Here is a 461373-nt window from a genome sequence, read left to right on the forward strand (position 1 = left end):
TCTTCAATGTCCATAAAAGTGAAGAATTTCAGGAAGCGATAAACATCGGCATCTGCGGTGTTAATCCAGAACTGGTAGAATTTGTACGGACTGGTTTTCTTCGGATCCAGCCAGACAGCGCCGCCTTCGGTTTTACCGAATTTCGTGCCGTCAGCTTTGGTGATCAGCGGAACGGTCAAACCAAATACCTGATTCTGGTGCAGGCGACGGGTCAGGTCGATACCGGAAGTGATGTTCCCCCACTGGTCAGAACCGCCAATCTGTAAGGCAACGCCGTGCAGTTTATTCAGACAAGCGAAGTCGTACCCCTGTAGCAGGTTATAAGAGAACTCCGTGAAAGAGATACCCTGATCGTCACGGTTCAGACGCTGCTTCACCGCTTCTTTGTTGATCATCTGATTAACGGAAAAATGTTTACCGATATCGCGCAGGAAAGTCAGCACATTCATGCTGCCGAACCAGTCATAGTTATTGGCCGCGATGGCAGAGTTTTCGCCGCAATCAAAGTCCAGGAATGGGGCAACCTGTTTACGAATTTTCGCCACCCACTCCTGAACGGTCTCTTCAGTGTTCAGTTTACGCTCGGCAGCTTTGAAGCTCGGGTCGCCAATCAGACCGGTCGCGCCGCCTACCAGCGCAACAGGTTTGTGCCCTGCCTGCTGGAAGCGTTTCAGGCATAACAATGGAACCAGATGCCCCAAATGCAAGCTGTCAGCGGTAGGATCGAAGCCGCAATAGAGCGCGATCGGGCCTTGCGCCAGTCGCTCTGCCAACGCGTCTTCGTCCGTCACCTGGGCTACCAGCCCCCGCTCTTGCAATTGTTTAATCAAGTTACTGCTTGCCATCAAAATCTCCATGTATAAAACGACTGCACCTTTGCCGGTACACGACTTTTCGCCAGACGCGAAAGAGACATAGCATAAAACGGCGGATTCATCCGCACCAGTGCTTAAAACAAGATTTTTGCATCTTTAGGGCGCAAGACGGTCGATTTTCCATGCGCCGTCGTCGCGTTGGTATAAAAAGCGATCGTGCAGACGATGTTCGCCGCCCTGCCAGAACTCCATCTGTTCAATACTCACGCGAAAACCGCCCCAGAAGCTGGGTAGCGGCACTTCGCCCTGTTGAAACTTCTGCTTGAGCTCCAGGAATTTGCTTTCGAGGATACCGCGCGCGGAAATGCGGCTGGATTGTTTAGAGACCCATGCGCCGATCTGGCTGTCGCGCGGACGGCTGTGGAAATACCTCACCACCTCAAGTGTGGAGAGACGCTCGGCTTTGCCTGTCACCATCACCTGGCGTTCAAGCATATGCCAGGGAAATAACAGACTGATACGCGGATTGTGCTCAATTTGATGCGCCTTGCGGCTTCCCAGGTTGGTATAAAAGACCAGGCCTTTTTCATCATAATGCTTGAGCAATACAATACGCTGGTACGGTTGCCCCTTGTCATCTACGGTCGCCACGACCATTGCCGTCGGATCGGCCAGTCTGGCGTCGCACGCTTGCCCAAGCCAGCGCTCAAATAAGGTTAACGGTTCAGCGGGTAAATCGCGGCGACGCAAGCCGCCTTTCGTGTATTCACGGCGCAGATGCGCGATCTGCTGCAATTGGTCGTTATCAGACATGGCGTTGATCAGAAATAATCAGTGGGTGGCGCTATTGTGCGCCCCCATACTGAAAATCTCAACGCTTCGGATTTTGTAACTGACAGTTATTAAGCACAATTCTGTCTCGTTTATAGACCGTGGCGCTCTCGCCTTGCGACCAGAAAACATAAATCCCGTCGGTATAACGCGCGCCCGAGGCCGAGATTCCTTGCTTCAGGGTCAGCAGCTTATTGTCATAAACAAAACTGACCTCTTCACGCGGGTTATTGACTTTAACGGTAAGCGGCTTCTCATCACACTGGTATTCCAGCGTATCCGTTTGCATACGTTCAACAAATTGTTGATAAACGCTACAGCCGGTCAGCAGCACAGGTAAACACATTATTACGATCTTTTTCATAGGCATATCCCGAAAGCTCTCCTGCTTCTGGAAGGGCAAACGCCCCTTCCTGACCTTGCTAGTTTACCGATATAAGGTCCGGGAAAAATTCAGTTAACTCTGAGTTATTGGGTTAGCCGGGTAAATAGCGCCTAAAACACTGGCTTCTGCAGCCCCCGTCACGGAAGGTAAATTTCCCGGCAGGCCCGCGAGCGTTCGCCAGGCAAGCCATGCAAAGGCCAGCGCTTCCATATCATCGCCGCTGATCCCCGCCTTATCGGTGGTCGAAACCTCGATACCGGGCAACAGCGCCGCCAGACGGGCCATCACTAACGGATTCCGGCTTCCGCCGCCACAGACCATCAGCCGCTCGCAGCCGCCATTGAGCAGCACCTGTTGGGCGATGGAGACCGCCGTCAGCTCCGCCAGCGTGGCCTGTACATCGCGCGCGTCTGCGCCAGGGAAAGCCGTAAGATGACGCTCTAACCAGCCATAGTTGAAATATTCGCGACCTGTACTTTTGGGCGCCGACGCAGCAAAGTACGGATCGCGCAACATCTTTTGCAGCAATGGAAGAATAACCTGACCTTCTTTCGCCCATGCCGCGTCTTTGTCGTAGGGCTGCGCGCATTGTCGCCAAATCCACGCATCCATCAACATATTACCCGGCCCCGTGTCGTACCCGCGCACCGCCTGTCCGGGGAAAAGCAGAGATAAATTGGCGATGCCGCCGATATTCAGGACCATACGTTTTTCCGTCGGATGTCCCAACAGCGCGTGATGGAAAGCGGGCACCAGCGGCGCGCCTTGTCCGCCCAGCGCAATATCCCGCCGCCGAAAATCGCCGACCACTGTAATTCCCGTATGGGCGACGATGTGATTATTATCGCCAATTTGCAGCGTATGCGGGGCCTCGCCGGTCGGCTCATGCCAGACCGTTTGCCCATGACAACCAATGGCGACGATATCCCGCGGCTGCAAACGTTGTTGCGCTAACAGCGCATTAACCGCCTGTGCAAAAAGCCGGCCTAACTGGGTATCCAGCTGGCCGAGTTGCGAGAGCGTAAGCGGTTGTCCCTGGCAAATATCGAGAATGCCTTTTTTCAGATGAACGGGAATGGGCCAGGTGAGACTTGCCTGTTGCGCAACCATGGTTTCATCAATTGCCGCCAGTACAACATCCACGCCATCAAGGCTGGTCCCGGACATAACGCCAATAAAACGGCCCGATTTCATACCTCTTCCTTATTAAGCTGGGTTAAGCCTTAACACTCGGCATAACGTATTTTGCAATGCGATGCCCGCGTCACGTTTTTTGCCGTGCCGTCCACGGATATCAATAACCTATCTTTTCTTGCTTCCCACTTCGTTTAAGATTAGTTAATTAACTTCTGATTATGATTTTTACATTCTTTCGGCAGAAGATATGACCTTAACTGCATAAATGCCATATAATTTAGCTATAGGGATGCTGAAATAGCGTTTCGTGAAGAACAGGAGATGGGTAAATGATTAAACGTGTACTGGCCGTTTCACTGATGGGGTTATCCTTAGCTGGGTGTGTTAACAATGATAGCCTTTCGGGTGATGTTTATACCGCATCCGAGGCTAAACAAGTTCAGAATGTAACGTACGGTACTATCGTTAACGTTCGTCCGGTTCAAATTCAGGGCGGTGATGATTCTAACGTGATTGGCGCTATCGGCGGCGCGGTGTTGGGCGGGTTCCTCGGCAACACTATCGGCGGCGGTACGGGTCGCTCACTGGCGACCGCGGCAGGCGCGGTGGCTGGTGGCGTAGCGGGCCAGGGCGTCCAGAGCGCAATGAATAAAACCCAGGGTGTGGAACTGGAAATTCGTAAAGACGATGGCAACACCATTATGGTTGTGCAGAAACAAGGAAATACGCGTTTCTCGGCAGGTCAGCGTGTCGTGCTGGCCAGCAACGGCAGCCAGGTTACTGTCTCTCCACGCTAAACCAGGCTTTACGTGTGGTCACATGGCCACACGTATGCCCCTGCACCTCAATCGTGAGAGTGCAATTCCATAATATTGTGTTCAAGTTTAGCGACAAGTTTAATCAGAAGCTCAATCTCCTCTGAAGAAATCCCAGCCAAAATTTCACCGCGCGTTTTATGAATGACCGCTTCCATCTCAGCGATCAGCGGCTCCGCTTTTTCGGTCAGTTTAATGCGCTTAGCGCGACGATCGCTGGCGCAGGTTTGCCGCGAAATTAGCCCCTTATCTTCAAGTTGATCCAACGTGCGTACCAGCGATGGCTGCTCAATGCCTATCGCTTTAGCCAATTGAATCTGCGACTGGTCAGGCGGCAATTGATGAATATTGTGCAACGTGACCCAATGTGTCTGCGTCAATTCCAGAGGCTTGAGGCGATGGTCAATCAGAGCACGCCAAATGCGCACCAACCGTGCCAGATCAGAACCTAGTGGCGATTCCAATTTCATCTCCTTATAATTAGCTTGCTAAGTTATTATGCTGATTTTAGAATAGTGTGCAGTATTTGTATTCTCAAAACAAATGTATTGCTAAATTTGCTTACCAATAGACATTTTTTCAGACATAGTGCGCACCTGGCACCTGTAGCTTCAGTTTTGGCTAAAACTAAAGCATCGATGTCTGACGCAAAGGAACATTGCTTGTGAAGTGTATACTCAACGCCACAGGATTGCCCTTACAAGATCTCATGTTGGGAGCATCTGTTTACTTTCCGCCATTCTTTAAAGCCTTTGCGCTTGGGTTCGTTATCTGGTTGTTTATTCACCGACTCCTGCGTGACCGGATATACTCTGATGAAATCTGGCATCCCCTGTTAATGGATCTCTCCCTCTTTACGCTTTGCGTATGTCTGGGCCTCGTTTTACTGATCGCGTGGTAAATATGTCGTTAAAAACAATAAAATATTTTTCTACTCTCATTGTCGCCGTTGTCGCCGTTCTGGCCGCGTGGTGGTTATGGAATTACTATATGCAGTCACCGTGGACGCGCGATGGTAAAATCCGCGCGGAACAGGTCAGCGTAACGCCGCAGGTTTCTGGCAGCATTACCCAACTCAATATCAAAGATAATCAGTTCGTCAACGCCGGGGACGTTCTCTTTGTCATTGATAAAACGCCCTTCCATATTGCAGAACTTAACGCGCAGGCGCAGTTGGCCAAAGCGCAGTCCGATCTGGCAAAAGCGAATAATGAAGCCGATCGACGTCGACATTTATCGCGTAACTACATCTCTGCTGAAGATCTGGATAGCGCCAATCTGAATGTTAAAGCGATGCAGGCCAGCGTAGATGTCGCACTGGCGACGTTAAAACAGGCGCAGTGGCAGCTTAGCCAGACGGAAGTAAAAGCGCCGGTATCCGGCTGGGTGACCAACCTTTCCACGCGTACCGGTGATTATGCCAGTACCGGTAAGCCGCTTTTCGCCCTGGTAGATAGCCATTCATTTTATGTAATGGGATATTTCGAAGAAACCAAACTACGCCATATCCGCGAAGGTGAACCTGCATTAATAACACTGTATAGTGGCAATATTAAGTTACAGGGTCACGTTGGCAGTATCGGGCGCGCTATTTACGACCAAAGCGTGGAAAGCGACTCCGGTTTAGTGCCCGATATCAAACCCAACGTACCGTGGGTACGTCTGGCGCAACGCGTACCGGTACGTATCGAATTTGACGCTTTGCCGCAGGATATCACGCTCGTCTCCGGCACTACCTGCAGCGTAGCCATTGGACAGCGGTAATGAAACTCTCCCTGCCGGCCCTGCGAAATACGCCCTGGTTTAAAGCGACCTCCGGCCAGTGGCGTTACGCGTTGCGCAATACCATTGCCATGTGTCTCGCGCTGACATTCGCTTATTATCTCAATCTGGATGAGCCCTACTGGGCGATGACTTCGGCCGCAGTGGTGAGCTTTCCGACCGTAGGCGGCGTAATCAGTAAAAGTCTGGGGCGTATTGCCGGGAGTTTACTCGGCGCGACCGCCGCGTTAATTATTGCCGGCCATACGCTGAATGAACCCTGGTTGTTCTTATTTAGCATGGCCGCCTGGATCGGTTTTTGTACCTGGGCCTGCGCGCATTTTACCAATAATGCCGCTTATGCTTTCCAGTTGTCCGGCTACACGGCGGCGATCATCGCGTTCCCGATGGTTAATATTGTAGAAATCACGCAGTTGTGGGATATCGCCCAGGCACGTGTATGTGAAGTTATCGTCGGCATCCTCTGTGGCGGCATGATGATGATGATCCTACCCAGCACATCGGATGGCACTGCCTTGCTCACCGCGTTGAAAAACATGCATGCGCGCTTGCTGGAACATGCCAGTCTACTGTGGCAGCCGGAGACTAACGACGCCATCCGCTCCGCGCATGAGGGGGTCATTGGGCAAATCCTGACCATGAACCTGCTGCGTATTCAGGCCTTCTGGAGTCATTACCGTTTTCGCCGCCAGAATGCATTGCTAAATGCATTGTTACACCAGCAATTACGGCTAACCAGCGTGATCTCCAGTCTGCGTAGAATGCTTTTAAACTGGCCGACGCCGCCGGAAAACAGCCGCGAAGCCATTGAACAACTCTTAGCTGAGTTGGCAAAACCGCGCGCGGACAGCTACACCGTGGCGCGGATTATTGCGCCGCTACGCCCGCAGGATGAACAGGATTATCGTCACCTCGCGTTCTGGCAGCGATTACGCTATTTTTGCCACTTATATCTGCGCAGCAGCCGTCAGTTATATCTGATCGAAAGCGGCGCGCCGGTGGATCAAATCCATATCCGCCGCACTCCCGGCCTTGCGCGGCATACGGATAACGCAGAGGCCATCTGGAGCGGCGTGCGTACCTTTTGCACGCTCACGGTAATTGGCGCCTGGAGTATTGGCGCGCAATGGGAATCCGGGCCCGGCGCATTAACCCTGGCGGCGATCAGTTGCGTCCTCTACTCCATCGTCGCCACGCCGTTTAAGTCGCTTTCCTTATTGATGCGTACTTTAGTGCTGCTGTCCTTATTCAGCTTCGTGGTGAAATTTGGCCTGATGGTGCAAATCACCGATCTGTGGCAATTCTTACTTTTCCTTTTTCCGCTGTTCGTCACGATGCAACTGCTTAAACTGCAGATGCCTAAGCTGGCGGGACTGTGGGGGCAGCTTATCGTTTTTATGGGCTCATTCATCGCCGTGACCAATCCGCCGGTGTACGACTTCGCCGACTTCCTTAACGATAATACCGCCAAGATCGTCGGCGTCGCGATTTCCTGGCTGGCGTTTGCGATTTTGCGCCCCGGTTCCGATGCCGTAAAAAGCCGCCGCCATATCCGCGCGCTACGCCGGGATTTCGTCGATCAGCTTAGCCGTCACCCTTCCCATAGCGAAAGCGAGTTTGAGTCGCTGACCTATCATCACGTCAGTCAGCTCAGCAATAGCCAGGATGCGCTGGCGCGCCGGTGGTTATTACGTTGGGGAGTGGTACTGCTGAACTGCTCGCATGTGGTGTGGCAGCTGCGCGCCTGGGAGTCGCGTTCCGATCCGCTTTCCCGGGTGCGGGATATTTGTATATCCCTGCTGCGCGATGTGATGAGCGAGCGCGGCGTGCAGCAACGCCCGCTTGCCGTCACGCTACAGGAACTACAGCGTATCTGCGACACGCTCGCACATCATCATCAACCCGCCGCGCATGAGCTGGCGGCGATTATCTGGCGTTTACACTGTTCGCTGTCGCAGCTGGAACAGGCTCCAGCGCAGGGAACACTGTCTCCGGGTTATTTAATGACGCCGCAGGCGTAACGCATTCCGCCGCCGCCGAGCGGTTTCGGCTGATCGGACATGTTATCGCCGCCCACATGGATCATGAGCGCTTTATCTTTCACTTCATCAAGAGACTTCAGACGTGGCGCAGTAACCGGTTCGGTGGCGATACCATCATTATTAACGACTAACACCGGGAGGTCGCCCAGATGCCCCTGGCCTTCCGGCCCTTCATGCTTGCCGGTATTTTGTGGGTCCAGATGACCACCAGCGGCTTCTGCGGCAACCGCTTTGCCGTCTTTAATCGCGGGCTGGCAGCTACCGTTGGCATGAATGTGAAAACCATGCTCGCCCGGCGGCAACGCTTTAAGGTGTGGGGTAAATTTTAAGCCGCCTTCGGTTTCATCGATGACGACGGTGCCGATAGACTGTCCTACGCCTTGCGCCGTCACCAGGTTCATCTCTACTTTCTCGCTGGCGGCCTGCGCACCCGCACAGGCCAACAGCGTCACCATCGCTAAACTTAATCGCTTCATAAAACCTCCGTTACATGTGGTCGCCTGTTAAGTGTAAACCACTAGCGAAAACATGAACGGAAAGTCAACGAGTTGGCGATTACGGCACGTCATAACCCAGTGCCGCCTTGCGGATTCGGAACCACTGTTGACGCGACAATGACAGCGTTTCCGCTTCTAGTGCGGCGCGTACGCGTTCGATTTTACCCGAGCCAATAATCGGCAGCGGCTGCGACGGCAAACGTAAAATCCAGGCATAGACCACCTGTTCAATAGAACTGGCGTTGAGTTCTTGCGCGATAACGGAAAGTTCCTGGCGCAACGGCTGATAAGCCTCATCATTAAACAGCCGACCGCCGCCAAGACATGACCAGGCCATCGGACGAATACGCAGTTGCTGTAATTGATCTAATGTGCCGTCCAGCAACAAAGGCTGGTGAACCGGCGAGATCTCCACCTGGTTGGTCGCCAGGGTGAACGGCAGGCGCGATTGCAGCAACGTAAATTGCGCTGGCGTAAAATTAGAAACGCCAAAATGGCGCACTTTGCCGCTTTGGTGCAGATGTTGAAACGCCTCGGCGACGTCATCCGCATCCATTAACGGATCGGGACGGTGAATTAACAACATATCCAGATAATCTGTCGCCAGATTTTTTAATGACTGTTCGGCGCTCAGAATAATATGCCGGCGATCGGTAATATAATGACCGAGCCTATTTTCCGCTCTGGCAGTGGTCGCAATACCGCATTTGGTAACGATTTGCAGTTTTTCCCGCAAATGCGGCACCAGCGTTAGCGCCTCGCCAAACGCCGCTTCGCACTGATAACCGCCATAAATGTCCGCATGGTCAACGGTAGTGACGCCCAAATCCAGATGTTCTTCGATAAAACTCACTAACTGACGCGCGGACATATTCCAGTCCATCAAACGCCAGTAACCCATGACAAAACGCGAAAACTCCGGGCCTTGTGGAGCGATGGTGACACGCTGAACCATAACAGATTCCTCATAGAGAATAATGAGGTTGAGTATACGCAATTCCGCGTTTAAAAGAGTGAAGGTTGTTGAGGATCTTCCGATGGGAGAGGCTTATTTGCGCGTATTTTACGCAAGAAACGCTGGCGACAAAGCCGCAGTACATTTTGTTTCTCGGCATCGCTCATTTTTTGCCAGTTAAACCGTTCGTCGCGGCTGCGCATACATCCCCGACAAAAGCCACGCTCATCAGACTGGCAGATACCGCGACATGGGCTTGCTACAGGAAAAAACTCCAACTGCTCGGCCACATCCCCTCCTCAACGTTTGGCGCTTATGACTATTGAAGACGCTAACTGACATTATGGCAACTCTGCTTGCAGTAGACCGACTGGTCTACTATACTGCCTGCTATGAATAAGCAAACCGAACACGATACCCGCGAACATCTGCTGGCCACCGGCGAGCAGCTTTGTATGCAACGGGGTTTTACCGGCATGGGGCTTAGCGAGTTGCTCAAAACCGCCCAGGTGCCTAAAGGGTCGTTTTATCACTACTTTCGCTCGAAAGAAGCCTTCGGCGTCGCCATGCTTGAGCGACATTACGCCTGCTATCATCAGCGTCTTACGGCGCACTTCACCTCCGGTCCCGGTAATCATCGCGATCGTCTTCTCGCCTGGTATCAGGAAACGTTAAAGCAGTTTTGCCAGCAAGGCGCCATCAGCGGTTGCCTGACGGTGAAACTGTCAGCGGAGGTCTGCGATCTGTCGGAGGATATGCGCTCTACGATGGATAAAGGGGCGCAGGAGATCATGGCACTGCTTGCACGCGCGCTGGAAGATGGCCGTAATAGCCACTGTTTACATTTTACCGGCCAGCCGTTGCCACAGGCGCAGGTACTTTATGCCCTGTGGCTGGGCGCCAATTTGCAGGCCAAAATATCCCGTAGCGCCGCGCCGCTGGAAAATGCGTTGGCGCATGTTAAGACCATCATTGCAACGCCTGAGCAGTAACAGGCGTTTTTATTTCCTTTATTACAAGACGACCGGTCTACTTATATCAGGAGCCACTATGTCATCAGCAAAACTGTTTACCCCCCTCAAGGTGGGTGCCATCACGGCGACAAATCGCGTATTTATGGCGCCTTTGACGCGTTTGCGGAGTATTGAACCGGGCGACATTCCTACGCCGTTAATGGCGGAATATTACCGTCAACGCGCCAGCGCTGGATTGATCATCAGCGAAGCCACACAAATCTCCGCACAGGCGAAAGGCTATGCCGGCGCACCGGGATTACACAGCGATGAGCAGATCGCCGCCTGGAAAAAAATCACTCAGGGAGTCCATACCCAGGGCGGCCATATGGCGGTGCAACTGTGGCATACGGGCCGTATTTCACACGCCAGCCTGCAACCAGGCGGACAAGCGCCCGTCGCGCCATCCGCTATCAATGCGGGAACCCGCACCTCTTTGCGTGACGAAAACGGCCAGGCCATCCGCGTAGAAACTTCCACGCCGCGCGCGCTGGATACTCATGAGATCCCCGGGATCGTCAACGATTTCCGCCAGGCTATCGCCAATGCCCGAGAGGCAGGCTTCGATCTGGTGGAGCTGCACTCCGCGCACGGTTATCTGCTGCACCAGTTCCTCTCACCGTCTTCTAATCACCGTACCGATCGGTACGGCGGCAGCGTAGAGAATCGCGCCCGTCTGGTGCTGGAAGTAGTTGATGCCGGCATTAAGGAATGGGGCGCGGACCGTATCGGCATCCGCCTTTCTCCTGTCGGCACTTTCCAGAATGTCGATAACGGCCCGAATGAAGAAGCTGACGCCCTTTATCTGATTGAAGCGTTAGGCAAACGCGGCATTGCTTATCTGCATATGTCTGAACCAGACTGGGCGGGCGGCGAACCGTACAGCGACGCGTTCCGTGAAAAAGTGCGCGCGTGTTTCCACGGCCCCATCATCGGCGCTGGCGCCTATACGCCAGAAAAAGCGGAAGATCTGATCGAAAAAGGGCTGATTGACGCCGTGGCGTTTGGTCGCGATTACATCGCTAACCCGGATCTGGTGGCGCGTCTGCAACGTAAAGCGGAACTTAATCCACAGCGTCCCGAAAGTTTTTATGGCGGCGGCGCGGAAGGCTACACTGACTACCCTACTCTGTAATTTCATTGATAGCGGCCGCACATCGCCGCTATACTTTGAATATCTTGACTATTTTAAGGACAACGAAAATGCGTTTATTGCATACTATGCTGCGCGTCGGCGATTTGCAGCGTTCCATCGCTTTTTACACTAACGTTCTGGGCATGAAATTGCTGCGTACCAGTGAGAATCCGGAATACAAATACTCGCTGGCCTTTGTGGGATATGGTCCGGAAACGGAAGAAGCGGTCATCGAACTAACCTATAACTGGGGCGTTGAGAGCTACGACATGGGCAATGCGTATGGGCACATCGCGCTGAGCGTTGACAATGCTGCTGAAGCCTGTGAACGCATTCGTCAGAACGGCGGCAACGTGACCCGTGAAGCGGGGCCGGTAAAAGGCGGTTCGACCATCATCGCCTTCGTTGAAGATCCGGATGGCTATAAAATCGAATTGATTGAAGCTAAAGACGCAGGCCGCGGTCTGGGTAACTGATCCCCCGCCGGGCGCAGGTCACTGCGCCCGTTGTTTTACTGCATCCCGGCGTAAAATTTGCCATAATACGCGCTGCATTTTTTCGTATTAAGAGACTCAGATGTCCGATAACGCTCAACTTTCCGGTCTGTGCGACCGTTTTCGTGGTTTTTATCCTGTCGTCATCGACGTTGAAACTGCAGGATTTAACGCTAAAACCGATGCGCTGCTCGAAATCGCCGCCATCACGCTGAAAATGGATGAACAAGGCTGGCTGATGCCGGACACGACGCTGCATTTCCATGTGGAGCCGTTCGCTGGAGCCAACTTACAGCCGGAAGCGCTTGCGTTTAACGGTATCGATCCCTCTAACCCGCTACGCGGCGCGGTGAGTGAATATGAGGCGCTACACGCTATTTTCAAAATGGTGCGTAAAGGTATCAAAGACAGCGGTTGTAGTCGCGCCATTATGGTCGCGCATAACGCCACTTTTGATCACAGTTTTATGATGGCCGCCGCAGAGCGCGCCTCGCTGAAACGTAACCCGTTTCATCCGTTCGTCACCTTTGATACTGCGGCATTGAGCGGACTGGCGCTGGGACAAACGGTGTTATCAAAAGCGTGCCTGGCGGCAGGTATGGAGTTTGACGGCGAAAAGGCCCATTCCGCTTTGTATGATACCGAGCGGACAGCGGTGCTGTTTTGTGAAATCGTCAATCGCTGGAAGCGCCTGGGCGGCTGGCCGTTACCTTTGCCGACGGACAAATAACGAGGCTAACAACGCCGCTCTTGCTCACGATGGCGGTAAAAAAGCGACCTTTACAGGTCGCTTTCCCCTTTCACAGATTACTCTGCGTCCGGCTCCTGAGTTTTATATTTTGCCGCAGTTTCTTTAATAAGCTGCTGCAGCTCGCCACGCTGATACATTTCAATCACAATATCACACCCGCCGACCAGCTCACCGTCCACCCACAGTTGTGGGAATGTCGGCCAGTTGGCGTATTTCGGTAATTCAGCGCGAATATCCGGGTTTTGCAGGATATCAACATAGGCAAAACGTTCCCCGCAGGCTGAAAGCGCCTGAACGGCCTGCGCAGAGAAACCACAGCTTGGCAGTTTCGGTGAACCTTTCATATACAGGAGAATCGGGTTTTCAGCGATCTGGCGCTGAATTTTTTCGATAGTGGTGCTCATTGTCTCGCTTCCTTAAACTACTTTTACGACCGAAGCCTGTCATTGTAACGGGTCAGGCTGGCAACGGAAAATAACATTTTCATCATGCCTTATTATTTTACCGTCTGCGGGAATAAGTTGTATACAAAATATCTTTTAAGCGGGTTGCCGCGCAGTGATTTGTAGATAACGCGTTCGTGTTTAGCATTAATTGCTATTTTTTTACATCTGTTAACGAAACATAGCTTCAGAAACCAAAAGCAATTACCAATCTGTGCTTTTGTAGATTAGAATTATCAGGTTTTGTAAATCATACGCAGGCATGAATTGCCTGCCTTTAACAGAGGATTGCTCAGTGGCGCGGATAAACAAAATCTCGATCACGCTCTGTGCTTTACTTTTTACTACTCTCCCCTTTACGCCAATGGCCCATGCTTCCAGGCAAGCCAAAGCGACGCCTGCTGTTTCTCATGTCACGAAAACGGCAGATAAAAAGAAAAGCACAACGAAAAAGATTAGTAAAACCAGCAAAAAAAACGTAAAAAAAACCTCAAAAACCAGCCGTTCTTCTTCCGCTTCTACGCCAAAACGTACCACCGCCTCCACGAAATCTCGTCATACGACGCATCGTCGTAACAGAACCGCGCCCACGTCAATCGCCGCCCTCGACGTAACGGAAAAATGCACGACGCGTAAAGGCCGTAAGCCGCACTGCGTGAAGGGGAAAGGAACATTGCCGGTCTCTATTGCCGATGCGCATCGTGCAAAAGTACAAAAAGCGACGAAAACCGCGATGTCCAAACTCATGAATCAGATTGGTAAACCGTATCACTGGGGAGGCGCGTCGCCGCGCACCGGTTTTGATTGCAGCGGTCTGGTTTATTATGCCTATAAAGATTTAGTGAAGATCCGTATCCCCCGAACGGCGAATGAGATGTATCACCTGCGTGACGCGGCGCCTATTGAGCGTAGCGAGTTGAAAAACGGCGATCTGGTGTTCTTTCGTACGCAGGGGCGCGGCACCGCCGATCACGTTGGCGTCTATGTCGGCAACGGTAAGTTTATTCAGTCTCCACGCAGCGGTCAGGAAATTAAGATCACCTCACTGAACGAAGAGTACTGGCAACGTCATTATGTCGGCGCCCGTCGGGTGATGACGCCTAAAACAATTCGCTAATATTTTATCCTGTCGTTTAACGACAGGATAACTTCTTCTTTTGCGCCACCTCTCAATTTGCTACCCTATCCTTACGCGCACCAGGGTTATTGTGCGTGCGCAATATTAATAATAAGGAGAGAAGCAATGTCGTTCGAATTACCTGCATTACCGTATGCCAAAGATGCTCTGGCGCCGCATATTTCTGCTGAGACGCTGGAATATCACTATGGCAAACATCATCAGACTTACGTGACCAATCTTAACAATTTGATCAAAGGCACGGCGTTTGAAGGCAAATCGCTGGAAGAGATCGTGCGCGCCTCCGAAGGCGGTATCTTTAATAACGCCGCTCAGGTATGGAACCACACCTTCTACTGGAACTGCCTGGCGCCAAACGCCGGTGGCGAACCGACCGGGAAACTGGCTGATGCTATCGCGGCATCTTTTGGCAGCTTCGCGGAATTTAAAGCGCAGTTCACCGATGCCGCTATCAAAAACTTTGGTTCCGGATGGACATGGCTGGTAAAAAGCGCTGATGGCAAACTGGCTATCGTTTCTACCTCAAATGCCGGTACGCCGCTGACTACGGATGCAACGCCGTTGCTGACGGTTGATGTGTGGGAACACGCGTATTACATCGACTACCGCAACGCCCGTCCAAACTATCTGGAGCATTTCTGGGCGCTGGTTAACTGGGAATTTGTTGCGAAAAATCTCGCCGCATAAGTCTGAGTACGCAGAAGGTACGCCTTCTGCGTTTTAGAGAGGGATAGAATAGAGGAGACGCCCACCCTCAGAAGAGAGGAAATCAGTGCAGAGCGGCCGTTAATCCACCTGCGACAATCACGCCCAGAACAATCAGCGTAGTAATCAACGAAAATTTCAGGTCGGTACTCATCAAGTTTTCTCCTTTTTATTCCCACACAAAAAGTGATATAGCGCATTTTTGCACATTCCCGCACAAAAATCTCTCATGTTTTATATTGATAACTGTTTTTAACGCTTCCCCTTTTCCTCAAGATCAGACAAAATTCCAGGCTTACTGAATTAGCGTAACGGCCATTGACCCCTTCCTGACGTTCCGTGTCGTTTTTCCGGCGTGCCGCAACCCTGATGTTGCGATTAGGGTGTGTGTAGGCAAACGTTTACCTGGCGTTTCTCAGGAGCTTAGCGAGGGTCTGGAGTGAAATGTAATGGCAACAATTAAAGATGTAGCGAAACGAGCAAACGTTTCCACTACAACTGTATCACACGTAATCAACAAAACGCGTTTTGTCGCTGAAGAAACGCGTAACGCGGTCTGGGCGGCAATTAAAGAGCTGCACTACTCTCCCAGCGCCGTCGCGCGTAGCCTGAAGGTTAACCATACCAAGTCGATAGGCTTACTGGCGACCAGCAGCGAAGCGGCCTATTTTGCCGAAATTATCGAGGCGGTTGAAAAAAACTGTTTCCAGAAAGGCTATACGCTGATTTTAGGCAACGCCTGGAATAACCTGGAAAAACAGCGCGCCTACCTGTCCATGATGGCGCAAAAGCGCGTGGATGGCCTGCTGGTGATGTGTTCTGAGTATCCAGAACCTCTGCTTTCCATGCTGGAAGAGTATCGCCATATTCCGATGGTGGTGATGGACTGGGGTGAAGCGAAGGCCGATTTTACCGACACGGTGATTGATAACGCCTTTGCAGGCGGCTATATGGCGGGTCGTTATCTGGTTGAGCGCGGCCACCGGGATATCGGCGTTATTCCCGGCCCGCTGGAGCGCAACACCGGCGCGGGCCGGCTGGCAGGCTTTATGAAAGCCATGGAGGAGGCGTTGATCAACGTGCCGGACAACTGGATTGTTCAGGGCGACTTCGAGCCGGAATCCGGTTACCACGCGATGCAGCAAATTTTATCGCAGTCACATCGCCCTACCGCCGTTTTCTGCGGCGGCGATATTATGGCGATGGGCGCGCTTTGCGCGGCTGACGAAATGGGGCTTCGCGTACCGCAGGACGTTTCGGTGATCGGTTATGACAATGTGCGTAACGCCCGTTTCTTTACCCCGGCGCTGACGACGATTCACCAGCCCAAAGACTCTTTAGGCGAAACCGCATTTAATATGCTATTGGATCGCATCGTCAATAAGCGTGAAGAGTCACAGTCTATTGAAGTTCATCCACGCCTGGTTGAGCGTCGCTCGGTCGCTGACGGCCCGTTCCGCGACTATCGGCGTTAATCCCCGCTGTCGGGAGCCTCTTCTGGCTCCCGCAGCCACTCCCGATTCAACGTTTCGCTATCGCCCAAATAGTCCAGCAGCCATGCCAGCGCGGGCGAGGCTTCGTTTTGCTGCCACGTCACGCAACAGGCCGCATCGGGAAACGGATTCTCTAACGTCAGCGCCACCCATTTTCCGCTGTCTATCCACTGTCGGGCAAAATGCGTCGGCACCATTCCCACGCATAGTCCTGCCGACAGGCAGGTTGCCGATGACTCCCAGTCCGGTACGACGACCCTTTTTTGGTTATCCAGCAGCCAGGTAATCCGTTTCGGTAAGGTTCGCGAAGTGTCTTCCCTGACCAGCGACGGCCAGTTGCGCAGGGTATCATCGCTTAACGGCCCAGGCATCGACGCCAGCGGGTGATCGCTTGCCACTACGCAGCTCCAGCTCAGGGTCCCCATATCCCGAAAAGCGTAACGCCCCCCTACCGGAATCGCCTGCGTCGCCCCAATCGCCAGCTCGACACGCCCGTCGGAGAGCGCGTCCCAGACGCCGTTAAACACCTCCTGAAAAACCAGCAGTTCCACATCGTCAAAATGGCGATAGAAATCGACGATCATCTGCCGGGTACGTTCTGGTCTGACGATATTGTCCACCGCAATAGCTAACTGCCCGCGCCAGCCATTAGCAATTTGCTGACACTGCTGGCGAGTGATCTGCATTTTTTTGATAACAGAACGCCCTTCTTTTAAAAACCAGACGCCAGCAGGCGTCAGTTCAACATCACGGTGACGTCGTACAAAAAGCGGTACGGCCAGCCACTCCTCTAGCTGACGAACGGTGTAACTGACTGCTGAAGGCACACGGTGCAGTTCCTGCGCCGCCGCGCTAAAACTGCCATTGCGCGCCACGGCGTCAACCACTTCAAGCGAGTATTCCGACCACATAATTTGCCTACAAAAATTTTGAATTCACTGGACAAATATTAACGTTTCACAACCGTAATTTCACTCCCTACACTCTGCGACAATGTCTGTCTGATAAGAAAGAGAAACAAATATGCAACCTGGAAAAGGTTTTTTAGTCTGGTTAGCCGGTCTTAGCGTGCTGGGATTTCTGGCTACGGACATGTACCTGCCCGCGTTTGCCGCCATACAGGCGGATTTACAAACGCCTGCCGCCGCGGTCAGCGCCAGCCTCAGCCTGTTTTTAGCTGGCTTTGCCGTCGCGCAACTACTTTGGGGACCGCTATCGGATCGTTATGGCCGTAAACCGATTTTACTGCTGGGGTTATCTATCTTTGCGCTCGGAAGTCTGGGGATGCTGTGGGTAGAAAGCGCGGCAGCACTGCTGACGCTGCGCTTCGTGCAGGCCGTCGGCGTTTGCGCGGCAACGGTAATCTGGCAAGCGCTGGTGACCGATTATTATCCTTCGCAAAAAATTAACCGTATCTTCGCCACGATCATGCCACTGGTGGGATTATCCCCGGCGCTTGCGCCCTTACTGGGAAGCTGGATACTGACGCATTTCTCATGGCAGGCGATTTTCGCCACCCTATTCGTGATTACGTTGTTGCTGATGTTGCCGGCGCTGCGTTTAAAACCATCGGTAAAAGCGCGTACCGAAGGACAGGATAAACTCACTTTCGCGACGTTGTTACGCTCTAAAACCTATCGCGGTAATGTGCTGATTTATGCCGCCTGTTCCGCCAGCTTTTTTGCGTGGCTAACAGGGTCCCCGTTTATTCTCAGCGCGATGGGTTACAGCCCGGCAGTGATTGGCCTGAGCTATGTTCCGCAAACCATCGCTTTTCTGATTGGCGGATATGGTTGCCGCGCGGCGCTACAAAAATGGCAGGGCTACCAATTGCTTCCGTGGCTGTTAGGGCTGTACGCGCTGAGCGTTATCGCCACCTGGGGAGCGGGCCTTCTGAATAATGCCTCACTGGTGGAGATCCTGATTCCTTTCTGCGTAATGGCGATTGCTAATGGCGCCATCTACCCTATCGTCGTCGCGCAAGCGTTACGCCCTTTCCCTCAAGCCACGGGGCGCGCTGCGGCGCTACAAAATACGCTGCAACTGGGGTTATGTTTCCTGGCAAGCCTGGTGGTTTCATGGCTCATCAGCACGCCGCTGTTGACCACCACCAGCGTAATGCTCTCTACCGTTGTTCTGGCGGCGTTAGGTTACAAAATGCAGTCTCATGCAGAGTGCGCTGAGGCCGAATTTCACCATGCCAATGTCGCCCACGACAAGTCTCACTAAAAGCTTGTTAACCGCTGGTAATTAGCACGCTAACAATTTTCGGTTGAATCATCAAAAATTGCGGCCTATACTGATTCACGGTTGTTTATATTACGATAATTATTAGGCATTAACGGGAACCGGAGCGTTCCCGATTCACCATGGATGGCCTTTTCGGCAAGGGTTCCTCCCTTCCTCTGTTCTACGTCGGATAACTGGCTCACGGAATTGTCCGTGGGATTTCTCACAAAGCCAAAAAAGCGTCTACGCTGTTTTAAGGTTCTGATCACCGTCCAGTGATGGAGAAACTATGAGTTCATCGTGTATAGAAGAAGTCAGCGTACCGGATGATAACTGGTACCGAATCGCCAACGAATTGTTAAGTCGCGCGGATATTACAATTAATGGTTCCGCCCCGTCTGACATTCGTGTTAAGAATCCCGATTTTTTTAAACGCGTCCTTCAGGAAGGATCGTTGGGGTTAGGTGAGAGTTACATGGATGGCTGGTGGGAATGCGAGCGTCTGGATATTTTCTTCAGCAAAGTCTTACGTGCCGGTCTTGAAAATCAACTCCCCCACCATGTTAAAGATACGCTCCGTATCCTCGGCGCGCGTCTGATTAATCTACAAAGTAAAAAACGCGCCTGGATTGTCGGCAAGGAACATTACGATCTTGGTAATGACCTTTTTTCCCGTATGCTCGATCCCTATATGCAATATTCTTGCGCCTACTGGAAAGATGCCGATACGCTGGAAGCGGCACAGCAAGCCAAGCTGAAATTAATTTGCGAAAAGCTACAGCTACAACCGGGGATGCGTGTGCTGGATATCGGCTGCGGCTGGGGCGGCCTGTCGCAATATATGGCGACCCATTATGGCGTTAGCGTGGTGGGCGTAACGATCTCCGCTGAACAACAAAAAATGGCGCAGACGCGTTGCGAAGGTCTGGATGTCTCCATTCTCCTGGAAGATTATCGCGACCTTAACGATCAGTTTGACCGAATCGTCTCCGTCGGTATGTTCGAACATGTCGGGCCAAAAAATTACAACACCTATTTTGAGGTCGTTGACAGGAATTTAAAACCGGATGGTCTTTTCCTGCTCCATACTATTGGTTCTAAAAAAACCGATCATAATGTCGATCCGTGGATCAATAAGTATATTTTCCCCAACGGTTGCTTGCCGTCTGTTCGTCAAATCGCCGAGGCCAGCGAATCACACTTTGTAATGGAAGACTGGCATAACTTTGGCGCCGACTATGACACGACTCTGATGGCGTGGCACGAGCGCTTTATCAATGCCTGGCCAGAGATTGCGGGCAATTATAACGAGCGCTTTAAACGTATGTTCAGCTATTATCTCAACGCCTGCGCGGGTGCGTTTCGCGCGCGTGATATCCAGCTTTGGCAGGTGGTATTTACGCGCGGCGTTGAAAACGGTCTGCGCGTTCCTCGCTAATCATCTCCCCCGCATTTCATGCGGGGGAATCTTATTTTCCGTTAGCCAATGTCGGCCTGATTTCTGACCGCATTTTCTCGTGCAGCCAGTACGCGTTCTACGGTATCGACAACCGCCTGCGTTTGCGGATCGATCTCGATATTCACACGCTCACCCAGTTTTTTTCTGCCAAGCGTAGTACGTTCCAGCGTTTCCGGAATGAGATGCACGCAGAAGCGCGTTGGCGTTACCTCGCCGACGGTCAAACTGATGCCGTCGACGCCGATAAAGCCTTTGTACAGGATATACTTCATCAGGGACGCATCCTGCACTTTAAACCACACCTGATGGTTATTTTCGGAGGTCAGGATTTTCGCGATCTCCGCCGTCGTAATAATATGCCCCGACATCAGATGTCCACCGATTTCATCGCTGAATTTGGCGGCGCGCTCTACGTTGACCTCATCACCTACCCTCAACGCGCCCAGATTGGTGATGCGCAACGTTTCTTTCATCAGATCAAAGCTTATCTGGTTGCCGTTTATTTCAGTCACCGTCAAACAGCATCCGTTATGCGCTACCGACGCCCCCGTCTCCAGCCCCTCCAGCATGTAGTCCGGTAACATCACCACATGGGTGCGAAAGTTGGGTTTTTCATCAATCGATACCAGTTTCGCGGTACCCTGTACGATCCCCGTAAACATATCTTCAACTCCTGAAATAAATAAAAGCAGAACTGTTCAGCACAATAGCAGGTGGAAAAACAGCTTGCCAGCAATGCGCCGTTAACAACTGTTTTTTCGCTGGAGAAATAGTAATACCCCGCTACAATAGACTGAAATTTCCCCTGCTATTTCTTTTGGCTGCCACTACGGCGGCTTTTTAGTCTTTCATATAACAACAAAATAAAAGGTGAATACGTGCAGAAGTATACCAGTGAAGCGCGTCAGTTATTAGCGTTAGCGATACCGGTGATCCTTGCGCAAGTGGCACAGACCGCAATGGGATTCGTCGATACCGTCATGGCGGGAGGCTATAGCGCTACGGACATGGCTGCCGTCGCTATCGGCACCTCTATCTGGCTTCCCGCCATTTTGTTTGGTCACGGCTTACTGCTGGCCTTGACGCCGGTGATTGCGCAACTCAATGGCTCCGGCCGTCGTGAGCGTATCGCGCATCAGGTTCGACAAGGGTTCTGGCTGGCGGGCTTTGTCTCCGTGCTGGTGATGATCGTCCTGTGGAATGCCGGATACATTATCCGCTCCATGCATAATATTGATCCGGCGCTGGCCGATAAAGCCGTGGGTTATCTTCGCGCGCTGCTGTGGGGCGCGCCAGGATACCTTTTCTTTCAGGTAGCGCGAAACCAGTGCGAAGGTCTGGCCAAAACCAAACCGGGTATGGTGATGGGATTTTTGGGCCTGCTGGTGAATATTCCGGTGAACTATATTTTTATCTATGGCCATTTTGGTATGCCGGAACTCGGCGGTATCGGCTGCGGCGTTGCGACTGCGGCGGTCTATTGGGTGATGTTTATCGCCATGCTTTCTTACATTAAACACGCGCGTTCAATGCGTGATATTCGTAATGAAAAAGGCTTTGGCAAACCTGATAGCGTCGTCATGAAGCGCCTGATTCAACTGGGGTTGCCGATTGCGCTGGCGCTGTTCTTTGAAGTGACGTTGTTTGCGGTCGTTGCGCTGCTGGTTTCGCCATTAGGTATTGTGGATGTCGCGGGTCATCAGATTGCGCTTAACTTTAGCTCGCTGATGTTCGTGCTGCCGATGTCGCTGGCTGCGGCGGTAACAATTCGAGTGGGTTATCGTCTGGGCCAGGGATCAACGCTGGATGCGCAAACCGCAGCGCGTACCGGTTTAGGCGTCGGCATTTGTATGGCTGTGGTTACCGCGATCTTTACCGTGACTCTGCGTAAGCATATTGCTTTGCTCTACAATGACAACCCCGAGGTCGTGGCGCTTGCCGCGCAATTAATGCTGCTCGCTGCGGTTTACCAGATTTCCGACTCTATACAGGTTATCGGCAGCGGTATTCTGCGCGGTTATAAAGATACGCGTTCCATCTTTTTTATCACCTTTACCGCCTACTGGGTGTTAGGTTTACCCAGCGGTTATATCCTGGCGTTAACGGATCTGGTGGTGGATCGTATGGGACCGGCAGGCTTCTGGATGGGGTTCATCATCGGCCTGACCTCGGCGGCGGTGTTAATGATGCTACGGATGCGCTATCTACAACGTCAGCCGTCCGCCATCATTTTGCAGCGCGCTGCGCGATAATACGACGATAGCCGTCGCATGGCGGCTATTTTCTCGACATGTTGCATATTTCCACCGCAATCAGGTGATTTCAGGAAGAAAATTGCGATTTCCCTCTTGCCTCATTGCAGTTGTGACGCTAATATTCGTCCCCGTTGTCACCTACAACGTTGCGTTCATAGCTCAGTTGGTTAGAGCACCACCTTGACATGGTGGGGGTCGTTGGTTCGAGTCCAATTGAACGCACCATCATTTTAATGCGTCTGTAGCTCAGTTGGTTAGAGCACCACCTTGACATGGTGGGGGTCGATGGTTCGAGTCCATTCAGACGCACCAATCCATTATCTTGTTTAATTTTATAATACGCTATCTGGTGCTTGTGCCAGGCTAAAAACGATTATTTTCAGTCTCTCACCTTTATCGTCAAGCGCTGCTCTATACGCTATTACCCCTCTTAACCTTCGCAGTGTCTTGAAGAAGCATACCAAAGGCATTTATGGTGTTTCGGTAGAATGCGCATAATCTATCTTCATCACCATACGTAACAAGGCTGCAACGGGTTCAAATAACGTTTCAGGAATTTTATCTCCGCGTTCCACTTCAAAAAATAATGAGCGGGCCAGCTCAACATTTTCAACAACGGGGATGCAGTTGCGTTCAGCGATGTTAACAATATAGTTAGCTTGAGCATCACTGCCTTTTTCCAGGACGCGTGGTATTGGCATATCGGTGGGATGATAGCCAAGACAAACCGCAATATGCGTTGGATTACGCACTACCGCAACAGATTGTTTAACAGATTGAGCTAAACTCCCACTTTGTATTTCACTCTGCATTTCCCGACGCCGTGTCTTCATTTGAGGGTCGCCCTCCAGATCTTTATGCTCCTGTTTTACGTCATCTTTACTCATTTTTAGATCTTTTCTAATCTTATAATATTGAAAAGAATAGTCCAGTATGCCAACGACGATATAAAAAGCCATCACCCCTACCCATAACCATTTTATTAAAGAAGAAACCACAAGCACGCCACAGGCTAACCCACAGTACGGTAGCGCCCGAAAAGTACTGGCATAATAATAAAAGAAAAAGGCAAAGATAAGAGATAACATGATAACTTTCAGGCTGGATTTACATAATTCTACTACGCTATGTAAAGAGAAAATCTGCTTAAAATTACTTACCGGATTTATATGCTCGCTTTTAAAACCTATGGCCTTGCTGGCAATAACCACCCCCACCTGAAGAAACACGCTACCCACAGTAGCAACTATTACCCCAGCGCCCAGAAACAGCAGTGCAGAAGTCAATGACTCTATTAAAGCATGACTCAATTGCGTTAATGCATAAGAAAATGGTTTATTTACTAATTGTAATGTGAAAGTTATTGACTCAATCAGTATCAAAATCATCTTTTCAGTAAAGAAATGAAAATACAAATAAAGCGCAATCAGCTGAAATAATGATGTTATTTCGATACTTTTGACGACCTGCCCTTCCTTACGACCATCACGTAATTTCTTTTCTGTAGGCTGTTCTGTTTTCTCGCTCATACAGATGGAAACCAGTCTTTTAGATAAATATAAAACTTATCGCTTTCAACCAAATAGTGATGAAGAGCATAAGGGAATGAGATCAGGAGCGTGAGTAGAACTAATATACTTTTGAGCGGCATTGAGAAGAAAAACACATTCAGTTGTTGTGCCGACCGATTTAAAAGACCTAAAGCCAGATCGGCTAATACCATACATATTATGGCAGGAACAGAGAAACTGACACATAATTGATAAAGCGTTCTCCACTCTGCCTGGATATATTTTAAAAATTGCCGGTCAAATAATAAAGTACGCCCTGGTGGTAAATATTGATATGACTCATACAGAATATTTAATATAAACTCCATGCCGCCGCTTATAAAGAAAATAACACACAAAAACTGGCTGAAAAGCAAGCCAAAAAGTGAGGTTTCAGCTTCCATTGTAGAATTGAATATCGTACCCATTGTCGCGCCACGTAAAGTATCAAGCAGAAACCCCGCCATATCAACGGCCCAAAAGGGAACCGCCGCACAAAACCCAATTAAAAAACCAATAATCACCTCTCCGGTGACTAACCCTAACCAACTGTAATCTTTACCAATATGCATCATAATCTTCTGCTGGTAAATGATTGGTAATATCGGAAAGGTAAGTGACATAAGCACGCCATTACGTAAAAGTGCGGCCCCTAAACTGCCACTTTTTAATAAGGGAAGTAATAAAGAAAGGCTCAATGGTCGAATAAAAGCCACAGCCAATGCAATAAGCCACTCATTTACCTGTTGTGCCATTCAACCATGCTCTCCAATTCGTAACATTATCTGCCGGGTATAATTCAACAGGATACCGCTAAGCCATGGGTAGCTGACCATTAAGGTTATTGCAATTGCCAATAATTTAATCATAAACTGTAGCGTTTGGTCCTGTATTTGAGTCAAGGCCTGAACAAGGCTTACGATGACACCAACTACCGATGCCACCAACACTACCGGCATAGACGTAAAAAGGACGATCCATAAAAGTTGCGTTACAAATTGCGTCAATTCAGAATCATTCATGAAAAGCTCTGTACCAATTGCGCCAGTGTCAGATCCCAACCACCTGCCAGTAAAAATATTAGCAGCTTAAACGGTAATGAAATGGTCATCGGCGACACCATCATCATCCCCATAGCCAGCAGTATATTTGAAATAAGCAGGTCAATAGCCAGAAAGGGAAGATAAATAAGTAATCCAATCCGAAATGCCTGCGTTAACTGACTCACCGTAAATGCCGGAATTAATATGAGCAAAGAATCAGGTTTTATCTTTCTTTTTATGTCTTCAGGCCAGGTTCGTTTTATCAAATTCCGAAAATAATTGGCTTCCTTCTCTTCAGAGTTTTTTTGCAAAAACTGTCGATAAGGCGCTAATGCTTTACTGTCCCACTCAGACGTCCAGAAAGGAGCGCCAGCGACCTGAACCGGATGCCAGCGCTCTTTTACAGCTAATAGCGTCGGCCCCATAATGAATAAGGAAAGTACAAGCGCAAGGCCATACAGTGCGATATTTGGGGGAACTTGTTGAATACCCAGAGCATTTCGTAAAATCGAAAATACCACCGCCAGTTTAAGGAAAGAAGTTCCCATGACGATAATGAGAGGCAGTATTGAAAGCAGAAACAATATACCAATCAGTTGCAAAGGCGAATCGGGTAAAGACATACTGTATCTCTCATGACACGACCTGGAACGCTATTATATTGTTCGCATATTATTTTTCTTATCAGGTTTACGCTGTATTTTTGGAAAGATACCAACGTGTAATACGCACCATAAATTCATTGCCACAGGCAATCAACTCACCTTGCCCAATAATACGGTCATTTACTCTTATCGTCACCTCTGGCGCAAAACATCCCCCTACAGGCAAAACGTCCCCCGTTTTAAGTTGTCGTAATTGTCCAATTTCCAGACTCGCACGTCCGACCTCAAAGAGCACCTGTTGTGGTATCTGCTCAAGCTCGACTGAAGACGTTCCATCACTCTTTGACATTGGGCTCCCTGACGCAAGTAGCGTTTCGATATCCTGGACTAATTCGTCAAATTTCATCGTGTTATCCTCTGTCAGTAACACCCTCGCGTAGATACCCCCAGGTAGTTGAATAGCAAAAAAACCGAGTCTGATGTCGCCGAAGCAATGAATCCGAACGCCCATGCCGATTTCGATAGACTCAAGTTCGATTAATGTAAGCTGGCACCAGCCTGAATATACAGGGACTACCACAGGAGGGGCAGGATAAATCTGTTGTCGCTCAGCAGAAAGCTCTCCGACTATATTGCGCAAAAAACCCGTTGGCCATGTAAAAATAATGCTATGGAACTCATGTTCTTCAACTGTCCATTTAATATGCAACGCTAGCTGATGTGGTAGATTACTGCAGGATGTTGGCGGTTCGTTCTGACAGAAGGTTGCATCACTGGCTTGCAATAACGGCGCCAGCCCCCATTCAGCTATTCCATATAGCAATTCAGGATCGATAGCCGATCGATTAGCGGTGCCAATTAACCCTTCACACCAGCGCTGCCAGCATTGTTCTGCAATCCACACCCTACCCAGCTCATTATGATAATGTATGGTAAATAACGTCCCTTGCTGTACTGGATATTGTTGCATACTCAATGTCAGCTCACCAATGGTAGCGCCTTGCGTTGGAAGCATCTCCATCCACGGACGCTCTTCATTCGCTATTCTTAACATAGAATATCTCCAGGGAAATTATATACCCCATATGCAGCAACTGAGACTCCAGCCACTGCTTTAGCGCTTTCATCGAACGGTAAATTTCATGATGAGGGACATTGATTCTTAACTGGATTAGCCCCCCTGATTCACATACTTCACACTCTACACCGTCAAGATAACCACCACTAACACGATAACGTTGCGTGAAAACCACGTTCTTGTTCAATGCTACAGGAGGATTATTCTCACCAATGGGTAATGCCTGGTGCATGAGTTGTTCAAAGTCCATACGTTCCGCCTCCGCCTCGTTATCATCCTGATAAGACTGGCATGGCAACCCAAGACTTCCCTCAACTTTGGTAATACGCATCGCTTAATACCATAGTAATTTTTTCTTTCTTTTTCATAAGCGCATTAAAATTCTTCTGTAATTCGCTTCGCCGGGAGACAAGCTGCTGATACTGATTCTCTAACTGCTGCCGTTGCGTCAAAAAGCTCTGCGCCTGAGTGAATAACCCGGCCATTTGTTGTTTCTTATCCAACAATAAATGACAAGATAACGTACCTTGCCAGCCCATTAATTCTTTCAGTCTGGTAGACACTGCTAAAGCGCGCGTCTGGCAAATCTGCTGTTCAGTAATAATCGCCTGTTGCTGCTGATCAAGTACGGTAAGTTTGCCGCGTAATTGCTTTTCACGCCGCGCGATTATCTCCAGCAAAGTTTCCATGATCACTCGGTGAGTATTTGGTGTAATTTTTCTATGAGTAGCTCGGGTCCGCATACTTCATCCTTACTTTGTCGCAAAAATGTGCAAATATCCGGATAGGTATCAATGGCTTTGTCAGTATCAGTATCAACTCCTCGCTGGTATTCCCCAATGCGTATTAACAGCTCAACCTCCTGGTAAAGCGCCAGGCACCGTCGCAATATCGCCGCCAGTTGACGATGCTCATGGCTGGTAACGACTGGAAAAACGCGGCTGAGCGTTGCCAACACGTCAATGGCAGGATAATGCCCCCTCTCTGCAAGCCGCCGGGATAACACAATATGTCCGTCAAGCAGTGAACGGACTTCATCCGCCAACGGCTCATTCATATCATCGCCTTCCACCAGTACCGTATAAAATGCGGTAATACTGCCTTTTTCCCCCATTCCTGTACGTTCTAAAAGTCGTGGCAATGCACTAAATACGCCTGGCGGATATTCTCCAGAAACTGCGGTCTCTCCGGCGGCCAGTGCGATTTCCCGCGCGGCCCTGGCATAACGCGTCAGTGAGTCGGCAAGCAAGACGACTCGCTTTCCATTATCACGAAAAAATTCTGCTATCGTGGTGGCCACAAACAGCGCCCTCACGCGCTCTAAGGCGGGTCTGTCAGAGGTTGCGACAACAATGACACAACGTTTTCGGGTCTCTTCAGACAATGTAAAATCGATGAACTCGCGGACTTCTCGTCCACGTTCACCAATTAACACCAGAACATTGCAGTCTGCGTCTGGCGCATTACACAGCATCGCCAGAAGCGTGCTTTTCCCCACGCCAGGAGCAGAAAAAATACCCACTCGTTGCCCTTCACCACAGGTCGCAACGCTATCAATAGCGCGAATCCCCGTCATTAATGGTTGAGTGATAGGCTGTCGAACCATTGCGGGAGGAGGCATTGCATCATAGTCTTTCCAGCAGACTTCGGGCAGTTCGCGGCCATCAAGGGGACGACCAAAGCCATCAATGACTCGCCCTAATAACGCTTCGCCCACGGGAACCTGATGGCGTCGCCTTAAGGCCATCACTTGCTGCCCGCAGTGAAGTCCGATAGTACTCGTAAAAGGAGATAGCAAAGCTTTGTTGCCATTAATCCCCACGACTTCAGCAAGTTCTTCTCCAGGCTTTATACAGCACAACTCACCCATAAATACCCCAGGCAACCACGCATTTAACAACGTTGCGCTGACATCCTGAATTCGGCCCCATCGACAATAACCATCGGGGGGCGGATATTTCAGCCTCAGACGTTGCATCAATTCATTCTTCATTGTCCGCCAACTCCTCTTCGCTAAGGTCAATACTTTCTACCACTTGTATAAGGCTCTCCTCTCCTAATTCCTGCCATGACAAAATCGGTACGTCGAACAAGGTGGCTTCTGTAATTTTTCGCAAGAAACGTCGGGTGTCGACAGAAGTGACAATGAATAATTTGGCTGACTGCTTCAGCGCCTGCTCGATAAGTTGCAGGATCTGCGTCTTATGACGAGACGACAGCGCAGTATAGGTCCCCATTGCCGTCTGGCGAATGGATTCACGCACGAGGTTCTCAATACCTTCGCCGATCCGCAAAATCGGCAGCGGTTTTCCTTCCGGATTAAGACGACGCAGAATATGACGGCGAAGCGCGATACGGACATATTCTGTCAACATCAGGACATCTTTTTCACGTGGCGCCCAATCAATTAAGGTGCCGAAAATAAGACGTAAATCTCTAATAGAAACCCGTTCTGATACAAGCCGTTGCAAAGTTTCAGCGATTTTATTAATGGGTAACTGGCGCTGAAGCTCTTTCACCAGCTCAGAGTAGTTTTTTTCCATCGCATTCATTAGATAACGCGTTTCCTGAACACCAATAAACTCTCCCATATGGCGAAGCAGGACACATTTTAATAAGGCAGAGATACGTTGGCTGCCCGCGAAAACGTCCAGTCCAAAACCTTGCGCCTTATGGGCCATCTCTTTTGTAAGCCAACAGATCTGCCCCATCCCGTTCGGTAACGTCTGGCTGTCACCCACCACACTAGCGTCCGCGCCTATCAATAAATAATCCGCCTGGGCGGGGATAGATAAACTAAATACGGGTTCCTGATATAGCAGTACCGTCAATTTTTCGGTGGGTTCAGGCAAAACTTCAATATTCACCTCAGGGAGAGGGACGCCGGTATCCTCAAATAAAAACCATCTCATGGCGTCAATATCACGAATCAGGTCGGCAGAATGTAACGTCGGGGTAAGACGTAAGATTAGAGGACATGCGCCGGGAACCATACTATCTTTTTCCGGTGCTTCGACGCCATTTGCGGAAACCACAGACTTTTTGCGGCGAATGAGGATAATTGGCAATGCTAACAACGCTGAAAAGAAAGCGAGAGTGATAAAAGGAAAGCCAGGAATTAAAGCGAGGAGCATTAAAACCACAGCGGTTAATATGAGCGACTGAGGTTGTCTGGCAATTTGAGAACTCAACTCTGTCGCCAGGTTCTGGCGTTTCTCACCCGGAACACGGGTGACAATAATTCCCGCGCTAAGGGAAATCAGCAGCGATGGAATTTGCCCACATAAACCATCTCCGATTGACAGTACGCTATAAGTGTGAACAGCCTCACTCATCGACATATCATATTGCACGATAGCGATAATGATACCGCCGATAATGTTCACCAGAACAACAATAATACCGGCAATCGTATCGCCTTTAACAAATTTCATCGCACCGTCCATCGCACCGAGAAAGCGGCTTTCCTGCTGGACGTGCTGTCTTAATGTACGGGCATGCTCTGCATCGATAACTCCGGCACGCAAATCGCCATCGATACTCATTTGTTTGCCTGGCATCCCATCAAGCGAGAAACGTGCGCTAACTTCCGCCACCCTCTCGATACCTTTTGTAATGACAATAAACTGCACGATAGTAATGATGGTAAATACGACCAACCCAACGGTGAGATTTCCTCCTACGACAAACTTACCGAAGGCATCCACAATATTACCGGCATTATGTTGTAACAGTACCAGCCGTGATGTGCTGATTGTGAGTGACAAACGATATAATGTAGTAATAAGTAATAAAGACGGAAATACCGATAAATCGAGAGGGTCACTAAGATAAATAGCAATTAAGAGCAGGATCACTGAAAACATAAGGTTGATAGTAATCAGGATATCAACCATCCAGGTCGGCAAAGGTAACAGCATCATCACAATAGCGATTAATAACACCGTCGCCAGAACCATATCCTGCCGACCCGCGCATACACTGAGCCACTGTTGCGCCCTGACTCCCTCACCTAACCATGAACGCATTGCGACTCCAGAAATTTTATTTGTCGATGATGTAATCGTAACCAGAGCTCGGCGGAGCTGGAAAGAGGAGGAGAACAACTCATTGCAAGCCCATCGCGCAACAAAAATAATCGCTGAGGAATACCCTGAAACGCTGCGGGTTTCCAGTTAGCCAACGCTTTAAAAAGCAGTTCTTCGTCTAAGAAGGTTTGCTTGAGTATCTGACATAAGTGAATACGACCGTTATGATAGTTTAGATAGGTTTCATATTGTCCTTGCCGCCAGAACATATTGGTTGCTAAAGGCCGTTCAGCTAATCCTGCTAATTGAATAAAAAGCTGAATATTACGTTCAGTAATGAGATCCCAATCCATCCTGACGCCTCATGATGAGCCAGAAAGCCAATTTACCTAAATATTGAAAGCCAGGTATCAGAATAAAACCTGATTTATCTTTACTTCACGAAGCGTTTCGAGAATTTGTTCACGTTGATCTTCGTCGTTAAAACAGTTATCGGGTATCAGCATAAACTGCGCATCAAGTTGTTGGAGTAACCGATTGAACATCTTCGATGAAGAAACTATAGCGGTAAGTCTATCAAGCAACCAATCACTGAAAAGCCAGCGCTCACAAATAATATCGAGTAGTAGCGGCAGTAATGTATTAGGCGGCAACTGGCAAATCCACTCCTCACGCTGGCACTCTTTTTCAAGGCCAAGGAATAACAGCAAACGACGCAAACGTACTAATGCTGCGGCCAAACGACTTTGCTCCGAGGGTTCGATGCATATGCTAAGTTCAAAGGCTATTGCTCTTAGCAAAATACGGACCCGTTCACAGCGATCCGGCCAGTCTGCCACGCGTCTGAACCACTGCGATAAGGGCATTTCATCGTTGTCTATCGCCTGTTGCATAAAACGCTTCAGCGAGGACAGCGTAGCGGTATCCACTTCGCCAAGTTCCAGTAAACTAAAAACGGCAAGTTCCCATCCCTCCTCCGCTGTAAGCGTATCCAGTTGCGATTGCAAATCGCGTTTTTTCTTTTTTGACAACCCGCCGGCAGTAAGCGCCATTGCAAGAGCGATAATTTGATACGCATTCTGTAAATCAGGATCACTATTCTCTTCGGTAAGCGGACGCAACGTTGCCCCATTATCCTCCTGTATTTGTTTTATCAAACGCAGCAAAGCCTGCTGTCTGCGCTCCAGTTTCTCAGCATCCGTGAATTTATAACTTTCGCGCAGTTTACCACTCAGCGCCATTCCTATTTCTTCCATCGTCTCATAGAGCGCTGCCCCCGTCGTTTCCTGTAACTCCTGGAGAGCTAACATTGAAGGCGAAATAACCTCTTGTTCCTCTATAACCTGACCAGGGGTAAATGCTGTAGGGGGCGTCATTTTTATCTCATTAATTTTAATATTCATCGCTACCTCCTTTATCTTCACCATTACGTAACCATTTCAGTAACGCGTTGAAATGACGAGAAAGTGAAAATTCAACGGCATATCGTGTTGAGGAAAGTTCAGCCTGATCGGGAGAGAAACCAGACTCGATAATCAACGTAAACCGCTTGCCAAAAGTTTCACGCATCAATGCCTCTTTTTCAGGATGAATACGCAAATAAAGCGCTCCCTCTTCCGCCATAGCCGTAGCCTGGCGTGCCAGACGATGGCACATAACACTGTCTACCGACTGTTGGTCGAACCAGGCCAACAGAACCTGTTCTATACTATTTTTAATATGATGCTCTGCTTGATCGACCAATGAACGAAATTGATTTTCATCGTCTTGTAAATGTTTTACATGCTGTTCCAGCCATTCCACTTCCATTTTTTCCAGCGTATTTTTACGCAACCACGCTAGTTCTTGTTGCTGCTCAACTTTCTGTTCACGCTGATAACGATAGGCGTCTCGGATGATTTTTTCAGCCTTACGGTAAGCGGAGCTCACAATAGCATGTGAAACTCTCTTAGCTTGTTGCTCTTGTGCAAATAAAGTTAATTGTAATGTTATCCACTGTGACTCAATAATATTTCGAGCGGGTAGCTTATGGTTAATTTCCGTCAGTGGAAGTGAAGTGAAACTCATAGCAAATGCTCCATGAAGATAATCTCGGTAAGAGAAGTCTTCGGCCAAAGTATACGCTGCGGAGGGGGTAATAATACTAATAGCGCATGTAAAACCGCATCGTCATGCGCTTCCCGATTAAGAATGGCGGTACCGATCTGCAATGCAGTTTGTTGCATCACTTGCGGAGGAAGTAATTTGCCATCTCTTTGCCCCAACCAACCATATAGCTGCCAGATCTCATCCTCACTAAACCACTGTAGAAGCAATTGCCGATACTCTGGTAGCATAAAATAGTCACTGCACCTGAGTTTGAATAATCCCAGCCCAAAGGCAAATGCCGATATACGCGGCGCAAGACGAACCTGCCGTTTTTGCCTGTCATTTAAACAGGCTGGAATAACAGAGCTTCCCCTTAGTCTATTTAACGCTCTGTCAAGAAGACGATCCAACTCGGGCCGATCGCCATAACGCCAGCAGTTTGAAGGATGAAAACCCAGCTTATCAAGCCATTCCGGTACAGCGTAACGAGCAGGTTGCCAGAAATAACGATAAAGTTGCAACACCTCGGGATCAGGTCGGCTCAAAAACGGCGTCTCAGGCAAAAATAGCCGATCAGGATGCCCACTCCTATTAACAGTCCTGTCAACGATAACATCAACTGATAAGGGTATTTCATCAACCACTTCTCCACCTTCCCTTTATTGGCGTTGATCACGTCCATAATCCAGAATGTTTGTTTCACGGGTACATCAGGTACCATTCTGAATTCAGCAGGCTGCATCAAGATACTAATCTTACTGTATTGCAACCCAGGAATTGACATTTCTATTAAATCTTTAATTTTTACCCGAAAGGCCTCCATATTGACCTGAGGTGAATATTTTATAAATACGGCAACTGAGCTCGGAGAAGCGTTACTTCCCTCATCATAAGTCGGTAGCGCAATGGTCACTTTTGCATTAATTACGCCCTCCATCTGACTCAGCATTCCTTCAATTCTTTGTTCTTTTAAAAAATTAATCTTCTGCTGTTCTTCCTGGGGTGATACCACTAACTGATTAGCCGGAAACATCTTATCCGCCGTTGTAAACTGCCGATGCGGATAACCGTTAAGTCTAAGTAGCTCAACCGCATTAATAAACTGCGACTGCTCGACACGTAAGGTTACACCATCCTCTTCCTGTTTTTTTTCCGCATCAATATGATGCTGCATAAGTAATGCCAGCATTTGATTCGCCTCATCTTCTGGCAATGAGCGATAAAGATCCACATCACATGCCGTAAGAAAGAACGTAAGGACAGTAAGAAATACTATACGCTGAACCTTCATGTCATGCTATCCAGCTTATTAAGCGCTTGCGATGCTGCGCCTGATATTCTGGCAAGATAATCGACGCCTACCGTTAACTGCATATAATCCATTTGACTGGTCAACATAACCTGCGGTAATAAAGCACTGGCGTTACTGGTGGATGCATCATCTTTCAGCAATTGTTCAAAAAAATTAATTTGCTCCTGACTCGGTTCTGCAGAGGACTTTACATAAGATTGAGTGCTTACAGGCACTACGCTCATATCAGAAATATTCAATTTTCAAACCCCTCATTTGGTGCAGGAAATAACAGACGCAGCGCCATAGCCTCTGGCAAATCAATATCCGATAAAATTTTTGCGGCTTTTAGCGGCTCATTTAAACCCGCCAACAATAATGCCAGACATACCAACTGTAATTTTTTATCCGGAACAATAACCGTTAGCGCTGGTAACATCGCATGTACCTGGGAAATCAGGCTATGGTTAACGCCCGCAAACATGATTTCCAGCAACAACCGTCGAACATCGTCGCTAATAACTTCAGATTTTAGCAATGATTCCACTAAGCATATCCTTGATCATTTTGATCAGTGAACTTTCGTAATTAATAAATGTAGAATACTGCTGTAAGGCAAATTGCGCTTTAATCATCGATTCTGGGTTGAGCAAATCATTACCATTCATTTTGTCATTAATGGCCTGGCCTGCCTGGTGCGCCATGTGGGAGAGCATATCCACTAATTGTGCAATATCCATAATGCTTTTCCTTAAAATAAATACATCGTAAGGATACTGGCAACATAGCAAAATTTAGAAATCAATGAACATCCGGTATATACCTGAAAACGATTACTCCGGCGCACGTTGTTCTGGCGTCACCTGAGCCAGCAAACGATATAATGGGCTGCTGACCTGCATACCGGTCATTGCCATCCCATCCATACCGAAGCGAGTAAAACCCATTAGTCCGTAGGTAATATCATTAAGACGCTCTAATAAATGAGGCTGTAGTCCCAAACTACCACTCCAGTATGAATGCGTCATTACCGTCGCGGTTAAGACTAATCTACCGCCCAGGGAGACGGCTTTAGCAATCGCCATACTTTTGCGTTGATTGGCGAAACAATTAGCAATATAAAAAACGGCATTGCCTATACTGTCGTGAGCCATAGGTAAATGATGTTTATGATGGTAGATAAGACAGGCGACATCCGCGATGGCAATAGCAAGGCCAATTCCCGCCAGGGCTAAGAGCGGTGCGCCTCCACCACTTAGCACTGTTAATGCTATTCCAGCGGAACAGCATAAAATCTGTCCGCCCAAAATGACCGTTTGCCAACTAAAAATTTCTTTTGGAAAACACTCTATCACTCGTTTCGCAAGTCCGGCCAATAACCGCTCATTTCCTTGTTGAGGACCTATTCTACCACTCTCCATATTGGTTTCCGGATGTGGCAATGAGGGACATGGAGGTGATTCCTCAGGCGCGTTAACAGGACGTTGCCCTGCTACCTGAGCATTTGGGCTAACAGGTTTCATGGTTCTCCCTGAGATGTATGACCAGAACTGTCTATTAATGCAGGTGTAGTAGCAGATTGGCAGAGCGATGCCATTTGTTCCGCCAATAACGCACTGGGATCGGCATAAAGTTCATCAACAGAATTTTCCTGATCGTCGCCAGAGGGGCGGGCAAGGCAATAATCCAGTACCGCACCTATCGCCGTCAGGCTAACGGAGGTAATTACACTCCCCATGTCCAAAGAGGCCGCTATATTTTCAGCGGCGGGCAGTGGAAACTGTAGTTGTATAACCAACGAAGAAATAGCGATTCCTGAACGTATTAATAAAGAAAGACAATTAGCAAGGGTGTTAGCGCAGTTAAGACTTGCCCCACATTTTAAGGCCAGCGCACTGACCACAAGAGCAACGCTATCACTGGCGGTTTGTAACGGCTCCTTTTGCTGACATATCAATTGATAATTATGATACGCACAGCAAGCATCCCCAATAGCAATCACGAGCGCCGCCCCCGCAAGAATAGCAATGGGTAATCCTGCCCCGCCAGAAATTACCGCTGCAGCAACCGATAATCCAAACACGACTGTCGCGCCCAGCGCACGAATAGTGTATTGCATAAAATGTATAGCATAATCCCTCTGCTGCCTTATTTGTTCAGGCGTAAGCAGCACAGGGGCTGCGGGGGTGCCAGGGGCTGGAATTTCAGGGGGAGGAAACGATGCCTCCTTCGCTTGTATATCGGAAGGAGGACTATTACCATCGACTATATTGCTTGCCGCTGACGGAATATGAATTTTCATATTTCGTTCTGTTATTTAAGCAATAAGAGTATCAACCATTATTTGCGCATTCTGGCGAATCTCACTCCATGAGGCATCCGCATAACTCATCTTGATTGCGGTTTGAAAAGCCTCTCTCGCCAACCCGGGTTCCCCCATCATTTTGAGACAGACGCCCGTTTGGTAAACCGGTTCTGGATGGCTGGCATCCAGCATCAAGGCATGTCCATAGAAATTAATGGCTGTCGTGTATTCTTTAAGCATCATCCAGGTGCCAGCCAATGCAATATGGGCACGCCAACTCCATGGCTGGGCCATCACCAGCCAACTAAAATCGATTACGGCGCGCGAATAATCCCCCTCCTGCCATGAGGCGTAACCACTGGCATAAACGCTTTCCGGATCAACGGATAATAGCTGTTTCAGAATGTCTTCGGGTATTTTATTTTTCTGATCTTCTTTCATCATCATACCTATTGATTGTTATTTTCACGTGATAATGATTTACGTCAGGAAGGTTATTTAAAAACGTCGCTGGATAAGATGCTCGGCGGATAAAACTGTCCAGTTATCGCCATCAAGCTGTGTAAAGGTCGCTCCCATTACTGTCAGGATACGCAATAATTTCCTGCGTAGCATGGCTTTTTTTTCATCCAGAACGTCGGTGATTATCAACATCTTTAAACATGTTAACTGCGGGTGATGCACAAATATCCCGCGTAAAAGTCCCAGTAAGTGAAACAATTGCTGTGGTCGAGGTTGCCCGGGCGTCAGGCGCCTGAACTCACAAATAATCATTTCTTTTGCCTCAATACGATAGATCACCAGGTAAGGCGATAATATAAACTGTTGCCCAAGTAATATGGCGGTCTCCCCTAAATATGCAGGCTCAGTAAACACCTGATGCCGACGCAACCATTGCTCTATTTCTTGCACCATGTTTACCTCGTTAATGCCCGGAGTATTTCAGCAAGAACCGCAACCAGTGACGACCCCACGCCCATGATTTGTTGCATAATTTCAGTTGCTTTCTCCATAATTTCCGTCAGGGATTTATTATAGGATTGGGACCCATTTTGTTGCAGGTCGGCAATCGCTTTATCTTGATCACTTTGACGTTGCGCTACACCGGCCCCCAGGCCCATGACGCCTCCAGCAGTGTGGCCTACGGCTTGACCCGCTATAAGACCGGTCTCCCCGCCTACGGCCCCTAATCCTATCGTCAACACGCCCGACAATATTGCGCCGCCCGCAGTAATCATTGATGCTCTAAACGCTTCATCAATTGTTTTCATTTGCGTCTGTAAAACATTGACTTGCAGTTCCCAGGACAGTCGTTGTTTTTCTACGTTATAGTCGCGCATGATATTGCGCAGCTTTTTGGCAAGCTCCATTAGCTTCATCCAGATATTATCAAATAACAGAAGCATTGATTCAGTACCCATTCCCTCCCCGGAGGGAGATGGAGTGGAAGAAGGCGTTAACAAGGAAGGCGCTGGTAATACCAGTGCTACGTTACTCGCTTCCATATTTTTATCCTCAGATTAAGCGCGACAGCCAGCTATTCTCGCCTGAACGCTACTATAGTGATCAATGGTATCTAATGCATCTCTAAGCGCGGCACCACTACTCTTATAAAGCTCCTCTAAGCGTTTTTGTTCTATCTTTTTTTGGTCTTCCGTTTGTTGCATTATGAAATCCAGAAACCGTTGCTGAGTTATTAATTGCTCTATTTTCTTTTCGAGCTTCGCTTTATCTGCGTTAACCATGCCAGTATTCATCTGATTGGCGCCCTCGGTTGCACATCTGATAGCCTGTAAGCCTTTAAATGAACAATCGCTCAGTAAGGCATACAGGATTTTTTTGAACATATTCCAGAGAACTTTATTACGAAAATTTTTTAACAGAAAATTTCCCCCTTCCTGCGCACATTTTTCCAGGGCTTCTTTTGCCGCTTCTTTTGCCATGGCTTTCACCCCCTCTTTCGTAAAACTTTTTCCCGCGCTTCGCGTCATATTATTTTCTACCTTACGAGAAAACTCAGCAGACTCCTCTTCCATCTCGCCCGGCGAAACCATTTCACGCTCAATCGCCTCAAATTGTTTGGAAAAATTTTCGCTCACCTCTTCGCCAAACTTTTCAGCCAACTCCTCTATTTCTCCTTCCCCTGCACCTACCATACGCTCAACCATTTCTTCGCCTAAGCCGGAGTCAAGCACTTTTGCAGCTGCGCCAGATAAGCCTCTCGTCGCCATAAAAGCACGACCAATCTGGAAAACATCCAGTGCCATCGCGACGACTTCACAACCAACTTGAATTTTACTTGCCACGTCAATAATCGCCTGACAGGTATCGTGGTCAGCACCGCACATCATTGCCGTTTCGGCTCCGGCTTTAACCATTCCTGCACAACCTGCGGCCATATAAGCTACGCCGCTAGCCATTTCTGCGGGATTACCGGACAGAAAACCCTCCACAACTTTTAAGGCGCCAATCACAGTTTCAAATATGCCGGTAATCCAGTCAAAAATAGCGCCAAAAATGCCCGCTTTACGCGCTTTATCCTCCTGCTCTATCGCTTTCTGGATCTGCTCCTGATACTCCTTTACCTGCTTATTACGTAATGCATTTTGCACCTCAGTTGCCCGCTCAAGCTGTTGACATAACGATTGAGCGTTATTACCAAAGACGTTGAGTATTAATGACGTCATCATCATTGATAAAACAGTGGGATTGATATGCAAAAAGTCAGGCAATGATGGACGCTTATGATCTCCGGGTACGGCATCAAGCAGTTGCTTCAACGCATTGCTTGCCTCCTGAAGACTAATTTTCCCTGATAGCAGACACGTGGCGTTGCCATCGCCAAAAGTAGAATTCACACGATGCTGGCGCTTTCCCAGCGAACCCGAGGAAACGCAACTGACATTGCTTAAGTGATGATGTGTTAAGGCGGTTACTCCTGCGGCGCTATCGCTATTACTGTGAATTCGATTCATTTTTAGCTCCTGTCAGAAAGTTGCTGTAACATCTTTTCTGCACGCAGTCGGAGGATTTGATGTTCACTGACCTCGCCGCAAATACGCACCACGGCCTTTAACGCTTTTATTGCATAACAGACGTTATCACACGCGAGGTAGCATTCCGCTGCGGCCCATGGCGCCTGCGGCGCATCAATCTTAATTTGTGCCGCGCGTCCATAAGCGTATATCGCTTCCCCCCAATGTTTTTGAGCCTGGCAGCATTCCCCTAACCGAAACCAATAGTCAAATGACCAGGCATCATATATCGTCAACAATTGAAAAAGTCGCGCTGCGCCGGCGAACTCTTTTACCTCCATAAGCTGCATGGCATAGTGATACAGAGTATTAAGCGGCTGTGTAACATCGTCATCCAACAACATACGCAGCGAGCCGCCACGCCGGAAAAACCGCATCGTGTCATGTGCCTGTTGTAGGGTCGGGTCTTTTTTCATGAGTACGTTTTCTGCGCTATCATACTGGAAATCTCCCCCCACTTACTGATAAGCCCCGTCAGTTGGGTAAGGACAGCGTTAAGCTCCTGAGACATTTTTTGAATTATTATCTGCCCCTGACTCATAAGATCGGTATTCCGGTTGGCATCGTTATCCAAAGCCGCTTTGACCGCCTGTAGACCACCTTTATCCAGCTTCCCATGATCGCCATATTTAGCCATATATTCATCAATGGTCAGACCATCGATGAGAATACCATTATCACGCATGTATTTAATTACATCCTCAGGTACCTCCTCTTTGGTTTTAGCATCCCCTTTGGCTGCTTTAGCAATCACCTCATCCATCTCATTTGACTTTTCCTGGGTATTTCTGGCACGTTCAGCGTTCTTCTGGACTTCAATAAATTTATCGTTTGCAATAGCCTGAATAACCATAAGGAGAATAAGCAAAACACCATACCCTTCGGCAAACGGATTTTGCTGGGATAAGTCATCCTGCCCCCCGGTATCAGTGTTGCTAACGCCGAAACTATTTTTAAACACAATAGGGTTTTGACTTCCCCATAAGATGTTTCCTGAAGACATTATGCTTTACCTTTTTGTTTTTCCTGACGGTATCTCCACCGGGGCTTGAGCATTAAGTTGTTTCAGTCGTACTTCAAGTTGTTTAAACAAACTTACTATTTTCTTTAAATCCTTCTCGGCCTCCTGGTTAACCCCGGCAACGCCTTGTGGAAATAGGTTATGAAGAATACTCTCTGTCTCTCTGCTTTTTTTGGGGCTCTCTGCCCTTTCAGCAAGCTGTTGACTCACCTTAGCCCGGATTTGGTGAAATTTTTTAAGACAGTGATTTAGCTGCATGTAACTTTGCTCTAAATCACGATATTCACTAAACGCAGCCTTTTTCTTTATCATCATTCCCCTCCATATACACGATAGATAATTAACGTGCTAACTAAGAGCCTATCCCATTAGGGCTATTTTACTTGCCATTTTGGTCCTGGGCAGTGCTCGCCAAAACGCGTTAGCGTTTTGAACGCCGCTAGCGGCGGCCCGAAGGGCGAGCGTAGCGAGTCAAACCTCACGTGCTACGTGTACGCTCCGGTTTTTGCGCGCTGTCCGTGTCCAGGCTGGCTGCGCCAATTAACGCCTGGTGGGATAGGCTCTAAGATATTTTTACTTTACTCTTGCTCACTCACTACAAGTGCGCTGTTATGGTAACGATAATAAATAATGTTGATGATATTTTCGGCCTGCTCGATCGCTTCAAGCAATAAGGTGTTTTGCTGATATTGCTGCGGATCCTGTAACCTACCGTTGTTCTCTTCTAACTGTTTCCGGGCAGCCCTTAATTGTAAAATTATGCCTTTGGCCTCTTCACGCGAATGAAGCAGCAAATCTTCTAACCGGGTCAGAGTTGTCATTTTCCACTCACTTAAAATCTAATGGATAGTTAATCAAAGTATCATAATGTTTAATCGTTACCACATCGGCACTCAGATGGACAATTTCTCCCCCATTGGGTAACAATGCCCCTACACGTAAACGCTCTTTATTCGTCAGTAATAAGTAATTACCATGGCGACTCTGTACAAAGCCAGCCACTGGCGCAGGCAGATACTTGCTTTCATCATGAGAAGGCGCAATATCCTGATAAATTAAAGAAAGAGCGGGGTCCTTTTTCTTTAATGCTGCTAACGTTTCTTGCAAAATGCGTTGATGAGATTCATCCAGTACACCACTGATAACAAAAGAGCGGCGCATTGGCGTAACATTGACAAGGCCCACTAAACCGTTCTCTATTATCGCAGAAATAATATCATCCCCCTGAGACTGATGAGAATGACTAATCTGCCAGTGCAATAACCCGGGAATATCTGCAAGTAATGGTTGAACCTTACGCCATTGCTGATCCATTTGTATATCATCATGAATTAACACGCTTCCCGGCCCTTCGCTGGATACTTCAGCATGCGGGTAACCCATTTTTATCAAAACATCCTGCACTTCTCGTATCAATAAGTCATCACAGATTACACCATCCCGATACATGACCCCCCATGATTCGAGAGTCGCTCTCACCTTTTGCATCTGTTCGCTTGACGCGCAATAACCGGACAACTGCAGGCTTCCATCTTCTTTCCATTGCGCCCGCACATAATGAATATTGCTTTTGTCTAATAAAAACTTAACCCGCAAAGGTAAATCATTTACCGTTTCAGGCTGACCGCCAATACTTAACAGGACACCCATTCCACCGATGAAAATCAAGAATACGCCAGCCAACCACCAGTATCCTGATCTGGAAACGGGTATTTGATAATCAGCAAGTTCACAATCCTGTTTACCAAACGCGATAGCCACTCCCGCAACCTGCAAAACCCCACTGGATGGTAGCGGCTTATTTGGATTAAATCTGCGGCCATTAACTCTAACTCTGGCTTTCCCGGCATCAACAAATAAACTATCTGCCTGTTCTCTCAGAATAATTTTTTCATTTATAGTAAGCGGAATACAAATATCGCATCCTTTCTCCCCCAGTGACAGGTTACCTTCATTCAGCCATACTTCCCGGCCTTGTAAAATGTGACCTAAAAAACGTATTTTCCAGGAGCTCTTTGGATTAACCATGAGATATGCCATTATTTACTACTGAGGCTTTAATCAAAAACAGCCTGATTACACTATGTACTTGAGTCGTATCATTGCGAAACAAATGGCCTACGACAGGAATATCGCCCAATAAAGGGATTTTGTTTTGCGAGTGGATTTGTTTACCTTGTTTAAATCCTCCCAGCAATAGACTCTGTCCGGCTAATAATGTGGCTTGCGAAGCAATTTCAGAATTTTGCACTTCGGGTAGCGGATCTGTTTCGCTTTGCGTATCACTTTGTTGTCCATCCTGAATATTAAGATTAAGCATTATTTTTTGCGTGCCATTGTCATTTAACAAGCGAGGTGTAACGCGCAACAAAGAACCCGTAGTGATGGATTCAAGTTTAGCCACTTTTTCTCCCTGCAGTTTGGTATAGAAAGTAATATTTTTATCCAGTACAGCCTGGATATTATTTAAAGTCACCACAGATGGCTGGGAAAGTACATAAGCCTGAGAGCTTTTTTCCAGGGCATTCAAACGCACCATAAAGTTTGAGGTATCGCTGATTACCGTTGAAAAACCGCTAGCACCGCCGTCATTCAAACCTGTATTGAACGCAATTTTCTTGCCACCCAGCGACACTGCCGTTCCCCAGTCGATGCCTAACTGGTTAATATCTCCAGCATTAACATCGATAATTTTCACCGAAATCTCTATCATCTGCTGGCGTTGATCTAATTCTGTGATGAGTTTCCGATACCCGGCCATATTGGCCGCATAATCACGAACGATCACTGCATTCTGGCGTGGGTCGGCAGCAAACATGGGCAATGCCTGTGTAGCGGGTGAACCATTGTTCGTCGATGACGCCGGGACGCTGGTTTTACTCATCTCACGCAATACACTCACGACCCCAGGAACCACGACGGACTGATCGCGATATTGGTATTGGGTATCCATCGCAGTGGCATACTTAAGCGTGTATATACTTACACTCACCGCACTGTCTTTTCGTTTGATTAACGCATTATCCAGCACTGAAGCTAATTGACTAATACGAGTCAGACAGCTGGGAACACCGCTCACCTCCACAGCTCTGGTACCGGTAATTTCTTTAACCTCGCATCCCGGTGATGAAAGGATATTCTGGCTGCGTAAGTAATGAATGAACCGCCCAGTAGATAAAATATTGAAAGTGATAACCTGATGTTTTAATAACGATGCAGGATATACATATAACATGCTGCCATCAAACCAGGTTAGCAAATCATATTGTGCTGCCAGGTTATTCAAAATATCGACCGGTGGTCCAGGCGGAATTTTTCCACTAAATGTAGCTGTTATCAATGGGCTAATAGTAATAGCCGTATCATAGTTCTCTGAGAGCAGATGTAAAACCTCTGCTAATGGCATTTGTCTGGCATAAAGGGTGAAGTCATTACCTTTCCATGATAACTCATCACTCTTTGCTGTATTGAGTATAAATAGTAAAATTAAGATTAAACGTTTATTTACTACCATTTTATACCCCACCCGAATAAAGTTTATGGTGATTGCGTATTACATTTTTTAAAATGCAAGTTAAAGCCAGGTGTTTTTCTATCTCAATAGCAATAAGCTCAGAGCTACTACTTGTGGTATAATAACCGTTTAACCATCCCCCATCCGCTGTGAGCTGTATAGCATAATCATGGACGTCCGGGTGTGCTGCAAGCAGTAGTGTCACATAGGCAAGACAAGGCTTAGGTAAGCTTTCCAGGTCATTTAAGAACAAAGAAATAGAAAATGCTTCTGAGAAAATTTCTCCTCTGGCAGGATGTCCATCAATAGTCATTATCCAGGATCGGCTATTACCTTCGGCCTTGATATCCTGAATTAATGGAATGCCTTTTAAAACTGCCAGCATGAATCCCTCCTCAGACATAAATGGGAGTTTCTATCAAATTCGCTCACAACCACATCCGTAAAAAGCCTGATTCACATTTATTTCGACTATACTCTTCTTGTACAATATCAGGATGCTGTCTACATATACCTTGTCACAGACGATTCTATCATTCGGATTTTCCGATAAATTCACAATTACACTTTCAGCATTGACATAAAAAATTACAATTTGAAAAATTATTCATTAAATAAACTGTTACGATGTTTTTACATCGCCACCTTATTAAAAAATAATTGTAGTCATCGACTGGGTTATATATGAAGAAATTTATCTTCCTAATGATAACACCATCGATTAATCTTCTGATGAAACTATATGTACTGCGATAGTGATCAAGTGCCAAAGATTTTGCAACAGGCAACTGGAGGAAAGCATTATGAATTTGCTCAATCTCAAGAATACGCTGCAAACATCTTTAGTAATCAGGCTAACTTTTTTATTTTTATTAACAACAATAATTATTTGGCTGCTATCTGTGCTTACCGCAGCTTATATATCAATGGTTCAGAAACGGCAGCATATAATAGAGGACTTATCCGTTCTATCCGAGATGAATATTGTACTAAGCAATCAACGGTTTGAAGAGGCTGAACGTGACGCTAAAAATTTAATGTATCAATGCTCATTAGCGTCTGAGATTCATCATAACGATATTTTCCCTGAGGTGAGCCGGCATCTTTCTGTCGGTCCTTCAAATTGCACGCCGACGCTAAACGGAGAGAAGCACCGTCTCTTTCTGCAGTCCTCTGATATCGATGAAAAAAGCTTTCGTCGCGATAGTTTTATTCTTAACCATAAAAATGAGATTTCGTTATTATCTACTGATAACCCTTCAGATTATTCAACTCTACAGCCTTTAACGCGAAAAAGCTTTCCTTTATACCCAACCCATGCCGGGTTTTACTGGAGTGAACCAGAATACATAAACGGCAAAGGATGGCACGCTTCCGTTGCGGTTGCCGATCAGCAAGGCGTATTTTTTGGGGTGACGGTTAAACTTCCCGATCTCATTACCAAGAGCCACCTACCATTAGATGATAGTATTCGAGTATGGCTGGATCAAAACAACCACTTATTGCCGTTTTCATACATCCCGCAAAAAATACGTACACAGTTAGAAAATGTAACGCTGCATGATGGATGGCAGCAAATTCCCGGATTTCTGATATTACGTACAACCTTGCATGGCCCCGGATGGAGTCTGGTTACGCTGTACCCATACGGTAATCTACATAATCGCATCTTAAAAATTATCCTTCAACAAATCCCCTTTACATTAACAGCATTGGTGTTGATGACGTCGGCTTTTTGCTGGTTACTACATCGCTCACTGGCCAAACCGTTATGGCGTTTTGTCGATGTCATTAATAAAACCGCAACTGCACCGCTGAGCACACGTTTACCAGCACAACGACTGGATGAATTAGATAGTATTGCCGGTGCTTTTAACCAACTGCTTGATACTCTACAAGTCCAATACGACAATCTGGAAAACAAAGTCGCAGAGCGCACCCAGGCGCTAAATGAAGCAAAAAAACGCGCTGAGCAAGCTAACAAACGTAAAAGCATTCATCTTACGGTAATAAGTCATGAGTTACGTACTCCGATGAATGGCGTACTCGGTGCGATTGAATTATTACAAACCACCCCTTTAAACATAGAGCAGCAAGGATTAGCTGATACCGCCAGGAATTGTACACTGTCTTTGTTAGCTATTATTAATAATCTGCTGGATTTTTCACGCATCGAGTCTGGTCATTTCACATTACATATGGAAGAAACAGCGTTACTGCCGTTACTGGACCAGGCTATGCAAACCATCCAGGGGCCGGCGCAAAGCAAAAAACTGTCATTACGTACTTTTGTCGGTCAACATGTCCCTCTCTATTTTCATACCGACAGTATCCGTTTACGGCAAATTTTGGTTAATTTACTCGGGAACGCGGTAAAATTTACCGAAACCGGAGGGATACGTCTGACGGTCAAGCGTCATGAGGAACAATTAATATTTCTGGTTAGCGATAGCGGTAAAGGGATTGAAATACAGCAGCAGTCTCAAATCTTTACTGCTTTTTATCAAGCAGACACAAATTCGCAAGGTACAGGAATTGGACTGACTATTGCGTCAAGCCTGGCTAAAATGATGGGCGGTAATCTGACACTAAAAAGTGTCCCCGGGGTTGGAACCTGTGTCTCGCTAGTATTACCCTTACAAGAATACCAGCCGCCTCAACCAATTAAAGGGACGCTGTCAGCGCCGTTCTGCCTGCATCGCCAACTGGCTTGCTGGGGAATACGCGGTGAACCACCCCACCAGCAAAATGCGCTTCTCAACGCAGAGCTTTTGTATTTCCCCGGAAAACTCTACGACCTGGCGCAACAGTTAATATTGTGTACACCAAATATACCAGTAATAAATAATTTGTTACCACCCTGGCAGTTGCAGATTCTTTTGGTTGATGATGCCGATATTAATCGGGATATCATCGGCAAAATGCTTGTCAGCCTGGGCCAACACGTCACTATTGCCGCCAGTAGTAACGAGGCTCTGACTTTATCACAACAGCAGCGATTCGATTTAGTACTGATTGACATTAGAATGCCAGAAATAGATGGTATTGAATGTGTACAATTATGGCACGATGAGCCGAATAATTTAGATCCTGACTGCATGTTTGTGGCGCTATCCGCTAGCGTAGCGACAGAAGATATTCATCGTTGTAAAAAAAATGGGATTCATCATTACATTACCAAACCAGTGACGTTGGCTACCTTAGCTCGCTATATCAGTATTGCCGCAGAATATCAACTTTTGCGAAATATAGAGCTACAGGAGCAGGATCCGAGTCGCTGCTCAGCGCTACTGGCGACAGATGATATGGTCATTAATAGCAAGATTTTCCAATCACTGGACCTCTTGCTGGCTGATATTGAAAATGCCGTATCGGCTGGACAAAAAATCGATCAGTTAATTCACACATTAAAAGGCTGTTTAGGTCAAATAGGGCAGACTGAATTGGTATGCTATGTCACAGACATTGAGAATCGCGTAAAAATGGGGAAAATCATCGCGCTGGAGGAACTAACCGACTTACGCCAGAAAATACGTATGATCTTCAAAAACTACACCATTACTTAATATTATCTTAATTTTCGCGAGGGCAGCAAAATGAAAGAATATAAGATCTTATTAGTAGACGATCATGAAATCATCATTAACGGCATTATGAATGCCTTATTACCCTGGCCTCATTTTAAAATTGTAGAGCATGTTAAAAATGGTCTTGAGGTTTATAATGCCTGTTGCGCATACGAGCCTGACATACTTATCCTTGATCTTAGCTTACCTGGCATCAATGGCCTGGATATCATTCCTCAATTACATCAGCGTTGGCCAGCAATGAATATTCTGGTTTACACAGCATACCAACAAGAGTATATGACCATTAAAACTTTAGCCGCAGGTGCTAATGGCTATGTTTTAAAAAGCAGTAGTCAGCAAGTTCTGTTAGCGGCATTGCAAACAGTCGCAGTAAACAAGCGTTACATTGACCCGACGTTGAATCGGGAAGCTATCCTGGCTGAATTAAACGCTGACACGACCAATCATCAACTGCTTACTTTGCGCGAGCGTCAGGTTCTTAAACTTATTGACGAGGGGTATACCAATCATGGGATCAGCGAAAAACTACATATCAGTATAAAAACCGTCGAAACACATCGGATGAATATGATGAGAAAGCTACAGGTTCATAAAGTGACAGAGTTACTTAACTGCGCCCGAAGAATGAGGTTAATAGAGTATTAACCAGGGGCATCCGATGGTATTAAGCATTGGTCATATTTTGATGAGCCTTACGCCACGCAGTATTGCTCATCATCGACAAAATCCATACGGATGCCCTGGTATGCCGCACCATTTATCACTACCTTAGTCTTCATTTAATCATGATATAGTAGAATCCCCTTATTTAACGGGCTTTACCATGTCGTATTCTATCGGCGAATTTGCCAGACTATGCGGTATCAATGCCGCCACGCTAAGGGCATGGCAGCGACGCTATGGTTTATTGAAACCGCAGCGTACTGATGGCGGGCATCGCTTATACAGCGATGACGATATTCGACAAGCGCTTAGCATCCTCGACTGGGTGAGAAAAGGCGTACCGATAAGCCAGGTCAAACCCTTACTGTCGCGTCCGGTCATTCGCCTGGGCGATAACTGGATAACGATTCAGGAGACGATGCTTCAACATCTCCACGAAGGGCGAATTGACGCGCTGCGGCAGTTGATTTATGACTGTGGCCGGGAATATCCCCGCGCAGAATTGGTGACCCATTTATTGCGTCCGTTGCGCAGCAAAGTGTCCGCGCATCTTCCCGCCGTGATGACGCTGCGCGAAATATTGGATGGCATCATTATTGCCTACACCTCTTTTTGCCTTGAAGGCGACAGAAAAGCGCCTGGCAACAATGCCTTTATTAGCGGATGGCATCTCTCGGATCACTGTGAAATCTGGCTGGAAGCGTTGACTCGTACCGGACAAGAGCTGCGGCTCAATGTGCTTCCCTCTCCACCAGCCGTGCTGGCGCCCGAGCTGTTCGCCCAGAGAAAATGGTTCCTGGTGACCACCGGAAAGCTCACTGCCGGGCAGAAAAAACAGCTTGCCCAGTGGCGCAACGTGGTCGCTTCGCTGGAGGTTATCACACTATAAGCGCTGAAATAGATTTCTTCCCCTCATTCTATCTTATTGATATTTAACTACATCAAAAAAATCCCCGCGAAAACTTAGACAAAAAAACAAAGTTGTGTAAGTTTTAAATCAGCGTGAGATAACATTTTGCGCCATTGGCGTCAGTCGTCGTACTTTCAATAAGGGGGAATCATGAATAACAAACCCGTAGTCGGCATTAGCGGATGTCTGACTGGCGCCGCGGTACGCTTTGATGGCGGACATAAGCGTATGGATTTTGTCATGAACTCTCTGGCACCGTGGGTGGCCTACAAACCGATCTGCCCGGAGGTGGCGATCGGCCTGCCCGTGCCCCGCCCTGCGCTGCGTCTTATCCAGACGACCTGTGGCGACATTCGGATGCGCTATAGCCATGCCCCGCACGATGACGTCACCGAGCGAATGAATGCCTTTGCCGATCGGTTTCTGCCAACAATAGGCGAACTGGCGGGGTTTATTGTGTGTGCAAAATCGCCCAGTTGCGGAATGGAGCGCGTTCGCCTGTATGATGAAAAGGGTAACAGGGGCCGCAAAGCTGGCACGGGGCTGTTTACCGCCGCGATGATGGACAAATATCCCTGGCTGCCGATAGAGGAAGATGGTCGCCTGCACGATCCGGTACTACGCGAGAATTTCATCGCACGTATCTTCGCGCTACATGAATTAAATGCGCTACGCGCGCAGGGCTTGAGTCGTCACAGTTTGCTCGCGTTTCATAGCCGATACAAACTTCAGCTTCTCGCCCACCACCAGGCCGGCTACCGCGAAATTGGCCCTTTCGTCGCGCGTCTGCATGAGTGGGACGATCTGGATGCCTTCTTTGTCCGATACAGAGAAAAACTGATGGCTATCCTGCGACACCCCGCTTCACGTAAAAATCACACCAATGTGCTGATGCATATCCAGGGCTATTTTCACCGCGCGTTGAACAGCAGGCAACGCGCGGAATTACGCGAGGTGATTCTCGGCTACCGGGCGGGCCGACTACCTATCCTGGCACCGTTAACGCTGCTGAAGCACTATCTGGCGGAACATCCGGATGACTATCTACGCAGCCAGAATTATTTTGAGCCGTACCCTGATACATTAGGGCTGCGCTTAGCCATCACCTGATAACCCTGCGCATCGCTAACGGCGGGCAACCTGCCCGCCATGGTGACAATCGCGACAATTCAAAGGTGATGTCGTTATTGCCAACAGACTGTTTCCACCCTGATAGCGGCTATGACCGCGCCAGAGCGTTAATCACGGTTTCCATCGCCTGTTTTTCTAACGCGCTACGTTGGATGCGTTGATTCGCCAGCGCGGTTCTTAACACGCCCGCAATAACAATATATTTAGGCTCCTGCCCCAGATCGCGCATTTCCAGCACGACCTTGCCCACCACCCGGCACATCTCACGGTACAGCTCGTCATCTTTTGTCGGTTTTGTCATACGTTTTACTCGTCGCCAGCTCAAACCAACAGAATATAACAGTCTTCTCTATTAAACAAAATTTGATGCAAATCAAAGAAATAACGTGGTTTATTATTCATGGCTCATACGTTGTTCGTATTCTGGTCTCTGGCGAGGCCATTTTTTCGAAACGCCTAATCAGTTCCGCCAGGCTACCGGCCTGCATTTTTTCCATGACTCTGGCGCGGTGCACCTCTACGGTACGCACCGCGATATTCATCGCTTCCGCAATTTCACGGTTCATAAATCCTTTTGCCACCAGGCTGGCCAGCTCACGCTCTTTCGGCGTCAACTGCTGGTAACACAGTATAATCTCACGGCGCGTCACCGCTGCCGATGAAACCGTCAGCGCACGCTCCAGCGCCGCCTGTAGCGGTTTTACCGATACCGGTTTTTGCAGAAAATCGACGGCGCCGCGTTTCATCTGCTCCACGGCCATCGGTACATCGCCATGCCCGGTAAGAAAAACAACCGCCAGGGTACTTCCGCACTGGCGCAACGCATCATGAACGCCCTGCCCATCCAGTACCGGCATTCGCATATCCAGTAATACGACTCCGGCCTGATACAGACTGGCCTGCGCCAAAAAATCCGCCCCCTGCGTCCAGCATTTTACGTCATATCCCAGACTTTCCAGTAAAAACGCGCACGCGTTAGTGACCGCCGTATCATCATCCAGTAGATGAATTGTCGCCATCCCTGCCCCCATGTTCATGTAAGAAATGTATCGTGACCACCGTTCCCGACAGACCGTCCGGCGCGGTCTGGTTCCTGATGTTGATATCGCCCCGCCCATACCGCACCAGCCGCTGGCAAATCGCCAGCCCTAAGCCCATCCCCTCTTTGCGGGTTGTCATAAACGGCTGAAACGCCTGACGTAATAGCGCCTCATCGATTCCCCCGGCGTTATCCTGTAAAGCGATACTGATGCCGTTTTCAGTGCGTTCAGCAACGACCCATAAATGGGTGGCGCCCGCCTGAGCCGCATTAAGAATGATATTCGCCAGCACCTGTTCCAGCAGCACTGACGGCAGCGTTACGCGCAGCGCAGCGCTAACCTCGGTATGCAGAGTCACTGTCGGAAATTGTTGCGCCATACGCAACAATTGCCAGACATGATCAATCGCCTCGCGAATGGCTATGGCCTTCCACGCTTCGGTTAGCACCGGGTTGCCCTGCGCCTGGCTGACCCAGTGACGCAGGTTACGCAGAGTATCCGCACCGCGTTGCGCCTGCTGGTCAATCTGCTCCAGCGCCGGCAGCAAGGGATGCTGTTCATCTGCAGCGCGCAGTCGAATCAGGCACCCCTGGGCATAATGTCGAATCGCGGAAAGCGGCTGATTAAGCTCATGGGCAAACCCGGAGGTCATTTCACCCAACACGCTCATTTGCCGGGCGGTTTCCAGCGCCCGCTCATGCTGATGAAGAACTACGCTATTACGTTCCAGTTGCTTTCCACGTCGACGCACCAGCAGCATGACCCAAATATAATTGAGCGTGAGCAACAGGAACGCCAGAATCACGCCGCCGACCATTAGCTGGTGCTGGATTAACCAACTTTTGACATCCAGCCACAGTCGACGCTGCTGAGGGTGCTGACGAACATCACGCAGCAACGCTTCCACCTGACTGGTCGACGCTGGCGCGCCCCAGTGAAATGACGCGGCGGCGGGCGCGTTGAATAGCGCTCGCGTTACGCGATCCGCCAGCGCATCGCTTACCGCAGGTAGCGCCGCGAACGACCAGTCAGGATATAACGGCGTACTGGTTAAGCAAGGCAGGGGCGTCGGTCGGGAAAGCAGCGCGATAAAGTCCTTTTTATTAATCAATCCTTCCTGATCCATATTTTCTAACAGACACACTGGCACAATTGCCGCCTGCACCGCTTTTTCGCGCAGCATATAGACTAAGGCATCGCCAGGAAATCCGGTAAAACGAAGATGAAAATCGCGCTCCGGGCGTAAGCCCGCGTCGCTGAGCGCTTTATAGCCTAATAAATAGCCGCCAAACGCCTGAGCATCAATCGCGCCGACTGTCTTACCGATGAGATCATGCGCCGTGGTGATGCCGCTATCGCGCCGGGTCAAAATCACGCTGCCAATAACATTACTCACCGCTTTCCCATCGCGCGTGGAACGCAGGGAAGCTAACCAGCGGAGCGGCGCATGGCTGTTCAGTTGGACAAATTGCGCCGGGTTGGTTATCACAAACTGCACGGTTCCCTGGTTAACGGCCTCCTGCATTTGATGCAGATCCAGCGGCTGGATGTGAAAGGTTTCGCCTGGAAGCTGTTGGCTTAATGTCTTTGCCAACGGTTGCCAGTGGCTGCGCGTAGACGCCTCGCCGCGCATGGCCAGAATACCGATATTCCACGTCCCTGCCCACGCGCCATGACAAAGTAGCCCTACTGCCGCCAACACCGCCAGGCGCCTTACGGTTTTACCTCTCACCCCAATATCCCTGTCAATTATGTTGTTTTAGATCAACAACAAGCCGGGTATGTGGTTAACCACAATAGAGTGCACCCCGTCTCGATTTTTACACTGTAAATCATCAACATTTTTTATTCATTACACATGAACCAACATCGTGACAAATGTTTCATTGTTGGCAATGTGGACGGGAGTCAATATGGACAGCAGTAAACGGCAATTTCTCCAGCAGCTCGGCGTCCTGACCGCTGGCGCCTCGCTGGTTCCGCTGGCTGAAGCGAAATTTCCTTTTTCGCCGGAGCGGCATGAAGGCTCTCCCCGACACCGTTACGCCATGCTTATCGACCTGCGGCGTTGTATCGGCTGTCAGTCCTGTACCGTAAGTTGCACTATTGAAAACCAAACGCCGCAGGGCGCATTTCGTACGACCGTGAACCAATACCAGGTCCAGCGTGAAGGTAGTCAGGAAGTCACGAATGTGCTGTTGCCGCGTCTGTGCAACCATTGCGATAACCCCCCCTGTGTGCCGGTCTGCCCGGTACAAGCCACCTTTCAGCGGGAAGACGGCATTGTGGTGGTGGATAACAAACGCTGCGTCGGCTGCGCCTATTGTGTCCAGGCGTGTCCTTACGACGCCCGATTTATCAATCATGAAACGCAAACTGCCGATAAATGCACGTTTTGCGTCCATCGTCTGGAAGCCGGGCTGTTACCCGCTTGCGTAGAGTCCTGCGTCGGCGGCGCGCGTATTATTGGCGATATCAAAGATCCCCATAGTCGCATCGCCACCATGCTTCATCAACATCGCGACGCTATCAAGGTATTAAAGCCGGAAAACGGCACGTCGCCCCATGTTTTCTACCTGGGTCTGGACGACGCCTTTGTCACCCCATTAATGGGCCGTGCACAGCCCGCGCTTTGGCAGGAGGTCTGAATGACACATTCACTCATCATTGAAGAAGTGCTGGCTCACCCGCAGGACATTAGCTGGCTGCCGTGGGCGGTACAATATTTCTTTTTTATTGTCATTGCCGCCTGCGCCGCACTGTTTGCCTGTTATCTTCACTGGCGGAAAAAAGACGCCGCAACAGAAGAAAATAGGGCATTACTGATTGCCATTACCTGTGCGATTACCGCACCGCTGGCGTTGACGGCGGATCTGCACCAGACCGCCCGCGTCTGGCATTTCTATGCCTGGCCGACGCCCTGGTCGTGGATGCCCTGGGGAGCGTTGTTCCTGCCGCTGTTTACCGGATTTCTCGCTCTGTGGTTCCTGGCGCAGCAAATAAAACGATTATTCAATAAAAGTTACAACGTCACTAAATGGTTGGCGTTAGCCAGCGCGCTTTGCGCGGTGGGCCTGTTGATTTATACCGGCCGCGAAGTCTCCGTTGTGCTGGCGCGCCCAATCTGGTTTAGCTACGCCTTCCCCGTGGCGATGTTTCTTAGCGCCTTACAGGCGTTCTTCGCGCTGATGATTGTCGCCGCCCGACGCGACTCGGTAAGGCTGCCAAAAATATTGTGGGGACAAATCTGGACGCTGGCGGCGCTGGGGCTGGTCGTGGCCATGTGGGTCAGCGGCGATACGCTTTCCGGCACGGCAATCCGTCAGTGGATTTCCGTCGCCCTGTCAGCCAAATATTACGCTGTCGGCTGGCTAGCGCTGTGGGTATGCACACTGCTGTTCTGTAGCCTGGCGCTACGTCATCCGTTATCGCAACTAAGACGCGTCCTGCTGGTTCTGAGCGCGCTGGCGCTATGTTGGCTGATGCGCTGGACATTGTTGATTCAGGTACAAACCGTACCCAAGTTCAACGCGCAATTTAACCCTTACTCGTTACCAGGAGGAACGGATGGCTGGCTGGCTATTCTCGGCACCTTCGGCCTGTGGATAGCGCTACTGATTATTATTCGTGAAACGCTGAACGGACTCACCAGGAGATTACAACATGGCTAATTTAACCCGTCGTCAGTGGCTAAAAGTCGGTCTCGCCGTCGGTGGGATGGTCACTTTTGGTCTGAGCTACCGTGATGTGGCGAAACGCGCAATTGATGGCCTGTTAAACGGGACGTCCGGCAAGGTAACGCGCGACCGCATCTTTGGCAATGCGTTAATTCCGGAGGCGCAGGCGCAAACGCACTGGCAGCAAAATCCACAACAAACCATCGCCATGACGCAATGCTTCGGCTGTTGGACACAGTGCGGTATCCGCGCCCGGGTTAATGCCGATGGCAAAGTGATACGCATCGCCGGCAATCCCTATCACCCCTTGTCGCAGGAACACCCGATTGACTCGTCCGTCCCTTTTAGCGAAGCCATGGAGCAACTGGCGGGAGAAAGCGGTCTTGACGCCCGCTCAACCGCCTGCGCGCGCGGCGCCACGCTGCTGGAAAGCCTGTACAGTCCGCTGCGACTGCTTGAACCGATGAAACGCGTGGGTAAACGCGGCGAAGGGAAATGGCAGCGCATCAGCTTTGAGCAGCTTATTGAAGAAGTCGTGGAAGGCGGCGATCTGTTTGGCGAAGGTCATGTGGACGGACTGCGCGCGATTCATGCGCCGGATACGCCAATTGACGCAAAGCACCCCAGTTTCGGGCCCAAAACCAATCAGTTACTGGTCACGAATACCAGCGACGAAGGCCGCGATGCGTTTCTGCGTCGTTTTGCGCTAAATAGCTTCGGCAGCAAGAATTTCGGCGCGCATGGCGCCTACTGTGGACTGGCTTACCGGGCCGGCTCTGGGGCGCTGATGGGCGATCTGGATAAAAACCCGCATGTCAAACCCGACTGGGAAAACGTGGAGTTTGCGCTCTTTATGGGCACCTCCCCGGCACAGTCCGGCAATCCGTTTAAACGCCAGGCGCGTCAGTTGGCGAGCGCCCGGCTGCGTGAGAATTTTCAATACGTCGTGGTCGCCCCCGCCCTCCCCTTATCAACGGTGCTCGCCGATCCTCGCGGTCGCTGGCAACCGGTCATGCCCGGCAGCGATTCGGCGCTGGCAATGGGGATGATCCGCTGGATCATGGATAATCAACGTTATAATGCTGATTATCTGGCGATTCCCGGCGTACAGGCGATGCAGCAGGCCGGCGAGCAAAGTTGGACCAACGCCACGCACCTGGTCATTGCGGATGAACTGCCGACGCTTGCCGGACAACACCTGACGCTGCGCCATCTTACGCCCGATGGCGAAGAGACCCCTGTCGTACTGAATACCGACGGCGAGTTGGTCGATGCATCCACTTGCCGACAGGCACGGCTTTTCGTGACGCAGTACGTTACGCTCGCCGACGGCCAACGGGTCACGGTGAAGAGCGGGTTGCAACGCCTGAAAGAGGCGGCAGAAAAGCTCTCGTTGGCGCAATACAGCGAACAGTGCGGCGTGCCGGAAGCGCAAATTATCGCGCTGGCGGAAACCTTTACCAGTCACGGACGTAAAGCTGCGGTCATCAGTCACGGCGGCATGATGGCCGGCAATGGGTTTTATAACGCCTGGTCGGTCATGATGCTTAACGCGCTGATCGGCAACCTCAGCTTGTCCGGCGGCGTCTTTGTCGGCGGCGGCAAATTCAACGGCGCTAGCGACGGCCCCCGCTACAACATGAACAGTTTTGCCGGAAAAGTGAAACCGTCAGGGTTAAGTATTGCCCGTAGCAAAACCGCTTATGAAGCATCGGAAGAATACCGCGACAAAATTGCCGGCGGGCAATCCCCTTATCCAGCCAAAGCGCCGTGGTATCCCTTTGTGGCAGGCCAGCTTACCGAACTGTTGACCTCCGCGCTCGAAGGCTATCCTTATCCGCTTAAAGCCTGGATTTCCAATATGAGCAACCCGTTTTACGGTGTTCCCGGTCTACGCGCCGTGGCGGAAGAAAAGCTAAAAGACCCTCGCCGACTGCCGCTCTTTATCGCGATTGACGCCTTTATGAATGAAACGACGGCGCTGGCGGATTACATTGTGCCGGATACACATAATTTTGAGAGCTGGGGCTTTACGGCGCCCTGGGGCGGCGTAGCCAGTAAAGCCACTACCGCCCGCTGGCCGGTTGTCGCCCCCGCCACTCACCGCACGGCGGACGGGCAACCTGTCTCAATGGAAGCATTTTGTATTGCGGTAGCAAAACGGCTTCGTCTGCCCGGCTTCGGCGACCGGGCGATAACCGATCCGCAGGGCAATACTTTTCCACTGAACCGGGCGGAAGATTTCTATCTGCGCGTAGCCGCTAATATCGCCTTTATGGGCAAGACGCCGGTCGCGCTGGCAAATCAGGAAGATATTTCGCTTACCGGCGTCAGCCGCATTCTGCCAGCAATTCAGCACACGCTTAAAGCTGATGAGGTCGGTCGCGTGGCGTTTATCTACTCGCGTGGCGGCCGGTTTGCGCCCGAGGATAGCGGCTATACGGAGCAACGGTTAGGTAACGCGTGGAAAAAACCCTTACAGATCTGGAATGCAGATGTTGCCGCCCACCGTCACGCCATCACCGGGGAGCGTTTCAGCGGTTGCCCGGTCTGGTATCCGGCGCGTTTGTCAGATGGTCGTGCGATTGACGACCAGTTTCCCATTGGGCAATGGCCGCTGAAACTGATTTCATTTAAATCAAATACCATGTCCAGCTCAACAGCCGTCATCCCGCGCTTACACCATGTGAAGCCAGCAAACCTGGTGGCGCTGAATCCGCAAGACGGCGAGCGTTATGGACTGCAACATGGCGATCGGGTACGGATCATTACGCCGGGCGGTCAGGTCGTGGCGCAAATCAGTTTGTTAAATGGCGTGATGCCAGGCGTCATCGCCATCGAACACGGATATGGCCACCGCGAGATGGGCGCAACGCAGCACTCTCTGGATGGCGTGCCTATGCCGTATGATCCACAAATCAGGGCAGGCATAAATCTTAACGATCTGGGCTTTGCTGATCCGACAAGAACCATTACCAACACTTGGCTCGACTGGGTTTCTGGCGCGGCAGTACGTCAGGGGCTGCCGGCAAAAATCGAGCGTATATAACCCCCGGGCCGGAGAGCGATATCGTCTTATTTCGTCGAGGGTAGCGACTGATAAGCGAACGCTGTCCGGCTGCATATACTCACTGAATCGTGCAAGCCCAACTATTTTACGTTCACCCCGTCATATTACATAGAAAATATATGACAACACTCACAAAACTATTTTCCCCTTCTGTAAGCAATTAATATTTAACACATTGACTGCGCTTCTGATTATTGACATTCATTTGGGGTTACTTCCGGTTGACCGCATAATCTGTGATTGAATTCACCGCATGACAACATTGCCATAAATACAATTCAACTCACTACCCGGAGGCAATATGTTTAAAGAAGAAAGACGTCATGCCATCATTAATTTACTGATAAAGGATAATAGTGTTAGCGTCAGTAAACTTTCAGACCTTTATAAGGTTAGCCAGGAGACTATTCGTTCCGATCTACGCTATTTCCAGAAATCAGGTATGCTTCAGCGTTGCTATGGCGGAGGGATTTTAAACCGTGACGCGCTGAGTAAGCTTATCACTGAAAATAAGATTGATATCTCCAGCACTATCGCCACGCCAATCCATCAGGATGCAAAACTGTGCCGGGAAAACACAAAAAAAGCAGGCAAGGTGTGTGTTTTAGGCTCATTCAATATTGATGTTTCAGCAACCGTGCCGTGGTTTCCACAAAGCGGAGAATCCATTCTGGCCAGTCAATTTGGATTCTATCCTGGCGGTAAAGGAGCCAACCAGGCTTTAGCGGCGAACAATGCCGGCGCTGCGGCACATTTTATTTTTAAAGTGGGCAAAGATCAGTTCAGCGCATTTGCTATGAATCATATTATTCAATCAGGTATCGCCTCATACAGCGCGTATCAAACAGATAAAGCGCCCACCGGTAGCGCATTGATCTATGTCTCCGCCGTGGATGGCGATAATATTATCGCCATCTACCCTGGCGCCAATATGATGCTCACCACGCAAGAGATTAACGAGCAACACCGTTATATCGCCGAGTCTGACGTTATGTTAATGCAGCTCGAAACGAACATTGAAGCGTTGACTGAATTTATTCGCCTGGGAAAACAAGAAAATAAAATGATCATGCTGAATCCTGCCCCCTATACGAAACAGGTGACGCATTTATTATCTGATATTGACATCATCACGCCGAATGAAACTGAAGCCTCTTTTTTATCCGGCGTAACCATTACTGATATTAATGATGCGAAAAAAGCCGGAAATATTATTCTGCAATCCGGGGTGAAAAAAGTCATCATTACCCTTGGCGCCCGTGGCTCTCTGCTCTGTGAGCACGCCCGCACGTTGTATATTCCTGCGTGGAGCGCCGTGGTAAAAGATGCCGCTGGGGCCGGTGACGCTTTTAATGGCGCCTTAGCCGCCGCGCTGGCGCGACAAGCAGATATGGTCGCAGCCATTCAATATGCCTCCGCTTTCGCTTCTCTGGCGGTGGAACAAGTCGGTGCGTCGAGTATGCCTCAGCACTTGCAGGTTTTACATCGAATGCGTACCCAATCTAATAAAGTCATTAACATTAATTAACAGGTGACATAATGAAAATTTTATTTATTGGCGAATCCTGGCACATTCATATGATTCACTCTAAAGGTTTTGATAGCTTTACATCGAGCAAATACGAAGAAGGCGCAGACTATTTATTATCCTGCTTACGTCAGGGTAATATCGATGTAGACTACATGCCTGCCCATATTGTGCAAACTCGTTTTCCACAAACCGCCGAAGCATTAGCCTGCTATGATGCGATCGTCATCAGTGATATCGGTAGCAATACGTTCCTGCTACAAAACAGAACGTTTTATAATATGGACATTATTCCTGATGCATTACAACTTATCGCCGATTATGTTGCTGAGGGCGGCGGTCTGTTGATGATCGGCGGGTATTTATCCTTTACGGGAATAGAAGCAAAAGCCAATTATAAAAATACGGTTCTGGCGGAGGTATTGCCGGTTGATATGCTGGATGTAGATGACCGCGTAGAACTACCGCAAGGATGTAAAGCAGTAAATACTGCGGTAGAGCATGTTATTACCCAGCCATTTAGCGAATGGCCGCCGCTATTGGGCTATAACAAGCTTATCGCCAAAGAAAATAGTCAGGTCCTTGCTGAAATTAATGGTGATCCACTGTTAGTTATGGGTACTTACCATAAAGGGAAAGTATGTTGCTTTGCCAGTGATTGTTCACCGCACTGGGGAAGCCCGCAGTTTCTGCAATGGGAACATTACGCCACCTTCTGGTGTAATGTTTTACACACAATAAAAAAATAATATTACCCAGGCGAATATAAATTTCGCCTGCCCTGCCACACACTGAGTCATTAAGAATATGAATGATACTTATCTCTATGGCGAAATGTTTTCTGAAAACATATTGACAAGCTATCGGATTTATGGAGACAGAAAATCATTACTCACGCCGCTCATTATCCTTCACGGCGGCCCTTCTGGCGGCTTTGATTATTTATTAAATTATCGCCATCTGGCTGATGACGGGCGCATGGTAATATTTTACGATCAATATGGCTGCGGTCGTTCAACGCATTTTCCTCATGCCGACGCGTCTTTCTGGACTATTGCGCGTTATCTCCGTCAATTAACCCAATTAATTAATCACCTGGGTATCGGACAAGGGTATTCGATACTGGGACATTCCTGGGGCGGAATGCTTGCCGCAGAGCACGCCTGCTTACAGCCTGCCGGGCTTCGCGGGACGATACTGGCCAGTTCGCCGGCCAGTATCGCCCTGTGGCAACAGGAAGCCATACGGCTCTTTAACGCTCTGACGCCAATGTCCGATGACGATATCAAAAACGTCATTATGCCCGCCGTCATTTATCAAAACCCACCGGAACAGCTGGTCGCTTATTATGCCAGACACGTTTATACCCTCGCAGAAGAAGCCGTTCATGTTCAGCGCTCTAATGCGCAGTTCGCCGCCGACCCTACGGGTTATCACATTTTATGGGGAACCAATGAACTGGCGGCAAATGGCAAACTTGCCGACTGGGATATTACGCCCCATTTGTGCCAGATACGCTGTCCTGTTCTGGTACTACGCGGCGAAAACGATCAGGCAACCGAGCGCGTCGTCTCTCCGCTTCTCTCTCACATTTCAGACTGCCGCGCGGTCACTATTCCCGGCAGCAGCCATAACCCGCATGAAGAAAATATCGCGCCCTGCCTCGCAGCGGTAAGCGCGTTTTTACGCGATCTGGCATAAAAAGCCATTAAGGTATTTATCATGAAAAAAGTCAAAAAATTGTCTCTTACCGATTTAGTGCTTTATGGTCTGGTGTTTATGGTGCCTATCGCGCCAGTCTCTCTTTATGGCGTCGTTTATAATCTTTCGCACGGTATGGTTGCGCTGGTTTATATTATTGGCGCGATCGCGATGTTTTTTACCGCGTACAGCTACTCTACCTTATCGCAACATATCTCCTCGTCGGGTTCGGCCTATGCGTATGCTGGCGTATGCATTAATCCCGCCGTAGGGTTTCTGACCGGATGGATATTACTGCTGGATTATCTTTTGTTCCCTACGCTCGTGGCGGTGCTGGGCGGCGTCGCGGTCCACGCTATTTTACCGCAAATCCCGGTCTGGGTCTGGCCGTTGATTTATGTGGCTATTGGCACCGGAGTCAACTATCTCGGGATACAGCAAACGGCGAAATTCGATAAGTTACTGGTCTTTATTCAACTCGGTATTCTGGCGATTTTCGTGCTACTCATTGTCCGTCTGATGATGCTGGACAGTAGTCAGATAACGCTTTCCTTCCGGCCTTTTTTCGATTCACAGTGGTTCACCCCTGGGCTCATCGCGACGGCGATTTCGGTGGCTGCGCTGAACTTTCTCGGCTTTGACGCTATCAGTACATTAAGTGAAGAAAGCGAAGGCGGGGGACGCGCCGTCAGTAAAGCAACGCTGTTGGCGTTAGTTTTGGCGACGGTACTGTTTATTATCGTTGTGGCGTTTGCGGCGTTCGCCACCGGTAATGTCGACCGCTTCGCGGAAGGCAATGCGACGAATGAAGCATTTTTCACCATTGCCGGCAACGTTGGCGGTATCTGGCTCAAAGTGGCATTTTCCATCATTGTGGCGTTTGTGTGCGCCGTCGGCAACATTATTACCGCGCAAACGGCGGTGTCCAGAGTGTTATTTTCAATGGGGCGCGACCGAATGTTGCCCGCCTTCCTCGCTCACGTCCATACCACGCGTAAAACGCCGGATTATGCCATTCTGTTTACCGGCGGCGTCACCCTGCTGCTCAGCTACCTGTTTTCCGGCAAGATTGAATCTATCTCCACGCTGGTGAACTTTGGCGCGCTTTTCGCTTTTTTTGTCGTGAACCTGTGTGTGTTTATCCTGTTCAATTTCCGGATGAAAGCCCAGCGGCGCATTTTCGCCCATGTCATTTCGCCGATCATGGGGATGATCGTCATCGGCTACGTCTGTTTAAACATGAACATTCACGCTCTGATACTCGGAATTAGCTGGGCGGCGATCGGGATAGCGATTCTGTGCTATCGAAAAGCACACAACCAAAACATCGCCATCGACCTGGAAGGCAAAAAGTTGCTCGATTGACATTATGCGCAACAACACCCATTGTTGCGCAACGCCGCCCCTGTTCGGGCGGCGTCATCGCCAGCGACATCGTAAACAGCGTAATAACAAACCGTTGTGGATCTGCACAGATGTCTTTTGAAACAGGGTTTTCATTTTCCTTTTTTGTAAATTTCAGCGTATAATGCGCGCCAATTGTCTCTTGAATGGTTTCAGCGCATTGGACTGTAAAACTCAACGACTAAAATTATCCCCTTCCCGTTGGGCTGAAACGCGAGCACACATTCCTCTGCACGCTCTTTCGATGTCACCTATCCTTAGAGCGAGGCATCATCACTTTAGCAACACAGGCTTAGCTTCCGGGCCGTGCGCGCCCGAAGCCAGATTTCCATATCCTCCTCAACTTAAAGACTAAGACTGTCATGAAAAAGACGAAAATTGTTTGTACTATCGGTCCGAAAACCGAATCCGAAGAGATGTTAAGCAAAATGCTGGACGCGGGCATGAACGTCATGCGTCTGAACTTCTCTCATGGCGATTATGCAGAACACGGTCAGCGTATCCAGAACTTGCGCAACGTGATGAGCAAAACCGGTAAAAAAGCCGCTATTCTGCTTGATACTAAAGGACCAGAAATCCGCACCATTAAACTGGAGGGCGGTAACGACGTTTCGCTGAAAGCGGGCCAAACCTTTACTTTTACCACCGACAAATCCGTGGTCGGTAATAATGAAATCGTTGCCGTCACCTATGAAGGCTTCACCAGCGACCTGAGCGTTGGCAACACCGTCCTGGTTGACGATGGTCTGATCGGTATGGAAGTGACCGCCATCGAAGGCAATAAAGTCATTTGTAAGGTGCTGAACAACGGCGATCTGGGCGAGAACAAAGGCGTTAACCTGCCGGGCGTTTCTATTGCTCTGCCGGCGCTGGCTGAAAAAGACAAACAGGACCTGATCTTCGGTTGCGAACAGGGCGTTGACTTTGTTGCGGCCTCCTTTATCCGTAAACGTTCTGACGTTGTCGAAATTCGCGAGCATCTGAAAGCCCACGGCGGCGAAAACATCCAGATTATCTCTAAGATCGAAAACCAGGAAGGCCTGAACAACTTCGATGAAATTCTCGAAGCTTCCGACGGCATCATGGTTGCGCGTGGCGACCTGGGCGTAGAAATCCCGGTTGAAGAAGTGATCTTTGCGCAGAAAATGATGATCGAAAAATGTATCCGCGCACGTAAAGTCGTGATCACCGCGACTCAGATGCTGGATTCTATGATCAAAAACCCGCGTCCGACCCGCGCAGAAGCAGGCGACGTTGCGAACGCCATCCTCGACGGTACGGATGCGGTTATGCTGTCCGGCGAATCCGCCAAAGGGAAATACCCGCTGGAAGCCGTTTCTATCATGGCGACCATCTGCGAACGTACCGACCGCGTCATGAACAGCCGTCTGGACTACAACAACGACAGCCGTAAACTGCGCATTACGGAAGCAGTATGCCGCGGCGCGGTAGAAACCGCCGAAAAACTGGAAGCGCCGCTGATCGTGGTAGCGACCCAGGGCGGTAAATCCGCTCGCGCCGTGCGTAAATACTTCCCGGACGCCACCATCCTGGCATTGACCACCAATGAAGTGACCGCCCGCCAGTTAGTACTGAGCAAAGGCGTGGTATCGCAGCTGGTGAAAGAAATCAATTCTACTGATGATTTCTACCGTCTGGGCAAAGATGTCGCCCTGCAAAGCGGACTCGCCCAGAAAGGCGACGTCGTAGTGATGGTCTCCGGCGCGCTGGTTCCAAGCGGCACCACTAACACCGCCTCTGTTCACGTACTGTAATAATTGTTGTGTGAATTAATTTGTTTAAAAAAGCGCCCTTCCGGCGCTTTTTTTATTTAATCGATAGCCACTATTAATAAAAAAATCAAATCGGATTTTACTATCTAATTGCGGATTATCTAAGAAGAATCCGATGGAAGCCCCCTGTTTTCTTTCGGTTTTTTAGGGACTTTCATGCATTTCGATGCTTCTTTGAGCGAACGATCAAAAATAAGTGCATTCCCATCAAAAAAATATTCTCAACATAAAAAAGTTTGTGTAATACTTGTAACGCTACATGGAGATTAACTCAATCTAGAGGGTATTAATAATGAATCGTACTAAACTGGTACTGGGCGCGGTAATCCTGGGTTCTACTCTGCTGGCTGGTTGCTCCAGCAACGCTAAAATCGATCAGCTGTCTTCTGACGTTCAGACTCTGAACGCTAAAGTTGACCAGCTGAGCAACGACGTGAACGCAATGCGTTCCGACGTTCAGGCTGCTAAAGACGACGCAGCTCGCGCTAACCAGCGTCTGGACAACCAGGCTACTAAATACCGTAAGTAATAGTACCTGCGTAATAAAAATGGCGCACATCGTGCGCCATTTTTTTTACCTATATAACCACACAAAATATAAGGTTATTGTTATGAACCGCACTAACAAACTGATCTTAGGTGCAGTAGTTCTGGGTTCCACGTTACTGGCAGGTTGTTCCAGCAACGCTAAAATCGATCAGTTGTCTTCCGATGTACAGACGCTGAGCGCTAAAGTTGATCAACTGAGTAATGACGTAAATGCAATGCGTTCCGACGTTCAGGCTGCTAAAGACGACGCCGCTCGCGCGAACCAGCGTCTGGACAACAAAGTATTCCGCATCTGTAAATAATTTGACGCACAATATAAAATGGCGCACATCGTGCGCCATTTTTTTGTCCGTCGTTTGCTGCGAAGGCTACTGCGTCGCGCGCGTTTGCCCCTCTTCCCCGACAAAACCATTCTGAGCGGATTCGACTGCGGTCGTATTTACCGCTGGCGTCTGCCCGGCGCTCACGCTGACTGGATACCCGGCTCGCCGGTATAGCGCCTTATCGACCAGGCGGCTATCCACCCCTTGCGCGTTTCTGAATGCGGTAAATTCCGCAGGCAACACGTAGGGCATCGTCTGCACGTTTTGCTCTTCTTCCGGCGATAGCGGCCTGTGTACCTCTACATAACGAATGCCATTCGGCTCGACAGAGAATTTCACCGGCTGGTTAATCACTTTTACCGGCGTCCCCGTTCTGACCTGCGCAAATAACGCTTTGATGTCCGGCGCGTTCATGCGAATGCAACCGGAACTCACGCGCAGACCCACGCTATCCGGCGCGCTGGTGCCATGAATGAGATATTCCCCATTACCGTGCGCCAGACGCAGCGCATAGCGTCCCAGCGGGTTATTTGGCCCGGCAGGGATCACCGGCGGCAGCGTGATCCCCCGCTCAAGCGAACGTTGGCGTATGCCCGCCGTCGGCGTCCACGTCGGGTTGGGGATCTTTTGCCCTATCCGGGTGTCCATGACGGGAGTTTCCAGTCCCTGCAAACCGATGCCGATGGGATATACCTGAACGCGGTTTTCTCCCGGCGGATAATAATACAACCGTAGCTCCGCGAGGTTGACGATAACGCCTTCCCTGGGCGCATCCGGCAATAACATCTGCGAGGGAATGGTAATTAGCGTACCGGGCTTAGGCACCGGCGCAATCGTATTGTTCGCTTCAAGAATGAGCATCGCCGCCGTATCAAAACGCCGGGCGATAGCCTGCAGGTTTTTATCACCTTCCTGTACGGTATAGGTTTGATTCTGACCAATAAGACGGCTGCCTTCGGGCGGTAATGGATAATCAACCGCCCAGGCTGCCTGTAACGCGCTATACGCGCCGATAATAGTTAGCGTAATGAAAGACGCACGTTTCATACCAAACCTCCTGTATTCCTGGTGATGCCCTCTGCGACGACTGGTAGCGCTTCGCTTATCAGAACAACAAAATATACGCTCTGTCCACTCTGGATAAAGCGACGTCGCCGTCCGACAAAGGATTTGACATCAGGTAGAACGCTGTCTGTACAGTTTAGCTAAGAGTGGCGGCCTTAGCGCGAATTGCGCGAATCATTGCTTCCAGCCCCTGAGAACGAGAAGGCGTGAGGTGCTGTGTAAGCGCCATTTTTTCGAACCATGGCCGGACATCAAAATGCACAATATCCTGCGCCGTCATCTGGTGGTACAAAATAAATACCACCGCCATAAGACCTTTAACGATCGCCGCGTCGCTGTCGCCCTGCAATTCGATAATGCCGTTGGCGTTTCGCCGCATCACGATCCACACCTGGCTCTGACAACCATGAATCGTATTTTGCGCATTGCGATCCTGCGGATTTAACTCCGCCAGGCGCTGCCCCAACTCAATAATATATAAATATTTCTCTTCCCAATTAGCGCAACGCGTAAAGTTACGCAGCAATTTTTCTTTATCCGGTAGCGCAGCCATAAAACCTCACTGTTATCCCAATAAGCGGTGGATACGCGTTAATCCTGCCACCAGTCGGTCCACTTCTTCATGGGTGTTATACATCGCCAGCGAAGCCCGGCACATTGCCGGCACGCCATACCAGGCCATGAGCGGCATCGCGCAGTGATGCCCCGTTCGTACCGCGATGCCGTAATTATCAAGAAAGCTGCCGACGTCGTAAGCATGGTGTTTACCCAGATTAAACGCGATGACGCCCAACCGCTGTGCCGGACCATACAGCGTGATATCAGGCACCTGCGCCAGTTGCTCCAGCGCATAGCGCATCAGCATCTGCTCATAATCGCCAATCTTATCCAGTCCCAGCGACGTCACATAGTCAATTGCCGCGCCGAGACCGATGATGCCGCCAGTATTCGGCGTTCCCGCCTCAAAACGCCAGGGCGCTTTCGCCCATGTCGTTCCCTGCGTCAGGCTGACGGTCGAGATCATCGACCCGCCCCCTTCCCACGGCGGCATTTCTTGCAGCAACGCCTCTTTAACATACAGAATACCGATGCCGGTCGGCCCGTAAAGTTTATGGCCGGAGAAAACGTAAAAATCGCAGTCCAGCGCCTGGACGTCAACAGCATGGTGCATCACGGCCTGGGCGCCATCCACCAGCACTTTCGCCCCATGCTGGCGCGCCAGCGCAATCATGTCCGGCAGTGGGTTTTCCGTCCCCAGCACATTGGAAACATGGGTAATGGCCAGCAGTCGGGTCCGGTCATCGAACAGCGCAGCTAAGGTCTCCAGCCGCAGCGTACCGTCAGGATGCAATGGGATCACGCGCAGTTCAGCGCCTTTGCGCTCGCACAGCATCTGCCAGGGAACGATGTTGGCGTGATGCTCCATCTCGCTGATGATAATGTTATCCCCGGCGCGAATATTTTCCGTTCCCCAACTGTTGGCGACAAGGTTAATGCCCTCCGTCGTACCGCGCACGAACACCAGTTCTTCTGCGGAGCGGGCGTTAATAAACCGCGACGCCTGCTTACGCACATTCTCCATGCTTTCGGTCGCCTGCGCGCTTAACGTATGGATACCCCGATGTACCGCAGCATAGCCGTGACGGTAGAAGGCAGATTCAGCATCAATCACCTGATTAGGTTTTTGAGCGCTGGCTGCGCTGTCCAGGTAAGCCAGCGGCAGGCCGTTAACTTCACGCTGCAGTATGGGAAAATCCGCCCGTACTTTTTCTACAGGAAATGTCATACCAGGCCTCCGGGCAGTCGCTGGCCGATTCGCGCCAGCACCTGCTGTTTAAGGGCGCTATCATGGATAGCTTCCGTTAACTCTGCGGCAAACGCGTAAAGAATCATGTGCCGCGCCTCCTGCTGCCTGATGCCGCGTGATTGCAGATAAAACATCTGCTCATCGTCAATACGCCCGATCGTCGCGCCGTGGCTGCACTTCACGTCATCGGCATAGATCTCTAATTGCGGTTTGGTATCGACTTCAGCCAGTTTCCCCAACAACAGGTTATTATTGGTCATCTGGCCGTCGGTTTTAATGGCGTGTTGCGCCACGTTAATCAGGCCATTAAAGACCGCGCGTCCTTTGTCGCTGACGATGGTCTTGTGCAACTGGCGGCTGTTACAGTAGCCTTTGTTATGTTCCAGCCATGTCCGCGTATCGCAGACTTCATTTTTCACCGGCATCGCCAGACTATTCAGTCGAAGCGTCGCGTTTTCACCATTCAGTTGTGAGCTGCTGTGGTGGCGTAGTACTGCGGCGCCCAGCAGAAAACTGTGGCTAAACGCCGAGGCGTCTGTCGCCAGCAGAAGATCGTTATGCGCAAAGTGATAGCTGGACGCATTTTCAAACGCCAGTTTGATATGATGCAGTTGCGCATTGTCTGCAACGTTCATCGTCAGACGCGCGCCGGTAAAATGTTTTGCCGCTGTAAGGCTGACATAATGCTCAATAACCGTCGCTTCCGCGCCTTCCGCCAGCGCCAGATGGTGGCGATAATGCGCGGTATTCAGCTCGTCGCCATCCACGCCCTGCGTGATATGCATTAACAGTAGCGGCCTGGTCGGACGCTGATTTCGCCGTACCTGTATATACGTGACACATTGCGCCAGGCTTTCCGTCAGATGCAGAAAAACCTCGGGATGTACCGGCGCGGCAAGCGTCTGGCGCTCATCCCTGACGCTAACGTCAAATCCGCTGTTTTGCGTGCTATCACTGAGCTCTGGCATAAACCGACCATCGACAAACACCAGCCGCACGGCATCGATTTGCAGCGCCAGCGCATCACGCTGTGCGGCGCTGATAGTCGCACACTGCTGGATAAACTGGCTATGGGTTAAGCCCTCCAGCGGCGTGTATTTCCAGTCTTCATGTTTACGCGTCGGCAATCCCAGACGTAACATCTGTTGTAAATGTTGTCTTGCCTGCTCAGGTCGACTTTCTCCTTTTTCTTCAAAGAGATGCTGCCATTGCTGTAGCGCTTTACTGCTGTTCGGTAAGCCAGCCATAACCCTGCTCCTCCAGTTGTTTGACCAGAGTAAAATCGCCGGATCGGACAATTCGCCCCTGATAGAGGACATGGACGTAATCAGGCTTGATGTAGTCCAGTATGCGCTGATAGTGGGTCACGATAATAAAAGCGCGTTTATCGTCGCGTAACGCGTTGACGCCTTCCGCCACAATTTTCAACGCATCGATATCCAGTCCGGAGTCAGACTCATCAAGGATGCACAGTTCCGGCTCCAGCACCGCCATTTGCAAAATATCATTGCGCTTTTTCTCCCCGCCGGAAAAACCGACGTTTACCGAACGGGTCAGTAAATCTTCCGGCATTTTCAGCAATGCGATCTTTTCTTCCATCAGATCCTGAAAATCAAAGCGATCCAACGACGTCTGCCCGCGGTAGGCGCGCACGGCATTCAGCGCGGTTTGCAGGAAAAACTGGTTACTGACACCGGGGATTTCTACCGGGTACTGGAAGGCCATAAAAATCCCTTCGCCCGCCCGTTCCTCCGGCGACAGTTCAAGCAGATCTTTACCTTTGAACGTAACCGAGCCGCCGGTGACCTCATAATCTTCACGTCCCGCCAGAGTGGCGGAGAGCGTGCTTTTCCCGGAACCGTTCGGCCCCATAATGGCATGAACTTCGCCGGGGCGAATCTCCAGATTCAGGCCACGCAAAATCGCTTTTTCTTCCACACTGACCTGTAAATCTTTAATGCTTAACATGGTTTTTCCTTCATCATTAACCGACGCTGTGCTCAAGGCTAATCGCCAGCAGTTTTTGCGCTTCAACGGCGAACTCCAGCGGTAGTTCCGAGAAAACGTCTTTGCAGAAACCGTTGACGATCATCGAAATAGCGTCTTCTTCGCTGATACCGCGTTGCAAACAATAGAAAAGCTGATCTTCACCGATGCGTGATGTTGTCGCTTCGTGCTCCAGCTGCGCGCTGTTATTGCGGCATTCAACATACGGGAACGTATGCGCGCCGCAGTCCGCGCCAATCAACATGGAGTCGCATTGGGTGAAATTTCGGGCGTTGGTCGCCGTCGGCATAATTTTTACCAGCCCACGGTAGCTGTTCTGGCTGTGGCCGGCGGAAATGCCTTTTGAGATAATGGTTGAGCGCGTGCTTTTACCGATATGGATCATTTTGGTGCCGGTGTCAGCCTGCTGATGTCCACTGGTCAGCGCAACGGAATAGAACTCGCCGATAGAATTATCACCGCGCAGAATGCAGCTCGGGTATTTCCAGGTAATCGCCGAACCGGTTTCCGACTGGGTCCACGACATCTTGCTGTTTTCCCCTTCGCACAACGCCCGCTTGGTCACAAAGTTCAGAATGCCGCCCGTGTTGTTGTCGCCCGGGAACCAGTTTTGTACGGTGGAATATTTTACTTCAGCATCTTTATGGATGATGACTTCCACTACCGCGGCGTGGAGCTGATAACTGTCGCGTACGGGCGCGGAGCAGCCTTCGATATAACTCACATAGCTGCCTTCATCCGCCACCAGAATCGTGCGCTCAAACTGACCGGTTTTCTCGGCGTTAATGCGAAAATAGGTGGATAACTCCATTGGGCAACGCACGCCTTTGGGAACATAGATAAATGTCCCATCGGAAGCGACTGCCGCATTCAGCGCGGCAAAAAAGTTATCGTTCCCCGGCACGACGGTGCCAAGATATTTCCTGACCAGGTCAGGGTGATCGTGTATCGCTTCGCCAAAAGAACAGAAAATAATGCCCTGTTCCGCCAGTTTTTCACGGTATGTGGTCGCTACGGAGACCGAGTCAAAAATCGCATCGACGGCGACCTCTTTCCCTTCGCGAACCGGAACGCCAAGCTGCTCGAAGGCGTCTTCAACCTCTTTACTCAAAAAGGTATTCGCGCCCGTTTGCTGTACGGCTCCCGGCTGGGAAACGCAGTTATCGTCGCAGTTTCCGCATGATGGCGCAGAGTAATAGCTGTAATCCTGATAGTTCAGTTTATCGTAGTGCGCCTTCAGCCAGTGCGGTTCATCCATGTCCAGCCAGGCTCTATAGGCATTGAGACGAAATTCCAGCATCCACTCAGGTTCGTTACGCTTTGCGGAAATCGCGCGCACCACCTCTTCGCTGATGCCTTTTGCCAGTTCATCAGTGGGTAGTTGCGTGAAAAATCCTTCTTTGTAATTAAGGCGTCCGCCTGTCCAGATGCCGACCTCTTCCGTTGCTTCAGTATTACGAGACATAGTACCGCCTATACCCCAAAACTTTCGCCGCAGCCGCATTCATTCTGGGCTTTGGGGTTATGAAATTTAAATAACTGGTTCAGCCCTTCCTGCACGTAATCCACTTCTGTTCCGTCAATAAAAGGCATCGCCTGTAACGGTGCGAAAAGCTTTGCGCCTTCGGCTTCAAAAACCAGATCGTCTTTATCCGGCTCCCGAACGGTATCCAGAACATAGCCAAATCCGGCACATCCCGTCTGTTTTACGCTTAACCGCACGCCCAACATGCCCGGCTGCTTTGCTGCCAGTTCACGTATGTGCGCTGCCGCCGCTGGCGTTAGCGTCAGCCCTTGCCAGGGGAAGTCCTCCGGGTTAAACGTGCCTGAATGCAATTCCATAGAGTTACCTCGCGTTCTAAATCACCAGGATATAACAGCATGTTAGTGATAATGATTATCACTTCAACCCCTTAACCGCAGGGGCTTTCCAACAAATGGTTATATTGAGCGCCTTTTATTAAGCATAGACCCTGTCCGTCAGGTCATACGACAGACAAAAAATCGCTTAACATTTTGATAAGTAATGATTTATAAGACATTAACCGTTCTGACAGGTCAAAAACGAAAAGATGTATAGAAAATGACTATTTAATTAATAGGCTGTCGACATTGCCGGGCGGCGAGGTCAGAACCCCATTTTTTGTATGGATACCTGGCGTTGCGCTCTTTATAATCCGCTGCGGTTCTATAACTCAGTTTGAGCTATAGGTTTATGTAAACTCTTTCCGGCATTTCAGGTGCTGAATGAGGCAAGAGGCTTAAAATATGGTTGTTACGCTCGCGTATATCGCACTTTTTTTGGTTTTCTCGTGGGTCATCTTGAGAATTAATCAAAAAAGCGATTCCCTGTCGAAAAGCGTTTTTATCGCTATCTTTTTAGGGGCTGTTATTGGTTTATCCCTGCATTTTATTTCAGCAAATCACACTAAAACTATTATCGAATGGTACAGCATCGTCGGCAATGGTTACGTCCACCTGCTAAAACTGGTCGCTATACCGCTAATTTTTATTTCTATTCTTTCCGCCATCAATAAACTGGAAAATAGTGCCGGCATCGGAAAAATGTCGCTGACGATCGTCGGATGCATGTTATGCCTGGTGATGGTTGCCGGTTTTATCGGATTACTGACCGCTCATGTGCTGGGGCTTGACGCCAGCGCTTTTGTGCACATGCCGTCAATGTTAACTACGGAAGAAGTCAATAAGACTGCCGCGGTGTCGATTCCCCAGTTAGTGACATCGCTGATTCCGACTAATATTTTTCTTGATCTTACGGGGGCCAGAAGTGTTTCCGTTATCGGCATCGTTATCTTCACGCTAATAGCGGGGATCGCCCTGTTAAAGGTCAAAAAAGAGGCGCCGGAAGAAGGTCAGAAATTAAGCGCAGGCATTAACGCTATTCAGATCTGGGTCATGAAGATGGTACGTATCGTTATTGCATTAACGCCCTATGGCGTCATGGCATTAATGACTACCGTATTTTCATCATACCGCCTTGAACAATTCGCCAGCTTACTTGGTTTTATCGGCGCCTGTTACATCGCGATTTTTATGATGTTTATCGTGCATGCCATCTTGCTGATCCTCAGCGGTAATAATCCAGCGCGTTATTTCAGAATGGTCTGGCCCGTCTTAACCTTTGCGTTTGTTTCCCGCAGCAGCGCAGCCTCTATCCCGCTGGCCATTTCCGCCCAGGAAAAATTTGGCGTACAAAGCACCATTGCCAATATTTCCGCTTCGTTTGGCTCCAGTATGGGGCAAAATGGCTGCGCCGGGATTTATCCGGCTATTATGGTAGCGATGATTGCGCCCACCATCGGCATTGATCCGCTCTCGCTGCATTTTCTGGCCGCGATGTTGCCTGCCATTGCGCTAGGGTCTATTGGCGTAGCAGGCGTCGGCGGCGGTGGTACGTTCGCGGCGCTGATTGTCCTGTCGACATTGAATTTTCCCGTTGCGCTGGTCGGTATTTTTATTGCCATCGAACCTATCGTTGATATGGCCCGCACGGCACTGAACGTTAACGGATCGATGATGTCAGGTGTGCTGGCTAACCGTATTTTGAATAATCATACGGCTGACGACATGCCAGCGGTTATTGACAGACCTTAGTTTTTTACGCGCCCGGAAAAGAAAAACCCTTAAGTCTGTTCAATACAGGCTTAAGGGTTCCGGCCCCATCCGGCGCTTATCTCCGGCACTCTTAATGGCTTAGCTCTTGAAGGGGCATAAGAATAATCTCATAAAGAGCGCGCGCCTTTTTAGCACAAATGGCGATCTGTATTTTTTTTAAACAAAATCAAGGGGGTTATCTATTACCGGGGGACAGTGTCTGGTGAGATCGCCTGGTAACATAGCCGGATGGCGGCTAACGCCTTATCCGGCCTACACAGACTTTATTAATGCACGCCCAACCGCCAGGCGAAATAGATCTCTTCTTTCAGTTCGGTTGCAGAGAGGGTGAGGAGATCGGCAAACTCTAACTCCAGCTGTTTTAAACGCTTCAAATACTGCGCGGGAGAAAGTTCGGTTTTATCACGGCGTAAAAATTCAATCGCCAGTTGGGTTGGGTCTAAATCAGTAGACATATCATCCTCGCTTATGTGTAAACGTGCACAGTATATCACCTTTTTCTGCGCACATTTTGACCAAAAGCAATATGCATCACACTTTTATGGTGACAACGTCACACAATCGCCGTAGTAAGGCGCGAAGAACAGCACAGACGTCCCTGTTCATCAAAGATCTCTATCTGCCAGACCTGATGGCGAGCCCCGGTATGCAACGCTTTACAGACGCCTCGTACGCGCCCCTGACGCGCCGACCGTACATGGTTGGCATTCACCTCCAGCCCCACCACCTTTTGCTCCCCCTGCGTACACAGATAACCTGCGACCGAGCCGATACTTTCCGCCAGCACCACAGACGCTCCGCCATGCAGCAAGCCGAACGGCTGTTTGGTGCGATGATCGACGGGCATTGTCGCTTCCAGCGTATCGTCCCCAATACGCTCAAAGCGGATATCAAGCAGGCCAACCATATTCCCTTCCCCCATCGCATTAAGCGCATCGAGGGTCACTTCACGTTTCCAGATCAACCTATAATCTCCAGTAATGCCTGCAACGGGTGACGCACGCCCGTACCTTCAATGCGTTTAACCTGGCTTCGGCAGGAATAGCCGGTTGCCAGGCAGCGGTTTCGCGGTAGACGTTGCATCGCCTGATGCCAGGATAGCTCATAAATTCCCAGCGAATTTTTATGATTGGTGAGTTCATGTCCATAAGTACCCGCCATACCGCAGCAGCCTACGCTGACATTTTCCAGCTTCGCGCCAAAATGGGCAAAGATAGCGGCCCACTGCGCAGGCGCGCCGGGTAAAGCCGTGACTTCCGTACAATGACCAAAAAAGTACCACGGTTCGCCGCTCACCTCGACGGACAGTCTTGCATTTATTTCCTGCGCCAACCATTCATTCACCAGCAACACATGAAAATCGCCGCGCTGTTCGCCCAGCGCCAGTTTGTATTCGTCGCGATAACACAGAACCAGCGCCGGATCGACGCCCACCATCGGCATCCCCAACGCGGCGATCCGATTAAGGAACTCAGAGGTTTTTTTCGCCGTTTTCGCAAAGCGATTAAGAAAACCTTTAATATGCTGCGCCTTGCCATTCGGCGAGAACGGCAACAATACCGGCCTCCTGCCCAGTTTTTCCGCCAGGCGGATAAAGTCCGCCACGACCCGAGCGTCGTAGTAGCTGGTAAACGGGTCCTGAACCACCAGTACCGTTTTCGCTTTTTGCTCGGCGCTCATGCGCTCCAGTTGCTCAAGCGTCATGTTGGCGGACGGATGGCCCACCAGTTGCTGTTGCAATGAAGGGGCAGAAAGCAGAGGTAAATCCACCATACCGATATGTTTTTTCGCCAGATTGCGAACCACCGGTTGGTTAATAAAAAAGTTAAAGGTCTTTGGCGCACGCGCCATCAGCGGCGCGTAGGTCTCGACCGTCGCCACCAGATGATCGCGTACCGGACGCAGATAACGCGTATGGTAAAGCTGTAAGAAACGTGAACGAAACTCCGGAACATCGATTTTAATCGGACACTGGGTCGTACAGGCTTTACAGGCCAGACAGCCGGACATGGCCTCTTTAACTTCATGGGAAAAGTCATACTCGCCTTTGCGTTTGTGCCAACTATTCCGGGTGCGGGCAATCAGCGTGCGTAAGCTGGCGCGTTTTTCTGGCAACTCCTTTTCCAGCTTCAACGGATCGACGCCGCGATCGGCCAATAGACGGAGCCATTCCCGTACCAGCGTCGCCCGCCCTTTCGGCGAGTGGATCCGGTTAAGGCTAATTTTCATCGACGGGCACATCGGGCTTTTCGCATCGAAATTAAAGCACAGGCCGTTACCATTACACTCCATAGCGCCGCGCCAGGTCTGCCGTACCGCCAGCGGGATTTGCCGATCCCAGGTGCCGCGTTTTACCGCATCCACCTTCATCATCGGCGCCTCTATCCCCTGCGGTGGACAGATTTTACCCGGGTTAAGTCGATTATGCGGATCAAAAGCCGCTTTTATTTTGCGCAGCTCGCCATACAGGACTTCGCCGAAAAAGGCCGGGCTGTATTCCGCACGGAAACCTTTTCCATGCTCGCCCCACAACAGCCCGCCGTATCTGGCGGTCAGCGCGACGACCTCATCGGAGATCTGTTTCATCAACAGTTCCTGCTGCGGATCGCACATATCCAGCGCCGGACGCACATGCAGCACCCCGGCATCCACGTGGCCGAACATGCCGTAACTTAAGCCATGACCATCCAGCAGGGCGCGAAATTCGGCGATGTAATCGGCCAGATGTTCAGGCGGCACGCAGGTATCTTCCGCAAAAGGAATCGGTTTGGCAGCACCTTTCGCATTACCCAGCAGCCCTACCGCTTTTTTACGCATCGCGTAAATACGCTCAATACCCGTCAAATCGGTACAAAGTTGCCAGCCGATCACGCCCGCTTCCGCACGCGCCATCAGGCCATCCAGCCGGTGGCACAGCGCCTCGACCTGTCCGTCAATAAGCGCTTCATCGTCACCCGCGAATTCTACGATATTCAGGCCAAGCATCTCTTTATCCGGCACATCGGTAATCAATTCGCTAACGGAGTGCCAGACAATATCTTCCCGAGCGAGGTTAAGGACTTTGGAATCGACCGTCTCGACGGATAAGGCGCGCGCATCAACCATAAAAGGGGCGTTACGCAGCGCGGAATCAAAGGAATCGTATTTTACATTCACCAGACGGCGGACTTTGGGTATCGGGGTAATATCCAGCCGGGCTTCAGTAATAAACGCCAGCGTCCCTTCCGACCCCGTTAAGATGCGGGTAAGATCGAAGCGGGTCATGTCATCGTTAAAGACGTGGCGTAAATCGTAGCCTGTCAGGAAACGATTGAGCTTTGGAAAGCTATCGAGGATAAGTTGACGGTTTTCCAGGCAGGACTGATAGACGGTCTGATAGATGCGGCATGGCGTCGTCGTGTTTTCACCCAGCGTCCGGGCAAGCTCTACGGGCATTGATTGCGTGTCAAGGATATCGCCCCCCAACAATACGGCCCGTATGCCTAAGACGTGATCTGACGTTTTCCCATAGACCAGCGAACCCTGACCAGAGGCATCGGTATTAATCATACCGCCAAGCGTGGCGCGATTACTGGTGGAAAGTTCCGGCGCAAAAAAATAGCCATACGGCTTTAACGCCTGATTAAGCTGATCTTTTATCACCCCCGCCTCTACCCGCACCCATCCCTCTTCAGAATTAATTTCAATAATGCGGTTCATATAGCGGGACATATCAACAATAATGCCCTGGTTTAGCGCCTGGCCATTCGTGCCAGTACCGCCGCCTCGAGGGGTAAATATCAGCGACGTAAAGCGCGGCTCCGCCGCCAGACGGGCAAGAAGCGCGACATCCGCCGTAGAACGGGGAAACACAACAGCATCGGGAAGAAGCTGGTAGATACTGTTATCGGTCGACATTGTCAGACGGTCGGCATAGCTGGTTGCCGTATCGCCCGTAAACCCTTGCTGCTCCAGCGCCTGCAAAAAATTGAGCACCAGCTGAACGACGCCGGGTGCCTGAGAAATTTGTGGAATCATTATATTGACCTTTTCCTGCGGTCTATGTTGTGAACGGTGGCGCCCAACCCGGCGAGCGCGAGCGGTCTACGCACAGGAAGGGATGCTTAATCGTTTGCGTGTTGCGTTATTTGTTGTATCACATTTTTTTCCTGTGCGCCCAACAGAATTACATGCAGAATCGGCCTGTTAAAAACCGCTGAAATTGCTCATCATTATAGGGTGTGGTTTGCATGTTCACGTCGCGCCAACGTTCTGGCGCAAAGACAAAGGTGAAAAGTATTTATGGTAAATGTTCGTCAGCCCAGGGATATTGCGCAAGTGCTGCTATCGGTGCTGTTTTTAGCCATCATGATTGTGGCCTGTTTGTGGATAGTACAGCCTTTTATTTTGGGGTTTGCATGGGCAGGTACGATTGTTATCGCGACCTGGCCCGTTTTGCTGAAATTACAAAAAATATTGTGGGGCCGCCGCTCGCTTGCCGTACTGGTCATGACGCTGCTGTTAGTGCTGCTCTTCGTTATTCCCGTCGCCTTGCTGGTGAACAGCATTGTCGATGGTAGCGGCCCGCTCATCCATGCAGTGACCGGCGGCGATATGACGCTACCCGATCTGGCATGGTTAAATAATATTCCGTTAGTTGGCGCCAAACTGTATGCCGGATGGCATAGCCTGCTGGATATGGGCGGTAGCGCTATTATGGCGAAAGTGCGGCCTTATATCGGCACAACCACGACCTGGTTTGTCGGTCAGGCGGCGCATATCGGACGCTTTATGATGCACTGCGCCCTGATGCTGTTGTTTAGCGCCCTGCTTTACTGGCGTGGCGAACAAGTGGCGATGGGAATACGCCATTTTGCCTGTCGTCTCGCGGCTAAACGCGGCGATGCGGCGGTTCTGCTGGCTGCCCAGGCGATCCGCGCCGTGGCGCTTGGCGTGGTGGTCACCGCGCTGGTACAGGCGGTACTTGGCGGCGTCGGGCTGGCGATTTCCGGCGTGCCTTACGCTACCCTGTTGACGGTAGTGATGATCCTTTCGTGTCTGGTTCAGTTGGGGCCGTTGCCGGTATTGATTCCAGCCATTATCTGGCTTTACTGGACAGGCGACACCACCTGGGGCACCGTGCTGCTGGTTTGGAGCGCCATCGTCGGCACTCTGGATAACGTGATTCGCCCGGTACTCATCCGCATGGGCGCCGATTTACCGCTGCTTCTGATCCTTTCCGGGGTAATCGGCGGCCTGATTGCATTCGGTATGATTGGTCTGTTTATTGGACCGGTGCTTCTGGCCGTGACCTGGCGTTTGTTCTCCGCATGGGTACATGAAGTTCCGGCGCCGACGAATGAACCAGAGGAGATCCTTGAAGAGCTGGATGATATCGAGGAAGCCAACAAGCAGTCATAATTCCGTCGGGCGGCATTGCCGCCCGATGCTTTAGCGACGTTTATCAATTCAACGCACACCCCATTTTGATTCGCCCGTCTGTTCCCCGCCGCATCTCATTTCTGTCGCAAATCCGTTACAGTTTTTAAACTATTGAGACGAATCTGATCGACGCAAAAAGTGCTCATGCCTACTATTAGCACACGGTTATAAATCAACACATTGATTTATAAGCATGGAAATCCCCTGAGTGAAACAACGAATTGCTGTGTGTAGTCTTTGCCCGTCTCCTACGATGGGCTTTTTTTTTAACTTTTTTCGCCGCATTGTTACATAAGCCAGCTCCCGTTTCCCTTCAACACCGCGATATCTGCAACGAACAAATAATATTGCACAAAATAGTGTGATTCTGTTCAAGTCGAAACGGTGTCGGTGGTGCTATTTATAGCATCACTTTTTTCATATAAAAGCCTAAAAAATGATGAACGCGTTAGAACTACAAGCACTACGGCGTATTTTTGATATGACGATTGAAGAATGCACAATCTATATCACCCAGGATAATAATTCGGCAACCTGGCAACGATGGGAAGCTGGCGACACTCCCATCTCTCCAGAAATCATTGCCAGGCTGAAGGAAATGAAAGCCAGGAGACAGCGACGAATTAACGCCATTGTTGACAAAATAAATAACCGCATCGGCAATAATACAATGCGTTACTTCCCTGATTTATCTTCTTTTCAGTCCATTTATACAGAGGGTGATTTTATCGAGTGGAAAATTTATCAATCTGTTGCTGCCGAACTTTTCGCACATGATCTGGAGCGGCTGTGTTAGACGTAAACTTTATCGCCGCATCGTATTGATACCGGATAGAAAACCACACAATCACGACATTGACTTGTCACCCTATCCAATATGCTTCCTGCCTGTGTATACCACTGTAACGTTCAGGCGGCATCTCTGAGTCAGATAATATGAAAAATCGTTATTTCCCTACCGCTGTAGGGTTGTATTTTAATTACTTTGTACATGGCATGGGGGTTATCCTGATGAGCCTGAACATGTCATCGCTTGAACAGCAATGGCATACCAGTGCCGCAGGCGTATCTATTGTGATCTCTTCGCTTGGTATTGGCCGGCTAAGCGTTTTGTTAATCGCCGGTATGCTTTCCGATCGCTTTGGTCGCCGTCCTTTTATCATTCTGGGGACCGCCTGTTACCTGATTTTTTTCATTGGCATTCTTTATGCTCAGACGATTTTTGTCGCTTATGCCTGTGGCTTTTTAGCGGGTATGGCCAACAGTTTTTTGGATGCAGGTACCTATCCCAGTTTGATGGAAGCCTTCCCTCGCTCCCCCAGTACGGCAAATATTCTGATCAAAGCATTTGTCTCCGGCGGGCAATTCTTGTTGCCCATTATTATCAGTTTATTAGTCTGGGCTAATATGTGGTTTGGCTGGTCCTTCCTGCTTGCCGGGGCGATCATGCTTATTAATGCTCTGTTTTTATTACGCTGTCCTTTTCCACCCTATCCTGGTCGGATATTGAAGCCCAAAATCTCGCAAGCGCCTGTCACAGGCGTACATCATTGCTCCCTCATCGATCTTATCAGCTACACCCTTTATGGCTATATCTCGATGGCAACCTTTTATCTTATCAGCCAGTGGCTGGCGCAGTATGGACAGTTCGTCGCAGGAATGTCGTATACCCAATCCATCAAACTGTTAAGTATTTATACCTGCGGCTCGCTACTGTGCGTTTTTATAACCGCCCCGCTGGTCAGAAAAACAATTCGCTCTACCACATTATTGATGTTTTATACCTTTATCTCTTTTATTGCGCTTCTGACGGTCTGCCTGCATCCTCAGGCCTATGTTGTTATGATCTTCGCATTCGTCATTGGATTCTCTTCCGCCGGTGGCGTAGTACAAATCGGCCTGACGCTGATGGCGGCCCGTTTTCCACAGGAGAAAGGTAAAGCGACCGGCATTTATTACAGCGCCGGCAGTATCGCGACGTTCACTATTCCGTTGATCACAGCGCGGATTTCAGAAATGAGCATTGCACATATTATGTGGTTTGATACCGGTATCGCCGCAGCGGGATTTCTCCTCGCGCTGTTCATCGGTTACCGAAGTCGGGCTGAATCACAACATCACGCTGAAGCAGCGTCAACTGCGCAATAAATGTTAGCGTGCCAGTTGCAATATTATTGCCTTGCTATGCAAAATAAAACGTTAGCCATTATCACCGGGAAACAAAAAATGTAATTTTCGTGTTAATTATTATTCATTATCTTCACACTTATCAGAAAAATTGCGATGAGCATCACGAGTTATATGTATTAAACAACAAATACGCAGCAATTTTTATATTTCCTGGCTAACAAATGAAATGCTATCAATGCAATAAACCTGGCATTTTAAACGCCATGTTATGTACATATAACGACAGTACCGAATTATAGTGTTACTGAACAATCGCTGCATGTAGTAAAGCAGTAATAAGCAGGACATTGAATCAAACCATCAGCAAGGAGCTGTGAACAAATGTCTCAGAACAAGGCTCGCAACATGCCATATTTGCTGGCTGTTATCTGCATTTATTTTAGTTACTTTCTCCACGGCATGAGTGTTATTACACTAGCCCAGAACATGACCTCCCTTGCACAGAAATTCTCCACGGATAGCGCCGGTATCGCCTATTTAATCTCTGGCATTGGTCTTGGCCGTCTGGTCAGTATTTTATTCTTTGGCGTACTGTCCGATAAATTTGGCCGTCGGGCAATAATACTGCTTGGCGCCGTACTATATATGCTGTTTTTCTTCGGTATTCCCGCCAGTCCTAACCTGATGATCGCTTTCATATTAGCGGTGTGTGTCGGCGTGGCGAACTCCGCGCTGGATACCGGCGGATACCCTGCATTAATGGAGTGTTTTCCCAAAGCATCGGGCTCGGCAGTTATTCTGGTTAAAGCGATGGTCTCTTTTGGGCAAATGATTTATCCCCTTATCGTCAGCGCCTTGTTAGTCAACCATATCTGGTACGGCTACGCGGTGGTAATCCCCGGTATCCTTTTCGTCCTCATCACGTTGATGCTGTTGAAAAGCCGTTTTCCCAGCCAACTTGTCGATGCCAGTATTGCGAAAGAATTACCCCAGATGAACAGTACTCCCCTCGTCTGGCTGGAAGGCGTAGCTTCCGTTTTATTTGGCGTCGCCGCGTTCTCAACCTTCTATGTGATTGTGGTCTGGATGCCTAAATATGCGATGGCCTTCGCCGGAATGGCGGAATCCGACGCGCTGAAAACCATCTCTTATTACAGTATGGGATCGTTGGTTTGCGTGTTTATTTTTGCCGCATTGCTGAAAAAAATGGTTCGCCCTATCTGGGCCAATGTTTTCAATGCCGGGCTGGCGACACTCACCGCTGCGGCAATTTACCTGTATCCCTCTCCACTGATCTGTAATGCTGGCGCCTTCGTGATTGGTTTTTCCGCTGCTGGAGGTATTTTACAATTAGGTGTATCGGTAATGTCGGAATTTTTCCCTAAGAGTAAAGCTAAAGTCACCAGTATATATATGATGATGGGGGGCGTAGCTAACTTTATTATTCCACTGATCACCGGTTATCTCTCTACTATTGGCCTGCAATATATCATTTTGTTAGATTTTTCCTTTGCACTACTGACATTTATCACCGCCATTATTGTATTTATTCGCTATTATCGCGTATTTAAGATCCCGCAAAACGATGTCCGATTTGGCGAGCGTTATTTCCAGTAAAAATGTTAACTATGCGCAACAGGCATGCGCCCTGCTCTGCACTGTCCACTTATTAAGGAGTATAAAATGGATGTTACCGCAAAATATGAATTAATTGGTCTTATGGCGTATCCTATCCGTCATAGCTTATCGCCCGAAATGCAAAACAAAGCGTTAGAAAAAGCGGGGCTACCGTATACCTATATGGCTTTCGAAGTGGATAACACGACGTTTGCCAGCGCCATTGAAGGACTGAAAGCATTAAAAATGCGCGGTACGGGCGTCTCCATGCCAAACAAACAGCTCGCGTGTGAGTATGTCGATGAATTAACGCCAGCGGCAAAACTGGTTGGCGCTATCAACACCATTGTTAACGATGACGGCTATCTACGCGGCTACAACACGGATGGTACGGGCCATATTCGGGCAATTAAAGAAAGCGGTTTCGATATTCGGGGAAAAACCATGGTGCTGCTCGGCGCGGGAGGCGCGGCTACCGCCATTGGCGCCCAGGCAGCCATTGAAGGCATTAAGGAAATTAAACTGTTTAACCGTAAAGATGACTTTTTCGAAAAAGCGGTTGCCTTTGCGAAGCGGGTGAATGAAAACACCGATTGCGTCGTTACCGTCACCGATCTTGCCGATCAGCACGCTTTTACTGAAGCGCTTGCCAGCGCAGATATTCTGACGAACGGCACCAAAGTTGGCATGAAACCATTGGAGAACGAATCCCTGATCGGCGATGTTTCCCTGCTCCGCCCTGAATTGCTGGTCACCGAATGTGTTTATAATCCGCATATGACAAAGTTATTGCAGCAGGCGCAACAAGCTGGTTGCAAAACAATTGATGGTTACGGCATGTTGTTATGGCAAGGAGCCGAACAGTTTGAACTGTGGACAGGAAAAGCGTTTCCATTGGACTATGTGAAGCAGGTGATGGGATTCACAGCCTGACCGGTAAAGTTATAATTGCGACGAATGACAATGAAGGGTACCAAATGAAAACCGTAACTGTAAGAGATCTCGTGGTTGGCGAAGGCGCGCCAAAGATCATTGTGTCGCTAATGGGAAAAACCATTACCGATGTGAAATCGGAAGCACTCGCCTACCGTGAAGCGGATTTCGATATTCTGGAGTGGCGCGTTGACCATTTTGCCAACGTGACAACGGCGGAAAGCGTACTTGAGGCCGCCGGCGCCATCCGGGAGATTATTACCGATAAACCCTTGCTATTTACCTTCCGCAGCGCGAAAGAAGGCGGCGAACAGGCGCTAACCACCGAACAGTATATCGCTCTGAATCGTGCAGCGGTTGACAGCGGTCTGGTCGATATGATCGATCTTGAGCTTTTTACCGGCGACGATGAGGTGAAAGCCACCGTCGGCTATGCTCATCAACACAACGTTGCGGTGATCATGTCTAACCATGATTTTCATAAAACGCCCGCAGCGGAAGAGATTGTTCAGCGTCTGCGTAAAATGCAGGAACTGGGCGCCGATATTCCGAAGATCGCCGTCATGCCGCAGACTAAAGCCGATGTCCTGACCTTACTTACCGCCACTGTAGAAATGCAGGAGCGCTATGCGGATCGTCCGATTATTACCATGTCAATGTCGAAAACCGGGGTAATATCTCGTCTTGCCGGCGAAGTGTTCGGTTCTGCAGCAACGTTTGGCGCGGTGAAAAAAGCATCTGCGCCGGGACAAATATCGGTAGCCGATCTGCGTACCGTATTAACTATATTGCACCAGGCGTAATACTTTATCGTGTGGCGGAATATTCTCTTTCTGCCACAATAAAATAAATAGTTATCTGACATGAATATGTTCCATATTCATTGAAAGCCGCTGTCTTTATTACCTTAACACGGTTATATCGATATTGCTTTCAGGGATAATAGTGGAGTAAATATGAAACTCAATAAGCCATCACGCATTAATGGCCGCGTTCCCGTGCTCTCTGCACAAGAAGCAGTAAATTATATCCCGGACGAGGCCACTTTATGTATTCTGGGCGCAGGCGGCGGCATTCTCGAAGCGACAACATTAATTACCGCACTGGCAGATAAATATAAAACAACCCAGTCACCACGAGATTTATCTATTATTAGCCCTACCGGATTAGGTGACCGCGCCGATCGCGGCATCAGCCCGCTGGCGCAGGAGGGATTGGTAAAATGGGCGCTATGCGGACATTGGGGGCAATCTCCCCGTATTTCTGAACTGGCTGAACAAAATAAAATCGCCGCCTATAACTACCCACAAGGCGTATTAACCCAGACGCTGCGCGCCAGTGCCGCACACCAGCCGGGTATTCTGAGCGATATCGGTATTGGTACCTTTGTCGACCCTCGCCAACAGGGCGGAAAATTAAACGACGTGACTAAAGAAGATCTCATTAAGTTGGTAGAGATCGATAATAAAGAATATCTCTATTATAAAGCGATAGCGCCTAATGTGGCTTTTATCCGCGCCACCACCTGCGACAGCGAAGGCTATGCATCATTTGAAGATGAGGTGATGTATCTTGATGCGCTGGTGATCGCCCAGGCCGTTCACAATAATGGCGGTATTGTAATGATGCAGGTGCAGAAAATGGTAAAAAAAGCCACGCTGCATCCAAAATCCGTGCGTATTCCCGGCTATCTGGTGGATATTGTGGTTGTCGACGCCGACCAGACGCAACTGTATGGCGGCGCGCCGGTGAACCGATTTATCTCCGGGGATTTTACTCTTGATGACAGTACCCAGCTTACCCTGCCCCTTAATCAGCGCAAGCTGGTAGCCCGACGCGCGCTGTTTGAAATGCGTAAAGGCGCGGTAGGCAATGTGGGCGTAGGCATTGCCGACGGTATTGGTCTGGTCGCTCGCGAGGAAGGCTGCGCCGATGACTTCGTGCTGACCGTGGAAACAGGCCCGGTGGGCGGTATTACCTCTCAGGGCGTGGCCTTCGGTGCCAATGTCAATACCCGCGCGATCCTTGATATGACCTCACAATTTGATTTTTATCACGGCGGTGGGCTCGATGTCTGCTATTTAAGTTTTGCCGAAGTGGATCAACACGGTAATGTCGGTGTACATAAATTCAACGGCAAAATTATGGGCACCGGCGGGTTTATCGATATTAGCGCAACGTCGCAAAAAATTATTTTCTGCGGAACTCTGACGGCCGGAAGTTTAAAAACTGAAATTACCGATGGCAAATTAAATATTCTGCAGGAAGGTCGCGTGAAAAAATTCGTCAGCGAACTGCCGGAAATTACGTTCAGTGGAAAAATTGCGCTTGAGCGCGGGTTAGACGTGCGTTACATCACTGAACGTGCGGTTTTCACTCTCAAACAAGATGGCCTGCATTTAATTGAAATTGCGCCTGGCGTCGATCTGCAGCGGGATATTCTTGACAAGATGGATTTTTCACCGGTTATCTCACCAGATTTAAAACTGATGGACACAAGATTATTTACCGATAGCACTATGGGATTCACGCTTCCTGACGCAACACATTAAAAGGAGTACAAATATGGATTTTTCATTAACTGAAGAACAAGAACTATTACTGGCCAGTATTCGCGAGTTAATCACCAGCAATTTTCCGGAAGAGTATTTCCGTACCTGCGATCAAACGGGCACCTATCCCAAAGAATTTATGCAGGCGCTGGCGGAAAACGGTATTTCGATGCTGGGCGTCCCGGAAGAATTCGGCGGCATTCCGGCTGACTATGTAACGCAAATGCTGGCGCTGATGGAAATCTCAAAATGCGGCGCTCCGGCCTTTTTGATTACCAACGGCCAATGCATTCACAGTATGCGCCGTTTTGGTTCCGCAGAACAACTGCGTAAAACAGCAGAAAGTACTCTGGCCACCGGCGATCCAGCATATGCGCTAGCTTTAACAGAACCTGGCGCGGGATCTGATAATAATAGCGCCACAACAACCTGGACGCGTAAAAACGGCAAGGTTTATCTTAACGGCCAAAAAACATTTATCACCGGTGCAAAAGAATATCCTTACATGCTGGTTCTGGCGCGCGATACGGAGCCAAAAGATCCTAAAAAAGCGTTCACGCTTTGGTGGGTGGACTCAAATAAACCGGGCATAAAGATTAATCCGCTGCACAAAATTGGCTGGCACATGTTGAGTACATGCGAAGTTTATCTCGATAATGTCGAGGTGGACGAAAGCGACCGGGTCGGTGAAGAAGGCATGGGTTTCCTCAATGTCATGTACAATTTTGAAATGGAGCGTTTGATTAATGCGGCGCGCAGTACAGGTTTCGCCGAATGCGCATTTGAAGATGCCGCCCGTTACGCCAACCAGCGTATCGCCTTTGGTAAACCCATCGGCCATAACCAGATGATCCAGGAAAAGCTGGCGTTAATGGCCATCAAAATCGAAAACATGCGCAATATGGTGTTGAAAGTCGCCTGGCAGGCCGATCGGGAAGAGTCACTGCGTACCAGCGCCGCGCTGGCTAAACTGTACTGCGCACGCACAGCGATGGAAGTGATTGACGATGCGATTCAGATTATGGGTGGGCTTGGTTATACTGACGAAGCCCGTGTCTCCCGCTTCTGGCGCGATGTTCGCTGCGAACGTATCGGTGGCGGCACGGATGAAATAATGATCTATGTGACAGGACGCCAAATTCTGAAAGACTATCAGAACAAGTAAGGATCGTACCGGAACGTCTTATTCGGCCTGACTGCTTTACGGCATCAGGCCGAATAAATCAGATAAATTTCGCCGTCAGGTATTTGGCAGCAAATACGCCTGCTCAACCAGGCTATTTTTAAATTGCTTACGATAATCGTTGGGAGAACATCCTACATGCCGCATAAACAATTTGGCAAAATGGTCCACATTTTCATATCCTACCCGCCATGAAATTTCTGCCAGTGGCGACTCAGTGTTTGTCAGCGCAAACTTGGCCTCGGTCATACGTCGTTGAATAACATAGTTGATAGGGGATATATGATATTCCTTGGCAAATTCATGGCATATATAACTGACGCTGGCGCGAAATTTTTTCGATAGCTGGTCAAGCGTGATTTTTTCACGATAATTATTATTGAGATAAACAAGTACATCCTTAATTAATACATCTTTTTTAATGTAGCCTTGTTCAGAACGATAGGCATTTTTAAAATTTTCATAATAAAGCGCGGTCAGAGTGTAAGCAAATGCATCGTATACAGAGGAAGCCAATACGTTTTTCCCCTGCGGAAGTAACACGCTTAATTCATTAAAGATACTTTTAATGACCTCTTTCCCCTGAACCACGGAAACCACCGGACAGGAATGACTCTGCAATAGTTGGTTTTCTTCCCAACCTGGAAAACAAAACCCATACAGCGCACAGGTATAGGTGGTAGCCGGCGAATTGCTGTCGGATGCTACAGCGTGTAGCCGCCCCCGCTCAACGACGACAATATCGTCCGCATGCGCGACGTAGAGTGAAGAGTCAATAATTAACCTGGCTATCCCTTTTTTGACGTAAATAAGCTCTGTTTCATTATCATGCATATGATGGCCAGACTCCCAGTTTGGATCATCGCTAATGACAAAACGTGAAAATCGAGGGGTCTTGTCCTGTTCAAAAATCGTCTCCGCGGCGGAGTCAAAACAGCGCTGATACATAATAACCTCTGTCAGGTTTAAAAAGATAACCAGGATAAAATAAAGCGAGCGTCAGTGTTGTACAACCGTGGAGATTACCAGCAAAACAAGATTATTCGTTCCGAATGCAAGATATTATGTTCTTTTGCAGACAGCTCAGATTACCTGTCGATAGCGTATTACCAGACAAAAATACATAGCCGACATATCTTTGATGTTTTCTTTTAACCTCACAGAAACAACATCGCACGTTTCATGTTAAAAAATGATGATATGCTTCGCACTTATTATTCTCACTACCGTATTTATATTTTTATGACACCCTTTTCAGATGTTTGCTAACGATTCTCTGTTCGCAGATTTTTCGTGCAAGATTGTTGGCAAGGAAAACAGATTGACCCATCGAAAACCTCTTCAGACTGCCGCAGACTATTTTCAGTCAGATTTACGTTACTTATCCGCACGCGACTCACTGGAGATGCAATGAAAATAATAACCTGCTTTAAGTTGGTGCCTGAAGAACAGGACATTACCGTGACCCCGGAGCATTCGCTCAATTTTGATCGTGCCGAGGCCAAAATCAGCCAGTTTGATTTAAATGCAATTGAGGCCGCCGCGCAGTTAGCTGGCGATGGCGACGAGATCGCCGCGCTCACCGTCGGCGGCTCTCTGTTACAAAATTCAAAAGTCCGCAAAGATGTGTTATCCCGCGGGCCGGATGCGCTTTTTATGGTTCAGGATGCGCAACTGGAGCACGCCCTGCCCAAAGAAACCGCGCTGGCGCTAGCATCCGCGGCGGAGAAAATCGGCTTTGACCTGCTGCTCTTTGGAGAGGGCTCCGGCGATATTTATGCCCAACAGGTGGGCCTGCTGACTGGCGAACTCCTGAAACTCCCCGTCATCAACGCAGTAAGCCATATTCAACGCGACGGCGACAAAATCATCGTTGAACGCACACTGGAAGAAGACGTTGAAATTATCGAGCTCACGCTGCCCGCGGTGCTTTGCGTGACCTCAGATATTAACGTTCCACGCATCCCGTCAATGAAAGCCATTCTCGGCGCCGGGAAAAAAGCCGTTACGTCGTGGCTGGCGAGCGATATCCACTGGACCCCAACCACGCCAATGGCGGAACTGGTCGCCATCTCGGTACCGCCGCAGACAGAACGCAAGCATATCATTCTCGATAACGATTCGCCGGAAGCCATTACCGCACTGGCCGACCATTTGAAAAAATCCCTGAACTAAGCCCAACGGAGAAAAATTATCATGAATCATTTAGCTAACGTATGGGTATTTAGCGATAACGTAGAGCGTTATGCCGAATTAATGACCGGCGCGCGGCAGTGGGGAGAAAAAGTTTACGCCATCGTGCAAGGAAACACGGAGATCGACTACGTGAAAGCGCTTGGCGCTGATGAGATAGTCATTCTTGAATCGCATACGGATTTGCAGCGCGTGGAAAACTATGCCGAAACGCTGGCCTCGTTATTAGGCGACCAAAATGGGCTGCTGCTCATGGCGGCGACCAAGCGCTGTAAAGCGCTGGGCGCCCGGCTGAGCATCCAGCTTGACGCCGTGATGGTGAACGACGCGACGTCTATTGACCTCCTCGACGGGACGCTACACGCAGAGCATCGCATGTACGGCGGACTTGCTTTCGGCAAAGAGAAATTAAACAGCCCGCAGGCGATTATTACGCTGGCACCCGGCGTGCTGGAACCCGCCGCCCCTCTCCCCGGTCATACTTGCCCGCAGACCACGCTGGCATATATTGCCCCACGCCACGAGGTATTGTGCCAGCAGCGGCGCGCGAAATCGTTAAGCAGCGTCGATTTGAGCAAAGCCAAACGGGTCATCGGCGTAGGACGAGGCCTGGCGGCGCAAAGCGATCTGGATATGGTGCATAAACTGGCGACCGTCCTCGGCGCAGAAGTGGGCTGTTCCCGCCCCATTGCGGAAGGAGAAAACTGGATGGAACGCGAGCGTTATATTGGCGTATCCGGCGTTCTGTTGAAATCCGATCTCTATCTGACGCTGGGCATTTCCGGCCAAATTCAACATATGGTGGGTGGAAACGGCGCAAAAATTATTGTCGCAATTAACAAAGATAAAAACGCGCCCATTTTCAATTATGCCGATTATGGTCTGGTGGGCGATATCTATAAGGTTGTTCCTGCCCTCATCGACCAGTTAAGCCGCTAATTCCTTTTTCAACGCACATCTCCCGTCGTCGATACGGCGGGAAAGGAGCATAAAGCATGTCGGATGATAAATTTGACGCTATTGTGGTGGGCGCAGGCGTAGCAGGAACGGTCGCTGCGTATGTGATGGCAAAAGCGGGACTGGATGTACTGGTTATTGAACGCGGAAACAGCGCGGGCAGCAAAAATATGACCGGTGGCCGGCTCTACGCTCACAGTATCGAAAGTATTATGCCGGGATTCGCAACGTCCGCCCCCATCGAACGTGTCGTTACCCGTGAAAAAATCTCCTTTTTAACCGAAGAAAGCGCCGTCACACTTGATTTTCACCGCGCGCCCCCTACTCCGCCCCTTACGTCATATACCGTACTGCGCAACAAACTGGACCCGTGGCTAATGGCGCAGGCGGAACAGGCTGGCGCGCAGTTTATCCCAGGTGTGCGGGTCGACGCTCTGGTACGTGAAGGCAATCGCGTCACTGGCGTTCAGGCCGGGGATGATATTCTTGATGCGAATATTGTGATTCTCGCGGACGGCGTGAATTCCATGCTGGGCCGTTCACTGGACATGGTGCCTGCCTCTTCTGCGCATCACTATGCCGTCGGCGTAAAAGAGTTGATTGGGCTCTCTCCGGCACTTATTGAAGAGCGCTTTAATCTGGCGTCCCATGAAGGCGCCGCCTGGTTATTCGCTGGCGCGCCCTCCAACGGGCTCATGGGCGGCGGGTTTCTTTATACCAACCGCGATTCGGTTTCTCTGGGGCTGGTATGTGGCCTGGGCGACATTGCTCACGCGACCAAAAGCGTACCGCAAATGCTGGAAGATTTTAAACAGCATCCGGCAATACGCCCTTTGATTCAGGGGGGAACGCTGCTTGAATACTCCGCTCATATGGTGCCCGAAGGCGGCATAGCAATGATGCCGGAGCTGGCAAATGACGGCGTGATGATTGTCGGCGACGCCGCCGGTCTTTGCCTGAATCTCGGTTATACCGTCCGCGGCATGGATTTAGCCATCGCGTCCGCGCAAGCGGCCGCTCAAACCGCCATTGACGCTAAAGCGCGGCAAGATTTTTCCGCCACGAGTCTTGCCGGTTACAAACGCGCGCTGGAGAAAAACGGCGTGTTACGCGATATGCGGCATTTCCGCAAACTCCCCGGATTAATGGAAAACCCACGGCTTTTTACCGAGTACCCGCGAATGGCGGCAAACATTGTGGGCGATCTGTTCACCGTTGATGGCGGTCCAGTCCCACCGTTGCGTAAAACTATCCTGTCACATGCGAAAAAAATTGGACTGGTGAATCTATTAAAAGACGGCATAAAAGGGGCTACGGCATTATGAGTTCGGACAATAAGGTGAATGTTGACGTCAAATTGGGCGTAAATAAATTTTACGTAGATGAAGGACACCCACATATCATTTTGCGCTCCTCGCCTGACATGCAGGAGTTTAATAAATTAATAAAAGCCTGCCCTGCCGGACTCTATAAGCTGGACGATGCGGGAAATATTCATTTTGACTCCGCGGGCTGCCTGGAATGCGGGACCTGCAGGGTTCTCTGCGGCAATACTCTTCTCGAAAAATGGGAATACCCGGCGGGAACGTTCGGCGTTGAGTTTCGCTACGGCTGACGCTCTGAAACACCGGATAACGACGCTACGGCGTCTTATTCGGCTTGCCCCCGGAGATTACGTCATTTGTATTAATAGAGAACAAGTCAATGAGTGTTACATTAACGTTTGACGCCGCAAGGCGGAAAACCTATCGCGAGTCCGGCTACTGGGGCGATGCTTCACTGGGCGACTACTGGCGGCAAACCGCACGCGCCGTACCCGATAAAATCGCCGTGGTCGATAATCATGGCGCGTCCTGGACCTACGCCGCGCTCGACTACGCGGCAAGCCGCCTGGCAAACTGGTTACTGTCTCAGGGGATTCAACCGGGCGATCGCGTGGCCTTTCAGCTTCCGGGCTGGTGTGAGTTTACCCTCATTTATCTGGCCTGCCTGAAAACGGGCGCGGTATCTGTCCCGCTACTTCCCGCCTGGCGAGAAGCAGAGCTGGTTTGGGTGCTGAACAAATGTCAGGCTAAAATATTCTTCGCCCCCACCGTATTCAAACAGAATCGTCCGGTCGATCTTATCCTTCCGCTACAAAATCAACTGCGCCATCTGACGCATATTGTCGGCGTGGATAAACTGGCGCCTGCCACCACAGCGCTTGCGCTTAGTCAAATCATCGACCGCAGCGAACCGTTGCAGTCAGACATTAACATTCACGGTGATGAACTGGCGGCAGTGCTGTTTACCTCCGGCACAGAAGGAATGCCGAAAGGGGTGATGTTGACCCACAATAATATTCTTGCCAGCGAACGGGCGTATTGCGCGCGGTTGAATTTAACCTGGCAAGATGTGTTCCTGATGCCTGCGCCACTGGGCCACGCCACCGGATTTTTACACGGCGTCACCGCGCCCTTTTTAATCGGGGCGCGTAGCGTATTGCTGGACATCTTTACCCCAGAAGCCTGCCTTACCTTATTAGCGCAGCAACGCTGTACCTGTATGTCAGGCGCGACGCCGTTTATTTACGATCTGCTTTGTGCCGTTGAGCAACAGCCTGCCGACCTCTCCTCACTGCGATTCTTCTTATGCGGCGGCACGACTATTCCCAAAAAGGTTGCCCGCGACTGCCAGCAGCGCGGTATCAAATTATTGAGTATTTACGGTTCTACAGAAAGTTCTCCACACTCGATGGTTAATCTGGGTGATTCGACTTCACGCATGATGAACACCGATGGTTATGCCGCCACCGGTGTAGAAATTAAAATCGTGGATGAAGATCGCAATACGCTTCCAGCAGGCCACGAAGGCGAAGAAGCCTCGCGCGGGCCGAACGTTTTTATGGGATACCTGGACGAGCCGGAACTTACCGCCCGCGCACTGGATAATGAGGGCTGGTATTACAGCGGCGACCTCTGCCGCATGGATGAAGACGGTTATATCAAAATTACCGGGCGCAAAAAGGATATTATTATACGTGGAGGTGAAAATATCAGCAGTCGCGAGGTGGAGGATATTTTATTGCAACACCCCCGCATACACGATGCTTGCGTCGTTGCTATGCCTGATGAACGCTTAGGCGAACGTTCATGCGCGTATGTAGTCTTAAAACCGCCGCACCTTTCGCTGACGCTGGAAGAGGTGATCGCTTTTTTCAGTCGAAAACGGGTAGCGAAGTATAAATATCCGGAACGGATCGTCATCGTAGAAAAACTGCCCAGAACCGCCTCTGGCAAAGTGCAGAAGTTTCTGTTGCGGCAGGATATTATTGAGCGGCTGCGCCAGGAGCACACTGCGGTATAAATTGCCGGATGGCGACGTTAACGCCGCCATCCGGTATTACACTACTTCTTCAGTTCCGCCAGACTCAGCCAGGTCTGAACCACGGTGTCCGGGTTCAGCGACAGGCTGTCGATCCCCTCTTCCATCAGCCAGGCGGCAAAGTCTTCATGGTCGGACGGACCCTGACCACAAATTCCAACATATTTGCCCTGTTTTTTCGCCGCGCGGATCGCCATCGACAGCAGCGCTTTCACCGCGTCGTTACGCTCGTCAAACAGTTCAGACACCACGCCGGAATCGCGATCCAGCCCCAGCGCCAGCTGCGTCATGTCGTTAGAACCAATCGAGAAGCCATCAAAATACTCGAGGAACCGTTCAGCCAGCAAGGCATTGGACGGGATCTCGCACATCATGATGATCTTCAGCCCGTTCTCGCCGCGTTTAAGCCCCTGGCGCGCCAGCTCTTCGATGACCGCTTTCGCCTGGTCGACCGTCCGCACGAACGGGATCATGATTTCGACGTTGGTAAGGCCCATATCGTTGCGCACGCGTTTCACCGCTTCGCATTCCAGCGCAAAACAATCGCGGAAACTTTCTGCGACGTAACGACCCGCGCCGCGGAAGCCCAGCATCGGGTTTTCTTCATGCGGCTCATAGCGTTCGCCGCCGACCAGGTTGGCGTATTCGTTGGACTTAAAGTCAGACAGGCGAACGATAACGCGTTTCGGGTAGAAGGCGGCGCCTAACGTCGCGATCCCTTCCGTCAGTCGACCAACGTAAAATTCACGCGGCGAGTCAAACCCTTTCATCATCTCACGAATGTCGTTTTGCAGCGCGGCATCCTGGTCGTCAAACTCCAGCAGCGCGCGTGGGTGAACGCCAATCATACGGTTAATGATGAATTCCAGTCGCGCCAGACCTACGCCTTCATTCGGCAGGCAGGCAAAGTCAAATGCCCTGTCCGGGTTGCCGACATTCATCATGACCTTCAGCGGTAGCTCTGGCATGGTGTCTACGCTGGAGCTTTTTACGCTGAAATCCAGCATGTCGGCATAAACATAACCGGTATCACCTTCTGCGCAGGAGACGGTTACTTTTTCGCCATCTTTCATGCGTTCGGTGGCGTCGCCGCAGCCGACTACCGCCGGAATGCCCAATTCGCGGGCGATAATCGCCGCGTGACAGGTGCGCCCGCCACGGTTAGTGACAATCGCCGCCGCTTTTTTCATGATCGGTTCCCAGTCCGGGTCGGTCATATCGGTGACAAGCACATCGCCAGGCTCAATACGGTTCATTTCGCCGATATCGTGAATAACTTTTACCGTACCTGCGCCGATACGATGACCAATGGCGCGACCTTCGGCAATGATTTTCCCCTGCGCATGTAGCGTATAACGCTCCATCACCTGGCCACGAGAGCGCACGGTTTCCGGACGTGCCTGCACAATAAAGAGCTTACCGGTATGACCGTCTTTCGCCCATTCGATATCCATCGGACGACCATAGTGCTGCTCAATCTGCACCGCTTGTTTCGCCAGTTCCTGCACTTCTTCGTTGGTGAGCGAGAAAATGTCGCGCTGTTCCTGCGGCACATCTTCAATCTTCACTTGCTTGCCGTGCTCCTGGGTGGCGGCGTAAACCATGCGGATTTTTTTCGACCCCATGGTGCGGCGTACGATGGCCGGACGGCCTGCCGCCAGGGTTGGCTTATGGACATAAAATTCATCCGGGTTAACCGCGCCCTGCACCACCATTTCACCCAGTCCCCATGCCGAGGTGATAAAGACCACCTGGTCAAAGCCGGATTCGGTATCGATAGAGAACATCACCCCTGACGAGGCGAGATCGGAGCGAACCATCCGCTGCACGCCAGCGGAAAGCGCTACGCCGCGATGATCATATCCCTGGTGAACGCGATAAGAGATGGCGCGATCGTTAAACAGAGAAGCAAATACGTGTTTCACTGCCACCAGTACCGCATCGAAGCCCTGAACGTTAAGAAACGTTTCCTGTTGACCCGCAAACGAAGCATCTGGCATATCTTCCGCCGTGGCGGAGGAACGCACGGCAAAAGAGGCATTTTCATCATCCGACGAAAGCTGTGCATAGGCATCGCGGATGGCGTTTTCCAGCTCCGGCTGGAAAGGAGTGTCGATAATCCACTGGCGGATCTGCGCGCCCGCTTTCGCCAGCTGGGAGACATCATCAATATCTGTCTTATCCAGCAGCTCATAAATGCGCTGGTTTACGCCGCTTTGATCCAAAAACTGGTTAAACGCATCGGCAGTGGTTGCAAAACCATTCGGAACGGATACGCCCATGCCGGAAAGGTTAGTAATCATTTCACCCAGGGAGGCATTTTTGCCCCCAACTCTGTCTACATCATTCATGCCGAGTTGGTTATACCAAAGCACCAGCGGTGACGAGCCATTGTTGGACATCGAACAATCCTTTTGTGATAAATGAACGAGTTTAAGAAACACATAGTTGCGTATTTATCCTGGCATACTTAAACCCGCGAAAAAAACGGTGAATCGTTCAAGCAAATTTATTTTTTCATTTTTTCAGATTGTTTACGTAGTTGCGCAAACCCGCGCATAGCACGGCATTCCCTGAATAACCCCCGGTATAAACTGCGTTTCCAGGAAATGAAACACACTTTTCATTAATTATAAAAAGCGCCTGTCATTTTATAAAATAAGCGACAAGTTATACGTTTCCCGTTACTTTTAATTTATGCTTTCAGATAATTATGTTTACTCTTCAGGATGAACAGAATGGATAATGTTGTTGATCGCCATGTTTTCTATATTTCTGATGGTACCGCCATCACCGCCGAGGTCCTGGGTCACGCGGTCATGTCGCAGTTTCCGGTGACGATCAGCAGCATCACGCTGCCATTCGTGGAAAACGAAAGTCGCGCCCGCGCCGTCAAAGACCAAATTGACGCCATTTATCAGCAAACCGGCGTTCGCCCGCTGGTATTTTACTCGATTGTTTTACCTGAAATTCGCGCCATCATCTTACAGAGCGAAGGTTTCTGCCAGGATATCGTCCAGGCGCTGGTGGCGCCGCTTCAGCAGGAGATGAAACTGGATCCGACGCCGATCGCTCATCGTACTCATGGGCTTAATCCGGGTAACCTGAACAAGTATGACGCCCGTATTGCCGCTATCGATTATACCCTGGCGCATGATGATGGCATTTCATTGCGCAACCTCGATCAGGCTCAGATCATTTTGCTTGGCGTTTCGCGCTGTGGAAAAACGCCCACCAGCCTCTATCTGGCGATGCAATTCGGTATTCGTGCGGCTAACTACCCTTTCATCGCCGATGATATGGATAATTTGACGCTGCCCACATCGTTAAAACCGCTACAACATAAACTGTTCGGCCTGACAATTGACCCTGAACGCCTGGCGGCAATTCGCGAAGAACGCCGTGAAAACAGTCGCTATGCCTCGTTGCGTCAGTGCCGCATGGAAGTGGCGGAGGTCGAAGCGCTGTATCGTAAGAATCAGATCCCCTGCCTGAACAGCACCAATTATTCCGTTGAAGAGATAGCCACCAAGATTCTCGACATTATGGGGCTTAACCGCAGAATGTACTAGCAAACTAGTTTAATGGGTTGGTTTTTGTTATCATGCCGTTCTGCCTGCGAGGTGTGACACGCCTCGCACTTGAAATCAGCAGGGATTGGTTTATCGTGATGCCCATCACTTCCCGGTAGTCCTGCCGTTGAAGCAACAAACTTCTGAGACTTGTAATGAACAGAACCGACGAACTCCGTACTGCGCGTATCGACAGCCTGGTAACACCGACCGAACTCGCGCAGCGGTATCCTGTATCGTCCTCCGTCGCCAGTCACGTTACCGACTCCCGACGCCGGATAGAAAAGATTTTAAATGGTGAAGATCCACGGCTACTGGTCGTCATTGGCCCCTGTTCGATTCACGATCTGAATGCTGCCATGGAATACGCGACGCAGCTCCAGGCGCAACGCCAAAAGCATCAGGCGCGTCTGGAGATCATCATGCGCACCTATTTTGAAAAACCGCGCACCGTTGTGGGATGGAAAGGCCTGATTTCCGATCCTGACTTGAATGGAAGTTACCGCGTCAATTATGGGCTTGAACTGGCGCGTCGCTTGCTATTGCAGGTGAACGAACTGGGAGTACCGACCGCCACAGAATTTCTTGATATGGTCACCGGCCAGTTTATTGCCGATCTGATCAGTTGGGGAGCGATAGGCGCGCGTACCACCGAAAGCCAAATCCATCGGGAAATGGCTTCTGCGCTCTCTTGTCCGGTCGGCTTTAAAAATGGTACGGATGGCAATACCCGCATTGCCGTTGACGCTATTCGCGCCTCCCGCGCCAGCCATATGTTTCTCTCGCCGGATAAAGACGGACAGATGACCATCTACCAGACGAGTGGCAACCCGTATGGGCACATCATCATGCGCGGCGGTAAAAAACCGAACTACCACGCTGAAGATATTGCCGCCGCCTGCGACACGTTGCATGAATTTGATCTGCCGGAACATCTGGTCGTCGACTTCAGCCACGGCAACTGTCAAAAACAGCATCGCCGCCAGTTGGAGGTATGTGATGATATTTGCCAGCAGATTCGTAATGGCTCCACGGCAATTGCCGGGATTATGGCCGAGAGTTTTTTACGGGAAGGCACGCAAAAAATTATCAGCGGTCAACCATTAATCTATGGTCAGTCCATTACCGATCCTTGCCTGAACTGGGAAGATACGGAAGTTTTGTTGGAAAAACTTGCCGCGGCGGTAGACAGCCGCTTTTAATAGCTCGCCCATCCTGTCGGGATGGGCGTTTCTTCGATGCGTTACCCGCCCTTTTCTCTCCCCGCGCGTATATCACTCCACAGAATTAGCACTTGCTGTTATCGCATTAATTATTGATAATAATAATCATTGTGAGTTTGATTATTAATAAATAGCATGTCGCGTATGGATAACACCGAGCTGCCTCACCCTAAGGAAATAGACAATGAAACGCTTCTCCCTGCCGCTGAACGGCGCGTCAACAGTCAGGCGCTATTAGGTCCGGACGGCAAAGTCATTATCGATCACAACGGTCAGGAGTATCTGTTGCGCAAAACTCAGGCCGGTAAACTACTGTTAACCAAATAGCGCTCCCGCCAGCAGACGATGCTGCTGGCATCAGGCTAACTTGAACAACTGACCTCCAGCCGCTTTCCCCACTCCGGCGGTCGGCTGGCATAGTCATCATCTCGATCGGTAAAAGGTTGACGTAAAACTTCATGCAACCGATGCAGTTCCGCCATGTCTCCTTGTTCAGCCGCATCTATCGCGCGTTGCGCCAGCCAGTTGCGCAACACAACCGCAGGATTCACGCGTTGCATCTGCTGCTGGCGCAGCGCGTCATCAACCGCCTCTGTGCGCAATCGCGCCCGGTAGCGGTCGAACCAGGCATCGAACGCCGCGCGATCGATAAACGTATCCCGCAACGGCGAGGAAGCGCTCTGTTGCTCCGTATGGCTTAACATCCGAAATGTACGGGTATAGTCACTCCCTTCGCGCGCCATCAGACTAAACAATTCATTCAGTAAAGCGTTATCGTCTTTTTGCTCGGTAAAGAAACCCAACTTCTGGCGCATTCGCTGCCCATAGTGCGTTAACAACGCGTCCTGGTAGCGATCCAGCGCTCTGTTTAACGCGTCGATCTCAATAAAAGGGGTTAACGTCTGCGCCAGACGTTGTAAATTCCACAGCGCCACCGACGGTTGATTATCGAAGCGGTAACGTCCCTGATGATCGGAATGGTTACCAATGAAGCCGGGATCGTAGTCATCGAGAAAACCAAAGGGACCATAGTCGATGGTCAGCCCCAGAATCGACATGTTATCCGTATTCATAACGCCGTGCGAAAAACCGACGGTTTGCCACTCGGCGATGAGTCTTCCGGTACGCGCCGCCACCTCTTCAAACCACAAAGCATATTTTTCCGGGACATCCTGCCATTGCGGCCAGTAATGACGAATAGCGAAATCAGCCAGTTGCTGAACTTTTTCCGGCTCACGGCGGTAGTAGAAATGTTCGAAATGACCAAAACGCATATGACTTTGCGCCAGACGCATTAACATCGCGCCCGTTTCCTGCGTCTCTCGCTGAACCGGCGTATCGCTGGCTACGATAGATAACGCGCGCGTAGTGGGAATACCCAGATAATGCATGGCTTCGCTGGCAAGACTTTCTCGTATGGTTGAACGCAGGACGGCGCGTCCATCTCCCATTCGCGAATAGGGTGTTAATCCGGCGCCTTTCAGATGCCAGTCGAGGGTCGAGCCATCCGCCAGGAGCTGTTCACCCAGCAAAATACCGCGTCCGTCGCCGAGTTGTCCCGCCCAGATGCCGAACTGATGCCCGCTATATACCTGCGCGACAGGCGACATACCGGGTAATAAGGTTTCGCCGCCCCAAACGCCAGCGCCATTGGTAGCGTCAAATAACGAAGCGGGAATGGCTAACTGCTGCGCCAGTTCGTCGTTATACCAAATCAGTCGCGCATTTTTTAACGGTGTGGGTAAAAGCGCGGTATACGTTGCTGGCAGTTCATCGCGCCAACGGGCAGTAAAAGACAGGGTCATAGGGCCTCCTGTCTTCAGTGTAGACGGTTAATCACCGGTTAAACACCGGCAAACAGAAAGGTTATCGCTGAACGAGTTTAATGAGCTGGCTTACCGGCACCGGAGGCCATAGTCCGCCCTGGATGACTCGTTTGAAAAGCCCATCGAAAATAGCTTTAGTCGACGCCTCGCCTGCCCCAAAATTTGCCAGCATTAATGGGAAATGCATTGCCAGATTAGCTAACGTTTCATTGTTTTTGCCCTGGTTTAACCCAGGATAATTCTCATTTATAGCTAATTCAAGAAACGGAAAGCGCGCTGCCCGGGAAAAAAGTTCGCTATCTAATAATAAGTCACTAATTGCAGGCGGTAAATTAAGCCATGCAATAAGTTTATGCTGAATAAAAAAGTGCTGACAGGTTTCTAACAACGCCAGTTTTTCAACAAACAGACAGTATTGTTCCTCCACCGAAAGGCGAGGCGCTACCAACTCAGTCGGCATCCGCACGGCGCCGTCTTCAGAGGCAAACGTTGCAATAATCTCTAAACCAACAAGCCGAGCGTTTTCATCCATGACGGGAAGGAAAAAGAGTTCGGAATGGTAAAGCTCATCAAGTGAAGCAATCATTACGCCAGTCCCATGGTTAGGGCGCTATTCGCCACCCAGTCACTACGGACGGAAACAGACGTAACTTCAGATACTAATTGAAGCGTCATCATTTTTCTTGTTTACCGGTGAACCGGTTCCTTTTTTTAACTTACTCTGATTATAAACCAATATTCAATCTTGTACTTTTAACAGGGCGTGAACACGCCCGTTTTTAATAAAAGTACGTTTGTAAATGCTACGGTTATATCATTACATATGATGACAACAGATGTCATAAGTTCAACCGGCGATATGTTAAAAATAGACTATAAAATTTATATCGTCTGCGAGGTTAAATTCGCCGTGCCTGCCAGAAGTTTTTTCGCCAGTACACATTATCCAGCGATGAACGCATCACGCCACGACTGGTAGAGGCATGAATAAACTCATTATTTGTATCGTAAATACCAACATGTAAACCACTTTCGCCCGAACCGGTTTTAAAGAAAACCAAATCTCCGGGCAGCAATTCATCTTTATCGATTCTGGTGCCGATTTTTGATTGTTCACGCGTATCACGAGGCAACTGCAAATCAAACTTGTCGCGCATAGTGACTACCACAAAGCCGGAACAGTCCACGCCTCTGCGACTCATGCCGCCGTAACGGTATGGCGTACCGCGCCAGGACTGCAACTGATCGTTCAGACCCGCAATGACGGTAATGGAGTCTGATAATCTGGCATTTGGCGCCGGTGCCCGATGAGTACTGCATCCTGCCAGGAACAATGCTGTGATAACAAGAAGCCAAAAACGCATGCCGCAACAATCCTCTGTTTTTATTTTGGTATTAATTTAGCGTCGAAATTACCTGCTTTTCAAGAAACGATTTTACTTAAGTGGCCGAAATGAGCATTGGATGCCCCTCGACGTCGAGTCGTCGAAAGCGCAGACCGTAGGCTTGCGCCAGATAAGAGGGGGTGAGCACCTCTTCCCGGCGGCCGCAGGCAATGAGTTTACCGCGCTTTAGTAACCAGGCTTTATGCGCATGGCGCAGCGTGTGGTTCAGATCGTGGCTACTCATCACAATCGCAATTCCTGCCTGACATAAATGATGTAATACCCGATCCAGAGCGTTTTGTTGCGCAACATCGAGACTGTTCATCGGCTCATCAAGCAGCAATAATTGACCGACCGGATTAGCGTCGGGATGAATTTGTAGTACAACGGCAGCAAGGCGAACACGCTGCCACTCGCCACCGGAAAGCTGATTCACGCTTCGCCCCAGTTTGTCGCCCAATCCAAGCATATCGGCCACCTCGTTAAGCTGCCCGGTTCGCGTTTTATCAGGTTGATGCAATGTCAGGTAATGCCAGACCGGCATGGCGAACGGCGGATTTTGCTGTTGCGCAAGATAAGCGCGGTGTTGGGCAAGCGTTGCCGTCGCCCATGCCTCCAGCGGCGCTCCGCCAAACCTGATGCTCCCCTCGCCGGAGGTTAACCCCGCCATACGCGCCAGCAGCGTGCTTTTCCCGGCACCGTTCGGCCCGACAAGATGAAGGATCTCTCCTGCGCTTACTTCGCCGGAAAGCGGCCCCAGGCGGGTGCTCTCGGCGACGTCCTTTAATTGCATCAATTGAGACATTATTTTGCCAACGCGATTTTTATGCTTTCCATCACAATAGGATCTTCAGGCGTCATATCCGGCGAAAAACGCTGTACCACCTGACCATCCCGGCCTACCAAAAATTTTTCAAAATTCCACAGAATATCATCCGGATAGAGTGGCGTACGCCCTTTGCTTACCATCCGTTCGTAAAAGCCGCTCTTCTCCGGCGCGACTGCCGTTGGCGCAGCGGCTATCAGTTTTTGATACAGCGGATGGCGCGCGTCGCCATTCACATCAATTTTACTGAACATCGGGAACGTGACGCCCCAGGTGCTGGCACAATAGGTTTTAATCTCCTCTTCGCTGCCTGGCTCCTGCCCCATAAACTGGTTGCAGGGAAAACCCAACACGACAAACCCCTGATCTGCCCACGCCTTCTGGATATTTTCCAGCTGTTCATATTGCGGCGTCAGGCCACATCTGGAGGCGACGTTTACAATGAGCAGCACTTTTCCGGCGTATTTTTCAAGTGTAGTGACCTCTCCATCAATCGTCGTAACGTGAGTATTAAGAAGCGAGTTTTGCATGGTGTCTCCCTGATGTCGGTAGAATAGCGGGTTTCATCGTTAGCCTTTAATCATAGACTGCGAATGATGAAAGCAGTTGTTTACCGATGCGCTAACGCGCAGATTTGAGCAGCAGCCAGATAAACACTGGCGCCCCCAATGTGGCGGTGACCACCCCGATAGGCAGTTCAGCCGACGCCAGCGCCAGTCGGGCGACCACATCAGCCAATAGCAGGGCGATAGCCCCGGCCAGCGCGCAGCCGGGAAGTAAAACCCGGTGATCGGTTAAACCACATAAGCGCAGGATGTGCGGAATAACCAGACCGATAAAACCAATCGCCCCCGCCATCGCCACGCTGACGCCCACCATCCAGCCGGTGGCGATGACCAACAAATTGCGCCAGAACCACAGCGGCAGGCCAAGCTGCCGCGCCGAGGTTTCCCCTAGCGCCAGCATATTCAGCGGTTGCGACTGGCAACATATCCAGATCAGTACCGGGATGAGCGCAATCATTAGCCAGCTCTGCTGCCAGTCAACGCCGCCAAATCCTCCCATCATCCAGTACATTAATTGCCGCAGATCGAAAGAGGTGGAAAAATAGATAGCCCACGTCATCAGCGCGCTACAGATAATGCCCAGCGCGACGCCCGCCAACAACAAGCGGCTGGTAGAAAGATGGCGACGCGCAAAACGCAGCAGGATTAACGTAATAATGAGCGCGCCGGCTATAGCGCACAGCCCCAGCGCCCATCCTGGCAGTTGCCCCTGCCCCAGTAAGACGGCGGCAATAAGCCCAACACCGGCCCCATTCGAAACGCCGAGCAGACCCGGTTCAGCAAGTGGGTTTTCAAACAGCGCCTGCATCACAGCGCCAGATAGCGCCAGCGCAGCGCCAACCAGCAATACCGCAAGCGTGCGGGGAAGGCGAATTTGCCAGACAAACAGTTCCCCCCGGGCGCTTAACCAGTCACCGGGGGCAATCCACTGTTCGCCTGCGCATAAGCTCAGAAGTGTAGCCAGTAGCACCAGCAGTGACAGGCTCAGAAGCCAGCGAACGTTTCGTCGCTGTTGTTGGCGGGCAAAAGTCAGCATGTTATCCATTCAGCTGAAAAGAGGTAGCGTGATTTTACGGTGGGTATCCTTTACTTGAAAGAAAAAAGGCCGCAATGCGGCCTTTTTAGTTATACGGGTCATCTTTCAGGCTGACAGATACGCTGTCATCCCGCTGATCTACTTTCGGGATGGCAGCGTATCTGCCGCAATACACCCTGATGGATGTTATGCCTGGATCTGATTACTCTTCTTTGGGCGAAGCGTTTTCGACCCGGCTCTTTAACTTCTGCCCGGGTCTGAAGGTCACCACGCGCCGTGCTGTAATAGGAATATCTTCACCCGTTTTCGGGTTACGCCCCGGACGTTGATTTTTATCACGCAGATCGAAGTTACCAAAACCAGAGAGTTTCACCTGCTCACCGTTTTCCAGAGCACGACGGATCTCTTCGAAAAACAGTTCAACCAGTTCTTTGGCATCCCGCTTGCTAAGCCCAAGCTTATCAAACAGATATTCTGACATTTCAGCTTTTGTAAGCGCCATAGGTTCAATCCCTCAATGATGCCTGGAATCGCTCTTTTAATGCCTCTACACATTTGGCGACGGTAGCGGCAATCTCCTCTTCTTCGAGTGTACGGTTGGTATCCTGAAGGATCAGGCTGATAGCGAGGCTCTTATAACCCTCCGCAACACCCTTACCGCGGTACACGTCAAATAAGTTTACGCCAACTACCTGATTTACGCCAACTTTCTTACATTCGGATAAAATATCCGCTGCGGGAACGTTTTCTGCAACAACAACCGCAATATCGCGACGGTTAGCCGGGAAGCGTGAAATCTCCCGCGCCTGCGGCACGATACGGTCTGCGAGCTTATTCCATTCCAGTTCAAACACCAGCGTACGACCATTCAGATCCAGTTTACGTTCCAGTTCAGGGTGAACAACCCCAATAAAACCAATACGTTCATCTTTCAGATAAATCGCCGCAGACTGTCCCGGATGCAGAGCCGGATTCATCTCCGCCTTAAACTGGATATCACCCAGTTTGCCGGTTAAATCCAGTACTGCTTCCAGATCGCCTTTCAAATCATAGAAATCAACGGTCTCTTTTGCCAGGTTCCAGTGCTCATCATAGCGGTTACCGCAAATCACGCCAGCCAGCATCAGATCCTGTCGAATACCCAGATTGGCTTGTGTATCCGGAACGAAACGTAAACCGGTTTCAAAAATACGCACGCGATTCTGCTGACGGTTTTGGTTATAGACCACCGTCGCCAACAATCCGCTCCACAGAGACAGACGCATCGCCGACATCTCAACGGAGATAGGGTTTGGCAGCAGCAGCGCTTCTGCGCCTGGATGGATGAGCTGTTGTACTTTAGGATCGACAAAGCTATAGGTAATCACTTCCTGATAGCCTTTGTCGTTCAGCATGGTTTTAACCCGCTTCAACGACAGATCGGCTTCACGGTGCGTCCCCATGATTAAACCGGCCTGGATTGGCTCGTCCGGAATATTGTTATAGCCGTAAACGCGGGCCACCTCTTCCACCAGATCTTCTTCAATCTCCATATCGAAACGCCAGGTCGGCGCCACGGCTTTCCACTCGTCCTGCCCTTCGGTCACTTCACAGCCCAGACGACGCAGAATATCACTGACCTGCTCATCCGCAATATGATGCCCGATCAGGCGATCCAGTTTACTGCGACGCAGAGTAATGGTGGCGCGTTTCGGCAACGTTGCTTCGTTGCTCACATCAATTATCGGACCCGCATCACCGCCACAGATATCAAGAAGCAGACGAGTAGCGCGCTCTATCGCTTTATATTGCAGCGCCGGGTCCACCCCGCGCTCGTAGCGGTGAGACGCATCGGTATGCAGACCGTGGCGGCGAGCGCGACCGGTGATAGACAGCGGATTAAAGTACGCACACTCCAGCAGCACATTTTGCGTTTCGCCGTTCACGCCGGAATGTTCGCCGCCAAAAATACCGGCTATCCCCAGCGCCTTATGGTGATCGGCGATCACCAGCGTGTCCGCATTTAACGTCGCTTCGCTACCGTCCAGCAGGACGACGGTTTCACCCTCTTTTGCCATCCGCACGACAATACCGCCATCAATGCGATCTTTATCGAAAGCATGCATTGGCTGACCCAGTTCGAGCAGCACATAGTTGGTGACGTCAACCACCGCATCGATGGAGCGAATACCGCAGCGACGCAGTTTCTCTTTCATCCACAACGGAGTTGGCGCTTTAACGTTGATGCCTTTTACCACCCGGCCAAGATAGCGTGGACACGCATCAGCGGCCTCTACTGTAATCGGCAGCGTATCGCTGATGGTTGCCGTAACCGGCGCCATTTCAGGCTCCTGGAGCGGCGCTTTGTTCAGTACCGCCACATCGCGCGCAACGCCGATGATACCTAAGCAATCCGCACGGTTCGGCGTGACGCTAATTTCGATGGTATTGTCGTCGAGCTTCAGGTATTCACGGATATCGGTACCCAGCGGCGCATCCGCCGGCAGTTCGATAATGCCGCTGTGATCGTCGGAAATCCCCAGTTCGGAGAAGGAGCACAGCATCCCTTCAGACGGTTCGCCGCGCAGTTTCGCCGCTTTAATTTTGAAATCGCCCGGCAGAATAGCGCCAATGGTGGCCACCGCTACTTTCAGCCCCTGACGACAGTTTGGCGCGCCGCAGACGATATCCAACAGGCGTTCTCCGCCGACGTTGACTTTCGTTACACGCAATTTGTCAGCGTTCGGATGCTGGGCGCACTCAACCACTTCCCCAACCACAACGCCATTGAAGCTTCCCGCGACCGGCTCAACGCCGTCTACTTCCAGGCCAGCCATCGTAATCTGGTTAGCCAACGCATCGCTATCAATTGCCGGGTTAACCCACTCGCGTAACCACAGTTCGCTGAATTTCATTGTTTTATCCTGCCTTTATTTAAACTGTTTAAGGAAACGCAGATCGTTTTCGAAGAATGAACGCAGGTCGGTGACGCCGTAACGCAACATGGTCAGACGTTCCATCCCCATACCAAAAGCGAAGCCAGAATAGATTTCCGGATCGATACCGACATTACGCAGCACATTCGGATGCACCATCCCGCAGCCCAGCACTTCCAGCCATTTGCCGTTTTTACCCATCACATCCACTTCCGCAGAAGGTTCGGTAAACGGAAAATAAGAAGGACGGAAGCGAATCTGCAGATCCTCCTCAAAGAAATTACGCAGGAAGTCGTGCAGCGTACCTTTGAGGTTGGTGAAGCTGATGTTGGTATCAACAATCAGACCTTCCATCTGATGGAACATCGGAGTATGCGTCTGGTCGTAGTCATTACGGTATACACGGCCCGGCGCAATAATACGGATCGGCGGTTGCTGCGCTTTCATCGTCCGGATCTGGACGCCAGACGTCTGGGTCCGCAGCAGACGGGTCGCGTCAAACCAGAAGGTATCATGATCGGCGCGGGCCGGATGATGACCCGGAATGTTTAACGCATCGAAGTTATGGTAGTCATCTTCGATTTCCGGGCCAGTCGCCACGGTAAAACCAAGCTCGCCGAAGAAACTTTCAATACGGTCAATGGTACGCGTGACCGGATGCAGACCACCGTTCTCAATACGGCGCCCCGGCAGGGAGATATCGATGGTTTCAGCGGCCAGACGGGCGTTAAGCGCTGCGCTTTCCAGCTCGGCTTTACGTGCGTTAAGCGCCTGTTGTACCTGCTCTTTCGCGGCGTTAATGACTGCCCCGGCTGCCGGACGCTCTTCCGGCGGCAGATCGCGTAGGGTCGTCATCTGAAGGGTTAAATGCCCTTTCTTGCCCAAATATTCGACGCGTACATTGTCTAACGCGGCAACATCTGACGCCTGGTTAATGGCGGCCGCTGCATTGGCAACCAGCTCTGCGAGATGTGACATGGTTTTCCTCATTGTGTCGGTGAAGACACCGGTTCATTGGACGTAATCTCTCGATTTCAGATACAAAAAAAGCCTCCATCAGGAGGCTTTTTTGCGCTGTTTTTCGTTTCGTTTTTCACGCGCTAGCCTCCTGGGATCAGGTGCTAAAGTAAAAAAAGAAACGGAAAATAGCAGCGTTCATGCTTGCGTTACCTTATGTGGTAAAACCGAATATCCTTTATTGAAAAGGGTTACAGGTCAATTGTCAACTCACTGAACAGTAAATAAAAGAGAGGGAGCCAGGCTCCCTCTTTTCACTGGCTTATGCCAGAGCTGCTTTCGCTTTTTCAACCAGCGCGGTGAACGCGACTTTGTCGAATACGGCGATATCAGCCAGGATCTTACGGTCGATTTCAACAGAGGCTTTTTTCAGGCCGTTGATGAATTTGCTGTAAGAAATACCGTTCTGACGTGCTGCTGCGTTGATACGCGCAATCCACAGTTGACGGAACTGACGCTTACGTTGACGACGGTCACGGTAAGCATACTGACCAGCTTTGATAACTGCCTGGAAGGCAACGCGGTATACGCGAGAACGCGCACCGTAGTAGCCTTTGGCTTGTTTCAAAATTTTCTTGTGACGTGCGCGTGCAATTACACCACGTTTTACGCGAGCCATATGTGCTCTCCTGTATCTATTCTAATTAAAAAGTTAAAAACGTTAACGGCTTATGCGTACGGCAGGCACGCGATAACCAGGCCCAGATCGCCTTTAGAAACCATGGCTTTCGGACGCAGGTGACGTTTACGTTTAGTCGCTTTTTTGGTCAGAATGTGACGCAGGTTAGCGTGCTTGTGCTTAAAACCACCTTTACCGGTTTTTTTGAAGCGCTTAGCAGCACCGCGTACGGTCTTAATTTTTGGCATTTTAATAACTTCCACTTCGCATTGTTAATAAACGAAACATAGGCGAACAAAACCTGTGAAGCCCGAAGGCTTCACAGAATTGTTACTTGAAGGCCTTACTGTTTCTTCTTAGGAGCAAGCACCATGATCATCTGACGGCCTTCGATCTTCGTTGGGAAGGATTCGACCACTGCCAGTTCTTGCAAATCGTCTTTCACGCGATTAAGCACTTCCATACCGATTTGCTGGTGGGCCATTTCACGACCGCGGAAACGCAGCGTGATTTTGGCCTTATCGCCCTCTTCGAGAAAGCGAATCAGGCTGCGGAGTTTTACCTGATAGTCGCCTTCATCTGTCCCAGGACGGAATTTAATTTCCTTCACCTGGATAACTTTTTGCTTTTTCTTCTGTTCCTTAGAAGACTTACTCTTTTCATAGAGGAATTTGCCGTAATCCATTATACGACAAACCGGCGGCTCGGCGTTAGGGCTGATTTCGACTAAGTCTACTCCGGCTTCTTCAGCTTTTTCCAGAGCTTCTCTCAGACTCACAATACCAAGCTGCTCGCCTTCCAGACCTGTTAAGCGAACTTCTTGCGCGCGAATTTCGCTATTAATACGATTCGGACGCGCCGTTTGAACTCGTTTTCCGCCTTTAATACTTTATTCCTCCAGTTGTTGAAGACTGCGGCTGCGAATCTCTTGTTGCAGCTTCTCAATCACGTCATTTACGTCCAGACTGCCCAGGTCTTTACCGCGGCGGGTGCGAACGGCAACTTTGCCTGCTTCCACCTCTTTATCACCACAGACCAACATATAAGGGACACGACGTAAAGTGTGCTCGCGGATTTTAAAGCCAATCTTCTCATTTCTCAAGTCTGCTTTTACACGAATGCCCGCATTTTGTAGTTTCTGCGTCAATTCGTTAACGTATTCAGACTGCGAATCGGTAATATTCATCACGACTACCTGAACAGGCGCGAGCCATGTCGGGAAGAAACCAGCGAACTCTTCGGTCAGGATACCGATGAAGCGTTCCATCGACCCAAGAATCGCACGGTGAATCATTACCGGCACCTTACGCTCGTTGTCTTCGCCTACATAGGAGGCGCTCAGACGAGACGGTAAGGAGAAGTCCAGCTGTACTGTACCGCACTGCCATGCACGATCGAGGCAGTCATACAGGGTAAATTCAATTTTCGGACCGTAGAATGCGCCTTCACCCAGTTGATACTCAAACGGGATATTATTTTCTTCCAGCGCAACCGCCAGATCCGCCTCAGCACGATCCCACATCTCATCGCTGCCGATACGCTTATCAGGACGAGTGGAAAGCTTGACGACGATCTTCTCGAAGCCAAAGGTGCTGTACATATCGTAGACCATACGAATACAAGCGTTAACTTCATCGCGGATCTGCTCTTCGGTGCAGAAGATATGCGCATCATCCTGCGTAAAGCCGCGTACGCGCATCAGACCATGCAGCGCGCCTGATGGCTCGTTACGGTGGCAGCTACCGAATTCCGCCATACGCAGCGGCAAATCACGATAGGATTTCAGACCCTGGTTAAAGATCTGAACGTGGCCCGGGCAGTTCATCGGCTTGATGCAATATTCGCGGTTTTCTGAGGATGTGGTGAACATCGCATCTTTATAGTTGTCCCAGTGCCCGGTTTTTTCCCACAGCACACGGTCCATCATGAACGGGCCTTTAACTTCTTGATACTGGTACTCTTTGAGTTTAGAACGAACAAAGACCTCCAGCTCGCGGAAGATAGTCCAGCCGTCGTTATGCCAGAACACCATGCCCGGCGCTTCTTCCTGCATATGATACAGGTCGAGCTGCTTACCAATTTTACGGTGGTCGCGTTTTGCGGCCTCTTCCAGGCGCTGCAGATAAGCGTTCAGGGCTTTTTTATCTGCCCATGCCGTACCGTAAATACGCTGCAACATCTTATTATTGCTGTCACCGCGCCAGTATGCGCCGGCAGTTTTCATCAGTTTAAAGTGATGGCAGAAACGCATATTCGGCACGTGCGGACCACGACACATGTCGACATATTCTTCATGATGGTACAAGCCTGGCTTGTCATCATGAGCAATGTTTTCATCAAGAATGGAAACTTTGTAGCTTTCACCACGCTTCACGAAGGTTTCACGCGCTTCGTGCCAGCTGACTTTCTTCTTGATAACGTCGTAATTTTTCTCGGCGAGCTCATGCATCCGCTTTTCGAGCGCTTCGACATCTTCCTGAGTTAGCGTGCGGTCAAGATCAACGTCATAGTAAAAACCGTTGTCGACAACCGGGCCGATCGCCATTTTCGTGTGCGGCCAAAGTTGCTTGATAGCGTGACCTAACAGATGCGCGCAAGAGTGACGAATGATCTCCAGACCCTCTTCATCTTTTGCGGTGATGATGGAAAGCGTCGCATCATTTTCAATCAGATCGGAAGCATCAACCAGCTCGCCATTCACACGGCCCGCAATGGTGGCTTTCGCCAGGCCAGGACCAATGTCCAGAGCAACATCCATCGGGCTTACAGGGTGGTCATAATGGCGTTGGCTGCCATCAGGAAGAGTAATAACAGGCATGTAATATCCTTATTTGCAGTGGTGACCCATACGCAAGATCACATACAAAGAGAAAATGAATTTATTGACAGTGAGTTGTGTATCCATCTAGCCAACCATTGCTAAATTGGCGCACAACCTTCGACACAGACGAAAATCGCTATTTTCGTCCGGCATGACGATGGTAACACTAAAAAAAGGGAGATTGCATCACTCTGTAGCAAATCAAGACCCTTGACAGGATTTCTCCATTATCTTTCTACGCGCCGTATAGCGCTTCTCATCGACAACCTAACTTCTGCGCCAGACTCCCCTTTGTCGTTTTCACCTCGCTGGCTACCGCTTCAGGCAAGGCAGACCACAGCGTCAGCACTGGCTTCGTTTTATGTTCGATAGCCTCCACGGTAACCTGATAGTCGCAAAAATTCGCCGAACGGGGTGTATTCTGATCCATAATAAACGCAGCGTAATTTCCTTCACTTTTTGACGGCGCCGTTCCGGTGAATAAAACCTTCCAGTACCCGCTGGGAATTTCTACCGTCGCATCTTCTGGCAATGTGGCGATATGCCGCTCAAAAAGGGGGCCGGTCACTACGTGCACTACAGATACATCAGCCTGTTTGGCAAGTTCGCGCACCCGGTTTTCCAGTGCAGCCCATGCTCCCTGGTTCAGGGCGGATTTCTGCGGCGTAATATTCGATAAATAATTTAACGACGGCCAGTCCGAAACGCCGCCCAATCCTGCCAACGGCGCCTGGTGTCCCCTGTCGACTTTTAATAGCGTATGGGCATTTTTATAGGCCGAAGGGGCCAACGTATCCGAGGGCGGTAAATCGGGGTCCTGCGCCCAGTTCCGCGGGCGACCGCTTGCCTGGCTGGTCTTTGTCACGCTATAGGCAACCCAGTTGGCAAATTTCGTGGCGCTATTATTATTGAGCGTATAGACATGGCGATAGATTGTTTGTTGACTTCCTCCTTGAGGACAGCCAACGCTACAGTTATCAGGTTGTTGAACGAGTACGTTACGATGGGGTAACTCGGGTGCCGATGTTGTATCCTGGGGAGGATACGATGTAGTACATGCGCTTAATAATACTACGGGCAGTAATTTTAGCAGATTAATGGTTTTATTCATTTTTTCTTCCTTAATAATAACTGCCCTAATAATTCAGATGGCAATAATTTGGTTATATTACCCTGCCAGCCGTTAGATGCGCTCATCATTAAAGACAACACTATCACGGTAAAAATTAATAACAGATAAACATCGAAGCCATCAAAGAAAATGAGCTCAAAAGAATACAACATGATATTCATGTTGATACCAAAAAACATCGTATTATATGCATAATCGTGAAGCCAATAATTTCTCGCACTCAGATAGCGAATGAAAAATGGATATTCAATAATATCTGGCGCATGTTTTTTAACACCATTTTTCAACATTAAGGCAACGTATCCTCTCAATGACTCGCTGCTGGCAGGAGTTTAGTTATATTTAAAGGTTTAATAAGCACTGCGCATCATGCTGCTGTGCTTATTACTTTGTAAAAATAAGAGTATTCACTTTCATATTCAGGGGTAAAAAGTGAACAAATACAGCTATTGCGCAACGATGATTGCCGCCATACTCAGTACGACCACAATGGCCAATGCCAGTAGCCTTGCTATTTCAGTGGCGAATGATGATGCAGGTATATTTCAACCATCCTTAAATGCCCTTTATGGGCACAAGGCTGCAGACCGGGGTGATTATACTGCCGGGCTCTTTTTAGGCTACAGCCACGATCTCACTGACGCCAGTCAACTCTCTTTTCATATCGCGCAAGATATTTATTCTCCATCAGGCGCCAATAAGAGAAAGCCTGAAGCCGTCAAAGGCGACCGCGCGTTCAGCGCCTTTCTTCATACCGGACTGGAGTGGAATTCATTAGCCACCAATTGGTTACGTTATCGTTTAGGTACCGATATTGGCGTTATTGGTCCTGACGCAGGCGGTCAGGAGGTTCAGAATCGGGCGCATCGAATAATAGGCGCAGAAAAATACCCTGCCTGGCAGGATCAAATTGAAAACCGTTATGGTTACACGGCAAAAGGAATGGTCTCCCTTACGCCAGCTATTGATATTCTGGGTGTCAATGTGGGCTTCTATCCAGAAGTATCTGCTGTCGGCGGCAATCTCTTCCAGTATTTGGGGTACGGCGCAACCGTTGCGCTGGGAAATGATAAGACCTTCAACTCTGATAATGGGTTTGGGTTACTGTCCCGCCGAGGGTTAATACACACTCAAAAAGAGGGATTGATCTATAAAGTATTTGCTGGCGTTGAGCGCAGGGAAGTTGATAAAAACTACACGTTACAGGGGAAAACGCTGCAAACAAAAATGGAAACGGTGGATATTAATAAAACCGTGGATGAATATCGCGTCGGTGCCACCATCGGCTATTCTCCCGTCGCATTTTCTCTTTCTTTAAACAAAGTCACGTCGGAATTTCGCACCGGAGACGACTATTCTTATATCAACGGCGACATCACCTTCTTCTTCTGAGGCGTCACCACGGAATAACCGGGTTACGTAACGTAACCCGGCGCAATATTACATCTTATAGCCCAGCGTTACCGTAGTGCGGCGATCGGTATGTTCAGGCGCTGATTCAGGCGACTGCGAGTTCCACGTTAAATTATACCCCACCTTTAGACCAAAATGTTCGTTAATGGCGACATTGAGGGCTGTTTCCGAATTTAGTGTGGTGTCTTCTGCGCCAAATACTGACACCCCCTGTGTAAACTTAGCATTGTCAGTTAACTGCCAGGCATAGCTGCCGGAAGCATAACCCAACGGCTGCGTTTCAGTGGTATCGTCCGTATGTTCGTCATAGCGAACCCCTGGACCGAATTCAAAACGGAAGCTGTGCACTGGGCCATTAAGGAACTGCCGCCCGTAACCGGCGGTCAGTACGTCGCGCTGACGATAACCGTTGAAACGGTCTGTCAGCCAACTGGCCTGGCCAAAGGTATAATCATAATCCGTCATATTAAAACGGTTACGCGCGCCTATCGCATATTTTTCTGAAGAGCGCTCATCATTAGAGGAGGTATTGCTGGCATTGCCCCATAATGACCAGGCGGTACGTTGTCCATACCAGGTCATCGCCGTGTCAGCCGTTAAGGAAGAACTTTTAGTATTGCCTGACTGAGCAAGGTAGCCCGCATTCAGATTACCTTCAAAAGGTTTTTTCGCGGTGGAGGGATCATCCATGACAGTAAAAACGGAATCATCGGCGGCGGCATACAGAGACGCGAACACGCCACCCGCCAGCATAACTACAGCGGGTACTGCCTTCAAAAGCTTCATTTATATAGAGTCCGTACAACTAAAAAAGAGACCACGACGGTCCCGGAAACTTTCATAGGGATCAATGACAAACGCCCCTGGAAAGGTAGCGAATTATAAGAAGCCCCGAATAACATAGCAATCAATTACTATTTCATTTTTTGAATAAGAACCCTCCCGAAGCATTCATTTATTTATATAACTTTACATCGTACTTCTTTAAATAAAGATCCGGAAAATCATATTGTTAATTCCTTCACTTTCCGGGGATTAAGTGCCAGACTGAAATCAGCCTAACAGGAGGTAACGATGGTACGTATCTATACGTTGACGCTTGCGCCCTCTCTCGATAGCGCAACAATCACGCCGCAAATTTATCCCGAAGGTAAACTGCGGTGCTCCGCGCCGGTATTCGAACCCGGCGGCGGGGGTATTAATGTCGCTCGCGCCATTGCGCATCTTGGCGGCACCGCGACCGCAATTTTCCCGGCTGGCGGCGCTACCGGCGAACATCTGGTCGCACTACTGGCTGACGAAAATGTCCCCGTGTCTACCGTCGATGCGAAAGACTGGACGCGTCAGAACCTGCACGTCCACGTCGAGTCCAGCGGCGAACAGTATCGTTTTGTTATGCCCGGCGCCACGCTGGACGATGACGAATTTCGCCAGCTTGAAGAACAGGTACTGGAAATTGAATCCGGGGCAATTCTGGTTATCAGCGGCAGCCTTCCGCCCGGCGTTAAGGTCGAGAAACTCACGCAACTGATTTCCGCCGCGCAGAAGCAAGGCATTCGCTGCATTATTGATAGCTCTGGCGACGCGCTCACCGCCGCGCTGGCGCTTGGCGATATCGAACTGGTGAAACCTAACCTGAAAGAATTGAGCGCGTTAGTCAATCGCGATCTGACGCAGCCTGATGATGTGCGTAAAGCGGCCCAGGAATTAGTGCAAAGCGGCAAGGCTCGCCGGGTAGTGGTCTCTCTGGGGCCGCAAGGGGCGCTGGGCATAGACAGTGAGAATTGCATCCAGGTTGTTCCTCCCCCGGTGAAAAGTCAAAGTACTGTCGGCGCAGGCGACAGTATGGTGGGCGCGATGACGTTAAAACTGGCGCAAGACGCGTCGCTGGAAGAGATGGTGCGCTTCGGTGTGGCGGCAGGCAGCGCCGCTACGCTCAATCAAGGTACGCGTCTGTGTTCCCGTGACGATACCCAAAAAATATACGCCTATCTTTCCGCGCAATAATCGTTTCCCCCTCGCCGAGGGGGATACCGGAAAATCGGTTAACGGGCGGCGCATCCGCCGCTGTTAAAAACACAGTTGCTCCCAACGAGGTGAACGATGGCCAGTGGCGATATTACCCGTTATGTTATTACCGTAACCTTCCATGAAGATTCCCTGACCGAGATTAACGAACTCAATAACCATCTGACGCGTAGCGGTTTTTTGCTGACATTAACGGACGATGAAGGGAATGTGCATGAGCTCGGCACCAATACGTTTGGCTTTGTTAGCGCTCAGAGCGCTGATGAAATCAAAGCGCTTGTCGCCGGACTTGCGAAAAGCGCGTTAGATAAGGATGTCGACATTACCGTGGCGACCTGGGAGGCGTGGAGTAAAAACGCACAATAAGTGCCATTCCCGCCGCGGCGCGTCCGCGATGTGCGTTAGTTCGTATTTTTTAACCGCATTTTTGCGCTAACCTTATGATCTGGCAGACAACGTGGGGAGAGACATTATGTGGCAAGCTATCAGTCGTCTTTTAAGCGAGCAAGTCGGTGAAGGCGAAATCGAACTGCGTAATGAACTGCCAGGCGGAGAAGTTCATGCCGCATGGCATTTACGTTATGCAGGCCATGATTTTTTCGTGAAGTGCGATGAACGAGAAATGCTTCGCGGTTTTACCGCTGAAGCCGATCAGCTGGAGCTGCTCTCCCGCAGTAAAACCGTTGTTGTGCCTAAGGTATGGGCGGTAGGTTCGGATCGGGATTACAGCTTTTTAGTCATGGACTACCTCTCGCCCCGCCCGCTGGATGCCCATAATGCGTTTATTCTTGGGCAACAGCTGGCGCGTCTACATCAATGGAGCGATCAACCTCAATTCGGCCTCGATTTTGACAACGCGCTCTCTACCACGCCGCAGCCGAATACCTGGCAACGCCGTTGGTCGACTTTTTTCGCCGAACAGCGCATTGGCTGGCAACTTGAACTCGCCGCGGAAAAAGGCATTACCTTTGGTAATATTGACGCCATTGTTGAACATGTTCAGCAACGTCTGGCGTCGCATCAACCGCAGCCTTCTCTTTTGCATGGCGATCTATGGTCGGCGAACTGCGCGCTTGGCCCTGACGGCCCCTATATCTTCGATCCAGCCTGCTATTGGGGCGACAGAGAATGCGATCTGGCGATGCTGCCGCTGCATACCGATCAGCCACCGCAGATTTATGATGGCTATCAGTCCGTTTCGCCGCTACCGCTGGATTTTCTCGACAGGCAGCCGATTTACCAGCTCTACACCCTGCTTAATCGGGCAAGGCTGTTTGGCGGTCAGCACCTGGCTACTGCGCAAAAAGCGATGGATCGGCTGCTTGCGGTATAGGTACAGCCCATGCCGGATACGCGCTATCCGGCATTTTTCAGTTTACATGAAGCCTAACAAGGAAAAGAAAAAGTAGCCGAGCACGATAATAATGATCGGCAAAATATAGAGCGGGAAAAACTGTAAAAAGATGGTATGGTGCGGCACCACGATACGTGACTCTATCTGCTCACGCGTTAGTCCTTCCGCGCCTTTTGCTTTTTCCAGGATCAACTGATCTTCCACGCCTTCACGTAAAAAACGTGATTGGCGGCTCATTCTGGCGCCGGAATCCTGCATCGCCAGCCCGACAAAAATCAGAATAAAAATGAGCCAGAAACCGATATTCAGGCTTCCCTGAAAATTCGGCGTCGGCGAGTTGTACCAAAAAACATTCAGAAACGGCGTATTCACGCGCATCATGTCTATCATTACGTGGGTAAAATCCAGCATTACCGCATTTATCCCCTCCTGCTTTTCACTGTGCGCATACATAAATTTAAGGACTGAGATGAGCGTGGAAAGCAGTGCCGGAATAAAAATAACCCACCCAACAACTCTTTTTAGGATTGCAATGCGTCCAGCTTGTTGATACGTCATGAGTTCCCCTTGATAAAGACGCGTCGTTTTGGCCTAAGTCTACCTGTTGATTCACGTTTTCGCCTGATCTTTAAGGGCGATATACTAAGAACATGGTCATAATGAACGCTTAATTCGTTATTTTTTAATCTCAACAGGAGAGGTTGTGATGTCAACCCCACGTCAAATTCTTGCTGCAATTTTCGATATGGATGGACTACTGATCGATTCCGAACCGCTCTGGGATCGCGCTGAACTGGACGTGATGGCAAGTTTAGGCGTAGATATTACTCGGCGCCATGAGTTACCAGACACGCTTGGGCTACGCATTGATATGGTTGTCGATCTCTGGTTTGCGCAGCAACCGTGGAGCGGCCCCGATCGCCAGGAAGTGACAAACCGTGTTATTGCCCGCGCGATTACGCTTATCGAAGAGACGCGCCCTCTTTTGCCGGGTGTGCGCGAGGCCGTGGCACTGTGTAAAGCGCAGGGGTTATTAGTGGGGCTTGCCTCGGCATCGCCGCTGCATATGCTGGAAAAAGTGCTCACCATGTTTGAACTGCGCGACAGTTTTGACGCGCTGGCTTCTGCGGAAAAATTGCCCTACAGCAAACCGCATCCGCAGGTCTATCTGGATTGTGCGGCCAAATTAGGCGTTGATCCATTAACCTGCGTGGCGCTGGAGGATTCGGTGAATGGTCTAATCGCGGCAAAGGCGGCGCGAATGCGCGCCATTGTGGTGCCAGCAGAAGAAAACCAGCATGATCCGCGCTTTGCGCTGGCGAATGTCAAACTTAACTCACTGACAGAGCTGACGGCGGCGCATCTACTCGGTTAAGATGTTTCCGAAACAAAGTCAACGGGCAATTAGCCGCTGAGCCAGACGGCAAGCGGCTTTGACAGAGACAAAGAGTTACAACGTCACCACTTCCGCCTACTGTATAAAAACCCTATACTGTATGAATTGACAGTTTAATGGGTTTTATCATGACGGCGGAAGGACATCTTCTTTTTTCTATAGCCAGCGCGGTTTTCGCCAAGAATGCCGAGTTAACGCCCGTCCTTGCGCACGGCGACTGGTGGCATATTATTCCTTCGGCTATTTTGACCTGTCTGCTGCCGGATATCGACCACCCCAAATCTTTTCTTGGTCAGCGCCTGAAATGGGTATCGAAACCGATCGCCCGCGCGTTCGGTCACCGGGGGTTTACCCATAGTCTGCTGGCGGTCTTTGCCCTACTGGCGACCTTTTATCTCAAGGTTCCGGATACGTGGATTATCCCGGCGGATGCGCTGCAAGGCATGGTACTCGGCTATTTAAGCCATATCGTCGCGGATATGCTCACCCCCGCAGGCGTTCCCTTACTGTGGCCGTGCCGCTGGCGTTTCCGCCTGCCTATTCTGGCGCCGCGCAAAGGCAATCAGCTGGAGCGATTTTTATGTATGGCGTTGTTTGCCTGGGCGGTGTGGATGCCGCAGTCCATGCCGGAAAACAACGTCATACGCTGGTCTTCGCAGATGATCACTATCCTGCAAATGCAGTTCAATCGTTTTATAAATCACCAGATTGATTAGTAAATCAACGCCAAAGTCATTTTTGGTATAAACCATTCCATTTGAATATAAGAGCCAGCTCACAGTTCTGCTAATCTTGCGCGAACAGAATCGCTAAAACACAGCGCTTCATAATAAAAAAATCAGGAGAACGGGGATGAATTTTCCATTAATTGCGAACATTGCGGTGTTCGTCATTCTGCTGTTTGTACTGGCGCAGGCCCGTCATAAACAGTGGAGTCTGGCTAAAAAAGTGCTTGTCGGCCTTGTGATGGGCGTGATCTTTGGTCTGGCCCTGCACACCATTTATGGCGCTGACAGTCAGGTGTTAAAAGACTCCATTCAGTGGTTCAATATTGTCGGCAACGGCTATGTGCAATTGCTACAAATGATTGTGATGCCGCTGGTATTCGCCTCTATTTTAAGCGCCGTGGCACGACTGCATAACGCCTCTCAATTGGGGAAAATCAGTTTTCTGACTATCGGCACGCTGCTGTTTACTACCCTTATCGCAGCGCTGGTGGGCGTGCTGGTCACCAATCTGTTCGGACTGACGGCGGAAGGTCTGGTTCAGGGCGGCGCGGAAACCGCGCGTCTGAATGCCATTGAGACGAGCTATGTCGGCAAAGTGGCCGATCTCAGCGTGCCGCAACTGGTGCTGTCTTTTGTACCGAAAAATCCGTTTGCAGATCTGACTGGCGCAAATCCTACGTCTATTATCAGCGTGGTGATTTTCGCCGCATTCCTGGGCGTGGCCGCGCTTAAACTGCTGAAAGATGATGCGCCAAAAGGCGAGCGTGTGCTTGTTGCTATCGATACCCTGCAAAGCTGGGTGATGAAGCTGGTGCGTCTGGTGATGCAACTTACGCCTTATGGCGTACTGGCGCTGATGACGAAAGTGGTTGCTGGCTCCAATCTGCAGGACATCATTAAGCTTGGAAGCTTCGTGGTAGCGTCATATCTTGGTCTGGCGATAATGTTTCTGGTTCACGGCATACTATTGGGCGTGAACGGGATTAGCCCGCTGAAATATTTCCGCAAGGTGTGGCCGGTGCTGACATTTGCCTTTACCAGCCGCTCCAGCGCCGCCTCCATTCCACTTAATGTCGAAGCGCAAACCCGCCGCCTGGGCGTGCCGGAGTCCATAGCCAGCTTTGCTGCCTCTTTTGGCGCGACCATCGGCCAAAACGGTTGTGCCGGTCTTTATCCTGCGATGTTGGCGGTAATGGTTGCGCCGACAGTCGGCATCAACCCCTTAGACCCCGTATGGATAGCCACGCTGGTGGGTATCGTTACCGTAAGTTCGGCGGGTGTTGCCGGCGTTGGCGGCGGCGCGACCTTCGCCGCGCTGATTGTGCTGCCTGCCATGGGCTTACCGGTCACGCTGGTCGCGCTGTTAATCTCCGTCGAACCGTTGATTGATATGGGCCGTACCGCGCTGAACGTGAGTGGCTCAATGACCGCGGGTACGCTGACCAGCCAGTGGCTGAAGCAGACCGATAAAACCATTCTCGATAGCGAAGAAGACGCTGAACTGGCGCATCGATAATACATTATCGGGAGTTCACATCGTCTGAGACACGACGATCAGCAACTCAAAATGTCTGTCACTAAAAACGCCGGTCTCCAGTACCGGCGTTTTGTTTTTTTCTTAGTCAGCGATTTCGTTTTCCTGGCGAACCTGATTCGCCCAACGCTGCGCCGATTCTGGCACGCTAAAGGCGGGCGACCGTTGAAATGACTCCCCCGTCAGAACAAAGGCAACATATTTACCGCGCAGTATCCAGACGTCGCGAAACGTATCCATTTTTATCGCATGTTCCGGCGGCGCGGGTTCAACACGCGGAATATAGCTAATAATCTGGCGATTTTGCTGGCGAAGAGGTTTCATCATTAATGCTTCACTAAAAGAGGCTAAGAGCCTATCCCATTAGGGCTATTTTACTTGCCATTTTGGTCCTGGGCAGTGCTCAAAATCCTCACGTACTACGTGTACGCTCCGGTTTTTGCGCGCTGTCCGTGTCCAAACTGGCTGCGCCAATAACGCCTACTGGGATAGGCTCTAAGGCTAAAAATCAGAAAAACACTATTTTAGCCGATCTTCGCCCCCGACGTCCTGTTCCGCGCGTGCGATTTCCCTGTTATACCCTGTCTGCCGTTCCGCTCTCCCCCGGCATAATTGCTGAAATGTTCTATAGTTAGAGTGATTTTGACTACTACCACGCCCATTTCAGTGATGAAAGCAGGAGACGAGTTCAATGTCGCATAATGAGAAATCCCCCCATCAGTCCCCCGTGCATGATACCCGTGAATCACAGCCCGGCCTGGACTCCCTGGCGCCGTCAGACGGTTCACATCGCCCCACGCCAGAACCGACGCCGCCGGGCGCGCAACCAACGGCCCCCGGCAGCTTAAAAGCGCCCGAGACCGCGAATGATAAGCTCACTGCCCTCGACGCCTTTCGTAAAGGCAGCGAAAATTATGCGCTGACCACCAATCAGGGCGTGCGCATCGCCGACGATCAAAATTCTCTTCGCGCCGGCAGCCGTGGCCCTACGCTGTTGGAAGATTTTATCCTGCGCGAGAAAATTACCCACTTTGACCATGAGCGTATCCCGGAGAGGATCGTTCACGCCCGCGGATCAGCAGCGCACGGCTATTTTCAGCCATATAAAGACCTGAGCGACATCACGAAAGCCGCGTTTCTGTGCGATCCACAGAAAATTACCCCGGTCTTTGTTCGCTTTTCGACAGTACAGGGCGGCGCGGGGTCTGCTGATACCGTACGTGATATCCGCGGTTTTGCGACCAAATTTTATACCGAAGAGGGAATTTTCGATCTCGTCGGTAATAACACGCCGATCTTTTTTATCCAGGATGCGCATAAGTTTCCGGATTTTGTGCACGCCGTTAAGCCCGAACCACATTGGGCTATTCCGCAAGGACAGAGCGCGCACGACACCTTCTGGGACTATGTTTCCTTACAGCCTGAGACGCTGCACAACGTCATGTGGGCAATGTCGGATCGCGGTATTCCACGCAGTTATCGGACGATGGAAGGGTTCGGCATTCACACCTTCCGTCTGATCAATGCACAAGGGAAAGCGACCTTTGTCCGTTTCCACTGGAAACCGTTGGCAGGTAAAGCCTCGCTGGTGTGGGATGAGTCACAAAAACTGACCGGTCGCGATCCGGATTTTCACCGCAGGGATCTGTGGGAGGCCATCGAAGCGGGCGATTTCCCGGAATACGAGCTGGGCCTACAACTCATTGCCGAAGAGGATGAATTTAAATTCGATTTTGATCTGCTCGATCCGACCAAACTGATTCCGGAAGAGCTGGTGCCAGTACAACGCGTCGGCAAAATGGTGTTAAACCGTAATCCGGATAACTTTTTCGCTGAAAACGAACAGGCGGCATTTCATCCAGGGCATATTGTTCCCGGCATTGATTTTACCAACGATCCGCTGTTACAGGGGCGTCTGTTCTCTTATACCGACACGCAAATCAGTCGTCTGGGCGGGCCAAACTTCCACGAAATTCCGATTAACCGCCCTACCTGCCCCTACCATAACTTCCAGCGTGACGGTATGCACCGGATGGATATCGACACCAATCCGGCGAACTATGAACCAAACTCCATTAATGACAACTGGCCACGCGAAACGCCGCCAGCGCCAAAACACGGCGGCTTCGAATCATACCAGGAACGCGTGGATGGCAATAAAATCCGCGAACGCAGCCCCTCTTTCGGTGAATATTACTCGCATCCTCGCCTGTTCTGGCTCAGTCAGACGCCGATAGAACAGCAGCATATTATTGACGCGTTCAGCTTTGAACTGGGTAAAGTCGCCCGCGCGTATATTCGGGAGCGGGTGGTCGATCAGTTAGCGCATATTGATGTCACGCTGGCTGAGGGCGTCGCGCATAATCTCGGTTTTGCACTCACCCATGAGCAAACGCAAATTGCCCCGCCTCCTGATGTCAACGGTCTGAAAAAAGATCCGGCGCTCAGCCTGTATGCGGTGCCGGACGGCGATGTTAAAGGCCGCGTGGTCGCTATCCTGCTGAACGACAAGGTTAACGCCGCCGATCTGCTGACCATTTTGCAGGCTTTAAAAGCTAAAGGCGTCCACGCAAAACTGCTCTATTCACGGATGGGTGAAGTAACGGCTGATGACGGTTCAACATTAACTATTGCGGCAACCTTTGCCGGCGCGCCGTCGCTAACGGTCGATGCGGTAATAGTACCGTGCGGCAATATTGCCGATATCGAGAGTTGCGGCGATGCCCGTTACTACCTTCTGGAAGCCTACAAACATCTGAAGCCCATCGCACTGGCAGGCGACGCCCGACGGTTTAAGGCGCTTTTAAACATTGATAGCCAGGGGGAAGAAGGACTTGTTGAGGCAGATAACGTTGACCACCACTTTATGGACACTCTGCTGACGCTGATGGCGGCACATCGTGTCTGGTCGCGTGCGGGGAAAATTAACGCGATTCCTGCATAAACGGCAAAAAATGCGGCGCATTCTTGCGCCGCAAACTCAGGAGCTAAATATCAAGAAAACTGCCAGGACGATATCCACGTTCCGCAATCGCTGCCTTGAGTGACGCAGACGTCAACACCTCCAGTTCAGTTAAGCGGGGGTAACAATAGGCGCTCTGGCGAATAATGTTGTCCACAAACGCCGGATGACACATCACCTCCAGAGAGGCTTCTCCTCGATGCGCCGAGGCGTCCAGAATGCGTAAAAAGCACGCTTCGGTGATCTCCTCGCCGTAAAATTCACTACTAAATCCTTGAGTGCTGCGCAAATCCGACGGCAGATCGTCTGCATTCAACACCGTCTGGCGGTCAATACGTAACGCAATCCCGCGCTGCGCCGCAAAGCGGGCGACGATGGGGAAAATTTGCGGGAACATATGCACATGATGGTGACTGTCGAGATGCGTTGGCTCGCGGCCAAATACGTCGATGAAACGCTGATACTGACACGCCAGTTCATGCGCAATTTCATCCAGCGGAAGCGTATCCTCCTCCGCCATTTGCCAGATCCATTTCCCCAACAGGCCGTCTCGCGTCAGGCCCGGCATCTCTGACACCGGTTTGCCTAACGTCAAAACAAAATGCATTCCCACCCCAAGCGCAGGCAGCTCGCGGCTAAGCTGCGCCGCATGGTCAATAGCCTCGCCATTGACCAGCGCCGTCGTGGAGGTCACAACGCCGTTGCGATATGCTTCAACAATGCCGTAATTTTGCCCTTTACTCAGGCCAAAATCATCGGCATTCACAATCAACACGCGTTCCATAGCCTACCTCTGTCAGTGGTGCTTACCTTTAAGCGCTTCGATGCAAGCGGCAAAATTAGGCAGCCATTTTTCATGCGCCAGAATGAGCTCACGCGCCAGGACTTCTGCGTCGCGGTCGGAATGCACCAGCGGACTCAGGTTAAGCGCCAGCAGCACATCATTAAAGTTTCCGCTCAGCGCCGCATTGCTGGCCGCGACCTCAAATCCTTTAATAGTGTGGATAAGCCCCAGGACTTTTTCGTCAAAACGGGTGATACGCGGGTGCGGCGTCGCGCCATTGCGTCCCAGAATGCAGGTCATTTCCACCGCCCAGTCCGCCGGGATATTCTCGACATGCCCATGATGTGGAATATTAACGTAATGCTCAGTCTGCTTGTCATTATAAATAGCGTTAATGACTTCACAAGCGGCATCGGAATAATAAGCGCCGCCGCGTTGCTCAAGCTCTTTCGGCTTCACGTTTAGCTCAGGATTTTTGTACAAGTCGAAGAGTTGTTTCTCCACTTTCTGTACGACCTGAGCGCGCGCGCCGCCTTTGTAATATTCGCCCATTTCAATCGCCAGCATCTCTTTTTGCTTGAAGTAATACAACAAATAAGAGCACGGCAGCATGTTCAGCGAGCGAATCAATCCTTCACTAAACGGCAGATCAAAGATATTTTTTACGGTTGACGCTTTCAACTGACCGGACGCCACGCCATCCAGTAATTCTGCGAACCGTGAGGTGCCATTCACCAGCACATCTTTAATAAAGACCATATGGTTTAGACCAAACAGGTCAATGGAAAGATCGTCAGTCTCATTCAGCGCCAGCACGTCATGAATAAACATTTTCATGCCGACAGGAATATTACATACGCCAATGAACTTTTTAAAGTTGGTATGACGATAAACCGCTTCCGTCACCATCCCTGCCGGATTAGTAAAGTTAATGACCCACGCATTCGGACATAATTCTTCAACATCTTTAATGATGTCAAAAATAACCGGAATGGTACGCAACCCTTTAAATAAACCGCCAGCGCCGTTGGTTTCTTGCCCCAGATAGCCGTGACTAAGCGGGATACGCTCGTCCAGCTCACGGGCTTTGAGTTGACCAACGCGTAGCTGGGTAGTGACAAAATTAGCGTCTTTCAGCGCTTCCCGGCGATCCAGCGTTTTATACAATTTTAGCGGAACGCCTGCTTTATCAATCATTCGCTGGCAGAGATCATAAATAATGCCCAGCTTCTCTTTCCCGTCTTCAACGTCAACCAGCCATAATTCGGTGACAGGTAATTCATGGTAGCGTTTAATAAAGCCTTCAAGTAATTCAGGGGTGTAGCTGCTCCCGCCACCAATAGTGACGACTTTTAATTTCTGGCTCATAATATCTCCCTTCAGTGTATGACACTGATATGTATTACGCTATGCCCGCTCGTAAGAAATAGCGTGACGTTCCCCGCGCTATTGGGGCAAGCGTGAAATGTAATTAATCGAGCAATGCAAACCGTTACTCATTAATTTCCGTCAATCGTTTCCGATAACTATTCGGCGTAAATGAGGTCATCTTCTTAAACGTTTTAATAAACAGACTTGGACTGCTATACCCGGCTTCATAAGCAATATCCGTAACCGAATAGTTGGTCATTTCCAACTGTTTCTTGGCAAAATTAATGCGAATCTCATTAATGATTTGCATCGGCGTTTTGCTGTAATAACGTCGGGTGGCGCGCGTCAGATACTCCTGGGATTTTGCCGACAGGCGCACCATATTTTCTAGCGCATGTTCGCCAAACTGCGTTTTATCATGCATTATCTCCACGGTTGCTTTCAGCCATTGTGGAATATCATCATAAACCTGCTCTTCGCGGTAATGACGTAAGCGGTTTATAATATAAAATGTCACCACTTCGATAAATTCGTCGAGCCCATTGCCGCGAAAATTCAACGACGCAATCACCGTTTCAATATAGGTAAGGAAGGTGCTATTCGCCCTGTATACCTGCGATGCCACAAAACAAAACGGCAGTAACGGAAGATAATGCTGTTCAAAAAAACGTTTACTAATTCCTACGTTCAGAATACGCGTTGCGCCAAACTCATAGAAACTTTGGTGATTCGACCCCACCGGGATAAAAACAAAATCTCCACGTTCCAGCAGCACACGCTTCCCGTTAATCTCCTGGTAATAACGTCCGGTTAATACCAGGGTAAATTCATAGTAGTCGTGCTGATGCAGCCCGGTGACGCTTTCCGTCTTGTTATAGATAAACACATGGAAATTTTTGCCATTGAAGAGCTGCTGCTCATAAACCGTTTTGATTTCCGTTGCGTTAACCTGTAGCTGCATCATCCGCCCCCTGTTATTTCAGTTTCTCATGGAGCTCAATCAACTCAGCGATCAGTTCACGAGCCAGCATTGATGTCATCAAATGATCCTGAGCGTGAACCAGGACCAGACTGACTTTCATTTTGCCTTCGCCCTGATCGCCTTCGATGAGTTTTGTCTGCACAAGATGCGCTTCATTGAGCGCTATGCGCGACTGGTCCATCATCGCTTTCGCCGCCTCAAAATCGCCTTCTTTCGCTTTTCTGAGCGCGCCATATGCCAGGCTGCGCGCCTGACCAGAATTGATGATAAGCCCCATAACGACTTCTTCGAGTTCCTCAGCCGCTGTCTGGTTATCTACAACATTTTCAAGATCAAACATAGTCTTTCCTCTGATTCAGCCCGGCATGGCATCCCATGCCGGCGCGGAGTTTAGAATTTCAGTGCGTTAGCGATATCTTCTTCGCTTTCTTCCTGCTCGATGGCGTTCTGCGCTTTGTTAGCCACCACCACGAAGGGGAGATAAATCAGGGTAGCGACCGCCAGGTTAAATAGCGCAACCAGCAACGCGGCGACACTGCCGTTGGTGTTAAAGAACGCCCCCAGCCCGGTTGGCATGGTCCACGGCGCAATATTGGTAATCGGCGGAATAATACCCAAATAGTAAGCCACCAGCGTAATCGCCGCCAGAATCGGCTGTACCAGAATGAAGGGGATAAACATCACCGGGTTCATAATAATCGGCAGGCCAAACAGGATGGGTTCGTTAATCTGGAAGATACCTGACGGCAGCGCCAGTTTTGCCACCTGGCGATAGTCCGCGCGACGGGATGCCAGGAAGATAGCGATGATCAGACCCAGCGTTGCGCCGCTACCACCGAGGAAGATATAAGAATCCAGCATCGGTTTCGCCCAGATATGGAACGTTTTACCGGCTTCCAGTGCCGCATCGACGGAGCCATACTGCTGGTAAATAGAGATGTTTTCCAGCGCCCAGGGCGTCATGATGCCGCTGTCCAGCGCGGTCAGCGCCAGCGAACCATGAATACCAAAGAACCACAGCAGCGGTACAAAAATGACATATGCCCACCCTACCACGCTACCCAGCGATGCCAGCGGCGTAGAGATAGTGTCCATAATAATCTGATGGAAGTTAGAACCGTAATTAGACAGCGCCCAGGCAATAATCCCCATAATAGAGAGAATAATAAAGCCGGGAATTAATGCTGAGAATGAACGAGACACCGAAGCCGGTACGCTGTCCGGTAGCTTAATCACCCAGTTACGCCGGACAATAAATGTAAACATCTCCGCGACCACCAGGCCAATAATAATACCGGAGATAATATTCGCGCCGCCCAGCCAGTTAGCGCCTACGGCATAGGCCTCGCCGACACTATACGGCGTTACGGTCATAAATGCCGCCACGGAGAGCAGTCCGGCGGCCAGCGCATCAACCTTGCGCTCTTCCGCCAGCGCCATGCCGATAAAAAATGGCGCCATGAGCGACATAATGCCCAATGTGCCGTTATAGACGTTCCCGCCGATGCCTTTCAATCCATTAAGTGTTTCAATGGTTGAGGCATCAAGCCGAATGCCCATGGAATAAAAAAACGACCCCTCCCCAAAGCTCAGGAAAACGTTATTAATTAATACAAACATCGCCCCCGCAAGGGTTAATGGCATTAAACGAATAAAGCCGTTCTTGATTGCATTAACGTGTGGCTGCTTTCCTATTTTTACAGCAAAAGGAAGGAGTACCTTTTCAAGTGAAGCAATAACGTTACTCATAGAAAAATACCCTTAAATACCGCAATAAAATATTGCGGTTAGTGTATGAAATAACTCTTTGACGGGAAAAATTAAAAAATAATTAATTCGCGGCGGCTTTTTTAATTGCCGCTACCGCAGCTTTAAGCACGCCTAAGCCATCTACCTTGCCGTACAACATTGAATCAATGACTTCTACCGGTTTACCGGGTAATAAACGCTGAATTTCGGGGAGCATATAAGCAATTTGCGGGCCTAATAACACGACGTCCGCTGCCGGGCCTTTTTCACCGGCCAGGGTTTCAGGGAATGCTTCAATAATCACCGGCACTTCATATTTTTCAGCCTGAGCGCGCATTTTTGATACCAGTAACGATGTTGACATGCCCGCAGAACAAAACAGATAAATGTGTTTCTTTTCCATAAAAACCTTCCTCATGTGCGATTATCTGTCAACCAGATACGCCGCAAGCCTCAACCTGCATCCATACTCTGGGCGACTTGCGTAACCGGATTTACTTTTTTAGGTGGCTGAAATGAGTATACGGGATCGGACCGCCGGATGGTATTTCCTTGACCCACTAAATTGTCTCTCATTGACCTGGCGTTATGACCCCCCTCACATTTCGGGCAAATAATTCGCGATAATAAATAAGGTTATGGCAGGCACAAAAAAACCGGCTCGCAGGCCGGTTTCCTTGAATGTTCAGGCAATGTACAGTTGTTACTGCTTCGGCGCCTGTGGGTCAGTGTCGTACTCCGCACAGGTCTGATAGCCGGAGTTAATCACGTGCCCAGTATCATCCAGCGCAACAAAGTAGGTTTCCGCTTTACCATCACGTTGACCCAGGATGTAGGTCTGACAGGTACCGCGCGCATGAATCATGCTCACTTCAGATGACGGTTTGCCCGCAATCTGCGCAACCTGCGCCCTGCTCATTCCTTTTTTAACATCTTTAACGACAGGCTCAACAAATTGGTCTTTTGTACGATCATACGCCGTACAGCCTGCCAGCATAGTCATTACCGCCGCTGCGCTTAAAATTCCTGCTACGTTCTTGTTCATTTTCCGTCCTCTTGTTTATCAGCGTGTTATGTAAGCCTGGAATACATCAGAACATTTTTCAAGCCGCGCCTCGCCACAAAAAGTCTTTCGGAAAATTCTCTAACGCAGCGATATGTTGTTTTAAACACCGCTTAGCCCGCCAAACCTTGTCGTTTCAGCGGCGAAGGGTTAGCTTTAACAGGGTAAAGATTCATTTTTTTAATGTCGAAGGGGGTTAAATGACTCTGCAGCAAGAGATAATCCAGGCGCTTGGCGCGAAACCGCATATCAACCCTGAAGAAGAAATTCGCCGCAGCGTGGATTTTCTTAAAGCGTACCTGAAAACCTATCCCTTTTTGAAATCGCTGGTGTTAGGCATCAGCGGCGGGCAGGATTCGACGCTGGCCGGGAAACTTAGCCAGATGGCTATCGCCGAATTGCGGGAAGAGACCGGTGATAATGCGCTGCAGTTTATCGCCGTTCGTCTGCCTTATGGCGTGCAGGCCGATGAACAGGATTGCCAGGACGCCATTGCTTTTATTCAGCCGGACAGAGTACTCACCGTCAATATTAAAGGCGCCGTCCTCGCCAGCGAGCAGGCGCTGCGCGAAGCGGGAATTGAGCTGAGCGATTTTGTTCGCGGCAATGAAAAAGCGCGTGAGCGAATGAAAGCGCAATATAGCATCGCCGGTATGACTCACGGCGTCGTGGTGGGTACCGACCATGCGGCGGAAGCGATAACCGGGTTCTTCACCAAATATGGCGATGGCGGTACCGATATTAACCCGCTTCATCGTCTTAACAAACGCCAGGGCAAACAGCTTCTCGCAGCGCTGGGCTGTCCTGAGCATCTGTATAAAAAAGTCCCCACCGCCGATTTGGAAGACGACCGCCCTTCACTGCCTGATGAAGCCGCGCTGGGCGTAACGTATGACAATATTGACGATTACCTGGAAGGCAAAACGCTGGACTCCGCCATCGCTAAAACTATCGAAGGCTGGTATGTAAAAACTGAACATAAGCGCCGTTTACCGATTACGGTATTCGACGACTTTTGGAAAAAGTAAGCGTACTTCTACTGTTGTGCCGGATATCGCTCGTCTATCCGGCCTCCTCTCTTCCCAGCCTCTTTTTTAATCACCCATCCGCTGTTATACTGGATGAATAACCAGTTAACGGAGATCACTGTGGTACGGCGTCAATCAGCCCCCCGCCTTGAGTTTGAAGCGGCGGCCATTTACGAATATCCAGAACATTTACGTCCTTTCCTCAGCGAAGCGCCAGCCTTACCGGGCGTCTATATATTTCATAGCGAAAGCGATACGCTGCCGCTTTATATCGGTAAAAGCGTAAATATTCGCAGCCGGCTGCTCTCACATCTGCGAACGCCTGACGAGGCCGCTATGCTGCGACAGGCGCGCCGGATAAGCTGGATCTGCACCGCTGGGGAAATGGGCGCGTTGCTGCTGGAGGCGCGGCTGATCAAAGAACAACAGCCGCTGTTTAACAAGCGGTTACGGCGTAATCGCCAGCTTTGCTCTCTCCAGTTGAGCGAACAAAAGATTGAGGTCGTTTCCGCCCGCAGCGTCGATTTTTCCCATGAGCCGAACCTGTTTGGGCTCTTCGCCAACCGTCGGGCGGCGCTGCAAAGCTTACAGAACCTCGCCGATGAACAAAAATTGTGTTATGGCCTGCTGGGGCTTGAACCGGTAAGCCGTGGGCGCGCCTGTTTTCGTTTCGCTCTGAAGCGCTGCGCTGGCGCGTGCTGTGGGCAAGAAACCCCGCAGGCGCATTTTCTTCGTCTGCAGGCCTCGCTGGAACGGTTACGTGTGGTTTGCTGGCCCTGGAAAGGCGCTATCGCGTTAAAAGAGAGCCGCCCGCAAATGACCCAGTTCCACATTATCAACAACTGGTTATGGCTGGGGGCGGTACCCTCGCTGGATGAGGCCGCCACCCTGGTGCGCACCCCTGCGGGCTTTGATCAGGATGGCTATAAAATTCTCTGTAAGCCACTAATGTCAGGTCAATATGAGATCATTGAACTGCACACCGACTGTCGCCAGTCATAAAGAAAACCGCCGATCCTGTCCACCTCAACGATTGTGTTGTCGACAAGACCGGCGGTCTTAAATTATGCGGAAAGTTATTCTGCCGCAGCAGGCATTTTACCTTCTTGCGCCGGGCGTTCTGTCAGACGCTTCTCAAAATTAGCGTTATATTGCTTTTTCTGCTCCGGCGTCAGAACGTTATAAATTTTATTCTGGGTTTCCATATGCGCCAGCATATTGGCCTTGCGCTGTGCTTCCATTTTCGTAATTTGCGCTTCGGCTTTGGCTTTATCGAAGGTATCGCTGGCGATAATATCATGCATGGCGCGACGCTCTTCCAGCGGCGGACGTTTCATTTGCTCGCGCTGCGCTTTCATAATGTCGCGAATTTGTTGCCTCTGTGCGTCCGTCAGGTTCAGGTTTTTAAACATCATATCGTGATGTGGGCCAAATTTACCTTTATGCTGCATCATTGGCTTCGCATCCGCTGGCGCGGCGGTGGTAGTCTCAGCGGCATGAGCGAGATTCGCAGCACCCATCGCCAGGGTAGAGGCAACAAATAGAGCAGTCAGTTTACGCATATTTCCATCCTTCCTTTCAGTTATTTTTACGGCATATTTAAAACAGCGCCGTGTTGTCGTGATTAACTTTAACCGTCTTAGCGTCAATTAGTCATAACAACGGTAAAACAATGAAAGTATAAAAAACACTTTTTCGCCAATTGTGAAGAAAAAAAGAATAAATTGCGCAGAGTTGAAAGAGAAATATACAACAGCATGATATAGCAGAAATTATGCAGAACTATAACGCAGCAACGCTTATTAATAAAGCAATTCTCCAGGAATAATCCGTAATAGCATGAAACTGTGTCCCAAATCATCCCTGTAATCCTAACGTGAGCTTACAGGGACATTTATCAGGGAAGTCTTTCCAGCATTAATCCAGCCCGCAATCCGCAGGCGACAGAGGGATTAGGAAAGAGAACATATTCAACGTCATGCGTCACCGTCACGCGCTTATCCCCCTCCTCGGCCAGCAACGTTCCCTTCGCAAAGGCAGTAAAATTCAGCGTTTGCGCATCCATATAAAGCGCGAACTTGTCGCTGTGACGCGTGATTTGCGACACCACCCGATAGCGTAGCGGCGGCGAAAACGAGGTTGACGTTTCGACACCGCTCAGCAGCGCCGACAACGCCTGCGAGGTTACACTGAACTGCGTCAGATCGTTTTGCCCAAACGGCAACGCCTTTCCCAACTCCAGCGTACAGGAAAGCGCGCCGAAATGTTCAGAGCTAAAGTGCGTAAACGTACCGCCGGGCGCCTGATGAAATACCAACGCCTCCAGTCCTGCCGCGCCCAGCCACGCCAGAAAATCGGTCTCCCACGGGCGGTCGCGCTGCGGCAATACGCCAAAACGCAAATGATGCGAGCCACGAATGGCGGTATGCAGATCCAGATGCCAGCGTACCCGCGTCTGGCCAGATGAAAAGAAGGTTTCCAGACTTAGCTCCAACTCACGCGCCCGCCGCGTTTCATCGCTTTCGGCAAAGGACTGCCAACGCCCGCCAAACATACGGTTCATATCGCTGTGACCATAGCGTATTCCCGCCGCCAGCGCCTGCGGATTGCCGAGTACCACCAGCACTCGCCACGTTAACGTCAAGCTGCCTGAAAACAGCGCCGACAGCAGCCTATCCAGCATCTCGACCGGCGCGGTTTCATTGCCGTGTATCCCCGCAGAAAGAATTAACGCGCGGTCGACCGGCGCATCGGGCGTGAGTTCAAGCAGACCATGACCTAACCAGCGCCAGCGAAAACCCGCGCCCTTCCCCTGCCTCACCCGTGGTGTCGTGCCGCTTAGCGTCAACGCCAGAAAGTTATCCATCAGCCGCCCCCGTTTGCTGGAAAGGATAAACCGACCCCAAATCCAGCAGACGCGTTAACACATCCAGCGCCTCCCGGCCTTCTCGCAATAATAACGGATCGGCCAGATCGGCAGCGGTCAGGCGATCGCGATAATAACGATCCGCCCACGCGTTAAGGGCCGTAAACAGAGCGTCATTCATCATTACCGCTGGATTCACCGCCCGTCGTTCTTCTTCTGTTAACACCACGCGTAATCGCAGACAGGCCGGGCCGCCACCGTTGGCCATACTTTCTCGCAAATCAAACACCTGCATCGCGCTGATGGGGTTATCCTCCGCCACCAGCTTATTCAGATAGCGCCAGACGCCGGCATGGTCCTGACATTCCCGCGGCAACACTAACAGCATTGAGCCGTCGTCACGGCTTAACAACTGACTATTAAACAGGTAGGTCGCCACAGCATCTGATACAGAAACCTCGCCGGCGGGCACCTCTATCGCCATAAAACTGTCAACGCGCGTACGCAACTGATTAATGAGCACTTTCTGCCGGGCAAACGCCGCTTCGTGACAAAACAATACCTGTCGATTCGAAACGGCGATGACATCATTATGGAATACGCCTTGATCGATGACCTCCGGGTTTTGCTGAGCGAAGATAACCTGTTGCGGATTCACCTGATTAAGACGCGCCACGGCCTCGCTGGCTTCGCGGCTCTGGCGCGCCGGATAACGAGCGGGTCGTATTTCATTCTCCTCTTCGCGCCCATAGACAAAAAGCTGCACGCCTGCCGAACCATACTCGCCGCCAAGACGGTTATGATTCGCCGCGCCTTCATCTCCCAATAATGCGACCTGCGGTAACGCGCTATGCACTGAAAACTGACTTTCATCGCGAAATATGGCGCGTAGCAGCGCTTCGGTAACAGGCGCCTCAAGAGCGCGATGAAATTTATTGTTTAAATTCGCCACCGTCAGGTGAACTTTCCCGTCCAGCGCGTCTGCCGATGGGCAAACCGTCGCCGCATTCGCAACCCACATTGGCGACGCGGAACTCACGCTGGAAAGCCAGCGTGGCGCCTGACGCGCAACCTTATCCAGAATCTGCTCATCGCTACCCGTAAAGCCGAGCTGACGCAACGCCGGAATAAAAGGCCGCTCATGCGGCGGGATCACCGCCTGGGGAAAGCCGGCATCCGCCAAAGCCTTCATCTTTAGCAGCCCCTGCTTTACCGCCAGACGAGGATTCGACACCTGAAAACGGTGGCGGGTCGATGCCTCATTGCCGAAGGATAGCCCGGCATAATGGTGCGTAAGCCCCACCAGCCCGTCAAAATTAACTTCATGCGCCGTCATACCGCCTCCCTGCGAGAAAAGTCGAGGCCGGGGCTTAATGTCGCAGGCAACGTCAGTTCGGGAGACTCCAGACTAGCCATCGGCCAGGCGCAATAATCGGCGGCATACCAGGCGCTGGGTCGATGGTTGCCAGACGCGCCGACACCACCAAACGGCGCAGTACTCGCTGCCCCGGTGAGCGGTTTATTCCAGTTAACGATCCCTGCCCGCGCCTCCAGCAAGAGCTGTTCGAACTGCGCGCGATCCGTCGACACCAGCCCACACGACAGACCAAAACGGGTATTATTCGCCAGACGAATCGCCTCATCGAAATGCGCATAACGCCAGACGTTCAGCAGCGGACCAAACACCTCTTCATCCGGCACATCCGCGACGCCGGTCAGCTCAATGATGCCAGGCGTCAGCAGAGAGGTTCCCTCTTTGACCTTCCGCGGCGCCAGTAGCGTGCGACCGCCTAATGCCTCTCGTTGACGCCAGGCCTCCATCACATGCTGTGCCGCCTGCGCTGAAATCAGTCCGCCGATAAACGGCTGCGGATCGTCGTCCCATCTGCCGGGCTGCAGACGTCCGGCGACGTCAACCAGCCGCGCCAGAAATGCATCTCCCTGCGCACCCTGTTTTACCAGAAGGCGTCGCGCGCAGGTACAGCGCTGTCCGGCGGTAATAAACGCCGATTGCAGCGTCAGATGTACCGCCGCATCTATATTTGCCACATCCTCAATAATGAGCGGGTTGTTTCCGCCCATTTCAAGAGCCAGGATTTTTTCCGGCTGGCCGGATAGCTGGCGATGAAGCTGATATCCGGTACTGGCGCTGCCGGTAAACAGCAGTCCGTCGAGATCGTCGAGCGAACTCAGCGCTTGTCCGGTCTCCCGGCCGCCCTGCACCAGATTAAGAACGCCTGCCGGTAGCCCCGCCCGTTCCCAGAGTTTTATTACCGTTTCCCCGGTCCATGGCGTTAGCTCGCTAGGTTTGAAGATCAGCGTATTGCCTGCCAGCAACGCGGGCACAATATGGCCATTCGGTAAATGGCCGGGAAAGTTATAAGGGCCGAATACCGCCAGCACACCGTGAGGACGATGGCGCAACGTCGCGGCGCCATCGACAAGTTCGCTTTTTTGTTCGCCTGTTCTGGCGTGGTAAGCCTTAATCGAGATGGCAATCTTATTGATCATCGCCGTCACTTCCGTTGCCGCCTCCCAGCGCGGTTTACCGGTTTCACGCGCGATGACCTCCGTGAGATCGGCTTTATGCGCCTCCAGCAGGGCGGCAAATTTCTCTACGATAGCCTGTCGTGCCGTAAAAGGCTGTCTGGCCCAACGAGGAAACGCCGCACGCGCCGCCTGACAGGCCTCGGCGACCTGTGCCGCATTAGCGTCATTCCCCTGCCAAAGTATCTCCGCGCTCACCGGGTTCGTTTTGCGGCGGCGTTCGCCCTGACCGGTTATCCAGTCGCCGTTTATCCATAGCGTCATACGGTTTTCTCCTCAGCGCAAAGGCGTACCAGCCGAACGTGGTCGCCCGCGCGACATTTCAGCGCATCCAACTGCGCGGCGGTAAGTACAAGTCGTGAAGTCTGTGGATCGGCACGCACCAGCGCGGCCCGAAAGTGGTGATAGTTTTCATTGGCGACCAGACATGCCGGATAGTCGCCAGGCGCGGGTTGCCCTTCCGCGACTTCCACCAGTCGGCTTTTACGAATGGCCCGCACGCGGTCAATATCACACTCCAGCGTCGGCCCACCGTCGAAGATGTCGATATAGTGGCGATAGCGAAAGCCTTCCTTTTCCAGCACCGCGCGGGCTGGCGCCGTTTGCGGGTGGACTTCGCCAATCACGGCCTGTGCCTCTTCAGATAAGAAGTGGGTATAAATAGGATGTTTGGGCATCAGCTCGGCGATAAACGCTTTTTGCCCGGTACCGCATAAGAAATCCGCCCGGCTGAAATCCATAGAAAAAAAGCGTTTGCCGAGACTTTGCCAGAAGGGAGAATAACCGTGCTCGTCAATGACGCCGCGCATTTCCGCCACCACTTTCTCATTGAATTTATCGCGAAACGCGGCCATAAACATAAAGCGCGATTTTGACAACAGGTAGCCGTTACCCTCTTTACGCCATTCGGGATCGAGAAACAGCGTGCAAAGCTCACTGCTGCCGGTATGATCATTACTCAGGAATAATGTTGGCAACGCGTTATATACATTCAGCTCTTTGGAGGCATGAACCAGCGTACCGACACGATAGTTATACCAGGGGTCGTTAAGGCCGACCGCGACCTCAATGGCGCAGATCCCGCCGACCTCACCCGTTTCACTGTCCTCGAGAACGAATACATACCCTTGTTCGCCTTTTGGCAGCTCGTCGGACCAGGTTTTTAGCGCGCGTTCAATGCGGGCCGCCAGCGTCGCTTCATTTGCCGGTAGCGAGGTTAAGCCGCCGCCCGTTTTGCCTGCAAGCTGCATCAGCGCGGCGATATCCGCATGTTCGACAGGACGAATCACCCGCATGATGCGCCTCCCGTCTGAAGGCGTTCGCACGCCAGGGCAAAACGGTCAAGCCCGGTGACTATCTCCTCGTCGCTCACATTTAACGCTGGCGCAAAACGCACCACGTCGCCGCCGGCGATGAGCACCATCACGCCTGCTTTTGCCGCTTCCTGGGCGATGAGTTTGGCTTTTCCGGCAAACTCCGTCTGTAGCACACAGCCAAGCAGTAGCCCCAGCCCGCGAATTTCACTGAACATGCCAAAACGTACATTAATGGTATTTAGACGTTCAATAAACGCATCGTGGCGCTGTCTGACGCCGTTTTGCATCTCCGGCGTATTGATGATATCCAGTACTTTTCCGGCAACTGCCGTCGCCAGCGGATTACCGCCGTAGGTGGTGCCATGCGTGCCTGGCGTCATGACGCTGGCATAGTCTTGCGTGGTCAGCATCGCGCCGATCGGGAAGCCGCCGCCCAGCGCTTTAGCGGTCGTCAGGATATCGGGCGTAACGCCATAATGCATATATGCATACAGTTCGCCGGTACGTCCGACGCCCGTCTGCACCTCATCAAAAATCAGTAACGCCTGATGCCGGTCGCACAATTCACGCAGCCCCTGCAAAAAAGCTTTCGTGGCGGGGATCACGCCGCCCTCGCCCTGCACAGGCTCTACGATCACGGCGCAGGTATTGTCATCAATTAGCGCGCTGGCGGAGTTCAGATCGTTATAGGCTGCATGACGAATATCCGGCGGCAGCGGCGCAAAGTCCTGTGAATAGGTGGGTTGACCGCCAGCGCTGACGGTAAAGAGCGTGCGGCCATGGAACGCGTTTTTAAAGGCCACAATGCCGCTTTTATGATTGCCGACACGATCGTGGGCATATTTGCGCGCCAGTTTTAATGCTGCTTCATTTGCTTCAGCGCCTGAATTACAAAAGAAAACGCGTTCGGCGAAGGTCGCGTCGATCAGTTTTTTCGCCAGTCGCAGCGCCGGTTCATTGGTGTAACCGTTCCCGGTATGCCAGAAGCGATTCGCCTGTTCATTTAACGCCTCGCGCAGCGCCGGATGCGCATGTCCCAAGGCGTTGACCGCGATCCCGCCAGCAAAATCAATGTACTCTTTCCCCTGCTGATCCCACAGGCGTGAGCCTTCTCCGCGTACAGGAATAAAAGGCGCGGGAATGTATACTGGCACCATCCATTCATCAAAGTTTTCGCGCGTAACTGACAGAGACATAGCGACCTCTTTTGGTAAAAATAAAGTTATCTATATGTTAATTAATATGAGTGTTTGCGCTGTAAATGTAGATTGCAGCATTCGTGCCAGCCAGCGTTAACATTGCATAAACAGAAGTGATAAACGGTAAATCAATGGGTTACAGCGTAGCGATATTCACTTTTACTGCATGAAAAGTGAATATTTCCGCATAATCGGTGGCTAAAAAGAGGAAAAAGCGAAATATTATTCAGTTGCCAAATATAATTCTGGAATTGTGATCTTATACGAAATTTACTGGAAATTACCGCCCCGTTCTGGCGCATCTGCACGCAAACTGTGCCATTTTCGCGCTATAGAAAACACCATACGCTTCCATTGGCCGAATCTGACGATGAGTGGCAGTCACCCGGTAAAATTTCTGCTACCATCCCAACACGATTCACCTTGCAAAGTGGCAGTGACTATGAAATTTGTCTCTTTTAATATCAACGGCCTGCGCGCCCGTCCCCATCAGCTTGAAGCGATTGTCGAAAAACACCAGCCCGATGTGATCGGTCTACAGGAGACAAAAGTCCACGACGAAATGTTCCCGCTCGAAGAGGTCGCGAAGCTGGGCTATAACGTTTTCTATCATGGACAAAAAGGCCATTACGGCGTCGCGCTGCTAACAAAAGCCACGCCCATTTCCGTCAGACGCGGTTTCCCGGATGATGGCGAAGAGGCGCAACGCCGCATTATCATGGCGGAAATCCCCTCGCCGCTGGGTAATATCACCGTCATTAACGGCTATTTCCCGCAGGGGGAAAGCCGGGATCATCCGTTGAAGTTCCCCGCAAAAGCGCAGTTTTACCAGAACTTGCAAAACTATCTTGAAACGGAACTCAAGTGCGATAATCCGGTATTAATTATGGGCGACATGAATATCAGCCCGACCGATCTGGATATTGGCATCGGCGAAGAGAACCGCAAACGCTGGCTGCGTACCGGTAAATGCTCCTTCCTGCCGGAGGAGCGTGAATGGATGTCGCGGTTACTGAAGTGGGGATTAGTGGACACGTTCCGTCAGGCGAATCCGCAAACGATGGATAAATTTTCGTGGTTTGATTACCGCTCAAAAGGTTTCGTGGATAATCGCGGGCTGCGTATCGACCTCTTGCTGGCAAGCGCTCCGCTGGCGGAACGTTGCGCAGAAACCGGTATAGACTACGACATTCGCAGTATGGAAAAACCCTCCGACCATGCGCCGGTCTGGGCGACGTTTCGGGTTTGATTCCGCTTTCTGATTAACCGTAAGGCCGGGATAGCGCGACGCTTCCCGGCAGGAATAACGACCTTAACGACAATGATAAAAAAACTCGATGTTGTTGCCGCCATCATTGAACGCGACGGCAAAATTCTGCTGGCCCAGCGCCCAGATCATGCGGATCAAGCCGGTTTTTGGGAGTTTGCCGGCGGTAAAGTCGAACCCGGCGAAACCCAGCCGCAGGCGCTTATCCGCGAGCTACGCGAAGAGTTAGGGATTGACGCCACGCCCGGCGTCTATATCGCCAGCCATCAACGCGACGTGTCTGGCCGACGAATTCATTTGCACGCCTGGCATGTGCCTGCGTTTAACGGTCTGATACGTGCGCTGGAACATCAGGCATTAGCCTGGTGTACGCCGGAAGAGGCGCTGGAATACCCCCTCGCCCCGGCGGATATTCCGCTATTGCAGGCGTTTATGGCTTTACGCGACGCCAGACTAACGGATTCGTGCTGATGGTTTTTTCGTCACGCTGGCACTGGAGCAAGACGCCTTCCACTTTTATTACCGCGCCTTCGGAGTAATTCTGATCCTGGTAAACGCAGCACTGAATGCAGGGCTGGGACGACTGACCGCGCGTGCTGAAAACTTCCGGCGGGACATTCACCTGAATATCAGGACGACTGTTCTGGTTTGCCAGCCCGACCATTGGCATTATCGCCATCACGGCGACCACGAGGCTTCGGCGCATAGGATTTCCTTATTTTTCTAAGTATATTCTCAGTATAACGGTAAGCCGCCGTGAAAACTTTAATCCTCTTTTGTCATCGCTTTTAGTTATGAGCCTCGCCCCGTTATGAATTTACTTAGCAGCGTCATTTTTTTCTTGCTTACCGTCACATTGCTGATGGTATAGTCGAAAACTGCAAATACATATTCTGATAAAACGCAAATACAACCACATTAATATATAAGAGGTTTTTATATCTATGGATCAGACATGTTCTCTGGAATCGTTCCTCAACCATGTACAAAAGCGCGACCCGCATCAAACCGAGTTCGCGCAAGCCGTCCGTGAAGTCATGACCACCCTGTGGCCGTTTCTTGAACAAAACCCCCGTTACCGCCACATGTCTTTACTGGAACGTTTGGTTGAACCAGAGCGCGTAATTCAGTTTCGCGTAGTGTGGCTGGACGACAAAAACCAGGTGCAGGTAAATCGCGCCTGGCGCGTGCAGTTCAACTCTGCTATCGGCCCCTATAAAGGCGGTATGCGCTTCCATCCTTCGGTAAACCTTTCCATCCTTAAGTTCCTCGGCTTTGAGCAAACCTTTAAAAATGCCCTCACCACGTTGCCGATGGGCGGCGGTAAAGGCGGCAGCGATTTCGATCCGAAAGGGAAAAGCGAAGGCGAAGTGATGCGTTTCTGCCAGGCGCTGATGACTGAACTATATCGCCATTTAGGGCCGGATACCGACGTGCCTGCCGGGGATATCGGCGTGGGCGGGCGCGAAGTGGGCTTTATGGCGGGAATGATGCGCAAGCTTTCCAATAACAGCGCCTGCGTCTTCACCGGCAAAGGGCTTTCCTTCGGCGGAAGCCTGATTCGCCCGGAGGCGACGGGCTATGGCCTGGTCTACTTCACCGAAGCGATGCTTAAACGTCATGGTCTCGGTTTCGAAGGGATGCGCGTCGCCGTGTCCGGCTCCGGCAACGTAGCGCAATACGCCATTGAGAAAGCGATGGCCTTTGGCGCGCGCGTGGTTACCGCGTCGGATTCGAGCGGGACGGTGGTCGATGAAAGTGGCTTCACGCCAGAGAAGCTGGCGCGTCTGTGTGAAATTAAAGCCAGCCGTGACGGTCGCGTCGCTGACTACGCCCGTGAGTTTGGCTTAACCTATCTGGAAGGCCAGCAGCCCTGGAGCGTACCGGTGGATATCGCCCTGCCATGCGCGACGCAGAACGAACTGGACGTTGACGCCGCGCGCGTACTGATTGCCAATGGCGTAAAAGCCGTGGCGGAAGGGGCAAATATGCCAACCACGATTGAAGCGACCGATCTCTTCCTTGAGGCGGGCGTACTGTTTGCGCCGGGTAAAGCCGCCAACGCGGGCGGCGTGGCGACATCAGGTCTGGAAATGGCGCAGAACGCCGCGCGGTTGAGCTGGAAAGCCGAGAAAGTGGACGCCCGTCTGCATCACATTATGCTGGATATCCACCACGCCTGTGTCGAGTACGGCGGCGATAATAAGCATACCAACTACGTTCAGGGCGCCAACATCGCCGGTTTCGTGAAAGTCGCCGACGCCATGCTGGCGCAGGGCGTCATTTAATCCCGTCGTCAGGCCAGATAGCTTTACGCTTATTCGGTCTGACGGCCTGTCTCCTCAGCAGGCGGGCTTTTTTTGCCCGCTCGCTTACGCGGCGCGCTCTTTTTCTTGTCTCCACCGCCTGGCGCGACTATCCCTCTGAAGCGCTTCACCGGCGTGCGCTTAGCCTGCTCGATCAGCTGATATAACGTGCCGACCAGCGGTTGCATAAAATCCTGGTAACGGCACTGTTTTTCGCTGATTTGCGTCAAAACAGATTCCCAGTGAGCGGTCATATCTGGACGGGCCGCCATTTCCGGCAGCGAATGTATTAACGCTTTGCCAGCATCGGTAGAATGAATATAGCGCCCTTTTTTGGTCAGAAAGCTACGTTTGAACAGCAGCTCGATAATCCCGGCGCGCGTGGCTTCCGTCCCCAGCCCATCGGTCGCGCGCAGAATCTTTTTCAGATCTTTATCCTGCACGAAGCGGGCAATTCCGGTCATCGCGGAAAGCAATGTCGCATCGGTGAAATGACGCGGCGGCTGGGTTTGGCGCTCGACCACTTCCCCCTTTTCACACAGCAACTCATCACCTTTGGCGACAACCGGCAGCGGCGTACCGTCGTTTTCCTCGTCGCGCTCTTTACTGCCCAGTAACGTCCGCCAACCGGCCTCCGCCAGAAAACGCGCTTTGGCGACAAATTTTCCTTTGGCGATTTCCAGTTCAATAACGCATTTACGAAACACCGCGTCCGGGCAGAACTGCATCAGATACTGACGCGCAATCAGGGTGTACACTTTCGCTTCGTTTTCCGTCAGATGGACAGAAGAACTGCGCGCCGTCGGGATAATCGCGTGGTGCGCATCCACTTTTTTGTCATCCCAGCAGCGATTGCGCGTATCAGGGTTAACCACAGGCTGCGGCAGTAAATCCGGGGCGTGGACGCTAATCGCGTTCATGACCGCCTGCCGTCCGGCAAAGTGTTCTTCCGGCAGATAACGGCAGTCGGAACGCGGATAGGTAATCAGTTTGTGGGTTTCATATAGCTTCTGACAAATATCAAGCACGTTTTGCGCGCTCAGGCCAAAGCGTTTAGCGGCTTCAATCTGTAGCGTCGAGAGCGAAAACGGCAGCGGCGCGGATTCTGATTCCCGTTTATCATTATAACTGGTTACCAGCGCGGGCTGACCGTTGATTCGGTTCACTACATGCTCCGCCAGCGGACGATGAAGCAAGCGCCCCTCTTCATCCTGATAAGGTTCGCACGCCTCGCTCGGCTGCCAGATAGCGGTAAAACGCTCGTCGGCAGGCGTAACGATGTGCGCCTTTACTTCAAAGAAGTCTTTGGCGACGAAGTTCTCAATCTCTTCGTCTCGCCGCACCACCAGCCCCAGTACCGGCGTCTGTACGCGTCCCACGGATAACACGCCCTGATAGCCGGCATTACGGCCCAGGATCGTGTAAGCGCGGGTCATATTAATGCCATACAGCCAGTCCGCTCGCGCTCGCGCCAGCGCGGAGACGCACAGCGGCACGAAGTCGCTGTTCGCCCGCAGCCTGTCAATAGCACGCTCGACCGCCTGCGGGTTAAGGTCGTTTATCAGACAACGCCGCACCTGCTGGCGCTTTTCGGCAGGAAGCTGGAGATAATCCAGCACTTCATCAACCAGAAGCTGCCCTTCGCGATCCGGGTCGCCGGCGTGAATAATTTCACCGGCTTGATGCAAAAAGCGCTTAATCACATTGAGCTGTTTGGTGACGGAAGGACGAGGCTGAAGCTGCCATTTTTCCGGCACGATAGGCAGGTCAGCCAGATTCCAGCGCGCATAACGGCTGTCATACGCATCCGGCTGCGCCTGTTCCAGCAAATGACCAATACACCAGGTGACGACCTGCCCGTTTCCGCACTCAATAAAACCATCGCCTTTACGGTGCGGTTTTGGCAGCACATCCGCAATGGCGCGCCCCAGACTCGGTTTTTCGGCAATAAACAACCGCATCAGGTTAACGAATCTCAACCATAGCGCGACCGCCGCGGGCCTCGACCAGTTCGCCAATCGCGGTCAGATCGATACCAAATTCCGCCGCGGTGGCTTTAACATTGTCTTCGGCGTCCGGCGTTACCGCCAACAGCAGGCCGCCTGACGTTTGCGGATCGCACAGCAGGCTACGAACTTCACGCGACATGTCGCCCATCAGATGACCATAGCTGGCGAAGTTGCGCTCTGTGCCGCCCGGTACGGCGCCCAGAGCAATATACTCTTCCACGCCCGGCAGTTTAGGGATGTCCTGATAGCAAAGCAGCGCCTGCACGCCTGCGCCCTGGCACATCTCGCTCAGGTGCCCCAGCAGGCCAAAACCGGTAACGTCAGTCATGGCTTTTACGCCATCGATATTGGCAAACGCCGCGCCAGCAACGTTCATCCGACACATGACTTCCGTCGCCAGCCCCTGATGTTCAGGTTTAAGCAGCGATTTTTTCTCGGCGGTGGTCAACACGCCAATCCCCAACGGTTTGGTCAGAAAGAGTTTGCATCCCGCCTGCGCGGTACTGTTTTTCTTCACCCGTTCGGTCGGCACTACGCCTGTGACCGCGAGACCAAAGATCGGCTCCGGGGCGTCAATAGAGTGTCCGCCCGCCAGCGCGATACCGGCCTGGCGGCAGGCAAAGCGCCCCCCCTCGGTCACTTCACGCGCAATATCGGGCGACAGGGTATTAATCGGCCAGCCAAGGATCGCGATCGCCATAATCGGTTTGCCGCCCATCGCAAAAATATCGCTGATGGCGTTTGTTGCCGCAATGCGGCCAAAATCAAACGGGTTATCGACTATCGGCATAAAGAAGTCGGTGGTGCTGATAATACTGGTGCCATTACCCAGATCGTAAACCGCCGCATCATCGCGGGTTTCATTACCCACCAGCAGGTTCGGGTCGACGAACTTCGCCTGCTCGCTATGCAGGATAGTCTCCAGCACTTTAGGGGAAATTTTACAACCGCAACCAGCGCCGTGGCTGTATTGCGTTAAACGAATGGCTTGCTCGCTCATGGACATCTCCTGTCATTGCATTCGCGCTATGGTAGCGCTCATTCCCTTATGTGGTAAGTATCACTGTCTGAATTACCGCGTCTTTGCTCAGAATCCAGACAGTTTTATCCCTCAGCGTCAGAAATAACGCACAAACGGCGTGGGGTCGGGGGTACTGATCGTCGTTGACGCTTTGAGCTGCGGCGTGCCGAGATAGAGAAAACCAACAATTTTATCCTGCGGGCGGCACTCAAAGGCTTCCCGCACGATAGCGCTCTCCGTTAATGCGCCGCTACGCCAGATACCATTAAACCCTTGCGCAATCGCCGCCATTTGCATCGCCATCACCGCGCATCCGGCAGACATCTCCTGTTCCCACACGGGAACCTTATGGTTTTCTTCGCATTTCGCCACCACGGTAATAATCAGCGGCGCGCGAAACGGCGCATTACGCGCTTTTTCGATCGCTTTCTCATCGCCCCCGGCAGCGACAGCGCCTTGTTCAAGCACGGCGCTGAAGCGGTCGCGCCCCTCTCCTTCAATCACAAAAAAACGCCACGGCTGTAGAGATTTATGATCGGGAACACGCATTCCCGCCCGCAGAATGTTCTGTAATTGCTCGCCGACAGGCGCCGGTTCTGCGAGACGAGAGGCGCTACGACGGTTGACCAGCAGTTCTAGTGCATCCATTTGATTAACTCCAGCAATGATATTTATTCACAAAATTAACACGGGAGCGGATTTTGTTACAGCGCAGGCAGTGATTCCTGCTGACAACTGCCTGATGGGTCATTACGATAGCCACATCTTAATGCTTTATCCTCACCAAGGTATAAGCGTTGTTACTCAGATAGGGAGAATACATGCGAACCCTGTGGCGATTTATTGCCGGATTTTTTAAATGGACGTGGCGAGTGTTGAACCTCGTCCGTGAAATGGTACTCAACCTGTTCTTTATTTTTTTGGTTCTGGTGGGCGTTGGGATCTGGATGCAGATCGGTAACGGCAGCAACAGTGAGCAAACGGCGCGCGGCGCTTTGCTGCTGGATATTTCCGGCATCATTGTGGATAAACCCTCCACCAATCACCGTCTGGGCGCGCTGGGTCGCCAGTTATTTGGCGCCAGCTCCGACCGTCTGCAGGAAAACTCCCTGTTTGACATCGTCAACGCTATTCGTCAGGCGAAAGATGACCGTAACATCACGGGTATCGTTCTGGATCTGAAAAACTTCACCGGTGCCGATCAGCCGTCAATGCGCTATATCGGTAAAGCGCTGCGCGAATTCCGCGACAGCGGCAAACCGGTTTTCGCCGTGGGTGAAAACTACAGCCAGGGTCAGTATTACCTCGCCAGTTTCGCCAATAAAATTTGGCTTTCCCCACAGGGTCAGGTAGATCTTCACGGCTTCGCTACGAATGGCCTGTACTACAAAACGCTGCTGGATAAACTGAAAGTCTCTACCCACGTTTTCCGGGTCGGCACCTATAAATCCGCCGTCGAGCCGTTTATCCGCGACGATATGTCGCCCGCCGCCCGCGAGGCCGACAGCCGCTGGATAGGCGAACTGTGGCAGAACTACCTGCATACCGTTTCTGCCAATCGCCAGATTTCGCCGCAACAACTCTTCCCCGGCGCGCAGGCTATTATCGACGGGTTAACCAGCGTGGGCGGCGACACCGCCAAATATGCGCTCGACCATAAACTGGTGGACGCCCTCGCCTCCAGCGCAGATGTTGAAAAAGCGCTGACGAAGCAGTTTGGCTGGAGCAAAACCGAAAATAACTATCGCGCGATCAGCTATTACGATTATTCGCTGAAAACGCCTGCGGATACCGGCGGTACTATTGCGGTTATTTTCGCCAATGGCGCGATTATGGATGGCGAAGAAACGCCAGGGAATGTCGGCGGCGACACTACGGCATCGCAGATCCGCGACGCACGCCTTGATCCTAAAGTGAAAGCGATTGTGCTGCGCGTCAATAGTCCAGGCGGTAGCGTCAACGCCTCCGAAGTTATCCGCGCCGAACTGGCGGCGGCAAGAGCGGCTGGCAAACCGGTGGTGGTCTCAATGGGCGGTATGGCGGCCTCCGGCGGTTACTGGATCTCTACGCCGGCAAACTATATCGTGGCCAGCCCCAGCACGCTGACGGGTTCAATTGGCATCTTCGGCGTCATCAATACGGTAGAAAACAGCCTGTCGTCGATTGGCGTACACAGCGACGGCGTTTCCACCTCGCCGCTGGCGGATATTTCGATGACCAAAGCGCTGTCACCGGAAGTGCAGCAGATGATGCAACTCAGTATTGAGTACGGCTACAAACGCTTTATCACACTGGTGGCAGACGCGCGTAAGCGTACGCCGGAGCAGATTGATAAAATCGCACAAGGCCATGTCTGGACCGGAGAAGACGCGAAAGCCAATGGTCTGGTGGACAGTCTCGGCGACTTTGACGACGCCGTCGCCAAAGCGGCGGAGCTGGCGAAACTGAAACAGTGGCATCTTGATTACTATCAGGACGAACCGACGGTCCTTGATATGGTCATGGACAGTATGACCGGATCAGTACGCGCCATGCTGCCGGAGGCCATTCAGGCGATGCTCCCGGCGCCGCTCGTTTCCGCCGCCAACACGGTGAAGGCCGAGGGGGATAAACTGGCGGCATTTAACGATCCGCAAAACCGTTATGCGTTCTGTTTGACTTGCGCGAACGTTCGCTAATGCTTCATCAATAGCCATACCGGATGGCGGCGTCTGCTCATAGCCGCCATCCGATAATCATTAATACGTCCTTCGCGACACGACTGAACATTATCATGCAAAAGAAATCAATTTACGTTGCCTATACCGGCGGCACTATCGGTATGCAGCGCTCAGATAAAGGGTATATCCCGGTGTCCGGGCACCTTCAGCGTCAGCTGGCGCTGATGCCGGAATTCCACCGCCCGGAGATGCCGGATTTTACCATCCATGAATATGCCCCGCTGATGGATTCATCAGATATGACGCCGGAAGACTGGCAGCATATCGCTGCAGATATCAAAGCGCACTACGATGAGTATGACGGTTTTGTTATTCTGCACGGCACCGACACGATGGCGTTTACCGCATCGGCGCTCTCTTTCATGCTGGAAAATCTGGGTAAACCGGTTATTGTGACAGGGTCACAAATTCCGCTGGCTGAGCTGCGTTCCGACGGGCAAATTAATTTGCTGAATGCGCTTTATGTCGCCGCCAACTACCCTATTAATGAAGTAACGCTGTTTTTTAATAATCGTCTGTTCCGCGGTAATCGCACGACCAAAGCCCATGCGGATGGGTTTGACGCTTTTGCCTCTCCCAATCTGCCGCCCTTGCTGGAAGCAGGAATTCACATTCGTCGTTTAAATACGCCTCCCGCGCCCTACGGTTCTGGTGAATTAATCGTTCACCCTATTACGCCGCAGCCGATAGGCGTAGTGACGATTTATCCGGGGATTTCCGCCGAGGTAGTACGTAACTTTCTGCGTCAGCCGGTAAAAGCGCTGATTCTGCGCTCTTATGGCGTAGGCAACGCGCCGCAAAATAAAGCGTTTTTACAGGAGCTGAAAGAGGCCAGTTCGCGCGGCATCGTGGTGGTTAACCTGACGCAATGCATGTCAGGGCGAGTCAATATGGGCGGGTACGCTACCGGTAATGCGCTGGCGCACGCTGGCGTGATTGGCGGTGCCGATATGACCGTCGAAGCTACCTTAACCAAACTGCATTATTTGTTAAGCCAGGGTCTGGACACTCAGGCGATTCGTAGCGCGATGGCGCAAAACTTGCGTGGTGAATTGACGCCGGATGATTAAAAAATCCCGACGACAAGGAGAAGATAATGACAAACCGGGCCTTATTACTGGTCGACTTGCAAAATGACTTTTGCGCCGGCGGCGCGCTGGCTGTAGCGGAAGGCGACAGCACCATCGACATCGCCAACGCTCTTATTGACTGGTGCCAGCCCCGGCAGATTCCGGTGCTGGCCAGCCAGGACTGGCATCCCGCGCAGCATGGCAGCTTCGCCAGCCAGCATCAGGCGGAACCCTATAGTCAGGGAAAGCTGGACGGGCTGCCGCAAACGCTCTGGCCGGATCACTGCGTTCAACATACCGACGGCGCGGCGTTACATCCCCTGCTTAACCAACATGCGATTGACGCCTGCATCTATAAGGGTGAAAACCCGCTGATTGATAGCTACAGTGCGTTTTTTGACAACGAACATCGGCAGAAAACTACCCTTGATACCTGGCTTCGCGAGCATGACGTTACCGAGCTTATCGTGATGGGGTTGGCGACCGATTACTGCGTAAAATTTACGGTGCTGGATGCGCTAGAGTTGGGCTATGCCGTTAACGTTATCACCGATGGCTGTCGCGGCGTGAATATTCACCCGCAGGATAGCGCACACGCGTTTATGGAGATGGCGGCGGCAGGCGCGACGCTGTATACGCTGGCAGACTGGGAAGAGACGCAGGGCCAGGCTGTCGCCAGGTAGCGGAGCAGGTATCGTATCCGGTCAATACATCACGCAACGGTGAGACCATTGCATAGATCTTTGGGCCGGATACGTCACGTCAGCGTCGCTACCAGGCAAAGCTCAACGCAGGCTGGAGAGCGCTTCTAACGAAACAGATTAAAAAGCGCGGGCTGGCCGGCGCAATGTTCCGGGAATAGGCCGCCGATGACAATAATCAGTTAGCGACACAGTTGGCGGACTCGCTGGACATTAAGCGTAATGGGTAAAAATATGGTGGGCCTGTGCCTGGCAGCAATGAGCAGGCCCGGTAAGCACAACGCATTGGCAATTAAACCACCGAATGGCGACTACCTCTTATCCGGCTCCCCGTTACTGCATTTTCAATGTCGCAATCGGCTTTGACGTAATACCGAAATCCGCTTTGAGCTGCTGCTTGCTTTTCATCACCATCTGACCGTGAGTATCGATCGTCATATGTTGCGCTTCGGTATTGTGCCGCGCCTGCCATAGCATCACCAGTTGCAGGCTGTTTTCTTTCTGTTCCGGCGTCAACGCCACGCCATCCGGCCATTTACCCAGCTCAACGGCGGTGGATAAACGTTGATACACTTCCGGCGTCATGCTGTTAATGATCTCATCAAGATTCATGATGTGTCCGCTCCTGTGGAATAATTTGCTGAATCGTTTTTTCAGCCTTTCAGTTGATCGCCGTTTTTCTCGTCAGAAAAGGCCAGCGAGGCCGAGTTAACGCAATAGCGCTCACCGGTTGGCTGCGGCCCGTCCGGGAAAACGTGTCCGAGATGCGCATCGCAGTTACCGCAACGAATTTCGACACGCTGCATTCCATGAGAAAAATCGTCTATGTAACGAATCGCCTCTTCGCTGACAGGCTGGTAAAAGCTAGGCCAGCCGCAGCCTGAATCGTATTTGGTGTGGGAGTGAAAAAGCGGCGTATCACAAACCAGGCAGTGATAAACCCCATCGCGTTTATTATGTAGCAGGCGTCCGGTAAATGGCGGTTCTGTGCCACGATCCTGCGTCACATAGAATTGCATTTCGGACAATTTTTTCTTGAGTTCTTCTGCTGAAGGTTGGTTAGCCATTTGCTCACATCTCACTTTAAACGTGCTCACATTGCCTGACCGATTCTAACAAAACATTAACACCTCAGTACCAACTTTTGTTCTAAACTTGATCATTGCGAAATGGCGGCTCACGAATCGTGACTGATGTCACATTATTATCTCGGTTGCCCTTTAAAATTCGGGGCGGCGCCCCCATGTGGTTTCAAGCCGAAAGGAAGAGTGAGGCGAATCAGCCGCGCAAAGGTTGTGCAGAGGATTGATTTGTCGCAATGATTGACACGATTCCGCTTGACGCTGCGTAAGGTTTTTGTAATTTTACAGGCAACCTTTTATTCACTAACAAATAGCTGGTGGAATATATGACTATCAAAGTAGGTATCAACGGTTTTGGCCGTATCGGTCGCATTGTTTTCCGTGCTGCTCAGAAACGTTCTGACATCGAGATCGTTGCAATCAACGACCTGTTAGACGCAGAGTACATGGCATACATGCTGAAATATGACTCCACTCACGGCCGTTTCGACGGTACTGTTGAAGTGAAAGACGGTCATCTGATCGTTAACGGTAAAAAAATCCGTGTTACCGCTGAACGCGATCCGGCTAACCTGAAATGGGACGAAGTTGGTGTTGACGTAGTGGCTGAAGCTACCGGTATCTTCCTGACTGACGAAACCGCGCGTAAACACATCACCGCTGGCGCGAAAAAAGTGGTTCTGACGGGTCCGTCTAAAGACAACACCCCAATGTTTGTTAAAGGCGCTAACTTTGACAAATACGAAGGCCAGGACATCGTTTCCAACGCTTCCTGCACCACCAACTGCCTGGCGCCGCTGGCTAAAGTTATCAACGACAACTTCGGCATCATCGAAGGTCTGATGACTACTGTTCACGCGACTACCGCAACCCAGAAAACCGTTGACGGTCCGTCTCACAAAGACTGGCGCGGCGGCCGCGGCGCATCTCAGAACATCATCCCGTCCTCTACTGGCGCTGCTAAAGCGGTAGGTAAAGTACTGCCAGAACTGAATGGCAAACTGACTGGTATGGCGTTCCGCGTTCCGACTCCGAACGTATCCGTTGTTGACCTGACCGTTCGTCTGGAAAAAGCGGCTACCTACGAGCAGATCAAAGCTGCTGTTAAAGCTGCTGCCGAAGGCGAAATGAAAGGCGTTCTGGGTTACACCGAAGACGACGTTGTATCTACCGATTTCAACGGCGAAGTATGCACTTCCGTGTTCGATGCTAAAGCAGGCATCGCGCTGAACGACAACTTCGTGAAACTGGTCTCCTGGTACGATAACGAAACCGGTTACTCCAACAAAGTACTGGACCTGATTGCTCACATCTCCAAATAAGTTGAGATGACACAGTCATTGGTAAGAGCGACTCAGGTCGCTCTTTTTTTTGCTTAAAGATATACCCGTCATACTTCAAGTTGCAGGTGTGTTGGCTATGCTTTCTCACCCGAATCACTGACGGAAGTCGAACTTATCGGGATGAATCAGGGATGTCCATGTCCCTGGCCGGAGATGACCTACGGTTGTTCAAATTCGTTCCCGATGAATTTGTCTTTCACTTGCCGCGTTACTCGGCCTGCGGCCTCGCCTCTACGGGCCAGCGCAAGCACTGGTCAAGGCACAAGCGCCTTGTCATGCAACTCGAATTATTTAGGGTTAAGAGGATTGCGTAATGATTAATAAAATTTTTGCCCTCCCGGTTATCGAACAGCTTACCCCTGTCCTTTCCCGTCGTCAGCTTGATGACCTGGATCTGATCGTCGTTGACCATCCGCAGGTTAAAGCCTCTTTTGCATTACAGGGCGCGCACCTTCTCTCCTGGAAACCCGTTGGCGAGGAAGAGGTATTGTGGCTCAGTAATAATACGCCTTTCAAAACCGGCGTGGCGCTACGCGGCGGCGTACCGATCTGCTGGCCCTGGTTTGGACCTGCGGCTCAACAGGGTCTGCCGTCACACGGCTTTGCGCGTAATCTTCCGTGGGCGCTAAAAGCGCATAATGAAGATGATAATGGCGTAATGCTGACATTTGAGCTGCAAAGCAGTGAGGCCACCCGGAAATACTGGCCGCACGATTTCACGCTGCTGGCACGTTTTAAAGTGGGCAAAACCTGTGAAATTGAACTGGAAGCGCATGGCGAGTTTGCAACCACATCCGCGCTCCACAGCTATTTTAACGTTGGCGACATCGCCAACGTTAAGGTCAGCGGACTCGGCGATCGGTTTATTGATAAAGTTAACGACGCTAAAGAAGGTGTCCTGACCGACGGTATACAAACCTTTCCGGACCGTACCGATCGCGTTTACCTCAATCCTGAAGCATGTAGCGTGATCCACGATGCGACATTAAACCGCACGATTGATGTGGTCCACCACCATCACCTTAACGTCGTAGGCTGGAACCCTGGCCCGGCGTTGTCCGTCAGCATGGGCGACATGCCGGATGACGGCTATAAAACGTTTGTCTGCGTTGAAACGGTTTATGCTACTGCGCCGCAACAAGCCACAGAAGAAAAACCCTCTCGTCTGGCGCAGACTATCTGCGTCGCTAAACGCTAGAAGTGAATGGATAACGGCGGTGCTATAGGATCTGAAAGGCGTCAGCCGCCATCAGGCATAACCTGCCGGATGGCGGCGCTTACACATTTTATCCGGCGTCACACCATATCCAACGCGGTTTTCCCTTTTGGCGCAGGCCAGGCGTTGTCCAGTAAGGCAAGTTCGTTTGCTGACAAGGCGATCTCAAGCGCCGCCGCATTTTGCTTCACGTGTTCTGTACTTCCGGCTTTCGGGATCGCCATCACGCCCGGATGCGCAATCACCCACGTCAGTAAGATTTGCGCCACCGTAGCGTTATGCGCTTGCGCAATTTCATTCACCACCGGATGATTCAGTAAACCGCTACGTAATCGGCCAGCCTGCGCCAGCGGGCTATAGGCCATCACTGGCATTCGCTGTTGTTGACACCACGGCAATAAATCATACTCAATACCGCGTGACGCCAGATGATAGAGCACCTGATTTGTCGCGCATTGCTGTCCCCCAGGGATGCGCCACAGCGCCTGCATATCGTCATAATCAAGATTAGAGACTCCCCAACGGCGAATTTTCCCCTGCGCGATTAGCCGCTCCATACCTTCAACGGTCTCTTCGAATGAAAAGCTTCCGGCCCAGTGCAATAGATAGAGATCGAGATAATCTGTTTTCAGACGACGCAGGCTTTCCTCACAGGCGGCAACTATCTTCTGGCCGCCAGCGTTCCACGGGTACACTTTTGACACCAGAAATGCCTCATCGCGTCGCCCTGCTAACGCCTCGCCCACGACCTTTTCCGCCCCGCCGTCGGCATACATTTCCGCCGTATCAATAAGGCGTAACCCCAAATCCAGCCCCGCGCGCAACGCCGAAACCTCGCGCTGACGTTGATCCGCGCGCTCGCCCATATACCATGTTCCCTGTCCGATGGCAGGAAGCGTCACCTGCCCGCAAAACGTTACGTTTTTCACTGATTTCATTTCCTTTTCAATGTCACTCGACGGTAAAACAATACAGGACTCTTAGACCCTACGGTAATGTCCGGCATCATACCGCGCAAGGGGGCGATTTTCTTGTCACTGACGAACGTCATCCGCAATCATGTCGACGATGCGGGTAATATGCGCGGCGGGTCGCTGATTCAGTAATAATTGACGCATCACATTCATATAGGGCGTCACATGTTGAAAGAACTCCAGATATCCTTTACAGAGATAATTTTGCCGTTCGCCGCCGTTTATGCAAATTCGATGTTTCGGACAACCGCCGTGACAGGCAAAGCGCCACGTACAGTTCTGGCAGCGTGAGGAAAGGTTTGCTTTAGCCGCGCCAAACTGCTGCTGAAAAGGAGAGGCCGCCATTTCTTCTAAAGAGTGTTGCTGCAGATTGCCCAGTTTATAGGCGGGAAAAACAAAATGGTCGCAGCTAAACACGTCGCCATTCTGCTCCACCAGCAAACTTTGTCCGCAGGTCGACTGCATCGTACAAAGCGTGGCGGGCTCCCCCATCCAGACGCCAAGTAAGTTGTCAAAAAGCTGTACGAATATGCGTCCGACATCGTGACGTATCCATTGATCAAAAACATCGCACATAAAGGCGCCCCACCCTTCAGGCGTGACGGAAAAGGGCATCAGCGAAGGCGAATCCTCATTGTCAGATAACGTCAAAGAACGCTGCGCTTTTTGCGCGAGCGGCTCAACAATGGGAATAAATTGCAGATGTTTACTTTCCAGTTCCTGCGTCAAAAAATGATAAATAGCGTTGCCATGACGGCATGACGCATCATTCACGACAGTGAGTGTGTTGAACTCGACATCATTTGCCTGCAGAAGGCGGATAGCATTAACGACTCGGGAAAAAGACGCCCGCCCTGACGGCGTTCTCCGGTAATTATCATGAACGACTTGCGGCCCATCAATCGATATACCAATCAGGAACTGGTGCTGCGCAAAGAAAGCCGCCCACTCTTCATTGATTAATACGCCATTGGTTTGCAGACTGTTGTAGATAGTTTTGCCGTTGGCATAGCGTTGCTGCAAGCGCACCACTTTTTGGTAAAAAGAAAGACCGCATAGCGTCGGCTCTCCCCCCTGCCAACAAAACGAGACCTCTGATGATGGCGTATCATCAATTACCCGGCGGATATACATCTCCAGCACATCGTCAGACATGACGCGCTGGCCCCGGGGTTTATCAAGATAGAAACAGTACTTGCAGGATAAGTTACACAGACTGCCGCTGGGCTTGGCTACGGTATTGAATACTATGCTCATTCGTCTTACTCGCTGTGAAGAATGGGTATAGCATAAGCGGGACGTGACAGGGCGATATCAGCCAGCATTGCAACAATTATTACGCTAATTGTTAGCGCAGTTGTAATCACCTGGATTTTTCATATAAAAGGCTAGTTTTTTAAATTGATGTAACAAAGTATAAATCACATAAGGCTGCGCCATACCCGGTCAACAGCGCATTTATGCAAGCCGTCATGTTCGCGTTTCAGACAGCACAAAGCCCGCATAACGCAGGCTTTGTCATGGTTTTTCCGGCAAATTCAATCAATCAGAATCTATAGGTCACGCCAGTAGAAAGGATACCGGTCCAGGATTTATCCACCATCGGGCTGTCGGTAATTTCATCCGACAGGCGGGTGTAGCGCGCAGTACCATATACGCTCCAGTTACCGGCGAAATTATAGTTAGCGCTCAGTTCAAGATACGGGTTCCAGCTATCGTTCGGGTTATAGCCGCGCAGGCCGCTACGCGAAGATTCTTTACGTGATACGCCGTAATAGTAATCGTTCTGGTTCTCGCTATTCCATTCAACCCCGATACCAGGCGTTAAGGTCAGCCCGCCATTGGTATACCGATACAGCCAGGCCAGATCCCAGACAATACCGTTACTGTTATCTAACGTATCCCCTGCCAGTGAGGTACGCAGGAATCCATACTGGGTATGGTGCGCGTAAGAAACGCCCGCCATCATAGTACTTTTACGCCTGTCCAGACGACGCAACTGATGGTCATCGCTGTCGCCCGGTTTGAAGTACATCGGGGACCAGTATGCCATGATTGACAACTTATCGGCATTGTCATTCCACAAGTAGTACCCGCCGCCCAGACCACGGAACCAGAAGTTTTCGCTTTCATAAGCGATGACCGGTATCGGATAAACATCGCTATCGTAATCTTTATAAGGGTGTTCAACCACACCAACGCCTGCGCCCAACGTCAGGTTGCTTTCAGCGTGCGCGACGCTGGCGGATGTTGCAATAAACACGCCAAGAGCCAGAAGTTTAAGTTTGGTCACAATCCATAATTCCTTATTCAAATGTTCTGCGGCAAAAGTGTAACCGCCAATACCTGTAAGCCCAACTATTTTACACAATGTAACCGTTTAATATCACCACCACCGATTATTTTCAGATGATCGGCTGATGATCGTTATGTGACCGGGAACGCTTTTTCTGATATCCACCAGCCTTTTCTACCTGATGAGTTATTGATATGTCATCGAAATCCACTGGCGCGTACAGGCAAGTTTTGCAAATGCCATCTACGCTTAATGTTAAGAAGGTGTATCACCGGACACGTTGATCTTCTGACCAATAAAATGGCATGAGAGTTGCTTTTTTTTTCCTTAGCAGAGACGGCGTTCAGTCTACCTCTTCCGGGAGCCTCTACTATTCATATGAACGGCTCTTAACATGTGCGAAAAAACGAAAGGATGGCATATCATGAATATATTCGATCACTATCGCCAGCGTTACGAAGCTGCCAAGGACGAAGAGTTCACACTGCAGGATTTTCTTACCATTTGTCGGCAAGATCGCAGTGCTTATGCCAACGCGGCAGAGCGGCTATTAATGGCTATCGGCGAGCCTAATATGGTCGACACTGCCCAGGAACCCCGACTTTCCCGACTCTTCTCCAACCGGGTTATTGCTCGCTATCCTGCGTTTGAAGAGTTTTACGGCATGGAAGACGCGATTGAACAGATTGTCTCTTATCTGAAACATGCGGCGCAAGGGCTGGAAGAGAAGAAGCAAATTCTCTATTTGCTGGGACCTGTGGGGGGTGGCAAATCATCGCTCGCTGAACGGCTGAAATCGCTAATGCAGCGCGTGCCAATTTATGTTTTAAGCGCCAACGGCGAGCGTAGTCCGGTCAACGATCATCCGTTATGCCTGTTTAATCCGCAGGAAGACGCGCAGATTCTGGAAAAAGAGTACGGTATTCCGCGCCGCTATCTCGGTACGATTATGTCCCCGTGGGCGGCCAAACGCCTGCATGAGTTTGGCGGCGATATTACTAAATTCCGCGTGGTGAAAGTCTGGCCCTCCATTCTGGAGCAGATTGCCATCGCCAAAACGGAACCCGGCGATGAAAACAACCAGGATATTTCGGCGCTGGTCGGCAAGGTGGATATTCGTAAACTCGAACATCACGCCCAGAACGATCCGGATGCGTATGGTTACTCTGGCGCGCTATGCCGCGCTAACCAGGGGATCATGGAGTTCGTCGAGATGTTTAAAGCGCCTATTAAGGTGCTGCACCCCTTGCTGACCGCAACTCAGGAAGGTAACTACAATGGTACGGAAGGTATTTCCGCCCTGCCCTTTAATGGCATCATACTTGCCCACTCAAACGAATCTGAATGGGTGACTTTCCGTAACAATAAAAATAACGAAGCGTTCCTCGACCGTGTCTATATCGTGAAGGTGCCTTATTGCCTGCGAATCTCCGAAGAGATCAAAATCTACGAGAAACTACTTAATCATAGCGAGCTGGCTCATGCGCCCTGCGCGCCGGGCACGTTGGAAACGCTTTCGCGCTTCTCGATTCTTTCCCGCCTGAAAGAGCCGGAAAATTCCAGTATTTACTCGAAAATGCGCGTTTATGATGGTGAAAGCCTGAAAGATACCGACCCCAAAGCCAAATCGTACCAGGAGTATCGCGACTACGCGGGCGTGGATGAAGGGATGAACGGTCTCTCCACCCGATTCGCCTTTAAGATCCTCTCCCGCGTATTCAACTTCGACCATGCGGAAGTGGCGGCAAACCCGGTACATCTGTTCTACGTTCTGGAACAACAAATCGAGCGCGAGCAGTTCCCACAGGAGCAGGCTGAGCGTTATCTGGAGTTCCTGAAAGGCTACCTGATCCCGAAATACGCCGAATTTATCGGCAAGGAGATCCAGACGGCCTATCTCGAATCTTATTCTGAGTACGGGCAGAACATTTTTGATCGTTACGTGACTTATGCGGATTTCTGGATTCAGGATCAGGAGTATCGCGACCCGGATACCGGTCAACTGTTCGATCGCGAGTCGCTGAACGCCGAACTGGAAAAAATTGAAAAACCAGCGGGTATCAGTAACCCGAAAGATTTCCGTAATGAGATAGTAAACTTTGTCCTGCGCGCCAGAGCCAACAATAGCGGCCGTAATCCAAACTGGACCAGTTACGAGAAGCTGCGCACGGTGATTGAGAAAAAAATGTTCTCTAATACTGAAGAGCTGTTGCCGGTCATTTCTTTTAACGCCAAAACGTCGACTGACGAGCAGAAAAAGCATGACGACTTTGTCGATCGGATGATGGAAAAAGGGTATACCCGTAAGCAGGTTCGTTTGCTGTGTGAGTGGTACCTGCGCGTGCGTAAATCGTCGTGATGTTAATGCCCGGTGGCGCTTGCGCTTACCGGGCCTACAAAGTAATGTTCTGTAGACTGGCTAAGCGTTAGCGCTATCCGGCACTGACAGAACAGGCGCTCAGTTGGCAGTACGGGGGGCATATGACCTGGTTCATAGACCGACGTCTTAACGGCAAAAATAAAAGCACGGTGAATCGCCAGCGCTTTTTGCGTCGTTATAAAGCACAAATTAAGCAGTCGATTTCCGAAGCGATTAATAAACGCTCTGTGACCGATGTCGACAGCGGAGAGTCCGTCTCTATTCCAACCGATGATATTAGCGAACCGATGTTTCATCAGGGGCGCGGCGGTCTGCGCCATCGCGTCCATCCGGGTAACGATCACTTTATCCAGAATGATCGCATTGAGCGTCCGCAAGGCGGTGGCGGCGGCGGTTCCGGCAGCGGTCAAGGTCAGGCCAGCCAGGACGGCGAAGGCCAGGATGAGTTTGTTTTTCAGATTTCAAAAGATGAGTATCTGGATCTGCTCTTTGAAGATTTAGCGCTGCCTAATCTGAAGAAAAACCAGCATCGCCAGCTTAACGAGTATAAAACTCACCGCGCCGGTTTCACCTCAAACGGCGTACCGGCCAATATCAGCGTGGTACGTTCGCTACAAAACTCTCTGGCGCGCCGTACAGCAATGACGGCAGGAAAACGCCGCGAACTGCACGCGCTGGAAACGGAACTGGAGACCATCAGCCATAGCGAACCAGCGCAACTGCTTGAAGAGGAGCGGTTACGTCGGGAGATTGCCGAACTACGGGCTAAAATCGAGCGAGTGCCGTTTATCGACACCTTTGATTTACGCTATAAAAATTATGAAAAACGGCCTGAGCCCTCCAGCCAAGCGGTGATGTTCTGTCTGATGGACGTCTCGGGTTCGATGGACCAGGCAACCAAAGATATGGCCAAGCGTTTTTACATTCTGCTCTATCTGTTTTTGAGCCGAACGTATAAGAACGTAGAAGTGGTTTATATCCGCCACCATACCCAGGCGAAGGAAGTGGACGAACATGAGTTCTTTTATTCGCAAGAGACCGGCGGGACGATTGTCTCCAGCGCGCTTAAACTCATGGATGAAGTGGTTAAAGAGCGCTACGACCCGGGGCAGTGGAACATCTATGCGGCGCAAGCGTCAGACGGTGATAACTGGGCCGACGATTCACCGCTGTGTCATGAGATTCTGGCGAAAAAACTGCTGCCGGTAGTGCGCTATTACAGCTATATCGAGATTACCCGCCGCGCCCACCAGACCTTATGGCGCGAGTATGAACATCTGCAGGCGACGTTCGATAACTTCGCCATGCAGCATATTCGCGATCAGGAGGATATTTATCCGGTATTCCGCGAATTGTTTCAGAAACAGAGCGCCAATCAAAGCGCATAAATAAATCCGCCCGTTCATATGTCGGGCGGGTTTTAATAAGCCTGGTGTTCGGTTTTTATGACTGAAGCAATTACCTACGAATAGTCTGAATGAAGGTATTCCAGCATATCGGGTAATTTAACCCATTAATAGAATTCCATCATGTTAATAACACCAAGGCCAAGACCAAGGCCCCAAATGTCCTGGTTGCCCCACTCCAGGAGGAACAATGTGACAGGCAGGGACTTTATCAAAAACATGATCCAAAACATGTGAAAAAGGATCATCCGCCATCGCCGACGACGTAAAACCTGCTGCCAGTAATGCAAAAAATAAAATCACAGCCATCTCTTTAAATCGTTTCATAGAGCCTCAGAACGGAAGTAAATTATTATCCTTACCACTTCACACTCCTTTCATCATCATAATAAAGGTTATTTTCTTTTTGTCACAAATAGATCAGTATTGTTGGTTAAAAATTTAGTTTTTATCACAATAGTCACACCTGAAAATATAAACAAAGCGTATTAATTGGTTTATTAAACCGAGAATGATTTTTATTCCATAACATCAACACGTTTTATTTTTAAACAGTCTATTAGAGGAATTCTCATCGCTATGGTAAACTAACGCATCCGACTTTCAGGGCTGTAGTTCATCATGAATTTGCATCATAAAGCGCTCAGGCACTTTATCTCGGCAAGCGTCATCGTTTTGACATCGTCCTTCCTGATTTACGAACTTATTGCCAGCGACAGGGCAATGAATGCCTATATGCGTTATATCATGGAGAGAGCCGATTCGTCGTTTTTGTACGATAAGTACCAGAATCAAAGCATCGCCGCACATTTGATGCGAACTTTTGAAGCGCCGGGAGACCCCGTCACCGCAGAAAAACGCCGCGCGTTTTGCGACGCCTTTGAGGCTATTAACGGTACGCACGGCGTCAACCTGACCCGGCATAATTACCCGGCGCTACATGGCACCCTGCAAACTGCCGCTACACAATGTACCGATAATCTTGATGACGCCCTTTTACTGCCTGCATTTGATCAGGCGGTAAGCATCAACCGTTCGCAGGACGACCACAGTCACGGGCTGGGCACACTGGAGCTTAAATTCCGTTATTACGTTGATTTAAATAAACATTATGTCTATTTCTATGATTTAATCAACTCACGGCGCTTCGCCATGCATCGTTGGACTTTTTTACAAAAAGGCACAATGGGTATTAACAGAAAAGATATAGATAAACTTTTTACCGGCCGTACGGTTATTTCAAGTATTTACATGGATGATATTACCCAGGAAAACGTCATGAGCTTTTTAACGCCAGTCTATCTGGCGGGAGCGTTAAAAGGTATCGTGATGGTGGATGTTAACCAGGATAATTTAAAAAATATTTTTTATACCCAGGACCGCCCGCTGGTTTGGCGTTATCTTAACGTAACACTAAAGGATATGGACTCCGGAAAAGAAATTATTATTAATCAAAGCAAAAATAATCTGTTTCAATATGTGAATTATAGCCATGATATCCCGGGTGGACTGCGCGTTTCGTTGTCCCTTGATTTAACCTATTTCCTTGTCTCGTCCTGGAAAGCGCTGGCCTTTTACTTACTGGCAACGGCGCTCCTGCTTAATATGGTACGGATGCACTTTCGGCTTTATCGTAACGTCACACGCGAAAATATTAGCGATGCCATGACCGGGCTTTACAACCGTAAAATATTAACACCGGAGCTGGAACAGCGACTGCAACGCCTGGTCAATACCGGGACGCCGGTGACATTTGTCGCTATTGATTGCGATAGGTTAAAACTGATCAACGATACCCAGGGGCACCAGGAAGGCGACCGAATTATAACCCTGTTGGCGAAAGCGATTAAAACATCGATTCGTAAAAGCGATTACGCCATTCGCCTCGGCGGCGATGAGTTCTGTATTATTCTTGTTGATTACGCGGCGGATTTGGCTATCCATCTGCCGGAGCGTATTATTCGTAACCTGCAAATTATCGCACCGGATAAGACAGTCCATTTTTCTGCCGGGATTTATAATATGCAGCCCAATGATACGATTAATGATGCCTACCAGGCTTCCGATGCGCAGCTCTATCTGAACAAACAACAAAAACAACATCGTTCATCATAGTGCTTCGCAGTAAATGTTCATATTGCACCAGGAGTGAGAAATGGCCGAAATGACTGAAGTCGCGAAGGGTGTCGCTACACACCAACGTTTAGTGGCTTTATTAACGCAGGAGAACGCGCGCTATCGTGTGGTTAGCCATGAAGCGGTAGGAAAATGTGAAGCGGTATCTGAAATACGCGGTACTGCGCTGGGCCAGGGCGCAAAAGCGCTGGTCTGTAAAGTCAAAGGCAACGGCGTCAACCAGCACGTTCTTGCTATTCTGGCGGCCGATCAGCAAGCCGACCTCTCTCAGCTTGCTTCACATCTGGGCGGCTTACGCGCTTCCCTTGCCAGCCCGGCGGAAGTCGATATGCTGACCGGCTGCGTTTTTGGCGCGATCCCGCCTTTCAGTTTTCACCCTAATCTGAAACTGGTCGCCGATCCGCTCCTGTTTGAGCGTTTCGATGAAATTGCCTTTAATGCCGGCCTGCTGGAAAAATCAGTCATTATGAATACACAGGACTATCTGCGCATCGCCCGACCAGAACTGGCAGTCTTCCGCCGCTTTCAGTCATCGCCAACGGCTTAGTCCCCTCCCTCTTCAAGGAGCAATACCGACACAACGATAATGATAAAAATGGCGAAAAACGACGCCGTAATCATCAGCGCTTCAAGAAACGGTGGATCGTACATAATTGTATCCTCAGGAAGACAACAATGACGGTTCACCTGTTAGCAATACGCGGCGTTGATGGCAATTTAATGACAACGCCGTTTTTCACGTAGAGATTGTCTTTCAGGCAGTTGCCTGAAATCCGCATCAATCGTTAAAAAGGCCTGTGCGCTTTGCCGTTTGGGCGTAAAGTAGTCAGGCTTACTTTTTGGCAAGGAAACCATGATGTTTGATGTCACTCTGCTGATCCTGCTCGGACTGGCAGCTCTGGGATTTATCAGCCACAACACCACTGTCGCCGTCTCAATTCTGGTGCTGATTATTGTCCGCGTAACCCCGTTGAATACCTTTTTTCCCTGGATTGAAAAACAGGGGCTCACCGTCGGGATTATCATTCTGACCATCGGCGTGATGGCTCCCATCGCCAGCGGAACCCTACCGCCCTCCACATTGATCCACTCTTTTGTGAACTGGAAATCGCTGGTCGCGATTGCCGTCGGCGTTTTCGTCTCCTGGCTGGGCGGCCGCGGCATTACGCTGATGGGAAACCAACCGCAGCTCGTCGCCGGGCTGCTGGTCGGTACGGTACTTGGCGTCGCGCTGTTTCGCGGCGTGCCGGTCGGCCCACTGATTGCGGCGGGGCTGGTCTCTTTAATTGTGGGGAAGCAGTAACTCGCCCGTCAGATACTGGCCTGGCGTCTGCCCCAGGCCTTTTTTAAACATGGTAATAAATGCCGTGGTGGAATCATAACCCAGCATTTGCGCCGTCTGTTGTACATTACGTCCCGCGATCAGCGCTTGTAGCGCCAGGATTAATTGCAACTGATGACGCCAGCGACGAAAGCTTAGTCCCGTCTCTTTGACGACCAGCCGGGCAAGGTTACGCTCGCTCATCGCGAATACGCTGGCCCACTGCCCTAACGTATTCCATCGCGCGGGCTCCTGCGCCATTGTCTCAACCATTTGGCGAATTTTCGGATGCCCCGATACCGGTAATTGCAATTGTTCCTGCGGCTGCTGCGGCAGTTCATCAAACAACACCTGAATAAGGCGCTGCGTTGGCATTTGCGCTCTTTCGGGATCGGTTCTGCGCGCCAGCGACAAAATCAACTCCCGGCATAACGGCGAAATTTTCAGCGTGCAGCAACGCTCTGGCATGACGACCGCCGCAGGTTCAATAAATAAAAAGCACAGCTCCGCCCCTGCGGTCACATGATTACTGTGCGGCAGCGAGCCAGGGAGCCAGACGGCATACTGGGGCGGAACCATCCACATCGCATTTTCCACCTCGCAGGTAATCGCGCCGTGCAGAGCGAGAATCAACTGTCCCTTGCGATGCTGATGGCGAGGGCTAAACAGTTCATCATCCCTGGCGCGAATACAAAAGGCCACAGCGGCATCGTGGTGAAGGTCGGGATCGTAACCGTCCAGTCTCAGGCCAATCATTATATTGTCCGATTTTAGCGATAAATTGTCATTTTAGCTTGATTCATCAAAACAGTAAAAACTGTTAAGGTATCGCCTCGCCTGACAAGATGAGAAAACGATGACGACAGCCCTTTCACCACGCGACAAACAGGGCGCTTTACTGATTGCCGGTATTTTGATGATAGCCACTACGCTACGTGTAACATTTACCGGCGCTGCGCCGTTGCTGGAGACAATCCGTTCGGATTACGGTCTTTCCACCGCCCAGACGGGCCTGCTAACAACCTTGCCGCTTCTGGCGTTTGCACTGGTTTCGCCGCTGGCGGCCGGTATTGCCCGCCGGTTTGGGATGGAACGCAGTCTGTTTGCCGCAATGCTGCTGATTTGCGCGGGTATTGCCCTCCGCTCCCTGCCCTCCGCTGCATTGTTGTTTGCCGGAACTGCCATTATTGGGTGCGGGATAGCGCTGGGTAATGTGCTGCTCCCAGGATTGATTAAGCGCGATTTTTCACAACATGTCGCCAGGCTGACGGGCGCGTACTCATTGACGATGGGCGCCGCCGCCGCGTTGGGGTCTGCGCTGGTGGTTCCGCTGGCGTTGCACGGTTTTGGCTGGCGCGGCGCGCTGTTAATGCTGATGCTGTTTCCGCTGTTGGCGTTTCTTATCTGGTTGCCGCAGTGGCGCACTACCCGCTCAGCTAACCTGAGTAGCTCCCGGGCATTACATGAACGCGGTATCTGGCGTTCGCCTTTAGCCTGGCAAGTTACTCTATTTCTTGGGCTTAACTCACTGATTTATTATGTAATTATCGGCTGGTTACCAACAATACTCATCAGCCACGGTTACAGCGAAGCACAGGCAGGATCGCTACATGGCCTGCTGCAACTGGCGACCGCGGCGCCTGGGTTAGCTATTCCGCTTATTTTGCATCGCTTTAACGATCAACGCTGGATTGCCGCGCTGGTCTCACTCTTGTGCGCAGTGGGCGCGGCGGGGCTTTGGTTTGTGCCGGGTCAGGCGGTCATCTGGACGCTACTGTTCGGCTTCGGTTCAGGCGCGACGATGATCCTCGGCCTGACGTTTATCGGCCTGCGCGCCAGTTCGGCGCATCAGGCGGCGGCGCTTTCCGGCATGGCGCAGTCGGTCGGGTATTTACTGGCGGCATGTGGGCCGCCCGTCATGGGAAAACTTCATGATGCCAGCGGTAGCTGGTATCTGCCGCTATCGGGCGTGGCGGTTCTGGCTATCATCATGGCGATTTTCGGCCTCTACGCCGGACGCGATCGAGAGATAGCGTCATAAATAAACCTGATACCCACTTGAATGCCTGATGGCGCTTCGTTTATCAGGCCTAATCCATTAAAATCATTACCGCTATCCGACAAAAGTACCGTAAGCGACACCATCACAGGAGGGAAAAATGCGAATCCAGTGTAAGCGCGTCTATTTCCCGGCGGAAAAAGACGATGGTTATCGGGTATTGGTTGACAGGCTATGGCCGCGAGGCATTAAAAAATCGGCGCTGGTCTATGATGAATGGAATAAGTCCATTACGCCCTCAACCGAATTGCGCAAAGCCTTTCATAGCGAACTGATTGATTTTAACCACTTCGCGCAGCAATACCGGGCAGAACTTGCGCAACAGCATCAAGAAGGCAAACGGCTGGCGGATATTGCCCGACACCAGCCGCTAACGTTGCTATACGCCGCTAAAGATACTCGCCAGAACCATGCCATTGTGCTGGCAGAGTGGCTACGAGAGCTGTGATTGTCGTGCCGCCGCCTGGCCTGGTTGTCTGTCCGGGGACAACGGCATCAAATGTTCTGCCCGCACCCAGGCAAAACCGTGCTGGCCATCGGCGGAGGCTACATCGCCCGTGACCAGCCACAGCGCCCGAGGCGCTTCTTTCGGCAGTAAGGTGACGTGTCCATTTACCGGGTTAATGAATTCATCTCCGGGTTGACACAGGCAAAATAGCTCAACCGATTTACCAATATTCTGCCGTCCGGCGGGTGTTTTAGCGCCAATAACTATTGCCAACGCGCCCGGCTTTAACTGAAACATATTTTCTTGCGCCGCATGAAACTCATTATCAGATTGTTCTTAATCATATCCCGTCGGACCGCAGGTTGTCACTTTTTCGTATCAGGGTGCTCTCTGCGCCATAATGTCCACTCATCAATGATTTCGCCATTGGGCAATTTGCAATCGGAACGCACGCCTTGTGGGGTCTGCACCGGCATCAGCGTACCGCCCTGTTGCTCACAGTAGACGGCTGCCGGATTAGGCATCCCAATACGCGGCGGCCTGGGGGCGTTGGGTTGCGACGATGAACAAGCGCTCAGCAGCAATACGCCTGGCAACGCAATCCACGTAAATTTCATAACGACTCCTTAAAGCGATATTTTGTCCAGGATAACCTGGCGGGTACGCTATTTCCATACTTTCTGTCAGCGCTTTAGCGGGTGTTTATCCCGGGTTAAGTCAGTAATAGCCACGCCCTGTCACAAAGCAACCGACCTTTTGTCGCTGAGAAAACCCTGCTATTCTGGCGCCCCCTGAACAGTGAAGGTAATAGCATGAGAGTGGGTATCCTCTTCCCTGTCGTCATTTTCATTACGGCAATATTATTTTTGGCATGGTTTTTTATTGGCGGTTACGCCGCGCCAGGAGCATAACCATGAGGAAAACAACGATGGTGTTGATGGGCATCGCGCTAATTGCGGCGGCGGGTACCGAACTGGGCTGGTGGTAAATTCATTTTGAATAATAAAGGCTACCTGTCGTAGCCTTTATTATCTCTGAAAGTTCTGCGTTTAGCTTTTGATTTTTCTGTAGATTAACAACACGACAATCGCGCCGATCACCGCGACTGCAAAGCTGCCGAAGTTGAAACCATCCACTTTGCCAAAGCCAAAGAACGTACTGATCCATCCTCCGACTACCGCACCAACGATCCCCAGAATGATCGTCATAAAGAATCCGCCGCCATCTTTACCTGGCATGATCCACTTAGCCAAAATACCCGCAATAAGTCCAAAAATAATCCATGAAAGAATGCCCATTTTTTCCTCACTTATGTCTTAACGTTAGCGGTTTATTTGCCGTTAAAAAGAATAGCACATCGTCAGGAAAGTGAAGTTTGTGATATCCATCACCTTTTAGCGTCGTGGATAAAAGCGCATAAATATCAGGGTTGCAATCATTAATGATAACGATTATCTTTATCAATACCGAGTGGTTGAGTTTATAACCCACCTGTTCGGTACGACATTGCTCACATTGCTTCCAGTATTATTTGCCCGCCTCACCGAGTGCGGGCTTTTTTTGCTAACCGCTATCTATCCCATGCCGAATTCATGGTCTTTTTCAGCCGCGCTATTTTGCGTGATACGGGGTCATCTCCAGCGCAGTACATTCATCCTGCTTGTCCTGCTGCATAAACCCCACGGTCACCATAAACAAACCGATCATAAATGGCACTTCATAAAGCTCTTCAATCAAATCTGTGTAACGAGCGTTATGCAGGAATATCGGCGACAACCACCGATGATGCTCGACAGTGTCGGAAATCAGATATGAACATGCCGTCACGGCAAACAGCCACAATGGCAGAGGAACGTCCCGCAGACGACGAACAATCTCCTTACGTAGCCCGGCAGAAAACAGGACTGGCAAGACTAACGCAGCAATTAATAGCACTGAAATCGTTCTGAACAGCATACGCGGCTCGTCAGGGAAATAGTCACGCCCCCAACTGGTGCTTCTACCCAATAGCACCACCCACCAGACAACAGCCCATAGCCAAAACTGCTTTGCCCCTTCGGGACGGGAAAGTGGCCGTATATACCAGGCGGTAAATAGCGCCCCAAACAGTAACCATAACGCTTGTCCGTTTTCAATCCATCGGACCACCACGCCGTTAAGCAAAGGCAATTGCCAGTCCGCCGTAAACGGGATGACCACAGCGGCAAGCGCAAGAGTAAGTGCTGACGAAGTTAATCGGGTATCGAGTTTCATGATTATAAGACTCTTCTGGTTTTTAATACCCAATCATAAGTTTTATGAATACGCTCTCATTAGCAAACAATGCGATATTCTTAATGTTTTCTTAATGTTTCTTTTCAACCCATGTCTGATGTAAATAAACAGCGCTTTTCAATACGCAAAAACCGCATCACGCTGGCGACGCGCGATGCGGCTTCTCATTTAAAGAATCATTTTATATCAAATAGATACTACAGCATCTTTACCAACCGCAAACGTCGTGTTCGTTTTCGGTATCGTAGGAACGCACGGTATTGACCAAATCCTTCACAACTTCTGCCGCAACTTCAGGTACCAGCAACGTCATCGGTGCTTCCGTTTCATAGTCCACAGAGACGCCGTTGCTATTATTCGTGACCGTGACGGTATAAGTAGCTTTTCCCATTATTATTCTCTCCCGGCATGAATGACTTTTCGTGAGGTCGCCCCTTCCATCAGTACTTCCGGCGCGACAAAAAAGTCGATGTTAAAATAGGTATCATCCGTCATGACCTCAATATTGTGCCACTTTTCCGGAGGAAACACGCCAAACTCGCCGGCATTGATCACCATGATCTCTTCCGGCTCAGAGCAATGTTCATCAGCGTATCCGAGATATTTGACCGCCCCCTGCATCACCGAGAGACGAGGATAAACGCCGGGTCGCGTTCCCTTATCAAGGTGGCGTTCGAAAATTCCGGCAGGCGCCGTCTCTTTGTTCCAGAAGGGCGTGGAACGTGTATGGATATGATTTTGTGGAATTTGCCGCATTTGCTTCCCTCTTCCCGCAGGTTACTCAGCGATAATCTCATCGCTGTCGTAAAAAGGTTACGCTCCAAAAACAGCATTTTAAATACCATTTATTGGTTACTATTTTGCTGTTTTCCACGCAATAAAACCGAAAGGAGAGCAATGACCCGCCGTTGACGACGGGTCCAGGTGGTTAAGACTGGAGCGTTGCCAGCCGGGCGGCAAATCCGACGAAAAGAAGGCCAATCAAAGAATTGCCCACTTTTGCCAGTTTCTTTTTGGTACCAATATAGTGGGTTACAAAAGCGCCAGAAAGAATTAAAAAGCTCAGATAGCAAAAACTGACGATTTCAAGGGTGGTGGCCAAAATAAAAAATGACACCCCAGTATGCGGCGCAGTAACGTCAATAAATTGCACAAAAAAGGAAACATAAAAAAGTATGGCTTTAGGATTCGTCAGGCTAAGAATTAAAGCACGCTTAAAAATAGCGCCAAAAGGAACTACCGTTTCCGTCGCCGCACGCCCTTTTGAGGTCAGCGTGGCGTAAAGGATTTTTGCGCCAAGGTAGAGCAGATAAAACGCGCCGAGATAGCGAACAATGTTAAACAGAACCGGCGTTGTTTTGATCAGCGTCGCCACGCCCGCATACGCCAGAAACATTAATATCGCATCGCCGATAAACACGCCGCATGCGGCAAGATATCCTCCTTTAACCCCGCGTCCTACGCTGTTTTTAAGCACAAAAAGCGTATTCGGCCCCGGTACCAGAACGATAAAAATCGCCCCAACCAGGTACGTCCAATAATTCAGAACACCATACTCCGCGAACACATTAACCTCTTCCTGAAAACATTTACGCTTAACTGCGAAACAGTATGCTAACGAATGCACCGGAAGATGGGAAGCGAAACCACGTCTCTCCAGCCGCTATTCCGCCACGCTTATATCCCCATCACCCAAAAACGTTCTTGTATCGCGCCCCCCGCAGGCAATCACCAGGTATTGGCCCACGTTTCCTCATGGGGAATTAACGCGCGCGTCGTACCAAAGATAGGGCTGCCAACACATCACTGATATCGCTCTCATTCAGATTCGGCGCATTAAACTTCGCTCTCAGCCACACCATATCCTCGTGGCTGAAAGCGCCGACCATCAAGCGCTGGCTGATAATGATCAACATTTGATTATCAAGTTGTCGAATACGTTGCCGGGTGACCGACAAGGTTTGTATCGGAAAGGAGGGTTCTGAGCCGGTTCGCCACTGCGCTAAATAGCGGTACTGTATCGCTTTACTGGCATCCATTAGCGAACGAATAAAAGGGGTTATCGAATGCGGGTCCAGACCGTTATTTTTCGCTTCTTCTTCGGCCTCGGCAAAAACATTTTGTTCACGCGTGAAATCCTCTATCGGCAGATGGTGCTTCATTTTATAAGCAGCCACATCTTTCATTAATAACATGCGTTCATTGAGCGCGGTTAAGAGCGCGCCAAGCGATACCGACGTTACCGAATCGGCAAAAGTGGTGCTGCACATCAATAAAGAACAAAGAAAAATGGCGATATGACGAATCATTAATCAACCTCCTTTTACGGAGGCCTGACAGTAATTTACCTTTATTAAGATAACATTAAGTAATTATTACAGATGGGTATTAATGCTTATTCGTTTAAACTGGAGTGATAAAAAGAACAGGCCGTTGATTCTACGGAATCTTCACCTTCACTTAAAGTGTATAAAATATACAACAAATCACACAAATGTGATGCACATCACGTTTTTATGATTTTTTATTACGGTTTTATGATATAGGTCTAATTTTAATAGGTCACTAATTTCTCTCCCCCGCTCAGGGAGATCGGCTTCAATTTACATCGAATATGGTGAAATATGACTACCATTACACTAGTCAACGAACAAAATAGTACTGGCAATCCTTTTTCTGCACATATGTTATGTGAACAGCGAGCTATTCAGGAAATTACTTACGAACTATTGCAATCGCAGCAGCATGTCTCAAATAAGGATATCATCGCCAAACTTATTGAAAAACTGGAAACAGAAAAAGACGTAGTGCAGCTTGATATTTACCGTAATGCCTTAGAAGCCGTTTTGTTTCAGACACCTGACGACATCTAATATATACCCAAAATAATTCGAGTTGCTTAAAGGCGGCAAGGGAGTCAGTCCCCAGGAGCATAGATAACTATGTGACTGGGGTGAACGACAAATCTGCCGGGAGCAGATGTGAACGTCGCGAGCGACGGCCCGTCAGGGCGAGGCCCATGGATGGGCCGAGTAATCCGTAGCCAACACATAAGCAACTTGAAGTATGAAGGGTATAAACAAGGGAGGGGGTTACTCCTCCCCTGTTCGTTAATAATGCAGATGCCTCAACGTGCGGTGCCTGATTTTTCGTAGCCGTTTGCATGGATTTGCGGTGCAACATGCTGCATGCTTTCTGGCATCTCATGCTGCCGATATACGGCTGGCAGTAATGTTAAGCATGAGCCATTTTTCACATGAAGACTAAATTTACCCGATTCTTTTAAAGCCTGAATAAGATTTTCCTGCGCGGGAGTTAATGTCTCATCATGCCACAGAACAATATGCTCGAAAGACGTTGATAAAAGATCGGGCATCGGCGCCTGCCAGGGGATGACTTCAACTCGCATACCTTCACTACAATATTTAATCGTTTCCAGCCATAGCTCAATGGGGTCGTTCAGCGAAAACGCAGCAATAAGCATTGTGCCTGCTGGCGCCTTTCGTACGCTACTTAGCTGGAACGTGGCGTATTCAATAATCGCAGTATCCAGTAATGCCTTTTCAAATCGGCGTGCATCATCATCGCCTGCGGACAACCACAGCCGTAAAGGACGCAGTATTGACTCAATGACGATACACGGCGGAATTTCCCGACCATAACGCCAGAGTAATTTTCGCAATTTGGCGGGTTCGAATTTTCTACACTGCGCTAAAATCTCTTCCTGGTAGAATAACCATCCCGAGCGGCAATGCGTTTCTTCACCATAGAGGGCAGGTTTAATCTCTTTTAATGAGAAGCCTTTGCTTAACGCGTCGATAATATGCTGTATTCTGATAGCATCTTCTATGCAATAAAAACGATTGCCAGCTTCATCTTTGGTAGGTTGAAGCAGGCCATAGCGTTCCCAGGACCTGATATTTGCTGTTGTGACACCACACTGCGCCGCCATTGCGCTAATACTAAAAGTAGCCATGCCTGTCTGGCCTCATGATGATGTAAGAAAGCATAGTGAACCTAAACGCCATCAGAAGCAAATCATTATTAAGCAATGACCTTACTATTTACACGTGAAATTACATTATCGACATTATTTATTGTAAGCCAGTGCGTAAAGGCTTTAGAGACGGACAGTATTTGATAGTCCAGAACTGTTCTACAACCTAATTTAGTCAGAACATGGTAGCGTACTGAGTAAATAGTTTTTAAATGTACATTTAGCTCACAGCTTATTTGTCGGATATCCATTCCTTTAACAAGCATTGCCAAAACATTTCTTTCATTCGCCGTTAATCTGACTTTCTCTGGCCTGGGAAAAAATTGACCAGCAGCGGCCAAAATCAGTAACTCACGCCACTCAGCAATAGAGGCATCGACCTTTATTCGATATATGACATGATGTTCATCAATAAAGTTATATTCATTATGGGTAACAATTCCAATGAGTACCGTTTTAAATGTGGAAGTAATATACTGCTGTACGGTGTAGTAATCGTCGATATCAAAAATAATATAATTTACGTTGCCAGCTATTATTGCGACGTCCTTAAATAAGGACTCCAGACCATAATTAAGAAACAGGTTTTCGCTCAATAGTCTTGTATCTGTCTTTAAAACAGATGATGCGGAACCAGTCATATCCACCTCAACAAAACGAGAGCCATGTGGAAATATCCATTCGATGGCCCGCATAAGATCATCTGCTTACTTCAGCGATGAGAACCTATTAAGTAGTAGTTGAGGAACGCCGTTTGCGCAACCTGACAGACGTCCTGGGGCATCTTATGTGAACTGCGTGGGGATGTTCGCTTTGGCAAAATCCACAAAGCGTACGACCGCAGGCAGCAAAATATGCCAGTCCTGTTGCTCCAGACCTAAATATTCACGCTGCGCCGCACGCAACGTAGCAGCATAATCTTCCGGCAACTGAGGTAACAGCCAGTCAGCCGCCGCATCCTTAGAGGTAAATCTCCCGGTAGAAAGGGTGTACCAGATACGCGCCAGGGTTAAAACAATATGATACTCATCTCCCTGCACATCTGCCGTGGATTGCCAAAGGTCGAGGGGATAACGCAAGGCCTTCAGCAACTGCGCCACAGGGGCTGGCGTGAACAGCCGTTCCGCGCGTTCGCCCTTTAGCGGTATACTGGTTTCCAGAATTTGGGTTATCAGTAACACAATGTCCCAGTCCTGCTGCGCTGGTTCATAAATCCCCTGACAAATGTCCTCTCTTAGCCACTCGCCAAATTGCATTTCCCGGGCAGGTGGAAAACACCAGGGAACCAGCTGCGAATAAAGCACGACAGTGACCTCCAGAGCGCGTTTTTCTGCCGACGCCCCCGGCGGCGATGAAAGCACCAGCAATTCCTGCATCAGCGTTGCGCGTTGGGTCTCCGTCAGCGGCTGGCATATTGTCACCAGCAGATCAATATCGCTGTTTGGCTTCAGACCGCCCGCGACAGCGGAACCATATAAATGAATAGCACGCAACGTATCGCCTGTGACACGAGTAATCAGGCGACATGCCGCTTCCGTTTGGCATTGAATCGAGGGCGGTATGGACAGTGTCATCGTTGCTCCGGGGGCGCAGGTATTTTTTATATTGGTTGCCAGAAATATGGCATAACGGCAGAAAAAAAGCTCGCTATTCATAGCGAGCTTTTAACATTGCATCAGACTTAATGATGTAGCATTTCGTCAACGACCTCATTCGCCTTTAACTGATAAGGATAATAGGTAGGCCAGTTTTCCATCTCTTGCAACAATGCCTGCTGCGAGGTATTTCCCATAAAGATATGGAAGTGCGCCGATTTGCGCGGGGCAATGATATGATCGCTAAACTGAACATATTTAGGCGCTTTGCTATTGGCATCTTTACATTCGAACAGATAGCGCACCCCTTTTTTACCCGATGCGTAAGTCAGAATTTTATAGCCGGCATAATTGTATTTACAGGATGCAACGTTATTGTCGCGATGGAATTCTATAACGCCATTTTCAATGCCGATAGTCTCAACATTCGTCGCGTATCCTTTGCGATAATACGCTTTAATATCCTCAAACGTTTTCTCCGGGTCTTTCTTCGCCTTTTGTCTGAAGACAGGGTCCAGCTCGCCGCTGACCAGATAAGGATAGACGGATTGCCACATACCATCCCAGTCGGTGAGCGCGCGATCGCGTACATTAGCGTCATCAAACACACCCGCTGCCGCTTTTTGCTCAACCTCCGTCATCGGCGCGCCATGAGCATGATGACCATGCGCGAAGGCAGGACTATTTACCAACAGCATTCCCAGAAGCATTGTCAGTTTTTTTAAATGAATCACCAAAACGTTACCCTCATCTTTCTTAGAAAGATGATTGTTATATTATAACATTGCATTTATTTCAACAGAAACTCAGCGGCCACCGCGCAGGTGGCCTTTTTTGATATCAACTGGTCCGCCATCGAGGAATTGAACCCCGAACCTTAGAGGTAGAAGCTCTATGCTCTATCCGGTTGAGCTAATGGCGGAAGAAAAATTACGCGGCCATTTTAAGGCAGGCGTCTGCGCATTGGCTGCATGCCCGCGCGCAATTCTGGCAATGGTCGTGATCGTGCCTTGCACACTCTTCGGCGCAGGCTTTGCAGATATCCGCGCACAGGCGGCATAATTTTTGTGAGTACTCGCTTTCCAATGCCATAAATTGCGCCGCCAGGCGACAAATGGCCGCACATTGCATATCTAACTGGATGCAGTGCTTCATCATTTCGACGTTATCTTCACGCAGACAAGAAGAGGCGCAGATATCACACGCCGCCGCGCATTCATAACACTGCTCAATACACTCACGATGTTCTTGTTGCATAAATGACTCCTTATTTTATTAAGAGGAGTAGATAAGTCTGCACAGAAACGCCGGGATAGCCAAACGGCTACCCCTCTTTTTCATACTTTTTGAACAAAAGTGCTGAATAAAACAGCAATAGTAAAGCCGGAAATCGGCCTCCGTGATGTGACGTCTATACTGTAATGTTCATCTGCTTTTCATCGGAGGTAAAATGGAGTATTTAGCACGACTAAATATCGTTGCGATGCTGATGTCAACGACGTTCTGGATCAATCTGGCGGTCGTTTTTTTCGTCACCCTCATTACTTACTGGCTCATCAACTGGCTACTTAATGTGGTCTATAAAGCGCTACAACGCCCGGATAAAAAGAATGATGCTCATGGGCGGCTGCGGCCTATTGTTTTCGAGATGCTGAAAAAGACCAGTAAGATGCTAATCTTTTTTGCCGCATTTCTCTTTAGCCTGCGCTTTGTCGCCCTACCCGACCGGTTATTCTCTACCCTCTCTCACGCCTGGTTTTTAGTGGTTGCGATTCAAATGGCGATTTGGCTTGATCAGGGCGTACAGTCATGGATGCGTCATTTACTGTATGCCCCAGGCTCCAATAAAAACCCGGTGACGTTAGTCATTCTTGGTATGATTTTGCGCGTGCTCGTCTGGTCTATGATGTTGCTCTCCATCCTGGCGAACGTCGGCGTGGATATTACCGCACTGGTAGCCAGCCTCGGCGTGGGCGGTATTGCTATTGCCCTGGCGGTACAAACCGTTCTGAGCGATGTCTTCGCTTCGCTGTCGATTGGTTTCGATAAGCCCTTCGAGATCGGCGATTTCGTCGTCTTTAATGATGTAGCCGGTACGATTGAACATATCGGTTTGAAAACCACTCGCATCCGTAGCCTCAGCGGCGAACAGATCGTTTGTGCGAACGCGCAGTTGTTGCAGCAAACCATACACAACTATAAGCGGATGCAAACGCGTCGTATCGTGTTTACTTTTGGCGTCGCCACTGCGACACCGCCGGAAAAGTTACGCCTCATCGGCGATATGGTGAAAAAGATTATTACCGATGTCGGCGAAACACAATTCGACCGCGCCCATCTACTGGCCTTTGGTCAGGATCGGCTGACCTATGAGGTGGTGCATATCGTCAATACCGCGGATTACAATAAATACATGGATATTCAGCAAGAGATAAATATCCGTATTATTGAAAAACTCATTGAGAATGATATCGAACTGGCGCTGCCAAGTCTGGTCGTCAGAGCCCCTGTACAGGTTGAAGAGACCAGGGACTACAGTAATACCGCTGATGCAAAAAACGCAGATAAACGCGTCATGCAGTAAAATCTCTGCCGACAATACCGGGAACCCATGGGTTCCCGGTGCGTTAACGGCGACACGGCAATGCGGAGAAACGACTTGCGGCTATTCCACCTGTAAATGGCGGGTACAGACTTGATCAAGTAGCGCAGACTGATGACTAATCACCAACATCCCTAATGAACGGCTGCGGCACACCTCAAGCACGTATCCCCATATCGCTTTTTGAATAGACGGATCGAGTTGCGCCGTCATTTCGTCGGCAATCAGAAAACGCGTTCGTGGGTCAAGCGCGCGCAGTATCGCAATACGCGCCAACTCCCCGCCTGAGAGCTGCATTGGCCGACGCGTCAGCCACTCGGGCTGCACATGCAAACGCCTCATCGTTTCCGGGTCAGGCTGCCAGGCATCACGTACAGCGTCTCCGGCGCTTCGCCAGGGATTAAACGTCAGTTCAGGATGCTGGGGGACAAGCTGTACCGGACAATACTGATGCAGGGGTAACGGGCTGCCGTCCAGCAGAACATCGCCCGCCGTCGGCTTTTGCCATCCGGCCAGGACGCGCCCCAACGTTGTTTTCCCCGTTCCGCTTGGCGCATGAATTCCTACCCGTTCACCGGCAGAAATCGTAAACGTCAGGTTCTGCCATAAGACTTTCCCGCCCTGACGAATAACGAGGTCGCGGCAGCTTAGCATTCTATTCCCTCTCCGGTCGGCATAAATAACGGGTTTAGTTCAGGCAATGCTTGCCATTGCCGTTTTAACGGCTCACTCATCTCTTCCGGCTGTAACTGCTCGCAGCGGATATTGTCCGTGATATAACCCTGATGCAGCGCCACAATGCGATCGGCATACCGCGCCGCCAGCAGCAGGTCATGAGTCACCCACAGCACGCCGCATCCCCGCTCGCAGAGACCTCGCAAGTGCTCAAGCAACTGGTTTGCCAGTGCCGTATCAAGCCAGGCGGTGATCTCATCCGCGAGAATATAACGTGCCTGGCTAAGCGAGGCGTGGCACGCCAGAATTCGTTTAGCCATCCCACCGGAGAGCTGGCGGGGAAAGCGTTCCAGGACTGTCGGTGCAAGATCGCTTTGCTGTAATAGCTGTACCATTTGCGTCTCATCCCAGGCGCGTCCGGTCAGATGACATGCTCTGTTCAAATGTTTTCTGATATTCAGCATGGGATTAAGCGCCTGTACCCCCTGCGGCACGTAGCTAAACGTATTGCCCCTAAGCTGCCTGATGGTATGTCTGTCCAGCCGGTTGCCATCAAGCGTAATCTCCCCCCGAAAGCGTAAGTTTTCCGGCAGCAGATCGAGCAGGCATTGCAGCAGCAGACTTTTTCCCTCCCCGCTGCCGCCAACCAATGCCACCATTTCGCCGGGCGCGATATCAAAAGAGACATTCTGTAATAACGGAGACCAGCGTCTCGCGCCATACCAGCGATAACGCGCGCTTTCCAGCATAACCTGTTGTAAACTCAGCATACGTCACTCCTTAGCCACAGCCGCTGAATGGCGCGCGCAAACTGATCGAAGAGCATCACCAGCGTGAATAACATTAGGCCGGGAAACAGCACCAGCCACCAGTTTCCATGGCTAATAAACCGTAACGCATCCGCCAGCAACAGCCCCAGCGAAGGCTCATGCGGCGCCAGCCCAAACCCCAGAAAACTTAACGCCGCGCTGTGCAATACCGCATGAGGAAACATCAATAACGTTCCCGTCAACCATTGCGGCAATAGCGCCGGAAAATAGTGATATCGCCAGCAATAAAGGTGTCCATGCCCCAGACGATAGGTCAATGTCAGGTAGTCACTCTGCGCTACCCGCTCCGCGTCGGCGCACAGAATCAGCGCCAGACGGGGCCAGTGCGTTAACGCCACGGCCGCAATGACGCCGCTTTTACCGCCGCCGAGCGTAAAACAGATAAGGATCAGCAAAAGTAAATGCGGCATGGCGAGCATGGCATCGGTTATCAGCCGCATCAGGAGGTCCAGCCGGGGATGAATGCGCGCCACTGCCGCCATCACTAGCGCGATAACGCCGCTGCACAGCGCGGCGCCAACGCCAATTTGTAAACTGGTGAAGGCCCCCTGAAAGCAACGAAGCCATACATCACGCCCCAGATTATCGGTGCCAAACCAGTGCTGGATATCAGGCGACAGATGCCGGGCAAGCAGATTAACCTCTGGCGGCTGGCTCAACGTGGCATAACCGTATCCGGCAATAAATAGCAGACAGGTAACGGAGAGGATCAGACGAAACAACGTCGGGGCAGGATTATAGAGCATCGGGACGCTCCAGCGATCGATTAAGCACCACCACAAGCCAGGCTGAAATCGTATTTCCGGCAAACACTAATAGCGTACAGAATAAAACGATCCCCATGAGTAGCGGGACATCGCCACGCAGGCCGGCATCGATAGTGGCCTGTCCCAGTCCCGGATACGCAAAGACTTTTTCTGCCAGTAACGCCCCCCCCATCAGTTCGCCCAGAGAAGCAAACTGTAAACAGAGTGCTGGGGTAATCGCATGACGTAACACCTGGTGACGTAACAGCGACCATCCTTTATCCCCCTGAGCGCGCGCAAAACGAATAAATTCGCTCTTCATTACGCTGGCTATTTTTTCTCGCGTATGCAGCGCAATTTGCCCCATGCCCAACAGACTTAACGCACATACCGGCAACACAAGATGGCGTAAACGTTCCGATAAAAGAGCTGTTCCTGCATTATTTCCGGGGTCCCAGGCGCAACAAACAGGTAATAACGGCCAGCGGACGGCAAACAGCGCCAGCAACAGCATTGCTATCCAGAAGGTGGGCAACGATGACAATAAGTAGCTGATACGGCAAATCATCTTATCCGGCCAGCGGTGGAGAAAACGTCCGGCCAGAAAACCCAATGTCACGCCCAGCACACCAGACAATAGCCAGGCGCCTGCCAGCAGCGCGAATGACGTCGCAAAACGTTCCCGGATCACGCTGGCGACAGGCATGTTGAACAGCATGGAATACCCCATGTCGCCCTGGAGCAAACGCCAAAACCAGTGACCGAAACGCTCCCACAGCGGCTGGTCGAGCCCCCAGCGCGCCGCAATCCGCGCATATTGTTCTGGTGGAACATGGAGCAGATCGTTGCCAATATAAGCACGGATAGGATCAACGGGCGAAAAGCTAAGCAAAATGAAGGTGCCGGCAGCCACCAGCACCAACAGAATAATCAGCCGCAAAAAATGACTGAAGAACAATTTCATCACCGACAGGTCCAGGTCCAGTCATCAAGATTGTTTAACACCGACCAGCTACCGTGGATTTCTGGCGCGCCTTTCCCCAGATCAATACAGGGGTTGGCCAGATAGGTATGCTGAATATTAAGCAGCCATGCCCATGCCGCATCGCCCTGAACGCCCGCGCCCTGCTTTCCATCCCACTCAACCTGCTGCCAGAAAGGAATCGCCTTTTGCCAGTCAGGCGCATCTATAGCCTGTTTCAGATGTGCTTCTACCGCAGGGTTGCTGTAATAGCCCGGGTTATAATATTCCACACCAGCGGCTTTCCCGCTGTAGTGATGGAAGAGTTCCATCGGGTCCAGACTTCCCCAGCCAAACAGCGTAGGGTTAGCGTGCATATGGCGCTCTACGGTTTCCCAGCTTCCCGACTGCAACGAGACGACAATGCCTAAAGGCTGCAACATGGCGCGCACCGCCTCGGCCAGATCCCGTCGGGTGCTGTCGCCACTGGCATACCATAAGGTCAGACGAGCTTCTTTACCTGCTTTTTCACGCACGCCCGCACGGTTTATCTTCCAGCCAGCCTCTTCCAGGATGGCGCGCGCTTTTGCAATATCGCCATCGCTGAATATCACTGAAGGATTTTGCCACGGCAATCCCTGCACCGCGCTATAGGCGGGTATCGCATGGCCTTCCATCACCTGTTCCGCCAGTTGCTTACGATTAATGGCATAGTTAATTGCGCGTCTGATAGCGACATCAGCGGTCACATCGTTGCCGACAGGATAACCGTTAGCATCCTTTTTACCGGCAGGCACCATCGGGAAGACAATGCCCCGGTTTTCAACGCTATCGCGTACCCAGAGTTTAAGATTATCCTGCTGCGGGGCCACCGCCATAGAAGGGGCAATGCGCACCAGTCCCAACTGTCCGCTGCGCGCGGCGGCATAAGCATTATCTTCATCCAGAAAGACAAAAACCAGCCGGTTAAAGTCATTCTTTTTACCCGCATACCAGGGATTAGCTTCAACGATCAGTTGCTGACCCGGCTGAAAGCTGACCAGTCGGTACGGACCGGCGCCTATCGGTTCGCGGGCAAACGTTTTTTCATCATAACGGCTGGCCGGAACAATCCCTAACGACCCGAGTACATTCACAAAGGTACTCTGCGGATGGCTCAGCGTCATCTCAATTCGGCGCGCATCCAGCGCTCGCGCATGACTAAAGTTGCCCATGTCAATTTTACCGCCGCTCTTCGCCGCTTTGTTGTACGTAAAAACGACATCTTCGGCAGTTAATGGCGAGCCATCGGAGAATTTCAGATCGGGTTTTAAGGTCAGTATCCAGGTTTTACCATCGGGGCTGGTATCCACTTTTTCCGTCAGTAAATTACCCCAACTCATATCGGCGTTTTGCTTGAGCAACGGCGCATGAAGCAATAAGTAACTGCCGTGGCTCCAGCCCAGCATAGGATCAAAGCCTTCCGTTGGCTCAGGGCCAATGGCCAGCTTTAAGATATGGCCATCTGCCGTGTCCGACGCAGCGAAAAGCGGCGAGGTGAATGCCAGAGCCATCGCGCACGTTATGAGCGCCAGTTTGCCTTTAATCATCAGTTTACCCCAGATTATACGTTGTTTTTGTTCCTCCCGGCGCAGCATAAACGTCGGGAGGCCTCCTGAGGACGGCATTATGGCGAGCATTTGTAATGAAAAAATTGATGCAGAACAGAAAGTATGACGATCTTTTAAAAACATCATACGCACAAACGCCGGGAGCGCCAACGTGGGCTAAAGGCCGCTTTTGACGGGGATAAAACGCAAGGGAAATGACGCCAGGAATACCGGGTTAATTAACGCCATCTTATTCTCTTATTTCCTTTCTATTCTGTATTACGTCTTCCCATCCGACGCTGTTCATTTTCTCAACGTTATTAGTCAGTGCTGAAAAGTAAGAAGGTATCGTAATTAGCGCCTCCTGGCTTTAAACCTAAACCAATATTAAACGAACCGGGCGTTAATGAAACTTACCGGCAGAACACCAGTCATATGGCAACCCGATGAAATGACATGCTATGGAGTCCAACCGAAAAATGTTAACGCCGCCAGGGCTCGTGATGATTTTTTTAGCCGTACTGTTCTCATTGCTGACAGGATGCGCAAGTTATAAAAACACGGCGTGGGGAATATATCCGGCTTCAACGGATATTTGTCCATCAGGTACGACATCAACAGGAGGGTGCAAAGAGTAATATCGCATATTTAATATACACCACTTTTTAAATGACTGTCCGGACATTTTCGGACGGTAAGTTTTCTATTAATTTATAATGGACTAATCCCATGACAAATAAAAAACACATTTTTTCAATTATCTTTATTGGTTCTCTTTTAACGGGGTGTGCAACAGGACCATCACCGACAGGGATTGGCTTATATACGGATGTTAAAGGGCCAATTACTGCCACGAGTCTCCCGGCAACCAAAACCGGTAAAGCGTGTGTGCAAACGGTATTGGGTATTGTAAATACCGGCGACGCATCTATTGATTCAGCGAAAAAAGCGGGCGATATTTCTTTAGTGTCGAGTGTTGATTATGAAACTACGGGCTCATATCCGTTTTATGGTAAAACCTGTGTTGTCGTAAGAGGACAATAACAACAGTAAGCCGGCGATGCCGCCGGCTTTTTATCCCATTTTACGTGCCGCTATCTCTGTCTGTTCCTTGCGACTCAGCCCCCGCTTTAAGGTTCTGTTAAGATTTTACGCATACCCTACAAGCAGTTGTGAATAAAGGATAATAATAATGGCACATTTCTCAAGACTGCAAATAACGCTTCACTGGTTAACACTGCTCCTGACAGGCATCGCATATGCGGCTATTGAGTTACGGGGGTGGGCGCCAAAAGGCTCCAGCGTTTACCTGTTTATGAAAGACACGCACTATGATATGGGCGTTCTGGTCTGGGCGCTGATGTTTTTACGGTTATATCTTAAACACAAATACCCGGATCCGGTCATTACGCCTCCCCCTCCTCACTGGCAGCACGTAGCCGCTAAATTAATGCATATCGCGCTTTATCTCACTTTTCTCGCCTTACCGCTGCTGGGCGTCGCGATGATGGCGTCAGGCGGGAAAAGCTGGAGCTTTTTTGGTTTTACTGTACCGGTATTTTTGACGCCAGATAGCACCCTAAAATCGGATATAAAGCGTATTCATGAAATGCTGGCCAATATCGGCTATTTCCTGATTGCCATGCATGCAGCAGCGGCGTTGTTTCACCATTACATACAAAAAGACGATACATTTTCAAGGATGTTACCCGGTAAATCATGACTATTTCGGCCATCCCGGCGTGAGAGAGCACGCCGGGCAAGGCATTATTATTCCAGCGCTATCGGTTTCGACTGATAGCGCCTTATACCGTTTGTAATCGACAATATACGATATTTTTCCGGTTCCACGTGTAAGTGATATGTACGACGCTCCCCTCGCTAATAATAGCGGGATAAGAATACTCACCGCGGTCACTTTCCAGGTCCAGTAGCGGTAGCCATGATTCGCCATTATCCTGGGAAGCAATCAGTGAAAGCGGATAGCGCTTTCCCCAGTTGCCGTTGACCGGATTTAACGCAAGAATCAGCGTACCGTCCTGCATACTAACCAGATCGATACCACTATTATTATTCGGTAAAGATGTCGCGCGGGCAACAGACCAGGTAGCGCCATAGTCGATTGAATCACTGCGAAAAATTGCCCCGCGAGTGCTTCGTAACAACATATGGATATGCCCCGGAGAAGACTCCCACAGCGTAGGCTGAATAACGCCATCCCAGCGCAGGAGGTTTTCCAGACAACATTCCCACAACATCCCCTTTTTTACACCATCCCACAACGCTACGTTTGTCCCGGAAATAGCGTTATCAGGCTCCAGCGGAACAAAAGAGATATTCCAGTGTTTTCCTTCGTCAGAGGATCGATCCACAAATGCCCTCCACCGTTCAGGACTTTCAATCGACCCTGGCGCAATCCAGGCGCCATTTGATGCCAGCAGGAGTTTATTTTTCACGGGACCGCGCGGCAAAATATCACCGTTGACCAACGGAGCTGGCGTACTCCAGGTAAATCCTCGATCGCTGGAGGTGATAAACCAGGTTTTCCACACGTGTACGTCGCTGCCTACTTTATAAAATAACCACAATTTATCCGAGGGGTAAAATAACACAGGATTCCAGTGCGCTTCCCCCTCGCGTGCCGCCACTCGCTGCGGTGTTGTCCAGATATTATGTTCATAGCGAGATAGCCAGATGGCTGTATCTTCGCTTCCTTCGCGCAACCCCGCGAACCATGCGGCCACTAGCGTACCGCACGGTAAGCGAACAAGCGTAGAGGCATGGCACTGAAAGGACTCGGTTCCGCTTTCCGGTAAAATGACCTGTCGATTGACGAGCGCTAATTTCATACCTGCCTCTATTAAATAAGGTAAAAAGCATCAGCTTTTTTATGTATGAAAGTAGTGTTAGCAGAAATAGCATCAACGCGGTGAAAACGATGAACCGCTATACGAATTTATGTTCAGATATCGCGCCCATAACAGGCAGAATGTCGAGAGTGGACAAAAATTGGACTGACCTCGCGGATAATTCCAACTTACCGCCGTCCAATGGCGACGAGGTCAGTGGCACGGGATAATATAGAGGTCAGGGATATAATATTTAGCGATCTGTGCCTACAAGCATGACGGGATACTTTTCGCTACAGACAATGAAGGCCCGTCTAAACGGGCCTTCATTAACGCGATTATGATTTGTGTTCAATCGCCTTTGGTTTACTTTCTATGGCAATTTTTTTCGGTTTCTCGCTTTCAGGGATCTCCTGGTAAATCTCGACCAACAAGAGGCCCTGTTCCAGTTTCGCATTATTCACCTTAGCATGTTCAGGCAAAGAAAAACTCAACTGGAAATCCGCCTTACGAATACCACGATAAATCCAGTGCGTCTGATCCTCTACCGTCTCTTCAGTGTGTTTACCCGTAATATTCAGGTTGCCGCCAACCGTTTCAATTTCAAGCTCTTCCTCTTTCCAGCCAGGAACGCTCACGGTAAGCAGATAGTTATTCGCATCGCGCTTTTGCAGATCGTAAGCTGGCGTTGCAGTGACTGGCGTATCTCCTGTTAATTGACTGAAAAGTCTATCAATACGGTTGAAACGGTCAGAGAAAAGAGAATCAGCAAACACGGGAAGTGCTGACAAGGTTCTGAGTGCCATCATTAACCTCCTGAATCACTATTCAAAAGTTCAACATCAAGGCAAGCATTGCTTGTCCACTGACTACATAGGGACGGAAAAAACATTTTCAAGTCTATAAAAGCCTTTTTTTAGTCACGAATTTAAGTGGTTAACGAAAAGTCTCATCCCGTTCATTGCCATTTCCGCTGTCCCTTCATCTTTACAATTTTTCTTCATCATCGCAATTGATAATGATTATCAATTGCATTAGTGTATACAGGTTGGTTATGGCAGTGACCAACGCCCTTCTCCATTATCAAACCCAGCGCCGCCTTCGGGCGGCCTTTTGGGAGGAAATATGGTCGCCAAAAATAAAATTCACGGTCGTCGTATTCGTCAGTCTCTGCAACAGTTACATCATCGTTGTCTTTTTCAGCAACTGGCGGTAAGCCCACCAGGAGCAAAATATGTTTCAGTCACCGCTGAAACAAAAAACTGGCTTATTCATCTTGTGACTTCAGAGGGTCGCTAGCACGCGGTAGTGACTGTCCATGTTGTCGCTAAAATTTTAATGAAATGAGATTTATACACCTACAATTTGCGCCCGGCTACTCCGGGCGCCATACCTGAAGATATGCCCCCCGTTGCCAACTGACTGGAATTTTAGCTATCGTCTCCGACGTAGAAAAATTCGATATCTTTATTAAACCATTTATCAATGTTGTGCCACATCAGACAACCGGTCAGAAAACTTGCGATCAATATCCCTCCTATAAGCCACTTTTTCACATATACTCCTGAATAACCCCTGTTGATGCCATTATCTGATCGATAATAAAAAGACCATCATTTGAAGAAATAGTTTCACTGACAGATACCGTATGAAACGAGACAGTGAACAGTACCGTTTTCTTCGATTTTTATGCCATAGTATTGAGCAGTGGTGACAATCATTTTCTATCGCACCATAATGATTTGCAGCCTATAGTTTATGATTTTAAGATTTGTCTACTCATCACATATGTCAGTGATGGATAAATTATAATACGCTTTTCTGGCGCACTTTTCGTCAGTAAACAGGAATACTACAGCATTCATCGTATTGATGCCGCTTTATCTCCCGTTCTTCAGGGAATTAACGACAATTTTATGCACAAAGGATACTAATGATGAAACGTAAATTGATCCCATTTACCCTCTTTCTCGCTGCGCTTAGCGCCAGTACCACCTCTATAGCAGCTTCGCAGGAGATTTCTAAATCTATATACACCTGTAATGATAACCAGGTTATGGAGGTAATTTACGTCAACACCGAGGCTGGAAACGCCTATGCGATTATCAGTCAGGTAAACGAGATGATCCCGATGCGGTTAATGAAAATGGCCTCCGGAGCAAATTACGAAGCCATAGACAAAAATTATACTTATAAACTTTATACCAAAGGCAAAACGGCTGAACTGGTGGAAGGTGATGATAAACCTGTTCTCAGTAACTGTTCCTTAGCTAACTAACCTTAAGAAATGCCTGAAGGCTCATCAGGCATTTCCACTTCAACCTTCCTGTAACGTAACGTTAAAGAATATGTGAATCACTACCATAGTATAATGGCTAATTAGTAACCACTTTTGAACATGGTTAATCCTATTTTTAAAGAAAAGTTCGAACTGTCTGAATTGTCGTTGTTGAGCGTTTAAATGTTTTGCTTTATTAAGTGACCCAGGTAGAATTCGCAGCGGCTGGTAACCATTCATATTCGCACTATTGAACGATCACCGGCCAACCGCGCCAGGGTCTTGCATACGCTCTGGCGCGGTTAAATCCCCAGGCCATAAACGAAATCACTGGTCTCTGCTATTTCTCGTATCTTTCACGTTAACCTGCATTATGCTTGCCCACCTAATGTAAAAAGACATTGCTCTGAACCATAGGGTGTGAATTTCATTTTATAAAAAATTGCGGTGCCGGGTGCCTCCCGGTGAACCATACCACAGTCAATATGGTTCGCGAGGAACATTAACTATTTGACTGGACGCCCCGCCGCAAAGGGGGATTCACCGCATAAGAAAAATCTACAACTCACAAGTAATAAAAGACAATAACATTTTTGTGCATTTTTTATAAATGACTATCTTGTCACGTAATAAATGAAATTATTCTGTAACAGGGTTGCGAGACAATACTTATTCAAAACTGAAGTGGTTAGTGGGAGTCGAACCCACATCATCAGCCTGACACTGAGGTAATAACATTATACGATAACCACATTGGACCGCCACCGAGGCCTCGAACCTCGCACCATCAACTTAGGAGGTTGATGCTCTATCCAGCTGAGCTAGTGGCGGCTGGGGACTTCTGCCAGGCGCAAAAAAGGTGCTCTCCTGGATAAAATACATACCTTGCTACTTTTCAGTAGTCGTTCAGCGGCAGGTACAATATGCGAAGGCGGTCACAAAATCTTGATGACATTGTGATTAATTCCAGGAAAATTTTTCAGAGTGAATCCTGTGAGATCTGGCGTTATTTACACCAGATTTTCCTTCCTGCTTATCACCTACCTGAGCAACCTTGATTGCTTACCACAATCACTTAACTATGCTTATGTTGGTGAGATGTTATGTACAGCGTCACTATGACGAAGAGAGTATGACGAAGAGAGAAAAGACAGGCAGGTACGTGTTACCAGTAAAGAAGCCCTGTTTTATTGACTGGCGGTGCGGAAGGCGAACCTTCCGCATAGCTTATGCTTTTCAGAAACGGTATCCAACCCCGACGTTGAAGCCGTTTATTTTTGTAGAGGAGATGTTGCTTCCTTCATACCCAACATCGACGACAATATTCTCCAGCGGATTCATCTGTACACCCGCGCCCCAGGCAAATCCCGTTTTCCTTGAGGAAATTTTGTTAGAAAAAGAATCGCCATCCTGAGTGGAATGTTCTTTAAATGTCGCCTTTACCGTGCCGACACCTGCCAGCGCGTATAACGAAAAATTGTCAGACAATCGATAGGCTGGCCCAACCATAAAAGAGCCGTACTTCACCTCAAACTTGTCATGGTAATGAATACCTTCAGGCTCAATAGACCCGGAAGCCTGGCTGTCTCCATATAAGTAACTTAGCGAGGAAATAAAACTTACCGGAGAGTCATCCTCATAACGGTATTTCACATTTATCCCTCGGATATTTTTGAAATCCTGAACTTTACTTTGTGCATACCCCACGGAAAAGGCGTTAGTATCGGCCTGTGCAACATTTACAACCAAAACGCTTGTAGTAATAACTAAAGTGGATAAAATAATATTTTTCATAACAACTCCTTAATACTACTTATTATTTACGGTGTGTTTAAACACCTGCAGTACCGATCCGGCATTCAGTTATCGCCACTATGCCGAATCGACAAAACCACGAATAATTCACCGCTATCGCTCCTGATGCGTTTACTTCCTGAAAGATATTTTTACTACCAAAGCGCTCTATCGCTCATTAAGGTAACCGGTTCTACAATGTCATCTAACTTTTATAGATTTGAATGCTAATTTTTCTCACGCATATATATTTAACAGAAACCATAAAGTGTTTAGCCACTATAGAACAACAAGTTCGCCATACAACTCTTTGATATTTAAAGAAAAAACATCACAACCACATTAAGAAACCTGACGCCGAACGGCTAAAACATGTCATTAAGCAAACTCGCCATATAACCAGAACATATCGCATTGTGCTTCACAGTCCTCACGTGACGCTCCAGCCGCAATACCGTATATGCCATCGCAGGCGCTGTAATCATATTCACGATGATGCTTAGCACGATTTATTCCCGCTCCGATTTAATCTTTTAATATGTCTATCAGTTACAACATTTCTTGTTATAAGAATAGAATCAACACCACAATTCCAACATAAATATCACCTGTGTTGAGAGAGAATTTACATTCCAGAAAAATAATAACGGACGCAAATATTGAACGCGCGATAAAAAAGTCTATTTCGCTATAAAACCCATTATTATTAAGAGTGGTTAACTCTTCGTTGAATAAAAAATGCCAATGACGTTCCATAATTCATTAGATGAACTTCACAAGTCATTACATATAACAGGAGGTGCTATGAAACATCATGCTTTTATGCTTTGGTCATTACTTATTTTTTCATTCCATGTTTTGGCCAGTTCAGGCCATTGTTCTGATTTACAACAGGCATCATGGGATATTTTTATCTACGATTTTGGTAGTAAAACCCCGCAACCACCTACAAATACCGATAAAAAGCAAGCCAGGCAGATTAGTTCACCATCCTGCCCGACGACAAAACCCATGATGTCCGCACCAACCAACGACGCCAGGAAAGGAAATACTTTCTCCAGAACATAATGTTATTTATCTACAATGGTGCCGAACGACTACTTTTAGCCATCCGGAAATCTTGATTGCCATCAAATATAGCTGGCATTATTTTTCCTGACGTGTATAGTGCGCCTCGTTATCCCCATTAAGGAATTTGTTTGTCTCGTAAAATGACAGGAATTGTCAAAACCTTTGATTGTAAGAACGGTAAAGGTCTCATCACCCCCTCCGATGGACGCAAAGATGTTCAGGTCCACATTTCAGCATGTCGCCAACACGAAACAGAAGCGCTTATCCCCGGTATACGCGTTGAGTTTTGTCGTATTAATGGCCTCCGCGGACCTACCGCCGCCAACGTTTATCTTTCATAATTCGTCACTCGGCATTTTTTCAGAAAAATTTAGCGAGCCCGTATACCTCCGCAGTCTGCTATGAGGCTTTGCCTGAAAGGCTGCAGAATATTTTCAGTGGCGAAAATCTAAAGGATTTATTTTGCTAATGACTCCTGTGACCTCTTTTATCATATATCGTGTGCCCCCCTTCTCACTTTGTTTAACGTGAAGAAATGTACAGCCGTTTTTCACTGTGATAGCATCTAATATTGCAAAAGTATTTAACACTATATACCCATCGTCACAGGAGTGGCTGGCTGCGCGCATTTAACCGAAGTATTTATGTGATTCTATCGGAATTATCTCTATTGCCGCTCAATGCTACGTCATATTCAGTGGGTATAAATCGCCAATATAGTTGTAACGCTATTTATTTTTATGGTAATAATTGAATGACTTTGTTTTCAGGAAAATCCACACTGGTTCTCTGCCTCTCCTCTATTTTATGTGGATGTACGACGAACGGCTTACCCGCACCTTATAGTATTAATTTGTCGTTCCCGGTCATTACACAAAACCAAATTAATTCCGGTGGTTATTACATAAATGACGCGGAACAAATTCGGACAACTGATGGTCTGTGCCTTGATACAGGTTCAGATCAACAGAATCGTTTGACGCTGCGGGAGTGTAAGCATGTGCAATCTCAGCTTTTCTCATTTCACCGAAACAGAATCACGCAGGGTGAGAAATGTCTGGATGCCGCAGGACAAGGTACAAAAGAAGGCACACCAATCATTCTTTATTCATGCACGGGTAATGATAACCAGCGCTGGCTCACTGATGATAACAAAATTAAGGGGAAACAGAGCCGAAAATGCCTGGGCACAAATAGCATTATTGTCAGAAAAGGCGACCCTGTTGTGTTGGCCGATTGCGATTTTAGTCGCGCCCTGGAATTTACCATCAGGTAGCAGGACATCGCTGTGAAGAGAGGGCCGCTAACCTCATGACACAACAACAGGTTAGCGACCTTTACTTCCACGTGCGGTCACGTCCGCAACGTCAGGATGACAAAACGGCGGCTAAACCTTGACACCAGTTATATACCCAGCTTAAATACTGGTCATCCAACCAGTAAAAAGGAAATGGCGATGTTCGTCGAACTCGTTTATGACAAGCGAAATGTTGAAGGTTTGCCAGGCGCACGCGAAATCATCCTCAATGAACTCACAAAACGCGTACATCAACTTTTTCCCGATGCGCAAGTGAAAGTTAAGCCAATGCAGGCGAACGCATTAAACAGTGACTGTACAAAAACCGAGAAAGAACGGCTGCACCGTATGCTGGAAGAGATGTTTGAAGAGGCTGATATGTGGCTGGTCGCCGAATAACGTCCCCTCCTGCGAAAGCGACATATCCGATCGAAAACAGCGCCCTGAGGCGCTGTCTGTGACGATATAACGCAAACGCCACCACTCAGAACATGTTGTTGTTGATATCTCAGACCGGTATGTGGAACCGACATTCATCGCTTCACTGGCCTGTCGGTATGAGTAGCCCTTATCAACAATCAGCTATGCGCATTCCAGCCTGAACTCTGAAAGTACGTTTGGTTTTTTTGTTTATTAAGAGCCTATCCCATTAGACTCTTTTATTCACCAAACTGGCTTTAACGATTACGCCTACTGGGATAGGTTCTAAACTTATCATCAATACGTAAAATACCTATTTACGAACAAAAAGTAACAGGTAAAAATCCGAAATAAAACCAGCATAACTAAAACTTACTGCAGATATGCACACGCATTATTACTATGTTTCCAGGATAGTCTCGACCAGTCAAGACTATCTATTTTATATAAAAAAGGGAAATACTTCACATGAATAAAATACATGTTACATATAAAAATCTCTTACTTCCGATTACCTTCATCGCGGCAACTCTAATTAGCGCCTGTGATAACGATAAAGATGCCATGGCGGAAGCTGAAAAAAATCAAGAGAAATACATGCAAGAAATCCAGCAAAAAGAGCACCAGCAATCAATGTTCTTTTACGACAAAGCCGAAATGCAAAAAGCTATAGCCAATATCAACGCAAAAGGTGGAGCCAATCTTGCGATTATTGAAGTCCGTTTCTTCAAGGGCGGGTATTCATTCATTCGACAGAGCGTTAACACCCCTGCTAAAGTAGAGATGTTTAAATTTAACAACGGCTACTGGGGGGGACCTTCGCCTGTCAACTTAACCATCTTTGGCACTATAACAGAGGAGCAAAAACAAGAAGCACTAAAAGAAGCTTTATTCAAATTCGACTCGATCAATTTCAGCATTATACCAGAGCGTATTCAGGAAACAATTAAACGCGCTAACGCCAGTGGCATCATTTCCGTTACGGAAGATAGCGATATCGTTGTACGAGCAGAGATAGCTCATAATGGCGAATTCGTCTATGACATTACCATCACTGCTAAAAATACAGGACGTGCGGTAATGACCTTAAATAAGGATGGTTCTATTGCCGGATATGAGACCAAAGAACCTTTCGACCCCAAAAAAGAAGCCGAAAAAGCACAGCAACTTGTTGAACAATCGAGAAAAGACATTGAAAGTCAGCGTAAAAAAGCAGCTGAAAAGATGAACGAAATACAGCAGGCATTTAAAAAATAGCAGGCGATACAAACATTGATAAAAATTATAGCGCGAAAGAACACGTGCCAGGTACTAAAGCACTGCCTGAAGACAGCGAATCGCCATTTCATTCTCTGACACTGTAATTTTTCGTACTCAAAATATTTATTTATTGAGCCTTTTGTGGATAAACAGGTGAAGTTATGTGACGCCAGGAACCTGGTCCAGCGGGCGTACTTGTTGGAGCCAGTGTGAAGCCGGGCAGCGCGCAGAAACCGGAGCGTACACGTTGTACGTGAGAATTTCGAGCACTGCCCGACCTAAAAATGGCGAATAAGATAGATATTTTAAAGAGGTAATATGAAGAATTTTTTCAAAATAATCACTGATTTCATCGCGAATATTTCCCTTGATCTATTTGCTATATTTTTATGCATGCTATTCGTATACAAAACAGGACCATCAATTGGTGTGATATCATTTTTTATTGCATTAATTATGTATATCATTCTTCATTTTATTTTTTACTCATTTCGTGAAAAAATCATAAAAAAAATATTCAAATAAGTATTTAAAATTACTGTTTTGAGCTACAAATTCAGCGCAATAAAACAGAGCAACTTAAAAACAAAAAATTAGGCGTAGCGAAGTGGTAGAGGACTGTCATGTACTGGACCGTGAGCTGGTCGGGAGAGCAATGTACGGGAAAGAGCGCAATACTGTCATTGATGGCAACAGATGATGAGCGATAAATGGAAAAATACAGGGTGTTGGTAAACCGTGTGGACACATCAAAACCTGACTGGCCTGACAGGCCTGTAAGCCAGCAATATAACGTTGTGAAAAATCAGGCTGGCGTTAATAAAACACACCAGCCTGAGGTAATATTCAGTTCAGGATGAGCTGATGAAACATAATAGCCTGATATACCCTCAATCCTGATATGGTTGATATAGTTTTCTGTAAAAAACTAACAACCACAAATATCACACCACCCCGGTGGCGTCACCTCACCTGCTGGATAATGGTCACACCAGCCTGGGCGAATAAATGCTTCGGGGCCTGACGGCCAGCCACGGGAGGCGTGTTTTGTATTATCTGGTGGGGGTTTTGAATCACTGGCAGCCATCGCCGATGCCGAAAAGGCTGTAGCCGACAACACCAGAAGCAATGGGAAAAATACACGATGTCTCATAATATCACCCGTAAATATTAAGATTATCCTTGCTGTTAACTTCCCTCATTTTCAGCATAACTCATGCTTCATCATCATTGAATAAACAATTAAGTTTGTTGAACGAAAATTTACTTAAAGAAAAAATAATAAGCCTTAATATTTTTTGCAGTATTTCAATTTATAGCAGAATAAATGTATGTAGATGGCGTAAAAACCTGATGAGCAGGAATATCAATAGCCAGTAAATCACTCCTGTGGTAATACAGGACACCTGATGACTGTGAAGGTCGCTTCATCTGAAGCGCCGGTGAAGTCCAGCGATTTAAGTGAAAAGTAGCCAGCAGGCGCTTCTGCTGGTCCATATTCCTCTATTTTTCAGACCATACTGAAGTGCCACACAGGTATCTGCCAGAACGGTCTTGAGATAATAAATACAAAAGCAGTTACTGCCTACCTCAAGAAGTATGCGCTCATGATCATTTAAAGCTCTTTTAAAGAGCCTGATAATAAGCTTGTCAATATAATATTATGCAGTCTCTATTAAGCGCCTGGTTTATTTGTTTTGCATAATCATATAGTTGACTTTTCGAGTAAGAATTTTCTTGCAAAGACAAATAAACGTGTTTTATATCTCTAAATAAGCACACATCACCATGGATATGAGCCTCTATATAATTCCCTTCATAGCCTTTACCATAATTAGAATGAGCTAAAAATTTTTCGCCCTTAGCCATTTTAACCAAACTCTTAAAGCAATTATAACCAAAAAAATCATTTTGACAGGATGCAATCAGGTTCTCCATATGGCAAAATGTAGATAATTTACTCGTATCCAGGCCAAATCTGTGGCCGTAGATATCAAAAGGTGAGAATGTACAATTTGTTTTTACATTATCATTTAATTCAAAAAATGATTTCCCATAGGCGCTGGCACCTCCGTTTTCACCGTTCAGAAAGTCCAGTGCAGCATAAATTGGTCTGCTTGTAGGGCTAAAAGTTTTACTGTTGGGAGTATATGCTACGGAAAAACCGCCTGTCTGACCATATGGGGCATAAGGTGAATCGGCAAGCTTCTCCAGTTCAAATGCTTTAGTTTCAACTGAATCACGCCCGACATTATAAGCAGGTAAATCTCCCGGTCTGCAACCTAATGCATAAGAGTTCAGATATTCTTTATTTTTTAAGAGAGAGACAAAGTCAATTTTTGCTGCATTAAAATTTATTGTCAGCCGGGCATTTTGTAAAATATCCACCATCTTATTTAGTAAGAGAGCGCAATCTATTTCGGCACCACACTCACGGCTTATCCGCCTGAGCGCTTTTTCTCTTATTATGTCAGCGTCGCGCTGACACCTGGAATGAATATGCGCAATTACTTGTTTTCCAAAAAGGCGACCATACACCTTTTTACGCTCTTCATTGCTGAGACCGCAAAACACTTCGTCAAAAGAAAGCCTGTACGCTGCGCTTACAGAACCTCTCGCCGCTCTGCTTTCTGGAAATGGCGGAACATCTTCAACAAAATTTTTAATTTGCTGAATGTCTGAAGACAGAGGAGTACGTCCGACATTTTTTTCCTTATCTGTTTCCAGATATTCCGGAACCTTCACACTTCCACTATGGCAGATAGGTTTGAGCATATGTCTCCTGAATTTTTATGACTAATATAGCATTCACTTTCGCTGACGCTGACGTATTCTTTATCAGGCTGATATTTCAACACCTCTTAACAGCCTTGTAGAAGTGCAAATAAAGACACTAATAATTTCATAAAATGCTTAATCTACCCACTATTGCAGGCAATAAATCTTCACCTTTTATTGAAATAATCCCCTGATAATAACAACAAATCTGATAAGGCACTTTCAAAAAATAGCCAAACCACACATCATAAAGAAAACCACTACAATCAAAATCGGTAACTATCAGCTTTCAGGGGGGCTCAGGTTATCATGACGATCGGCGTAAAGGATGGATTACTATTGCGGTCAGAATTGAGGGAGTTTTGATAAAATTTTGATAACCGTTCGAATGCTAATAATAAAGACGGGGACGTTAAGTCCCCGTTTTTGTTTTTAACAATTATCGATATTACATATTCGCGATAATCGCGTCGCCAAACTCACTACATTTCAGCAGCTTAGCGCCTTCCATCAGGCGTTCAAAGTCATAGGTCACGGTCTTCGCGGCAATCGCGCCTTCCATACCTTTAACAATCAGATCCGCCGCTTCGAACCACTGCATGTGGCGCAGCATCATCTCCGCAGACAGAATAATGGAGCCTGGGTTGACTTTATCCTGGCCCGCATATTTCGGCGCAGTCCCGTGAGTCGCTTCAAACAACGCGCATTCGTCGCCGATATTCGCACCCGGTGCAATACCGATACCGCCAACCTGAGCCGCCAGGGCATCGGAAATATAGTCACCGTTCAGGTTCATACAGGCGATAACGTCGTATTCCGCCGGACGCAACAGGATCTGTTGCAGGAACGCATCGGCGATAACGTCTTTAACCACGATCTCTTTACCCGTGTTCGGGTTCTTAATTTTCAGCCACGGACCGCCGTCAATAAGCTCACCGCCGAACTCGTCGCGCGCCAACTGGTAGCCCCAGTCTTTAAACGCGCCTTCGGTGAACTTCATGATATTGCCTTTATGTACCAGCGTAACGGAATCGCGATCGTTGGTAATAGCGTATTCAATCGCCGCGCGAACCAGACGTTTAGTGCCTTCTTCAGAACACGGTTTGATACCGATACCGCAGTGCTCCGGGAAGCGAATTTTCTTCACGCCCATCTCTTCGCGCAGGAACTTGATCACTTTCTCAGCGTCTGCAGAGTCAGCTTTCCATTCAATTCCGGCGTAGATGTCTTCAGAGTTTTCACGGAAGATGACCATATCGGTCAGCTCCGGATGTTTCACCGGACTTGGCGTGCCCTGATAGTAACGAACGGGACGCAGACAAACGTACAGGTCAAGCTCCTGACGCAGGGCAACGTTCAGAGAGCGGATACCGCCGCCAACCGGCGTGGTCAACGGACCTTTAATCGCTACGCGGTAATCACGAATTAAATCAAGGGTTTCAGCGGGAAGCCAGACATCCTGGCCGTAAACCTGTGTGGATTTTTCTCCGGTGTAAATTTCCATCCAGGAAATTTTACGCTCGCCTTTATAGGCTTTCTCGACGGCGGCATCGACCACTTTAAGCATGGCTGGAGTGACATCAACACCGATACCATCGCCTTCAATAAACGGGATAATCGGATTCTCAGGAACGTTGAGTTTGCCGTTTTGCAGGGTGATCTTCTTACCTTCCACCGGAACAACTACTTTGCTTTCCATTCACCTCTCCTTCGAGCGCTTCTGGTTTGCTCGTCTGTCATCGCGCTGCATGTGCAATGGCGTCCTGCTGCACGACTGCGTTAGAGCAATTTTTTGTTAATGTTTTGTAATGAGCATGTCAATACTACCCTATTGTTTGCCGCCATGAAAGACACTCATTATTGCGCTATAATGCGGCAATTAATAAGTTCTGAAAACACCATGCAAAAAACTTCTTTTAGAAATCACTACGTTAAGCGATTCAGCTCACGACAAGCATCTAAATCACGGAAAGAAAACCAGCCAAAACGCGTGGTTTTGTTCAATAAACCTTACGATGTGTTGCCGCAGTTCACGGATGAAGCAGGTCGCCGCACGTTAAAAGATTTTATTCCTGTGCAAGGCGTTTATGCCGCAGGCCGCCTGGACCGCGACAGCGAAGGGCTTTTGGTGCTGACTAATGACGGCGCGCTGCAGGCGCGCCTCACGCAACCGGGCAAACGCACCGGCAAGATTTACTATGTTCAGGTAGAAGGCATCCCGGATAATGCAGCGCTGCAGGCGCTTCGTACTGGCGTCACGCTCAACGATGGCCCTACCCTGCCCGCCGGTATTGAGATTGTCGCGGAGCCTGACTGGCTGTGGCCGCGCACCCCGCCGATTCGCGAACGGAAGAATATTCCCACCAGTTGGCTAAAAGTCACCTTATATGAAGGCCGCAACCGCCAGGTAAGACGCATGACAGCGCATGTCGGTCATCCCACTCTACGATTAATTCGTTACAGCATGGGCGACTACACGCTCAACGGCCTCGATAATGGACAGTGGCGCGAGATCGCACAGGAGAAAGACAGATGAAACGGCTTCTCATTGCTTTTGCTTTATTAACACCGTTATCCGTTAATGCGGCCAGCTTCGACTGCCAGAAAGCGCAGGCTGCGGATGAAAAGGCTATCTGCGCGCACCTGACGCTGAATGATAAAGACGTGGAAATGCACACCAAATATCAGTTTCTGAAAGGGTTGTTCGCGATGGGCAGTCGCGGCGCGCTGCAGGACGCCCAGCAGAGCTGGCTTAAACAGCGTCAGCAGTGCAAGGCCGACGTCACCTGCCTGACAAAAGCTTATAACGAGCGTCTGAAACAGCTTGACGCGATCTATGACCACATTGATAAACCGCTTTAATAAGGATGCCTATGTTCAAGCCGCACGTGACCGTTGCCTGCATCGTACATGCCGAAGATAAATTTCTGGTGGTGGAAGAGACCATCAACGGTAAATCGTTATGGAATCAACCTGCCGGACACCTGGAGGCAGATGAAACGCTGGCGCAGGCCGCCGCGCGAGAACTGTGGGAAGAGACTGGCATCACGGCGCAACCACAGTATTTTATCCGTATGCATCAGTGGATTGCGCCGGATAAAACCCCGTTCCTGCGCTTTTTATTCGCTATCAAGCTTGATCATATTTGCGCGACCAACCCCCATGACAATGACATCGATTGCTGCCATTGGGTGAGCGCCGACGAGATTCTGAACGCGCCTAATTTACGTTCTCCGCTGGTGGCTGAAAGCATTCGCAGTTATCAAACGGGACAATGTTACCCCTTATCTATAGTGGGCGAATTTAACTGGCCGTTTACAGAGGGTGTCAAGTAAAGGGCTGCGTGGTAGAATACGCCGCCTTGAAGTTCAATGTCGCGAGTATTCCAATGTCAGAAAGCCCAAAAAAAGTGATCGTCGGCATGTCCGGCGGTGTCGATTCCTCCGTTTCCGCCTGGCTGTTGCAACAACAGGGTTATCAGGTAGAAGGCCTGTTCATGAAGAACTGGGAAGAGGACGATGGTGAGGAATACTGTACCGCAGCAGCCGATCTGGCTGACGCGCAGGCCGTGTGCGACAAGCTTGGCATTGAACTGCATACCGTTAATTTTGCCGCAGAATATTGGGATAACGTCTTTGAACTGTTCCTTGAAGAGTACAAAGCAGGCCGTACGCCGAACCCGGATATTCTGTGCAATAAAGAGATCAAATTTAAAGCCTTCCTTGAATTTGCCGCAGAAGATTTAGGCGCCGACTATATCGCCACCGGTCACTACGTTCGCCGCGCGGATGTAAACGGCAAAAGCCGGTTGTTGCGCGGGCTCGACGGCAACAAAGATCAGAGCTACTTCCTCTACACGCTTGGCCATGAGCAGATTGCGCAAAGTCTGTTCCCGGTTGGCGAGCTGGAAAAACCGCAGGTGCGTAAAATCGCCGAAGATCTGGGGCTGGTAACCGCAAAGAAAAAAGATTCTACCGGTATCTGCTTTATCGGCGAGCGCAAATTCCGCGACTTTTTAGGGCGCTATCTGCCTGCGCAGCCGGGGAAAATCATTACCGTTGACGGCGATGAAATCGGCGAGCATCAGGGTCTGATGTATCATACGCTCGGTCAGCGTAAAGGGCTGGGAATCGGCGGCACCAAAGACGGTAGCGAAGACCCCTGGTATGTGGTGGATAAAGACGTTGAAAACAATGTGTTAATTGTCGCCCAGGGGCATGAGCACCCACGCCTGATGTCGGTAGGCCTCATCGCCCAGCAGCTACATTGGGTCGATCGCGAACCGTTCACCGGCACCCTGCGCTGTACGGTAAAAACCCGCTACCGCCAGACCGATATTCCGTGCACGATTAACGCGCTGGATGACGATCGTATCGAGGTCATTTTTGACGAGCCGGTTGCCGCCGTTACGCCGGGCCAGTCCGCTGTCTTTTACAGCGGCGAAGTCTGCCTGGGCGGCGGCATTATCGAGCAGCGACTGCCGCTGACGGTCTGATTATTCAATACACAACACCATTCAAGTCGCCTCAAAGCGGCTTAAAAGATGAAGTGTATTTTATTTGATACAAGGAAGCAGTGATTGTGGCAAAGAATTATTATGACATCACCCTCGCGCTCTCTGGCATTTGCCAGTCGGCACGCCTGGTGCAACAACTGGCGCACCAGGGACACTGTGATGCCGACGCGTTGCACGTTTCACTCAACAGTGTCATTGATATGAATCCCAGTTCTACTCTGGGCGTGTTCGGCGGCAGCGAAGCTAACCTGCGTCTTGGTCTGGAAACACTGCTCGGCGTGCTGAATGCCAGCAGCCGACAAGGACTTAACGCCGAACTGACGCGTTATACGCTTAGCCTGATGGTGCTGGAGCGCAAGCTGTCATCCGCCAAAGGCGCATTGAATACGTTAGGCGATCGCATTAACGGCCTGCAGCGCCAGCTTGATCATTTTGATTTACAGTCAGACACGTTAATGAGCGCCATGGCGGGCATCTACGTGGATGTGATTAGCCCATTGGGCCCGCGCATTCAGGTGACGGGCTCCCCGGCCGTTCTGCAAAGTCCGCAGGTGCAGGCCAAAGTCCGCGCCTCGCTACTGGCAGGCATCCGTGCAGCCGTGCTCTGGCATCAGGTAGGCGGTGGTCGCCTACAACTTATGTTTTCTCGTCATCGCCTGACGACTCAGGCAAAACAAATTCTTGCTCATTTAACCCCGGAGTTATGATCTATGGAATTATCCTCACTGACCGCCGTTTCCCCTGTCGATGGACGCTACGGCGATAAAGTCAGCGCGCTGCGCGGAATTTTTAGCGAATACGGTTTGCTGAAATTTCGTGTACAAGTCGAAGTACGTTGGCTGCAGAAATTAGCCGCGCACGCAGCGATCAAGGAAGTTCCTGCTTTTGCTGCCGACGCAAACGGTTACCTGGATACGCTTGTGGCAAACTTCAATGAAGAAGATGCCGCGCGCATTAAAACCATTGAGCGCACCACGAATCACGATGTGAAAGCGGTTGAGTATTTTCTGAAAGAAAAAGTCGCCGCGATCCCGGCGCTACATGACGTTTCCGAATTTATCCACTTTGCCTGCACTTCTGAGGACATTAACAACCTGTCGCACGCGTTAATGCTCAAAGCCGCGCGCGATGAAGTGATCCTGCCTTACTGGCGTCAGGTGATTAACGCGGTTAAAGATCTCGCCACGCAGTATCGCGACATTCCTCTGCTCTCCCGCACCCACGGCCAGCCGGCAACGCCTTCCACTCTGGGTAAAGAGATGGCGAACGTGGCGTATCGTATGGAGCGTCAGTTCCGCCAGCTCAACCAGGTGGAGATCCTCGGTAAAATCAACGGCGCCGTAGGCAACTATAACGCGCATATCGCCGCCTATCCGGAAGTTGACTGGCATCAGTTCAGCGAAGAGTTCGTCACCTCGCTGGGCATCCAGTGGAACCCTTACACCACCCAGATTGAACCGCATGATTATATTGCGGAACTGTTTGACTGTATCGCGCGCTTTAACACCATCCTGATCGATTTCGATCGCGATGTCTGGGGCTATATTGCGTTGAACCATTTCAAACAGAAAACCATCGCCGGGGAGATCGGTTCTTCTACCATGCCGCATAAAGTTAACCCCATTGACTTTGAAAACTCAGAAGGCAACCTCGGTCTGTCTAATGCAGTATTGCACCATCTGGCAAACAAACTGCCGGTTTCCCGCTGGCAGCGCGATCTGACCGACTCAACCGTCCTGCGTAACCTGGGTGTCGGCATCGGCTATGCGCTTATCGCTTATCAGTCCACCCTGAAGGGCGTCAGCAAGCTGGAAGTAAACCGCGATCATCTGCTTGACGAACTGGATCACAACTGGGAAGTATTAGCCGAGCCGATCCAGACCGTCATGCGCCGCTATGGTATTGAAAAACCATATGAAAAACTGAAAGAGTTGACCCGTGGCAAGCGTGTCGATGCCGAAGGAATGAAACAGTTTATTGATAGTCTGGCCCTGCCGGAAGCAGAAAAAACGCGCCTTAAAGCCATGACGCCGGCAAATTATATCGGTCGCGCGGTGACTCTGGTCGACGAACTTAAATAATGCCTGCCTCACCCTCTTTTCTTCAGAAAGAGGGTGACTATTTGTCTGGTTTATTAACTGTTTATCCCCAAAGCACCATAATCAACGCTAGACTGTTCTTATTGTTAACACAAGGGAGAAGAGATGATGCGCGTACTGGTTGTAGAGGATAATGCATTATTACGCCACCACCTGAAGGTTCAGCTCCAGGATTCAGGTCACCAGGTCGATGCCGCAGAAGATGCCAGGGAAGCTGATTACTACCTTAATGAACACCTTCCGGATATCGCTATTGTCGATTTAGGTCTGCCGGATGAAGACGGCCTTTCCTTAATACGCCGCTGGCGCAGCAGTGATGTTTCACTGCCGGTTCTGGTGTTAACCGCGCGCGAAGGCTGGCAGGATAAAGTCGAGGTTCTCAGCTCCGGGGCCGATGACTACGTGACGAAGCCATTCCACATCGAAGAGGTAATGGCGCGTATGCAGGCGTTAATGCGCCGTAATAGCGGTCTGGCCTCCCAGGTGATCAACATCCCGCCTTTCCAGGTGGATCTCTCACGCCGGGAATTATCCGTCAATGAAGAGGTCATCAAACTCACGGCGTTCGAATACACCATTATGGAAACGCTTATCCGTAACAACGGTAAAGTGGTCAGCAAAGATTCGCTGATGCTTCAGCTGTATCCGGATGCGGAATTGCGGGAAAGCCATACCATTGATGTTCTCATGGGGCGTCTGCGGAAAAAAATACAGGCCCAGTATCCGCACGATGTCATTACCACCGTACGCGGACAAGGATATCTTTTTGAATTGCGCTAATGAATAAATTTGCTCGCCATTTTCTGCCGCTGTCGCTGCGGGTTCGTTTTTTGCTGGCGACAGCCGGCGTCGTGCTGGTGCTTTCTCTGGCATATGGCATAGTGGCGCTGGTCGGCTATAGCGTAAGTTTTGATAAAACCACCTTTCGTTTGCTGCGCGGCGAAAGCAATCTGTTTTATACCCTCGCCAAATGGGAAAATAATAAAATCAGCGTTGAGCTGCCTGAAAATCTGGACATGCAAAGCCCGACCATGACGCTGATTTACGATGAAACGGGCAAATTATTATGGACGCAGCGCAACATCCCCTGGCTGATTAAAAGCATTCAACCGGAATGGTTAAAAACGAACGGCTTCCATGAAATTGAAACCAACGTAGACGCTACCAGCACGCTGTTGAGCGAGGACCATTCCGCACAGGAAAAACTCAAAGAAGTACGTGAAGATGACGATGATGCGGAGATGACCCACTCGGTAGCGGTAAATATTTATCCTGCCACGGCGCGGATGCCGCAGTTAACCATCGTGGTGGTCGATACCATTCCGATAGAGCTAAAACGCTCCTATATGGTATGGAGCTGGTTCGTATACGTGCTGGCCGCCAATTTACTGTTAGTCATTCCTTTACTGTGGATCGCCGCCTGGTGGAGCTTACGCCCTATCGAGGCGCTGGCGCGGGAAGTCCGCGAGCTTGAAGATCATCACCGCGAAATGCTCAATCCGGAGACGACGCGTGAGCTGACCAGCCTTGTGCGCAACCTTAATCAACTGCTCAAAAGCGAGCGTGAACGTTATAACAAATACCGCACGACCCTGACCGACCTGACGCACAGTTTAAAAACGCCGCTCGCGGTTTTGCAGAGTACGTTACGCTCTTTACGCAACGAAAAGATGAGCGTCAGCAAAGCTGAACCGGTGATGCTGGAACAGATCAGCCGGATTTCCCAGCAGATCGGCTATTATCTGCATCGCGCCAGTATGCGCGGTAGCGGCGTATTGTTAAGCCGCGAACTGCATCCCGTCGCGCCGTTGTTAGATAACCTGATCTCCGCGCTCAATAAAGTTTATCAGCGTAAAGGGGTGAATATCAGTATGGATATTTCACCAGAGATCAGTTTTGTCGGCGAGCAAAACGACTTTGTCGAAGTAATGGGCAACGTACTGGACAACGCTTGTAAATATTGCCTGGAGTTTGTCGAGATTTCGGCTCGCCAGACCGACGATCATTTGCATATTTTCGTCGAAGATGACGGCCCAGGCATTCCCCACAGCAAACGTTCCCTGGTGTTTGATCGCGGTCAGCGCGCCGATACCCTACGACCAGGACAAGGCGTGGGGCTGGCTGTCGCGCGCGAGATTACGGAACAATACGCCGGGCAGATCATTGCCAGCGACAGTCTGCTCGGCGGTGCCCGTATGGAGGTCGTTTTTGGCCGACAGCATCCCACACAGAAAGAGGAATAAACATTTCTGTGCGTTCTTCCACGCATCTCGTTAAGCATCCGTTATAATCGGTGTCAGATACCAGCCTGCGGATACTTAACATGGAATACCAATTAACTCTTAACTGGCCCGACTTTCTTGAACGCCACTGGCAAAAACGCCCGGTGGTCTTAAAACGTGGGTTTAGCAACTTTATCGATCCGCTCTCGCCGGATGAGCTGGCGGGGCTGGCGATGGAAAGCGAAATCGACAGCCGTCTCGTTAGCCATCAGGATGGCAAATGGCAGGTCAGCCATGGCCCTTTCGAAAGCTACGATCATCTGGGTGAGAGCAACTGGTCGCTGCTGGTACAGGCGGTAAACCACTGGCACGAACCCACCGCCGCCTTGATGCGCCCGTTCCGCGCTCTGCCGGACTGGCGTATCGACGATCTGATGATCTCCTTTTCCGTTCCCGGCGGCGGCGTTGGCCCGCATCTGGATCAGTATGATGTGTTTATTATCCAGGGAACCGGTCGCCGTCGCTGGCGCGTGGGCGAAAAGCTGCAAATGCGTCAGCACTGCCCACATCCCGACCTGTTACAAGTCGATCCGTTCGAGGCCATTATTGATGAAGAGCTGGAGCCGGGCGACATTCTGTATATTCCGCCAGGATTCCCGCATGAAGGCTATGCGCTGGAAAACGCCATGAACTATTCGGTCGGTTTTCGCGCGCCCAATAGCCGTGAGCTGATCAGCGGTTTTGCCGACTACGTCCTGCAACGGGAGTTGGGCAATACATACTACAGCGATCCGGATATGCCGTCCCGCAAGCATCCGGCGGATATCCTGCCGCAGGAGATGGATAAACTGCGTAATATGATGCTCGATTTGATCAATCAACCCGCGCATTTCCAACAGTGGCTTGGCGAGTTTCTCTCTCAGTCACGCCACGAACTGGATATTGCGCCGCCGGAGCCGCCGTATCAGCCTGATGAAATTTACGATGCCTTAAAGCAAGGCGAGGTATTAGTACGTCTCGGCGGGCTTCGCGTATTGCGTATCGGCGATGAGGTCTATGCGAATGGCGAAAAAATAGACTCTCCGCATCGCCCCGCTCTGGAGGCGCTCGCCAGTCATATTGCACTGACCGCTGAAAACTTCGGCGATGCGCTGGAAGACCCGTCCTTCCTCGCGATGCTGGCGGCACTGGTGAATAGCGGGTACTGGTTCTTCGAAGGATAAGAACATCGCAATGCCCGGCGACCGCCGGGCTGACGCAAACTATCCACAACGATCGCCGCCAGGTTTGGCGAAATCGTTATATTGCGGATCGCCCGGATAAATCGAGTGGGCCATTCGATGGCGAAATGACATTTGCCGATAGCGCCGCGCCAGTACGTTATCGCCAAGACCTTCGGCAATATTAGCCAGTTGCTGTAATCGTTCATATTGCATCTTTGCTGGATAAGCTACGGCATCAAGCGTAAAGGCGCGTTCCGCAAAGTCTTTTGCTTGTTCAAGCTGTTGATTATTCTTATAAAGCAGCGAAATACCATACAACACCATTGATACGTCAGACTGCCGACGTTTATATTCTTCCAGCAATGGGAGATAGAGGGAAGTACTGTCCAGGTCGATGTTTTCGGGCAAATAAAAGCGTAATCGTGATATTACCGTCGCCATTGGCGTTAAACGGCTCTGGTAATACGCGATAAGTTTAAGGTAGAGATCTTTCGCTTCCTTATAATGATGGCCCTGTGCATAAAAGCCAGCAAGATTATTGCTGTCAACCGTCATTTCGCCGAATTCGGCGCCATAAAGCGTTTGCTTAATTTTTAGCGCCTGACTTAGCGCATTAATCGCCTCGCTAATATGCCCTGCATTATAAGCAATATCCGCTTTCTGCTGCAAAAAAGAGGCGACGCGCTCACGATTATCCCAGGTTTTATCCCGTAAAATAACGCCCAGCCACTGCCGCTCCGTTGCGTCTATCTTCGCCAAATAATAGGCTTTACGCGCACTATCACATTCGACATCCCGCTCCTCCAGCGCATCAGAATAAGCGTCGCGCATCCTGTTTAAGGTATAAACCAATGCTTCCGTCGATGCCTTTTTGTCTTTAAGACGCCACGTTAATGCCTGCTCTTGCCAGGCTATCCGCTGACGGTAATCAACCTTGATCTCGTATCGCCACTGCTCTGTAGGTGAATACTCTATATGGCGATCGTCACTGTAAACATAAAAGGCCGCCAGGTGTTCAAACATATCGGCCCGATCGCCCGGATAAGTGCCCGCCGGAAATGTTTTCATTATTGCCCGCGCTCGCAGCAGCATTTGCGGCGTTAATTCAGGTTTACCCAGCCATTGATAAATATCGCTTTGTAATAGCAGGCTACGAACAAGCTGTATTGAGCGTTTGCCATATTGCCGCGAGGCCAGCCTCACCGCATCATCAATAAACGTCATGCAGGTTTCATCGCCGGTCATAAAACATGCTGCAGATTGTTGCTGGCGCTGGGACCAGGAAGGCGTATATTCGGCGCTCCAGGCAGAAAAATTGATGGCGGAAAATATCCCGCCATAAATAATAAAACGCTTCACCACAATGCGTAACATTCGCTACTGGCCGCGCTTCGCCGTCAGCTCCGCGATACGTACAATCACCTGTACCGCTTTTTCCATCCCCTCCAGCGTCACAAACTCATGTTTACCATGATAGTTATATCCGCCGGTAAAGAGATTAGGACACGGCAAGCCCATAAACGACAGTTGCGCCCCATCTGTACCGCCGCGAATCGGTTTCATCTCCGGCGTAATATGACAGTCGCGCATGGCCTGCTGGGCGATATCGAGAATATGCGGATGCTCAACCACTTTTTCGCGCATATTGTAATAACTGTCTTCAATCACCAGTTCGATATAGCAGTCCGGATGCAGCCCCTTACCGACTTTTTTGGCAATCTCCATCATTTTGCGTTTACGCGCTTCAAACTGCTTACGGTCGAAATCGCGAATGATGTAGTGCATTTCGGCCCGGTCAACGGTGCCTTTCATGCTGGCCAGATGATAAAACCCTTCGTAACCTTCGGTGGTTTCAGGCGCTTCATCCGCCGGCACTTCCGCGTGAATCCTCGCCGCCAACGACAGCGCATTGACCATCACGCCTTTCGCCGTACCAGGATGCACGTTATTGCCGACGATTTTGATATTCACCGAGGCGGCATTGAAGTTTTCAAACTCCAGTTCGCCCACGCCGCCGCCGTCGACCGTATAGGCCCATTGCGCGCCAAATGCCTCAACATCGAAGTGCTTCGCGCCTTTCCCTACCTCTTCGTCAGGCGTAAACGCCACTTTAATGTCGCCGTGGGGAATAGGATTACCTTTCAGCACCGCCAGCGCGGTCATGATCTCCGCAACACCGGCTTTATCGTCCGCACCCAGCAATGTCTTACCATCGGTAGTAATCAGCGTCTGTCCCAGTAATTGATGCAGTACCGGGAACATTACGGGTGACAACACCTCATCGCCAATCCCTAATGCTATATCGCCGCCGCGATAATTCTCGACAATCTGCGGGTTAACGTTTTTACCGCTGAAATCCGGAGAGGTATCCACATGGGAGATAAAACCAATGGCGGGAATATCCCCCTCAACATTGGCCGGGAGCGTCGCCATCAACGTCCCTTTTTCACTTAATGTAATGTTAACCAGCCCCATCTCTTCGAGCTGCTGTTTGAGCAAACGTAGTAACTTCCACTGCCCCTCAGTGCTGGGAACCTGCCGAACACCCGACTTTGATTGGGTATCCAGCGATACGTAGTGTAAAAAACGCTCAAGTAGTTTATCCATGCAGTCACCCTCACTTTTCGTGACAACATTATTAATAAGCAAGAAAAGACAAATATTGCGTCAGGTCACTTTTATCCCTGCAAACAAGAATATTTCACTTTGACACGCTTTCTGACTATAAAGCTAAGTCAGTAATTCGCAACAAGGATTGGCGATCACAGTGGTTTGCCGTAGAATGACCGCCCTCATTAAGAGTGATTAAGGTGGTTAACCACAAACCCCGCAGCGGTCAGCCATCCGTTGCGTTTACATGGGACAGAGTAAGAAATTGAATAATCAACCGCGTTCGCTTTCACCGCTGGTGCTTTTGTCTGGAATTAGCAAAAGTTTCGATGGCAAAGAGGTCATTTCGCAACTGGATTTGACCATTAACAATGGCGAATTCCTCACGCTGCTTGGCCCTTCCGGCTGTGGTAAAACAACCGTTCTTCGCCTGATTGCCGGCCTGGAAACCGTTGATGCCGGGCATATCATGTTGGATAACCAGGATATCACCCACGTTCCCGCCGAAAATCGTTATGTAAATACCGTATTTCAAAGCTACGCTTTATTTCCGCATATGACGGTGTTTGAAAATGTCGCGTTTGGCTTACGGATGCAAAAAACGCCAGCCGCCGAGATAGCGCCTCGCGTGACCGATGCGCTGCGTATGGTGCAGCTTGAAGAGTTTGCACAACGTAAACCGCACCAGCTTTCCGGCGGACAGCAGCAGCGTGTGGCTATCGCTCGCGCGGTGGTGAATAAACCTCGCCTGTTATTACTGGATGAATCGCTCTCCGCGCTGGACTATAAATTGCGCAAACAAATGCAGAACGAGCTTAAAGCATTACAGCGTAAACTCGGTATCACGTTTGTTTTTGTCACTCACGATCAGGAAGAAGCGCTCACCATGTCCGATCGTATCGTGGTAATGCGTAATGGCGTGATTGAGCAAGACGGCACGCCGCGTGAAATCTATGAAGAGCCAAAAAACCTGTTTGTCGCCGGTTTTATCGGCGAAATTAACCGCTTTGACGCAACCGTCATTGAACGGCTTGATGAACAGCGCGTCCGCGCCAGCGTAGAAGGTCGGGAGTGTAATATATACGTCAATTTCGCTGTCGAACCAGGCCAAAAACTGAACGTCCTGCTGCGACCGGAAGATCTACGCGTCGAAGAGATCAACGATGATAACCACATCGAAGGGCTTATCGGCTACGTGCGCGAGCGCAATTATAAAGGTATGACGCTGGAGTCGGTGGTTGAACTGGAAAATGGCAAAATGGTGATGGTCAGCGAATTCTTCAACGAAGACGATCCTGACTTCGACCATTCACTTGACCAAAAAATGGCCATTAGTTGGGTAGAAAGCTGGGAGGTCGTACTGGCTGATGAAGAACACAAGTAAATTCCAGAATGTAGTGATTGTCACTATCGTCGGTTGGCTTGTGTTGTTTGTTTTTCTGCCCAACCTGATGATCATTGGCACCAGCTTTCTGACCCGTGACGACGCCAGTTTCGTCAAGATGGTCTTTACGCTGGATAATTACGCACGCCTGCTCGATCCGCTCTATTTTGAAGTGCTCCTGCACTCTCTGAATATGGCGCTGATCGCCACCCTCTCCTGCCTGGTGCTGGGCTATCCTTTTGCCTGGTTCCTGGCGAAGTTACCGGAAAAGATACGTCCGTTATTGCTGTTTTTGCTGATCGTTCCTTTCTGGACCAACTCACTGATCCGCATCTATGGGCTAAAAATATTCCTGAGCACTAAAGGTTATCTCAATGAATTCCTGCTGTGGCTGGGCGTGATTGATACGCCGATTCGCATCATGTTCACCCCGAGCGCCGTTATTATCGGCCTGGTTTACATTTTGCTGCCGTTTATGGTCATGCCGCTCTACTCCAGCATTGAGAAGCTCGACAAACCGCTACTGGAGGCCGCACGCGATCTCGGCGCCAGTAAAATGCAAACGTTCATCCGCATCATTATTCCATTAACCATGCCGGGCATTGTCGCCGGTTGCCTGCTCGTGATGCTACCGGCAATGGGCCTGTTCTACGTCTCCGATTTAATGGGTGGCGCGAAAAACCTGCTGATTGGTAACGTCATTAAGGTACAGTTCCTGAATATTCGCGACTGGCCGTTTGGCGCGGCGACCAGCATTACGCTGACCATTGTGATGGGACTCATGCTGTTGATTTACTGGCGGGCTTCCCGCTTGTTGAATAAGAAGGTGAGTGATATAAGCGATTAATTGCGCAACGCTAACAAATCCACGCGCATTCAGGCATGAAGTTTATTCAAGGGTAAACTTCATGCCTCCGGCATAAAAAACGCATGAAAGCAGTTGCCGCCAGTATTGCAAATCTACAGCATCATCCGCGCCAGGCCTTCTTTTATTTTTACCTGTAGCGACGCTATCACAGACAGTAATGCGTTTATACGCGAAGCTCTCAGGTTTTATACTGATTGCCAGTCTCTTTTAAAAATTATATTACATCCGATGCGCCCGCAGTTGAGATAAAAAGGGTCGATTTAATCAATTATGTAATCATTTTTACTCCAGTATAAGTGAGATTAATATGCCGATTACTATAGGGAATGGTCTTTTAAAAAGTGAAATCCTTATCAACCCCCCAGGGAATACGAAAGAAACATGTTGCAAAGTTTTATGGGAAAAAATTAAAGACCTCTTTTTTTCTACTGGCAAAGCAAAAGCGGACCGTTGTCTACATGAGATGTTGTTTGCCGATCGCACCCCCACACGAGAGCGGCTTACAGAGATTTTTTTTGAGTTAAAAGAGTTAGCCTGCGCATCACAAAGAGATAGATTTCAGGTTTATAATCCTAATGAAAATGATGACACTATTATTCTTCGCATCATGGATCAAAACGAAGAGAACGAATTGTTACGTATCACTCAAAATACCGATGCCTTTACCTGTGAAGTCATGGGGAATGCTTATTTTTTAATAAAAGATCGCCCGGATATTTTAAAATCGCATCCACAAATGACGGCCATGATTAATACAAGATATAGCGACATCGCAGATTACCCCCTCCCTTCGACATTATGTCTCAATCTTGCTGGCGCGCCGACATTATCGGTTCCATTAGACAACATAGAGGGGTATTTATATTCTGAATGGAGAAAAGGACATTTAGATGAGTGGAAAACGCAAGAAAAGGTAACCTACCTGGCAGCGAAAATTCAGTCTGGGATTGAAAAGACAACGCGCATTTTACAGCATGCGAATATATCCGAAAGGACTCAGCAAAACGCATTTTTAGAAACAATGGCGAGGTGTGGATTAAAACAGCTTGAAATACCACCACCGCATACCCATATACCTATTGAAAAAATGGTAAAAGAGGTTTTACTGGCGGATAAGACGTTTCAGGCGTTCCTCGTAACGGATCCCAGCACCAGCCAAAGTATGTTAGCTGAGATAGTCGAAGCCATCTCTGATCAGGTTTTTCACGCCATTTTTAGAATAGACCCCCAGGCTATACAAAAAATGGCGGAAGAACAGTTAACCACGCTACACGTTCGCTCAGAACAACAAAGCGGCTGTTTATGTTGTTTTTTATAAAATCAGACGACGCTTTCTCAAACGTCACGTTCAGGGTTTACTCACGTACTTCCTGTTTGCCTACAGAGTAACCTCTTGCCTGGCGCAATAATGCCGCATATGACCGGATCGGATGAGAATAGTCATTTAAATGGCCTTTTTTTCCCGCTCGTCTGGCAATTTGTTGTAAAATTCGCGGCTTCAAGCGGCAGCTTGCTTCTTCCTGGCTGCTGATAACCGCGAGACGTTTTGGAGAGATTTTGGAGAAGAGAAAAAATTGATCATTTTCAATACTCTAAAAGCACCCCATCCTCTGAATAAGAAGGTGGAACTTGAATGATCGGTCGGCTGCTCCGTCGCGGTTTCATGACTGCCATCTATGCGTATCTGTATATTCCCATCATTATTCTGATCGTGAACTCCTTCAACAGTTCGCGGTTCGGCATTAACTGGCAGGGCTTTACCACTAAATGGTACGAACTCCTGGTCAATAACGACAGTCTGTTGCAGGCCGCTCAACATTCACTGACGATGGCGATTTTTTCAGCGACCTTCGCCACGTTGATTGGCTCGTTAACCGCGGTGGCGCTTTATCGCTACCGCTTTCGCGGGAAGCCATTCGTCAGCGGGATGCTGTTTGTAGTAATGATGTCGCCGGATATCGTGATGGCGATCTCCCTGCTGGTGCTGTTTATGTTACTCGGCATTCAACTGGGCTTTTGGTCGTTGCTGTTCTCGCACATCACCTTTAGCCTGCCGTTTGTGGTCGTCACGGTCTATTCGCGCCTGAAAGGCTTTGATGTCAGAATGCTGGAAGCCGCAAAAGACCTGGGGGCCAGTGAGGTAACGATTTTACGCAAAATCATTCTGCCGCTGGCGATGCCGGCGGTGGCGGCGGGCTGGTTGCTGAGTTTTACGTTGTCGATGGACGATGTAGTAGTCTCGTCGTTTGTCACCGGGCCGGGCTATGAAATTTTACCCTTAAAGATTTATTCCATGGTAAAAGTCGGCGTTTCACCAGAAGTGAACGCGCTGGCGACCGTTTTATTGGTGCTGTCTCTGGTAATGGTCATTGCCAGCCAGCTTATTGCTCGTGATAAAACCAAGGGCCGATAAGGCCCGTAATTCAGGGGACGTTAAATGAAAAAATGGTCACGCCACCTGCTCGCGGCGGGCGCCCTGGCGCTGGGTATGAGTGCCGCTCATGCCTCCGACAACGACACGCTCTATTTCTATAACTGGACTGAGTATGTGCCGCCGGGCCTGCTGGAACAGTTCACTAAAGAGACAGGCATTAAGGTGATTTATTCGACCTACGAGTCGAACGAAACCATGTATGCCAAACTCAAAACCTATAAAGATGGCGCGTATGACCTGGTTGTTCCTTCTACATACTATGTCGACAAAATGCGCAAAGAAGGCATGATCCAGAAGATCGATAAGTCGAAATTAACCAATTTCCACAACCTCGATCCGGAAATGCTCAACAAACCGTTTGACCCCAACAACGATTATTCTGTCCCGTATATCTGGGGCGCAACGGCGATTGGCGTGAACAGCGATGCTATCGATCCAAAAACCATTACCAGCTGGGCTGACTTGTGGAAACCGGAATATAAAAACAGCCTGCTTTTAACCGACGATGCGCGAGAAGTCTTCCAGATGGCGCTGCGCAAGCTAGGTTATTCCGGTAACACTACCGATCCGAAAGAGATTGAAGCGGCATATGAAGAGTTGAAAAAACTGATGCCGAACGTAGCGGCCTTCAACTCCGATAATCCGGCGAATCCGTATATGGAAGGGGAAGTCAACCTGGGGATGGTGTGGAACGGTTCGGCCTTCGTTGCTCGTCAGGCTGGCACGCCGCTGGAGGTCGTCTGGCCGAAGGAAGGCGGTATTTTCTGGATGGATAGCCTGGCTATTCCGGCGAATGCGAAGAATAAAGAGGGTGCACTGAAGCTAATCAACTTCCTGCTGCGTCCTGACGTCGCGAAAGAGGTGGCAGAAACCATCGGCTACCCTACCCCCAACCTGGCGGCGCGTAAGCTGTTAAGCCCGGAGGTCGCCAATGATAAGTCGCTCTATCCGGATGCGCAAACCATCAGCAAAGGCGAGTGGCAAAACGATGTCGGCGACGCCAGCGCCATTTATGAAGAATATTATCAGAAGCTAAAAGCAGGACGCTAATTCAGCTAAAGCGCCTGTCGGGCCTACAGATGAACGTAACGTGAAATGTAGGCCGGATAAGGCGTTACCGGGCAAACAGCACTACAGCCCTTTCAGGAATTTATCAACAAATTCCGGCACAACCTGGCTTGCCGGGCCGTAGTGCTTCTCTCCAAACTCGCTGCCGACCTGGCTTGGCTCAAGATTCAGTTCCACCGTATGTGCGCCGTGCAGTTTTGCTTCATGCACAAAACCCGCAGCCGGATAGACATGACCGGATGTGCCAATGGCGATAAAAATATCCGCCATCGACAGCGCCATATAAATTTCATCCATGCCAAGCGGCATCTCGCCAAACCACACCACGTGCGGACGTAGCGGCGCCGGGAACTGACAGCAGTGACATTTATCTTCCGGCATCACATCGCCGTTCCATTCCAGAATCTGGCCGCTTTGCGAACAGCGCACCTTCAACAGCTCGCCATGCATATGAATGATGTTGCGATTGCCCGCGCGTTCATGCAAATTGTCGATGTTTTGCGTCACCAGCAAAAAGCGATCGCCAAGCGCTTCTTCAAGCTTCGCTAACGCCAGATGCGCCGCATTGGGTTGTATTTCCGGCTGTTGAAGCTGCTGACGGCGGGCATTATAAAATGTCTGCACCATTCCCGGATTACGGGCGAATCCTTCCGGCGTGGCCACATCTTCAACCCGATGCTCTTCCCAAAGGCCATCCGCCGCGCGAAACGTACGAATACCAGACTCTGCAGAAATTCCTGCACCTGTAAGGACTAATACTCTTGGGTTTTCCATCATTTCCGGCACCACTCTGTCTCTGAAAAAGATCCGCTGGCGCAGACGTTCACGCAACAGACGTTTATTTTTACGAAAGCGGCTTAATCGATGAAACCGACGCGACTGCATAACAACCTCTTTTTTTGATTAGTCGGTAAGATGTAAAAAAGCAGCACCGCGCATCCCACCTGCATCCCCATGCCGCGCACGCTCAATGCGCGGCGCGCGGGCAACAGGGAGGAGATGGCGCGGCAGTCTTTCCGCCAGTTGCGTTGTTATTGCCGTAAAGTTCGATAGTCCGCCGCCGATCACCAATAAATCGGGATCGACAATCGTCAGTATATTCCCCAGACAAACCGCCAGTAAATCCAGATAGCGCTCAACATGCGCGTGCGCCTGCTCATCACCCTGCTCCCACAACGCGATAATCTCCGGCGCCTGCAGCGATTGATCATAATAATGCTGATATAGCCACGCAAACCCGCGCCCGGACAGATAATTCTCAATGCAGCCCATCTGGCCGCATCCACAACGGCGGAGAGGAAAATCAAACCCCATCAACGTTAGCGCGTCAACCGGCAAACGCATATGGCCAAACTCGCCGGTGATATAGCTCTGACCGGTAATCGGCTTCCCGTTTAGCACCAGGCCACCGCCGACGCCGGTGCCGAGGATAAGCCCCATAACCAAAGGATATTGCGTGAATTCATCATCCCAGGCTTCGGACAAGGCAAAACAGTTAGCGTCATTGTCCAGACGCACATCGCGATCCAGTCGGGCGCTGAGATCGGCGCGCAACGGCTTACCGCTGGCTGCCGGGACATTCGCGGCGTACAGCGTGCCGTCTTCAGTTTCCGGCATACCGGGTATGCCAATCCCTACCGACCCTTTTACGCCAAATCGCTGGTCGGCTTCCGCGACCAGTTCGCACACGGCGTCTAAAAAGGCGCTATAGCTGGTATGGGGCGTGGGAACCCGTTTTTCCCACTGCAGCCGCCGCGTTGAGTCAAATACGCCTAACGCAATCTTTGTTCCGCCAATGTCAAACCCGTAATACATCACCGCTCCTTGTTTTTATATTCCGCGATTACTGGCCGCTCAATACTCGCGCAGGGTCAATGTTGCTCGCCCGCCGCGCCGGATACCAGCTCGCCAGTAAGCTTAACAACAACGCCGTGACCAGTACGTAAACAACGTCCAGCCAATGTAATTCGGATGGCAGGAAGTCGATAAAATAGATATCGCCGGACAAAAACTGATGCCCGATCGCCTTTTCAATCCCATTAATAATGGCGGTAAGCTGAAGCGAAACGACAACGCCGATCGCCACGCCAATCAAGCTGCCCAGCAAGCCCGCCAGTAGTCCGTACCAGACGAAAATGGCACGAATCAAACCATCTTTCGCCCCCAGCGTTCTTAATACCGCAATGTCGCCGCTTTTGTCTTTTACCGCCATCACTAAGGTGGAAACGATATTAAAACAGGCCACGCCGATCACCAGAATCATCGCCAGATACATAATGGCGCGAATCATCTGGATATCGCGATACATATAGCCATAGGTGCCGATCCAGCTCTTAATGTAGACATAGCTGTTAGTCACCTCACCCGCGTCACGCACCAGTTTGTTCGCATTAAACACGTCATGGACTTTAAGCGCGATACCGGAAACGCTGGACCCCATATCCAGATACTGCTGCGCATCCTCAAGCGGGATCATGGCGAAGCTGTGATCGAGCTGGCCGCTCAGTTGCAGAATCCCGATGACATGCAAACGCACGCGTTTGGGCTGGAGCAGCTTATGGTCGGCATTCGCATTGGGGATCATGATGGACACCCAGTCGCCCTGTTTCACGTTCAGCGCATCGGCGACGCCTTTGCCGATAATGATCTGCTGCTCGCCCGCTTTGAAATGATCCCAGGCGTGATTTTGCACAAATGACGGTAACGCGCTAAGCTGCTGCTCTTGCTTAGGGTCGACGCCTTTAACCTGAATGGCGCGCAAATTCGCCCCGCTCTCTACCAGGCCGGTAAAATTGATATACGGCGCGGCGGCGGCAATGCCCGGCACCTTCTGCACTTTTGCCAGCGCTTCACGCCAGTTGGTCCACGGCTGATTGACCGCTTCAATCTCCCCGTGCGGAACCACCGCCAGAATACGGTTATTCAACTCGCGTTCGAAACCGTTCATCGCGCTTAAACCGACAATCAACACCGCCACGCCCAGCGCGATACCGATGGTAGAAATGACGGAAATGAGCGAAACCATACCGCCGCGCCGCCGTCCACGGCTGAAACGCAAGCCAATTAGCAATGATAAAGGCGACGCCATTACTCAGCCCCCATCAGGCTCAGTTCCGCCGTCAGGCGACCATCGCGCATCTCAAGCTGGCGGCTCATACGTTTCGCCAGTTGCAAATCGTGAGTCACCACCAGAAACGCGGTTCCCTGCAGACGATTTAACTCGCCCAGAAGCTCAAAAATACTGTCGGCATTACGCGCATCCAGATTACCGGTCGGCTCATCCGCCAGTACCAGACGCGGATTATTCACCAACGCGCGCGCTATCGCGACACGCTGGCGCTCACCGCCGGAAAGTTCCGAAGGTCGATGGGTTGCGCGATGCTCCAGCCCTACGGCGTGCAGCATTTCTCGCGCCCGAGCGTCAATCTCCGCCGGTTTCTTTTTGCCAATCAATAATGGCATCGCCACGTTTTCCAGCGCCGTAAAATCCGGCAGGAGATGATGAAACTGATAGATAAACCCCAGTTTCTGGTTACGTAATTCCGCTTTTGCCGCAGAAGAGAGTTTGCTCATCGGCTGGCCGCTAAAAATCACATCGCCGGAGGTGGGCGTATCCAGCCCGCCTAACAGGTGCAGCAACGTACTTTTACCCGAACCGGAACTGCCGACGATCGCCATCATTTCGCCTTCGCCGATACTGAAGCTGACATCGTGCAACACGTCGGTTTGTACGGTGCCTTCCTGATAGCGTTTGCACAGGTTGTCGCATTGCAACAGGATCTTATTCATAACGTAAAGCCTCAGCGGGTTGAGTGGCGGCAGCGCGCCAGGAAGGATAAAGCGTAGAAAGCAGCGCGATGGCCATTGCCACCAGCGCGATAACGATCACCTGTAATGGCTCTATCGCCACGGGCAACGCAGCGCCATCCAGAAACGCGCCGATGATCGGCATCAGGTTATTTAGTTGGCTGGCAAGCAATGCGCCCAGCGCGGCGCCCAACAGCGCGCCGATAATCCCGGCGCTGGCACCCTGCACCATAAAGACCATCATAATTTGTCGCGGCGTCAGCCCTTGAGTTTGTAAAATCGCCACTTCGCCCTGCTTCTCCATGACCATCAGGCCCAACGAAGTAATAATGTTAAAAGCCGCGACCGCCACGATGAGACTCAGCAACAATCCCATCATGTTCTTTTCCATGCGCACAGCCTGGAACAACTCGCCTTTGCGTTCGCGCCAGTCCTGCCACTTCGTGCCTTGCGGCAGCGTCTGTTGGCTGAGGGTATCGACTTGCAGCGGTTCATCCAGCCACAGACGCCAGCCGGTAATATTGCCTGCCGGATAGCGCATTAAACGCGACGCGTCCTGAATATTGACCAGCATTTCATAGCCATCGACCTCGCTATTGGCGGCAAATGTGCCAATCACCGTAAACAGACGCTGGCTGGGCAGGCGTCCCATTGGCGTAAACTGGCTGGCAGATGGCACCATTAGCCGAATCTGATCGCCGCGGTTGACCCCTAACTGTCCGGCGAGCTGCTCGCCGAGGATGACATTATACTTACCCGGCTGTAATTCGCTTTGCTTCACATTGACCAGATACGGCGTTAACGGATCTTTTTGCGCCGGATCGATACCCAACATCACGCCAACCGCAACGCTACGCGCGCTTTGCAGTACGACATCGCCCGTCGTCAGCGGCGCAATACGGTTAACGCCTTGCAGATTCACCGCTTTTTCCGGCATCTGATTCGGGTTAAGAGAGCCATGTTCAGCAGAGAGGATGGCCTGAGGCATCAAACCAAGAATGTTATTTTGCAGTTCGCGCTCAAAACCGTTCATCACCGACAATACCGTGACCAGCGCCATCACCCCCAGGGTAATGCCGATAGTGGAAAGCCAGGAAACGAAGCGACCGAAGCGATCTGCTGCACGCCCGCGCATGTAACGCAGGCCAATGAATAGAGCGACAGGTTGATACATGTAATCCGTCTGGTTGCTGTTAGCAAAGTCCCGAGTATATAAGCGAAAGCGGAATGCGTAAATGTCTGAACCGTAAGAGTTCGTCAGCGTTATTCTGAAAAAGGCCGACAAATCAAGTCACTTACATGTTCATACTTTACCTGTTCGGCGTGTTATGCGGCGGATTCAATTTGCTAATAAACAACGATCGCGGATAATAAAGAACATTGCTTATCAGTCATATGCCCCTGAATACCTGAGTCCTTCATGCTGTCCTGGCGCGCAGCCAACCATGAAACAGCCTGAAGGGTGACGCGTAGAGTGCGGCGTAAAACAAAAAGAGATACTGACAACCGTTATGCCTGAAAAACAACGTTACACGCTGCCGACAAAAGCGGGCGATCAGCGCCAGTTGGGCGAACTTACCGGCGCCGCCTGCGCTACGCTGGTGGCGGAGATAGCCGAACGCCATGCCGGTCCGGTGGTACTCATAGCGCCTGACATGCAAAATGCTCTGCGATTGCATGATGAAATCCGCCAGTTTACCGATCAGATGGTGATGAACCTGGCGGACTGGGAAACGCTACCGTATGACAGCTTCTCCCCGCATCAGGAAATTATCTCTTCGCGTCTGTCCACGCTCTACCAGTTGCCGTCAATGCAGCGCGGCGTCTTGATTGTACCGGTAAACACCCTGATGCAGCGCGTTTGTCCGCATAGCTATCTGCATGGTCATGCGCTGGTGATGAAAAAAGGCCAGCGGCTGTCCCGCGACGCTCTGCGCGCGCAGCTTGACAGCGCCGGTTATCGGCATGTCGATCAGGTGATGGAGCATGGCGAATACGCGACGCGCGGCGCGCTGTTGGATCTCTTTCCGATGGGCAGCGAACAGCCTTATCGCCTCGACTTTTTTGATGATGAAATCGACAGCCTGCGTCTGTTTGACGCGGATACCCAACGTACGCTGGAGGAGGTCGAGGCCATCAATTTGTTGCCCGCGCACGAATTTCCTACCGACAAAGCCGCTATTGAGCTTTTCCGTAGCCAGTGGCGCGATACCTTTGAGGTAAAACGCGACGCCGAGCACATCTATCAGCAGGTCAGCAAAGGCACCCTGCCCGCCGGGATCGAATACTGGCAGCCGCTCTTTTTCAGCGAACCGTTACCGCCATTATTTAGCTATTTCCCCGCCAATACTCTGGTGGTGAATACTGGCTCGCTGGAAACCAGCGCCGAACGCTTTCAGGCCGATACGCTGGCGCGTTTTGAAAATCGCGGCGTCGATCCTATGCGCCCGCTTTTGCCGCCGGAAGCCCTCTGGCTACGGGTAGATGAGCTCTTTTCCGAGCTTAAACGCTGGCCTCGCCTCCAGCTTAAAACCGACCATCTGCCGGAAAAAGCCGCCAATACCAATCTTGGTTTCCAGAAATTACCGGATTTGGCTATCCAGGCGCAGCAGAAAGCGCCGCTGGACGCGCTGCGTAAATTCCTCGAATCTTTCAGCGGTCCGGTGATTTTTTCGGTGGAAAGCGAAGGACGCCGCGAAGCGCTGGGAGAGCTCCTGGCTCGCATAAAAATCGCGCCGAAGCGAATATTACGCCTGGACGAGGCGCAGGATGCGGGACGCTATCTGATGATTGGCGCCGCAGAACATGGCTTTATCGACACCCAACGCAATCTGGCGCTGATTTGTGAAAGCGATCTCTTGGGTGAGCGGGTGGCGCGTCGCCGCCTGGATTCCCGCCGCACGATCAACCCGGATACGTTGATTCGTAACCTGGCGGAGCTCCACGTCGGTCAACCGGTAGTGCATCTGGAGCACGGCGTCGGACGCTATGCCGGCATGACCACTCTGGAGGCTGGCGGCATCAAGGGTGAATATCTGATGCTCACCTACGCCAATGACGCCAAACTGTATGTGCCGGTTTCCTCATTGCATCTGATTAGCCGCTATGCCGGCGGCGCGGAAGAAAGTGCGCCGCTGCATAAACTGGGCGGCGACGCCTGGTCGCGCGCCCGGCAGAAAGCGGCGGAAAAAGTGCGCGATGTCGCAGCGGAACTGTTGGATATTTATGCGCAACGGGCGGCAAAAGAGGGGTTTGCCTTTAAGCATGATCGTGAGCAGTATCAGTTATTCTGCGACAGCTTCCCGTTTGAAACGACGCCCGATCAGGCACAGGCGATTAACGCCGTATTGAGCGATATGTGCCAACCGCTGGCGATGGACAGGCTGGTGTGCGGCGACGTCGGCTTCGGCAAAACCGAAGTGGCGATGCGCGCCGCGTTCCTGGCGGTGGAAAACCATAAACAAGTAGCGGTACTGGTGCCGACCACGCTGCTGGCGCAGCAACACTATGATAACTTCCGCGACCGTTTCGCCAACTGGCCGGTACGCATTGAGATGCTGTCCCGCTTTCGCAGCGCCAAAGAGCAGACACAAATCCTGGCGGAAGCCGCCGAGGGTAAGATCGATATTCTGATCGGTACGCATAAACTGCTACAAAGCGATGTGAAGCTGCGCGACCTGGGCCTGCTGATTGTCGATGAAGAGCACCGTTTCGGCGTGCGCCACAAAGAGCGAATTAAGGCGATGCGCGCCGATGTCGATATTCTGACGCTCACGGCGACGCCGATCCCGCGGACGCTGAATATGGCGATGAGCGGTATGCGCGATCTCTCCATTATCGCCACCCCCCCTGCCCGTCGTCTGGCGGTAAAAACCTTTGTCCGCGAGTATGATAGCCTGGTAGTAAGGGAAGCGATTCTGCGTGAAATCCTGCGCGGCGGTCAGGTTTACTATTTGTACAATGACGTCGAAAATATTCAGAAAGCCGCAGAGCGGCTGGCGGAACTGGTGCCGGAAGCGCGAATCGCTATAGGCCACGGGCAGATGCGCGAACGTGAGCTGGAACGGGTCATGAACGATTTCCACCATCAACGTTTTAACGTGCTGGTGTGTACTACCATTATCGAAACGGGGATCGACATTCCCACCGCTAACACGATCATCATTGAACGCGCGGATCATTTCGGCCTCGCGCAGTTGCACCAGCTGCGTGGCCGCGTTGGGCGCTCGCACCACCAGGCCTACGCCTGGCTGTTGACGCCACATCCTAAGGCCATGACCACCGATGCGCAAAAACGGCTGGAGGCGATTGCGTCGCTGGAGGATTTAGGCGCCGGGTTTGCGCTGGCGACCCACGATCTGGAGATCCGCGGCGCGGGCGAACTGCTTGGCGAAGAGCAAAGCGGCTCAATGGAAACCATTGGCTTCTCACTCTACATGGAACTGCTGGAAAACGCCGTTGATGCGCTGAAAGCAGGCCGCGAACCCTCGCTGGAAGATCTCACCAGTCAGCAAACGGAAGTCGAGCTGCGAATGCCGTCGTTACTGCCGGATGATTTTATTCCGGATGTTAATACCCGGCTGTCATTCTATAAACGCATTGCCAGCGCGAAGAACGAAAACGAGCTGGAAGAGATCAAAGTGGAATTGATCGACCGCTTCGGCCTGCTGCCCGATCCGGCGCGTAATCTGCTGGATATCGCCCGCCTGCGCCAACAGGCGCAAAAGCTCGGCATCCGAAAACTGGAGGGTAACGAGAAAGGCGGAACGATTGAGTTCGCCGAGAAAAACCACGTTGACCCCGCCTGGCTTATCGGGTTGCTGCAAAAACAGCCGCAGCATTTCCGTCTGGATGGCCCGACGCGCCTCAAGTTTATTCAGGATTTAAGCGAACGTAAAACGCGTATAGACTGGGTACGCCAGTTTATGCAGCAACTGGAAGAAAACGCTATTGCATAAGCGTCAGGTCGGGCGTCATTACTCTGCGTCCGGCCTAATCTTTACAAATTCTTTGCACTTCCCTGCAGTTCCAGACACAGCCAGCCGCCATAATTCTTATTTCCTCTTTTATAAAAATAACCACATAATAATCATGGGTTTATTATAATGTTCAACAATACGCGACTCTCTCGCTGGTGGGCGTTGTTTGCGCTTACCGCGACCATCATGCTTGCCCTTCCCGCGCAGGCGAATACGTGGCCTCTTCCACCCCCCGGCAGTCGACTGGTGGGAGAAAATAAATTCCATGTCGTTGAAGACGACGGCGGCTCGCTGGAGGCGATCGCCAAAAAATATAACGTGGGCTTTTTAGCCCTGTTACAGGCCAACCCCGGCATTGATCCTTACGTGCCACGCGCAGGCAGCGTGCTAACGATTCCGCTGCAAACGCTGCTACCGGACGCGCCACGTGAAGGTATCGTCATTAACCTCGCGGAATTACGGCTTTACTATTATCAACCGGGGAAAAATACGGTCACGGTCTACCCTATCGGGATTGGCCAACTGGGCGGCGATACCCTGACGCCAACGATGGTGACGACCATTTCGGATAAACGCGCCAATCCAACCTGGACGCCGACCGCCAATATTCGCGCCCGTTATAAAGCGCAAGGCATCGATCTCCCCGCCGTGGTGCCTGCCGGTCCCGATAACCCAATGGGGCATCACGCGATTCGTTTAGCGGCCTACGGCGGCGTCTATCTGTTACATGGCACGAATGCCGATTTTGGCATTGGTATGCGCGTCAGTTCCGGCTGTATCCGTCTGCGCGACGGTGATATAGAGACATTGTTCCGTCAGGTCACGCCGGGAACCAAAGTGAATATTATCAATACGCCGATTAAAGCCTCGGTGGAGCCAGGCGGCGTGCGACTGGTGGAAGTTCATCAGCCGCTGTCTAAAAATATAGGCGACGATCCGCAGGTGCTGCCGATTGTGCTGAATGGCCCGATGCAGACCTTTAAGGACGCACCGCAGACCGATGCCGCGGTGATGGAACATGTTATGGAAGTGCGCTCCGGAATGCCGGTGGATGTAACCCGTCAAGCAGAGGCGAAACCGCAGTCGCTGTAAGCGTGAATAGCTGACCGACAAAAAAGCCTCGCGATGCATCGCGAGGCTTTCTCTTTTTATTGTGGCAATCGCAGCGGCATTAATGAGGGTTAATGCTTACTTATAGATTACCGCTGTACCGTGAAGGGTATTCGGGCCGGTAACAGAGGTAATACGGAAAGACTTCGCCCCCATCTCCTGCGCTTTTTGCGCCAGCTGATCTTCCAGCGAGCCCAGATTCGTGCCGCCATTCGCGGAAATGGTGCCGAACTTCTGTTGACCTTCTGGCGTTGCCTGAACTTCAACGGCGGCGAAGCTGGCGAATGAGAGCGAACTCAGTACGGCAGCAGCGATGAGGGTTTTTACGTTTTTCATAGTGATGACCTTTAGCAGATGAATGGGTGTCGCAAGCATTAACTTAACGATCGATAAGTTAATCATAGATGTGATCTACATCACACGTCAACTTCTTTTTATAATGATCGTTATATAATTTATAAAGATGTTATTTTTCATGTGAATAGAATTGATTTATTTTTCTAATGAATACTCTGGAGCCAGAAGTGGTTTGTTTTTATAATAGAGAGACCGCTCTTTAAACAGGTACAACGGCATCATGACAACGGATACCACGAGTTGCGCGAAGAAAAGCCGTGGCCGACCAAAAGTGTTCGACAGGGAAGCTGCGCTTGATAAGGCCATGACTCTCTTCTGGCAGCACGGCTATGAAGCAACTTCGCTTGCCGATCTCGTAGAGGCTACCGGGGCGAAAGCGCCTACTCTCTATGCGGAATTCACTAACAAAGAAGGATTATTTCGCGCTGTCCTGGATCGCTACATCACTCGCTTTGCCTCAAAACACGAAGCCCAGCTCTTTTGTGAAGAGAAAAGCGTAGAATCGGCGCTGGAAGATTACTTCACAGAAATTGCCGCCTGCTTTACCAGTACGGACACGCCGGCTGGCTGCTTTATGATTAATACGTCCGCCACCCTGGCCGCCTCCTCGCGCGATATCGCCCGCACGGTAAAATCACGCCACGCCATGCAGGAACAGACGCTCATCCAGTTTCTGCGCCAACGTCAGGAGCGCGGTGAAATTCCGGCGCACTGTAACCCGCAGGCGCTCGCGGAATATATAAACTGTATTTTACAGGGAATGTCGATCAGCGCCCGCGAGGGAGCCACCTTCGAACAACTGATGCAAATTACGCGTACGACTCTGCGCATCTGGCCTGAACTGCTCAAGCCCTGAACGACGCGGCTTCGGATAAAAAAAGCCCCTCAGCCTGAGCGAATGAGGGGCTAACTTGCAGAGTACAGCTTTTTTATGCTTTGTTATTCAAAACCAGTTGGCCATTGCCGTCGAGGGGAATTTGCGTTCCGGGGTCTTTATCCATGCGGATTTTGCCCTGCTGATCGCCAATTTTGTAGGTCACGTCGTAGCCAAGCATCTTTTCAGATTTGTCATACACCGTCTTACAGCGTTGCTGCGTGGTAGTGTAAGTATCACTTTCCTGCATTGACCCCTGGATTTGATTGCCAGCATAACCGCCGCCTAGCGCCCCGACGACCGTCGCCACATCTTTACCACGACCGCCGCCAAATTGATGTCCAATCACGCCGCCTGCTACTGCGCCAAGCACCGAGCCGGCAATACGGTTTTCGTCCTGAACCGGTCTACGATGCGTGACCGTGACATTACGGCACTCCTGACGCGGCGTTTTTACCGTCTCTTTAATCGGTTTAGCCGATATCACCTGCGCATATTGCGGACCACGATCAAATACGTTGAGACTGGCCACTGCCGCCACACCCAGCGCAGCCGCTACGCCAATCCCTATACCCGCCAACATTGATTTATTCACGGGAGTTCCTCCTTCGTTGCTATTGGTAACAATTTTGCAACCAGTATGCGAACAAAGCCAATCGGAATGAGGATGAAAAATGCGGGATGAGGCGGTAAAGCTGAAGGATTCGGACAACTCCGAAGCAAGTGATGGAGAAGCGCTCACCGGCGAGCAGCCGGTGAGGCGCAGAAAAATTAATGCAGTTTCAGGCGCGGACGAATGACGCGGTTAATACTGCCCACCAGCATCATCAGGCCGGTTTTAAAGTATCCATGCAGCGCTATCTGGTGCATACGGTATAGCGAGATATACACGAAGCGGGCGATACGTCCTTCAATCATCATTGAACCGCGGGTCAGGTTCCCCATCAGACTACCCACGGTAGAGAAGTTGGACAGAGAGACCAGCGATCCATGATCTTTATACTGGTAAGCTTTCAGCGGCTTGCCATTCATCTGCGCCAGAATGTTATTCATCGCGCAGGTAGCCATCTGATGCGCCGCCTGAGCGCGAGGCGGCACAAAACCTCCCTCCGGACGTGCGCAGGAAGCGCAGTCGCCAATCGCATAAATATCAGGATCGCGCGTGGTTTGCAGCGTCGGTTCCACCACCAGTTGGTTAATGCGGTTCGTTTCCAGACCACCAATCTCTTTCATAAAATCTGGCGCTTTGATACCCGCCGCCCACACCATCAGATCGGCCTGAATATATTCACCTTCTTTCGTATGCAGACCGCCTTCGTCGGCGCTGGTGACCATAGTTTGCGTCAGTACGCGAACGCCCAGTTTGGTCAGTTCATTATGCGCGGCGCTGGAGATACGCGGCGGCAACGCAGGCAGAATACGCTCGCCAGCCTCAACCAACGTCACGTTCAGCGCGTCGTTGGTCAGCCCCTTATAACCATAGCTATGCAGCTGTTTTACCGCGTTATGCAGTTCAGCCGACAGCTCAACCCCCGTCGCACCGCCGCCAACGATGGCGATATTGACCTTACCGTTCGCGCCCAGATTAGCCGAATACTTGAGGAACAGGTTCAGCATCTCCTGGTGAAAACGGCGCGCCTGATGCGGGTTATCGAGGAAGATACAGTGCTCTTTCACGCCCGGCGTGTTGAAATCATTAGAGGTGCTGCCCAGCGCCATCACCAGCGTGTCATACGCGATTTTGCGCTCCGGCACCAGCAGTTCGCCCTTTTCATCACGCAACTCGGCAATAGTGATGGTTTTCGCTTCGCGATCGATATCCATCACCGACCCCAGTTGGAACTGGAAACCATGATTGCGCGCATGGGCCAGATAGCTCAGCGCATCCACGCCTTCGTCCAGAGAGCCAGTCGCCACTTCGTGCAGCAATGGTTTCCACAGATGGCTGTGATTTCTGTCTACCAGCGTGATTTTCGCTTTTTTCTTGCGCCCCAGTTTATGGCCTAACTGCGTCGCCATTTCCAGCCCGCCAGCGCCGCCGCCGACAATCACGATCTTTTTTAATGGTGTAGTCAACGTGACCCCCTTAAATTTATTAACCAATTGTTAATTAAAAGTTATTAGCATAGCCTTTAATTAACAACAAGTTACGTTAATGAGAATAAGCTTCTGATATGAGAATAGCATGAACGGTGCATTGGTCATACCAAAATTGATGTGCATCAAGTTTTCATGCTGAAAAGATAGACAGTTTGCGAGAATTGAGCATAAAAAAACCAGCCGCAAGGCTGGTTATCCGGTCACTGATAACGCCATATTGCCGGGGGCGTTACCCCAGCGTTTTAAACGCTTTGATACGTTGCAAGTGCGGCGAAATATTTTTGAATTTGTGAGTCTGTTCCTCATCCCACACAATTTCATAATACGGGTGAAGCGCTTGCGCTGAGCGTTGGCTGTCCAGCGCTTCGTCATGACGCGAGAGGATCACCAGACAACGATCGCGATTTTTTTCGCGAAAGTTGGTCACGCACTTTGTAGCGATGTCCGCATATTCTTCCGGGCGATCGATTTTCCCCTCCATGTTTTCATAGGGGAACAGGTTCGGGTTAAAAACCACCTGACGGATATCGCACAAAAAGCCAATCCGCTCCGCCCAGTAACCGCCCAGCCCCACGCCACAGATTAAAGGGCGCTCGTCCACATTCAACTGCAACATTTTGTCCACTTCTTTCAGCAGATGCTGCATATCGTGCTTAGGATGCCGCGTACTGTAGCTTACCAGCCGAACATCCGGGTCGATAAACTGTAATTGCAACACTTTTTCATGGTTGCCCGGACTATTTGAATCAAAACCGTGTAAATAAATAATCATCTGGCACCCTCACGAAAACTCGAGTTAATGACCTGCTTTTTCTTCCTGCCAGCGTTCATGTAACTGGTTGAGCTGGGCGCTGGCTGTTTTCCAGCGTGCTGAGTCCATGAGCTCCCGGCGTGAAAATGAACCTTTATGATACAAACGTGTAACACGTTCTGCTTTGATCGGCGACAGATTATCCAGCACGCTGACTGCGCCTTTACGATTATTGCAGACCAGAATCATATCGCAACCCGCATCCAGCGACGCCTGAGCGCGCTCAGCATAGCTGCCCATAATCGCCGCGCCCTCCATCGACAGATCGTCGGAGAAAATGACGCCGTCAAAGCCTAACTCCTGACGCAGCACCGTTTTCAGCCAGTACGGCGAACCGCTTGCCGGACGCGGATCGGTAGCGCGGTAGATCACGTGGGCAGGCATAATCGCATCCAGTTTATTCTCGCTAATCAGCGTGCGGAACACCGACATATCTTTACCACGAATGTCCGTTTCAGGACGTGGATCGCACGGCGTCTCTTTGTGGGAGTCCGCCGTGACCGCGCCGTGGCCGGGGAAATGCTTACCGGTCGTTTTCATCCCGGCGTCATGCATGCCGTCAATAAAGCGCGTTGCCATTGCCAACGCTTTTGCGGGATCGGCATGATAAGAACGCTCGCCAATTGCCGCGCTGATATGCCCGACGTCCAGCACTGGCGCAAAACTGATATCAATATCCATCGCGATCATTTCGCTGGCCATCAGCCACCCTGCCTCCTGCGCCAGTCGTCCCCCCTCTTCCAGCCCATGCAGCGCAAAAAAAGATTGCGCCGCGGGCAGGCGGGTAAACCCTTCACGGAAACGCTGTACGCGCCCGCCTTCCTGATCGACGGCCACCACCAGATGGTTACGCGATGCCGCCCGAATCTGGCGCACTAATTCGCGCAACTGTTCCGGATCATGGTAATTACGCGTGAACAGAATAAGCCCGCCAACCAGCGGATGCGCCAGTATCTCGCGCTCCTCCGCATCCAGCTCACATCCTTCGACATTCAACATTACTGGGCCCACACTGCTCTCCTTATCCTTTCATACGTAGCTGGCGCCAGGTTTCATCGGCCAGCCTGATAAATTGTTGCTCGCCGGTTTGTCGCCAGCGGTATTCGAACCACCCTGCTTTTAGCATAATGACCCAGGGGTGCCATAATCGTATCTGTCGCCATAGCTGCCGGGCGTCGATTCGCGCGCGCGCTGCATAAGCGTCTGCCAGTTGTCGGTGCTGGCGTTCATCATCAACCCATACTGCCGCCAGCTCCAACGCAATATCGCCGTCGCCGGCATACTCCCAGTCAATCAGTCTCAACCCGGCGGACGTTAATACTATATTGTCGCCATGGACATCCATATGCAAAGGCGCGAGCCGCAGCGGGCGAGGTTCACCGTTTTTTTGCAACTGTTTGAGCCGCCGCAACCAAAACGGCGTACGCCTTGCCGGATCGCAACACGACCAGTACTGCGCCAATAGTGGCGATAGCGCGATACGCCAGCCAAAACGCGGCTGTTGATGCAAATGATACAGTAAGGCCGCCAGTTCGTCGGCATCTGGCAGAGCGGAATTTACCACACCATGCAGATATTCTACCGCCATCCAGCCCGGCGTATAAAAAAGCGCTCGCGGCGCCAGACTGGCCGGCAATTGGGATAAGGCGCGGTGATGACGTAAAAAATGGGCTGGTGGAGCGTCGGGGTCGTGATGACGGCGCAGCACGATACGGTGAGTATCGTGAGCAATAATACAGCTCCCGCCGCTTAGCCCCTGCGATGCAACGACGGCGGGACGATACTGGGGAAAATAGCGCGACAGGATCTCGTCGCGCGTTAAGGGATTATTGTTGTTGGACCGCACCTTTACCTGACCAGATTATCTCGCCAGTTTGCACCAGCATTAACTGCATCTGTAATGCAGGCGCGTTAACGTTACCGGATGCGCTGGAGTAAAGTACATATTGCGCCCCGACGTTGCGCGCAATGCCAATAGCTTTACTGCGCGTTCCCAGACTATCCTGCGGAGACAACCCTAGCTGCTGTTTTGCCATCGCGAGTTGCTGTACGGAGACCAGCGTAAATTTACCGTTGTTCGCCAGCGCATTACGTAACGTTTCCGTTGCCTCGTTCGCATTTAACGACCCATTCGTCCGGTTATTCACGCTGTCGACAAGCAATACGTTTCCGGCCGTCACGCCATCAGCCTGCAACATTTTGCTGACCAGCGGTTGCATCGCGCCGTTCCAGTCATAGTGGCGCACCTTAGGCGCTGGCTGGCCCGTTTGATCTTCATGTTCGATCGGCCCCGGTTGCTGTGGAATGGTTGGCACAGACGGCACAACAGGAGGTTGCGGCGGCTGCGCGGGTTGTTCTGGCGCTGGTTTTACCTCTTCAACTGGCGCAGGTTGACGTTGCGCCATACACCCGGAGAGAAATATCGCCAGCGCAGCGATGGCGGCGTAGCGATGCATTTTTGTCATCAAAATTCACTCCTCACAAATAAAGATAAAGCCTGACCTTATGCGCCCCCAGATAATTGGCGCTGCCAAATAGCGTTACCGACGAACGCGCGGGTATGGTTACGCTACGCGGCGCCTCCAGCGGATGCATCTCCAGCCCCCGCGCGTCATACCAGTAAAACCGATAATGAACGGTTATGGGCTCTTGCCTTTCGTTATAGACGCGGGAAGAGGCTGATGGCTGGATATCAGACGCCGTCAGTTCAGGCGGCTCTGCGGTGACGCCCGCCGCCAGAACCGTGGACTCCATCACCAGCGACTGCGCGTCGCTTACCGGAATTTCAGGGTGTGACCGGCAGCCGGTAAGCAGCAGCAAGCCCAGAGAAACCGCGATGCATCCTTTGATCATACTTACAAGCCTTTATGCGCCAGCATCGGGCCTAGCGGGCGGCCGCCCAGTAGGTGCATATGGATATGATAAACCTCCTGGCCCCCATGACGGTTGGTATTCATGATTAAACGATACCCATCTTCGGCAATGCCTTCTTGTTCGGCGATTTTCGCCGCCACGGTGATCATCCGACCTAACGCCTGTTCATGTTCCGCCGTCACGTCATTGACGGTTGGGATCAGGATATTGGGAATAATCAAGATATGCGTCGGCGCCTGCGGTGAAATATCACGAAAGGCGGTGACCAACTCATCCTGATAAACGATATCCGAAGGGATTTCACGACGAATAATTTTGCTGAATATAGTTTCTTCTGCCACGACGTTTTCCTTTTTCATAATAGCCCTTGCAGCGCACATGCTACGCCGAGCCATACTGCGAGTATAGAGTATGAGCGAGTTACCGACGCTCTTTCAACTTTAACCCACGATTTATTAAGCGAAAAATGACTACATGCTGGACTTACCGCCATATCCCCCTGCCATGACGCCTTTGTACGCTTAAAAAATATTTCTAGTTTCCTTGGTTATACCGTTTTACACATTTAATACAAATGCGTATATTTCTCATTTGCATTTTTATGCGCATTAACTAGCAAAGAATGAAAAGGTTCAACGTCATACGTCCTGAACTTACCCCAATAACAAGCAAGGATTTTCAGATGTCTTTCATTCAATACCGCCGGGACAAACACCTTCCGTCCACCGCCGCACCGTCGCTGTTAGCTATGGGTATGGCGATGGCATTTATGCCTGCCGCCTTCGCGGCTGAGGATACCGTTATTGTCGAAGGCGCGACGACCGCTGACGCCGTAAACCGTGAAGAACAGGATTACAGCGTGAAAACGACCGCAGCGGGCACCAAAATGCCGATGACTCAGCGCGATATCCCGCAGTCGGTCAGTATTGTCAGCCAACAGCGTATGGAAGACCAGCAGTTGCAAACCCTGGGCGAGGTGATGACCAATACGCTGGGGATCAGCGGAAGCCAGGCTGACTCCGATCGCATCAGCTATTACTCGCGCGGGTTTGAAATTGACAACTATATGGTTGACGGTATTCCAACGTATTTTGAGTCCCGCTGGAATCTGGGCGATGCGCTAACGGATACCGCGCTGTATGAGCGCGTGGAGGTGGTTCGCGGCGCGAATGGGCTGATGACCGGAACCGGCAATCCTTCTGCCTCAATTAATATGATCCGTAAACACGCCACCAGTCGGGAGTTCAAAGGTAACGTCTCCACAGAATACGGTAGCTGGAATAAGCAGCGTTACGTCATGGATCTGCAAAGTCCGCTCACCGCAGACGGCAATGTCCGTGGGCGCATCGTGGCGGGTTATCAGAATAATGATTCCTGGCTGGACCGCTATAACAGTGAGAAAGCGTTCTTTTCCGGAATTATCGATGCCGATCTGGGTGCAACTACCAGCCTTTCAGCCGGTTATGAATATCAAAAAATTGATGTCAACAGCCCAACCTGGGGCGGTCTGCCGCGCTGGAACACCGATGGCAGCAAAAATAGCTATGACCGCGCGCGTAGTACCGCCCCGGACTGGGCTTATAACAACAAAGAGATAAATAAATTCTTCGTCACGCTTAAGCAGCGTTTTGCCGAAAGCTGGCAGGCGACCCTGAATGCGACCCATACTGAGGTCAAATTCGACAGTAAAATGATGTATATCGATGCGTTAGTCGATAAAGAGACAGGTACGCTGGTGAGTCCTTATGGCGCAAGCTACCCCGTGGTCGGCGGTACGGGCTGGAACAGCGGCAAGCGCAAAGTAGATGCCATAGATCTCTTTGCCGATGGCGCTTATGAGCTGTTTGGCCGTCAGCACAATATGATGTTTGGCGGCAGTTATAGTAAGCAGAATAACCGCTATTTTAGCGCCTGGGCGAACGTCTTTCCGGACGACATTGGCAACTTCAGCGCCTTTAACGGTAATTTCCCCCAAACCCACTGGGCGCCACAAAATCTGGCGCAGGACGATACCACGCATATGAAATCGCTGTATGCCGCTACGCGCATTTCGCTGGCCGACCCGCTGCATCTGATTCTTGGCGCTCGTTATACCAACTGGCGTGTTGATACACTGACCTACAGCATGGAGAAAAACCATACCACGCCGTATGCCGGGCTGATTTATGATATCAACGACAACTGGTCCGCTTATGCCAGTTATACCTCTATCTTTCAGCCGCAGAATAAACGCGACAAAGCGGGTCAATATCTGGCTCCGATTACCGGTAATAACTATGAAGCGGGCCTGAAGTCCGACTGGATGAACAGCCGCCTCACCACCACATTGTCCGTGTTCCGCATTGAGCAGGATAACGTCGCTCAGGCAACCACTATTCCCATCCCTGGCAGTAATGGGGAGTTTGCCTGGAAGTCTACTGACGGAACGGTGAGCAAAGGCGTCGAATTTGAAGTGAACGGTGCAATTACCGATAACTGGCAGATGACTTTCGGGGCTACCCGGTATGTTGCCGAGGACAATGAAGGTAACGCCGTGAACCCTAATCTTCCGCGCACCAGCGTGAAGTTATTCACCCGCTATCGTCTGCCGGCGATACCGGAGCTGACGGTCGGCGGCGGCGTGAACTGGCAGAATCGGGTTTACAAAGATACCACGACGCCGTACGGCACTTTCCGCGCCGAACAGGGCAGCTATGCGCTGGTCGATCTGTTTACCCGCTATCAGGTGACGAAAAATTTTTCCGTGCAGGGAAACATCAACAACCTGTTTGATAAAACCTACGACACCAATATTGATGGTTCCATTGTTTACGGCGCGCCGCGTAACGTCAGCCTCACCGCCAATTATCAGTTCTGACAGACTGTCGGAGAGCGGCATGTAAAGCGCCATTAAAAAAAGGCAGCCGAATGGCTGCCTTAATTCTCCCCAACATCATTACTGCTTAGCTGTTACGGATGTACTCATCCATTTCCGTTTTCAGGTTATCGGATTTCGTACCAAAAATAGCCTGAACGCCGGAACCCGCGACGACAACGCCTGCCGCGCCCAGTTTCTTCAGGCCAGCCTGATCCACTTTCGCTACATCGGCTACGCTCACGCGCAGACGCGTGATACAGGCATCCAGGTTAGTGATGTTCTCTTTACCGCCAAACGCCGCAACCAAAGCCGGCGCCATTTCGCTGGTCGCGCCCGCTTTTGCGTCATCAGTAGTGTCTTCACGACCCGGCGTTTTCAGATCCAGCGCTTTGATCAGCACGCGGAACACGGTGTAGTACACAATCGCATAACCGGCGCCAACAATCGGGAACAGCCACAATTTGCTGCTGTTACCGGACAGCACGATAAAGTCGATCAGACCGTGGGAGAACGACGTACCGTCACGCATCCCCAGCAGGATACAGATCGGGAATGCCAGACCTGCCAGAATTGCGTGAATAATGTACAGGATCGGCGCCACGAACATGAAGGAGAACTCGATAGGCTCGGTAATACCCGTCAAAAACGAGGTCAGCGCGGCGGAAATCATGATACCGCCCACTTTTGCGCGGTTTTCCGGTTTAGCAGAGTGCCAGATAGCAATGGCCGCAGCCGGCAGACCGTACATTTTGAACAGGAAGCCGCCAGACAACATACCCGCCGTCGGGTCGCCCGCCATATAGCGCGGAATGTCGCCGTGGAATACCTGACCCGCTGCGTTGGTGTATTCGCCGATCTGCATCTGGAAAGGAACGTTCCAGATATGATGCAGACCAAACGGCACCAGGCAACGCTCGATAAAACCGTAAATACCAAACGCGACAACCGGGTTCTGATAAGCCGCCCACTGCGAGAACGCCTGGATAGCCGTACCGATTGGCGGCCATACGAAAGACAGCACCACACCGGTAAAAATAGCGGCCAGACCCGAAATGATCGGCACGAAGCGTTTGCCCGCAAAGAAGCCCAGATACTCAGGCAGTTTGATACGGTAGAAGCGGTTAAACATATACGCTGCGATCGCACCGGAGATAATCCCCCCGAGAACACCCGTATCAGCAAGGTGTTTAGCGGCGATCTCTTCAGCAGGTAAATGCAGAACCAGCGGCGCAACCACAGCCATGGTTTTCACCATGATGCCATACGCTACTACCGCCGCCAGAGCCGAAACGCCGTCGTTGTTGGTAAAGCCCAACGCCACGCCGATAGCGAAAATCAGCGGCATATTGGCAAAAACAGATCCGCCTGCTTCTGCCATAACGTGCGATACAACGGCTGGCAGCCAGCTGAAGTTAGCGGAACCGACACCCAGCAGGATACCTGCGATAGGGAGTACGGATACCGGCAGCATCAGCGATTTACCGACCTTTTGCAGGTTAGCAAATGCATTCTTAAACATAATTGAGAGTGCTCCTGAGTATTTGTGCTTTTCTACGTTCTCACGCATTGGCGAGGGGGGAGAACCCCGCCGTGGACAGGACCTCTAAGTGCCCTTTTATTTATTACACAGAGTAAAATAAATACGTCTGATTTTGTTTGACGGCTATCACGTTTCAGCGCCAGATAGCCTAAAAAGTATCACATTCTGCCAAAATGAGTTTCCGAATGTTTCCATAAGCTCGCTCACCGCCCCTTTTGTGGCGGTGAACTTTACGCGCTTTGCTTATTAATTACGAGCTTTAAAAAAACTCGTTTAACGGATTGATGACAGGCGAGACGCGTCAATATGGAACAGGCGAGCAAAGTTATCGGTGGTGATCTGCGCCAGTTCTTCAACGGCAACCCCTTTCAATACCGCCATATATTCTGCGACGTCGCGTACCATCGCAGGCTGGTTCTCTTTACCGCGATGCGGCACCGGCGCCAGATAAGGAGAATCGGTCTCGACTAATAACCGATCAAGCGGCACATAGCGCGCCGCATCACGCAACTGTTCAGCGTTACGGAACGTTACGATGCCGGAAAAAGAGATATAAAACCCCAGATCCAGCAATTTGCCGGCCGTTTCTCTGTCTTCTGTAAAACAGTGTAGTACGCCGCCGCAATCCGTCACTTTTTCTTCGCGCAGGATAGCCAGCGTATCGGCACGCGCGTCGCGAGTATGGACAATCACCGGTTTATGCAATTCGCGGCCAATCTGGATATGATGAATAAAAGACGCCTGCTGGCGGATTTTGGTCTCAGGCGTGTAAAAGTAATCAAGCCCGGTCTCGCCCATCGCCACCACATCGTCTTCTGCAGCAAGGAGGCGCAGTTCTTCTACGTCATATGCTTCATCCTGATTTAACGGATGCACGCCGCAGGAAAAGACCACATTATCGCGCTTGCCCACCAGCTCGCGCATATGGCGATACCCCGGCAGCGTCGTCGCCACCGCTAAACAGAACTTCACATCGCGCGCGGCGGCTTTTGCCAGCACATCGTCCACGTCCTTATGCAAAGATTGATAATCCAGACCATCAAGATGGCAGTGTGAGTCGACTAAAAACATAATGTCTCTCTCAAAGATGAGGAACAGGCAACAAGGTGCCTGGTTGCAGGTAATGCTCGATGCGGAGAATGAGATCGGTTAATACCAGTTCGCGGTTTAATCCGGTCACATGAAGTAATTGATCACGACAATGGCAAACATCGTTCAGGATTGCCTGAATACGCGCCGGGGATAGCGGCCCCGCCAGCGCGGCAACAACCGCGTCCGCATCAACGTTTGTCAGGTACGACGCGCCGTGCTGACGTTTCAGCGCGTCTACCAGCAGCGTCGCCAGCCAGTGCAGGCGCGCCGGGGCTTGCTCATGATTGAGCGCCGTTAATAACGCATACCAGTCGCCCGTATGCAAACTGTCCATTAACGCCTGACACAGCGCCTCACGCTGCGCCCAGCGTTCAGACTGCAACAGCGCCAGCGCGGCGCCGGGCGACCCCGCGTTCAGGCGTAGCGCCGTGAGCAATGCTTCTTGTGACGCCGTCACTTCTCGCGATAGCCATGACATCGCATACGATTCGGACGGCGGCGCCAGATGATGCAGCCGGCAGCGGCTGCGTAATGTCGCCAACAGACGAGCAGGCTCCGGGCTGGCAAGGAAAAACCAGGTTTGCTCCGGCGGCTCTTCCAGCGTTTTGAGCAACGCATTGGCGGCGGCGTCGGTTAATAGCGCCGCATCCGCAATCCACACCACCTTCGCGCCGCCCAGACGGGAGTGCTCGTACAATTTCTCGCTGACCTCGCGTACCGCATCTACGCCGAGGCTACTTTTGCCTTTATCCGGCGTCAGCGTGTAATAGTCCGGATGCGTGCCAGCCTGCATAAGCTGACAGCCACGGCAATGCCCACAGCTTTTGTGGCCCTCAGGCTGCTGGCATAACAGATAACGGCTCAGCGCATAGCACAGCGCCTCGTCGCCCATGCCAGGTAAGGCCTGAATCAGTAGCGCATGGTGCCCACGTCCCGCCTGGTAACTTTCTACCAGTTTTTCATAGGCGGGCCGTAACCATGGATACCATTTCATGCCGCTTGCTCCTGCACCCACTTCGTCACCGTGGCGCGAATGTCGCGCATGACGGCATCCAGCGGCTGGGTCGCGTCAATGGTGCGGATACGCGAGTCTTGCGCCGCCAGTTCCAGATAGCGCGCGCGAGTCCGGTTAAAGAAATCAAAAGATTCCTGCTCAATGCGATCCAAATCGCCGCGCGCTCTGGCGCGTTTTAGCCCGACTTCCGGCGTGACATCCAGATACAGCGTCAGGTCAGGGCGAAAATCGCCCAGCACGGCATCGCGTAGTGTCGCCAGCATGGTTTGATCAATGCCGCGCCCTCCCCCCTGATACGCCTGGGTCGAGAGATCGTGGCGATCGCCGATCACCCATATGCCTTGCGCCAGCGCGGGTTTGATTACCGTTTCGACGAGCTGTACGCGAGCGGCATAAAACATCAGTACTTCCGCTTTATCGGTAATCACTTCGTCGCCTACCGATCGGATATCCAGCACCAGACTTCGTAGTTTTTCAGCAAGCTGCGTACCGCCCGGCTCACGGGTAAAAATCATGTTACGAATACCCAGTTGCTCAAGGGTCTCCACCACCACGTCGCGCGCAGTGGTTTTTCCGGCGCCTTCCAGGCCCTCGATGACGATATAATTACTGCCCATTTTTTTCCTTAAGCACTTTCAGGTACTCCTGCACTGACCGATTATGGCTGGCAAGATTGGTGTTAAATGTGTGACCGCCTTTACCGTCGGCCACAAAATAGAGATACGGCGTTTTCGCCGGATGCGCCGCCGCCTGCAATGACGCTTCGCTGGGCGATGCGATCGGTCCTGGCGGCAGCCCGGTTATGGTATACGTGTTATAAGCCGTCGGCTTTTCCAGATCCGCACGCGACAAGTTACCATTATAACTCGTCCCCATCCCGTAAATCACGGTGGGATCGGTCTGAAGGCGCATACCGATTCTCAGGCGATTAATAAAGACTGAGGCCACCTGATCGCGTTCGCTGGCGACAGCCGTCTCTTTTTCAATAATCGAGGCCATTGTCACCAGTTGGTTCTGATCTTTATAAGGCAGCCCCTCGGCCCGGCCTTTCCAGACAGTATCGACAGCTTTCACCATCTTTTGGTGCGCTCGCTTGAGAATAGCGACATCGCTGGTGTTGGCGGTATACATCCAGGTATCGGGCCAGAACCACCCTTCTACCCATTCCGGATGCGCAAGCTTTAATGCCTGAGCGACAGTGGCGTAGTCATCATCCGGCAATGTATGGCGAATATACGGCGCCTCTCGTAGCTGTTTCAGGTAATCGCTAAGGCGCATCCCTTCCACAAACCGCAACGGGAATTGCGCTTCTTTGCCGCTCTCCAGCAACTCAAGCATCTCCCGTACGGTCATACCCGGCGTAAAACGGTAAGTTCCCGCTTTAAAGTGCGATAACTCAGGCTCCACGCGCAGCAGCCACTGAAATACCCGGGGACGATTAATGATTTTTTCATCATAAAGCTGGTCACCAAGCGCCAGCCGACCCGTTCCCGCCTTGAGCGTAAAGATAGTCTCGTTTTTAATAAGTAACGTGCTGTTCGCCAGATGGCGAACTTTCCACATCCCCACGCCCGCGGCAATACCCAGCACAACCAACAGCAGAAGGAAAACGCCTGACAATTTTTTCATAACTAATTCGGATGCTCACAAAATGGGGCTAAAAATTGAAACAGTGTTCGCGAAGAATACGACGTCCCGTGATAGGCGCGTATGGGAATAATCGGCATTAGCGCGTTGCAGATGATAATCTCATCCGCCTGCCTGACTGCCTCCTCTCTCGCCTGTACTTCAAGAACCTGGAAAGGAGATTGCGCCAGTTGGCGTAAACAAAATTGTCGCATAATGCCGTTCACCCCGGCCTGATCCAGACGCGGCGTAAAAACAATGTCGCCTGTACGCCAGAACAAATTAGCCGCACAGCATTCCGTAACCCATCCCTCGCTGTCAAGAACCAGCGCCTCATCGGCGTCCGTCTGCTCAAGATGAGAGCGAATCAACACCTGTTCGAGGCGGTTCAGATGTTTTAATCCGGCAAGATAAGGATTGCGCCCAAGCGGTATGGGACTAAGGGTAAGAGTGATGCCTTGCTTACGCCACTGAGAATAATAAGCGGGATAAGCAGAAACGGAGAGGATTCGGGTAGCTGCCTGACAATTCATGGCGCTGTATCCCCGGCCGCCGCTGCCACGGCTAATGATCACTTTCAACACGCCTGAATCATGCCCTGTGGCCAACATTGTCATCTCTTGCCGAAGGGTCGCCCAATGGCTAAAAGCGATCCGTAATTTTTCACAGGCAACCTGCAAGCGCTGAAGATGCGCTTCCAGATGGCAAATGTTGCCATCAACAATACGTGCGGTCGTAAAACTGCCATCGCCGAACTGCGTCGCCCGGTCGCTTACAGCAAGTTGATCCTGCGCATGGCCATTAATTAAAAACATAGTGGCTCCTTATCCGTCGCCTGCTAGTGTGGCAGGATGAATAACGCAGAACAAGAGGTGATATGCCTGATAAAAAAGGCCCGACAAGCGGACCTTTTTATTAATGTCTGTCTCTGGCTTAACTTAGATCTTTTTAAAAATCAAGGAACCGTTAGTTCCGCCAAAGCCAAAGGAGTTACACAGAGCGTACTCCAGATCGCTGACCTGGCGCGCTTCATGCGGCACAAAGTCCAGATCGCAACCTTCATCCGGGTTATCCAGATTAATGGTTGGCGGAATGGCCTGATCGCGCAGCGCCAGAATAGAGAAAATAGACTCTACTGCGCCTGCGGCGCCCAACAGATGGCCGGTCATCGATTTGGTCGAGCTCACCATCACTCGGCTTGCGGCATCGCCAAAGACTGACTTAACCGCCTGCGTCTCAGCTTTGTCGCCGGCAGGCGTCGACGTGCCGTGCGCGTTGACGTAGCCAATCTGAGCAGGCTCAATCGCGGCATCACGCAACGCGTTAACCATCGCCAGCGCAGCGCCTGCGCCATTTTCCGGCGGCGACGTCATATGGTAAGCATCGCTGCTCATACCAAAGCCGACGATTTCAGCATAGATTTTCGCACCACGCGCTTTTGCATGTTCGTACTCTTCAAGCACCAACATACCGGCGCCGTCGCCCAGTACAAAACCATCGCGTTCTTTATCCCACGGACGGCTAGCCGCCTGTGGGTTATCGTTGCGGGTCGACAGCGCGCGCGCTGCGCCAAAACCGCCTACGCCCAGCGGCGTACTGGCTTTTTCTGCGCCACCTGCCACCATCGCGTCCGCATCGCCATAGGCGATGATACGCGCGGCATGGCCGATGTTATGCACGCCTGAAGTACAGGCAGTCGCAATAGAGATGCTTGGCCCACGCAGGCCATACATGATAGTCAGATGGCCTGCTACCATGTTAACAATCGTCGACGGGACAAAGAACGGGCTAATCTTACGCGGTCCGCCTTTTACCAGCGAACTGTGGTTTTCTTCGATCAGACCGAGACCACCGATACCGGAGCCGATAGCGGCGCCAATACGGCTTGCGTTCTCTTCCGTCACTTCAAGGCCAGAATCCTGCATGGCCTGTACGCCAGCGACAATTCCATATTGAATGAAGGCATCCATCTTGCGCTGTTCTTTGCGCGAGATAATGTCATCACAGTTAAAATCCTTTACTAAGCCAGCAAATTTCGTTGCATAGGCGCTAGTATCGAAATGGTCGATCAGGCTGATGCCACTCTGACCGGCAAGGAGAGCTTTCCAGGTAGACTCTACGGTATTGCCGACAGGAGACAACATGCCCAGTCCGGTCACAACTACACGACGCTTAGACACGGTTGTCCTCCAGGGAGGGAAAATGATTCTAGTGGGACAAAAAGATAAAACTCAGGCGGTCGAACGACCGCCTGGAGATGTTCACTTACGCCTGGTGGCCGTTGATGTAATCAATGGCAGCCTGAACGGTGGTGATTTTCTCAGCTTCTTCGTCCGGAATCTCAGTATCAAACTCTTCTTCCAGAGCCATTACCAGCTCAACGGTGTCAAGAGAATCTGCGCCCAGGTCTTCAACGAAAGAAGCATTGTTGGTTACTTCTTCCTGCTTAACGCCCAGCTGTTCGCCGATAATTTTCTTAACGCGTTCTTCGATAGTGCTCATACTCTTAAATTTCCTATCAAAACTCGCTTTCGCGATGGTTTTCGTAGTGTATAAAATGTTGAAAAATTTGCAACTAAATCCCGGCAGGTCTTACCACGATTTTACGTTATTTTGCGGCCTTTCGCCCTAATAACGCAAATATTTTTCAATCGTGATTAAACCATGTACATTCCGCCGTTGACGTGCAGAGTCTCACCAGTGATGTAACTCGCTTCGTCAGAGGCTAAAAATGCAACCGCGCTGGCGATTTCCTGAGCGCCGCCGAGGCGACCCGCAGGCACCTGCGCCAGGATACCCGCACGCTGATCGTCAGACAGCGCACGCGTCATGTCCGTTTCAATAAAACCCGGAGCCACAACATTGACAGTAATACCACGGGACGCAACTTCACGCGCCAGTGATTTACTGAAACCGATCAGGCCCGCTTTCGCCGCAGCGTAGTTTGCCTGACCTGCATTTCCCATGGTACCAACCACAGAACCAATAGTGATAATGCGACCACAACGCTTTTTCATCATAGCGCGCATTACCGCTTTTGACAGGCGGAAAACGGATGATAAGTTGGTTTCGATAATATCGTTCCACTCATCATCTTTCATTCGCATCAACAGATTATCACGAGTGATACCGGCATTATTAACCAGGATATCCACTTCACCAAATTCTGCGCGAATATTTTCCAGAACAGATTCAATAGATGCAGGATCGGTCACATTCAACATCAAACCTTTCCCGTTAGCACCTAAATAGTCGCTAATGTTCTTCGCACCATTTTCACTGGTCGCAGTCCCGATAACTTTCGCGCCGCGGGCAACGAGAGTCTCTGCAATTGCGCGGCCTATGCCACGGCTTGCACCAGTCACCAGCGCAATCTTTCCTTCAAAGCTCATGGTTTTCCTCTTTTATTGCGTAAGTGCCGCAGACAGCGCCGCCGGCTCGTTCAGCGCCGACGCTGTCAGGGTGTCGACAATACGTTTCGTCAGACCAGTGAGGACTTTACCTGGACCCACTTCATAAAGATGTTCAACGCCCTGCGCCGCGATAAATTCCACGCTCTTCGTCCACTGTACCGGATTGTACAACTGGCGAACCAGCGCATCGCGGATAGCGGCGGCATCGGTTTCACATTTCACGTCAACGTTGTTTACTACCGGCACCGTAGGCGCGTTAAAGGTAATTTTGGCTAATTCAACCGCCAGCTTATCTGCCGCTGGTTTCATCAGCGCGCAGTGCGACGGTACGCTCACCGGCAGCGGCAGCGCGCGTTTCGCGCCAGCGGCTTTACAGGCTGCGCCCGCGCGTTCTACCGCCTCTTTATGCCCGGCGATAACCACCTGTCCCGGCGAGTTAAAGTTAACCGGCGAAACAACCTGCCCTTCGGCAGATTCTTCACAGGCTTTAGCAATAGAGGCATCATCCAGCCCGATGATCGCAGACATGCCGCCAGTACCTTCCGGAACCGCTTCCTGCATGAATTTACCACGCATTTCCACCAGACGAACGGCATCAGCAAAGTTGATGACGCCAGCGCAAACCAGCGCGGAATATTCGCCCAGGCTGTGACCTGCCATTAACGCAGGCATTTTACCGCCCTGCTGCTGCCAAACGCGCCAAAGCGCGACGGAAGCGGTTAATAACGCCGGCTGCGTCTGCCAGGTTTTATTCAGTTCTTCCGCTGGACCTTGCTGGGTGAGCGCCCACAGATCATATCCCAGAGCCGCAGAAGCTTCAGCAAACGTTTCTTCTACGATAGGGTAATTTGCCGCCATTTCGGCCAACATCCCAACGCTCTGAGAACCCTGACCGGGGAACACAAATGCAAATTGCGTCATGTTTAAATCCTTATACTAGAAACGAATCAGCGCGGAGCCCCAGGTGAATCCACCCCCGAAGGCTTCAAGCAATACCAGCTGACCGGCTTTAATTCGCCCGTCACGCACGGCTTCATCCAGCGCGCACGGCACAGAAGCCGCGGAGGTATTGCCGTGCCTGTCCAGCGTGACGACGACATTGTCCATCGACATGCCGAGTTTTTTCGCTGTCGCGCTAATGATACGCAGGTTAGCCTGATGCGGCACCAGCCAATCGAGTTCTGAGCGATCCAGGTTATTAGCCGCCAGCGTCTCATCGACAATATGCGCCAGTTCAGTGACCGCCACTTTAAAGACTTCATTACCCGCCATCGTCAGGTAAATCGGGTTATCCGGATTTACGCGATCGGCATTCGGCAGGGTCAGTAATTCACCGTAACGGCCATCGGCATGAAGATGAGTGGAGATAATACCCGGTTCTTCAGAAGCGCTCAGTACGGCCGCACCTGCGCCATCGCCGAAAATAATGATCGTACCGCGATCGCCAGGATCGCAAGTGCGGGCTAATACATCGGAACCGACCACCAGCGCGTGTTTAACCGCGCCGGATTTAACGTACTGGTCGGCGATGCTTAACGCGTAGGTGAAACCTGCGCACGCTGCCGCGACATCAAACGCCGGGCAACCTTTAATACCGAGCATACTTTGAATCTGACATGCCGCGCTTGGAAATGCATGCGTTGCTGATGTGGTAGCCACCACAATCAAGCCAATTTGGTCTTTATCGATCCCCGCCATCTCAATCGCGCGATTCGCAGCGGTAAAGCCCATCGTCGCGACAGTTTCATTAGGCGCGGCGATATGGCGTTCACGAATACCTGTACGAGTGACAATCCACTCGTCAGAGGTCTCAACCATTTTTTCCAGATCGGCGTTAGTCCGCACTTGTTCGGGCAGATAGCTGCCAGTACCAATAATCTTCGTATACATGTACGCTCAGTCACTTTTCGGTTATATACCGTTACCTGTAAACGTCTGGCACGCTGGCGGCGCCGGGGAGACAGCGATATTATCTGTGCGCCCGCAGGTTTACGCCTTTGCCATCGTCCAGCGGTTCAAATCCGGCTGGGTATACAGATTCCAGGCGAGCGGCAATTCGCTGAGGAACTTGTCGCTGCACCGCCTGCACTGCCTGTTCAATCGCGACTGCAAATGCTCGCTGATTGGCCGCACCATGACTTTTTATCACCGTGCCGCGCAATCCTAACAGACAGGCGCCATTATACTGGTCGGGGTTGAGGTGACTGAATCGCCTCGTCAGGCTTTTTTGTAACCAACGTTTTAATAACAGCAGCCACCACGACCGTTTTTTCCCCTCGCCCTGTGATTTCAGCAGTGAAAGGAACATTCTGACAACCCCCTCCATCGTTTTAAGTGTGACATTGCCTGTAAAGCCGTCACACACCAGTACATCGGTTTTTCCCGTCAGTAACTCATTCGCCTCAAGGTAGCCGATGTAATTGATGGTTGGGACTGTTTTTAACATTAAAGAGGCTTCGCGAATACTGTCGAGGCCTTTGGTTTCTTCTTCCCCGATATTGAGTAGCGCCACGCGGGGATTTTTGATCCCGACGACCTCTTCCGCCAAAACGGCGCCCATCACGGCAAACTGCACCAGCATGGTACTGTCACAGTCGACGTTGGCACCCAAATCAAGCACTACCGTTTTGCCCTTTTGCTGGTGCGGTAATACCGTCACCAACGCCGGACGCTCAATCCCCTCAAGAGGCTTGAGCAATAATTTCGCCAGCCCCATCAGCGCCCCGGTATTACCGGCGCTAACGCAAGCTTCGGCTCGGCCTTCTTTCACAAGCTCCAGGGCCACACGCATGGATGTCCCGCGACTGGCGCGGATCGCCTGCGAAGGCCGGGCATCACTGGCAATAACTGACTGTGCAGGGATAATCTGCAGACGCGAACGTTGTTCAAAGTCAGCTTTGGCAAGTAATGGCGTGATAATATCGGGATTCCCGACTAAAAGAAGAGTGAGCTGCGAATTAGCGTTCAGTGCCTGCAATGCTGCAGGCACCGTCACGGAAGGACCAAAATCGCCCCCCATGACATCTAACGCCAGGGTTAGACGTGTCAAGGTATCGTCGCTGCCTGGTTCGGTGTTCTCCGCTTACGCGGAGAAATCCTCACTAAGCTTTATCACGCTTGTACTCTTCGGCTTTTACACCACAGGCACGCCTGTGATGCAAAAGGCATCGAGTATCGCGCGATTACTTAGCGATGACCTTACGGCCGCGGTAGTAACCGTCGGCAGTGATGTGGTGACGCAGGTGTTTTTCACCAGAAGTTTTGTCTACAGACAGGCTGGTGACTGCGGTCAGAGCGTCATGGGAACGACGCATGCCACGTTTGGAACGGGTTGGTTTATTCTGTTGTACGGCCATGGACCTTACTCCTCAATTACGGTTTATCCCTGCGTCCGCGGGGAAGACCTATTACTTACGCTTTAAGCTGGCTAATACGGCAAATGGGTTTGGCTTTTGCGCTTCATCAGGCAGTTCGCCAAAGACCATGTCCGCCTCGGACACTTCACAGTGTTCAGAATCATGCACCGGAACTACCGGCAAGGCGAGGATGATTTCATCTTCAACCGTCGCCAGCAGATCGATTTCGCCGAATTCGTTTACCTCAATCGGCTCATACGCTTCCGGCAGTGCTTCAGCCTGCTCGTCGGAACGGACAGGGCTAAAACAATACGTTGTGTGAACCTGATGGGTAAACGGTTTCCCGCAACGCTGGCATTCGAGCGACACCGTAACGACCGCATCGCCGGTTAAAACGGCGAGACGCTGGTTATCGATAGCGAACGACATGGAGCATTCCACATCACTGTCCACACTGACTACAGATTCGGCAACGCGCTCAACCTGATCGGGGGTATAGATACCCTGGTAATCAAGGCGTTTTTGAGCGGTACGAACCGGATCAAGAGTCAGGGGTAATTTTACCTTTTGCATAGGGCGCGCATATTAACTTCGTAACGTCATATAGTCAAAGAAAAAGGCAGCCTGCGGTTGCCTTTTGCCAATAATTCGCACACATTGCGGGTTACAGACTTATTTTCGCTCAAGACGAGTCAGTATGACAGGCTTGAAGACCGAAGAGCATAGTTTAAGATGGCTCTCATCATTACGCTATATCTGAGGGAAAAAATATGCCCCGTCTCATCCTTGCGTCTACCTCTCCCTGGCGTCGCACGCTGCTGGAAAAGCTGACGATTCCTTTCGAATGCGCCGCGCCGGATGTTGATGAAACCCCCATGCCGGGCGAAGCGCCGCGTCAGTTGGTGCTGCGGCTGGCGCAGGCGAAGGCGCAATCGCTCGCCGCGCGTTTCCCGAATCATTTGATTATTGGCTCCGACCAAATTTGTGTTCTGGACGGCGAAATCACCGGCAAACCGCTGACGGAAGAAAAAGCGCGTCAGCAATTAGCCAAAGCCAGCGGAAATATTGTGACGTTTTATACCGGACTGGCACTGTATAACTCCGCCTCCGGGCACTTACAAACCGAAGTGGAGCCTTTTGACGTTCATTTTCGCCATTTAAGCGAAGCGGAAATAGACGACTATGTCCGTAAAGAGCATCCGCTGCACTGCGCGGGAAGTTTTAAAAGCGAAGGTTTAGGCATTGCATTATTTGAGCGCCTGGAGGGTCGCGATCCGAACACGCTGATCGGCTTGCCGCTTATTGCCCTGTGCCAGATGCTGCGACGGGAGGGCTTCAACCCGCTACAGCAGTAAACGGCTTACTCTGTAGGTTTTTCAAATACCGCTAAAAGCCGTTTCTGCACGTGTTGGTAGTTATCTCCCGTTTATTGGGGAGCAGTTTCGACCGCTTCCAGTTCTAACCAACTGGAAAGCGCTTGTTGTGAACAATTTAGCGCCTGCCGATCTTCACTCTCTTCGTGCGGGCCCGTTTCCTGGTCAATCCATTCACCGACCAGAAAAAAAGCATTGGCATTACGAACCGATGTACGGTGCGTTTTATCCCATAGGGTATCAACAGCGGTATACGTGCGCGTTAATGAATTCCCCATCTCAGTTCAGTTTTGTAAAAACACATGTTCTCAATACTCGCCTGACGCGCTCTACGGCGTCAAAAGCGGCTTACAAACTTATTCTCGCGAGCAACTCTCAGTACGTTTACTGTCCTGAAACCTTCCCCTTGCGACTCGTTAAATTCCATCTCGCGATGAGTTTACGCCCCCCTAACATTGCTTCACCTCACGACACATTCCTTTAATTAACGCTGCCAGCATCAGCCGCATCTTGTTGACTATTTATAAATTCAACCATCTGCTGAGTAAGATGGTTTATATCATTCTGCGTAATGAAAAAATTAAATTGTTGATCCTGAAAGTGTTCTTTTGCTGCCAGGTCGGCAAAAACCGCTTTTCCATTCGTTTCAAAGCGGACTTTATTTCCCTGTTTTTGCAGAAACTCGCCCATTGCGACCAGTTGGTCGAGCCGCTTTCCGCGCAGAAAATAATAGCGAGTCATCGTCTCATCCAGCGGTGTTACGGTTTTATTCCACGCAGCGTCAAAGACAGGCTTCACATCAGAGGGGAGCTTTAAAGCAGAATATTTTTTTCTGTTTTCACTACTCACATTTTTCAACCGAAGGATAAATCGATTGTTTACGTCACGAGCCACACGTAGCTCGTTCAGGAAAACCAGATTATCACGCTCAGACTGGATAACACCGGTGATCTTATCCTCCTGGCCGGTCTCATACACCACAGCAAAGATTTGCCCGTAGGCAGCTAATAGTACATCGTAGTCATCGGCGTAATGACCAAAAGCCTGACGTTGGGCTGGCGTCAACTCACAGACGCCCACCACGGGAGACGTAATGATTTGCGTATTCAAATACTCAACGAAAGCCCGTCGTGAACTATCGCCCTTCCCTTCGCAACCGGCCAACATCGCGATCACGAGCGGCACGATAACGTATTTTCCCCAACGCTGAGTAAATGAGCGCATCCAGCTAGTATTGGCCATCTGTTCGTCCTTAAACACGCCGAAATCCGGATCGCAAGAATAAACAGTACACAACGGTAAAAATGCGTCGGATACAGCAAAACAAAAATATTATGAGAAAAGTGAGATTCGGGCAGATAACCTGCCCGAGAGAGGAACTATTTTGCGTTACGCAGCACCTGTAGACAGCGCTTCAGGGCGTTATCCATTGGCGCTTCAATGCGCATGACGTCGCCCGTTCCCGGATGCGTGAACTTCAGCGCCGCGGCGTGCAGAAAGAGACGTTTAAGACCGGTTCCCGCTTCGGTAAGCTGTTGATCAAACTCACGGTCGCCGTAGCGATCGTCGAACGCAATAGGGTGACCGGCATATTGGGTATGTACGCGAATCTGATGCGTACGGCCCGTGACCGGGCTACAGCGCACCAGCGTGGCGAAGGCATAACGCTCTTCCACCTTGAAGCGCGTTTCTGACGGTTTACCTTCCTGGCTCACGCGGACAATGCGTTCGCCGCTTTGCAGAATGTTCTTTAATAATGGCGCCTGTACGGTTTTAACGTGCGATTGCCACTGGCCGCGCACCAGCGCCAGATAATCTTTCTGCATTCCCTTTTCGCGCAGTTGCTCATGCAGCGAACGCAGCGCGGAGCGTTTTTTCGCCACCAACAGCACGCCGGAGGTATCGCGGTCAAGACGATGCACCAGTTCCAGGAATCGCGCTTCCGGACGCAACGCCCGCAGCCCTTCGATGACGCCAAAACTTAACCCGCTCCCGCCGTGTACGGCGGTGCCGGAAGGCTTATTCAGCACCAGAATATGGTCGTCTTCATACAAAATGACGTCCGCCAACGCCGCCACTTTTTGCAAATGCGGCGACACGGCCTCTTCTTCGCGTTCAGCAACGCGAACCGGCGGAATGCGGACTTCATCGCCCGCTTCCAGTTTGTATTCCGGTTTAATGCGTTTTTTGTTCACCCGCACCTCGCCTTTACGCAAGATGCGATAAATCATACTTTTTGGCACCCCTTTCAATTGAGTGCGCAAAAAGTTATCAATGCGTTGCCCCGCTTCGTCAGCGGCGATGGCAACAATTTTTACGGATGGCGTTTCTGTTTTCATGGGGGGCGATTCTAAATAGCCTGTGAGATTCGCGCCACACATTTTTCTATGCTTATAGAGACGTCTACGCCAGTGGATGAACATTTTTCACTGCGGTTTTGCTGGTTATTAAAGCGATTGGCTCGCGCTGGTGAAAAAACTGTGAGTAAGCGGGTGATAAATGGTAAAAGTCATCTTGCTATAACAAGGTTAGCAGTGGAATAATGATGCGGTTTCCGCACCGAAACTTGTTAAAACAAAAAGTTTAGCGGAATAACCCATTTTGTCTGACCGATCATCAACGCAGCAATGGCGTAAGACGTATTGATTTTTCAGACAGTTAGCGGGCTGCGGGTTGCAGTCCTTACCGGTAGATAGGATCTTCTCTGGAGAGTAATGCCCAGGCTGCTTCCCTGATAATTGCGCTGTGTTTCCGTATGAAATACAGGCAACCGACACTCTGCGCCTCTTTGAGCTGACGATAACCGTGAGGTTGGCGACGCGAAATAGTCACGAGGCCATCGGTTCATGCCCGGTAAGGCGTCACCATGCCCGCAGCTTAGTCGTCAACGTAAGAATAATGAGTAAGTTACGATGAAAAGAATGTTAATCAACGCGACTCAGCAGGAAGAGTTGCGCGTCGCCCTTGTAGATGGGCAGCGTCTGTACGATCTGGATATAGAAAGCCCCGGACACGAGCAGAAAAAAGCGAACATCTATAAAGGCAAAATTACCCGTATTGAACCGAGCCTGGAAGCGGCTTTTGTTGATTACGGCGCAGAACGTCACGGTTTCCTCCCGTTAAAAGAAATTGCCCGCGAATATTTCCCCGCTAACTACAGCGCTCATGGTCGCCCGAACATTAAAGACGTGTTACGCGAAGGCCAGGAAGTCATTGTTCAAATCGATAAAGAAGAGCGCGGCAACAAAGGCGCGGCGTTAACCACCTTTATCAGTCTGGCGGGCAGCTACCTGGTACTGATGCCGAATAACCCGCGCGCGGGTGGTATTTCCCGTCGCATTGAAGGCGACGATCGTACCGAGTTAAAAGAAGCGTTGGCCAGCCTGGAACTTCCTGAAGGGATGGGGCTTATCGTGCGTACCGCAGGCGTGGGTAAATCCGCCGAAGCGTTGCAGTGGGATTTAAGCTTCCGCCTGAAACACTGGGAAGCCATTCAGAAAGCCGCTGAAAGCCGTCCCGCGCCGTTCCTGATCCATCAGGAAAGCAACGTCATCGTACGCGCGTTTCGCGACTATCTGCGTCAGGATATCGGTGAAATCCTGATCGACAATCCAAAAGTGATGGAAATGGCGCGTCAGCATATCGCCGCGTTGGGCCGCCCGGATTTTAGCAGCAAAATTAAGCTGTACACCGGTGAAATCCCGTTGTTCAGCCATTACCAGATCGAATCGCAGATCGAGTCAGCGTTCCAGCGTGAAGTGCGCCTGCCCTCCGGCGGCTCCATCGTCATTGACAGTACCGAAGCGTTAACCGCCATCGATATCAACTCCGCCCGCGCGACTCGCGGCGGCGATATCGAAGAAACCGCGTTCAACACCAATCTCGAAGCGGCCGATGAGATTGCCCGTCAGTTGCGTCTGCGCGACCTGGGCGGCCTGATCGTTATCGACTTTATCGATATGACGCCGGTACGTCACCAGCGCGCGGTAGAAAACCGTCTGCGTGAAGCGGTACGTCAGGACCGGGCGCGTATTCAGATTAGCCATATTTCCCGCTTCGGCCTGCTCGAAATGTCGCGTCAGCGCCTGAGCCCGTCGCTGGGCGAATCCAGCCATCACGTGTGTCCGCGCTGTAGCGGTACCGGCACCGTGCGCGATAACGAATCTCTGTCGCTGTCCATTCTGCGCCTGATTGAAGAAGAAGCGCTGAAAGAGAATACGCAGGAAGTCCATGCCATTGTTCCGGTGCCGATCGCCTCTTATCTGCTTAACGAAAAACGGACGGCAGTTAACGCTATTGAGACGCGTCAGGATGGCGTCCGCTGTGTCATCGTCCCGAACGATCAGATGGAAACGCCGCACTATTCCGTGCTGCGCGTACGCAAAGGGGAAGAAACGCCGACCCTGAGCTACATGCTGCCGAAGCTGCACGAAGAAGCGATGGCGCTGCCTTCTGAAGAAGAGTACGCCGAGCGTAAACGCCCGGAACAGCCTGCGCTGGCGACATTCGCTATGCCAGATGTGCCTCCGGCGCCGACGCCTGTCGAACCGGCGGTTAGCGTCGCCACGGCGAAAAAGGATAATGTTGCCGCCGCGCAGCCTGCCCAGCCGGGTCTGTTTAGCCGCTTCCTAAACGCGCTGAAACAACTGTTCAGCGGTGAAGAAACGAAAGCCGTCGAAACAGCCGCGCCGAAAGCGGAAGAAAAAGCGGAGCGTCAGCAGGATCGTCGCAAGCCACGGCAGAACAACCGTCGCGATCGTAACGAACGCCGCGACACCCGTGATAACCGTGCCGGACGTGACGGCGGCGAGAGCCGCGACGATAATCGTCGTAACCGTCGCCAGGCGCAGCAGCAAAATGCGGAAACGCGCGATACCCGCCAGCAGGAAACGGCGGAAAAAGTGAAAACCGGCGATGAGCAGCAACAGACGCCGCGTCGCGAACGCAGCCGCCGCCGCAATGATGACAAGCGCCAGGCGCAGCAGGAAGTAAAAGCGCTTAACCGCGAAGAACAACCTGTCCAGGAGACCGAGCAGGAAGAACGCGTTCAGCAGGTTCAGCCGCGCCGCAAGCAGCGCCAGCTTAATCAGAAAGTCCGCTTTACCAACAGCGCAGTGGTTGAAACGGTTGACACGCCGGTCGTCGTCGACGAACCACGCCCGGTTGAAAACGTTGAACAGCCCGTTCCAGCGCCGCGTACCGAGTTGGCGAAAGTTGATTTACCTGTCGTCGCCGATATCGCGCCGGAGCAGGATGATAGCGTAGAACCTCGCGATAATACCGGTATGCCGCGTCGCTCCCGCCGTTCTCCGCGCCACCTGCGCGTAAGCGGTCAGCGTCGCCGTCGCTATCGTGACGAGCGCTACCCGACACAATCGCCGATGCCGCTAACCGTCGCCTGCGCGTCGCCGGAAATGGCGTCCGGTAAAGTCTGGATCCGCTACCCGATTGTCCGTCCTCAGGAAACGCAGGTTGTTGAAGAGCAGCGTGAAGCAGATCTGGCGCTGCCACAACCGGTTGTCGCTGAACCGCAGGTTATCGCTGCGACCGTAGCGTTAGAACCACAAGCGTCGGTACAGGCGGTAGAAAACGTTGCCGTTGAGCCGCAGACCGTCGCCGAACCACAGGCGCCGGAAGTCGTCGAGGTCGAGACAACGCATCCGGAAGTCATTGCCGCGCCGGTTGATGAACAGCCGCAACTGATTGCCGAAAGCGATACGCCGGTGGCGCAAGAGGTTATTGCTGACGCCGAACCGGTAGCAGAAACCGCCGACGCGTCCATTACGGTGGCTGAAAACGTGGCTGATGTTGTCGTTGTCGAGCCAGAAGAAGGGACAAAAGCGGAAGCGGCTGTTGTGGAGCACACGGCAGAAGAAACCGTTATCGCACCGGCCCAGGTGGTGGAAAAGCCGCAGGACGTTGTCTGCGTTGACGACGATCATAACCACGCCAGCGCGCCGATGACGCGTGCGCCAGCGCCGGAATATGTGCCGGAAACCCCGCACCATAGCGACTGGCAGCGCCCTTCCTTCCACTTTGAAGGTAAAGGCGCAGCAGGCGGACACAGCGCCACACGTCACGCCAGCGCCCCGGCGACACGCCCACAGCCGGTAGAATAATGTAAATGCTGATACAAAGCCGACCGCCAGGTCGGCTTTTTTATGCCCCTTACAGGGCGATGCCTCACCCCATGGCATCTTTTAGTCACTCCAGGCGTATGAGATCGGGCGGGATAATACGTACGGATGGCGTCGCTACGGGCGCGACAATATGACCACTAACTCAATGACGACTAAAAAAATGCCCGCGCCGGGGTGGATGGCGCGGGCAGACAAAACATATCCAGTTTCGTGATATGTTTCAAAAAGAGGCGTTACCGGTTCAACTGGAAAAGCGACATTCCCTGCATGTCGGTAAACGTTTTATAGGACGCCTGTAATGCCGCCTGTTGCATGACGTAGGAGGAAATGACCGAGTTCCAGTCCACATCTACCAGGTTGCTCATCTGTAGCTTCTGTCCCAGCGCACGGTCGCTTCCCAGTGAATCCAGCGTACTGAGTTCGCTCAGTTGCGTTCCCAGTTCCGCACGAACGGTCAGGACGTTATTAAGCGAATTTTTTAAGCCGCGATTGGTTTTATCAATGGCGGCAGCGGCCTTTTCTTTTTCCACGTCATTGCCTTCCACCGGGGTCTTGAGTGCGGCAATTGCCGTATCGAGCATGACAAACAGATTCTTTTCGGAGTCCGAGCCATCCGGCTCCGGCACCGCATTGCTGGTGATGCTATTAAAAATTTGCGCACCCGTATGGCCAATTACCATCGTGCGTGCGGAATCCACCTGCTGGGTAACACTTTTCTCGCCGCCATGATAACCACCTGTCGCCTGGTCGAATGGCGCCGCTTCCGTTTTATACCCGGCAAAGATATAGCGACCATTGCCGTCAGTGCTGTTTGCCAGGTTCATCAGCTGATCGCGGATCCCCTGTAAATCCGTCGCCAGCGACGCGCGGTCATCGTCGCTTAACGTGCCGTTTCCGGCATAGACGATTTTTTCCTGCGCGGTTTGAATCGCCGTCGTCACCTGACTGAGTACGCTTTCTTCCAGCGACACTTTTTGGGTGGCAAACGTACGCGCCAGGGCATACTGGCTATTCTGCGCCTGCGCCTGAGAGAGTACTACCGCCTGCGACGCGGCGATCGGATCGTCAGATGGGTTGGTAACGCGCTTACCGGTAGACATCTGCTCGCCCAGCTTCATCCATTCGGCCTGAGAATTAGTGATGCCGCTCATATTTTGTTCGTACATCATCTGGGTACTGATACGCATGTCATCCTTCTCCTTTAGCGAATATTCAGTAACGCATCAAACAGCGCATTCGCGGTCTGCAATACTTGCGCATTCGCCAGATAATACTGCTGATAACGCTGCAAATTGCCGTACTCTTCGTCGAGGTTAACGCCGGAAACCGACTGTTGCTGTTTATAAAGCTGTTTAACCACATTCGCCTGCGTGGTGCTGCTGGTTTTCAGCGTTGACGTTTTGTTACCCACATCGCTGACCAACGTGGCGTAAGCATCGTTAAAAGTTTTGTTGCCGCCCACTACATTGCTGTTTTGTAAGTCCAGCAATGCCTGACCATTGCGGTTATCGCTGTCGCCGGTATCCACGTCAGGATCGAGTTTTGACTCAGACGCCATCGCAATCTCGGCTTCATTCGTCACTTTAACGTTCATGTCGACGATAGCATTGCTGACCGGCTTGAGAAGAAAACTGTCGTTTTTCTGTGCGCCGGTCCCTACCGTCACTTTCAGACCGTCAATCTCCAGTTTTCCGTCAGCATCTTTTGTCGCCGTGAAGGTGGTGTTATCCGCAGTGCGAGTAACCTGCCAGTCTGTACCGTCAAAAACAATCTTATAATCCGTCGCCTGAACCTTCGTGCTGTCGACCACCTTAGCGGTTAGCGATACCGTTTTATCGGCATTATTACTGTTGCTATATACCACCGGCGAGCCAATGCTAAAGAAGTCTTTCCCTTTATTGCCGTCGGCGTCATAACCTTTGGTATGCTGCGCGTTAAACGCATCGGCAAACGCCAACGCCAACTGGCCCAGCGTATTACGAGTCTGATCCAGATCCTGAGAACGGAACGTCAGTAACCCGCCGAGCGAACCGGTGTTCAGCAACTTTTCCGGAATTTCGATGTTACCGGCGGCCTCATCGACATAAGCGACAGTCGTTCGCGTCGGGTCGGCGCTGGAGGGAACCGCCGCCAACTGACGCGCCGTCGACCCCTGCACCAGCGTATAGCCATTGGCCATCGTCAGGTTATAGGTGCCGCCGTCCTGTACACTCACCTCGACGCCAACGATCTTGTTAAGCTCGCTGACCAACTGATCACGCTGATCGAGCAGGTCGTTCGGCGATGCGCCCGCGCCTACGCCCGTCATACGGGAGATTTGATCGTTCAGGTTAGCTATCTGCTTCGCGTAATTGTTGATTTGCGCCACGCTGGAGCCAATCGCGATATTGACCTGTTTATCCTGATCGCGCAGATACTGATCGGTGGTTTTGAACTGGTTTACCAGCCCTTCCGCTTTACCAATCAGCGCCTGACGCGCCGCAGGATCTTCCGCATTACTGACTAACGTTTGCAGGCTGGTAAAAAAACTCTGCAACGAACCAGACAGTGAGCTGGATTTATCGGCCAGCAGGTTGTCGATTTTCGACATCTGTTCATAGCGCGTGGTCAAGCCGCTGCTCTGGTTTTGCGCGCCGCGTAGCTGATTAGTGATAAACGCATCATATTCGCGCTGTACGCCTGAAACGTAAACGCCATTACCTATCCAGCCGCCAGCCCCTAACGTACTGTTTGCCTGCGCCAGAATAGTTGTCTGCCGGGTATAACCCGCAACGTTATAATTGTTGATGTTATTACTGACCGTATTTAACGCGGCCTGCGCGGCGTTAAGTCCGCTCATGGCGTGATTAATCAAGCTGGACATGATGGTTCCTTTTAATCCTTCAATACTCGTTGTTATCGGCAGCGACTACGTGGACTTGAGCAATTTAAAAGAGATTGTCGAGATTCGCGCTGTAGGTTTTGCTGACCTTTTCACTCATCGCTTTCAACTGCTGAATCATGCTGGTCAATTTACGCGCGTAATTCGGGTCAGTGGCGTATCCGGCGTTTTGCAGAGCCACTGCGCCCTGCTCTGCCGTGGCGGCAGTGGTCACGGCAGCGTAGCGTGGGTTACGCGTTAACAGCGCGACATAATCCGATAACGCCTCCAGATACGAGCTATAGACGCGGAATTTCGCTTTCACTTTTTTCGCTTCGCCATTTTCGTATTCAGTGGTGGTGATTTCCGTCACCGGCCCTTTCCAACTGGCGGTCGCTTTCACGCCAAATACGTTATAGCTGGGTTCGCCATTCTCCCGCAGGATTTGCCGCTGCCCCCAACCGGACTCCAGCGCCGCCTGCGCCAGAATCAGATGATGCGGCACCCCGCTTTGTTCGCTGGCCAGTCTCGCCGGGAGCGAAAGTCGGGCCAGAAAGTCTTTACTGTCGCCGGAGAGCGGCGCATCGCTGCTGTCCGGCGTTTTCGGTATGGCTTTGCGCACCAGTTGGGTCAGCGCCTGATTTTGATAGCTGTTTACCGTCTCCAGGGAGAATTTAAGCGGTACTTGCGGCGCGTCATCCGCAGGCATCGTCTGCCCGCCCGTCATCTGTTTAACCATCATATCCGCCAGCCCCAATCCCTTACCGGCGGTCATCTGCTGGGCGATCTGCTGGTCATACATGCTGGTATACAGACGCGTCTGATCACTGCTGAATAAACCATCTTTGGGTAAAGCCTCGCGCATACTTTTCAGCATCATCTGCACAAACATCCCTTCCACCTGACGGGCCACAGGACGGATATTCGCCGCCGGGTCCTGGCCCGCTTTCGCTTTCAGTTCGTTCAGAGATTGCGCATCCCAGGCCGCGCTGGCCAGCAATTTACCGTCTCCGATCATCAGATGATTTCCAGTTTGGCGCGTAGACAGCCCGCGCTCTGCATGGACTGCAAAATCGACATCAGGTCCATCGGCGTCGCGCCAAGCGCATTCAGCGCACGCACTACGCTGTTCAGATTGGCGCTGGAACGCACGCTCTGTAGCGATCCGCCGCTCTGACGCAAATCTATTTGAGTCTGTGGCGTCACCACGGTCTGCCCGCCGCCAAATGGCGTATTCGGCTGGTTGACGTTGAGCTGGCGATTGACTGTCACTGACAAATTGCCCTGCGCCACAGCGCAGCTATCCAGCGTGACTTCCCGATTCATGACCACCGAACCGGTACGCGAGTTGATCACGACTTTTGCATCCTGCGGCGTCACGTTGACTTCCATATTTTGAATGTCCGCCAGAAAACGCACCTGCGAGCTGTTGCCGCTGGGCACGCGTACCTGTACCGTTCGCGCATCAAGCGCAGTGGCGCTGCCGTAACCGCGGGCGCGGTTGATGGCGTCGGTAATTTGCTGCGCCATCGTAAAATCTTCGTCGTTCAATTGCAGATTAATGGTGTTGCCAGCGCCGAACTGAGTCGGCAACTCGCGTTCGATAATCGCGCCATTAGTGATGCGCCCGCCATTAAGCTGGTTAACCTGCACGCTACTGCCGCCTGCGGAAGCGCCCGCGCCGCCGACCAGAATATTGCCCTGCGCCAGAGCATACACCTGGCTGTCCACCCCTTTTAACGGCGTCATTAATAACGTCCCGCCACGCAGACTTTTAGCGTTCCCCATTGAGGAAACGACGACATCGATCGTTTGTCCCTGTCGCGCAAAAGGCGGATACGACGCCGTCACCATCACCGCCGCCACGTTTTTCAACTGCATATTGGTGCCGGTGGGGACCGTAATCCCCAGTTGTGACAGCATGTTATTCAGCGTCTGGGTGGTAAATGGCGTCTGGGTCGTCTGGTCGCCCGTACCGTCCAGCCCGACCACCAGCCCGTAGCCGATCAGCGAGTTTTCCCGTACTCCCTGGACACTGGTCAGATCCCGGATACGCTCGGCGTGCGCCAGAGTGGCAACCAGTGCCAGAACGATTCCTGCAAGAGCTTTAAACACATACACCTCGCTTACATCGGCGACAAATTAAGGAAGAAACGTTGCAGCCAGCCCATATTTTGCGCTTCGTTAATATAGCCGTTCCCGACATATTCAATCCGCGCATCCGCCACCTGTGTCGAGGGAACAGAGTTGCTGCCGCTGATGGTGCGTGGATTTACCACGCCGGAGAAGCGGATGAATTCCGTTCCCTGATTAATCGCGATCTGTTTTTCCCCCACGACGTGTAAATTGCCATTGGCCAGAACCTGATCGACGGTCACGGTCAGCGTGCCGCTAAAGGTATTGCTGGCATTCGCGCCGCCTTTACCATTAAAAGAGTTGCCGCCGGAGGCCTCCATATCCGCGCGGGAATTACCGAATAATCCCTGCAGATAACGCGGTACCGTATCAAAACCAAAGCTGGTTTTGCCGTCGCGGCTGGCATTTGCCGACGAGCTTTTACTGGCGCTGACGTTTTCCTGTAACACAATCGTGAGCGTATCGCCGATATTACGCGGTCGACGATCTTCAAAAAGCGGCTGATAGCCATAATTAATCGGCTGCGCAGACTGAAATATGGAGCCATTCGCCACCGGTACCGGGCCAGGTATCGGCTGCGCCGTGGTCGCCCCCTGCACGAGCGGTTTAGCGGGTATCCAGGCGCATCCTGTCAGCGTCGCGACCATCAGGGCCATAACTGGGTAAGCGTGAAGCGCGTATTTTTGCATTACCTTCATCTTCAAAATCAGGGAGCCGGTGGCGTATCCCCCACCGGCGGCCCCTTAGAGTTGCGTCAGTTTCTGCAGCATCTGATCGGTCGTCGATACTGCTTTACTGTTAATTTCATAGGCGCGTTGAACCTGAATCATGTTCACCAGCTCTTCCGCCACGTTAACGTTCGACGTTTCGACATACCCTTGATACAACAACCCCGCGCCGTTGAGCCCCGGCGTGCTTTCGTTCGGCGCGCCGGACGATTGCGTTTCGATATAGAGGTTCTCGCCGATGCTTTCCAGACCGGTGTCGTTCATAAAGGTGGTCAGGTTAAGCTGCCCGACCTGAACCGGCGCGGCCTGCCCCTGCTGGGTAACGCTGACCACGCCGTCGCGGCCAATCGTGATGCTTAACGCGTTGGCCGGAATGGTGATTGCCGGCTGCACCTGAAAACCGCCCGCCGTCACCAGTTGACCATTCTGATCCACCTGGAAAGAGCCGTCGCGGGTATAGGCAGACGTACCGTCCGGCAGCATGACCTGGAAAAAGCCCTGCCCTTTAATCGCCACATCTTTACTGTTGTTGGTCTGCGACAGGTTCCCCTGACTGTGCAGACGCTCCGTGGCGACCGGACGCACGCCGGTACCGATTTGCAGCCCGGAAGGCAGCGTCGTCTGCTCGGACGACTGCGCGCCCGGCTGGCGGATGGTCTGATACAACAGATCTTCAAATACCGCGCGCTGACGCTTAAAACCATTGGTGCTGACGTTTGCCAGGTTATTGGCAATCACATCCATATTGGTTTGCTGCGCATCCAGACCGGTTTTGGCGATCCATAATGAACTGATCATAAAATGTCCTGTATTAACTCATCGACAGCAGTTGGTTAGCTCGCCCTTCGTTCTCATCTACGCTGGTGATAACCTTCATCTGCATTTCAAAACGACGTGCGTTGGCGATCATGTCGGTCATGGCTTCAACCGGCTTGACGTTACTGCCTTCCAGCACGCCCGACATAATGCGAATTGACGGGTCGGCGGCCAGTACCGCCCCGCGTTCAGCCTGTGCCTCGGCGGTAAGGCGGAATAAACCGTCATCGCTCCGCTGCACCTCATTGCCTTCCGCTTTGACCAACTTCAGTCGCCCAACGGGCGCCACCGTGTTTGGCGGGTCGCCGGGATTGAGCGCGGAGATCGTGCCGTCTGCCGCAATGGTGATTTCCGACCCTTCAGGAACGGTAATCGGGCCGCCTTCGCCGATAACCGGATGTCCCTGAATGGTTAACTGCCCGGTCGGGCCCACCTGGATATTCCCGTTACGGGTATATCCTTCAGCGCCATCCGCCGCTTGCACTACCAGCCAGCCGTCCTGCTGTAACGCAACATCCAGCGGGCGGGAAGTGTAGTCCAACTGACCCGGGGTCATATCCGCCCCGGGCGTCGACGCCGTAACCAGCGTGCGCGTTGCTAAAGAGAGGCCATCAACAGGCACCGCGCGTAACGCGTTAAGCTGCGCGCGAAAGCCCGGCGTTGAGGCATTAGCCAGGTTGCTGGCCGTTACCGCCTGCTGGTTAAGCGTCTGGCTGGCCGCCCCCATGGCGGTATAAATTGCGTGATCCATTAAGCTATCCCGTCAGGCGCTTAGCGCAGGTTAACCAGCGTATTGAGGATCTGGTCCTGGGTTTTGATGGTCTGCGCATTCGACTGGTAGTTACGCTGCGCGACGATCATATTCACCAGCTCTTTACTCAAATCCACGTTAGAGGCTTCCAGCGCGCCGTTCGTCAGCTTACCGAAGTTGCCGGAACCGGCAGTCCCCAGCAGCGCTACCCCAGAAGCCTGCGTTGCCGCCCAGACGTTATCGCCCTGAGATGCCAGACCTTCGTTGTTGGCGAAGTTAGCCAGCACTATCTGCCCCAGCACCTGCTCCTGCTCGTTGGAGTAGTTGCCAACTACGGTGCCGTCGTTGTTAATCTGGTAGCTCACCAGGTCGCCAGGCTTATAGCCGTTCTGATTGGTGGCGACGATGTTGTTCGACCCGGTGTTCTGCTGCATGGAGTTAAGGAAGCTGAGGGAGAAGGTGGCCGCTGTCGCGCCATTAATCGTACCGGTTTTGATGTCGTCGACCGTACCGCCGGACTTCAGTGTTCCGTCGGGATTAAATACCAGAGTCGTTGATGGTGCCGCCGGCGCAGTGGCTGCAGGATCGCTGCTGTCATGGGTGTACACGGCCCATTCATTATCTTTGGTAGAGCTTTTAACGAAATAGACGTTCATGTCATGGGCATTACCCTGGCTGTCATAAACGGTGACGGTGCCTTTTTTGTTATACGAGTCCGCATCACTCACGCTAAAAGGTGTTTTAGACGGCGCAGGGTCCGTCGAGTTCAGGTTGATCTGCATTGATGCGGTGGTGGTCGATTTCGCCGCCATCAGCGTGTTCGGAATGGTGATCGGCGCAGGATTCGCCCCCTGCTGAATGGTCGGCGGCGTACCGGTGGCCGGATAGCCGGTCAACTGCATCCCCTGCATATTGACCAGGTTACGGTTCTCGTCCAGTTTGAACTGGCCGTTGCGGCTATAGAACACGGAACCGTTGCTGTCTACCAGGCGGAAAAAACCGTTCTGGCTAATCGCGACATCCAGCCCGCGCCCGGTGTTCGTTGTCGTACCGTCGGTAAAATCCTGGGTAATCCCCGCCACTTTTACGCCCAGCCCCACTTTGGAACCGGCGAACATATCGGCAAATGATGCCGTACCGGACTTAAAGCCATAGGTGGCGGAGTTGGCGATGTTATTACCGATAACATCAAGGTTGGTGGCCGCAGCGTTCAGGCCGCTAACCGCTTGAGAAAAAGACATGACTGACTCCTGATAAGTGTAAGGGCTTAGATTATTTGCCGAACTTCGTCGAGTGTGGTGGTGCCGTAGGTACCCAGATCCAACAGGTTGCCGTTACTGCCCTTCGTCACGCCCTGTACCAGAGCGAATTGCAGCGGCTGCGCCACCAGTTGCGTTCCGCCATTGCTGGCGGTAATCGCAATGTTGTAAGAACCATTCGGTACCGTTGTTCCGTCCGTTTGCTTACCATCCCAGGTAAAGGTGTGTACCCCGGCTCGCAACTCACCGATCTCCAGCGTCCGTACCACCCGGCCATCTTTATCGGTAATGGTTGCCGTCACTTTGTCCGCAGGCTGTTGCAATTCCACGCCAAACGGCGTCGTGGACGTCACGGCCCCTTCTTCCGCGCCTTTACCCGCCAGAATTGTGGTGCCAGGCACCATAACGCCATGTCCAATCAGCGTGGTCGCCTGTAGGGACTGACTATTATCGATTTGCCCAGAAATAGCCCCCAGCGTCGTATTCAGTTTTTCAATGCCGCTCACGGTACTGATTTGCGCCAACTGCGTCGTTAACTCATTATTTTGTAATGGGTTAGTCGGGTCCTGGTTCTTCAATTGCGCGACCAGTAAGGTCAGGAAACTGCTTTGCAGATCGGCAGCGTTGCTTCCGGTCATCGACCCGCTGCCGGTCGTCGTTTTGACGCCCGTGTTGGTCGGGTCATTCATATTTACGGCAATAGACATACGCGCCTCCTTTACTGGCCTAATGTCAGCGTTTTAAGCATCATGCTTTTTACGGTATTCAGGACTTCGATATTTGCCTGATAGCTGCGCGAGGCTGACATCGTGTTAACCATTTCGCCGACCACATCGACGTTGGGCATTTTGACGTAACCATTAGCGTCCGCCAGCGGATTGCCTGGCTCATAAACCAGCTTTTCCGGTGCCTGACTTTCAATCACGCTGGCGACCTTTACCCCGCCAGTGGCTTGCCCCGGCGCGGCGTCCACCTGAAAAACCACCTGTTTGGCGCGATAAGGCTGTCCGTCCGGGCCGGTGACGCTATCCGCATTCGCCAGGTTACTGGCCGCAACGTTCAACCGCTTGGACTGCGCGGCAAGCGCCGATCCGGCAATATCAAAAATGTTTAACAGCGCCACGAATTAGTTTCCTCCCTGTAGCACATTCATCATGCCTTTGAGTTGGCTACCCAGAACGGTAAGCCCCATCTGATATTTGAGACTGTTATCCGCAAACTGCGTACGTTCCCTGTCCATATCTACGGTGTTACCATCCAAAGAAGGCTGATCGGGTACGCGGTAAAGCAGATCCACTGCGGGAGAAGAGACCGCCTGGGCGGGAATATGGTGAGAGGAAGTCAACGTTAACGCGACGCCGCCGGTTTCTTCCCGTCCACGCACCATCACCTTTTTTAACTCACTGGCAAAATCAATATCGCGCGCCTGATACCCCGGCGTATCGGCATTGGCGATATTCGCCGCTAATATTTCCTGACGTTGCGCGCGCAGATTTAGCGCTTCCTGCTGAAATCGTAAGGCGGCATCGAGCCTGTCGAGCATATCTCCTCCGCAAATGGCAAAATTCAGCCGACAGCTTAAATGCCTTCACGCGCGCGTTATCGCCGGAATAAACGCAAAATGCGTCGCTATTTATTGCGTTGATGCTTGCTTCACACGGGTAGAATCCTGTCATGACATCAACCAGGGGGAAGTACCATGCAAACGTTAAAACGAGGATTCGCCGTGGCGGCTTTGCTGTTCAGCCCCCTGACAATGGCGCAGGACATCAACGCCCAGCTGACCACGTGGTTTTCCCAGCGTCTGGCTGGCTTCAGCGACGAGGTGGTTGTCACGCTCCGTTCACCGCCCAATCTGCTGCCGAGCTGCGAGCAGCCAGCCTTCAGCATGACGGGCAGCGCGAAGCTGTGGGGCAACGTCAATGTGGTGGCGCGCTGCGCCAATGAAAAACGTTATTTGCAGGTGAATGTGCAAGCGACCGGCAATTATGTCGCCGTTGCCGCGCCCGTCGCGCGCGGCGGAAAATTGACGCCGGCCAACGTCACGCTAAAACGTGGCAGGCTGGATCAGTTACCGCCGCGGACGGTACTGGATATCCGTCAGATTCAGGATGCCGTCAGTTTGCGCGATCTCGCTCCCGGGCAGCCGGTACAGCTTACGATGATACGTCAGGCCTGGCGCGTCAAAGCGGGTCAACGAGTACAGGTCATCGCCAATGGCGAGGGGTTTAGCGTCAATGCGGAAGGTCAGGCGATGAATAATGCCGCCGTCGCGCAAAATGCGCGCGTGCGCATGACATCGGGTCAAATCGTGAGTGGAACCGTCGATTCTGATGGGAATATTCTTATTAACCTATAATTGTGTAAAGATTTTGTCGCGGCTGCCGATGAGATATTCAACCATGATGGTAGCTGGCCGCTACAACGTAACCCTCGATGAGGATAAATAAATGAGCATTGACCGTACCTCACCTTTGAAACCCGTTAGCACTGTCCAGACGCGCGAAACCAGCGATACGCCGGTACAAAAAACGCGTCAGGAAAAAACGTCCGCCGCGACGAGCGCCAGCGTAACGTTAAGCGACGCGCAAGCGAAGCTCATGCAGCCAGGCGTCAGCGACATTAATATGGAACGCGTCGAAGCATTAAAAACGGCTATCCGTAACGGTGAGTTAAAAATGGATACGGGAAAAATAGCAGACTCGCTCATTCGCGAGGCGCAGAGCTACTTACAGAGTAAATAAGCGTATGACTCGTTTGTCAGAAATACTTGACCAGATGACCACCGTCCTGAATGACCTGAAGACGGTGATGGACGCCGAGCAACAACAGCTTTCCGTAGGCCAGATTAACGGCAGCCAGCTACAGCGTATTACAGAAGAAAAAAGCTCGTTGCTGGCGACGCTGGATTATCTGGAACAACAGCGCCGTCTGGAGCAGAATGCGCAGCGTAGCGCAAACGATGACATTGCAGAGCGCTGGCAGGCGATTACCGAAAAAACGCAGCATCTTCGCGACCTCAACCAGCACAACGGCTGGCTGCTGGAAGGGCAAATCGAGCGTAATCAACAGGCGCTGGAGGTGCTGAAACCTCACCAGGAGCCGACCTTGTACGGGGCTGACGGTCAGACTTCCGTCTCTCACCGCGGCGGTAAAAAAATTTCTATCTAATCATTGCCGGATGGCGACGTTGCGCCTTTCCGGCCTGAATGCCTTGTAGGCCTGATAGCACAGCGCTATCAGGCACTGAATTTACGCCGTCCGGCGAACAAACTCTTTCACTTTAAAGCCCAGCACGGCAAGCGCGGCAAAATAGGCCGCGATACCCGCGATCACTACCGCCATCAAACGCAGCAAACGCCATAACATCGACCCTTGCGACCACTCCGGCATAATATGCAACACGCCGAACAATACGGCGGCCATCACCAGTACGGAAATGATCAGACGCATCAGGAACCACATCCAACCCGGTTGTGGCGTAAAGATATTCTGTTTGCGCAGTTGCCAGTACAGCAGCGACGCATTGAGACATGCCGCCAGACCAATAGAGAGCGACAGCCCGGCGTGTTTCAGCGGTCCAATAAACGCCAGGTTCATTAACTGCGTCATGATTAACGTCACGATGGCGATTTTCACCGGCGTTTTAATATCCTGGCGAGAATAGAAGCCCGGGGCCAACACTTTTACGACGATCAAGCCAATCAGCCCCACCGAATAGGCGATTAACGCCCGCTGCGTCATCGCCGCATCAAAGGCGGTGAATTTACCGTACTGAAACAGCGAGACCGTCAGCGGCTTCGCCAGAATGCCTAACGCTACCGCGCTCGGCAACGCCAGTAAAAAGCACAAACGCAGCCCCCAGTCCATCAGGCGGCAGTACTCATCATGATTGCCGCTGGCAAAGCTTTTCGACAATGACGGCAACAGGATGGTCCCCAACGCCACGCCCAGCACGCCGGACGGGAACTCCATCAACCGATCGGCATAGTACATCCATGAGACCGAGCCGGAGGCCAGAAACGAGGCGAAAATGGTATTGATGATAAGGGAGATCTGACTGACGGAAACGCCCAAAATCGCCGGCCCCATCTGTTTGACCACCCGCATCGCCCCAGTGTCGCGAAAGTTAATGCGCGGCAGCACCAGCATACCGATCTTTTTCAAATACGGAAGTTGATACACCAGTTGCAGCACGCCGCCGACGGTGACAGCCCAGGCTAACGCCAGCACCGGCGGATTAAAGTATGGCGCGGCGAATAATGCAAAACCGATCATGCTGATATTAAGAAATGTCGGCGCAAAAGCGGGAATAGAGAAGCGATTCCAGGTGTTGAGAATGGCGCCAACCAGTGAAGCCAGCGAGATCAGCAGAATATAGGGAAACGTAATCCGCAGCAGTTGCGTCGTCAGCGCGAATTTATCCGCAGTATCGGCAAAACCCGGCGCGGTTACCATAATCACCCACGGGGCGGCCAGCATACCGGCCACCGTCACGACGGCCAATGCCAGCGTCAACAGGCCGGAAACGTAAGCGACAAAGATCCGCGTCGCTTCTTCACCCTGCTTGCTCTTATATTCCGCCAGGATAGGCACAAAGGCCTGAGAAAAAGCGCCTTCGGCAAAGATCCGGCGTAGTAGATTGGGGAGTTTAAACGCCACAAAAAAGGCGTCGGTCGCCATCCCTGCGCCAAAAATTCTGGCGACAATCGCATCACGGGCAAAGCCCAACACGCGTGAAAACATAGTCATCGAGCTGACGGCAGCCAGCGATTTCAATAAATTCATTTCTTTTGTATTCCAGACCCTGGCGTAAAACTCCTGCATGGCTGATCCATCGACCGGATAACGCAACTTCTGCCGTATCCGGCTGTATCACCGCGCCTGACGGCGACGTTAAAACGTCTTATCAGGCCTTACAGACTCCCCACGGTTTGCCATTATTCACTGTGAAAAGAGGTATTATGTAGAGTGGGCATATATACCCGCCATACTTCGAGCTGCATGTGCGTTAGCTTTTCTGCAACTCGAATTATTGAGGGTATAGTACCTGGATTACGATGAATTACTACCGCCAGATGTTACAGAGGATTATTCGCTGATGGCGTCCCGCCACAGCGCCTCCACGACGCGCTGGGCCAAAATCGCCTGCTCCCCCGCCGTTTCCGGAACCGTCTGATTTTGTACGCAGTCAATGAAATGCCGCGCACATCCGACAAAACCACGCCGTTCAAGCGTCGTTTGCCAACCCGGAATGGGTTTGATGAGAATACCCTGCCCGCGCTCTTCGCGCCATTCACGCATATCCGTCACGTCATACAACCCGCCGTCGGTGACGGCCTGGACCGATTCACGCTGACTTCCGGCGCGCCGGTGCATACTGGTGGTAATTTGTAGTTTGTCGGCGGAAAAATGATGTTCCGCATAGCACATTTCGCCGGACTCGCTGGTGAGCAACGTGCCGCTGGCAAGGCGCGCCTCGCCGCCCGCCAGCCACAGTGCGGTATCCACGACATGCAGATAGTCATCGAGCAAAGTAAAACGTAAGTCGTGCGGCCCGACGCTATCGGTACGATGTTTATCCATACGCAGTGACGCCGCAGTGCCGAGGCGCGTCTTCAGTTCGCGGTACAGCGGCGCGAAACGGCGATTAAAGCCAACCATCAGCGTCAATTTTTTTTGCGCCGCCAGCGCCACCAGCCGTTCAGCATCACGTAGATTTTCCGCCAGCGGTTTATCCACGCAGACATGGACGCCGGCATTGAGAAGTTCGCTGACCACGGCATAATGGCTTGCGGTACTGGAGTGGACGAAGACCGCATCGCAGCCGGACGCTAAATTCGCCAGCGAATCCACATACGGTATGCGCCAGCTTTCGCAGATACGTAAGGCTTTATCCCGCGAAGGAGACCAGGCGCCCTGTAGCGTCCATCCGGCGGTGTTGGTTAATACCGGCAGCCAGGCCTTCTGCGCAATACCGCCTAACCCAACAATGCCAATCCGTAATGTTCTCACATTACTCTCCCTGGTGAGCTAACAAAGAATCCAGCCGCTGCTTTAACTCCGCCACTTCGCTTTCCAGCGCTTCGACGCGCGACTGAAGATCGCCCGACGCACTTTCCGGCGCAGACGTCTGGAGAGACAGTTCATCGACGTCGCCGCAAAAAAGGTGCATATAACGGCTTTCGCGCTTACCCGGTTCACGCGCCAGACGGACGACATACGGGCCGTCCTCACGACTGGCAAGCCGTTCCAGCGTGGATTCAACTTCCGCCATATCGCTGAATTCATGCATCCGCGACGCCCGGCTACGCAACTCGCCGGGCGTTTGCGCGCCGCGCAGCAGCAGCGTAGTGACAAGCGCCACTTCCGCCGCGCTAAGTTTCAGATCGCCAAATTCGGAATTACAGAAACGCTGTTCATATTTGGTGACGCGATTGCCAAACCCGCTGACCGTACGCAAAAAGTGGCGTTTCACCAGGTTATCGAGCTGTTCTTGTACCTCTTGTTCCGTCAGGTTCATCACCGGTTCACGGTTGGTTTTCTGATTACAGGCTGTCACCACGCCGTTGACGGAAAGCGGATACTGTTCCGGCGTTGTCACCTGCTTTTCCAGCAGACAGCCAATCACTCGCGCTTCAGTGGCGGTTAATTCATATTTCATCGTTTTCTCCCTTTGCCTCTCATTCCGTAAGCCGCTCAACGCCCCGGCGTCCATAACGGCGTGGTTAACGCCGTCAGGACATGGTCGCGCCATTGTCCATCAATCAACAGGTAATCTTTCGCATAGCCTTCTTTCTCAAAGCCAAGCCGCGCCAGCAACGCGCCGCTACGTTTGTTGTGCGGCATATAGTTCGCCATGATACGGTGGATATGCTGAGTGCGCTGCATATAGCGAATCGCAGCGGTTAAGGCTTCAAACATCAGCCCTTGCCCCTGCCACTTCTGCGCAATGGAATAGCCCAGATAACAGGCATGAAAAGAACCGCGCACCACATTGGAAAAATTCGCCACGCCGATAATTTCTTTTTCTTCCGGATCAAGTAGCGCGAAATAGAAGGCGGAGCCCTGTTTGTGAAATTCACCGATCATTCCCAGACGCGCCTGCCATCCTGAAGGATAACAATGACTTTCATCACGGACCGGTTCCCAGGGTTTTAAAAAATGACGATTTTCCGCGTAATAATCGGCCAGACGCCAGGCATCACGCTCATGCACTAAACGTACCACCAGACGATCGGTGGTTAAGCGCACTTTTGGCACGTTACTACGATAGCCAAACATTCTATACCTACTCCTTCCTGTAACGTCTTCAGCACGCCAGTAACATTACTATACCTGCGCAACCAGGCTCTGTGAAAAGCGCAAATCGTCATTTTTTGAATTGCTGCCACTTTTTGATGAAAACTCTCGATTAAAAAGGACTTTTGATAAAAAAATATTGTCCCGCTAACGGTAGGAAAAAACGAAACGCCGCCGCAGAATAGAAGACGCTCATCTTTTATTTCCCGGGAGGGGAAATGTCGCGCGTCTCGCAGGCGAGGAACCTGGGTAAATATTTTCTTCTCATCGATAACATGTTGGTGGTGCTGGGTTTTTTCGTCGTATTCCCGCTCATCTCTATTCGCTTTGTCGATCAAATGGGGTGGGCTGCCGTAATGGTAGGGATCGCGCTCGGCCTGCGCCAGTTTATTCAACAAGGTCTGGGCATTTTTGGCGGCGCCATCGCCGATCGCTTTGGCGCGAAACCGATGATTGTCACCGGTATGCTGATGCGCGCCGCAGGCTTTGCCACCATGGGTATCGCGCATGAGCCCTGGCTCTTGTGGTTTTCCTGCTTTCTTTCCGGTCTCGGCGGTACGCTTTTTGACCCGCCGCGTTCAGCGCTGGTGGTCAAATTAATTCGTCCGGAGCAACGGGGCCGCTTCTTCTCTCTGTTGATGATGCAGGACAGCGCGGGCGCGGTGATTGGCGCGCTGCTGGGAAGCTGGTTGCTACAATACGATTTTCGCCTGGTCTGCGCGACAGGCGCTATTTTGTTCATATTATGCGCCCTTTTCAATGCATGGCTGCTTCCGGCCTGGAAGCTATCAACGGTCAGAACGCCGGTGCGTGAAGGAATGCGCCGCGTCATGAGCGATAAAAGGTTTGTCACCTACGTGCTGACGCTGGCGGGCTACTATATGCTGGCGGTACAGGTCATGTTAATGCTGCCGATTATGGTAAACGATATCGCCGGTTCGCCTGCTGCCGTGAAATGGATGTACGCTATTGAGGCGTGTCTCTCGCTGACGTTGCTCTACCCGATTGCCCGCTGGAGCGAAAAGCGTTTTCGGCTGGAGCATCGGCTGATGGCCGGTTTGCTCGTCATGTCGCTGAGCATGCTCCCCATCGGGATGGTGGGCAATTTACAGCAGCTTTTTACGCTTATTTGCGCTTTCTACATCGGCTCGGTTATCGCCGAACCGGCGCGCGAAACGCTCAGCGCGTCGCTCGCGGACGCGAGGGCGCGGGGAAGCTATATGGGCTTTAGCCGTCTGGGATTAGCCATTGGCGGCGCGATTGGTTATATCGGCGGCGGCTGGTTGTTTGATATGGGGAAAGCGCTTGCGCAGCCTGAACTACCGTGGATGATGCTCGGTATTATCGGCTTCATTACCTTTTTGGCTTTAGGCTGGCAATTTAGTCATAAACGCACGCCGCGCCGGATGCTGGAACCCGGCGCCTGATTTGATACCTGTCGCTATCTCCTCCATACTGGTCAGATACCGACAGTCAAATGGAGGAGAAACGTGAAGCTTTATATTTACGATCATTGCCCTTTCTGCGTTAAAGCCCGCATGATTTTCGGCCTGAAGAACATCCCCGTTGAACTTAACGTGTTACAAAATGACGACGAGGCGACGCCCACCCGGATGATTGGTCAAAAGATGGTGCCCATCCTGCAAAAAGATGATAGTCGCTACCTTCCTGAAAGTATGGATATTGTACATTATGTCGACAACCTCGACGGCAAACCGCTGTTAACCGGGAAACGCAATCCAGCCATTGAAGAGTGGTTGCGCAAAGTTAACGGTTACGTTAATCAGCTACTGCTGCCGCGATTTGCAAAATCCGCTTTCGATGAATTTTCTACCCCTGCGGCGCGCCAGTATTTTATCCGCAAAAAAGAGGCCTCATCTGGCAGTTTTGACAACCATCTTGCGCACTCTGCCGGACTGATTAAAAAGATCGGCGATGATTTACGTTTGCTGGATAAACTCATCGTACAGCCTAACGCCGTTAACGGCGAATTATCGGAAGATGATATTCATCTGTTTCCGCTTCTGCGTAATCTGACGCTGGTCGCCGGTATCCACTGGCCGACAAAAGTCGCGGACTATCGCGATAATATGGCGAAGCAGACGCAAATTAATTTACTCTCCTCAATGGCTATCTAACTCCCGCCAGGCGGCAACCCTTTCTTGCCGCCTTTTTCAGCTTTTTCTAGTGGCACCATGTCCGCTGGCGCGACATGCTGCTTTGTGTCAAGATTAGGGCACAGGCAACATGCTAAGGAACGCCATGAAAAAGTTTTTTTTTGCCGCTGCGCTGGTAGTTAGCGGCCTGTTAGTGGGTTGTAATCAACTTACGCAATACACCATTAGCGAACAAGAAATCAATCAAGCGCTTGAAAAACGGAATAATTTCTCAAAAGATATTGGTCTGCCCGGCATTGCCGACGCGCATATCGTATTGACTAACCTTGTCAGCCAGATTGGTCGGGAAGAGCCTAATAAAGTCACCCTTACTGGCGATGCCAGGCTGGATATGAATTCCCTGTTTGGCAGTCAAAAAGCGACGATGAAACTCAAGCTAAAAGCCCTGCCGGTCTTTGATAAAGAAAAAGGCGCCATCTATCTTCAGGAGATGGAAGTAGTAGACGCCACCGTGACGCCGGAGAAAATGCAATCGGTGCTACAAACGCTCCTGCCCTATTTAAATCAGTCTTTACGTAGCTACTTTAACCAGCGGCCCGCTTACGTGTTGCGTGAGGACAGCAGTAAAGGCGAAGCGTTAGCGAAGAAACTCGCGAAAGGCATTGAAGTTAAACCTGGTGAAATCGTTATTCCTTTCACCAATTGATTTCGGAGGGCGCGCTCGCGCCCTTTTTTTACGTGCAAACGAAAACGTTTCCGCTTATCCTTTGTTTCCGGCAAAAAGACTATTCCTCAGCCGGAGCTTATTAATGACTGCACCATCCCAGGTTTTAAAGATCCGCCGCCCGGACGACTGGCACGTTCACCTTCGCGATGGCGACATGTTAAAAACGGTCGTACCCTATACCAGCGAAATTTATGGTCGCGCTATCGTGATGCCGAACCTGGCGTCCCCCATCACGACCGTTGATGCAGCGATCGCCTACCGCCAGCGTATTCTCGATGCGGTGCCCGCCGGGCATGATTTCACGCCGTTAATGACCTGCTATTTAACGGATTCGCTCGATGCCGATGAACTGGAGCGTGGTTTCCATGAAGGCGTATTTACTGCGGCTAAGCTTTACCCGGCCAATGCCACCACTAACTCCAGTCATGGCGTAACGTCAGTCGACGCTATCATGCCGGTACTGGAGCGGATGGAAAAACTCGGAATGCCATTGCTGGTCCACGGGGAGGTGACCCATGCGGAGGTTGATATATTCGATCGTGAAGCGCGTTTTATCGACAACGTAATGGAACCGCTACGCCAGCGTCTGACCGCGCTTAAAGTGGTCTTTGAGCACATCACGACCAAAGATGCCGCGCAGTATGTCCGTGACGGCAACGACTACCTGGCGGCGACCATTACGCCTCAACATTTAATGTTTAACCGTAATGATATGCTGGTCGGCGGCATTCGTCCTCACCTGTACTGTCTGCCGATTCTGAAACGCAATATTCACCAGCAGGCGTTACGCGACCTGGTCGCCAGTGGTTTTACGCGCGCCTTCCTGGGGACGGATTCAGCGCCGCATTCACGTCATCGTAAAGAGACCAGTTGCGGCTGCGCCGGTTGTTTCAACGCCCCCTCCGCCCTTGGCAGTTATGCCGCCGTGTTTGAGGAAATGAACGCGCTGGCGCACTTTGAAGCGTTCTGTTCACTGAATGGCCCGCAATTCTATGGCCTGCCGGTGAATACGGGGTGGGTGGAACTGGTTCGCGATGAACAACAGATACCGGAAAATATCGCGCTGGCTGATGATTCGCTGGTGCCTTTTTTAGCGGGTGAAACAGTACGCTGGTCAGTAAAAAAATAAAAAATGCGCTTACCTGTTGCTATATATTGGATTTAACTGTATATATATCCAGTATATTCAACAGGGGGTCATTATGCGTATTGAAGTCACTATAGCCAAAACGTCACCTCTGCCTGCCGGTGCGATTGATGCGCTGGCGGGCGAACTCTCCCGTCGTATTAGCCATCATTTTCCTGAGAACTTGGGTAACGTCACCGTACGTTACGCTACCGCCAACAACTTGTCCGTCATTGGCGCATCAAAAGAGGACAAAGAACGCATTAGCGAGATTCTCCAGGAGACCTGGGAGAGCGCTGATGACTGGTTCATCAATGAATAAAAAATGATATGCAGTGATGTATGTTTGCCGGGTCGCCCCGGCTTTTTTATTTGCGCAACTGATGAATATTTCACCTGACCCTCAAAATAATTGCACAACATCCTAAAAAAATATGAATGAACTGCCGCTTTATTGTTCATATAATTCTTAAAAAGAGACATTTATCCTCCGGTCTCTTTAAAAACGCAGTGAATAGCCTTATTAATTGGTATACTGAAGTTGCTTCAGAAGAAAAACACGCATTGAACCTCGAGAACCGTTGTCTTATAACACGTACCAGGGGGGCATGATGGAAAAGAATAATGAAGTCATTCAGACCCATCCGCTTGTAGGATGGGACATCAGCACCGTCGATAGCTATGATGCGCTGATGCTGCGTTTGCACTACCAGACCCCAAATCGTCCGGAACCGGAAGGGACTGAAGTTGGTCAAACGCTCTGGTTAACAACAGATGTAGCCAGGCAATTTATTTCAATATTAGAAGCCGGCATCGCCAAAATAGAATCAGGTGATTACCAGGAAAACGAGTATCGTCGCCATTAGCGTGACGCGCTCCCCCTCTCTCAGGCACCGTAAGGTGCCTCACTTATTTCTGGCTTGTATATCTCAGCGCAGTTATTTACCCTGAAATCATCGCGATAGCAGAGAGAAGCTGATGAAATACGACCTTATTATTATCGGCAGCGGTTCGGTTGGCGCCGCCGCTGGTTATTACGCCACCCGCGCCGGGCTAAAGGTTCTGATGACCGATGCGCATATGCCGCCTCATCAACAGGGCAGCCACCACGGCGATACCCGCCTTATCCGCCACGCTTATGGTGAAGGCGAAAAATATGTCCCGCTGGTGCTTCGCGCCCAGACGCTTTGGGATGAACTCTCCACACACAATGAAGAGCCTATTTTTGTCCGCTCCGGCGTCGTCAACCTCGGCCCGGCCGATTCCGCTTTCTTAGCCAACGTCGCACGAAGCGCGCAACAGTGGCAATTGAACGTCGAGCGCCTGGACGCGACGGCCCTTATGACGCGCTGGCCGGAAATTCGCGTGCCCGAAAATTATATCGGGCTGTTTGAAGCTGACTCCGGTTTCCTGCGCAGCGAATTAGCCATTACCACATGGCTTCGTCTGGCCCGAGAGGCTGGCTGCGCACAGCTATTCAACAGCCAGGTAAGCCATATTCATCATGATGATAACGGTGTGACGATAGAGACGAGTGAAGGCAGCTACCACGCCAGCAAGGCGCTAATTAGCGCGGGCACCTGGGTCAAAGCGCTGGTACCGGAGCTGCCCGTTCAGCCCGTACGTAAAGTTTTTGCCTGGTTTAAGGCGGATGGACGTTACAGCACTAAAAACCGCTTTCCGGCCTTTACCGGCGAAATGCCCAACGGCGATCAATATTACGGCTTCCCGGCGGAGAACGACGAGTTAAAAATCGGCAAACACAATGGCGGACAGCGAATACAGGCTCCGGAAGAGCGCAAGCCCTTTGCCGCCGTTGCCAGCGATGGCGCGGAAGCATTTCCTTTCCTGCGTAACGTACTGCCGGGTATCGGCGGTTGTTTACATGGGGCGGCATGTACCTATGATAATTCGCCGGACGAGGATTTTATTATCGATACGCTGCCTGGCCATGAGAACACGCTTGTCATCACTGGACTCAGCGGACATGGTTTTAAATTCGCCCCGGTGTTAGGAGAAATCGCTACGGATTTTGCGTTGGGAAAAACGCCCTCCTTTGATCTGACGCCGTTCCGGCTTTCCCGTTTTAGCCAATAATTTGTCGGCCCCGTAAAGGGGCTGTTTATTAAGGTAAGCTATGCGCCGTCTCTTTCATTTTCTGATGAATAATATTCGCGAACATTTCATGCTTTACGTTATTCTTTGGTCGCTGCTGGCGGTGATGGATATTGTTTATCTCCTTTTCTTCTGATTGCTTTTCATTGACGTTAACTGACACTTCCTGAAAGTTCCTCACTTTTTATTTCATAACGTTGAAGCACGGCAATAATGTCAGTTCCTGCCGTTGTGCGGTTATCAGGGGGAAATATCTCGAAACTTCTGAAGCTGAACCGCAAACAACATCAAAATTATTGAAATAAAAATAAATGTCATTCAAATTCTTATTTATAAGTTGCATTCGGCGCTTTTCCACGCCATTTTCATTCTCTCGTGAAATATTCGTTGGTGTGTTTATGCAATTTAAAAATACTCCACAGCGTTATGGCGTGGTTTCCGCCGCGCTCCACTGGCTGACCGCCCTGGTGGTCTATGGCATGTTTGCGTTGGGTTTATGGATGGTCACGCTAAGTTATTACGACGGCTGGTATCACCAGGCACCGGAAATGCATAAAAGTATTGGCATATTACTGATGATGGCGCTGATCGTGCGTATTATCTGGCGGCTTTATTTTCCGCCGCCCGTTGCGTTGACCAGCTATTCCCGTTTAACGCGCGCTGGCGCCGCCGCGGGTCATCTCCTCCTGTATCTCCTGCTCTTTGCGATAATCATTAGCGGCTACCTGATTTCCACCGCCGATGGTAAACCGATTAGCGTCTTTGGCTGGTTTGAGATTCCGGCCACGCTTACGGACGCGGGCGCGCAGGCTGACATCGCCGGAACGCTGCATCTGTGGTTTGCCTGGTCGCTGGTCATTATCTCGCTCTCGCATGGGGTTATGGCGCTAAAACACCATTTCATCGATAAAGACGACACACTGAAACGTATGACAGGAATGTCGTCATCTGACTATGGAGCTCAAAAATGAAAAAAAACCTGCTGGGATTCACCCTCGCATCCTTGTTATTCACGACCGGTTCCGCCGTGGCGGCGGAGTATAAAATTGATAAAGAAGGCCAACATGCGTTCGTCAATTTCCGCATCCAGCATCTGGGCTACAGCTGGCTATACGGCACCTTTAAAGATTTCGACGGCACGTTCACTTTTGACGAAAAAAATCCGTCGGCCGACAAAGTGAACGTGACCATTAACACCAATAGCGTCGACACTAACCATGCCGAACGTGACAAACACCTGCGTAGCGCGGAATTTCTTAATGTTGCGAAATTCCCGCAGGCAACCTTCACCTCTACCAGCGTGAAAAAAGAGGGCGATGAACTGGATATTACCGGCAATCTGACGCTCAATGGCGTGACTAAACCGGTGACGCTGGAAGCGAAGCTGATGGGCCAGGGCGACGATCCGTGGGGCGGTAAGCGCGCGGGCTTTGAGGCCGAAGGAAAAATTAAGCTGAAGGATTTCAATATAACTACCGATCTCGGCCCGGCCTCACAAGAGGTTGAGCTTATCATCTCAGTAGAAGGCGTTCAGCAGAAGTAACGCCTGGCGAAATGCCGGATAGCGGCCTTTACGCTGCTATCCGGCAAAATATTACTCAGCCGGATCGGGAATGCTCAGTTTGCTATTAAGCCGACCACGCGATTTATTAAAAATTTTGTTGCCGTTCTCGCGACCCGCACGACGTCGGCGCTGTTCTTCCTCCGGCAAGGCCAACTCTTCACAGCATTGTTCACTACAGCAGCCGTTAAATTTACTGGCGCACTGCGGACACTGGATAAACAGCAGATGGCAACCGTCGTTTTTGCAGTTGGTATGGCTATCGCAGGGCGCGCCGCACTGATGACAATGCGCGATAACCTCATCCGAGATTCGTTCGCCCATTCGCTCATCAAATACAAAGTTTTTGCCGATAAAGCGAACGGGAAGCCCCTGCTCGCGCGCGCGACGGGCGTACTCAATGATGCCACCCTCAATATGCCAGACTTTATTGAAACCGTTGTGTTTCATCCAGGCGCTGGCTTTCTCACAACGAATACCGCCGGTACAGTACATCACTATCTTTTTATCTGCATGTTCCCGCAGCATTTCAACCGCTTTTGGCAACTGTTCACGAAACGTATCCGCCGGGATTTCCAGAGCATTTTCGAAATGGCCGACTTCATACTCATAGTGGTTGCGCATATCAATAAAGACCGCGTCAGGATCGTCCAGCATCGCATTCACATCTGCCGCCTTCAGATAATCGCCGACATTACTGGCGTCAAAACTCGGATCGTCAATACCGTCAGCAACGATACGGTCGCGAACTTTCATACGCAGCACCCAAAATGACTTTCCGTCATCCTCCAGCGCGATATTTAAACGCAGCCCGTCCAGCGCGGGGTCGAACGTATAAAGCTGTTGACGAAAGGTCTCGAGCTTGCTTTGCGGCACGCTGATTTGCGCATTGATGCCTTCATGCGCCAGGTAAACACGACCAAAAACGTCCAACGCCGTAAACACCTGATACAACGCGTCCCGCGTCTGCTGCGGCGAGGCGATAGTGAAATATTTATAAAAAGAAATTGTCGTACGCGGCTCGCTTTCCGCCAGCATTTTGGCTTTCAGCTCGTCATTAGAGATGCGGTTGTGTAACACTGGCATGGTGTACGTATCCTGCAATCAGCAAAAAATAAAGTGGGCAGGCATGATAAGGCAAGTCTCGCCAATTTACATCCACACATTTTGCGCTACATTTCCTACTTTACACTAAATAATTAACAACAATTGCCGATTTAATCGCCACTCTCCTGCTACATATTTTTGCTCAACGCAAAAAGATGCGAGAATACGGGGAATTGTTCGTTGAAAGACAGGATAGAAATGACGAAGTTGCCTAAGTTCTCCGTGGCCTTACTGCACCCGCGCTATTGGTTAACCTGGTTGGGTATAGGCGCGCTTTGGTTGGTCGTGCAACTCCCCTACCCGGTCATCTATAAATTGGGTTGCGCATTGGGCCACCTGGCGCGACGCGTAATGAAACGCCGCGCGAAAATCGCCTATCGCAACCTTGAATTATGCTTTCCGGAAATGAGCGCGCAGGAACGCCACACCATGGTGGTCAAAAACTTTGAATCCGTCGGTATGGGCGTGATGGAAACCGGCATGGCCTGGTTCTGGCCCGATCGGCGAGTGAACCGCTGGATGGAAGCGAGCGGTCTGGAGCATATCCGTGAAGTTAAAGCGCAGGGGCTGGGGTTCATTCTGGTAGGAATACATTTCCTTACCCTTGAGTTTGGCGCCCGCATGTTTGGTATGCATAACCCGGGGATCGGAGTTTATCGCCCGAATGATAATCCGTTGCTCGACTGGTTACAGACCTGGGGACGCTTACGCTCCAATAAATCGATGTTGGATCGCAAAGATCTGAAAGGCATGGTTAAGGCATTGAAAAGCGGCGAATTGATCTGGTATGCGCCGGATCACGATTATGGCCCGCGCGCCAGCGTTTTTGTACCATTATTCGCTGTCGACCAGGCTGCCACGACCTCCGGTACCTGGATGCTCGCGCGCATGTCTAAAGCCTGTATTATCCCCTTCGTGCCTCGCCGTAAACCCGATGGAAAAGGCTACGAACTGATCATTCTTCCTGCGGAATATTCGCCTCCGCTGGAGAACGCAGAAGCGACTGCCGCATGGATGAATAAGATTGTTGAGCAGTGCATTATGATGGCGCCAGAGCAGTATATGTGGTTGCATCGCCGCTTTAAAACTCGCCCTGAAGGCGTACCGTCGCGCTATTGACAGGATTGCAGCCGTCAGGCTGCAATTTTTCCCCTCTTTTAGCTTTAAAAGCTCCCCACATTGCGAGGCTGGTAAGGTCGGCGCATAATTATAATTAGTACGCTCATAATTAAATTGATGATAGCGCAAACCGCGCATCATACTGTGGAACGCTATGTCACCCTCTGATGTCCCCATAAACTGGAAACGCAATCTAACCGTTACCTGGCTGGGCTGTTTTTTAACCGGCGCGGCATTCAGCCTGGTCATGCCTTTTCTTCCTCTCTACGTTGAGCAACTCGGCGTAACAGGCCATAGCGCGCTCAACATGTGGTCCGGGCTGGTCTTTAGTATTACGTTCCTCTTTTCAGCTATCGCTTCCCCTTTTTGGGGCGGTCTGGCGGATCGTAAAGGGCGTAAGATCATGCTGTTGCGTTCCGCTCTCGGCATGGCCATTGTGATGCTGTTAATGGGCATGGCGCAAAATATCTGGCAATTTCTGATCCTCCGCGCGTTATTAGGCCTGTTGGGCGGATTTATTCCCAACGCCAATGCGCTCATCGCCACTCAGGTGCCGCGCCATAAAAGCGGCTGGGCGTTAGGGACGCTCTCTACTGGCGGCGTCAGCGGCGCTCTGCTTGGCCCACTTGCGGGCGGTCTGCTCGCCGACCATTACGGCCTTCGCCCGGTCTTTTTTATTACCGCCAGCGTTTTGTTTATCTGTTTTCTGCTCACCTTCTTTTTTATTCGCGAGAATTTCCTGCCGGTGAGCAAAAAAGAGATGCTTCACGTTCGGGAAGTGGTCGCCTCGTTAAAAAATCCCCGCCTGGTGTTAAGCCTGTTTGTCACCACGCTGATTATTCAGGTGGCGACGGGGTCTATTGCGCCCATCCTGACGCTCTATGTGCGCGAACTCGCGGGAAATGTCAGTAATATTGCGTTCATTAGCGGGATGATAGCGTCCGTTCCCGGCGTGGCGGCATTACTTAGCGCCCCCCGGCTCGGCAAGCTTGGCGACAGAATTGGCCCGGAAAAGATTCTTATCGTCGCGCTGATTATTTCCGTACTGCTGCTGATTCCAATGTCTTTTGTGCAAACGCCGTGGCAACTCGCGCTATTGCGGTTTCTGCTTGGCGCGGCGGATGGCGCGCTGCTGCCAGCCGTTCAAACTCTGCTGGTTTACAACTCTACCAACCAGATAGCCGGGCGCATATTCAGTTACAACCAATCTTTCCGCGATATCGGCAACGTCACCGGCCCTCTCATGGGCGCCGCAATTTCCGCGAGCTATGGCTTCCGCGCCGTATTCTGCGTCACGGCAGGCGTGGTGTTGTTCAATGCTATCTATTCATGGAACAGCTTACGACGGCGCAGACTGGCAATAGAATGATTTTTGCGCTTTCATACTTGCAATATCACAGAATCAGCTATTCTTTCCCTAAATACCTCGTCAAATCAAAGGGAGACACTGATGACCATGTATGCCACGCTGGAAGAAGCTATCGATGCAGCCCGGGAAGAATTTCTGGCTGACCATCCAGGCCTCGAACAAGATGAAGCGAATGTGCAGCAGTTCAACGTTCAGAAATATGTACTGCAGGATGGGGACATTATGTGGCAGGTCGAATTTTTCGCCGATGAAGGTGAAGATGGCGAATGTCTGCCGATGCTGAGTGGTGAAGCCGCGCAGAGCGTGTTTGACGGCGATTATGATGAGATAGAGATCCGCCAGGAATGGCAGGAAGAGAATACCTTGCATGAATGGGATGAAGGGGAATTCCAGCTTGAACCCCCGCTTGATACCGAGGAAGGCCGTACTGCGGCAGACGAATGGGATGAGCGTTAATTACTCATAAGGCCCGTGGTGAATATCGAGCGGCAGTAGCAGTGTATCGAAGATCAGTGAGAAGGGCAGATCGAGGATAGTGATATAGCGCCATGCGGTATCACGCATATCCCACTGCACGCCAGGGTAATACTGGTTGCCGTGTCCTTGTCCGGGGATCGTTCTGCTGATAATACTGCCGCAGCCGCTCAGGGTAATTACCATTATGCTCACCGCGAATATACGCACCTGATACCTCATTTCACTATAAAAATACCGGCATCACGCCGGTATTTTTCACCTCACTCCAGACCTGAAAACCTTATCCCGCTGACGATGCTCGTCCCTGCAACGCCTGTGGATTCAGGACGAGAGACTGATAATGGTTTACCCAGGAAGAGTATCTCTCTGGCGCATTCCAGACCCGATAGTGTAAACGCGCCATCGTCACCGGATCGCTGAGCAAAACCAGACGCCGATCGCGGTTCAGTTTCTCCGGCGTTTCGTTTAGCGCCTGCTCCACATGACGATCGCGGGCTATTTCCAGCACCTTACTGGCGCGGTGACGCGCGGTGGCCATCGCGGTCGCCAGCGCATTCAGCGACGGGTTAAATACCGCATGCATAAAGCCATCGTCCAGAATACGGCGGCGATTCATCTCCAGATATTTATCGGTATCGACCAACACCTGAGGCGGCGAATACTCTTCCGGGATCAGGAACAGCTTCCAGCGTTTGGTGCGTAATCCTACCGTTGAACGACTGGAGATCACCGAAACAAATGGCGACAGAATCAGCGAAAAGACAATCGGCGCCAGCCAGAACAGAAAGCGTAAATCCAGCCACGCCATACCCACCGCCCAGACCAGCCCCAGCAGCAGTTGAGAACCGTGACGCATAAAGGCTTCTCCCCACGGCGTAGAATCATCGTCGCGTTGCGGTGAGTTCCAGACCACTTCCCAGCCGAGAAACGCGCTGACCACAAACACGGTATGAAACAGCATACGCACCGGCGCCAGCAACACGGAGAACAGCACTTCCAGCAACAGCGACAGCGTAACGCGCCAGAAACCGCCATACTCTTTGGTGCCTTTACACCAGATCAGCATAATACTGAGCAGCTTCGGCAGGAACAGCAGCACCATCGTTGACGCAAACAGCGCGATTGCCAGTTCCGGACGCCACTGCGGCCAGACCGGAAAAAGCTGGCGCGGCTGAAGGAAATATTGCGGCTCTGTTAACGCATGAACGACCTGCAGCGCGGTAGAAAGCGCGAGGAACATAAACCATAACGGCGCGGACAGATATGACATTACCCCGGTCAGGAACACGGCGCGATGCACCGGGTGCATTCCTTTCACCAGGAACAGACGAAAGTTCATCAGGTTGCCGTGACACCAGCGGCGGTCGCGTTTAAGCTCATCCAGCAGGTTTGGCGGCAGCTCTTCATAGGAACCGGGGAGATCGTAGGCAATCCAGACGCCCCACCCTGCCCGACGCATTAGCGCCGCCTCCACAAAGTCGTGGGAAAGAATCGATCCGGCGAACGAACCTTCTCCCGGCAGCGGCGCCAGAGCGCAGTGCTCGATAAACGGCTTCACGCGGATAATGGCATTGTGCCCCCAGTAGTGCGACTCTCCCAACTGCCAGAAGTGCAGCCCGGCGGTAAACAGCGGCCCATAAACACGGGTCGCGAACTGTTGGCAGCGGGCATACAGAGTATCCATCCCCGACGCTTTCGGCGAAGACTGGATAATCCCGGCGTTTGGGTTCGCTTCCATCAGGCGCACCAGACCGCTCAGACACTCGCCGCTCATCACTGAGTCCGCGTCCAGCACCACCATATAGCTGTACTGATTGCCCCAGCGGCGGCAAAAATCGTCAATATTGCCGCTTTTGCGTTTCATACGGCGGCGGCGGCGACGGTAAAAAATTTGGCCTTCGCCCTGCACTTCCGCGATAAGCTCCATCCACGCCTTTTGCTCCGCCACGCAGATATCCGGGTTATAACTGTCGCTAAGGATATAGACGTCAAAATGCGCGGCGTTGCCTGTGGCTTTAACGGACTCCCAGGTCGCGCGCAGACCGGCGAAAACGCGGCTAACGTCTTCATTACAGATAGGCATGATCAGCGCCGTCCGGTGTTCCGGATTGAGGGGCTCATCGCCAACCGTAGACGCGGAGATGCTGTACTTATCGCGCCCGATAAGCAGTTGCAGGAAGCCCATCAGCGCCGTCCAGAATCCGGCTGACACCCAGCAGAACAGCACGGCAAACAAAATCAGGATACCGGTTTGCAGCATGTAGGGCAGGAGCTGCATAAAAGAGACCCAAATATCCTGCCCCACCATATCCATAGGATTGATGAGCGCCCATCCCTGATAAGGCAGAATGGTCTTCATATACCAGGTCGCGACGACGGTTTGCGCCAGAGTCAAAATTAACAGAACATAGCGGCGTATAGTGCCGACGGTACGCCATTTTTGCTCGCTCGCCTGCTCTTCTTTTGTCAGACGAGAAACATAGCGCGGCGTTACATCCCGCCCACGCAGACGATCCCAGAAACGGCCAACCGGGTTGGTTCGCCAGGGATCGGGAAACATCGAAGAGCGCGTCGCTTTTGGCATAGCCTGCAACTGATCGCGCCCTTCATCATCTTTAATTAACTGCCCCTTCGCCAATGAATCCGGCCAGGCGTGTTCAAGGCGGGCTTTTACGGAACCCTGCGGTGAATCGTCTTCTCGCGAGTAAGTCCGATGCTCGGCATCCAGCGCCTGATGCACGGCGCGGATGTCAGTTTTCGGCAATGCCGCTTTCTCACGTTCAGAAAGCAGCAGTGCGTCAATATACTCAGTTGTTTTATTCATTGGCAGGTAACTGGTAGCTCCAGGTTTCACTTAGCGTCTGATCGGCATTCACCAATGCGGCACGCATTTCCGTGGTTTTCTTCGCGTCTTTGACTTTCACGCGCAGCATTAAACGCCAGCCTTTAGTGACTGGGTTATAGCGTACATTACTGTCAACGATTTCACCGTTATCGCCAATGCTGGTTTGCGCAGCGACAGGCGTATCCGGCGGCAGTTTTTTCATGTCGGCGCCAACGAAATCCACCACAAAGGCAATAGTGCCGTCGGGCTGGCGAATCAGATTCGACTGTTTAACGTCGCCCGTTGAGCGGCGTGTTTGCAGCACCCAGGCATTATCCGGCGCATGAAGTTTATCTTCATCGCGGCTGAAGGTCAGAGTGTACTTGAAGTTCATCTCTTTACCCGGTTCCGGCAGTTGATCCGGAGTCCAGTAAGCGACGATGTTATCGTTGGTTTCATCATTGGTCGGAATTTCAACCAGTTCAACCTTACCTTTGCCCCAGTCGCCTTTCGGGGTAATCCAGGCGCTTGGACGCAGGTCGTAGCGATCGTCTAAATCTTCAAAGCGCGAGAACTCGCGACCACGCTGCAACAGGCCGAATCCCTGAGGGTTTTCCATTGCATAGCTGCTCACAGCGAGGTGTTTTGGATTGTTCAGCGGACGCCAAATCCACTCGCCATTACCCGCATGAATGGATAAACCGTTCGAGTCATGCAGTTCCGGACGATAGTTGGTCGTCGGCGACGGCTGGTTTGGCCCAAACAGGAACATACTGGTTAATGGCGCAACGCCCAGCTTGCCCACTTTATCGCGCAGATAGACTTTTGACTGCACGTCCACCACGGTATCGCGGCCAGGAATGATCACAAAACGGTAAGCGCCGGTCGCGCGCGGAGAATCCAGTAATGCATAGACGGTCAAACGCTTATCGGTGGGTTTTGGACGCTCAATCCAGAACTCGCGAAAGCGGGGAAACTCTTCACCAGATGGTAAGGCGGTATCAATCGCCAGGCCGCGCGCAGATAAGCCATATACCTGGCCTGCGCCGATAACGCGGAAATAGCTGGCGCCAAGCATACTGACGATTTCGTCGTTCTTATCTTTACTGTTGATGGGGTACAGGACTTTGAACCCGGCGAAGCCTAAATCTTTTACCGTGTCTTTATCGTGCTGAACATTGCCAAAATTGAAGTAATCCGGGCTGTATTTGATTCTTTTGACCGTCGTCGCCGTCACTTCGTTAATCTTGACCGGCGTATCGAAGTACATCCCCTGATGGTAAAATTCGAGCTTAAAAGGGGTCTTTAAGTTGTTCCAGTAGGCTTTATCGCTGTTAAACTGGATCTGCTGATAATCCGCATATTTCATGTCGCGGAAAACGGAGGGCAAGTTGCTTTTAGGCGCCTCATAGCCTTTCCCGGCTAAAGATTGAGCTTGTTTTGCCACGTCATCAATACTGAACGCCCAGCTCGATGATGCGTAAAGCGTTAACATAATAGCTGCGCCCAACCAACGCATTTTCATCATTTGTCGTTTATGTTTCATAATAAGTAAGCACTTCCCCCTTTGTGTGCTTATATCGATCCGATCCATTTTAATGGATAATCAGGCATTACGACAACTGAATCCAGGCTTTGTTCAGCGCGCTGGCTCATGGATTAAGCACCTCCCGCGCCTGTTTTCACTTTGCGTGCTTATCCTGGAGACAGGTTGTCGGAGTTGGTGTAGGGTTGCTACCGAATGTAACTATAATTCGCCTTATGGATAAGGTGAAAAATCTGAGAATACGTGACCTTATATGAGCTCTGTACCCGCGCCGCGTGAATATTTTCTTGACTCTATCCGCGCATGGCTGATGTTGTTAGGGATTCCCTTTCATATCTCGTTGATCTATTCCACTCACAGTTGGCATGTCAATAGCGCCACGCCATCGTGGTGGCTAACCCTGTTTAACGATTTTATCCACGCTTTTCGTATGCAGGTGTTTTTTGTTATTTCTGGTTATTTTTCGTACATGTTGTTTTTACGTTATCCGTTAAAACGCTGGTGGAAAGTACGGGTAGAACGTGTGGGTATTCCCATGCTTACCGCAATCCCTTTGCTTACCTTGCCGCAATTTATCCTGTTGCAATATGTCAAAGAGAAAACAGAGAACTGGCCTACACTCTCTGCCTATGAAAAATATAATACGTTAGCGTGGGAACTCATTTCACATCTGTGGTTTTTACTGGTGCTGGTGATATTAACCACAGTCAGCATCGGGATTTTTACCTGGTTCCAAAAAAGGCAGGAAACAAGCAAGCCTCGTCCCGCCGCTATTTCACTGGCCAGGCTTTCGCTTATTTTTTTCCTGCTGGGGATGGCTTACGCCTCTATCAGGCGCATTATTTTCATCGTATATCCGGCAATCCTCAGTGACGGCATGTTCAATTTTATTGTGATGCAAACGCTATTTTATGTGCCGTTTTTTATTCTCGGTGCGTTGGCCTTCATTCACCCCGATCTGAAAGCGCGCTTCACCACGCCCTCACGCGGATGCACTTTAGGCGCTGCCGTTGCTTTTATCGCGTATCTGCTGAATCAACGTTATGGGAGCGGCGACGCCTGGATGTACGAAACCGAATCCGTGATTACGATGGTAATGGGGCTGTGGATGGTGAACGTGGTCTTTTCACTGGGGCATCGCTTGTTAAACTTTCAGTCCGCGCGTGTCACCTATTTCGTGAATGCTTCGCTGTTTATCTATCTGGTGCATCATCCCTTAACGCTTTTCTTTGGCGCGTATATTACGCCGCATATCTCCTCCAACCTGATCGGGTTCTTGTGCGGGCTGATATTTGTTATGGGTATTGCGTTAATTCTGTATGAAATTCATTTACGCATCCCGCTTCTGAAATTTCTCTTTTCAGGTAAACCGCCGGTAAAACAAGAAAGCCGCGCCGCGATCGGGTAGTTTTCCGCGCGCGGGTTCACAGCAACCATTCCACAGGTAAAATTGCCGCCAACCGTACCAGAACTCGCTGCCAGAAACGCGTAGCGGGTTCTTTCTTTAACACCTTTTCCTCTTCTTGCTGACGATCGATCCAGTTAATTCGTCCCCAGCGATCCAGCCGCAGTTGCCAGGCCGCATCGCGTTGGCTCTGCGTAAAACGCTTATGAATAAGCGTCGCCAGCGTTTCACTTTCAATGACAAAGCCCATTTCGGTATTTAAAAGCGTTGAACGGGGATCAAAATTAAGCGACCCGATAAACACCTTACTACCATCAATACTGAACGTTTTAGCATGTAAGCTGGAACCTGAGTTCCCGGTGAGTCCGCGATCATGTACGGCGGTTTCATGTTCGCGGGTCGGTTTCAGTTCGTAGAGCTCCACGCCATAGCGCAGTAATTTCTTGCGCCAGCGCGCGTACCCTGCGTGAACGACCGCCACATCGTTGGCTGCCAGAGAGTTAGTTAAGATGGCGATCTTCACGCCTTTCCTGACCAGATTAAGCAACTGCGCCACGCCTGCGCGCGTAGGGACAAAGTAAGCGGAAATAATGTCGATACGCTCCGTCGGCGACCCCATCACGTCAAATAATCGCTGCGGAAGAAGCGAATGGCGCTGCGCCTTCCCCTCGCCTTTAGAAGGGTCATCGCTAAGCAAGCGTGTTTTTGCCCAAATCAGCGGCAACGTTCCGCGATCGAGATCCGCCATAAACTGGCTGGTTTCCAGCTTATGCAGATAACGGCGGGTGATCTCATCGTTATACCAAGATTCGGGAAGTTCGATACGCTGCGTCAGTTCCTGCTCAGAAAGGGATAATACTTGCTGCAATGTCGACACTGAACTACAGCGCCAGTAACGTTCAAAATCATTGGCGACATCATTGACCACCGGGCCAATGGCCATCACGTCCAGATCGGAAAATAGCGGCTCCTCGCCAGCGCCGAAATAGGCATCGCCGATGTTGCGCCCACCGACCAGCGTCACTACGCCGTCGGCAGTGTAACTTTTATTGTGCATCCGCCGATTCAGCCGCGCAAAATCCGTCAAATATCCCAGCGCGCGTAGCGTACGAAAAGAGAAAGGATTAAACAGACGAACTTCGATATTAGGATGGCTATCCAGCAAGCGCAACGTATCATCCAGACCAGGCGTATTGTTATCATCCAGCAGCAGACGAACATGAACGCCGCGCTTCGCCGCCGACAGCAGTACCGAAAAGAGCAGCCGCCCGGACATATCGTCTTCCCAAATATAATACTGCACATCCAGCGTCCGCGCCGCCATTTCGGTCAGGCGGTAGCGGGCGGCAAAAGCGTCCAGACTGTTATCCAGCGCGAGAATGCCGCACTCTCCGGGATGGCGCGCGCATAGCGGTTCAACGGCACGCTCCAGGCGTGTTTTATCAGGCAGGGTCGTCGCCTTGCTGAGTAAGTAATCTTGCGTAAAGCCGGGCAGTTTCTTCATCATAACAGACAAAGTATACCTGTTCAGGCAGAGCGTAACGGGTAATAAAATCTGAAACCGTCCTGACGGCGACTTCAGCGGCCTGGGCGCGTGGATAGCCATAAACGCCGGTACTGATTGCCGGAAAAGCGATGGAACGAAAGTGATTCGCCTCGGCAAGCAGCAAACAATTCCGGTATGCCTCTTCGAGTAGCTCAGCTTCCTGGTGTTCGCCGCCTCGCCAGACGGGCCCCACTGTGTGAATAACCGCCTTTGCCGAAAGCTTGCCAGCAGGCGTGATAACCGCATGTCCCGTCTGACATTCGCCCTGTTGCTGACGGATGAGTTTACAGGCGTCCAGCAATGCCGGCCCCGCCGCGCGATGAATCGCGCCGTCTACGCCACTGCCGCCCATTAATGATGCGTTAGCGGCATTCACAATCGCATCGACGCTAAGTTGAGTGATATCACCCTGTATGACCTGAAGACGTGATGTCATAACCCCCCCCTTTTGTCTCACCTTATCTGCAAAGTGTACAGCAGGGCTTTCAACAGAGTCGCTCTTTTTATATCTATGACACCGCCGTTAACGGTACTCAATATTCATCACCGCCAGGCTTTTTTGCGCATCGAGATAATGCAGCCGTACCGTCGCAATGGACTGAATATCCTGCGGTAATCCAGATGCCTGCCGAAGGTCAATCCGGTGCATTTGCTTTTTACCTTCGCGTAGGCAGGTTAAATCAATATTTTCGGCGTGAGTAGAAATATCGCACAGTGGCTCAACAATCGCGCCGCGAAAATGGATAACGCCGCCCTGTACCGTTTGTTGCCCTACCGCAGAATGGATAAAAAAAGCGCAGATACACAGGCCTATGGCAGGGATATTTTTCTTGATTACGGACATGTTAACTCCTCAATGATTAGTCATCCTCGAGGGTTCGGCGTTACCTTTTAGCGACATGCCGAGACGATGAGACGCTTTTATCGCCTCTTTAATACCCAGGTCAGCCAATCCATTTCCGCCACCATCAAAAACTACTGTGCAGAAGGCGGCCATTGTTGTGATAAATGCAGTGATTGTCCGTCCGAAACAGTAACAATAATTTTAACCGAGTCCTCTGAAGATATATTTACACTAAGACGAGACAACTCAATCGGTTGATTAGCAGGTAAAGATAGCGTTTGTTTTTGCTGTGTATGGCTTTGTCCCCCGACGCCGTCGCGCACAGAGAGAATTTGCACCTGACAGACGCAGGGTTCGTTTAATGTGACCTGAGGGATCACCGTGTAAATATCGCCTTGCTGAGTCGTGGTAAACGTAATCTGATTTGAAAGTGCGGCAAGGAGCAATAAAGTATGCATAATTTCCTCCCGAAAAAAAACAGGGCTTATGCCCTGTTTTTTTATTAGCGCAGACGCTAAATTAATACTGGTTAGCCGTGGCGTTGTTGCCAAAACCAACCTGACGCACCATTACGCTGGAATCAGATGCGGTCTGATTAACCAGCGCGGCGTTATTACCGCCGTATTGACCGACAGTAATATCGGAGTTTTTAGCGTTCCACTGGTCGATGGTGGCATTATTTCTGAAACCATTCTGAGTCAGTTCAATAGTACTATTATCCGCGCCCTGGCCTACATCGGCGCCGTTACCATAACCGCTCTGGGTAATAGTCGTTTCAGATTTACGGGCATCGCTTTGCAGAGCAAGCGCAGCGTTAGCGGAACCGTACTGATAAATGCTCAACGTGGAATCCGGGCCGGAACTATTGCCGCCGCCGTTATGATTACCGCCGCCGCCCCATTGTGGAACGACGCCAGCCAGAGCACTGCCAGAAACTACGATTGCTGCGAATGCTGCCACTTTTAAAAGTTTCATGGTAAAACCCCCATCGGATTGATTTAAAAGTCGTAACGGTATTAGCGTTGGGTGACGCGAATAGCCATATGCGACTGTTTCTGCACTACAACTGCTGTTTTCTGCGTACCGTACTGGGTAATATTGGCCTTATTTCCAGAACCTTTCTGGATAATAGCCGCACTATTACCGTAAGCGCTTTGCGATATACTGGCATCGTTGGCATTGCCCGTTTGCTCAATATACGCAAAGTTATAATTCCCTGCCTGGTCGACTTTCGCCCGATTATTTCCTCCTTCTTGTGAAATAACGGACAATAGTTTTGATCCTTCCTGGCGTACTCTGGCACTATTATCCGTGCCGACTTGACCAATAATGGCCGCCTGATTAAATGAAGACTTGCTTAATTCATTTACCGCAAAATTATATTCTGAACGAGCCAGATCATAATTTGTCGCGGTTGCAATCCCAGGCGCACCCAGTATTGTCAACATCATAAATAACAATTTGTTTTTCATGCTGTCACCCTGGACCTGGTCGTACATAGCGAAAATTATCTATTACCTTGTTAGCGACATGCGTTTTTTGTTAACGCGTCGTTACGATGAAGAGTATGTCCGTGGAAACATTTTTAATAACTCACCCACGCGTGGTATTTTGTTATTTAAGCTCATACCAAAGTGCTAATAAAACGATAGCCATGTGATTTTTTATAATTGATTTTTGGCCATAGAAGATAGTGTATCGCGAATCCAAAAAATGAAGTGTTGTTGTGTGTTATGCCGCCATGGGGATGTTCTTATGCTTCCTATGGGGGGCAATACGCACAAGACGTGACACACTTCGTTTTTTTTGTCTTTGTGCTGTCCAGGTTAATGCCACGTCTCAAATTTTAAGAAAAAATAAAATCAAAACATAACATATAATAATTAAAATGATTAAAAATCAATGAATTATTATAATTTGTATGATTTTTTAAATCTATGCAATAACAGCGAAATGTACAACTTTACTATCAAATCTAAACTTCAAAAAAACCCAAAAACAACATTTTAATATATATTTTTACATATTGTTACAAGTTTAACACTTGCTTTAAGATTTGTAATGGCTAGATTGAAAACAGTTAAAAGTATTTTCGTAAATATTTTTCTCTTTCTGGATAATGGGCTATTTCAACCCACAGCAGTGCAACATCTGTCAGTACTTCTGGTGCCTTTATTTTATGGGGGCAACTGTCAGATGTGCGATTAAAAAAAGTGGAGTTTCATCATGTTTAATGAAGTCCATAGTAGTCATGGTCACACACTATTGTTGATCACAAAGCCATCTCTGCAAGCTACGGCATTATTGCAACATTTAAAGCAATCGCTGGCCATAACCGGAAAACTGCATAATATTCAACGTTCTCTGGAAGATATCTCAGCCGGTTGCATTGTTTTAATGGATATGATGGAAGCGGATAAGAAGCTTATCCACTATTGGCAGGATAATTTAAGCCGCAAAAACAATAATATAAAAACATTATTGTTAAATACCCCTGACGATTATCCCTACCGTGAAATTGAAAACTGGCCTCATATTAACGGCGTGTTTTACGCCACTGAAGACCAGGAACACGTGGTCAGCGGATTACAGGGTATTCTGCGGGGCGAATGCTATTTTTCACAAAAATTAGCCAGTTACCTGATTACACACTCAGGAAATTACCGCTACAACAGCACCGAGTCCGCATTACTCACTCATCGCGAAAAAGAGATCCTCAATAAGTTACGTATTGGTGCCTCTAATAATGAAATCGCCAGGTCGCTATTTATCAGCGAGAATACGGTTAAGACACATCTTTATAATCTTTTCAAAAAGATAGCTGTCAAAAATCGCACCCAGGCAGTTTCATGGGCAAACGATAATCTCAGGCGGTAAGGCCATGAAACGCTATCTGACCTGGATTGTAGCAGCAGAGTTACTGTTCGCTACCGGAAACCTGCATGCCAATGAAGTTGAAGTCGAGGTTCCCGGATTGTTAACCGACCATACCGTCTCTTCGATAGGACATGAATTCTATCGTGCATTCAGCGACAAATGGGAAAGCGAATACACCGGCAATCTGACCATTAATGAAAGACCCAGTGCGCGTTGGGGAAGCTGGATCACCATAACGGTAAATCAGGACGTTATTTTCCAGACCTTTTTATTTCCAATGAAAAGAGACTTCGAGAAAACCGTCGTCTTCGCATTAGCGCAAACAGAGGAAGCATTAAATCGCCGACAAATAGATCAAACGCTATTAAGTACGAGTGATTTAGCGCGTGATGAATTCTAAAACATGATTTTTATCCGGAGGCTGTCATGCGTGTTAAACATGCAGTAGTGCTACTCATGCTTTTTTCGCCATTAACCTGGGCTGGAAATATGACGTTCCAGTTCCGTAATCCTAACTTTGGTGGAAACCCCAATAACGGTTCCTTTTTATTGAATAGCGCCCAGGCGCAAAATTCATATAAAGACCCCGCTTATGATAACGATTTTGGTATCGAAACCCCCTCAGCGTTGGATAACTTTACACAGGCTATTCAATCGCAAATTCTGGGCGGCTTGTTGACCAATATTAATACCGGGAAACCAGGACGTATGGTGACCAACGATTTTATTATCGATATCGCTAATCGCGACGGACAGCTCCAGCTCAACGTCACGGACAGAAAAACGGGAAGAACCTCGACCATCGAAGTGTCAGGTTTACAAACTCAGTCAACCGATTTTTAAGCTACAGTCACTAAAGGATATAAATCATGCCGCGCTTACTTATTTTGGTTGCCGTTTTATTGTTGAGCGGATGCTTAACTGCCCCGCCGAAACAAGCTGCGAAACCGACATTAATGCCCCGCGCACAAAGTTACAAAGATTTGACGCACTTACCTGCTCCCACCGGTAAGATCTTTGTTTCGGTATATAACATTCAGGATGAAACGGGCCAATTTAAACCTTACCCGGCAAGTAACTTTTCCACGGCTGTGCCGCAGAGCGCCACCGCTATGTTGGTCACCGCGCTGAAAGATTCGCGCTGGTTTATCCCACTGGAACGACAAGGCTTACAGAATCTTTTGAATGAACGGAAAATTATTCGCGCAGCCCAGGAAAACGGCACCGTGGCGATGAATAACCGTATCCCGCTTCAGTCGCTGACGGCGGCAAATATTATGGTGGAAGGTTCTATTATTGGTTATGAAAGTAACGTCAAATCCGGCGGGGTCGGCGCAAGATATTTCGGTATTGGCGCCGATACGCAGTATCAGCTGGATCAGATTGCTGTCAACCTGCGCGTGGTTAACGTCAGTACGGGCGAGATCCTTTCTTCGGTGAACACCAGTAAAACAATCCTTTCCTATGAAGTACAGGCAGGCGTGTTCCGTTTTATTGATTACCAGCGTTTACTGGAAGGCGAAATCGGCTATACCTCGAACGAACCGGTGATGCTGTGTCTGATGTCAGCCATTGAAACCGGCGTTATCTTCCTCATTAATGATGGTATCGATCGCGGCCTGTGGGATTTGCAGAATAAAGCGGACAGGCAAAATGATATTCTGGTGAAATACCGTGAGCTGTCAGTACCGCCAGAATCCTGATGAATACGACAAAGCGTGGGGAAGAACCCCACGCTTTTTTATTTTGTGACCGCCGTATTCGCTGAATGTTGCTCGCGGCGTGATGCCAGCCATAGCCCACTATTTTTCATGGCATAGCCAAAGATTAGCCCCAGCGCCAGCGACGGTAATACCAACCGCCAGTCACCCTGCCCTGCAAATGTCGCACAGGCGCCGATAAATGTTCCCGGGACAAAAGAAAGCAATAGCTGCTTTGCCTGGATACACATCAGGAATGCCACGATCCCCGTCAACACGTAACTGACAATTTCCAGATGCGGCGCCAACGCGCTACCGTGAATAATGACCAGCGCCCACACCATACCGCTTAACAGCGTACAGGCGGAAATCAACAATCCCTTAAAGCCGCCCTGCGGACAGGCGAAATAAGCCGTACAACCTAAAAAACCGGCCCAGCTTAGTAACCCCAGGGAGACGGCCACCCATCCCCATATTCCAGAAAGGATGCCCGTCGTGATAGCAATAGAAAGAAGTATGTTCATGGCGCGCATCATAACAGAAAAGCGGCACATTAATGAGATCACGCACACATTTTATGCAATGATGTAAAACCAGTTGCAGTTAAGGGTGATTTACATCACATTATTCTTCATCTTCTTCCTGAAGTTCATCCCACATGGCCCCTATCGCATCACGCGTTAGCGGCGCCAGAGTGCGCCAGAATGGCGTAACGGCATGGGCTTCAACTTTACCGAGGAAGGTATTGCACCAGGGAAGCAGATAATCGGCAAATAAAGTTTCCAGCGCTTCACTTTCATCTTCGGCAGACTGATCTTCCAGCCAGGAGGCCGCGAGCAATAAAGTGCCAATGTGATCGGCAGGCGTATCGGCCAGCGGCATCCCTCGCGACGTTAAAAAAGCGCGCACCTCAGACTCTTCCGCGCCTTCGACCCACGCACTGCGGTATGGCGCTACCGCGCACTCTTCCCCAACAAATAACGCATTGTAATCAGTGGAAATCTGCGTGATATCGCAGCTTTTCTGTAAACGCGCCAGCATGTCATCCTGCTCCAGCGGCCAGTTTGCCGCCAGTTTACCTTCACGAATTAACGTAAACAGCGGAACCAGTAAAGGATCTTGCGGTTGGCGGTAATACAACGATCCCAGCACACGGCACAGGATTGAAAACTCATTCATTGATATCTTCCCGTAAATAACGATTAAAGTTCGGCAAATTCCGGTACAGGCGCCATACCGCGTGATTCGAGAAAGGCCAGTAAGCGCTGCGGCGAGACGTTCAGGATTCGATCTTCCGGAAAATTCACCGCATCCAGAATTTTCCGGCATTCGGTGAAATCGCCAAGCGTAAAGGCCGTATGGGAATCAGAGCCTAACGCTACCCAGCCTCCCGCATCGCGTACGGCGGCAGCGACCGCGCGGCAATTATCTTCGCTTCCTTTACGCGAATGCAGAAAAGAAGAGTTGTTGATTTCCAGCGCTACATGGTGTTTCGCCGCCGCCTGCGCGATGGCTTTAACCTCCACTGGATACTTTGGATTTCCGGGGTGACTAATTATATGCACCTTGCCGCTGGCGATGGTCGCGATCATCGCCTGGGTATTGGTTTCTTTATCATGTGGCGCAAAAACAGGCTCATGGAAGCCTGCGATAATCAGATCCAGCGAGTCGAACATCTTTCCGGAGCAATCAATTTCACCGTTAATGTTCTTGATATTCGCCTCAATGCCACGCAGTATCCCCACGCCGTCAACCAGACGCGGCCAGATGCGCATGTTAATAAAATGCCAGTGATGCGGCGCATCTTCCATGTCCGGACCATGATCGGTAATCGCAAAAAGTTTAATGCCTTTGCGTTTGGCTTCCGCGATATAATCGCTCAGAGTACTGTAGGCATGAGTGCTGGCGACGGTATGCATATGCAGGTCAACGGGATACATTGCTCTCTCCTGTAGTCATTTCCGACAAGGATAGCAGGTATCGCCAGCGTTTTTTAGCGAAACCCGGCCCGCGCCGGGTTGATGTCAATATCCTCTCGCCCGATCCACCTGCCCCGTCACCGGCTCTCCCTTCTCCAGTTGGGTAATGGTGCGGCTAATATAATCGATGGCTTCCGCCGGACGGGTGACTGCCGCAATGTGCGGCGTCATGGCGACTCGCGGATGGCGCCATAATGGACTTTCCTGCGGTAACGGTTCCTGGCTAAAGACATCCAACATCGCGCCTTTTAGCTTACCGCTATCAAGCGCAGCCAGCAGATCCGCCTCCTGAACATGCACGCCGCGCGCGAGATTCAACACGTAAGCGCCATCCGGCAATTGATCCAACAATTCGCTATTAATAATTCCTACCGTTTGGGCCGTATTCGGCAGCAGATTAATCAGCACCCGCGTCTGGTTCAGGAAAACGTGCAGCTCTTCACGCCCCACATAACTTTCCACGCCAGGCCAGGATTTGCGGCTACGACTCCAGCAACGTAACGGGAACCCCCACGCCTGTAGACTTTCTGCCACTTTTGCGCCCAGTACCCCTGCGCCCATGATACCGACGCTAAACTCTTCGCGGGTATATTCCGGCAACGGTTTCCATAGCGCCTGATTTTTCAGCGCCTGATAATCATCGAAACGACGGAACCAGTGTAATACCTGGCTGACGGCATACTCCTGCATTTGCAGGCCCATTCCGGTATCTTCCAGACGGAATAGAGGAATGGAGGCGTCCAGCATTTCCGGATGCGCATGTAATTTACTCAGAATTGCATCCACCCCCGCGCCCAGCGCAAAGACGGCTTTTAAGCGTCTTCCGGCCAGCATTTCAACCGGGGGCTGCCATACAAGCGCATAGTCTGCGGGGTTGTTATCACCGACCTTCCATTCACGAACGCGCGCATGTGGGAGAGCCTTCTCCAGCGCATTTACCCACCAGGCGGCGTTAAATGTCGGGTGATAAAAAATTATCTCCATGTTATCTCCTGAGCAGTATTGTGCGGAATGTGATTGCGCCTGTTATCAGCGTTTTCAACGGGATGTGCAGCATAGCAAATTTCCCGGCGCGGGCAAAAAAAGCAGTTTTCGCTTATTAAAGCCACAGATTGGTGGAAGTTTGTATAAACGCGCTTTTTTTTGAAAAAAGTTGATTGACGTAGAATGGATATTTCCCTACATTAGCGCCCGTTCCAGTAATGCTGGAGCGACAATTTGGTGAGGTGTCCGAGTGGCTGAAGGAGCACGCCTGGAAAGTGTGTATACGGCAACGTATCGGGGGTTCGAATCCCCCCCTCACCGCCATATTTAAGTTGAGAGCCTGTACAGAAGTACGGGCTTTTTGCTTATATGTGACCCGTCCATTGCCGGATGGCGGCACAGTTCACGGGCGCCTTATCCGGTCTACATAAGCGCAGCGCCACCGGGTAATAACACCACCATCCGGCTTTCAATTTTAGCCAAGAATTTCAGTGAGTTTTACTTTGCGCCCCTCGTTTGAGGAAAGCGTCGCAGCATCAGCGGTAGCAATGGCATTTGTCGCCGCTTCTCCCGTTAGCAATTTAGCAAACTCCTCGCCTGGCTCCAGACCGTTTATCACATCATGCAAGTACTGCATCTCCAGTTTCATAATTGATGAGAGCCACATCGGCGTACGTTTACCGGGTTTACCATAAGCGATTGCGCCATCCATCTCGCTGGATATGTTACCGTTGCGACGATCATCATCCTCCGCCTGGCTTTCATGCACAAGAAAGTGTGTTTTTTTGCCCGCTTTTATTAGATAACCCGCCGTGTTTTGCATATCAATGAGAATTGCACCTGTCGTGCCCTCAATTAATACATAGTGCTCAGGGTAGTGGAACGATGATCCCCACTGAAGTGTCGCGAAACGACCGCTTTCAAACTCAAGGGTGATTAGGACAACATCATCTTCATCACCAAATTTTTCACCTTTGTGCGCAACATTCCCCGCCGCCATTGAAACCAGGGATGGGGTTTCATCCATGATGAACAGTGTACAATCTAGCTCGTGAATGTGATGGTACAGATGCCCACCTGACTTTGCGCGAATCTTCTTCCATGAGATCTCATCCTGCACGTCTTCAAAACCATTACGTTTAGTGTGAACTTGTGTAACTTCACCAATTTCACCAGCTTTGATGAGCGCTTTAGCGTGGCGAACCCCGTGAAAAAAGTTCATAACGTGACCCGCCATAAAGGTAACACCAGCTTCTTTGCAGGCATCAACCATATCCTTACAATCCTGGTAATTTAAGGCGATAGGTTTTTCACAAAACACGTGTTTTCCCGCTTTAGCCGCCGCAATGACTGGCGCTTTATGTAAGTAATTTGGTGAAGCAATAATTACGCAATCCACATCAGGATGGGTACAAAGCGCCTCCATCGTTGCAGTGGCGACACAGTTCAACTCTTTCGCTATCGGAGCCGCATTTACCGGATCGTAAATCGCAGTGATTTTCGCCCCTTCAACCTTAGACATAAATCGCGCCAGTTCAGCGCCAAAATAACCTGTACCTACAACACCGTATTTCGTCATCATTTATCCTCTATTAAAATTCTTTTGTTGATTGAAAACTTTCACGACGTGCTTTTAGTCTATCCGGAATGGATAGGCCAATAATGAGTAGAATTGTTGCGGTCCAGAAAGCAACAATGAACGTTAGCGCAGCGCCTAGCCCCATTGTTATTCCAAGCCAGGTCGCCGCCATTGAATTGAATGTGCCTGATGTCGCAGCAAGATTATAAATCAGCCCGGTACCCAAACCACGAACCTCAAGAGGAAAGTAGTCGTAGAGAAATTTGGGAACCAACCCGCCAACACCTACGTTAGTCGCCATTAAACCGAATAAACATGCGCCCAGCAGTAAATAATTATCTTGCGGAATTCTGAATAACGGGAAAATGAATAAAAAGGACATGAGAAGACCAATGCTGAACGTTTTCTTCAAAGCAATTCTATCTGCGCACAGACCCCAAACGATATTTCCCAATACAGTGCCGAATGCCGCCGCCGTCATTAAATTAGAGACCACGCCCGTATCAAAGCCCTCTCCCGCCAAATATGTAGGCAGTAGACCAAAGATCGGCCAGTTTGCGCCGAAAATAGAGAACAGAACAATAAATACACATAATGTCAGTGGAAATTGAGCTCGATTAAATAGCCCTTTCATTGACAAAGAGAAAACTGACCAGGCACTTTGTGAATGCTTTCCGGGACCACTGAGTTTGGCTTCTTCCCACTCTTTAGATTCAGGAGCCCTGGCCCGGATGTAGATTACTAAAAGAACGGGTAGCAAACCGACAAAAAAAGCAGCACGCCAACCATACGCTTCGGCAAATGACGGCATAAAATAGGCTGCTATGATGTTACCAATACCGAAACCTGAAACCAGAAATGCGCTCGCTTTAGATTTTAAATGCTTTGGCCAACTTTCCACGGCATAAGTAGAAGCGCAAGCATACTCCCCCGCCATCCCCATACCGACAATGAAGCGACTAAGCGTCAGCATAATTACACCGGAAGCCAGGCCACTTAACCCTGTACCTACAGAATAGGCAACTATCGACCACATCATCAACGGCTTACGGCCAAATTTGTCTGCCAGCAGACCAAATAGCGCCCCGCCAAATGGTCGCCCAATAAAGGCCGCTGTGGCAAGGAATGCGCCCTCCATATCTGTCAATCCTAAGTCAGCCTTGATCAGATACATAATGTAGAAAATCAGCATAAAGTCGAAGCCATCAAAAACGTAACCCAGCCATGCTGAAAATAAAGCATTTTTTTGTGGACGAGTTATCTCGCTATACCACGGGAAGAATTTTGCTATCACAATAAAACCCTTATTTGCTGTTACCGTCTGAAATGCTTACGGAATTAATTTTTAAGTCATATCAATTGCCGAATAAGACACAATCAACCGGCACTTTCCGACAACCGCCTGAGATCGTAGCTATGTAAGACGTATATTCATTGTTTATCATCCTTATTCGTAGCTACGTTAAGGACGTGAATACTCAAGACAAAGTCTAACGTTCTGTAACGTAGCCACGGGCTATAAGATTATCGATATGAATACTAAGCAAAGATTAGTACAGTAACTCTTTAACCTTTCTCAAAAGTGGTATTGTAATCCAACGCGATAACGGGTCTGTCTCTCATCGGTATTATTTCTCACCGCTACATTTCCGACCTCAACGTATGGTGTAAATGACTTATTCAGTTTCCAGGCTAAAGCCACATTATGTTCATAGTTTGTTTTTTTGTTATCAAATTTAATTTGATCGCTATCCATCCAGGTAAAGTTATATTCTAATTTCAACTCATCAAAAACATAACCTATATAAGTATCAAATCTATTCGTTTTCTCATCATCACTATAGTTAGCTGTCTTCCTTGCATAGTCATAACGGTAACGACCAGCCATATAAACACCAGAATCAAAATTATATTGCCCCCTTAAATAAGGCTTATAAATTGAAGTGTCTGGACCGCTTTCAAATATAAATCCAGGCTGCAAAACAAAATCGTCCGTAACTTTATAATTATAACTTACGCCCAGTTCTATAGCGTTTGCGACGAGATCGCTTAAATGCTTATCCTGCTCACCATCTACTCCTCCCGATTTAACGCTGGCATCGACATAAAAACCAATGCCGTTAGGAAGCTTTTCAATTATAGCAATACGATCTTTATTAATTCTGGTTCTATCAGCATATTCATGCCGATAATCAAGGGTTGCCGCTTGTAGATATGATGAAAATGCTATAAACGAAACCATACCCAGAAGATATTTGTTGATTTTCATAAAATACTCCGCTCATCAATTAACTTTATTTTTGTATTTAAAAAATTATTTTATTAATAAATTACCATCACGCATGGTAAAGGAGGTTACAGACGAAACAGGTTTCCCTTTAGCATTTTCACCACCAATAAGGAAAACTTCATCACCATAACTTACTGATACACCATAGCCGAGAGGTTGTTTCATTTTACCCATATATTGCCAATGGCCATTAACCAAACCATAGACTTCATCTCGCCATTTTTTATTTATTCCTTCGTGGGAGTAAAACTTTCCATTGGTATAATTTTGTTTTGCTCCCGGAAAATTCGCGCCACCACCGACAAGCAGGACACCGTGACTATAGCCCGAAAATGCTCCGGCCAACCCTTCTTGCTGTTGTTCTCCAGGCGATGGCGGTAACTGGCTGTTCTTCAACCATGTTAGCTTGTCGTTATCCCACATGGCGCGGTAAATCACATCGGTACGTAAACCCGGTTTGAGCTCACCATTAATCAGCATCAGGAAATTATTTTCCATTACCGATGACGATCCTGCCGTCCCCGCGTCTGGCAGCTCACCGGCATTCTTCCATGTGTTCTCTTTAGCATTGTAGATAAATACGATTTTATTAAAAAAATAATCTTTGGCAGGTTTATTAAAATAATTATAGATGACTTTATTTTTTTCACTTTCATCCGCAGCCGCAGCCGCTATATCAATAAAATACTTATCAAAGATATGCTCATTAACCCCTCCGGTAATAAGTACCATCGTTTCGTTTAATTTTACTCCCGTATGCCCTGTTAATCCAACTGGAGATATAGTGTCAACTTTTTGCCATGTATTTTTCACCGGTGAGTATTTGTACACATCGCTATAAACCTGCAACGGTGATTCACTGTTTTTTTTCCCTACGCCACCAAAAACATAAAGCTCATCATTTAAAAATACCGACACGGATTGCTCACGAGCTCCACCAGGAAACGACTTTATACGCTCCCAGTCTTTATGTTGCTTTTTAAGATCAATTTTATACCAGGATGTCCCTGCGGTACCTAAGCCGACATAAATCACGCCATTATTATCAATAGCGCCAGTACCATTTTTCAGTGGTTCTGGTATATCAGGAAGCATCGTTGCATATCCTGATGTGGTGATAGCGACTGATAAACATAGCGCCATTAGCGTCATCATTTTCTTAAAATTTTTCATCTGCATCCCCATGCGAAGAAATACAATTGGAGTAAAGCTTCATCATTAGTGATCTTATGGTGCACAATTTCAACAATGATAATGACAAAATGTGACCAAGCGCTAAAAATAATTACATGGGGTTATCATGTGCGAGGTAAAAGCACACCATGGTGATGTTAGAAGTGATTATGGGTGACCTGTTATGGTCAAACTCATTAGTGATAGCATTCGAATAAATACAACAAGAATTATGTGATGCATTTCATACTGGCTATCCCGTGGCGTATAAGCTCCTTCTGAGCATTTTATCTTTATGCCGGAAGCAGTTAATAAAATACAGCATGCTGCCGTCAGAGTGAATTGTATTTGTCTTGTAGCTTCAGGTTATAGCCTCAAATCCGCTGGCGCAGTAATTGAATAACAAACATACCTTATGACTGTGTTCACATTTTTCTATCTTTTTGCTTGATGCAGCAACACTCCACAACATAATATAAAACGGAGCAAAACTTCAAAATATATAAGGCGGAACTGGATGTCACTATTAGCCAGGCTGGAACAAAGTGTACACGAAAACGGTGGGCTGATTGTCTCATGCCAACCGGTACCAGGTAGCCCTATGGATAAACCTGAAATTGTGGCTGCAATGGCACAGGCAGCGGCTTCGGCGGGTGCGGTCGCTGTGCGCATTGAAGGCATTGAGAATCTGCGGACTGTTCGTCCCCATCTTTCTGTTCCTATTATTGGGATAATTAAACGTGACCTTACAGGGTCGCCAGTCCGTATCACACCATATTTACAGGATGTTGACGCCCTGGCGCAGGCAGGTGCCGATATTATCGCTTTTGATGCCTCATTCCGCTCTCGCCCGGTTGATATTGATAGTTTACTGACACGTATTCGCCTGCATGGATTACTGGCGATGGCAGACTGTTCAACCGTGAATGAAGGCATAAGTTGCCATCAGAAAGGAATCGAATTCATTGGTACAACACTGTCTGGCTATACCGGCCCCATCACGCCGGTTGAGCCAGATTTGGCAATGGTGACACAACTGAGCCATGCAGGTTGTCGTGTTATTGCCGAGGGGCGCTATAACACGCCTGCACTGGCGGCCAATGCTATTGAGCATGGTGCCTGGGCAGTTACCGTTGGTTCCGCTATCACCCGTATCGAGCATATCTGTCAGTGGTTCAGTCACGCAGTAAGACGCTGAACAGGAAAAGAAAATGAACACGCTTACTATTGATATTTATGTCTCAGAGAATGATCCGACGTTAATAATGCTATCGGCAAATACGATACCCAGGCCTGAAACCTGTTTGAACGCAATATCGGATAGCTGCTATTTCAGGTATCCGGCAGGACATGCGTCTGGGCATCACCATTGGTGGAGCATAAATGCTCTGCCTTTTACATCTCATGATTAGCGTCATTGAGATTAACAAAAACTATTACTTGATCTGAATATCGTATCGTATCGTCTGAATGATGGGAAGATAAAAATACACAGACGATGACCGCAACTCTACTCAAAACCATAAGCAGGAAAGAACTATGATTACACATTCTTTCGGCATCGTTAATTATCTTGTATTATTTGGCTACCTCCTGGCCATGATGTTAGTCGGTGTCTATTTTTCAAGACGGCAAAAAACAGCAGACGATTATTTTCGCGGTGGTGGCCGGGTTCCTGGTTGGGCGGCTGGGGTCAGTGTATTTGCTACTACGTTAAGCTCAATTACATTTATGTCAATTCCTGCCAAAGCGTTTACTTCCGCCTGGACGTTTATCATTGGTCAGTATCTGGCTATCGCAATTTTACCGCTGGTTTTTTATTTCTATATTCCGTTTTTTCGGAAATTGAAAGTCACATCAGCCTATGAATATCTCGAAGCACGGTTCGATGTGCGCTGCCGTCTATTCGCCAGCATGTCATTTATGTTGTTTCATATCGGACGTATCGCCATTATCACTTTCCTCACCGTGCTGGCCTTGCGCCCCTTCATCGCTATAGACCCGGTGATTTTGGTACTGTTGATTAGCGTGATGTGTATCATTTATACCTGGATGGGTGGAATTGAAGGAGTAATATGGACTGATGTTATTCAAGGCCTCTTACTTTCTGGCAGCGCGATACTGATTTTTATAGTGATATGTCTCAAAGTCCAGGGCGGCATTGGTGAAATTTTTACGGTGACGCAGCAGGCGGATAAATTCTTTCCGGCTACGCAGTTCCACTGGAGCTGGACGGAAAGCACAGTACCTGTATTGATGATTGGTTTTCTGTTTGCCAATATTCAGCAATTTACTGCCAGTCAGGATGTGGTCCAACGCTATATCGTGACTGACTCCATAGAGGAAACGAAGAAAACATTACTTACAAATGCCAAACTGGTTGCTGTGATCCCTGTTTTCTTTTTTGCTATCGGCTCGGCATTGTTTGTCTACTATCAGCAACATCCACAATTATTACCGGCGGGATTCAACACTGGCGGCATTTTACCCTTATTCGTGGTCACCGAAATGCCAGTCGGCATTGCAGGGTTGATAATCGCCGCTATTTTCGCTGCTGCGCAGTCCAGTATCTCCAGCAGCTTAAACAGCATTTCCAGTTGTTTTAATTCCGATATCTATCAGCGTTTGAGTCATAAAAAAAGAACGCCTGAAAACCGTATGAAAATAGCTAAGTTAGTTATTCTGGTCGCGGGCCTGATAAGTAGCGCGGCCTCAGTATGGCTGGTCATGGCCGATGAATCAGAAATCTGGGATGCATTTAATAGTCTGATAGGTCTGATGGGAGGGCCAATGACCGGTCTGTTCATGCTGGGCATTTTCTTTAAACGAGCAAATGCCGGGAGTGCGGTTTTAGGAATTATTATCAGCGTCATTACCGTGCTGGGCGCACGCTATGCCACTGACCTTAACTTCTTCTTTTATGGGGTCATTGGCTCGCTAAGCGTGGTGATCAGCGGCGTTATTTTCGCCCCGTTATTTGCCCCGGCACCGCCATTGACGCTGGATGAAAAACCTGAACCAAAGGTGACATTATGATTTCATGATACCACGCTATACCGACACAGCACACGGTGACGCCAACGCGCGGGGCGACAATACCGGGCCAGATATAAACCATCCGTCAGATGGCGCGCTATAAACACCGTAAGAGCAAACAGATTACTCTCCAGTGATGTTCTGTCATAAGTTGGCAACGCGATGTAAATATTCCCCCTCCTTTACTTACATCGCGCTTTTTTTCATGCCGCAGACTTGATAGGCTCTGCTCTGTTCGATATTGCAGGCTTTGTGCCGCAATCAGCCCTCAAGAGCAGGAACTATATGGAGCCTCAACCCCCACGTCTTAAACCCGGAAAAATCCTTGACACTCTGGGTGCTATGCAAAAAAGCCTGACACGTGCCTCCCAGCGTATTGCGCAATATATTTTAGCCTTCCCCAGACAGGTGACACAGTCATCTATTGCCGATTTGTCGCGCGACACACAGGCCGGAGAAGCCACGGTTATTCGCTTTTGTCGCACCCTGGGCTATAAAGGTTTTCAGGATTTTAAAATGGACCTGGCCATTGAACTTGCCACTACCGAGTCTGATGACAGTAGTCCTCTACTGGATGCCGAAGTTAGCGAATCCGACGATGCCCACGCCATTGGTTTAAAATTGCAGAACACCATTAGTAATGTATTATCTGAAACGCTAAATCTGCTTGATATGCAACAGGTTCTCGGTGTCGTGGACGCCCTACGTCACTGTCACTCAGTTTATATCTTTGGTGTGGGCTCATCGGGGATCACGGCGCTGGATATGAAACACAAGCTAATGCGTATTGGTTTACGGGGCGATGCGGTAAGCAATAACCATTTTATGTACATGCAGGCTACGCTATTAAAAGCAGGCGATGTCGCGATGGGTGTCAGTCACTCGGGCACATCGCCAGAAACAGTGCATTCACTCCGATTAGCCCGACAGGCTGGCGCCACCACAGTCGCCATTACCCATAATCTGGGTTCTCCATTATGTGAAGAGGCCGATTTTTGCCTGATCAATGGTAATCGGCAAGGAATGTTGCAGGGTGACTCGATCGGTACGAAAGCCGCGCAGCTTTTCGTCTTTGACCTGCTCTATACCCTTCTTGTACAGTCCTCGCCGGAACAGGCCCGAGAAAGCAAATTACGGACAATGAATGCCCTGGACATGACAAAATAATTCCCTTCACGTACAGGCGTCATTTTCCTTTTTTGTCCATGAGTCTGCTGGACGCTTTATAGACAACAAAGCCCGGTCTCCCGGGCTCTGAAAGTCAATGCTATATTAGCTGTATGCGTGGAGCGTTCGCTGACAAAGCGCCGAGCGCACGCAGTCGTCTTTGTTGAAATGCACAATCCCCACCATTTCATCTTCTTCAAAGCGTTCCAACGCATCGCTCAACCCGGAACGCACGCCGCGCGGCAGGTCGCATTGCGTAATATCGCCATTGACAATGACCGTGACATTTTCGCCTAGTCGCGTCAAAAACATTTTCATTTGCGCCGCAGTCACATTTTGCGCCTCGTCGAGGATCACGACCGCATTTTCAAAAGTACGCCCACGCATATAGGCGAACGGGGCAATTTCTACCTTACCGATTTCCGGGCGCAAACAATATTGCATAAAGGACGCGCCCAACCGTTTAAGCAGGACATCGTAGACGGGCCGAAAATAAGGCGCGAATTTTTCAGCGATATCACCGGGCAAAAAACCAAGATCTTCATCAGCCTGCAATACCGGACGCGTCACAATGATCCTCTCGACGTCCTTATGAATCAATGCTTCTGCCGCCTTTGCCGCACTGATCCATGTTTTTCCACAGCCGGCTTCGCCGGTCGCAAAAATAAGCTGTTTACTGTCGATAGCGTTCAGATAATGCGCCTGTGCTTCATTTCGCGCCTTAACAGGAGAGGTATCGCGACTATCGCGCGCCATGCCAATGGCTTCTACTCCGCCCATCTGTACCAGTGACGTGACCGATTCTTCTTCACGTTGCTTATGACTACGCGAATCTCGTCTCAACACACGCTTTGCTTCACGACGAGCTTTGATCACTGCTTTTTGTCTTCCCATGGATAGCACCTTGAGTTGTAGGTATACATCACCCGCGTTCTCTTGAACGCGATTATGCGCACACACATCTGAGGGTTGGCTTCCTTGTAAGCCTTAGCTTGCTTTTTGAAACGACGCCACACACGGCTACGCGCACCACATATGACGTCATGGGTATGGACAGTAAGAGAAATGATGAGAGCTTTTAAGGTGACAAGACCACCACCGGAGAGAGAATGTCCGTACAGGGTGTTGTAACTACTGTAAATAATGTGTCCTGGTGCGGACATTACCATTCGCGATCTCCATAGTGAGTGACCATCACTGCCGGGGAACTACCGCTATTACTACTAAGTACAACACAAAACATCAATAATGCAACAATATATTCACCATGCATTAACCAAACATTATTGCGTCATTGTCAGTCTCTTACAGAAAGATTACACGATTATTTCATCGGCAGGAGACTAAAAAAGATAATCATTAGCTACTGCGGGTATTAATGGTGAAACTACCCATAAGCCATTGAATATTAAACATATAAAAGGTTAAAATGGAGTAATTAACATGTCCTCTCTCCCATCGCTAAAACGGCATTATTTATGCAAAATTTTGTGCGGCATACTTACGCGAGTAACGCTGACTCGTTTTAATTTTTGTCATTACCCTATTGCGTCAAGGCTATTGGTACCATTAACAGGCGATTTCATATATGGCCAGTTAGTGATTACTCGAGACGTATTACGGCCGCGTTAACGGCGCTCAAGGGCTAAAAATAGTTTGAGAGAGCGTCCTCATTTACCTGAACATCTTCAGTCAATCGGTCCGGGACTTATCAGAGGACCAGGCAGGCGTATAACGCCGCCTGGTAAAATATGTCCGATGGCAATAATGCTATCGGACATGTCGGTTATTCCGCCTGTAGCTTCGATGGCGGCGCGGAATGATAATGCGCGTCCGCTTTTGCAAAGCGTTCCTGCATCGCTGCTGTCGGCGCTTTGCCAAGCAGGCTAAAGATTACGATCCCCAGGCTGCCGAAAATGAAGCCAGGGATAATCTCATACAGATCCAGCCAACCATATTGTTTCCAGACGATAACCGTCACCGCGCCAATAATCATTCCCGCCAGCGCGCCGTTACGTGTCATACGCGACCACATCACAGAAAACAGGACAACAGGTCCAAATGCCGCGCCGAATCCAGCCCAGGCGTAGCTCACCAGCCCCAGCACACGGTTATCGGGGTTCGCCGCCAGCGCAATGGCGATCAGCGCTACCACCAGCACCATCACTCGCCCTACCCATACCAGCTCTTGCTGGCTGGCGCTTTTACGCAGAAAAGCCTTATATAAATCTTCTGTAATCGCGCTGGAGCATACCAGCAACTGACAGCTCAACGTCGACATCACCGCCGCCAGGATAGCAGACAGCAGAACACCGGCAATCCACGGGTTAAACAGGATCTGCGCCAGTTCAATAAATACGCGTTCTGAGTTTTGGTTCACCGCCCCGGCCAGCGCGGGGTTATTGTTAAAGTACGCAATGCCAAAGAAGCCCACCGCCACCGCGCCCGCCAGACACAGAATCATCCAGGTCATACTGATACGACGCGCATGAACAATACTGTGATGGGAATCCGCCGCCATAAAGCGCGCCAGGATATGCGGCTGACCGAAGTAACCCAGTCCCCAGCCCATCAGGGAAATAATGGCAACAAAATTCAGCCCCTTGAGCATGTCGACATTCTCGATGCTCTTTTGCTTGATCACCTCCAGCGACTCGCTAAAACCGCCTACGCCGACAATAACCATCACCGGCGTCAGGATTAACGCAAAAATCATCAGGCTGGCCTGAACGGTATCCGTCCAGCTAACGGCAAGAAACCCGCCGATAAAGGTATAAATAATGGTTGCCGCCGCCCCCGCCCACAGTGCGGTTTCATAGCTCATACCGAAGGTGCTTTCGAACAGTCGTGCCCCAGCGACAATACCTGATGCGCAATAGATAGTGAAAAACAGCAGAATGACCAGCGCGGAAATAATACGCAGGACTCGGCTCTTATCTTCAAACCGACCGGTAAAATAGTCCGGTAGCGTGAGCGCGTTATTGTTAAATTCGGTATGCACGCGCAGGCGCCCGGCCACCAGCTTCCAGTTAATCCATGCGCCTAACGTCAGGCCAATGGCGATCCAGCTTTCAGAGATCCCCGACAGAAAGATAGCGCCAGGCAGCCCCATTAACAGCCAGCCGCTCATATCCGACGCGCCGGCTGATAAAGCCGTAACAAACGGCCCCAGGCTGCGACCGCCAAGAATATAGTCATCAAAGTTTTTGGTTGAGCGCCAGGCGATAAACCCAATCAATATCATGCCAAAAATATAGACACAGAATGTCACCAACATCGGTGTGCTAATAGCCATCAAGGTTCTCCAAATTTATTTATTGGCACTACCGTAGCGTGCCGTTTTGTACCCTGCCGGAACGTGGCAAGGGTGTTATGTTTACCAGGGCGACCGTATCCTGCCGGAAGCGGTGGTTATTCACAATCGATTTAACACACCATTTACATCAAATTTGATTGCAGAGGGATACTATTTTTCTCCAGGTTGCACTCTCTCACATTTTTTGCGGTTGCACCTTTTAAAAGTGTTAACTACCGCAGAGAAAATAAATCCAGATGGTTTTCCCCGTCAGACTCCCTCTTTCTTTTTTTAACAATTTATTCATTTTTAAGCTTGCAACGCAGGTCACATTTAACGCGGTTGCACAAAGTTGCAACATAGTGGATATTTTCCGCTAACTATTGGTTAGCAGATAGAGCGAATAACAGGAGTAGAGGGTATGGGAACCACCACAATGGGGGTTAAGCTGGACGACGCCACGCGCGAACGGATCAAAATGGCCGCGTCGCGTATCGATCGCACGCCGCACTGGTTAATAAAACAGGCAATCTTTAGCTATCTGGACAAGCTGGAAAATAGCGATACGCTACCGGAGCTACCTGCGCTGTTTGCCGGCGCGGCAAATGAAAGCGAGGAGCCGGTCGCGCCGCAGGATGAGCCGCATCAGCCCTTTCTGGAGTTTGCCGAACAGATTCTTCCCCAATCCGTCTCTCGCGCCGCCATCACCGCCGCCTGGCGCCGCCCGGAAACCGATGCGGTGTCAATGCTAATGGAACAGGCGCGCCTGTCGCCGCCTGTCGCTGAGCAGGCGCATAAACTGGCGTATCAACTGGCGGAGAAATTGCGCAATCAAAAATCCGCCAGCGGTCGCGCGGGTATGGTGCAAGGCCTGTTGCAGGAGTTTTCCCTCTCTTCGCAAGAAGGCGTAGCGCTGATGTGTCTGGCGGAAGCGCTGCTGCGTATTCCCGACAAAGCTACGCGCGATGCGTTAATTCGCGACAAAATCAGTAATGGCAACTGGCAGTCGCATATTGGCCGTAGCCCGTCGCTGTTTGTAAACGCCGCCACCTGGGGGCTGCTCTTTACCGGCCGACTGGTCTCAACGCATAACGAAGCCAATCTTTCGCGCTCGCTGAACCGCATTATCGGCAAGAGCGGCGAACCGTTAATCCGCAAAGGCGTCGACATGGCGATGCGTTTAATGGGCGAGCAGTTCGTGACTGGCGAAACCATTGCTCAGGCGCTGGCGAATGCCCGAAAACTGGAAGAGAAAGGGTTCCGCTATTCTTACGATATGCTGGGCGAAGCCGCATTAACCGCCGCCGATGCGCAGGCCTATATGGTCTCTTACCAGCAAGCGATTCATGCCATCGGCAAAGCGTCTAACGGTCGCGGTATTTACGAAGGGCCAGGCATCTCGATTAAGCTGTCCGCCCTGCATCCACGCTATAGTCGCGCGCAATACGATCGGGTAATGGAGGAGCTTTATCCACGCCTGAAATCCCTGACGCTGCTGGCGCGCCAGTACGACATTGGTCTCAATATCGACGCCGAAGAGGCGGATCGTCTGGAGATCTCGCTCGATCTGCTGGAAAAACTCTGCTTCGAACCCGAACTCGCAGGCTGGAACGGCATTGGCTTTGTGATCCAGGCTTACCAAAAACGCTGTCCGCTGGTCATTGATTATTTAGTCGATCTGGCCTCCCGTAGCCGCCGTCGGCTGATGATTCGTCTGGTGAAAGGCGCCTACTGGGATAGCGAAATCAAACGCGCGCAAATGGAAGGGCTGGAGGGTTATCCGGTTTATACCCGCAAAGTGTATACCGATGTCTCTTATCTGGCCTGCGCGAAAAAACTGCTTGCCGTACCTAATCTGATCTACCCGCAGTTCGCGACCCATAACGCACACACACTGGCAGCGATTTATCATCTGGCCGGGCAAAATTACTATCCGGGTCAGTACGAATTCCAGTGCCTGCACGGCATGGGCGAACCGCTGTATGAACAGGTCACCGGTAAAGTGGCGGACGGAAAACTTAACCGTCCCTGCCGTATTTACGCGCCGGTGGGAACACACGAAACCTTGCTGGCCTATCTGGTACGACGCCTGCTGGAAAACGGCGCCAACACCTCTTTTGTCAACCGCATCGCCGATGCCACCCTACCGCTCGATGAACTGGTGGCCGACCCGGTCGAGGCCGTGGAAAAACTGGCGCAGCAGGAAGGTCAGGCTGGCATACCGCATCCGAAAATTCCGCTGCCGCGCGATCTGTACGGCGAAGGTCGGATAAACTCCGCCGGACTTGATTTAGCGAATGAACATCGCCTCGCCTCGCTTTCTTCTGCCCTGTTAAGCAACGCCATGCAGAAATGGCAGGCCAAACCTGTGCTGGAACAACCGGTGGCCGACGGTGAGATGACGCCGGTTATCAACCCGGCGGAACCGAAAGATATTGTCGGCTGGGGACGCGAAGCGACAGAAAGCGAGGTTGAACAGGCATTGCAAAACGCGGTCAATCAGGCGCCGGTTTGGTTTGCGACGCCGCCGCAAGAACGCGCCGCCATTTTGCAGCGGGCGGCGGTATTGATGGAAGACCAAATGCAGCAGTTGATTGGCCTGTTGGTGCGTGAAGCGGGGAAAACGTTCAGCAACGCCATTGCCGAAGTGCGCGAAGCGGTAGACTTCCTCCATTATTATGCCGGTCAAGTGCGTGACGATTTCGATAACGAAACGCATCGCCCGTTAGGGCCGGTAGTCTGCATCAGTCCGTGGAACTTCCCGCTGGCCATTTTCACCGGCCAAATCGCCGCCGCGCTGGCGGCAGGTAACAGCGTTCTGGCGAAACCGGCAGAGCAGACATCGCTGATTGCCGCCCAGGGCATTGCCATTTTGCTGGAAGCGGGCGTACCGCCGGGCGTCGTGCAACTGTTGCCGGGACGGGGAGAAACCGTCGGCGCCCAGCTTACCGCCGATGCGCGTGTACGCGGCGTGATGTTTACCGGTTCCACGGAGGTCGCGACGTTATTGCAGCGCAACATCGCCACGCGTCTTGACGCCCAGGGCCGCCCTATTCCGTTGATTGCGGAAACCGGCGGTATGAACGCTATGATTGTCGACTCTTCCGCGCTCACCGAGCAGGTGGTCGTGGATGTGCTGGCTTCCGCTTTCGACAGCGCCGGACAACGCTGTTCCGCGCTCCGCGTGCTGTGTTTGCAGGACGATATCGCCGAACATACGCTGAAAATGTTACGCGGCGCGATGGCGGAGTGTCGGATGGGGAATCCAGGCCGTCTGACGACCGATATCGGGCCGGTGATTGATAGCGAGGCCAAAGCCAACATTGAACGTCATATCCAGACAATGCGCGCCAAAGGCCGCCCGGTTTTCCAGGCCGCGCGTGAAAACAGCGATGACGCGCAGGAATGGCAGACCGGTACGTTTGTTATGCCCACGCTTATTGAGCTGGAAAACTTCGCAGAACTGGAAAAAGAGGTCTTCGGACCCGTGCTGCACGTCGTGCGTTATAACCGTAACCAACTGGCGGAGCTTATCGAACAGATTAACACTTCCGGCTACGGGCTAACGCTGGGCGTACATACCCGTATTGATGAAACCATTGCGCAAGTCACCGGTTCCGCCCATGTCGGCAACCTGTACGTTAACCGTAATATGGTGGGCGCGGTCGTCGGCGTCCAGCCGTTTGGCGGCGAAGGCCTGTCCGGCACCGGGCCAAAAGCGGGAGGGCCGCTCTATCTCTACCGCCTGCTGGCACACCGCCCGCCCAATGCGCTCAATACGACGCTGACTCGTCAGGATGCGCGTTACCCGGTGGATGCGCAGCTTAAAACCACGCTACTCGCGCCGTTGACCGCTCTGACGCAATGGGCGGCGGATCGCCCGGCGCTACAGACGCTCTGCCGACAATTCGCCGATCTGGCGCAGGCCGGCACGCAGCGCCTGCTACCGGGGCCGACCGGCGAGCGTAATACCTGGACGCTGTTGCCGCGTGAACGGGTATTATGCCTGGCTGATGACGAACAGGACGCGTTGACGCAGCTTGCCGCTGTTCTCGCCGTCGGCAGTCAGGCGCTATGGTCAGACGACGCCTTCCACCGCGATCTGGCGAAGCGTCTCCCCGCCGCCGTTGCGGCGCGTGTCCAGTTTGCGAAAGCGGAAACGCTGATGGCGCAGCCGTTTGACGCGGTGATTTTCCACGGCGACTCCGACAAGCTGCGAACCGTGTGCGAAGCCGTCGCCGCCCGCGAAGGCGCGATAGTGTCGGTACAGGGGTTCGCCCGCGGCGAAAGCAATATGCTGCTGGAACGGCTCTATATTGAACGTTCGCTGAGCGTAAACACTGCTGCCGCTGGCGGTAATGCCAGCCTGATGACAATTGGCTAATACTGTGGTTAATTAAGGCTCCGTCAATGGAGCCTTTTTACTCGCGTCAGAGGACCGTATGAAACGAATTTTCCTTACCTGCGCGGCGTTGTTGTTCAGCAGTCAGGCGTTGGCCGATGAGTGTGCCAGCGCCAGTACGCAGCTGGAAATGAATCGCTGCGCCGCCGCGCAATACCAGGCGGCAGATAAAAAGCTGAACGAAACCTATCAAAGCGCGCTTAAGCGTGCGCAACCGCCGCAGCGCGAGCTGTTACAAAAAGCGCAGGTGGCCTGGATTGCCCTGCGCGACGCCGATTGCGCTCTGATTCGTTCAGGTACGGAGGGCGGCAGCGTGCAACCCATGATCGCCAGCCAGTGCCTGACCGATAAAACGAACGAACGCGAAGCGTTTTTAGCCTCGCTGCTGCAATGTGAAGAGGGCGATTTGAGCTGCCCACTGCCGCCAGCCGGTTAACGCACGCGAATCCCTTCAATAATAATGCGCTGAACGCTTTCGACCGTTTGGTTGAAAAAGGCTTCATCGCGAAGCGTCGCGCCGGTTACCGCTTCAACCTGAGGGGCAAAATCGGCGTAATGTTGCGTGGCGGCCCAAATCATGAAGATCAAATGGTGCGGGGAGACGGGCGCCAGTTTCCCGCTGTGCACCCATCCGGCAATCAGCGCGGATTTTTCATCTATCAACGCTTTTAGATCGCCGGTCAGTTCCTCCATCAAGAGCGGCGCGCCCGCCAGCATCTCCATACAGAAGAGCCGCGACGCCTGTGGATAATCACGCGAAACCTCCAGCTTGAGACGGATATACTCTTTGATGGCCTCCAGAGGGGAAAATTCTGCGCGAAACGCCTTGAGCGGCGCCAGCCAGACATCCAGGATCTGTCGCATTACCGCGACATACAGCGCCTCTTTCGAGGGATAATAATAAAGCAGATTGGTTTTGGAGACGCCTGCCCGCTCGGCGACCTGCTCAAGACGCGCGCCATGAATGCCATACTGGGAAAAAACAGCAAGCGCGGCGGTTAAGATAAGCTGCCGTTTTGCACCGGTGGCCTGCGAGCGTTTCCCGATTTTTTTCTCTGTGCGTTGCGACATGCGCCCTCTCCTTTTTGTCAGGACGCAAGCATACCAAATCCGGCTTATAAACAAAAAAACCGCCGGAAATCCGGCGGCGGTGGCGCATGACGCTTTTTAGCGCGAAACGCTCAGCGTCTTGCTGTTGTGACGCAGGCTAGCTATTACGGTTACTGCTTTTGCCCCCTTTTTTGCCTGCTTCGGATGCACGCTGCGGGTCATTCTTAAAATTGCCCCCGCTGTGCTGACCACCTTTACGACCTGCTTCTGATGCTCTTTCGCGGTCTTCCGCAAAATTACCGGAACCGCCACGATGGTTTGCCATTACTGACCTCCGTCATAGATTAGACATCATATTGCATAGGTAATGAGGAGTATCTCCTCGCGCAGCGTATGAACGATATCATCAGTAACGCCGCGTAACATTAAGCATAGTGAAAAACGCCGTGGTAGGCCGCTTACCGAAATATTCTGCAACATCAGAAGCCGAATATGCAGAATAATAACCATAAGAAATAAATAAGTTATTCTTATATTTAGAAAAATCAAAGCGCTTAAAAATGTATCATTTTGCAACAAAGGTCGCCAAATTAATTATTGTTATAAATCAAAGAAATGGCGCTGAAATTTGCACTCTTCACAGGAGAGCATATCTTTAAATAGACGTAGCGAATCGCTACACACCTGATTAATCTGAGGAGTAGTACAAATGGCAAAGATTCTGGTGCTCTATTATTCCATGTACGGACACATTGAAACCATGGCGCATGCGGTGGCGGAAGGGGCAAAGAAAGTCGACGGCGCAGAGGTCATTATAAAGCGTGTGCCAGAAACAATGCCGCCTGAAATCTTCGCAAAAGCTGGCGGTAAAACACAAAACGCACCGGTTGCCACCCCACAGGAGCTGGCGGATTACGATGCCATTATTTTTGGTACGCCAACCCGGTTTGGCAATATGTCAGGCCAGATGCGTACCTTCCTGGACCAAACCGGCGGACTGTGGGCATCCGGCGCGCTATACGGCAAGCTCGGCAGCGTGTTCAGTTCTACCGGAACGGGCGGCGGCCAGGAGCAGACCATCACCTCGACCTGGACTACGCTTGCCCATCATGGGATGGTGATCGTCCCGATAGGCTATGCCGCACAGGAACTGTTTGACGTCTCCCAGGTTCGCGGCGGCACGCCTTACGGCGCAACGACTATCGCCGGAGGCGACGGTTCACGTCAACCAAGCCAGGAGGAACTCTCTATCGCTCGCTATCAGGGGGAATACGTCGCCGGTCTGGCAGTCAAACTCAACGGCTAATCTTCAACAGGAGGATTCGAATGCCAACTCAAGAAGCAAAAGCGCACCGCGTCGGCGAATGGGCAAGCCTGCGTAATACGTCGCCGGAAATTGCCGAAGCCATTTTTGAAGTCGCTCACTATGACGAGAAACTGGCAGAAAAAATATGGGAAGAAGGTAGCGATGAGGTGCTGATCAAAGCCTTTGAGAAAACGGACAAAGACTCGCTCTTCTGGGGCGAACAAATCATCGAACGTAAGAACGTATAACACAAACGCCCCCGCCTGCGCGGGGGCATATGGCTATTTTGCAGCAGTGTTCATGACGTTATCGAACTTATCCAGCGGACAGAAGCCGTTCGCATCCACCGGACATCCTTTCAGTTCCAGGGTTACCCTTTGCGCGGGCGATTTGAGCGTTAACGCTTCCGCATTGCGTAACTGCCGGGCGCTCTGGTAGACATACTCGATTTTCATCAAATCCCGGTTAGCGTTGCCGTCATGCCAGCGTTGGAAGACAAGCTGGCCGCCAATCGGCGTTCTCTCATACTGGTCATGGAGCTGATAGGGTTTAAAATCCAGGGCCGTCAGCAGCGACGCGATATTGGAATCATGCCCCACCAGCACGGTAACCTTCGGCGCGCTAACGCGATCGGCAACCAGCACCTTATCGATATATTTCACCAGCGGCGCAGCGACATTGCGCGCCACCGTGGGTGAGGTAAACAGGCTGTCCTGATAGCCGTTTTTCAGTTTTGACAGCACCTTCCACTGCCGATCGGTGTGGATCCCGCCCCAGGCGACCTGATCCATCGGAAACCCTTCGTAATATTGCAGGGTAAACGCATCCACCAGCGAGTTCCCTACTTTCAGCGGCCCCTGCACGCCAGGCTCTTGCTGATAGTTCGCGCTGAAGGTATCTTTCGCGTCGATTAGCGAACACTGATGCTTCTCTTTGCAGGACGGCGAGTCTTGATAATGCGTTATCTGCTCAAGCAGTTTATAACTCTCATCAAGATGTAGCTGACTACGCGCCTTTTCCATCGCCTGTACGGCCTGTTGCCGGAACGCGGCGGAATCATCGGTAATTACCGGATTGAAGGTAGGGTCCATAGTGCCCATTTTTTCCTGATGATGAACAGGAATATCACAGCCGGGGAAAGCGCCGGTAATGAAAAATTGCGCGGTGGCGACGGTGCGCTGCAAACTATTCGCATAGGCATATACCGTGTCGGGCGCCGGACATTCTCCCGACGGTATCAGCCCCTGCGCGACCAGCCATTCACGTGTGTAGTGTCCCATATAGACTTCCAGCACGCCGCCTTTCGTCGTCAGTTCCCCGCCGGGAACGTCCCACGCCGGCCAGGCGTTCGGCGTCGACTGCGCCAGTACGCTGCCATTATTCGCCAGCGGCGCCCGCAGATTATGGCGGCTCATCATCAGCACCTGTTGTAATTGATAACCCTCCGGCGTTGTCTGCGCCTGTACGGCGGATGACAACAAAACAGCCCCTGCCACAGCAACAGCGAGTAATGATTTTTTCATCCCTATGACCTCTTGTTGTTATCAAATCGTTCTGAGTGTGACAGAAATGGATCATTTTTCCGGGAACGATTTCGCAAAACGGGGGTTTTTCTTACAGTAAACGCGTTAGCGCCGGGAAACCCCGGCGCATATTCAGAACGTTTTTGCCCACCATAGCCGAAGCTTCATGCCCCAGTAGCTGGTCCAGCCGCTGGTGGTGAACATAACCCGACCTTGTGAAACCACCACCAGCGTTGGCGTCACGCTGATTTCCCAGCCAGCGGATAAGGCGCCGTTAGCATCATTGACGACCGGGAAGTCAACGCCCTTGCGCGCCAGCCAGCGGGCAACCTCAGCGTCATCGCCGGAGCGGAGCGCAACGGTCATGACGTTTTCCCCTTCCGCCGCCAGGCGAGCGACCGCAGGCGTAGTAAAGCGGCATACCCCGCACCAGCTGGCCCAAAAATAGAGCAGTACGGGGCGTTCTTCGCTCAATGTCGCCAGAGTTGTCGACTCTCCCGTCAGCGTATGTAACGGTGTCGCGGCAAACGCCGGAGGCGCCTGCGGCGCGCGCCAGACGTCCATGACCACCATTATCGCGATGAGGAGCGCCAGAAAAACCGCGGCTTCACGCAGCCAACGCCGCAGTTTACCCGCCATTGGCAGCCGCCAGTTTTTCTTTCACCACCGCTTCCAGCGTATCCCAGGGCACCGCGCCCGGAATCAGCTCGTCGCCAATGATCGTCGCTGGCGTTCCTTGCACGCCGACCAGCCTTGCCAACTGCAAATTAGTGCGTATCGTTTCCATGCTTTTTTCATCCAGAGTCACTGGCGTCGCCCCTGCTTTCTGCTGGGCCTGTTTAATACTGTCATCCGTATGGTAACCGAGCTTTTGCATGAGTTTTTCATGTAGCGCGAGGAACTGTTGCGGATGCTCGCGCCAGGTGGTCAGCGCAATACGCGCCGCCAGTATGGAACTCTCTCCTTTAAATGGCAGCGGTTTAATAATGACCGCAACGTCAGGATATTTCTGCACAATCTTTTCCAGCATCGGATCGAGCTGTTTGCAGTACGGGCAGTTGTAATCCGTAAAGTTCACCAGCGTCAGCTTAGGGTGTTTAGCGCCTATCCGCGGGCTGGCAGGATCGTTAAACAACGCCGCATGGATCAGATTTTCAATCTGCTTTTCCTGATCCGGCGTAAAAGGGGCGGTTTCTTGCGCGATGCTCAGCGTTGAAAACAGCGCCAGCAGTAAAACAATCATGTATTTCATTGGGTTATTCCTTTCGCTTTTTTCAACGTTTGTAATACCGCATCGCGGGTCAGCAAAGTGGGCAATGCCTCCCCTTCCGGCAAGCCGGGGCCATATACCTGATTAAACGGCACGGCGACCTGGCCGCGCGTTTTCAGAAAATCTGTAATGGCATCGGACGGCAGCGTCCAGTCTCCCCGCAGCGCCACAACATCCGGCTGTTGCAAGGCGGCCTGCACATCCTCTTTTTGCAGGACGTTGTATTTATTCACTTTACAGGTAATACACCAGTCCGCAGTGACATCGACAAATACCCGCTTATGCTGCGCCAGCGCCGACTGGATTGCCTGTTCACTCAACGGTTGCCACTGAACCGTGTCTTGCGCGCTCTTTGACGCAGTGAAGCCGAAATGCGGCAGGAGTAACGTCGCCAGCCAGATAGCCGACCCCAGCATCATCAGACCGAGGATCCTGCGCAGGACATTCATCCAGCGCCCGGGGCGCGGTAAACGTAGCGCAAGCCCTGGTCGTATCGCGACCAGTAGCCACGGCGCGCTCATCCCCAGGCCAAGCGCAAGGAACAGCCCCCACAGCGTCGGCAGCGACGCCGTGAGCGCCACCGCGACCGCCGTGCCCAGAAACGGCGCGCTACAAGGCGTCGCCAGCAGCGTGGCGAATGCCCCCTGCCAGAAATGTCCCGACATACCGTTACCACCGTAAGTGGCCAGTTTCGTGGTCATAGATGAGGGAAGCCTGAACTCAAAAAGCCCGAACAGGCTGGCGCTAAACAACAACATCACCAGCGCCATAAAACCAATAAACCATGCATTCTGGAACTGAACTCCCCAGGCCAGCGCATGGTTTGACAGGCGAAGGAGGGTCATAAACGCCGCCAGCGCCATAAATGACGCAATGATACCGGCGACCGAAGCCAAAAATTGTCGCCTGATGTGAGAGCGGCTTTTTTCCTCTACCAATAAAATAGAGCCAAGTTTCATGCCCAGAACCGGCAGTACGCAGGGCATTAAATTAAGAATCAGTCCGCCGATCAGCGCCATCATTACAACTTGCCAGAAAGGTAGCGCCGCATTGTCCGGCGTTTGCGCTGGCGCAGCGCCAATGGTTTGCGTGCTCTCCTGGGCGATAGCGCCATCGGCTAACACGAGGGTCAGCGATTTGTTGCGCAAATCGGGCGCCTTTTCGCCCCAACTGTCCGTCACCGGCACCGTCGCCTGTAACCTGTCGCCCTCTACGCGCAGGCGAGGCTTCGCAAAATCGACGTCATCTATGGTGTCAAGATAGAGCCCGGGCGATGACCAGCCCGCCGCTCGCGTAGCAGTGACCACCAGTTCTCCCGGGCGATAGCCGACGTCAAGCGAGTCCGTTAGTCCACTGCGGAGCGGAACTTTACCCATCGCCCGCGCATAGTCATGGGCAAAATCGGCATTCTGCACAGTGGGCGTCACGGAAAAGGGGTAATCGGTCAACAGACAAACATTGCTGCAGGTTGATAACGTCAACACGCCGCTCAAGGTCGCGGGCGGCGTACCGCGCACGATCATCGGAAAGGTCACCTCGTCGTGATATCCCTGGGTGGTGATATTCGCCACATCAAAGCGCGAGGGGGTTGGCCAGAACCAGCTTACCTCAGGCATGTCGCCTTTCCAGGCGATAGAGGGCGCCACGCCCCCTTCCCCCGGCGCGCGCCAGTAGGTTTTCCAGCCGTTTTCCAGTTTGACGTCAAGCAACAGCCGGGTCTCACCGTTAGCGGACGTATCGGCACGTAGCCGTATGCTGGCATGGTCGTTATCGGGCGAGCGCAGCCAGCCGCTTTCCGCCGCCCAGGAGACGGGCAGCCAAAGCCATAACAGGCAGAACAGTATCCGCCTGAATAAAATCATCATATTTTTTCTCCGTGAATGAGTAATTAACCGTTAGCAATAACCGGTCTGTCATTCACGGAAGACACAAAATCGTAGATGTACCCGTAATGTGGGCGGCGAAATAGCCCGTGGAGGCGAAAACGGCAGGCGCATGACCCGGACAGGCGCCAGTAAGGAAAGCAGTAGACAAAGCGCAAGGATAGCGCCTTCAAAGAGTACCGGAGGCGCCGCCAGCAGCGACTTGGCGCTTAATTCGCAGGGGGTGACCGGCGAGCCGTCATCTGTCGAGGAGGGAGCGCTGACCACCGCAGCAGAGGCCGTCGCCTGCATCTGCAAGGCGTGCAGGCCCGCCATGCGTTGCGCGGTACAAACCATTACCACGACACATGCAAGGCAAAGAAACCACCAGCCCATCCGTTGTTGTTTCGCCATTGCGCCCTCACTGTTTAACGCGAGTTATCTTAGCCACTGGCGCGGTTTTGGCAACCTTTCCCCTGTAAAGTTATGTCGGCGCGCTGCGCAACCTTCTGATAGTCGAACAACGTAATTTATTCTTACTAATGATATAACTGGTGTTTTCATACGCACTTTTCAGGTTTACCCTACACTTAGTGGAGAAACCTTTTTGGGGTCCCTTCTGTATGTATTGATTTAGCGAGATGATGCTATGGAACTTAAGGATTATTACGCCATTATGGGCGTGAAACCGACGGACGATCTCAAGACGATTAAGACCGCCTATCGCCGACTGGCCCGCAAGTACCATCCAGATGTCAGCAAAGAACCCGATGCCGAAGCCCGTTTCAAAGAGGTTGCTGAAGCATGGGAAGTGCTGAGTGATGAGCAACGGCGCGCCGAGTATGACCAGTTATGGCAACACCGTAACGATCCACAATTTAATCGCCAGTTCCAGCAACACGAAGGCCAGTCGTATAACGCCGAAGATTTTGATGATATTTTCTCGTCTATTTTTGGTCAGCACGGTCGCCATTCGCACCACCGCCACGCCGCACGCGGTCATGATATCGAAATTGAAGTGGCGGTATTCCTGGAAGAAACGCTGGAAGAGCACCAGCGTACGATTAGCTATTCCGTCCCCGTTTATAACGCGTTCGGCCTGGTGGAGCGGGAAATTCCCAAGACATTGAATGTGAAAATCCCGGCTGGCGTCAGCAACGGGCAACGAATCAGACTGAAAGGCCAGGGCACGCCGGGGGAAAACGGCGGACCTAATGGCGATTTATGGCTCGTTATCCATATTGCCCCGCATCCGCTCTTTGATATCGTCAATCAGGATCTGGAAGTCGTCCTTCCGCTTGCCCCATGGGAGGCGGCGCTCGGCGCTAAGGTGTCTGTGCCAACGCTTAAAGAGCGTATTTTGCTGACCATTCCCCCCGGCAGCCAGGCTGGTCAGCGGCTGCGTATCAAAGGAAAAGGATTAGCCAGTAAAAAGCACACTGGCGATCTCTATGCCATCATCAAAATCGTTATGCCGCCGAAACCTGACGAGAAGACAGCTGCCCTGTGGCAACAACTGGCGGACGCGCAGTCGTCCTTTGACCCACGCCAGCAATGGGGGAAAGCATAATGGCTAACATCACTGTCACCTTTACCATCACCGAATTTTGTTTGCACACCGGCGTGACGGAAGAGGAGCTAAACGAAATCGTCGGACTTGGTGTAATTGAGCCTTACGAAGACGATAACGCCGACTGGCAATTCGACGATCGCGCAGCGAGCGTGGTACAACGCGCGCTACGCTTACGCGAGGAGCTGGCGCTCGACTGGCCTGGGATCGCGGTCGCGTTAACGCTGCTGGAAGAGAATTCACGGCTGCGCGAAGAAAACCGGTTACTGCTGCAACGCCTTTCTCGCTTTATCTCGCATCCCTAATCCACGATAAAGGCAATAAACCGAGGGTGGGCTTTCTGCCCGCCCCGGATTTACATGCACCCAGTATAATACCAGAATGCCTCTGACATACTTCCCCCAACGGAAGAAATATAGCCTTTCACCGCGCACAACCCGATCAACGAACCGCCAATGTCAGCCATTAATGCGCCATTGCGAAGATCATCGTTTAAATAAAGACCAGCCATAAGTTCACATTTTTTAGATACGTCGGTTATTTTTACACGTTAGCGATCATTTATTGCCTGAAGAATATATTCTTTCACTGTTTTGTACTCTCTGGTTGATACGTACCTTCTCCCTGTCAATGCCGGGTAAAATGTACCGCTGCGCTTACAGGTTGCGGTATTTATAAATAAGAAATACAACAGTCACTTACAGTTTAATAATTGAGCGTTATAACATCCACTACCGCCTAATATTTACACCACGTATAAAATACAAAAATGTAATAGAATGTAAACAAAATAAGAGCATAAAATAAATAACTTATTAAAAAATCAATATAAATAGAGTGGTCAATAAAAAACGATCGTTTTCAACGAGTTATGTTTCTCAGATTTTCATCTATCCTGAATAGGCTTGCGGAAAATGTAATTTACACCATTGACTATTTCACTTAAAAGGTTTCTGTAATGGAATGGAAGGTCGTTGATACAGTTATAAGTCCCTCTACCGGAGTGTCGTTCTCATGCATACATAGCCTAAAAAATCTTAGATTGACCTTATGGTATCAGGCAGATGTTTACATGCCTCCAGGTAGCATTATCATCCCCTTTAATAAGGGGGTCTTAATAAACGATAAACTTTATCCCGTTACTGTTTACAACGTTACCAGGTTTAATCCTGTTCTATGGAAATCGCTTAAAGAAAATAGCCACTGTCCTGGTAACTGCAATCCTAAACCAGAAGCCTGCAGTTATCCTTTCGAGTGTCTGGTATCCGTTTGTCCATTTGGTTTAACCAGAAATATTCAAATAGATAATAAGAAAGTTTAGGAAATAAAGTATGCATTAGCCATACTACTGATTAAGTGTATTCGCGCACGTTTGCAGTATTTTGCAGTTAAATATGTTTGATATAAAAATTGTACAGTTCGGATATTTTTTGATTCGTTTAATCTAACCTTCACTTTGGCAACGAGGAGCCGGTACAGAGGATATTACTGATGGCCGGCAGACAAAGAAACGCATTGCTTTTAACACTGTATAAATTCCATCCGTGACATTCTTATTTCGTGATATTTCACCAGAGCAATCATCTTACCTTTATTGTGCATAAAAATCAGCAAGTAGTGTTTAGAAAAAATAATGTTTTAGACAAAAGCTCTGCGCGTCATGCTGATCGCCAAAAGCATAACGGGCTGACATCATGTCAGCCCGTGGGTTTACCCCTGCCCTGATACTTACGGTACGCTTATCGTCATATTGTCATGACCGACAATGACAGGGCCCGGGTAATTTTTCATGGCTTCCTGTTGCCAGACGTCATCCGCAACCGTCGCAGGCACCAGATGACTTAACACCAGTTTTTTCACGTGGGCCTCGCGAGCAATCTTACCGACATCTTCAATCGTGGTGTGATGCGACGCAATCGCTTCAGCCAGCGTTTTTCCGTTGCCAATGCTATTAGCCAGTTTTGCTACCGAAGGGACATGTACCGCCTCATGTACCAGGATATCCGCCCCCTGGGCAAACGTTGCAAGCGGCGGAAACCAGGACGTATCGCCAGAGAAGACGATTCGCTTACCCTGGGTATCAAAACGGTAAGCAAACGCTTCACCGTCCGGGAAAGGGGAATGAGGCACTTTCAGCGCGCTTATTGTGACCAGTTCATCTTTATAGATGACGCCCTGGCCAATATCGGTCGCCTTAACCAGGTTGCGCGGATCGGGTTTCCCCTCTTCTTCCATGCGTAGCGTGATATCCCTGTCAAAGACCTTCCAGCTAGCCTTCGTCATCGCCTGGGTTCCCGGCGGGCCATACACCTGTATGGTATGGTCTTTCAGACCACTTGCCCAGGCATTCATCAGCAAGGAAGGATAATCCAGTATGTGGTCGCTGTGCAGATGGGTGAGCAAAATAGTATTGATGTTGCGCAGTGGAATGCCGTTTTTCACCAGTTGCAGACTGGCACCGTAGCCGGCATCTATCAGCCATATTTTATCGCCGATAGTGAGCGCCGTCGCTTGCGGTAGTCTGGCTGTATTGAGCAAAGAAGGCCCGCCTTTGGTGCCCAGTAAAACAATGTTGATCTCTTGAGGCGCAGGAGTACCGGCAGCAATGGCAAGGTGGCTTTGCGCCAGCATACAAACCGCCAGCATAGCGACGCTTTTTTTCATCATGTTTTTACTCTTCTTAGTTGAGAAAAGAGGGAACTTCACGTTGGCGAAACTGCGAAGGAGAACAGCCAGCAAGGCGATTAAAGAAACGGGCGAAATAAGCCGGATCTTTAAAACCTAATTGCCAGGCGATCTCGTTGACAGCATTGTCGGAAAAAAGCAGCAGTCGTTTCGCCTCGCGTAATTGCCGATCAAAAATCAGGCGTTTAGGCGGGCGATTAGCAAAACGTCGGCAAATATCGGTCAAACGAGATTCGGTAATATGCAACTCGCAGGCATAATCGGGCACCGTCCAGTGCTGATGGAAGTGGTTGTCAATTAACAGGGTAAAGCGCTGAAAAAGTTTCAGTTCACCGCGCATCCCGGTTGCGGCGTGATCGTCCAGCTTCGCATTACGCAACAGCAAGGTAAATACCGCCTGCGCCAGTAGCACCAGGGTATGTTCGCAGCCAGCCAGTTGTTCCGTGGACTCCCGCTCAATTAGCTGCCAGTAATGTTTGAGCGCCGCCAGCTCGTTGGGTTTATCCGCCAGCGACAGACAGATTCCCGGCAGGCCGAAGGCCTCTCTGGTGCCGGGATAAAGCACTTCCAGCAGCGGCCAAACCAGCCCTTCGCGTACCGTCAGAACATGACCATCGCTATCCGATTCGGTAATAAAAGCATGCGGCACCGAGGGCGGCGTAAGCACAAATAGCGGCGCCTGCACCGAATAGCGATGATCGTCGAGCTGTAGCTCAATCTGCCCGGTATCAAGAAAGTGCATTTGAAAAAACTGGTCGTGGCGATGCGCCTGCATATCACGACCAAAGAAATCCGCCATACGAGCAAACGACTGATAATGCACATCGTTACTGCCCATGCTTTCGTCATACTCTTTGCTGATATCAATATTGGCGATCGCACGTTGGCACATAGTTTCTCCTCAAGGGGTGGCGCGCGGACGCGATGCTTTCATGGGAATGAGCCAGATAATGGCGGCGCCGACGACTAACAGAGAAGCGACAAACCAGAGTCCGCTATTGAAGCTACCGGTGATATCTTTTAGCCAGCCAATCATAAACGGGCTGAGCGCGGAGCCAATATTGCCGGTGGCATTGATGACCGCAATGCCTATCGCCCTGGCGCGTAAACTGATCGACTGATCCGGCGTGGTCCAGAAGATCGCCATCGCGCTAAAGGAACCCGTGGATGCCATCACGATCCCCAGGAGCTGGATCAGGTTATGGTCGGTCGCCGACGCCAGCAGCCAGCCCGCGGCGGCAAACAGGAACGGCAACGCCGTGTGATGTTTACGCTCCTGATGTTTGTCCGAATGGCGGCTCCAGTAAATCATCCCCAGAATAGTACAAATCTGCGGGATCGCCGCCAGCAGGCCGATGGTGATATTGCTACTGCCTTCATTAAAACTTTTCAGGATTTGCGGCGTCCAGATACTAATGGCGCTAAGCGTATTGGTAAGGCAAAAATAGGCCAGCGTATACATCAGTACAATTGGCGTGAATACTTCGCGCCACAGACTACGCTGCTGCATGGCGTTATGGCTGATGGCCCCCTCCGGCTGAACCAGCGTCAGGCGGTCATTATCCATCATCTCCTGCAAACATTTTTTATCCTCTGCCGTCAGCCATTTGGCTTTTGCCGGGGTATCATCCAGGTAAAACCAGACCATAATGCCTAACAAAACTGACGGAAATCCTTCCAACAGGAATAACCACTGCCATCCATGCAGATTGAATATGCCGTCCAGCGATAAAATATAGCCGGAGACAATCGACCCCAATGCGGTAGTGGCTGGCATGGCAATCATAAATAATGCGTTGGCGCGGGCGCGGAAAAATGCCGGGAACCAGTAGGTTAAATAGAGCAGTATTCCTGGCAAAAAGCCCGCTTCGGTAATGCCCACCAGCATTCGCAGCACATACAGGCTTTTCGGTCCCACCGCGAACATCGTGGCGGTAGATGCAATGCCCCATAGCACCATAATGGTCGCAATCCAGCGGCGGGCGCCGACAATGCTCAACATCACGTTGCTGGGAATGCCGAAAATGACGTAGGTGGCGTAAAACAGCGTCGTGGCAAGGCCAAACATGGTGGCGCTTAACCCCAGATCCTGCCCCATCGTCAACCCGGCAAAACCGATGTTGATACGGTCTAAAAACGAGAAGATAAACAACACGAATAAAAATACGATCAGTCGGCGGAACAGTTTATTTATGACGGTTTGTTGACCCGTGCTGAGCGCGTTGTGCGAACGGACAGACTCGGGGCTTTCCGGAAGTGCAGATGATGTGTCGCTCATTTTTTTTCCTCTGATGGGAATTTTGTAGGGTACTACGGTTGCCCGGTAGCGCTGCGCTTACCGGGCCAGGCTTAATAGACGCCGGACGCACCGGACAGGTTTTTTTCTGCGCCAAAGCGCGCCGCCAGCGCCTCCGCGCCGCGCGCCAGCAGCGTGGTGTCAACGCCGACGGCGACAAATAGCGCCCCCAATTCCAGATAACGTTTCGCCAGTGCTTCATTGGCCATCAGAATCCCCGGCGCTTTCCCCGCCGCGCGTATCTGCACGATGGCGTTCTCAATCGCCGCCTGCACTTCCGGGTGCTGCGGATTGCCGGCAAAGCCCATATCGGCGCTGAGGTCCGCCGGACCAATAAACACGCCGTCAATGCCATCCACGTCGAGAATTGACGCCAGATTGCTCATCGCCTCACGCGTTTCAATCTGCACCAGTACGCACATGGCGTCGTTGGCCTGGTGGAGATACTCCGGAATGCGATTCCAGCGCGATGCCCGCGCCAGCGCGCTGCCCACGCCGCGAATACCGGCAGGCGGATAACGCGTAGCCGCTACGGCGTTTCGCGCTTCATCGGCATTCTGCACCATCGGTATCAGCAGCGTTTGCGCGCCGACGTCGAGCAGTTGCTTAATCTGTACCGGATCGTTCCATGACGGACGCACCACCGGCTGGCTGGGATAAGGCGCAATCGCCTGCAACTGGGTCAACACCGTCTGCACGTTGTTTGGCGCGTGTTCACCGTCGATCAGTAGCCAGTCGAAGCCGGCGCCCGCTAACAGTTCAGCGCTGTAACTGTTGGCAAGCCCCAGCCACAAACCGATTTGCGGGCGCCCCGCTTTTAACGCGTCTTTGAAAGCATTTTTCATCGTTTCTTCCTTACACAAACCGGCAACTGATCGCGCCCATGTTGCCGTAATCGACATGGAAGGTGTCGCCCTTGCGCGCCGGCACCGGGCGGGTGAACGAGCCGCCGAGGATGATCTGCCCGGCTTCAAGCTGGACATCGTAGGGGGCAAGCTTGTTCGCCAGCCACGCCACGCCGTTGGCCGGATGATTCAGCACGCCTGCGGCGACGCCGGTCTCTTCGATCACGCCGTTGCGATAGAGCAGCGCGGAGATCCAGCGCAGATCCAGCTCGTCTGGTTTGATGGGGCGACCACCGAGGATCACCCCGGCGTTGGCGGCGTTGTCGGAAATGGTGTCGAACACTTTGCGCGGACGCTGGGTTTCCGGGTCGATGTTGTGGCTGCGGGCGTCAATCAGTTCCAGCGCCGGAATCACATAATCCGTGGCGTTGTAGACGTCGAACAGCGTGCAGTGAGGGCCGCGCAGTGGTTTCGCCAGCACGAACGCCAGCTCCACTTCAATACGCGGGACGATAAAACGGTCGGTGGGGATATCGCCGCCGTCATGGAAGAACATATCGTCAAGCAGCGCGCCGTAATCCGGTTCGCTGATTTGCGAGCTGGCCTGCATCGCTTTTGAGGTCAGGCCGATTTTGTGGCCTTTGAGCGTGCGCCCTTCGGCGATCTTGATATTGACCCATTCACGCTGTACGGCATAGGCATCTTCAATAGTGATGTTGGGATAATCCAGCGACACTGCGCGAATCTGTTCACGCTGTTTTTCAGCCTGATTAAGTCGCTGGGCGATCAGGGTATGGGTCTGTTTATCGAGCATAGTTGCTTCCTGTTACGTCATTCGGTGCTGCTGCGCCGGGTGGCGACGCGGGTGCGTCTTACCCGGCCTACGGTTCGGTATTGCTTCGTGCATCGTTTTTTTGTAGGCCCGGTAAGCGCAGCGCCACCGGGCGAAAGAGTGTGCTATTTAAATAACGCGTGTACGTTGTTTTGTTTGTAATTGAGCGTCGGATGTAACTCGGCAATCTCAAACGACAGCGCCAGATAGCGGTTCTCCATCAGGTCGGCGAAGTGGGCTTTAATCAGCCCAAACAGCATTTCGCCGACTTCCTGACGGCTCTCCAGGCTGCGCCCGGCGCCGATTTTCAGCGTCATATGCACAAATGCGTAATCATGCTTACCGTCAGCCATCTGCCAGGTATCCAGCCAGTGGGCGCGACTGCGGATACCGCCGATGGGGAAAATCCCGCTGGCGGCCAGCGCCTCGTTTACCTTGCTGAACAGGCCGGGTAAATCAGCCTGCTCGCGAATATTTTCAGTACATTCAGCAATAAAGTGCGGCATAAACACCCCTTACGCAGGCAGCGGGAAAACAGCGTTCACCTGGCCGGTACCGGAGCTGGCGAACAGATCGGTGATGAACTCCACCTTGCCGTCGTATTTGTCCCAACCCAGCATTCCCAGCAGCATGACCGTGTCGTGCATGTTGCCTTCGCCGTAGCAGTAGTCGGCGTACTCCGGCAACATGGTGCAAAACTCCTTGAATTTGCCTTCGCGCCACAGTTTGACCACGCGCTCGTCCATCTGATGATCGAACTCGCGGGTGTAGCTGTTCATCCCCTCTTCCGCCCGTTGGTCGTCAATAAAACGGTGCGACAGAGAACCACTGGCGAATACCGCTACGGTACCGTCATATTTCTCAATCGCCTTGAGAATGGCTTCGCCCAGTCTGCGACTGTCGGCAAAGTCATGCACAGTACAGAACGCCGAGATGGAGACCACTTTGAAGTGCTTGTCGCTGTTCATGTAGCGCATCGGCACCAGCGTGCCATACTCCAGCTTCAGGCTCGGGATGTTATGCGCTTTAGCGCGCACGCCCAGTTTGACTGCCTCGTCGGCGATCAGGTGGCCGAGCTCCGGATTACCGTCATAGTCATAGGTCATGTCGCGAATAAAGTGCGGCAATTCGTTGCTGGTATAGACGCCCTGGAAATGGTCGGCACAATTAATGTGGTAAGCGCTATTCACCAGCCAGTGGGTGTCGAATACGATAATGGTGTCAACGCCCATTTCGCGGCAACGCTTGCCAATTTCAATATGCCCATCAATGGCTGCCTGACGACAACCGTGATTTTTTCCCGGCAGTTCAGAAAGATACATCGACGGCACGTGGGTAATTTTTGCTGCTAACGCTAACTTGCCCATATCAAACTCCCCATTTTGGGATAGGATGGTCGCCCATTGAGATGCAGACGTTTTTCATTTCCGCAAACACTTCGAAGCTATATTCGCCGCCTTCGCGCCCGGTACCGGAGGCTTTCACGCCGCCGAACGGCTGGCGCAGGTCGCGGACGTTCTGGGTGTTGACGAAGACCATGCCGGCTTCAATCCCACGCGCCAGGCGCAACACTTTGCTCACGTCCTGGGTCCAGATATAAGAGGCCAGACCGTATTCCACGTCGTTCGCCAAACGTAACCCTTCCGCTTCGTCTTTGAATGGCAGCAGACAGGCGACTGGCCCAAAGATCTCTTCCTGCGCAACGCGCATACGGTTGTCGACATCGGCCAGCACGGTTGGGCGCAGGAAGTTACCGCCTTTCAGATGCGCAGGCAGGTCAGTGGGTTTTTCCGCACCGCCCGCCAGCAGCGTTGCGCCCTCTTCAATGCCGAGGCGGATATAACCGGAGACTTTTTCCCAGTGCTGTTGGCTAATCAGCGCGCCGACCTGGGTGTTCGGGTCGGTCGGATCGCCGACACGCAGGCGATTCGCGCGTTCGGCAAAGCGCTTCACGAACTCAGGGTAAATGCTCTGCTGGATAAAGATGCGCGACCCGGCGGTGCAGCGTTCGCCGTTGATCGAGAAGATGGTGAACAGCGCGGCGTCCAGCGCGCGCTCAATGTCGGCATCTTCAAAAATCAGCACCGGCGATTTGCCGCCCAGCTCCATCGAGTATTTTTTCAGGCCGGCATTTTTCATGATATTGCGACCGGTGGCGGTACCGCCGGTAAACGACACCGCACGCACGTCATGGTGGCGTACCAGCGCATCGCCCGCCGTCGCGCCATAGCCCTGCACCACGTTCAGCACGCCTGCCGGAATTCCTGCCTCCAGCGCCAGCTCGCCCAGCCTGTCGGCAGTCAGCGGCGACAGCTCGGACATTTTGAGCACCGCCGTGTTGCCCAGCGCCAGGCACGGCGCGACTTTCCAGGTCGCGGTCATAAACGGCACGTTCCACGGCGACACCAGCGCGCAGACGCCGACGGGCTGCACCAGCGTATAATTGAGCATTTTATCGTCAACCGGATAGGTCTTGCCGTTCATCTGCTGGCACACTTCGGCGAAGAATTCGAAGTTATGCGAGGCGCGCGGGATCAGCACGTTTTTAGTCTGGTGAATAGGCAGACCGGTGTCGGCGGTTTCCATCGCCGCGATTTCCGGTACGTTCTGGTCAATCAGGTCGCCAAGGCGGCGCATCAGGCGCGCACGCTCTTTCATCGGTAGGTTGGCCCATTTCGGGAACGCCTCTTTGGCCGCCGCGACAGCCTGGTTCACTTCTGCTTCACCGCCGGAGGCTACTTCCGCCAGCACGTCACCGGTCGCCGGGTTAGTGGTCTGGAAGTAGTCGTTACCTGCAACGTTTTTGCCGTTAATCCAATGATTTATTTTCTTCATTTTGCGCTCTCCTCACTGACGATTCGGTTAACCAGGCGACCCACGCCTTCTACTTCCACGACAACTTCATCCCCCGGCACCACATCGGACAACCCTTTCGGCGTACCGGTGGCAATCATGTCGCCCGGTTGCAACGTCATAAATTCGCTCAGATAAGAAATCAGGAACGGGATGCTGAAGATCAGATCGGCGGTCGTCCCTTCCTGCCGCAGCTCACCGTTAACAAAGGTGCGTAACGTCAGGTTATGCGGATCAGAAACCGCCTCTTTATCCACAATCCACGGGCCTATCGGCGTCAGGCCGTCGCGGCTTTTTACCCGCAGATTCGGACGGTAGTAGTTTTCCAGATAGTCGCGGATCGCGTAGTCGTTACAGACGGTGTAACCGGCCACATACTCCATAGCTTCGGCTTCGCTCACCTTACGCGCCGTTTTGCCAATCACCACGACCAGCTCGGCTTCGTAGTGCATATATTCGACGTTGTTCGGGCGCACCGACGTTTGGTGATGTTCGGTAAAGGTGTTTGGCGCTTTGATAAATACCAGCGGCTCTTTCGGCGGCGTAAATGCCAGCTCGCTGGCGTGATCGGCGTAGTTCAACCCCAGCGCAAATAACGTTCCCGTCGCTGACAGCGGCCACGTAAACGTCTGGTGGCGGGCGAATTCATCTTCTGCGACAACCGGATTTTCCAGAGCGGGTAAACCTTTCGCCAGAATACGCACCCGATCGCCGGGACGCAGCGCAACGCGATTCTGCGGTGTACCGAGTAAGATCGCATCGCCAGGGTTAAGCGTAGCGAACTCACTTAACGCGCTAAGCAGCTGTGCGGCGCTACGCTGTAAATCGGCAGTATTCCAGTGGTCCGCTTCTCGTCCGTTGATTTCCGTGATAATGGTGAGGTTATCCACATCACTCAGCGGTGCCATTTCACCCAGCGGGCAAAAGCCATCGCGACATTTCGCTTTAATCGCCGGGCGATAAAAGCTCTCTTCCGGCAGGCTGACCTCGTTAGCCAGCGCATACCCGGCGATATAGTCCGCCGCCGCTTCAGGGCGTATCCGGCTGGCGGTTTTCCCCACAATGAGCGCCACTGTCGCGCCGCTCAGTACCTTTTCTCCCTGCGGATAAGGAATGGGTTCGCCGTGACGAATCACCGTATTACGCGGTTTGATGAACCACACTGCGGTTTTAGGCGGCGCATTATAGGGAGGCTGAGAAAAAGCCTCTTGCCAGGCATCAAGCTGACTGCGATGGTTTAACGCAACGGCGAAAACAGTACCCTTCATACATAAACTCCTCAGGCCGATTCAACGGGCTGTGATTTCATTAATATATTAATGATTAGATTTATGCTTTCGCTGTACATTTAGCAAGCTGAAGTAAAGTATTTGTGATGTGATTAACAATATTTTCACAAATTTATTATTAAATGCATACATATCAAAGATTTAAATAAAACCCCTTGTTTCTGTTAAACTTTGGACATAAAACAGATGTCATAGCTCACATCGGTAAACACGATTATTCAGGTATTAATAATTCTGCAAAAGAGAAACGCTTATGCATGATTCATTAACCATCGCCTTGCTTCAGGCGCGCGAAGCGGCAATGACCTATTTCCGCCCCATCGTTAAAAGCCACAATCTGACCGACCAGCAATGGCGCATTGTGCGAATCCTGGCCGATAGCCCCTCTATGGATTTTCACGAGCTGGCCTTTCGTACCTGCATTTTGCGTCCAAGTCTGACCGGAATATTGACGCGCATGGAGCGAGACGGACTGGTGTTGCGACTCAAGCCGGTTAACGATCAGCGTAAGTTATATGTCATGTTGACGGAGCAGGGACAAACGTTGTACGCCCGTGCCCGGAGCCAGGTAGAAGAGGCTTATCGAAAAATTGAGGCCGATTTCACGCCCGAAAAAACACAGCAATTGATGCTACTGCTGGACGATCTTATTGCTCTGGGGCGCCAGCATCCTGATAGCGAAGCGGAAGCATAGTATTCTTACCTTCCCACGCCGCCGACACGGGAATCCCCTCCCGCTTACAACGTTGACGGCGATCGCATTTTACTCTTCTTCTTCGACGTTCATCTGAAAAGTACCCGCCGTTGTCCTGAAAGTCTCTTCACAGTTTACGCTTCTGCCTATTCAATTAAACAACAAATAAGAAACATATTATTAACAAAACATTCCGATTAACGAGGAAGAAGCCGCAATGAAACCTGAAGATTTTCGTACTGATAACAAGCGTCCGTTAACGGGCGAAGAGTATTTAAAAAGCCTGCAGGACGGGCGGGAAATTTATATTTACGGCGAACGCGTTAAAGATGTTACGACACATCCGGCATTCCGCAATGCCGCAGCCTCTGTCGCACAACTGTATGACGCATTACATAAACCGTCGATGCAAGATACCCTGTGCTGGAATACCGATACCGGCAGCGGCGGTTATACGCATAAATTTTTCCGCGTGGCGAAAAGCGCAGACGATCTGCGCCAACAGCGTGATGCTATCGCCGAGTGGTCACGCCTGAGTTACGGCTGGATGGGACGCACACCGGATTACAAAGCCGCCTTTGGTTGCGCTCTGGGCGCTAACCCAGCCTTCTACGGCCAGTTTGAGCAGAACGCCCGCAACTGGTACACCCGCATTCAGGAGACCGGCCTGTACTTTAACCATGCTATCGTCAACCCGCCCATTGACCGCCACAAACCTGCCGACGAAGTGAAAGACGTCTATATCAAGCTGGAGAAAGAGACGGACGCCGGGATTATTGTCAGCGGGGCGAAAGTCGTCGCCACTAACTCCGCCCTGACTCACTACAACATGATTGGTTTCGGCTCAGCCCAGGTGATGGGCGAAAACCCGGATTTTGCTCTGATGTTTGTCGCGCCAATGGATGCCGAAGGCGTAAAACTTATTTCGCGCGCCTCGTATGAAATGGTCGCGGGCGCGACGGGTTCGCCGTTTGATTATCCACTCTCCAGCCGCTTTGATGAAAACGATGCCATTCTGGTGATGGACAAGGTGCTGATCCCGTGGGAAAACGTATTAATTTACCGTGATTTCGATCGTTGCCGTCGCTGGACGATGGAAGGCGGCTTTGCCCGTATGTATCCACTGCAAGCCTGTGTTCGTCTGGCGGTTAAACTTGATTTCATTACCGCGCTGCTGAAAAAATCGCTCGAATGTACGGGTACCGTAGAGTTCCGGGGCGTGCAGGCCGATCTCGGCGAAGTCGTGGCCTGGCGCAATATGTTCTGGGCATTGAGCGATTCTATGTGTTCTGAAGCAACCCCGTGGGTAAACGGCGCCTGGCTGCCGGACCACGCCGCGCTGCAAACCTATCGTGTGATGGCCCCAATGGCCTATGCGAAAATTAAAAATATTATTGAACGTAACGTTACCAGCGGCCTGATTTACCTGCCTTCCAGCGCCCGCGATCTGAATAATCCGCAAATCGACCAGTACCTGGCGAAATACGTACGCGGCTCTAACGGAATGGACCATGTTGAACGTATCAAAATTCTTAAATTGATGTGGGATGCCATCGGTAGCGAGTTTGGCGGTCGCCATGAGCTGTACGAGATTAACTACTCGGGCAGCCAGGATGAAATTCGTCTGCAGTGCCTGCGTCAGGCCCAGAGCTCCGGCAATATGGATAAGATGATGGCAATGGTCGATCGCTGCCTCTCCGAATACGATCAGAATGGCTGGACGGTTTCGCATTTGCACAATAACGACGACATCAATCAACTGGATAAGCTGCTGAAATAACGCGGCAGGAGGTTCTCATGCAAGTAGATGAACAACGTCTGCGTTTTCGCGATGCGATGGCAAGTCTGGCGGCAGCGGTCAACATCGTAACCACGGCGGGTCACGCCGGACGCTGCGGTATCACCGCAACAGCGGTCTGTTCCGTCACCGATACGCCGCCCTCCGTAATGGTATGTATTAATGCCAATAGCGCCATGAACCCCGTTTTTCAGGGCAACGGCAGGCTGTGCATTAATGTACTTAACCATGAGCAGGAGCTGATGGCGCGCCACTTTGCCGGTATGACGGGGATGGCGATGGAAGAGCGTTTTCACCAGCCATGTTGGCAAAACGGACCGCTGGGCCAGCCGGTACTTAACGGCGCGCTGGCCGGTCTTGAAGGCGAGATCAGCGAGGTACAAACCATTGGCACGCATCTGGTGTATCTGGTGGCGATCAAAAATATTATTCTTAGCCAGGATGGGCATGGCCTGATTTATTTCAAACGCCGTTTTCATCCGGTCAGACTTGAGATGGAAGCGCCTGTTTAACCGTCACTCATGCCCACAAGCGGGATAACCACCGCTTGTGGGAGAAGAGTCGATACGCTGAAGATTTTTATTCCCGCCGCGATGTTTGCTCGCCATAAATCGCGGCGATTAATACAATCTAAGAGCCTATCCCACCAGGCGTTATTGGCGCAGCCAGTTTGGACACGGACAGCGCGCAAAAACCGGAGCGTACACGTAGTACGTGAGGTTTGACTCGCTACGCTCGCCCTTCGGGCCGCCGCTAGCGGCGTTCAAAACGCTAACGCGTTTTGGCGAGCACTGCCCAGGACCAAAATGGCAAGTAAAATAGCCCTAATGGGATAGGCTCTAAATTAGCTCCCGCGATAGGTTGAATAACCATACTGACTTAATAACAGCGGCACATGATAGTGCTCATTCGTTTTGCTGATATGAAACTCGACGGGAATCTCCGGGAAAAACGTGTCCAGTCTTTTACTTTCAAAATACTGGCCGGTTTTAAAAATAACGCGATAATCCCCCGGCGCGGCAGCTTTTTCGGGCCACAGAGCTTTAATACGTCCATCCTGGTCGGTATGCCCGGTGTTTAATTGCGTCCATCCGTTGTCCTTTTTCTGCTCCAGTACCACCTCCACGCCGGGTGCCGGTTTGCCTGTTTGCTGATCGAGAATATGTACGCTGAGAATATTGTTGCCAGCGGCCAGCGCCATTGCCGGGGCTGCAACAAGAGATGCTATCGCGGTAGCCAGTATATATCGTTTCATGCTTCACTCCTTTACGGTATTGATGCAGGAAAATATATCTGGCGCGTCCAGGATTAACCTTACACGGACATGACAATTATGTCATCTTGTTGGAGATTTACGGATTCGCTAACAAGCCTATGGCATACTGCGTCGATGAAGATTTTATTGATTGAAGATAACCAGAAAACCATTCAGTGGGTACGTCAGGGACTCACGGAGGCAGGCTATGTGGTTGATTATGCCTGTGATGGACGAGACGGATTACACATGGCCCTTCAGGAACATTATTCATTGATTATTCTTGATATTATGCTGCCGGGGCTTGATGGATGGCAGGTTTTACGCGCGTTACGCACTGCGCATCAATCCCCTGTTATTTGCCTGACGGCGCGCGACTCGGTTGAGGATCGCGTCAAAGGTCTTGAGGCGGGCGCTAATGATTACCTTGTTAAGCCTTTTTCCTTCGCCGAACTGCTGGCCCGGGTGAGAGCTCAACTCAGACAGCATGTCCCGGTCTTTACCCGACTGACGATCAATGGTCTGGACATGGATGCCACAAAGCAATCGGTGTCACGAAATGGCAAACCGATTTCCCTGACCCGCAAAGAATTCCTGCTCCTCTGGTTACTGGCGTCCCGGGCAGGAGAAATCGTGCCCCGAACCGCGATCGCCAGCGAAGTTTGGGGAATTAACTTTGATAGTGAAACCAACACCGTTGATGTCGCGATTCGTCGGCTGCGCGCCAAAGTAGACGATCCATTTGAAAAGAAGCTCATTATGACCGTCCGGGGGATGGGTTATCGATTACAGGCGGAAACGTCGCAGAATGGTTAAGTTATCAATGACGCTGCGCCTGACAATTTCTTTTATCGCCATCCTTATCCTCGCCTGTACCGGCATTAGCTGGACGCTCTATAACGCGCTGAGCAAAGAATTAACGTATCGGGATGATATGACGCTAATAAATCGGGCGGCGCAAATGCAGCAACTGTTACTGGATGGCGCCAGGCCGGAAAATCTGCCGCTCTATTTCAATAGGATGGTGGATACGAAGCAGGATATCTTATTGATTCATTCAGCAACAGGCCACAATGTTGCGATTAATCATAGTGGTATCCCCGACCAACGCTTTAACGAGATTCCGCTGGCTAAAAACATCACCCGCGAAACCTTATTTCGCCAGGCGGTACAAGGCACGGAGCTGACCGCGGTACGAGTAAACGCCAGAAGCGGCAATGACCCGCTGACCCTTACTATCGCCAGGCTGGCGACGGAAAGGCGGCAAATGCTGGCGCAATATCGCCGTAACAGTTTGCTGATTAGCCTTATCGCCATCCTCGTCTGTTCGGCACTCAGTCCATTAGTCATCAGAAACGGGCTGCGGGCCATTACGTCGCTCAGCCGACTCACCGCGGCGACAGATAGCGGCACACTTCGCCAGCCGTTGGCGGAACAGGCGTTACCCGTTGAGCTCAGGCCGCTTGGACAAGCGCTAAATACCATGCGCCAGAAGCTTTCCGACGATTTTGAACGCCTGAACCAATTTGCCGACGATCTGGCGCATGAGCTGCGCACGCCTGTTAATATTTTACTGGGGAAGAATCAGGTGATGCTGAGTCAGGAACGCAGCGCCGAAGAGTATCAACAAGCCCTTGTCGATAATATTGAAGAGCTGGAGGGACTGTCGCGACTGACAGAAAATATTCTCTTTCTGGCACGCGCGGAGCACCAGAATATAGCGGTAAAAAAACAGCCTGTTTCGCTCAATGCGCTGGTCGAAAATATGCTGGATTATCTTAGCCCCCTTGCCGAGGAGAAGCGCATCTGTTTTATAAATCAATGTCAGGGAACGGTATGGGCTGACGAAATATTATTACAAAGAGTGCTCTCAAACCTGCTGACGAATGCCATCCGTTATTCTGATGAAAACGCCGTGATACGTATTGAAAGCGCTTATGATGATAACGTTGCAGAAATTCGGGTCGCTAATCCGGGCAGCCACCCCGCCGATGCGGATAAGCTTTTCCGGCGTTTTTGGCGAGGAGATAATGCCCGCCACACTGCTGGTTTCGGCCTGGGGCTATCGTTGGTTAATGCGATTGCTCTATTGCACGGTGGCTCGGCATCTTACCGCTATGCCGATGAACATAATATCTTTTCGGTTCGTCTGCCTGATAGCGGTGATAGCTAAGGTCAGTACAGGTTCTGTTCCCCTTCCCTGCCACAGAGCTGTGGTTATCAATACAACCTCAATAAAAAGAAAATAAAGGACGCCGGCAAAGAATATTGCTGGCTCGATCACTTTCTCGGTTTCCAATCCAGGGTCAATTCATCCCATAACGCGTTATTCAGTGGGAACCTTTATGAAAAAGTATCTTGCATTCGCCGTTACGCTGCTGGGTATGGGTAAAGCCATCGCCTGTACTACCCTTTTGGTAGGCAATCAGGCTTCGGCTGATGGCTCCTTCATTATCGCGCGCAACGAGGATGGCTCGGCAAATAACGCCAAGCATAAGGTTATTCACCCCGTCGCGTTTCATCAACAAGGCGAGTATAAAGCACATCGGAACAATTTTAGCTGGCCGCTTCCGGAGACAGCGATGCGCTATACGGCAATTCATGACTTTGATACTAACGATAACGCCATGGGTGAAGCCGGTTTCAATTCGGCGGGCGTCGGAATGAGCGCAACGGAAACCATTTATAACGGCAGAGCGGCGCTGGCTGCCGATCCTTACGTGACAAAAACGGGAATCACGGAAGACGCCATTGAGTCCGTGATCCTGCCAGTGGCGCAATCGGCGCGTCAGGGCGCCAAATTACTGGGAGACATTATTGAACAAAAAGGCGCGGGCGAAGGTTTCGGCGTCGCGTTTATTGATAGCAAAGAGATATGGTATCTGGAGACGGGAAGCGGTCATCAATGGCTGGCAGTACGACTTCCGGCAGATAGCTATTTCGTTTCCGCCAATCAGGGACGTTTACGCCATTACGATCCGAATGATAACGCGAATTATATGGCGTCACCAACGTTAGTAAGCTTTGCGAAAAAGCAGGGATTATATGATCCGGCCCGCGGCGAATTCGACTTTCATCAAGCCTATTCGCAGGATAACAAAAACGATACCACCTATAATTATCCGCGCGTCTGGACGCTACAACACCAGTTTAATCCGCATCTGGATACGGTCGTTAGCGAAGGGGAAACATTTCCTGTTTTTTTAACGCCAATAACGAAGATCAGCGTGGCGGCAGTAAAAAACGCGTTACGCAATCACTATCAGGGAACGTCGCACGACCCTTATGCCAGTCATAACCCACAAGAATCATGGCGACCCATATCCGTTTTTCGTACCCAGGAGTCACATATTTTACAGGTCAGACCTAAATTACCGCAGGCTATCGGTAACGTAGAATACATCGCCTATGGAATGCCATCTCTTAGCGTCTATCTCCCCTATTATCAGGGAATGCGTCATTATCAACCCGGAGATGATAAAGGAACCGATCGGGCGAGCAACGACTCTACCTACTGGACATTCCGCACGCTGCAAACGCTGGTTATGCAGGACTACAATGCGTTTGCGCCAGATGTGCAACACGCCTGGAAAACATTTGAACAGCAAACAGCTAAGCAGCAGTATAAGATGGAGCAGAGCTATCTGAGATTATATGCGTCGCATCCGAAAGAAGCGCAACGCTTACTGCAAAATTTTGAAGATAAAACGATGCAAAATGCGCAGACGCTCGCCCGTCGCCTGACCAATAATATTATTACGACAATGACTTACCGCACAGATATGAAATATCACTTTTCAAGTACGCAACCATAAATTCAATGACAATCTATTAGCCACTCATACACAATAAGATAAAGCGGTACCAGAATTAGCCAGATATAAAAGACAATAATTATTATGGATTCATAGAGAGGATAGTTTATGACACTCCAGGCAAATATCAGCAGAGAGACAAAAGCGGCAAAAACCCAGGAGGTATATAAGCACGTTGTTCTTTTCAAAATGGCCGCCTCCTCTCGCATAAAACGATAACTACAGCTTATGTCCCGTGTTACATAACTTTTCCCGACAGGCCTCTTTTACCCATGCTGAAAAATTCCGCGTCTTTTCAGATTTCAACGCGAATTCTATCTGTTCAAGCATGGAATAGGAAAAACGAATATTCTTCGTCACGGTCTTACTTGTCCGGGGCTTTGCTGGCATACACACACCTGTATAACATTTGATGTAACGCCGTTACTTTACGCAGGAGTAAATCGGTGAATTTGATCTGAGTCAAGAAGGTGGGTTTTCAATAAAAGTTGTGCCCTAAATTGTGAAGTTTGTAGATTTTATGAACATTTGATGTACCGATCTCCCCCATGATCGCCACTACGTATGGACGTCAGGATGCCTCCCCGCCTGATCAGAAGCGTTTCCTCATTAAAAAGGACATTTTTTTAAAGTTCCTGGCGCATAAAAGTCACATCCTTTTAAAGGGTTGTTAACCCTGTTGAATGTTCCCACTCCCCTATTCAGGAATATTAAAAACGCTATGCAAATACAGAGCTTCTATCACTCAGCTTCACTAAAAACCCAGGAGGCTTTTAAAAGCCTACAAAAAACCTTATACAATGGAATGCAGATTCTATCAGGCCAGGGCAAAGCGCCGGCTAAAGCACCCGACGCTCGCCCGGAAATTATTGTCCTGCGAGAACCTGGCGCGACATGGGGGAATTATCTACAGCATCAGAAGACGTCTAACCACTCGCTGCATAACCTCTATAACTTACAGCGCGATCTTCTCAACGTCGCGGCAACCGTTCTGGGTAAACAAGACCCGGTTCTAACGTCAATGGCAAACCAAATGGAGTTAGCCAAAGTTAAAGCGGACCGGCCAGCAACAAAACAAGAAGAAGCCGCGGCAAAAGCATTGAAGAAAAATCTTATCGAACTTATTGCAGCACGCACTCAGCAGCAGGATGGCTTACCTGCAAAAGAAGCTCATCGCTTTGCGGCTGTAGCGTTTAGAGATGCTCAGGTCAAGCAGCTTAATAACCAGCCCTGGCAAACCATAAAAAATACACTCACGCATAACGGGCATCACTATACCAACACGCAGCTCCCTGCCGCAGAGATGAAAATCGGCGCAAAAGATATCTTTCCCAGTGCTTATCAGGGAAAGGGCGTATGCAGTTGGGATACCAGGAATATTCATCACGCCAATAATTTGTGGATGTCCACGGTGAGTGTGCATGAGGACGGTAAAGATAAAACGCTTTTTTGCGGGATACGTCATGGCGTGCTTTCCCCCTATCATGAAAAAGATCCGCTTTTGCGTCAGGTCGGCGCTGAAAACAAAGCCAAAGAAGTATTAACTGCGGCACTTTTTAGTAAACCTGAGTTGCTTAACAGAGCCTTAGCGGGCGAAGCGGTAAGCCTGAAACTGGTATCCGTCGGGTTACTCACCGCGTCGAATATTTTCGGCAAAGAGGGAACGATGGTCGAGGATCAAATGCGCGCATGGCAATCGTTGACCCAGCCGGGAAAAATGATTCATTTAAAAATCCGCAATAAAGATGGCGATCTACAGACGGTAAAAATAAAACCGGACGTCGCCGCATTTAATATGGGTGTTAATGAGCTGACGCTCAAGCTCGGCTTTGGCCTTAAGGCATCTGATAGATATAATGCCGAAGCGCTACATCAGTTATTAGGCAATGATTTACGCCCTGAAGCCAGACCAGGTGGCTGGGTTGGCGAATGGCTGGCGCAATACCCGGATAATTATGAGGTCGTCAATACATTAGCACGCCAGATTAAGGATATCTGGAAAAATAACCAACATCATAAAGATGGCGGCGAACCCTATAAACTCGCACAACGCCTTGCCATGTTAGCCCATGAAATTGACGCGGTGCCCGCCTGGAATTGTAAAAGCGGCAAAGATCGTACAGGGATGATGGATTCAGAAATCAAGCGAGAGATCATTTCCTTACATCAGACCCATATGTTAAATGCGCCTGGCAGTCTTCCGGATAGCGGTGGACAGAAAATTTTCCAAAAAGTATTACTGAATAGCGGTAACCTGGAGATTCAGAAACAAAATACGGGCGGGGCGGGGAACAAAGTACTGAAAAATTTATCGCCAGAAGTGCTCAATCTTTCCTATCAAAAACGAATTGGGGATGAAAATATTTGGCAGTCAGTAAAAGGCATTTCTTCATTAATCACATCTTGAGTCTTGAGGTAACTATATGGAAAGTCTATTAAATCGTTTATATGCCGCGTTAGGCCTGGATGCGCCAGAAGATGAGCCACTGCTCATCATTGATGATGGGATACAGGTTTATTTTAATGAATCCGATCATACACTGGAAATGTGCTGTCCCTTTATGCCATTGCCTGACGATACTCTAACTTTGCAGCATTTTTTACGTCTTAACTACGCCAGCGCCGTCACTATCGGCGCTGACGCAGACAATACTGCTTTAGTGGCGCTTTATCGCTTGCCGCAAACCAGTACCGAAGAAGAGGCGCTCACTGGTTTTGAATTATTCATTTCTAACGTGAAGCAATTGAAAGAGCGTTATGCATAATTTAATACATCAACATGCTTTCTTAATGAGATAAAGCGCGATACGTATGCCCTTTACAAGAGACAAGACCAGAATCTTTGGTGGAAATGTAAGGGGCAAACGTTCCTCTCTCTCATTTCGCTCTGTTTGCGGGAGCATTTTTAGTGTGTAAGTATTCCTGATCATCAGGTTTTTACGCCATCTACGCGCATTTATTCTGCTATAAGTTGAAATACTGCAAAAAAATATTAGTGCTTATTATTTTTTCTTTAAGTAAATTTTCGCTCAACAAACTTAATTGTTTATTCAATGATGATGAAGCGTGAGTTATGCTGGAAATGAAGGAAGCCAATAGCAAGGATAATCTGATTATTCACGGGTGATATTATGAGACATCGTATATTTTTACCATTGCTTCTGGTGTTGTCGGCTACAGCCTTTTCGGCATCGGCGATGGCTGCCAGTGATTCCCCCCCACCACCAGATAATACAAAACACGCCTCCCGTGGCTGGCCACCAGACCCCGAAGCATTGATTCGCCCAGGCTGGTGTGACAACTGGCCATCAGATATAGAGAGACCAGATTTTTGGTGTCAAGTATGTGGTTGTTAATTTTTTACAGAAAACTATAACAACCATATCAGAACTGAGAGTATATCTGGTTATTATGTTTCATCAATTCCTGATGAACTGAATATGACTTCAGGCTGGCGTGTTTTATTAACGTCAGCCTGATTTTTTACAACATCATATGACTGACTTCCAGGCGCAGCCAGCGCGTTCTATATCTAAGCTGGTGATTGTAACGACCCCGATAGTACTTCTGCTTCACCGTTATGGCAGATATCATCGCCTCTTGTCAGATGCCAGACACCTACTCATACTCAACCAAAGCTCTAAATACAAAAATCACCTTATATCTTTTTTTATTATTCCTTGTATAAATGTGACTTGACTCACACCTATAAGGAATCGACTCACTTCCATAAGAAGGAATCAAAATGCCAATAACTAACGCGTCCCCAGAAAATATATTAAGATATTTGCATGCGGCCGGTACCGGTACGAAAGAAGCAATGAAAAGTGCAACTTCACCACGCGGTGTACTTGAATGGCTTGTCAATTTTTTTACCTGTGGTGGAGTAAGAAGAAGCAATGAAAGATGCTTTCGGGAGGTAATTGGAAAACTGACCACATCATTATTATATGTAAATAAAGATGCTTTCTTCGATGGTAATAAAATATTTCTGGAGGATGTCAACGGGTGTACTATATGTCTGTCATGTGGAGCAGCATCCGAAAATACGGATCCCATGGTCATTATTGAAGTGAAAAAAAATGGAAAAACTGTAATGGATAAAGTTGATAGCGAGAGATTTTGGAATGTATGTCGAATGTTAAAGCTGATGAGTAAACATAATATACAACAGCCTGATTCACTTATAACCGAGGATGGTTTTCTGAACCTGCGCGGAGTAAACCTGGCTCATAAAGATTTCCAGGGGGAAGATTTGTCAGAAATAGATGCTTCTGATGCAGATTTCCGTGAAACAAATCTTTCTAATGTAAATTTAGTCGGTGCAAATTTGTGTTGTGCAAATCTACACGCTGTAAATCTAATGGGTTCAAACATGACTAAAGCAAACCTGACTCACGCAAACCTGACTTGCGCTAACATGTCCGGTGTAAACTTAACCGCTGCAATTCTATTCGGCTCAGACTTAACTGACACCAAACTAAATGGTGCGAAATTAGATAAGATAGCTCTAACTTTAGCGAAAGCATTAACAGGAGCCGATCTGACAGGTAGTCAACATACCCCTACTCCACTCCCGGATTACAATGATAGAACTCTTTTCCCCCATCCGATATTTTAGTCGAGATAAAGGGATTTTATAAACAAGAAGTATTCAAACAGAGGCCCCCTTGTTTTATTAAATAAACCCCGCCCCTAAGTTTAATTATAAATAACATTTTCAGCGTATTACTTGTTGGCTTTGTCTGAATCATAGCGTTATCTGTATGTGGCACATTAACTAAAAACACTATTATTGCTTAATTTAAATAATTCATAATTGTAGTCAGGAAATAAGAAGTTATGCTTCCGGTCACCTACAGATTAATACCTCAAAGCGGAGTATCCACATATGGATTAAATACCGCAGATACACCTGTTTTCCCCGATATTCCCGAACATGCACCAAACCCCTCACGGCTACGCCTTGCTCATGACAGCCTTGCCATAAACAGTGAATTCCGTCTGGAGCCAGAGTGTGTGGTGGAGTACCTTATCTCAGGCGCGGGTGGAATAGACCCTGATACAGAAATTGATGACGACACTTATGACGAATGCTACGATGAACTATCCTCCGTACTTCAAAATGCGTATACCCAAAGCGAAACATTCCGCAGACTGATGAATTACGCATATGAAAAAGAACTACATGATGTGGAGCAGCGCTGGCTACTGGGGGCAGGCGAAGCCTTTGAAACTACCGTGGCTCAGGAACACTTCAAACTTTCAGAAGGCAGGAAAGTTATTTGTCTCAATCTGGACGATTCTGATGATTCATATACCGAACATTATGAAAGTAACGAAGGACCACAACTTTTTGACACAAAACGTTCATTTATTCATGAAGTTGTACATGCACTGACCCATCTTCAGGATAAAGAAGAAAATCATCCAAGAGGCCCTGTTGTCGAATATACCAACATTATTCTGAAAGAGATGGGGCATCCTTCACCTCCCAGAATGGTCTACATCTTCAATAAATAGACACATCGGGAAACGAAAAGAAACTAAAGACTCGCGTAGTCCGTTTTTTCGGGAAATATTCTAACAGTATTTTCTAACTATATTCTATAGCGCCTAAAAAACAAAGGGGCTACCTTTCGGTAACCCCTTGTTTAATCTGGCGGAAGCGCAGAGATTCGAACTCTGGAACCCTTTCGGGTCGCCGGTTTTCAAGACCGGTGCCTTCAACCGCTCGGCCACACTTCCGGAATGAGGCGCACTATAAACATCCCGGTGCGTCATGTAAAGACCGAATGTGTTCGTTTGCGTGAAAAACAGGCAAATTTTCGTTAATTGCCTGAAATAGCGGCACATTGACCATTTCTTCAACACAAAAACTGGCTTAATACGTGTTGATCGTCCCCACTGTTTTACCGCTGTGATTATCAATTTTTTATCGGTAACGCGTGGTTGGCGCTGCCGCCTGTTTTATGGCGTAGCGCCAGGCATGAGAAGACCGTTTTAACGACGGTAATCACCTGAAATCTCTTAAGGAAACTAAACGTAAACGAATGCGTAAAGATGGGTAAAACCACTGGGTGACAGTGACTGTTTTTATTATTCTCCTTTATTAATTACATCTGTCATAAGAGAGTGACTAATGGATCGTATCATTACATCATCGCGTGATCGTAGCTCGCTACTGAGTACGCACAAAGTACTGCGCAACACCTATTTTCTGTTGAGCCTGACGCTGGCTTTCTCCGCAATTACCGCGACAGCCAGTACGGTACTGATGCTGCCCTCCCCCGGCCTGATTCTGACGCTGGTTGGTATGTATGGGCTGATGTTCCTGACCTATAAAACCGCCAATAAGCCGGTCGGTATCCTGTCTGCTTTTGCGTTTACCGGCTTCCTCGGGTATATCCTGGGCCCGATTCTTAACGCCTATCTGTCAGCAGGCATGGGCGATGTCATTGGCCTGGCGCTGGGTGGTACCGCGTTAGTATTTTTCTGCTGCTCCGCTTACGTTCTGACCACCCGTAAGGATATGTCTTTCCTGGGCGGTATGTTAATGGCCGGGATCGTCGTCGTGCTGATTGGTATGGTGGCGAATATTTTCCTGCAACTGCCTGCATTGCACCTGGCGATTAGCGCGGTGTTTATCCTGATTTCCTCGGGCGCTATCCTGTATGAAACCAGTAACATCATTCACGGCGGTGAAACCAACTATATTCGTGCGACCGTCAGTCTGTACGTTTCGCTGTACAACATCTTTGTCAGCCTGCTCAGCATTCTGGGCTTCGCCAGCCGCGACTAATCGACATTCCCCTCTTCCAGCCCTGCTTATGCAGGGCTTTATTTTTTGCTACACTGCCGTCCGTGTTGATTACGCAGTGAAACGTTATGTTGATCTTTGAAGGTAAAGAAATCAGTACTGATAGCGAAGGCTATCTGAAAGAGACGACGCAGTGGAGTGAAACGCTGGCAGTCGCTATCGCCGCCAATGAAGGCATTGAGCTCTCTGCGGAACACTGGGAAGTCGTGCGCTTCGTGCGCGAATTTTACCTGGAGTTTAATACCTCTCCCGCCATCCGAATGCTGGTAAAAGCGATGGCGAATAAGTTCGGCGAAGAAAAAGGCAACAGCCGCTATCTATATCGTCTGTTCCCGAAAGGCCCGGCAAAGCAAGCGACCAAAATCGCCGGTCTGCCCAAGCCGGTAAAATGTATTTAATACCGAATACTAAAGCCTGTTAGCGTCTCGCGAGGGCTGTGCGGTTCAGTGAGGATTTTGTCCACACGAGCAGAGCGCGGCCCGCCCTCTTTCAGCCACTTGATGAGTTTTTCCACCTGCGCCGCGTCGCCACAGGCCACCACTTCTACGCTTCCGTCATCCATATTCTTCGCATAGCCGGTTAACCCCAGCCGCTGCGCCTCATGCTGCGTGGTATAGCGAAACCCGACTCCCTGAACGCGACCATAAACCCAGGCGATAATGCAGACGTTCGACATGATGGTTCTCCTTTCATAATCAGTGGTGGAGGCTCATACAGGACATACTTAACGTACCTGACTGGGCAGACACCCATAATGTTGGCGGAATCTGGCCGTAAACCGCGACCCCGACAGGTAGCCGCACCGTAGCGCTATTTCGCCGATCGGCAGCGTCGTCGATTGCAGTTGAGAAAGCGCGCAGGACATGCGCACCTCTTCAACAATTTGTCGATAACTCTGCGATTCACGCTGCAAACGCCGACGCAGCGTCGATGTTCCCATAGCAAGACGGCGGGCTATCTCCTGGGCTGTCCATAGCTTAGCAGGCGAGAGCATAATCAGTTGCCGCACCTGCTCCGTGAGGGTGTAACGCCGTTCAATAAGCAGCGGTCCTGCCGCGCCATCATGCAAAAGCGCTAACAGTAACCCCATCGCCTGATGTTCCTGTAGCCCAACGGGCAACCCCTGGCGCACAGCATCCAACACGTTCTCCCACATAAATGTCAGGCTACGGCTCATCGGCGTACACAGCGATGTCAGGTTTGCCGGTGGATAATCCTGAACGTACATCGTTTTAAAGCGAGCAATAATCTCCGGTGAAAGTAACAACAGGTCGGAGCGAAAACCGTTCTGCGCAGGCTGATTAATAATCTCCAGCGGCGTGTTCGCCGGGATAATAATCAACTCGCCCGGCCCGGCGACAAGGCGGCTATCATCCTGAATGATGACTTTACTGCCCTGCGTAATATGGCAGATAGCGGCGGAAAAAAGCGTAACACGATGCAAACGGTGCAGATGACTGGAACGCACCTCTGCCGTCGTAAGATCCTGATGTCGAATATGCATCTCCTGCACCGTGCCGTCCTCTGTTTTATCTTCCGTATGTGGCCGTGAATTTTGCTTTCGCAATCACATGCGCGTTAAGCATAAACCCTACCAACGCGCCACTCGACTCACTGTCGAGCGGCAGTGTTGCCGTATTCAGCGCCCACACAGTAAACTGATAGCGATGAGGCTTATCGCCCGGCGGCGGACAGGCGCCGCCAAAGCCAGCATAACCGAAATCATTCCGTCCCTGCACCACTCCAGCGGGTAACGTTTTTTTATCAGCCCCCGTCGGCAGGTCGTGAATCTGCGCAGGAATATTCACCATCGTCCAGTGCCACCAGCCGCTTCCGGTGGGCGCATCAGGATCGAAGACGGTAATAGCGTAGCTTTTGGTTCCGGCAGGCGGATTGCGCCAGCTCAGCTGCGGCGAAATATTTTCTCCGCTACAACCAAATCCTTTAAAGACGTGCTGTTGCGTTAAACGAAAATCCGCCGGAATATCCGCGCTACTGAGACTAAACGCCGACGCGGCAGATACGCCGCCACTCAATGCCATCATTGCGGCTGCGGTCAAAGAGAAGACTGTTTTCATTGTATTTCCTTCTTCATATAAAGAAATAACACTATAAAAAGCGTCCGCTGAAGAAACTGTGCCTTTACGATTCTATTTTGTGCAGAAACGCTCACCGCCATACGCTGGTGATTGCCTCTCTCATCTGTGCTACCCTACGCGCCATTTCGTTTTCACGGTCCCTGGCTGGAACTATTATCCGGCTCGCGTCACTGTTTGTGAGAGGTTACTCCGCATGACTGAATCTACATTTCCGCAATATCCCCGTTTAGTCCTCAGCAAAGGGCGAGAAAAATCTTTACTCCGCCGCCACCCATGGGTCTTTTCCGGCGCCGTCTCCCGCCTGGAAGGCAAAGCCAACCTCGGTGAAACTATCGATATCGTCGACCATCAGGGAAAGTGGTTAGCACGCGGCGCCTGGTCGCCAGCATCTCAGATCCGCGCGCGCGTCTGGACATTTGATAAAGCAGAATCCATTGATATTGCGTTTTTCACCCGCCGCCTGCGCCAGGCGCAGCAGTGGCGCGACTGGCTGGCGAAAAAAGACGGCCTGGATAGCTATCGTCTGATCGCCGGTGAGTCCGATGGCCTGCCTGGCGTCACTATCGATCGTTTTGGCCATTTTTTGGTGCTGCAACTGCTCAGCGCCGGGGCCGAATATCAACGCGCCGCATTAATTAGCGCTCTGCAAACATGCTATCCGGATTGCGCTATTTACGATCGCAGCGACGTCGCCGTGCGGAAAAAAGAAGGGATGGCGCTGACGCAAGGCCCGGTCACTGGCGAACTGCCGCCTGCGCTTTTGCCAATTGAAGAGCACGGTATGAAATTGCTGGTCGATATCCAGGGCGGCCACAAAACCGGTTATTATCTTGATCAGCGCGACAGTCGTCTGGCGACGCGCCGCTACGTGGAAAATCAGCGGGTACTGAACTGCTTCTCTTATACCGGCGGTTTTGCCGTGTCGGCGTTAATGGGCGGTTGTCGCCAGGTTGTCAGCGTGGATACCTCACAGGATGCGCTGGATATCGCCAGGCAAAACGTTGAACTGAACCAACTGGACTTGAGCAAAGCCGAATTCGTGCGCGATGACGTGTTTAAGTTGCTGCGCGCTTACCGTGAACACGGCGAAAAATTCGACGTCATCATCATGGACCCGCCCAAATTCGTCGAAAATAAAAGCCAGTTAATGGGGGCCTGCCGGGGCTATAAAGACATTAACATGTTAGCGATTCAACTGCTCAATCCGGGCGGCATACTGCTGACATTCTCTTGCTCCGGACTGATGACCAGCGATTTATTTCAGAAAATCATTGCCGATGCCGCAATAGATGCCGGTCGTGATGTACAATTTATAGAGCAGTTCCGTCAGGCCGCCGATCACCCGGTGATCGCCACCTACCCGGAAGGGCTGTATCTGAAAGGGTTTGCCTGTCGCGTCATGTAACTTGAAAAGTGGAATAGTATCCTCATATAAAGGGTATCTATTTCCCGGGAGGTGACTATGATAGCCAGCAAATTCGGTATCGGCCAACAGGTCCGCCATTCCCTGTTAGGTTACCTCGGAGTGGTCGTCGATATCGACCCGGAATATTCGCTTGATGAGCCGTCGCCTGATGAACTGGCGGTTAACGACGAACTTCGCGCCGCTCCGTGGTACCACGTGGTAATGGAAGATGATGATGGTCAGCCAGTGCATACTTATCTGGCCGAGGCCCAGTTGCGAAGCGAAATGCGGGACGAGCATCCAGAACAGCCATCGATGGATGAACTGGCGCGTACCATTCGCAAGCAGCTTCAGGCGCCGCGACTACGTAACTGATTGTATGTAAAAGGCCGGAGAGCGATATCCGGCCATTTAAACTTTTATTTCGCCAGCCCCAGGCGAGGGATCTCAATCGCCGGGCAGCGATCCATCACCACGGTCATGCCTGCATCCCGCGCCAGTACCGCCGCCTGTTCGTTGATCACGCCAAGCTGTAGCCACAGCGTTTTTGCGCCGATGGCGATAGCTTCCTGCGCGACGCCCCATGCAGCTTCAGAGTTGCGAAAAACATCCACCATATCGACTTTTTCGGGAATATCCGCCAGCGTGGCATACCCCTGTTGCCCCAGCAATGTCTTACCCGCGACTTTTGGCGCAACCGGAATCACATGGTAGCCCTGTTCAAGCAGGTATTTCATTACCCGATAACTTGGACGATCGGGTTTATCGCTCGCACCTACCAGCGCGATAGTGCGAGTGGACGTCAAAACATCAGCAATATCGGTCTCTTTCATCATCTTTCTCCTGGCTGTTTTGCAAAGTGTACGACAAACCTGACATAGCAACCATTCATCCCATACCGATGTATGAGAGCAAAACGCCAAAATATGTCTATATGTTAGTAAACATGATCTAAGAAAAATTTCGATACATTATTAGCCAGACGGCCTTTGGACAGGAGAACCTTATGAAAACCGGCGCGCTAACCACCTTCCTTGCTCTCTGTTTGCCGGTGACTGTTTTTGCCACAACGCTCCGTTTGTCTAATGAGGTTGATCTGCTGGTGCTGGACGGCAAAAAGGTGTCCAGCTCTTTATTACGCGGCGCAGAGAGCATCGAACTGGAAAACGGGCCGCATCAGCTTGTTTTCCGGGTGGAAAAAACCATCCGCCTGCCCGGTAATGAAGAGCGGCTTTATATTTCTCCGCCGCTGGTGATAAGTTTCGATACCCAACTGATAAGTCAGGTCAATTTCCAGCTCCCGCGGCTGGAAAACGAGCGCGAAGCCTCGCATTTTAACGCGGCGCCGCGTCTGGCGCTTTTGGACGGCGACGCCATGCCCATTCCGGTAAAACTCGATATTCTGGCCATTACTTCTACGGCTAAAGTGGTCGATTATGAAATAGAGACCGAGCGTTATAATAAATCGGCGAAACGCGCCTCGCTTCCTCAGTTCGCCACGATGATGGCAGACGACAGCACATTACTTTCCGACGTCTCAGAGCTTGATACCGTACCGCCGCAATCACAAACTCTGACAGAACAGCGGCTGAAATATTGGTTCCGACTGGCCGACCCGCAGACACGCCATCATTTTCTGCAATGGGCGGAAAAACAGCCGCCCTCTTGATATGAGTTGTCCCAGCGCGCAATTTTTTTGTCTTTCTCTTGCAGCATCAAGCGCTTCCAGTAATCTGTAGACAGGTTAACTACGGAATCGAATTATGGAACTGACGACTCGCACCTTGCCGACGCGCAAACATATCGCGTTGGTTGCTCACGACCACTGCAAACAGATGTTAATGAACTGGGTGGAACGCCATCAGCCGTTGCTGGAAAAACACGTTCTTTATGCAACCGGCACCACGGGGAATCTGATCCAGCGCGCAACCGGTATGGACGTTAATGCGATGCTGAGCGGCCCGATGGGCGGCGACCAGCAGGTTGGCGCGCTCATTTCAGAAGGGAAAATCGACGTGTTGATTTTCTTCTGGGACCCGCTTAACGCGGTACCGCACGACCCCGATGTCAAAGCGCTACTGCGTCTGGCCACCGTATGGAATATCCCTGTCGCCACTAACGTCTCAACGGCGGACTTTATCATCCAGTCCCCGCATTTTAATGACGCTGTAGATATTCTTATTCCGGATTATGCGCGTTATCTGGCCGAGCGCCTGAAATAACCGCTACGCGGGCGGGATGCTGTACCGCCCGCGCTTTAGGGCTTCCTCGCCACCGGCACATCCAGCTGTTTAAGCGCCTCCACAAAGCGCGAGGGATTATCTTTATTGAAAAGCAGCCAGACCCGCGCGCGCGCGCGCGTCAACGCCACATATAACAAACGCCGCTCTTCAGCGTCCGGAAAATCCTCAACCTGAGGAAGAAGCGCACTTTCCATAATGGATTCTCGCGCCGGGGCGGGGAAACCGTCGTTACCCTCCTGCAATCCGACAAGAATCACGTAATCGGCCTGTTGGCCTTTGCTGGCATGGATAGTCATGAAGTCTATCTGTAACTTCGGCCAGCGAGTCGCCGCTTTTTGTAGACTCGCGGGTTTCAGATGATGATAGCGCGCCAGCACCAGGATACGTTCATCTTCCTTCGCATAGCCGGATAATTTATCCAGTAACGCGTCCAACTGGCTTTCATCCAATAACGTCACCGCTTTTTTATCGCCTGGGGTCAGACTATTTAACGGTTTTTTAAGCTGGTGCGGATTCTGCTGTACAAAGCGATTGGCAATATCGCCAATCCGACTGTTAAAACGGTACGTGGTGTCCAGGTGGCAATGCTCGCCCTCGCCGAACGTCTGATGAAACGCCGTCGTTAAGGAGAGCTGCGCCCCGCTAAAACGGTAAATCGCCTGCCAGTCATCGCCAACGGCAAACAGCGTAGTCTGGCTATTCTGCTTGCGTAGCGCCTCTAACAGCGCCGCCCGTTGCGGGGAAATATCCTGAAATTCATCGACCAGAATATACTTCCACGGGCTGATAAAACGCCCTTTTTCGAGGATCACCATTGCCTGATGGATCAGCCCGGAGAAATCAACGGCATTTTCCGCTTTCAACGCGCTTTTCCAGGCCTTTAGCAGCGGCGCCATCAGCTTAATGCGTTTGCCAAACAGCTCGCGGCACTCCTCTGGCGCGCCAGCGATCATTTCTGCCTGCGCGCCGCCGTGCATACGCATCAAACTGACCCAACGATCCAGGCGAGGGGCCAGACGCCGCTGCAATGTCTCATCGTCCCAGAAATTACCTTCCGGCACCGCCCACTGCATCTCCTCTTCCAGCCACTGACGCCAGCCTTTGGCCTGCGCTTTTTTCTCGCTACACTGCTGACGCCAGGTGCGCAGAAATAGCTGATGCCGCGCGGTGGCGTCACTTTCCAGCTTACTGACAACCGGCGCTTTTTTACTGCCTTGCTGAATAATATACAGCGCCAGCGAATGGAACGTACGGGCAGTAATCTCTTCCGTATGTAAGCGCTCGCGGATACGCTCATCCATCTCCTCTGCCGCCTTGCGACCAAACGCCAGTAAAAGAATTTGCCCCGCATCGGCTTGTCCGCGCGCCAACAGCCAACCCGCGCGCGCCACCAGCACCGAGGTCTTACCGCTTCCCGCGCCCGCCAGTACCAGTAACGATGATTCGCCGTTAACCACCGCCCTGGCCTGGGAAGGATTAAGCGGAGAAGATTCTATCTGCGTAAAAAAGTCGGCATGCGCTTCCAGCATGGCATCGGCATACGCCTGATTATGCTGCTGCCGACTTCCCTCGCTATCCTGTAACCAGGCCAGACACTTACGCCATATCTCGCGACAGTGAGCAAACTCCTCCAGACGTGAGACCGGCAGCGGCAAGGCGGCAAACGTCTGGCGAATTTCCTGTTCCAGCCCCCGAACGCGTTCACGGGTAAGCCATTGGTTTTCGCCCGTTCGCTCACTAATACGCGCCCATTGCTCCTGTAATGCCTGCGCGGCGACATCACTCATCTCCTGGCTCCAGCGACGCCAGTGCGCGTCCAGATAGCGATGGAATTGCTGGGTTTCCGACCACTCGGTACCGTGCAAACGTACGACTTTATCCTCCGGCAGGACAAACTCCAGCTCGCCCCATACCAGCCCACGCTTACAGTGAATCGCCAATAACTGATTGAATGGAATAAGATATTCATGCCTGTCGCCAGACACTTTCACCCCAGCGTTGAGGATCACGGCACGATCATACGGGTGTTGCGCCAGACGTTTTCCAAGAGAAGTTGCTTTCAGTTCCATGACTCAGCGAATCCAGACGTAAAGATGTGCTTATCAGTGTAACCGCCAGAGAAAACGTGCTCCAGTCTAAAAAAACGTTACAATTGCCCGCAGTGATAGAAAACCGGAATGAACTGAGGGTTTATGCGTACCGTTCTGAATATTTTAAACTTTGTACTGGGCGGCTTTGCCACTACGCTGGCCTGGCTGCTGGCGACGCTTGTCAGTATTGTGCTTATTTTTACCCTGCCGTTGACCCGCTCCTGCTGGGAGATAACCAAACTGTCCCTGTTCCCTTACGGTAATGAAGCCATTCACGTTGACGAACTTAATCCGGCGGCGAAAAGCGTATTAATGAATACTGGCGGTACCTTGCTGAATATTTTCTGGTTACTTTTTTTCGGCTGGTGGCTATGCCTGATGCACATTGCCTCCGGTATCGCGCAGTGTGTCACTATCATCGGGATACCTGTCGGTATTGCGAACTTTAAAATTGCCGCGATTGCGCTTTGGCCTGTCGGTCGCCGCGTCGTCTCTGTAGAAACCGCTCGCGCCGCGCGAGAAGCTAACGCGCGCCGCCGTTTTGAATGATCGGGACAAATAGCCTTTATGTTAAGTCCGTTGATTCGCCGTTATACCTGGAACAGTACCTGGCTGTATTACATCCGCATTTTTATCGCTCTGTGCGGCACCACCGCCCTGCCCTGGTGGCTGGGCGACGTCAAACTGACCATCCCGCTCACGCTCGGTATGGTTGCCGCGGCGCTAACCGATCTCGACGACCGCCTTGCCGGACGCTTGCGTAATTTAATCATTACCTTAATTTGCTTTTTTATCGCGTCGGCTTCTGTGGAGCTGCTCTTTCCCTGGCCGTGGCTATTTGCGTTGGGCTTAACGTTATCCACCAGCGGGTTTATTCTGTTGGGAGGATTAGGGCAACGCTATGCCACCATCGCGTTCGGCGCGTTACTCATTGCCATCTATACGATGCTGGGTACCTCTCTATACGATCACTGGTATCAACAACCACTGCTCCTGCTGGCAGGCGCAGTATGGTATAACCTACTGACGCTAACCGGGCATCTGCTATTTCCGATCCGCCCGTTGCAGGATAATCTGGCACGCAGTTACGAACAGTTAGCGCACTATCTGGAACTGAAATCACGTCTGTTTGATCCTGATATTGAAGATGAAAGCCAGGCGCCGCTCTATGATTTAGCGTTAGCGAACGGGCAGTTAATGGCGACGCTGAACCAAACGAAAGTGTCGTTATTGAGTCGCCTGCGCGGCGATCGCGGCCAACGCGGTACGCGCCGCACCCTCCATTACTATTTTGTGGCGCAGGATATTCATGAACGCGCCAGTTCTTCGCATATTCAATACCAGACGCTGCGCGATTATTTTCGCCATAGCGACGTCATGTTCCGCTTTCAGCGTCTGATGTCGATGCAGGCGCAGGCCTGTACGCAGCTGGCGCGCTGTATCTTACTGCGTACGCCGTACCAGCATGATCCGCGTTTTGAACGCGCCTTTACCCACATTGACGCCGCGCTTGAACGTATGCGCGCCAGCGGCGCTTCTTTAGAGCTGCTGAATACGCTTGGATTCTTATTAACCAACCTACGCGCTATTGATGCGCAACTGGCGACGATCGAGTCGGAGCAGGCCCAGGCAATGCCGCGCAATGAGTCAGAAAACCAGTTGGCTGATGATAGCCTGCACGGGTTTAGCGACATCTGGCTGCGTCTGAGCCGTAATTTTACCCCGGAGTCCGCTCTCTTTCGCCATGCGGTACGCATGTCGCTGGTATTGTGCATCGGTTATGCTCTCATCCAAATTACCGGGATGCGCCACGGGTACTGGATATTGCTCACCAGCCTGTTCGTTTGTCAGCCTAACTATAACGCGACCCGCCATCGCCTTGCGCTCAGGATTATCGGTACGTTGGTAGGCGTTGCGATCGGCCTGCCGATTTTATGGTTTGTCCCTTCGCTTGAAGGACAGTTAGTTCTGCTGGTGATTACCGGCGTGCTTTTCTTCGCATTCCGTAATGTGCAGTATGCCCATGCGACGATGTTCATCACCCTGCTGGTATTACTCTGCTTTAACCTCCTGGGCGAAGGCTTTGAGGTAGCGTTACCGCGCGTCGTCGACACGTTAATTGGCTGCGCTATCGCCTGGGCTGCGGTCAGCTTTATTTGGCCGGACTGGCGCTTTCGCAACCTTCCCCGGGTACTCCAGCGCGCCACCGATGCTAATTGCCGCTACCTTGATGCGATCCTTGAGCAATATCACCAGGGACGGGATAACCGCCTGGCCTATCGCATTGCCAGACGCGACGCGCACAACCGCGATGCAGAACTGGCATCCGTGGTTTCTAATATGTCGAGCGAACCCGACGTCACGGCTGAAACCCGGGAGGCGGCGTTCAGGCTGCTTTGCCTCAATCACACTTTTACCAGCTATATCTCCGCCCTCGGCGCGCACCGCGAAAAGCTCAGTAATCCGGACGTGTTGGGGCTTCTGGATGACGCGGTCTGCTACGTTGATGATGCGCTTCATCATCAACCTGAAGACGAACAGCGCGTACACCAGGCGCTGGAGGGTTTAAAGCAGCGAGTTCAGTCACTGGAAACACGTCCGGACAGCAAAGAACCTCTGGTTGTTCAACAAATTGGTTTGCTCATTGCCTTACTGCCCGAGATTGGACGCTTGCAACGGCAAATTTCACCGCCGACTTCTACATTAATTACCCAGCCGTAAGCGAGTGAGCCCAGTCGGCAAGCTCCTGGCGACGACTCGCCGGGAGCGCCGCTTCATGTACGCCGACAATTGCGCCTTCCAGGGCATACAAAACTTTCACCGTCAGCAAGGGATTGCTTTGTCGCAACCTTAGCCAGCACATTTTCGCGCCCAGTATGCGTAACATATTTTCGTCCTTTATCCCTGACTCATTGAGCAATGTTTCCAGATGGAAGGTCATATTGGGGAGATCTTTGAGTCTGTGCTGTAAAATACGGCTGTGTTTTTCCTTCATTGCCGCGTCAAGAGAATACTTCGATAAACGCACCAGCTGCTGCTGATCGCGCCACAGGCTTTCATCCACCCGGTAATAGTTGAGCATAACGGGACGTCCACATTTCATAAACATGAGCCAGGCGGGAGGATGCTTCACACAGTAGGGGACGCTTTCTTCACAGGCGCGGAGATAAAGCTCGCCATTAGCCACCATCGCAAAGACGGTATCCTCCACGGTCAGACTATAGCTACCGAATAAAGATCGATACTGGATCGTCCCCAAAGAGGCCAAATATTCTTGCGATTTATAGATCCTGTCATAAGAGAGTGCTCTCATAAAATTCCTTTTAAATCATAAAGTAAAAGAATGATTTGCAGTAACGGATCCGTTAATGACGAAAATAGGCAACTTATACTCCGCGAGCAAGATGATTTTTATTTTTGACGCCACTAAGAATAAAAATTGCGAGACAGTTTCCGAAAATAGAGTTGATCTTTCATCGCCACAGGGGTACTGTATGAATATACAGTAACTCACAGGGCTGGATTGATTATGTACACTTCAGGTTATGCAAATCGTTCTTCGTCATTTCCTACCACTACCCACAACGCTGCGCGCACCGCTACGGAAAATGCCGCGGCAGGACTGGTCAGTGAAGTTGTCTACCACGAAGACCAGCCCATGATGGCGCAACTCCTGCTTTTGCCTTTACTCCGTCAGTTAGGCCAACAATCACGCTGGCAGCTCTGGCTCACGCCGCAGCAAAAGCTCAGCCGTGAATGGGTACAGTCTTCAGGTTTGCCATTAACGAAAGTGATGCAAATTAGCCAGCTTGCGCCTCGTCATACGCTGGAGTCGATGATCCGCGCTTTGCGTACAGGAAATTACAGCGTGGTAATTGGTTGGATGACTGAAGAACTGACAGAAGAAGAACATGCCAGCCTGGTTGAAGCAGCGAAGGTAGGTAATGCGGTAGGGTTTATCATGCGCCCTATACGTGCGCACGCTTTACCCAGGAGACAGCATTCCGGGCTAAAAATTCACTCTAATTTGTATCATTAAGTAAAATTAGGATTTATCCTGGACTTTTTTTTACGCGAACGTATCTCCTTTGAGTGCTAACGTTTTTTTTGCGAGAACGCTTGTCAGAAGCGGTTTCCGCAATTTTTGCTGTACGATTTATCATCTGAAACTGTTAAATGATGTGTATATCCGTCATGTTTTTTTCACATGTCTGACGGAGTTCACACTTGTAAGTTTCCAACTACGTTGTAGACTTTACATCGCCAGGGGTGCTCAGCATAAGCCGTAGATATCGGTAGAGTAACTATTGAGCAGATCCCCCGGTGAAGGATTTAACCGTGTTATCTCGTTGGAGATATTCATGGCGTATTTTGGATGATAACGAGGCGCAAAAAATGAAAAAGACAGCTATCGCGATTGCAGTGGCACTGGCTGGTTTCGCTACCGTAGCGCAGGCCGCTCCGAAAGATAACACCTGGTACGCTGGTGCTAAACTGGGCTGGTCTCAGTACCATGACACCGGTTTCATTAACAATGATGGCCCGACTCATGAAAACCAACTGGGCGCAGGTGCTTTTGGTGGTTACCAGGTTAACCCGTACGTTGGCTTTGAAATGGGCTACGACTGGTTAGGCCGTATGCCGTACAAAGGCGACAACATCAATGGCGCTTATAAAGCTCAGGGCGTTCAGTTGACCGCTAAACTGGGTTATCCAATCACTGACGATCTGGACGTTTATACCCGTCTGGGTGGTATGGTATGGCGTGCAGACACCAAGTCTAACGTCCCTGGCGGCCCGTCTACTAAAGACCACGACACCGGCGTTTCCCCGGTATTCGCGGGCGGTATCGAGTATGCTATCACCCCTGAAATCGCAACCCGTCTGGAATACCAGTGGACTAACAACATCGGTGATGCCAACACCATCGGCACCCGTCCGGACAACGGCCTGCTGAGCGTAGGTGTTTCCTACCGTTTCGGCCAGCAAGAAGCTGCTCCGGTAGTCGCTCCGGCACCAGCTCCGGCTCCGGAAGTACAGACCAAGCACTTCACTCTGAAGTCTGACGTACTGTTCAACTTCAACAAATCTACCCTGAAGCCGGAAGGCCAGCAGGCTCTGGATCAGCTGTACAGCCAGCTGAGCAACCTGGATCCGAAAGACGGTTCCGTTGTCGTTCTGGGCTTCACTGACCGTATCGGTTCTGACGCTTACAACCAGGGTCTGTCCGAGAAACGTGCTCAGTCTGTTGTTGATTACCTGATCTCCAAAGGTATTCCGTCTGACAAAATCTCCGCACGTGGTATGGGCGAATCTAACCCGGTTACCGGCAACACCTGTGACAACGTGAAACCTCGCGCTGCCCTGATCGATTGCCTGGCTCCGGATCGTCGCGTAGAGATCGAAGTTAAAGGCGTTAAAGACGTGGTAACTCAGCCGCAGGCTTAAGTTTCCGTCTGATAAAAAACCCCGCGTCGCGGGGTTTTTTGCTCTGGTCTGGATGACAACGCCTTTCAGCGTTACTTCTTGCCTAATAACGCCTGTAAGTCCTGCTTTAACGTGGTCATTTGCGTGGCATATTTCTCTTTATGCTCCGCGTCTTCTATCAGTTGCACTATCGTTTCGGATAATGTTTTACCGCGTCGCTGCGCAAGGCCCGCCAGACGCTGCCAGACCATAAACTCTAAATCGATAGATTTTTTGCGCGTATGCTGATGTTCCGCATTGAAGTGTCGTTTGCGTCTTGCCCGAATGGTTTGTTTCATCCGATTAAGCAAGGCAGGATTCATATGCCTGTCTATCCAGACATTTACCCGCACCGGTTCATTTTCGAGGGCCAACAACAAATTGACGGCTTCCTGGGCAGCACTGGCTTCCACGTAGCGGGTGATCAACTCCCCTTCGCGGTGCTTTTTCACCAGATATTTCCATTTCCAACCGCTTTCAAGATTTTCAAGTTGTTGATATTTCATTGCGATCCCAATGTTACCGTGTAACTGTTATCAGAATATCAGTTTTTTAGCCATCTGAAGAAAAGAATCTCGAACCTGTGAATGGTTACACGTCTTCATATTACTTTGCATTCGCTTTCCGCGTGTGCAGCGTGACGGGTTAGGCTATAATCCCCCCTTTTACAACAGACTAAAAAACCTCAACTTTGACCATTACGAAACTTGCATGGCGTGATCTGGTTCCGGATAGCGAAAGCTATCAGGAGATATTTGCACAGCCACACGCGACTGACGAAAACGACACCTTACTCAGTGATACTCAGCCACGACTGCAATTTGCGCTTGAGCAACTTATTCAGCCGTGGACATCATCCTCTTTTATGCTGACTAAAGCGCCTGAAGAGCAAGAGTATCTCACTTTACTTTCAGATGCCGTCCGCGCTCTGCAAACCGATGCCGGACAATTAACCGGCGGACATTATGACGTTTCCGGGCATACTGTTCATTACCGCGCCGCGCAGAATGCGCAAGACAACTTTGCCACCATCACACAAGTCGTCAGCGCGGACTGGGTCGAAGCCGAACAGCTCTTTGGTTGCCTGCGGCAGTATAACGGCGACATTATCCTGCAGCCGGGACTGGTTCATCAGGCGAACGGCGGCGTGCTGATTATTTCCTTACGAACCCTTCTGGCGCAGCCGTTACTGTGGATGCGTCTGAAAGCCATCGTTAGCCGCGAGCGTTTTGACTGGGTGGCCTTTGACGAGTCGCGTCCATTACCGGTGTCCGTGCCATCAATGCCGCTCAAACTGAAGGTGATTCTGGTTGGCGAACGTGAATCACTGGCTGATTTTCAGGAGATGGAACCGGAGCTCGCGGAACAGGCTATCTACAGTGAATTTGAAGACAATTTACAGATAGCGGACGCAGAAGCTATGACCCTGTGGTGTCAATGGGTGACGCGTATCGCTTTACGCGATAATTTGCCCCCTCCGGCACCGGACGCCTGGCCCGTCCTGATACGCGAGGCTGTGCGCTATACCGGCGAACAGGATACGCTGCCTCTTTGCCCACTGTGGATAGCCCGCCAGTTTAAGGAAGCGGCGCCTTTATGCGAAGGCGATACCTGCGGCGAAGAAGCGCTCAGTCTGATGCTTGCCCGACGCGAATGGCGAGAAGGCTTTCTGGCGGAGCGGATGCAGGATGAGATTCTGCAAGAGCAGATCCTGATTGAAACCGAAGGCGAACGCGTTGGACAAATCAATGCGCTTTCCGTCATTGAGTTTCCCGGACATCCGCGCGCCTTTGGCGAACCGTCGCGAATTAGCTGTGTTGTGCATATCGGCGATGGCGAATTTAACGATATTGAGCGCAAGGCCGAACTTGGCGGGAATATCCACGCTAAGGGAATGATGATTATGCAGGCCTTCCTGATGTCTGAGTTGCAGCTAGAGCAACAAATTCCCTTCTCTGCCTCGTTAACCTTTGAGCAGTCCTACAGCGAAGTGGATGGCGATAGCGCCTCAATGGCGGAATTATGTGCGCTCATCAGCGCGCTGGCCAATGTGCCAGTGAATCAAAACATTGCGATTACCGGCTCGGTCGATCAGTTTGGTCGCGCGCAACCGGTGGGCGGGCTAAACGAAAAAATTGAAGGTTTCTTCGCCATCTGCGAGCAGCGGGAATTAAACGGTAAACAGGGCGTGATTATCCCTGCCGCCAATGTCCGCCATCTCAGTCTTAAATCTGAACTGCTGCAAGCGGTTAAAGAAGAGAAGTTCACTATCTGGGCGGTAGACGACGTGACCGACGCCTTACCGCTACTGTTAAATCTGGTGTGGGATGGCGAAGGTCAAACGACGTTGATGCAGACTATCCAGGAGCGTATCGCGCAGGCGACGCAACAGGAAGGCCGTCATCGTTTCCCGTGGCCATTACGTTGGCTGAACGCTTTTATTCCGAACTGATCGGACTTGTTCAGCGTACACGTGTTAGCTATCCTGCGTGCTTCAATAAAATAAGGTTTACATAAAACATGGTAGATAAACGCGAATCCTATACAAAAGAAGACCTTCTTGCCTCTGGTCGTGGTGAACTGTTTGGCGCTAAAGGGCCGCAACTCCCTGCGCCGAACATGCTGATGATGGACCGCGTCGTTAAGATGACCGAAACGGGCGGCAATTTCGACAAAGGCTATGTCGAAGCCGAGCTGGATATCAATCCGGATCTATGGTTCTTCGGATGCCACTTTATCGGCGATCCGGTGATGCCCGGTTGTCTGGGTCTGGATGCTATGTGGCAATTGGTGGGATTCTACCTGGGCTGGTTGGGCGGCGAAGGCAAAGGCCGCGCTCTGGGCGTGGGCGAAGTGAAATTTACCGGCCAGGTTCTGCCGACAGCCAGGAAAGTCACCTATCGTATTCATTTCAAACGTATCGTAAACCGTCGCCTGATCATGGGCCTGGCGGACGGTGAGGTTCTGGTGGATGGTCGTCTGATCTATACCGCACACGATTTGAAAGTCGGTTTGTTCCAGGATACTTCCGCGTTCTAAGTGTTGAATTGATATTCCGCGCTATCGGTATCATGCTTGCAAAGCCCATAAAGGCGAAACCTCCGCACTGCGGAGGTTTCTTTTTCTAAAGAGACAGAATCAGGCCATTACCGCCCTGTCCTCCATGGCTTGTCGCCAACCTCCCAACCAGTATGACCGTTGATTCAGCGTCTGATAGGGACACATTTCTTTTGATCGTCCGGCGATGCCGGCCTGATATCCACGTTGATGTGCCCGTTCCAGGCGATCTCGTTTTTGTCTCTTCATGCCTCGTTTCCCTCATATTTGTATCTGGTGGAAAAGAAAACAGTGATTACAAAATGTGCAATCACACTACACGAATACCTCTAAATGGATCGCCCGTCAATGCGCAAAATTCACACCAATGTCATATTTGTGAGCTATACGGTAAATCATTTGTACAAAAAATGTGAGCCATAACAACTATTTTTCCGGCGTCAAAAATAAAAAAACCGCCTCAGGCGCACGACCTGAAGCGGTTAAATTTCCATTACTTTTATCTCAGGGAAGGCGCTTTATCTCATCTGCGATAGCGGCTGCTTCCTGACTCCATGCGCTTGCCAGTACTTTGACCATCTCATCATAGCCATCTTTCTGCTGGCTGGCTTCGATATGGAAAGGCCGCTTAATCAGTTGTCCGTTGTGGTTTAATAACCACTCCCCGCTGACGATAACCTTACCATCGTAACGTCCATGGAATCCGGTTACGGTAACGTTTAACGTATCCTGGGTGGTTCCCAACGGCTGGGAAGCGACGACCCAGCCAGGAAGCCGGGCGCTAAGATTCGCCACCAGCGTGTTACGTAATTGCTGGTCCAGCGGGCTGGCCCACAGATTGTTATTGGCAATCACATACTGGACATCACTGGTTTGATACACCACGCCGTTACCTGCCAGATAGTCAGGTACGGAAACCTGCTCTACCCATAAGAGACGGTTGCCCTGGCTTGCGGTGCTTTGCACACCGCTTTGCGCTATCGGGAGCTGATAATAGCTTTTATTCTCTCCGCCGGAGCTACATGACGCCAGCCAGAACGCCATTATCACGACTAGCCATTTTTTCATTGTTTCGCCCTCTTAGGCTCAGGATCTTTTTTATCCTTTGCTTCAAATACCAGCGCGTTGCTCTTCTCGTTCAGAGTTTTCAACACCGGTTGTAACTCACGAAGCACCTGATCGAGACGCTGCATATCCGCCACCATTTTGTTATACGCCGCCGATCCAGGCTGGAAGCCTTGCATACTGCGGTTAAGTTCGCGTAACGTCGTTTGCATATCCGCCGGAAGCTGCTGCATCGACTGACTGGAGGTAATCTTGTTCATATTATCCAGCGTGGTTTGCAACCGACGCATAGTACGCTGGCTTTCAGACAGCGTATTGGTCGCTTGTTCAATCATCGGATTCAGCGGCAGGTTGTTGATCTTATCCAACGTTTCCACCAGTCGCTGTTGAATTTGCGCCAGACCGCTGCTGACGGTGGGAATAATTTCATAACCATCAAATTCGCGTAGCCCGGTAATCGGCGGCTCCTTAGGATAAAAGTCCAGATCGACATACAGCGCCCCGGTCACCAGGTTACCGGTTTTAAGCGAAGCGCGTAAACCGCGCTTAAGCAGTTCCGTCAAATGCGCGCCAACATCCGCATTTTCTCCCAATTGCGCTTTCAGACGCTCCGGTTCAATGCGCACCAGCACAGGAATACGGTAATCATCGTTAAATACCTGGCGCATTTTAGACGCAAAGAAAGGCACTTTGCTTACCGTCCCCAGACGAATACCGCGGAACTCCAGCGGCGCGCCGGGTTGTAATCCGCGCACCGAATCTTTAAAGAACATCAGGTAATCGATATGATCGGTGTACAGCGAATCCTGAATACTTTTTTGATCGTCGTAGAGGTTAAACGCCGTTTTTTCGGCGACGGGTTGCCCCTGCTCAAGTCCTTCCGGCACATCAAAACTCACGCCGCCGCCAAACAACGTCGTCAACGATCCCATTTCCACGCGCATTCCCGCCGATGTCAGATCCACAGCGATACCGCTATCTTTCCAGAATCGGACATTACTGGTGACCAATCGATCGTTTGGCGCCTTAATGAACAACTGATAACTCATTGTCCGTTTTTGCGGATCGAAAGAGCTGGTTTCAACGGATCCTACCCGATAACCCCGGAACAGAACGGGATCGCCAGGACTGAGCTGACCGGCCTTTTTGCTGTCCAGAATCACACGAATACCTTTGGCATCGGGCGGCGCCAACGGCGGTGAGTCAAGAAGCTGATAGCTTTCCGGCTGACTGCCCTTACTTCCTGGTTGTAGTTCAATATACGCGCCTGATAACAACGTCCCAAGCCCGCTGATGCCTTCACGCCCCACCTGCGGTTTTACGACCCAAAATACCGAGTCTTTATGCAGCAACTTTTCCATACCGGAATGAAGCCGCGCTTTGATTTGTACATGGGTCAGATCGTCAGTCAGCGTCGCGCTTTCAACCACGCCGACATCCACGCTGCGACTTTTGATCGTCGTTTTTCCGCCTTCAATGCCTTCCGCATTGGTGGTAATTAAGGTAACTTCCGGTCCCTGGTGGCTGTAGTGATAAAACAGAATCCAGGCTCCGATAAGCGCAGTAACAATCGGGAATATCCAGACAGGCGACCAATTTTTCACCTTTTGTACTTTGGCTTCCCCTTTTTTAGGTTCCATGCTATCAGGACTCCTCATGGCCTGGTTCGTATTCACGATCCCACGACAGACGCGGATCAAAGGTCATCGCAGAAAACATTGTCATTATGACGACTAAAGCAAACATCAACGCACCCATCGCAGGATAAATATTCATTAACCCTCCCATACGCACCAGCGCAGAGAGTACAGCAATGACAAAGACATCAATCATTGACCAGCGCCCCACAAACTCCACTACTTCATAAATAAAATGCATCCGTTCACTGTCGCGCTTACCGTGGCCTTTCGCATCCCAACAAAGCCAGGCAATAGCGATCATTTTTAGCGTCGGCACCATAATACTGGCGAGAAAGATAACCGCCGCCACCGGATAAGACCCCTCGCTCCACAGCAAAATCACGCCAGCCAGAATGGTCGACGGCATTTTCGAGCCCAGTAAGTCGGTAATCATAATCGGCAAAATATTGGCGGGCAGATAAAGCATGATCGAGGTAAATAATAACGCCAGCGTCCACTGCAAACTGTTTTTACGCCGGACATAGCCTTTCGTATGGCAACGCGGACAGACGAGACTCTCCGCAGGCAGGATCGCCGTACAGCAGGCGCAAGAACGCAAAGACTGCCGGATACCGGTAATCCCCGGCGTTAACGGCTGCGCCAGTGCAGGCTGCGGGGCGATATCATCCCACAACCAGCGGCGATCGACACACTGGAACGCCCGCAGTTGAACGAGACAAAATAAGCACCAGGGAATAAAACTGCTGCCGATGCCGATATCGCCGTAGGCCATCAGCTTAACAAAACTGACCAACACCCCGGCGAGAAATATTTCTGCCATTCCCCACGATTTGAGGAGGAAAAAGATCCTTGCCAGCGTTTTTTTTACCGACAACGGCAGACTGGCGCGGTTGACAAGTAATAGAATGGTCACCAGGCAAAATGCCGGCACCAGTTGGACAAATAATAAAAAGAACGTGCCGAGGCTGGCGTAATCTTCAGAAAACATGACGCCGGGGATTTCCAGAAGCGTGACTTCGCTGGTGACGCCCGCGACATTCATATTCACGAAGGGAAAAAGGTTAGAAAGCAGCAACATAAATAGTGCTGCTAACGCATAGGCGGTAGGACGCTGCCGGGGCGCGTCCCACTCGGTCGTTAACGTTGCGCCGCATCGTGGACATGCTGCTTTTTGCCCATGCGAGAGGCGGGGTAAAGCCACCAGCATGTCGCATTGCGGGCACAATATGTGCTTCGCAGCATGGTGATGTTCACACATAGGCGCTCCTTTCGTTATGCCCCGTTTTTCAGGCCTTCAAGATACTCCCAACGTTCGAAGGCTTGCTCAAGTTCTTGCTCCGCCTGACTTAAATCGGCCAGAATTTTTTGCGTTTGCTCATGGGGTTGGCTAAAAAAGGCCGCATCCGCAACCTGCGCCTGTAGCGCTTCCAGCTTCGCTTCCAGGTCTTCAAGCTGACCGGGTAACTGCTCCAGCTCGCGCTGCAGTTTATAGCTTAGTTTGCTACTGCCACGTTTTACAATTTCTGCTTTAGGGGCAATAACTTCCTCATTTTTTTTCGCCATCGGCTGTTTCGTCGCCAGATGCTGCTCTTGCTGCGCACGCGCATCATGGTAGCCGCCGATATAACGTCCGATTTTGCCGCCGCCCTCGAAAATCCAGCATTCCGTCACGGTATTATCGACAAATTGCCGATCGTGGCTGACCAGTAGTACCGTGCCCTGATAGCCATCAATTAATTCTTCTAATAGTTCCAGCGTTTCGACGTCAAGATCGTTCGTTGGTTCATCAAGAATTAAAAGATTGCTCGGCTTGAGGAACAGTCGTGCCAGCAGCAGACGGTTACGTTCGCCGCCGGAAAGCGCGCGGACGGGCGTCATCGCCCGTTTGGGGTGAAACAGGAAGTCCTGCAAATAGCCCAGTACATGGCGCGGCTTACCGTTTACCATCACCTCTTGCTTGCCTTCCGCAAGGTTATCCATCACGGTTTTTTCCGGATCCAGTTCGGCGCGATGCTGATCGAAGTAGGCGACTTCCAGCTTCGTTCCTACGTGGATGCGCCCGCTGTCAGCCTGAAGCTGTCCCAGCATCAGTTTCAGTAGCGTGGTTTTACCGCAGCCGTTCGGGCCAATTAACGCAATCTTGTCGCCGCGCTGTACCTGAGCGGAGAAATCTTTTACCAGTTGTTTTCCTTCTACCTGGTAATCGACGTTTTCCATCTCAAAAACGATTTTACCGGAGCGCGTCGCCTCTTCGACCTGCATCTTCGCCGTGCCCATCACTTCCCGGCGCTCGCTGCGTTCACGACGCATCGCTTTTAACGCCCGCACGCGCCCTTCATTACGGGTGCGGCGCGCCTTGATACCCTGACGAATCCAGACTTCTTCCTGCGCCAGTTTGCGATCAAATTCCGCGTTTTGTAATTCTTCTACGCGCAGCGCTTCTTCTTTCTCCAGCAGGTATTGATCGTAATTTCCCGGATAGGTGACCAGTTTGCCACGATCGAGATCGACAATGCGGGTTGCCATATTGCGAATAAACGAACGATCGTGAGAGATAAAAATAATCGTTCCGTTAAAGGTTTTCAAAAACCCTTCCAGCCAGTCGATAGTTTCGATATCCAGATGGTTAGTCGGTTCATCCAGTAACAATACGCGCGGATTGCTGACCAGCGCCCGACCCAGCGCGGCTTTACGCAGCCAGCCGCCGGAGAGCGACGACAGCGCGGCGTTAGGATCGAGTCCAAGCTGCGCCAGCACTTCATTAATACGGTTTTCCAGCTGCCACAGATTATGATGATCGAGCTGTTCCTGTACGCGCGCCATTTCATTGAGGTTTTTCTCGCTGGGATCGGTCATCACCAGACGGGAAATCTCATGATAGCGCTTGAGGTATTCCGCTTGTTCTTCGATACCTTCGGCGACAAAGTCATAGACGCTGCCCGCAATATTACGGGGCGGGTCCTGTTGCAGACGCGCGACGATCAGATCCTGCTCATAAATAATACGCCCATCGTCCAGACCCTGTTCGCGGTTGAGGATCTTCATCAAGGTGGATTTCCCGGCGCCGTTACGCCCCACCAGACAGACGCGTTCGTTATCTTCGATATGCAACTCTGCGTTATCGAGAAGCGGCGCGTCGCTGAACGACAGCCATGCGCCATGCATACTGATTAATGACATTTACTTTTCCTTTCAGGCGGCGCGGATCAGCCAGCAGTTATGAATCTGACGGTTACGGGCAAAATCCGGGGAAAGCGTTTTTTGCGTAATTTCTTGTGCGGTAAGCCCCAGCTCAGCCAGCCCTTCCAGATCCATACGGAATCCGCGCTTATTATTTGAGAACATGATGGTGCCGCCTTTACGCAGCAGGCGTTTTAAATCTTTCATTAACGCGACATGATCGCGCTGAACATCAAACGACTCTTCCATACGTTTTGAGTTAGAGAACGTCGGCGGATCGATAAAGATCAAATCGAACTGTTCATTCGCCTCGCGCAGCCAGCCCAGGCAGTCGGCCTGAATCAGGCGATGCGCGCGGCCGCTCAGTCCGTTCAGACGCAAATTACGTTCGGCCCACTCCAGATAGGTGCGGGACATATCCACCGTTGTGGTGCTGCGCGCGCCGCCCAGACCCGCATGTACACTGGCGCTGCCGGTATAAGAAAAGAGATTCAGGAAATCTTTGCCTTTGCTCATTTCTCCCAGCATTCTGCGGGCAATACGGTGATCGAGGAACAGACCGGTGTCGAGATAATCCGTCAGATTTACCCATAAGCGCGCATTATATTCGCTGACCTCAAGGAACTCGCCCTTCTCGCTCATTTTCTGATACTGGTTTTTTCCTTTTTGCCGTTCACGGGTTTTTAACACCAGTTTATTCGGCGGAATACCGAGCACTGACAAGGTTGCCGCAATAATATCGAACAGACGTTGCCGCGCTTTTTGCGCATCCACCGTTTTCGGCGGCGCATATTCCTGAATCACCGCCCAGTCGCCGTAACGGTCTACCGCCACGTTATATTCCGGCAGGTCGGCATCATACAAGCGATAGCATTCAATCCCTTCCTGGCGCGCCCATTTCTCCAGCTTTTTAAGATTTTTACGCAGGCGATTAGCGTAATCTTCCGCCACCGTCGCCGGTTTACTGTCCGCCGTGGTTTCCGCAATATGATAGTTTTTCTGCACGCAGTCCAGCGGGCCATTCTTGGCTTTAAACTGTTTGTCGGCACGCAATTGCAGGCTGCCCAGCAGATCGGGCGAAGCGCTGAACAGCGACAGGTTCCAGCCGCCAAACTGATTTTTCATGGTACGGCCCAGCAGGCTGTGCAACGCAATCAGCGCCGGTTCGCTGTCCAGACGTTCGCCGTAAGGCGGGTTACTGATCACCGTACCATACGGGCCTTTCGGCAATGGATTACTCAGTTGCGCCACATCTTTCACTTCAAAGGTGATAAGCTCCCCGATACCGGCGCGACGGGCGTTGCTGCGCGCCCGCTCAATGACGCGCGCATCGCTGTCGGAACCGTAGAAATGAGAGGAATACTCTGCCAGTCCCTTACGCGCCCGGGTCTGCGCTTCGGCTTTCACTTCCTGCCAGATAGTCTCGTCATGCTGCGCCCAGCCGCTAAATCCCCAGTGACCACGGTGCAGTCCCGGCGCGCGATCGGTCGCCCACATCGCGGCCTCAATCAACAGTGTCCCCGAACCACACATAGGGTCGAGCAGCGGTGTACCTGGCTGCCAGCCGGAACGCATAACAATCGCTGCCGCCAGCGTCTCTTTAATTGGCGCCAGCCCGGTGCGATCGCGATAACCGCGCAGGTGCAGGCCATCACCACTGAGATCCAGCGCAATGCTGGCCGTTTCTTTATTCAGCCAGACGTTAATACGGAGGTCCGGCGATTCGCGGTCCACATTTGGACGCGGAAGATTTTTCCGCGTAAACGCATCGACAATCGCGTCTTTAACTTTCATCGCGCCATACTGACTATTACGGATGGTGTCGTTCAGGCCGCTGAAATGCACCGCAAACGTCGCGCCAGGATTAAAAATCTCTGTCCAGTTTATCGCCTGAACGCCGAGGTAAAGATCGAGATCGCTGTAGACCTTGCACTCACCCATCGGCAGGATAATACGCGAGGCCAGGCGGCTCCACATCAGGCTCTGGTAAATAAGCCGCGTGTCGCCCTGAAAATGGACCCCACCCTGAACAACCTGACACCCTACGGCGCCCAGTTTTTCCAGTTCAGTTTTTAACAGCTCTTCCAGCCCGCGGGCCGTACTGGCAAACAGAGAATTCATATTGTCACTTTTACGCTAAGAAAATTGTTGCGCATTATAGCTAATCTCACGCCCATGTCATAAAGTTGAAGGCTTATTTTCATTTGAGGGACTGTACGGTGGCGACGTTATCACGGCTCTTTATTCATCCGGTCAAATCCATGCGCGGCATTGGCCTCACTCATGCGCTGGCAGATATCAGCGGCCTGGCTTTTGATCGCATCTTCATGGTGACCGAGCCTGACGGCACATTTATTACCGCCCGCCAGTTTCCACAAATGGTACGTTTTACCCCCTCTCCCTTACACGACGGCCTCCATTTGACCGCGCCAGACGGCAGTAGCGCGCTGGTTCGCTTTACGGATTTCCCCCCGCAGGATGCGCCGACCGAGGTCTGGGGAAACCATTTTACCGCTCGCGTCGCCCCGACGGCGATTAATCAATGGTTGAGCGGCTTTTTCTCCCGCGATGTCCAGTTGCGCTGGGTTGGGCCGCAGTTGACGCGCCGGGTTAAACGGCATAACGCGGTGCCGCTGGGATTTGCCGATGGCTACCCGTATTTATTGACCAACGAAGCCTCGCTGCGCGATCTGCAACAGCGTTGTCCGGCAGGCGTACAAATGGAACAATTTCGCCCAAACTTAGTGGTTTCCGGCGTAGCGGCCTGGGAGGAAGATAGCTGGAAAGTGCTTCGCATTGGCGATGTGATTTTTGACGTCGTGAAGCCCTGTAGCCGCTGTATTTTTACGACCGTCAGCCCTGAAAAGGGGCAAAAACATCCTTCCGGCGAACCGCTGGCGACACTGCAAGCTTTTCGTACCGCCCAGGACAATGGCGATGTGGATTTCGGTCAGAATCTGATTGCCCGCAATAGCGGCGTCGTTCGCGTCGGCGATGAAGTGGAGATTCTGGCGACAGCTCCGGCAAAAGCTTATGGCGCCACAACGGTCGACGACAGAGTTACGCCAGATAAACACCCGGACGCGAGTGTAACCATCGACTGGCAGGGGCAAACCTTCTGCGGGAATAATCAACAGGTACTACTGGAACAGTTGGAGAATCAGGGGATTCGTATTCCGTATTCTTGCCGGGCTGGTATCTGTGGTTGCTGCCGGATACGTTTGCTGGAAGGCGAAGTAAGTCCGCTGAAAAAATCGGCTATGGGTGACGATGGTACGATTCTGAGCTGTAGCTGCGTGCCTAAGACCGCGTTACGACTGGAAAATTAAACCGCTTGTTCAAGGCTGAAACTGTGGCAGTGAACCTGCGGTTTCAGCCTGTCGTTCATAATTTTAATCGCATCGCCAAGCTGCATGGTTCGGCCTGCTATCACCACACCCGGCTGGGCCAGCAGACACAGCGCGGCATTTTCTCCCGGCTCAACGACCAACAAATTAACCTGTTCCGCCGTATCGCTTAACCAGACGCTTGCGGCATCACCCGTTCCTGGGGTCCACATTTCGCCATGCGCTACAAAATGCCAGCTTTTTGGCATCTGCGGTTTGAGATAGCGAATCGCCACCAGCGCATTCAACACCAACTCCGCGCGTTGCTCTTTGGTTAATTCGAAATCCCGGCATTTTTCTTCAAAGGAAAAATAGAGCGCGGCATCATCCACACAAAAACCGGTCGGGCAAAACGCGTCCGGCGTAAGCATTTTACGAGAGAAGCGCGAGCGAAAAAGCATACCATTGGCGAGATCGAGCATCATACGATCGTGCTCTTCATCATAATACCAGCGCCAGTTATCGTCAGGTTTAATTCGCATTACCTCTCTCCCGCTTTTAAGCAACTCGTAACAGCATTGTCCTTTTGCCGCTTCGTTTATTACCCCAATAATAAAAGCCTAAAATGTCTAAATAAGCAACAGTGGAGAAATATAAAACAACCAGCGCCGGAAATAAAGCCCTGGTTGTCTGATAAAGGGTTAAGTTTAGATGTGCGTTACGATTTCTTTAATCAATGGCGGGCCTTTAAAAATAAAGCCGGAATAAATTTGTACCAGCGTAGCTCCTGCCGCTATCTTCTCGCGCGCGGCGATAACTGAGTCAATGCCGCCGACGCCGATAATAGGCAATTGTCCTTTTAACTCCTGGGATAAACGGCGAATAATTTCTGTGCTTTTTAATTGTAATGGCCGGCCACTTAATCCCCCCGTTTGCTGGCAATTTTTCATTCCTTGTACCAGAGAACGATCGAGGGTGGTATTTGTCGCAATCACCCCATCAATATTATGACGAAGCAGGCTATCGGCAACCTGGATCAATTCTTCTTCACAAAGATCCGGCGCGATCTTTACTGCCACCGGCACATATTTATGGTGGATCGCCTGAAGATCGTTTTGCTTATTTTTAATGGCAGTTAACAGATCGTCCAGCGCATCGCCATACTGGAGCGTACGTAGCCCTGGCGTATTCGGCGAAGAAATATTAATGGCGATATAACCCGCATAAGCATAGACTTTTTCCATACAAATCAGGTAGTCATCTTTGCCATTTTCGACAGGCGTATCTTTATTTTTACCGATGTTAATTCCCAGAATACCATCAAAATGGGCTTTTTTAACATTCTCGACCAGGTTATCGACGCCCAGATTATTAAAGCCCATCCGATTGATCAGACCTTCAGCATCCACCAGACGAAAAAGACGCGGCTTATCGTTACCCGGCTGTGGGCGCGGCGTCACGGTGCCGATTTCCAGGGAGCCAAACCCCATCGCGCCTAACGCGTCGATGCACTCCCCGTCTTTATCCAGACCGGCAGCCAACCCCAGTGGATTTTTAAAGGTAAGTCCCATGCAGGTAACCGGCTTTGTCGGTACTTTCTGGCGCACCAGCGCTTCCAGCGGCGTACCTGTAATGCGGCGTAATTGTTGAAATGTAAATTCATGAGCGCGCTCTGGATCGAGCTGGAAAAGGGCTTTACGAACGAAGGGATAGTACATGAACTCTCCTGGATTCCCGGTGTGCAAACCGGGGGCGTATTATGGGCGATAACAAGGCAAAAGGGAATTGACCTACGGCAATAAATAGCAATCGTTTTCCTTCATTCTCACTTCACGTTTCGCCAGCGAGCGTCATCGTCCGGCAAAAAAATACCCGGCAGCGCTAACGCTTACCGGGCATGTCTTACCTCTTTATAACGGATACTGTCAGGCTAACGCTTTAGTTATCTTCTCGTACAGATCGCCGGAAAGATTCTCCAGTCCTTTTAACTGCTCCAGCGCCGCGCGCATTTTCTCCTGACGCTTATCATCATAACGTTTCAGACGAATCAGCGGTTCAATGAGGCGAGATGCTACCTGCGGGTTACGGCTATTCAGATCGGTCAGCATCTCGACCAGGAACTGGTATCCGCTACCGTCTTGCGCATGGAACGCCGCCGGGTTGCTGCCAGCAAACGCGCCAATTAATGAACGGATGCGGTTCGGGTTGCTCATACTGAAAGAACGGTGTTTGAGCAGGCCGCGTACGGTTTCCAGTACATTTTCCGCCGGGCTTGTGGATTGCAGGATAAACCATTTATCCATCACCAGGCCGTCCTGATGCCACTTATCGTCATACTCCTGCATCAGCATATCGCGGCACGGCAACTGCGCCGCCACCGCAGCAGACAGGGCCGCCAGCGCATCGGTCATATTATTGGCGTCGCGATACTGTTTGCTGACCAGCGTATTAGCCAGCTCCGTCTCACCAAACGCCAGGAAGCGCAGGCAAGCATTGCGCAGCGTGCGCTTACCGATATCGCCGTGATCAACACGATACTCATCCAGATGATTGGCGTTATAGATAGCCAGGAACTCATCCGCCAGTTCTGCCGCCAGCGTACGCGTTAGCGCTTCACGAACTTGCGCAATGGCGATCGGGTCGATGACCTCAAACAGCTCCGCAATTTCATTGGCCGAAGGCAGCGTTAAAATTTCTGCGGCCAACGCCGGATCGATTTTCTCATCCAACAGTACTGCGCGGAACGCATCAGCGACATGCACCGGAAGCGATAGCGGTTGCCCCTGCTGATGACGCGCCACATTCAGTTTAATGTATGTGGCCAGCAGGCTTTGCGCCGCATCCCAACGGGAGAAATCATTGCGCGCATGGCGCATCAGGAACGTCAACTGCTGATCGCTCCATTTATATTCCAGTTTCACCGGCGCTGAAAACTCGCACAGCAAGGCCGGAACAGGTTGGAAGTAAACATTATCGAAGGTAAATGTCTGCTCCGCCTGCGTGACGTTCAGCACGGCATTGACCGGGTGACCGCCTTTTTGCAACGGAATGACGTTGCCTTCGTTATCGTACAGTTCGATGGCGAATGGAATATGCAGCGGCTGCTTCTCCGCCTGATCCGCCGTCGCCGGAGTGCGCTGGCTGATGGTCAACGTGTACTGCTCGGTTTCCGGATTATAATCATCTTTTACCGTTACAATCGGCGTGCCGGACTGACTGTACCAGCGGCGGAAATGGGACAAATCGACATTAGAAGCATCTTCCATCGCCTGTACGAAGTCATCACACGTCGCGGCGCTGCCGTCATGGCGCTCAAAATAAAGCTGCATCCCCTTCTGGAAATTTTCCTCACCCAGCAACGTGTGGATCATGCGAATGACTTCCGCACCCTTTTCATAAACGGTGAGGGTGTAGAAGTTATTCATTTCGATTACTTTATCCGGGCGGATAGGATGCGCCATCGGGCTGGCGTCTTCCGCGAATTGTAAACCGCGCATGGTACGCACGTTACTGATGCGGTTCACCGCGCGTGACCCCAAATCAGAGCTAAACTCCTGATCGCGGAACACGGTTAGCCCCTCTTTCAGGCTCAACTGGAACCAGTCGCGGCAGGTGACGCGGTTGCCGGTCCAGTTGTGGAAATACTCATGACCTATCACGCGCTCAATATCGAGATAATCTTTATCCGTCGCGGTATCGGTTCGCGCCAACACGTATTTGGAGTTAAAGATATTGAGACCTTTATTCTCCATCGCGCCCATATTAAAGAAATCCACCGCGACAATCATATAGATGTCGAGGTCATATTCGAGCCCAAAACGCGTTTCATCCCATTTCATGGAATTTTTCAGCGAGGTCATTGCCCACGGCGCGCGATCCAGATTGCCACGGTCAACGTACAGTTCTAATGCGACTTCACGCCCGGAGCGGGTGGTAAAGGTATCGCGCAGCACGTCAAAATCACCGGCCACCAGCGCAAACAGATAACACGGTTTCGGGAACGGATCTTGCCACTGAACCCAGTGACGGCCATTCTCCAGTTCACCCTGCGCAACACGGTTGCCATTGGAAAGCAGGAACGGATATTTGCTTTTATCCGCAATAATTTTGGTGGTAAATCGCGCCAGTACGTCCGGGCGGTCAAGATACCAGGTAATATGGCGGAAGCCCTCCGCTTCACACTGGGTACAGAGCGCATCGCCGGACTGGTACAATCCTTCCAGCGCCGTATTCGCCGCCGGACTTATCTCGTTGACAATGCGTAACGTAAAACGCTCTGGCAGGTCGCTGATGATAAGCGCGCCCTCTTCTTCCTTATATGCTGTCCACGGCGCATCGTTGACGTGGATAGATACCAGCGTTAAATCTTCCCCATCAAGGCGAAGAGGCGCATCAGGCGCGCCATGACGAACAGCCTGGCTTATTGCGGTGACCACGGTTTTTTCGGCATCGAGGTCAAAGGTCAAGTCAATATCAGTAATCTGGTAATCCGGCGCGCGATAGTCATGGCGGTATTTGGCTTGTGGCTGTTGTGTCATAAAAAACCTTTCGCATCTTTGTGTAGAGTGTCGACTCCAGTCTATTCCTGTTGCGCAAATCGCGCTACGCAGAATGTTCATCTTTTCAGGCACAAACGGCCTATTTGCTACATTTTTATAACATGGGGCACGAAATGCGCTCGACCCTAAAGACAGCTTATGGTGTGATCGGGGTTCAATAAATCGCTAAACAAGGTATACTCCAGCGGTTTTCTTAGTTGTTTATTGTACTAAACGCTCCCGTGAGAGGACGCAACAGCGCACCTATGACACAATTCGCTTCTCCTGTTCTGCACTCGTTGCTGGATACAGATGCTTATAAGTTGCATATGCAGCAAGCCGTTTTTCACCACTACTATGATGTGCAGGTAGCGGCTGAGTTTCGTTGCCGTGGCGACGACCTGCTGGGTATTTATGCCGATGCTATTCGCGAGCAGGTGGACGCGATGCAGCACCTGCGCCTCCAGGAGGACGAGTTCCAGTGGCTCTCCGGCCTGCCCTTTTTTAAACCGGATTATCTGAACTGGTTACGCGAGTTTCGCTATAACCCGGCTCAAGTCTGTGTCACCAACGATAACGGCAAGCTGAATATTCGCTTAACCGGCCCGTGGCGTGAAGTCATTATGTGGGAAGTGCCGCTGCTGGCCGTGATCAGTGAGCTGGTTCATCACTACCGCTCGCCAAACGCGGGCGTTGATCAGGCGCTCGACGCGCTGGAAAGTAAGCTGGTTGATTTCACTGCGTTAACCGCCAATCTCGATATGTCCCGCTTCCACCTGATGGACTTCGGCACCCGCCGCCGTTTCTCTCGTGAAGTGCAGCAGGCGATAGTTAAACGTCTCCAGCAGGAGTCATGGTTCGTCGGCACCAGCAACTATGATCTCGCGCGTCGCCTGGCGCTGACGCCGATGGGCACTCAGGCGCACGAATGGTTCCAGGCGCATCAACAAATCAGTCCGGACCTGGCGACCAGCCAGCGTGCCGCGTTGGCCGCCTGGCTTAACGAATATCCGGACCAGCTTGGTATCGCATTGACAGATTGCATTACAATGGATGCGTTTTTACGCGATTTCGGCATTGAATTCGCCAGCCGTTATCAGGGGTTACGCCACGACTCAGGAGACCCTGTCGCATGGGGCGAAAAGGCGATTGCCCATTATGAAAAGCTGGGGATTGATCCGCTGACAAAAACGCTGGTCTTTTCAGATAACCTTGATCTGCCAAAGGCGGTCGAGCTCTATCGCCATTTCGCCTCTCGCGTGCAGTTAAGCTTCGGCATCGGTACCCGCCTGACCTGCGATATCCCTCAGGTAAAACCGCTCAATATCGTGATTAAGCTCGTGGAATGTAACGGAAAGCCGGTGGCTAAACTTTCCGACAGCCCCGGTAAAACGATCTGTCATGATAAAGCGTTTGTGCGCGCGCTGCGTAAAGCGTTCGATCTCCCGCAGGTGCGTAAAGCAAGTTAACCATGCCTGTGCGAAGCGCCCGGAAAGTGGGCGCTTTGTTACTCTTCTGACCATCTTACCTGTTCTGGCCGCGATGGTGACTATTCTTCCCCTTCACTCTTCGACATATTTACGTGCGTAATTTGCGTTGTTTTTTCAGAATTAGTGTCCCGCTGTGTACGCGTTCTGAATAAATTGAATTCGCTAATAAATTCTTTACGCAGCAAGAACAGAGCAATTACGTTGGGGATAACCAGAAAACCGACAGCAATATCAGCCATTAACCAGATTACCGGGATTTCCATATTAACGGCAATCAGTGGCGGCAAAAAATATAGCCATTTAATGATGCGTTCTAGCTTATCGCCAAAGATATAGTTTATTGAAGTGCGAAATTTAATATATGAACCAAGATAAGAAGTAAACAGAATCAACGCCACACCGAGACAGAGAACCTGAACAATAATCGGATGCCATGTTTCTTTTAAGGCGGCAAAGATAATCTGAATACCTTGATAACTGGCGTCTGTCCACATACCAGAAGCAAGTACAGCAAATGCGGTAAAGTTACAGGTAATCATTGAAACAAAAAATACTTCCACTGCCCCCCACATTCCCTGACGGAAAGCATAATCCACGTTGGCAGTAGCATGTACTGTGGCCGAGGTACCCATGCCGGCTTCGTTAGTGAATATTCCGCGACTGGCTCCTTTACTGATGGCCATCATGATGGTTGACCCGACAAAGCCACCGGCTGCTGGCGCAGGGGCAAAGGCATAATAGAAAATACTTTTTATAACCTGTGGGATAGCCTCGATATTCAATACCACTACACCAGCGGCACCAATGAAATAGGCAATGGTGATCGGTGGAAGTGCAATCGTACAGAATTTACCAAGACTGGCGAGCCCTTTTAAAATAACCAACGCGCCTACGATGACAATAAATCCCCCAATGACGCTTGTTGGGATGTCAAACGTATAGTGAATGACCGCCGCCATCGTATTAGTTTGTACAAAACAGGCATCCGTAATAACCAGAATCATTAATGCAAACGCATATAATCCTGCCAGGGGATGCCATTTTTTATTGAGCCCTTTCTTAATATAATGCATTGGGCCGCCATAATATTCGCCATTCTCACCTTTACTTCGGTATTTCACCGCCAGCGTCACTTCAACCATTTTGGTCATCATACCCACGACCGCAATGATCCACATCCAGAAAATTGCCCCAGGTCCGCCAACCGCAATAGCCGCAGCAACACCTGCGATCGTTCCCGCGCCTAATGAGCCGGATAGCACAGTGGCAGCCACCTCTATTGATTTTAAGGATTTTTTAGACGCTGCCTCGCCAGTAGTGTTTTGTTTATTTTTTCCGGCAAGTGTACCAATTGTATTACGGTAAATTTCTTTTAAATTGATAATCTGGAAAAATTTGAGGCGTACTGTAAAATAAAAGCCAATGCCGATGACACACAAAAATAATGGGCCACCCCATAGAAATTCAAAGAGTTGTGAAAGTTGCTCTAACATAATGACCTCGGATTTAAATTAATTCGTTCAGTCTCAGAAATAATCTTTCCAGTTCAGCGTAATCCTGAATTTTGCCAACAACACTAAACTGGAAAGTCAGCGGGTAGGAGCATCCCTTACTCACTAAATGCCGTTTTAATGGTATATTGTTATGAAGTTTTGCTTCCTGCATTAGGTTTATTATGCGTATAAAAAACGCGTTTTTTACATGCTGCCTTTATTCTCTAATTTTTTAGTCGTAATGTTTAAGCACTGCGTCCGTTCCAGACTATATCTTCATAAATATCTGGGGACGTATCGCCTTCGGTGCTAATAAGCAAAACATGAGCATTGGCATCAAGCTGTAAGCGATTAGCAAGATCCTGATAATGCATATTGTTCATCAACTCATAAAGTAACCCTACGCCAATAGCTCCGGACTCGCCGGAAATAAAAGGCGTATCAGTGCCTGGACGCGGCGCGGCAGAAATGCGCATACCCTTAGCCGCCAGACAATCATCAGCGGAAATAAAACAACTGGTGTTGTCCCGAATAATAGGCCAACTGATAATATTCGGCTCCCCACACGCAAGCCCGGCCATTATCGTCGCCATATCGCCAGTGACGCAGTGAGGTTGACCATCATTCATAACTGCGGATTGATAAAGACAGTTGGCCTGATGCGGCTCAACCACAATAATATTAGGGATATTTTCCTGCATTTTTTCAACAAAATAACCCATAACACTGCCAGCAAACGATCCCACCCCCGCTTGTAAAATAAGGTGGGTTGGCAACGGACTGTTTGTTTCTGCGAGCTGCTCATAAGCTTCAACCGCTAGTGTCATATAGCCTTGCATAATCCACGTTGGGATCTCTTCATACCCTGTCCAGGCTGTATCCTGCAAAAGCACCCAGCCTTTTGTTTGCGCCATTCTATGGGCCAGTCGCACTGCATCATCGTAGTTCAGATCGGTGATGGTGCATTCAGCTCCATGATGGCGAATATTCTCTGCCCGGATTAACGATGATCCTTTAGGCATATAAACGACGGCTTTTAGACCTAATTGCTCCGCCGCCCACGCCACACCACGGCCATGATTGCCATCCGTCGCGGTAACAAAAACACAATCCTTAATTTTTTCTTTAATCTCAGGAGTGTTAAGGGCAGCAAAACTTAACGAGTTAATATCACATTGCAATTTATCAGCGAGATATTTTCCTACAGCATAAGAGCCGCCCAGACCTTTAAAAGCATTCAGACCAAAACGCCAGGATTCATCTTTAATATGGATGGACCCTAGTCCAAGCCGCCGGCTTAGATGCGCCAGATTATGTAACGGCGTGACGGCATAATTGGGTAATTTTTTATGAAATGCTAACACCTCACGCCCAACATTTCCGTTAAGCAAACTTAAGGCCGCTCCTGTACCATATTTTTTCCGACGTGTATTAAACTGGTATTTAATAAGTTCATGCATAATGATACCTTTTGTTAAAGTTTATTTATTGAAATAATATGTTTTTGGCAATTATTGAGTAGAAACAAGTAAAGAACTCGCGTTTTGTGGCTGTAGTAGTGGTTATCCTCACTTTAATAAACCGTACTGATAAAAGAGTCGCACAATATCTATTACGTCCTTTTCTTTATTCCACTGATTATGATAGTACTATGCTTATTGCTGTTAAATGGCGCGAAAATGCCCATCGTCGTGCAATTTTCACCTTTTTTTAACGACCTGGACGCAGCAAAATTGCGCACAGTGATAGTCATCACATTAAAGAGGTTATTTGCGATATGAAGCTTGACGCCTGGGATAAAAACATTCTGACATTATTGCAACGCGATAATCGTCTTTCTCAGCGGGAAATCGCCGAACAGGTCAATCTTTCACCTTCGGCAGTGAATCGTCGTATCGCGGCACTGGAGGAGGCGGGCATAATTAAAGGCAATGTCAGCCTTGTTGATGCTGGCAAAGTGGGACGCCCGGTCACGATTGTGGTGCAGGTGGTGATCGAAAACGAGCGATTCAATTTACTGGAAGAGGCTCGTCAACGGTTTGTCAGTTGCCCGCAGGTGCAGCAGGTCTACTACGTAACGGGCGATTTCGACTTTTTACTGGTGCTCAATGTTCGTGACATGGCGGAATATGAAACGCTTACCCGTGAGCTTTTCTTTTCCTCAGGCAATATTAAGTCTTTTAAAACGATTGTCGTGATGCAAAACGCCAAGCAAGAGATGCGCGTCCTGATCGAGTAACGTGCGCAAAGCTTGCAAAACCAGCCTAAATTTTCAATGGTTCGCGAGCAGGTGCGAACTTTTTACAGGTTTCTTTCTGAAAACCTGCTTCCAGATGCGATTTCTGCTTGTCTGATTGCAGATGCCAGGTAACATAGGAATACCCCCATTTCGGGTGGACAAGTGTTTATTTTTTCCGACTATTAACTAGAGAAAATATTATGAGCGTTGTGCCTGTAGCCGACGTACTCCAGGGCCGTGTAGCCGTTGACCAAGAAGTCACCGTGCGCGGATGGGTGCGTACCCGCCGAGATTCAAAAGCTGGCATCTCCTTCCTCGCCGTTTATGACGGCTCCTGCTTTGATCCTGTACAGGCTGTCATTAATAATTCTCTGCCCAATTATAATGAAGAAGTATTACACCTGACGACAGGCTGCTCCGTGGTAGTAACAGGTAAGGTTGTCGCGTCGCCGGGACAGGGGCAAAGTTTCGAAATCCAGGCCACGAAAGTAGAGGTCGCAGGCTGGGTGGAAGATCCGGATACCTACCCGATGGCGGCAAAACGCCATAGCATTGAGTATCTGCGTGAGGTCGCGCATCTGCGCCCGCGCACCAACCTGATTGGCGCGGTAGCGCGCGTCCGCCATACTCTGGCGCAGGCGCTGCATCGCTTCTTCGATGAGCAGGGTTTCTTTTGGGTCTCTACCCCGCTGATTACCGCTTCCGATACCGAAGGCGCTGGCGAAATGTTCCGCGTCTCAACGTTGGATCTGGAAAACCTGCCGCGTAACGACCAGGGCAGAGTAGATTTTGACAAAGACTTTTTTGGCAAAGAATCATTCCTGACCGTCTCCGGCCAGCTCAACGGTGAAACGTATGCCTGTGCGCTGTCCAAAATCTATACTTTTGGGCCGACCTTCCGCGCGGAAAATTCCAACACCAGCCGCCACCTGGCGGAGTTCTGGATGCTGGAGCCGGAAGTGGCGTTCGCCGATCTGGAAGACAACGCCCGTCTGGCGGAAGCCATGCTGAAATATGTCTTCAAGGCGGTTCTGGAAGAGCGTGCGGATGACATGAAGTTCTTTGCCGAACGCGTGGATAAAGACGCTATCGCTCGTCTGGAGCGTTTTGTCTCCACCGACTTTGCTCAGGTGGATTACACCGATGCGGTCGCCATTCTGGAACGCTGTGGTAAGACATTTGAAAACCCGGTGTTCTGGGGCGTCGACCTCTCTTCCGAACACGAACGCTATCTGGCGGAAGAGCATTTCAAAGCGCCGGTAGTGGTGAAAAACTATCCGAAGGAAATTAAAGCGTTTTACATGCGCCTTAACGAAGATGGCAAAACCGTGGCGGCCATGGATGTGCTGGCGCCGGGAATCGGCGAAATCATCGGTGGTTCCCAGCGTGAAGAGCGTCTGGATGTGCTGGATGCCCGTATGGCCGAAATGGGGCTGAATAAAGAGGATTACTGGTGGTATCGCGACTTACGTCGCTACGGTACTGTACCGCATTCCGGCTTTGGCCTGGGCTTTGAACGCCTTATCGCTTACGTCACGGGTGTGCAAAACGTGCGCGATGTTATTCCGTTCCCACGGACCCCACGCAACGCCAGCTTCTGATTTTTACGTCACACTCAAGGCCAGCTATGCTGGCCTTTTTTTTCGCCTGAATGTCAGTTTTATTATCAATAAGTAAATAAATTTAATTACAACCCTCTGAATTACCACATCTTGTTACTGTATATTTCACAAAAATATTTACACATAAAAATTAATCCTTAATTTTATTGCGGATTAGATTTTTCTGCTCTAATAGCACAATTTTTCACCACAATTTCGGACATCAAGACTTCTAAATGGCTATTTTTATGAAATAGCTCGTCTGCTGTTTTTTCAGGCACAACGGTGCTACAAGCCAATAATCACAATAAAATCATAGTGATAAAATAAAAATGATCAAATCAAAGCGAGAACTCAGGGGAAGTTTGACGTTGTTCACAAAGTTCCGCAAAAATAACATTTGTTTACATATTTTTTCCTTTTGAAACTAAATCTTTATATTTGTAGCACTTTCACGGTAGCGAAACGTTAGTTTGAATGGAAAGATGCCTGTCAGACACATAAAGACACCAAACTCTCATCAATATTTCTGTAAAGTTTTATTGACGGAATTTATTGACGGCAGTGGCAGGTGTCATATAAAAAAACCAATGAGGGTAATAAATAATGATGAAGCGCAAAATCCTGGCAGCGGTGATCCCTGCCCTGCTGGCTGCTGCAACCGCAAACGCAGCAGAAATTTATAATAAAGATGGTAATAAGCTGGATCTGTACGGTAAAGCCGTGGGTCGTCACGTATGGACAACGACCGGCGATAGCAAAAATGCCGACCAGACTTATGCCCAGATTGGTTTTAAAGGGGAAACGCAGATTAACACCGATCTGACCGGTTTCGGTCAGTGGGAATACCGTACTAAAGCAGACCGCGCTGAAGGCGAACAGCAGAACTCGAATCTGGTACGTCTGGCTTTCGCGGGTTTGAAATACGCGGAAGTGGGTTCAATCGATTATGGTCGTAACTACGGTATCGTTTACGATGTTGAATCCTATACCGATATGGCCCCCTACTTCTCCGGCGAAACCTGGGGCGGCGCCTATACCGATAACTACATGACCAGCCGTGCTGGCGGTTTGTTGACCTACCGTAACTCTGACTTCTTTGGTCTGGTGGACGGTCTCTCTTTCGGTATCCAGTATCAGGGTAAAAATCAGGACAACCACAGCATTAACTCTCAGAATGGCGATGGCGTAGGTTACACCATGGCATATGAGTTCGACGGCTTTGGCGTCACCGCAGCGTACAGCAACAGCAAGCGTACTAACGATCAGCAGGATCGCGATGGTAATGGCGATCGCGCAGAATCGTGGGCCGTTGGCGCGAAATATGATGCAAACAACGTCTACCTGGCTGCCGTATATGCTGAAACCCGCAATATGAGCATTGTTGAAAATACGGTTACCGATACCGTGGAAATGGCAAACAAAACGCAGAACCTGGAAGTGGTCGCTCAGTACCAGTTTGACTTCGGCCTACGTCCGGCAATCTCGTATGTGCAGAGTAAAGGTAAGCAGTTGAACGGCGCCGACGGCTCGGCCGATCTGGCGAAATATATTCAGGCGGGCGCGACTTACTACTTCAACAAAAACATGAACGTATGGGTTGACTACCGTTTCAACCTGCTGGACGAAAACGACTACAGCTCCAGCTACGTTGGCACCGACGATCAGGCGGCTGTCGGTATTACTTACCAGTTCTGATCAGCAGACCCCTTTGTTTTATGCCTCAAAAACAGGACTTCGGTCCTGTTTTTTTATCTCTCTTAGAGAAAATGTGCGTCTTTCAAAAACAGGCGGGCTTTTTAGCGCTAACGGTTGGCATTTTGTAAATCTGCCGTTAACCTGATAGCGGATTTCCCTTCTGTAACTATAATGGAACCTCTTCATGTTTGAGAACATAACCGCCGCTCCTGCCGACCCGATTTTGGGCCTGGCCGATCTGTTTCGCGCCGATGACCGTCCAGGGAAAATTAACCTTGGCATTGGCGTATATAAAGATGAAACCGGCAAAACACCGGTGCTCACCAGCGTTAAAAAAGCCGAGCAGTATTTACTGGAAAATGAAACGACGAAAAACTATCTCGGCATTGACGGGATTCCAGAATTTGCTCGCTGCACTCAGGAACTGCTGTTCGGCAAAGGCAGCGCGCTGATTAACGATAAGCGCGCACGCACGGCGCAAACGCCGGGCGGTACCGGCGCGTTACGCATTGCCGCCGACTTTTTGGCAAAAAATACTCCGGTAAAACGGGTGTGGGTGAGCAACCCCAGCTGGCCGAACCACAAAAGCGTGTTTAACGCTGCCGGTCTGGAAGTTCGGGAGTACGCTTACTACGATGCGGAAAATCACACGCTGGATTTTGAAGCGCTACAAGCCAGCCTGAGCGAAGCACAGGCCGGCGATGTGGTTCTGTTCCACGGTTGCTGTCATAACCCAACCGGCATTGACCCTACTCTGGAACAGTGGCAGGTTCTGGCTGAGCTTTCCGTTGAAAAAGGGTGGCTGCCGCTATTCGATTTCGCTTACCAGGGCTTTGCCCGCGGCCTGGAAGAAGATGCGGAAGGTCTGCGCGCCTTTGCCGCGCTGCATAAAGAGCTCATTGTCGCCAGCTCCTACTCCAAAAACTTCGGCTTATATAATGAGCGCGTCGGCGCCTGCACCCTCGTGGCTGCCGATGCGGAAACCGTGGATCGCGCTTTTAGCCAGATGAAATCCGCCATTCGCGCTAACTACTCCAACCCGCCAGCGCACGGCGCGTCCATCGTCGCGACTATCCTGAGTAATGACGCCCTGCGCGCTATCTGGGAACAGGAACTGACGGACATGCGCCAGCGTATTCAGCGTATGCGTCAACTGTTCGTGAATACCTTGCAGGAAAAAGGCGCGAACCGTGACTTCAGCTTTATTATCAAGCAGAACGGGATGTTCTCATTCAGCGGTCTGACCAAAGATCAGGTGCTGCGTCTGCGTGAAGAGTTTGGCGTTTATGCCGTGGCTTCTGGTCGCGTGAACGTGGCGGGCATGACCCCGGATAATATGGCGCCGCTATGCGAAGCCATTGTTGCGGTACTGTAAAAAACTGTCGACTGGCGTGACCGATAAAAAAGCCTGCACATTGCAGGCTTTTTCATTCTGCTTACCAGACCGGCATCTCATCTTGCAGGAAGGGATTATGCAGACGCTCGTACCCGAGCGTAGAGAGCGGGCCGTGGCCAGGAATAAAGGTCACATCATCGCCAAGCGGCAATAATTTACGCTTAATAGCGTCAATCAACTGGGTGTGATCGCCGCGAGGAAAATCGCTGCGCCCGACGCCACCTTTGAAAATCACATCGCCGGAGATCAGCAGTTGCGACTGTTCATCAAAGAAAACCACGTGTCCCGGCGTGTGTCCCGGACAATGTAACACCTGTAACGTCACATTCCCCACGCTGACGCGATCGCCGTCGTTCAACCAGCGATCAGGCGTCAGCGGCTGACACTCATCCAGACCAAACATGCGGCTTTGCGCCGGCAGTCCTTGCAGCCAGAACTCATCTTCTTTTTCCGGACCGATAACAGGAACGCCGTAATGCTGCGCCAGTTCACTCGCCGCGCCGACATGATCGAGATGCCCATGCGTGAGTAAAATTTGCATCAACGTCACGCCGCTGGCGTCCACTTCCTGTTTAATTTTTTCCGCGTCGCCGCCCGGATCGACCAGTGCCGCCAGCCGGGTTTGTTCGCACCAGATTAATGAACAGTTCTGGGAGAACGCGGTGACCGGAATAATACGATAGTTCATACTGCTCCTTTGATTAAGCCTCGCTGATTACCAGTGCCGCGCCGGCCCGGTATCAATATGCACAAAGTTACTACGTGGGTAATATCCTACACCACCTGCGCGCATAGATAACGCCGCTTTGCGAATATTGCTCAGCGCCACGCCTTCAATATGAAAATCCATCGCCTGCCCTTTTGTATGGTAGCTTTTTTTCGCTACGCCGCTGCTACGGGCGCGTAATTCATTATTGGTATCAAGAGAACGGTAGCCTGAGATGAGCTGCACAGGTTTACGCGTCCCTAACAGCCCCTGAAGTCGGTAAAGTTGGTCAAACAGGCGGGGATCGATTGATCGGACTTTATTCGCGCGATAGTCACGGAAAAAATGGTTTAACTTTGCTAATTCATCCTGAATGTAGGCTCTTCCATCGAAAAACTCCGCCTTGATTGACTCTCCGGTATGGAGATTGTTTAACGTCAAAATGCGCGGGCGTGGGGTCGAGAGTGTGGCAAACGCTGGCGCGGGCAGGATGGCGGCGCCGAGAGCGACACCACCAAGCGCCAGCAGCTTGCGGCGATTAGCGTCAAATTTGTCCATGATAATCAGGTCTACAGGTCAATGTTATCGTTAATACACTTCTACCTTTAAGCAGACATGATACCGGCTGGCACAGACTTCTGAACGGCCCGGTCGACTTAAAGGTTGTTGTATATGCACTTCTGGCGCACGAAAGGCACCTTAACTGCCGATAAAGCCCGCGTCAAGATGGCCCTCCCCCAGCCACAACGGGGGTCTACAGCGAAACGCCCCGTTGAAGCCAAACATTAGGACAACATATTTACCAGAACTTCTTCATTTACCTGATTAATTGTTCAACCTTTGGCACAATTTGTGCGCTGGATCGCGCTGTGAGATCGTAATTGTAAATATCTGTACGATATTGCATACGTCCATCTGCGCCGACAAACGCGGTCAGATAGTAAAGATTTACTGGAATGTTCTGCCGGATATTGACATACCGCGTGTCGCCTTGCTTCAGGGCGCCTGAGATCCGCGCATCGTTCCAGCCAGCATCCTGCAAGAGCATATTCGCCAGTTCAGAGGCCTTATTGACCCGCACGCAGCCGGAACTTAACGCCCTGGCGTCACGCTGAAAGAGAGTATGGTTAGGCGTATCGTGCAGATAGATCGCATCTGAGCTCGGCATATTAAATTTATAACGCCCCAGCGAATTGTGCGCGCCTGGCGCCTGCTGGAAACGGAACGGAAGATTCGATGGCGTAATGGTGGCCCAGTCAACCTGCCACGGATCGATCGCTTCTTTGCTGTTCCAGCCGCGCATCACGGTGTAGCCATGGCGCTCCAGATAGCCTGGGTCATTCCACACCTTCGGTAAAATGTCTTTACGCGCAAGCGTGGGCGGAACGTTCCACGGCGGGTTCACCACCACATTATTCAGCGCGCTGCTCATCATCGGCGTTTTACGATCGGGACGCCCGACGATCACCCTTGAAGCCAGCACCTGGTTGCCATTCTGATAGTAGACCAGCGAATAAGCGGGAATGTTCACCATAATACCGGTAGAGAGTTCCGCCGGCAGCAGGCGTAAACGTTGGATATTCAGTGCCAGTACGCCTGCGCGTTGCGCGGGGGTCATATTAAGCCAGTTACGCGTCGCCGGGCCAATAACGCCATCCGCCCCCAGCCCTTGCCATGCCTGAAAACGCTTTACCGCCTCGACCAGTTCACGATCGTAGGCGCGTGCCGCCGGAGCCGGCTTACTATGGCGGGCCGTTGGTTCGTCGACCGGCTGCGCCACCGATGTTTCGACTACCGCGGCGGAGGGGCTGACGACGGCACTATCAGCAGTGTTATCGCCGGGTAAGGCTATCTTTGGACCGCCATCCAGCATCCCCGTACGCTGTAATATTTCGCGCAGCGCAGGCACATCGTTACTCCATTGCCCCGGGCGCAGCGTTGCGGTATTGGCCAACTGCGGCCACGGGCGAGAGTCCGCCACCAGCTTCAGCAACGCGTCATGCATGGGCGCATACTGTGGATGCTGCGGCGCCAGGCTGGCGACAAACATCGGCAACTGGCCCTCTTCCAGCGCGATTTGCCACTGGTTAATCACCGAGACTGGCGGCGTCGCCAATGCGTAAGGTTTGTTGCTATATAACCAGCGCTGGCCTTTGACGGGGATATTCGCAATGAAATGGAGATAGCCCATCATGGCGTCTGACAACACAACATCGCGCGCCATACCGTTTACGGCGGGATCGGTCAACAATGCCACCCAGGCGGTAAACTGCGGCTGGAATCCGGCAATCGCCACCTCCGCCAACTGTTGCTGGAAGGCTTTCACCGCATCGCGATTATCCCACATGGGCTTCATGTCGCGCGCGGCATACAGCAATGTCAGCTGGCTCATATAGACCGGCGTATAGCCGGAAGGAAGCTGCGACTGTAAATCAGCCCGGACTTTCTCGGCTGAAACGCCCTCCGGCAGCGGCTGAATCCCGGCCATAATCGCCGTCGCGGCGGATTGCTTCTGCGGCCCAGCCTGATCCGTCGCGGCAACGGCGCTATCGCCAGGTATCATTTCAGGCTCATCGGCCTGCGCATTGAACAGTGGAGCGAATGTTACGGCCAGGCATAAACTGATTGCCGACAGACAACGACCACACATCTTATTAAGCAACATCCCTTGCCCCCTGTTTTCGTTATCATACTCCGCATGACTGCGCTGCCCGCAGCGCGGGTCAACCGCAACCAATGCTTTTGTTTAGTATGACGAGTCAGCCTGCTCACTCGTCAGGCTTAACTCCAGTATATAAAGTTCGTTACGTTTTTGCCTAACCTAATGTAAAGAAGTTTAAAGAAAATGCACTACCCGGAGAGATTTTTCAGATAAAGAAAAAGGCGGCTTTCGCCGCCCCAGGCTAATGATAAAACAGAACTTGTTGTGCCGGATGGCGGCGTAACCGACTTATCCGGCCTTGCCTGATAAGCGAGGCGCCATCGGGCACTTCATCGTTTCTGCCGTGTTTAACTCGCTTCTGAAGGCGTATCTTCCGTCTGCGTACCGGGAAGCGTTTCCGGAAGCTGCGGCGCAAAGCCACGCAGCCCGACAACATGAACATGCTCAGTATTCTGAAACACTTTACGCACCAGTTTATAGGTCGTGCCCTTCTCCGGACTGATGTTTTCCGGCGCGGCAATGATGAGCTGCATCTGCAAACGTTCACATAGTTCAAACAGCGTGGCGATAGAGCGCGCATCCAGACGCGCCGCTTCATCGAGGAACAGCAGGCGACATGGCGAAATATCTTTCCCGCGCAGTCTGCGCGCTTCGTCTTCCCAGCTTTGCACCACCATCACCAGAATTGACATCCCGGTCCCGATAGCTTCCCCCGTTGATAGCGCGCCGGATTCCGCACGCAGCCAGCCGTCGGACCCACGGTTAACTTCAACTTCCATTTCCAGATAGTTACGGTAGTCCAGCAGCTCCTCGCCGATGGTCTGCGGCGTGCGTTGCCCCATATCGATCTGCGGATTCAGACGCTGGTACAGTTTCGCCAGCGCCTCGGAGAAGGTCAGACGATTGCTGTTAAACAGATCCTGGTGCTGCTCCTGCTGTTCTGAAAGCACATCCAGCAAGGTGGCATGCGTTTCACGCACGTTGACGTTTAACCGCACGCTATTCACCTGGCCAAACGAGACGCTTTGCAACCCCTGGTTCAGCATACGGATACGGTTCTGCTCACGCTGGATAGTCTTGCGGATGATGTTTGCCACGCTGCGGGAACTGATCGCCAGCTTTTGCTCACGCGATGTCAGCTCTTCCGTCAGACGGCTCAGCTCAATCTCCATTTGTTCAATGGCTTCAACCGGATCGTCGGTACGAATAATATCCTGACGAATACGTTCGCGCAGATGCTGGTAAACGGCCACAAAGAACTGGATTTTACGTTCCGGGCGTTTCGGATCTTCCGACAGGCGCAATACGTCGCGCAGATGTTCGTTATCCGCGACGGCCAGGCGCAGCGCGCCCAACGCCTTATCCGACATGGAGCGCAGTTCATCCGCCGACAGATAAGCCAACTCACGACGGTGCAGACGGCGTTCCACGCCATTGTCTTTCACCATCCGCATGACTGCGCACCAGCCGGCTTTCGCGGTCACAACCTGCTCGCGCATTTCATGATAATCGCGCTCCAGCTTGCGCAGCTTACGGGTCAGGTTCTCCATCTCCGCTTCGCAGAAGGTGAGCGCTTTCTCAAGCTGATTGCGACGCGAACGGTTATTGCTCAACTGGGCGTGCAGTTCATCGCGACGCTGGCGGGCACGCTCTTCCGCCCCGCTGTCGGCGCGAACGCCAATATCCTGTAATTCGCGCTGCAAATCGTTAAGCAGCTCTTTTTTCGTGTCGTAAGAGCTTTTTAGCGAGGCCAGGACCTGGCTGTACTGACTTAACTGCGCGGCATGGCTGCGCAGCGCTTCGCGGGCGCGGGTACGCTCGGCTTCCGCCTGCTCCAGCCGCTGGCGCAGCTTTTCATTGAGATCGCTGTTGCCGCTCAGCATTTCCGCCGAGTCGGAATAGCTGAAATGCGCCCGACGTTCGACGACTTCAGCCAGCGCAAAAGCCTGCTGGCGCGCGTCGCGCTGCATTTGCTGCGACCATGCATAGTCTTCTTTTAACTGCTCAAACTGTTCCGGATCGCTTTGCAGAACGGAAACCACCGGCTCCAGTTTGGCTAACTGGTTGCCATATTGCTGCACAAATCGCGCCGCTTCCTGCGCCTCATCCAACCGTTCCTGAATTTCATCGACCCGATCGGCCAGCGTTTCATCGGCCAATAAATTCAGCCGCGGCAGCAAACGGTTAAGCGCGGAAACGCCCTCTTTCGCCTGCTCAAACTGAAGGCGCTGCTGCTGGTTGTCGTTTTCATGCGTCGCCAGCGCGCGCTCCAGCTCGACGCGACGCCCGTTCAGTCGGCGAATTTCCGCTTCCGGATCGTCCTCAAAGGCAACGGAAAGGTGGCTGCCGATAAAACGGCTGAACGCCTGGTGCAAACGCTGGGTTTTCTGCACGTCAAACGAGAGCGTGGCAAAACGCTCGGAAAGCACTTCCCGTTCCGCATGGAGACTTTCAATACGGTTCTCGCGCGCCGCACGGCCAAAAATAGGCAGCGACGGGAAACGCGAATAACGCCACTGACGGTCGGCAATTTTCACGACCACCGCCTTTTCCAGCTCGTCAACGCTGAATACGCTGTCATCAAAAGACTGCGGATCGCCTTCGATCAGGTACAGATCTTCCGGGCAGTCGGTCAGACCTTCAAGCTGTTCGGCTATTTGCGATAAATCCGGTACGACGATCGCATGGCGCGACGGGCCATACAGTGCGGAAAAGTACGGCGCATCTTCAAGGCTGACATCATCGTAGATTTCCGACAGCAGTACCCCGCCAAAACGCTCCGCCAGCGCATTCAAACGCTGGTCTTCCGCGCCGCCCGGCTGGCTTAAACGTTCGATCTCTTCATCAACCGCATTTTTACGCGCGCCCACTTCGTCGCGTTCGACAATGGCTTCGCGCTCACGCTCCAGTAGCTGTTGCAGGTATTCGGTCACTTCCTGGCTGGACGTAAACTCCTCGCCGCACTGTTCGCTAAGCTGGTTAAGGCTGTTTTGCGCCGCCAGCCAGACGGGCGCGCGCCGCATCAGATGTTGAATACGCGACTGAAGCTGCTCCTGCTCCTGACGCAAGGCCATACGCTGTTCGCTGGCTGACGACACGCTCTCAGACAAGGACGCGATGCGGGCTTCCAGCTCCTGATGCAGCGCTTCCAGTTCGTCAATATCAAAATTTTTGCCCTGTCGCTTACAGAACTCCGCCAGCAGACGTTCCGCCTCTTGCTGCTCGCGCAGCCGCTGTTCCAGTTCGCTCAGGCGCATCCGCAGCGGCTGTACCTGTTCCGCCAGATGACGCTGGTTCACGCCGTCCCGTAACAGCTCGCGCGCCACGTCCCAGGCTTCGCTACGCGCCAGCGGGCCGTTGATCGCCGCTACCAGCTGATAAGCCTGCTCAAACTGACTGTGCGCGGTTTGCGCCACGCTCATCTTTTGTTCCAACGACAGCAGTTTTTCCGTAGCTTCCTGCTCTTTTGCCTGGAAAGTATCCAGCCATTCGGCGGCGCTTTCCGGCGTTAGATCCGGCAGATGACAAAGTTCTTTAGCGCGGGCAAGCGCTGATATCGCCTGGTTATACTGAATCGCGCGCGTTTGCTGTACATCCAGCGCCTGCTGGTAATCCGCAAGCTGGCTTTTGAGTTCATCGACTTCCAGCTCGGCGGCTTCGGCACGCGCTTCATTTTCGTCCTGCATTTCGGCGGCTTCCGCCACCACTTCATTTTGCTCTTCGAGTCGAATCTGCAGCTCTTCAAGATCCGCTTCGTAGCGTTCAATTTTTTCCTGCTGGCGCAGCGCGGTTTGCACCAGATTCAGGTGATCGCTCGCCGCCTGGTAATCCGCTTCAAGAGAACCTTCGGCGCCGTTATGTTCGCCCAACTCACGGGCCATATCGACGTGCTTGTACTGCTCCGCCGCCAGTTGTTTGCGCGATGTGTACAGTTCGCGTCGAAACGCCAACGCCTGATCAAGGTGAACCCGACGCTCATTGGCGTGGCGCATATAATCCGCCGCCACATAATCGGTGGCTTCGCTGATCAAATGCTTAAACAGATCACGATCGGATTGGGTAACACGAATCGCTTCCAGCGTGAGTCGGTTCTCGCGCAGCGCCGCTTCCATATCCTGGAACGCCTTGCGCACGCCGCTGTTTTCCGGCAATAAATAATCGCGTAGCGACCGGGTAATGGCGCTGGAGATCCCGCCGTACAGCGAGGCCTCTATCAAACGATAGAATTTACTACGATCGGAAGCGGAACGCAGACGACGGGCGATAATCCCTAAGTCAAACATCAGCGAATGATAATCGGTGATGGAGTTAAACTGCTTAAACTGCACGCCTTCCATCTCGTCAAGCTTGTCTTTCAACTCAGCAAGCGACAGTACGCGCGCCTGACGTTCGTTTAATGTCTCCGTCACCAGTTGTGTCGGCTGTACCGACATCGGCAGCCCCTGGATAGCGAACGGTTTGATGTCCACTTTGCGATCGCGCCCAGCGACCTGCTGCAGACGCACGCCGACCACCACCCGCTGATGGCGGGAATTAATGGTGTCGAGCATGGAGTAACAGACGCCCGCCTTCAGCTTACCGTGCAGACCTTTATCGCGCGAACCGCTGGTGGCGCCGGCTTCCGTGGTGTTACGAAAGTGCAGTAATGTAAGATCTGGGATCAGCGCCGTGACGAACGCAGCCATCGTCGTGGATTTCCCGGCGCCGTTGCCCCCGGATAACGTCGTGACCAGTTCATCCAGGTCAAAAGTACGGGCAAAAAAACCGTTCCAGTTAATCAGCGTTAGCGAGCGAAATTTACCGCGTTCAATCATTATTCTTCCTCTCCACTGTCCGGCTGACTCTCTTCGGTCTCATCATTAAGTTGCAGATGGTTTTCAATGGGCATCGCTTCCCCGTCGCGGATGAGACGACGCTGCGCCTCGCGAGGATCGTCGCCGGCGCGGACATCCGCGCCAAAGCGGAAGACCGATTCGGTAATGCGGAATTTGCTGCTGTCGTGGCCCATAAACCATACCATGCCCAAACGACGCAGGCGGTTTAAAGAAGAACGCACCTTTTCCTGCAGTTTCTGACGATCAACGTCAGATCCCGTCGAGCGGTTATTCACCAGCTTTAGCAGTTTGGCTTCGTCCGCAAGGGTAAGCAGCTCGTCGTACAACTCCTGCTGAGTAAAGATCCCTTCGTTGGCCAGACGCTCCGGGCTAAGATAGAGGTAGCAGAGAATTTTACCGACCATCATATCCAGTTCGGATAACACCGAGCGCGGGATAAGCGTAGTAGAACGCGGACGCAGGTAGAAGAATCCCTCCGGCGCGCGGATCAGTTCCACGTTATAACGCGCGTAAAACTCTTCCAGGTATTCCTGAAAATCCATCAGAAAGGCATGATTATCCAGTTCGTCCAGCCCGATGTGGCGGCCCGAACGTAATGCGCTATCCAGCGCCGGAAATAACGGATTCGCCAGCGCCTGCGCCAGCTTAACCGGCATCACTTGTTCAATATTTGTCAATGACATGCGCCTGTACCTTGGCTCCGTAATCATTAATCGGCTGCCATTTGGCTGGCAGTCCGGTGAAATCTGCTTGCGCTACGCCAAGACGTACCGCTTGATCGATAACAATACGCGCCACGTCGAAATGACGCGCGCGCGGGTATTGCGCCAGATACTCGCGCACCACCAGCCCAAGATCCAGTGGCGTTTGTCTGGTTTTGTAGATAGCCAGCTGTTCTTCAATGATCGCCGCTAACTGCTCGCGGATCTCGTTAAACTCTTCATATTCCAGATCCGGCGGCAACTCCCCGGTGACTTCATCGTCACGCAACGCCATCTCTTCATCGCGCATATCCAGCAGACGATCGGCATTCGCGTAGGTTAGCGCCCACGGATCGTCAAAATAAGTCTGTACGGACTGGCGCAACCGCTGGGCGAAGACACGGTTTTTATCCATATCGATCGCGGTACGGATAAATTTATGCACGTGACGATCGTAGCCGATCCATAAATCAATAGACTGCTGACCCCAACTGATAATGCGGTCAAGTTTACTTTGTAAGTCAAACACCAGCCTGTCGACAAAATGCAGATCGTCGTGCGTCATCGTGGCATCCTGAATGCGCAGCAGGTTAGCCTGCAGCTTATCGCCCGCCGCCTCCAGCGTATCCTGCAACTCGCGCAGCGTACCGGACGTTTCGGAAAGCAGCAGTTCACAGCTGGAAATCGCCGCCCGCCAGTCTTTATTCAGCAGTTGTGCGATATCGTCTTTCACCTGCTGCTGCTGTTCATCCATGATGCGCTGGGTGAGATCGATACTGTCGAAAATCTCCGCCACCGAATATTTCAATGGCGCGTAAACGTTGCGATGCCAGTGGAACTCATCGCCCCCCTCCGCTGCCGCATCCGCCGCGCGCTTCAATTCACCGGCCACAATCGACAACTGCATAGAAAGACGCAGCGTAGAGAATTCGCGTTGACGAATGTAGTAATCGGTGATGCCAATCCCGAGCGGGGTTAATCGGTAAATCGCATTGCCTTCCGCCTGCTCGCTGGTAAAGCGGTTCAGCAGACGTTGACGCACCATATCGTTAATCGCGTTGTTCGCGCGCACGCCGATGGTTTCGCTGGTTTGCTCAAACGCATCACTCACATGGCGGAATGCATCCACCAGCTCGCCTTCACTCATCTCGCCGTCAAGGCGTTCGCCGTTCAACGTGGCGACCGCCAGCAGAAAGGAAAGTCTGTCTACCGGCAGCGAGATGGAAAAGTCGTTTTTTCTGGCCCAGGCAACCAGTTCGGGGACTGTCTGGGAAAATTCACTCATAGGTTATCCTTGCATCTGCGGCTAGCGCCGGGCTTTTAATCGCGGTGACATGAATGTAGCGCCCAAGGCTAATATACGGCTCCTGGCGGCAATAACGCGTTTCCAGTTCGACCAGGGTCTCATAACAGTCACGCTGCTGGTGTTTTTCACGCAGATAATCATGAAACACACGCACGCCGGTTTTACCGGTAATCTGCCAGCCAATCGCCTCCAGCCACTGGTACACCTGCGCGGGGTCGCGCGGGTAGTCAGGCGACAGCGTGCGCTTCTTGCGTTTAGGCATCCCCGCCTGCACGTAGTCAAAATTACCCGCCACCATATTGTGCATCAGCAAACCGTTAGCGTTATAGAACATCAACGACAGCGCGCCGCCAGGGCGCAATACTGACCAGAGCGTTTCTAATACGCCGACAGGATCGGCTACCCACTCCAGCACAGCATGAAACAATATCAGATCAACCGGGCTTTCCAAATGCGAAGCGACGTCCTGAGCCGGGCATTGTATAAAATGCATGTCTTTGCTCACACCTTTTGCCTCGGCCGCCTGCCGCGCGCGGGCGATCATTTCGCCAGACAGATCGCATAACGTCACCTGATGGCCGCGTTCCGCCATCTTAATCGCCGTTTGCCCTTCGCCGCCGCCGGCATCCAGTACCCGCAGTTTTCGCCCGCCAATCTCCTCCAGCACACGGTCCAGGTCTTGCCACAGAATGGCTTGCCGCAGTTGTCCTTTGGTCGTGCCGTAAATGTTACGGGAAAACTTTTCAGCAATGTCATCAAAATTGCGATCCTGCATCGGACTCTCCACAGGCTGGCTCAGGCGTTATCTGATAAAACCGCTATTTTGTCACAGCCGCGGCCAGAATGAACCTGTCTGGTGTAATATCACCGTTAATCCTCCGCTATATGGTTAAAAAAGGAACCAAAAAGGATGCTTTTTACGCTAAAGAAAGTGATTGGCGGTATGTTATTGCCGCTTCCGCTGATGTTGCTGATCATTGGCGTCGGCCTGGCGCTGCTCTGGTTTAGCCGCTTTCAGAAAACCGGAAAAGTATTTATCAGCGTAGGTTGGCTGGCGCTATTGCTATTAAGCCTGCAACCCGTTTCTGACCATCTGCTGCGTCCGATAGAAAACCGCTACCCTACCTGGCAGGGTCCGCAAAAGGTGGAATATATTGTGGTTCTCGGCGGCGGCTATACCTGGAACCCGCAGTGGGCGCCGAGCTCTAATTTAATTAACAACAGCTTGCCGCGGCTGGCGGAAGGCATTCGGCTGTGGCGCGCGAATCCGGGAGCAAAGCTGATTTTTACCGGCGGCGTAGCAAAAACCAATACGGTAAGCACGGCGGAAGTCGGTGCGCGGGTGGCGCAGTCGCTGGGCGTACCGCGTAGCGATATTATTACGCTGGATAAGCCAAAAGATACGGAAGAAGAAGCCGTCGCCGTTAAGCAGGCCATCGGCGACGCCCCTTTCCTGTTGGTAACCTCCGCCTCGCATTTGCCGCGTGCGATGATTTTCTTTCAGCATGCCGGGCTGAATCCGCTTCCCGCGCCGGCGAATCAGTTGGCGATCGATTCGCCGCTCAATCCCTGGGAGCGGGCAATTCCGTCCCCGGTCTGGCTGATGCACAGCGATCGCGCTGGGTATGAAACATTAGGGCGACTTTGGCAATGGCTGAAAGGCATATCAGGCAAGCCAGGGGAGTAATGATTTCGCCGCCAGATCAAAATTGGTACGGTTAAAACGTCCGGTATTGACCAATTGCGCAACCTCGTCCCACAGCACATAGAGCCAACGCCGCCAGATGAAGGACTCCGCCACTGGCGCGCGTTGCAGATAATGCCAAAGCAATCCCTCCGCCAATGGATTATCCATCAGGCGAAACAGTTCGAACTCTCTCGGCGCCCACAGCATCAGCCCGGGGCCGACCATCGCCAGAAGCTGATCGCTACGGGCGTCTTTAAGCATACTGCGCAGGCAGAAGTTGCCATGCACCAGTACGCAGTTGTCGTTAAACCCTTCAAATAACGAAGGAAGACATTCTCTGGTACGAAACAGAATGCGTCTGTCCTGCATCGTCAGACCGGTATTGCTGAACTGATTTAGCGTCGTCCACAGCACCTCCACCCGCTGACGATACCAGGAAGGCCAGATATTCTCCTGAGTATGGTCTACGGCGCCAACGCAACCGCGGCTATCCTGCCGATGCCAGGCTAACAGCCCTTCGACAATCTGATCTTTTAGCTGTTCCCAGCGTTCCGGAGTGCGCGCCGGCGCCTCGACCGGCACACCGCGCAGTCGTTCCAGTAGCAGCACATCCGGACCAGGATGCTCTTCATGCGTCAATACGCCATAGATTACCGGCATCCTCACCGTACCGCTACGCGCCAGCATTGAGGTTTTCCATGCCAGTTGCTGCGCAACGCCGGGAGTGGTAAAGCTTCGCGCCATCAGCGGCATCGGATTTCCCTGGCTGTCATATAATGACCACAATGCGGAATCCGCTTTCTCATTCACGCACTCTATACGGCTAAGTTTTTCACCCAACAAATGACTGAGTTCGGCCCGCAACTGTTCCATTCCAGATTACCCCCATTAGTGCTACTGCTTTAATAATGAGCGTCGTATGGACAGATGTCACCCGTATCAGATCAAGGGAAGAAAAGAAAAATGAGGAAAATCGTAACGGTACGAGAAAGCTGCCACTGATGAGCAGACGTGAGTATTCATCTTTGCGCTATCATACCGCGCTGTTCATGACCGTCTAAGACGATCATGAACAGGATCATGTTAACGCATTTCAGCGCGCACGCGCTCCAGGTCGTCGGCGGTGTCTACGCCCGTGCCGGGCACCGCTTTGGCGACGGCGACATGAATTTTTTCGCCGTACCACAGCACACGGAGTTGCTCCAGCATTTCAATATGTTCCAGCGGGCTGGGTTGCCAGCTCACGTAACGGCGGATAAATCCCGCGCGATAGCCATAAATGCCCAGGTGACGAAGGCAAGTATCCCCTACCGTTTCCAGACTTTTTGCAAAGCGATCGCGATCCCAGGGAATCGTCGCCCGGGAAAAGTAAAGCGCATAGCCTTCAGCATCCAGCACGACTTTTACCGCATTCGGGTTAAACGCTTCTTCGGCGCTGTGAATCGGCACCGCCAGCGTCGCCATGCCAACCTGGCGCTGCGCCAGATTTTCCGCGACCTGGCGAATAATAACCGCTGGGATCATCGGCTCATCGCCCTGAACGTTCACAATAACGGTATCGTCGCTGAATCCGCACTTCTCTACCACTTCCGCCAACCGTTCGGTGCCGGACTGGTGATCGGCGCGCGTCATGCACACTTCGCCGCCAGCCGCTTCTACCGCACGAGCCACGTCTTCATGATCGGTCGCGACAATAATGCGTTCCGCGCCAGATTCGCGCGCCCGCTCCAGGACATGAACAATCATGGGCTTACCATTAATATCCACTAATGGTTTTCCTGGCAGTCGGGTAGATGAAAAACGGGCCGGAATGATGACGACGAAACTCATGATTTACTCTCATCAGATGTCAGGGCGCGAGCTTCATTTTCCAGCAATACAGGAATGCCGTCGCGTAACGGGAAAGCGAGATTATCCAGTTTGCAAATTAATTCTTGCTGTTCCTGGTTATACCAGAGTTTGCCGTTACATACCGGGCAGGCGATGATTTCAAGCAGACGATGATCCATAGTTCCTCCAGATGGACCGGATTGTGAATCCTTCAATATTAACATAATCGGTTAGGGTGCAGGGTCTATTTCCCAGCCATGACGCATGGCGCTAAACAGGCCTGGCGGACATTGTCCCAGCGTCACGCGCGATGCCCGTTGCCAGGCAGCAAACGCGCTAATCGCCTGCCAGATTCCTTTTTGCAGACTAACGCCAGGGCGAATATCGTCCTCCAGATACAGCGAGATAACCTCAAGCACCCCCGTTTTACGGTGCATTTTGGCATCCATTCGCCCGACTAAACGGCCCTGGTATAATAGCGGCAGCACAAAATAACCGTACCGGCGCTTCGCTGCGGGCGTATAACACTCCAGCCGATAGTTAAATCCGAAAAGCTGCGCTGCCCGCTTGCGATCCCATACCACAGGATCGAAAGGCGACAGTACTGCGCTATGGGTCGCCTTTAAGGCGTTATTCAGCGCCGGTTCCAGCTGCGAAAGAAGATCGGCATGAAGCCACATCCGCCCCAACGTTTCCACCTCGACCGGAATAATCTGCTGCTGTTCCGCCCGGCTCTCCCGCCATCCCTTCAGGTCAGGACGTTTCAGGCGGTAGTAATCCGCCAGCCACTGTTCACGGAAAATCCCCAGACTGCGCGCGCTATTATCCAGCATCAGGTTTTCCGCCTGCGACTGTGACAGTCCATCGCGTTCATCATCCCAGTGCGGCATCACACGGGGCGTTAAATCATATACACGTTGAAAATTACGCCGCTCAACAACCATGACTTTTCCGGCGGTAAATAAACCCTCAAGGTGGCGTTTATGTGGTTTCCATTCCCACCAGCCGCTGACGCCTTTCCGCGCATGTTCAAAATCGGCAGAACGCACCGGACCGTGCTCCTGAATATGCCGCACTAGCTGTTCTATTTCTTCCGCGTGCTCATGCATCCATGCCGCGCGATATTTCCAGCCCATCTTTTCCGGCGACAGCATACGATGGCGGATAAGTTTAAAGTCGCGGCGTGGCAAGAAACAGGCCTCATGCGCCCAATATTCCATTAACTCGCCGCGTCGCAGCGCCTCATCCAGCCAGGCCTGCGGGTACGAACCGAGACGGCTAAACAGCACCAGATAGGGGCTACGTGCGACAACATTGATGGTATCAATTTGCAGCAACGCCATGCGTGAGATGGCGGCAAGAACATCGCCAGGCATCGCGTTACGGCGCGGCTTTTTCAATAGCCCCTGCGCAGCAAGGTGAAGACAACGGGCCTGGGAAAGAGAAAGGTACGGCAATGACATTCATGACTCCATAAATTCATCACTGCCGCTGCATTGGGGTACGCTAGCGAACCAGCGAGGTGATATGTTCAAGCAACTTATCAGGCTGCTCACCGGACAAACGCGCATCAACCGGTAAGAACCACCAGTTATCTTCGGCAAAAGCACGGCATTTCACCGCGTCTTTTTCCGTCATTACCAGGGTCTGCCCTTCACCGACTAACGCCTGAACGTCAGCAGGGGCGAGCGTTTGATGATCGGCCAGCGGAACGCACTTTTGCGGATGCGCGCCACAGGCTTCCAGCGTGGCGAAAAAGCGCGGCGGATGACCGATGCCCGCCATCGCCACAATATTGCTCAGTTGCGCCACATCGCAACGCGCTCCCGTACGTAAGTTCACCGCCAGTCCAGGCGCTAGCTGCATGGGTATTTCGCCCGCCCGGGCGACGCCGCCATTCACGATAGCGGCGTCTACGGTTTTCAGGCGACTGGCTCGTTCGCGCATAGGACCGGCAGGAAGCCACCAGCCGTTGCCAAAACGGCGCACGCCGTCAATCACCACAATTTCAATATCTCGCGCGAGTCGGTAATGCTGCAACCCATCGTCAGTGATAATAATCTGCACATTATGCGCCGCCAGAATCGCTTTCACCGCCACGGCGCGTTCAGGCGCCACCGCGACAGGCGCGCCGGTCCGTTGATAAATCAATACCGGTTCATCTCCCGCTTCTGCGGTTGTCGTCTCCGGCGTCAGGAGCAGCGGATAAGCGGCAGCTTTCCCGCCGTAGCCGCGGGAAACGACCCCCACGCGCACGCCACGCTGTTGCAACTTTTCCACCAGCCAAATAACTACGGGGGTTTTACCGTTACCGCCAGCCGTAAGATTCCCTACCACAACGACCGGTACCGGCGCTCGCCAGGCGCGTTTAAAACCAAGCTTATAGCTCAGACGAATCGCCCCGCTCACCAGGCCATACAGCCAGGAGAGCGGCAGCAGTAACCGCCATAGCGGGGATTCACCCGACCAGATACGCGCAATCATTGGCCAAATTGCATCTTATGCAGCTGGGCGTAAACGCCGTGTTGCGCCAGCAGCTCGCTATGAGTGCCGCGCTCAACGATAATGCCGTCTTCGACTACAACGATCTCATCCGCCTGTTCGATGGTGGAGAGACGGTGCGCAATCACCAGAGAGGTACGGTTTTTCTGCAGCTCATCCAACGCGGCCTGAATCGCACGTTCAGATTCGGTATCCAGCGCGGACGTAGCTTCATCAAGGATCAGAATCGGGCTGTCGCGCAGTAAGGCGCGGGCAATTGCGATACGCTGGCGTTGACCGCCGGAAAGCAGTACGCCGTTTTCGCCGATGATGGTATCCAGGCCATTATCCATCTTGTTGATAAAGTCCATGGCATAGGCCATGCGCGCCGCCTCTTCAATCTGCTCGCGGCTGTATTCTTCCGTCCGGGCATAAGCAATGTTATTAGCGACCGTGTCGTTAAACAGATGCACGTTTTGCGAAACCAGCGCCACCTGATTACGTAGAGAGGCCAGAGTGTATTCGCGTAGATCGTGACCATCCATCAGGATGTGTCCTTCATCAATATCGTAGAAACGGGTGATCAGACTGGCGATAGTTGATTTACCCGATCCGGAACGCCCCACCAGCGCCACGGTTTTCCCGGCAGGAATTTTCAAATTGATGTTACGCAATGCCGGCACTTCACGGCCCGGGTAAGTAAACGTCACATTGCGGAATTCGAGATCGCCGGTCGCGCGGTCAATGACACGTTTACCTTCATCTTTCTCCTGTTCGCTGTCCAGAATCGCAAACAACGTCTGACAAGCCGCCATCCCACGCTGGAACTGCGCGTTAACGTTTGTCAGCGATTTTAATGGACGCATCAGCGCGATCATGGAGGAGAACACCACGGTGATGGTCCCAGCCGTCAGGCTATCCATTACGCTTGGGAAGCTCGCAGCATAGAGGACAAACGCCAGCGCCAGCGAGGCAATGAGCTGAATGATAGGATCGGAAATTGACGAGGCAGAGACCATTTTCATGCCTTGCAGTCGCATCTTATTGCTGACTTTATCAAAGCGTTTAGTTTCGACTTCCTGACCGCCGAAAATCAGTACCTCTTTGTGTCCTTTCAGCATTTGTTCAGCGCTGGTAGTCACCTGTCCCATCGTGTTCTGCATATTTTTACTGATGCTGCGGAACCGCTTTGAGACAACGCGAATTGCAATCGACACAATCGGCGCTAAAACAACCAGGATGATCGACAGCTGCCAGCTGTAATAGAACATCATGATAAACAATCCGATGATCGATGCCCCTTCACGCACCACGGTAATCAGCGCGCCAGATGAAGAAGAGGCAACCTGTTCTGAATCGTAAGTAATACGCGACAGCAGCGTACCGGTAGACTGTTTATCAAAGAAGGCGACGGGCATTCCCATCATATGGCCAAACAGGCGACGGCGCATGGTCATTACCACCTTGCCTGACACCCATGAAATACAGTAGCTGGAGATATAGCTAGTGATGCCTCGTAATATCATCAGCCCAATAACCACCAGCGGCATCCACAGCAACACTGAGCGATCCGTTTTACCGAAACCATCATCCAGTAATGGCTTGAGGAGCGATAGCATGAAGGTATCGCTGGCTGCGTTGAGAATTAACGCTATGCCCGCCACGATCAGACCTGCTTTAAAAGGCGCTATGGTTGGCCACAGTCGGCGGAAGGTCTGCCACGTAGAGAGATCTTTATCGTTATGCATTCAAAAAACCAGCATTTGTTGAAATAGCCGCATATTCTACCCGTTATCCTCGGACACGCCAAACCACTGATGATACCAGCGAGGTAAAATTTGATCCCGTAAGCCTTGTATGCGCCAGCCCTGCGGAGAAAACAGCAGCGAAATTTGCCCCTGGTGGGGTGTATCAAACCACTGATACGCCTGCTGTCGGTAGCGCTGTTTTACCTTGCGGGACGGCAGCCGCCATGCGTTATAGCGCGATGCGGACGCCAGCGCCGCTTCACCATGTACGCGCTGAATAAATGGTAACGACGACGACGTATTACTACCATGATGCGGCACCTGGATAAACGTCGCCGCAAGATGTCGCCAGTAACGACTAAGCATTTTTTGTTCAGCGCCCGCTTCGATATCGCCCGTGAGCAGGATGCTATGTACACCGTCATCCACTTTGACCACACAGGAGCGGTTATTTCCTCGATCGGCACTTTCGCGTAACGGCCAGTGCGCCTGAAACGTTAGCCCCTGCCATTGCCACTGCTCGCCGCGAAAACAGGGCAAATGTCCCTGCCAGCCTAACGGGCTGCGAATCCACATTGACGGCCAGACCTGCTGTAGCGAACGCAGCCCGCCCCGATGATCCAGATGCTCATGACTCAAAATAACGCCCTCCGGCGTCAGATTATGCCAGCGCAACCAGGGAATAATAACCTGTTGCCCGCTGTCGCCCTCCGGCCATGCCCGACCGGTATCGTAGAGTATTACTTTATCGCCCCTGACGATCGCTATCGCCAGCCCCTGACCGACATCCAGCATATGCACCTGCCATCCGCTGGCGTTTATCGGCCGCCAGAGTGGCCAGCTCATCAACAATAACCCGCATAAACAGACCGCCGGCCAGGTACGCCAGACGTTTAATCGCCACGCGATAAGCATTAGCCAGGGCAAAAACGTCAGCCACTGCCAACGGTTATCAATATTCACCCAGCCCTGCGGTAAAGCATTCAACAGGTAAAATAGCGCGGCTAACGCGCGATCGGTCAGGTACCATACCCACTCTTCAAGAAAAAACGGCCCGGTTAAATGCAGAATCATTCCCGCCAGGATGAGTGGAACCGTCACAAATGTGACCCAGGGTACGGCAAAAAGATTCGCCAGCATTGCGGTAACGCTTATGCCATGAAAAAGCGCCACCTGGAGAGGCAAAAGCAGAAGTGTAATGCCTGCCTGTAGGTGAAGCAGGTTAAGCAACCAGCGTAAGCCCCGTGGAAAATTTCCGTTTGGCGCAGGAAACCACTGATACCAGAATAACAGGCCGGCAACCGCAAATGCTGACAGCCAAAGACTTTGTGATATAACCGCCACAGGATCGGCGAAAATAATCGCGGCCAGACAGCAGCACCAGACTTGCCAGCCGCTCCACTGTCGTCCGCTTAGTTTTAATCCTCCCCAGACGCTCAGTGCCGCCACCGTGCGCAGCGCAGGCGGTTGTAAGCCGGTAAGCCAGGCATAACATATCGCGCAAAGAATGCCGCCCAGCAATGGCGTCTGCCAACGAATCCATCTGACCGGCAAAAAGAATTGTCCGCCACGGATTAATCCGGCAGCCAATAACGCGGCAAAAGCGATATGCAGGCCGGAAATCGCCATCAAATGGGCAGTCCCCGTATCGCGCATAACGGCCTTCACCTCCTGCGACACCGCTCCCCGCTCCCCCATTCCCAACGCCAGAATAACCTGCTGCCACGGATAAGGCGCAAGCGTAGCGCGAAGCGAAGCAAGATAGCGCCCACGCAAGCTACACTCAGGGTTAATCGCTTTAGCCTGTAGAAAACGCCCGGTCAACGGTTGGTGCTGCGCCAGCGCGTAACGTTGGCTATCAAAACCGCCTTCGTTAAGCTGCCCGTGTACCGCTCTGACCTTCAGCGTCATCGCCCACTGTTGTCCGGCACACACTTCCGTGGGTAAGTACTGGCCATGCAGGACAATCCCTACAGCAGGAAAGAGCGGCTTTCCGCGCAAATGGGTGATTCGCCCATAATGAGTGGTCATATGATCGGTGGCAGTAATGACGACTGTCGCCTCCTGCGTCGCGGCGGGCAGGACGTTTCCCGCCCAGATGGCCTGCCTGGCGGCAAATATCCCCCACATGAAAAAGAGCAAAGTTAATGCCGCGTAGCGCGCATAGTGATGGGGTATGAGGCAAAGCAAACATGCCAGACAAAACAGCACCGCGAGAATCCACGTGTCAGGTAATACTGGCAATATCATGAGCGGAAGTATGCCGCATACTACGCATACGCTGACTGTCGTTATCTTCATAGACACCTCCCTGTGCGGGAAAGTGTGCAGGTTCAGGACGCCATTGTCTGGAGGGGATTTTGTGCTATACGGCGCGGATTCCAGGTTTTTTACCTGATAAATGTAAGACGCAGCAAAAAATGCGAAATGTTTTCCAGTTTTCGGTCGAATAGCGTTTGCGCCTGACGGCGTATAAATGAAAAAAGCACCCTGACGGTGCTTTTTTCGGGTTCAAGTTTTGCGTTAAAACTTAACCGTAAATATTGGCGCGATCGCGCAGTTCTTTACCCGGTTTAAAGTGAGGAACGTATTTTCCTTCCAGTTCCACTTTATCGCCGGTCTTAGGGTTACGTCCGGTACGAGGCGCGCGGTAATGCAAAGAAAAACTGCCGAAACCGCGGATTTCAATACGCTCGCCCTGCGCAAGAGTCGAGGCCATATGCTCCAGCATCTCTTTTACCGCGTCTTCAACCGCCTTAGCGGGAATGTGAGATTGCTGGGTTGCAAGTCTTTCAATCAATTCTGACTTGGTCATGATTCCTCCGGTTCCTTAAAGGCAAATTGGCTGCAGCCGTGAGATTGATTAAGGGCGGCCGTAGCCGCCCTTAGTGCTTGATTACAGGCCGAAACCTGCAATCTGTCAAGTAATCTCGTTAGACTTCGGACTAAAAGGCCCGAAGTTTCAGAGGATTACTCGCCTTTAGCTGCTTTGAATGCTTCAGCCATTGCGTTGTTAGAGAAGTTTGCATCTTCCTGTTTGTTAACAGTTGCGATGGCATCTTTCTCGTCAGCTTCGTCTTTCGCACGAACAGACAGGCTGATTGCGCGGTTTTTACGATCAACGCCGGTGAATTTAGCTTCAACGTCGTCGCCAACGCTCAGAACCAGAGTCGCATCTTCAACGCGGTCACGGGATGCTTCAGAAGCACGCAGGTAACCTTCAACGCCGTCAGCCAGTTCTACGGTTGCGCCTTTCGCGTCAACTGCAGTGACTTTACCGGTTACGATAGCGCCTTTCTTGTTCAGAGCAACCCAGTTGTTGAACGGATCTTCTGCGAGCTGTTTAACGCCCAGGGAGATACGTTCACGTTCTGCGTCAACCTGCAGAACAACTGCAGCGATTTCGTCGCCTTTTTTGTATTCACGAACTGCTTCTTCGCCTGCAACGTTCCAGGAGATGTCAGACAGGTGAACCAGGCCGTCGATGCCGCCGTCCAGGCCGATGAAGATACCGAAGTCAGTGATAGACTTGATTTTACCTTCAACGCGGTCGCCCTTGTTGTGGGTTTCTGCGAACTGCTGCCACGGGTTAGATTTGCACTGCTTCAGACCCAGGGAGATACGACGACGTTCTTCGTCGATATCCAGAACCATCACTTCCACTACGTCGCCAACGTTAACCACTTTGGACGGGTGGATGTTTTTGTTGGTCCAGTCCATTTCGGAAACGTGAACCAGGCCTTCAACGCCTTCTTCGATTTCAACGAAGCAGCCGTAGTCGGTCAGGTTGGTCACGCGACCGGTCAGTTTGGTACCTTCCGGATAACGTTTAGCGATAGCAACCCACGGATCTTCGCCCAGCTGTTTCAGGCCCAGGGATACACGGGTACGCTCGCGGTCGAATTTCAGCACTTTCACGTTGATTTCGTCGCCAACGTTCACGATTTCGCTCGGATGCTTAACGCGTTTCCAGGCCATATCAGTGATGTGCAGCAGGCCGTCAACGCCGCCCAGATCAACGAATGCACCGTAGTCAGTGAGGTTCTTAACGATACCTTTAACTTCCATGCCTTCCTGCAGGTTTTCCAGCAGCTGATCGCGTTCTGCGCTGTTTTCGGATTCGATAACGGCACGACGAGAAACCACAACGTTGTTACGTTTCTGGTCCAGCTTGATTACTTTGAATTCAAGCTCTTTGCCTTCCAGGTGCAGAGTGTCACGCACCGGACGAACGTCTACCAGAGAACCTGGCAGGAACGCGCGAATACCGTTCAGCTCAACAGTGAAGCCACCCTTAACTTTGCCGTTGATAACACCGGTAACAGTTTCAGCATCTTCGTAAGCTTTTTCCAGCGTGATCCATGCTTCGTGACGTTTAGCTTTCTCACGAGAGAGCAGAGTTTCACCGAAGCCGTCTTCTACTGCATCCAGAGCAACGTCAACTTCGTCACCAACCTGGATTTCCAGTTCGCCCTGGGCGTTTTTGAACTGCTCAGCCGGAATGGCAGACTCAGATTTCAGACCGGCGTCAACCAGTACTACGTCTTTGTCGATAGCAACAACAACACCACGAACGATGGAACCCGGGCGGGTTTCGATTTCTTTTAAGGATTCTTCAAAGAGTTGAGCAAAAGATTCAGTCATGTTTAATCTTCAGGTTTCATATTTAACGTCCACCTGGCTCCGTGCCGGATGGGGTTGTTTAACATACCCGCTGTCAATCCTTTGCAACGGGGGTACTACAAATTCGGTCGCATTTAAGCGAGAGCCAATTTTTGGCGCGCATATTGTAACGCTTTTTCAATCACTTGCTCAATGCTTAATCGGGTAGAATCCAAAACTAATGCATCAGCAGCAGGAACTAACGGCGCTACAGCGCGATTACGATCGCGATCGTCGCGTTCCTTGATCTCGGCCAAAAGGCGTTCAAAGTTAACACTAAAGCCATTCTCCTGCAACTGTAGCATACGTCGATGCGCACGTTCCTCCGAGGAGGCGTCAAGGAAAATTTTTACCGGCGCATCCGGGAAGACCACGGTCCCCATATCGCGTCCATCGGCGATTAAACCAGGCGCTTCGCGGAATGCACGTTGGCGGCGAAGAAGCGCTTCACGCACGCGTGGGAATGCCGCCACCTGGGATGCCGCGTTCGCGACTTCCTGCGTACGGATTTCGCCGCTAACGTCCTCGCCTTCCAGGATAACTTCCAGGTTGCCGTCCGTTGAGACGAAACGCACGTCCAGATGGGACGCCAGCGGCACCAGCGCATCTTCAGAGGCAAGATCGACATGGTGGTGCAATGCCGCCAGCGCCAGTACGCGGTATATCGCGCCGGAATCCAGCAGATGCCATTGCAATGCTTCCGCCATTGCTTTGCACAAGGTGCCTTTACCTGCACCGCTTGGGCCATCAATGGTTATTACCGGGGCAATTGCCGTCATCTTTATCTCCTTAAACAGGCGTACCGTTAACGTAAACGCCGCGCATTATACGCGCCAACGCTCGCGACCGTTAACGTTGCGTGCAAAAACCAGTTTTGTCTGTAATCAGATGCGGAATAATTGCGCAATTATAGCGGGCCGGCGAGAAACCAGCCCGGAAGATGACAATGATTTACTTTTTATCTTCGGCAATTCTGTCGCGCATATGCTGCGCGCGATCGGCTGAGGCCGGGTGGGAGTCCATCAATGATTTTGCATGACCTGCGTCCATTGTGGCGAATTTATCGAATGCCGTGACTAAGCCCTGGGTGTTAATCCCACGTTTTTTCAGCAGATCGTAAGAGAAGTCATCCGCATCCGACTCCTGACTGCGAGAAAACGCCGAATTGATGACGCCTTCCGCCAGATCGCCCAATTGAGACTGGGAAAGCTGCGCTGCGACGCCGCTGGTGGCGGAAATCGCATCGCGAGCCGCCAGCGTGGCATAGGCGGTCTGCATTGCCTTGCGGGAGTGCCCTAAAGAGACATGGCCCAGTTCATGGCCCAGTACGCCTTCAATTTCATTATCGGTCATCAGATCCATCAGGCCGGAGTATACGCGAACGCAACCGTTCGCCATCGCCCATGCGTTGATATCGCTGGTCATATAGACTTTATAGCTAACCGGCGTACCGTCAATGTTGTTACCCAGCGCTTTGGCGATTTTGCTCAGACGTTTGGTGTATTTGCTTTTCGAACCTGCCAGTTGATTCTCGCTGTCCATTTGTTTACAGGCATTATTAGATAATGCTTTAACATCCGCATCGGACAGTGTGGCGGCTTTGTAGGCTGACATGCCGGAACTGGCGATTAAATTGCCATTCACGCCATTTTTACATCCTGCCAGTAGCGTAGCGGAAATCGCCACCGCCAGTAATAATGATTTATTTTTCATACTAATCTTCCGTTGATAACTATTATAAAAAACACATAAATCAATGTGTTAAATCATCAACAAATTAGCATTAGTCATAATTATAAAAATAGTGCGAATACGGACTCGGCGCGCCAGCCCGTCGACTGGCGCAACAGAAGACTTAGGCAGGCGTACTCATTCGCGCCAGTTGTTCGAAATAATCAGGGAACGTTTTTGCAGTACATTTAGGGTCCAGGATCGTGACTGGCGTATCGGACAGTGCGACCAGTGAGAAACACATCGCCATACGGTGGTCGTTGTACGTGCCAATATCCGCGTGTTGGAGCTTCGCCGGCGGCGTGATACGAATATAGTCGTGCCCTTCTTCGACTTCAGCGCCCACTTTACGTAGCTCGGTCGCCATCGCGAACAGGCGATCGGTTTCTTTCACTCGCCAGTTATAAATATTGCGCAACGTCGTGGTTCCTTTCGCAAACAACGCCGTGGTGGCAATCGTCATCGCCGCATCCGGAATATGGTTCATATCCATATCTATGGCGTGCAATTCGCCGCGCGTGCAGGCAATAAAATCATCGCCCCAGGTAATGGTCGCGCCCATTTTCTCCAGCACATCGGCAAAACGAATATCGCCCTGCATACTTTTGCGGCCAATTCCGGTCACCTTTACCGTGCCGCCTTTTATCGCCCCGGCGGCGAGAAAATAGGACGCTGACGAGGCATCGCCCTCGACCAGATAGCGACCTGGAGAGTGATACTGTTGACCTCCCTTCACGACAAATTGTTGGTAGTGGTGGTTCGCTATCTCCACGCCAAAGGTTTTCATTAAATTTAGCGTGATATCGATGTAAGGTTTTGATACCAGTTCGCCTTTAACGCGAATAATTGTGTCTTTAGGCGCCAGCGGCGCCGTCATCAGCAGAGCGGTCAGGAACTGGCTGGAAACGCTACCATCAACCTCAATGTCGCCGCCGGTAAAACCGCCGCGCAGACGCAGGGGCGGATAGTTTTCCTGCTCCAGGTAATCAATATTCGCCCCACCCTGACGCAGCGAATCGACCAGATGGCCTATCGGACGCTCTTTCATACGCGGTTCGCCGGTTAACACTATCTCATTTTGCCCCAGACATAGCGCTGCCGCTAACGGACGCATCGCGGTTCCGGCATTACCGAGAAACAGTTCCAGAGCGCCTGACGCGCGTAATGGGCCGCCATTACCCGTGATATCACAGCGGGTGCGATCGGCAGAAAGGGTGTAATTGATCCCCAACGCGCTCAGGGCATTGAGCATATGGCGGACGTCATCGCTATCCAGCAGATTCGTCAGAACGGTTTTACCACAAGCTAAAGCCGCCAGGAGCAAAGCACGGTTTGAAACACTTTTGGAGCCAGGTAAATTAATGGCGCCATCGACCCGCGCGATGGGTTGTAACGTCAGGGATTCCATGAAACTCAACTCTCAAAAAACAGAAATAAAAACCCCACAGACTGGCCGTGGGGATGAAAAAAGAAACGTATTAGCCGTGGCGACGCTCAAAATCGATCATGAAATCGGTTAGCGCTTTTACCCCTTCAATCGGCATGGCGTTATAGATAGAGGCGCGCATCCCGCCAACAACACGGTGCCCTTTTAAGGCGTGCAGACCGGCGGCGAAAGACTCTTCCAGAAAGACCTTGTCCAGCGCATTGTCCGCTAGCTGGAACGGAACGTTCATCCGCGAACGGTTGGCCTGTGCGACATCGTTACGGTAGAAATCGCTGTTATCAATCACACCGTACAGCAACTCCGCTTTTTGCTGATTGATTTTGTGCATCGCCGCCACGCCGCCCTGCGCTTTCAACCATTTGAACACCAGACCGGAAAGATACCAGGCGAAAGTCGGCGGCGTATTAAACATCGAGTCGTTATCATTCAGGACGGTGTAGTCGAGGATGGACGGGCAGCTCTCATGCGCCTTGCCTAACAGATCCTCCCGGACGATAACCAGCGTCAGTCCTGCCGGACCGATATTCTTCTGCGCGCCAGCATAAATTACGCCATAGCGAGAGACATCCAGCGGCGCAGACAGGATGGTAGAAGAAAAGTCCGCCGTGACGACCACCTCCGGACCAAAATCAGGCGTTTCATCGATGGCGATGCCGTCAATGGTCTCATTCGGGCAATAGTGTAAATAAGCGGCGTTATCGGAAAGCTGCCACTCGCGCATCGGTTTTACGGCACGTTTGCCGTCAACGGTGATTTTGGCGTCGATAATCTGCGGCGCACAGTATTTTTTGGCTTCTTTGATGGCGCTCGCCGCCCAGTAACCGGCATCGACATAATCCGCCGTGGTTTTATCGCCCAGCAGATTGAGCGGCACGCCAGCAAACTGCCCGCGACCGCCGCCGTGACAAAATAAAACTTTATAGTTGGAGGGGATATTAAGGAGATCGCGAAAATCCTGCTCCGCCTCTTCAGCGACCTGGATAAACTCTTTGCCTCGATGGCTAATTTCCATTACCGACGTACCAAGACCGTGCCAGTCACGCAGTTCCTGTTGCGCCAGTTTAAGTACTTCCGCCGGTAGCATCGCCGGACCTGAACTAAAATTAAAGACCTGAGCCATTTCCCCTCACCACGCTGCATTGTTTCCTGCCTGACAGACATCAGGCAAACGTTATTCATGTGAATATCGGTTTTATCATTCAGTGACACGCGCCGCAATGGGTAAAACAATGCGAGGAGAAAATGCGGCATGCGTCACACAACAGAATCTTCCGGATTAACCGTATAAATCCGATATTTTCGCTGTTAAACAACGCGTTTAGCCCGGCTTGCCTTCGTCCATTCTGGATTTGCGCAGCGCGGACATAATTGCTTCTCCCCGACATTCATGCGTATCACTTCACTGCAACGTACGCAGGCATAGTCGCCAGCCTCCGGCGCCACGATAAAGCGTGGCGTACAGTGCTCAGGAAGAATGCTTAACCCCGGCTTAACGTCTTTATTTTCAAAGAAATAGACGCTGATTTGTCCGTTTGTCTCCAGAATGGCCAGTCTGACCTGCCCCAGTTGCTCAACGCCATTCAAGCGAAGCTCCATAAAAAACTCAAACTCCGTCATGTTTGAGCGCTGCAGTTTTTCCCACGCCAGTTCGCCGTCTTCAACAATGACCACCGACTTGCCTTCCAGCAGATCTTCCAACTTTTCACTATGCGCCATCAGCCACATGACCAGGCGATAGAGCAGCGCCAGGGTGATGAATACCACCAGAACAGGGAGCATCGGAACGTCATCATAAAACGCGACGTCGCCTGCCGCCGACCCCAATGTCAAAATGATCAGCACTTCAAAAAGCGACATTTGCCGTACGCCGCGTCGTCCTGTCACCTTTAAGAAAAGAAACACCAGAACAAAGGTGTAAAAGCTACGCAGCGCCACTTCCCCCAAAAACGCTACCGGCACGTTATCCAGCGCCATTCGTTGCAAATCAAATGCTTTCATTTTTTATGCTCTTCCTGTGAATTCCAGTGTAAAAGCATAGCCAATACTTTTATTTCCGCCGATGTCCCGGCGAGATAGCGCCCGTCACATAAAACCCGTATCATTGCGCGCTTTCCGTACGACAAAAGTGATTTTCATGACGCAAACATTTATTCCCGGCAAAGACGCCGCGCTGGAAGACTCCATCGCCCGCTTCCAGCAAAAGTTACTCGACCTCGGCTTTCACATCGAAGAGGCCTCCTGGCTGAACCCGGTGCCAAACGTCTGGTCAGTGCATATTCGCGATAAAGAGTGCGCGTTATGCTTTACCAACGGAAAAGGCGCGACCAAAAAAGCGGCGCTGGCCTCGGCGCTAGGCGAATACTTCGAGCGTCTGTCAACCAACTACTTCTTTGCTGATTTCTGGCTTGGCGAAACGGTCGCCAACGGGCCATTCGTGCATTATCCGAATGAAAAGTGGTTCCCGCTGACTGAAAATGACGACGTACCGGAAGGCTTGCTTGATGCCCGTCTGCGCGCGTTTTACGATCCGGAAAATGAACTCACCGGAAGCCAGTTAATTGATCTTCAGTCCGGCAATGAAGCACGCGGCGTCTGCGGCCTGCCATTTACCCGTCAGTCCGATAACCAGACCGTGTATATTCCGATGAATATCATCGGCAACCTGTACGTCTCTAACGGAATGTCCGCCGGCAATACGCGTAATGAAGCCCGCGTTCAGGGACTGTCGGAAGTCTTCGAGCGTTATGTGAAAAATCGTATTATTGCGGAAAGTATCAGTCTGCCTGAGATTTCCGCAGAGGTGATGGCGCGTTATCCGGCGGTAATGGAGTCAATCGCCACGCTGGAAGCCGAGGGTTTCCCGATTTTCGCCTATGACGGCTCGCTGGGCGGTAAGTATCCGGTTATCTGCGTCGTGCTGTTCAACCCGGCTAACGGTACCTGCTTTGCTTCTTTTGGAGCCCATCCTGACTTTGGCGTTGCGCTGGAACGTACAGTGACCGAGCTACTCCAGGGACGCGGTCTGAAAGATCTTGATGTCTTCACCCCGCCAACGTTCGATGATGAAGAAGTCGCGGAGCACACTAATCTGGAGACCCACTTCATCGACTCCAGCGGCCTGATTTCCTGGGATCTGTTCAAACAGGACGCCGATTACCCATTCACGGACTGGAGTTTTTCCGGCACTACCGAAGAAGAATTCGCCACGCTGATGGCTATCTTTGCTGCTGAAGATAAAGAAGTTTACATTGCCGATTACGAGCATCTCGGCGTATACGCCTGTCGTATTATCGTACCGGGAATGTCTGATATTTATCCTGCCGAAGATCTGTGGCTGGCCAACAACAATATGGGTAGCCATCTTCGTGAGACTCTGCTTTCGCTGCCCGGTAGCGCCTGGAATAAAGAAGACTATCTCAATCTGATTGAACAATTGGATGAAGAAGGTTTTGACGATTTCACCCGCGTGCGTGAACTGTTGGGTCTGGCGACCGGAGCGGACAATGGTTGGTATACACTGCGCGTTGGCGAATTAAAAGCAATGCTAGCGTTAGCGGGCGGCGATTTGGAGCAGGCGCTAATCTGGACAGAATGGACGATGGAGTTCAATTCGTCGGTCTTTAGTCCGGCACGCGCAAACTATTACCGTTGCCTGCAAACGCTGCTGCTCCTGTCGCAAGAAGATGCGCGTCAGCCACTGCAATATCTCAATGCTTTTATAAAAATGTATGGCGCAGAGGCTGTAGAAGCCGCCAGCGCCGCGCTTAGCGGTGAAGCGGCTTTTTATGGACTACCGGCTGTCGACCACGATCTACAAGCGTTCCCGGCGCATCAGTCCTTGTTAAAAGCGTATGATAAATTACAGCGCGCGAAAGCGGCATACTGGTCAAAATAAGGCCATATGAGTGACTTAGGGTAGGTTTACCCTCTCGGCTGCGTTATATTACGGGGCGCCTTTGCGGCCCCGTTTTATTTATTTTCACTAAACGGCGAAAAATGTAATAACAAGGTTAAATATTGGTTGTTGACATTAAATTAATTGACATAGTGATGTTACTTTATTTGTTGATTACTCCATATTAATTAACCGTGCAGCAGGAGGAGCCAGGAAAAAATTCAACTCTATTTATAATTTTTAAAATTTATTTTTATTAGGATAATCAAAAAGTTACACCGTAATTGCATAAAAGCCATGCGACTTACGGGCCTATAAGCCAGGCGAGATATGATCTATATCAAATTCTCATCTATAATGCTTTGTTAGTATCTCGTCGCCGACTTAATAAAGAGAGAGTTAGTGTGAAAGCTGACAACCCTTTTGACCTTTTACTCCCTGCAGCAATGGCCAAAGTGGCTGAAGAAGCAGGCGTCTATAAAGCAACGAAACATCCGCTTAAGACTTTCTATCTGGCGATTACCGCCGGCGTATTCATTTCAATTGCCTTTGTTTTTTATATTACTGCGACAACCGATACTGGCGCGATGCCTTATGGTATGGCGAAACTTATCGGGGGTATCTGTTTCTCTTTGGGACTGATTCTCTGTGTTATTTGCGGCGCTGATCTTTTCACCTCTACTGTTCTGATCGTTGTAGCTAAAGCTAGCGGTCGCATCACCTGGGGGCAACTGGCTAAAAACTGGTTAAACGTCTATTTTGGTAACCTGATTGGCGCTCTGCTTTTCGTGTTACTGATGTGGCTTTCCGGCGAGTATATGACTGCCAACGGTCAATGGGGACTTAACGTCCTGCAAACCGCCGACCACAAAATGCACCACACTTTTATTGAAGCTGTCTGCCTCGGTATTCTGGCGAACCTGATGGTTTGTCTGGCCGTGTGGATGAGCTACTCAGGTCGTAGCCTGATGGACAAAGCGTTCATCATGGTACTGCCCGTCGCCATGTTTGTCGCCAGCGGTTTTGAGCACAGTATCGCAAACATGTTTATGATTCCTATGGGTATTGTAATACGCGATTTTGCTACACCGGAGTTTTGGACCGCGGTTGGTTCGTCTCCGGAAAGTTTTTCTCACCTGACCGTGATGAGCTTCATCACTGATAACCTGATTCCGGTCACGATCGGTAATATTATCGGCGGCGGTTTGTTGGTCGGGTTGACATACTGGGTCATTTACCTGCGTGGTAACGAGCATCATTAATCTGTTGATGCCCATTACACGCAGTAAATAAAAAATCCACTTAAGAAGGTAGGTGTTACATGTCCGAGCTTAATGAAAAGTTAGCCACAGCCTGGGAAGGTTTTACCAAAGGTGACTGGCAGAATGAAGTAAACGTCCGTGACTTCATTCAGAAAAACTACACTCCGTATGAGGGTGACGAGTCCTTCCTGGCTGGCGCTACTGACGCGACCACCAAGCTGTGGGACAGCGTAATGGAAGGCGTTAAACAGGAAAACCGCACTCACGCGCCTGTTGACTTTGACACCTCCGTTGCTTCCACCATCACTTCTCACGACGCTGGCTACATCAACAAAGCGCTTGAGAAAATTGTTGGTCTGCAGACTGAAGCTCCGCTGAAGCGTGCGATTATCCCGTTCGGCGGCATCAAAATGGTTGAAGGTTCCTGCAAAGCGTACAATCGCGAGCTGGACCCAATGATCAAAAAAATCTTCACCGAATACCGTAAGACCCACAACCAGGGCGTATTCGACGTTTATACTCCGGACATCCTGCGTTGCCGTAAATCCGGCGTTCTGACCGGTCTGCCGGATGCGTATGGCCGTGGTCGTATCATCGGTGACTACCGTCGCGTAGCGCTGTACGGTATCGACTACCTGATGAAAGACAAATTCGCGCAGTTTACGTCTCTGCAATCCGATCTGGAAAACGGCGTAAATCTGGAAGCGACTATCCGTCTGCGTGAAGAAATCGCTGAACAGCACCGCGCTCTGGGTCAGATCAAAGAAATGGCGGCTAAATACGGCTGCGATATCTCTGGTCCGGCGACTAACGCTCAGGAAGCAATCCAGTGGACTTACTTCGGTTACCTGGCTGCGGTTAAATCTCAGAACGGCGCAGCAATGTCCTTCGGTCGTGTATCCACCTTCCTGGATGCGTACATCGAACGTGACCTGAAAGCAGGCAAAATCACCGAGCAAGACGCACAGGAAATGATTGACCACCTGGTCATGAAACTGCGTATGGTTCGCTTCCTGCGTACTCCTGAATATGATGAACTGTTCTCCGGCGACCCGATTTGGGCAACCGAATCTATCGGTGGTATGGGCGTTGATGGCCGTACTTTGGTCACCAAAAACAGCTTCCGCTTCCTGAACACCCTGTACACCATGGGGCCGTCTCCGGAGCCGAACATCACCGTTCTGTGGTCTGAAAAACTGCCGCTGAACTTCAAGAAATTCGCCGCTAAAGTCTCCATCGACACTTCTTCTCTGCAGTACGAGAACGATGACCTGATGCGTCCGGACTTCAACAACGATGACTACGCTATCGCATGCTGCGTAAGCCCGATGATCGTTGGTAAACAAATGCAGTTCTTCGGCGCGCGTGCAAACCTGGCGAAAACCATGCTGTACGCAATCAACGGCGGCGTTGATGAAAAACTGAAAATGCAGGTTGGTCCGAAATCCGAACCGATCAAAGGCGATGTTCTGAACTTCGACGAAGTGATGGATCGCATGGATCACTTCATGGACTGGCTGGCTAAACAGTATGTCACCGCGCTGAACGTTATCCACTACATGCACGACAAGTACAGCTACGAAGCCTCTCTGATGGCGTTGCACGACCGTGACGTTATCCGCACCATGGCGTGTGGTATCGCAGGTCTGTCCGTTGCGGCTGACTCCCTGTCTGCCATCAAATATGCGAAAGTTAAACCGATTCGTGACGAAGATGGTCTGGCTATCGACTTCGAAATCGAAGGCGAATACCCGCAGTTTGGTAACAACGACGCTCGTGTAGATGACATGGCGGTTGACCTGGTAGAACGTTTCATGAAGAAAATTCAGAAACTGACCACCTACCGTGGCGCTATCCCGACGCAGTCTGTTCTGACCATCACTTCTAACGTTGTGTATGGTAAGAAAACTGGTAACACCCCGGATGGTCGTCGTGCTGGCGCGCCGTTCGGACCAGGTGCTAACCCGATGCACGGTCGTGACCAGAAAGGCGCTGTCGCTTCTCTGACCTCCGTTGCTAAACTGCCGTTTGCTTACGCGAAAGATGGTATTTCTTATACCTTCTCTATCGTTCCGAACGCACTGGGTAAAGACGACGAAGTTCGTAAGACTAACCTGGCAGGTCTGATGGATGGTTACTTCCACCACGAAGCGTCCATCGAAGGCGGTCAGCACCTGAACGTCAACGTCATGAACCGTGAAATGTTGCTGGACGCGATGGAACATCCGGAAAAATATCCGCAGCTGACCATCCGTGTATCTGGTTACGCAGTACGTTTTAACTCCCTGACGAAAGAACAGCAGCAGGACGTTATTACTCGTACCTTCACGCAGACCATGTAATGGGTTTGACTGAAATTACGCCATAAAAAGCGTACAAAAAAGGCTCCATATCAGTGGGGCCTTTTTAATTTTTATAAAAGCATATTTCGACAACCAGAATTTTTACTTATAAATAAAGTGTTATTATGTGATCTATATATTCTTCTCAGAATAGCATCAATTTCTCTTTTATTATTTTGATACTCCTCATAATCCTTATTTAATGCATCAGAAAACAGCATGGTGTTAGCTTCTGTAAAATCACATGACAATGACGGTATATATCCATGTAGCAGATAGATAAGTGTTGGATGAACCATATCAAACAGGACTTCTCCCTCTAATTCCCAGTAACCTATTTTACAAAATTGGGTAGAAATCTCAAAAGACCCCATTTGAAGACAACGTAGTTTATCCATCTCATCCTCAGTAAGCGTACCATTCCATTCAACACATGCCATTTTTCTATTTTCTCCAGATCGCATAAGCTTATAAACTTCATCCCTAATTTCATCATCCTCATTAACTTTCTGCCTAAGGTTAAAAGCAAAGTTTTCTAATAATTCTGGATAGCAAGCAATTTTTTCTCCATACTTAATACATGCTTTAAAAAACAACTCTTCCTCATCTTCTTCCATCACTTTAAAAATACAGTTTTCTGAAACGTTGAGGATACGATGCAAATTACATTTATCAATAACCCTGCCATCAATCTCAAATAAAACTTGTGTCTGATTCATATCAAAACGCATAACAAAGCGGTCTTGTTGAGATGGATTAGCATATTGTTTTAATTGTGCAAAGGCATATATCTTCTCCATGCCGATTGTATCAACATTAAGTTCAGCTTGATTTTCACGTTCACATCCATGGATGAGTGTATATAATACCTCCAGCGCCTCTCTTTTTTTGTGTGTTCTGAAGTAGTCCTTAAATCTATCCCATAACCCCATGTATAGCGCTTCTTCTTTATCAGGACTCATCAAACGGGCTAGCCGTGAAGCATTAACTTCATAGTTATGACGATTACCAAAACTTAACGTAACTGGCATAATAACTCCCTTGATTATTTACCGCGAAAGCAAAATTTAATCCGTTGCTCTCATTTTTTGATTAAAACCACACTCTATTTAAGAGATTGAATCAGTCCGGGTTTAGAAATAACATCAGATTTACACCTGATTGCACGTTGAATGCGACGCCAGGCACTGGACAGGCATAACGTTCTTTGGACACATCTGAATTATGTTGAGAATTATTTTCGTTCTGACCACAACAAAACGGCGCCAATCATTTGAAAAAAGAGGCGGATCATAAACAGCAAAACCAGGGCGCTATGGATGATACACTTGCAGTATGTATTGCGGTTTGGGCGTTAAACAGAGGTACCGGGCTGATGAATGAGCCAGAATTTCTGGCGGTGCGAGTTATGCAGCATAGATTTGCCGTATATTTTATACTGAATAGAGGTAAAATAGCTCCATTGCAGCACATTCTGGAACAGCCACACATTCTGTAGTCCAAAATTTACGCTCGCAGTACCGCTTTTTTACAGGATGCAACCCCCTTACCAGGGTGCTCAACATGCCCGGAATGTGTCCATAAACCCCATGTTATTTAGAGCTAGCCGAAGCGATATGAGTAACTTAACCGATTGTATTACAAATGAAAGCGTTGCAGTAACTGCTGATAAAAAGCCGGTTATTGGTCGCATTCACTCCTTTGAGTCCTGTGGCACCGTTGATGGCCCAGGCATCCGCTTTATTACCTTTTTCCAGGGCTGCCTGATGCGCTGCCTGTATTGCCATAACCGCGACACATGGGATACGCATGGCGGTAAAGAAATCACCGTTGAAGACTTAATGAAAGAGGTGGTGACCTATCGGCATTTTATGAATGCTTCTGGCGGCGGCGTGACGGCATCCGGCGGCGAGGCCATTTTGCAGGCAGAATTTGTACGCGACTGGTTTCGCGCCTGTAAAAAAGAAGGTATCCACACCTGTCTCGACACCAACGGCTTTGTGCGCCGTTATGACCCGGTGATTGATGAACTGTTGGACGTTACCGATCTGGTGATGCTCGATCTCAAGCAGATGAATGATGAGATCCACCAGAATCTGGTCGGTGTCTCTAATCACCGGACGCTGGAATTCGCGCAGTATTTATCAAAGAAAAATGTGAAGGTCTGGATCCGTTACGTTGTCGTTCCCGGCTGGTCTGACGACGATGATTCCGCGCATCGCCTGGGCGAGTTTACCCGCGATATGGGTAATGTCGAAAAAATCGAACTGCTGCCCTATCATGAGCTGGGCAAACATAAATGGGTGGCAATGGGCGAAGAATATAAACTGGATGGCGTAAAGCCGCCTAAAAAAGAGACCATGGAGCGTGTAAAGGGTATTCTTGAGCAGTATGGTCATAAAGTGATGTATTAATCGCCTGCTATCTTATCCGCTTTTAAACGGCTACCCATGACGGTAGCCGTTTTGCTGTCTGGGTAACGCTCTTACCGCTAAAATACCCGACCCCGCCGTCAGACAGGCCTGGTTAACAATATTGCGCTTACCAGGTATTAAATACAGAGTCGCTTATCTGCTGCTGGGTTGAGGGTCTGACAACTATTGCTGCCCCCGGCGCCTGTTAATACCGTGGTCTCCGCCTGGAACCCAGGCACCTGTAATCTTAAAAGGCGCTCGCCTGGCAGGAGCGCCGTGGAAAAGAGCGTCGTTATGTGTTTCTACGCGCCAGCAGTGGGAAAATTAATCCCAACCCGACCAGGACAAAAGGCGTCACGATGTTCAACGTCAGCTGGAATGTCCACTCCGGTGTGAACGCCTCCATTTTGGGGAAAATACCGGTAAGGCAGGCAAACGCGGTGAAGGCAAAACACCATATCCCCACAGTTAACGCCAACGCCCGGTTGCGAATAAACACATATTCGGGTTTGTACTTTTGCGCCAGTCGAATGACGGCAATAAAGGCGACAAATACCCACAGATAGCGCAGCGGCATAACAACTGAGTTGAGATTAAGCAGCCATTTGTACAGGTTGTTCATATCGCCGATGCCAAGCGTTGGCAACATAATCAAGATAGCGACCAACACTAATGTCAGCAAATAACCGTTAACTGGCGTACCTGAAGCGTTAGTACGACATAAGCGCTGCGGGATATATTTACTGTCTGCATCACCCAGTAAGACTTTCAGTGGCGCATCAATAGAAAACACCAGCGCGGCGATTTGCCCCAGAGTATTGGCAATGGCATAAATCACCATTAATGAATTACCCATATGGTAATACTCACCCAATTTCTGGAATGCATAATATTGCCCATTGGTCATTAAATCGTCAGGTATATGCCGGGAATCAAACATCATTCCCATCGCCAACGAACCGAGGATAGCGCAGACCGCAACCATGACGGCTAAAAAGAGCATCCCCTTAGGAAATTCTTTTCCTGGATTCCGCGTCTGGTTAACGTAAGGCGAGATCTTCTCTGCCCCACCAACCGCAAAGACCAACATAGAGATGGTGGTGATATAGGTAAAATCGATATGAGGAATAAATGACTGCCAGGTGATGTTAGTGGTCGCAATTTCAACGTTTGTAATTGCTGGCGCGGTCACTGCCATCACAACATATAAAATTGACATGATAAACATGGCAATTCCGGCCACAGATCCAACAACCTTTAGCGATTTCATCCCCCGGGAAGCAACCCACATAAAGAAAACAAACAATGCCAGCGTCAGCCCCTGCAAGGCAACGACGGTATATTCTTTTATCAACGAGCCGTCGCCTTTTAAAGCCCATCCCAATGCAATGAGTATCGCCTGCGGCTTTTGCGCCAGGTAGGGAATATGCACGACCCAATACGTCCATGCCGCAAGGTAAGCCAACCCCGGCCCCATCGTATGCTTAATCCAGGTACTGACGCCCCCTTTTCCCTCTTTGAAGGTTGAGCCCAGTTGCCCCACGATTAAGGCATAAGGAATAAAATAGAGCGCAAAAATAAACACCCAGGAGAAGACAACCACTAACCCCTGGTTAGCATAGTTATTGACAACATTGCCGAATCCCCAAACGGTAATAAACGACATCAGGGCGATGTTGTACCATCGCAACTGTTTTTCCTGCACATTCGGCATAACGTGATCCTTCGTGAACACAATGCTATTACTATAAATGAAGCGGGGAATTATGCGCGGTAAAGACGAAGAGAGAAAATAGAGGAGCGCAAAATTATAACCTTCGGCACATTTTATTTTTCAGTAAAGCAAGAAAATTATGCAGGTCAATTATTTTACGTAAAACATAAACAAAGAGTATGCAAGACTCACGTCCTGCATACGATTCAGAGAACAGTTAGGTGTGGGCGACAGGATTAGGCGTCTGGCCGGCGTTACGTAACAGCATCAGCAGATAAATAAACGATACGCTGGCGATCATAATAAACAGCAGATTATCTGAATAATTCTGCATTAACATCGCAGCAAAAGACGGCCCCAACAGGCTCCCTACCGTATAACTTAACAACAGTGCCTGGTTCATTGCCACAAGCTGGTGGTGTTCGACTTTTTCACAGGCCCAGGCCATTGCGACGGGATAAAGCGTAAAACCCGCCGCCCCCAGAATAAACAGAGCTGGCGCCATCGCCGCCTGGGTTAACATGGCAATACTACCGAGTATGACAACGAATACCTGTACGCGTAATACCAGCAAGCGACCAAATTTGTCCGCCAGACGTCCCATTGGCCATTGCCCCAAAATGCCGGCGCTCACCAGCACCGCCATCCAGAAACCGATGCTGGCGTTAGCCATCCCCTGATGCTTCAGATATAACGGCATCAGGCCATATAGTGAACCAAGAACAATGCCGGAAATAATGCAACCATTCACGCCAAGACGCGCCTGGCGTAGCTTCAGCATGGCGCTAATAGAAGAGGAATGACGTGCCTGCGTTTGCTGATTTACAATTCGGGTAAAGAGTAGCGGCAGAATTCCCGCCAGAATCATTCCGGTCACCCAGGGAAGGACGTGCAGCAATTCACCAGATACTTTACTGACCAATAATTGTCCAAGGAAGGTCCCCATGTAATAGACCATCATATAGGCAGCAAGCAGGCGCCCGCGATTATGCGAGGTTCCGCTGCACATCAACGCGCTTTCGACAACCACCCAAATCATAGCGCAGCCGATGCCGGCAATAAAACGCCAGCTCATCCAGCTCCAGAACCCCACCATCACCCCCAACCCGACACAACCCGCGGCGAAGATCAGCGAGGCAAGATAATAGCTACGGTTAAACCCAATGCGTTTAATTAAATACCCGGTAAATAACGTCCCGACCAGATTGCCGGTAAAATAAGACGAGCTGACCATCCCCACCTGCCAGGTCGGAAGGTTTGCCTGAGCAAGCCACAGCGGCACAAGCGTATTCAGTACCGCAATGGCCAGGGTCAACAAAAGTAGCCCGCACAGCAAAAGCATGACGGGACGGGTATAGGTGGACATGAATAAAAACCGTGAGGAAGTTCAAATTTCATGCGCATCATGCCATCGCCAAAAACATTGTCAATCGGCTCCGCATGGGCGATCCGCAAGTTTTGAGACTATCGATTTGATTTACTTATTCTGCACGTGAATATATTGAAAGGCTAAAAATTCATCCCCTTGTTTTTATTGATCTAACCCGCAAAATCGGCGTTTTGTTCAGTCGAAAAATTTCATGGTTCCTTTAGCTTCGTTTTCTTCTCTATGGATTTATATGCGCCTTCTCCGCCCCGGTTATATTCCTTAGATTGATGGCGGCTAAAGGCGTATTCGGCCTGCACGTTCTGCAGGCCGAATGCGCGTCAACGCGTTAGCTGGCTACCGCCATGCCCACGGTCATATGCAGCCCATAGAATACGCCGCGGCCAATCAATTCCCCCGCCAGCATCAGAATGAAGGCGACAGAGAGCAACGGTACCGCAGGTTGATACCCTTTTAACTGTGGCACAATCCAGCAGCACAACGCCGCCGCAAGCAGCACCATACGCCAGGCCATCAGCGAACCATAATCCGGTACCAGAGCAGACGCCTGCTGAATGGAACTGTGAATCGTCGCCAGTTCCGCGCCCTGCATGGCCACCATAATGGCAATAACCACCAGCGCCAGCACCGAAACCGCAGGTAACAGACGCATCGCCCAACCGTTCACGCCCGCGATGCGCAGCAGCAGATAACCCAGTAGCGGCCCCCCCATAAAGAGCGTCAGGAAGAAGCCCAGCGGCGTCCAGACGCTATACCAGGTCGGTACTGTATCGATGCTGTTATAGACGCGTACCATCATCCAGACGAAGACGACGCCCAGTACCATCGTGATAATCAGCCAGAGTGTGCGCAGTGCCGGCGGCAGCTTTTTCAGTACCGCCAGCAGCCAGCCAATCCCGCCGACCGCAAAAAACACCGAGCCGCTGGCAATTTCATTGCTCAGTGCGGAAGCACCCACGCGGTTAAGCGAGTTAAACGCGCGCATCGGCGAGCCCAGATGCAGCATCGAGGCGATAAAGCCAATCCCCATCAGCACCCACAGACCAAACATACAGGCGATCACCCGCTGCTGCGTTTCCGCGCGCAGGTCGCCCTTCATCAGCGCCAGAGCCAGAACAATAAAACCACCGGCCACGCACTGACCAAAGACCGTGAAGATCATCAACGGCCATTCATGCCATCCACTTCCCATCTTATACCTCCTTCGGATTGGCCAGATAACCGGTAGTGTCCCCGGTCGGGCGGCTGTTGGCGTTGGGTTTAATCACAATATTCGGCTTCGTGAAATGCGCGCGCGGCAGCGGCGCGACGGCAGCCAGCTCACCGTGTTTTTTGCGCAGTTCGTCTATCGGGCCGAAATCCAGCGCCCGCAGCGGACAGGATTCGACGCAGATCGGTTTCTTGCCTTCCGCCACCCGGTCATAACAGCCGTCGCACTTGGTCATATGACCTTTGGCCGCGTTGTACTGCGGCGCGCCGTACGGGCAGGCCATGTGGCAGTAGCGGCAACCGATACAGACCTCTTCGTTCACCACCACAAAACCGTCATCGCGCTTGTGCATCGCGCCGCTCGGGCAGACTTTGGTACAGGCCGGGTCTTCGCAGTGGTTACAGGAGATGGAGAGATAGTAGGCAAAGACGTTCTGGTGCCAGACGCCATTATCTTCCTGCCAGTCGCCGCCCGCATACTCATAAATGCGGCGGAAGCTGACATCCGGGGTCAAATCTTTGTAGTCCTTGCAGGCCAGTTCGCAGGTTTTGCAACCGGTGCAACGGCTGGAATCAATAAAAAATCCATACTGGGTTGTCATCGGTTACTCCTTACGCCTTTTCAACCTGAACGAGGTTCGTATGTGACGGGTTCCCCTTCGCCAGCGGAGAAGGACGTTGGGTCGTCAGTACGTTAATACATCCGCCCTGATCCACGCGTTTTGCATCCGGGTCATACCATGCGCCTTCTCCCAGGGCGACCACGCCCGGCATCATGCGCGGCGTCACTTTAGCCTCGATGTGTACTTCGCCGCGATCGTTGAAGATGCGGACTTTATCGCCATTGTTGATACCGCGTTTCTGCGCATCCATTGGGTTAATCCACATTTCCTGGCGACAGGCGGCTTTCAGTACGTCTACGTTGCCATAAGTGGAATGCACACGCGCTTTATAGTGGAAACCCGTCAACTGCAGCGGGAATTTATCCGTTAGCGGATCGTTATAGTTTTCAAAACCTGGCGTGTAGATCGGTAATGGATCGATCACATCGCCTTCCGGCAGCTCCCAGGTGGCGGCGATATCCGCCAACGCCTGTGAATAGATTTCAATCTTGCCCGATGGCGTTGTAAGTGGATTCGCTTGCGGATCTTCGCGGAAGTCTTTATAGGCGACATGGTGGCCTTCGGGGTCACGCTGTTTGAAGATGCCTTGCTTACGGAACTCCTCAAAGGTGGGCAGATTCGGAATGGATTTACGCGACTGTTCGTACAGATGACGCATCCACTCTTCTTGCGTCCGTCCTTCGGTAAACTGTTGTTCCACGCCAAGACGTTTCGCCAGTTCGCTGGTCATCTCATAAATCGTCTTACACTCGAAGCGCGGTTTAATCGCCTGGTCAGTGAAGATAACGTAAGACATGTTCCCGCAGGAGGCATCCAGCGCAAAGTCCATCTGCTCAGAAGCAGTGCAATCAGGCAACAGAATATCGGCGTATTTTGCCGACGAGGTCATATGACAGTCGATAACGACGATCATTTCGCATTTCTTGTCATCCTGCAGGATTTCGTGGGTGCGGTTAATCTCAGAGTGCTGGTTAATCAAACAGTTGCCAGCATAGTTCCAGATCATTTTGATCGGCACGTCCAGCTTATCTTTCCCCCGCACGCCATCACGCAACGCTGTCATTTCCGGGCCGCGTTCAATGGCATCGGTCCACATAAACATGGAGATGCTGGTTTCAACCGGGTTTTCTAACGTGGGCATACGTTCAAATGGCAGGGCATAAGACCCTTCGCGCGCGCCGCTGTTACCGCCGTTAATCCCAACATTACCCGTCAGGATCGCCAGCATCGAGATGGCGCGCGTGGCGATTTCTCCATTAGCATGACGTTGTGGTCCCCATCCCTGGCAAATATAGGCGGGTTTAGCGCTGCCGATTTCTCGCGCCAGCTTAATAATGCGATCCGCCGGGATACCGGTAATTTGCGCCGCCCACTCCGGCGTCTTCGCGATACCGTCTTTACCCTGGCCCAGAATATAGGCTTTGTAGTGACCGTTTTTCGGCGCGCTGGCAGGCAAGGTTTTTTCGTCATAACCGACGCAATATTTATCCAGGAACGGCTGATCGACCATGTTCTCGGTGATTAAGACATATGCCAGACCATTGACCAGCGCCGCATCGGTACCTGGACGAATCGGAATCCACTCATCTTCGCGACCAGCGCCAGTGTCGGTGTAACGAGGGTCGATAATGATCATCCGCGCGTTTGATTTCTGCCGCGCCTGTTCAAGATAATAGGTTACACCGCCCCCGCTCATGCGGGTTTCGCCAGGGTTATTACCAAACAACACCACCAGCTTACTGTTTTCAATGTCGGATGGACTATTGCCATCCGCCCAGCCGCCATAGGTGTAATTCAGACCCGCTGCGATTTGCGCGGAAGAGTAATCACCGTAGTGGTTCAGATAACCGCCGCAGCAGTTCATCAGACGAGCGACCAGCGTTTTTCCCGGCGGCCATGAACGTGTCAAAGTGCCGCCCAGCGTTCCCGTGCCATAGTTCAGATAAATGGACTCGTTGCCATACTCTTTGATAAGACGCTGCATATTGGTGGCAATGATATCGTAGGCTTCGTCCCAGCTAATACGCTCAAATTTACCTTCGCCGCGCGCGCCGACGCGCTTCATCGGATACTTGAGCCGATCCGGGTTATAGACGCGACGACGCATAGAACGACCGCGCAGGCAGGCGCGAACCTGATGCAGGCCATCGTAATCATCGTTTCCGGTATTATCCGTTTCTACATATTTGATTTCGCCATCCACAACATGCATACGTAGCGGACAACGGCTGCCACAGTTTACCGTACAGGCGCTCCAGACGACTTTCTCGCCGGTTTTCGCCGGGCTTATCGCCTCTGCGGCGTTAGCGATGCGGGTAAATGGCAGGGTAAATGCGCTACTGGCCATCGCCAGGCCGCCTATCGCGGTGGTTTTGACTAAACCACGACGGCTCACCTCGGCTGCCAGCACGGCATCAGGGATCTTAGTTTTCATAAGGGCTCACTCTGCTGCTCACAATAAAAAAGCAATAAAACGATGTATAGAATTTTATATATCGATAGCATCGCTATAAAGTCTGATATATATCGAAAAAGTAGAAAAATAGTGTTAAAAACTGACCTTCATTCGAAATCAGTATTACCCCTAATAGGGTAGGGATTATTGTCCGGTATCAAACTGGCATAAAAAAAGCGCCCGAAGGCGCTTTTTAGAAGAGGAGAAAGCGAGGATTAGCCGATATATTCCAGTCCGTTCATGTACGGACGTAATACTTCCGGCACTTCAATGCGGCCATCAGCCTGCTGATAGTTTTCCATCACGGCCACCAGGGTACGACCTACCGCCAGACCAGAACCATTCAGGGTATGGACCAGACGGGTCTTTTTGTCGGACTTGCTGCGACAGCGTGCCTGCATACGACGCGCCTGGAAGTCCCAGACGTTAGAGCAGGAAGAGATCTCGCGGTAGGTATTCTGCGCCGGAACCCAGACTTCGAGGTCATAGGTTTTGCAGGCGCCGAAGCCCATATCGCCAGTGCACAGAATAATTTTACGGTACGGCAGTCCCAGTAGCTGGAGCACTTTTTCCGCGTGACCGGTCATCTCTTCCAACGCAGCCATAGAATCTTCCGGGCGAACGATCTGCACCATTTCCACTTTGTCAAACTGATGCATACGAATCAGGCCACGGGTATCACGGCCATAAGAACCTGCTTCAGAACGGAAACAAGGCGTATGCGCCGTCATTTTAATCGGCAGCTGATCTTCGTCGATGATTTCATCGCGTACCAGATTGGTCAGCGGAACCTCCGCCGTCGGGATCAAAGCATAGTTGCTGCTGTCTGCTTCTTCTTCCAGCGGACGGGTATGGAACAAGTCGCCTGCGAATTTCGGCAGTTGACCGGTGCCATACAGCGTGTCGTGGTTAACCAGATACGGCACGTAGTTTTCGCTATAGCCGTGCTGTTCCGTATGCAGATCCAACATGAACTGCGACAATGCGCGATGCATACGCGCAATCTGTCCTTTCATCACCACAAAACGGGAGCCGGTCAGCTTAACCGCGGCGGCAAAGTCGAGGCCGGAGTGCATTTCCCCTAAGGTGACGTGATCGCGGATTTCAAAATCAAACTCACGCGGGGTACCCCAGCGGCTGACTTCAACGTTGTCGTTTTCATCTTTACCTACCGGCACTTCATCCGCAGGCAGGTTTGGGATGGTCAGCGCGATATCGCGGATCTCCGCCAGCAAGGTATCCAGCTCGGCTTTCGCCGCATCCAGCTCTTCGCCCAGTTTATTCACTTCCAGGCGTAAAGGCTCGATATCTTCCCCGCGCGCTTTCGCCTGGCCGATGGATTTCGATCGAGAATTACGCTCCGCCTGCAGGTTTTCCGTGTTGACCTGCAAAACTTTACGACGCTCTTCAAGAGCGCGCAGCTTATCTACATCCAGCTTAAAGCCCCGGCGTGCCAGTTTTTCAGCGACTGCGTCTGGCTCATTACGCAGCAGATTGGGATCGAGCATGCTTATCCTGTGCTTATCGAATAATAAAAGGAAACGCGATCAATTGATGATCGCCTCTGATTGTATTGATGAACGTAAACCGCGTTTACGTAATAGCGACGTTTTCGCCTTACCTGACCGACGACAGCAACAACGCATCCATTGCGCTATACCCGCGGACCTCATAAGCAACGTGCTATCAGGCATAACGAGATTCATCATCAACGCCATGATACCTGGAGCATCATATTTAGAGATAACCTTACCGCAACGTTTACACTAGCGGTAGCGTTTTGTGGGGCTATTTTGATCCTGTTCAGCCAGCCAGGCGAGCTTTTCGCCAATCTTGCCTTCCAGACCACGATTTGTCGGATGATAATAGCGCGTTTGCGCGATTTCCGGCGGGAAGTACACTTCACCCGCAGCATAGGCATTGGGCTCATCGTGGGCATAGCGGTACTCCTGGCCATAGCCCATCTCTTTCATCAGTTTGGTTGGCGCATTACGCAGATGGACAGGAACGTCATAATCAGGACGTTCGCGCGCGTCGGCCAGCGCAGCCTTAAAGGCGGTATAGACGGCGTTGCTCTTCGGCGCGCAGGCGAGATAAACGATAGCCTGCGCGATCGCCCTTTCGCCTTCAGCCGGACCGACGCGGGTGAAACAATCCCACGCGGCAATAGCGACCTGCATCGCGCGCGGATCGGCATTACCCACATCTTCCGAGGCAATCGCCAGGCAGCGACGCGCCACGTACAGCGGATCGCCTCCCGCGGTAATGATACGGGCATACCAATAGAGGGCGGCATCCGGCGCGCTGCCGCGCACTGATTTATGTAAGGCGGAAATAAGATCGTAGAAGCGATCGCCTTTGTTATCAAAACGCGCGCTGCGCTCGCCGGCGATCTCGGTCAACAAGGCGGGCAATAAAACGCGTTTGCCGCTATCATCCACCTCCGCCATGTCAGCCATCATTTCCAGCGTATTTAAGGCGCGCCGCGCGTCGCCATTGACCAGCTCAGCAATCGCTCGCCGTGTCTCATCCGGTAACACGATATCCTGATCGCCGTAACCACGCGTTTTGTCCTGCATCGCCTGGTCCAGTACTTGCTCAATATCGTCAGTGGTCAACGATTTCAGCAGATAGACCCGCGCTCGCGACAATAGCGCCGAGTTCAGCTCAAAAGAGGGATTTTCCGTGGTCGCGCCGATAAAGGTGATAGTGCCATCTTCGATATGCGGTAAAAAGGCGTCCTGCTGGCTTTTGTTAAAGCGATGCACTTCATCGACAAACAGGATGGTACGGCGACCGGCATTACGATTCTGGCGGGCGCGCTCGATAGCTTCACGAATCTCTTTTACCCCAGAAGTGACGGCGGAAATACGCTCGACATCGGCGCTGGCGTAGCGGGCGATCACTTCAGCGAGCGTGGTTTTCCCCGTCCCTGGCGGCCCCCATAAAATCATGGAGTGCAGATGCCCGGCCTCAATAGCGCGAGGCAACGGCTTACCTGCGGCCAGCAAATGCTGCTGGCCGATATACTGCGCTAAATTTTCCGGCCGCATTCGCGCGGCCAGCGGTTGAAACGTATTATCAGAAAAATCGAGCGACAGATTGCTCACTCATCGCCTCTACTTACGTTGGTCGTCTATCGTTACCCCTTGCGGCGGAGTAAACGTAAATTTTGACGGATCGACAGCGCCGTTTTGCTGGGATTTTAGCTGATAGGCGCTACGCTGATCGTCTTGTTCTACGGCGCTAAACTGGTGGATAGTCCCGTCGCGTCCCACATTGATGGTGAACTGTTTCAGATTGCCGTTGCTGGCTTTCGGCGTCAGCACAAAATTATCGCCATCCTGCTTAATATTATACTGCTGCCAGTCGCTGGCCTGGTTGCGGGCTATCAGCATAAACGGTGTATTTCCGGTGGCATCTTTCAACCACGTGGCGGTAGCCTGTTCTACAAACGGGTTATAGAACCATAACGTTTTGCCGTCAGAAACCAGAATACTCTCGTCAGGTTGCGTCATATGCCAGTTGAATAGATTTGGCCGCTTAACCCATAAATCACCCTGTCCCTCCTGCACCGCGGCACCGCTGCCATCGGTGACTTTTTGAGTAAAGGTGGCATGAAAGCTGCTCACTTTATCCAGACGGCTTTTCAGAGAGCTGGCGGCGTCAGCCCATACGCTGCTGGCTACAACGCTTGAAAGTAATGCACAGGCGATTGCCATTTTTTTCATCATTATTCCTCAGGTTTCGACACTCCCGACCAGGAGCTCCTTTTGCTTTCTATTCCAGGCCAAAAATCAGCATGAGGAAAGAAGAAAATACTGAATTTTGTTGCCGGATGGCAGCCTGCACAGCGCCATCCGGCTTACAGGTTTACTCAAAAGGCGGCGGAGCCAGCACTTCACGATTACCGTTATGCCCCTGAGCGCTGACAATACCCTGCGCTTCCATCTGTTCGATAATACGCGCCGCACGGTTATAGCCGATGCGGAACTGACGCTGAACGCCGGAAATGGACGCTTTACGCTTCTGGGTGACGAAATTAACGGCCTGATCGAATAGCGCATCTAATTCTTCGCCGCCGTCAAAACCGCCACCGCCACCTTCGCTTTCGCTGTCGGAGGTAATGCCATCCACATATTGCGGACGACCGCGCGCTTTCCAGTCCTGCACCACCGCATGGACTTCCTGGTCACGCACAAACGCCCCATGGACACGTACCGGCATGGTGGAGTTTGGTCCGGAATAGAGCATGTCCCCCATTCCCAATAGCGACTCAGCGCCACCCTGATCAAGAATGGTGCGGGAGTCGATCTTGCTGGATACGGTAAAAGCGATACGGGTTGGAATGTTGGCTTTAATTAAACCAGTAATCACATCGACCGACGGACGCTGCGTCGCCAGTACCAGGTGAATCCCCGCGGCGCGCGCTTTCTGCGCCAGACGCGCGATCAGCTCTTCAACTTTTTTACCGACGGTCATCATCAGGTCGGCAAATTCATCAACCAGTACCACGATATACGGCAGTTTTTCCAGAACCGGATGCTGAACATCCATACTGTCGCCCGGCTTCCAGTACGGGTCCGGAATCGGACGTCCCATGCGGGCCGCTTCGGCGATTTTCTCGTTATACCCAGCCAGATTACGCACGCCGAGCGCGGACATCAGCTTATAGCGACGCTCCATCTCATTAACGCTCCAGCGTAACGCGTTAGCCGCGTCTTTCATGTCGGTAACAACTTCCGTCAGCAGATGCGGTATACCTTCATAGACCGAGAGTTCTAACATTTTCGGGTCGATCATGATAAAGCGAACGTCTTCCGGCTGCGCTTTATACAGCATACTGAGGATCATGGCGTTAACCCCGACCGACTTACCGGAACCGGTCGTACCGGCCACCAGCAGGTGAGGCATTTTCGCCAGATCCGCCACTACCGGATCGCCCGCGATATCCTTACCTAACACCACGGTAAGCGGCGACGGATTCTCGCGGAATTTGGCGTTATCCAACACTTCGCGCAGATAAACGGTTTGCCGTTTCTTGTTCGGCAATTCCAACCCTACGTAAGGTTTGCCTGGAATGACTTCCACAACGCGTACGGCTACCGTTGACAATGAGCGCGCCAGATCCCGGGAAAGGTTGGAGATACGCGCTGCTTTAACGCCCGGGGCCAGATTCAGTTCAAAACGAGTAATGACCGGGCCTGGCGAATAGTTCACCACATCAGCTTTAATGCGGAAATCCGCCAGACGCGCTTCAACCAGACGCGCCATTTGTTCCAGCGCAAAGGTATCTACCGGTTCAACTTCGCTCGGCGGCGGCGTCAAAAGATCTAACGAAGGCAGCGGCGTCGTCGGACGCTGTAATGGACGACTGTCGCCGTTACGCATCAACAGCGGGTGGATCAGGCTGTCTTGCGGCGCTGTCGGCTGTTGCGGCTGCTGATACTGTGGCTGCGGCGCTACCGGCTGTTGCGGCTGCTGATACTGCGGCTGAGGCGCTACCGGCTGCTGCGGCTGCGGTGCTACCGGCTGTTGCGGCTGCTGATACTGCGGCTGCGGTGCTACCGGCTGCTGCGGCTGCTGATACTGCGGCTGCGGTGCTACCGGCTGCTGCGGCTGCTGATACTGCGGTTGCGGCGCTACCGGCTGTTGCGGCTGCTGGTACTGTGGCTGAGGCTGCGGCTGCGGCGCTACCGGTTGCTGAACAGGTGTTGACTCGGGCAAGACACCCGGCGTGAACAGCGGTTCGTGCGGACCTTCATCAACCAATACTTTCATTGGCGAGAAATCCAGATCGTCCAGTGAGAACGGCTGCGCGCCAGCGGGTTGCTCGCCGGAATAGCGCTGCTGTTGCGAAGCGGCAAACTGGCGGGCTAATTCAGCTTCCGCAGCGGTATCGTCATCTTCTGCCTGTTGAGTATCATGCTGATACGTCTCACCATAACGATGCTGCTGCGACTGCGCAAACTGACGGGCTAACTCGTCCTGATGCATTGCATCTATTTCTTCATCTGTTAGCTGCGCGCCCGTCTCGTACTGATTGCGCTCCGCCTCGCGGGCTTTTTCTTCTGCAATCCTCTGTGACGGCAGCTTAATACCGTACGATGCCAGTTCCCGTCGGGTCGGCACGCGAACGCGGTTCGGACGCGGCAGTTGCGGACCAATCCCCTCTTTCACCTGCGGACGCGGCGCGCCGCCGGTAGCCAGACTAAAGGCAGGCGCAGCGGCCGCGGCGCCTGCTGCCAGGGTGCCACTCTTAATACCTGCGTCAAGCGACGCGGCGGCGGCTACCGCTTCCACTGGCGGTATGGATGGCGCGACAGATACCGTAGGTTTGACCGGCACGTTCTCTTTTACCGGCTCCGGAATCGGTTGATACCATGCCGCCAGTTGTTCGCGCTCACGGGCGCGTTTCTCTTCCACCTCTTCAAAATAGTAAAGCGGAGGACGGGCAGGTCTGGTCTCTTCTGTGTCAGGTTCAGGCTCGGTGGCAACCGGCTGTTCGATAACCGGCGGCGGCATGTGAGAAGGTTCAGCCGCTATCGGCTCCGGCTGATAAACCGGCGTCGGCTGATGGGGCGGCTCCGGCTGCCAGTGTTGTTCGGCATCCGGCGCCTGCCATTGCGGCTGTGTTTCCTGCGGCGCAAGAGAGTCATATTCTGCTGCGGTCGCTGGCGTCGCGGCGTATTGCGGCGCGGAAGCGACAGGCACAGGTTGCTGCCACGGCGCACTTTGCGCCTCCTGCGGTTGAGCATATTGCGGATGCGGCTGATACCCCTCCGGCGCAGGCGCGATAACCGGTTCGCCGGTTTGCGGTCCCGGTACGGGCTGCCACTCCACGGTCGGTTGCGCGACAACCGGCTCAGCCCCCGGCATGGGCGGCGTTTGCATTATGGGATCGGCGGACGCTGCCCACGTCTGGGTGACGGCGGTTGCAGCCGCAGCGGCGGCGACCGGTTCGGTGACAGAATGGCCGTTTAACAGCGGATCATATTCATCATATTCCGGCTGCGTCGCACGGTTGCCCGAAAACAGAACGTCGTCAGGATCGGCAGCGACGCCGCGCGCGCTATACTGAATGTCCTCGTCATCATCCATCCGTTTGCCGGAAAAGAGCGCGGCATCGGTCTGACGGCCCCGTGGATTGCTGAATTTTTCAGCCAGTCGCTTACGACGCGCCAACGCGCCGCGCAAAATACGCGCCCGGCGAGATTCACGCTGCACGCCGTCGGTTTCTTCATCGTATTCGTCATCATACTCTTCGTCGTCAACCCACGTATCATCACGCCGGGTACGGTTGCTGGCGAAGGTCAGTATATTAAGCAGCCAGCCGCCTAATTTTTCGGCGATACTGACCCAGGACCAGCCGGTAAAGAGCGTCAGCCCGGCAGCCCAAATACAGAGAAGCATTATCGTTCCGCCGCTACTATGCAACAACGGCTGCAGCGTGGTGCTTAACAGGCTGCCAATTACGCCGCCGGAGGCGAAATACCAAATATCGTCGGCATTAATGGCCGCCAGACCGCAGGAAGTGAGAATCAGCGCCAGCACGCCAATAAGGCGTAGCGACACAGCAAAATAGTCGATGTAATCATCCGTAGACTGATGACGCCACGCAAACCAACACCCGCCGACAATAATGACAGGGATGGTGTAGGCCATTACGCCAAAAATAAAGAACAGTGTATCGGCCAGCCACGCGCCCGGCGCGCCGCCTAAATTATGGATGGGTTCATGCCAGGCGGTTTGCGACCAACTGGGGTCCGAAGGGTTAAAACTCAACAAGGCCGCCATCAACCAGACGGCAAAAAGGGCAATAAGTATCAACAACGCTTCCAGAAGTCGGCGCCCGCTGCTTAACTTCGTCAATGTGACGTCTTTGTCTTCAGTATATTCCTGGCTCAAAAAAGGCTCTCCAGGTTCCAGGCTTTTCCCGCCCGATGCTAAAACGGACAACAGCACCGGGTTGCCCCGGCACTGTTGCTGTATGGATTAACAGGAGTGTAATCAAACTACGGCGATTTTGCACCTGTTCCGTGTTAGCGTGTCTTAATAACCAGACGATTACTCTGTTTTACCTCTTCCATCACTACGTAAGTTCGGGTGTCGTTCACACCTGGCAAGCGCAGCAACGTCTCTCCCAATAGTTTTCGATACGCTGACATATCCGGTACACGGGTTTTCAACAGGTAGTCGAAATCGCCGGAAACCAAATGACACTCCTGAATCTCTTCAAGCTTTTGCACGGCGGCATTAAACTGTTCAAACACATCCGGCGCGCCGCGATTTAAGGTAATCTCAACGAATACCAGAAGTGACGCATCCAGATAATGCGGGTTCAACAGCGCCGTATAGCCCTGGATAAACCCCTGTCGCTCCAGCCGACGCACACGCTCAAGGCAAGGTGTCGGCGAAAGTCCTACTCGTTTAGAAAGCTCGACGTTGGAAATACGCCCATCCTTTTGCAGTTCATTAAGAATGTTACGATCGATACGGTCGAGATCTTTGCCAGGGCGCTTCTTGCTATCTACCATTATTATTGTCTCTCTGTATTCCTTCCCTACTCCTGCCTGACTCTACTCACATCACTGTTCAGAGTCGCTGCCCATCACAATAGACCGAAACCCAGAGGGATTAACGGCGCGCAATGCCTGGTCTATGGTGAGAAGACCGTTGCCTCGCGGCAGCTATCGACATCACGAATGGCGTCTGTCCACGCCATGCGTAGATTTCACTAGCCCGGTAAACATGGTATTTACATGCATGATTATGCAGCACATACATAACACAGTTTTTTCTTCCTCGAATGTTTTCGCAAAACAGCAGGTGATTGTCAAAGCAAAACATCGATTTTTAGTACAACATGCCAGTTATTCATTAGAGAGGGCGGTAAACTGTCATTTCGTCACCTTATAAGTTACCGATTTTAATTAAAGTTTGTGATGATAACGTCGCTGTCGCGGTCGTTCATCGGTTCATGCTATTACACATATTGTTAACAAAATCGTTATGCTCTTTTTTTACGTCTGTAAATTCCCTACAATTCTGCTCATTGTCTGCCAACAACTATGGGGATCTCATGGGCACGACCAAACACAGTAAGCTGCTTATTCTGGGCTCAGGACCGGCGGGATATACCGCGGCGGTGTATGCCGCGCGCGCAAATTTACAGCCGGTACTTATTACCGGTATGGAAAAAGGCGGTCAACTGACTACCACGACGGAAGTGGAAAACTGGCCCGGCGATCCAAACGATTTGACCGGCCCGCTGCTAATGGAACGCATGCATGAACATGCGGCAAAATTTGAAACCGAGATAATTTTTGATCACATCAACAAAGTGGATCTGCAAAATCGTCCGTTCCGTCTGACAGGTGACAGCGCAGAGTACACTTGTGATGCGTTGATCATTGCGACCGGCGCTTCCGCGCGCTATCTGGGGCTGCCATCGGAAGAAGCCTTTAAAGGGCGCGGCGTTTCCGCCTGCGCAACCTGCGACGGTTTCTTCTACCGCAATCAGAAAGTAGCGGTGATCGGCGGCGGCAACACCGCGGTTGAAGAAGCGCTTTATCTGTCCAACATCGCTTCGGAAGTGCACCTTATCCATCGCCGTGACGGTTTCCGCGCTGAAAAAATCCTCATTAAGCGCCTGATGGATAAAGTCGAAAATGGCAATATCATTCTGCACACCAACCGGACGCTGGAAGAAGTGACCGGCGATCAGATGGGCGTTACTGGTCTGCGTCTTCGCGACACGCAGCAGAGCGATAATATCGAGACGCTGGACATCGCCGGACTTTTCGTAGCCATCGGTCATAGCCCAAACACGGCGCTCTTCGAAGGCCAGCTTGAGCTGGAAAATGGTTATATCAAAGTTCAGTCCGGCACCCATGGCAACGCCACACAAACCAGCATCCCTGGCGTATTCGCGGCGGGTGACGTTATGGATCATATTTACCGTCAGGCGATCACCTCTGCAGGTACGGGCTGTATGGCGGCGCTGGATGCTGAACGCTATCTCGATGGTCTGGCCGACGCGAGCAAATAGTTTTTACAAATCAGTAACAAAAGTAAAAAAGGCGACTATAAGTCGCCTTTATTTTTGCGTCGTTGTAACATTGCCCTGCCTGAAATTCCAATAACTCACCTGCTAAGCGTGCAATGAATAAAACCCGTCAAAAAGAGCTGACCCGCTGGTTAAAACAGCAAAGCGTAATCTCCCAACGGTGGTTGAATATTTCCCGCCTGTTGGGGTTCATGAGTGGCGTATTAATTGTCGCTCAGGCCTGGATCATGGCGCGTATCCTGCAACATATGATCATGGAGAACATTCCACGGGAAGCGCTGTTGCTCCCTTTTATCCTGCTGATACTGGTCTTTGTCCTCCGCGCCTGGGTGGTGTGGTTGCGCGAGCGCGTCGGTTTTCATGCCGGACAACATATTCGCTTTGAGATCCGCCGTCAGGTGTTGGATCGTCTGCAGCAAGCCGGCCCAGCCTGGATTCAGGGCAAGCCCGCCGGTAGCTGGGCGACGCTGGTGTTGGAACAGATTGACGATATGCATGACTATTATGCGCGCTATCTGCCGCAAATGGCGCTTGCCGTTTGCGTACCGCTCTTAATCGTGGCGGCGATTTTCCCGTCAAACTGGGCGGCGGCGCTGATTCTGCTGGGCACTGCCCCGCTCATTCCCCTATTTATGGCGATGGTGGGGATGGGCGCGGCTGACGCCAACCGCCGCAATTTCCTGGCGCTTGCCCGGCTAAGCGGCCATTTTCTTGACCGTCTGCGCGGGATGGAAACGCTGCGAATTTTCGGTCGTGGAGAAGCGGAAACCGAGAACATTCGCGCAGCATCGCAAGATTTTCGTCAGCGCACGATGGAAGTTCTGCGCCTCGCCTTTTTATCTTCCGGCGTGCTGGAGTTTTTCACCTCGCTTTCTATTGCGCTGGTCGCCGTTTATTTTGGCTTCTCTTACCTGGGCGAGCTGAACTTTGGTCATTACGGTACCGGTGTGACGCTCGCCGCCGGGTTCCTCGCCTTGATCCTCGCGCCGGAGTTTTTCCAGCCGTTACGCGACCTCGGCACGTTTTATCATGCTAAGGCGCAGGCGGTTGGCGCGGCGGATAGTCTGAAGACGTTTCTGGAAACGCCCCTCGCCCACCCGGCGCGCGGCGAAGTTGAGCTGGCGGAAAACGAACCTGTAACCATTGACGCAGTCAATCTTATTATCACCTCGCCAGAAGGCAAAACGCTTGCCGGGCCGCTGAATTTCTCATTAGCGGCAGGAGAACGCGCCGTCCTGGTAGGACGCAGCGGTTCCGGTAAAAGCACTCTGTTGAATGTATTATCCGGTTTTCTCTCCTATCAGGGATCTTTGCGTATTAACGGTGTCGAGCTTCGCGATCTCTCGCCGGAATCCTGGCGCCAGCATCTCTCCTGGGTTGGGCAAAACCCGCAATTACCTGCGGCGACGCTACGCGAAAATGTATTACTGGCGCGCCCGGACGCCAGCGAGCAGGAACTTTATGCCGCGCTTGACGCCGCATGGGTAAGCGAGTTTTTACCGCTGCTGCCGCAGGGAGTAGACACCCCGCTCGGCAATCATGCCAGCAGACTTTCCGTCGGCCAGGCACAGCGTGTAGCGGTCGCCCGTGCGCTACTTAATCCCTGTCAACTGCTACTGCTGGATGAACCGGCGGCAAGCCTGGACGCTCACAGCGAGCAACGCGTCATGCAGGCGTTAAAAGCGGCGTCAAAACGCCAGACCACATTAATGGTGACGCATCAGTTGGAAGATCTCGCCGACTGGGACGCTATCTGGGTTATGCAAGATGGCGCGATTGTCGAACAAGGCAGTTATGCCGAACTCAGCGCCGCCAACGGCGCTTTTGCGACGTTATTGGCTCATCGTCAGGAGGATATTTAAATGCGCGCGCTACTCCCTTATCTGACGCTTTATAAACGCCATAAATGGATGCTAACGCTGGGAATTGCGCTGGCAATCCTGACCCTGCTTGCCAGTATCGGGCTGCTGACGCTTTCCGGCTGGTTCCTGTCCGCGTCCGCTATCGCAGGCTTCGCGGGAATTTACAGTTTTAACTATATGCTCCCGGCAGCCGGCGTGCGCGGCGCGGCCATTACCCGTACCGCTGGTCGTTATTTTGAACGTCTGGTAAGTCATGACGCCACGTTCCGCGTGCTGCAACATCTGCGTATTTATACCTTTAGCAAACTTTTACCGCTCTCCCCCGCGGGTCTGGCGCGATATCAGCAAGGTGAACTGCTGAACCGCATCGTTGCCGACGTTGACACGCTGGATCATCTCTATTTGCGCGTCATCTCCCCGCTGGTCGGCGCTTTTGTAGTGATTATGATTGTCACCCTGGGGCTTAGCGTTCTCGACGTGACGCTGGCGATCACGCTGGGCGGCATTATGCTGTTGACGCTGTTTATTATGCCGCCGGTGTTTTATCGCGCCGGCAAAAATACCGGCCAAAATCTGACGCATCTACGCGGTCAGTATCGCCAGCAGCTCACGTCATGGTTACAGGGCCAGGCGGAACTCACCATTTTTGGCGCCAGCAAACGCTATCGGGCGCAAATGGAAGCCACCGAATTACAATGGCATGAGGCCCAACGCCGACAGTCTGAACTGACCGCCTTATCGCAGACGTTAATGCTGCTGATTGGCGCGCTGGCGGTGATGTTAATGTTGTGGATGGCCTCCGGCGGCGTTGGCGGCAATACGCAGCCCGGCGCGCTCATCGCGCTGTTTGTCTTCTGCGCGCTGGCGGCTTTCGAGGCGCTTGCGCCCGTTACCGGCGCATTCCAGCATCTGGGGCAGGTTATCGCCTCTGCGCTTCGTATCACTGAATTAACGGAGCAAAAACCGGAGGTGACCTTTCCACAGGCAGAAACTCCCGCGCCGGAAAAGGTCACACTCACCCTGCGGGACGTTTCGTTTCGTTATCCCGACCAGCCGATTAATGCGCTCAATGCCCTCTCATTACAGGCTAATCCTGGCGAGCATGTCGCTATTCTGGGGCGTACCGGCTGCGGAAAATCAACGCTGTTGCAGCTACTCACCCGCGCCTGGGACCCGCAACAAGGCGAAATTCTGCTCAACGATCTTCCGCTATCCTCGCTGAGCGAATCCGCCTTACGCCGGACTATCAGCGTGGTGCCGCAGCGTGTCCACCTGTTCAGCGCCACGCTGCGTGATAATTTATTACTGGCGGCGCCCAATGCCAGCGACGAAGCCCTTTCCGACATGCTGCGTCGCGTCGGCCTCGAAAATCTGCTCGAAGATAGTGGGCTTAATAGCTGGCTCGGCGAAGGCGGTCGTCTGCTATCCGGCGGCGAACTTCGTCGCCTGGCCATCGCCCGCGCGCTGTTGCACGATGCCCCGTTGATGCTGTTGGATGAGCCTACTGAGGGGCTGGATGCGACCACCGAGAGCGAAATGCTGGAATTACTTGCCGATGTGATGCGCGAAAAAACCGTCCTGATGGTGACTCACCGTTTGCGCGGCCTGGCCCGTTTTGATCAAATCATCGTAATGGACGACGGGCGCATCATTGAGCGAGGCACTCATGCAGAATTGTTAGCCGGACAAGGGCGCTATTATCAGTTTAAACAACGTCTGTAAGCTATTATTGAACGATCCGACTTGCGTACTGGAGTTTCGCCGTCATGCGTCTGGTTCAGCTTTCCCGACATTCTATCGCCTTCCCTTCGCCGGAAGGCGCTTTACGCGAGCCTAACGGTTTACTGGCGCTGGGCGGCGATCTCAGCCCTGCCCGGTTGTTAATGGCCTACCAGCACGGGATTTTCCCGTGGTTTTCGCCGGGCGACCCGATTCTGTGGTGGTCGCCCGATCCGCGCGCCGTGCTGTGGCCTGAAAAGTTTCATCTCAGTCGCAGCATGAAGCGCTTTCACAACGCATCCCCTTACCGCGTGACGCTCAATTACGCTTTCGACCGGGTCATTGATGGATGCGCCAATCACCGTGACGAAGGCACCTGGATAACGCGTGGTATTGAGGAAGCCTATCGCCGATTACATGAATTGGGCCACGCGCACTCCATTGAAGTGTGGCGCGATCGGGAACTGGTCGGCGGGATGTATGGCGTCTCGCAGGGGGCGCTATTTTGCGGCGAATCGATGTTTAGCCGCCAGGAGAATGCCTCTAAAACCGCACTGCTGGTTTTTTGCGCTGAATTTACCCGCCACGGCGGTAAACTTATTGATTGTCAGGTACTTAATAGTCATACCGCCTCGCTCGGTGCCATTGAAATTCCACGTCGTGACTACCTCGATCACCTCGCGGCCTTACGCCAACAGCCGCTGGCCTCCCGTTTTTGGGTGCCGCGGACATTATTTTTGCCCCGGAAGTGAATGTTTTCGGCACATTTTTTATTGGGGTGTTATAATTGCTGCCGCAGAATTGGTTTAGCTCATTATCCCGCAGCCCGTTGTCAGGTAACGCCCATCGTTTATTTCACCGTTCCCTTATATGTTGCGCTTATGTCGATACATCAGGCGGTAGTATCAGGGAAAAGGTGTATAACGCGGCGTTGTCGTGTGTCGCGGAATCATGTGCTAAACCTGGTTTGCTGTGTTTTAAACGCACAAATCTTTACTTATCAAAAGAAGTTCGGCATTATCTTGCCGGTTCAAATTATGGTAGTGATACCCCAGAGGATTAGATGGCCAAAGAAGACAATATTGAAATGCAAGGTACCGTTCTCGAAACGTTACCTAATACCATGTTCCGCGTAGAGTTAGAAAACGGTCACGTGGTTACTGCACACATCTCCGGTAAAATGCGTAAGAACTACATCCGCATCCTGACGGGCGACAAAGTGACCGTTGAGCTGACCCCGTACGACCTGAGCAAAGGCCGCATTGTCTTCCGTAGTCGCTAATTGTCTCCTCACGCCCTGAAGGGCGGCTGGATAAAAGGTCGGTTTAACCGGCCTTTTTTGCGTCCATTAAGTCGATGAATGACGAGCAGGTTACTCTTCCACCATGCGCGCATACTCTTCCGTCAAAAAATCGACCAACGCGCGTACGGAAGGTAATAATCCTCGCCGGGATGGGAACACAGCATGAATAACCTCCCGCCGGGGCTCCCACTCTTCCAGCACCGCGACCAGTTCACCGGCGGCCAGTTGTTCTTTCACCATTAAGACAGGTAGCTGCACAAGCCCCACGCCCGCCATCGCCGCCTCGCGTAGCGCCAACATGTCTGTAGTAATCATACGCGGGGTAAAATGGACTTCCGCACGCGCGCCCTGCGGGCCGTAAAGTTCCCAGCGGTGGATATGCTTGCCGGATGCAAGACTTAGCCCTGGCCAATGGCTCAACTCCGCCGGCGCGGAAGGGATTCCCATCCGTGCGATAAGATCCGGGCTGGCAAACAGGCGATGCCCTCTGTCAGCCAGGACGCGCATCACCAGGTCGCTATCTTCAAACGGGCGCGGCCTGACGCGAATCGCCACATCCACCCCCTCCCCTACGACGTCCACCCGACGATTGGTCGCTTCAAGCTGTAGCGAAACATCAGGATAACGCGCCATAAATTTCGCCAGCATTGGGCCGATGTGTACATGCAGCAGCGTCACCGGGCAGGTCAGCTTCACGATACCGCGAGGCTCTACCTGCAATGCGGCAATGGCATCCTGCGCCGCCTGAGCTTCCACCAGCATCGCTTTACAGTGCTCATAGAATGTTTGTCCCACTTCGGTAACGTTAAACTGCCGGGTAGTTCGCTGAATCAATCGCACGCCCAGCCGTTCCTCCAGTTGCGCAATACGCCGGCTCAGTTTTGATTTTGGTTCATCAAGCGCACGCCCCGCCGCGGCAAACCCACCCTCTTCGACCACATGCACAAACCACGCAAAATCATTGAGATCCGTTTTTATCATTACATTGTCCTATTAATGGAACGGTATGAGCCATTTTAGCCACTACCGAACCTTTTGTCATGAATATAAGCTTATTCACATCAAGACAACGCCACTGAGGAGAACACCATGAAACAGATTACAGGCGTCTATACCGCACCTCGCCCGCACTGGGTTGGCGATGGATTTCCGGTTCGTTCACTCTTTTCTTATCAGTCACATGCGCAGCAGTTGAGTCCCTTCCTGCTGCTGGATTATGCCGGGCCGCACACATTTACGCCGGGTAATGAAAAACGCGGTGTTGGGGAGCATCCACACCGCGGTTTCGAGACCGTGACGATTGTTTATAGTGGCGAAGTCGAGCATCGGGACTCTACCGGTCGCGGCGGCGTTATCGGCCCGGGCGACGTTCAGTGGATGACCGCAGGCGCAGGCATTTTGCATGAAGAGTTCCATTCCGACGCGTTTACCCGTCGGGGCGGCGAACTGGAAATGGTGCAGTTGTGGGTTAACCTTCCAATGAAGGACAAAATGACCACCCCGGGTTATCAAAGCATTACCCACGATGTTATCCCGACCGTTACGTTGCCGGATGACGCCGGAGTCGTGCGGGTCATCGCAGGGCGTTATGAAGAGACAAAAGGCCCGGCGCACACTTTCTCGCCGCTCAATGTCTGGGATATGCGCCTGCAACGCAATCGCCAGCTTACATTGGCACAGCCGGAAGGATGGAGCACCGCGCTGGTGGTACTGAAAGGCAATATCACGGTGAACGGCACGACGCCGGTCAACGAAGCGCAACTGGTGGTGTTGAGCCAGCAAGGGAAAACGCTGCACCTTGAGGCCAGCAGCGACGCCAGCGTATTGCTGTTATCAGGCGAGCCGCTGAATGAACCGATTGTGGGTTACGGCCCATTTGTTATGAACACGAAACAAGAGATCGCAGAAGCAGTCCGCGATTTCAACTCCGGCCGTTTTGGCCAAATCTGAAAACATGAAGGAGAACACGATGTCAAGTCCTGCTAATTTTAATGGTTTGCGCCCGGTAATTGATGTTAACGATTCCGTGATGCTTTTAATCGATCATCAAAGCGGTCTTTTCCAGACCGTAGGCGATATGCCAATGCCGGAATTACGCGCTCGCGCCGCGGCGTTGGCGAAGATGGCGACGTTAGCGAAAATGCCGGTCATTACCACGGCATCCGTACCGCAAGGTCCGAACGGCCCGCTGATCCCGGAGATCCACGCTAATGCGCCACATGCGCAGTATATTGCGCGCAAAGGTGAAATTAACGCCTGGGATAACGAAGATTTCGTTAAGGCGGTAAAAGCGACGGGTCGTAAGACGCTGATCATTGCCGGGACGATTACCAGCGTGTGTATGGCATTCCCGGCCATTAGCGCGGTAGCGGAAGGCTATAAGGTATTTGCCGTGATCGACGCATCCGGCACCTACAGTAAGATGGCGCAGGAGATCACCCTGGCGCGTATCGTACAGGCTGGCGTCGTACCGATGGATACTGCCGCAGTCGCCTCTGAGCTGCAAGGCACCTGGAACCGTGAAGACGCCGCCGCGTGGGCCGACGTTTATACTCAGGTATTCCCGGCCTATCAACTGCTGATCGAAAGCTACAGCAAAGCGCAGGATGTGGTGAAAAACAACGAAATGTTGGATTCACAGCGCTAATTTGCCTCCCCGCGCCAGTTTGGGCGGGGATTGTGTCTATTGCATGAGCAAACGACAGTGAATATGTAAATTCTGCTTGACCGTTTTAGCGCAACTCCCTATAGTAGCGCCCCGTTGCCCCCCAAGCGGTCAGGCAGCAATACAATATGGTGAGGTGTCCGAGTGGCTGAAGGAGCACGCCTGGAAAGTGTGTATACGGCAACGTATCGGGGGTTCGAATCCCCCCCTCACCGCCATATTTAAGTTGAGAGCCTGTACAGAAGTACGGGCTTTTTGCTTATATGTATCCCCCAAACTAAGGGGGGATGAGAACACCCGACCGGGGTTCGACAACTGGCGCAGCCAGTTGGACAGACCGGGCGCGCAGCGAACGGGCTGCCCGAAGGGCGAGCGCAGCGAGTCAATCCCCCCCTCACCGCCATATTCAAGAAAGAGTTCGTACGAAAGTACGGACTTTTTTTCGCATTACCCCCCCGTCGATTACCGGATGATGGCGCAATTTACAAGCGCCTTATCCGCCTACCGCAAGCACAACGCCATCAGGCTAACTATTAGCCAGCATAAAAAAACCGGGCGCTAAGGCCCGGTTTGTACGGCAGTGAAACGAAGATTAATGCGCGGCTTCCGGCTTGTGCTTTTGCGCACTCTGGAAGCCATACGTCAACGCATTTTTCTCTTTATCCAGCGCGACGGTGACCTGTCCGCCATCAACCAGCGATCCAAACAGCAACTCATTGGCCAGCGGTTTTTTCAGGTTGTCCTGAATCACACGCGCCATTGGTCGTGCGCCCATCGCCCGGTCATAGCCCTTTTCCGCCAGCCAGTCGCGCGCTTCCTGACTGACTTCCAGAGAGACGCCTTTCTGATCCAACTGAGCCTGCAACTCGACGATAAACTTATCGACAACCTGATGAATCACCTCGCCAGACAGATGATCGAACCAAATAATGTTGTCGAGACGGTTACGGAACTCCGGCGTAAACACTTTCTTGATCTCGCCCATCGCATCGGTACTGTTGTCCTGATGAATAAGACCAATAGATTTACGTTCGGTTTCTCGCACGCCGGCGTTGGTGGTCATCACCAGCACCACGTTGCGGAAATCCGCCTTACGGCCGTTGTTATCGGTCAGCGTACCGTTATCCATCACCTGCAGCAGCAGGTTAAAGACATCCGGGTGCGCTTTTTCGATCTCATCCAGCAACAGCACCGCATGAGGATGCTTAATCACCGCATCCGTCAGCAGCCCGCCCTGGTCGAAACCGACGTATCCCGGAGGCGCGCCGATCAAACGGCTCACCGTATGACGCTCCATATATTCGGACATATCGAAGCGCAACAGCTCAATACCCAGCGCTTTTGAAAGCTGTACCGTAACTTCAGTTTTCCCTACGCCAGTTGGCCCGGCGAACAAGAATGAGCCGACAGGTTTATGCTCATGGCCCAACCCCGCACGACTCATCTTAATAGCTTCGGTCAGCGCCTCAATCGCGTTATCCTGGCCGAAGACCAGCATTTTCAGACGATCGCCCAGGTTCTTCAGCGTATCGCGATCGCTCTGCGAGACGCTCTTTTCAGGAATTCGCGCAATTCGCGCCACTACGGACTCAATATCCGCCACGTTGACCGTTTTCTTACGTTTGCTCACCGGCATCAGACGCGCCCGAGCGCCCGCTTCGTCAATCACGTCAATGGCTTTATCCGGCAGATGGCGGTCATTGATATATTTTACCGCCAGCTCGACCGCCGCACGCACCGCTTTCGCGGTATAACGCACGTCGTGGTGCGCTTCGTACTTAGGTTTCAAGCCGTTGATAATTTGCACCGTCTCTTCTACCGAAGGCTCGGTAATATCAATTTTCTGGAAACGGCGTGCTAATGCACGGTCTTTCTCAAAAATATTGCTGAATTCCTGATAAGTCGTTGAGCCGATCACCCGGATCTTACCGCTGGAAAGCAGCGGTTTAATCAGATTTGCCGCATCCACCTGTCCGCCCGACGCCGCGCCAGCGCCGATAATGGTATGGATTTCATCGATAAACAGGATGCTGTTGGTATCCTGCTCAAGCTGTTTCAGCAACGCCTTAAACCGTTTTTCAAAATCGCCGCGGTATTTGGTGCCCGCCAGCAGCGAACCGATATCCAGCGAGTAAATGGTGCAATCGGCCATCACTTCCGGCACATCGCCCTGCACGATACGCCAGGCCAGCCCTTCGGCAATCGCCGTTTTGCCGACGCCGGATTCCCCTACCAGCAACGGGTTATTTTTACGGCGACGACACAAGACCTGGATCGCGCGCTCCAGTTCTTTTTCACGACCAATCAGCGGATCGATGCCGCCCACGCGAGCAAGTTGGTTAAGATTCGTCGTGAAGTTTTCCATACGTTCCTCCCCGCCAGCTTGTTCGTCGCCAGTTGGCTGATTGCCGAGATCGGAAGATTGGCTCGGTTCGTCTTTTCGCGTCCCGTGAGAAATAAAGTTCACGATATCCAGACGGCTCACTTCATGCTTGCGCAGCAGATAAGCCGCCTGTGATTCCTGTTCGCTAAAGATAGCCACCAGCACATTCGCGCCAGTCACTTCACTACGCCCGGAAGACTGAACGTGGAAGACGGCACGTTGCAGGACACGCTGGAAACTTAACGTCGGCTGCGTATCACGCTCTTCTTCACTGGCAGGCAGTACGGGTGTGGTTTGTTCAATGAAGGCTTCGAGTTCCTGACGGAGCGCCACCAGATCCACGGAGCATGCTTCCAGCGCTTCGCGAGCCGATGGGTTGCTGAGCAGCGCCAGCAACAGATGCTCGACGGTCATAAACTCATGACGGTGCTCGCGCGCTCTGGCGAAAGCCATGTTTAAACTGAGTTCCAGTTCTTGATTGAGCATAGGCACCTCCCCCAATTTTTATACCTGCATTCAGGCTTTTTCCAGCGTACACAGCAACGGATGCTCGTTCTCCCTTGCATACTTGTTCACCATCGCCACTTTGGTTTCCGCCACCTCGGCGGTGAACACGCCGCAGATGGCTTTGCCTTGATAGTGAACCGCAAGCATCAATTGCGTTGCACGTTCTACATCATAAGAAAAGAATTTTTGTAACACGTCAATAACAAACTCCATCGGAGTGTAGTCATCATTGACTAATATCACTTTATACATAGATGGCGGTTTTAGCGCCTCGCGCACGCTATCTTCCACCAACTGGTCAAAATCCAGCCAATCGTTCGTCTTACCCATTGTCAGTCGTCATTATCGGTTACGGTTGTCGGCAGGAAAATCTGCCGCTGACCAGAGTCTATGCACACAATCAATCTACCTCAATTGATAGATAACTAACATCTATCAGTACCATCCGCGACATCTGTCACATTCCCGGCAATAGCGTTAACTGCTTCAAATTTTTGATTCATTTTTACCCGATCCCCCCTGCCTGATGCTTGACGCCTCGCCTGATTTCTCTAAATTGTAATGTCGAGAGTTGGTGAGGTTTTGAACAGCCCCCACTCCGTCACCGGTTCATTCCATCTTACTTATATAAGATTTACGAAGGATGTCGAAGCATGGAAACGGGTACTGTAAAGTGGTTCAACAATGCCAAAGGGTTTGGTTTCATCTGCCCTGAAGGCGGCGGCGAGGATATTTTCGCCCATTATTCCACCATTCAAATGGATGGTTACAGAACGCTTAAAGCCGGACAGTCTGTCCGGTTTGATGTCCACCAGGGGCCAAAAGGCAATCACGCCAGCGTCATCGTGCCCATCGAAGCAGAGGCCGTTGCATAGCTCCTCTGTCTCATTGTGTACATCCAGGAGGCAAAATGCCAGCCCGATCGGCTGGCATTTTTATTTAACGCCAGTTCCTGATAGCAACACCGTTGCATCTTATCAGGCCGACAAATGACGTCAGCAAGATTACTCCCTTGCCAGCGCATCCACCGGGTCCAGTCGCGCCGCGTTTCTCGCCGGTAGCCAGCCAAACAGTATCCCAGTAAATGTCGAACATAAAAACGCGCTCGCCAGCGCAGTCAGTGAAAAACCGATCTCCCAGCCGGGCAGGAAAAGCTGTAGCATAAATGCGATGAACATCGACAAGCTAATCCCCAGCGCTCCACCAACCAGGCAAACCAGCACCGCTTCAATAAGAAACTGCTGTAGCACATCGCTGGCGCGCGCGCCTACCGCCATACGGATGCCGATTTCACGCGTTCGCTCGGTGACGGAAACCAGCATAATATTCATAACGCCGATGCCGCCGACAACCAGCGAAATGACAGCCACCAGCGTCAGAAATAACTGAAGAGTATAGGTGGTTTTTTCAGCCGTTTTCAGGACGCTGTCCATATTCCAGGTGAAGAAGTCTTTTTTACCGTGGCGTAAGGTGAGCAGGCGAGTAAGCTGCTGTTCAGCCTGATCGCTATCAACGCCATCTTTCACACGAACGGTGATCGAGTTAAGCCATGACTGACCCATTATGCGATCTGACATCGTGCTATAGGGCAACCAAACTTGCAACAGATTGCTATTGCCGTACATGGACGGTTTCTCTTCCGCCACGCCAATAACAATAACCGGCATATTACCCACCAGCACCACTTCCCCTACGACATTCGCTTTATTTGGAAATAGCTGGCGTCGCGTGTTGGCATCCAGCACCACCACCTGCGCGCGATCCTGTTGCTGTACAGCATTGAAGGTGTTCCCCTCCCTAAAGGACATGCCGTAAACGTTAAAATAATCGCCACTGACGCCATTAGCATTTACGGCAATATCAATATTGCCATAGCGAAGACGTAAGCTCTTTGAAACGCTGGGCGTCGCAGAGTTAACCCACGGCTGTTTCTGAATAGCGACCAGATCGTCATATTTCAGCGCCTGTCGATACTGCGGGTTGTCGTCGCCGAAATCTTTGCCTGGATGAATATCAATCGTATTAGTGCCCATAGCGCGGATATCCGCCAGTACCATCTGTTTTGCGGCGTCGCCGACCACCACAATCGACACCACCGACGCAATACCGATAATAATTCCCAGCATGGTCAGTAAAGTACGCATTTTGTTAGCGGCCATCGCTAACCACGCCATTGACAGCGCTTCGCGAAAGCTGCTGGCGAATTGCCGCCAGCCGGGAGCCGTATTAACTACGGCAGCGTCAACTCCCTGTTCGCGTTTCTTTTCCTGCGCGGGCGGATTATGGACAATCTTGCCATCGTGAATTTCAATAATCCGCTCCGCCTGGGCGGCAATCAGCGGATCGTGCGTCACAATGATCACCGTATGTCCGCGATCGCGCAGTTGGCGCAAAATCGCCATCACCTCTTCGCCGGAATGACTATCCAGCGCGCCGGTCGGCTCATCCGCCAGAATCACCTGTCCGCCGTTCATCAGCGCGCGGGCAATACTGACACGCTGCTGCTGTCCGCCAGAAAGCTGTGAAGGTGGGTAATCGACGCGATCGCTTAATCCCAGCCGCAAAAGCAACTCTCTGGCGCGCGCCTGGCGTTTTTTGCGTTCAATACCGGCGTAGACGGCGGGGATTTCAACATTTTGCGCTGCCGTTAAATGCGACAACAGATGGTAGCGCTGAAAGATAAAGCCAAAATGCTCACGCCGCAGCTGCGCCAGCGCGTCCGGGTCCAGCGTCGAGACGTCCCGCCCCGCCACCCGATAAGTGCCGCTGGTCGGTTTATCCAGGCACCCGAGGATATTCATCAGCGTTGATTTTCCAGAACCGGAAACGCCGACGATCGCCACCATCTCCCCGGCGTGGATTTGCAGGGAGATATCTTTCAACACCGCCACCTGCTCTTCTCCGGAGGGGTAGCTGCGACTCACATTGCGCAGTTCAAGCAATGCCGTCATGGCGTCGCTCCTGGCCTGCTCTCGCCGATGATCACCTCATCGCCCGCTTCCAGACCTTTAACCACTTCCACGTCTGTATCGTTACGCTCGCCAATGATCACTTCGCGCTCACGTTTTTCGCCGTTACGCAACAGCGCCACTTTATAACGATTGCCGCCCACCGGTTCGCCAAGCGCGGCGAGAGGAATAATCAGCACATTTTTGACATCCATGAGTTGAATATAAACCTGTGCGGTCATATCAAGACGCAAGATTCTTTTGGGATTCGGCACTTCAAACCGGGCGTAATAAAAAATAGCGTCGTTGATCTTTTCCGGCGTCGGCAGAATATCTTTTAAAACGCCTTCATAGCGCGTTTGCGGATCGCCTGCAATGGTGAACCATGCTTTCTGCCCCGCCCGAAGATGGATCACGTCCGCTTCCGAGACCTGCGCTTTTACCAGCATGGTGCTCATATCCGCCAGCGTCAGAATATTGGGCGCCTGCTGAGCTGCAATCACCGTTTGTCCTTGCAGGGTAGTGATTTGCGTCACTTCCCCCGCCATGGGGGCAACAATACGGGTATATTCCAGGTTGGTTTTCGCGGTGTCCAACGAGGCCCGATTACGTTTGATCTGGGCATCTATGGTGCCAATACGCGCCTGTTTAACCGCCATCTCCGTCGCCGCGGTATCCAGATCCTGTTGCGATACCGCCTGAGTCTTAGCTAACTGCTGCTGGCGCGCCAGCGTAACCCGCGCCAGCTTTAACTCAGCGGCTGCCTGTTGACGCTCCGCGTTCAGCTCCATCAGGGTGGCCTCGACCTCTTTTATCTGGTTCTCCGCCTGATCTGGGTCAATCACGCCGAGTAGCTGATCTTTTTTAACGTTATCGCCAATGGAGACCAGCAGCGTTTTCAACTGGCCGCTCACCTGCGCGCCGACATCCACTTTACGCAACGCGTCCAGTTTTCCAGTCGCCAGTACACTCTGTTCAAGATCGCCTGGCCGCACGATTAATGTCTGATAAGTTGGCAGCGGGGCATTTATCATTCGCCAGCCAGCCATCCCCCCCACTAAAAGAATTAAAATAATGACCAGATAACGCTTTTTAAATTTCTTTCCCTTAGCACGCATAGAAACCCTGACGGCAAAATTTCAACCAGAAAGTAAACCGTATCTAAACAAACCTGACGCAATAAAGATAGCGTCGGCTGTATTGACGATTGGTTAATGTTTCCTGTGGTTCAATCTCGACAATCTTATGTCGCGGATTACGATCATGACACAGCTTACAGATAATACCTGGTACACTTCAGATTACATCTCTCCTTTACAATTATTTATTCGTCTGACGCGCGGGCAATTACAGCCAGGAAAATTCTGGCGTAAAGCCAGCTTTCGTCGCAAGTTTTTAATCCGCTCATTAGTCATGCCGCGTGCGACCAGCCAATTACTGACCAATCTCACCCAATGGCCGGAGTTAAATACGTTACTTGCTCGTCAGCCGCGTTTGCCTATTCGGCTACATCGTCCTTATATGGCTGTAAATATTAAACGCGATTTCGCCTTAGACGCTCTGTGTTTTCATTATCAACAGATGCGCCAACTTTTATCGCGGGAACAACAAGTTAGCTATTTAAGTCAGTATGGCCTGAATCTTGCTAAATTTGAAACTAAAACCGGCGAGTTGTTTCAACTTGATTTAGTCAGTCTGGTCTCACTGGATAAAGAAGGTGAAAGCACTATTGTTGTTCGCGACGCACAGTTACGTATTCTGGCAGAGATCACATTTACTCTGTGTCGCTTTAACCAACAACGCACACTATTTATCGGCGGATTACAGGGCGCGGCAAACGACGTCCCTCACGAAATTATCCAGCAGGCGACCAAAGCCTGCCATGGTCTTTTTCCCAAACGCATCGTGATGGAGGCTCTCTGTCAGTTTGCGCAAGTCTTTCAGGCAGAAAAGATTATAGCTGTGAGTAACGATGCGCACGTTTACCGTAGCTGGCGATACATGGATAAAAAGACGCAAATGCATGCCGACTATGACGCGTTTTGGGAATCGTTAGGCGGTGAAAGAATTAAAGGGAATTACTATACGCTACCGCTGGCGATCGCCCGAAAAAGCGAAGCGGAGATCGCCAGTAAAAAACGGGCCGAGTATCGCCGCCGCTATGCGTTACTCGATAGCGTCGTCGAACAGGTTCCGGCCACATTCAAACGTTAATCCGCCCGGCCCCGCGCCAGCCAAACCACACGCGAGAACATCTTTCTGAACAGCGGCGGCACGGCGTCAATTCCCCGCCGCCCGGCTTCCATCGCGACTTCAATCGCCAAATCCGGCTTTGACGAGCGGTGGATAGCTTTAGTGATAATTTTCCGGGTATTCATCGGCACATTAGGCGGAAGCTGCGCAACCCGGTGAAAAACATCGGCAAAGCCCTGACGATACATAAAATGTTCCATATCCAGCGCAGGCAGCGCCGTGAGATGTTCGCGTTCTTCTTCCCGATCGTTATTAAGCAGACTGCGGACCGTCGCGGCATATTTTTTCCCCGCTTCGTCGCCATCCACCAGGACATGCCACTCGATTCCCATACGGCGGGCGAACTTCACCAGCGGTTTCAGGCCAGACTGAGCAAACTCAATGACTTTAATGCCCTCCGCATCAAAATGATGTCCACACTGACGCGCCAGCTCATTAATAACCCAGGTTTCCGTCTCGCCTTCCACCAGTAGCCAGCAACGCGCAAACAGCGACGACGCGCGATTAAAGCGGATATGAAAGGCGATGCGCCGTCCATCTTCCGCGCTTAACCCGCCCGGGCCCAGACGCCAGGCGGCGACGCGGGAAGATTCGCGCACCAACCGTACGACATGCTCCACCGGCGTTAGCGAGAGCAATTCGCCTGAGTTGGTTGTCGCTATCCGCTGTAGCGGTAACAGATTGAGCAATTGCCAGGCAACTGAAAGCATAATGGGATGTAAACGGGTTTCCGGATCTTCCACCAGCAGTAATGGTCGTGCGTCTTTATGTAACCGCAGCGTCCCTTTCGCCTGTAACAGCGTGGAGAAAAGCCCCAGCAGGATCACCCGATGCGACCGGCTGCCCGGTTTGTCGATCATCCGATTAATAATATCCAGATAGCGCCAGCTACGCTGCTCATTTTGCGAACGCCGGCGCATGAGTCGGTGACGCGCCTGTCCTGCGCCCTGCTCTGAGAAATAGTGTTCAAGCAGTTGCACCATCGCGGACAGTCCCTGACGAATCTGCCCGTCGGTTAAATTTTGCGGCCGGGTCGCCAGCTCACGCGCCAGAAAATCCAGCTGTCGGGCCGTGACTTCAACATCCGGCACATTGGGCACCGTACCGTTGCGAATACGTCGCATAAAGCGCGCATCGCGCAAACGTAGCACTGGCATCAGACGAACCAGGTGGCGCACCTGATCGTTAATATTTTCCACCAGTAATGGCTGCCCATCGCTATTGAGAAAACTGCGCAGCGTCATCACGCTGCCATCGGCGCCGCATTCGCCCTCTAGCCGATAAAAAATACGGTGAAAATCATCCTCGCAAGGCGACCAGCATGCTTCCAGCGCTCGATAACGACGTACCCGATGCCGCCCTGGCTGCGTTTCGCGAAAAGTCAGAATAATATGCAGGTGATGCTCGCGTCCTTTTATGTCGCCAGGCGGAAACCAGAAATCCTCACGGACAAAATGGTAGAGATCGAGTTCCGGCGACAATAACAGAGTCAGCGCATCCAGCAGGCTGGATTTTCCCCAGGCGTTTTCCCCAATCAGCACGTTGTTTTGCTCCAGCATCAACGACAGTCGGTTGATACCGCGAAATCCTACTATTTCAACGCGTTCGAGAATCATGCTTCCTCCAGAAAAACGTCATCACTCCATAAAATTCACCGCAGTATAACGGCAAATGCGTCCGCCTGGCGTGATATTCCCCCCCTTTGCCTGGGGCAAATGTCTGATAAATGTACGGCTGACGGTGTCGCTTTACTGATAGTCTGGAATTCGGTAGTGTCATGTACGCTATTCAAACAATAAAAAAGGGCCCGGCTGTTCATGTTTTCAGGACTTTTAATCATTCTGGTTCCACTGATTGTGGGCTATCTCATTCCACTGCGACATAAAGCCGCATTACAACTCATTAACCGGCTACTGAGCTGGATCGTGTATCTTATTCTCTTTTTTATGGGAATAAGCTTGGCGTTTTTGGATAACCTCGCCAGTAATCTGGTGGCGATTTTTCATTATTCCGCCGTCAGTATTACGATTATTTTATTGTGTAATATCGCTGCCTTACTGTGGCTGGAACGTATCCTCCCGTGGCGTCACCATCATCAGCAGGAAAAACTGCCTTCGCGTATTGCCATGGCGCTGGAGTCGCTGCAACTGTGCGGCGTAGTGGTATTGGGGTTTGTTATCGGCCTGAGCGGACTCTCTGTTTTACAGCACGCCACCGAAGCCAGTGAATATACGCTGATCTTTTTATTGTTCCTGGTGGGGATTCAGCTACGAAATAGCGGCATGACCTTAAAGCAAATTGTGCTTAACCGCCGGGGAATGATGGTCGCGGTCGTTGTCGTGGCAAGCTCATTACTGGGCGGCGTGATTAATGCGTTTATCCTGGACTTACCGCTAAAAACCGCCCTGGCGATGGCGTCAGGTTTCGGCTGGTACTCTCTTTCCGGTATTTTGCTGACGGAGTCGTTTGGACCGGTTATCGGCAGCGCGGCATTTTTTAACGATCTGGCCCGCGAACTCTTAGCCATTATGCTTATTCCCGGCCTGGTTCGCCGCAGCCGTTCAACGGCGTTGGGCCTGTGCGGAGCGACCTCAATGGACTTTACGTTGCCGGTATTACAGCGCTCCGGCGGCGTAGAGATTGTTCCGGCGGCTATCGTACATGGCTTTATCCTCAGCCTGCTGGTCCCCCTCTTAATGGCGTTCTTCTCGGCCTGATACCTCTTTGGCGGTAGGCATCTGCCGCCAAAATTGCGCTAAATCAATCTCCTTGCACATTATGGCAGAAATCCCTTTTATCCCTTTGTTCACAGGCATAACCTTAAACATGTATATTAAATATAACTTTAAAAGGTGTGACCATGTTTTGTGTGCAATGTGAACAAACCATCCGTACACCAGCCGGAAACGGCTGCTCCTACGCGCAGGGAATGTGCGGTAAAACAGCTGAAACGTCCGATCTGCAGGATCTGCTGATTGCGGCTTTGCAAGGTTTGTCTGCCTGGGCGGTGAAGGCCCGTGAATATGGCATCATTAATCACGACGTTGATAACTTTGCGCCGCGCGCGTTTTTCTCCACGCTGACCAATGTTAACTTCGACTCTCCGCGTATCGTCGGCTACGCCCGTGAAGCGATTGCCTTGCGTGAAGCGTTGAAAGCGCAGTGCCTGAGCGTAGATGCCAATGCGCATTGCGACAATCCGATGGCCGATCTGCAACTGGTTAGCGACGATCTGGGCGAACTGCAACGTCAGGCGGCGGAATTTACCCCGAATAAAGACAAAGCCGCCATTGGCGAGAACATCCTCGGCCTGCGTCTGCTGTGCCTGTACGGTCTGAAAGGCGCGGCGGCGTATATGGAGCACGCGCACGTTCTCGGTCAATACGACAACGACATTTACGCGCAGTACCACAAAATCATGGCCTGGCTGGGCACCTGGCCTGCTGACATGAACGCGCTGCTGGAGTGCGCAATGGAAATCGGCCAGATGAACTTCAAAGTGATGAGCATTCTGGATGCCGGTGAAACCACCAAATACGGTCACCCAACGCCGACTCAGGTCAACGTCAAAGCGACTGAAGGCAAGTGCATTCTGATCTCCGGTCATGATCTGAAAGATCTCTACAACCTGCTGGAGCAGACCGAAGGCACCGGCGTTAACGTCTACACTCACGGTGAAATGCTGCCCGCACATGGCTATCCGGAACTGCGTAAATTCAAGCATCTGGTCGGTAACTACGGCAGCGGCTGGCAGAATCAGCAGGTCGAGTTCGCCCGCTTCCCGGGCCCAATCGTGATGACTTCTAACTGCATTATCGACCCGACCGTGGGCAGCTATGACGACCGTATCTGGACCCGTAGCATCGTCGGCTGGCCGGGCGTTAGCCATCTTGAAGGTGATGACTTCGGGCCGGTCATTGCCCAGGCGCAGCAGATGGCGGGCTTCCCGTATAGCGAAATTCCGCATCTCATCACCGTCGGTTTTGGCCGTCAGACCCTGCTCGGCGCTGCCGATACGCTCATCGATCTGGTCAGCCGTGAAAAACTGCGCCACATCTTCCTGGTCGGCGGCTGTGACGGCGCGCGCGGCGAGCGTAACTACTTTACCGATTTCGCCACCAGCGTACCGGATGACTGCCTGATCCTGACCCTGGCGTGCGGTAAATACCGTTTCAACAAACTGGAGTTCGGCGACATCGAAGGGCTGCCGCGTCTGGTCGATGCCGGTCAGTGTAACGATGCTTACTCCGCGATTATCCTGGCGGTGACGCTGGCGGAAAAACTGGGCTGCGGCGTCAACGATCTGCCGCTATCGCTGGTGCTCTCCTGGTTTGAGCAGAAAGCGATCGTGATTCTGCTGACGCTGCTGTCATTAGGCGTGAAAAATATTATCACCGGGCCGACCGCGCCGGGCTTCTTCACGCCGGATTTGCTGGCTATCCTCAACGAGAAGTTCGGTCTGCGCTCCGTGACCACTGTTGAAGAAGACATGAAGCAATTGCTGAGCGCGTAAGGAGGTCAATGATGACGATGCCAACCTCACAGTGTCCCTGGCGAATGCAGGTGCATCACATCCGTCAGGAGACACCGGATGTATGGACAATTGCGC

General features: G+C 51.1%; 449 protein-coding genes, 7 tRNA genes, 1 other RNA gene, 5 pseudogenes and 1 other annotated feature (2 of these 463 cut by a window edge). Of the genes and pseudogenes, 190 read left to right on the plus strand and 272 right to left on the minus strand.

Features of this window, described 5'->3' with window-relative positions:
• The 4 genes from tyrS to anmK form a co-directional block, all read right to left on the minus strand.
• Positions 1 to 845, minus strand: partial view of a tyrosine--tRNA ligase gene (gene tyrS / locus NA330_RS01655; RefSeq protein WP_000168626.1) — the 5' portion only. The gene continues 430 nt to the left of window position 1, outside the view; the window shows 845 of its 1275 coding nt (coding positions 1-845); the start codon lies at positions 843 to 845; its stop codon lies off the left edge, out of view.
• Between the two features lie 126 nt (positions 846 to 971).
• On the minus strand, positions 972 to 1628 hold the full coding sequence (gene pdxH, locus NA330_RS01660; protein WP_001282334.1) for a pyridoxamine 5'-phosphate oxidase: 657 nt from the start codon (positions 1626 to 1628) through the stop codon (positions 972 to 974).
• 58 nt (positions 1629 to 1686) lie between these two features.
• Positions 1687 to 2016 (minus strand): C-type lysozyme inhibitor, encoded by a 330-nt coding sequence (mliC, locus tag NA330_RS01665; RefSeq protein ID WP_001132091.1) that lies wholly within the window; start codon positions 2014 to 2016, stop codon positions 1687 to 1689.
• Positions 2017 to 2103: 87 nt separating this feature from the next.
• The gene (gene anmK / locus NA330_RS01670) at positions 2104 to 3225 is read right to left on the minus strand and encodes an anhydro-N-acetylmuramic acid kinase (protein ID WP_000835020.1); all 1122 of its coding nucleotides are present in this window, start codon (positions 3223 to 3225) and stop codon (positions 2104 to 2106) included.
• Positions 3226 to 3497: 272 nt separating this feature from the next.
• Between anmK and slyB the strand changes: the two genes are divergently transcribed.
• Positions 3498 to 3965 carry an outer membrane lipoprotein SlyB gene (gene slyB, locus NA330_RS01675; RefSeq protein WP_000597179.1) on the plus strand — a complete coding sequence of 156 codons (468 nt, stop codon included), beginning with the start codon at positions 3498 to 3500 and terminating at the stop codon, positions 3963 to 3965.
• A gap of 47 nt (positions 3966 to 4012) precedes the next feature.
• Here the strand turns inward: slyB and slyA are convergent, their stop codons facing one another.
• The gene (gene slyA, locus NA330_RS01680) at positions 4013 to 4453 is read right to left on the minus strand and encodes a transcriptional regulator SlyA (RefSeq protein WP_000764552.1); all 441 of its coding nucleotides are present in this window, start codon (positions 4451 to 4453) and stop codon (positions 4013 to 4015) included.
• Between the two features lie 194 nt (positions 4454 to 4647).
• Here slyA and NA330_RS01685 point away from each other — a divergent pair, with 194 nt between their 5' ends.
• Genes NA330_RS01685 through NA330_RS01695 form a run of 3 tightly spaced genes read left to right on the plus strand, consistent with a single transcriptional unit; the run spans position 4648 to position 7786 of the window.
• The gene (locus NA330_RS01685; RefSeq protein ID WP_000649755.1) at positions 4648 to 4884 is read left to right on the plus strand and encodes a DUF1656 domain-containing protein; all 237 of its coding nucleotides are present in this window, start codon (positions 4648 to 4650) and stop codon (positions 4882 to 4884) included.
• A 2-nt stretch (positions 4885 to 4886) separates the two neighbouring features.
• The gene (locus tag NA330_RS01690; protein ID WP_001518804.1) at positions 4887 to 5747 is read left to right on the plus strand and encodes an efflux RND transporter periplasmic adaptor subunit; all 861 of its coding nucleotides are present in this window, start codon (positions 4887 to 4889) and stop codon (positions 5745 to 5747) included.
• Positions 5747 to 7786: an FUSC family protein gene (locus tag NA330_RS01695; protein ID WP_023242040.1), complete on the plus strand. Its 2040-nt coding sequence runs from the start codon at positions 5747 to 5749 to the stop codon at positions 7784 to 7786. The genes NA330_RS01690 and NA330_RS01695 overlap by 1 nt, the downstream gene beginning before the upstream one ends.
• Here NA330_RS01695 and sodC2 read toward each other — a convergent pair.
• From sodC2 to NA330_RS01710, 3 genes are all read right to left on the minus strand, one after another.
• Positions 7762 to 8283 (minus strand): superoxide dismutase [Cu-Zn] SodC2, encoded by a 522-nt coding sequence (gene sodC2, locus NA330_RS01700; RefSeq protein ID WP_000826820.1) that lies wholly within the window; start codon positions 8281 to 8283, stop codon positions 7762 to 7764. The two genes, NA330_RS01695 and sodC2, sit on opposite strands and share 25 nt — an antisense overlap.
• Positions 8284 to 8362: 79 nt before the next feature.
• Entirely contained in the window at positions 8363 to 9259 is an 897-nt protein-coding gene (locus tag NA330_RS01705; RefSeq protein WP_020898737.1) for an aldo/keto reductase, read from the minus strand.
• Positions 9260 to 9309: 50 nt separating this feature from the next.
• Positions 9310 to 9549 (minus strand): DUF1289 domain-containing protein, encoded by a 240-nt coding sequence (locus NA330_RS01710; protein WP_001538148.1) that lies wholly within the window; start codon positions 9547 to 9549, stop codon positions 9310 to 9312.
• 102 nt (positions 9550 to 9651) lie between these two features.
• Between NA330_RS01710 and NA330_RS01715 the strand changes: the two genes are divergently transcribed.
• From NA330_RS01715 to rnt, 4 genes are all read left to right on the plus strand, one after another.
• Positions 9652 to 10251 carry a TetR/AcrR family transcriptional regulator gene (locus NA330_RS01715; protein ID WP_001041823.1) on the plus strand — a complete coding sequence of 200 codons (600 nt, stop codon included), beginning with the start codon at positions 9652 to 9654 and terminating at the stop codon, positions 10249 to 10251.
• A 58-nt stretch (positions 10252 to 10309) separates the two neighbouring features.
• Positions 10310 to 11407 (plus strand): alkene reductase, encoded by a 1098-nt coding sequence (locus NA330_RS01720; protein ID WP_000092945.1) that lies wholly within the window; start codon positions 10310 to 10312, stop codon positions 11405 to 11407.
• 68 nt (positions 11408 to 11475) lie between these two features.
• Positions 11476 to 11883, plus strand: coding sequence for a lactoylglutathione lyase (gene gloA / locus NA330_RS01725; protein WP_001237787.1), 408 nt, complete (start codon positions 11476 to 11478; stop codon positions 11881 to 11883).
• 100 nt (positions 11884 to 11983) lie between these two features.
• Positions 11984 to 12631, plus strand: a complete 648-nt coding sequence (rnt, locus tag NA330_RS01730; protein ID WP_001282272.1) for a ribonuclease T — start codon at positions 11984 to 11986, stop codon at positions 12629 to 12631.
• Between the two features lie 77 nt (positions 12632 to 12708).
• Here rnt and grxD read toward each other — a convergent pair whose 3' ends face one another.
• Positions 12709 to 13056 (minus strand): monothiol glutaredoxin 4, encoded by a 348-nt coding sequence (grxD, locus tag NA330_RS01735; RefSeq protein ID WP_000108176.1) that lies wholly within the window; start codon positions 13054 to 13056, stop codon positions 12709 to 12711.
• A 334-nt stretch (positions 13057 to 13390) separates the two neighbouring features.
• On the opposite strand from grxD, the gene NA330_RS01740 reads away from it, so the two are divergent.
• The gene (locus NA330_RS01740) at positions 13391 to 14212 is read left to right on the plus strand and encodes a C40 family peptidase (protein WP_001520344.1); all 822 of its coding nucleotides are present in this window, start codon (positions 13391 to 13393) and stop codon (positions 14210 to 14212) included.
• Between the two features lie 126 nt (positions 14213 to 14338).
• Positions 14339 to 14920 carry a superoxide dismutase [Fe] gene (sodB, locus tag NA330_RS01745; protein WP_000007294.1) on the plus strand — a complete coding sequence of 194 codons (582 nt, stop codon included), beginning with the start codon at positions 14339 to 14341 and terminating at the stop codon, positions 14918 to 14920.
• Between the two features lie 82 nt (positions 14921 to 15002).
• Here sodB and NA330_RS01750 read toward each other — a convergent pair whose 3' ends face one another.
• Positions 15003 to 15092 carry a YnhF family membrane protein gene (locus NA330_RS01750; protein WP_000102277.1) on the minus strand — a complete coding sequence of 30 codons (90 nt, stop codon included), beginning with the start codon at positions 15090 to 15092 and terminating at the stop codon, positions 15003 to 15005.
• Between the two features lie 295 nt (positions 15093 to 15387).
• On the opposite strand from NA330_RS01750, the gene purR reads away from it, so the two are divergent.
• The gene (gene purR / locus NA330_RS01755; RefSeq protein ID WP_000190992.1) at positions 15388 to 16413 is read left to right on the plus strand and encodes an HTH-type transcriptional repressor PurR; all 1026 of its coding nucleotides are present in this window, start codon (positions 15388 to 15390) and stop codon (positions 16411 to 16413) included.
• Here the strand turns inward: purR and punR are convergent.
• Positions 16410 to 17342: a DNA-binding transcriptional activator PunR gene (gene punR, locus NA330_RS01760; RefSeq protein WP_000269523.1), complete on the minus strand. Its 933-nt coding sequence runs from the start codon at positions 17340 to 17342 to the stop codon at positions 16410 to 16412. The two genes, purR and punR, sit on opposite strands and share 4 nt — an antisense overlap.
• Positions 17343 to 17454: 112 nt before the next feature.
• On the opposite strand from punR, the gene punC reads away from it, so the two are divergent.
• Together punC and cfa are read left to right on the plus strand one after the other, a co-directional pair.
• Positions 17455 to 18660: a purine nucleoside transporter PunC gene (punC, locus tag NA330_RS01765; RefSeq protein ID WP_001182317.1), complete on the plus strand. Its 1206-nt coding sequence runs from the start codon at positions 17455 to 17457 to the stop codon at positions 18658 to 18660.
• A 289-nt stretch (positions 18661 to 18949) separates the two neighbouring features.
• The gene (cfa, locus tag NA330_RS01770) at positions 18950 to 20098 is read left to right on the plus strand and encodes a cyclopropane fatty acyl phospholipid synthase (RefSeq protein ID WP_000098879.1); all 1149 of its coding nucleotides are present in this window, start codon (positions 18950 to 18952) and stop codon (positions 20096 to 20098) included.
• A gap of 41 nt (positions 20099 to 20139) precedes the next feature.
• On the opposite strand, the gene NA330_RS01775 is transcribed toward cfa, so the two are convergent.
• The gene (locus tag NA330_RS01775) at positions 20140 to 20781 is read right to left on the minus strand and encodes a riboflavin synthase (RefSeq protein WP_001649624.1); all 642 of its coding nucleotides are present in this window, start codon (positions 20779 to 20781) and stop codon (positions 20140 to 20142) included.
• 216 nt (positions 20782 to 20997) lie between these two features.
• On the opposite strand from NA330_RS01775, the gene mdtK reads away from it, so the two are divergent.
• The 3 genes from mdtK (at position 20998) to NA330_RS01790 (ending at position 22686) form a co-directional block, all read left to right on the plus strand.
• On the plus strand, positions 20998 to 22371 hold the full coding sequence (gene mdtK, locus NA330_RS01780) for a multidrug efflux MATE transporter MdtK (RefSeq protein ID WP_001175077.1): 1374 nt from the start codon (positions 20998 to 21000) through the stop codon (positions 22369 to 22371).
• A 151-nt stretch (positions 22372 to 22522) separates the two neighbouring features.
• Positions 22523 to 22599 (plus strand) — tRNA-Val (locus NA330_RS01785).
• A gap of 10 nt (positions 22600 to 22609) precedes the next feature.
• Positions 22610 to 22686 (plus strand) — tRNA-Val (locus NA330_RS01790).
• Positions 22687 to 22844: 158 nt separating this feature from the next.
• Here NA330_RS01790 and ssaU read toward each other — a convergent pair.
• The 30 genes from ssaU to spiC form a co-directional block, all read right to left on the minus strand.
• Positions 22845 to 23903: an SPI-2 type III secretion system apparatus protein SsaU gene (gene ssaU, locus NA330_RS01795; RefSeq protein ID WP_001291715.1), complete on the minus strand. Its 1059-nt coding sequence runs from the start codon at positions 23901 to 23903 to the stop codon at positions 22845 to 22847.
• Positions 23900 to 24679: an SPI-2 type III secretion system apparatus protein SsaT gene (gene ssaT / locus NA330_RS01800; RefSeq protein WP_000068763.1), complete on the minus strand. Its 780-nt coding sequence runs from the start codon at positions 24677 to 24679 to the stop codon at positions 23900 to 23902. Before ssaT ends, ssaU begins: the two co-directional genes overlap by 4 nt.
• Positions 24680 to 24946, minus strand: a complete 267-nt coding sequence (ssas, locus tag NA330_RS01805; RefSeq protein WP_000999982.1) for an SPI-2 type III secretion system apparatus protein SsaS — start codon at positions 24944 to 24946, stop codon at positions 24680 to 24682.
• Positions 24943 to 25590, minus strand: a complete 648-nt coding sequence (ssaR, locus tag NA330_RS01810; RefSeq protein WP_000056367.1) for an SPI-2 type III secretion system export apparatus protein SsaR — start codon at positions 25588 to 25590, stop codon at positions 24943 to 24945. Before ssaR ends, ssas begins: the two co-directional genes overlap by 4 nt.
• Positions 25591 to 25657: 67 nt before the next feature.
• Positions 25658 to 26626 carry an SPI-2 type III secretion system cytoplasmic ring protein SsaQ gene (gene ssaQ / locus NA330_RS01815; RefSeq protein WP_023241956.1) on the minus strand — a complete coding sequence of 323 codons (969 nt, stop codon included), beginning with the start codon at positions 26624 to 26626 and terminating at the stop codon, positions 25658 to 25660.
• Positions 26607 to 26981, minus strand: a complete 375-nt coding sequence (gene ssaP, locus NA330_RS01820) for an SPI-2 type III secretion system apparatus protein SsaP (RefSeq protein WP_001223305.1) — start codon at positions 26979 to 26981, stop codon at positions 26607 to 26609. The genes ssaQ and ssaP overlap by 20 nt, the downstream gene beginning before the upstream one ends.
• Positions 26962 to 27339: an SPI-2 type III secretion system apparatus protein SsaO gene (gene ssaO / locus NA330_RS01825; RefSeq protein ID WP_000449089.1), complete on the minus strand. Its 378-nt coding sequence runs from the start codon at positions 27337 to 27339 to the stop codon at positions 26962 to 26964. Before ssaO ends, ssaP begins: the two co-directional genes overlap by 20 nt.
• Before the next feature lie 2 nt (positions 27340 to 27341).
• On the minus strand, positions 27342 to 28643 hold the full coding sequence (gene ssaN, locus NA330_RS01830) for a SctN family type III secretion system ATPase SsaN (protein ID WP_023138181.1): 1302 nt from the start codon (positions 28641 to 28643) through the stop codon (positions 27342 to 27344).
• On the minus strand, positions 28633 to 30678 hold the full coding sequence (gene ssaV, locus NA330_RS01835; protein ID WP_023241957.1) for an SPI-2 type III secretion system apparatus protein SsaV: 2046 nt from the start codon (positions 30676 to 30678) through the stop codon (positions 28633 to 28635). The genes ssaN and ssaV overlap by 11 nt, the downstream gene beginning before the upstream one ends.
• On the minus strand, positions 30663 to 31031 hold the full coding sequence (gene ssaM / locus NA330_RS01840; protein WP_000383702.1) for an SPI-2 type III secretion system apparatus protein SsaM: 369 nt from the start codon (positions 31029 to 31031) through the stop codon (positions 30663 to 30665). The genes ssaV and ssaM overlap by 16 nt, the downstream gene beginning before the upstream one ends.
• Before the next feature lie 57 nt (positions 31032 to 31088).
• The gene (gene ssaL / locus NA330_RS01845) at positions 31089 to 32105 is read right to left on the minus strand and encodes an SPI-2 type III secretion system apparatus protein SsaL (RefSeq protein WP_077916086.1); all 1017 of its coding nucleotides are present in this window, start codon (positions 32103 to 32105) and stop codon (positions 31089 to 31091) included.
• Positions 32071 to 32745: an SPI-2 type III secretion system apparatus protein SsaK gene (gene ssaK / locus NA330_RS01850; RefSeq protein WP_000011206.1), complete on the minus strand. Its 675-nt coding sequence runs from the start codon at positions 32743 to 32745 to the stop codon at positions 32071 to 32073. Before ssaK ends, ssaL begins: the two co-directional genes overlap by 35 nt.
• Positions 32742 to 33290, minus strand: coding sequence for a type III secretion system domain-containing protein (locus tag NA330_RS01855; protein WP_001531605.1), 549 nt, complete (start codon positions 33288 to 33290; stop codon positions 32742 to 32744). Before NA330_RS01855 ends, ssaK begins: the two co-directional genes overlap by 4 nt.
• A gap of 17 nt (positions 33291 to 33307) precedes the next feature.
• Positions 33308 to 34057, minus strand: a complete 750-nt coding sequence (ssaJ, locus tag NA330_RS01860) for an SPI-2 type III secretion system apparatus lipoprotein SsaJ (RefSeq protein WP_000868146.1) — start codon at positions 34055 to 34057, stop codon at positions 33308 to 33310.
• The gene (gene ssaI, locus NA330_RS01865) at positions 34054 to 34302 is read right to left on the minus strand and encodes a SctI family type III secretion system inner rod subunit SsaI (RefSeq protein WP_023194623.1); all 249 of its coding nucleotides are present in this window, start codon (positions 34300 to 34302) and stop codon (positions 34054 to 34056) included. The genes ssaJ and ssaI overlap by 4 nt, the downstream gene beginning before the upstream one ends.
• 11 nt (positions 34303 to 34313) lie before the next feature.
• The gene (locus NA330_RS01870; protein ID WP_000444713.1) at positions 34314 to 34604 is read right to left on the minus strand and encodes an EscG/YscG/SsaH family type III secretion system needle protein co-chaperone; all 291 of its coding nucleotides are present in this window, start codon (positions 34602 to 34604) and stop codon (positions 34314 to 34316) included.
• The gene (gene ssaG / locus NA330_RS01875) at positions 34582 to 34797 is read right to left on the minus strand and encodes a type III secretion system needle filament protein SsaG (RefSeq protein ID WP_000350226.1); all 216 of its coding nucleotides are present in this window, start codon (positions 34795 to 34797) and stop codon (positions 34582 to 34584) included. The genes NA330_RS01870 and ssaG overlap by 23 nt, the downstream gene beginning before the upstream one ends.
• Before the next feature lie 93 nt (positions 34798 to 34890).
• Positions 34891 to 35580 (minus strand): pathogenicity island 2 effector protein SseG, encoded by a 690-nt coding sequence (gene sseG, locus NA330_RS01880; RefSeq protein ID WP_000805837.1) that lies wholly within the window; start codon positions 35578 to 35580, stop codon positions 34891 to 34893.
• The gene (gene sseF / locus NA330_RS01885) at positions 35577 to 36359 is read right to left on the minus strand and encodes a type III secretion systems effector SseF (RefSeq protein ID WP_023194622.1); all 783 of its coding nucleotides are present in this window, start codon (positions 36357 to 36359) and stop codon (positions 35577 to 35579) included. Before sseF ends, sseG begins: the two co-directional genes overlap by 4 nt.
• Before the next feature lie 15 nt (positions 36360 to 36374).
• Positions 36375 to 36809, minus strand: coding sequence for a SycD/LcrH family type III secretion system chaperone SscB (gene sscB / locus NA330_RS01890; RefSeq protein ID WP_000979962.1), 435 nt, complete (start codon positions 36807 to 36809; stop codon positions 36375 to 36377).
• A 51-nt stretch (positions 36810 to 36860) separates the two neighbouring features.
• Positions 36861 to 37277, minus strand: a complete 417-nt coding sequence (sseE, locus tag NA330_RS01895; RefSeq protein ID WP_000249606.1) for an LcrR family type III secretion system chaperone SseE — start codon at positions 37275 to 37277, stop codon at positions 36861 to 36863.
• Positions 37278 to 37279: 2 nt separating this feature from the next.
• Positions 37280 to 37867, minus strand: a complete 588-nt coding sequence (sseD, locus tag NA330_RS01900; protein ID WP_000388331.1) for an SPI-2 type III secretion system translocon protein SseD — start codon at positions 37865 to 37867, stop codon at positions 37280 to 37282.
• Between the two features lie 15 nt (positions 37868 to 37882).
• Positions 37883 to 39337 (minus strand): type III secretion system translocon protein, encoded by a 1455-nt coding sequence (locus tag NA330_RS01905; RefSeq protein WP_001079770.1) that lies wholly within the window; start codon positions 39335 to 39337, stop codon positions 37883 to 37885.
• Between the two features lie 2 nt (positions 39338 to 39339).
• Complete coding sequence (sscA, locus tag NA330_RS01910) at positions 39340 to 39813, minus strand: SycD/LcrH family type III secretion system chaperone SscA (protein WP_000711019.1); 474 nt, start codon at positions 39811 to 39813, stop codon at positions 39340 to 39342.
• Positions 39810 to 40400 (minus strand): SPI-2 type III secretion system translocon protein SseB, encoded by a 591-nt coding sequence (sseB, locus tag NA330_RS01915; protein ID WP_000094430.1) that lies wholly within the window; start codon positions 40398 to 40400, stop codon positions 39810 to 39812. Before sseB ends, sscA begins: the two co-directional genes overlap by 4 nt.
• A 6-nt stretch (positions 40401 to 40406) precedes the next feature.
• Positions 40407 to 40733, minus strand: a complete 327-nt coding sequence (gene sseA / locus NA330_RS01920; RefSeq protein WP_000972855.1) for an SPI-2 type III secretion system chaperone SseA — start codon at positions 40731 to 40733, stop codon at positions 40407 to 40409.
• 263 nt (positions 40734 to 40996) lie between these two features.
• A complete protein-coding gene (gene ssaE, locus NA330_RS01925) occupies positions 40997 to 41239 on the minus strand; it encodes a YscE family type III secretion system co-chaperone SsaE (RefSeq protein WP_000210204.1) in 243 nt (80 codons plus the stop codon).
• A 7-nt stretch (positions 41240 to 41246) separates the two neighbouring features.
• The gene (gene ssaD / locus NA330_RS01930) at positions 41247 to 42458 is read right to left on the minus strand and encodes a SctD family type III secretion system inner membrane ring subunit SsaD (RefSeq protein ID WP_023241959.1); all 1212 of its coding nucleotides are present in this window, start codon (positions 42456 to 42458) and stop codon (positions 41247 to 41249) included.
• A complete protein-coding gene (gene spiA / locus NA330_RS01935; protein ID WP_000261286.1) occupies positions 42439 to 43932 on the minus strand; it encodes an SPI-2 type III secretion system protein SpiA in 1494 nt (497 codons plus the stop codon). Before spiA ends, ssaD begins: the two co-directional genes overlap by 20 nt.
• A 1-nt stretch (position 43933) precedes the next feature.
• On the minus strand, positions 43934 to 44335 hold the full coding sequence (spiC, locus tag NA330_RS01940; protein WP_001562740.1) for an SPI-2 type III secretion system protein SpiC: 402 nt from the start codon (positions 44333 to 44335) through the stop codon (positions 43934 to 43936).
• A gap of 400 nt (positions 44336 to 44735) precedes the next feature.
• Between spiC and NA330_RS01945 the strand changes: the two genes are divergently transcribed.
• The 4 genes from NA330_RS01945 to mlrB all read left to right on the plus strand — a co-directional run bounded on the left by NA330_RS01945 (position 44736) and on the right by mlrB (position 50205).
• Positions 44736 to 47498 carry a two component system sensor kinase gene (locus tag NA330_RS01945; RefSeq protein WP_023241960.1) on the plus strand — a complete coding sequence of 921 codons (2763 nt, stop codon included), beginning with the start codon at positions 44736 to 44738 and terminating at the stop codon, positions 47496 to 47498.
• 30 nt (positions 47499 to 47528) lie between these two features.
• Entirely contained in the window at positions 47529 to 48167 is a 639-nt protein-coding gene (locus NA330_RS01950) for a two component system response regulator (protein ID WP_000666335.1), read from the plus strand.
• A 178-nt stretch (positions 48168 to 48345) separates the two neighbouring features.
• Complete coding sequence (locus NA330_RS01955; protein WP_000122320.1) at positions 48346 to 49074, plus strand: MerR family transcriptional regulator; 729 nt, start codon at positions 48346 to 48348, stop codon at positions 49072 to 49074.
• 171 nt (positions 49075 to 49245) lie between these two features.
• On the plus strand, positions 49246 to 50205 hold the full coding sequence (gene mlrB / locus NA330_RS01960; protein WP_001060717.1) for a transcriptional regulator MlrB: 960 nt from the start codon (positions 49246 to 49248) through the stop codon (positions 50203 to 50205).
• Positions 50206 to 50314: 109 nt separating this feature from the next.
• Here the strand turns inward: mlrB and fumD are convergent, their stop codons facing one another.
• The 3 genes from fumD to ttrS all read right to left on the minus strand — a co-directional run bounded on the left by fumD (position 50315) and on the right by ttrS (position 52998).
• Positions 50315 to 50527: a fumarate hydratase FumD gene (gene fumD, locus NA330_RS01965; protein ID WP_000165779.1), complete on the minus strand. Its 213-nt coding sequence runs from the start codon at positions 50525 to 50527 to the stop codon at positions 50315 to 50317.
• A 97-nt stretch (positions 50528 to 50624) separates the two neighbouring features.
• Positions 50625 to 51245 (minus strand): tetrathionate respiration response regulator TtrR, encoded by a 621-nt coding sequence (ttrR, locus tag NA330_RS01970; protein ID WP_023241961.1) that lies wholly within the window; start codon positions 51243 to 51245, stop codon positions 50625 to 50627.
• Entirely contained in the window at positions 51220 to 52998 is a 1779-nt protein-coding gene (gene ttrS, locus NA330_RS01975) for a tetrathionate respiration histidine kinase TtrS (RefSeq protein ID WP_077943773.1), read from the minus strand. The genes ttrR and ttrS overlap by 26 nt, the downstream gene beginning before the upstream one ends.
• 181 nt (positions 52999 to 53179) lie before the next feature.
• Between ttrS and ttrB the strand changes: the two genes are divergently transcribed.
• The 11 genes from ttrB (at position 53180) to NA330_RS02030 (ending at position 65290) form a co-directional block, all read left to right on the plus strand.
• Positions 53180 to 53914 (plus strand): tetrathionate reductase subunit TtrB, encoded by a 735-nt coding sequence (gene ttrB, locus NA330_RS01980; RefSeq protein ID WP_001523928.1) that lies wholly within the window; start codon positions 53180 to 53182, stop codon positions 53912 to 53914.
• Positions 53915 to 54937: a tetrathionate reductase subunit TtrC gene (gene ttrC, locus NA330_RS01985; protein ID WP_023241965.1), complete on the plus strand. Its 1023-nt coding sequence runs from the start codon at positions 53915 to 53917 to the stop codon at positions 54935 to 54937.
• Positions 54930 to 57992, plus strand: coding sequence for a tetrathionate reductase subunit TtrA (gene ttrA, locus NA330_RS01990; protein WP_023241966.1), 3063 nt, complete (start codon positions 54930 to 54932; stop codon positions 57990 to 57992). The genes ttrC and ttrA overlap by 8 nt, the downstream gene beginning before the upstream one ends.
• A gap of 322 nt (positions 57993 to 58314) precedes the next feature.
• Entirely contained in the window at positions 58315 to 59541 is a 1227-nt protein-coding gene (locus tag NA330_RS01995; RefSeq protein ID WP_023241967.1) for a PfkB family carbohydrate kinase, read from the plus strand.
• Between the two features lie 11 nt (positions 59542 to 59552).
• The gene (locus tag NA330_RS02000) at positions 59553 to 60290 is read left to right on the plus strand and encodes a glutamine amidotransferase (protein ID WP_000697187.1); all 738 of its coding nucleotides are present in this window, start codon (positions 59553 to 59555) and stop codon (positions 60288 to 60290) included.
• Positions 60291 to 60348: 58 nt separating this feature from the next.
• Positions 60349 to 61242, plus strand: a complete 894-nt coding sequence (locus NA330_RS02005) for a proline iminopeptidase-family hydrolase (protein ID WP_001000506.1) — start codon at positions 60349 to 60351, stop codon at positions 61240 to 61242.
• A gap of 21 nt (positions 61243 to 61263) precedes the next feature.
• Positions 61264 to 62607: an APC family permease gene (locus tag NA330_RS02010; protein WP_000756093.1), complete on the plus strand. Its 1344-nt coding sequence runs from the start codon at positions 61264 to 61266 to the stop codon at positions 62605 to 62607.
• A 163-nt stretch (positions 62608 to 62770) separates the two neighbouring features.
• Entirely contained in the window at positions 62771 to 63001 is a 231-nt protein-coding gene (gene ynhH, locus NA330_RS02015; RefSeq protein WP_418143684.1) for a protein YnhH, read from the plus strand.
• A gap of 7 nt (positions 63002 to 63008) precedes the next feature.
• Positions 63009 to 64421, plus strand: a complete 1413-nt coding sequence (gene pykF / locus NA330_RS02020) for a pyruvate kinase PykF (protein WP_000751447.1) — start codon at positions 63009 to 63011, stop codon at positions 64419 to 64421.
• Positions 64422 to 64731: 310 nt separating this feature from the next.
• Complete coding sequence (gene lpp / locus NA330_RS02025; RefSeq protein ID WP_001082307.1) at positions 64732 to 64968, plus strand: murein lipoprotein Lpp; 237 nt, start codon at positions 64732 to 64734, stop codon at positions 64966 to 64968.
• Positions 64969 to 65050: 82 nt separating this feature from the next.
• Positions 65051 to 65290, plus strand: a complete 240-nt coding sequence (locus NA330_RS02030; RefSeq protein WP_001082326.1) for a major outer membrane lipoprotein — start codon at positions 65051 to 65053, stop codon at positions 65288 to 65290.
• 66 nt (positions 65291 to 65356) lie between these two features.
• Here the strand turns inward: NA330_RS02030 and ldtE are convergent, their stop codons facing one another.
• The 7 genes from ldtE to sufA form a co-directional block, all read right to left on the minus strand.
• Positions 65357 to 66358, minus strand: a complete 1002-nt coding sequence (gene ldtE, locus NA330_RS02035) for a L,D-transpeptidase LdtE (RefSeq protein ID WP_000817059.1) — start codon at positions 66356 to 66358, stop codon at positions 65357 to 65359.
• A gap of 154 nt (positions 66359 to 66512) precedes the next feature.
• Positions 66513 to 66929 (minus strand): cysteine desulfuration protein SufE, encoded by a 417-nt coding sequence (gene sufE, locus NA330_RS02040; protein ID WP_023241969.1) that lies wholly within the window; start codon positions 66927 to 66929, stop codon positions 66513 to 66515.
• A 12-nt stretch (positions 66930 to 66941) separates the two neighbouring features.
• Positions 66942 to 68162 carry a cysteine desulfurase SufS gene (gene sufS, locus NA330_RS02045; RefSeq protein WP_000143859.1) on the minus strand — a complete coding sequence of 407 codons (1221 nt, stop codon included), beginning with the start codon at positions 68160 to 68162 and terminating at the stop codon, positions 66942 to 66944.
• Positions 68159 to 69430 (minus strand): Fe-S cluster assembly protein SufD, encoded by a 1272-nt coding sequence (sufD, locus tag NA330_RS02050; protein ID WP_023241970.1) that lies wholly within the window; start codon positions 69428 to 69430, stop codon positions 68159 to 68161. The genes sufS and sufD overlap by 4 nt, the downstream gene beginning before the upstream one ends.
• Positions 69405 to 70151, minus strand: a complete 747-nt coding sequence (gene sufC, locus NA330_RS02055; protein WP_000948904.1) for a Fe-S cluster assembly ATPase SufC — start codon at positions 70149 to 70151, stop codon at positions 69405 to 69407. The genes sufD and sufC overlap by 26 nt, the downstream gene beginning before the upstream one ends.
• 16 nt (positions 70152 to 70167) lie before the next feature.
• Positions 70168 to 71655, minus strand: a complete 1488-nt coding sequence (gene sufB / locus NA330_RS02060; RefSeq protein WP_023241971.1) for a Fe-S cluster assembly protein SufB — start codon at positions 71653 to 71655, stop codon at positions 70168 to 70170.
• Positions 71656 to 71663: 8 nt separating this feature from the next.
• Complete coding sequence (gene sufA / locus NA330_RS02065; RefSeq protein WP_000418973.1) at positions 71664 to 72032, minus strand: Fe-S cluster assembly scaffold SufA; 369 nt, start codon at positions 72030 to 72032, stop codon at positions 71664 to 71666.
• Positions 72033 to 72458: 426 nt separating this feature from the next.
• Between sufA and NA330_RS02070 the strand changes: the two genes are divergently transcribed.
• Positions 72459 to 73805 (plus strand): L-cystine transporter, encoded by a 1347-nt coding sequence (locus NA330_RS02070; protein WP_000261866.1) that lies wholly within the window; start codon positions 72459 to 72461, stop codon positions 73803 to 73805.
• A 287-nt stretch (positions 73806 to 74092) separates the two neighbouring features.
• Here the strand turns inward: NA330_RS02070 and NA330_RS02075 are convergent, their stop codons facing one another.
• The 3 genes from NA330_RS02075 to ydiJ form a co-directional block, all read right to left on the minus strand.
• The gene (locus tag NA330_RS02075; protein WP_001537749.1) at positions 74093 to 74281 is read right to left on the minus strand and encodes a YdiH family protein; all 189 of its coding nucleotides are present in this window, start codon (positions 74279 to 74281) and stop codon (positions 74093 to 74095) included.
• A gap of 98 nt (positions 74282 to 74379) precedes the next feature.
• Positions 74380 to 74790 (minus strand): 1,4-dihydroxy-2-naphthoyl-CoA hydrolase, encoded by a 411-nt coding sequence (gene menI, locus NA330_RS02080; protein ID WP_000637930.1) that lies wholly within the window; start codon positions 74788 to 74790, stop codon positions 74380 to 74382.
• Entirely contained in the window at positions 74787 to 77843 is a 3057-nt protein-coding gene (gene ydiJ, locus NA330_RS02085; RefSeq protein WP_023241972.1) for a D-2-hydroxyglutarate dehydrogenase YdiJ, read from the minus strand. Before ydiJ ends, menI begins: the two co-directional genes overlap by 4 nt.
• 264 nt (positions 77844 to 78107) lie before the next feature.
• Between ydiJ and ydiK the strand changes: the two genes are divergently transcribed.
• The 9 genes from ydiK (at position 78108) to NA330_RS02130 (ending at position 87644) form a co-directional block, all read left to right on the plus strand.
• Positions 78108 to 79226 (plus strand): AI-2E family transporter YdiK, encoded by a 1119-nt coding sequence (gene ydiK / locus NA330_RS02090; protein ID WP_000248614.1) that lies wholly within the window; start codon positions 78108 to 78110, stop codon positions 79224 to 79226.
• A gap of 182 nt (positions 79227 to 79408) precedes the next feature.
• An RNA gene (rprA, locus tag NA330_RS02095) (antisense sRNA RprA) lies at positions 79409 to 79516 on the plus strand.
• A 167-nt stretch (positions 79517 to 79683) separates the two neighbouring features.
• Entirely contained in the window at positions 79684 to 80043 is a 360-nt protein-coding gene (locus NA330_RS02100; RefSeq protein ID WP_000980455.1) for a YdiL family protein, read from the plus strand.
• Between the two features lie 140 nt (positions 80044 to 80183).
• Positions 80184 to 81395 carry an MFS transporter gene (locus NA330_RS02105; RefSeq protein ID WP_000797669.1) on the plus strand — a complete coding sequence of 404 codons (1212 nt, stop codon included), beginning with the start codon at positions 80184 to 80186 and terminating at the stop codon, positions 81393 to 81395.
• 363 nt (positions 81396 to 81758) lie between these two features.
• A complete protein-coding gene (locus tag NA330_RS02110; protein WP_000081210.1) occupies positions 81759 to 82994 on the plus strand; it encodes an MFS transporter in 1236 nt (411 codons plus the stop codon).
• Between the two features lie 66 nt (positions 82995 to 83060).
• Positions 83061 to 83927: a quinate/shikimate dehydrogenase gene (gene ydiB / locus NA330_RS02115; RefSeq protein WP_000383488.1), complete on the plus strand. Its 867-nt coding sequence runs from the start codon at positions 83061 to 83063 to the stop codon at positions 83925 to 83927.
• Between the two features lie 44 nt (positions 83928 to 83971).
• Entirely contained in the window at positions 83972 to 84730 is a 759-nt protein-coding gene (gene aroD / locus NA330_RS02120) for a type I 3-dehydroquinate dehydratase (protein ID WP_000860221.1), read from the plus strand.
• 153 nt (positions 84731 to 84883) lie between these two features.
• Positions 84884 to 86479: an acyl CoA:acetate/3-ketoacid CoA transferase gene (locus NA330_RS02125; protein WP_000773595.1), complete on the plus strand. Its 1596-nt coding sequence runs from the start codon at positions 84884 to 84886 to the stop codon at positions 86477 to 86479.
• Between the two features lie 13 nt (positions 86480 to 86492).
• On the plus strand, positions 86493 to 87644 hold the full coding sequence (locus NA330_RS02130) for an acyl-CoA dehydrogenase (protein ID WP_023242022.1): 1152 nt from the start codon (positions 86493 to 86495) through the stop codon (positions 87642 to 87644).
• Positions 87645 to 87719: 75 nt separating this feature from the next.
• Here NA330_RS02130 and NA330_RS02135 read toward each other — a convergent pair whose 3' ends face one another.
• On the minus strand, positions 87720 to 88610 hold the full coding sequence (locus NA330_RS02135; protein ID WP_000284832.1) for an AraC family transcriptional regulator: 891 nt from the start codon (positions 88608 to 88610) through the stop codon (positions 87720 to 87722).
• Between the two features lie 462 nt (positions 88611 to 89072).
• Between NA330_RS02135 and NA330_RS02140 the strand changes: the two genes are divergently transcribed.
• From NA330_RS02140 to fadK, 5 genes are all read left to right on the plus strand, one after another.
• Positions 89073 to 89837 carry an electron transfer flavoprotein gene (locus NA330_RS02140; protein WP_000692096.1) on the plus strand — a complete coding sequence of 255 codons (765 nt, stop codon included), beginning with the start codon at positions 89073 to 89075 and terminating at the stop codon, positions 89835 to 89837.
• A 21-nt stretch (positions 89838 to 89858) separates the two neighbouring features.
• A complete protein-coding gene (locus tag NA330_RS02145; RefSeq protein WP_001015880.1) occupies positions 89859 to 90794 on the plus strand; it encodes an electron transfer flavoprotein subunit alpha in 936 nt (311 codons plus the stop codon).
• 56 nt (positions 90795 to 90850) lie between these two features.
• On the plus strand, positions 90851 to 92137 hold the full coding sequence (locus NA330_RS02150; protein WP_023242021.1) for an FAD-dependent oxidoreductase: 1287 nt from the start codon (positions 90851 to 90853) through the stop codon (positions 92135 to 92137).
• Positions 92134 to 92427, plus strand: a complete 294-nt coding sequence (locus NA330_RS02155) for a ferredoxin family protein (RefSeq protein WP_000093362.1) — start codon at positions 92134 to 92136, stop codon at positions 92425 to 92427. Before NA330_RS02150 ends, NA330_RS02155 begins: the two co-directional genes overlap by 4 nt.
• Before the next feature lie 89 nt (positions 92428 to 92516).
• Positions 92517 to 94157 carry a medium-chain fatty-acid--CoA ligase gene (gene fadK, locus NA330_RS02160; RefSeq protein ID WP_000117500.1) on the plus strand — a complete coding sequence of 547 codons (1641 nt, stop codon included), beginning with the start codon at positions 92517 to 92519 and terminating at the stop codon, positions 94155 to 94157.
• Between the two features lie 41 nt (positions 94158 to 94198).
• Here the strand turns inward: fadK and ppsA are convergent, their stop codons facing one another.
• Entirely contained in the window at positions 94199 to 96577 is a 2379-nt protein-coding gene (ppsA, locus tag NA330_RS02165; RefSeq protein ID WP_023242020.1) for a phosphoenolpyruvate synthase, read from the minus strand.
• A gap of 336 nt (positions 96578 to 96913) precedes the next feature.
• On the opposite strand from ppsA, the gene ppsR reads away from it, so the two are divergent.
• The 3 genes from ppsR to hemP all read left to right on the plus strand — a co-directional run bounded on the left by ppsR (position 96914) and on the right by hemP (position 99297).
• A complete protein-coding gene (gene ppsR / locus NA330_RS02170) occupies positions 96914 to 97747 on the plus strand; it encodes a posphoenolpyruvate synthetase regulatory kinase/phosphorylase PpsR (RefSeq protein WP_052894867.1) in 834 nt (277 codons plus the stop codon).
• Between the two features lie 155 nt (positions 97748 to 97902).
• Positions 97903 to 98949: a 3-deoxy-7-phosphoheptulonate synthase AroH gene (aroH, locus tag NA330_RS02175; protein ID WP_023242018.1), complete on the plus strand. Its 1047-nt coding sequence runs from the start codon at positions 97903 to 97905 to the stop codon at positions 98947 to 98949.
• A 156-nt stretch (positions 98950 to 99105) separates the two neighbouring features.
• Positions 99106 to 99297, plus strand: coding sequence for a hemin uptake protein HemP (gene hemP / locus NA330_RS02180; protein WP_000089115.1), 192 nt, complete (start codon positions 99106 to 99108; stop codon positions 99295 to 99297).
• A 35-nt stretch (positions 99298 to 99332) separates the two neighbouring features.
• Here the strand turns inward: hemP and selO are convergent, their stop codons facing one another.
• From selO to NA330_RS02260, 16 genes are all read right to left on the minus strand, one after another.
• The gene (selO, locus tag NA330_RS02185; protein WP_023234482.1) at positions 99333 to 100775 is read right to left on the minus strand and encodes a protein adenylyltransferase SelO; all 1443 of its coding nucleotides are present in this window, start codon (positions 100773 to 100775) and stop codon (positions 99333 to 99335) included.
• Positions 100776 to 100836: 61 nt separating this feature from the next.
• A complete protein-coding gene (locus NA330_RS02190) occupies positions 100837 to 101382 on the minus strand; it encodes an EAL domain-containing protein (protein WP_080164334.1) in 546 nt (181 codons plus the stop codon).
• 313 nt (positions 101383 to 101695) lie between these two features.
• Entirely contained in the window at positions 101696 to 102160 is a 465-nt protein-coding gene (locus NA330_RS02195; protein ID WP_001213256.1) for a C40 family peptidase, read from the minus strand.
• A gap of 76 nt (positions 102161 to 102236) precedes the next feature.
• Positions 102237 to 102986 (minus strand): vitamin B12 ABC transporter ATP-binding protein BtuD, encoded by a 750-nt coding sequence (gene btuD / locus NA330_RS02200; protein WP_000080607.1) that lies wholly within the window; start codon positions 102984 to 102986, stop codon positions 102237 to 102239.
• Positions 102986 to 103537, minus strand: coding sequence for a glutathione peroxidase (locus tag NA330_RS02205; RefSeq protein WP_001181565.1), 552 nt, complete (start codon positions 103535 to 103537; stop codon positions 102986 to 102988). The genes btuD and NA330_RS02205 overlap by 1 nt, the downstream gene beginning before the upstream one ends.
• A 91-nt stretch (positions 103538 to 103628) precedes the next feature.
• Positions 103629 to 104609, minus strand: a complete 981-nt coding sequence (gene btuC, locus NA330_RS02210) for a vitamin B12 ABC transporter permease BtuC (protein WP_000954982.1) — start codon at positions 104607 to 104609, stop codon at positions 103629 to 103631.
• 202 nt (positions 104610 to 104811) lie between these two features.
• Entirely contained in the window at positions 104812 to 105111 is a 300-nt protein-coding gene (gene ihfA, locus NA330_RS02215) for an integration host factor subunit alpha (RefSeq protein WP_001229266.1), read from the minus strand.
• A gap of 4 nt (positions 105112 to 105115) precedes the next feature.
• On the minus strand, positions 105116 to 107503 hold the full coding sequence (gene pheT, locus NA330_RS02220; protein WP_023242016.1) for a phenylalanine--tRNA ligase subunit beta: 2388 nt from the start codon (positions 107501 to 107503) through the stop codon (positions 105116 to 105118).
• Positions 107504 to 107518: 15 nt separating this feature from the next.
• The gene (gene pheS / locus NA330_RS02225) at positions 107519 to 108502 is read right to left on the minus strand and encodes a phenylalanine--tRNA ligase subunit alpha (RefSeq protein WP_000018570.1); all 984 of its coding nucleotides are present in this window, start codon (positions 108500 to 108502) and stop codon (positions 107519 to 107521) included.
• 62 nt (positions 108503 to 108564) lie between these two features.
• Positions 108565 to 108688: a sequence feature (Phe leader region), on the minus strand.
• Positions 108639 to 108683 (minus strand): pheST operon leader peptide PheM, encoded by a 45-nt coding sequence (gene pheM, locus NA330_RS02230; protein WP_001386830.1) that lies wholly within the window; start codon positions 108681 to 108683, stop codon positions 108639 to 108641. Its footprint overlaps the feature before it by 45 nt.
• Before the next feature lie 115 nt (positions 108689 to 108803).
• Entirely contained in the window at positions 108804 to 109160 is a 357-nt protein-coding gene (gene rplT, locus NA330_RS02235) for a 50S ribosomal protein L20 (RefSeq protein WP_000124850.1), read from the minus strand.
• A gap of 50 nt (positions 109161 to 109210) precedes the next feature.
• The gene (rpmI, locus tag NA330_RS02240; protein ID WP_001124225.1) at positions 109211 to 109408 is read right to left on the minus strand and encodes a 50S ribosomal protein L35; all 198 of its coding nucleotides are present in this window, start codon (positions 109406 to 109408) and stop codon (positions 109211 to 109213) included.
• A gap of 95 nt (positions 109409 to 109503) precedes the next feature.
• Entirely contained in the window at positions 109504 to 110046 is a 543-nt protein-coding gene (gene infC, locus NA330_RS02245) for a translation initiation factor IF-3 (protein WP_001574431.1), read from the minus strand.
• Positions 110047 to 110049: 3 nt separating this feature from the next.
• Positions 110050 to 111978, minus strand: a complete 1929-nt coding sequence (gene thrS, locus NA330_RS02250) for a threonine--tRNA ligase (RefSeq protein WP_001144226.1) — start codon at positions 111976 to 111978, stop codon at positions 110050 to 110052.
• Between the two features lie 259 nt (positions 111979 to 112237).
• Positions 112238 to 113092 (minus strand): DNA/RNA non-specific endonuclease, encoded by an 855-nt coding sequence (locus tag NA330_RS02255; RefSeq protein WP_001044093.1) that lies wholly within the window; start codon positions 113090 to 113092, stop codon positions 112238 to 112240.
• Positions 113089 to 113403 (minus strand): hypothetical protein, encoded by a 315-nt coding sequence (locus NA330_RS02260; RefSeq protein ID WP_000916613.1) that lies wholly within the window; start codon positions 113401 to 113403, stop codon positions 113089 to 113091. The genes NA330_RS02255 and NA330_RS02260 overlap by 4 nt, the downstream gene beginning before the upstream one ends.
• Before the next feature lie 142 nt (positions 113404 to 113545).
• On the opposite strand from NA330_RS02260, the gene NA330_RS02265 reads away from it, so the two are divergent.
• A complete protein-coding gene (locus tag NA330_RS02265; protein ID WP_001046434.1) occupies positions 113546 to 114505 on the plus strand; it encodes a lipid A deacylase LpxR family protein in 960 nt (319 codons plus the stop codon).
• Between the two features lie 48 nt (positions 114506 to 114553).
• Here the strand turns inward: NA330_RS02265 and NA330_RS02270 are convergent, their stop codons facing one another.
• The gene (locus NA330_RS02270; RefSeq protein WP_080164333.1) at positions 114554 to 115312 is read right to left on the minus strand and encodes a DUF481 domain-containing protein; all 759 of its coding nucleotides are present in this window, start codon (positions 115310 to 115312) and stop codon (positions 114554 to 114556) included.
• A 288-nt stretch (positions 115313 to 115600) separates the two neighbouring features.
• Here NA330_RS02270 and pfkB point away from each other — a divergent pair, with 288 nt between their 5' ends.
• From pfkB to NA330_RS02285, 3 genes are all read left to right on the plus strand, one after another.
• Positions 115601 to 116533, plus strand: coding sequence for a 6-phosphofructokinase II (pfkB, locus tag NA330_RS02275; protein ID WP_000251707.1), 933 nt, complete (start codon positions 115601 to 115603; stop codon positions 116531 to 116533).
• Between the two features lie 96 nt (positions 116534 to 116629).
• Positions 116630 to 116920: a type V toxin-antitoxin system endoribonuclease antitoxin GhoS gene (ghoS, locus tag NA330_RS02280; protein ID WP_000146133.1), complete on the plus strand. Its 291-nt coding sequence runs from the start codon at positions 116630 to 116632 to the stop codon at positions 116918 to 116920.
• Between the two features lie 106 nt (positions 116921 to 117026).
• On the plus strand, positions 117027 to 117887 hold the full coding sequence (locus NA330_RS02285; RefSeq protein ID WP_000267686.1) for a fructosamine kinase family protein: 861 nt from the start codon (positions 117027 to 117029) through the stop codon (positions 117885 to 117887).
• A 42-nt stretch (positions 117888 to 117929) separates the two neighbouring features.
• Here the strand turns inward: NA330_RS02285 and NA330_RS02290 are convergent, their stop codons facing one another.
• The gene (locus tag NA330_RS02290; RefSeq protein WP_023242015.1) at positions 117930 to 118466 is read right to left on the minus strand and encodes a YniB family protein; all 537 of its coding nucleotides are present in this window, start codon (positions 118464 to 118466) and stop codon (positions 117930 to 117932) included.
• A gap of 148 nt (positions 118467 to 118614) precedes the next feature.
• Between NA330_RS02290 and hxpB the strand changes: the two genes are divergently transcribed.
• The 3 genes from hxpB (at position 118615) to tcyP (ending at position 121548) form a co-directional block, all read left to right on the plus strand.
• Positions 118615 to 119283: a hexitol phosphatase HxpB gene (hxpB, locus tag NA330_RS02295; protein WP_000106854.1), complete on the plus strand. Its 669-nt coding sequence runs from the start codon at positions 118615 to 118617 to the stop codon at positions 119281 to 119283.
• 137 nt (positions 119284 to 119420) lie between these two features.
• Positions 119421 to 120020 carry a metal-dependent hydrolase gene (locus NA330_RS02300; RefSeq protein ID WP_000505804.1) on the plus strand — a complete coding sequence of 200 codons (600 nt, stop codon included), beginning with the start codon at positions 119421 to 119423 and terminating at the stop codon, positions 120018 to 120020.
• Positions 120021 to 120156: 136 nt separating this feature from the next.
• A complete protein-coding gene (tcyP, locus tag NA330_RS02305; protein WP_023242014.1) occupies positions 120157 to 121548 on the plus strand; it encodes a cystine/sulfocysteine:cation symporter in 1392 nt (463 codons plus the stop codon).
• A 102-nt stretch (positions 121549 to 121650) separates the two neighbouring features.
• Here tcyP and cedA read toward each other — a convergent pair whose 3' ends face one another.
• A complete protein-coding gene (cedA, locus tag NA330_RS02310; protein WP_000977510.1) occupies positions 121651 to 121893 on the minus strand; it encodes a cell division activator CedA in 243 nt (80 codons plus the stop codon).
• A gap of 364 nt (positions 121894 to 122257) precedes the next feature.
• On the opposite strand from cedA, the gene katE reads away from it, so the two are divergent.
• Positions 122258 to 124510: a catalase HPII gene (gene katE / locus NA330_RS02315; RefSeq protein WP_023242013.1), complete on the plus strand. Its 2253-nt coding sequence runs from the start codon at positions 122258 to 122260 to the stop codon at positions 124508 to 124510.
• Positions 124511 to 124553: 43 nt separating this feature from the next.
• Here the strand turns inward: katE and chbG are convergent, their stop codons facing one another.
• The 7 genes from chbG to osmE all read right to left on the minus strand — a co-directional run bounded on the left by chbG (position 124554) and on the right by osmE (position 130459).
• The gene (gene chbG / locus NA330_RS02320; protein WP_000442730.1) at positions 124554 to 125312 is read right to left on the minus strand and encodes a chitin disaccharide deacetylase; all 759 of its coding nucleotides are present in this window, start codon (positions 125310 to 125312) and stop codon (positions 124554 to 124556) included.
• 12 nt (positions 125313 to 125324) lie between these two features.
• Entirely contained in the window at positions 125325 to 126680 is a 1356-nt protein-coding gene (locus tag NA330_RS02325) for a 6-phospho-beta-glucosidase (protein ID WP_000078780.1), read from the minus strand.
• 124 nt (positions 126681 to 126804) lie between these two features.
• Complete coding sequence (gene chbR, locus NA330_RS02330; protein WP_000983393.1) at positions 126805 to 127647, minus strand: transcriptional regulator ChbR; 843 nt, start codon at positions 127645 to 127647, stop codon at positions 126805 to 126807.
• Positions 127648 to 127657: 10 nt separating this feature from the next.
• On the minus strand, positions 127658 to 128005 hold the full coding sequence (chbA, locus tag NA330_RS02335) for a PTS N,N'-diacetylchitobiose transporter subunit IIA (RefSeq protein WP_000459883.1): 348 nt from the start codon (positions 128003 to 128005) through the stop codon (positions 127658 to 127660).
• A 50-nt stretch (positions 128006 to 128055) separates the two neighbouring features.
• Positions 128056 to 129414: a PTS N,N'-diacetylchitobiose transporter subunit IIC gene (gene chbC, locus NA330_RS02340; protein ID WP_000073063.1), complete on the minus strand. Its 1359-nt coding sequence runs from the start codon at positions 129412 to 129414 to the stop codon at positions 128056 to 128058.
• An 82-nt stretch (positions 129415 to 129496) separates the two neighbouring features.
• On the minus strand, positions 129497 to 129817 hold the full coding sequence (gene chbB, locus NA330_RS02345) for a PTS N,N'-diacetylchitobiose transporter subunit IIB (RefSeq protein WP_000412161.1): 321 nt from the start codon (positions 129815 to 129817) through the stop codon (positions 129497 to 129499).
• Between the two features lie 300 nt (positions 129818 to 130117).
• The gene (osmE, locus tag NA330_RS02350; RefSeq protein ID WP_001039301.1) at positions 130118 to 130459 is read right to left on the minus strand and encodes an osmotically-inducible lipoprotein OsmE; all 342 of its coding nucleotides are present in this window, start codon (positions 130457 to 130459) and stop codon (positions 130118 to 130120) included.
• Positions 130460 to 130677: 218 nt separating this feature from the next.
• Between osmE and nadE the strand changes: the two genes are divergently transcribed.
• Both nadE and cho read left to right on the plus strand, forming a co-directional pair.
• Positions 130678 to 131505, plus strand: a complete 828-nt coding sequence (gene nadE, locus NA330_RS02355) for an ammonia-dependent NAD(+) synthetase (protein WP_000174982.1) — start codon at positions 130678 to 130680, stop codon at positions 131503 to 131505.
• 120 nt (positions 131506 to 131625) lie between these two features.
• A complete protein-coding gene (gene cho / locus NA330_RS02360; protein ID WP_023242011.1) occupies positions 131626 to 132507 on the plus strand; it encodes an excinuclease Cho in 882 nt (293 codons plus the stop codon).
• A 74-nt stretch (positions 132508 to 132581) separates the two neighbouring features.
• Here the strand turns inward: cho and spy are convergent, their stop codons facing one another.
• The 6 genes from spy to astC all read right to left on the minus strand — a co-directional run bounded on the left by spy (position 132582) and on the right by astC (position 139430).
• A complete protein-coding gene (gene spy / locus NA330_RS02365) occupies positions 132582 to 133067 on the minus strand; it encodes an ATP-independent periplasmic protein-refolding chaperone Spy (RefSeq protein ID WP_001229003.1) in 486 nt (161 codons plus the stop codon).
• A 335-nt stretch (positions 133068 to 133402) separates the two neighbouring features.
• Positions 133403 to 134371 (minus strand): succinylglutamate desuccinylase, encoded by a 969-nt coding sequence (gene astE / locus NA330_RS02370; protein WP_023242010.1) that lies wholly within the window; start codon positions 134369 to 134371, stop codon positions 133403 to 133405.
• Positions 134364 to 135707 carry an N-succinylarginine dihydrolase gene (gene astB / locus NA330_RS02375; RefSeq protein WP_023242009.1) on the minus strand — a complete coding sequence of 448 codons (1344 nt, stop codon included), beginning with the start codon at positions 135705 to 135707 and terminating at the stop codon, positions 134364 to 134366. The genes astE and astB overlap by 8 nt, the downstream gene beginning before the upstream one ends.
• Positions 135704 to 137182: a succinylglutamate-semialdehyde dehydrogenase gene (gene astD / locus NA330_RS02380; RefSeq protein WP_023220956.1), complete on the minus strand. Its 1479-nt coding sequence runs from the start codon at positions 137180 to 137182 to the stop codon at positions 135704 to 135706. Before astD ends, astB begins: the two co-directional genes overlap by 4 nt.
• A complete protein-coding gene (gene astA / locus NA330_RS02385) occupies positions 137179 to 138213 on the minus strand; it encodes an arginine N-succinyltransferase (protein ID WP_001263885.1) in 1035 nt (344 codons plus the stop codon). The genes astD and astA overlap by 4 nt, the downstream gene beginning before the upstream one ends.
• Positions 138204 to 139430: a succinylornithine/acetylornithine transaminase gene (astC, locus tag NA330_RS02390; RefSeq protein ID WP_023242008.1), complete on the minus strand. Its 1227-nt coding sequence runs from the start codon at positions 139428 to 139430 to the stop codon at positions 138204 to 138206. The genes astA and astC overlap by 10 nt, the downstream gene beginning before the upstream one ends.
• A 445-nt stretch (positions 139431 to 139875) precedes the next feature.
• Here astC and xthA point away from each other — a divergent pair, with 445 nt between their 5' ends.
• Both xthA and NA330_RS02400 read left to right on the plus strand, forming a co-directional pair.
• Complete coding sequence (xthA, locus tag NA330_RS02395; RefSeq protein ID WP_000673954.1) at positions 139876 to 140682, plus strand: exodeoxyribonuclease III; 807 nt, start codon at positions 139876 to 139878, stop codon at positions 140680 to 140682.
• A gap of 72 nt (positions 140683 to 140754) precedes the next feature.
• Entirely contained in the window at positions 140755 to 141171 is a 417-nt protein-coding gene (locus NA330_RS02400) for a pyrimidine (deoxy)nucleoside triphosphate diphosphatase (RefSeq protein ID WP_000592138.1), read from the plus strand.
• Here the strand turns inward: NA330_RS02400 and NA330_RS02405 are convergent.
• On the minus strand, positions 141131 to 141406 hold the full coding sequence (locus tag NA330_RS02405) for a YnjH family protein (protein WP_001254682.1): 276 nt from the start codon (positions 141404 to 141406) through the stop codon (positions 141131 to 141133). The genes NA330_RS02400 and NA330_RS02405 overlap by 41 nt on opposite strands.
• A gap of 238 nt (positions 141407 to 141644) precedes the next feature.
• Here NA330_RS02405 and gdhA point away from each other — a divergent pair, with 238 nt between their 5' ends.
• A complete protein-coding gene (gene gdhA / locus NA330_RS02410) occupies positions 141645 to 142988 on the plus strand; it encodes an NADP-specific glutamate dehydrogenase (RefSeq protein ID WP_000372865.1) in 1344 nt (447 codons plus the stop codon).
• A gap of 29 nt (positions 142989 to 143017) precedes the next feature.
• Here the strand turns inward: gdhA and topB are convergent, their stop codons facing one another.
• The 3 genes from topB to NA330_RS02425 form a co-directional block, all read right to left on the minus strand.
• Positions 143018 to 144967 (minus strand): DNA topoisomerase III, encoded by a 1950-nt coding sequence (gene topB / locus NA330_RS02415; protein ID WP_001235866.1) that lies wholly within the window; start codon positions 144965 to 144967, stop codon positions 143018 to 143020.
• Positions 144968 to 144971: 4 nt separating this feature from the next.
• On the minus strand, positions 144972 to 146015 hold the full coding sequence (gene selD / locus NA330_RS02420; protein ID WP_020898702.1) for a selenide, water dikinase SelD: 1044 nt from the start codon (positions 146013 to 146015) through the stop codon (positions 144972 to 144974).
• Between the two features lie 117 nt (positions 146016 to 146132).
• Complete coding sequence (locus tag NA330_RS02425) at positions 146133 to 146684, minus strand: NAD(P)H nitroreductase (RefSeq protein ID WP_000339313.1); 552 nt, start codon at positions 146682 to 146684, stop codon at positions 146133 to 146135.
• A gap of 173 nt (positions 146685 to 146857) precedes the next feature.
• Here NA330_RS02425 and sppA point away from each other — a divergent pair, with 173 nt between their 5' ends.
• From sppA to pncA, 3 genes are all read left to right on the plus strand, one after another.
• The gene (sppA, locus tag NA330_RS02430; protein ID WP_023242007.1) at positions 146858 to 148714 is read left to right on the plus strand and encodes a signal peptide peptidase SppA; all 1857 of its coding nucleotides are present in this window, start codon (positions 146858 to 146860) and stop codon (positions 148712 to 148714) included.
• A gap of 95 nt (positions 148715 to 148809) precedes the next feature.
• Entirely contained in the window at positions 148810 to 149826 is a 1017-nt protein-coding gene (gene ansA / locus NA330_RS02435) for an asparaginase (RefSeq protein WP_001170134.1), read from the plus strand.
• A gap of 26 nt (positions 149827 to 149852) precedes the next feature.
• Positions 149853 to 150509 (plus strand): bifunctional nicotinamidase/pyrazinamidase, encoded by a 657-nt coding sequence (gene pncA, locus NA330_RS02440; RefSeq protein ID WP_000184707.1) that lies wholly within the window; start codon positions 149853 to 149855, stop codon positions 150507 to 150509.
• A 351-nt stretch (positions 150510 to 150860) separates the two neighbouring features.
• Here the strand turns inward: pncA and NA330_RS02445 are convergent, their stop codons facing one another.
• Together NA330_RS02445 and msrB are read right to left on the minus strand one after the other, a co-directional pair.
• Positions 150861 to 151139 carry a YeaC family protein gene (locus NA330_RS02445; protein WP_001046864.1) on the minus strand — a complete coding sequence of 93 codons (279 nt, stop codon included), beginning with the start codon at positions 151137 to 151139 and terminating at the stop codon, positions 150861 to 150863.
• A 41-nt stretch (positions 151140 to 151180) separates the two neighbouring features.
• Positions 151181 to 151594 carry a peptide-methionine (R)-S-oxide reductase MsrB gene (gene msrB / locus NA330_RS02450; RefSeq protein WP_001519539.1) on the minus strand — a complete coding sequence of 138 codons (414 nt, stop codon included), beginning with the start codon at positions 151592 to 151594 and terminating at the stop codon, positions 151181 to 151183.
• A gap of 341 nt (positions 151595 to 151935) precedes the next feature.
• Here msrB and gapA point away from each other — a divergent pair, with 341 nt between their 5' ends.
• Both gapA and NA330_RS02460 read left to right on the plus strand, forming a co-directional pair.
• A complete protein-coding gene (gapA, locus tag NA330_RS02455) occupies positions 151936 to 152931 on the plus strand; it encodes a glyceraldehyde-3-phosphate dehydrogenase (protein ID WP_000153505.1) in 996 nt (331 codons plus the stop codon).
• 334 nt (positions 152932 to 153265) lie between these two features.
• The gene (locus NA330_RS02460) at positions 153266 to 154150 is read left to right on the plus strand and encodes a D-hexose-6-phosphate mutarotase (protein WP_000608662.1); all 885 of its coding nucleotides are present in this window, start codon (positions 153266 to 153268) and stop codon (positions 154148 to 154150) included.
• Between the two features lie 98 nt (positions 154151 to 154248).
• On the opposite strand, the gene NA330_RS02465 is transcribed toward NA330_RS02460, so the two are convergent.
• The 3 genes from NA330_RS02465 to NA330_RS02475 form a co-directional block, all read right to left on the minus strand.
• On the minus strand, positions 154249 to 155106 hold the full coding sequence (locus tag NA330_RS02465) for an aldo/keto reductase (RefSeq protein WP_023242005.1): 858 nt from the start codon (positions 155104 to 155106) through the stop codon (positions 154249 to 154251).
• 96 nt (positions 155107 to 155202) lie between these two features.
• Complete coding sequence (locus tag NA330_RS02470; protein WP_023242004.1) at positions 155203 to 156399, minus strand: anaerobic sulfatase maturase; 1197 nt, start codon at positions 156397 to 156399, stop codon at positions 155203 to 155205.
• Positions 156400 to 156688: 289 nt separating this feature from the next.
• Entirely contained in the window at positions 156689 to 157435 is a 747-nt protein-coding gene (locus tag NA330_RS02475) for a MipA/OmpV family protein (RefSeq protein WP_000163762.1), read from the minus strand.
• A 427-nt stretch (positions 157436 to 157862) separates the two neighbouring features.
• Here NA330_RS02475 and yeaG point away from each other — a divergent pair, with 427 nt between their 5' ends.
• Both yeaG and NA330_RS02485 read left to right on the plus strand, forming a co-directional pair.
• Complete coding sequence (yeaG, locus tag NA330_RS02480; protein ID WP_001518010.1) at positions 157863 to 159797, plus strand: protein kinase YeaG; 1935 nt, start codon at positions 157863 to 157865, stop codon at positions 159795 to 159797.
• A 122-nt stretch (positions 159798 to 159919) separates the two neighbouring features.
• On the plus strand, positions 159920 to 161206 hold the full coding sequence (locus NA330_RS02485) for a YeaH/YhbH family protein (protein WP_000219714.1): 1287 nt from the start codon (positions 159920 to 159922) through the stop codon (positions 161204 to 161206).
• Positions 161207 to 161350: 144 nt separating this feature from the next.
• Here NA330_RS02485 and NA330_RS02490 read toward each other — a convergent pair whose 3' ends face one another.
• Positions 161351 to 161551 carry a hypothetical protein gene (locus NA330_RS02490; protein ID WP_016705258.1) on the minus strand — a complete coding sequence of 67 codons (201 nt, stop codon included), beginning with the start codon at positions 161549 to 161551 and terminating at the stop codon, positions 161351 to 161353.
• Between the two features lie 294 nt (positions 161552 to 161845).
• Here NA330_RS02490 and dgcJ point away from each other — a divergent pair, with 294 nt between their 5' ends.
• Together dgcJ and NA330_RS02500 are read left to right on the plus strand one after the other, a co-directional pair.
• Positions 161846 to 163339, plus strand: coding sequence for a diguanylate cyclase DgcJ (gene dgcJ / locus NA330_RS02495; RefSeq protein ID WP_023242003.1), 1494 nt, complete (start codon positions 161846 to 161848; stop codon positions 163337 to 163339).
• Positions 163340 to 163388: 49 nt separating this feature from the next.
• Positions 163389 to 163907 (plus strand): YbaK/prolyl-tRNA synthetase associated domain-containing protein, encoded by a 519-nt coding sequence (locus NA330_RS02500; RefSeq protein WP_023893413.1) that lies wholly within the window; start codon positions 163389 to 163391, stop codon positions 163905 to 163907.
• On the opposite strand, the gene yoaI is transcribed toward NA330_RS02500, so the two are convergent.
• Positions 163904 to 164011 carry a small membrane protein YoaI gene (gene yoaI / locus NA330_RS02505; RefSeq protein WP_000272237.1) on the minus strand — a complete coding sequence of 36 codons (108 nt, stop codon included), beginning with the start codon at positions 164009 to 164011 and terminating at the stop codon, positions 163904 to 163906. The genes NA330_RS02500 and yoaI overlap by 4 nt on opposite strands.
• Positions 164012 to 164216: 205 nt before the next feature.
• Between yoaI and NA330_RS02510 the strand changes: the two genes are divergently transcribed.
• A complete protein-coding gene (locus NA330_RS02510; protein ID WP_000460698.1) occupies positions 164217 to 164663 on the plus strand; it encodes a DUF441 domain-containing protein in 447 nt (148 codons plus the stop codon).
• Here NA330_RS02510 and NA330_RS02515 read toward each other — a convergent pair.
• Entirely contained in the window at positions 164643 to 165437 is a 795-nt protein-coding gene (locus NA330_RS02515) for an AraC family transcriptional regulator (RefSeq protein WP_000579793.1), read from the minus strand. The two genes, NA330_RS02510 and NA330_RS02515, sit on opposite strands and share 21 nt — an antisense overlap.
• Before the next feature lie 100 nt (positions 165438 to 165537).
• Between NA330_RS02515 and NA330_RS02520 the strand changes: the two genes are divergently transcribed.
• The gene (locus tag NA330_RS02520) at positions 165538 to 166722 is read left to right on the plus strand and encodes a CynX/NimT family MFS transporter (RefSeq protein WP_023242002.1); all 1185 of its coding nucleotides are present in this window, start codon (positions 165538 to 165540) and stop codon (positions 166720 to 166722) included.
• Positions 166723 to 166840: 118 nt separating this feature from the next.
• Positions 166841 to 167188 carry a DUF488 domain-containing protein gene (locus tag NA330_RS02525; RefSeq protein ID WP_023182063.1) on the plus strand — a complete coding sequence of 116 codons (348 nt, stop codon included), beginning with the start codon at positions 166841 to 166843 and terminating at the stop codon, positions 167186 to 167188.
• Here the strand turns inward: NA330_RS02525 and NA330_RS02530 are convergent.
• Both NA330_RS02530 and NA330_RS02535 read right to left on the minus strand, forming a co-directional pair.
• Positions 167174 to 167485 (minus strand): hypothetical protein, encoded by a 312-nt coding sequence (locus tag NA330_RS02530; RefSeq protein ID WP_000487126.1) that lies wholly within the window; start codon positions 167483 to 167485, stop codon positions 167174 to 167176. The two genes, NA330_RS02525 and NA330_RS02530, sit on opposite strands and share 15 nt — an antisense overlap.
• Positions 167486 to 167553: 68 nt before the next feature.
• The gene (locus NA330_RS02535) at positions 167554 to 167805 is read right to left on the minus strand and encodes a putative hemolysin (protein WP_000673492.1); all 252 of its coding nucleotides are present in this window, start codon (positions 167803 to 167805) and stop codon (positions 167554 to 167556) included.
• A gap of 195 nt (positions 167806 to 168000) precedes the next feature.
• Between NA330_RS02535 and NA330_RS02540 the strand changes: the two genes are divergently transcribed.
• Complete coding sequence (locus NA330_RS02540) at positions 168001 to 168099, plus strand: YoaK family small membrane protein (protein WP_001589065.1); 99 nt, start codon at positions 168001 to 168003, stop codon at positions 168097 to 168099.
• A gap of 138 nt (positions 168100 to 168237) precedes the next feature.
• On the opposite strand, the gene NA330_RS02545 is transcribed toward NA330_RS02540, so the two are convergent.
• From NA330_RS02545 to NA330_RS02570, 6 genes are all read right to left on the minus strand, one after another.
• The gene (locus NA330_RS02545; protein WP_000512149.1) at positions 168238 to 168486 is read right to left on the minus strand and encodes a GlsB/YeaQ/YmgE family stress response membrane protein; all 249 of its coding nucleotides are present in this window, start codon (positions 168484 to 168486) and stop codon (positions 168238 to 168240) included.
• Positions 168487 to 168799: 313 nt separating this feature from the next.
• Entirely contained in the window at positions 168800 to 169441 is a 642-nt protein-coding gene (locus tag NA330_RS02550) for a nitric oxide reductase (protein ID WP_023203468.1), read from the minus strand.
• Between the two features lie 229 nt (positions 169442 to 169670).
• Positions 169671 to 169853, minus strand: a complete 183-nt coding sequence (locus tag NA330_RS02555) for a DUF1869 domain-containing protein (protein WP_000513733.1) — start codon at positions 169851 to 169853, stop codon at positions 169671 to 169673.
• 2 nt (positions 169854 to 169855) lie between these two features.
• Entirely contained in the window at positions 169856 to 170218 is a 363-nt protein-coding gene (gene yeaR, locus NA330_RS02560) for a DUF1971 domain-containing protein YeaR (RefSeq protein ID WP_001248993.1), read from the minus strand.
• Positions 170219 to 170390: 172 nt separating this feature from the next.
• Positions 170391 to 171029 carry a leucine efflux protein LeuE gene (gene leuE, locus NA330_RS02565; protein WP_000457190.1) on the minus strand — a complete coding sequence of 213 codons (639 nt, stop codon included), beginning with the start codon at positions 171027 to 171029 and terminating at the stop codon, positions 170391 to 170393.
• A gap of 196 nt (positions 171030 to 171225) precedes the next feature.
• Entirely contained in the window at positions 171226 to 171771 is a 546-nt protein-coding gene (locus NA330_RS02570) for a chorismate mutase (RefSeq protein WP_000617988.1), read from the minus strand.
• Positions 171772 to 171853: 82 nt separating this feature from the next.
• Between NA330_RS02570 and NA330_RS02575 the strand changes: the two are divergent.
• Together NA330_RS02575 and NA330_RS02580 are read left to right on the plus strand one after the other, a co-directional pair.
• Positions 171854 to 172008, plus strand: a pseudogene (locus tag NA330_RS02575) (hypothetical protein).
• Positions 172009 to 172086: 78 nt separating this feature from the next.
• A complete protein-coding gene (locus NA330_RS02580; RefSeq protein WP_000208086.1) occupies positions 172087 to 172335 on the plus strand; it encodes a biofilm/acid-resistance regulator YmgB/AriR in 249 nt (82 codons plus the stop codon).
• 254 nt (positions 172336 to 172589) lie between these two features.
• On the opposite strand, the gene NA330_RS02585 is transcribed toward NA330_RS02580, so the two are convergent.
• The 6 genes from NA330_RS02585 to NA330_RS02610 all read right to left on the minus strand — a co-directional run bounded on the left by NA330_RS02585 (position 172590) and on the right by NA330_RS02610 (position 176311).
• The gene (locus NA330_RS02585) at positions 172590 to 173438 is read right to left on the minus strand and encodes a MerR family transcriptional regulator (RefSeq protein ID WP_000190260.1); all 849 of its coding nucleotides are present in this window, start codon (positions 173436 to 173438) and stop codon (positions 172590 to 172592) included.
• A 68-nt stretch (positions 173439 to 173506) separates the two neighbouring features.
• Positions 173507 to 174100 carry a helix-turn-helix domain-containing protein gene (locus tag NA330_RS02590; RefSeq protein ID WP_023242562.1) on the minus strand — a complete coding sequence of 198 codons (594 nt, stop codon included), beginning with the start codon at positions 174098 to 174100 and terminating at the stop codon, positions 173507 to 173509.
• A 144-nt stretch (positions 174101 to 174244) separates the two neighbouring features.
• Positions 174245 to 175033: a cryptic aminoglycoside nucleotidyltransferase ANT(3'')/ANT(9) gene (gene aadA, locus NA330_RS02595; protein ID WP_023242563.1), complete on the minus strand. Its 789-nt coding sequence runs from the start codon at positions 175031 to 175033 to the stop codon at positions 174245 to 174247.
• Between the two features lie 107 nt (positions 175034 to 175140).
• Positions 175141 to 175788 (minus strand): metal-binding protein ZinT, encoded by a 648-nt coding sequence (gene zinT / locus NA330_RS02600; protein WP_001537483.1) that lies wholly within the window; start codon positions 175786 to 175788, stop codon positions 175141 to 175143.
• Between the two features lie 111 nt (positions 175789 to 175899).
• Positions 175900 to 175976, minus strand: a tRNA-Arg gene (locus NA330_RS02605).
• 8 nt (positions 175977 to 175984) lie between these two features.
• Positions 175985 to 176311 (minus strand): four-helix bundle copper-binding protein, encoded by a 327-nt coding sequence (locus NA330_RS02610; RefSeq protein WP_001183699.1) that lies wholly within the window; start codon positions 176309 to 176311, stop codon positions 175985 to 175987.
• A gap of 193 nt (positions 176312 to 176504) precedes the next feature.
• Between NA330_RS02610 and NA330_RS02615 the strand changes: the two genes are divergently transcribed.
• Positions 176505 to 177638, plus strand: a complete 1134-nt coding sequence (locus NA330_RS02615) for a mechanosensitive ion channel family protein (RefSeq protein WP_000456073.1) — start codon at positions 176505 to 176507, stop codon at positions 177636 to 177638.
• 81 nt (positions 177639 to 177719) lie between these two features.
• Here NA330_RS02615 and NA330_RS02620 read toward each other — a convergent pair whose 3' ends face one another.
• The 5 genes from NA330_RS02620 to NA330_RS02640 are packed head-to-tail and all read right to left on the minus strand — an operon-like array spanning position 177720 to position 182505.
• The gene (locus NA330_RS02620) at positions 177720 to 178310 is read right to left on the minus strand and encodes an ATP-binding cassette domain-containing protein (protein WP_000947459.1); all 591 of its coding nucleotides are present in this window, start codon (positions 178308 to 178310) and stop codon (positions 177720 to 177722) included.
• Entirely contained in the window at positions 178304 to 179101 is a 798-nt protein-coding gene (locus tag NA330_RS02625; RefSeq protein ID WP_023242564.1) for an ATP-binding cassette domain-containing protein, read from the minus strand. The genes NA330_RS02620 and NA330_RS02625 overlap by 7 nt, the downstream gene beginning before the upstream one ends.
• Complete coding sequence (locus NA330_RS02630; RefSeq protein ID WP_023242565.1) at positions 179095 to 179907, minus strand: ABC transporter permease; 813 nt, start codon at positions 179905 to 179907, stop codon at positions 179095 to 179097. The genes NA330_RS02625 and NA330_RS02630 overlap by 7 nt, the downstream gene beginning before the upstream one ends.
• Entirely contained in the window at positions 179897 to 180871 is a 975-nt protein-coding gene (locus NA330_RS02635) for an ABC transporter permease (protein ID WP_023223714.1), read from the minus strand. The genes NA330_RS02630 and NA330_RS02635 overlap by 11 nt, the downstream gene beginning before the upstream one ends.
• The gene (locus tag NA330_RS02640; RefSeq protein ID WP_023242567.1) at positions 180871 to 182505 is read right to left on the minus strand and encodes an ABC transporter substrate-binding protein; all 1635 of its coding nucleotides are present in this window, start codon (positions 182503 to 182505) and stop codon (positions 180871 to 180873) included. Before NA330_RS02640 ends, NA330_RS02635 begins: the two co-directional genes overlap by 1 nt.
• A 681-nt stretch (positions 182506 to 183186) precedes the next feature.
• Between NA330_RS02640 and NA330_RS02645 the strand changes: the two genes are divergently transcribed.
• Together NA330_RS02645 and NA330_RS02650 are read left to right on the plus strand one after the other, a co-directional pair.
• The gene (locus NA330_RS02645) at positions 183187 to 183501 is read left to right on the plus strand and encodes a TRL-like family protein (protein WP_023242568.1); all 315 of its coding nucleotides are present in this window, start codon (positions 183187 to 183189) and stop codon (positions 183499 to 183501) included.
• A 148-nt stretch (positions 183502 to 183649) separates the two neighbouring features.
• The gene (locus NA330_RS02650) at positions 183650 to 184180 is read left to right on the plus strand and encodes a cytochrome b (RefSeq protein ID WP_000929982.1); all 531 of its coding nucleotides are present in this window, start codon (positions 183650 to 183652) and stop codon (positions 184178 to 184180) included.
• Positions 184181 to 184262: 82 nt separating this feature from the next.
• Here NA330_RS02650 and NA330_RS02655 read toward each other — a convergent pair whose 3' ends face one another.
• From NA330_RS02655 to NA330_RS02665, 3 genes are all read right to left on the minus strand, one after another.
• On the minus strand, positions 184263 to 185306 hold the full coding sequence (locus tag NA330_RS02655; protein ID WP_023242569.1) for a sialidase family protein: 1044 nt from the start codon (positions 185304 to 185306) through the stop codon (positions 184263 to 184265).
• 338 nt (positions 185307 to 185644) lie between these two features.
• A complete protein-coding gene (locus NA330_RS02660; RefSeq protein WP_001218120.1) occupies positions 185645 to 186112 on the minus strand; it encodes an Hsp20 family protein in 468 nt (155 codons plus the stop codon).
• Between the two features lie 197 nt (positions 186113 to 186309).
• Positions 186310 to 186537, minus strand: coding sequence for a hypothetical protein (locus NA330_RS02665; RefSeq protein ID WP_077684031.1), 228 nt, complete (start codon positions 186535 to 186537; stop codon positions 186310 to 186312).
• A 702-nt stretch (positions 186538 to 187239) separates the two neighbouring features.
• Here NA330_RS02665 and NA330_RS02670 point away from each other — a divergent pair.
• A complete protein-coding gene (locus NA330_RS02670; protein ID WP_000977725.1) occupies positions 187240 to 187584 on the plus strand; it encodes a c-type lysozyme inhibitor in 345 nt (114 codons plus the stop codon).
• A 754-nt stretch (positions 187585 to 188338) separates the two neighbouring features.
• Here NA330_RS02670 and NA330_RS02675 read toward each other — a convergent pair.
• Together NA330_RS02675 and pagC are read right to left on the minus strand one after the other, a co-directional pair.
• A tRNA-Arg gene (locus NA330_RS02675) sits at positions 188339 to 188415 on the minus strand.
• Positions 188416 to 188820: 405 nt separating this feature from the next.
• Positions 188821 to 189378: a virulence membrane protein PagC gene (pagC, locus tag NA330_RS02680; protein WP_023242570.1), complete on the minus strand. Its 558-nt coding sequence runs from the start codon at positions 189376 to 189378 to the stop codon at positions 188821 to 188823.
• Between the two features lie 804 nt (positions 189379 to 190182).
• Here pagC and pagD point away from each other — a divergent pair.
• The 8 genes and pseudogenes from pagD to NA330_RS02720 all read left to right on the plus strand — a co-directional run.
• The gene (gene pagD, locus NA330_RS02685) at positions 190183 to 190446 is read left to right on the plus strand and encodes a virulence protein PagD (RefSeq protein WP_024149275.1); all 264 of its coding nucleotides are present in this window, start codon (positions 190183 to 190185) and stop codon (positions 190444 to 190446) included.
• Positions 190447 to 190577: 131 nt separating this feature from the next.
• Entirely contained in the window at positions 190578 to 190790 is a 213-nt protein-coding gene (cspF, locus tag NA330_RS02690; protein ID WP_023242571.1) for a cold shock-like protein CspF, read from the plus strand.
• A 413-nt stretch (positions 190791 to 191203) separates the two neighbouring features.
• Entirely contained in the window at positions 191204 to 191725 is a 522-nt protein-coding gene (locus NA330_RS02695; protein WP_023242572.1) for a ricin-type beta-trefoil lectin domain protein, read from the plus strand.
• 180 nt (positions 191726 to 191905) lie between these two features.
• Entirely contained in the window at positions 191906 to 192145 is a 240-nt protein-coding gene (gene msgA, locus NA330_RS02700) for a virulence protein MsgA (protein ID WP_000497451.1), read from the plus strand.
• Positions 192146 to 192634: 489 nt separating this feature from the next.
• On the plus strand, positions 192635 to 193423 hold the full coding sequence (gene envF / locus NA330_RS02705; RefSeq protein ID WP_023182056.1) for a putative envelope lipoprotein EnvF: 789 nt from the start codon (positions 192635 to 192637) through the stop codon (positions 193421 to 193423).
• Positions 193424 to 193744: 321 nt separating this feature from the next.
• The gene (locus NA330_RS02710; protein ID WP_023182055.1) at positions 193745 to 193951 is read left to right on the plus strand and encodes a hypothetical protein; all 207 of its coding nucleotides are present in this window, start codon (positions 193745 to 193747) and stop codon (positions 193949 to 193951) included.
• 188 nt (positions 193952 to 194139) lie between these two features.
• A pseudogene (locus NA330_RS02715) lies at positions 194140 to 194211 on the plus strand (tail fiber assembly protein); the annotation flags it as partial.
• A 397-nt stretch (positions 194212 to 194608) separates the two neighbouring features.
• A pseudogene (locus tag NA330_RS02720) lies at positions 194609 to 194791 on the plus strand (hypothetical protein); the annotation flags it as partial.
• Between the two features lie 285 nt (positions 194792 to 195076).
• Here NA330_RS02720 and sopF read toward each other — a convergent pair.
• Together sopF and icd are read right to left on the minus strand one after the other, a co-directional pair.
• The gene (gene sopF / locus NA330_RS02725; protein WP_023242107.1) at positions 195077 to 196201 is read right to left on the minus strand and encodes a type III secretion system effector SopF; all 1125 of its coding nucleotides are present in this window, start codon (positions 196199 to 196201) and stop codon (positions 195077 to 195079) included.
• A gap of 451 nt (positions 196202 to 196652) precedes the next feature.
• The gene (icd, locus tag NA330_RS02730) at positions 196653 to 197903 is read right to left on the minus strand and encodes an NADP-dependent isocitrate dehydrogenase (RefSeq protein WP_000444508.1); all 1251 of its coding nucleotides are present in this window, start codon (positions 197901 to 197903) and stop codon (positions 196653 to 196655) included.
• A 171-nt stretch (positions 197904 to 198074) separates the two neighbouring features.
• On the opposite strand from icd, the gene rluE reads away from it, so the two are divergent.
• From rluE to roxA, 9 genes are all read left to right on the plus strand, one after another.
• Positions 198075 to 198740 (plus strand): 23S rRNA pseudouridine(2457) synthase RluE, encoded by a 666-nt coding sequence (gene rluE / locus NA330_RS02735; RefSeq protein ID WP_001249412.1) that lies wholly within the window; start codon positions 198075 to 198077, stop codon positions 198738 to 198740.
• Positions 198737 to 199066 (plus strand): lysozyme inhibitor LprI family protein, encoded by a 330-nt coding sequence (locus NA330_RS02740; protein WP_000825956.1) that lies wholly within the window; start codon positions 198737 to 198739, stop codon positions 199064 to 199066. The genes rluE and NA330_RS02740 overlap by 4 nt, the downstream gene beginning before the upstream one ends.
• A gap of 11 nt (positions 199067 to 199077) precedes the next feature.
• A complete protein-coding gene (locus tag NA330_RS02745; RefSeq protein WP_000476071.1) occupies positions 199078 to 199539 on the plus strand; it encodes an NUDIX hydrolase in 462 nt (153 codons plus the stop codon).
• A gap of 53 nt (positions 199540 to 199592) precedes the next feature.
• Complete coding sequence (gene mnmA, locus NA330_RS02750; protein WP_000004540.1) at positions 199593 to 200699, plus strand: tRNA 2-thiouridine(34) synthase MnmA; 1107 nt, start codon at positions 199593 to 199595, stop codon at positions 200697 to 200699.
• A gap of 86 nt (positions 200700 to 200785) precedes the next feature.
• Entirely contained in the window at positions 200786 to 201427 is a 642-nt protein-coding gene (hflD, locus tag NA330_RS02755) for a high frequency lysogenization protein HflD (protein ID WP_001519653.1), read from the plus strand.
• A 3-nt stretch (positions 201428 to 201430) separates the two neighbouring features.
• Complete coding sequence (gene purB / locus NA330_RS02760) at positions 201431 to 202801, plus strand: adenylosuccinate lyase (protein WP_000423758.1); 1371 nt, start codon at positions 201431 to 201433, stop codon at positions 202799 to 202801.
• A 126-nt stretch (positions 202802 to 202927) separates the two neighbouring features.
• A complete protein-coding gene (phoP, locus tag NA330_RS02765) occupies positions 202928 to 203599 on the plus strand; it encodes a two-component system response regulator PhoP (protein ID WP_001537766.1) in 672 nt (223 codons plus the stop codon).
• Positions 203599 to 205062 carry a two-component system sensor histidine kinase PhoQ gene (phoQ, locus tag NA330_RS02770; protein WP_001031687.1) on the plus strand — a complete coding sequence of 488 codons (1464 nt, stop codon included), beginning with the start codon at positions 203599 to 203601 and terminating at the stop codon, positions 205060 to 205062. Before phoP ends, phoQ begins: the two co-directional genes overlap by 1 nt.
• An 80-nt stretch (positions 205063 to 205142) precedes the next feature.
• A complete protein-coding gene (gene roxA / locus NA330_RS02775) occupies positions 205143 to 206264 on the plus strand; it encodes a [50S ribosomal protein L16]-arginine 3-hydroxylase (RefSeq protein ID WP_000456514.1) in 1122 nt (373 codons plus the stop codon).
• A gap of 39 nt (positions 206265 to 206303) precedes the next feature.
• Here roxA and NA330_RS02780 read toward each other — a convergent pair whose 3' ends face one another.
• Entirely contained in the window at positions 206304 to 207638 is a 1335-nt protein-coding gene (locus NA330_RS02780; RefSeq protein WP_023242108.1) for a periplasmic protein, read from the minus strand.
• A 3-nt stretch (positions 207639 to 207641) separates the two neighbouring features.
• A complete protein-coding gene (gene pepT, locus NA330_RS02785) occupies positions 207642 to 208871 on the minus strand; it encodes a peptidase T (protein WP_000359410.1) in 1230 nt (409 codons plus the stop codon).
• A 250-nt stretch (positions 208872 to 209121) separates the two neighbouring features.
• Here pepT and potA point away from each other — a divergent pair, with 250 nt between their 5' ends.
• From potA to potD, 5 genes are all read left to right on the plus strand, one after another.
• The gene (gene potA / locus NA330_RS02790) at positions 209122 to 210258 is read left to right on the plus strand and encodes a spermidine/putrescine ABC transporter ATP-binding protein PotA (protein WP_000531607.1); all 1137 of its coding nucleotides are present in this window, start codon (positions 209122 to 209124) and stop codon (positions 210256 to 210258) included.
• Positions 210242 to 211105, plus strand: a complete 864-nt coding sequence (potB, locus tag NA330_RS02795) for a spermidine/putrescine ABC transporter permease PotB (RefSeq protein ID WP_000799391.1) — start codon at positions 210242 to 210244, stop codon at positions 211103 to 211105. Before potA ends, potB begins: the two co-directional genes overlap by 17 nt.
• Before the next feature lie 328 nt (positions 211106 to 211433).
• Positions 211434 to 212444: an SPI-2 type III secretion system effector SifA gene (gene sifA, locus NA330_RS02800; RefSeq protein ID WP_023182051.1), complete on the plus strand. Its 1011-nt coding sequence runs from the start codon at positions 211434 to 211436 to the stop codon at positions 212442 to 212444.
• A 315-nt stretch (positions 212445 to 212759) separates the two neighbouring features.
• Positions 212760 to 213539 (plus strand): spermidine/putrescine ABC transporter permease PotC, encoded by a 780-nt coding sequence (gene potC, locus NA330_RS02805; protein ID WP_052894872.1) that lies wholly within the window; start codon positions 212760 to 212762, stop codon positions 213537 to 213539.
• 24 nt (positions 213540 to 213563) lie between these two features.
• Positions 213564 to 214610 carry a spermidine/putrescine ABC transporter substrate-binding protein PotD gene (potD, locus tag NA330_RS02810; RefSeq protein ID WP_000759329.1) on the plus strand — a complete coding sequence of 349 codons (1047 nt, stop codon included), beginning with the start codon at positions 213564 to 213566 and terminating at the stop codon, positions 214608 to 214610.
• A gap of 81 nt (positions 214611 to 214691) precedes the next feature.
• On the opposite strand, the gene cobB is transcribed toward potD, so the two are convergent.
• From cobB to lolC, 5 genes are read right to left on the minus strand one after another with little or no spacing between them, the layout of a single operon-like run.
• Positions 214692 to 215513, minus strand: coding sequence for a Sir2 family NAD+-dependent deacetylase (gene cobB, locus NA330_RS02815; RefSeq protein ID WP_438796409.1), 822 nt, complete (start codon positions 215511 to 215513; stop codon positions 214692 to 214694).
• Positions 215514 to 215531: 18 nt separating this feature from the next.
• Entirely contained in the window at positions 215532 to 216443 is a 912-nt protein-coding gene (gene nagK / locus NA330_RS02820; protein WP_000291330.1) for an N-acetylglucosamine kinase, read from the minus strand.
• Between the two features lie 28 nt (positions 216444 to 216471).
• Positions 216472 to 217716 carry a lipoprotein-releasing ABC transporter permease subunit LolE gene (gene lolE, locus NA330_RS02825; protein ID WP_000168091.1) on the minus strand — a complete coding sequence of 415 codons (1245 nt, stop codon included), beginning with the start codon at positions 217714 to 217716 and terminating at the stop codon, positions 216472 to 216474.
• Positions 217716 to 218417 carry a lipoprotein-releasing ABC transporter ATP-binding protein LolD gene (gene lolD, locus NA330_RS02830; RefSeq protein WP_001033714.1) on the minus strand — a complete coding sequence of 234 codons (702 nt, stop codon included), beginning with the start codon at positions 218415 to 218417 and terminating at the stop codon, positions 217716 to 217718. The genes lolE and lolD overlap by 1 nt, the downstream gene beginning before the upstream one ends.
• Positions 218410 to 219609, minus strand: coding sequence for a lipoprotein-releasing ABC transporter permease subunit LolC (lolC, locus tag NA330_RS02835; protein WP_001518787.1), 1200 nt, complete (start codon positions 219607 to 219609; stop codon positions 218410 to 218412). Before lolC ends, lolD begins: the two co-directional genes overlap by 8 nt.
• Before the next feature lie 337 nt (positions 219610 to 219946).
• Here lolC and mfd point away from each other — a divergent pair, with 337 nt between their 5' ends.
• Both mfd and ldtC read left to right on the plus strand, forming a co-directional pair.
• Positions 219947 to 223393, plus strand: coding sequence for a transcription-repair coupling factor (gene mfd, locus NA330_RS02840; RefSeq protein ID WP_001114323.1), 3447 nt, complete (start codon positions 219947 to 219949; stop codon positions 223391 to 223393).
• Positions 223394 to 223540: 147 nt separating this feature from the next.
• Positions 223541 to 224506, plus strand: coding sequence for a L,D-transpeptidase LdtC (ldtC, locus tag NA330_RS02845; RefSeq protein ID WP_023212269.1), 966 nt, complete (start codon positions 223541 to 223543; stop codon positions 224504 to 224506).
• 96 nt (positions 224507 to 224602) lie between these two features.
• On the opposite strand, the gene bhsA is transcribed toward ldtC, so the two are convergent.
• Positions 224603 to 224860: a multiple stress resistance protein BhsA gene (bhsA, locus tag NA330_RS02850; protein WP_000800159.1), complete on the minus strand. Its 258-nt coding sequence runs from the start codon at positions 224858 to 224860 to the stop codon at positions 224603 to 224605.
• Positions 224861 to 225101: 241 nt separating this feature from the next.
• Here bhsA and comR point away from each other — a divergent pair, with 241 nt between their 5' ends.
• The gene (comR, locus tag NA330_RS02855; protein WP_000205985.1) at positions 225102 to 225737 is read left to right on the plus strand and encodes a TetR family copper-responsive transcriptional repressor ComR; all 636 of its coding nucleotides are present in this window, start codon (positions 225102 to 225104) and stop codon (positions 225735 to 225737) included.
• Positions 225738 to 225810: 73 nt separating this feature from the next.
• On the opposite strand, the gene NA330_RS02860 is transcribed toward comR, so the two are convergent.
• The 8 genes from NA330_RS02860 to hinT form a co-directional block, all read right to left on the minus strand.
• Positions 225811 to 226350, minus strand: a complete 540-nt coding sequence (locus NA330_RS02860; RefSeq protein ID WP_001043449.1) for a glycine zipper 2TM domain-containing protein — start codon at positions 226348 to 226350, stop codon at positions 225811 to 225813.
• A 176-nt stretch (positions 226351 to 226526) separates the two neighbouring features.
• Positions 226527 to 227831: an NADH-quinone dehydrogenase gene (gene ndh, locus NA330_RS02865; protein WP_000211053.1), complete on the minus strand. Its 1305-nt coding sequence runs from the start codon at positions 227829 to 227831 to the stop codon at positions 226527 to 226529.
• 253 nt (positions 227832 to 228084) lie between these two features.
• Positions 228085 to 228627 (minus strand): alpha/beta hydrolase YcfP, encoded by a 543-nt coding sequence (ycfP, locus tag NA330_RS02870; protein ID WP_000587945.1) that lies wholly within the window; start codon positions 228625 to 228627, stop codon positions 228085 to 228087.
• Between the two features lie 24 nt (positions 228628 to 228651).
• Complete coding sequence (nagZ, locus tag NA330_RS02875; RefSeq protein WP_023242574.1) at positions 228652 to 229677, minus strand: beta-N-acetylhexosaminidase; 1026 nt, start codon at positions 229675 to 229677, stop codon at positions 228652 to 228654.
• A 10-nt stretch (positions 229678 to 229687) separates the two neighbouring features.
• Entirely contained in the window at positions 229688 to 230512 is an 825-nt protein-coding gene (thiK, locus tag NA330_RS02880) for a thiamine kinase (protein WP_023242575.1), read from the minus strand.
• Entirely contained in the window at positions 230493 to 231131 is a 639-nt protein-coding gene (gene lpoB / locus NA330_RS02885; RefSeq protein ID WP_023242576.1) for a penicillin-binding protein activator LpoB, read from the minus strand. The genes thiK and lpoB overlap by 20 nt, the downstream gene beginning before the upstream one ends.
• 13 nt (positions 231132 to 231144) lie before the next feature.
• A complete protein-coding gene (locus NA330_RS02890) occupies positions 231145 to 231519 on the minus strand; it encodes a YcfL family protein (protein WP_000589563.1) in 375 nt (124 codons plus the stop codon).
• Positions 231520 to 231521: 2 nt separating this feature from the next.
• Positions 231522 to 231881, minus strand: coding sequence for a purine nucleoside phosphoramidase (gene hinT, locus NA330_RS02895; RefSeq protein ID WP_001532068.1), 360 nt, complete (start codon positions 231879 to 231881; stop codon positions 231522 to 231524).
• A gap of 341 nt (positions 231882 to 232222) precedes the next feature.
• Here hinT and fhuE point away from each other — a divergent pair, with 341 nt between their 5' ends.
• Positions 232223 to 234397, plus strand: a complete 2175-nt coding sequence (fhuE, locus tag NA330_RS02900; protein ID WP_017466045.1) for a ferric-rhodotorulic acid/ferric-coprogen receptor FhuE — start codon at positions 232223 to 232225, stop codon at positions 234395 to 234397.
• A gap of 85 nt (positions 234398 to 234482) precedes the next feature.
• On the opposite strand, the gene ptsG is transcribed toward fhuE, so the two are convergent.
• The 14 genes from ptsG to yceD form a co-directional block, all read right to left on the minus strand.
• Complete coding sequence (gene ptsG / locus NA330_RS02905; protein WP_000475705.1) at positions 234483 to 235916, minus strand: PTS glucose transporter subunit IIBC; 1434 nt, start codon at positions 235914 to 235916, stop codon at positions 234483 to 234485.
• A 294-nt stretch (positions 235917 to 236210) separates the two neighbouring features.
• Positions 236211 to 237008, minus strand: a complete 798-nt coding sequence (locus NA330_RS02910) for a metal-dependent hydrolase (RefSeq protein ID WP_000480268.1) — start codon at positions 237006 to 237008, stop codon at positions 236211 to 236213.
• Positions 237009 to 237018: 10 nt separating this feature from the next.
• Positions 237019 to 238023 (minus strand): DNA polymerase III subunit delta', encoded by a 1005-nt coding sequence (holB, locus tag NA330_RS02915; RefSeq protein ID WP_000872450.1) that lies wholly within the window; start codon positions 238021 to 238023, stop codon positions 237019 to 237021.
• Positions 238020 to 238661, minus strand: coding sequence for a dTMP kinase (gene tmk, locus NA330_RS02920; RefSeq protein ID WP_000535396.1), 642 nt, complete (start codon positions 238659 to 238661; stop codon positions 238020 to 238022). Before tmk ends, holB begins: the two co-directional genes overlap by 4 nt.
• The gene (yceG, locus tag NA330_RS02925) at positions 238651 to 239673 is read right to left on the minus strand and encodes a cell division protein YceG (RefSeq protein ID WP_000736459.1); all 1023 of its coding nucleotides are present in this window, start codon (positions 239671 to 239673) and stop codon (positions 238651 to 238653) included. Before yceG ends, tmk begins: the two co-directional genes overlap by 11 nt.
• A gap of 2 nt (positions 239674 to 239675) precedes the next feature.
• A complete protein-coding gene (gene pabC / locus NA330_RS02930) occupies positions 239676 to 240485 on the minus strand; it encodes an aminodeoxychorismate lyase (RefSeq protein ID WP_000478653.1) in 810 nt (269 codons plus the stop codon).
• Positions 240486 to 240608: 123 nt separating this feature from the next.
• The gene (gene fabF / locus NA330_RS02935; RefSeq protein ID WP_000044664.1) at positions 240609 to 241850 is read right to left on the minus strand and encodes a beta-ketoacyl-ACP synthase II; all 1242 of its coding nucleotides are present in this window, start codon (positions 241848 to 241850) and stop codon (positions 240609 to 240611) included.
• Between the two features lie 85 nt (positions 241851 to 241935).
• Positions 241936 to 242172: an acyl carrier protein gene (gene acpP / locus NA330_RS02940; protein WP_000103754.1), complete on the minus strand. Its 237-nt coding sequence runs from the start codon at positions 242170 to 242172 to the stop codon at positions 241936 to 241938.
• Between the two features lie 155 nt (positions 242173 to 242327).
• Entirely contained in the window at positions 242328 to 243062 is a 735-nt protein-coding gene (gene fabG / locus NA330_RS02945; protein ID WP_000007236.1) for a 3-oxoacyl-ACP reductase FabG, read from the minus strand.
• Positions 243063 to 243074: 12 nt separating this feature from the next.
• On the minus strand, positions 243075 to 244004 hold the full coding sequence (gene fabD, locus NA330_RS02950) for an ACP S-malonyltransferase (RefSeq protein WP_001529843.1): 930 nt from the start codon (positions 244002 to 244004) through the stop codon (positions 243075 to 243077).
• Between the two features lie 15 nt (positions 244005 to 244019).
• Positions 244020 to 244973 (minus strand): beta-ketoacyl-ACP synthase III, encoded by a 954-nt coding sequence (gene fabH / locus NA330_RS02955; RefSeq protein WP_000288148.1) that lies wholly within the window; start codon positions 244971 to 244973, stop codon positions 244020 to 244022.
• 79 nt (positions 244974 to 245052) lie between these two features.
• Positions 245053 to 246132: a phosphate acyltransferase PlsX gene (gene plsX / locus NA330_RS02960; RefSeq protein WP_001518286.1), complete on the minus strand. Its 1080-nt coding sequence runs from the start codon at positions 246130 to 246132 to the stop codon at positions 245053 to 245055.
• Positions 246133 to 246265: 133 nt separating this feature from the next.
• A complete protein-coding gene (gene rpmF, locus NA330_RS02965) occupies positions 246266 to 246439 on the minus strand; it encodes a 50S ribosomal protein L32 (RefSeq protein WP_000290727.1) in 174 nt (57 codons plus the stop codon).
• Between the two features lie 51 nt (positions 246440 to 246490).
• Complete coding sequence (gene yceD, locus NA330_RS02970) at positions 246491 to 247012, minus strand: 23S rRNA accumulation protein YceD (RefSeq protein WP_001174492.1); 522 nt, start codon at positions 247010 to 247012, stop codon at positions 246491 to 246493.
• A 197-nt stretch (positions 247013 to 247209) separates the two neighbouring features.
• Here yceD and NA330_RS02975 point away from each other — a divergent pair, with 197 nt between their 5' ends.
• Complete coding sequence (locus NA330_RS02975) at positions 247210 to 247794, plus strand: Maf family protein (protein WP_020898678.1); 585 nt, start codon at positions 247210 to 247212, stop codon at positions 247792 to 247794.
• 71 nt (positions 247795 to 247865) lie between these two features.
• Here the strand turns inward: NA330_RS02975 and NA330_RS02980 are convergent, their stop codons facing one another.
• The 3 genes from NA330_RS02980 to rluC all read right to left on the minus strand — a co-directional run bounded on the left by NA330_RS02980 (position 247866) and on the right by rluC (position 250151).
• Complete coding sequence (locus tag NA330_RS02980; RefSeq protein ID WP_000528428.1) at positions 247866 to 248090, minus strand: hypothetical protein; 225 nt, start codon at positions 248088 to 248090, stop codon at positions 247866 to 247868.
• Between the two features lie 202 nt (positions 248091 to 248292).
• A complete protein-coding gene (locus tag NA330_RS02985) occupies positions 248293 to 249036 on the minus strand; it encodes a DUF3053 domain-containing protein (RefSeq protein WP_077909710.1) in 744 nt (247 codons plus the stop codon).
• A 155-nt stretch (positions 249037 to 249191) separates the two neighbouring features.
• Positions 249192 to 250151: a 23S rRNA pseudouridine(955/2504/2580) synthase RluC gene (gene rluC / locus NA330_RS02990; protein WP_000846314.1), complete on the minus strand. Its 960-nt coding sequence runs from the start codon at positions 250149 to 250151 to the stop codon at positions 249192 to 249194.
• A 573-nt stretch (positions 250152 to 250724) separates the two neighbouring features.
• On the opposite strand from rluC, the gene rne reads away from it, so the two are divergent.
• A complete protein-coding gene (rne, locus tag NA330_RS02995) occupies positions 250725 to 253931 on the plus strand; it encodes a ribonuclease E (protein ID WP_052894948.1) in 3207 nt (1068 codons plus the stop codon).
• A gap of 254 nt (positions 253932 to 254185) precedes the next feature.
• Here rne and flgL read toward each other — a convergent pair whose 3' ends face one another.
• From flgL to flgB, 11 genes are all read right to left on the minus strand, one after another.
• The gene (gene flgL / locus NA330_RS03000; RefSeq protein ID WP_001223032.1) at positions 254186 to 255139 is read right to left on the minus strand and encodes a flagellar hook-associated protein FlgL; all 954 of its coding nucleotides are present in this window, start codon (positions 255137 to 255139) and stop codon (positions 254186 to 254188) included.
• A 14-nt stretch (positions 255140 to 255153) separates the two neighbouring features.
• On the minus strand, positions 255154 to 256815 hold the full coding sequence (gene flgK, locus NA330_RS03005) for a flagellar hook-associated protein FlgK (RefSeq protein ID WP_000096425.1): 1662 nt from the start codon (positions 256813 to 256815) through the stop codon (positions 255154 to 255156).
• A 64-nt stretch (positions 256816 to 256879) separates the two neighbouring features.
• The gene (gene flgJ, locus NA330_RS03010; RefSeq protein ID WP_000578685.1) at positions 256880 to 257830 is read right to left on the minus strand and encodes a flagellar assembly peptidoglycan hydrolase FlgJ; all 951 of its coding nucleotides are present in this window, start codon (positions 257828 to 257830) and stop codon (positions 256880 to 256882) included.
• Entirely contained in the window at positions 257830 to 258927 is a 1098-nt protein-coding gene (locus NA330_RS03015; protein WP_001518955.1) for a flagellar basal body P-ring protein FlgI, read from the minus strand. The genes flgJ and NA330_RS03015 overlap by 1 nt, the downstream gene beginning before the upstream one ends.
• Before the next feature lie 11 nt (positions 258928 to 258938).
• A complete protein-coding gene (gene flgH / locus NA330_RS03020) occupies positions 258939 to 259637 on the minus strand; it encodes a flagellar basal body L-ring protein FlgH (RefSeq protein ID WP_001174897.1) in 699 nt (232 codons plus the stop codon).
• Between the two features lie 54 nt (positions 259638 to 259691).
• On the minus strand, positions 259692 to 260474 hold the full coding sequence (gene flgG / locus NA330_RS03025) for a flagellar basal-body rod protein FlgG (RefSeq protein WP_000625851.1): 783 nt from the start codon (positions 260472 to 260474) through the stop codon (positions 259692 to 259694).
• 13 nt (positions 260475 to 260487) lie between these two features.
• The gene (locus NA330_RS03030; protein WP_000349278.1) at positions 260488 to 261243 is read right to left on the minus strand and encodes a flagellar basal body rod protein FlgF; all 756 of its coding nucleotides are present in this window, start codon (positions 261241 to 261243) and stop codon (positions 260488 to 260490) included.
• A 20-nt stretch (positions 261244 to 261263) separates the two neighbouring features.
• Positions 261264 to 262484 carry a flagellar hook protein FlgE gene (gene flgE / locus NA330_RS03035; RefSeq protein ID WP_023242578.1) on the minus strand — a complete coding sequence of 407 codons (1221 nt, stop codon included), beginning with the start codon at positions 262482 to 262484 and terminating at the stop codon, positions 261264 to 261266.
• Between the two features lie 26 nt (positions 262485 to 262510).
• The gene (gene flgD / locus NA330_RS03040; protein ID WP_000020450.1) at positions 262511 to 263209 is read right to left on the minus strand and encodes a flagellar hook assembly protein FlgD; all 699 of its coding nucleotides are present in this window, start codon (positions 263207 to 263209) and stop codon (positions 262511 to 262513) included.
• An 11-nt stretch (positions 263210 to 263220) separates the two neighbouring features.
• Positions 263221 to 263625 (minus strand): flagellar basal body rod protein FlgC, encoded by a 405-nt coding sequence (flgC, locus tag NA330_RS03045; RefSeq protein WP_001196448.1) that lies wholly within the window; start codon positions 263623 to 263625, stop codon positions 263221 to 263223.
• Positions 263626 to 263628: 3 nt separating this feature from the next.
• On the minus strand, positions 263629 to 264045 hold the full coding sequence (gene flgB, locus NA330_RS03050; protein WP_000887043.1) for a flagellar basal body rod protein FlgB: 417 nt from the start codon (positions 264043 to 264045) through the stop codon (positions 263629 to 263631).
• A gap of 156 nt (positions 264046 to 264201) precedes the next feature.
• On the opposite strand from flgB, the gene flgA reads away from it, so the two are divergent.
• From flgA to flgN, 3 genes are all read left to right on the plus strand, one after another.
• Entirely contained in the window at positions 264202 to 264861 is a 660-nt protein-coding gene (flgA, locus tag NA330_RS03055) for a flagellar basal body P-ring formation chaperone FlgA (protein ID WP_001194076.1), read from the plus strand.
• A 91-nt stretch (positions 264862 to 264952) separates the two neighbouring features.
• Positions 264953 to 265246: a flagellar biosynthesis anti-sigma factor FlgM gene (gene flgM, locus NA330_RS03060; protein WP_000020893.1), complete on the plus strand. Its 294-nt coding sequence runs from the start codon at positions 264953 to 264955 to the stop codon at positions 265244 to 265246.
• A 4-nt stretch (positions 265247 to 265250) separates the two neighbouring features.
• A complete protein-coding gene (gene flgN / locus NA330_RS03065; protein ID WP_000197547.1) occupies positions 265251 to 265673 on the plus strand; it encodes a flagella biosynthesis chaperone FlgN in 423 nt (140 codons plus the stop codon).
• Positions 265674 to 265754: 81 nt separating this feature from the next.
• Here flgN and murJ read toward each other — a convergent pair whose 3' ends face one another.
• The 4 genes from murJ to rimJ all read right to left on the minus strand — a co-directional run bounded on the left by murJ (position 265755) and on the right by rimJ (position 269786).
• Positions 265755 to 267290, minus strand: coding sequence for a murein biosynthesis integral membrane protein MurJ (gene murJ, locus NA330_RS03070; RefSeq protein WP_001537775.1), 1536 nt, complete (start codon positions 267288 to 267290; stop codon positions 265755 to 265757).
• 303 nt (positions 267291 to 267593) lie between these two features.
• The gene (locus tag NA330_RS03075; protein WP_023242579.1) at positions 267594 to 268517 is read right to left on the minus strand and encodes a Gfo/Idh/MocA family protein; all 924 of its coding nucleotides are present in this window, start codon (positions 268515 to 268517) and stop codon (positions 267594 to 267596) included.
• 1 nt (position 268518) lies between these two features.
• Positions 268519 to 269166: a YceH family protein gene (locus NA330_RS03080; protein ID WP_023242580.1), complete on the minus strand. Its 648-nt coding sequence runs from the start codon at positions 269164 to 269166 to the stop codon at positions 268519 to 268521.
• A 35-nt stretch (positions 269167 to 269201) separates the two neighbouring features.
• Positions 269202 to 269786, minus strand: a complete 585-nt coding sequence (gene rimJ, locus NA330_RS03085) for a ribosomal protein S5-alanine N-acetyltransferase (protein ID WP_000468204.1) — start codon at positions 269784 to 269786, stop codon at positions 269202 to 269204.
• Positions 269787 to 270022: 236 nt separating this feature from the next.
• Here rimJ and mdtH point away from each other — a divergent pair, with 236 nt between their 5' ends.
• The 10 genes from mdtH to NA330_RS03135 all read left to right on the plus strand — a co-directional run bounded on the left by mdtH (position 270023) and on the right by NA330_RS03135 (position 277432).
• On the plus strand, positions 270023 to 271231 hold the full coding sequence (gene mdtH, locus NA330_RS03090) for a multidrug efflux MFS transporter MdtH (RefSeq protein ID WP_000092178.1): 1209 nt from the start codon (positions 270023 to 270025) through the stop codon (positions 271229 to 271231).
• Positions 271232 to 271294: 63 nt separating this feature from the next.
• Positions 271295 to 271942, plus strand: coding sequence for a glutaredoxin 2 (gene grxB / locus NA330_RS03095; RefSeq protein WP_000780893.1), 648 nt, complete (start codon positions 271295 to 271297; stop codon positions 271940 to 271942).
• A gap of 124 nt (positions 271943 to 272066) precedes the next feature.
• A complete protein-coding gene (locus tag NA330_RS03100) occupies positions 272067 to 272627 on the plus strand; it encodes a lipoprotein (RefSeq protein WP_000713057.1) in 561 nt (186 codons plus the stop codon).
• Positions 272628 to 272730: 103 nt separating this feature from the next.
• Positions 272731 to 273777 carry a dihydroorotase gene (gene pyrC / locus NA330_RS03105; protein ID WP_023242581.1) on the plus strand — a complete coding sequence of 349 codons (1047 nt, stop codon included), beginning with the start codon at positions 272731 to 272733 and terminating at the stop codon, positions 273775 to 273777.
• 73 nt (positions 273778 to 273850) lie between these two features.
• Positions 273851 to 274096: a DNA damage-inducible protein I gene (dinI, locus tag NA330_RS03110; RefSeq protein ID WP_001217763.1), complete on the plus strand. Its 246-nt coding sequence runs from the start codon at positions 273851 to 273853 to the stop codon at positions 274094 to 274096.
• Positions 274097 to 274385: 289 nt separating this feature from the next.
• A complete protein-coding gene (bssS, locus tag NA330_RS03115) occupies positions 274386 to 274640 on the plus strand; it encodes a biofilm formation regulator BssS (protein WP_000414441.1) in 255 nt (84 codons plus the stop codon).
• A gap of 112 nt (positions 274641 to 274752) precedes the next feature.
• On the plus strand, positions 274753 to 275871 hold the full coding sequence (gene solA, locus NA330_RS03120; protein WP_023205470.1) for an N-methyl-L-tryptophan oxidase: 1119 nt from the start codon (positions 274753 to 274755) through the stop codon (positions 275869 to 275871).
• A 40-nt stretch (positions 275872 to 275911) separates the two neighbouring features.
• Positions 275912 to 276025, plus strand: coding sequence for a YceO family protein (locus NA330_RS03125; protein WP_001253282.1), 114 nt, complete (start codon positions 275912 to 275914; stop codon positions 276023 to 276025).
• Between the two features lie 262 nt (positions 276026 to 276287).
• Positions 276288 to 276860: a cytochrome b gene (locus NA330_RS03130; RefSeq protein WP_023242582.1), complete on the plus strand. Its 573-nt coding sequence runs from the start codon at positions 276288 to 276290 to the stop codon at positions 276858 to 276860.
• Complete coding sequence (locus NA330_RS03135; protein WP_000739886.1) at positions 276857 to 277432, plus strand: YceI family protein; 576 nt, start codon at positions 276857 to 276859, stop codon at positions 277430 to 277432. The genes NA330_RS03130 and NA330_RS03135 overlap by 4 nt, the downstream gene beginning before the upstream one ends.
• A 51-nt stretch (positions 277433 to 277483) precedes the next feature.
• Here NA330_RS03135 and trhO read toward each other — a convergent pair whose 3' ends face one another.
• Complete coding sequence (gene trhO / locus NA330_RS03140; RefSeq protein WP_001144623.1) at positions 277484 to 278536, minus strand: oxygen-dependent tRNA uridine(34) hydroxylase TrhO; 1053 nt, start codon at positions 278534 to 278536, stop codon at positions 277484 to 277486.
• Between the two features lie 219 nt (positions 278537 to 278755).
• Between trhO and NA330_RS03145 the strand changes: the two genes are divergently transcribed.
• From NA330_RS03145 to NA330_RS03155, 3 genes are all read left to right on the plus strand, one after another.
• The gene (locus NA330_RS03145) at positions 278756 to 279676 is read left to right on the plus strand and encodes a Kdo(2)-lipid IV(A) acyltransferase (RefSeq protein ID WP_000163972.1); all 921 of its coding nucleotides are present in this window, start codon (positions 278756 to 278758) and stop codon (positions 279674 to 279676) included.
• Between the two features lie 154 nt (positions 279677 to 279830).
• The gene (gene mdtG / locus NA330_RS03150; protein WP_000075053.1) at positions 279831 to 281045 is read left to right on the plus strand and encodes a multidrug efflux MFS transporter MdtG; all 1215 of its coding nucleotides are present in this window, start codon (positions 279831 to 279833) and stop codon (positions 281043 to 281045) included.
• Between the two features lie 81 nt (positions 281046 to 281126).
• Positions 281127 to 281501, plus strand: coding sequence for a MysB family protein (locus tag NA330_RS03155; RefSeq protein WP_000180050.1), 375 nt, complete (start codon positions 281127 to 281129; stop codon positions 281499 to 281501).
• Here the strand turns inward: NA330_RS03155 and NA330_RS03160 are convergent, their stop codons facing one another.
• The 3 genes from NA330_RS03160 to mdoG form a co-directional block, all read right to left on the minus strand.
• On the minus strand, positions 281502 to 281729 hold the full coding sequence (locus tag NA330_RS03160) for a YceK/YidQ family lipoprotein (protein ID WP_023242583.1): 228 nt from the start codon (positions 281727 to 281729) through the stop codon (positions 281502 to 281504).
• A 73-nt stretch (positions 281730 to 281802) separates the two neighbouring features.
• On the minus strand, positions 281803 to 284346 hold the full coding sequence (gene mdoH, locus NA330_RS03165) for a glucans biosynthesis glucosyltransferase MdoH (RefSeq protein WP_023205468.1): 2544 nt from the start codon (positions 284344 to 284346) through the stop codon (positions 281803 to 281805).
• Positions 284339 to 285874, minus strand: a complete 1536-nt coding sequence (mdoG, locus tag NA330_RS03170; protein ID WP_001562609.1) for a glucans biosynthesis protein MdoG — start codon at positions 285872 to 285874, stop codon at positions 284339 to 284341. The genes mdoH and mdoG overlap by 8 nt, the downstream gene beginning before the upstream one ends.
• 271 nt (positions 285875 to 286145) lie before the next feature.
• On the opposite strand from mdoG, the gene mdoC reads away from it, so the two are divergent.
• Positions 286146 to 287300: a glucans biosynthesis protein MdoC gene (gene mdoC, locus NA330_RS03175; RefSeq protein WP_023242585.1), complete on the plus strand. Its 1155-nt coding sequence runs from the start codon at positions 286146 to 286148 to the stop codon at positions 287298 to 287300.
• Positions 287301 to 287316: 16 nt separating this feature from the next.
• On the opposite strand, the gene NA330_RS03180 is transcribed toward mdoC, so the two are convergent.
• The 6 genes from NA330_RS03180 to csgB all read right to left on the minus strand — a co-directional run bounded on the left by NA330_RS03180 (position 287317) and on the right by csgB (position 291159).
• Positions 287317 to 288804: a phospholipase D family protein gene (locus tag NA330_RS03180; RefSeq protein WP_000976323.1), complete on the minus strand. Its 1488-nt coding sequence runs from the start codon at positions 288802 to 288804 to the stop codon at positions 287317 to 287319.
• A complete protein-coding gene (gene ymdB, locus NA330_RS03185) occupies positions 288740 to 289279 on the minus strand; it encodes an O-acetyl-ADP-ribose deacetylase (protein ID WP_023242586.1) in 540 nt (179 codons plus the stop codon). The genes NA330_RS03180 and ymdB overlap by 65 nt, the downstream gene beginning before the upstream one ends.
• Before the next feature lie 87 nt (positions 289280 to 289366).
• On the minus strand, positions 289367 to 289687 hold the full coding sequence (locus NA330_RS03190; RefSeq protein ID WP_000111254.1) for a type 1 fimbrial protein: 321 nt from the start codon (positions 289685 to 289687) through the stop codon (positions 289367 to 289369).
• A gap of 131 nt (positions 289688 to 289818) precedes the next feature.
• Positions 289819 to 290145, minus strand: a complete 327-nt coding sequence (gene csgC, locus NA330_RS03195) for a curli assembly chaperone CsgC (protein ID WP_000557256.1) — start codon at positions 290143 to 290145, stop codon at positions 289819 to 289821.
• Between the two features lie 61 nt (positions 290146 to 290206).
• The gene (csgA, locus tag NA330_RS03200) at positions 290207 to 290662 is read right to left on the minus strand and encodes a curli major subunit CsgA (protein WP_000771416.1); all 456 of its coding nucleotides are present in this window, start codon (positions 290660 to 290662) and stop codon (positions 290207 to 290209) included.
• A 41-nt stretch (positions 290663 to 290703) separates the two neighbouring features.
• Entirely contained in the window at positions 290704 to 291159 is a 456-nt protein-coding gene (csgB, locus tag NA330_RS03205) for a curli minor subunit CsgB (protein ID WP_000791655.1), read from the minus strand.
• A 754-nt stretch (positions 291160 to 291913) separates the two neighbouring features.
• Here csgB and csgD point away from each other — a divergent pair.
• From csgD to csgG, 4 genes are read left to right on the plus strand one after another with little or no spacing between them, the layout of a single operon-like run.
• Entirely contained in the window at positions 291914 to 292564 is a 651-nt protein-coding gene (gene csgD / locus NA330_RS03210) for a biofilm master transcriptional regulator CsgD (RefSeq protein ID WP_000481517.1), read from the plus strand.
• Positions 292565 to 292568: 4 nt separating this feature from the next.
• Positions 292569 to 292964: a curli production assembly/transport protein CsgE gene (csgE, locus tag NA330_RS03215; protein WP_000833307.1), complete on the plus strand. Its 396-nt coding sequence runs from the start codon at positions 292569 to 292571 to the stop codon at positions 292962 to 292964.
• A gap of 26 nt (positions 292965 to 292990) precedes the next feature.
• Positions 292991 to 293407, plus strand: coding sequence for a curli production assembly/transport protein CsgF (gene csgF, locus NA330_RS03220; protein ID WP_001264073.1), 417 nt, complete (start codon positions 292991 to 292993; stop codon positions 293405 to 293407).
• A 26-nt stretch (positions 293408 to 293433) separates the two neighbouring features.
• The gene (gene csgG, locus NA330_RS03225) at positions 293434 to 294267 is read left to right on the plus strand and encodes a curli production assembly/transport protein CsgG (protein WP_001137620.1); all 834 of its coding nucleotides are present in this window, start codon (positions 293434 to 293436) and stop codon (positions 294265 to 294267) included.
• Positions 294268 to 294305: 38 nt separating this feature from the next.
• Here the strand turns inward: csgG and NA330_RS03230 are convergent, their stop codons facing one another.
• The 4 genes from NA330_RS03230 to ghrA form a co-directional block, all read right to left on the minus strand.
• Positions 294306 to 294788, minus strand: a complete 483-nt coding sequence (locus NA330_RS03230; RefSeq protein ID WP_001546652.1) for a DUF1097 domain-containing protein — start codon at positions 294786 to 294788, stop codon at positions 294306 to 294308.
• A gap of 100 nt (positions 294789 to 294888) precedes the next feature.
• Positions 294889 to 295443, minus strand: coding sequence for a TorD/DmsD family molecular chaperone (locus NA330_RS03235; protein ID WP_001001890.1), 555 nt, complete (start codon positions 295441 to 295443; stop codon positions 294889 to 294891).
• Positions 295444 to 295466: 23 nt separating this feature from the next.
• Entirely contained in the window at positions 295467 to 296204 is a 738-nt protein-coding gene (locus NA330_RS03240) for a phosphatase (protein WP_000283643.1), read from the minus strand.
• An 84-nt stretch (positions 296205 to 296288) separates the two neighbouring features.
• The gene (gene ghrA, locus NA330_RS03245; protein WP_023242587.1) at positions 296289 to 297227 is read right to left on the minus strand and encodes a glyoxylate/hydroxypyruvate reductase GhrA; all 939 of its coding nucleotides are present in this window, start codon (positions 297225 to 297227) and stop codon (positions 296289 to 296291) included.
• Positions 297228 to 297463: 236 nt separating this feature from the next.
• Here ghrA and NA330_RS03250 point away from each other — a divergent pair.
• Positions 297464 to 297551 (plus strand) — tRNA-Ser (locus NA330_RS03250).
• 151 nt (positions 297552 to 297702) lie between these two features.
• On the opposite strand, the gene NA330_RS03255 is transcribed toward NA330_RS03250, so the two are convergent.
• The 4 genes from NA330_RS03255 to NA330_RS03270 all read right to left on the minus strand — a co-directional run bounded on the left by NA330_RS03255 (position 297703) and on the right by NA330_RS03270 (position 302281).
• On the minus strand, positions 297703 to 298809 hold the full coding sequence (locus NA330_RS03255; protein WP_000988589.1) for a Gfo/Idh/MocA family protein: 1107 nt from the start codon (positions 298807 to 298809) through the stop codon (positions 297703 to 297705).
• Positions 298810 to 298819: 10 nt separating this feature from the next.
• A complete protein-coding gene (locus NA330_RS03260) occupies positions 298820 to 300100 on the minus strand; it encodes an MFS transporter (RefSeq protein ID WP_023241988.1) in 1281 nt (426 codons plus the stop codon).
• A gap of 282 nt (positions 300101 to 300382) precedes the next feature.
• Positions 300383 to 301075 (minus strand): oligogalacturonate-specific porin KdgM family protein, encoded by a 693-nt coding sequence (locus NA330_RS03265; protein WP_023241989.1) that lies wholly within the window; start codon positions 301073 to 301075, stop codon positions 300383 to 300385.
• 45 nt (positions 301076 to 301120) lie between these two features.
• A complete protein-coding gene (locus tag NA330_RS03270) occupies positions 301121 to 302281 on the minus strand; it encodes an N-acetylneuraminate epimerase (RefSeq protein ID WP_001579312.1) in 1161 nt (386 codons plus the stop codon).
• Between the two features lie 505 nt (positions 302282 to 302786).
• On the opposite strand from NA330_RS03270, the gene NA330_RS03275 reads away from it, so the two are divergent.
• From NA330_RS03275 to NA330_RS03285, 3 genes are all read left to right on the plus strand, one after another.
• Entirely contained in the window at positions 302787 to 303467 is a 681-nt protein-coding gene (locus NA330_RS03275) for an N-acetylmannosamine-6-phosphate 2-epimerase (protein WP_000054244.1), read from the plus strand.
• A gap of 341 nt (positions 303468 to 303808) precedes the next feature.
• Positions 303809 to 305305, plus strand: a complete 1497-nt coding sequence (locus NA330_RS03280; RefSeq protein WP_023241991.1) for a sodium:solute symporter — start codon at positions 303809 to 303811, stop codon at positions 305303 to 305305.
• Positions 305306 to 305590: 285 nt separating this feature from the next.
• Entirely contained in the window at positions 305591 to 306472 is an 882-nt protein-coding gene (locus tag NA330_RS03285; RefSeq protein WP_000433673.1) for a MurR/RpiR family transcriptional regulator, read from the plus strand.
• A 105-nt stretch (positions 306473 to 306577) separates the two neighbouring features.
• Here the strand turns inward: NA330_RS03285 and phoH are convergent, their stop codons facing one another.
• Together phoH and putP are read right to left on the minus strand one after the other, a co-directional pair.
• Entirely contained in the window at positions 306578 to 307366 is a 789-nt protein-coding gene (gene phoH, locus NA330_RS03290; protein WP_000533527.1) for a phosphate starvation-inducible protein PhoH, read from the minus strand.
• Positions 307367 to 308258: 892 nt separating this feature from the next.
• Complete coding sequence (gene putP / locus NA330_RS03295) at positions 308259 to 309767, minus strand: sodium/proline symporter PutP (protein WP_001018467.1); 1509 nt, start codon at positions 309765 to 309767, stop codon at positions 308259 to 308261.
• Positions 309768 to 310188: 421 nt separating this feature from the next.
• On the opposite strand from putP, the gene putA reads away from it, so the two are divergent.
• Complete coding sequence (gene putA, locus NA330_RS03300; protein ID WP_052894789.1) at positions 310189 to 314151, plus strand: trifunctional transcriptional regulator/proline dehydrogenase/L-glutamate gamma-semialdehyde dehydrogenase; 3963 nt, start codon at positions 310189 to 310191, stop codon at positions 314149 to 314151.
• Between the two features lie 58 nt (positions 314152 to 314209).
• Positions 314210 to 314605, plus strand: a complete 396-nt coding sequence (locus NA330_RS03305; protein ID WP_000821064.1) for a lysozyme inhibitor LprI family protein — start codon at positions 314210 to 314212, stop codon at positions 314603 to 314605.
• Here NA330_RS03305 and rutR read toward each other — a convergent pair.
• Both rutR and NA330_RS03315 read right to left on the minus strand, forming a co-directional pair.
• Complete coding sequence (gene rutR, locus NA330_RS03310; RefSeq protein ID WP_000083128.1) at positions 314602 to 315240, minus strand: HTH-type transcriptional regulator RutR; 639 nt, start codon at positions 315238 to 315240, stop codon at positions 314602 to 314604. The two genes, NA330_RS03305 and rutR, sit on opposite strands and share 4 nt — an antisense overlap.
• 136 nt (positions 315241 to 315376) lie before the next feature.
• Complete coding sequence (locus NA330_RS03315) at positions 315377 to 315544, minus strand: general stress protein (protein ID WP_001273663.1); 168 nt, start codon at positions 315542 to 315544, stop codon at positions 315377 to 315379.
• A gap of 384 nt (positions 315545 to 315928) precedes the next feature.
• Here NA330_RS03315 and wrbA point away from each other — a divergent pair, with 384 nt between their 5' ends.
• Entirely contained in the window at positions 315929 to 316525 is a 597-nt protein-coding gene (gene wrbA / locus NA330_RS03320) for an NAD(P)H:quinone oxidoreductase (RefSeq protein ID WP_001062898.1), read from the plus strand.
• Positions 316526 to 316545: 20 nt separating this feature from the next.
• Positions 316546 to 316773, plus strand: coding sequence for a YccJ family protein (locus NA330_RS03325; RefSeq protein ID WP_001143125.1), 228 nt, complete (start codon positions 316546 to 316548; stop codon positions 316771 to 316773).
• Positions 316774 to 316806: 33 nt separating this feature from the next.
• On the opposite strand, the gene agp is transcribed toward NA330_RS03325, so the two are convergent.
• The 5 genes from agp to NA330_RS03350 all read right to left on the minus strand — a co-directional run bounded on the left by agp (position 316807) and on the right by NA330_RS03350 (position 321594).
• Complete coding sequence (gene agp, locus NA330_RS03330) at positions 316807 to 318048, minus strand: bifunctional glucose-1-phosphatase/inositol phosphatase (RefSeq protein ID WP_000749193.1); 1242 nt, start codon at positions 318046 to 318048, stop codon at positions 316807 to 316809.
• A gap of 132 nt (positions 318049 to 318180) precedes the next feature.
• A complete protein-coding gene (locus tag NA330_RS03335) occupies positions 318181 to 318687 on the minus strand; it encodes a protein disulfide oxidoreductase (RefSeq protein ID WP_023241554.1) in 507 nt (168 codons plus the stop codon).
• Complete coding sequence (locus tag NA330_RS03340) at positions 318677 to 319300, minus strand: DsbA family protein (RefSeq protein WP_023238111.1); 624 nt, start codon at positions 319298 to 319300, stop codon at positions 318677 to 318679. Before NA330_RS03340 ends, NA330_RS03335 begins: the two co-directional genes overlap by 11 nt.
• A complete protein-coding gene (locus tag NA330_RS03345) occupies positions 319297 to 321183 on the minus strand; it encodes a protein-disulfide reductase DsbD family protein (protein WP_000972970.1) in 1887 nt (628 codons plus the stop codon). The genes NA330_RS03340 and NA330_RS03345 overlap by 4 nt, the downstream gene beginning before the upstream one ends.
• A gap of 48 nt (positions 321184 to 321231) precedes the next feature.
• Positions 321232 to 321594 (minus strand): copper resistance protein, encoded by a 363-nt coding sequence (locus tag NA330_RS03350; protein WP_001118902.1) that lies wholly within the window; start codon positions 321592 to 321594, stop codon positions 321232 to 321234.
• Positions 321595 to 321829: 235 nt separating this feature from the next.
• On the opposite strand from NA330_RS03350, the gene cbpA reads away from it, so the two are divergent.
• From cbpA to NA330_RS03365, 3 genes are all read left to right on the plus strand, one after another.
• Entirely contained in the window at positions 321830 to 322750 is a 921-nt protein-coding gene (cbpA, locus tag NA330_RS03355; RefSeq protein WP_023198956.1) for a curved DNA-binding protein, read from the plus strand.
• Positions 322750 to 323055, plus strand: a complete 306-nt coding sequence (gene cbpM, locus NA330_RS03360) for a chaperone modulator CbpM (protein WP_001284251.1) — start codon at positions 322750 to 322752, stop codon at positions 323053 to 323055. Before cbpA ends, cbpM begins: the two co-directional genes overlap by 1 nt.
• 653 nt (positions 323056 to 323708) lie before the next feature.
• Entirely contained in the window at positions 323709 to 324071 is a 363-nt protein-coding gene (locus tag NA330_RS03365) for an anti-adapter protein IraM (protein ID WP_001537781.1), read from the plus strand.
• Positions 324072 to 324478: 407 nt separating this feature from the next.
• Here the strand turns inward: NA330_RS03365 and NA330_RS03370 are convergent, their stop codons facing one another.
• The 9 genes from NA330_RS03370 to hpaG all read right to left on the minus strand — a co-directional run bounded on the left by NA330_RS03370 (position 324479) and on the right by hpaG (position 333529).
• On the minus strand, positions 324479 to 325417 hold the full coding sequence (locus tag NA330_RS03370) for an MBL fold metallo-hydrolase (RefSeq protein WP_000976561.1): 939 nt from the start codon (positions 325415 to 325417) through the stop codon (positions 324479 to 324481).
• A 13-nt stretch (positions 325418 to 325430) separates the two neighbouring features.
• The gene (gene hpaA, locus NA330_RS03375) at positions 325431 to 326327 is read right to left on the minus strand and encodes a 4-hydroxyphenylacetate catabolism regulatory protein HpaA (protein ID WP_023241552.1); all 897 of its coding nucleotides are present in this window, start codon (positions 326325 to 326327) and stop codon (positions 325431 to 325433) included.
• Positions 326328 to 326336: 9 nt separating this feature from the next.
• Complete coding sequence (gene hpaX / locus NA330_RS03380; protein WP_001285795.1) at positions 326337 to 327713, minus strand: 4-hydroxyphenylacetate permease; 1377 nt, start codon at positions 327711 to 327713, stop codon at positions 326337 to 326339.
• Between the two features lie 71 nt (positions 327714 to 327784).
• Complete coding sequence (gene hpaI / locus NA330_RS03385) at positions 327785 to 328576, minus strand: 4-hydroxy-2-oxoheptanedioate aldolase (RefSeq protein ID WP_023241551.1); 792 nt, start codon at positions 328574 to 328576, stop codon at positions 327785 to 327787.
• 10 nt (positions 328577 to 328586) lie between these two features.
• Positions 328587 to 329390: a 2-oxo-hept-4-ene-1,7-dioate hydratase gene (gene hpaH, locus NA330_RS03390; protein WP_000884795.1), complete on the minus strand. Its 804-nt coding sequence runs from the start codon at positions 329388 to 329390 to the stop codon at positions 328587 to 328589.
• A gap of 143 nt (positions 329391 to 329533) precedes the next feature.
• Positions 329534 to 329914: a 5-carboxymethyl-2-hydroxymuconate Delta-isomerase gene (locus tag NA330_RS03395; protein WP_001119849.1), complete on the minus strand. Its 381-nt coding sequence runs from the start codon at positions 329912 to 329914 to the stop codon at positions 329534 to 329536.
• Positions 329915 to 329923: 9 nt separating this feature from the next.
• Positions 329924 to 330775: a 3,4-dihydroxyphenylacetate 2,3-dioxygenase gene (gene hpaD, locus NA330_RS03400; protein ID WP_000516978.1), complete on the minus strand. Its 852-nt coding sequence runs from the start codon at positions 330773 to 330775 to the stop codon at positions 329924 to 329926.
• A gap of 1 nt (position 330776) precedes the next feature.
• On the minus strand, positions 330777 to 332243 hold the full coding sequence (hpaE, locus tag NA330_RS03405) for a 5-carboxymethyl-2-hydroxymuconate semialdehyde dehydrogenase (protein ID WP_000723529.1): 1467 nt from the start codon (positions 332241 to 332243) through the stop codon (positions 330777 to 330779).
• Positions 332240 to 333529 (minus strand): 4-hydroxyphenylacetate degradation bifunctional isomerase/decarboxylase, encoded by a 1290-nt coding sequence (gene hpaG / locus NA330_RS03410; protein WP_000679210.1) that lies wholly within the window; start codon positions 333527 to 333529, stop codon positions 332240 to 332242. Before hpaG ends, hpaE begins: the two co-directional genes overlap by 4 nt.
• Positions 333530 to 333803: 274 nt before the next feature.
• On the opposite strand from hpaG, the gene hpaR reads away from it, so the two are divergent.
• From hpaR to NA330_RS03425, 3 genes are all read left to right on the plus strand, one after another.
• Positions 333804 to 334244: a homoprotocatechuate degradation operon regulator HpaR gene (hpaR, locus tag NA330_RS03415; RefSeq protein WP_000543922.1), complete on the plus strand. Its 441-nt coding sequence runs from the start codon at positions 333804 to 333806 to the stop codon at positions 334242 to 334244.
• 217 nt (positions 334245 to 334461) lie between these two features.
• The gene (hpaB, locus tag NA330_RS03420) at positions 334462 to 336024 is read left to right on the plus strand and encodes a 4-hydroxyphenylacetate 3-monooxygenase, oxygenase component (RefSeq protein WP_000801496.1); all 1563 of its coding nucleotides are present in this window, start codon (positions 334462 to 334464) and stop codon (positions 336022 to 336024) included.
• Positions 336025 to 336041: 17 nt separating this feature from the next.
• Positions 336042 to 336554, plus strand: a complete 513-nt coding sequence (locus NA330_RS03425; RefSeq protein ID WP_001195556.1) for a 4-hydroxyphenylacetate 3-monooxygenase reductase subunit — start codon at positions 336042 to 336044, stop codon at positions 336552 to 336554.
• 332 nt (positions 336555 to 336886) lie between these two features.
• Here NA330_RS03425 and hiuH read toward each other — a convergent pair whose 3' ends face one another.
• Entirely contained in the window at positions 336887 to 337297 is a 411-nt protein-coding gene (gene hiuH, locus NA330_RS03430; RefSeq protein ID WP_000833183.1) for a hydroxyisourate hydrolase, read from the minus strand.
• A 135-nt stretch (positions 337298 to 337432) separates the two neighbouring features.
• Between hiuH and hprR the strand changes: the two genes are divergently transcribed.
• From hprR to NA330_RS03450, 4 genes are all read left to right on the plus strand, one after another.
• A complete protein-coding gene (gene hprR, locus NA330_RS03435; protein ID WP_023241550.1) occupies positions 337433 to 338113 on the plus strand; it encodes a response regulator transcription factor HprR in 681 nt (226 codons plus the stop codon).
• The gene (locus NA330_RS03440; protein ID WP_023181922.1) at positions 338106 to 339470 is read left to right on the plus strand and encodes a heavy metal sensor histidine kinase; all 1365 of its coding nucleotides are present in this window, start codon (positions 338106 to 338108) and stop codon (positions 339468 to 339470) included. Before hprR ends, NA330_RS03440 begins: the two co-directional genes overlap by 8 nt.
• Before the next feature lie 172 nt (positions 339471 to 339642).
• On the plus strand, positions 339643 to 341112 hold the full coding sequence (locus NA330_RS03445) for a C69 family dipeptidase (RefSeq protein ID WP_023241549.1): 1470 nt from the start codon (positions 339643 to 339645) through the stop codon (positions 341110 to 341112).
• A gap of 108 nt (positions 341113 to 341220) precedes the next feature.
• Positions 341221 to 341331: a hypothetical protein gene (locus NA330_RS03450; protein WP_000174815.1), complete on the plus strand. Its 111-nt coding sequence runs from the start codon at positions 341221 to 341223 to the stop codon at positions 341329 to 341331.
• On the opposite strand, the gene NA330_RS03455 is transcribed toward NA330_RS03450, so the two are convergent.
• Complete coding sequence (locus NA330_RS03455; protein WP_001111006.1) at positions 341332 to 341502, minus strand: YlcI/YnfO family protein; 171 nt, start codon at positions 341500 to 341502, stop codon at positions 341332 to 341334.
• A gap of 331 nt (positions 341503 to 341833) precedes the next feature.
• Between NA330_RS03455 and sopB the strand changes: the two genes are divergently transcribed.
• Positions 341834 to 343519 (plus strand): SPI-1 type III secretion system effector inositol phosphate phosphatase SopB, encoded by a 1686-nt coding sequence (gene sopB / locus NA330_RS03460; protein ID WP_023241548.1) that lies wholly within the window; start codon positions 341834 to 341836, stop codon positions 343517 to 343519.
• A 16-nt stretch (positions 343520 to 343535) separates the two neighbouring features.
• Positions 343536 to 343877 carry a type III secretion system chaperone SigE gene (gene sigE / locus NA330_RS03465; RefSeq protein ID WP_000444723.1) on the plus strand — a complete coding sequence of 114 codons (342 nt, stop codon included), beginning with the start codon at positions 343536 to 343538 and terminating at the stop codon, positions 343875 to 343877.
• 9 nt (positions 343878 to 343886) lie between these two features.
• On the opposite strand, the pseudogene NA330_RS03470 reads toward sigE, so the two are convergent.
• Positions 343887 to 344208: pseudogene (locus NA330_RS03470) on the minus strand (hypothetical protein).
• 101 nt (positions 344209 to 344309) lie between these two features.
• On the opposite strand from NA330_RS03470, the gene NA330_RS03475 reads away from it, so the two are divergent.
• From NA330_RS03475 to pipA, 3 genes are all read left to right on the plus strand, one after another.
• Entirely contained in the window at positions 344310 to 344468 is a 159-nt protein-coding gene (locus tag NA330_RS03475) for a hypothetical protein (RefSeq protein WP_367881957.1), read from the plus strand.
• Between the two features lie 389 nt (positions 344469 to 344857).
• Positions 344858 to 345733, plus strand: a complete 876-nt coding sequence (gene pipB, locus NA330_RS03480; RefSeq protein WP_023241547.1) for an SPI-2 type III secretion system effector PipB — start codon at positions 344858 to 344860, stop codon at positions 345731 to 345733.
• A gap of 221 nt (positions 345734 to 345954) precedes the next feature.
• The gene (gene pipA / locus NA330_RS03485; RefSeq protein WP_000938180.1) at positions 345955 to 346635 is read left to right on the plus strand and encodes a type III secretion system effector protease PipA; all 681 of its coding nucleotides are present in this window, start codon (positions 345955 to 345957) and stop codon (positions 346633 to 346635) included.
• Between the two features lie 137 nt (positions 346636 to 346772).
• On the opposite strand, the gene NA330_RS03490 is transcribed toward pipA, so the two are convergent.
• Positions 346773 to 346860: transfer RNA gene (locus tag NA330_RS03490), tRNA-Ser, on the minus strand.
• Between the two features lie 394 nt (positions 346861 to 347254).
• Between NA330_RS03490 and yccA the strand changes: the two genes are divergently transcribed.
• Both yccA and tusE read left to right on the plus strand, forming a co-directional pair.
• A complete protein-coding gene (gene yccA / locus NA330_RS03495) occupies positions 347255 to 347914 on the plus strand; it encodes an FtsH protease modulator YccA (RefSeq protein ID WP_000374046.1) in 660 nt (219 codons plus the stop codon).
• An 86-nt stretch (positions 347915 to 348000) separates the two neighbouring features.
• Entirely contained in the window at positions 348001 to 348330 is a 330-nt protein-coding gene (gene tusE, locus NA330_RS03500) for a sulfurtransferase TusE (protein ID WP_000904449.1), read from the plus strand.
• Here tusE and yccX read toward each other — a convergent pair.
• The 3 genes from yccX to NA330_RS03515 are packed head-to-tail and all read right to left on the minus strand — an operon-like array spanning position 348327 to position 350010.
• Positions 348327 to 348608, minus strand: coding sequence for an acylphosphatase (yccX, locus tag NA330_RS03505; RefSeq protein WP_000072884.1), 282 nt, complete (start codon positions 348606 to 348608; stop codon positions 348327 to 348329). The two genes, tusE and yccX, sit on opposite strands and share 4 nt — an antisense overlap.
• A 48-nt stretch (positions 348609 to 348656) precedes the next feature.
• Complete coding sequence (locus NA330_RS03510; RefSeq protein WP_000548082.1) at positions 348657 to 349436, minus strand: helix-turn-helix transcriptional regulator; 780 nt, start codon at positions 349434 to 349436, stop codon at positions 348657 to 348659.
• A 25-nt stretch (positions 349437 to 349461) separates the two neighbouring features.
• Complete coding sequence (locus NA330_RS03515) at positions 349462 to 350010, minus strand: YbhB/YbcL family Raf kinase inhibitor-like protein (protein ID WP_000859416.1); 549 nt, start codon at positions 350008 to 350010, stop codon at positions 349462 to 349464.
• A 214-nt stretch (positions 350011 to 350224) separates the two neighbouring features.
• Here NA330_RS03515 and rlmI point away from each other — a divergent pair, with 214 nt between their 5' ends.
• On the plus strand, positions 350225 to 351436 hold the full coding sequence (gene rlmI / locus NA330_RS03520; protein WP_000140480.1) for a 23S rRNA (cytosine(1962)-C(5))-methyltransferase RlmI: 1212 nt from the start codon (positions 350225 to 350227) through the stop codon (positions 351434 to 351436).
• Positions 351437 to 351493: 57 nt separating this feature from the next.
• The gene (hspQ, locus tag NA330_RS03525) at positions 351494 to 351811 is read left to right on the plus strand and encodes a heat shock protein HspQ (protein ID WP_000561983.1); all 318 of its coding nucleotides are present in this window, start codon (positions 351494 to 351496) and stop codon (positions 351809 to 351811) included.
• Positions 351812 to 351855: 44 nt separating this feature from the next.
• On the opposite strand, the gene NA330_RS03530 is transcribed toward hspQ, so the two are convergent.
• Complete coding sequence (locus tag NA330_RS03530) at positions 351856 to 352269, minus strand: CoA-binding protein (RefSeq protein WP_001537782.1); 414 nt, start codon at positions 352267 to 352269, stop codon at positions 351856 to 351858.
• Positions 352270 to 352442: 173 nt separating this feature from the next.
• Between NA330_RS03530 and NA330_RS03535 the strand changes: the two genes are divergently transcribed.
• Together NA330_RS03535 and mgsA are read left to right on the plus strand one after the other, a co-directional pair.
• On the plus strand, positions 352443 to 353105 hold the full coding sequence (locus tag NA330_RS03535; protein WP_000847732.1) for a DUF2057 family protein: 663 nt from the start codon (positions 352443 to 352445) through the stop codon (positions 353103 to 353105).
• 94 nt (positions 353106 to 353199) lie between these two features.
• Positions 353200 to 353658 (plus strand): methylglyoxal synthase, encoded by a 459-nt coding sequence (gene mgsA / locus NA330_RS03540; protein ID WP_000424187.1) that lies wholly within the window; start codon positions 353200 to 353202, stop codon positions 353656 to 353658.
• 35 nt (positions 353659 to 353693) lie between these two features.
• On the opposite strand, the gene helD is transcribed toward mgsA, so the two are convergent.
• Positions 353694 to 355748 (minus strand): DNA helicase IV, encoded by a 2055-nt coding sequence (helD, locus tag NA330_RS03545; protein ID WP_023241546.1) that lies wholly within the window; start codon positions 355746 to 355748, stop codon positions 353694 to 353696.
• Between the two features lie 123 nt (positions 355749 to 355871).
• Between helD and NA330_RS03550 the strand changes: the two genes are divergently transcribed.
• Complete coding sequence (locus NA330_RS03550) at positions 355872 to 356318, plus strand: YccF domain-containing protein (RefSeq protein WP_001261222.1); 447 nt, start codon at positions 355872 to 355874, stop codon at positions 356316 to 356318.
• A gap of 18 nt (positions 356319 to 356336) precedes the next feature.
• Positions 356337 to 358490, plus strand: coding sequence for a YccS family putative transporter (yccS, locus tag NA330_RS03555; RefSeq protein ID WP_023241545.1), 2154 nt, complete (start codon positions 356337 to 356339; stop codon positions 358488 to 358490).
• Here the strand turns inward: yccS and NA330_RS03560 are convergent.
• Positions 358477 to 359082 carry a TfoX/Sxy family DNA transformation protein gene (locus NA330_RS03560; RefSeq protein WP_001202375.1) on the minus strand — a complete coding sequence of 202 codons (606 nt, stop codon included), beginning with the start codon at positions 359080 to 359082 and terminating at the stop codon, positions 358477 to 358479. The genes yccS and NA330_RS03560 overlap by 14 nt on opposite strands.
• 216 nt (positions 359083 to 359298) lie before the next feature.
• Between NA330_RS03560 and sulA the strand changes: the two genes are divergently transcribed.
• Entirely contained in the window at positions 359299 to 359808 is a 510-nt protein-coding gene (sulA, locus tag NA330_RS03565; RefSeq protein WP_023195822.1) for an SOS-induced cell division inhibitor SulA, read from the plus strand.
• A 356-nt stretch (positions 359809 to 360164) separates the two neighbouring features.
• Positions 360165 to 361217 (plus strand): porin OmpA, encoded by a 1053-nt coding sequence (ompA, locus tag NA330_RS03570; protein ID WP_001670727.1) that lies wholly within the window; start codon positions 360165 to 360167, stop codon positions 361215 to 361217.
• Between the two features lie 71 nt (positions 361218 to 361288).
• On the opposite strand, the gene matP is transcribed toward ompA, so the two are convergent.
• A complete protein-coding gene (gene matP / locus NA330_RS03575; protein ID WP_000877172.1) occupies positions 361289 to 361741 on the minus strand; it encodes a macrodomain Ter protein MatP in 453 nt (150 codons plus the stop codon).
• A 185-nt stretch (positions 361742 to 361926) separates the two neighbouring features.
• On the opposite strand from matP, the gene NA330_RS03580 reads away from it, so the two are divergent.
• Entirely contained in the window at positions 361927 to 363687 is a 1761-nt protein-coding gene (locus NA330_RS03580) for an AAA family ATPase (protein WP_023241544.1), read from the plus strand.
• 68 nt (positions 363688 to 363755) lie between these two features.
• Entirely contained in the window at positions 363756 to 364274 is a 519-nt protein-coding gene (gene fabA, locus NA330_RS03585; RefSeq protein WP_000227928.1) for a bifunctional 3-hydroxydecanoyl-ACP dehydratase/trans-2-decenoyl-ACP isomerase, read from the plus strand.
• 99 nt (positions 364275 to 364373) lie between these two features.
• Here fabA and rmf read toward each other — a convergent pair whose 3' ends face one another.
• The 6 genes from rmf to rlmKL form a co-directional block, all read right to left on the minus strand.
• Positions 364374 to 364541, minus strand: a complete 168-nt coding sequence (gene rmf, locus NA330_RS03590) for a ribosome modulation factor (RefSeq protein ID WP_001537784.1) — start codon at positions 364539 to 364541, stop codon at positions 364374 to 364376.
• Positions 364542 to 364796: 255 nt separating this feature from the next.
• Positions 364797 to 365360 (minus strand): membrane integrity-associated transporter subunit PqiC, encoded by a 564-nt coding sequence (gene pqiC / locus NA330_RS03595; protein WP_000759136.1) that lies wholly within the window; start codon positions 365358 to 365360, stop codon positions 364797 to 364799.
• Positions 365357 to 366997 carry an intermembrane transport protein PqiB gene (gene pqiB / locus NA330_RS03600; protein ID WP_000433414.1) on the minus strand — a complete coding sequence of 547 codons (1641 nt, stop codon included), beginning with the start codon at positions 366995 to 366997 and terminating at the stop codon, positions 365357 to 365359. The genes pqiC and pqiB overlap by 4 nt, the downstream gene beginning before the upstream one ends.
• Positions 366998 to 367001: 4 nt before the next feature.
• The gene (gene pqiA / locus NA330_RS03605; RefSeq protein ID WP_000333152.1) at positions 367002 to 368255 is read right to left on the minus strand and encodes a membrane integrity-associated transporter subunit PqiA; all 1254 of its coding nucleotides are present in this window, start codon (positions 368253 to 368255) and stop codon (positions 367002 to 367004) included.
• Between the two features lie 14 nt (positions 368256 to 368269).
• Positions 368270 to 370177 carry an ABC transporter ATP-binding protein gene (locus NA330_RS03610; protein WP_023241543.1) on the minus strand — a complete coding sequence of 636 codons (1908 nt, stop codon included), beginning with the start codon at positions 370175 to 370177 and terminating at the stop codon, positions 368270 to 368272.
• A gap of 12 nt (positions 370178 to 370189) precedes the next feature.
• On the minus strand, positions 370190 to 372298 hold the full coding sequence (gene rlmKL, locus NA330_RS03615; protein ID WP_001086485.1) for a bifunctional 23S rRNA (guanine(2069)-N(7))-methyltransferase RlmK/23S rRNA (guanine(2445)-N(2))-methyltransferase RlmL: 2109 nt from the start codon (positions 372296 to 372298) through the stop codon (positions 370190 to 370192).
• 98 nt (positions 372299 to 372396) lie between these two features.
• On the opposite strand from rlmKL, the gene NA330_RS03620 reads away from it, so the two are divergent.
• Positions 372397 to 373506: a YcbX family protein gene (locus NA330_RS03620; protein WP_052894791.1), complete on the plus strand. Its 1110-nt coding sequence runs from the start codon at positions 372397 to 372399 to the stop codon at positions 373504 to 373506.
• Here NA330_RS03620 and zapC read toward each other — a convergent pair.
• The 3 genes from zapC to pepN form a co-directional block, all read right to left on the minus strand.
• Positions 373503 to 374045 carry a cell division protein ZapC gene (gene zapC / locus NA330_RS03625; protein WP_001220671.1) on the minus strand — a complete coding sequence of 181 codons (543 nt, stop codon included), beginning with the start codon at positions 374043 to 374045 and terminating at the stop codon, positions 373503 to 373505. The genes NA330_RS03620 and zapC overlap by 4 nt on opposite strands.
• A gap of 165 nt (positions 374046 to 374210) precedes the next feature.
• A complete protein-coding gene (gene pyrD / locus NA330_RS03630) occupies positions 374211 to 375221 on the minus strand; it encodes a quinone-dependent dihydroorotate dehydrogenase (RefSeq protein WP_000291723.1) in 1011 nt (336 codons plus the stop codon).
• Positions 375222 to 375428: 207 nt separating this feature from the next.
• Positions 375429 to 378041: an aminopeptidase N gene (gene pepN, locus NA330_RS03635; RefSeq protein ID WP_000193774.1), complete on the minus strand. Its 2613-nt coding sequence runs from the start codon at positions 378039 to 378041 to the stop codon at positions 375429 to 375431.
• 266 nt (positions 378042 to 378307) lie between these two features.
• Between pepN and pncB the strand changes: the two genes are divergently transcribed.
• Positions 378308 to 379510 carry a nicotinate phosphoribosyltransferase gene (pncB, locus tag NA330_RS03640; protein WP_000191404.1) on the plus strand — a complete coding sequence of 401 codons (1203 nt, stop codon included), beginning with the start codon at positions 378308 to 378310 and terminating at the stop codon, positions 379508 to 379510.
• 80 nt (positions 379511 to 379590) lie between these two features.
• Here pncB and NA330_RS03645 read toward each other — a convergent pair whose 3' ends face one another.
• A complete protein-coding gene (locus NA330_RS03645; RefSeq protein WP_023244780.1) occupies positions 379591 to 381024 on the minus strand; it encodes an alanine/glycine:cation symporter family protein in 1434 nt (477 codons plus the stop codon).
• A 245-nt stretch (positions 381025 to 381269) separates the two neighbouring features.
• Positions 381270 to 382484 carry a diaminopropionate ammonia-lyase gene (gene dpaL / locus NA330_RS03650; RefSeq protein ID WP_000544858.1) on the minus strand — a complete coding sequence of 405 codons (1215 nt, stop codon included), beginning with the start codon at positions 382482 to 382484 and terminating at the stop codon, positions 381270 to 381272.
• Positions 382485 to 382801: 317 nt separating this feature from the next.
• On the opposite strand from dpaL, the gene NA330_RS03655 reads away from it, so the two are divergent.
• The 4 genes from NA330_RS03655 (at position 382802) to aspC (ending at position 387937) form a co-directional block, all read left to right on the plus strand.
• Entirely contained in the window at positions 382802 to 383263 is a 462-nt protein-coding gene (locus NA330_RS03655) for an Lrp/AsnC family transcriptional regulator (RefSeq protein WP_000762345.1), read from the plus strand.
• A gap of 200 nt (positions 383264 to 383463) precedes the next feature.
• Positions 383464 to 384864: an asparagine--tRNA ligase gene (gene asnS, locus NA330_RS03660; protein WP_000117867.1), complete on the plus strand. Its 1401-nt coding sequence runs from the start codon at positions 383464 to 383466 to the stop codon at positions 384862 to 384864.
• 606 nt (positions 384865 to 385470) lie between these two features.
• Positions 385471 to 386562 carry a porin OmpF gene (gene ompF / locus NA330_RS03665; RefSeq protein ID WP_000977709.1) on the plus strand — a complete coding sequence of 364 codons (1092 nt, stop codon included), beginning with the start codon at positions 385471 to 385473 and terminating at the stop codon, positions 386560 to 386562.
• Positions 386563 to 386746: 184 nt separating this feature from the next.
• Positions 386747 to 387937 carry an aspartate transaminase gene (aspC, locus tag NA330_RS03670; RefSeq protein ID WP_000462653.1) on the plus strand — a complete coding sequence of 397 codons (1191 nt, stop codon included), beginning with the start codon at positions 386747 to 386749 and terminating at the stop codon, positions 387935 to 387937.
• A 61-nt stretch (positions 387938 to 387998) separates the two neighbouring features.
• Here the strand turns inward: aspC and NA330_RS03675 are convergent, their stop codons facing one another.
• The 7 genes from NA330_RS03675 to cmoM form a co-directional block, all read right to left on the minus strand.
• Positions 387999 to 388646: an MBL fold metallo-hydrolase gene (locus NA330_RS03675; RefSeq protein ID WP_001109471.1), complete on the minus strand. Its 648-nt coding sequence runs from the start codon at positions 388644 to 388646 to the stop codon at positions 387999 to 388001.
• A 27-nt stretch (positions 388647 to 388673) separates the two neighbouring features.
• On the minus strand, positions 388674 to 389222 hold the full coding sequence (locus NA330_RS03680; RefSeq protein ID WP_000357052.1) for a YcbK family protein: 549 nt from the start codon (positions 389220 to 389222) through the stop codon (positions 388674 to 388676).
• A gap of 259 nt (positions 389223 to 389481) precedes the next feature.
• Positions 389482 to 391329, minus strand: a complete 1848-nt coding sequence (gene ldtD / locus NA330_RS03685; RefSeq protein ID WP_000925874.1) for a L,D-transpeptidase — start codon at positions 391327 to 391329, stop codon at positions 389482 to 389484.
• Positions 391330 to 391673: 344 nt separating this feature from the next.
• Complete coding sequence (gene mukB, locus NA330_RS03690; RefSeq protein WP_023242430.1) at positions 391674 to 396140, minus strand: chromosome partition protein MukB; 4467 nt, start codon at positions 396138 to 396140, stop codon at positions 391674 to 391676.
• On the minus strand, positions 396140 to 396844 hold the full coding sequence (gene mukE / locus NA330_RS03695; protein ID WP_000060025.1) for a chromosome partition protein MukE: 705 nt from the start codon (positions 396842 to 396844) through the stop codon (positions 396140 to 396142). The genes mukB and mukE overlap by 1 nt, the downstream gene beginning before the upstream one ends.
• Complete coding sequence (gene mukF / locus NA330_RS03700) at positions 396825 to 398147, minus strand: chromosome partition protein MukF (RefSeq protein WP_001288828.1); 1323 nt, start codon at positions 398145 to 398147, stop codon at positions 396825 to 396827. Before mukF ends, mukE begins: the two co-directional genes overlap by 20 nt.
• Positions 398140 to 398943, minus strand: a complete 804-nt coding sequence (gene cmoM / locus NA330_RS03705; RefSeq protein WP_001154025.1) for a tRNA uridine 5-oxyacetic acid(34) methyltransferase CmoM — start codon at positions 398941 to 398943, stop codon at positions 398140 to 398142. Before cmoM ends, mukF begins: the two co-directional genes overlap by 8 nt.
• Positions 398944 to 399078: 135 nt before the next feature.
• Here cmoM and elyC point away from each other — a divergent pair, with 135 nt between their 5' ends.
• Positions 399079 to 399855: an envelope biogenesis factor ElyC gene (gene elyC, locus NA330_RS03710; protein WP_000899551.1), complete on the plus strand. Its 777-nt coding sequence runs from the start codon at positions 399079 to 399081 to the stop codon at positions 399853 to 399855.
• On the opposite strand, the gene NA330_RS03715 is transcribed toward elyC, so the two are convergent.
• From NA330_RS03715 to NA330_RS03780, 14 genes are all read right to left on the minus strand, one after another.
• Complete coding sequence (locus NA330_RS03715) at positions 399835 to 400728, minus strand: YcbJ family phosphotransferase (RefSeq protein ID WP_000436894.1); 894 nt, start codon at positions 400726 to 400728, stop codon at positions 399835 to 399837. The two genes, elyC and NA330_RS03715, sit on opposite strands and share 21 nt — an antisense overlap.
• A gap of 210 nt (positions 400729 to 400938) precedes the next feature.
• Positions 400939 to 401685, minus strand: a complete 747-nt coding sequence (kdsB, locus tag NA330_RS03720; RefSeq protein WP_000011576.1) for a 3-deoxy-manno-octulosonate cytidylyltransferase — start codon at positions 401683 to 401685, stop codon at positions 400939 to 400941.
• Positions 401682 to 401864 carry a protein YcaR gene (ycaR, locus tag NA330_RS03725; protein WP_000350061.1) on the minus strand — a complete coding sequence of 61 codons (183 nt, stop codon included), beginning with the start codon at positions 401862 to 401864 and terminating at the stop codon, positions 401682 to 401684. The genes kdsB and ycaR overlap by 4 nt, the downstream gene beginning before the upstream one ends.
• Before the next feature lie 51 nt (positions 401865 to 401915).
• On the minus strand, positions 401916 to 403148 hold the full coding sequence (locus NA330_RS03730) for a winged helix-turn-helix domain-containing protein (protein ID WP_023242431.1): 1233 nt from the start codon (positions 403146 to 403148) through the stop codon (positions 401916 to 401918).
• Between the two features lie 43 nt (positions 403149 to 403191).
• Positions 403192 to 404169, minus strand: coding sequence for a tetraacyldisaccharide 4'-kinase (lpxK, locus tag NA330_RS03735; protein ID WP_023242432.1), 978 nt, complete (start codon positions 404167 to 404169; stop codon positions 403192 to 403194).
• On the minus strand, positions 404166 to 405914 hold the full coding sequence (gene msbA, locus NA330_RS03740) for a lipid A ABC transporter ATP-binding protein/permease MsbA (protein ID WP_000551246.1): 1749 nt from the start codon (positions 405912 to 405914) through the stop codon (positions 404166 to 404168). Before msbA ends, lpxK begins: the two co-directional genes overlap by 4 nt.
• A gap of 36 nt (positions 405915 to 405950) precedes the next feature.
• Positions 405951 to 408215, minus strand: coding sequence for a ComEC family protein (locus NA330_RS03745; RefSeq protein ID WP_023193417.1), 2265 nt, complete (start codon positions 408213 to 408215; stop codon positions 405951 to 405953).
• 229 nt (positions 408216 to 408444) lie between these two features.
• Positions 408445 to 408729: an integration host factor subunit beta gene (gene ihfB, locus NA330_RS03750; protein ID WP_000167332.1), complete on the minus strand. Its 285-nt coding sequence runs from the start codon at positions 408727 to 408729 to the stop codon at positions 408445 to 408447.
• A gap of 155 nt (positions 408730 to 408884) precedes the next feature.
• Entirely contained in the window at positions 408885 to 410558 is a 1674-nt protein-coding gene (rpsA, locus tag NA330_RS03755) for a 30S ribosomal protein S1 (protein ID WP_000140324.1), read from the minus strand.
• Between the two features lie 113 nt (positions 410559 to 410671).
• Positions 410672 to 411355, minus strand: a complete 684-nt coding sequence (cmk, locus tag NA330_RS03760; RefSeq protein ID WP_000125007.1) for a (d)CMP kinase — start codon at positions 411353 to 411355, stop codon at positions 410672 to 410674.
• A gap of 172 nt (positions 411356 to 411527) precedes the next feature.
• Positions 411528 to 412289 (minus strand): M48 family metallopeptidase, encoded by a 762-nt coding sequence (locus tag NA330_RS03765; protein ID WP_000792301.1) that lies wholly within the window; start codon positions 412287 to 412289, stop codon positions 411528 to 411530.
• Positions 412290 to 412431: 142 nt separating this feature from the next.
• A complete protein-coding gene (gene aroA, locus NA330_RS03770) occupies positions 412432 to 413715 on the minus strand; it encodes a 3-phosphoshikimate 1-carboxyvinyltransferase (protein WP_023242433.1) in 1284 nt (427 codons plus the stop codon).
• Between the two features lie 70 nt (positions 413716 to 413785).
• Complete coding sequence (gene serC / locus NA330_RS03775; RefSeq protein WP_000079590.1) at positions 413786 to 414874, minus strand: 3-phosphoserine/phosphohydroxythreonine transaminase; 1089 nt, start codon at positions 414872 to 414874, stop codon at positions 413786 to 413788.
• 185 nt (positions 414875 to 415059) lie between these two features.
• Positions 415060 to 415752, minus strand: coding sequence for a DUF421 domain-containing protein (locus NA330_RS03780; RefSeq protein ID WP_000642868.1), 693 nt, complete (start codon positions 415750 to 415752; stop codon positions 415060 to 415062).
• A 136-nt stretch (positions 415753 to 415888) separates the two neighbouring features.
• Here NA330_RS03780 and ycaO point away from each other — a divergent pair, with 136 nt between their 5' ends.
• From ycaO to pflB, 3 genes are all read left to right on the plus strand, one after another.
• Positions 415889 to 417649, plus strand: a complete 1761-nt coding sequence (gene ycaO / locus NA330_RS03785) for a 30S ribosomal protein S12 methylthiotransferase accessory factor YcaO (protein WP_023242434.1) — start codon at positions 415889 to 415891, stop codon at positions 417647 to 417649.
• 404 nt (positions 417650 to 418053) lie between these two features.
• Positions 418054 to 418911 carry a formate transporter FocA gene (gene focA / locus NA330_RS03790; protein ID WP_023242435.1) on the plus strand — a complete coding sequence of 286 codons (858 nt, stop codon included), beginning with the start codon at positions 418054 to 418056 and terminating at the stop codon, positions 418909 to 418911.
• Between the two features lie 59 nt (positions 418912 to 418970).
• The gene (pflB, locus tag NA330_RS03795; protein ID WP_001292799.1) at positions 418971 to 421253 is read left to right on the plus strand and encodes a formate C-acetyltransferase; all 2283 of its coding nucleotides are present in this window, start codon (positions 418971 to 418973) and stop codon (positions 421251 to 421253) included.
• Positions 421254 to 421324: 71 nt separating this feature from the next.
• Here pflB and sopD2 read toward each other — a convergent pair whose 3' ends face one another.
• The gene (sopD2, locus tag NA330_RS03800; RefSeq protein WP_023242436.1) at positions 421325 to 422284 is read right to left on the minus strand and encodes a type III secretion system effector SopD2; all 960 of its coding nucleotides are present in this window, start codon (positions 422282 to 422284) and stop codon (positions 421325 to 421327) included.
• A gap of 130 nt (positions 422285 to 422414) precedes the next feature.
• On the opposite strand from sopD2, the pseudogene NA330_RS03805 reads away from it, so the two are divergent.
• Both NA330_RS03805 and pflA read left to right on the plus strand, forming a co-directional pair.
• Positions 422415 to 422751: pseudogene (locus NA330_RS03805) on the plus strand (cytoplasmic protein).
• 118 nt (positions 422752 to 422869) lie between these two features.
• Complete coding sequence (gene pflA / locus NA330_RS03810; RefSeq protein WP_000067928.1) at positions 422870 to 423667, plus strand: pyruvate formate lyase 1-activating protein; 798 nt, start codon at positions 422870 to 422872, stop codon at positions 423665 to 423667.
• 292 nt (positions 423668 to 423959) lie between these two features.
• Here the strand turns inward: pflA and NA330_RS03815 are convergent, their stop codons facing one another.
• The 10 genes from NA330_RS03815 to lrp all read right to left on the minus strand — a co-directional run bounded on the left by NA330_RS03815 (position 423960) and on the right by lrp (position 439592).
• On the minus strand, positions 423960 to 425381 hold the full coding sequence (locus NA330_RS03815; protein ID WP_001134264.1) for an APC family permease: 1422 nt from the start codon (positions 425379 to 425381) through the stop codon (positions 423960 to 423962).
• 217 nt (positions 425382 to 425598) lie between these two features.
• The gene (locus NA330_RS03820) at positions 425599 to 426747 is read right to left on the minus strand and encodes an MFS transporter (RefSeq protein WP_000109272.1); all 1149 of its coding nucleotides are present in this window, start codon (positions 426745 to 426747) and stop codon (positions 425599 to 425601) included.
• A 349-nt stretch (positions 426748 to 427096) separates the two neighbouring features.
• Positions 427097 to 427960 (minus strand): dimethyl sulfoxide reductase anchor subunit family protein, encoded by an 864-nt coding sequence (locus tag NA330_RS03825; protein ID WP_000534681.1) that lies wholly within the window; start codon positions 427958 to 427960, stop codon positions 427097 to 427099.
• A 1-nt stretch (position 427961) separates the two neighbouring features.
• Positions 427962 to 428579 (minus strand): dimethylsulfoxide reductase iron-sulfur subunit DmsB, encoded by a 618-nt coding sequence (gene dmsB, locus NA330_RS03830; protein ID WP_000213069.1) that lies wholly within the window; start codon positions 428577 to 428579, stop codon positions 427962 to 427964.
• Positions 428580 to 428589: 10 nt separating this feature from the next.
• Positions 428590 to 431034: a dimethylsulfoxide reductase subunit A gene (gene dmsA, locus NA330_RS03835; protein ID WP_000850250.1), complete on the minus strand. Its 2445-nt coding sequence runs from the start codon at positions 431032 to 431034 to the stop codon at positions 428590 to 428592.
• 236 nt (positions 431035 to 431270) lie between these two features.
• Positions 431271 to 432563: a serine--tRNA ligase gene (gene serS / locus NA330_RS03840; protein WP_000886697.1), complete on the minus strand. Its 1293-nt coding sequence runs from the start codon at positions 432561 to 432563 to the stop codon at positions 431271 to 431273.
• A 258-nt stretch (positions 432564 to 432821) separates the two neighbouring features.
• On the minus strand, positions 432822 to 434165 hold the full coding sequence (gene rarA / locus NA330_RS03845) for a replication-associated recombination protein RarA (RefSeq protein ID WP_000067789.1): 1344 nt from the start codon (positions 434163 to 434165) through the stop codon (positions 432822 to 432824).
• Positions 434166 to 434174: 9 nt separating this feature from the next.
• On the minus strand, positions 434175 to 434786 hold the full coding sequence (gene lolA, locus NA330_RS03850) for an outer membrane lipoprotein chaperone LolA (RefSeq protein WP_001519746.1): 612 nt from the start codon (positions 434784 to 434786) through the stop codon (positions 434175 to 434177).
• A 142-nt stretch (positions 434787 to 434928) separates the two neighbouring features.
• Entirely contained in the window at positions 434929 to 438963 is a 4035-nt protein-coding gene (gene ftsK / locus NA330_RS03855) for a DNA translocase FtsK (protein ID WP_023242439.1), read from the minus strand.
• Positions 438964 to 439097: 134 nt separating this feature from the next.
• On the minus strand, positions 439098 to 439592 hold the full coding sequence (lrp, locus tag NA330_RS03860; RefSeq protein WP_000228469.1) for a leucine-responsive transcriptional regulator Lrp: 495 nt from the start codon (positions 439590 to 439592) through the stop codon (positions 439098 to 439100).
• Between the two features lie 545 nt (positions 439593 to 440137).
• Between lrp and trxB the strand changes: the two genes are divergently transcribed.
• The 5 genes from trxB (at position 440138) to infA (ending at position 445987) form a co-directional block, all read left to right on the plus strand.
• Positions 440138 to 441106 carry a thioredoxin-disulfide reductase gene (gene trxB, locus NA330_RS03865; RefSeq protein ID WP_000537406.1) on the plus strand — a complete coding sequence of 323 codons (969 nt, stop codon included), beginning with the start codon at positions 440138 to 440140 and terminating at the stop codon, positions 441104 to 441106.
• 113 nt (positions 441107 to 441219) lie between these two features.
• Positions 441220 to 442986, plus strand: a complete 1767-nt coding sequence (gene cydD, locus NA330_RS03870) for a heme ABC transporter permease/ATP-binding protein CydD (RefSeq protein WP_023242440.1) — start codon at positions 441220 to 441222, stop codon at positions 442984 to 442986.
• On the plus strand, positions 442987 to 444708 hold the full coding sequence (cydC, locus tag NA330_RS03875; RefSeq protein ID WP_023242441.1) for a heme ABC transporter ATP-binding protein/permease CydC: 1722 nt from the start codon (positions 442987 to 442989) through the stop codon (positions 444706 to 444708).
• A 44-nt stretch (positions 444709 to 444752) separates the two neighbouring features.
• Positions 444753 to 445457 carry a leucyl/phenylalanyl-tRNA--protein transferase gene (aat, locus tag NA330_RS03880; RefSeq protein WP_001241650.1) on the plus strand — a complete coding sequence of 235 codons (705 nt, stop codon included), beginning with the start codon at positions 444753 to 444755 and terminating at the stop codon, positions 445455 to 445457.
• Between the two features lie 311 nt (positions 445458 to 445768).
• Positions 445769 to 445987 (plus strand): translation initiation factor IF-1, encoded by a 219-nt coding sequence (gene infA / locus NA330_RS03885; RefSeq protein ID WP_001040187.1) that lies wholly within the window; start codon positions 445769 to 445771, stop codon positions 445985 to 445987.
• Positions 445988 to 446077: 90 nt separating this feature from the next.
• Here infA and NA330_RS03890 read toward each other — a convergent pair whose 3' ends face one another.
• Positions 446078 to 446989, minus strand: coding sequence for a LysR family transcriptional regulator (locus tag NA330_RS03890; RefSeq protein WP_000597928.1), 912 nt, complete (start codon positions 446987 to 446989; stop codon positions 446078 to 446080).
• A 108-nt stretch (positions 446990 to 447097) separates the two neighbouring features.
• Here NA330_RS03890 and NA330_RS03895 point away from each other — a divergent pair, with 108 nt between their 5' ends.
• The 3 genes from NA330_RS03895 (at position 447098) to NA330_RS03905 (ending at position 448891) form a co-directional block, all read left to right on the plus strand.
• The gene (locus NA330_RS03895; protein ID WP_000809969.1) at positions 447098 to 447958 is read left to right on the plus strand and encodes a pirin family protein; all 861 of its coding nucleotides are present in this window, start codon (positions 447098 to 447100) and stop codon (positions 447956 to 447958) included.
• Between the two features lie 19 nt (positions 447959 to 447977).
• The gene (locus NA330_RS03900; protein ID WP_000097893.1) at positions 447978 to 448655 is read left to right on the plus strand and encodes a hydrolase; all 678 of its coding nucleotides are present in this window, start codon (positions 447978 to 447980) and stop codon (positions 448653 to 448655) included.
• A gap of 148 nt (positions 448656 to 448803) precedes the next feature.
• Positions 448804 to 448891 (plus strand) — tRNA-Ser (locus tag NA330_RS03905).
• 374 nt (positions 448892 to 449265) lie between these two features.
• Here the strand turns inward: NA330_RS03905 and clpA are convergent.
• The 3 genes from clpA to NA330_RS03920 form a co-directional block, all read right to left on the minus strand.
• Positions 449266 to 451542, minus strand: coding sequence for an ATP-dependent Clp protease ATP-binding subunit ClpA (gene clpA / locus NA330_RS03910; protein WP_000934064.1), 2277 nt, complete (start codon positions 451540 to 451542; stop codon positions 449266 to 449268).
• Positions 451543 to 451572: 30 nt separating this feature from the next.
• Positions 451573 to 451893: an ATP-dependent Clp protease adapter ClpS gene (gene clpS, locus NA330_RS03915; protein WP_017440908.1), complete on the minus strand. Its 321-nt coding sequence runs from the start codon at positions 451891 to 451893 to the stop codon at positions 451573 to 451575.
• A gap of 95 nt (positions 451894 to 451988) precedes the next feature.
• Entirely contained in the window at positions 451989 to 452066 is a 78-nt protein-coding gene (locus NA330_RS03920; protein ID WP_212742690.1) for a hypothetical protein, read from the minus strand.
• A gap of 150 nt (positions 452067 to 452216) precedes the next feature.
• Here NA330_RS03920 and cspD point away from each other — a divergent pair, with 150 nt between their 5' ends.
• The gene (cspD, locus tag NA330_RS03925) at positions 452217 to 452438 is read left to right on the plus strand and encodes a cold shock-like protein CspD (RefSeq protein WP_000447499.1); all 222 of its coding nucleotides are present in this window, start codon (positions 452217 to 452219) and stop codon (positions 452436 to 452438) included.
• A 129-nt stretch (positions 452439 to 452567) separates the two neighbouring features.
• On the opposite strand, the gene macB is transcribed toward cspD, so the two are convergent.
• Positions 452568 to 454514 (minus strand): macrolide ABC transporter ATP-binding protein/permease MacB, encoded by a 1947-nt coding sequence (gene macB, locus NA330_RS03930; RefSeq protein ID WP_000125894.1) that lies wholly within the window; start codon positions 454512 to 454514, stop codon positions 452568 to 452570.
• Complete coding sequence (gene macA / locus NA330_RS03935; RefSeq protein ID WP_001201750.1) at positions 454511 to 455629, minus strand: macrolide transporter subunit MacA; 1119 nt, start codon at positions 455627 to 455629, stop codon at positions 454511 to 454513. Before macA ends, macB begins: the two co-directional genes overlap by 4 nt.
• Positions 455630 to 455774: 145 nt before the next feature.
• Between macA and NA330_RS03940 the strand changes: the two genes are divergently transcribed.
• A complete protein-coding gene (locus NA330_RS03940; protein WP_001519667.1) occupies positions 455775 to 456725 on the plus strand; it encodes a VirK/YbjX family protein in 951 nt (316 codons plus the stop codon).
• Here NA330_RS03940 and NA330_RS03945 read toward each other — a convergent pair.
• Positions 456722 to 458380: an ATP-dependent endonuclease gene (locus tag NA330_RS03945; protein ID WP_000599765.1), complete on the minus strand. Its 1659-nt coding sequence runs from the start codon at positions 458378 to 458380 to the stop codon at positions 456722 to 456724. The two genes, NA330_RS03940 and NA330_RS03945, sit on opposite strands and share 4 nt — an antisense overlap.
• Before the next feature lie 201 nt (positions 458381 to 458581).
• Between NA330_RS03945 and NA330_RS03950 the strand changes: the two genes are divergently transcribed.
• The 3 genes from NA330_RS03950 to hcr all read left to right on the plus strand — a co-directional run.
• Positions 458582 to 459481, plus strand: a complete 900-nt coding sequence (locus NA330_RS03950) for a lysine exporter LysO family protein (RefSeq protein ID WP_000491118.1) — start codon at positions 458582 to 458584, stop codon at positions 459479 to 459481.
• 143 nt (positions 459482 to 459624) lie between these two features.
• A complete protein-coding gene (hcp, locus tag NA330_RS03955; protein ID WP_000458784.1) occupies positions 459625 to 461277 on the plus strand; it encodes a hydroxylamine reductase in 1653 nt (550 codons plus the stop codon).
• 11 nt (positions 461278 to 461288) lie between these two features.
• Positions 461289 to 461373 carry the beginning of an NADH oxidoreductase gene (gene hcr, locus NA330_RS03960; RefSeq protein ID WP_000178698.1) on the plus strand. It continues 884 nt past the right edge of the window, so the window shows 85 of its 969 coding nt (coding positions 1-85); it begins with the start codon at positions 461289 to 461291; its stop codon lies off the right edge, out of view.

The organism is Salmonella sp. NW722 (assembly GCF_051702785.1).
GTDB classification, from domain to species: domain Bacteria; phylum Pseudomonadota; class Gammaproteobacteria; order Enterobacterales; family Enterobacteriaceae; genus Salmonella; species Salmonella enterica.

What these genes read in the sequence shown, in the direction of transcription:
- ansA (WP_001170134.1), top strand. Translation starts at nt 148,810, where the DNA reads ATGCAAAAGAAATCAATTTACGTTGCCTATACCGGCGGCACTATCGGT.
- yccX (WP_000072884.1), bottom strand. Translation starts at nt 348,608, where the DNA reads ATGTCGAACGTCTGCATTATCGCCTGGGTTTATGGTCGCGTTCAGGGA.
- NA330_RS03890 (WP_000597928.1), bottom strand. Translation starts at nt 446,989, where the DNA reads ATGATAAAAACGGATCTCAATGATTTTGCGTGGTTTGTGCATGTGGTC.
- NA330_RS03645 (WP_023244780.1), bottom strand. Translation starts at nt 381,024, where the DNA reads ATGTTAGAGCAACTTTCACAACTCTTTGAATTTCTATGGGGTGGCCCA.
- sufB (WP_023241971.1), bottom strand. Translation starts at nt 71,655, where the DNA reads ATGTCTCGTAATACTGAAGCAACGGAAGAGGTCGGCATCTGGACAGGC.
- NA330_RS02110 (WP_000081210.1), top strand. Translation starts at nt 81,759, where the DNA reads ATGTCTCAGAACAAGGCTCGCAACATGCCATATTTGCTGGCTGTTATC.
- NA330_RS02695 (WP_023242572.1), top strand. Translation starts at nt 191,204, where the DNA reads ATGACTTTGTTTTCAGGAAAATCCACACTGGTTCTCTGCCTCTCCTCT.
- NA330_RS02630 (WP_023242565.1), bottom strand. Translation starts at nt 179,907, where the DNA reads ATGCTCTATAATCCTGCCCCGACGTTGTTTCGTCTGATCCTCTCCGTT.
- elyC (WP_000899551.1), top strand. Translation starts at nt 399,079, where the DNA reads ATGCTTTTTACGCTAAAGAAAGTGATTGGCGGTATGTTATTGCCGCTT.
- NA330_RS03235 (WP_001001890.1), bottom strand. Translation starts at nt 295,443, where the DNA reads ATGAATGAGTTTTCAATCCTGTGCCGTGTGCTGGGATCGTTGTATTAC.
- ldtD (WP_000925874.1), bottom strand. Translation starts at nt 391,329, where the DNA reads ATGTTGCTTAATAAGATGTGTGGTCGTTGTCTGTCGGCAATCAGTTTA.
- aat (WP_001241650.1), top strand. Translation starts at nt 444,753, where the DNA reads ATGCGTCTGGTTCAGCTTTCCCGACATTCTATCGCCTTCCCTTCGCCG.
- cydD (WP_023242440.1), top strand. Translation starts at nt 441,220, where the DNA reads ATGAATAAAACCCGTCAAAAAGAGCTGACCCGCTGGTTAAAACAGCAA.
- bhsA (WP_000800159.1), bottom strand. Translation starts at nt 224,860, where the DNA reads ATGAAAAACGTAAAAACCCTCATCGCTGCTGCCGTACTGAGTTCGCTC.
- NA330_RS03100 (WP_000713057.1), top strand. Translation starts at nt 272,067, where the DNA reads ATGAAAAAGTTTTTTTTTGCCGCTGCGCTGGTAGTTAGCGGCCTGTTA.
- NA330_RS01715 (WP_001041823.1), top strand. Translation starts at nt 9,652, where the DNA reads ATGAATAAGCAAACCGAACACGATACCCGCGAACATCTGCTGGCCACC.
- ssaM (WP_000383702.1), bottom strand. Translation starts at nt 31,031, where the DNA reads ATGGATTGGGATCTCATTACTGAACGTAATATTCAGCTTTTTATTCAA.
- NA330_RS01720 (WP_000092945.1), top strand. Translation starts at nt 10,310, where the DNA reads ATGTCATCAGCAAAACTGTTTACCCCCCTCAAGGTGGGTGCCATCACG.
- NA330_RS03145 (WP_000163972.1), top strand. Translation starts at nt 278,756, where the DNA reads ATGACGAAGTTGCCTAAGTTCTCCGTGGCCTTACTGCACCCGCGCTAT.
- sopF (WP_023242107.1), bottom strand. Translation starts at nt 196,201, where the DNA reads ATGCTCAAACCTATCTGCCATAGTGGAAGTGTGAAGGTTCCGGAATAT.
- hspQ (WP_000561983.1), top strand. Translation starts at nt 351,494, where the DNA reads ATGATAGCCAGCAAATTCGGTATCGGCCAACAGGTCCGCCATTCCCTG.
- NA330_RS02325 (WP_000078780.1), bottom strand. Translation starts at nt 126,680, where the DNA reads ATGAGCCAGAAATTAAAAGTCGTCACTATTGGTGGCGGGAGCAGCTAC.
- ompA (WP_001670727.1), top strand. Translation starts at nt 360,165, where the DNA reads ATGAAAAAGACAGCTATCGCGATTGCAGTGGCACTGGCTGGTTTCGCT.
- cfa (WP_000098879.1), top strand. Translation starts at nt 18,950, where the DNA reads ATGAGTTCATCGTGTATAGAAGAAGTCAGCGTACCGGATGATAACTGG.
- NA330_RS02155 (WP_000093362.1), top strand. Translation starts at nt 92,134, where the DNA reads ATGAGTTCGGACAATAAGGTGAATGTTGACGTCAAATTGGGCGTAAAT.
- NA330_RS03510 (WP_000548082.1), bottom strand. Translation starts at nt 349,436, where the DNA reads ATGCATATTCGACATCAGGATCTTACGACGGCAGAGGTGCGTTCCAGT.
- NA330_RS02520 (WP_023242002.1), top strand. Translation starts at nt 165,538, where the DNA reads ATGACGACAGCCCTTTCACCACGCGACAAACAGGGCGCTTTACTGATT.
- pflA (WP_000067928.1), top strand. Translation starts at nt 422,870, where the DNA reads ATGAGTAACTTAACCGATTGTATTACAAATGAAAGCGTTGCAGTAACT.
- NA330_RS03550 (WP_001261222.1), top strand. Translation starts at nt 355,872, where the DNA reads ATGCGTACCGTTCTGAATATTTTAAACTTTGTACTGGGCGGCTTTGCC.
- potB (WP_000799391.1), top strand. Translation starts at nt 210,242, where the DNA reads ATGAAGAACACAAGTAAATTCCAGAATGTAGTGATTGTCACTATCGTC.
- NA330_RS02610 (WP_001183699.1), bottom strand. Translation starts at nt 176,311, where the DNA reads ATGCAACAAGAACATCGTGAGTGTATTGAGCAGTGTTATGAATGCGCG.
- cobB (WP_438796409.1), bottom strand. Translation starts at nt 215,513, where the DNA reads ATGCAGTCGCGTCGGTTTCATCGATTAAGCCGCTTTCGTAAAAATAAA.
- NA330_RS03340 (WP_023238111.1), bottom strand. Translation starts at nt 319,300, where the DNA reads ATGAAATACATGATTGTTTTACTGCTGGCGCTGTTTTCAACGCTGAGC.
- yceG (WP_000736459.1), bottom strand. Translation starts at nt 239,673, where the DNA reads ATGAAAAAATTGTCAGGCGTTTTCCTTCTGCTGTTGGTTGTGCTGGGT.
- fhuE (WP_017466045.1), top strand. Translation starts at nt 232,223, where the DNA reads ATGTCTTTCATTCAATACCGCCGGGACAAACACCTTCCGTCCACCGCC.
- ptsG (WP_000475705.1), bottom strand. Translation starts at nt 235,916, where the DNA reads ATGTTTAAGAATGCATTTGCTAACCTGCAAAAGGTCGGTAAATCGCTG.
- mukB (WP_023242430.1), bottom strand. Translation starts at nt 396,140, where the DNA reads ATGATTGAACGCGGTAAATTTCGCTCGCTAACGCTGATTAACTGGAAC.
- selO (WP_023234482.1), bottom strand. Translation starts at nt 100,775, where the DNA reads ATGACCCTGTCTTTTACTGCCCGTTGGCGCGATGAACTGCCAGCAACG.
- gapA (WP_000153505.1), top strand. Translation starts at nt 151,936, where the DNA reads ATGACTATCAAAGTAGGTATCAACGGTTTTGGCCGTATCGGTCGCATT.
- csgB (WP_000791655.1), bottom strand. Translation starts at nt 291,159, where the DNA reads ATGAAAAACAAATTGTTATTTATGATGTTGACAATACTGGGTGCGCCT.
- NA330_RS02500 (WP_023893413.1), top strand. Translation starts at nt 163,389, where the DNA reads ATGACTGAAGTCGCGAAGGGTGTCGCTACACACCAACGTTTAGTGGCT.
- lolD (WP_001033714.1), bottom strand. Translation starts at nt 218,417, where the DNA reads ATGAATAAGATCCTGTTGCAATGCGACAACCTGTGCAAACGCTATCAG.
- ssaT (WP_000068763.1), bottom strand. Translation starts at nt 24,679, where the DNA reads ATGGCACAACAGGTAAATGAGTGGCTTATTGCATTGGCTGTGGCTTTT.
- lpp (WP_001082307.1), top strand. Translation starts at nt 64,732, where the DNA reads ATGAATCGTACTAAACTGGTACTGGGCGCGGTAATCCTGGGTTCTACT.
- NA330_RS02485 (WP_000219714.1), top strand. Translation starts at nt 159,920, where the DNA reads ATGACCTGGTTCATAGACCGACGTCTTAACGGCAAAAATAAAAGCACG.
- NA330_RS02590 (WP_023242562.1), bottom strand. Translation starts at nt 174,100, where the DNA reads ATGACTGGTTCCGCATCATCTGTTTTAAAGACAGATACAAGACTATTG.
- flgH (WP_001174897.1), bottom strand. Translation starts at nt 259,637, where the DNA reads ATGCAAAAATACGCGCTTCACGCTTACCCAGTTATGGCCCTGATGGTC.
- NA330_RS02645 (WP_023242568.1), top strand. Translation starts at nt 183,187, where the DNA reads ATGACAAATAAAAAACACATTTTTTCAATTATCTTTATTGGTTCTCTT.
- tusE (WP_000904449.1), top strand. Translation starts at nt 348,001, where the DNA reads ATGTTGATCTTTGAAGGTAAAGAAATCAGTACTGATAGCGAAGGCTAT.
- sseE (WP_000249606.1), bottom strand. Translation starts at nt 37,277, where the DNA reads ATGGTGCAAGAAATAGAGCAATGGTTGCGTCGGCATCAGGTGTTTACT.
- sodC2 (WP_000826820.1), bottom strand. Translation starts at nt 8,283, where the DNA reads ATGAAGCGATTAAGTTTAGCGATGGTGACGCTGTTGGCCTGTGCGGGT.
- ssaE (WP_000210204.1), bottom strand. Translation starts at nt 41,239, where the DNA reads ATGACAACTCTGACCCGGTTAGAAGATTTGCTGCTTCATTCGCGTGAA.
- ghrA (WP_023242587.1), bottom strand. Translation starts at nt 297,227, where the DNA reads ATGGAGATAATTTTTTATCACCCGACATTTAACGCCGCCTGGTGGGTA.
- ldtE (WP_000817059.1), bottom strand. Translation starts at nt 66,358, where the DNA reads ATGAAACGTGCGTCTTTCATTACGCTAACTATTATCGGCGCGTATAGC.
- yccS (WP_023241545.1), top strand. Translation starts at nt 356,337, where the DNA reads ATGTTAAGTCCGTTGATTCGCCGTTATACCTGGAACAGTACCTGGCTG.
- pfkB (WP_000251707.1), top strand. Translation starts at nt 115,601, where the DNA reads ATGGTACGTATCTATACGTTGACGCTTGCGCCCTCTCTCGATAGCGCA.
- NA330_RS01750 (WP_000102277.1), bottom strand. Translation starts at nt 15,092, where the DNA reads ATGAGTACCGACCTGAAATTTTCGTTGATTACTACGCTGATTGTTCTG.
- ssaJ (WP_000868146.1), bottom strand. Translation starts at nt 34,057, where the DNA reads ATGAAGGTTCAGCGTATAGTATTTCTTACTGTCCTTACGTTCTTTCTT.
- tcyP (WP_023242014.1), top strand. Translation starts at nt 120,157, where the DNA reads ATGAATTTTCCATTAATTGCGAACATTGCGGTGTTCGTCATTCTGCTG.
- serC (WP_000079590.1), bottom strand. Translation starts at nt 414,874, where the DNA reads ATGGCTCAGGTCTTTAATTTTAGTTCAGGTCCGGCGATGCTACCGGCG.
- NA330_RS02540 (WP_001589065.1), top strand. Translation starts at nt 168,001, where the DNA reads ATGAGAGTGGGTATCCTCTTCCCTGTCGTCATTTTCATTACGGCAATA.
- NA330_RS03370 (WP_000976561.1), bottom strand. Translation starts at nt 325,417, where the DNA reads ATGATGAAAAAAAGCGTCGCTATGCTGGCGGTTTGTATGCTGGCGCAA.
- mdoH (WP_023205468.1), bottom strand. Translation starts at nt 284,346, where the DNA reads ATGAATAAAACAACTGAGTATATTGACGCACTGCTGCTTTCTGAACGT.
- NA330_RS03325 (WP_001143125.1), top strand. Translation starts at nt 316,546, where the DNA reads ATGCCAACTCAAGAAGCAAAAGCGCACCGCGTCGGCGAATGGGCAAGC.
- rplT (WP_000124850.1), bottom strand. Translation starts at nt 109,160, where the DNA reads ATGGCTCGCGTAAAACGTGGTGTAATTGCACGCGCACGTCACAAGAAA.
- ssaV (WP_023241957.1), bottom strand. Translation starts at nt 30,678, where the DNA reads ATGCGTTCATGGTTAGGTGAGGGAGTCAGGGCGCAACAGTGGCTCAGT.
- NA330_RS02640 (WP_023242567.1), bottom strand. Translation starts at nt 182,505, where the DNA reads ATGCTGCGCCGGGAGGAACAAAAACAACGTATAATCTGGGGTAAACTG.
- hpaI (WP_023241551.1), bottom strand. Translation starts at nt 328,576, where the DNA reads ATGAAAAATGCTTTCAAAGACGCGTTAAAAGCGGGGCGCCCGCAAATC.
- NA330_RS03655 (WP_000762345.1), top strand. Translation starts at nt 382,802, where the DNA reads ATGAAGCTTGACGCCTGGGATAAAAACATTCTGACATTATTGCAACGC.
- NA330_RS02625 (WP_023242564.1), bottom strand. Translation starts at nt 179,101, where the DNA reads ATGCTGAGTTTACAACAGGTTATGCTGGAAAGCGCGCGTTATCGCTGG.
- spiC (WP_001562740.1), bottom strand. Translation starts at nt 44,335, where the DNA reads ATGTCTGAGGAGGGATTCATGCTGGCAGTTTTAAAAGGCATTCCATTA.
- pepT (WP_000359410.1), bottom strand. Translation starts at nt 208,871, where the DNA reads ATGGATAAACTACTTGAGCGTTTTTTACACTACGTATCGCTGGATACC.
- mlrB (WP_001060717.1), top strand. Translation starts at nt 49,246, where the DNA reads ATGAATAACAAACCCGTAGTCGGCATTAGCGGATGTCTGACTGGCGCC.
- dpaL (WP_000544858.1), bottom strand. Translation starts at nt 382,484, where the DNA reads ATGCATGAACTTATTAAATACCAGTTTAATACACGTCGGAAAAAATAT.
- mfd (WP_001114323.1), top strand. Translation starts at nt 219,947, where the DNA reads ATGCCTGAAAAACAACGTTACACGCTGCCGACAAAAGCGGGCGATCAG.
- cydC (WP_023242441.1), top strand. Translation starts at nt 442,987, where the DNA reads ATGCGCGCGCTACTCCCTTATCTGACGCTTTATAAACGCCATAAATGG.
- aadA (WP_023242563.1), bottom strand. Translation starts at nt 175,033, where the DNA reads ATGACACTGTCCATACCGCCCTCGATTCAATGCCAAACGGAAGCGGCA.
- NA330_RS02555 (WP_000513733.1), bottom strand. Translation starts at nt 169,853, where the DNA reads ATGGGAAAAGCTACTTATACCGTCACGGTCACGAATAATAGCAACGGC.
- envF (WP_023182056.1), top strand. Translation starts at nt 192,635, where the DNA reads ATGAATAAAATACATGTTACATATAAAAATCTCTTACTTCCGATTACC.
- NA330_RS01690 (WP_001518804.1), top strand. Translation starts at nt 4,887, where the DNA reads ATGTCGTTAAAAACAATAAAATATTTTTCTACTCTCATTGTCGCCGTT.
- chbG (WP_000442730.1), bottom strand. Translation starts at nt 125,312, where the DNA reads ATGGAACGCGTGTTGATTGTGAATGCCGATGATTTTGGCCTGAGTAAA.
- astE (WP_023242010.1), bottom strand. Translation starts at nt 134,371, where the DNA reads ATGGATAACTTTCTGGCGTTGACGCTAAGCGGCACGACACCACGGGTG.
- NA330_RS02075 (WP_001537749.1), bottom strand. Translation starts at nt 74,281, where the DNA reads ATGTCTACTGATTTAGACCCAACCCAACTGGCGATTGAATTTTTACGC.
- icd (WP_000444508.1), bottom strand. Translation starts at nt 197,903, where the DNA reads ATGGAAAGCAAAGTAGTTGTTCCGGTGGAAGGTAAGAAGATCACCCTG.
- hpaR (WP_000543922.1), top strand. Translation starts at nt 333,804, where the DNA reads ATGCATGATTCATTAACCATCGCCTTGCTTCAGGCGCGCGAAGCGGCA.
- hpaE (WP_000723529.1), bottom strand. Translation starts at nt 332,243, where the DNA reads ATGAAGAAAATAAATCATTGGATTAACGGCAAAAACGTTGCAGGTAAC.
- ssaU (WP_001291715.1), bottom strand. Translation starts at nt 23,903, where the DNA reads ATGAGCGAGAAAACAGAACAGCCTACAGAAAAGAAATTACGTGATGGT.
- hpaH (WP_000884795.1), bottom strand. Translation starts at nt 329,390, where the DNA reads ATGCTCGATAAACAGACCCATACCCTGATCGCCCAGCGACTTAATCAG.
- astC (WP_023242008.1), bottom strand. Translation starts at nt 139,430, where the DNA reads ATGTCTCTGTCAGTTACGCGCGAAAACTTTGATGAATGGATGGTGCCA.
- slyA (WP_000764552.1), bottom strand. Translation starts at nt 4,453, where the DNA reads ATGAAATTGGAATCGCCACTAGGTTCTGATCTGGCACGGTTGGTGCGC.
- mgsA (WP_000424187.1), top strand. Translation starts at nt 353,200, where the DNA reads ATGGAACTGACGACTCGCACCTTGCCGACGCGCAAACATATCGCGTTG.
- rlmKL (WP_001086485.1), bottom strand. Translation starts at nt 372,298, where the DNA reads ATGAATTCTCTGTTTGCCAGTACGGCCCGCGGGCTGGAAGAGCTGTTA.
- NA330_RS03780 (WP_000642868.1), bottom strand. Translation starts at nt 415,752, where the DNA reads ATGAAAGCATTTGATTTGCAACGAATGGCGCTGGATAACGTGCCGGTA.
- NA330_RS02650 (WP_000929982.1), top strand. Translation starts at nt 183,650, where the DNA reads ATGGCACATTTCTCAAGACTGCAAATAACGCTTCACTGGTTAACACTG.
- rutR (WP_000083128.1), bottom strand. Translation starts at nt 315,240, where the DNA reads ATGTCGCAACGCACAGAGAAAAAAATCGGGAAACGCTCGCAGGCCACC.
- NA330_RS03135 (WP_000739886.1), top strand. Translation starts at nt 276,857, where the DNA reads ATGAAAAAAAACCTGCTGGGATTCACCCTCGCATCCTTGTTATTCACG.
- sulA (WP_023195822.1), top strand. Translation starts at nt 359,299, where the DNA reads ATGTACACTTCAGGTTATGCAAATCGTTCTTCGTCATTTCCTACCACT.
- NA330_RS02670 (WP_000977725.1), top strand. Translation starts at nt 187,240, where the DNA reads ATGATGAAACGTAAATTGATCCCATTTACCCTCTTTCTCGCTGCGCTT.
- phoH (WP_000533527.1), bottom strand. Translation starts at nt 307,366, where the DNA reads ATGGGAAGACAAAAAGCAGTGATCAAAGCTCGTCGTGAAGCAAAGCGT.
- rimJ (WP_000468204.1), bottom strand. Translation starts at nt 269,786, where the DNA reads ATGTTTGGCTATCGTAGTAACGTGCCAAAAGTGCGCTTAACCACCGAT.
- NA330_RS03350 (WP_001118902.1), bottom strand. Translation starts at nt 321,594, where the DNA reads ATGGCGAAACAACAACGGATGGGCTGGTGGTTTCTTTGCCTTGCATGT.
- NA330_RS03285 (WP_000433673.1), top strand. Translation starts at nt 305,591, where the DNA reads ATGGAGCCTCAACCCCCACGTCTTAAACCCGGAAAAATCCTTGACACT.
- msbA (WP_000551246.1), bottom strand. Translation starts at nt 405,914, where the DNA reads ATGCATAACGATAAAGATCTCTCTACGTGGCAGACCTTCCGCCGACTG.
- punC (WP_001182317.1), top strand. Translation starts at nt 17,455, where the DNA reads ATGCAACCTGGAAAAGGTTTTTTAGTCTGGTTAGCCGGTCTTAGCGTG.
- spiA (WP_000261286.1), bottom strand. Translation starts at nt 43,932, where the DNA reads ATGGTAGTAAATAAACGTTTAATCTTAATTTTACTATTTATACTCAAT.
- NA330_RS03315 (WP_001273663.1), bottom strand. Translation starts at nt 315,544, where the DNA reads ATGGCAAACCATCGTGGCGGTTCCGGTAATTTTGCGGAAGACCGCGAA.
- lpoB (WP_023242576.1), bottom strand. Translation starts at nt 231,131, where the DNA reads ATGACAAAAATGCATCGCTACGCCGCCATCGCTGCGCTGGCGATATTT.
- csgC (WP_000557256.1), bottom strand. Translation starts at nt 290,145, where the DNA reads ATGCATACTTTATTGCTCCTTGCCGCACTTTCAAATCAGATTACGTTT.
- NA330_RS03895 (WP_000809969.1), top strand. Translation starts at nt 447,098, where the DNA reads ATGAAACAGATTACAGGCGTCTATACCGCACCTCGCCCGCACTGGGTT.
- sscA (WP_000711019.1), bottom strand. Translation starts at nt 39,813, where the DNA reads ATGAAAAAAGACCCGACCCTACAACAGGCACATGACACGATGCGGTTT.
- mdtH (WP_000092178.1), top strand. Translation starts at nt 270,023, where the DNA reads ATGTCGCGCGTCTCGCAGGCGAGGAACCTGGGTAAATATTTTCTTCTC.
- yoaI (WP_000272237.1), bottom strand. Translation starts at nt 164,011, where the DNA reads ATGTACGATCCACCGTTTCTTGAAGCGCTGATGATTACGGCGTCGTTT.
- NA330_RS02620 (WP_000947459.1), bottom strand. Translation starts at nt 178,310, where the DNA reads ATGCTAAGCTGCCGCGACCTCGTTATTCGTCAGGGCGGGAAAGTCTTA.
- NA330_RS02535 (WP_000673492.1), bottom strand. Translation starts at nt 167,805, where the DNA reads ATGAAATTTACGTGGATTGCGTTGCCAGGCGTATTGCTGCTGAGCGCT.
- sigE (WP_000444723.1), top strand. Translation starts at nt 343,536, where the DNA reads ATGGAAAGTCTATTAAATCGTTTATATGCCGCGTTAGGCCTGGATGCG.
- NA330_RS03335 (WP_023241554.1), bottom strand. Translation starts at nt 318,687, where the DNA reads ATGGCGGGTAAACTGCGGCGTTGGCTGCGTGAAGCCGCGGTTTTTCTG.
- NA330_RS02585 (WP_000190260.1), bottom strand. Translation starts at nt 173,438, where the DNA reads ATGGCTACTTTTAGTATTAGCGCAATGGCGGCGCAGTGTGGTGTCACA.
- sseD (WP_000388331.1), bottom strand. Translation starts at nt 37,867, where the DNA reads ATGGAAGCGAGTAACGTAGCACTGGTATTACCAGCGCCTTCCTTGTTA.
- dmsB (WP_000213069.1), bottom strand. Translation starts at nt 428,579, where the DNA reads ATGACAACCCAGTATGGATTTTTTATTGATTCCAGCCGTTGCACCGGT.
- NA330_RS02510 (WP_000460698.1), top strand. Translation starts at nt 164,217, where the DNA reads ATGTTTGATGTCACTCTGCTGATCCTGCTCGGACTGGCAGCTCTGGGA.
- chbR (WP_000983393.1), bottom strand. Translation starts at nt 127,647, where the DNA reads ATGATGCAGCTACAGGTTAACGCAACGGAAATCAAAACGGTTTATGAG.
- sufC (WP_000948904.1), bottom strand. Translation starts at nt 70,151, where the DNA reads ATGTTAAGCATTAAAGATTTACAGGTCAGTGTGGAAGAAAAAGCGATT.
- NA330_RS02425 (WP_000339313.1), bottom strand. Translation starts at nt 146,684, where the DNA reads ATGGATGCACTAGAACTGCTGGTCAACCGTCGTAGCGCCTCTCGTCTC.
- ldtC (WP_023212269.1), top strand. Translation starts at nt 223,541, where the DNA reads ATGTTCAACAATACGCGACTCTCTCGCTGGTGGGCGTTGTTTGCGCTT.
- msgA (WP_000497451.1), top strand. Translation starts at nt 191,906, where the DNA reads ATGTTCGTCGAACTCGTTTATGACAAGCGAAATGTTGAAGGTTTGCCA.
- ycfP (WP_000587945.1), bottom strand. Translation starts at nt 228,627, where the DNA reads ATGATTATTTATTTACACGGTTTTGATTCAAATAGTCCGGGCAACCAT.
- NA330_RS02460 (WP_000608662.1), top strand. Translation starts at nt 153,266, where the DNA reads ATGATTAATAAAATTTTTGCCCTCCCGGTTATCGAACAGCTTACCCCT.
- sseB (WP_000094430.1), bottom strand. Translation starts at nt 40,400, where the DNA reads ATGTCTTCAGGAAACATCTTATGGGGAAGTCAAAACCCTATTGTGTTT.
- osmE (WP_001039301.1), bottom strand. Translation starts at nt 130,459, where the DNA reads ATGAACAAGAACGTAGCAGGAATTTTAAGCGCAGCGGCGGTAATGACT.
- hprR (WP_023241550.1), top strand. Translation starts at nt 337,433, where the DNA reads ATGAAGATTTTATTGATTGAAGATAACCAGAAAACCATTCAGTGGGTA.
- aroH (WP_023242018.1), top strand. Translation starts at nt 97,903, where the DNA reads ATGAACAGAACCGACGAACTCCGTACTGCGCGTATCGACAGCCTGGTA.
- csgD (WP_000481517.1), top strand. Translation starts at nt 291,914, where the DNA reads ATGTTTAATGAAGTCCATAGTAGTCATGGTCACACACTATTGTTGATC.
- purB (WP_000423758.1), top strand. Translation starts at nt 201,431, where the DNA reads ATGGAATTATCCTCACTGACCGCCGTTTCCCCTGTCGATGGACGCTAC.
- NA330_RS02190 (WP_080164334.1), bottom strand. Translation starts at nt 101,382, where the DNA reads ATGATTGCTTCACTTGATGAGCTTTACCATTCCGAACTCTTTTTCCTT.
- NA330_RS02150 (WP_023242021.1), top strand. Translation starts at nt 90,851, where the DNA reads ATGTCGGATGATAAATTTGACGCTATTGTGGTGGGCGCAGGCGTAGCA.
- NA330_RS02550 (WP_023203468.1), bottom strand. Translation starts at nt 169,441, where the DNA reads ATGAAACTCGATACCCGATTAACTTCGTCAGCACTTACTCTTGCGCTT.
- NA330_RS02285 (WP_000267686.1), top strand. Translation starts at nt 117,027, where the DNA reads ATGTGGCAAGCTATCAGTCGTCTTTTAAGCGAGCAAGTCGGTGAAGGC.
- flgA (WP_001194076.1), top strand. Translation starts at nt 264,202, where the DNA reads ATGCAAACGTTAAAACGAGGATTCGCCGTGGCGGCTTTGCTGTTCAGC.
- NA330_RS03425 (WP_001195556.1), top strand. Translation starts at nt 336,042, where the DNA reads ATGCAAGTAGATGAACAACGTCTGCGTTTTCGCGATGCGATGGCAAGT.
- bssS (WP_000414441.1), top strand. Translation starts at nt 274,386, where the DNA reads ATGGAAAAGAATAATGAAGTCATTCAGACCCATCCGCTTGTAGGATGG.
- lolC (WP_001518787.1), bottom strand. Translation starts at nt 219,609, where the DNA reads ATGTATCAACCTGTCGCTCTATTCATTGGCCTGCGTTACATGCGCGGG.
- NA330_RS02710 (WP_023182055.1), top strand. Translation starts at nt 193,745, where the DNA reads ATGAAGAATTTTTTCAAAATAATCACTGATTTCATCGCGAATATTTCC.
- yeaG (WP_001518010.1), top strand. Translation starts at nt 157,863, where the DNA reads ATGAATATATTCGATCACTATCGCCAGCGTTACGAAGCTGCCAAGGAC.
- holB (WP_000872450.1), bottom strand. Translation starts at nt 238,023, where the DNA reads ATGAAATGGTATCCATGGTTACGGCCCGCCTATGAAAAACTGGTAGAA.
- fabD (WP_001529843.1), bottom strand. Translation starts at nt 244,004, where the DNA reads ATGACGCAATTTGCATTTGTGTTCCCCGGTCAGGGTTCTCAGAGCGTT.
- sodB (WP_000007294.1), top strand. Translation starts at nt 14,339, where the DNA reads ATGTCGTTCGAATTACCTGCATTACCGTATGCCAAAGATGCTCTGGCG.
- NA330_RS03950 (WP_000491118.1), top strand. Translation starts at nt 458,582, where the DNA reads ATGTTTTCAGGACTTTTAATCATTCTGGTTCCACTGATTGTGGGCTAT.
- NA330_RS03815 (WP_001134264.1), bottom strand. Translation starts at nt 425,381, where the DNA reads ATGCCGAATGTGCAGGAAAAACAGTTGCGATGGTACAACATCGCCCTG.
- pipA (WP_000938180.1), top strand. Translation starts at nt 345,955, where the DNA reads ATGCTTCCGGTCACCTACAGATTAATACCTCAAAGCGGAGTATCCACA.
- msrB (WP_001519539.1), bottom strand. Translation starts at nt 151,594, where the DNA reads ATGGCTAACCAACCTTCAGCAGAAGAACTCAAGAAAAAATTGTCCGAA.
- chbA (WP_000459883.1), bottom strand. Translation starts at nt 128,005, where the DNA reads ATGTTTGATCTTGAAAATGTTGTAGATAACCAGACAGCGGCTGAGGAA.
- NA330_RS03265 (WP_023241989.1), bottom strand. Translation starts at nt 301,075, where the DNA reads ATGAAAATCAACAAATATCTTCTGGGTATGGTTTCGTTTATAGCATTT.
- pabC (WP_000478653.1), bottom strand. Translation starts at nt 240,485, where the DNA reads ATGTTTTTAATTAATGGCCATGCGCAGGATCAACTTGCTGTAAGCGAC.
- NA330_RS03365 (WP_001537781.1), top strand. Translation starts at nt 323,709, where the DNA reads ATGGAATGGAAGGTCGTTGATACAGTTATAAGTCCCTCTACCGGAGTG.
- mdoG (WP_001562609.1), bottom strand. Translation starts at nt 285,874, where the DNA reads ATGATGAAAATGCGTTGGTTGGGCGCAGCTATTATGTTAACGCTTTAC.
- NA330_RS03155 (WP_000180050.1), top strand. Translation starts at nt 281,127, where the DNA reads ATGACCATGTATGCCACGCTGGAAGAAGCTATCGATGCAGCCCGGGAA.
- mnmA (WP_000004540.1), top strand. Translation starts at nt 199,593, where the DNA reads ATGTCAGAAAGCCCAAAAAAAGTGATCGTCGGCATGTCCGGCGGTGTC.
- ycaO (WP_023242434.1), top strand. Translation starts at nt 415,889, where the DNA reads ATGACGCAAACATTTATTCCCGGCAAAGACGCCGCGCTGGAAGACTCC.
- btuD (WP_000080607.1), bottom strand. Translation starts at nt 102,986, where the DNA reads ATGTCTCAATTGATGCAATTAAAGGACGTCGCCGAGAGCACCCGCCTG.
- topB (WP_001235866.1), bottom strand. Translation starts at nt 144,967, where the DNA reads ATGCGGTTGTTTATTGCCGAAAAACCGAGTCTGGGGCGCGCCATTGCG.
- NA330_RS01950 (WP_000666335.1), top strand. Translation starts at nt 47,529, where the DNA reads ATGAAAGAATATAAGATCTTATTAGTAGACGATCATGAAATCATCATT.
- flgL (WP_001223032.1), bottom strand. Translation starts at nt 255,139, where the DNA reads ATGCGTATCAGTACCCAGATGATGTACGAACAAAATATGAGCGGCATC.
- ssaN (WP_023138181.1), bottom strand. Translation starts at nt 28,643, where the DNA reads ATGAAGAATGAATTGATGCAACGTCTGAGGCTGAAATATCCGCCCCCC.
- pqiB (WP_000433414.1), bottom strand. Translation starts at nt 366,997, where the DNA reads ATGGAACCTAAAAAAGGGGAAGCCAAAGTACAAAAGGTGAAAAATTGG.
- NA330_RS02030 (WP_001082326.1), top strand. Translation starts at nt 65,051, where the DNA reads ATGAACCGCACTAACAAACTGATCTTAGGTGCAGTAGTTCTGGGTTCC.
- asnS (WP_000117867.1), top strand. Translation starts at nt 383,464, where the DNA reads ATGAGCGTTGTGCCTGTAGCCGACGTACTCCAGGGCCGTGTAGCCGTT.
- cbpM (WP_001284251.1), top strand. Translation starts at nt 322,750, where the DNA reads ATGGCTAACATCACTGTCACCTTTACCATCACCGAATTTTGTTTGCAC.
- NA330_RS01705 (WP_020898737.1), bottom strand. Translation starts at nt 9,259, where the DNA reads ATGGTTCAGCGTGTCACCATCGCTCCACAAGGCCCGGAGTTTTCGCGT.
- NA330_RS02780 (WP_023242108.1), bottom strand. Translation starts at nt 207,638, where the DNA reads ATGTTACGCATTGTGGTGAAGCGTTTTATTATTTATGGCGGGATATTT.
- NA330_RS03610 (WP_023241543.1), bottom strand. Translation starts at nt 370,177, where the DNA reads ATGTCATTAATCAGTATGCATGGCGCATGGCTGTCGTTCAGCGACGCG.
- potC (WP_052894872.1), top strand. Translation starts at nt 212,760, where the DNA reads ATGATCGGTCGGCTGCTCCGTCGCGGTTTCATGACTGCCATCTATGCG.
- NA330_RS02445 (WP_001046864.1), bottom strand. Translation starts at nt 151,139, where the DNA reads ATGAATCTTGATGAGATCATTAACAGCATGACGCCGGAAGTGTATCAA.
- murJ (WP_001537775.1), bottom strand. Translation starts at nt 267,290, where the DNA reads ATGAATTTATTGAAATCGCTGGCTGCCGTCAGCTCGATGACTATGTTT.
- cbpA (WP_023198956.1), top strand. Translation starts at nt 321,830, where the DNA reads ATGGAACTTAAGGATTATTACGCCATTATGGGCGTGAAACCGACGGAC.
- cmk (WP_000125007.1), bottom strand. Translation starts at nt 411,355, where the DNA reads ATGACGGCAATTGCCCCGGTAATAACCATTGATGGCCCAAGCGGTGCA.
- NA330_RS03030 (WP_000349278.1), bottom strand. Translation starts at nt 261,243, where the DNA reads ATGGATCACGCAATTTATACCGCCATGGGGGCGGCCAGCCAGACGCTT.
- flgJ (WP_000578685.1), bottom strand. Translation starts at nt 257,830, where the DNA reads ATGATCGGAGACGGTAAATTGCTGGCCAGCGCGGCCTGGGATGCGCAA.
- NA330_RS03945 (WP_000599765.1), bottom strand. Translation starts at nt 458,380, where the DNA reads ATGATTCTCGAACGCGTTGAAATAGTAGGATTTCGCGGTATCAACCGA.
- NA330_RS01905 (WP_001079770.1), bottom strand. Translation starts at nt 39,337, where the DNA reads ATGAATCGAATTCACAGTAATAGCGATAGCGCCGCAGGAGTAACCGCC.
- NA330_RS02570 (WP_000617988.1), bottom strand. Translation starts at nt 171,771, where the DNA reads ATGATTCGTCATATCGCCATTTTTCTTTGTTCTTTATTGATGTGCAGC.
- ssaK (WP_000011206.1), bottom strand. Translation starts at nt 32,745, where the DNA reads ATGAGTTTCACTTCACTTCCACTGACGGAAATTAACCATAAGCTACCC.
- dmsA (WP_000850250.1), bottom strand. Translation starts at nt 431,034, where the DNA reads ATGAAAACTAAGATCCCTGATGCCGTGCTGGCAGCCGAGGTGAGCCGT.
- matP (WP_000877172.1), bottom strand. Translation starts at nt 361,741, where the DNA reads ATGAAATATCAACAACTTGAAAATCTTGAAAGCGGTTGGAAATGGAAA.
- cspD (WP_000447499.1), top strand. Translation starts at nt 452,217, where the DNA reads ATGGAAACGGGTACTGTAAAGTGGTTCAACAATGCCAAAGGGTTTGGT.
- ppsR (WP_052894867.1), top strand. Translation starts at nt 96,914, where the DNA reads ATGGATAATGTTGTTGATCGCCATGTTTTCTATATTTCTGATGGTACC.
- NA330_RS02470 (WP_023242004.1), bottom strand. Translation starts at nt 156,399, where the DNA reads ATGAGCATAGTATTCAATACCGTAGCCAAGCCCAGCGGCAGTCTGTGT.
- macA (WP_001201750.1), bottom strand. Translation starts at nt 455,629, where the DNA reads ATGCGTGCTAAGGGAAAGAAATTTAAAAAGCGTTATCTGGTCATTATT.
- katE (WP_023242013.1), top strand. Translation starts at nt 122,258, where the DNA reads ATGTCGCATAATGAGAAATCCCCCCATCAGTCCCCCGTGCATGATACC.
- NA330_RS03130 (WP_023242582.1), top strand. Translation starts at nt 276,288, where the DNA reads ATGCAATTTAAAAATACTCCACAGCGTTATGGCGTGGTTTCCGCCGCG.
- pepN (WP_000193774.1), bottom strand. Translation starts at nt 378,041, where the DNA reads ATGACACAACAGCCACAAGCCAAATACCGCCATGACTATCGCGCGCCG.
- flgM (WP_000020893.1), top strand. Translation starts at nt 264,953, where the DNA reads ATGAGCATTGACCGTACCTCACCTTTGAAACCCGTTAGCACTGTCCAG.
- yccA (WP_000374046.1), top strand. Translation starts at nt 347,255, where the DNA reads ATGGATCGTATCATTACATCATCGCGTGATCGTAGCTCGCTACTGAGT.
- NA330_RS02000 (WP_000697187.1), top strand. Translation starts at nt 59,553, where the DNA reads ATGAAAATTTTATTTATTGGCGAATCCTGGCACATTCATATGATTCAC.
- sppA (WP_023242007.1), top strand. Translation starts at nt 146,858, where the DNA reads ATGCGAACCCTGTGGCGATTTATTGCCGGATTTTTTAAATGGACGTGG.
- NA330_RS02740 (WP_000825956.1), top strand. Translation starts at nt 198,737, where the DNA reads ATGAAACGGCTTCTCATTGCTTTTGCTTTATTAACACCGTTATCCGTT.
- mdoC (WP_023242585.1), top strand. Translation starts at nt 286,146, where the DNA reads ATGAGCTCTGTACCCGCGCCGCGTGAATATTTTCTTGACTCTATCCGC.
- NA330_RS03940 (WP_001519667.1), top strand. Translation starts at nt 455,775, where the DNA reads ATGACACAGCTTACAGATAATACCTGGTACACTTCAGATTACATCTCT.
- NA330_RS02195 (WP_001213256.1), bottom strand. Translation starts at nt 102,160, where the DNA reads ATGCGTTTTTGGCTTCTTGTTATCACAGCATTGTTCCTGGCAGGATGC.
- NA330_RS03180 (WP_000976323.1), bottom strand. Translation starts at nt 288,804, where the DNA reads ATGATGAAGAAACTGCCCGGCTTTACGCAAGATTACTTACTCAGCAAG.
- csgF (WP_001264073.1), top strand. Translation starts at nt 292,991, where the DNA reads ATGCGTGTTAAACATGCAGTAGTGCTACTCATGCTTTTTTCGCCATTA.
- pqiC (WP_000759136.1), bottom strand. Translation starts at nt 365,360, where the DNA reads ATGAAAAAATGGCTAGTCGTGATAATGGCGTTCTGGCTGGCGTCATGT.
- astB (WP_023242009.1), bottom strand. Translation starts at nt 135,707, where the DNA reads ATGACGGCGCATGAAGTTAATTTTGACGGGCTGGTGGGGCTTACGCAC.
- hpaG (WP_000679210.1), bottom strand. Translation starts at nt 333,529, where the DNA reads ATGAAGGGTACTGTTTTCGCCGTTGCGTTAAACCATCGCAGTCAGCTT.
- dgcJ (WP_023242003.1), top strand. Translation starts at nt 161,846, where the DNA reads ATGAATTTGCATCATAAAGCGCTCAGGCACTTTATCTCGGCAAGCGTC.
- ynhH (WP_418143684.1), top strand. Translation starts at nt 62,771, where the DNA reads ATGCGCGCCAATTGTCTCTTGAATGGTTTCAGCGCATTGGACTGTAAA.
- ssaL (WP_077916086.1), bottom strand. Translation starts at nt 32,105, where the DNA reads ATGGTGAAGATAAAGGAGGTAGCGATGAATATTAAAATTAATGAGATA.
- hxpB (WP_000106854.1), top strand. Translation starts at nt 118,615, where the DNA reads ATGTCAACCCCACGTCAAATTCTTGCTGCAATTTTCGATATGGATGGA.
- NA330_RS02545 (WP_000512149.1), bottom strand. Translation starts at nt 168,486, where the DNA reads ATGGGCATTCTTTCATGGATTATTTTTGGACTTATTGCGGGTATTTTG.
- pipB (WP_023241547.1), top strand. Translation starts at nt 344,858, where the DNA reads ATGCCAATAACTAACGCGTCCCCAGAAAATATATTAAGATATTTGCAT.
- hpaD (WP_000516978.1), bottom strand. Translation starts at nt 330,775, where the DNA reads ATGGGCAAGTTAGCGTTAGCAGCAAAAATTACCCACGTGCCGTCGATG.
- yceD (WP_001174492.1), bottom strand. Translation starts at nt 247,012, where the DNA reads ATGCAAAAGGTAAAATTACCCCTGACTCTTGATCCGGTTCGTACCGCT.
- NA330_RS02145 (WP_001015880.1), top strand. Translation starts at nt 89,859, where the DNA reads ATGAATCATTTAGCTAACGTATGGGTATTTAGCGATAACGTAGAGCGT.
- fabA (WP_000227928.1), top strand. Translation starts at nt 363,756, where the DNA reads ATGGTAGATAAACGCGAATCCTATACAAAAGAAGACCTTCTTGCCTCT.
- infA (WP_001040187.1), top strand. Translation starts at nt 445,769, where the DNA reads ATGGCCAAAGAAGACAATATTGAAATGCAAGGTACCGTTCTCGAAACG.
- hemP (WP_000089115.1), top strand. Translation starts at nt 99,106, where the DNA reads ATGTCGCGTATGGATAACACCGAGCTGCCTCACCCTAAGGAAATAGAC.
- astD (WP_023220956.1), bottom strand. Translation starts at nt 137,182, where the DNA reads ATGACGCTATGGATAAACGGCGACTGGATAACCGGTCAGGGCGAACGC.
- agp (WP_000749193.1), bottom strand. Translation starts at nt 318,048, where the DNA reads ATGAAAAAATCATTACTCGCTGTTGCTGTGGCAGGGGCTGTTTTGTTG.
- NA330_RS02205 (WP_001181565.1), bottom strand. Translation starts at nt 103,537, where the DNA reads ATGCAAAACTCGCTTCTTAATACTCACGTTACGACGATTGATGGAGAG.
- sseG (WP_000805837.1), bottom strand. Translation starts at nt 35,580, where the DNA reads ATGAAACCTGTTAGCCCAAATGCTCAGGTAGCAGGGCAACGTCCTGTT.
- phoP (WP_001537766.1), top strand. Translation starts at nt 202,928, where the DNA reads ATGCGCGTACTGGTTGTAGAGGATAATGCATTATTACGCCACCACCTG.
- chbC (WP_000073063.1), bottom strand. Translation starts at nt 129,414, where the DNA reads ATGAGTAACGTTATTGCTTCACTTGAAAAGGTACTCCTTCCTTTTGCT.
- clpS (WP_017440908.1), bottom strand. Translation starts at nt 451,893, where the DNA reads ATGGGTAAGACGAACGATTGGCTGGATTTTGACCAGTTGGTGGAAGAT.
- macB (WP_000125894.1), bottom strand. Translation starts at nt 454,514, where the DNA reads ATGACGGCATTGCTTGAACTGCGCAATGTGAGTCGCAGCTACCCCTCC.
- pncB (WP_000191404.1), top strand. Translation starts at nt 378,308, where the DNA reads ATGACACAATTCGCTTCTCCTGTTCTGCACTCGTTGCTGGATACAGAT.
- NA330_RS02980 (WP_000528428.1), bottom strand. Translation starts at nt 248,090, where the DNA reads ATGGGGAATTCATTAACGCGCACGTATACCGCTGTTGATACCCTATGG.
- sufE (WP_023241969.1), bottom strand. Translation starts at nt 66,929, where the DNA reads ATGGCTGCGCTACCGGATAAAGAAAAATTGCTGCGTAACTTTACGCGT.
- yeaR (WP_001248993.1), bottom strand. Translation starts at nt 170,218, where the DNA reads ATGCGGCAAATTCCACAAAATCATATCCATACACGTTCCACGCCCTTC.
- potA (WP_000531607.1), top strand. Translation starts at nt 209,122, where the DNA reads ATGGGACAGAGTAAGAAATTGAATAATCAACCGCGTTCGCTTTCACCG.
- ymdB (WP_023242586.1), bottom strand. Translation starts at nt 289,279, where the DNA reads ATGACATCACGTCTTCAGGTCATACAGGGTGATATCACTCAACTTAGC.
- NA330_RS02290 (WP_023242015.1), bottom strand. Translation starts at nt 118,466, where the DNA reads ATGACGTATCAACAAGCTGGACGCATTGCAATCCTAAAAAGAGTTGTT.
- NA330_RS03675 (WP_001109471.1), bottom strand. Translation starts at nt 388,646, where the DNA reads ATGAACTATCGTATTATTCCGGTCACCGCGTTCTCCCAGAACTGTTCA.
- ydiB (WP_000383488.1), top strand. Translation starts at nt 83,061, where the DNA reads ATGGATGTTACCGCAAAATATGAATTAATTGGTCTTATGGCGTATCCT.
- NA330_RS03280 (WP_023241991.1), top strand. Translation starts at nt 303,809, where the DNA reads ATGATTACACATTCTTTCGGCATCGTTAATTATCTTGTATTATTTGGC.
- NA330_RS03240 (WP_000283643.1), bottom strand. Translation starts at nt 296,204, where the DNA reads ATGTATCCCGTTGACCTGCATATGCATACCGTCGCCAGCACTCATGCC.
- pyrC (WP_023242581.1), top strand. Translation starts at nt 272,731, where the DNA reads ATGACTGCACCATCCCAGGTTTTAAAGATCCGCCGCCCGGACGACTGG.
- ghoS (WP_000146133.1), top strand. Translation starts at nt 116,630, where the DNA reads ATGGCCAGTGGCGATATTACCCGTTATGTTATTACCGTAACCTTCCAT.
- NA330_RS03270 (WP_001579312.1), bottom strand. Translation starts at nt 302,281, where the DNA reads ATGGGGATGCAGATGAAAAATTTTAAGAAAATGATGACGCTAATGGCG.
- ssaD (WP_023241959.1), bottom strand. Translation starts at nt 42,458, where the DNA reads ATGGCATATCTCATGGTTAATCCAAAGAGCTCCTGGAAAATACGTTTT.
- thrS (WP_001144226.1), bottom strand. Translation starts at nt 111,978, where the DNA reads ATGCCTGTTATTACTCTTCCTGATGGCAGCCAACGCCATTATGACCAC.
- NA330_RS02515 (WP_000579793.1), bottom strand. Translation starts at nt 165,437, where the DNA reads ATGATTGGCCTGAGACTGGACGGTTACGATCCCGACCTTCACCACGAT.
- NA330_RS02910 (WP_000480268.1), bottom strand. Translation starts at nt 237,008, where the DNA reads ATGTTTTTAGTCGACTCACACTGCCATCTTGATGGTCTGGATTATCAA.
- ttrC (WP_023241965.1), top strand. Translation starts at nt 53,915, where the DNA reads ATGACACATTCACTCATCATTGAAGAAGTGCTGGCTCACCCGCAGGAC.
- serS (WP_000886697.1), bottom strand. Translation starts at nt 432,563, where the DNA reads ATGCTCGATCCCAATCTGCTGCGTAATGAGCCAGACGCAGTCGCTGAA.
- NA330_RS03730 (WP_023242431.1), bottom strand. Translation starts at nt 403,148, where the DNA reads ATGTCATTGCCGTACCTTTCTCTTTCCCAGGCCCGTTGTCTTCACCTT.
- comR (WP_000205985.1), top strand. Translation starts at nt 225,102, where the DNA reads ATGACAACGGATACCACGAGTTGCGCGAAGAAAAGCCGTGGCCGACCA.
- rne (WP_052894948.1), top strand. Translation starts at nt 250,725, where the DNA reads ATGAAAAGAATGTTAATCAACGCGACTCAGCAGGAAGAGTTGCGCGTC.
- hpaA (WP_023241552.1), bottom strand. Translation starts at nt 326,327, where the DNA reads ATGTGCCAACGTGCGATCGCCAATATTGATATCAGCAAAGAGTATGAC.
- NA330_RS03080 (WP_023242580.1), bottom strand. Translation starts at nt 269,166, where the DNA reads ATGAAATATGAATTAACCGCCACTGAAGCGCGAGTGATTGGCTGTCTG.
- NA330_RS02525 (WP_023182063.1), top strand. Translation starts at nt 166,841, where the DNA reads ATGCGAATCCAGTGTAAGCGCGTCTATTTCCCGGCGGAAAAAGACGAT.
- ssaO (WP_000449089.1), bottom strand. Translation starts at nt 27,339, where the DNA reads ATGGAAACTTTGCTGGAGATAATCGCGCGGCGTGAAAAGCAATTACGC.
- NA330_RS01775 (WP_001649624.1), bottom strand. Translation starts at nt 20,781, where the DNA reads ATGTTTACGGGGATCGTACAGGGTACCGCGAAACTGGTATCGATTGAT.
- anmK (WP_000835020.1), bottom strand. Translation starts at nt 3,225, where the DNA reads ATGAAATCGGGCCGTTTTATTGGCGTTATGTCCGGGACCAGCCTTGAT.
- spy (WP_001229003.1), bottom strand. Translation starts at nt 133,067, where the DNA reads ATGCGTAAACTGACTGCTCTATTTGTTGCCTCTACCCTGGCGATGGGT.
- pheT (WP_023242016.1), bottom strand. Translation starts at nt 107,503, where the DNA reads ATGAAATTCAGCGAACTGTGGTTACGCGAGTGGGTTAACCCGGCAATT.
- aspC (WP_000462653.1), top strand. Translation starts at nt 386,747, where the DNA reads ATGTTTGAGAACATAACCGCCGCTCCTGCCGACCCGATTTTGGGCCTG.
- phoQ (WP_001031687.1), top strand. Translation starts at nt 203,599, where the DNA reads ATGAATAAATTTGCTCGCCATTTTCTGCCGCTGTCGCTGCGGGTTCGT.
- punR (WP_000269523.1), bottom strand. Translation starts at nt 17,342, where the DNA reads ATGTGGTCGGAATACTCGCTTGAAGTGGTTGACGCCGTGGCGCGCAAT.
- pncA (WP_000184707.1), top strand. Translation starts at nt 149,853, where the DNA reads ATGACAAACCGGGCCTTATTACTGGTCGACTTGCAAAATGACTTTTGC.
- sifA (WP_023182051.1), top strand. Translation starts at nt 211,434, where the DNA reads ATGCCGATTACTATAGGGAATGGTCTTTTAAAAAGTGAAATCCTTATC.
- NA330_RS03345 (WP_000972970.1), bottom strand. Translation starts at nt 321,183, where the DNA reads ATGATGATTTTATTCAGGCGGATACTGTTCTGCCTGTTATGGCTTTGG.
- NA330_RS03535 (WP_000847732.1), top strand. Translation starts at nt 352,443, where the DNA reads ATGAAAACCGGCGCGCTAACCACCTTCCTTGCTCTCTGTTTGCCGGTG.
- NA330_RS02745 (WP_000476071.1), top strand. Translation starts at nt 199,078, where the DNA reads ATGTTCAAGCCGCACGTGACCGTTGCCTGCATCGTACATGCCGAAGAT.
- selD (WP_020898702.1), bottom strand. Translation starts at nt 146,015, where the DNA reads ATGAGCGAGCAAGCCATTCGTTTAACGCAATACAGCCACGGCGCTGGT.
- rpmI (WP_001124225.1), bottom strand. Translation starts at nt 109,408, where the DNA reads ATGCCAAAAATTAAGACCGTACGCGGTGCTGCTAAGCGCTTCAAAAAA.
- helD (WP_023241546.1), bottom strand. Translation starts at nt 355,748, where the DNA reads ATGGAACTGAAAGCAACTTCTCTTGGAAAACGTCTGGCGCAACACCCG.
- gloA (WP_001237787.1), top strand. Translation starts at nt 11,476, where the DNA reads ATGCGTTTATTGCATACTATGCTGCGCGTCGGCGATTTGCAGCGTTCC.
- lolA (WP_001519746.1), bottom strand. Translation starts at nt 434,786, where the DNA reads ATGAAAAAAATGGCAATCGCCTGTGCATTACTTTCAAGCGTTGTAGCC.
- fumD (WP_000165779.1), bottom strand. Translation starts at nt 50,527, where the DNA reads ATGACAAAACCGACAAAAGATGACGAGCTGTACCGTGAGATGTGCCGG.
- ppsA (WP_023242020.1), bottom strand. Translation starts at nt 96,577, where the DNA reads ATGTCCAACAATGGCTCGTCACCGCTGGTGCTTTGGTATAACCAACTC.
- NA330_RS03445 (WP_023241549.1), top strand. Translation starts at nt 339,643, where the DNA reads ATGAAAAAGTATCTTGCATTCGCCGTTACGCTGCTGGGTATGGGTAAA.
- sufD (WP_023241970.1), bottom strand. Translation starts at nt 69,430, where the DNA reads ATGGCTGGCTTACCGAACAGCAGTAAAGCGCTACAGCAATGGCAGCAT.
- rpsA (WP_000140324.1), bottom strand. Translation starts at nt 410,558, where the DNA reads ATGACTGAATCTTTTGCTCAACTCTTTGAAGAATCCTTAAAAGAAATC.
- ompF (WP_000977709.1), top strand. Translation starts at nt 385,471, where the DNA reads ATGATGAAGCGCAAAATCCTGGCAGCGGTGATCCCTGCCCTGCTGGCT.
- NA330_RS02125 (WP_000773595.1), top strand. Translation starts at nt 84,884, where the DNA reads ATGAAACTCAATAAGCCATCACGCATTAATGGCCGCGTTCCCGTGCTC.
- ssaQ (WP_023241956.1), bottom strand. Translation starts at nt 26,626, where the DNA reads ATGTTAAGAATAGCGAATGAAGAGCGTCCGTGGATGGAGATGCTTCCA.
- NA330_RS03190 (WP_000111254.1), bottom strand. Translation starts at nt 289,687, where the DNA reads ATGTCCGTAATCAAGAAAAATATCCCTGCCATAGGCCTGTGTATCTGC.
- NA330_RS02300 (WP_000505804.1), top strand. Translation starts at nt 119,421, where the DNA reads ATGGGTTTTATCATGACGGCGGAAGGACATCTTCTTTTTTCTATAGCC.
- NA330_RS03475 (WP_367881957.1), top strand. Translation starts at nt 344,310, where the DNA reads ATGGCTGCCAGTGATTCCCCCCCACCACCAGATAATACAAAACACGCC.
- NA330_RS01945 (WP_023241960.1), top strand. Translation starts at nt 44,736, where the DNA reads ATGAATTTGCTCAATCTCAAGAATACGCTGCAAACATCTTTAGTAATC.
- btuC (WP_000954982.1), bottom strand. Translation starts at nt 104,609, where the DNA reads ATGCTGACTTTTGCCCGCCAACAACAGCGACGAAACGTTCGCTGGCTT.
- NA330_RS03455 (WP_001111006.1), bottom strand. Translation starts at nt 341,502, where the DNA reads ATGCCAGCAAAGCCCCGGACAAGTAAGACCGTGACGAAGAATATTCGT.
- NA330_RS02070 (WP_000261866.1), top strand. Translation starts at nt 72,459, where the DNA reads ATGGTTGTTACGCTCGCGTATATCGCACTTTTTTTGGTTTTCTCGTGG.
- wrbA (WP_001062898.1), top strand. Translation starts at nt 315,929, where the DNA reads ATGGCAAAGATTCTGGTGCTCTATTATTCCATGTACGGACACATTGAA.
- NA330_RS03765 (WP_000792301.1), bottom strand. Translation starts at nt 412,289, where the DNA reads ATGAAAAATAAATCATTATTACTGGCGGTGGCGATTTCCGCTACGCTA.
- hiuH (WP_000833183.1), bottom strand. Translation starts at nt 337,297, where the DNA reads ATGAAACGATATATACTGGCTACCGCGATAGCATCTCTTGTTGCAGCC.
- fabG (WP_000007236.1), bottom strand. Translation starts at nt 243,062, where the DNA reads ATGAGCTTTGAAGGAAAGATTGCGCTGGTGACTGGTGCAAGCCGTGGC.
- sseA (WP_000972855.1), bottom strand. Translation starts at nt 40,733, where the DNA reads ATGATGATAAAGAAAAAGGCTGCGTTTAGTGAATATCGTGATTTAGAG.
- ihfB (WP_000167332.1), bottom strand. Translation starts at nt 408,729, where the DNA reads ATGACCAAGTCAGAATTGATTGAAAGACTTGCAACCCAGCAATCTCAC.
- fadK (WP_000117500.1), top strand. Translation starts at nt 92,517, where the DNA reads ATGAGTGTTACATTAACGTTTGACGCCGCAAGGCGGAAAACCTATCGC.
- lpxK (WP_023242432.1), bottom strand. Translation starts at nt 404,169, where the DNA reads ATGATTGCGCGTATCTGGTCGGGTGAATCCCCGCTATGGCGGTTACTG.
- dinI (WP_001217763.1), top strand. Translation starts at nt 273,851, where the DNA reads ATGCGTATTGAAGTCACTATAGCCAAAACGTCACCTCTGCCTGCCGGT.
- chbB (WP_000412161.1), bottom strand. Translation starts at nt 129,817, where the DNA reads ATGGAAAAGAAACACATTTATCTGTTTTGTTCTGCGGGCATGTCAACA.
- NA330_RS02140 (WP_000692096.1), top strand. Translation starts at nt 89,073, where the DNA reads ATGAAAATAATAACCTGCTTTAAGTTGGTGCCTGAAGAACAGGACATT.
- csgE (WP_000833307.1), top strand. Translation starts at nt 292,569, where the DNA reads ATGAAACGCTATCTGACCTGGATTGTAGCAGCAGAGTTACTGTTCGCT.
- NA330_RS03820 (WP_000109272.1), bottom strand. Translation starts at nt 426,747, where the DNA reads ATGTCCACCTATACCCGTCCCGTCATGCTTTTGCTGTGCGGGCTACTT.
- ttrA (WP_023241966.1), top strand. Translation starts at nt 54,930, where the DNA reads ATGGCTAATTTAACCCGTCGTCAGTGGCTAAAAGTCGGTCTCGCCGTC.
- NA330_RS03560 (WP_001202375.1), bottom strand. Translation starts at nt 359,082, where the DNA reads ATGAGAGCACTCTCTTATGACAGGATCTATAAATCGCAAGAATATTTG.
- NA330_RS02890 (WP_000589563.1), bottom strand. Translation starts at nt 231,519, where the DNA reads ATGATCAAAGGATGCATCGCGGTTTCTCTGGGCTTGCTGCTGCTTACC.
- ydiK (WP_000248614.1), top strand. Translation starts at nt 78,108, where the DNA reads ATGGTAAATGTTCGTCAGCCCAGGGATATTGCGCAAGTGCTGCTATCG.
- solA (WP_023205470.1), top strand. Translation starts at nt 274,753, where the DNA reads ATGAAATACGACCTTATTATTATCGGCAGCGGTTCGGTTGGCGCCGCC.
- rluC (WP_000846314.1), bottom strand. Translation starts at nt 250,151, where the DNA reads ATGAAAACAGAAACGCCATCCGTAAAAATTGTTGCCATCGCCGCTGAC.
- xthA (WP_000673954.1), top strand. Translation starts at nt 139,876, where the DNA reads ATGAAATTTGTCTCTTTTAATATCAACGGCCTGCGCGCCCGTCCCCAT.
- purR (WP_000190992.1), top strand. Translation starts at nt 15,388, where the DNA reads ATGGCAACAATTAAAGATGTAGCGAAACGAGCAAACGTTTCCACTACA.
- pdxH (WP_001282334.1), bottom strand. Translation starts at nt 1,628, where the DNA reads ATGTCTGATAACGACCAATTGCAGCAGATCGCGCATCTGCGCCGTGAA.
- ssas (WP_000999982.1), bottom strand. Translation starts at nt 24,946, where the DNA reads ATGAATGATTCTGAATTGACGCAATTTGTAACGCAACTTTTATGGATC.
- trhO (WP_001144623.1), bottom strand. Translation starts at nt 278,536, where the DNA reads ATGCCAGTGTTACACAACCGCATCTCTAATGACGAGCTGAAAGCCAAA.
- fabH (WP_000288148.1), bottom strand. Translation starts at nt 244,973, where the DNA reads ATGTATACGAAGATTATTGGTACTGGCAGCTATCTGCCCGAACAAGTG.
- NA330_RS03530 (WP_001537782.1), bottom strand. Translation starts at nt 352,269, where the DNA reads ATGAAAGAGACCGATATTGCTGATGTTTTGACGTCCACTCGCACTATC.
- hcp (WP_000458784.1), top strand. Translation starts at nt 459,625, where the DNA reads ATGTTTTGTGTGCAATGTGAACAAACCATCCGTACACCAGCCGGAAAC.
- NA330_RS02260 (WP_000916613.1), bottom strand. Translation starts at nt 113,403, where the DNA reads ATGTTGAAAAATGGTGTTAAAAAACATGCGCCAGATATTATTGAATAT.
- putA (WP_052894789.1), top strand. Translation starts at nt 310,189, where the DNA reads ATGGGAACCACCACAATGGGGGTTAAGCTGGACGACGCCACGCGCGAA.
- NA330_RS03450 (WP_000174815.1), top strand. Translation starts at nt 341,221, where the DNA reads ATGACACTCCAGGCAAATATCAGCAGAGAGACAAAAGCGGCAAAAACC.
- NA330_RS03275 (WP_000054244.1), top strand. Translation starts at nt 302,787, where the DNA reads ATGTCACTATTAGCCAGGCTGGAACAAAGTGTACACGAAAACGGTGGG.
- ihfA (WP_001229266.1), bottom strand. Translation starts at nt 105,111, where the DNA reads ATGGCGCTTACAAAAGCTGAAATGTCAGAATATCTGTTTGATAAGCTT.
- NA330_RS02130 (WP_023242022.1), top strand. Translation starts at nt 86,493, where the DNA reads ATGGATTTTTCATTAACTGAAGAACAAGAACTATTACTGGCCAGTATT.
- gdhA (WP_000372865.1), top strand. Translation starts at nt 141,645, where the DNA reads ATGGATCAGACATGTTCTCTGGAATCGTTCCTCAACCATGTACAAAAG.
- lolE (WP_000168091.1), bottom strand. Translation starts at nt 217,716, where the DNA reads ATGGCGTCGCCTTTATCATTGCTAATTGGCTTGCGTTTCAGCCGTGGA.
- NA330_RS02270 (WP_080164333.1), bottom strand. Translation starts at nt 115,312, where the DNA reads ATGAAGCTTTTGAAGGCAGTACCCGCTGTAGTTATGCTGGCGGGTGGC.
- NA330_RS01995 (WP_023241967.1), top strand. Translation starts at nt 58,315, where the DNA reads ATGTTTAAAGAAGAAAGACGTCATGCCATCATTAATTTACTGATAAAG.
- rluE (WP_001249412.1), top strand. Translation starts at nt 198,075, where the DNA reads ATGCGGCAATTAATAAGTTCTGAAAACACCATGCAAAAAACTTCTTTT.
- NA330_RS02655 (WP_023242569.1), bottom strand. Translation starts at nt 185,306, where the DNA reads ATGAAATTAGCGCTCGTCAATCGACAGGTCATTTTACCGGAAAGCGGA.
- pqiA (WP_000333152.1), bottom strand. Translation starts at nt 368,255, where the DNA reads ATGTGTGAACATCACCATGCTGCGAAGCACATATTGTGCCCGCAATGC.
- rnt (WP_001282272.1), top strand. Translation starts at nt 11,984, where the DNA reads ATGTCCGATAACGCTCAACTTTCCGGTCTGTGCGACCGTTTTCGTGGT.
- zapC (WP_001220671.1), bottom strand. Translation starts at nt 374,045, where the DNA reads ATGCGAATTAAACCTGACGATAACTGGCGCTGGTATTATGATGAAGAG.
- lrp (WP_000228469.1), bottom strand. Translation starts at nt 439,592, where the DNA reads ATGGTAGATAGCAAGAAGCGCCCTGGCAAAGATCTCGACCGTATCGAT.
- grxD (WP_000108176.1), bottom strand. Translation starts at nt 13,056, where the DNA reads ATGAGCACCACTATCGAAAAAATTCAGCGCCAGATCGCTGAAAACCCG.
- ssaP (WP_001223305.1), bottom strand. Translation starts at nt 26,981, where the DNA reads ATGCGTATTACCAAAGTTGAGGGAAGTCTTGGGTTGCCATGCCAGTCT.
- NA330_RS02985 (WP_077909710.1), bottom strand. Translation starts at nt 249,036, where the DNA reads ATGCGCTCATTTACTCAGCGTTGGGGAAAATACGTTATCGTGCCGCTC.
- rpmF (WP_000290727.1), bottom strand. Translation starts at nt 246,439, where the DNA reads ATGGCCGTACAACAGAATAAACCAACCCGTTCCAAACGTGGCATGCGT.
- cmoM (WP_001154025.1), bottom strand. Translation starts at nt 398,943, where the DNA reads ATGCAGGATCGCAATTTTGATGACATTGCTGAAAAGTTTTCCCGTAAC.
- NA330_RS03745 (WP_023193417.1), bottom strand. Translation starts at nt 408,215, where the DNA reads ATGAAGATAACGACAGTCAGCGTATGCGTAGTATGCGGCATACTTCCG.
- NA330_RS03255 (WP_000988589.1), bottom strand. Translation starts at nt 298,809, where the DNA reads ATGATGACGAAATACGGTGTTGTAGGTACAGGTTATTTTGGCGCTGAA.
- trxB (WP_000537406.1), top strand. Translation starts at nt 440,138, where the DNA reads ATGGGCACGACCAAACACAGTAAGCTGCTTATTCTGGGCTCAGGACCG.
- sufS (WP_000143859.1), bottom strand. Translation starts at nt 68,162, where the DNA reads ATGACATTTCCTGTAGAAAAAGTACGGGCGGATTTTCCCATACTGCAG.
- tmk (WP_000535396.1), bottom strand. Translation starts at nt 238,661, where the DNA reads ATGGGCAGTAATTATATCGTCATCGAGGGCCTGGAAGGCGCCGGAAAA.
- NA330_RS02615 (WP_000456073.1), top strand. Translation starts at nt 176,505, where the DNA reads ATGGAGTATTTAGCACGACTAAATATCGTTGCGATGCTGATGTCAACG.
- pagD (WP_024149275.1), top strand. Translation starts at nt 190,183, where the DNA reads ATGAAACATCATGCTTTTATGCTTTGGTCATTACTTATTTTTTCATTC.
- NA330_RS02490 (WP_016705258.1), bottom strand. Translation starts at nt 161,551, where the DNA reads ATGAAACGATTTAAAGAGATGGCTGTGATTTTATTTTTTGCATTACTG.
- NA330_RS03395 (WP_001119849.1), bottom strand. Translation starts at nt 329,914, where the DNA reads ATGCCGCACTTTATTGCTGAATGTACTGAAAATATTCGCGAGCAGGCT.
- NA330_RS02660 (WP_001218120.1), bottom strand. Translation starts at nt 186,112, where the DNA reads ATGGCACTCAGAACCTTGTCAGCACTTCCCGTGTTTGCTGATTCTCTT.
- potD (WP_000759329.1), top strand. Translation starts at nt 213,564, where the DNA reads ATGAAAAAATGGTCACGCCACCTGCTCGCGGCGGGCGCCCTGGCGCTG.
- pyrD (WP_000291723.1), bottom strand. Translation starts at nt 375,221, where the DNA reads ATGTACTATCCCTTCGTTCGTAAAGCCCTTTTCCAGCTCGATCCAGAG.
- flgG (WP_000625851.1), bottom strand. Translation starts at nt 260,474, where the DNA reads ATGATCAGTTCATTATGGATCGCCAAAACCGGTCTGGATGCGCAGCAA.
- sscB (WP_000979962.1), bottom strand. Translation starts at nt 36,809, where the DNA reads ATGATGATGAAAGAAGATCAGAAAAATAAAATACCCGAAGACATTCTG.
- mliC (WP_001132091.1), bottom strand. Translation starts at nt 2,016, where the DNA reads ATGCCTATGAAAAAGATCGTAATAATGTGTTTACCTGTGCTGCTGACC.
- csgA (WP_000771416.1), bottom strand. Translation starts at nt 290,662, where the DNA reads ATGAAACTTTTAAAAGTGGCAGCATTCGCAGCAATCGTAGTTTCTGGC.
- nadE (WP_000174982.1), top strand. Translation starts at nt 130,678, where the DNA reads ATGACTCTGCAGCAAGAGATAATCCAGGCGCTTGGCGCGAAACCGCAT.
- pflB (WP_001292799.1), top strand. Translation starts at nt 418,971, where the DNA reads ATGTCCGAGCTTAATGAAAAGTTAGCCACAGCCTGGGAAGGTTTTACC.
- NA330_RS03825 (WP_000534681.1), bottom strand. Translation starts at nt 427,960, where the DNA reads ATGGGAAGTGGATGGCATGAATGGCCGTTGATGATCTTCACGGTCTTT.
- kdsB (WP_000011576.1), bottom strand. Translation starts at nt 401,685, where the DNA reads ATGAGTTTCGTCGTCATCATTCCGGCCCGTTTTTCATCTACCCGACTG.
- pykF (WP_000751447.1), top strand. Translation starts at nt 63,009, where the DNA reads ATGAAAAAGACGAAAATTGTTTGTACTATCGGTCCGAAAACCGAATCC.
- NA330_RS02580 (WP_000208086.1), top strand. Translation starts at nt 172,087, where the DNA reads ATGACTACCATTACACTAGTCAACGAACAAAATAGTACTGGCAATCCT.
- sseF (WP_023194622.1), bottom strand. Translation starts at nt 36,359, where the DNA reads ATGAAAATTCATATTCCGTCAGCGGCAAGCAATATAGTCGATGGTAAT.
- NA330_RS03900 (WP_000097893.1), top strand. Translation starts at nt 447,978, where the DNA reads ATGTCAAGTCCTGCTAATTTTAATGGTTTGCGCCCGGTAATTGATGTT.
- pheS (WP_000018570.1), bottom strand. Translation starts at nt 108,502, where the DNA reads ATGTCACATCTCGCAGAGCTGGTTGCCAATGCAGCGGCCGCCATTAAC.
- nagK (WP_000291330.1), bottom strand. Translation starts at nt 216,443, where the DNA reads ATGTATTACGGGTTTGACATTGGCGGAACAAAGATTGCGTTAGGCGTA.
- ssaG (WP_000350226.1), bottom strand. Translation starts at nt 34,797, where the DNA reads ATGGATATTGCACAATTAGTGGATATGCTCTCCCACATGGCGCACCAG.
- pagC (WP_023242570.1), bottom strand. Translation starts at nt 189,378, where the DNA reads ATGAAAAATATTATTTTATCCACTTTAGTTATTACTACAAGCGTTTTG.
- flgE (WP_023242578.1), bottom strand. Translation starts at nt 262,484, where the DNA reads ATGTCTTTTTCTCAAGCGGTTAGCGGCCTGAACGCTGCGGCCACCAAC.
- NA330_RS02105 (WP_000797669.1), top strand. Translation starts at nt 80,184, where the DNA reads ATGAAAAATCGTTATTTCCCTACCGCTGTAGGGTTGTATTTTAATTAC.
- sufA (WP_000418973.1), bottom strand. Translation starts at nt 72,032, where the DNA reads ATGGAATTGCATTCAGGCACGTTTAACCCGGAGGACTTCCCCTGGCAA.
- sopB (WP_023241548.1), top strand. Translation starts at nt 341,834, where the DNA reads ATGCAAATACAGAGCTTCTATCACTCAGCTTCACTAAAAACCCAGGAG.
- NA330_RS02100 (WP_000980455.1), top strand. Translation starts at nt 79,684, where the DNA reads ATGATGAACGCGTTAGAACTACAAGCACTACGGCGTATTTTTGATATG.
- hpaX (WP_001285795.1), bottom strand. Translation starts at nt 327,713, where the DNA reads ATGAGCGACACATCATCTGCACTTCCGGAAAGCCCCGAGTCTGTCCGT.
- flgD (WP_000020450.1), bottom strand. Translation starts at nt 263,209, where the DNA reads ATGTCTATTGCCGTAAATATGAATGACCCGACCAACACGGGCGTCAAA.
- rmf (WP_001537784.1), bottom strand. Translation starts at nt 364,541, where the DNA reads ATGAAGAGACAAAAACGAGATCGCCTGGAACGGGCACATCAACGTGGA.
- NA330_RS02405 (WP_001254682.1), bottom strand. Translation starts at nt 141,406, where the DNA reads ATGCGCCGAAGCCTCGTGGTCGCCGTGATGGCGATAATGCCAATGGTC.
- NA330_RS02465 (WP_023242005.1), bottom strand. Translation starts at nt 155,106, where the DNA reads ATGAAATCAGTGAAAAACGTAACGTTTTGCGGGCAGGTGACGCTTCCT.
- flgN (WP_000197547.1), top strand. Translation starts at nt 265,251, where the DNA reads ATGACTCGTTTGTCAGAAATACTTGACCAGATGACCACCGTCCTGAAT.
- hpaB (WP_000801496.1), top strand. Translation starts at nt 334,462, where the DNA reads ATGAAACCTGAAGATTTTCGTACTGATAACAAGCGTCCGTTAACGGGC.
- NA330_RS03125 (WP_001253282.1), top strand. Translation starts at nt 275,912, where the DNA reads ATGCGCCGTCTCTTTCATTTTCTGATGAATAATATTCGCGAACATTTC.
- NA330_RS02530 (WP_000487126.1), bottom strand. Translation starts at nt 167,485, where the DNA reads ATGTTTCAGTTAAAGCCGGGCGCGTTGGCAATAGTTATTGGCGCTAAA.
- NA330_RS03440 (WP_023181922.1), top strand. Translation starts at nt 338,106, where the DNA reads ATGGTTAAGTTATCAATGACGCTGCGCCTGACAATTTCTTTTATCGCC.
- ycaR (WP_000350061.1), bottom strand. Translation starts at nt 401,864, where the DNA reads ATGGATCATCGTCTGCTTGAAATCATCGCCTGCCCGGTATGTAACGGC.
- flgK (WP_000096425.1), bottom strand. Translation starts at nt 256,815, where the DNA reads ATGTCCAGCTTGATTAATCACGCCATGAGCGGACTTAACGCCGCGCAG.
- NA330_RS03715 (WP_000436894.1), bottom strand. Translation starts at nt 400,728, where the DNA reads ATGGAACAGTTGCGGGCCGAACTCAGTCATTTGTTGGGTGAAAAACTT.
- NA330_RS03680 (WP_000357052.1), bottom strand. Translation starts at nt 389,222, where the DNA reads ATGGACAAATTTGACGCTAATCGCCGCAAGCTGCTGGCGCTTGGTGGT.
- NA330_RS02005 (WP_001000506.1), top strand. Translation starts at nt 60,349, where the DNA reads ATGAATGATACTTATCTCTATGGCGAAATGTTTTCTGAAAACATATTG.
- csgG (WP_001137620.1), top strand. Translation starts at nt 293,434, where the DNA reads ATGCCGCGCTTACTTATTTTGGTTGCCGTTTTATTGTTGAGCGGATGC.
- NA330_RS03920 (WP_212742690.1), bottom strand. Translation starts at nt 452,066, where the DNA reads ATGAATCAAAAATTTGAAGCAGTTAACGCTATTGCCGGGAATGTGACA.
- NA330_RS01695 (WP_023242040.1), top strand. Translation starts at nt 5,747, where the DNA reads ATGAAACTCTCCCTGCCGGCCCTGCGAAATACGCCCTGGTTTAAAGCG.
- rlmI (WP_000140480.1), top strand. Translation starts at nt 350,225, where the DNA reads ATGACTGAATCTACATTTCCGCAATATCCCCGTTTAGTCCTCAGCAAA.
- ttrR (WP_023241961.1), bottom strand. Translation starts at nt 51,245, where the DNA reads ATGGCGACAATTCATCTACTGGATGATGATACGGCGGTCACTAACGCG.
- ssaR (WP_000056367.1), bottom strand. Translation starts at nt 25,590, where the DNA reads ATGTCTTTACCCGATTCGCCTTTGCAACTGATTGGTATATTGTTTCTG.
- NA330_RS02635 (WP_023223714.1), bottom strand. Translation starts at nt 180,871, where the DNA reads ATGAAATTGTTCTTCAGTCATTTTTTGCGGCTGATTATTCTGTTGGTG.
- clpA (WP_000934064.1), bottom strand. Translation starts at nt 451,542, where the DNA reads ATGCTCAATCAAGAACTGGAACTCAGTTTAAACATGGCTTTCGCCAGA.
- sopD2 (WP_023242436.1), bottom strand. Translation starts at nt 422,284, where the DNA reads ATGCCAGTTACGTTAAGTTTTGGTAATCGTCATAACTATGAAGTTAAT.
- NA330_RS03305 (WP_000821064.1), top strand. Translation starts at nt 314,210, where the DNA reads ATGAAACGAATTTTCCTTACCTGCGCGGCGTTGTTGTTCAGCAGTCAG.
- mukE (WP_000060025.1), bottom strand. Translation starts at nt 396,844, where the DNA reads ATGTCATTGACAAATATTGAACAAGTGATGCCGGTTAAGCTGGCGCAG.
- NA330_RS02400 (WP_000592138.1), top strand. Translation starts at nt 140,755, where the DNA reads ATGATAAAAAAACTCGATGTTGTTGCCGCCATCATTGAACGCGACGGC.
- acpP (WP_000103754.1), bottom strand. Translation starts at nt 242,172, where the DNA reads ATGAGCACTATCGAAGAACGCGTTAAGAAAATTATCGGCGAACAGCTG.
- NA330_RS02255 (WP_001044093.1), bottom strand. Translation starts at nt 113,092, where the DNA reads ATGAATAAAACCATTAATCTGCTAAAATTACTGCCCGTAGTATTATTA.
- roxA (WP_000456514.1), top strand. Translation starts at nt 205,143, where the DNA reads ATGGAATACCAATTAACTCTTAACTGGCCCGACTTTCTTGAACGCCAC.
- aroD (WP_000860221.1), top strand. Translation starts at nt 83,972, where the DNA reads ATGAAAACCGTAACTGTAAGAGATCTCGTGGTTGGCGAAGGCGCGCCA.
- slyB (WP_000597179.1), top strand. Translation starts at nt 3,498, where the DNA reads ATGATTAAACGTGTACTGGCCGTTTCACTGATGGGGTTATCCTTAGCT.
- cedA (WP_000977510.1), bottom strand. Translation starts at nt 121,893, where the DNA reads ATGATGAAACCTCTTCGCCAGCAAAATCGCCAGATTATTAGCTATATT.
- NA330_RS03230 (WP_001546652.1), bottom strand. Translation starts at nt 294,788, where the DNA reads ATGAACATACTTCTTTCTATTGCTATCACGACGGGCATCCTTTCTGGA.
- aroA (WP_023242433.1), bottom strand. Translation starts at nt 413,715, where the DNA reads ATGGAATCCCTGACGTTACAACCCATCGCGCGGGTCGATGGCGCCATT.
- mdtG (WP_000075053.1), top strand. Translation starts at nt 279,831, where the DNA reads ATGTCACCCTCTGATGTCCCCATAAACTGGAAACGCAATCTAACCGTT.
- mukF (WP_001288828.1), bottom strand. Translation starts at nt 398,147, where the DNA reads ATGAGTGAATTTTCCCAGACAGTCCCCGAACTGGTTGCCTGGGCCAGA.
- NA330_RS03515 (WP_000859416.1), bottom strand. Translation starts at nt 350,010, where the DNA reads ATGAAAACAGTCTTCTCTTTGACCGCAGCCGCAATGATGGCATTGAGT.
- ssaI (WP_023194623.1), bottom strand. Translation starts at nt 34,302, where the DNA reads ATGAGCGTAGTGCCTGTAAGCACTCAATCTTATGTAAAGTCCTCTGCA.
- NA330_RS02975 (WP_020898678.1), top strand. Translation starts at nt 247,210, where the DNA reads ATGCCCCGTCTCATCCTTGCGTCTACCTCTCCCTGGCGTCGCACGCTG.
- astA (WP_001263885.1), bottom strand. Translation starts at nt 138,213, where the DNA reads ATGCGGGTGATTCGTCCTGTCGAACATGCGGATATCGCCGCGCTGATG.
- NA330_RS02010 (WP_000756093.1), top strand. Translation starts at nt 61,264, where the DNA reads ATGAAAAAAGTCAAAAAATTGTCTCTTACCGATTTAGTGCTTTATGGT.
- ttrB (WP_001523928.1), top strand. Translation starts at nt 53,180, where the DNA reads ATGGACAGCAGTAAACGGCAATTTCTCCAGCAGCTCGGCGTCCTGACC.
- NA330_RS02135 (WP_000284832.1), bottom strand. Translation starts at nt 88,610, where the DNA reads ATGTATCAGCGCTGTTTTGACTCCGCCGCGGAGACGATTTTTGAACAG.
- ydiJ (WP_023241972.1), bottom strand. Translation starts at nt 77,843, where the DNA reads ATGATTCCACAAATTTCTCAGGCACCCGGCGTCGTTCAGCTGGTGCTC.
- NA330_RS01955 (WP_000122320.1), top strand. Translation starts at nt 48,346, where the DNA reads ATGTCGTATTCTATCGGCGAATTTGCCAGACTATGCGGTATCAATGCC.
- putP (WP_001018467.1), bottom strand. Translation starts at nt 309,767, where the DNA reads ATGGCTATTAGCACACCGATGTTGGTGACATTCTGTGTCTATATTTTT.
- flgB (WP_000887043.1), bottom strand. Translation starts at nt 264,045, where the DNA reads ATGCTCGACAGGCTCGATGCCGCCTTACGATTTCAGCAGGAAGCGCTA.